Source organism: Pseudomonas sp. LS.1a (assembly GCF_022533585.1).
GTDB lineage: Bacteria > Pseudomonadota > Gammaproteobacteria > Pseudomonadales > Pseudomonadaceae > Aquipseudomonas.
This window is the reverse complement of record NZ_CP092827.1, coordinates 125,001-586,373: the sequence shown is the minus strand read 5'-3', so window position 1 is coordinate 586,373 and position 461,373 is coordinate 125,001. Positions and strand designations below refer to the sequence as shown.

The following is a 461,373-nucleotide window of genomic DNA, read 5'->3' as shown; positions in this document are numbered from 1 at the left end:
AAACGCGGCACCCTCGGGCAGAACCTGATGTACTTCGAAACCGGCCAGGGCAGCGCGCTGTCGGCCAACGCCCACCATGGCGTCGACCAGCAAACCTGTGAAACCCGCGCCTATGCCGTGGCCCGCCACTTCAAGCCGTTCCTGGTCAACACCGTGGTCGGTTTCATCGGCCCGGAGTACCTGTACAACGGCAAGCAGATCATCCGCGCCGGCCTCGAAGACCACTTCTGCGGCAAGCTGCTCGGGGTGCCGATGGGTTGCGACATCTGCTACACCAACCACGCCGAAGCCGACCAGGACGACATGGACACCCTGCTGACCCTGCTGGGCGTGGCCGGGATCAACTTCATCATGGGCATCCCCGGCTCCGACGACATCATGCTCAACTACCAGACCACCTCGTTCCACGACGCGCTGTACGCGCGCCAGACCCTGGGCCTGAAGCCCGGGCCGGAATTCGAGGCATGGCTGGCCCGCACCGGCATCTTCACCCAGGCCGATGGCCGGGTGCGCTTTGGTGACAACCTGCCGCCGGCCTTCCGTCAGGCCTTGGCACAGCTTGCATAGGGATGACCATGGACCACCGCACGCCTACCCCCGACAACCCTTGGCTGGCCCTGCGCAACCTGACCCCGGCGCGCATCGCCCTGGGCCGTACCGGCACCAGCCTGCCGACCGGGGCGCAGCTGGACTTCCAGTTCGCCCATGCCCAGGCCCGCGACGCCGTGCACCTGGCCTTCGACCATGCCGGCCTGGCTACCCAGCTGAGTGACCGCGGGCGCGAAAGCCTGGTGCTGCACAGCGCCGCCAGCGACCGCAACCAGTACCTGCAACGCCCGGACCTGGGGCGGCGCCTGAGCGAAGATTCGGTTGCCGCGCTGCGCGAGCACGCCCAGGCCAACCCCGGTGGGGTCGACCTGGCCATCGTCGTCGCTGACGGCCTGTCGGCCTTGGCCGTGCACCGCCACACCCTGCCCTTCCTCGCGCGCTTCGAGGAGCAGGCCGCCGCCGACGGCTGGACCAGCGCCCCGGTGGTGCTGGTGCAGCAGGGCCGCGTGGCAGTGGCCGACGAGATCGGTGAACTGCTGGGCGCACGGATGACTGTGATGCTGATCGGCGAACGGCCGGGGCTCAGTTCGCCCGACAGCCTTGGCCTGTATTTCACCTATGCACCGAAGGTGGGCCTGACCGATGCCTACCGCAACTGCATTTCCAACATCCGTCTGGAAGGGCTGAGCTATGGCATGGCAGCGCACCGCTTGCTGTACTTGATGCGTGAAGCCTGCCGGCGCCAGCTTTCCGGGGTGAATCTGAAGGACGAAGCCGAGGTCCATAGCCTGGAGAGTGAACACAGCACCGGCCAGAAAGGTAATTTCCTGCTCGGCAAAGGGTAAAAAACATGTCACGGAAGGCGGATTGCACTTGCCCCGCGCATTGGGCAGCATGCCCTTGAAAGCTGCTGGCAATCCGCTGTTTCCCCTAACGGACTCTGAGGGCCGCACATGCGCATCATCAAGGCAACCCTGGAACACCTCGACCTGCTCACGCCGATGTTCGTCAAATACCGTGAGTTCTACGGGCAGCTACCCTATCCCGACAGCTCGCGCAGCTTCCTGGAAAAGCGCCTGAAGCGGGATGAGTCGGTGATCTACCTGGCGCTACCCGATGATGACAACGGCAAACTGCTGGGCTTCTGCCAGCTGTACCCGAGCTTCTCGTCGCTGTCGCTGAAGCGGGTATGGATTCTCAACGATATCTACGTGGCCGAGGACTCGCGGCGCATGCTGGTGGCCGACCACCTGATGCGCGAGGCGAAGAAAATGGCCAAGGAAACCAATGCCGTGCGCATGCGGGTGTCGACCAGCGCGGACAATGAGGTAGCGCACAAGACTTACGAATCCATCGGGTTTCGTGAGGATAACGAGTTCAAGAGCTATATCCTGCCAATCAGCCAGGATTGCCTGTGCTGGCCTCTTCGCGGGTGAACCCGCTCCCACAGGGATCGCGACGCATCTGAAATCGATGCTGTACCTGTGGGAGCGGGTTCACCCGCGAAGAGGCCGGAACAGGAATACCCCTGCCGTAACCCCCCGCTACAAACTCCCCGGGCATGATCCTGACTTAGCCGTATAATGGCCCACCTGTCATGTGTGAAAATTTACCCATCCCCAGGTAACCGAGCCTACGCCCAAGAACACAGGTGCTGTACATGGATTTCAACCCGCTGGACCTTATCCTGCATCTCGATGCCTACCTCGATCTGCTGGTCACCAACTACGGTCCCTGGATCTACGCCATCCTCTTCACCGTGATCTTCTGTGAAACCGGTCTGGTGGTCATGCCCTTCCTGCCCGGCGATTCGCTGCTGTTCATCGCCGGCGCCGTGGCCGCCGGTGGCGGCATGGACCCGGTCCTGCTGGCCGGCCTGCTGATGGCCGCCGCGATCCTCGGCGACAGCACCAACTACGTGATCGGCCGCACGGCCGGCGAACGGTTGTTCAACAACCCAAACTCGAAGATCTTCCGCCGCGACTACCTGCAGCGTACCCACGACTTCTATGAACGCCACGGCGGCAAGACCGTGACCATGGCGCGCTTCCTGCCTATCCTGCGCACCTTTGCACCGTTCGTCGCCGGCATCGCCCACATGCACTACCCGCGCTTCCTCGGTTTCAGCGTCGCCGGTTCGCTGCTGTGGGTCGGCGGCCTGGTTACCCTGGGCTACTTCTTCGGCAACGTGCCATTCATCAAGCAACACCTGTCGCTGATGGTGGTAGGCATCATCATCCTGTCGCTGGTGCCGATGATCCTCGGCCTGCTGCGTAGCCGCCTGGGCCGCACGGCCAAGGCGCACTAAGCCTGCCAATGTGGTCGTTCAGCGCCTGGCGGCGCAAGCGCACCCTGGCGCGCTACCCCATCCCCCCCCAGCAATGGCAGGCCGTGCGCGAGCGCCTGCCGATGCTGGACGGCATCACTGACGAAGAAGATCGCTGGCTGCGTGAAGCCTGCATCCTGTTCCTGCTCGACAAGCACCTCACCTGCCTGCCCGGCGTCGAGCCGGACGACGAGCAGCGCCTGTTGCTGGCGGCCCAGGCGCAGTTGCCGCTGCTGCACCTGGGCGAGCTGAACTGGTACCAGGGTTTCCACGAAATCATCCTCTACCCCGACGACTTCAAGAGCCCCCAGCGCCACCGCGATGCCAGTGGCGTCGAGCACGTATGGGACGGCGAGCACAGCGGCGAGGCCTGGCAACAGGGCCCGATCATCCTCGCCTGGAGCGGCGTGCTGGCCAGTGGGGGCTGGGAGGCCTACAACCTGGTCATCCATGAGCTGGCGCACAAGCTCGACATGCTCAATGGCGATGCCAACGGCCTGCCGCCGCTGCACAGCGGCATGCCTGTGGATGAATGGGCAACCGCCATGCAACAGGCCTATGACGACCTCAACCGCCAGCTGGACGCCAACCCCGACGCCGAAACCGCCATCGACCCGTATGCCGCGGAAAACCCCGCGGAGTTCTTTGCCGTCACCAGCGAGTACTTCTTTAGTGCACCCGACCTGCTGCAACAGGCTTATCCACAGGTCTACCGCCAGTTGTCGCTGTTCTACCGCCAGGACCCGCTGGCGCGCCTGTGCCGGCTGCAGGCCGAACACCCGGAATACCGCGAAAGCCACGCCTGACGGGGCCGCACATCAGGCCAGGCGTGGCATGCCCATGCAGAATGTGCCTATAATCGCCGCCACTTTTTTGGTCAAACACGGGGGCACTGCCCAATGAGCTACAGCAAGATTCCGGCGGGCAAAGACCTGCCGAACGACATCTACGTCGCCATCGAAATCCCGGCCAACCACGCGCCGATCAAATACGAGATCGACAAGGACAGCGATACCCTGTTCGTCGACCGTTTCATGGCTACCCCGATGTTCTACCCAGCCAACTACGGCTTCATCCCGAACACCCTGGCCGATGACGGTGATCCGCTGGACGTGCTGGTCGTTACCCCTTACCCGGTAGCTCCAGGTTCGGTTATCCGCGCCCGTCCGGTCGGCGTGCTGAACATGACCGACGACGGCGGCGGCGATGCCAAGGTCATCGCTGTTCCTCACGACAAGCTGTCGCAGCTGTACGTCGACGTGAAGGAATACACCGACCTGCCAGCCCTGCTGATCCAGCAGATCGAGCACTTCTTTGCCAACTACAAAGATCTCGAGAAGGGCAAGTGGGTCAAGATCGAAGGCTGGGAAGGCGCTGACGCCGCCCGTGCCGCGATCACCAAATCGGTTGCTGCCTACAAGGGCTGATACCGGTTGCATGAAGAACCCCGCCCTGGCGGGGTTTTTTTATGCCTGATGGATGGCTGGCCGCCCTGGCACTGGATGACCTGCCTGCGCAGCACTTTTGTGGGAGCAACTGTCTTGCTCAAACTCTAAATGCTGGCGCGATCCCTGTGGGAGCGGGCGTGCCCGCGAACACCGGCGCAGCCGGTGCCAGCTACCGCGTTGGCCTCTTCGCGGGCACGCCCGCTCCCACAGGAACCGCGCACTTGCTTGGGAAAGTAATAAATCCTACGCAGTCCTACGCCAACGCCCTACAAACAGGCGCTTTTCACACAAGCCCCATCAACATCCGGTTCATATCCTTGCTGGCACCCCGCCGCTACACTCGCCGCCATGAACACATCCGGCGACCGCCTCAAAGCCCTGCTCCACGAATGTGGCCTGACCCCTTCCGATTTCGCCGCCCAGCGCAGCGTCACACCCCAGCACGTCAACAACTGGTTCAAGCGCGGTGTGCCCCTGGCCCGGCTGGACGAAATGGCCGACCTGTTCTGCGTGCATCGTCGCTGGTTGCGCACGGGCGAAGGGCCCAAACACCACAACCCGATCCTGCGCAACTGCCCGCCAGGGCCGGCGCCCGCCAACCCGCCCACGCCACTGTCGGCACAAGGCGGCCGGGCACTGAAGGTACCCTTTTACGAACTGCACAACGGCCTGCTGTCACCTGTGGCCAGCAAGCACCTGTGCCTGCCCACAAAAGCCCTGAAAGTGTTGGGTGTGCATGCCGACAACGCCATCTGCCTGGCCATGCCCGCCAGCAACATGACCCCGCTGATTCCGCTGCAGGCCACCCTGGCCATCGACCTGGGCATGACCCGGGTGGTCGAGGGCGAAACCTATGCCCTGCTGCACAACGGCGCGCTCCGGGTGAACAACCTCAGCCTCGGCCAGCACGGCACGCTGTACCTGCACAGCCATGACCGGCGCACCTATGCGGTAGAACGCTACACCGCCGCCCAGCGCCAGGCACAAGGGCTGGAAATTCTGGGCTGGGTATTCCACTGGTCGCATTTCCGCCAGCAACGGCCCGGCTGAAACAACCTGTGCCATTTTTTGCTGGGCATCCTGCGCGCGCCCTTGTATGCTACGCCGCACATTCAGCCCCGACCGGCGCGAGCCGCGGTCCAGAGGGCTCGGCGATATCCCACACGGGCATCTGCCATCTCTTTCAGGCCTTTGATGGCCACACAGTTAAGGCGATTGCGGCTTACCATAAATTAGTCGGAAGCGTCCCCGAGAAGCCGGCCACAAGCCGGCTTTTTAATGCCTGAAGAAAAGCCATTCTGCTCCTCTGCAACCTTCCTATGGCGGGGAAATCGCAGTTGTGAGAGCGAAAATAATCTCATTCGCCATTTATCTGACACTACCCTGACGCTCATCTGAAAATCGTCGGATAAATGACGTTTCGCGTGGAGCTTTCATCCTCCTGTTCTAGGCTCAAGCCATATGGGAGGAGGTGTAGTCCATGCGCAAATTATTGATTGGCTCGTCGATACTGGCTTGTCTGGTGGTGCTGGGCGGCTGGTTGAGTCGACCGCAGCCGTTGCCGGTCAGGCTGCTGGAGGTTGAGCGGGGGCCGGTGGAAACGGTGGTGGCCAATACGCGCGCGGGTACGCTGAAGTCCTGTCGACGCTCGCACCTGTCCTTCAATGTCGGCGGCCAGGTTGCCGAGTTGCAGGTCAGCGAGGGCCAGCGGGTCCAACCGGGCCAGGTGCTCATGCGCCTGCGCCAGGACGAGCAGCTGGCCAGGCTGCAGGAGGCCGAGGCGCGGCTGGAGGCCCAGCGCAACACCCGCGAACAGCGCTGCCAGCAAGCGCTCCTGGACCGGCGCGACCTTGATCGCCTGGGCCAGCTGGCCGACCGCAAGCTGATTGCCGCCGATCGCCTCGACCAGGCCGCGACCAAGGCCAACCTGGCGAAGCTGATGTGCAGTGCCAGTGCCGTGCTGATCCGCGAGGCCGACGCCAGCCTGCAGCTGCAGCGTTCACTGCTGGAGCAGACGACCCTGCGTGCGCCATTTGCCGGCGTAGTCGCAGAAATCAACGGCGAACTGGGTGAGTTCGTCACCCCTTCGCCGCCGGGTATTCCCACGCCACCGGCGGTCGACCTGATCGACGACAGCTGCCTGTATGTCGAGGCACCGATCGATGAGGTGGACGCTGCCCGGGTTCACCCCGGCACCGCCGTGCGGATCAGCCTGGATGCCTTCCGTGGCCAGCATTTCACCGGCCGCGTCAGCCGCATCGCACCCTATGTGCGTGAATTGGAGAAGCAGGCGCGTACCGTCGATGTCGAGGTTCGCTTCGACCAGCCGCCGTCAGACCTGGCCCTGCTCACCGGCTATAGCGCCGATGTCGAGATCCTCCTGGAGCAGCACGCAAGTGCTTTGCGCATCCCCACCGAAACCCTGCTGGAGGGGCAGCGTGTGCTGCGATATGACCCGAGCGCCCGGGTGTTGCGCGAGGTGCAGGTACAAACCGGGTTGAGCAACTGGCGCTGGACCGAGGTGCTCGCCGGGCTCGACGAGGACGCGCGTATCGTCGCCAGCCTCGAGCAGGAGGGGCTCAAGGATACCGTGGCGGTGATCCCGCTGGATGCCACGGAGACCGAAAAATGATCCGCCTGCGCGGCGGCAGCCGCAGCTTCCAGCTGGGCGAACAACGGGTGATGGGGCTGGACGGCCTGGACCTGGACATCGCAGCCGGTGACTACATGGCAGTGATGGGCCCTTCGGGCTCGGGCAAGTCGACCCTGCTGAACATCCTTGGCCTGCTCGATGCGCCGAGCGCCGGCGAGTACTGGCTGCAGGGCGAGGCCACGGCGGCGCTGAGCGAGGCGCGCCGCGCCCAGTTGCGCAGCCGACTGATAGGCTTCGTTTTCCAGTCCTACCACCTGATCGCACGGCTGACGGTGCTGGAAAACATCGAGCTGCCGATGGTCCTCGCTGGCATCGGTGCGGCGCAACGGCGCAAACGCAGCAGCCAATTGGTGGCCCGCCTGGGGCTGGGCGATCGCCTTGCCCACCGCCCGGCCGAGCTGTCCGGTGGCCAGCGCCAGCGCGTCGCGATCGCCCGGGCGATGGTCATGCAACCGGCGCTGTTGTTGGCCGACGAGCCCACCGGCAATCTCGATAGCCAGGCCGGCGCCGAGGTCTTCAGCCTGCTGGAAGAGCTCAACGGCGAGGGTCTGACCCTGATAGTGGTGACCCACGACGCCAGCCTTGGCGCCCGCGCACAGCGCCAGCTACACATGCGTGACGGGCGCATCCACAATATTGCGCCGCAGCGGGCGCTGGCCTGATGCGCGCTGCCGATGCCCTGGGCTTCTGGCTCGGCGCTTTGCGTGGGCACCGCTCGCGCAGCCTGATGCTACTGCTGGCCATCGCCATCGGGGTGGTGGCGGTCAACCTGCTCACCGGCCTTGGCGCTGGGGCGCGGGCCTTTGTGCTGAACGAGTTCTCGCTGCTCGGGCGCGACATCCTGATCGTTTTCCCGGGCCGCAAGGAAACCACGGGGCGAATGCCTCCGCTCACCGGCCTGACGCCGCACGAATTGACCTTGCAGGATGTCCAGGCCATCACCCGGCTGCCGGGCATCCGCCGGGTCGCGCCGCAACAGGCCGGGCAGATGGAGGTGATAGTCGGCAACCGCAATCGTGAGGTGCTGACCCTGGGCACCACCCGGGACTTCTTCGCCATTCGCCAACTGACGGTCGTCCAGGGCCAACCCCTGCCGGCGCTGGACCCTGAACAGGCCGAGGCCGTCTGCGTGATCGGCGGCAAACTCCGGCGCGAGCTGTTCGGCGAACGCCCGGCCCTGGGTGAATGGTTGCGCGCCGGCGACCGGCGCTTCCGGGTGGTCGGTATCCTCGGTGAGCGGGGCGAATCCCTGGGCATGGATTTCGCCGAGATGTTGATCATCCCGGTGGCCAGTGCCCAGGCCTTGTTCAATAGCGAAGGGTTGTCGCGGGTGTTTGTCGAGGTGCATGGTCCGAGCGTTCTCGACCGTAGCAAGCGCCTGATACTCGCCGCGCTCAAGGAGCGCCACGAGGGTGAGGAAGACGTCACCCTGGTCAGCCAGGACAGCCTGCTCAGCGCCTTCGACCACATACTCGCGGTGCTGACCCTGGCGGTGGCCGGGATTGCCGCGATCAGCCTGGTGGTGGCAGGCATCCTGATCATGAACGTGACCTGGATTGCGGTGAGCCAGCGCAGCGCCGAGATCGGCCTGCTCAAAGCCATAGGCGTGACGGCGGCGCAGCTGCGCCTGCTGTTCCTCGGCGAGGCGGCGCTGCTGGCCCTGACGGGGGCGCTGGCGGGGCTGCTGCTGGCCGAAACCTTGCTCTGGCTAGGGCGCCTGGCGTTCGATCTGCCGCTCTATGCACCCTGGTGGGCGCGGGCTGGCGCAGTACTGCTGGCACTCGGCACGGCACTGCTGTTTGCCTGGCTGCCGGCCGCTCGGGCCTCGGCGCTGGAGCCGGTGGCGGCGCTACGCCCGCCGGGAGCGCACTGATGCGCTGGCAAGATGGTCTCCGGCTGACCAGCTCGGCGCTGACCTGCCGCCCCTTGCGCAGCCTGCTGACCCTGCTCGGGGTAGCGATCGGCATAGCCGCCGTGGCGCTGCTCACGGCCATCGGCGAGGGCGTGCGCGGCTATGTGCTGGAGAACTTCTCGCAGTTCGGTACGCGGATCATCACCGTGCGCCCGGGCAAGACCCAGACCAGCGGCCTCGGCGGCCTGCTCGGCAGCGTACGGCCACTGACCATCAGTGACACCGATGCCCTGCGGCGCTTGCCGCATGTCGAGGCGGCTGTGCCGATCATTCAGGGTAGCGGGGATGTCCAGTTCGGCCAGCTGAGCCGGCGCAGCGACATTCTCGGTGGTGGCCATCAATTGGCACAGGCCTGGCGCATGCAGCTGAGCCTGGGCGAGTTCCTGCCCGCGGCCCGTGACGGTCGTTCGCCGCCCTATGTGGTGCTCGGCCATCAGCTGCGTGCCGAGCTGTTCGGTGCGCGCAATCCGCTGGGCGAGTTGATTCGCGTCGGCGGCGTGCGTTTCCGGGTGATCGGCGTGATGGAAAAGAAGGGCCAGTTGCTCGGTTTCAACCTCGACGATATCGCCTACATCCCGGTGGATTGGGCGCAAAGCCTGTTCAACCGCACCGGGGTGGTCAAAGCCCATGTAGTGTTCGGCGCAGGCACCACTTCAAAGGCGTTGAGCCGGCAGATTCGCGAGGTGCTTGGCGAACGGCACGGCGCGGAGGACTTCAGCCTGACCACCCAGGATGACATGCTGCGCAGCTTCAACCGCGTGCTCGGCACCCTGAGCCTGGCCATCGGTGCCTTGGGGGGTATTTCGCTGTTGGTTGGCGCGGTCGGCATTCTCACCATCATGACGACCGCTGTGGGCGAGCGCACGGCGGAAATCGGCCTGTTGCGGGCGATTGGCGCCAGCCCGCGGCAGGTGCTCGGGCTGTTTCTCGCCGAAGCGACGCTGCTGTCCCTGGCCGGTGGCTTGCTTGGCCTGCTGTTGATGGGCCTGCTGCTCGGGCTACTGCACCTGGCCATGCCGAGCCTGCCCTTGGCGCTGCATCCGCTGTTTCTGCTACTGGCGCTGCTGCTGGCGGCGGTGCTGGGGGTTCTCGCCGGCCTGGCTCCGGCATTGCGGGCCGCCCGCCTGCATCCGGTGGCGGCGCTGCGCAGTGAGTAGCGGCCAGGCCAATGAGCCGTACGCTGCAGGAAGATTTCTACAGGCTTTACTGGGGCTGCTTTGCAGCCCTTCGCAGGCACGCCCGCTCCCACAGGACTGCACATAACTCATTGAATTAGCAGGGGCCTTGTGGGAGCGGGTTTACCCGCGAACACCGGCATAGCCGGTGCCATATATCGCGTCGCATTCTTCGCGGGTGAACCCGCTCCCACAGGGTGCGCGGCGCGCTTACTGAATTTGACCCACCGCAAGCTGACAGAAAAGTAATCTGAAGCTCAGCCAGCTGACAGCGCAGATCAGCTAGCGTGAAGGAAGATTGTGGGGCTTCTCGACCCACACGCTGGGCATTCACCCGCCTGAATACCAGCAACTTTTCGACTGACTGGACGCAACGGCATGCAAAGCAAAACCACCAGACGCTCCTTCGTCAAAGGCCTGGCCGCTACCGGACTACTTGGCGGGCTGGGCATGTGGCGCACGCCGGTCTGGGCCGTGACCAGCCCCGGCCAACCGAATGTGCTGAGCGGCACCGACTTCGACCTCTACATCGGTGAGCTGCCGGTCAACATTACCGGCGCTGCGCGCACAGCAATGGCCATCAACGGCTCCATACCCGGGCCCATTCTGCGCTGGCGCGAAGGCGATACCGTCACGCTGCGTGTGCGCAACCGCTTGCAGCAGGACACCTCCATTCACTGGCACGGCATCATCCTGCCGGCGAACATGGACGGCGTACCGGGCCTGAGCTTTCATGGCATCGCCCCCGACGGCATGTACGAGTACAGGTTCAAGGTCCAGCAGAACGGCACCTACTGGTACCACAGCCACTCCGGTTTCCAGGAGCAGATCGGGGTGTACGGCGCCCTGGTCATCGATGCAAAAGAGCCTGAGCCATTCACCTATGACCGAGACTATGTGGTCATGCTCAGCGACTGGACGGATGAAGACCCTGCCCGGGTGCTGTCCAAGCTCAAGAAGCAGTCCGACTATTACAACTACCACAAGCGCACGGTGGGTGATTTCGTCAACGACGTGAGCGAAATGGGCTGGTCCGCTGCGGTAGCCGACCGCAAGATGTGGGCCGAGATGAAGATGAGCCCCACCGATCTCGCCGACGTGAGCGGTTACACCTACACCTACCTGATGAACGGCCAGGCCCCGGACGGTAACTGGACGGGCGTGTTCAAGCCGGGCGAGAAAATCCGCCTGCGCTTCATCAACGGCTCGGCCATGACGTATTTCGATGTGCGAATTCCCGGCCTGAAGATGACGGTTGTCGCGGCGGATGGGCAGCATGTAAAGCCCGTTTCGGTCGACGAGTTCCGCATCGCCGTTGCCGAAACCTACGACGTCATTGTCGAGCCCGAGAACGAGCAGGCTTACACCATTTTCGCTCAATCCATGGACCGCACCGGGTATTCCAGGGGCACCCTGGCTGTTCGCGAAGGCTTGCAAGCCCCTGTTCCAGCTGTCGATCCACGGCCGATCATTTCCATGAGCGATATGGGCATGGACCATGGCGGTATGGGTGGAATGGACCACGGCAGCATGGCTGGCATGGATCACGGCGACATGGCTGGCATGGACCACGGCAGCATGGCCGGCATGGACCATGGCAACATGGCTGGCGCCAACGCGGCCATGCAGAGCCACCCAGAATCCGAGACCAACAACCCCCTGGTCGACATGCAGACGATGACCCCTACGCCAAAACTGGGCGATCCGGGCATCGGGCTGCGTGACAACGGCCGCCGTGTGCTGACCTATGCGGACCTGCGCAGCACCTTCCCGGACCCGGACGGCCGCGCGCCAGGTCGCACAATCGAGCTGCACCTCACCGGCCACATGGAAAAGTTCGCCTGGTCCTTTGACGGCATCAAGTTTTCCGATGCCGAGCCATTGCGCCTCAAGTATGGCGAGCGCCTGCGCATCACCCTGGTCAACGACACCATGATGACTCACCCCATCCACCTGCATGGCATGTGGAGCGACCTGGAGGATGAGAACGGCAACTTCATGGTGCGCAAACACACGATCGACATGCCGCCTGGCTCAAAACGAAGCTACCGCGTCACTGCAGATGCTTTAGGACGTTGGGCCTATCACTGTCACCTGCTGTTCCACATGGAAATGGGCATGTTCCGCGAAGTCCGTGTGGACGAATGAACTGGAGATCCGAGATGAGCAAACCAATGAAACGAAGCGCGTTTTTCCTTTCTGCTGCAATGGCCGGCCTGTTTGCCGTTTATGCCCCGTCATCATGGTCCGACGGCGAGCAGCCTGCCGATGCCGCAAAAGCCAAGGGCGCCCAAGGCATGGACCATGGTGCGATGAAGGGCATGGATCACGGCGCCATGAAAGGGATGGATCACGGCTCGATGAAAGGTATGGACCATGGCTCGATGAAAGGTATGGACCATGGCTCGATGCAAGGCATGGACCACGGCAAGATGATGCAATCGCATGGCAGCGATAAAGCTAAGGCAGGGAAAGATGCTCAATAGCCTGGCACGACCATCGCTGCTGGCATTGACCGTTTCGCTCGGCGTGCTGGGGGCTGCGCACAGCTTCGCCGCTGAAGAAATGGACCATTCGACGATGGACCACGGCAAGATGGATCATGGCAGCATGCAGGGCATGGACCACGGCACCATGGATCATGGGGCTATGGACCATGGAGCCATGAACCATGGAGCGATGGACCATTCGAAAATGAACCACGGCTCGGCGGATACGCCGACGACCAGCCGTACCCCGATCCCGGTGCTGACCGATGCCGACCGCCAGGCGGCCTTCCCGCCGTTGGGCGGGCATCAGATGCACGACAGTGCGATCAACAGCTTCTTCCTGCTGGATCAGCTCGAGTACCAGGATGCCGATGAAGGCAGCACGCTGGCCTGGGATGCTTCTGGCTGGATAGGCGGCGATATCAACCGTCTGTGGATCCGCTCCGAAGGTGAACGCACCAACGGTGTCACCGAGGATGCCGAATTGCAGCTGCTGTACGGCCGCTCGATCAGCCCATGGTGGGATGTGGTTGCCGGGGTGCGCCAGGATTTCAAGCCTGAATCTCCCCAGACCTGGGCGGCGTTCGGTATCCAGGGCATGGCACTTTACGACTTCGAGGCCGAAGCCACTGCGTTCATTGGTGAGAACGGCCAGACTGCCGCGCGCCTGGAAGGCGACTACGACATTCTGCTGACCAACCGCCTGATCCTGCAGCCAACCGCTGAAGCCAATTTCTATGGCAAGAACGACCCTGGGCGCGGCGTGGGCTCCGGCCTGGCCAATACCGAAGTCGGGCTGCGCCTGCGCTATGAAATTGTCCGCCAGTTCGCCCCCTACATCGGCGTCACCTGGAACCGCTCCTACGGCAAAACCGCCGATTTCATCCGCGACGAGGGTGGTGATGTGGATGAAGCGCGTTTCGTGGCCGGTATTCGCCTGTGGTTTTGAGAGCCAGACATGAAAAAAACAATAACAACGCTTGTTGCAGCAGGCGCAGTGGCCAGTGTGGCCGTGCTGGGTGCCGCGTACTCCGGCCTGGTCAATGTCGGAGCCGATGATCCCCATTTCCCCGCCGTGCATGCCTTTCTGGCCATGGCACGGGAGCGTTCGATCGCAGTGCGGGCCAGGGACATCGAGGTGCCAGACCTGAAAGATGAAGCGCTGATTCGTACTGGCGCCGGTAACTACAATGCCATGTGCATCGGTTGCCACCTCGCCCCTGGCGTCGAGAACACCGAGCTCAGCCAGGCTCTGTATCCATCACCCCCCAACCTTGCCAGGAGCGGGATCAGTGGCGACCCTGCGGCTGCGTTCTGGATCATCAAGCACGGCATCAAGGCCTCCGGCATGCCGGCCTGGGGCAAAAGCATGGGTGATGAATACATCTGGGGCATCGTCGCCTTCCTGGATCAGCTACCCCAGTTGAACGCCCAACAGTACAAGACAATGGTCACGGCCAGTGGCGGCCACCAGCATGGTGGTGGCGAAAGTGAAATGCACAACCATGAAGGCCAGCACGGCGACAACGTGCCTGACCACCATGGCGAGCAGGCCTCGGGCGCAGGCCATCATGATGAGGGGCATTCAAAGGCGCATACTCATCGCGATGGCAAGCAGCACATGCATAAAGACTGAAGGCAGCTTCGCGGGCCAACAGGTGTATACCGACAGGTTTGCAGCGCCTATGAGACCTGAAAGCAAACACTCACTGCTTCATGCCCAACTCAGCATCATCCATCAGCGCCTTGGCCATCGCACTCAGGTAGTGCGCAGCCCAGATCATCATCGGTTTCTCATCCATCAGGCCGGTGATGGTCAGTTCCCGGACATAGCCCATCAACTCTGAGGACTGCTCGCGGGCATCGCGGCAGGGGATGCCGGGCTCGATGCGGAACAGCGGGTGGGTGCCGTTTTCGCCCTGGTAGAAGGTGGTTTTGCCGACGGTGAATTGGGTGTCTTCTGTGGTCATTTTTGAATCCCCTGAAAATTCTCGACTGCCTGGACGGGCCCTTTCGCGGGTGAACCCGCTCCCACAGGTACTGCATCTACCTCAAGGCCTGTGGAGATCCTGTGGGAGCGGGTTTACCCGCGAAGAGGCCAGCCCAGACAACACATCACTCAAGCCTCAGTGCAAAGTCCGAGTCTCAATGGCCTGAGGCACAACGGTCGCAACACACAGCGCATAGTCCGTGGCCTGGATCAGGGTGTCTTCAAGGGAATGAATAACGTGGGGTGGATCGGGAACAATCTTAAGCATGGTGAGGTTCTGAATTGACTGGCTAGAACCGCCACTCATTACCTGCAGTGTGATGGGTGGCGACCACGTACAGGTCTGCAAGACCGGCAGAGAACGAAACCGGCAGGTTCGAAAACCTCCCGTACGCAGCCACCATCAAGCGCGCGCAATGGCATGCCATTGGCTATTGGTGATCGGTAATCGTTCTCTGAGCGGGCTTGCAGGCCCGGTCGCTGATTTGCCAACGACAGGGCCACACTAGGCCGCCAGGAACACCACCGCAATGGCTCAAGGGCGCTAGGAAGCTATTTCAGCAACGCCCTACGCGCAACGGGAAAAATCTGATTATTACCGGCGCGATTGAGGGGATGTCGCGGTAAACCTGTCAGCCCTTCACACACACCACCTGCCGCAAGGTGTGCACCACCTCCACCAGTTCCTGCTGCGCGCGCATCACCGCATCGATGTCCTTGTAGGCCATGGGTATCTCGTCGATTACCTCCTTGTCCTTGCGGCATTCCACATGCGCCGTGGCCCGCCGCTGGTCTTCCACGGTGAAGCGGCTCTTGGCCTTGGTCCGGCTCATCAACCGGCCGGCACCATGGCTGCAGGAACAGAACGCTTCCTCGTTGCCCAGCCCCCGTACGATGAAGCTCTTGGCCCCCATGGAACCTGGAATGATGCCCAGCTGCCCCTTCTGCGCCGACACCGCGCCCTTGCGCGTCACCAGCACCTCTCGGCCAAAATGCTGCTCGCGCTGCACATAGTTGTGGTGGCAGTTCACCGCTTCCAGGCTGGCCTCGAACGGTTTGCCCAGCGCCTTGCGCGCCGCACCGACCACCGCCAGCATCATCAGCTCGCGGTTCTGCCTGGCGTAGTCCTGCGCCCACTCCACCGCTTCGACGTAGTCGGCGAAATGGCGGCTGCCTTCCTCGAAGTACGCCAGGTCCTTGTCCGGCAGGTTGGCCAGGTGCTGGCGCATGTCGGCCTGGGCCAGTTCGATGAACAGGTTGCCAATGGCATTGCCCACGCCCCGGGAGCCGCTGTGCAACATGAACCAGACGCGGTCGGCCTCGTCCAGGCACACCTCGATGAAATGGTTGCCACCGCCCAGCGTCCCCAGGTGATGGCGGTTATTGGTCTTCTCCAGCCGCGGGTACTTGTCAGTGATGGCCTTGAAGCGCCCGGCCAGTTGCCCCCAGGCCTTGTCCGCCTTGGCTGGCACATCGGCCCAGGCGCCCTGGTCACGTTTGCCGAAGGTCTTGCCGTGTGGCACGGCGTGTTCGATGGCACTGCGCAGGCCATGCAGGTTGTCCGGCAGGTCGCGGGCGTGCAGCGACGTGCGCGCGGCGATCATGCCGCAGCCGATGTCCACACCGACCGCGGCGGGGATGATCGCGCCAACGGTGGGAATGACGCTGCCGATGGTCGAGCCCTTGCCCAGGTGCACGTCGGGCATCACTGCCAGGTGCTTGAAGATGAACGGCATCCTGGCCGTGTTGAGCAGTTGCTTGCGGGCGTCGTCTTCGACAGGTACGCCATCGGTCCACAACTTGACCGGCTTGCCGCCGGCGACCTGGAGAATGTTCATGGGGCTGTTCCTCGAATGCATACCGGCATGATACCGCCAAAGGTCGTAGGGCCGCGGGTTGCCAGTGGGGTGGCAATGTGCTGTATGCTTGGCCGGTCTTCAGGGCGGGGTGAAAGTCCCCACCGGCGGTAAATCGAAAGATGAGCCCGCGAGCGCCCCGGCCATGCCGGGGGTCAGCAGATCTGGTGAGACTCCAGAGCCGACGGTCATAGTCCGGATGAAAGAAGGCGTCAGGCAGGGGCCATCCGGGCGCCCCTGCGCGCGCATTTTGTTCGCCCCGAGACGTTCATCGATCATTCACGAGGAGCGTTTCATGTCCACCATGCACCACCCGCAATTCCCCAATGTCAGCGCCGCCATCGCCGCCTTCAAGGCCGGGCGCCCTGTGCTGCTGCTCGACGACGACGACCGCGAGGACGAAGCGGACATCATCGCCGCCGCCGAGAACATCTCGCTGCAGACCATGGCCATGATGATTCGCGATTGCAGCGGCATCGTCTGCCTGTGCCTGGACGAGGCCACCGTCGACGAACTGCAACTGGCACCCATGGTGCAGAACAACCAGGCCCGCCATGGCACCGGCTTCACCGTCACCATCGAGGCGGCGGAAGGTATCACTACCGGGGTTTCCGCCCAGGACCGCATCACTACCATAAGCGCGGCACTGCGCTCCACCGCGGAGCAGCGCCATATCGTCAGCCCGGGGCATGTGTTCCCGCTGCGCGCCCGCAATGGCGGGGTGCTGACCCGCCGTGGCCACACCGAAGGCTCGGTGGACCTGGCGCGCCTGGCCGGGTTGCGCCCGGCGGCGGTGCTGTGCGAACTGATGAACCCCGATGGCACGATGGCCCGTGGCGAGCAGGTGGCGGTGTATGCGCGGCAGTACAATTTGCCGGTGCTGACCATCGAGGAACTGGCGCGGTACCGTGAGGCCATGCTGGAGCGGGAAGCAGAGCCAGCCTGATCCACCGCACGGGGCCGCTTTGCGGCCCATTCGCGGGTAAACCCGCTCCCACAGGGACCGCGCAGGTTTGAAACCTGCGCAGTACCTGTGGGAGCGGGTTTACCCGCGAAGAGGCCGCAAGTCCAACCTCAGGCTGCCGGAAGTTTGCTCCCCCCGCCCCGCTCTGCTAGTGTCGCGCCGTTCTGAATGCCACCGAGACAGTCGCCATGGCCCGCAAAAAAGCCTCCCTCGATTTCGAGCAATCCCTCGCAGACCTGCAAGCACTGGTCGAGCGCCTGGAGAACGGCGAATTGTCGCTGGAAGAGTCGCTGGCCGCCTTCGAGCAAGGCATCGCCCTGACCCGTGATTGCCAGGGCGCCCTGGCCCAGGCCGAACAGAAGGTGCAGATCCTGCTGGAACGCGATGGCGAACTGGCTGCCCAGCCCTTCGACGCGGAGCCGGAAGCATGATCGGCACCTACCAGGCCAGCTGCCAGGCACGGGTCGACGCCGCCCTCGAACCGTTGTTCGTCGCCCCGACCAAGGAACTCGAACGCCTTTACGCCGCCATGCGCTACAGCGTGATGAACGGTGGCAAACGCGTCCGCCCGCTGCTGGCCTACGCGGCCTGCGAAGCCTTGGGCGCCCCGGCCGAACAGGCCAACGGCGCAGCCTGTGCGGTGGAACTGATCCACGCCTACTCGCTGGTGCATGACGACCTGCCGGCCATGGACGACGACGACCTGCGCCGCGGCCAGCCGACCACCCACAAAGCCTTCGACGAAGCCTGCGCGATCCTCGCCGGCGACGGTTTGCAGAGCCTGGCCTTCAGCGCCCTGCTCGACCCGCGCCTGAGCCCGCAGGCCGACAGCATTCGCCTGGCCATGGTCCAGGCCCTGGCCAAGGCGGCCGGCCCGGCAGGCATGGTCGGTGGCCAGGCCATCGACCTGGGCTCGGTGGGCCTGAAGCTGGACCAGCAGGCGCTGGAGTTCATGCACCGGCACAAGACCGGTGCGCTGATCGAAGCCAGCGTGCGCCTCGGTGCCCTGGCCAGCGCCCGCGCCGAACAGGCGCAACTGGATGCCCTGCAGACCTACGCGCAAGCCATCGGCCTGGCGTTTCAGGTGCAGGACGACATCCTTGATGTGGAAAGCGACACCGCCACCCTGGGCAAACGCCAGGGGGCTGATATCGCCCGTGACAAACCGACCTACCCGGCGCTGCTGGGCCTGGAAGCGGCCAAGGCCTATGCAATCGAACTGCGCGACCAGGCGCTGGTCGCACTGAGTGGGTTCGGCGACAAGGCCGAGCCGCTGCGGGCACTGGCACGCTACATCGTCGAACGCCGCAATTAAGCAACGACACCAATCCCTGTAGGAGCGGGTTTACCCGCGAATGCGATGTTGAGTTTACCGCCGCATTCGCGGGTAAACCCGCTCCCACAGGGGCCGCGTAACCCGTGGTTGAATGGGCAGTATTTCCTACAATGGGGTAAACTGCCGCCTCTTCACACACCTATAACGACTCGCCTGATGCCCACGACGTTTCAAGAGATCCCCCGCGAACGCCCGGTCACGCCGTTGCTCGACCGCGCTGACACGCCTGCCGGCCTGCGCCGGCTGGCCGAAGCCGACCTGGAGACCCTGGCCGACGAACTGCGCCAGGAACTGCTCTACACCGTGGGTCAGACCGGTGGGCATTTTGGTGCCGGCCTGGGCGTCATCGAGCTGACCATCGCCCTGCACTACGTCTTCGACACCCCCGACGACCGGCTGGTGTGGGACGTGGGTCACCAGGCCTACCCGCACAAGATCCTCACCGGGCGCCGTAACCGCATGCTCAGCCTGCGCCAGAAGGACGGCATCGCCGCCTTCCCGCGCCGCAGCGAGAGCGAGTACGACACCTTCGGCGTCGGCCACTCCAGCACATCGATCAGCGCCGCGCTGGGCATGGCCATTGCCGCCCGCCTGCAGAACAGCGCTCGCAAGTCGATCGCGGTGATCGGCGACGGCGCACTGACCGCCGGCATGGCCTTCGAGGCGTTGAACCACGCCCAGGAAGTCAACGCCGACATGCTGGTGATCCTCAACGACAACGACATGTCGATTTCGCGCAATGTCGGTGGCCTGTCCAACTACCTGGCCAAGATCCTCTCCAGCCGCACCTACGCGAGCATGCGCGAAGGCAGCAAGAAAGTGCTGTCGCGCCTGCCGGGCGCCTGGGAAATCGCCCGCCGCACCGAAGAGTACGCCAAAGGCATGCTGGTGCCGGGCACCCTGTTCGAAGAACTGGGCTGGAACTACATTGGCCCGATCGACGGCCACGACCTGCCGACCATGATCGCCACCCTGCGCAACATGCGTGACCTCAAGGGCCCGCAGTTCCTGCACGTGGTGACCAAGAAGGGCAAGGGCTTCGCCCCGGCCGAGCTCGACCCGATCGGCTACCACGCCATCACCAAGCTGGAGCCGGCCGACAAGCCCGCCGCACCGAAGAAAGCCAGCGGCCCGAAATACTCTGCGGTGTTCGGCCAGTGGCTGTGCGACATGGCCGCCGCCGACAACCGCCTGGTGGGCATTACCCCGGCAATGAAGGAAGGCTCCGACCTGGTCGATTTCAGCGAGCGCTACCCGGAGCGTTACTTCGACGTGGCCATCGCCGAGCAGCATGCCGTGACCCTGGCGGCCGGCATGGCCTGCGAGGGTAGCAAGCCGGTGGTGGCGATCTACTCCACCTTCCTGCAGCGCGCCTACGACCAGCTGATCCACGACGTGGCAGTACAGAACCTCGACGTGCTGTTCGCCATCGACCGCGCCGGCCTGGTCGGCGAAGACGGCCCGACCCACGCGGGCAGCTACGACCTGTCGTACCTGCGCTGCATCCCGGGCATGCTGGTGATGACCCCAAGCGACGAAAACGAGCTGCGCAAGATGCTCAGCACCGGCCACCTGTACAACGGCCCGGCGGCTGTGCGCTACCCACGTGGCACCGGCCCGAACGCGCCGATCAGCGGTGACCTGCAGCCGCTGGAAATCGGCAAGGGCGTGGTCCGTCGCCAGGGCGAGAAAGTCGCCTTGCTGGTGTTCGGCGTGCAACTGGCCGAGGCCATGCAGGTAGCTGAGCAGATCAACGCTACCGTGGTCGACATGCGTTTCGTCAAACCGCTGGACGAGGCACTGGTGCTGGAGCTGGCCGCAAGCCATGAGCTACTGGTGACCATCGAAGAGAACGCCATCATGGGCGGTGCCGGTGCGGCTGTTGGTGAGTTCCTGGCCAGCCAGGCGATCGTGAAACCGCTGCTGCATCTGGGGTTGCCGGACATCTATGTCGAGCACGCCAAACCTGCGCAGATGCTGGCTGAGTGTGGGCTGGATGCGGCCGGGATCGAGGCTTCGGTGAAGGCTCGGATGGCCAGGCTCGGGTTGTAATCCCTGGGGACGCCTTGCGCCCCTTTCACGACACAAGGCCGCTCCCACAAAGTGAGGTGCGACCCATTCCATGTGGGAGCGGCCTTGTGTCGCGATCGAGGGCGCAGCCCTCGCAAAAGCTCACTTGGACGTTGGCGCTTTAGCCTCGAGCAGCGCACACAAGCGCGCCGTAGCTTCGATCATCTGCCCACTGGGCCGCTCCAGGCCTTTGTCGGGTACCACCAGCAAACGATCATCGGCAACCGCACGCAATTGCGGCCAGGCCTTCCAGCTCGCCAGCTGCGCTTCATCACCCGCCAGAATGACCTGCGGGTTGCGCAGCAGCACAGATTCCACATTGACCTGCGGCGCCGGCTGGGTGAGATCGGCGAAGACGTTACGCGCCCCGCACACGGCCAGGGCATCGCTGACCACCTGCCGGCCACCGAGCGTATACAGCGGTCGATCCCATACCTGGTAGAACACCTGCAAAGGCTCGTCACGTCGATACTGCTGGCGCAGCTGCCGCAGCCGGTCACGCAGGGCCTGGGCATACCGATGGCCTTGGTCGGCACGGCCGATACGCCCGGCGATGGCTTCGATCTGCTCGATCAGCTGGTCGATATCATGGGGTTCGGCGCTGAAGGTGGCGATGCCCAGGCGCTTGAGCTGGTCGCGTTGGGCCGGTGGCACGCTGCCCGGCCACAGCAGCAACAGGTCGGGGCGCAGGCTGAGCAGGCGCTCCAGGTCCAGCTGCCCCTGGCGCCCCACCGAGGGCAGCCCGCGCAGCGCCGTCGGCCGTTCGCCACCGTCGAGCACACCTACCAGCAGATCATCGGCCTGCAGTTCGAGCATGATCTCGCTCATCGACGGGGCCAGGCTGACCACACGCAGGGGTTCGCCAGCCAGTGCGGAGCAGGCGAACAGCGCCAGCAGGCCGGGCAGCAGGCGCATCAGCCGAGCTGGCGGGGAATGCGATAGAGGTACAGCACCACCACGGAGGACAACGCCAGCAGGATCTGCGGCACCACCTCCAGGCCGACCAGCACCGACAGGGCGGCGACCCAGGCCGGGAAGCAGGCATACAGCATGGCCAGGCGCCGCACCCGCGCCAGTTCGATCCAGGCGGCTGGCTCTTCGCCAGTGCCGAGCACCTTGGAGGTGGCAATGAGGGCGTGCTTGTAGGCACCGAAGCGCGGCAAGCTAAGGAACATGGTCGCCGCGCCGGCAATGAACAGTGGCATGGCCAGCACCGAGGCCAGCGCATCACCGCCACCGAAGGCCCAGGCCATCACCGGCAGCGGCACCAGGCCCACCGCCAGGTACTGCCACCAGGCCAGCGCCAGGCGCCGCTTGACCTCGGCGCGGGTCACGCCTGGGGCACCTCGCCCTGGTGCTCGTTACCCAGCATGTGACCCAGCTTGCCGGCCTTGGTCGCCAGGTAGTAGCGGTTGTGCGGGTTGTGCCCGGTGTGCAGCGGTACGCGCTCGGCGACAACGATGTTCATGTCGGTCAGGGCTTTGACCTTGCGCGGGTTGTTGGTCATCAGGCGCAGCGACTTCACGCCCAGGTGCTCCAGCATCGGCAGGCACATGGCGTAGTCGCGCTGATCGGCGGCGAAGCCCAGGCGCTCGTTGGCCTCGACAGTGTCGGCGCCACCATCCTGCAACTCGTAGGCGCGAATCTTGTTCAGCAGGCCGATGCCACGGCCTTCCTGGCGCAGGTACAGCAGCACGCCACGGCCTTCACGGGCGATGGCTTGCAGCGCGGCTTCCAACTGCGAGCCGCAGTCGCAGCGCTGGCTGAACAGGGCATCGCCGGTCAGGCACTCGGAGTGCAGGCGCCCCAGCACCGGCTGGCCGTCCGCGATGTCACCCAGGCTGAGCACCACATGCTCACGGCCAGTGGCTTCGTCAAGGAAGCCATGCATGGTGAAGGTCGCGAAGGGAGTCGGGAGTTTAGAGGCGGCAACAAAGACGACGGGCACGTTGTGCTCCTGGAATAAGTTGAAAATTTCTCGTGGGCCGATTGTATCAGCAGGCTGGGGGATGTGGGCTGGCTGAATACCGTGGCTTAAGATCGAAAAGTTCGATGCTTAGCAGAGGTCTGTACTCAATCCTGTGGGAGCCCATGAAACGGGTTGTTCAATGCGGCTTGCTGTCCGGACTGAACGGATAAGGCTGCTGCCAGCGCTGGAAAATCGCCTTCAGCTCGCCACTGCGCACCAGTTCGGCCATGCGCTTGTCGAACAGGTCGCGCAGGGCCCGGGCCTGGTCGTTGCGGGCAAAGGCCAGGTACAGCGGCAGGTCGGCTACGTGGGTGCGGCGGAAGCGCTCGGGTTGGGAGGTCTGGCCGAGCACGTAGTCGACCTCGGTCAGGGCGTCGATGTAGAAGTCCACACGGTCATGCTCGAGCATCGGCAAGATGCCCTCACGACGCTGGACTTCACGGAACTCGTGCACGTTCGGCAGGTAGCTGCCGTAGTCGTAGCCACGCACCCAGGCCAGGCGGTACTTGCCCACGCTCTCCAGGGTAGGCACGGGCTTGCTGGCCAGCCCCAGGGCGTAGATATGGTCCATGTCGAAGTGCCAGCGCGGGTACAGGTTGTCGTCGTTCTCTTCCTTGTACGAGCCTACCCAGGCATCAGCCTCGCCACGCTTCACCAGTCCGATGGCACGGCTGTAGGGCGCGCTCTGGATCACCACCTTGACCCCGGCCGGCTCGAACACCTTGCGCAGCACGTCCCAGGCCACCCCGGTCCCGTCGGCGTTGGTGTAGTCGAGCCACTCCTCGCTGACCAGATGGATCTGCTTCGGCACACCCTCGGCAGCCGCCGCCCACGGGGCAAGGCTCAGCAGCATTGCCAGCAGCATCGCCCTCATGGCCATTTACGCACTCCCTGTATCAGGCAACCGCCCACACCAGAACCTGCATGCCCAACCAGGCAAACACGCCGGCCAGGATATCGTCGAGCATGATCCCGACGCCCCCATGCACATGGCGGTCGACCCAGCGGATCGGCCACGGTTTGAGGATGTCGAAGAAGCGGAACATCAGGAACCCCGCCAGCAGCCATTGCCAGCCTTCCGGCACCAGCCAGAGGGTTATCCACATGCCGACGATCTCGTCCCAGACAATGCCTTCGTGGTCATGCACGCGCAAATCATTGGCGACCTTGCCACAGAGCCAGAAGCCGAACAGCATGCTCACGCCCAGCAACAGCCAGTAGCCCCAGTCGGGCAGCATCTGCCACAGCGGGATGAACGGTATGGCCACCAGCGAGCCCCAGGTGCCCGGCGCCTTGGGCAAGGTACCGGAGCCGAAGCCGAAGGCGATGAAGTGCCACGGGTTGCGCCAGACCGAAGGCGGAACGAACTCCGCAGGCACCTGGTTGGGGTGATCGGTCACGGTGTCTCCCTAAAATGTTGATAGCCGCGTTGCCGCGGGGTGATGTCCTGACCCTGCCGGTCGCGCAGGCTGACCCCCTGCCCTTCGAGCACCCGCCCGATGACGTGGAATGCCGCCAGGCCTTGTGCCTGCAGGGATGAAAGCTCGCCTGGCGGCAAGGTGAACGCCAGCACATAGTCGTCGCCACCGGTCAGCGCCGCCTGTACGGCCGCCTCGGCGCCGAGGAAACCCTGCAAGGCGGATGACACCGGCACCTGCTCCAGGTTCACCTCGAGCGCCACGCGGGAGGCCTTGGCGATATGCCCGCAGTCGGCCAGCAGGCCGTCGGAAATATCCAGTGCCGAGGTGGCACGCCCGCGCAGCAGCTGGCCCAGGGCGAACTGCGGCGACGGCGACCAGTAATGGTCGAGCAACGGTTGCGCCAGCGCGGCATCGGCCTGGCGCTGGCCCAGTACCAGCGGCAAGGCCCCTGATGCGTTACCCAGCTCCCCCCCCACGCACAGCAGGTCGCCCGGGCGAGCGCCGTCACGGCGCAACGCCTGCCCCGCCGGCACCCGGCCGAATACGGTCATGGTGATGCTCAGGGGGCCACGGGTGGTGTCGCCACCGATCAGGCTCAGTTGGCAATGGCCGGCCATGCGGTTCAGGCCGCTGGCGTAGGCTTGCAGCCAGTCGGCGCTGACCTCGGGCAAGGTCAGGGCAAGGGTGAAACCGATGGGGGTAGCGCCCATGGCCGCCAGGTCGCTGGCCGCCACGGCCAGCGAGCGCTGGCCGAGCAACCACGGGTCGCACACAGCCGGAAAATGCACCCCGGCGACCAGGGTGTCAGTAGACACCGCCAGTTGCTCGCCGGCGGGAAGGCTCAGCAGGGCGCAGTCGTCGCCGATGCCCAGGGCCACACCTTCACCGCCCTGCGCACAAGGCGCGGCGGCGAAGTAATGGCTGATCAGCTCGAACTCACCCATGGTCCGCAAGCGCCAGGATCAGCGCTTGTTCGCCTTGACTTCTGCTTCGCGCAGGTTCGGGGCCAGCTTGTCCAGTACGCCGTTGACGAACTTGTGGCCGTCGGTGGCACCGAAGACCTTGGCCAGCTCGACACCTTCGTTGATCACCACGCGGTACGGTACGTCGACGCGCTTGATGAACTCCCAGGTGGACAGACGCAGCACGGCCAGCTCGACCGGGTCGAGCTCTTCCAGTGCCAGGTCCAGGCATGGCTTCAGGGCGCTGTCGATTTCGCTCTTGATCGCCGGGACCCCGTGCAGGATCTCGCGGAAATAAGCGCCGTCGACATCGGAGAAATCGTTATCGACCCGGAACTGCGCTTCGATCTCGTTCAGCGAATGCTGCGCCATGTGCCACTGGTACAGCGCCTGGGTCGCGAGCTTGCGGGCTTCGCGGCGCTTGGCGCTCTTCGAGGGCTTGCCGGCATCCGCAGGTTTTGGATCGCGCGGGTTGAAACGATCGCTTTCGTCGCTAATCACTTGGCCTCCAACTGCGCCAGCAGGCTGACCATTTCCAGAGCGGACAGGGCAGCTTCAGCACCTTTGTTGCCGGCCTTGGTGCCGGAACGCTCGATGGCTTGCTCGATGGAGTCGACGGTCAGTACGCCGAAGGCCACCGGAACACCGAACTCCATGGACACCTGGGCCAGGCCCTTGGTGCATTCGCCCGCCACGTATTCGAAGTGCGGGGTACCGCCACGAATCACCGCGCCCAGGGCGATGATCGCGTCGTAGGCGCCTTGCTGGGCGACCTTCTGTGCCACCAGCGGGATTTCGAATGCACCCGGGGCACGGATGATGGTGATGTCGCTTTCGCTGACACCGTGGCGTACCAGGGCATCAACGGCACCGCTTACCAGGCTTTCGACGACGAAGCTGTTGAAGCGGCCAACCACCAAAGCATAGCGACCTTTGGGGGCGATGAAGGTACCTTCGATGGTCTTCAGGGTCATTCCGATATTCTCATCTTCAAGAGCGAGGCCGCATGCTGGCGGCCTCGACAGGGGTATGGACTCGAGCTGGAGGGCGTCACTGCCGCCTCAAGTCACTCGGAGGGCACGTATTCTACAACTTCCAGATCGAATCCGGATATCGCGTTGAACTTCATCGGCGAACTCATCAGGCGCATCTTGCGCACGCCGAGGTCACGCAGGATCTGCGAACCGGCACCCACGGTGCTGTAGGTGGTCGGTGCCTTGGCCGGTGCATCGCCGGCGCTTTCGCGGATGTGCGCCAGCAGCACGTCGCCGTCCAGCGGGTGGCCCAGCAGCAATACCACGCCGCTGCCGGCCTCGGCCACGGCGGCCATGGCCGCGCGCAGGCTCCAGCGGCCCGGTTGCTTGACCAGCAGCAGGTCGCGCAGCGGGTCCATGTTGTGCACGCGCACCAGGGTCGGCTCTTCGGCGCAGATCTTGCCCAGGGTCAGGGCCATGTGCACGTCGCCTTCCACCGCGTCGCGGTAGGTGACCAGGTTGAACTCGCCCAGCTCGCTCTCCACCGGTTGCTCGGAGACGCGCTGCACGGTGCGCTCGTGGATCATGCGGTAGTGGATCAGGTCGGCGATGGTGCCGATCTTCAGGCCGTGCTCGGCGGCGAACACTTCCAGCTCGGCACGGCGCGACATGGTGCCGTCGTCGTTCATCACTTCGCAGATCACGCCGCTCGGCTCGAACCCGGCCATGCGCGCCAGGTCGCAGGCGGCTTCGGTGTGGCCGGCACGGGCCAGGGTACCGCCAGGCTGGGCCATCAGCGGGAAGATGTGGCCAGGGCTGACGATGTCTTCGGCCTTGGCATCCTTGGCGGCGGCCGCCTGCACGGTGCGCGCGCGGTCAGCGGCGGAGATGCCGGTAGTGACACCTTCGGCGGCTTCGATCGACACGGTGAACTTGGTACCGAAGCCCGAGCCGTTGCGCGGCGCCATCAGCGGCAACTTCAGCGTTTCGCAACGCTCGCGGGTCATCGGCATGCAGATCAGGCCACGGGCATGCTTGGCCATGAAGTTGATGTGCTCGGGCAGGCAGCACTCGGCTGCCATGATGATGTCGCCTTCGTTTTCGCGGTCTTCGTCATCCATGAGGATGACCATTTTGCCCTGGCGAATGTCTTCGACCAGTTCTTCGATGCTGTTGAGCGCCACGCGGCACCCCCTTCTCAATCAGGATTTCAAGAAGCCGTTGGCGGCCAGGAAGCTTTCGGTAATGCCACTGCCCTTGCTCGGTTCGGCGGCCTTGTCACCCAGCAGCAAACGCTCCAGGTAACGGGCCAGCAGGTCGACCTCAAGGTTCACCCGACGCCCTGCACGGTAGTCGGCCATGATGGTTTCGGACAGGGTGTGCGGGACAATGGTCAGCTCGAACTCGGCGCCATTGACCTCGTTGACCGTCAGGCTGGTGCCGTCGACGGTGATCGAACCCTTGTGGGCGATGTACTTGGCCAGCTCCTTCGGTGCACGCACGCGGAACTGGATGGCGCGGGCGTTATCGCTGCGCGAGATGATTTCGCCGACCCCGTCGACGTGGCCGCTGACCAGGTGCCCGCCCAGCCGGGTGGTGGGGGTCAGGGCTTTTTCCAGGTTGACCTTGCTGCCACTCTTGAGGTCGATGAAGGCGGTTCGCTTGAGGGTTTCGACACTGACGTCGGCCCAGAAGCCGTCACCCGGCAGTTCGACGGCGGTCAGGCACACGCCGTTGACGGCGATGCTGTCGCCGAGCTTGACGTCACCCAGGTCGAGCTTGCCGGTTTCGACGTAGACGCGCACGTCGCCACCCTTGGGGGTCAGGCTGCGGATGGTGCCGATGGATTCGATGATGCCGGTGAACATGGGGTCTTCCTCAAAAACGGTTTGCGCGGGGCAAGCCTGGCATTATACGCCGGGCGCCGGCAGGGGGATGGCCGTGACCCGCCAGTCATCGCCCACTGCGCGCATTTCGGTAATTTTCAGTCGCGGCGCTTCGCTCATCCTGTCCAGTGGCCAGTCCAGCAGCGGGCGGGCCCGGGAACCGAGGAAGGTGCCGGCGACGAACAACTGGTACTCGTCGACCAGGCCTTGCCGGGCAAAGGCGCCGGCCAGGCCGGCACCGGCTTCCAGCAGGATTTCGTTGACGCCACGAGCCGCCAGGGCCTGCAGCAGCGCCGGCAGGTCTACCTGCCCATTGTCGCCCGGCAGGCTGAGCAGTTCGTGGCCGGCAGCGGCATAGCGCGGGTCATCTGCGACAGCGGTCACCACCAGGGCCGGGCCGGCCTGGAAGAATGGTGCATCCAGCGGCACGCGCAGGCGGCCATCGACCAGCACGCGCAGCGGTGTGCGGCTGAGTGCCAGTGCGGTGGTTTCGGCATCCAGGCCCAGTTCGGCACCACGTACGGTCATCCGCGCGTTATCGGCCAACACGCTGGCGGCGCTGGTCAGCACCACGCTGGAACGGGCGCGCAGGCGCTGCACCGCCGAGCGGGCGGCCGGGCCGGTGATCCATTGGCTTTCGCCACTGGCCATGGCGGTGCGGCCATCCAGGCTCATGGCCAGCTTGGCGCGAACGAACGGCAGGCCATGTTCCATGCGCTTGAGGAAACCGGGGTTGAGTGCCCGGGCCTCGGCCTCGAGCACGCCGCTGGCCACTTCGATGCCGGCCTCGGCCAGGCGCCGCAGGCCCTGCCCCGCCACTTGCGGGTTAGGGTCCTGCATGGCGGCCACTACCCGCGCCACGCCGGCCTTGACCAGCGCTTCGGCGCACGGCGGCGTGCGGCCATGGTGGCTGCAGGGCTCAAGGGTGACATAGGCACAGGCGCCACGAGCACGCTCACCGGCCTGGCGCAGGGCATGCACCTCGGCATGCGGCTCGCCGGCGCGCACATGCCAGCCTTCGCCGACCACCTCGCCATCGCGCACGATCACGCAGCCTACGCGCGGGTTCGGGTGGGTGGTGTACAGGCCCTTGCGCGCCAGCTCCAGCGCGCGGGCCATGTAGTGGGCGTCGAGGATGGCAGCTTGGCTGGGCATGTTCACTCTTTAGCCGGCTCGCGGGCCAGGCGGTCGATTTCTTCGCGGAACTCGTCGAGGTCCTGGAAGCGCCGGTAAACCGAGGCAAAACGGATATAGGCCACTTCGTCGAGCTTGCGCAGCTCGGCCATGACCATTTCACCCACCACCAGCGATTTGACTTCGCGCTCACCGGTGGCACGCAGGCGGCTCTTGATATGCGCCAACGCCGCTTCCAGGCGCTCGACGCTGACCGGGCGCTTTTCCAGTGCCCGCTGCATGCCGGCACGCAGCTTATCCTCGTCGAAGGGTTGGCGCGTGCCGTCCTGCTTGATCAGCCGGGGCAGCACCAGCTCAGCGGTTTCGAAGGTGGTGAAGCGCTCACCGCAGGCGACGCATTCGCGGCGGCGGCGCACCTGCTCGCCCTCGGCGACGAGGCGAGAGTCGATGACCTTGGTGTCGTTGGCACCGCAAAAGGGACAGTGCATGGTGGCAGGCAACAAAAAAAGGGAGGGCCATGGTAGCGCATCCCACTGGCAAGACAAGCCAAAGGGGTTAACATCCATGGGAAATCTGCCCGTGAAGGACTACCCCATGCACTACCGAGCGCTCGTCGTGCTGTGCTGCGCCGCCCTGCTCGCCGCCTGCGGCAGCGACAGGCCAAAGCCCGACACCCCTCCGGCCCCCACGCCCGCCCGCGCGGCCAAGCCGGCCGAAGTACTGGGCCCGCTGCCGGCCTACCAGCGCGAGCTGAGCGGCACCTTGCTGGAGATCCCGGCCGGTGCCGACGTGGAGCTGGCCTTGCTGGTCATCGACGAACGCGACCGCCCACAACGCCTGCTGGCCAGCAGCAACCTGACCGGCACTGGCCAGGCCCTGCCCTACCACTTGCGCTTCAACCCCGAGGCCTTCCCCGCCGGTGCCCGGGTCGAGCTGCGTGGCCGCGCCAGCCGCTCCGGCCAGCTGATCATGCACCTGCCGCCGGTGCGCATTACCCAGGCCCAGACCCAGGCCATCGGCCCGCTGCGTTTCGAGAAGGCGCCGTAAGTGGCGCCGCTAGCCCTGCAACAGGCCCTCAGCGGCCTGATCGGCGAAGCGCGCCTGGTCATCAGCGAACTGCCCGGCTGCGACCTGAAGCTGTGGCTGATCGACGACCAGAACATGGACCGTGCTTTCAGCAGCGAGGAGACCCGGCGCATTCTTGAAGACCCGCCCTACTGGAGCTTCTGCTGGGCCAGCGGCCTGGCCATGGCGCGCTACCTGGCCGAGCGCCCGGAGTGGGTAGCCGGCAAGCGCGTGCTGGACTTTGGCGCCGGCTCCGGTATCGCCGGCATTGCCGCCGCCCGCGCCGGTGCGCTGGAAGTGGTGGCCTGTGACCTCGACCCGCTGGCCCTCGATGCTTGCCGCGCGAACGCCGCGCTGAACGGGGTAGAACTGGGTTACAGCCATGACTTCTTCGCCGAAGACGACCGCTTCGACCTGATCCTGGTTGCCGATGTGCTGTACGACCGCGCCAACCTGCCGCTGCTGGATGCCTTCCTCGGGCGCGGGCGCCAGGCGCTGGTGGCCGACTCGCGGGTACGCGACTTCAGCCACCCGCTGTACCAGCCGTTGGGCGTGCTGGAAGCGCTGACCCTGCCGGACCTGGCCGAGCCGCACGAATTCCGCCGGGTCAGCCTGTACCACGCCAGTCGCGACACCTTATAGTGGTGCAATTCACCAGTTTGCGAGAGTCGCGATGACCCAAGACACGCCTTACATTTTCGACGCCACCGATGCCACCTTCCAGCAACTGGTAATCGAGAACTCCTTCCACAAGCCGGTGCTGGTGGACTTCTGGGCCGAGTGGTGTGCGCCGTGCAAGGCACTGATGCCACTGCTGGCGAAGATCGCCGAGGGTTACCAGGGCGAGCTGCTGCTGGCCAAGATCAACTGCGACGTGGAGCAACAGGTGGTTGCCCAGTTCGGCATCCGCAGCCTGCCGACCGTGGTGCTGTTCAAGGACGGTCAACCGGTGGACGGCTTTGCCGGTGCACAGCCGGAGTCGGCGATCCGCGCCATGCTCGAACCGCACGTGCAACTGCCTGCCGCGCCCGTTGCTTCGCCGCTGGAACAAGCCAAGGCGCTGTTTGCCGAAAGCCGTTTTGCCGAGGCCGAAGCGCTGCTGCAGGCGCTGCTGGGTGAGGACAACAGCAATGCCGAGGCGCTGATCCTGTACGCCCGCTGCCTGGCCGAGCGCGGGGAGTTGGGTGAAGCCCAGGTGGTGCTGGATGCGGTCAAGACCGACGAGCACAAGGCTGCGTTGGCCGGGGCCAAGGCTCAGCTGACCTTCCTGCGCCAGGCCGCCAGCCTGCCAGAAGTGGCCGACCTGAAAAGCCGACTGGCGCAGAACCCGCAGGATGACGAGGCGGCCTATCAGCTGAGCATCCAGCAACTGGCTCGCCAGCAGTATGAGGCGGCGCTGGAGGGGTTGCTGAAGCTGTTCCAGCGTAACCGTGGTTATGAGAACGGGTTGCCGCAAAAGGCGTTGCTGCAAGTGTTCGAGTTGCTGGGTGGGGATCACCCGCTGGTCAGCGTGTATCGTCGCAAGTTGTCGGCGGCGATGTTCTGACCTGAAGTTATCTGCGAGGGCACGCCCGCTCCCACAGGGTACGCACTGTACTCACTGTGGTAGCGGGCATGCCCGCGAATGAGGCCAGCACAGGCAATAGAGATCTATCCCACCCAGTGATACACCGGCGCGTCCACGCCGCTTTCCACCTTCACATCACTGCTGTGCCGCAACCGCACCAACAGCCGTTTACCCGCCGCCGTACTCCCCGCCAGCCCCTCCAACCGATCCAGCAATTCCGGCCCGCTCATCTGCCCTGCCAGGCGCAACACCTCACGAGCCGCAGTCCATTGCCCATCATCCTGACGAGTTGTCGCCAAGGGTTCCGCTGCTGCGGTCTGCGCCACCGCAGGCAATTCGATCTGCCGCCCCAGTTGCACCCACTCTTCCGGCGCCAGCTCGATGGTCAGATCCACAGGCCAATCACCAATCTGTCCACGAATTCTCATGCTGCATACCTTGAACCCAAGTCAATGCCACCATGCTACCCCAACATGAAACCTGAGCCACGCAGACTGGCAGCACGCGGAAAAGTTGTTATAACATAACCCAATCTTCCCGCCCGCTCCGGAGTCGTCCATGCGTCGCCTGTTGCTCGCCCTGCCCATCGCCTTGCTACCCCTGGCCCATGCCCACGCTGATGACCATGATCATGACCACGCCCATGGCACCCTCGGTGCCCACGAGCATGGCGTGGCCAAGCTCAACGCAGTGCTCGATGGCAACACCCTGGAGCTGGAGCTGGACAGCCCGGCCATGAACCTGGTCGGCTTCGAACACGCCGCCAACAGCGACGCCGACAAGGCCAAGGTCGCGGCGGTGCGCCAGCAGCTCGAGCAACCACTGAAGCTGTTCGGCCTGCCCGCTGCCGCCGGCTGCAAGGAAGACCAGCAGGAACTGGAAAGCCCGCTGTTCGGTGACGCCCCGAAAACCGACGACGACGGTGACGAGCACGAGCACGAGCACAGCCACCCGCACAGCGACATCGGCGCCCACTACCAGCTGACCTGCGCCAACCCAGACAAACTGGTACAGGTGGACCTCGCGCCGCTGTTCAAGGCCTTCCCGGCCACCCAGAAAATCAACGTGCAACTAATCGGCCCCAATGGCCAGAAAGGTGTGGAAACCACGCCGGCCAAGGCCGCGGTCGCGTTCTGAATGCGCCAGCCGTTGATCGAACTGCATGACCTGGTGTTCGCCTGGCCAGGCCAGCCCGCGCTGCTGGACATTCCGGCATTCCGCCTGGAGGCTGGCGAGGCCCTGTTTCTCAAGGGCCCCAGCGGCAGTGGCAAGACCACGTTGCTGGGCCTGCTGGGCGGGGTGAACGTGCCGGGCCAGGGCCGTATCCAGTTGCTCGGCCAGGACCTCGGCCGCCTGGGCCAAGGCGCCCGTGACCGATTCCGGGTCGACCACACCGGTTACATCTTCCAGCAGTTCAACCTGCTGCCGTTCCTCTCGGTACGCGAAAACGTCGAGCTGCCCTGCCGTTTCTCGCGCAGCCGCAAGGCCCGCGCCGAGCAGCGCCATGGCAGCGTCGACCAGGCGGCCAGCACGCTGCTGGCCCACCTGGGGCTGGGCGACCCCGCCCTGCTCGCCCGCCGCGCCGACAGCCTGTCGATCGGCCAGCAACAACGGGTTGCCGCCGCCCGCGCACTGATCGGCCAGCCCGAACTGGTGATCGCCGACGAACCAACCTCGGCGCTGGATACCGACGCCCGCGAAGCGTTCATCCGCCTGCTGTTCGATGAATGCCGCGCCGCCGGTGCCAGCCTGCTGTTCGTCAGCCACGACCAGAGCCTGGCGCCGCTGTTCGACCGCCACCTGTCGCTGGTCGAACTCAACCGTGCCGCCAAGCCCCGGGAGGCCTGATGTACCTGCTCCGCCTTGCCCTGGCCAGCCTGGCCAACCGCCGTTTCACCGCATTCCTCACCGCCTTTGCCATTGCCCTGTCGGTGTGCCTGCTGCTGGCCGTGGAACGGGTCCGTACCGAGGCCCGGGCCAGCTTCGCCAGCACCATCAGCGGTACAGACCTGATCGTCGGTGCCCGCTCCGGCTCGGTGAACCTGCTGCTGTACTCGGTATTCCGTATCGGCAACGCCACCAACAACATCCGCTGGGACAGCTATGAGCACTACGCCAAGGACCCGCGGGTAAAATGGGCCATCCCCATCTCGCTGGGCGACTCGCACCGCGGTTATCGGGTGATGGGCACTACCGGCGACTACTTCAGCCATTACCAGTACGGTCGCCGCCAGCACCTGGAATTGAGCCAGGGTCGCGCGTTTGCCGATGATCCGTTCGAGGTGGTGCTCGGTGCCGAAGTGGCCGAGGCGTTGCACTACAAGCTGGGCGACAAGCTGGTGCTGGCACATGGCGTCGCCGCGATCAGCCTGGTCAAGCACGATGACAAGCCATTCACCGTGGTCGGTGTGCTCAAGCGCACCGGCACGCCGGTCGACCGCACGCTGCATATCAGCCTGGGCGGCATGGAGGCCATCCACGTCGACTGGCACAACGGCGTGCCGGCCCGCGGCGCCGGGCGTATCAGCGCCGAGCAGGCACGGAGCATGGACCTGCAACCTGCCGCCATTACTGCATTCATGCTCGGCCTGAACAGCAAGATCGCGACATTCAGCCTGCAGCGGGAGATCAATGAATACCGCAGCGAGCCGTTGCTGGCGATCCTGCCCGGGGTAGCCCTGCAGGAGCTGTGGAGCCTGATGGGCACTGCGGAACAGGCGTTGTTCGTGGTTTCGCTGTTCGTGGTGCTGACCGGCCTGATCGGCATGCTCACGGCGATTCTCACCAGCCTCAACGAACGCCGCCGGGAGATGGCGATACTGCGCTCGGTTGGCGCCAGGCCATGGCATATCGCAGGGCTGCTGGTGCTGGAGGCGCTGTCGCTGGCGGCGGTCGGGATCGGCGCCGGGCTTGGCTTGCTGTATGCGGGTATCGCGCTGGCCCAGGGGTATGTACAGGCCAACTATGGTTTGTATTTGCCGCTGGCCATGCCAAGCGCTCATGAATGGATGTTGCTGGCTATTATCCTGGGGGCTGCTCTGCTGATGGGCAGCGTGCCGGCGTGGCGGGCCTATCGGCAGTCGCTGGCCGATGGCTTGTCCATTCACCTCTGAGGGCGTGCAATGATCCACTACCTCACTGCCTTCTTCGCGGGCGCGCCCGCTCCCACAGGTTCTTCACACGGTTCCATGCCTGCGGTGAACCCTGTGGGAGCGGGCATGCCCGCGAAAAGGCCAGCACTGCACACGCTGCTGATCCTGCTGCTGACAGTAGCGATGCCTCTGTGGGCCTCGGAACCCCGCGAACTGGACTGGCCCGCCCTTATCCCCGAAGGCGCCCCGGTCATCCCGCCCCAACTCGCGCCGCTGCACGACATGTCGCAGCTCAGCAACGCCCTGTCCGCCGAATCCGCCCCACCGGCGCGCCAGCAGGTCCCCGCCGCCCCGGTGGTGAAAAGCCTCGATGGCCAGCAGATCAAACTACCCGGCTACATCGTGCCGCTGGAAGTGAGCGAAGAAGGCCGCACCACCGAATTCCTGCTGGTCCCCTACTACGGCGCGTGCATCCACGTGCCACCACCGCCCTCGAACCAGATCGTGCACATTTTCAGCGAGATGGGCGTGCGCATCGAAGACCTCTACCAACCCTACTGGATCGAGGGAAAGCTGCAGGTTAGAGCATCCAGCAGCGAACTGGCCGACGCTGGATACCAGATGGAAGCCGAGAAAATATACGCTTACGAGCTGAAGTGAGATCTGTTTCGAATTCGTGAAGACGCTTCTTTGAGCTGGGTCAAACTTTCTGTTTAACCGCATCCGTACCATTGGACTACTCGATTACTCACGTCCTTTGGGAGCTTCCATGAACAAGTCCTTGCTCAGCGCCGCCCTCGCGGCCCTGGCGCTCGCTGCCCCTGTCGCCCACGCCCACCAGGCAGGCGATGTCATCGTCCGTGCCGGTGCCATCACCACCGCTCCCAACGAAAGCAGCGGCGACCTGAAATTCGACGGCAACAAAGTCTCGGGCACCAAGGCGACCCTGGACAGCGACACCCAGCTGGGCCTGACCTTCGCCTACATGCTCACCGACCACATCGGCCTGGAACTGCTGGCAGCCACCCCGTTCAAGCACACCGTCGGCGTCAAAGGCCTGGGCGGCGGCCTGGACGGCAAGCTGGCCGACATCAAGCAACTGCCACCGACCCTGTCGCTGCAGTACTACCCGATGGAGCCGACTTCCAGGTTCCAGCCGTATGCCGGCGTCGGCATCAACTACACCCTGTTCTTCGATGAAGACCTCAGTAGTGCACGCAAGCAGCAGGGCTTCAGCAACCTGAAGCTGCAGGACTCGGTCGGCATCGCCGGCCAGCTGGGCATGGACTACATGATTACCGACAATCTGCTGGTCAACGCCTCGGTCTGGTACGTCGACATCGACACCAAGGCCAGCGTCAACGGCCCGTCCGCACTGGGCTACAGCAAGACCAAGGTCGACGTCGAAGTCGACCCGTGGGTGTACATGGTCGGCCTTGGCTACAAGTTCTGACCCGAACACTGCAGGGCGGCTTCGGCCGCCCTCGCTCGTTGCAACCCTAGCCAATACCCCAGCGCGACCGCGCTGATGCCCATCCCAAGCCCACACACCGCTGCCCAACCCCAATGGGCATACACCCAGCTCGCCAGTACCGCGCCAAGCCCACTGCCAAGCGAATAGCAGCACATGTAGGCGCCGATCAACCGGCTGGCCATTGCGCCACGCCCGGCCAGCAACAGGCTCTGGTTGGTGACATGCACCGCCTGCACGGCAAAGTCCAGCATCAGCACACCCAGCCCGAAGGCCAGCAGTGAATGCCCGACGAAAGCCGTAGGCAGCCATGACAGCACCAGCAGCACCAGCGCCAACCCGGTGGTGCGCTCCGCCAACCCCTGGTCGGCCAGGCGACCGGCGCGCGCTGCCGCCAATGTGCCGGCAACACCCGCCAGGCCGAACAGACCGATCTCGGTATGGCTCAGCGCCAATGGCGCGGCACTCAGGGGCATGACCATGGCACTCCACAGCACGCTGAACGCGGCGAAGATCAATACGCCGAACAGCCCACGCTGACGCAGCAACCGATCGTGCTGATACAGCCTGAACTGGGCAACGATCAGCGCCCGGTAGCCAGACCGCAGCGTCACCGGCTGCCCCGTGGGCAGGCTGCGCCACAGCACCAGGGCCAGTAGCATCAGCAGCCCTGCGGCAAACAGGTACACGCTGCGCCAGCCGGCCAGGTCGGCAAGCCCGCCCGAGACCAGACGCGCCAGCAGAATGCCCAGCACCACGCCGCTGGTGACGCTGCCCACGGCCTGCCCTTGCTGCCCGGGGGCGGCAAGGCTCGCTGCATGCGCCACCATCACCTGCACCATGACCGCCATCAGCCCGGTGATGGCCAGGGCCAGCAGCAGTAGCGCCCAGGTCGGCGCCATGCCAACACCAACCAGCGCCAGGGTCGAGAACAGCAACTGCCCGAGCAACAGGCGCTTGCGGTCGATCAGGTCCCCCAGCGGCACGATCAGCAACAACCCCAGCGCATAGCCCGCCTGGGTCGCGCCAACTACCCAGCCGATCTGCTGCTGCGCCACGCCCAGGTCGGCGGCCATCGATTCGAGCAAAGGCTGGGCGAAATACACGGTCGCCACGGCCATGGCGCTGGTGGTGGCCAGCAACAGGGTTATCCAGCGTGTCAGCGTAGGGGTCATCGGGCTGGCCTCGTCAATCTGGTTTCGAATTGAAACTACATGCTGGCTATTTAGCAAATGTGGTTTTAATCTGCAACCAGATGATCATGAAAGGCCCCGTCCATGCTCGATGAAAACAATGCGCAATGCCCCGTGGCCCGGGCCCTGGAGGTGCTGGGAGACCGTTGGGCGTTAATGATCCTGCGCGATGCCTTCGATGGCCTGCGGCGCTTCAGTGAATTCCAGAAGAACCTGGGGCTGGCGAAGAATATCCTCGCCTCTCGGCTCAAGTGGCTGGTGGAAAGCGGGCTGCTGACGCTGCAGCCTGCGTCGGATGGCAGTGCCTACAAGGAATATGTGCTGACCGAGAAAGGACGATCGGTGTTCCCGGTGGTGGTTGGCTTGAGGCAGTGGGGGGAGCGGTTTCTGTTCGAGGCAGGTGAAGTGCGTTCGGAGTTGGTGGATGGCGATACCGGGCAGGCGCTGGAAACACTGCAGGTGCGGGCCCGGGATGGGCGGGTGCTGGCGGCCGGGGATTGCCTGCGAAAAGTGGTGCGGCATCGATGATTCCGGGGCCGCTGTGCGGCCCTTTCGCGACGCAAGGCCGCTCCCACATGGACCGGACATGTTTGGCTTTACGCGATCTCTGTAGGAGCGGCCTTGTGTCGCGATAGGGGGCGCAAAGCACCCCCAAGGATTTCAGCCCTTGCCCAGAAGCCGCGCCAGGCCCTCGACAATCGGCGTCGCCTGCGGAAACTCGAACCGCGCCAGCAAACGCTGGTTATCCGCCCGCGAATGGCGAATGTCACCCGAGCGTGCCGGCACATAGCTGACCGCCGGCAAGCTACCCACCACTTTCTCCAGCGCCGCCAGCAGCTGGTTAAGCGACGTGGCCTGGTTGAGGCCGATATTCACCGCGCCCTCTTCGACCTGCGGCTGCTCCAGCGCCTGCACCATCACCTGTACCAGGTCGCCCACGTAGAGGAAGTCCCGGGTCTGCTCGCCATCGCCGAACACCGTAATCGGCAAACCCTGCACAGCACGCTCGGAGAAGATGCTGATCACCCCGGAATACGGCGAAGACGGGTCCTGGCGCGGCCCGAAGATATTGAAGAAGCGGAACACCACAGGCTCCAGGCCATGCTGGCGACGGTAGAAGTCCAGGTACTGCTCACTGGCCAGCTTGTCCACGGCATAGGGGGTCAGCGGCGCCTTGGGGGTGTCTTCGGCAATCGACTCGCCTTCGCCATTGTTGCCGTACACCGCAGCACTGGAGGCGAACAACACCCGGCGCAGGCCATGCACGCGCATGGCTTCGCACACATTGAGGGTGCCGATGAAATTGCTCTGATGGGTCCGCACCGGGTCCTCGACCGAGGCCTGCACCGAGGCCACCGCCGCCAGGTGCACCACAGCACTGCAACCAGCCGCAACCTGCGTGACCAGCCCGGCATCGGCGACATCGCCTTCAACCAGTTCCAGCCGTGGGTGGCCGACCTGCAGGTTGCCCCGCTGGCCAGTGGAGAAGTCGTCGAGAATGCGTACTGCGTAGCCTTTGTCCAACAACGCATCGCACAGGTGGGAGCCAATGAAGCCGGCACCGCCGGTGATCAGGATGGGGGCGTCAGCCATGGCGGTAGAACCGGTCCAGTAGGGGCGGCAGGCCGGCGCGCCAGGCGCGCGGCTTGATGCCGAAGGTATGAAGGATTTTCTTGCAGGCCAGTACCGCGTGCTGCGGCTCTTCGCTGGCATCCGGGCGCGCGGCATGGGCCTGCGGCGTCGGTGCCTGCACGGCCAGCTGACGGTATTGGCCGGCCTCGGCGAGGATCGCCTGGCCTAGCGCCAGCGGCGTGGTCGCCTCGTTGCCGGCGTAATGGTAGGTGCCCCACAGCGGCGCGCTGCAATCGAGTTGCTTGAGCACCGACAGTATCACCCGGGCGGCGTCGTCGACCGGCGTCGGGTTGCCGCGCCGGTCATCGGCCAGCAGCAGCTCCTGGGGTTGCTCGGCACGGGTCAGGAAGCGCCCCAGCGACCCATCGATGCTTTCGTCGAGCAGCCAGCCAAAGCGTAGCAGCACGTGTTGCGGGCAAGCCGCGCGCACGCTCTGCTCGATGCGCCACAGGGCCTGGCCACGCAGGCCCAGCGGCACCGGCTCGTCCTTTTCGCTATAGGCCGTGGCCCGCGAACCATCGAACACCCGGTAGCTGGAAGGCTGCACCAGGGTGATCTGGTGGTGCTGGCACAGCTCCGCCAACCGCTCCACCGCCCGCTCCTGTTGAGCCAGGCGTTGCTCGCTGACCGACTCGGCCTGGAACCAGTCGAAGTAATAGGCCAGGTTGACCAGGGCATCGGGGCGATGATCGTCGAGCAGCTGGGTGAGGCTGGCCGGCGTCCAGCCGTTCTCGGGCGGGCGCGGCGCCAGGAATGCGATGTCCTCCTCGGCCCCAAGACGAATCAGCGCTTGCCCGAGGGCATTGCCACCACCCAACAGCATTAGGCGCATACGCATAGAGTCAGCAGATCCGGAGAGGTTGATTGAAGGAAAGGGCTCATTTTGCGGTTTCTGGGCGGGGAAGTCCAACGTGGGCCATAGCCATTGCAAGCCAAACCATTGCAGACTTGGGCCGCCCGGAGGCAAAGGACTGACCTGTTCTGTGTGGAGGTTGCTCCAGGCATCGGGTTTTATGATGACAACTTCGGCCCTGGAGCCGGCTGGTTGTTCATGCTGGCCTGCGCTGTACCGTTCGTTTCGGCTCTGGTCTCATAAAGCCGCTGCTGGTCATTATCTGCATCATCATGGCAATCAAACTGCTACTCGATACGGGAACTCCACTCGGCGAATGGCTCAAGCAATTCCTCCAGAGGCCCCATGCACTTGCAAACGGAATCTTCTCAGCGCCTGAAATGGCAGTTTGACGAACTCGCCCCAGGCAAAGAACTGTTCATCGACGAAGTATTTGGAAACTACCAGCAACAAGCCCGCTTGCTGGTCCCCGATATCGAACGCGCAGCGCCGGCATTCGTCCTGGGGGGCGCACGCTCCGACTTTACCCGGCTCAATCCACTGCTCTATCGCCTGCAGGCCGCAGGCATTGGTTCCCTCACTGCCAATCTGTCAGGTCATAGCCTCGCCAGTGAGCCAGGCGCAGTGTCACCCTCACTGGCTACCAACCTTGATGAAGCACGGCGTTTCCACGCGCATATCGCGCTTCGCTGTCGGACGATAATAGGCCACAGCCTGGGCGCGGCTATAACGCTGAAACTTGCAGCACAGTTGCCGCAAGTGGACAGCATCGTGCTGATCTGCCCGGCGGTCTATCCAGACCGTGCTCACAAGGTACCGTTCGGCCCGGCATTCACGGCCGCGATCAGAGAACCCTATGGTTTTCTCGATTGTGACAGTTACGCCTTCCTCAAGCGGTTCCAAGGCAGAGTTCTGATGGTAATTGGCGAGTATGACGGGCTGAACTCACAACGATTTGGCAAAGATCCGGGCACTAGCGCAGGTAACCTGTGGCTGGCCGGCGCCGAGCGCTACAGCCCGATTCCTGAAGAAGTTACCCAGGCCCTGATGCAATCAGTTTCAGCGTCGCGTTTGCAATGCCTGTTTCTTACAGACTGCGACCATGGCATCGCCGCCCACTTACGCAGTACGCCAGCGATTGCCGATCAGGTTGCGAGCGCCGTGGAAAACTTCATCCTCGACGACGCCTGACGCGTTGACCACTACTTGATTTCAAACAATCCGTTACTAAGCGGCCTCACACTCAAGCGCTCGCGTATGTCGTCATCTATACGGGGATCATCCGGCTGGTACAGTTTTACCTGGCGATAGGCGTTGATGCGATTGATCTCCTCTCCCAGGTAATCCCACACCACCCGGGTACAGGCCGGGTAGCGCTGGTCACCGCTGGAAACACCGGCCTTGAGGCCGTTCAGGCGGGTAATGCGGCTTTTGAAGCTGGGGATGAGGATGGTCTGGCTCATCTCGTTGAAAGTCAGCGACTCGTAGTCGACCAGGAACATCCGGTCCTGCAACTGGAACGCCGCCCCCAGGTAACGGCAACGCACCTCGGCATGGTGGTCAGTGGCACTGGAGCGCTCCTGGCGTTCCTGGCGCTCGAACAGAAACTGCCCGCGCTCTTCCCACAGGTGCACCAGCGACACCAGGATCGTGCCCGGCACCGACATGCAGTTGGAATACTCCAGGTAATAGCCGCAATAACGCGACAGATTGCCGGCATGTTCGTGCAACGGGCGAAACAACTCGCTGATCGGGTCGCCAGGTTGCTCGGCCAAGGTCGACACACGCGCACCGATCAGGTGGCTGAACTGCTCGGGCGGCAAATTCAGCTCGTAATCCTCGACACCGAAGAAATCGCTGATGCGCTTGAGATTGAATGCCGTCGGACGGCTCTGCCCGCTCAGGTACTTGTTGAACTGTGCGCGATTGATCGCGAGCTTGCGGCAAACTTCGGAGATAGAGCGGTAGTGGCTGCAGGCCAGTTTGAGATTGGTAGCGAAATGAACGCTCATGACACAGGGCTCGGGTGACGCGAATGACGCAAGTATAGCATCAGGTTGCACCAAATCAGAGCAATCCGCGAAATTGTAACCGGCCTTGTCATAGCCAACCATGCGCCCCAACGAATAGCGGTGCGCCCGCCGTCCGCTGGTCTTTCCACACGAACAATAAGAATCGAGGTCATTTTCCAATGCTCGAAGTACTCAACGATTTCCTCTCGGGGAAACTTCTCATTGTGCTGATCGTAGGGCTGGGTAGCTACTTCACCATCCGCTCCCGTTTCGTCCAGTTCCGCCACTTTGGCCACATGTTCGGTGTGTTCAAGGAGTCGCTGCGTGGCCAGGCTGGCCAGCTGAGCTCCTTCCAGGCCCTGATGCTGAGCCTGGCCGGCCGTGTGGGCGCCGGTAACATCGCCGGTGTCGGCATTGCCGTGACCCTGGGTGGCCCAGGCGCCGTATTCTGGATGTGGGTCACCGCACTGGTGGGCATGTCCAGCAGCTTCTTCGAATGCACCCTGGCCCAGGTCTACAAGCGCGCCGATGGCGACGGCCTGTACCGTGGCGGCCCGGCCTACTACATCCAGCACGGCCTGAAGCTGAAAAGCATGGCCATCGTGTTCTCGGTCCTGCTGCTGGTCACCTACGGCTTCGCCTTCATCGGCCTGCAGTCGTACACCGTGACCCACTCGCTGCAGAACGCCTTCGCCTTCGACCCCAAGCACACCGGCATCGTCCTCGCCGTGCTGCTGGCCATCACCTTCATCGGCGGCATCAAGCGCATCGCCGCGGTGTCGGACCTGCTGGTACCGGTCAAGACCCTGGCCTACATCGGCGTGACCCTGTACGTGATCGGCACCCAGATCGAACACGTGCCAGCCATGCTGGAAACCATCTTCAAGAGCGCCTTCGGCCTCGACCCGGCGTTCGGCGGCCTGCTCGGCAGCGCCATCGTCATGGGCGTGAAGCGTGGCGTGTTCGCCAACGAAGCGGGCCTGGGCAGTGCACCGAACGTCGCCGCCGTGGCCGCCGTGAAACACCCGGGTGCCCAAGGCGTGGTCCAGGCCTTCAGCGTGTTCCTCGACACCTTCGTGATCTGCACCTGCACCGCGCTGCTGATCCTGCTGTCGGGCTTCTACACCCCGGGCTTCGAAGGTGACGGTATCGTCCTGACCCAGAACTCGCTGGCCGCCGTGGTTGGTGACTGGGGCCGCGTGTTCGTCAGCGTCGCGCTGTCGCTGTTCGTGTTCACCTGCATCCTCTACAACTACTACCTGGGCGAGAACAGCCTGCAGTTCCTCAGCCGCAATCGCGTGGTACTGATGGTGTTCCGTGGCCTGGTACTGGCGCTGGTGGTATGGGGTTCGCTGCAGGACCTGTCGACCGTGTTCGCCTTTGCCGATATCACCATGACCTGCCTGGCCTTCGTCAACCTGGTGGCTCTGGCCCTGCTGTTCAAGGTCGGCCTGCGGGTAATGCGCGACTACGACGAGCAGCGCAAGGCGGGCGTCGACCAGCCGGTGTTCGACTCGGCCAAGTTCGCCGACCTGGACCTGGACCGCAATGCCTGGCCTGCCAATCCGCAGGCGGAAACAGCCACTGACAAAGCAGTCGGCGAAGTCCAGACGCAGCGCTGATATTCTCCCTTCCAGCCGCCCCGTCCGTGGGCGGCTTACCTTTTCTCCGCTCACCGCTACGGATGCTTCCCATGCGAGCAGTAAACAATCTCCTCGTTCTCTATACCGGGGGCACCATCGGCATGCTCGAAACCCCCGAAGGCCTGGCGCCGGCCGGTGGTTTCGAAGCGCGCATGCGCGAACACTTCGCCCACATGCCCGATGCGCCCCAGGTGCAGTGGACACTGCAGGAACTGAACCCGCTGCTGGACAGCGCCAACATGCAACAGCACAACTGGCTGGCGATGCGCGATGCCATCGTCGCAGCGGTAGAGGTTGCTGGCCATGATGGCGTGCTGGTGCTGCATGGTACCGACAGCCTGGCCTACAGCGCCGCGGCATTGTCGTTCCTGCTGCTGGGCCTGCCGGTGCCGGTGCTGCTGACCGGCTCGATGCTGCCGGCGGGTGCCGCAGACAGCGATGCCTGGGGCAACCTGTGCGGCGCGCTGCGCCAGTTCGAACAAGGGCTGGAAGACGGCGTGCAGCTGTACTTCCATGGCCAGCTGCTGCATGGCTGCCGGGCGTCGAAGCTGCGCAGCGAGGCGTTCGATGCCTTTGTCGCGCTGCCACGTCATCGTGACAGTGAGCGCGCCACGGCGATCCCTGCCGAGCTTGGCTACAAGCACCCGCGCCAGCCGGTCAACCTGGCGGTAGTGCCGGTGTTCCCGGGCCTGCAGGCCGGGCACTTGCAGGCACTGCTGGGCAGTGGCGTGCAGGGGTTGCTGCTGGAGTGCTACGGCAGCGGTACCGGGCCGTCGGATGACCAGGCATTGCTGGATGTGCTGAGCGCAGCGCGCCAGCGCGGTGTGATGCTGGCAGCTATCAGCCAGTGCCCTGAGGGGTCGGTGGTGTTCGATACCTATGCGGCGGGTAACCGCTTGCGCGGGGCCGGGCTGGTCAGTGGTGGGGGCATGACCCGTGAGGCAGCGCTGGCCAAGATGGTTGCGCTGCTGGGGGCCGGGCTGGATGTGGATGCAGCTGAGCAGTGGTTTGCCCTGGATCTGTGTGGGGAGCGGGCCTAGCTTTCACCCATCAGGGCCTATTCGCGGGCAAGCCCGCTCCCACAGGTACAGCACTGCCCTTGAAGGCTGTGAAGTCCTGTGGGAGCGGGCTTGCCCGCGAATGGGCCAGTAAAAAATGGCGGAAGGCAGCGGGAGTCGAACCTGCCCGGGAACGGCTGCCGTCCCCAACCGGGTTTGAAGCCCGGCCGCGCCACCGGGCGCGATTGCCTTCCTTGAACTCAGTGCCTGGCTTGCTGCTGGGCCAGGGCGCTGTCGGCGCGAATGTGACGCTGATCGGCCACCCTCCGGGTCAGACCGATGCGGTCGAAGTATTCCAGTATCTGCACACTGCGCTTGCGACCGATGCCCAACATATCGCGAAACGCGGCAACCTGCACTATCGGCGTTTCACTGGCCTGCCCCAGCAGCAGCTCTGCCATGCGCTGTAGCGTCGCCTCAGGGTAGAACAGGTCGCGCACCACCTGGTGCACCAGGCCCAACCGGGCCAGCTTGCGCAGCAACAGGCGCACATCGGCTTCGGCACGGTTTTCCTCACTCGCCAGCGTCCTGACCCAGGGCGGATCGTATTGCCCCGCCAGCAACTTCGGTTGCAGACTCGCCCATAGCGCGCTGTCGGCTTCACTCAACTGCACCTTGTGATCGGGCAGGTGCAGCCAAGGCCCGCTGCTGGCAATGGCACGGTCATCGAGCAACTCATCCAGCAGGCTGACAAAAGCGGGCCGCTCCAGCGGCAAGGCAGCAAAGCGGCGCAGGCGGTCGCGGTCCGGGCCGAGCTGGTCAGGCTCCTGCTCATGGAACCGCGCCAACTGCTCCAGCACCAGGCGCTTGAGCGCCTGCCACTGGGCACGGGCAAACAACAGTTGGCCCTGCCGTGTTGCCACCACCAGCACATCTTCCGGCAACTGCCAGGTTTCGCGCAGGCGATTGAACTGCCGCTCCAGGCGCTGCGGGTCGACACCCCCGGGTGCGCTGGCGAGCAGCGCCGGCAGGGCCTGCTCCAGGTCCTCGGTATCACGCAGCACCTGCAACTGGCGCAGGCGCTCATCGCTGCGCCGCTGACGGCTTGGCGCAAACGGGTCGAGCACCTTGCCGCCCCCCAGGGTGCGCTGGGCACGCTGGTCGCGCAGCACCAGGCGGTCGCCGTGTACCGCCTGCAGCGGTGCGTTGAGCAGCAACTGGGCGAACATGCGCTGGCCCGCCGTCAGGGTTTCTCCTTCGAGCAAGGCCACCCGGGCCGTTATGTCCTGGGTGCCGAGGTGCACGTGCACGGCGCTGAAATGTTCGAAAGTCCGGGTCTCGCCCGGCAACAGTTTCAGTTCGATATCCACCCGCACGCTGGGGGCATGCAGCCACTCGGCCACCAGCCAGTCACCCCGATGCACCTGTTCCGCCGCCAGGCGTTCGGCAGCGATGTTCAGCGCCACACGCTGGCCCGCCTCGGCCACCAGGGCGGCCTGGTTCTGCGCATGCAGGCCACGCACCCGCACCGGTTTGCCGGCCTTGCCCAGCAACAAGGTGTCGCCGGCACTGACCCGCCCGGCCAGCGCCGTGCCCGTGACCACCACACCCGCACCGGTAACGGCGAAAGCACGGTCGACGGCCAGGCGGAAACCGCCGCGCACGCTGCGCTGGCGCACGCGCTGCTCCGCCGCCAGCAACGCCTGGCGCAGGGCATCGATACCCTCGCCGGTCACACTCGACAACGGAAACTGCCGTGCACCGGCATAAGGGCCCGGCGCCAGCAATTCGCTGACTTGTGCCTGCACTTCGGCCAGGCGTGCCGGCTCTACCCGATCGCATTTGCTGATTGCCACCAGGGCCTGGGGAATGCCGAGCAGCTCGATGATTGCCAGGTGCTCGCGGGTTTGTGGCATCACCCCGTCGTCGGCCGCCACCACCAGCAGCACCAGGTCGATGCCGTGGGCGCCGGCCAGCATGTTGTGGATAAAGCGCTCATGGCCCGGTACGTCGATGAAGCCGGTCAGTGCCGCCCCCTCGGTCAACGCCGCATAGCGGTAGCCCAGGTCGATGGTCATGCCACGGGCGCGCTCCTCCTGGCGCTGGTCGCCGGCCTGGCCGGTCAGGGCCTGGAGCAGTGCGGTCTTGCCGTGGTCGATATGGCCGGCGGTACCAACGATCACTGTACCGGCCCCAACTGCAGGGCGGGCAACTGCGCCAGCCACTGGGCTTCGTCATCCAGCTGGCGCAGGTCCAGCCACAGGGCGTCGTCGGCGATGCGGCCGAGCACCGGCACCGGCAGGTCTCGCAAGGCCCGCTCCAGCACATGCAGGCTGCGCCCGCGCAACTTCTTCGACACCTGCGGGCGCAGGCACAACGCCGCGCTCGGCAGGCGGGCGACCGGTTGGCTGCCACTGCCGATCATGCCCAACGCCGGCTCCACGCTGACCGCCCATTGCTCGCCGAGGCGGGCCTTGAGCTCAGGGCCCAGGCGCTCGGCCTGGGCCTGGATTTCGGCCTGGCTGCGGGTCAGCAGACGCAGGCTGGGCAGGCGCTCGGCCAGGCGGTCGGGGTTGCGGTACAGCGCCAGCACCGCTTCGAGTGCGGCGAGGGTGATCTTGTCGACCCGCAGCGCACGCTTGAGCGGGTTCTTCTTGATCCTGGCGATCAGGTCCTTGCGCCCGACGATGATCCCGGCTTGCGGCCCGCCCAGCAGTTTGTCGCCACTGAAGGTGACGATATCGGCGCCGTCAGCCAGGGCCTGGCGCACGGTCGGCTCGGTGGGCAGGCCCCAGCGGGTGAGGTCAAGCAGGCTACCGCTGCCAAGGTCCTCAAGCAGCGGTAAGTCATGTTGGTGGGCGATGCGCGCCAGCTCGGCGGTGGGCACCTGGGTGGTGAAACCCTGGATACTGTAGTTGCTGCAATGCACGCGCATCAGCAGGCCGGTGCGTGGGCCGATGGCGGCCTCGTAGTCGCGGGCGTGGGTGCGGTTGGTGGTGCCGACTTCGTGCAGCTTCACGCCAGCGCGGGCCATGATGTCGGGAATGCGGAAGGCACCGCCGATCTCGATCAGTTCACCGCGGGAGATGATGCCCTCCTTGCGCGCACCCAGGCTGTTGAGCGCCAGCAGCACGGCGGCAGCGTTGTTGTTGACCACGGTGACGGCTTCGGCGCCGGTCAGCTCGCGGATCAGGCCTTCGATCAGGTCGTCACGGTCGCCACGCTTGCCGGTGGCCAGGTCGAATTCCAGGTTGAGCGGGTAGCGGGCGGCGGTCTGCATGGCCTCGATGGCCTCCTCTGGCAACAGGGCGCGGCCAAGGTTGGTGTGCAGGACGGTGCCGGTGAGGTTGAACACGCGGCGGACCTGGCTGCGTTGCTGGGTGGCCAGGCGTTCGCCGGTGCGGCCCAGCAGGACTTCAGCGGCCAGTTCGGCGGCGCTGAGTTGGCCGGTACGGGCGGGGTCGCGCAGGTCGTCGAGCAGTTGGCGCAAGGTGGCAAGGACCGCGTCGCGGCCATGGCGGTCGATCAGCGGGAGGCAGGCCGGGTGGCGCAAAAGGGTGTCGATGGAGGGCAGGCGTGGGGTGTCGCTGGCTAGGCTGGAGGACATGCGGTACTACCTTGGACTGATCCGTTGTCTGTACTGGCCTCTTCGCGGGGGAACCCGCTCCCACAAGGCCCGCGCAGCTTTTGAAGCTTGCGCGGTACCTGTGGGGGCGGGTTTACCCGCGAAGAAGGCGACTCGGTCTTACAGTGTAGACACTCACCCACTACCCAGGCGCAAGCATCAGGTTCGGTGCCAACCGATGGAAGCCCTCCTCGTCCAGGCGAATGTCCAGCGCCAGGCTGGCCAGGTCGTCGGCCAGCGGCTCGGCCGCCGCATCGTTTTCCAGGTAGTTCTGCTTCAGGTAGCTTTCGCACGCCGGGCAGCACTCGGCACGCAGCGGCGCCTTGCCCGGCGCATGGCGGTCATCGTCGAGGCTGGTGTAGCGCAGGTCCTTGCTCGACTCGCAGTAGACGCACTTGACCCGCACTACATGCCATTCACAGGCACACAGCGAACAGGCCAGGTAGCGCAGGCCATTGTGCTTGCCACGGTTGCGCACCACCCCGGCCATCGCCGGCGAGCCGCAGGCCGGGCACTGGGCCAGGCTGCCGGCGGGCTTGAGCTCTGGCGCGGGCAGCGCCAGCAACCAACTGGACCAGGCCGCCTGCAAGGCCGCCCCAATGAACGGCACCAGCGCTGCGGGCACTGCATCGTACTGGCCGGCGAGCAAGGCAATGCCCCAGCCCTTGCGCTGATTGTCGTCGCTGCCACGCAGGGCTTGCAGTGCCTCACCCAACGGACCGCTGGTTTGCGCGCTGAAGTGCTCGAGCAAGGCCTGCAACCAGACCAGCCACGGCCCTTCACGCACCAGGCTATCCGCCGCCAGCGGCGGCAAACCATGACTTATGCACAGGCGTTGACGCTCCTCGGCCACAGGCATGCCAGCGGGCGGGTTATCCACAAGCTGCTGCTGGATGCGGCACAAGCGGGCCACCAGCTTCAGGTATTCGCCAAGGGCATTGCCCTCGGCCAGCTGCTCCAGGCGCGCGGCCCGCAGTTCGAACAGGTTGGCGGGGGGCAGGTGCAGAAACGGCGGCATCACCGCCGACGCTTCGATCTGCCCGGGTTCGAGTATCGTGCTCAAGCGCTCATCCTTCTTTTCGTCCGTGATTGCCCGGCGTCTTGTCACCGGTCACTTCGCGGTACCACAACTCATGGTGCTTGCGCGCCCAGGCGCGGCTGACCCAGCCATGCAGCATGGCGCCGATCGAGCCCTTGATCCAGATGCCGGCGTAGATGTGCACGATGATGCTGAGGATCAGCACGAACGCCGCCAGGGCGTGGAGCAGCGCGGACAGGCGAATGACCTCGATGCCGAACCAATGGCTGAAGTAGGCGCGCCAGATCACCACACCGCTGACCAGCAGAACCAGCATGCACGCCAGCAGGGTCCAGAACAACAGCTTCTGCCCGGCGTTGTACTTGCCAATCGGCGGCACACCCTCCTCCTTGTTGAGCATCACCCGGTCCACGCGGCGCAGCCACAGGCGGTCGTTGGCGGTGATGAAGTTGGCGCGCCAGAAACGCAGCACCAGGCCGAGGAAGAACACGAACATCGCCACCCCGATGAAGGGGTGCAGGATGCCTGTCCACGGCCCACCGCCGAACAGGTTGCTGAGCCAGAACAGCGCCGGATGGAACAGCGCCAGCCCCGACAGGCCAGCCAGGATGAACAGGATCGCGACGACCCAGTGGTTGCTGCGCTCGTTGGCGTTGTAACGCAGGATGGGTTTGTTGTCGTTCATGGTCGCTGCTCCCCTTGCCCACCGGGCTTGGCCGGATCATAGACATGGACCGACGGGTCCACCTGATGCACGCTTTCATCCGGCGGTGTCGGGCGTTCGTCCTCCTCCACCCGCTGTGGCCCGACCCGCACATAGTGGAAGAACCCGGCCAGCACCGCCGCGCCCATGGCCAGCAGCGCCAGCGGCTTGGTGAAGCCTTTCCACAGCCCCACCAGCGGGCTGATCACCGGCTGATCCGGCAGGCCGGCGTACAGTTTCGGCGTGTCGGCATGGTGCAGCACATACATCACATGGGTGCCACCGACGCCGTGCGGGTCGTACAGCCCGGCGTTGTCATAGCCGCGCGACTTGAGGTCGACGATGCGCTCGGCGGCATGCACTTTCATCTCGTCCTTGCTGCCGAACACGATCGCCCCGGTCGGGCAGGTTTTCACGCAGGCCGGCTCCAGGCCCACGGTCACGCGGTCGGAACACAGGGTGCACTTGTACGCCTTGTGGTCCTTCTGCGAGATGCGCGGGATGTTGAACGGGCAGCCGGTGATGCAGTAGCCGCAACCGATACAGTGGTCCTGGTTGAAGTCGACGATGCCGTTGGCGTGCTTGATGATCGCCCCCGGGCTCGGGCAGGCCTTCAGGCAACCTGGCTCGGCGCAGTGCATGCAGCCGTCCTTGCGAATCAGCCACTCCAGGTTGCCGTCGTCGCGCTCATGCTCGGTGAAGCGCATCAGGGTCCAGGTCTCGGCGGTGAGGTCCTGGGGGTTGTCATAGGTGCCGTGGTTGTGGCCGACCTCGTCACGCAGTTCGTTCCACTCCGAACACGCCACCTGGCAGGCCTTGCAGCCGATGCACTTGGTGGTGTCGATCAGCTTGGCGACTTCCTGCTGCTGGCGTACCGAAGGCGGTACGGTGGTGGTGGCCGAGCGGGCGATGATGTCTTGGCTGGCCATCAGAGTTTCTCCACTTTGACGAGGAACGACTTGGACTCTGGCGTCTGGGTATTGCCGTCACCCAGGAAAGGCACCAGGGTGTTGGTCAGGTAGCCATGCCGCGTAGCCCCGGTGAAGCCCCAGTGCAGCGGAATGCCGATCTGGTGCACGGTCTGGTTGTTGACCTTGAGCGGGCGAATCCGCTTGGTCACCACCGCCACCGCCTCGATGTGCCCGCGCTTGCTCGACACCCGCACCCGGTCACCGGCCTTGATACCCTTCTCGTTGGCCAGCACCTCGCCGATTTCGACGAACTGCTCGGGCTGGGCAATGGCGTTGAGGCGGCAATGCTTGCTCCAGAAGTGGAAGTGCTCGGTCAGCCGGTACGTGGTCGCCGCATACGGGAACTCGTCGTGCTTGCCCAGGGTGTCCCACACCGAGTCGAAGACCCGCCCGGCCGGGTTGCTGGTGGCCTTCTTGTTCTGCGGGTGCAGCGGGTTGATGCCAATCGGCGTCTCGAACGGCTCGTAGTGCTCGGGGAACGGGCCTTCGGCCATCTTGTCGATGGCGAAGAACCGCGCCACGCCTTCGGGGTTCATGATGAACGGGTTCATCCCCGCCTCGGGTGGCGAGTCGACCTTGAAGTCGGGCACGTCGGTACCGGTCCAGGCCTTGCCGTTCCACCATACCAGGCGCTTCTTCTCCGGGTCCCAGGGTTTGCCTTGCGGGTCGCTGGAAGCACGGTTGTAGAGGATGCGGCGGTTGGCTGGCCAGGCCCAGGCCCAGTTCTGCACCTGGTGCATGCCGTATGGGTCGCTGTTGTCGCGGCGGGCCATCTGGTTGCCCTGCTCGGTCCAGCTGCCGGCGAAGATCCAGCAGCCGGACGCGGTGCTGCCATCGTCCTTGAGCTGGCCAAAGCCCGCCAGTTGCTGGCCGGCCTTGAGCACTGCGCCAGTCGGGTCGGTGAGGTCGGTCACCGCCCAGCCGTTCATTTCCTTGGCCAGTTCCTCCGGGGATGGCTCTTCAGGGATCTTGTATGGCCAGTTGATGTTCATCAGCGCGTCAGGGTAGGCACCGCCCTCGGCCTGGTAGCGTCGGCGCAGACGCAGGAACAGCTCGCTCATGATGTGCACGTCGGTGCGGGTCTCGCCCGGGCCGTCGGCGCCCTTCCAGTGCCACTGCAGCCAGCGGCTGCTGTTGACCAGCGAGCCGTCTTCCTCGGCGAAGCAGGTGGTGGGCAGGCGGATCACTTCGGTCTGGATGTTGGCCGTGTCGACATCGTTGAACGGCCCGACGTTGCGCCAGAACTCCGAGGTCTCGGTGGCCAGCGGGTCCATGATCACCAGCCACTTGAGCTTGCCCAGGGCTGCGGTGACGCGGTTCTTGTCCGGCAGCGCGGCAATCGGGTTGAAGCCCTGGCACATGTAGCCGTTGACCTTGCCCTGGCCCATCATCTCGAACATGCGCAGCACGTCGTAGGCCGGCACGTCGAGCTTGGGCAGCCAGTCGTAGCCCCAGTTGTTTTCTGCCGTAGCGTTGGCGCCATACCAGGCCTTCATCAGGCTGACGTGGAACTTGCCGTAGTTCTGCCAGTACGACAGTTGCCCTGGGCGCAGCGGTTTGGAGGCGCGCTTGTCGATGTAGGCGGCGTAGTCCTGCTCGGCATCGCCAGCCAAGGTCAGGTAACCCGGCAGCGAGTTGGACAGCAGGCCGAGGTCGGTCAGGCCCTGGATGTTGGAGTGCCCGCGCAAGGCGTTGACCCCGCCACCGGGCATGCCGACGTTGCCCAGCAGCAACTGGACCATGGCCGCACTGCGGATGATCTGTGCGCCGATCGAGTGCTGCGTCCAGCCGAGCGCGTAGAGGATCGTCATGGTCTTGCCCGGTACCGAGCAGGTGGCGATCTCTTCCCAGATCTTCAGCATGGCGTCCTGCGGCATGCCACAGGTCATGCTCGCCAGTTCCGGGGTATAGCGGCTGTAGTGCTGCTTCATCAGCTGGAACACGCAGCGCGGGTGCTGCAAGGTCGGGTCGACCTTGGCAAAACCGTCCTCACCCAGTTCATAACCCCAGCCGGACTTGTCGGCATACACACGCTTGGCCTCGTCATAGCCGCTGAACAGGCCATCCTCGAAGCCATAGTTCTCTTTGACGATGAACGACACGTCGGTGTAGTTGCGCACGTACTCGTGCTGGATCTTGTCGTTGCTCAGCAGGTAATTGATCAGCCCGCCCATGAAGGCGATGTCGGTACCGGTACGAATCGGTGCGTAGTAGTCCGCCACCGAAGCGGTACGGGTAAACCGCGGGTCGACCACGATCAGCCGCGCCTTGTTGTGCGCCTTGGCCTCGGTCACCCACTTGAAGCCGCACGGATGCGCTTCTGCTGCGTTGCCACCCATCACCAGGACCAGATTCGCGTTGGCGATATCGGACCAGTGGTTGGTCATGGCGCCACGGCCGTACGTCGGGGCAAGACTTGCCACCGTCGGGCCATGTCAGACACGAGCCTGGTTATCGAACCCCAGCATGCCTGTTGCGCGGATGACCTTGTGGGTCAGGTAGCCGGCCTCGCTGGAGGCGGCGGAAGCAGCGAGAAAACCGGTGGTTAGCCAGCGGTTGACCGTTTGCCCCTGGGCGTTCTTTTCGATGAAGTTGGCGTCGCGGTCCTGCTTCATCAGGTCGGCGACGCGATCGAGCGCCTCGTCCCAGCTGACTCGCACCCACTCCTTGCTGCCCGGCTTGCGTACCTCGGGGTACTGCAGGCGGCTCGGGCTGTGGATGAAGTCCAGCAGGCCGGCGCCTTTCGGGCAGAGGGTGCCGCGGTTGACCGGGTGGTCGGCGTCACCTTCGATATGGATGATGTTCTGTTTGACGTTCTTGCCCGCATCGCCCTGGCTGTACATGATCAGGCCGCAGCCGACCGAGCAGTAGGGGCAGGTGTTACGGGTTTCTTTGGTATGCGCCAGCTTGAAGTGACGCACCTGCTCGGCGAATGCGGGTGTCGGGGCCATGCCCAACGCCGCAAGGCTCGAGCCTCCAAGGCCGACGGCGGCGACCTTGAAGAACTGCCGACGGTTCAGGTCCATCGTGCACTCCTGATCAGGTGGTGGACGCACGGAACATGGCCGGCGCCTCTTGGTAGTCACGGTGGCGGCCAATTGATGGCCGCCAACAGGTAAGACTAGCCAAGAATCGCGAAGGTGCGATGACATGGGTCAGCTGAAGGCGCTGTGTTGCCTGATTCGCGGGTGAACCCGCTCCCACAGGTACTGCACCTGCCCGAATGTGGGAGCGGGCGTGCCCGCGAACACCGGCAACGCCGGTGCCATCCACCACCGGCCGATCAGCAAAGCGGCAGGTTGCGCACCACGTTCAGCGCCGCGCTGCTCTGCGCCACCGGCATGATCTCGATGGTATTGATGTTCACATGCGCCGGCTGCTCGGCAATCCAGGCCACCGTGGCCGCGATGTCCTCGGGCAGAATGGCCTCCACATCCCTATACAGCGCCTGCACGGCATCCAGGTCACCGTTCAGGCGCACCACCGAGAAATCGGTACCCGAGCACAGCCCCGGCTCGATGTTGCTCACTCGCACGCGGGTGCCCGCCAGGTCGGCGCGCAGGTTGAGGCTGAACTGGCGGACGAAGGCCTTGCTGGCGCCATACACGTTACCGCCCGGGTAGGGGTAGGTGCCGGCGATCGAGCCGATGTTGATGATCATGCCGCTGTCGGCTTCCACCATCTGCGGCAGTATCTTGTGGGTGACCATGGCCAGGCCGGTGATGTTGGTGTCGATCATCCGCTGCCAGTTTTCCGCACTGCTGACCTGGGCACGGTCCACGCCCAGCGCCAGCCCGGCATTGTTGACCAGCAGGTCGATCTGCAGCGAAGCATCACGAATCTTCTCGACCGCCGTCTCGAGCGACACCGGGTCGGTGACATCCAGCGCCAGCGCAGTGAAGTTGGCGCCCAGTTCGGCTTCCAGCGCTTGCAGCTTGTCCATGCGCCGGGCGCCACCGATCACGCGGTAGCCTTTGCCGATCAAGGTACGGCAGATGGCGCGGCCAAAGCCCGAGGAGGCGCCGGTTACGAATGCGGTTTTCATCAGTTGTCTCCTATGGAAGGGTCAGGCCAGGTACTTCACGCCCAGGCTGGTGAACAGGCAGAGCATCGAAAACACCAGCGCCTTGCGCACCACTTCGTTGCCCTTGCGCAGGGCCAGCGCGCTGCCCAGGTGGTTACCGAGGATGTTGCAGGCCACCAGCGGCAACGCCAGCAGGTAGACGACCTTGCCGGCAATGACGAAGGCCACCAGGGCGCCGATGTTGGACGCGAAATTGAAGGTTTTGGAGTTGGCCGAGCTGGAGACCAGGTCCATGCGCAGCAGGTAATGGAACGCGATGATGAACATGCTGCCGGTACCGGGGCCGAAGAAGCCGTCATAGAAGCCGATGGCCAGGCAGGTCAGCGGGACCACGGTGAACAGCATGCGCGATGACAGTTCGCGCTCTTCGACCGGGCGGTCCTTGGGGGTGAGGAAGATGAGGATGCCGAGGGGGATCAGCGCCAGGATGATCTTGCCCACGGTTTCCTGGGAGATCGACACGATCAGGTGTGCCCCCAGGTAGGCACCGAGCAACGAGAACGGCACGCCGACCAGCGCCACCTGCCAGACCATCTTGCTGTTGGCCAGGAAGTTGCGAATGGCTGCCAGTGTGCCAAGGGTACTGACCAGTTTTTCCTGACCGAGGGCAACCTGCGGTGGCATGCCGACCAGCAGAAAGCCCGGCACCAGGAACAACCCGCCGCCACCGGCAATGCTGTCTACGAAGCCGGCAACGAAAGCGATAGCCCCAAGCATGAGCACCGCCAGCAACCAGTGTTCCGCCCAGAAAGCGCCCAGAATTTCCATAGCGAAGTCCATCCAGTGGAGTGTCCTGCCAAGCACAACGCAAGTGTGCATGTCCCAATCAGCGCGATGATTGTAATTACAAAAATTGAATCGATGCAATATCGAATTAAATCGACTCAATGACAACGATTACCATCATTACCGCATCTTGGCTTTCATGTTAGGCTGCGCGCAATTGCAGAATCTGGTGTCATTTCCATGTGGGTCCCTCAATACGGCGATCAAACCCAGCCGGTTTACCTGATGATCGCTAATGCCCTTGAACAGGACATCGAAAGTGGTCGGCTTGCAGCAGGCGATCGTTTGCCCACACTCAAAGACCTTGCCGAGGCACTCAATGTAACCCCCGGCACCGTTGGAAGAGCCTACGACGAAGCCGCCAAACGCGGCCTGGTGGTTGGAGAGGTAGGCCGTGGCACATTTGTCAGGCAGTTGCGACAGCGGTTATCCACCCCGTCGGTGCCCACACCCGTTACTGGCGAAAGCAGCCAGATCGATCTATCGATCATCAAACCCAACGACGCCCACATGAGTGAGTGGCTGGGTGCGGCGATCAGCGAGCTGGCCACTTCTCCGGACCTGGGGCAGGTACTCGACTATGTGACAGAGGGTGGTCACACCTCCCACAAACAAGCAGGGGCAGCCTGGATTCAGCGCTGGCTGCCTGATGCTCGCTGGCAACAGGTTGTACTGACCTCTGGCGCCCAGCATGGACTATTGGTGGCCATCAGCAGCCTGTCGAAGAGCGACGATGTGGTGCTGTGCGAATCGTTCTGCTACCCAGGCATCATCTCCCTGGCCCACAGCATGGGCCGCCGCCTGCGCGGCGTGGCCATGGACGAGCACGGCCTTATTCCGGAGGCATTGCGCGCGGCCTGCCTGGAGCACCGCCCTTCCCTGCTGGTGTGCGTCACCACCCACCAGAACCCGACCAACTCGATCATGCCCCACGCACGGCGCCAGGCCATTGCAGAGATCGCCCGCGAGTTCGACCTGTTCATCGTCGATGACGATATCTACGGTTTTCTCGAACCCGCAGCGGATTACCAGCCACTGACCGCGTATGCGCCCGAACGCTCGGTGTACCTCACCAGCCTGTCCAAGAGCGTGCTGCCGGCGCTGCGCATCGGTTACCTGTACGCGCCACCGCAAACCCTCTCGCGGTTATCGTCGATGGTACGCAGCAGCGTCTGGATGCCGTCACCATTGATGGCGCAACTGGCCAGCAACCTGATCAACAGCGGCATGGCCGACCAGTTGGTGCGGGTACAGCAGGACGAGGCGGCCGCGCGCCAGCAAATGGCCCGGGAGATCCTTGGCAGGTACAAGATCCGCAGCCAGCCCAACAGCTTCCACATCTGGCTGGAGTTGCCGGAGCCGTGGACCAGCGACGAATTCGCCAACCTGGCGCGCAACAACGGCGTCACGGTAGTCAGTGGCAGCCAGTTCCTGCCGGAACGCAGCCACGCAACCTGCGGCGTGCGCATCGCCCTGATGGCGCCCAGCCGCCAGGAACTGGGCTTTGCCCTGACCAAGCTGGTCAGCCTGCTGGACTCGCCGGAGCCGCGGTTGTTCTATTGAAGCGCTGCCTTATTGAACCCGCTCTCACCTAACCCTTTGAATTAGCAGGGACCCTGTGGGAGCGGCTTTAGCCGCGAACACCGGCACAGCCGGTGCCATGCACCGCGCTGGATTCTTCGCGGCTAAAGCCGCTCCCACAGGATAAGCGGATCGCTTGCGAACTCGTTCGCACCAGCACCTGAGCTTATCGGGATCAGCCAAACAGGTGCAGTAGAATGGCACCCACCAAGACCAGGCCCACGCCCACCACCTGAAAGCAGGACAACCGCTCCCGATAGAAGAAGAAGCCCAGTATCGCGGCGATTCCCCCCGACAGCGTGCTGATCACGGTGACAACGGAAATCGAACCATTTAGCGCCCCCCAGGAAAAGGCGGAAAACCCACCCAGGTTGAACAGGCTGGCACCGCACAATGTTGCACACGTTCTTGGCCTGATTACCGACCAGCCCCTCAACAGCCTGAGCGCTTCGGGCATCAGGAAGATCACCCCAACTGCATACCCTAGCGCCAACATGTTCACAGGGCCGAGCGAGGGCAGCGCATATTTCCCCTGAAGCCAGAAACTGACGCCGTAGAAAGCCGCCGCCAACAGAGCGAAAGCAACCGGCAAACGGCTCATCGACCGCCCCTGCTCACCCGCCCTGTTACCGCTGCTACTGGCCAACAGCACACCAAGGAAACAGGTCAGCAAGCCAAGAAACTGCCAAAGCGACAGTTCATCACCACCTAGCCAGGCCAGCAGCGTAGTAAAGACGCCATACGAGGTCACCAGCGGAGCCACGACTGCCGTCTTGCCGATAGCAAAGGCCTTGGAAAGTGACAGCGCCCCTAACACCGTGCAAAGCGCCGCAACTCCGCCAAGCAGCAATGCGCTAACAGGTGCCGCCAGTATCTTTTCCAGCTGATTGGCCGATATGAAGATGATCAGCCCCATCAGCAACAGACCCAATACCTGCCCAAAAAAGACAGCTCGACGAATGCCAACCGCCCGGGCGTTTACCCCCACTAGAAAATCGGTGACGCCCCACAACAAGGCGGCTATCAAACCCATGATGACGTCCATGTTTCCACTCCCGTTGCCTGCTAGGGACAGATATTAAATTGAGAGGGCAACAATGAGCTGCAGCACCAGCAGTTTCAGAAGCCTCCTACACGGGGTGGCTGCCCATAAAAAAACCCAGGGCAACTGCCCTGGGCTTCTGGTCTTGCTAGACGCCTGACCGCTCCGATCAGAACGGAATATCGTCATCGAAGCTGTCGAAGTCAGCCGCTGGCTGCGGGGCTGGCTGCTGCGGTGCCGGGCGCTGAGGAGCCTGTTGCGGGCGCGGGGCCTGCTGGCGCGGAGCCTGGTTGTACTGTTGCGGCTGGCCGCCACCGTAGTTGCCGCCACCCTGGTTGTACGGGTCACCGCCCTGCTGCTGGCCCTGCGGACGGCCGCCGAGCAGCTGCATGGTGCCGTTGATGTCGACGATGATCTCGGTGGTGTAGCGCTTGATGCCGTCTTTTTCCCACTCGCGGGTCTGCAGCTTGCCTTCGATGTAGCACTGCGAACCCTTGCGCAGGTATTCGCCGGCGATTTCGGCAACCTTGCCGAACAGCGACACACGGTGCCACTCGGTACGCTCGACCTTCTGGCCCGACTGCTTGTCGGTCCACTGCTCGCTGGTAGCCAGGCTCAGGTTGGTCACGGCGTTACCGTTGGGCAGGTAGCGGACTTCGGGATCCTGGCCACAGGTACCAACCAGAATGACTTTGTTAACCCCACGGGCCATAACGTTCTCCTAGGCTTCGCACGCCGAAGAGGCCGGGTTCACCAGGCGCTCGAGGGTCGTACGGTCCAAAATTTTCGTATCCAGTTTGATATAGATGGCGGCTTCTTCCGCCACCACGACGGCGTCGGTCACACCCGGCACGGCCATCAGGCGCTCGGTCAGGCCGGCTTCCCGGACTGCCTCTGGCGTCAGCGGCATGCGCAGGCTGGTCACATAGGGCGGCTCGTTCATGCGCAAGGCAACGACCAACCAGATGGCACACAGTACCGCACAACCGAGGAACACCATGTTCAGCCCGCCGTGCTGGAACAACCAGCCACCGAGGATTCCTCCCAGGGCAGCACCGAGGAACTGGCTGGTGGAGTAAACCCCCATTGCCGTCCCCTTGCCACCTGCAGGCGACACCTTGCTCACCAGCGAAGGCAGCGATGCCTCCAGCAGGTTGAATGCAGTAAAGAATACCACGGTGCCGATCACCAGTCCGCGCAAACCGTCAGCCCACTGCCAGAAGAACACCTCCACCAGCAGCAACACACTGACCGCCCCGGCCAGCACGCGTTTCATCTTGCGCTTTTTCTCGCCGTAGATGATGAACGGGACCATTGCAAAAAATGAGATGAACAATGCGGTCAGGTATACCCACCAGTGCTGCTCCTTCGGCAGACCGCCGCGCTCGACGAAGGCCAGTGGCAGCGCGACGAAGCTGGCCATGAGGATGGCGTGGAGGATGAAGATGCCCGCGTCCAGGCGCAGAAGGTCCGGATGGCGCAGGGTCGGGCCGATGGCCTGGCGCGCCACACCCGACTCACGGTGCTGCAGGATGCTGTGGGTATTGGGCACGACAAAGGCGATCAGCAGGATGCCGACCAGGGCAAGTCCTGCCGTGGCGAGGAACAATCCTGACAAGCCAAAGGCACGAGTCAGCAATGGGCCGACGACCATGGCGACGGCAAACGACAGGCCGATGCTCATGCCGATCATGGCCATGGCCTTGGTCCGGTGCTGCTCGCGGGTGAGGTCGGACAGCAGCGCCATGACCGCAGCGGAAATCGCCCCGGCCCCCTGCAGGATACGCCCGGCGATCACACCCCAGATGGAGTCGGCCTGGGCCGCCAATACACTGCCCAGGGCAAAGATCACCAGCCCCAGGTAAATCACCGGCCGGCGGCCGATGCGGTCGGAAATCATCCCGAACGGGATCTGCAAAACGGCCTGGGTCAGGCCATAGGCACCAATGGCCAGGCCAATCAGCGCAGGTGTGGCACCGGCCAGGTCCATGCCGTAGGTGGCCAGCACCGGCAAGACCATGAACATGCCCAGCATACGAAAGGCAAAGACCAGGGCCAGGCCGCCAGCGGCGCGGGTTTCGCCGCCACTCATGCGCTCGTTGTGGGTGTCGTGCATGGATTAACCTCGTGTGAACCGGCGGCGATTCTATCAGTCCGACAGCGTGACGGCATCTACGCGACGCTTTGCCGCGTACTGGCAGGGCGCCGTATACTTCCTTGTTTATGCCCGCCGAGCGAGGCCGCAGTGGACAAGATCCTGATTCGTGGGGCACGCACCCACAACCTGAAGAACATCGACCTGACCCTGCCCCGGGACAAGCTGATCGTGATCACCGGCCTGTCCGGTTCCGGCAAGTCGTCCCTGGCGTTCGACACCCTGTACGCTGAAGGCCAGCGCCGCTATGTCGAATCGCTGTCGGCCTACGCCCGGCAGTTCCTGTCGATGATGGAAAAGCCTGACGTCGACACCATCGAAGGCCTGTCGCCGGCCATTTCCATCGAGCAGAAGTCGACCTCGCACAACCCCCGCTCCACGGTCGGCACCATCACCGAAATCTACGACTACCTGCGTCTGCTGTACGCCCGCGTCGGTACCCCACGCTGCCCGGACCACGATATCCCGCTGGAGGCGCAAACGATCAGCCAGATGGTCGACCTGGTGCTGGAGCGCCCGGAAGGCAGCAAGCTGATGCTGCTGGCGCCAGTGGTGCGCGAGCGCAAGGGCGAGCACCTGGCGGTGTTCGACGAATTGCGTGCCCAAGGCTTTGTGCGTGCCCGGGTCAACGGCAAGCTCTACGAGCTCGACGAACTGCCCAAGCTGGACAAGCAGAAAAAGCACAGCATCGATGTGGTGGTGGACCGCTTCAAGGTCCGCGCCGACCTGCAACAGCGCCTGGCCGAATCGTTCGAGACCGCGCTCAAGCTGGCCGACGGCATCGCCCTGGTGGCACCGATGGATGATGAACAAGGTGAAGAGACGATCTTCTCCGCGCGCTTCGCCTGCCCGGTCTGTGGCCATGCCATCAGCGAGCTGGAGCCGAAGCTGTTCTCCTTCAACAACCCCGCCGGCGCCTGCCCGACCTGCGATGGCCTGGGGGTGAAGCAGTTCTTCGACACCAAGCGCCTGGTCAATGCCGAACTCACCTTGGCCGAAGGCGCGATCCGCGGCTGGGACCGGCGTAACGTGTACTACTTCCAGATGCTCGGCTCGCTGGCCGCGCATTACGGCTTCAGCCTGGAGGAGCCGTTCGGCCAGCTGTCGGCCGAGCACCAGAAAGTGATCCTGCAGGGTAGCGGCAAACAGAGTATCGACTTCAAGTACCTCAACGACCGTGGCGACATCGTCAAGCGCTCGCACCCGTTCGAAGGCATCGTGCCGAACCTGGAGCGTCGCTACCGCGAGACCGAGTCGGCCACCGTGCGTGAAGAACTGGCCAAGTTCCTTGGCACCCAGCCCTGCCCGGACTGCCGCGGCACCCGCCTGCGCCGCGAGGCACGACATGTGTGGGTGGGTGAAAAGACCCTGCCGGCGGTGACCAACCTGCCGATTGGTGAAGCCAGCAACTACTTCGGCGAACTGACCCTGACCGGCCGCCGTGGCGAAATTGCGGCGAAGATCCTCAAGGAAATCTGCGAGCGCCTGCAGTTCCTGGTCAACGTCGGTCTCGACTACCTCACCCTCGACCGCAGCGCCGATACCCTGTCCGGTGGCGAAGCGCAGCGTATCCGCCTGGCCAGCCAGATCGGCGCTGGCCTGGTAGGGGTGATGTACATCCTCGATGAGCCGTCCATCGGCCTTCATCAGCGCGACAACGACCGCCTGCTGGCCACCCTCAACCACCTGCGCGACCTGGGCAACACGGTAATCGTGGTGGAACACGACGAAGACGCCATCCGCCTGGCCGACTATGTGGTGGACATCGGCCCGGGGGCCGGTGTACACGGCGGGCAGATCGTCGCCGAGGGCTCGCCGCAGGAAGTCATGGCCCACCCCGACTCGCTGACCGGCAAGTACCTTTCCGGGCGCAAGAAGATCGTCGTCCCGGCCAAGCGCACGCCGCGCAACAAGAAGCTGCAACTCAAGCTCAAGGGCGCACGTGGCAACAACCTGCAAAACGTCGACCTGGAAGTCCCGATCGGCCTGCTGACCTGCGTGACCGGTGTATCCGGCTCGGGCAAGTCGACGCTGATCAACAACACCCTGTTCCCACTGGCCGCCACCGCCCTGAATGGTGCAAGCAGCCTTGAAGCGGCGCCGCATGCCAGCATGGATGGCCTGCAGCACCTGGACAAGGTAGTGGATATCGACCAGAGCCCGATCGGCCGCACCCCTCGCTCGAACCCGGCGACCTACACCGGCATCTTCACGCCGATCCGCGAGCTGTTCTCCGGTGTGCCGGAATCGCGTTCGCGCGGCTATGGTCCGGGGCGCTTCTCGTTCAACGTCAAGGGTGGCCGTTGCGAGGCCTGCCAGGGCGATGGCCTGATCAAGGTGGAGATGCACTTTTTGCCGGACATCTACGTGCCGTGCGACGTGTGCAAGAGCAAGCGCTACAACCGCGAAACCCTGGAGATCAAGTACAAGGGCAAGAACATCCACGAGGTGCTGGAGATGACCATCGAGGATGCCCGCGAGTTCTTCGATGCAGTGCCGGCGCTGGCGCGCAAGCTGCAGACGCTGATGGATGTGGGGCTGTCGTACATCAAGCTGGGGCAGTCGGCGACCACGCTGTCGGGCGGCGAGGCACAGCGGGTGAAGCTGTCGCGCGAACTGTCCAAGCGTGACACCGGCAAGACCCTGTATATCCTCGACGAGCCGACCACGGGCCTGCACTTTGCCGATATCCAGCAGTTGCTGGACGTGCTGCATCGCCTGCGTGACCACGGCAATACCGTGGTGGTGATCGAGCACAACCTGGATGTGATCAAGACCGCGGACTGGCTGGTGGATCTGGGGCCGGAGGGTGGCTCGAAAGGTGGGCAGATCATTGCCTGCGGTACGCCGGAAGAGCTGAGCGAGATGAAGCAGTCGTATACCGGGCATTATCTGAAACCGCTGCTGGAGCGGGATCGGGCGTGAGGCCTTGGGGGCGCTTTGCGCCCCTGTTGCGACACAAGGCCGCTCCCACAGGAGGAGTGCATTTGTCTGTGGGAGCGGCCTTGTGTCGCGACAGGGCTGCAAAGCAGCCCCCAGCTTTTACATCTGCGATTGCAGGTAGTTTTCCAGGCCGATGGCCTTGATCAGCCCCTGCTGCTTCTCCAGCCAGTAGGTGTGATCTTCTTCGGTGTCAGCCAGTTGGGCACGCAGGATGTCGCGGCTGATGTAGTCCTTGTGCAGTTCGCACAGCTCGATGCCTTTGCATAGCGCGCCGCGCACCTTGTACTCGAGCTTGAGGTCAGCCTCGATCATTTCCGGCACGGTGCTGCCCACTTCCAGGTCGTCCGCGCGCATGTCAGGGGTGCCTTCGAGCATGAGGATGCGACGCATCAGGGCATCGGCGTGCTGCGTCTCTTCTTCCATTTCGTGGTTGATGCGCTCGTAGAGCTTGGACAGGCCCCAGTCTTCGTACATCCGCGAGTGAATGAAGTACTGGTCGCGCGCCGCCAGTTCGCCCTTCAGCAGCGTAACGAGGTAGTTGATTACGTCCGGGTGACCTTGCATCGCCCTGCTTCTCCATGTGAAAACGTCTATGCCACATAGTGTGAACCAGCTTTTGCCAGCGGTCACTGAAAAACGCGCAATCAGAAGCAAAAAATCGGTCAAACAGTAGTGATATTCATTGAAAAACCGCCCAAATGAGGGCGGTTCTTCTTATCACTTCGACTTAAGCGAGATTGACGCCCAGGGCCTTGGCGACCCCTTCGCCGTAGGCCGGATCGGCCTTGAAGAAGTACTGCAGCTGGCGCTGGACCACGTCTTGGCTGACGCCTGCCATGGTGCCGGCAATGTTGTTGATCAGCAGGGCTTTCTGCTCATCGCTCATCAGGCGGAATAGCGCGCCGGCGTGGCTGTAGTAGTCGGTGTCTTCACGGTGATCGTAGCGGTCAGCCGAACCATTCAGGGCCAGTGCAGGCTCGGCATGGCGCGGCGACTGCTTCGGTGCATCGCTGTAGCTGTTGGGCTCATAGTTCGGTGCACTGCCGTAACTGCCAGCAGCCATGGAACCATCACGCTGATAGCTGTTAACCGGGCAGCGTGGTGCGTTCACCGGCAGTTGCTGGTGGTTGGTGCCCACCCGGTAGCGGTGCGCGTCAGCGTAGGCGAATACACGCCCTTGCAGCATGCGGTCTGGCGACAGGCCGACACCCGGCACCATGTTGCTCGGACCAAAGGCAGCCTGCTCGACCTCGGCAAAGTAGTTGAGCGGGTTACGGTTGAGCTCCAGCACGCCCACCTCGATCAACGGGTAGTCCTTCTGCGACCAGGTCTTGGTCACGTCAAAGGGGTTCTCGTCGCGGCTGGCAGCCTCGGCTTCGCTCATCACCTGGATGCATACGGTCCAGCGCGGATAGTCGCCTCGCTCAATGGCTTCGAACAGGTCGCGCTGCGCGTAGTCCGGGTCAGTACCTGCCAGGCGCGCGGCATCTGCCGGGGCGAGGTTCCTGATACCTTGCTGGGTCTTGAAGTGCCATTTGACCCAAGTGCGCTCACCCTCGGCATTGATCAGGCTGTAAGTGTGACTGCCGAAACCGTGCATGTGGCGGTAGCCGTCCGGAATGCCGCGATCGGAGAACAGAATGGTGACCTGGTGCAACGCCTCGGGGGAGTGCGACCAGAAGTCCCACATCATCTGGGCGTTCTTCAGGTTGGATTGCGGGTGACGCTTCTGGGTGTGGATAAAGTCCGGGAACTTCAGCGGGTCGCGAATGAAGAATACCGGCGTGTTATTGCCGACGATGTCCCAGTTGCCTTCCTCGGTGTAGAACTTAACGGCGAAACCACGCGGGTCGCGCTCGGTATCGGCGGAGCCACGCTCGCCACCAACGGTAGAGAAGCGCAGGAAAGTTTCGGTCTGCTTGCCAACCTGTTCAAACAGCTTGGCACTGGTGTAACCGGTGATATCGCGGGTGACGGTAAAGGTACCGTAGGCGCCCGAGCCCTTGGCGTGCACGCGGCGCTCAGGAATGTTCTCGCGGTTGAAATGGGCAAGCTTCTCGATCAGGTGGAAGTCGTCGAGCAGCAGCGGGCCGCGCGGGCCGGCGGAACGGGAATTCTGGTTGTCGGCTACAGGTGCACCGCTGGCGGTGGTGAGAATCTTGCTCATGGGCTCTCCTTATCGGTCTACAAGCGCCGGCTAATCGGCTTTGGAGAGAGTATTGACGAGCAAGGTTACAAGAACAAATTCATTACATGACTTATATCAATAGAAATAAACAATGCATGTAGCAACAAAAAACCGGGCACTAGGCCCGGTTCTTTGTAGCAGACAGAACGTCTTACTCAGCAGCTTCTACAGCACCGCCGACCGGACGATCAACCAGCTCGACGTACGCCATAGGGGCGTTGTCGCCAGCGCGGAAACCGCACTTCAGGATGCGCAGGTAGCCGCCCTGACGGGTGGCGTAACGCTTGCCCAGGTCGTTGAACAGCTTGCCAACAGCGGACTTCGAACGGGTACGGTCGAAGGCCAGACGGCGGTTAGCTACGCTGTCTTCCTTGGCCAGGGTGATCAGCGGCTCGGCAACGCGGCGCAGTTCCTTGGCTTTCGGCAGGGTGGTTTTGATCAGCTCGTGCTCGATCAGCGACACTGCCATGTTCTGGAACATAGCCTTGCGGTGAGAGCTGGTACGGCTCAGGTGACGTCCACTTTTACGATGACGCATGATTCATTCCTTACCAAACACTACGTTCGGTGATTACGACGATCAGGCGGTCGCCTTGTCGTCTTTCTTAAGACTTGCAGGCGGCCAGTTGTCGAGGCGCATGCCGAGAGACAGACCACGAGAGGCCAGGACGTCCTTGATTTCAGTCAGGGACTTCTTGCCCAGGTTAGGAGTCTTCAACAGCTCTACTTCGGTACGCTGAATCAGGTCGCCGATGTAGTAGATGTTCTCCGCCTTGAGGCAGTTGGCCGAACGTACAGTCAGTTCCAGGTCGTCAACCGGACGCAGCAGGATCGGATCGATCTCGTCTTCCTGCTCGACTACGACAGGCTCGCTGTCACCTTTGAGGTCGACGAACGCGGCCAGCTGCTGTTGCAGGATGGTCGCAGCGCGGCGGATAGCCTCTTCAGGATCCAGGGTGCCGTTGGTTTCCAGATCAATGACCAGCTTGTCCAGGTTGGTACGCTGTTCAACACGGGCGTTCTCGACCACATAGGCGATACGACGCACCGGGCTGAACGAAGCGTCCAGCTGCAGACGGCCAATGCTACGGCTTTCGTCTTCGTCGGTTTGACGGGAGTCGGCCGGCTCGTAACCACGACCACGAGCTACAGTGAGCTTCATGTTCAGGGCGCCGTTCGACGCCAGGTTCGCGATTACGTGATCGGGGTTGACGATCTCGACATCGTGATCCAGCTGAATATCGGCAGCGGTAACCACCCCCGAACCCTTTTTCGACAAGGTCAGCGTAACTTCGTCACGACCGTGCAGTTTGATAGCCAGGCCTTTCAGGTTCAACAGGATTTCAATTACGTCTTCCTGAACACCTTCGATCGCGGAGTACTCGTGGAGTACGCCGTCGATCTCGGCCTCGACTACTGCACAGCCAGGCATGGAGGACAACAGGATGCGGCGCAGCGCGTTGCCCAGGGTATGGCCGAAGCCACGCTCGAGAGGCTCGAGCGTGATCTTGGCGCGGGTCGGACTGACTACCTGCACATCAATGTGGCGGGGAGTCAGGAACTCATTTACCGAAATCTGCATGGATGCACCTATTTTCTAGCCCTTACTTGGAGTAGAGCTCGACAATCAGGTTCTCGTTGATGTCGGCAGACAGGTCGCTGCGAGCAGGAACGTTCTTGAAAACGCCCGACTTTTTAGCAGCATCCACATCAACCCACTCAACGCGGCCACGCTGGGCGCACAGTTCAAGGGCTTGAACAATGCGCAGCTGGTTCAGCGACTTCTCGCGAACCGCGACCACGTCACCCGGACGAACTTGGTAGGATGGAATGTTTACAGTCTTACCGTTGACGCTGATCGCTTTGTGCGAAACCAGCTGACGGGACTCGGAACGAGTCGAGCCGAAGCCCATACGGTAGACGACGTTATCCAGACGGCACTCGAGCAGTTGCAGCAGGTTTTCACCGGTTGCGCCTTTTTTCGAGGCTGCAGCCTGGTAGTAACCGCGGAACTGACGCTCCAGAACACCGTAGATACGACGAACTTTTTGCTTCTCGCGCAGCTGGGTGCCGTAGTCGGACTGACGGCCACGGCGCTGGCCGTGGATACCTGGGGCTGCTTCGATGTTGCACTTCGATTCCAGAGCGCGAACGCCGCTCTTCAGGAACAGGTCAGTGCCTTCACGACGAGACAGTTTGCATTTTGGACCAATGTAACGTGCCATTTATCTGTCTCCTGATTACACGCGACGCTTCTTCGGCGGACGGCACCCGTTGTGCGGGATTGGCGTCACGTCGGTGATGCTGGCGATCTTGTAGCCGCAGCTGTTCAGTGCACGAACGGCGGACTCACGACCTGGACCTGGACCCTTGACGTTTACGTCGAGGTTCTTCAGACCGTATTCCAGCGCAGCTTGACCAGCACGCTCAGCAGCGATCTGGGCTGCGAACGGGGTGGATTTGCGCGAACCACGGAAACCCGAACCACCGGAGGTCGCCCAGGACAAAGCGTTGCCCTGACGGTCGGTGATGGTCACGATGGTGTTGTTGAAAGAGGCATGGATGTGGGCGATGCCATCAACCACTGTCTTTTTGACTTTCTTACGAGGACGAGCAGCAGGTTTTGCCATGTCTATATTCCTGGGCGATTACTTGCGGATCGGCTTACGCGGGCCCTTACGGGTGCGTGCGTTGGTCTTGGTGCGCTGACCGCGAACCGGCAGACCTTTACGATGACGCAGGCCGCGGTAGCAACCCAGGTCCATCAAGCGCTTGATCTTCATGTTGATGTCACGACGCAGGTCACCTTCGGTGGTGAACTTCGCGACTTCGCCACGCAGGGTTTCGATTTGCTCGTCGCTCAGATCCTTGATCTTAGCGGCTGGGTTTACACCAGCGTCTGCACAGATCTTCTGTGCAGTAGTGCGACCGACACCATAGATGTAGGTCAGCGAGATAACAGCATGCTTGTTATCTGGAATGTTGACGCCTGCAATACGGGCCATTCAGTGGGACTCCAATTGACAGCTACCTACGCCCCGGAAGCCAAGAAATAGGGCGCGAGATAATATCGCTGTAGAAACGAATAATCAACCCAGCAGCACACTAGCTGCTGGGTTTGAAGCGCAGATCACACTCAGCCTTGGCGCTGTTTGTGACGCGGTTCCGCGCTGCAGATCACTCGTACGACGCCTTCGCGACGGATGATCTTGCAGTTACGGCACAGCTTTTTCACCGATGCACGAACTTTCATTACCGACTCCTCGAACCTTAGGGGCGTATCAGCGCAGCAGACCGCTGCCACCGTAGCCTTTCAGGTTGGCTTTCTTCATCAGGGATTCGTACTGGTGCGAAACGAGGTGCGATTGTACTTGGGACATGAAGTCCATCACAACCACTACCACAATCAGCAACGAGGTCCCGCCAAGGTAGAACGGCACATTTGCTGCCACCACCAGGAACTGGGGCAGAAGGCAGACGGCCATCATGTAAAGAGCACCGAACATGGTCAGACGGGTCAGAACGCCATCAATGTAGCGTGCCGACTGCTCACCAGGACGGATACCCGGAATAAAGGCACCGGACTTCTTCAGGTTTTCCGCTACGTCTTTCGGATTGAACATCAGCGCTGTGTAGAAGAAGCAGAAGAAAATGATCCCTGCACTAAACAGCAAAATGTTCAACGGCTGACCAGGAGCGATCGACTGCGAGATGTCCTGCAGCCAGCCCATACCTTCGGACTGACCGAACCAGGCACCCAGCGAAGCCGGGAACAGCAGAATGCTGCTCGCGAAAATGGCCGGGATGACCCCCGCCATGTTCACTTTCAGCGGCAAGTGGCTGGTCTGCGCAGCGAAGACCTTGCGGCCCTGCTGACGCTTGGCGTAGTGAACGGCGATACGACGCTGACCACGCTCAATGAACACCACGAAGCCGATAATCGCTACTGCCAGCAAACCGATAGCGACCAGGGCGAAAATATTGATATCGCCTGTGCGCGCAGACTCGAAAGACTGCCCGATTGCTCTCGGAAGACCGGCAACGATACCTGCGAAGATCAACATCGAGATACCGTTGCCCACACCGCGCTCGGTGATCTGCTCGCCCAGCCACATCATGAACATCGCGCCTGCCACGAAGGTGGAGACGGCGACGACATGGAAGCCCAGACCTACAGAAAACGCCACGCCCTGGTTGGCCAGGCCAATGGACATGCCAATGGCTTGAACCAGTGCCAGGATAACGGTGCCGTAGCGGGTGTACTGGCTGATCTTGCGACGGCCAGCTTCACCTTCCTTCTTCAACTGCTCCAGTTGCGGGCTGACCGCCGTCATCAGCTGCATGATGATCGATGCCGAGATGTACGGCATGATCCCCAGTGCAAAGATGCTCATGCGCTCGAGCGCGCCACCGGAAAACATGTTGAACAAGCTAAGAATGGTCCCCTCATTCTGCCGAAACAGATCCGCCAGACGGTCCGGATTGATGCCAGGAACCGGGATATGCGCACCTATCCGATAGACGATGATCGCCATGAACAGAAAGCGCAGACGAGCCCAGAGTTCCGACATCCCGCCCTTACCGAGCGAAGAGAGAGCACCTTGCTTAGCCATTTATTCCTCGAACTTGCCGCCAGCTGCTTCGATAGCCGCACGCGCACCCTTGGTGGCTGCGATACCCTTGATGGTGACTGCGCGAGTGACTTCGCCAGACAGCATGATTTTCACGCGCTGTACGTTCTGGCCGATCACGTTGGCATCCTTCAGGGATTGCACGGAGATCACGTCGCCTTCCACCTTGGCCAGCTCGGACAGACGCACTTCGGCGCGGTCCATGGCTTTCAGGGAAACGAAGCCGAACTTCGGCAGACGACGGTGCAGCGGCTGTTGACCGCCTTCGAAGCCAGGAGCGATCGAACCACCCGAACGGGAAGTCTGACCTTTGTGGCCACGGCCGCCGGTCTTACCCAGACCGCTACCGATACCACGACCTGGACGATGCTTCTCGCGACGGGAACCCGGCGCTGGACTCAGATCATTGAGTTTCATCGATTAACCCTCGACCTTCAGCATGTAGTAAGCCTTGTTGATCATCCCGCGGTTTTCGGGAGTATCCTGGACTTCTACAGTGTGACCGATGCGACGCAGACCCAGGCCTTTAACGCACAGCTTGTGGTTAGGCAGACGGCCCGAGACGCTCTTGATCAGCGTTACTTTTACGGTTGCCATGATCAGAAGATCTCCTCGACGCTCTTGCCGCGCTTGGCAGCAATGGATTCAGGAGATTGCATGGCTTTCAGACCCTTGAAGGTGGCGTAAACCACGTTCACTGGGTTGGTCGAACCGTAGCACTTGGCCAGAACGTTCTGAACACCAGCAACTTCCAGGACAGCACGCATTGCGCCACCGGCGATGATACCGGTACCTTCCGAGGCAGGCTGCATGTAAACCTTCGAGGCGCCGTGGGCAGCCTTGGTGGCGTACTGCAGGGTGGTGCCCTTCAGGTCAACCTGGATCATGTTGCGGCGAGCAGCTTCCATGGCTTTCTGGATCGCGGCAGGTACTTCGCGCGACTTGCCACGGCCGAAGCCAACACGACCTTTACCATCACCTACCACGGTCAGCGCGGTGAAGGTGAAGATACGGCCGCCTTTTACGGTTTTGGCAACGCGGTTAACTTGAACCAGCTTCTCGATGTAGCCTTCGTCGCGCTTTTGATCGTTATTTGCCATAACTTAGAACTCCAGCCCGCCTTCACGAGCAGCATCAGCCAGCGCTTTGACGCGGCCATGGTACTTGAAGCCGGAACGGTCAAAGGCAACTTGAGATACACCGGCGGCTTTCGCACGCTCAGCTACCAGCTTGCCAACCTTAGTGGCCGCGTCGATGTTGCCAGTGGCGCCATCACGCAGTTCTTTGTCCAAGGTCGAGGCGCTTGCCAGAACCTTGCTGCCGTCGGCCGAAATGACCTGGGCGTAGATGTGCTGCGAGGAGCGGAACACGCACAGGCGCACGACTTCGAGTTCGTGCATCTTGAGACGTGCTTTGCGAGCGCGACGCAGTCGAGTAACTTTTTTGTCGGTCATTTGCTAGGCCCTACTTCTTCTTGGCTTCTTTACGACGGACTACTTCGTCCGCGTAACGCACACCCTTGCCTTTGTAAGGCTCTGGCGGACGGAAGTCGCGGATTTCAGCGGCCACCTGACCCACCAGCTGCTTGTCGATACCCTTGATCAGGATGTCGGTCTGGCTTGGGGTTTCAGCGGTGATACCGGCTGGCAGTTCGTAGTCCACTGGGTGCGAGAAGCCCAGGGCCAGGTTCAGGACGGTGCCCTTGGCCTGTGCCTTGTAACCAACACCGACCAGCTGGAGCTTGCGCTCGAAGCCTTGGCTTACGCCCTGGACCATGTTGTTCACCAGAGCGCGGGTGGTACCGGCCATGGCGCGAGCTTGCTGGTCACCGTTACGAGCGACGAAACGCAGCTCGCCAGACTCTTCGGTAACTTCAACAGACGAGTGAACGTTCAGTTCGAGAGTACCTTTGGCACCCTTCACCGAAAGCTGCTGGCCGGCGAATTTGACTTCGACACCTGCTGGCAGCTTAACGGGGTTCTTAGCGACGCGAGACATGCCTATCTCCCCTTAGAACACTGTGCACAGAACTTCGCCGCCGACACCGGCAGCGCGCGCAGCGCGATCAGTCATCACACCTTTGTTGGTGGAGACGATAGACACGCCCAGACCGCCACGTACTTTCGGCAGTTCTGCGACGGACTTGTACTGGCGCAGGCCTGGACGGCTGGAGCGCTTCAGTTCCTCGATGACCGGACGGCCTTCGAAGTACTTCAGTTCGATCGACAGGGAAGGCTTGGCCTCACCAGTTACCTGGTAGCCGGCGATGTAACCTTCGTCTTTCAGAACTTTGGCAACCGCGACCTTCAGGGTGGAGGAAGGCATGCTTACGACGGACTTTTCAGCCATCTGGGCATTACGGATGCGAGTTAGCATGTCCGCTAACGGGTCCTGCATACTCATGGGCTAGATGCTCCTGATACAAGAATTATTAGCCTTGCGGCTATCACAACCACCCGAGCGGACAGGGCAAAAAACCCAGGCTCAGGTGAGCCGGTCATTCTAGACACAAGGCAGAAACGAAACAAGCCCCATATAGGGGCTTGTTTGTTGGCGAAGTCACCGGCGGTCGGAAGATTGCTCCCCTTCCGCCGGGATCCTGCCTGCAGCGATTACCAGGAGGCCTTGACCAGACCTGGTACGTCACCGCGCATTGCAGCTTGACGCAGCATGTTACGGCCCAGGCCGAACTTACGGTATACACCGTGAGGACGACCGGTCAGGCGGCAACGGTTGCGCAGACGCGAGGCGCTGGCATCACGTGGCTGCTTCTGCAGGGCGACAACGGCAGCGAAACGCTCTTCAGGAGAGGCGTTCAGGTTGACGATGGTCGCTTTCAGCTCGGCACGCTTTTTGGCGTACTTGGCTACCGTGAGCTGACGCTTCAGCTCGCGGTTTTTCATGCTCTTCTTGGCCATTTTCCTACTCCAATCAGTTGCGGAACGGGAACTTGAAAGCACGCAGCAGAGCGCGGCCTTCGTCGTCCGAACGAGCAGTGGTGGTCAGGGTGATGTCCAAACCGCGCAGAGCATCGATCTTGTCGTAGTCGATTTCCGGGAAGATGATCTGCTCTTTCACGCCCATGCTGTAGTTGCCACGGCCATCGAAGGACTTGGCATTCAGGCCGCGGAAGTCGCGAACCCGAGGCAGGGAGATCGCCAGCAGGCGGTCCAGGAATTCGTACATCTTGTCGCGACGCAGGGTCACCTTGACGCCGATCGGCCAGCCTTCACGGACTTTGAAGCCCGCGATGGATTTACGAGCGAAAGTCACGACCGGCTTTTGACCGGTGATCTTTTCCAGGTCGGCAACAGCGTGCTCGATGACTTTCTTGTCGCCGATCGCTTCGCCCAGACCCATGTTCAGGGTGATCTTGGTAACGCGCGGAACTTCCATCACGTTCGACAGCTTAAGTTCTTCCTTAAGCTTAGGAGCGATTTCGTTCCGGTAAATCTCTTTCAGTCGTGCCATGGTCTTCTACCTAGCAGTGTTCAAGCATCAACCGCTTTTTGGGTCGACTTGAAGACACGAATTTTTTTACCGTCTTCTACTTTGAAACCAACGCGGTCAGCCTTGTTGGTTTCGCCGTTGAAGATGGCAACGTTGGAAGCGTGCAGAGGCGCTTCTTTTTCGACGATACCGCCCTGTACGCCCGCCATCGGGTTAGGCTTGGTATGACGCTTGACCAGGTTCACGCCACCAACAACCAGACGGTTATCAGCCAGAACCTTCAGCACCTTACCGCGCTTACCTTTGTCTTTGCCGGCGATCACGATGATCTCGTCGTCACGACGAATCTTTTGCATGTCGGATCTCCTTACAGCACTTCAGGGGCGAGCGAGACGATCTTCATGAACTTCTCGGTACGAAGTTCACGGGTCACTGGCCCGAAGATGCGAGTGCCGATCGGCTCTTGCTTGTTGTTCAGCAGAACAGCAGCGTTGCCGTCGAAACGAATGATGGAACCGTCAGCGCGACGAACACCGTGACGGGTACGCACGACAACAGCAGTCATCACTTGGCCTTTCTTGACCTTACCGCGCGGAATTGCTTCCTTGACGGTTACCTTGATGATGTCACCGATGCCGGCGTAACGGCGGTGCGAACCGCCGAGAACCTTGATGCACATGACGCGACGAGCGCCGCTGTTATCGGCCACATCGAGCATGGATTGAGTCTGAATCATAAAATTTCTCCGACCCTTCGCCCTTAGACTTCAACAGCGCGTTCGAGGACTTCAACCAGTGCCCAGGACTTGGTCTTGGCCAGCGGACGGGTTTCACGGATGGAAACCTTGTCGCCGATCTTGCACTGGTTGGCTTCGTCGTGCGCGTGCAGCTTAGTCGAACGCTTAACGTATTTACCGTAGATCGGGTGCTTGACGCGACGCTCGATCAGAACGGTGATGGTCTTGTCCATTTTGTCGCTGACGACACGGCCAGTCAGCGTACGGACGGTTTTTTCAGCTTCAGCCATGATCACTTACCTGCCTGCTGGTTGAGCACAGTTTTCACGCGAGCGATGTCACGCTTAACTTGCGAGAGCAGGTGCGACTGCCCCAACTGGCCAGTTGCTTTCTGCATACGCAGATTGAACTGGTCGCGCAGCAAGCCGAGCAGTTGCTCATTCAGTTGCTGTGCCGATTTTTCACGAAGTTCATTCGCTTTCATCACATCACCGTCCGCTTAACAAAGGAGGTGGCGAGAGGCAGCTTTGCAGCAGCCAGGGCGAAAGCTTCGCGCGCCAGCTCTTCAGAAACACCCTCGATTTCATACAGGACTTTGCCTGGCTGAATCTGGGCAACCCAGTATTCCACGGAACCCTTACCTTTACCCATACGAACCTCGAGAGGCTTCTTGGAGATCGGCTTGTCCGGGAACACACGGATCCAGATCTTGCCGCCACGTTTTACGTGACGGGTCAGCGCACGACGTGCGGACTCGATCTGGCGAGCGGTGAGGCGACCGCGAGCAACAGCTTTCAGGGCGAATTCGCCGAAGCTGACTTTGCTACCGCGCAGTGCCAGACCACGGTTGTGGCCGGTCATCTGCTTGCGGAATTTTGTACGCTTTGGTTGCAACATTTGGCGTACCCCTTACTTAGCAGCTTTTTTACGAGGCGCTGGTGCTTGTGGTTTCAGCTCTTCTTGGCGACCACCAATTACTTCGCCTTTGAAGATCCAAACCTTCACACCGATCACACCGTAAGTGGTGTGAGCTTCGTAGGTGTTGTAGTCGATATCGGCACGCAGGGTGTGCAGAGGCACACGACCTTCGCGATACCACTCGGTACGAGCAATCTCAGCACCGCCGAGACGACCGCTCACCTGGATCTTGATGCCCTTGGCACCAATACGCATGGCGTTCTGCACGGCGCGCTTCATGGCGCGACGGAACATTACGCGGCGTTCCAGCTGCTGAGCTACGCTCTGCGCAACCAGCATAGCGTCGAGTTCCGGCTTGCGGATCTCTTCGATGTTGATGTGCACAGGCACACCCATCTGCTTGGTCAGGTCCTGACGCAGCTTCTCGACATCTTCACCTTTCTTCCCGATAACGATACCTGGACGAGCGGTGTGGATGGTGATGCGTGCAGTTTGAGCCGGACGATGAATATCGATACGGCTTACGGACGCGCTTTTTAGTTTGTCCTGGAGGTACTCACGCGTTTTCAGATCCTTCAACAGGTAATCTGCGTAAGTAGCACCGTCTGCGTACCAGACGGAGGTGTGCTCCTTGACGATTCCCAGGCGAATGCCAGTGGGATGTACTTTCTGACCCATCTGATCGACTCCGTTACTTGTCCGCAACCTTGACAGTGATATGGCAAGACCGCTTGACGATGCGATCAGCACGGCCTTTGGCACGTGGCATGATGCGCTTCAGCGAACGCCCTTCGTTGACGAAGACGGTGGAGACCTTCAGGTCATCAACGTCTGCGCCTTCGTTGTGTTCGGCGTTGGCTACGGCCGACTCGAGGACTTTCTTCATGATTTCAGCGGCTTTTTTGCTGCTGAAGGCCAACAGGTTGAGCGCTTCGCCCACCTTCTTCCCGCGGATCTGGTCGGCGACCAAGCGGGCTTTCTGGGCGGAGATGCGAGCGCCCGACAACTTAGCGGCTACTTCCATTTCCTTACCCCTTAACGCTTGGCTTTCTTGTCAGCCACGTGCCCGCGGTAGGTGCGGGTACCGGCGAACTCGCCCAGTTTGTGGCCGACCATGTCTTCGTTCACCAGAACTGGGACATGTTGACGACCGTTGTGTACCGCGATGGTCAGACCGACCATTTGTGGCAGGATCATCGAACGGCGCGACCAGGTTTTAACTGGCTTGCGATCGTTCTTCTCCACCGCCACTTCGACCTTCTTCAACAGGTGAAGATCGATAAAAGGACCTTTTTTCAGAGAACGTGGCACTGTCGTATCCCTCTAGTTACTTGCGACGACGGACGATCATGTTGTCGGTACGCTTATTACCACGGGTCTTCGCACCCTTGGTTGGGAAGCCCCATGGCGATACCGGATGACGACCACCGGAGGTACGACCTTCACCACCACCATGTGGGTGGTCAACCGGGTTCATGGCAACACCACGAACGGTTGGGCGAACGCCGCGCCAGCGTTTGGCACCAGCTTTACCCAGCGAACGCAGGCTGTGCTCGGAGTTCGAGACTTCGCCCAGGGTCGCACGGCACTCAGCCAGGACTTTACGCATTTCACCAGAGCGCAGACGCAGGGTCACGTAGACACCTTCGCGAGCGATCAGCTGAGCCGAAGCACCAGCGGAACGAGCGATCTGAGCACCTTTACCCGGCTTCAGTTCGATGCCGTGAATGGTGCTACCTACTGGAATGTTGCGCAGCTGCAGGGAGTTACCGGCCTTGATTGGGGCCAGGGCACCTGCGATCAGCTGGTCGCCAGCGCTCACGCCTTTAGGGGCGATGATGTAGCGACGCTCACCGTCTGCGTAGCACAGCAGGGCGATGTGAGCAGTACGGTTCGGGTCGTATTCGATACGCTCGACAGTGGCTGGGATGCCATCTTTGTCGTTGCGACGGAAGTCGACCAGACGGTAATGCTGCTTGTGACCACCACCAACGTGACGAGTGGTAATGCGGCCATTGTTGTTACGACCACCAGACTTCGATTTTTTCTCGATCAGCGGTGCGTGAGGAGCGCCTTTGTGCAGCTCCTGATTGACCACCTTGACCACGAAACGGCGGCCAGGGGAAGTCGGTTTGCATTTAACGATTGCCATGATGCACCCCTTCCTTACTCAGCACTGCTGCTGAAATCGAGATCTTGGCCTGGCTGAAGGGAGACGATCGCCTTCTTCCAGTCATTACGCTTGCCCAGACCACGTGCGGTACGCTTGGTTTTACCCAGAACGTTAACAGTCGACACGTTTTCAACTTTTACGTTGAACAGGCCTTCGACAGCTTTCTTGATTTCCAGCTTGGTTGCATCGGTAGCAACCTTGAATACGAACTGGCCTTTTTTCTCAGCCAGAACGGTAGCCTTCTCGGAAACGTGCGGGCCAAGGAGGACTTTGAATACGCGTTCCTGGTTCATCCCAGCAGCTCCTCGAATTTCTTCACGGCCGAGACAGTGATCAACACTTTCTCGTATGCGATCAGACTGACCGGGTCGGAACCTTGTACGTCACGTACATCGACGTGCGGCAGGTTGCGAGCAGCCAGGTACAGGTTCTGATCAACAGCGTCGGAAACGATCAGTACGTCGTTCAGACCCATGCCGTTCAGCTTGTTCAGCAGATCTTTGGTTTTCGGCGCTTCAACAGCGAAGTCCTGAACCACGACCAGACGGTCGCTACGCACCAGCTCAGCGAGGATGGAGCGCAGGGCTGCGCGGTACATCTTCTTGTTGAGCTTCTGCGAGTGATCTTGAGGGCGAGCTGCGAAGGTTACACCACCGCCACGCCAGATCGGACCACGAGTGGTACCAGCACGAGCACGGCCAGTACCCTTCTGACGCCATGGGCGCTTACCGCCACCAGCCACGTCGGAACGGGTCTTCTGCTGCTTGGTGCCCTGACGGCCGCCGGCCATGTAGGCCACGACTGCTTGGTGTACCAGCGTCTCGTTGAATTCGCCACCGAAAGTCAGTTCGGAAACTTCGATCGCCTGAGCGTCATTTACATTGAGTTGCATGTCAGTTTCCCCTTAACCGCGAGCCTTGACAGCTGGACGTACAACCACGTCGCCGCCAGTAGCGCCTGGAACGGCACCCTTGACCAGCAGCAGGTTGCGTTCAGCGTCTACGCGAACTACTTCCAGGGACTGAACAGTCACGCGCTCGGCGCCCATGTGACCGGACATTTTCTTGCCCTTGAACACACGACCAGGAGTCTGGCACTGGCCGATGGAACCTGGGACACGGTGCGACACGGAGTTACCGTGGGTGTTGTCCTGGCCACGGAAGTTCCAGCGCTTGATGGTACCGGCGAAGCCTTTACCTTTGGACTGACCAGTAACGTCTACCAGCTGGCCTGCAGTGAAGAGTTCAGCTTTGATCAGATCGCCAGCCTGGAAATCGCCTTCTTCAAGACGGAACTCCCAGACACCGCGACCAGCGGCAACGTTGGCCTTGGCGAAGTGACCTGCCTGAGCGGCAGTCACACGCGAAGCACGACGCTCACCGACAGTGACTTGCACTGCACGGTAGCCATCGGTTTCTTCAGTTTTGAACTGGGTGACGCGATTCGGCTCGATCTCGATGACCGTGACCGGAATGGAGACACCTTCTTCGGTGAAAATGCGGGTCATACCGCATTTGCGACCGATTACACCAATAGTCATGTTGTAAACCTCATGAGTGTACGGGGCTTTCACCCGCTATGGCCGCCCATTTCAGAGCGTTACACGACTAGACCGAAGTCTTAGCCGAGGCTGATCTGTACTTCCACACCTGCCGCCAGATCAAGCTTCATCAGCGCATCAACGGTTTTATCCGTTGGCTGGACGATGTCCAGAACACGCTTATGAGTGCGGATCTCGTACTGGTCACGCGCGTCTTTGTTGACGTGCGGGGAAACCAGAACGGTGAAACGCTCTTTGCGGGTAGGCAGTGGAATTGGACCACGCACTTGTGCACCAGTACGTTTCGCGGTTTCCACGATTTCCTGGGTGGATTGGTCGATCAGGCGATGGTCGAAAGCCTTCAACCTGATACGGATTTGCTGATTTTGCATTGGATTTCAGACTCCAGGCTGTTCCCAACGGACGCACTACGCCCGCTAAAAGGAGGCGTGATTCTATAGACGCCCCCATTTAGTGTCAACCCAATAAAAAAAACCCCCGCTGAGCGGGGGTTTTTTCAATCGGTCGAGTGATTACTCGATGATTTTGGCTACGACGCCGGCGCCGACGGTACGACCGCCTTCACGGATAGCGAAGCGCAGACCGTCTTCCATTGCGATGGTCTTGATCAGGGTGACAGTCATCTGAATGTTGTCACCTGGCATTACCATTTCAACGCCTTCCGGCAGTTCGCAGTTACCGGTCACGTCAGTGGTACGGAAGTAGAACTGAGGACGGTAGCCTTTGAAGAACGGAGTGTGACGACCGCCTTCTTCCTTCGACAGAACGTAGACTTCTGCGGTGAACTTGGTGTGCGGCTTGACCGAACCTGGCTTGACCAGAACCTGGCCACGCTCAACGTCGTCACGCTTGGTACCACGCAGCAGAACGCCGCAGTTCTCGCCAGCACGGCCTTCGTCCAGCAGCTTGCGGAACATTTCGACACCGGTGCAGGTGGTGGTCGAAGTTTCACGCAGACCAACGATTTCCAGCGGATCCTGAACGCGGACGATACCACGCTCGATACGACCGGTAACAACGGTACCACGACCCGAGATCGAGAATACGTCTTCGATCGGCATCAGGAACGGCTGGTCAACGGCACGAACTGGCTCAGGGATATAGGCATCCAGAGTTTCTACCAGCTTCTTGACAGCGGTAGTACCCATTTCGTTGTCGTCTTTGCCTTCCAGGGCCATACGAGCCGAACCGATGATGATCGGGGTGTCGTCGCCTGGGAAGTCGTAGGTGGACAGCAGGTCGCGAACTTCCATCTCGACCAGTTCCAGCAGCTCAGCGTCGTCTACCAGGTCAGCCTTGTTCAGGAAGACCACGATGTAAGGAACGCCTACCTGACGGGACAGCAGGATGTGCTCACGGGTTTGTGGCATCGGACCATCGGCGGCCGAGCAAACCAGGATCGCGCCGTCCATCTGGGCAGCACCGGTGATCATGTTCTTCACGTAGTCAGCGTGACCTGGGCAGTCAACGTGAGCGTAGTGACGAATGTTCGAGTTGTACTCGACGTGAGCGGTGTTGATGGTGATACCGCGCGCTTTTTCTTCCGGAGCCGAGTCGATCTTGTCGAACTCAACGACTGCCGAACCGAAAACTTCGGAGCAGACGCGAGTCAGAGCTGCGGTCAGAGTGGTCTTACCGTGGTCAACGTGGCCGATGGTGCCGACGTTAACGTGGGGAAGGGAACGATCAAATTTTTCTTTAGCCACGACAGTGAACCTCTTGCCTAAAGGGGATTAGCCTTGTTTTTTAACGAGTGCTTCGACGATGTTCGACGGAGCTTCGGCGTATTTGGAGAATTCCATGGAGTAGCTTGCGCGACCCTGAGACATGGAACGAACGTCGGTTGCGTAACCGAACATCTCTCCGAGCGGAACTTCAGCGCGGACGACACGGCCAGAGACCGACTCATCCATACCCTGGACCAGACCACGACGACGGTTCAGGTCACCCATCACGTCACCCAGGTAGTCTTCCGGGGTTACAACTTCGACCTTCATGATCGGCTCGAGAACCACGCCACCGCCCTTCTGGGCCAGTTGCTTGGTTGCCATCGAAGCGGCGATCTTGAACGCCATTTCGTTGGAGTCGACGTCGTGGTACGAACCATCGAATACCGCGGCCTTCAGGCCGATCAGAGGATAACCGGCAACAACGCCGTTTTTCATCTGCTCTTCGATACCCTTCTGGATCGCAGGGATGTATTCCTTAGGAATGACACCACCAACGACTTCGTTGGAGAACACCAGACCTTCGGTGATGTTGCCCTTGTCGTCCTGCTCTGGCTCCGAGAAACGGATCCAGCAGTGACCGAACTGACCACGACCGCCCGACTGGCGAACGAACTTGCCTTCGATCTCGACACCGGACTTGGTGATCTTCTCGCGGTACGAAACCTGCGGCTTGCCGATGTTGGCCTCAACGTTGAATTCACGCTTCATGCGGTCAACGATGATGTCCAGGTGCAGCTCACCCATACCGGAGATGATGGTCTGGCCAGTCTCTTCGTCGGTCTTGACGCGGAACGACGGGTCTTCCTGAGCCAGTTTGCCCAGAGCGATACCCATCTTTTCCTGGTCCTGCTTGGTCTTCGGCTCGACAGACAGCGAAATCACTGGCTCCGGGAAGTCCATGCGCTCAAGGATGATTGGCTTGTCAGCGTCGCACAGGGTTTCACCAGTGGTAACGTCCTTCATGCCGATCAGGGCCGCGATGTCGCCAGCGCGCACTTCCTTGATCTCTTCACGCTGGTTGGCGTGCATCTGCACCATACGACCAACGCGCTCTTTCTTGCCTTTGACCGAGTTGATGACCGAGTCACCAGAGGTCAGAACGCCCGAGTAAACGCGAACGAAGGTCAGGGTACCTACGAACGGGTCGGTAGCGATCTTGAACGCCAGGGCCGAGAACGGCTCTGCGTCGTCAGCGTGACGCTCGTCCTGCTGCGCTTCGGTGATTTCATCCTTCGGCACTTCGGCCAGATCAGGGTGGATACCCTTGATCGCAGGAATCTCGGTCGGAGCAGGCAGGAAGTCGATAACGGCGTCGAGAACCAGGGGAACGCCCTTGTTCTTGAACGACGAACCGCAGACAGCCGGAACGATCTCGCTGGCCAGGGTACGCGCGCGCAGACCGGCCTTGATGTCTTCGACGGACAGGTCACCTTCTTCAAGGTACTTGTTCATCAGCTCTTCGTTGGCTTCGGCGGCAGCTTCAACCATGTTGTTGCGCCATTCGTTAGCCAGGTCGACCATATCCGCAGGAATTTCTTCCTCGCGGTAGGTGGTGCCCTTGTCGTCTTCGTTCCAGTAGATGGCTTTCATCTTGATCAGGTCAACCTGACCCTGGAAGTCGTCTTCTGCACCGATAGCCAGCTGGACCGGAACCGGGGTGTGACCCAGGCGGTTCTTGATCTGGCCGACAACGCGCAGGAAGTTGGCACCAGCACGGTCCATCTTGTTCACGTAAACAACACGTGGAACGCCGTACTTGTTGGCCTGACGCCATACGGTTTCGGACTGCGGCTCAACGCCGGAGGTACCGCAGAACACAACGACCGCGCCGTCGAGTACACGCAGCGAACGCTCTACTTCAATGGTGAAGTCAACGTGGCCGGGGGTATCGATGACGTTTACGCGGTAGTTGTCATACTGACCACGGGAACCTTTCCAGAAGGTGGTAACGGCAGCGGAGGTAATGGTGATACCGCGCTCCTGCTCCTGCACCATCCAGTCGGTGGTCGCGGCGCCGTCGTGCACCTCGCCCATCTTGTGGCTCAGACCTGTGTAGAACAGGATCCGCTCGGTAGTGGTAGTCTTGCCCGCGTCAACGTGGGCGCAGATACCGATGTTACGGTAGCGGTTAATTGCTGTAGTACGAGCCATAAAGCCCTCGCAAAATGATTGATGCTTGAATTAGAAGCGGTAGTGCGAGAACGCTTTGTTGGCCTCGGCCATACGGTGCACGTCTTCACGCTTCTTGACTGCAGCACCCTTGCCTTCAGCAGCATCCAGCAGCTCGCCGGCCAGGCGCAGAGCCATCGACTTCTCGCCGCGCTTGCGGGCGTAGTCTACGAGCCAGCGCATTGCCAGAGCGTTACGACGGGATGGACGAACTTCAACCGGAACCTGGTAAGTGGCACCGCCGACACGACGGGACTTAACTTCGACCAGCGGAGCGATGGCGTCGAGAGCTTTCTCGAAGATTTCCAGGGGGTCGCTGTTCTTGCGTGCTTTGACGGTATCCAGGGCACCGTAAACGATGCGCTCGGCTACAGCCTTCTTGCCGCTTTCCATCACGTGGTTCATGAACTTGGCGAGAATCTGGGATCCGTACTTCGGATCGTCAAGGATCTCACGTTTTGCTGCTACACGACGTCTTGGCATGATAAGCCCTCAAACGGTCTTCAGGTTAGCCCGGGACCAGGTCTTTCGACCCCTGCCCGACCTTACTCTTATCGACTCAAATAAATGGATGTCTGCAAACGACCGATTACTTCGGACGCTTGGTACCGTACTTCGAACGACCCTGGTTACGGCCTTTAACGCCCGAAGTATCCAGAGAGCCGCGAACGGTGTGGTAACGAACACCTGGCAAGTCTTTTACACGGCCGCCACGGATCAGGACGACGCTGTGCTCTTGCAGGTTGTGGCCTTCACCACCGATGTACGAGGAAACCTCGAAACCGTTGGTCAGACGCACACGGCATACTTTACGCAGTGCCGAGTTAGGTTTTTTCGGCGTGGTGGTGTACACGCGGGTGCACACGCCACGACGCTGCGGGCAGTTCTGCAGCGCAGGAACGTCGGACTTCTCGACCGAACGCTTACGCGGCTGACGTACCAGCTGGTTGATAGTTGCCATCTACTAGCTCCACTGATTGTCTTGCGACTCTATTGTCTTGCAAGAAAGCCAAAAATTGGCGAGACGGAGCCTCACCAAATTTAAGGGTACAAAAGTCTAAAGAGGATCTTGCACCCAGTCAAGACGAGGCCCCGGCCCTCCCCGTCCGATCATCGGCAACATTTCATGTCGTCGATGACCGTTCGGGGCTTGCCGGGGCCCTGCCCTGTACTTAGTTACCGCTGGAATTCAGCGCTTCGGTCAGTGCGGCTTCCACCTCACTGGCGCTCACACGCAGCGGTTTGTCGGCATCACGGCGACGCTTGCGCTCGCTGTGGTAGGCCAGACCAGTACCGGCCGGGATCAGACGACCCACGACCACGTTCTCTTTCAGGCCGCGCAGGTAGTCGCGCTTGCCGGTTACCGCCGCTTCGGTCAGTACGCGGGTGGTTTCCTGGAAGGAAGCCGCGGAGATGAACGACTCGGTCGACAGCGACGCCTTGGTGATACCCAGCAGCACGCGGGTGAACTTGGAGACGAACTTGTCCTCGGCGGCGAGACGCTCGTTCTCTACCAGTACCTGGGTCAGTTCCATCTGGTCGCCCTTGATGAAGCTGGAATCGCCCGACTCGGAGATCTCGACCTTGCGCAGCATCTGACGCAGGATGGTCTCGATGTGCTTGTCGTTGATCTTAACGCCTTGCAGACGGTAAACGTCCTGGATCTCGTTGACGATGTACTTCGCCAGCGCGCTCACACCCAGCAGACGCAGGATGTCGTGCGGATCGCTCGGGCCGTCGGAGATAACTTCGCCGCGGTTTACCTGTTCGCCTTCGAAGACGTTCAGGTGGCGCCACTTCGGAATCAGCTCTTCGTACGGATCGCTACCGTCGGTCGGGGTGATGACCAGACGACGCTTGCCCTTGGTCTCCTTACCGAACGCGATGGTGCCGCTGACTTCAGCCAGAATCGAGGCTTCTTTCGGACGGCGCGCTTCGAACAGGTCGGCAACGCGCGGCAGACCACCGGTGATGTCACGGGTCTTCGACGTTTCTTGCGGGATACGCGCGATAACGTCACCAACACCGATCTGGGCACCGTCAGCCACACCGACGAGGGCGTTGGCCGGCAGGAAGTACTGGGCAGGTACGTCGGTACCTGGCAGGTACAGGTCCTTGCCAGAAGCGTCGACCATCTTGATCGCCGGACGGATTTCCTTACCAGCGGCAGGGCGATCCTTGACGTCCAGAACTTCAATGTTGGTCAAACCGGTCAATTCGTCGGTCTGACGCTTGATGGTGATGCCTTCTTCCATGCCCACGAAGGTCACGGTACCTTTCAGTTCGGTAACGATCGGGTGGGTGTGCGGGTCCCACTTGGCGACGATGGCGCCAGCTTCGACCTTGTCACCTTCCTTGACCGAAATCACCGCACCGTAAGGCAGCTTGTAGCGCTCACGCTCACGACCGAACTCGTCGGCAATGGCCAACTCGCCCGAACGCGATACGGCAACAAGGTTGCCATCAGCACGCTCTACCTGCTTCAGGTTGTGCAGACGCACCATACCGCCGTTCTTCACCTGGACGCTGTCGGCAGCCGAGGTACGGCTCGCAGCACCACCGATGTGGAACGTACGCATGGTCAGCTGGGTACCCGGCTCACCGATCGACTGGGCAGCGATAACGCCGACAGCTTCACCGATGTTCACCTGGTGACCGCGAGCCAGGTCACGACCGTAGCACTTGGCGCAGATGCCGTAGCGGGTTTCGCAGTTGATCGGCGAACGCACGACCACTTCGTCGATGCTGTTCAGCTCGATGAACTCGACCCACTTCTCGTCAACCAGGGTACCGGCCGGAACGATGACGTCCTCGGTGCCTGGCTTGAACACGTCACGGGCGATGACACGACCCAGTACACGCTCACCCAGCGGCTCTACAACGTCGCCGCCTTCGATGTGCGGGGTCATCAGCAGGCCCTGGTCGGTGCCGCAGTCGATCTCGGTAACCACCAGATCCTGGGCAACGTCTACCAGACGACGAGTCAGGTAACCGGAGTTCGCAGTCTTCAGTGCGGTATCCGCCAGACCCTTACGAGCACCGTGGGTCGAAATGAAGTACTGCAGAACGCTCAGACCTTCACGGAAGTTCGCGGTGATCGGCGTCTCGATGATGGAGCCGTCCGGCTTGGCCATCAGGCCACGCATACCGGCCAGCTGACGGATCTGGGCTGCCGAACCACGCGCACCAGAGTCAGCCATCATGTACATCGAGTTGAAGGACTCTTGCTCGACTTCCTTGCCTTCGCGGTCGATGACCTTCTCTTTCGAGAGGTTGGCCATCATCGCCTTGGACACTTCGTCGTTCGCCTTCGACCACAAGTCGATGACCTTGTTGTACTTCTCGCCCTGGGTTACCAGGCCGGAGGCGTACTGACTCTCGATTTCCTTCACTTCGTCGGTAGCGGTACCGATGATGCGGGCTTTCTCGTCCGGGATAACGAAGTCGTTAACACCGATGGAAACGCCGGAAATGGTCGAGTAAGCGAAACCGGTGTACATCAGCTGGTCAGCGAAGATAACGGTCTCTTTCAGACCAACCACGCGGTAGCACTGGTTGATCAGCTTGGAGATCGCCTTCTTCTTCATCGGCTGGTTGACCACGTCGTACGGCAGGCCTGCCGGTACAACCTGGAACAGCAGCGCACGGCCGACGGTGGTGTCGACGATGCGGGTGTTCTTGACCACGGAACCGTCACGCTCTTTCACGGTTTCGTTGATACGAACCTTGATTTTCGCGTGCAGGGCAGCCTCGCCGGCGCGGAATACGCGGTCGACTTCCTGCAGGTCGGCGAACACGCGACCTTCGCCCTTGGCGTTGATGGCTTCACGGGTCATGTAGTACAGACCCAGTACCACGTCCTGCGACGGAACGATGATTGGCTCACCGTTGGCTGGCGACAGGATGTTGTTGGTCGACATCATCAGCGCGCGCGCTTCGAGCTGGGCTTCCAGGGTCAGCGGCACGTGAACGGCCATCTGGTCACCGTCGAAGTCGGCGTTGTACGCGGCACAGACCAGCGGGTGCAGCTGGATAGCCTTACCTTCGATCAGAACCGGTTCAAAGGCCTGGATACCCAGACGGTGCAGGGTCGGTGCACGGTTGAGCAGCACGGGGTGTTCGCGGATCACCTCGGCGAGCACGTCCCACACCTCTGGCAGCTCGCGCTCGACCATCTTCTTGGCAGCCTTGATGGTGGTCGCCAGACCACGCATTTCCAGCTTGCCGAAAATGAACGGCTTGAACAGCTCGAGGGCCATCTTCTTCGGCAGACCGCACTGGTGCAGACGCAGGGTCGGGCCTACGGTAATTACCGAACGGCCGGAGTAGTCCACACGCTTACCGAGCAGGTTCTGACGGAAGCGACCTTGCTTACCTTTGATCATGTCGGCCAGGGACTTCAGCGGACGCTTGTTCGAGCCAGTGATGGCGCGACCGCGACGGCCGTTGTCCAGCAGGGCGTCGACCGCTTCCTGCAGCATGCGCTTTTCGTTGCGCACGATGATGTCCGGCGCCGACAGATCCAGCAGGCGCTTCAGACGGTTGTTACGGTTGATCACCCGACGATACAGGTCGTTCAGGTCGGAGGTCGCGAAGCGGCCACCATCCAGCGGAACCAGCGGACGCAGGTCCGGCGGCAGCACTGGCAGGACGGTCAGGACCATCCACTCAGGCAGGTTGCCCGAGCCCTGGAACGCTTCCATCAGCTTCAGGCGCTTGGACAGCTTCTTGATCTTGGTTTCCGAGTTGGTCTGCGGAATTTCTTCGCGCAGGCGACCGATCTCGTGCTCCAGGTCGATAGCATGCAGCAGCTCGCGAACAGCCTCGGCACCCATGCGAGCGTCGAAGTCGTCACCGAACTCTTCCAGCGCTTCGAAGTACTGCTCGTCGTTCAGCAGCTGGCCCTTTTCCAGGGTGGTCATGCCCGGATCGATAACGACGTAGCTCTCGAAGTAGAGCACGCGCTCGATGTCACGCAGGGTCATGTCCATCAGCAGGCCGATACGGGACGGCAGCGATTTCAGGAACCAGATGTGGGCAACCGGCGAGGCCAGTTCGATGTGCGCCATGCGCTCACGACGAACTTTTGCCAGGGCAACTTCAACGCCGCACTTCTCGCAGATCACGCCGCGGTGCTTGAGGCGCTTGTACTTGCCGCACAGGCACTCGTAGTCCTTGACTGGGCCAAAGATCTTGGCGCAGAACAGGCCGTCACGCTCAGGCTTGAACGTACGGTAGTTGATGGTTTCCGGCTTCTTAACTTCACCGAACGACCACGAACGGATCATTTCAGGCGACGCCAGACCGATGCGGATGGCGTCGAACTCTTCGACTTGACCCTGGTTTTTCAGCAAATTCAGTAGGTCTTTCAAGGCCTTTCCTCCTGGCGGAGCAGGGAGCGGGCATTACCTGCCCCACTCCCCTTCGCGTCACGTGTTATTCGGTTTCCAGATCGATATCGATACCGAGCGAACGGATCTCTTTGATCAACACGTTGAAGGACTCGGGCATGCCCGGCTCCATACGGTGATCGCCATCCACGATGTTCTTGTACATCTTGGTACGGCCGTTCACGTCGTCCGACTTCACTGTGAGCATTTCTTGCAGGGTGTATGCCGCGCCGTATGCTTCCAGCGCCCACACTTCCATCTCCCCGAAACGCTGACCACCGAACTGCGCCTTACCACCCAGCGGCTGCTGGGTAACCAGGCTGTAGGAACCAGTGGAACGCGCGTGCATCTTGTCGTCCACCAAGTGGTTCAGCTTGAGCATGTACATGTAACCAACGGTCACAGGACGCTCGAACTTGTTGCCGGTACGGCCATCGAAAAGCACCATCTGGCCGCTCTCTGGCAGGTCGGCCAGCTTCAGCATGGCCTTGATCTCGCGCTCCTTGGCACCGTCGAAGACCGGGGTAGCCATTGGCACGCCCTTCTTCAGGTTGTGGGCCAGGGCCAGGATCTCTTCGTCGGTGAACTCGTCCAGGTTTTCCTGGCGACCGCCGATCTCGTTGTAGACCTCAGTCAGGAACACGCGCAGTTCAGCGGCCTTGCGCTGCTCTTCGATCATGCGGTCGATCTTCTCGCCCAAGCCCTTGGCCGCCAGGCCCAGGTGGGTTTCGAGGATCTGACCGACGTTCATACGCGAAGGTACACCCAGCGGGTTCAGTACGACATCGACCGGAGTACCGTTGGCGTCGTGCGGCATGTCTTCGACCGGCATGATTACCGAGACAACACCCTTGTTACCGTGACGACCGGCCATCTTGTCACCCGGCTGGATGCGACGGCGGATTGCCAGGTAGACCTTGACGATCTTCAGTACGCCCGGTGCCAGGTCATCGCCCTGCTGCAGCTTGCGCTTCTTGTCTTCGAACTTGTCGTCCAGCAGACGGCGACGATCGACGATGTACTGCTGAGCCTTTTCCAGCTGCTCGTTCAGTGCATCTTCGGCCATGCGCAGTTTGAACCACTGGCCGTGCTCCAGACCGTCCAGCACTTCGTCAGTGATCACGGTGCCTTTCTTCAGGCCCGCGCCACCGTCGACCACCTGGCCGTTCAGGGCAGAACGCAGACGCTCGAAGGTTGCACCTTCGACGATGCGGAACTCTTCGTTGAGGTCCTTGCGGATCTCGTCCAGCTGCATCTTCTCGATGGCCAGGGCGCGGCTGTCGCGCTCGACGCCATCACGGGTGAAGACCTGTACGTCGATGACGGTACCCTTGGTGCCGGTTGGCACGCGCAGGGAGGTGTCCTTAACGTCGCTGGCCTTCTCACCGAAGATTGCGCGCAGCAGTTTTTCTTCCGGAGTCAGCTGGGTTTCGCCTTTTGGCGTTACCTTGCCGACCAGGATGTCGCCAGCGCCGACTTCGGCACCCACGTAGACGATACCGGCTTCGTCCAGCTTGTTCAGTGCGGCTTCACCCACGTTCGGGATGTCCGCAGTGATTTCCTCTGGGCCAAGCTTGGTGTCACGCGCCACACAGGTCAGTTCCTGGATGTGGATGGTGGTGAAGCGGTCTTCCTGGACCACACGCTCGGACAGGCAGATGGAGTCTTCGAAGTTGAAACCGTTCCACGCCATGAACGCGATGCGCATGTTCTGACCCAGTGCCAGCTCACCCATGTCGGTGGACGGGCCGTCGGCCATGATGTCGCCACGCTGAACCTTGTCACCCTTGCTCACCAGCGGACGCTGGTTGATGCAGGTGTTCTGGTTCGAACGGGTGTACTTGGTCAGGTTGTAGATATCCACACCTGCTTCGCCGGTTTCCACTTCGTCGTCGGCAACGCGAACAACGATACGGCTGGCGTCGACCGAGTCGATCACACCACCGCGGCGAGCAACCACGCAGACACCGGAGTCACGGGCAACGTTGCGCTCCATGCCGGTACCTACCAGCGGCTTGTCGGCGCGCAGGGTCGGTACAGCCTGACGCTGCATGTTCGAACCCATCAATGCACGGTTGGCGTCGTCGTGCTCGAGGAACGGAATCAGCGACGCAGCGACGGAAACAACCTGCTTCGGCGAAACGTCCATCAGGGTGACGTCTTCCGGCGCCTTGACGGTGAATTCGTTCAGGTGACGAACAGCTACCAGCTCATCGATCAGCTGCTTCTTCTCGTTCATCGCGGCCGAAGCCTGGGCGATGACGTGATCCGCTTCTTCAATAGCCGACAGGAACACGATGTCGTCGCTGACCACGCCTTCCTTCACCACGCGGTACGGGCTTTCCAGGAAGCCGTACTGGTTGGTGCGGGCATAGGCTGCCAGGGAGTTGATCAGACCGATGTTCGGACCTTCAGGGGTCTCGATCGGGCACACACGGCCGTAGTGGGTCGGGTGTACGTCACGGACTTCGAAGCCGGCACGCTCACGGGTCAGACCGCCTGGGCCGAGTGCGGAGACGCGGCGCTTGTGGGTGATCTCGGAGAGCGGGTTGTTCTGGTCCATGAACTGGGACAGCTGGCTGGAGCCGAAGAACTCTTTCACCGCCGCCGCAACCGGCTTGGCGTTGATCAGGTCTTGCGGCATCAGGCCTTCGCTTTCCGCCATCGACAGGCGTTCCTTGACCGCGCGCTCGACACGCACCAGGCCAACGCGGAACTGGTTCTCGGCCATCTCGCCGACGCAACGTACGCGACGGTTACCCAGGTGGTCGATGTCGTCGACGATGCCTTTGCCGTTACGGATGTCGACCAGGGTCTTCAGAACCTCGACGATATCTTCCTTGCTCAGCACGCCCGAACCTTCGATCTCGGTACGACCGATACGACGGTTGAACTTCATGCGGCCAACGGCGGACAGGTCGTAACGCTCGGCGCTGAAGAACAGGTTGTTGAACAGGGTCTCGGCAGCATCCTTGGTTGGCGGCTCGCCAGGACGCATCATGCGGTAGATCTCGACCAGGGCTTCCAGCTGGTTGCTGGTGGTGTCGATCTTCAGGGTGTCGGAGATGAACGGACCGCAATCGATGTCGTTGGTGTACAGGGTCTCGATACGGACGACCTGTGCCTTGGCGACCTTGATCAGCAGTTCGGTGGTCATCTCGGTGTTGCATTCGGCCAGGATCTCGCCGGTAGCCGGATGCACGATGGCCTTGGCGGTGGTGCGGCCCAGGACGTATTCCATAGGAACGTCCAGCTGCTTGACGCCGGCCTTCTCGAGCTGGTTGATGTGGCGCGCGGTAATACGGCGGCCCTGCTCGACGATGACTTTACCGGTTTCGTCATGGATATCCATGACCGCAACCTCACCACGCAGACGCTGCGGCACCAGTTCCAGGCTGAGTTTCTCGCCGGAAATGTGGAAGACGTTGGTGGTGTAGAAGGTGTTCAGCACTTCTTCAGTGCTGTAACCCAGCGCACGCAGCAGCACCGAGGCCGGCAGTTTGCGGCGACGGTCGATACGTACGAACACGCAGTCCTTCGGGTCGAACTCGAAGTCCAGCCACGAACCGCGGTAAGGGATGATGCGAGCGGAGTACAGCAGCTTGCCGGAGCTGTGAGTCTTGCCACGGTCGTGGTCGAAGAACACACCAGGCGAACGGTGCAGCTGGGAAACGATCACACGCTCGGTACCGTTGATTACGAAGGTACCGTTCTCAGTCATCAGGGGGATTTCACCCATGTAGACTTCTTGCTCTTTGATGTCCTTGATCGCTTTGTTCGACGATTCCTTGTCGAAGATGATCAGGCGCACCTTGACCCGCAGTGGGACCGCGAAGGTCACGCCACGCAGGACACATTCCTTCACATCGAAGGCGGGTTCGCCCAGGCGATAGCCTACGTACTCCAGGGCAGCATTGCCGGAGTAGCTGATGATCGGAAATACCGATTTGAAGGCCGCGTGCAGGCCGACGTCGCGGAACTGATCCTTGGATGCTCCCGCTTGCAGGAATTCGCGATACGAATCCAGCTGGATGGCCAGGAGGTAAGGCACATCCATGACGTCCGGCAACTTGCTAAAGTCCTTGCGGATACGTTTTTTCTCAGTGTATGAGTAAGCCATCAGCGTTCCCCAGCTTGGTCACCTGCTTGTTTGGCTTCTCCCGGCGGGAGCAGCCAGAAAATCGTGCAAACCCCTTGGTTTGCGCCACCCACATGGGTGTCTTGCAGCTTGTTATCGGGGCCGGCCTGACCGGCCACCAATAACGGAAAAAGGCCGGTGGCATAAGCCACCAGCCATCAGCCCTTCGCTCAACGCTCGGACTGGAGTCGCAAGGTCGAGATTACTTCAGCTCGACTTTAGCGCCAGCTTCTTCCAGCTTCTTCTTCGCGTCTTCAGCGGCTTCTTTCGAAACGCCTTCAGCGATAACCTGAGGAGCGCCGTCGACTTTCTCTTTGGCTTCTTTCAGGCCCAGACCGGTCAGTTCACGAACGGCCTTGATCACGTTTACTTTCTTGTCGCCAGCTTCGGTCAGAACGACGTTGAACTCGGTCTGCTCTTCAGCAGCAGCGGCAGCAACAGCTGGGCCAGCGGCAACAGCGGCAGCAGCGGTAACGCCGAAGGTTTCTTCCATCGCTTTGATCAGTTCAACAATTTCCAGAACAGTTTTCTGGCCGATCGCTTCGATGATTTGTTCGTTAGTCAGAGACATGACTTAAATCCTGTATTGGGGTGACAGCCTACGCAGCCATCAAATTAAACGTATGATTTTGAAAGAGGTGCGCGTGCCTTAGGCAGCAGCAGCTTCTTTCTGGTCGCGCAGAGCTGCCAGGGTACGAGCCAGCTTGCTGGTTGCACCTTGGATCACGCTCATCAGCTGTGCGATAGCCTCGTCGCGAGTTGGCAGGGTTGCCAGCACGTCGATCTGGTTAGCGGCAAGGAACTTGCCGTCAAACGCAGCTGCCTTGATCTCGAACTTGTCCTGACCCTTGGCGAACTCTTTGAACAGACGAGCAGCAGCGCCCGGGTGTTCGTTGGAGAAAGCAATCAGGGTCGGGCCTTTGAACGCGTCGTTGAGGATCGAGAATTCGGTGCCTTCAACAGCGCGCTTCAGCAGGGTGTTACGTACGACACGTACGTAAACGCCAGCTTCGCGGGCCTCTTTACGGAGTCCGGTCATTGCGCCTACAGTCACACCACGGGCATCAGCCACGACAGCGGACAGAGCGACTTTGGCAGCCTCGTTGACTTCAGCGACGATGGCCTTCTTGTCTTCGAGTTTAATTGCCACGGGTTTACTCCTGGTTTCTACCGTTTCATCTGGCCGAAGCCGGATGTCGTTTTGGTGTCTGATTCGGTAACGAATCGGGAGCACCATCTGCGTGGGCTGGTGTTTTAAGGCTTGCGCCGCCTACGGTCTTGGATAGCCCCCGCCAGGCAGGGACCCCAATTTTTGCTGGTGGCGCGACAGGTCGCGCCACCAAGTTCTTACACGTTCAGCGAGCTCTGATCGATGACCAGACCTGGGCCCATGGTGGTGCTCAGGGTAACGCGCTTGACGTAGATACCTTTCGAGGAAGCTGGCTTGATACGCTTCAGATCAGCGATCAGGGCTTCAACGTTTTCCTTCAGCTTGCCAGCTTCGAAGCCGACCTTGCCAACGGAGGTGTGGATGATACCGTTCTTGTCGGTACGGTAGCGAACCTGACCAGCCTTGGCGTTCTTGACGGCGCCGGCTACGTCTGGGGTCACGGTACCAACTTTCGGGTTAGGCATCAGGCCGCGAGGACCCAGAACCTGACCCAGCTGACCTACGACACGCATGGCATCAGGCGATGCGATGACGACGTCATAGTTCAGGTCGCCGCCTTTCATTTCGGCAGCCAGATCGTCCATACCTACGCGGTCAGCGCCGGCAGCCAGAGCGGCTTCAGCAGCTGGGCCCTGGGTGAAGACGGCAACGCGAACGGTCTTGCCAGTGCCGTGTGGCAGCACAGTAGCGCTACGTACGACCTGGTCGGATTTACGCGGGTCAACACCGAGGTTAACGGCGATGTCGTAGGACTCTACGAACTTGGCAGCCGGCAGCGAAGCCAGCAGAGTGGCCGCTTCTTCGAAGTTGTAGGCCTTGCCTGCTTCGATTTTCTCGGCGATTGCCTTTTGGCGTTTGGTCAGCTTAGCCATTACACACCCTCCACGTTCAGGCCCATGCTGCGGGCAGAGCCAGCGATGGTGCGTACAGCAGCGTCCAGGTCAGCGGCAGTCAGGTCAGCCTGTTTGGCTTTCGCGATGTCTTCCAGCTGAGCACGGGTAACGGTACCGACTTTAACGGTGTTCGGACGAGCCGAACCACTGGTCAGGCCAGCAGCTTTCTTCAGCAGAACCGAGGCAGGGGTGCTCTTGGTCTCGAAGGTGAAGCTACGGTCGCTGTAGACAGTGATGATCACAGGAGTCGGCAGACCGGCTTCTTGACCCTGGGTACGGGCGTTGAAGGCCTTGCAGAATTCCATGATGTTCACACCGTGTTGACCCAGTGCTGGACCAACGGGTGGGCTTGGGTTGGCCTGGCCGGCCTTAACTTGCAGCTTGATGTAAGCCTGAATCTTCTTAGCCATGAGCTACTCCAATATCGGGTACGAACGCCTGATGGCTCCCCGGATGACTTGCGTTTTATCCCAGTGACGACAAAACCCCGCAGCACACAGGGCTGCGGGGTATGGGATGCTTTGTCCGCCTAGACCTTTTCGACCTGGCTGAACTCGAGCTCCACCGGAGTAGAGCGACCGAAAATGAGTACCGCCACCTGCAGGCGACTCTTTTCGTAGTTAACCTCTTCGACACTACCATTGAAGTCAGCGAACGGACCGTCAATGACTCGAACCACTTCACCCGGCTCGAACAGCGTCTTCGGCTTCGGCTTGTCGCTACCGTCAGCAACGCGACGCAGGATAGCCTCAGCTTCTTTATCGGTGATCGGCGCAGGCTTGTCTGCAGTACCGCCAATAAAGCCCATCACACGAGGGGTGTCCTTGACCAAGTGCCAAGTCCCTTCGTTCATCTCCATCTGGACCAGTACATAGCCAGGGAAGAATTTACGCTCACTCTTGCGCTTCTGGCCGTTGCGCATTTCGACGACTTCTTCGGTCGGGACCAGGATCTCGCCGAAATCGTCTTCCATGCCAGCCAGCTTGACGCGCTCGATCAGGGAGCGCATTACATGCTTCTCGTAACCCGAGTAAGCATGCACAACATACCAACGCTTAGCCACGGGACACCTTTAGCCAACGATCAAGGAGACCGCCCAGCCGAGCAGGGAATCAAGACCCCACAGCAGCAGTGCCATAACCAGCACGACAGCCACGACAATCAGCGTGGTCTGGGTGGTTTCCTGGCGGGTCGGCCACACGACTTTACGAATCTCGGTACGAGCTTCCTTCGCCAGCGCAAAGAACGACTTGCCCTTCGCAGTCTGCAGAGCTACAAAGCCCGCGACAGCAGCCAGGACGAGAAGTGCGAGGACGCGATACAGGATCGGGGAGGCGGAGTAATACTGATTACCCACTACGCCGACAACCACCAAAGCCACTACAGCCAGCCACTTGAACAGATCAAAACGCGATTCTTGGGCTTCAGTTTTGGGAGTCATCGAGGAGGATCCTGTGAGAAGAAAGCCATCACACCGAGGTGAAATGGCAGGTCAGGAGGGAATCGAACCCCCAACCTACGGTTTTGGAGACCGTCGCTCTGCCAATTGAGCTACTGACCTGTAACGCTGTATCAGGCCGGCCATTATACCGGCCTGATCAAGTAAATCAACTACTTATTCAATAATTTTTGCTACGACGCCGGCGCCGACGGTACGACCGCCTTCACGGATAGCGAAGCGCAGACCGTCTTCCATTGCGATGGTCTTGATCAGGGTGACAGTCATCTGAATGTTGTCACCTGGCATTACCATTTCAACGCCTTCCGGCAGTTCGCAGTTACCGGTCACGTCAGTGGTACGGAAGTAGAACTGAGGACGGTAGCCTTTGAAGAACGGAGTGTGACGACCGCCTTCTTCCTTCGACAGAACGTAGACTTCTGCGGTGAACTTGGTGTGCGGCTTGACCGAACCTGGCTTGACCAGAACCTGGCCACGCTCAACGTCGTCACGCTTGGTACCACGCAGCAGAACGCCGCAGTTCTCGCCAGCACGGCCTTCGTCCAGCAGCTTGCGGAACATTTCGACACCGGTGCAGGTGGTGGTCGAAGTTTCACGCAGACCAACGATTTCCAGCGGATCCTGAACGCGGACGATACCACGCTCGATACGACCGGTAACAACGGTACCACGACCCGAGATCGAGAATACGTCTTCGATCGGCATCAGGAACGGCTGGTCAACGGCACGAACTGGCTCAGGGATATAGGCATCCAGAGTTTCTACCAGCTTCTTGACAGCGGTAGTACCCATTTCGTTGTCGTCTTTGCCTTCCAGGGCCATACGAGCCGAACCGATGATGATCGGGGTGTCGTCGCCTGGGAAGTCGTAGGTGGACAGCAGGTCGCGAACTTCCATCTCGACCAGTTCCAGCAGCTCAGCGTCGTCTACCAGGTCAGCCTTGTTCAGGAAGACCACGATGTAAGGAACGCCTACCTGACGGGACAGCAGGATGTGCTCACGGGTTTGTGGCATCGGACCATCGGCGGCCGAGCAAACCAGGATCGCGCCGTCCATCTGGGCAGCACCGGTGATCATGTTCTTCACGTAGTCAGCGTGACCTGGGCAGTCAACGTGAGCGTAGTGACGAATGTTCGAGTTGTACTCGACGTGAGCGGTGTTGATGGTGATACCGCGCGCTTTTTCTTCCGGAGCCGAGTCGATCTTGTCGAACTCAACGACTGCCGAACCGAAAACTTCGGAGCAGACGCGAGTCAGAGCTGCGGTCAGAGTGGTCTTACCGTGGTCAACGTGGCCGATAGTGCCGACGTTAACGTGGGGAAGGGAACGATCAAACTTTTCCTTAGCCATCGATACAATCCTCCGCAGAAGAAATAGTCTTGCGCTGATAAAACAAAGGCAGATATTTTCATATCTGCCTTGTTTATATGGAGCTCTTGAGCGGACTTGAACCGCTGACCTCACCCTTACCAAGGGTGTGCTCTACCAACTGAGCTACAAGAGCGAAACACTTTGTGCAAAATCCAGCAAACTTGGAGCGGGTAGCGGGAATCGAACCCGCATCATCAGCTTGGAAGGCTGAGGTTCTACCACTAAACTATACCCGCGGAGCTTGCGGCTCTCGCTAAAACTGGTGGAGGGAGAAGGATTCGAACCTTCGAAGCTCTCGCAACGGATTTACAGTCCGTCCCCTTTGACCGCTCGGGAATCCCTCCAGATGTGGCCGGCATTCTATTTGTCTGCCGTCCCAGTGTCAAGCGTTTTTTCAAATTTTTTCAATCAAATCTGAAACTTAGCTGCTTTGACACCGCTTCCAGTTCTGCCACCTGAGTGGTGTTCCCTGTGAAGCGGGCGCCATTCTATCAAGCTATTCGCCAGTTGCAATACCCTGGCAGAAAATAATTTTGTGTTTTAAGTCTTTGAAATCGTTGGAAAGAGTCGCGAGGACGGTTTGGTCCAGCAAACGCTCGCTTTCCGGGGCAACCTTGAGCCAACGACCATCTGCACCAGGCAACTGCCCTACCACCGGCAGCGTGGCGATATCCAGGCTCAACAGGCGCTGACGCAGTGCATCGAGTTGGCCCTGCCCCGTTACACCGCCCACTACCAGACACTCATCCCGGCGCTTGGGTGGCGCCGACACACCCGTTTCACGCAACAGGCGAATCTCTTGCTGACTCCCCTTGTACAGCGACAAGGGTGCGACTTCCTTGACCTTCAGCGGGGCTTCCTGCTGGTGCCACACGTAATAGAAGACGTTGAGCACCAGTAACAGCAGAAACAACCAACGCATAGGCACCTCAATCCAATGGGCAGGCCATGGCCAGGCCTACGAAAACCAGGTCAGGCACGACACGCGCCTGCGGCACGGCCTCCCTTACCAGCGGCGCGTCGCCACCTGTAAGGAATACCGTGAAATCCTCCCCCCACAACGTACGTGCCTGCTCGAGCTGGGTACGCGCAAAACCCTGGAGCATCAACACGCAACCGCGCTCGACGGCCTCGACAGTCGAGCGCCCTGGCGCAAGGCTGGCCAATGCACGCTCGGCGGAGGCATCGTCATAACGGATACGCCGGGTGTGGGTACGCAACTGGCTACGCATCAATGGCATACCCGGGCAGATGTAGCCACCCAGGTGCTCGCCGTCCGCCGCAACGAAATCCGCTTTTGCAGCGGTCCCCAGATCAATCACCAGGCAGGCGCCCTTGGCCAGGTGAAATGCTCCCAGCGCCGCCAACCAACGGTCCATGCCCAGGCGCTGGTAGTCGTCATAGCCATTGCGCACACCTGCCATTTCCTGGGCCGGGTGCGCCACACGGGCCTGCACTGCAAACGCCTGGGCAATCATCGCGCAAAGCGCGTCGTTTTCTTCCTCACTGCGCACACTGACAATGCGGCAGCCGGTAAGACGCACCGAAGCCAGTGCAGCCACTTCGGCCACCAGCGCCTGATCGGAATCGACGATACCACCGCTTTCAATCGCCGCATCAGCAACATGGATTACCCGCCACTTGATGAAGCTGTTACCGCAATCGAGCTCAAGAATCATCACGCAACCTCAAACTGAGCTCACCACCACTGAAGCTCTTTTCCACCCCGTCCACCTCAAGGCGCAAGCCGCCCTGCCCGTCGACGCCAAGAACCACGCCATCAATGCGCGTACTACCCGCAACCAGAGAAACCTTGCAGCCCTGCCAGAGATGCGCCTGCTCCCATTCTTCCTGGAATGCGGCAAAACCGTAGCGACGATGCCGTGCCAATTCGTGTTGCAGCTGCTGACTGAGTAACGCTACCAGCCGGTTACGGTCGATTGTCGCACCCACCTCACGCCGCATCGAGGTCCACACCTGGTCGACCTGATCGTTGGTCTGCATGTTCACATTGATGCCGATACCCAGCACCACATGACAGACATCTGCCGGGTCACCCACCAACTCCAGGAGAATGCCGGTGATCTTCTGCCCCCGAACGAGGACATCGTTGGGCCATTTGAGCCCCACATCCTTTACCCCGAACGCCTGCAGGGTACGCATTACTGCCAACCCCACCACCAGGCTCAAGCCCTCAAGCTGGCGCATGCCACCATCCACACGGAGTACCAGGCTGTAATAGAGGTTTTCGGCAAACGGGCTGACCCACTGCCGACCGCGCCGACCACGGCCAGCGCTCTGGCGCTCGGCCAGGACCAAAAATGGAGCGGTCTGCCCTTCCCCGGCGAGCCGCAGGCCTTCGGCGTTAGTCGAATCGATGGTTTCATGGATGAAAACGGGCCACTGCTCGCCTTCGGCAAACCCGGCGATCGCCTGGGCATCGAGCAAAGCCAGTGGCGCTGCCAGCTGGTAGCCGCGCCCACGAACCTTGTGAATGGTGAGGTTCAGCTCGCTCTCCAGGTGCTGCAGCTGCTTCCAAACGGCGCTGCGACTCACCCCGAGGGCTGCCCCCAGAGCTTCTCCGGAATGGAACCGACCATCCTTGAGGAGATTCAACAACTTCAGCATGCCAGTCTCGACTTGGAATAAGGCAGGCATGATAGCTATGGGCTGTTGGCTTGCATAGGAAAAGGGCCTGCCAGCAGGGCGAAGGGCCCGCGCCGAATCTGTGAGAGCTGCTTTAGCGGCGAAGCAGACGACGCGGAGGATGGCACCGGCTTTGCCGGTGTTCGCGGGTGAACCCGCTCCCACAGGGGGCGCGTATGCCCGGGAGTTTTTTGCGCCACAAAGACAAAACCCCTACCTGCAGGCGCAGATAGGGGTTTTGCGAAATGAATCTTGACGATGACCTACTCTCACATGGGGAAACCCCACACTACCATCGGCGATGCATCGTTTCACTGCTGAGTTCGGGATGGGATCAGGTGGTTCCAATGCTCTATGGTCGTCAAGAAATTCTGTTGCCAGAATGTCCAGATGGACAGCCCAGCGAATTCGGATATGTGATCTTGTGAAGTTGCGAACTTTCGGTTCTTTCGTCTTCACCACCGCAATCTGCGCTAGCAAATTGCTTGGGTGTTATATGGTCAAGCCTCACGGGCAATTAGTATTGGTTAGCTCAACGCCTCACAGCGCTTACACACCCAACCTATCAACGTCGTAGTCTTCGACGGCCCTTTAGGGGATTCAAGATCCCAGTGAGATCTCATCTTGAGGCAAGTTTCCCGCTTAGATGCTTTCAGCGGTTATCTCTTCCGAACATAGCTACCCGGCAATGCCACTGGCGTGACAACCGGAACACCAGAGGTTCGTCCACTCCGGTCCTCTCGTACTAGGAGCAGCCCCTCTCAAATCTCAAACGTCCACGGCAGATAGGGACCGAACTGTCTCACGACGTTCTAAACCCAGCTCGCGTACCACTTTAAATGGCGAACAGCCATACCCTTGGGACCGGCTTCAGCCCCAGGATGTGATGAGCCGACATCGAGGTGCCAAACACCGCCGTCGATATGAACTCTTGGGCGGTATCAGCCTGTTATCCCCGGAGTACCTTTTATCCGTTGAGCGATGGCCCTTCCATACAGAACCACCGGATCACTAAGACCTACTTTCGTACCTGCTCGACGTGTTTGTCTCGCAGTCAAGCGCGCTTTTGCCTTTATACTCTACGACCGATTTCCGACCGGTCTGAGCGCACCTTCGTACTCCTCCGTTACTCTTTGGGAGGAGACCGCCCCAGTCAAACTACCCACCATACACTGTCCTCGATCCGGATAACGGACCTGAGTTAGAACCTCAAAGTTGCCAGGGTGGTATTTCAAGGATGGCTCCATGAGAACTGGCGTCCCCACTTCAAAGCCTCCCACCTATCCTACACAAGCAAATTCAAAGTCCAGTGCAAAGCTATAGTAAAGGTTCACGGGGTCTTTCCGTCTAGCCGCGGATACACTGCATCTTCACAGCGATTTCAATTTCACTGAGTCTCGGGTGGAGACAGCGCCGCCATCGTTACGCCATTCGTGCAGGTCGGAACTTACCCGACAAGGAATTTCGCTACCTTAGGACCGTTATAGTTACGGCCGCCGTTTACCGGGGCTTCGATCAAGAGCTTCGCTTGCGCTAACCCCATCAATTAACCTTCCGGCACCGGGCAGGCGTCACACCCTATACGTCCACTTTCGTGTTTGCAGAGTGCTGTGTTTTTAATAAACAGTCGCAGCGGCCTGGTATCTTCGACCGGCATGGGCTTACGGAGCAAGTCCTTCACCCTCGCCGGCGCACCTTCTCCCGAAGTTACGGTGCCATTTTGCCTAGTTCCTTCACCCGAGTTCTCTCAAGCGCCTTGGTATTCTCTACCTAACCACCTGTGTCGGTTTGGGGTACGGTTCCCAGTTATCTGAAGCTTAGGAGCTTTTCTTGGAAGCATGGTATCAACCACTTCGTCGCCTAGAGGCAACTCGTCATCAGCTCTCGGCCTTGAAATCCCGGATTTGCCTAAGATTTCAGCCTACCACCTTAAACCTGGACAACCAACGCCAGGCTGGCCTAACCTTCTCCGTCCCTCCATCGCAATAACTGGAAGTACAGGAATATTAACCTGTTTTCCATCGACTACGCTTTTCAGCCTCGCCTTAGGGACCGACTAACCCTGCGTCGATTAACGTTGCGCAGGAAACCTTGGTCTTTCGGCGTGCGAGTTTTTCACTCGCATTGTCGTTACTCATGTCAGCATTCGCACTTCTGATACCTCCAGCAAGCTTCTCAACTCACCTTCACAGGCTTACAGAACGCTCCTCTACCGCGTCATCAAAGATGACACCCGTAGCTTCGGTGCATGGTTTGAGCCCCGTTACATCTTCCGCGCAGGCCGACTCGACTAGTGAGCTATTACGCTTTCTTTAAAGGGTGGCTGCTTCTAAGCCAACCTCCTAGCTGTCTAAGCCTTCCCACATCGTTTCCCACTTAACCATGACTTTGGGACCTTAGCTGACGGTCTGGGTTGTTTCCCTTTTCACGACGGACGTTAGCACCCGCCGTGTGTCTCCCATGCTCGGCACTTCCAGGTATTCGGAGTTTGCATCGGTTTGGTAAGTCGGGATGACCCCCTAGCCGAAACAGTGCTCTACCCCCTGGAGTGATACATGAGGCGCTACCTAAATAGCTTTCGAGGAGAACCAGCTATCTCCGAGCTTGATTAGCCTTTCACTCCGATCCACAGGTCATCCGCTAACTTTTCAACGGTAGTCGGTTCGGTCCTCCAGTCAGTGTTACCTAACCTTCAACCTGCCCATGGATAGATCGCCCGGTTTCGGGTCTATACCCAGCGACTAAACGCCCTATTAAGACTCGCTTTCGCTACGCCTCCCCTATTCGGTTAAGCTCGCCACTGAATATAAGTCGCTGACCCATTATACAAAAGGTACGCAGTCACCTAACAAAGTAGGCTCCCACTGCTTGTACGCATACGGTTTCAGGTTCTATTTCACTCCCCTCTCCGGGGTTCTTTTCGCCTTTCCCTCACGGTACTGGTTCACTATCGGTCAGTCAGTAGTATTTAGCCTTGGAGGATGGTCCCCCCATATTCAGACAAAGTTTCTCGTGCTCCGTCCTACTCGATTTCATTGACAAGAGATTTTCGTGTACGGGGCTATCACCCACTATGGCCGCACTTTCCAGAGCGTTCCACTAATCTCAAATCAACTTAAGGGCTGGTCCCCGTTCGCTCGCCACTACTAAGGGAATCTCGGTTGATTTCTTTTCCTCAGGGTACTTAGATGTTTCAGTTCCCCTGGTTCGCCTCTTGCACCTATGTATTCAGTACAAGATACTCAGCTTATGCTGAGTGGGTTCCCCCATTCAGAGATCTCTGGATCACAGTCTGTTTGCCGACTCCCCAAAGCTTATCGCAGGCTACCACGTCTTTCATCGCCTCTGACTGCCAAGGCATCCACCGTATGCGCTTCTTCACTTGACCATATAACCCCAAGCAATCTGGTTATACTGTGAAGACGACATTCGCCGAAAATTCGCATGTTGCTCTTTCGAGCAGAACTCACAAATTTTACCTTAGCCTGATTAACCAGCAGTGAAACTGGCCATCAGTCTATATCTATCACATATCCGAATTTTTAAAGAACGATCTGACAAAAGCCAGAAATCAACATTCGAAGCGAATGCTCATTTCTGAGTTTGATCAAGTAAAGCAAGTGGTGGAGCCAAGCGGGATCGAACCGCTGACCTCCTGCGTGCAAGGCAGGCGCTCTCCCAGCTGAGCTATGGCCCCGTGTATTCTACGGCTGAACCATGTAATGGTAGGTCTGGGCAGATTTGAACTGCCGACCTCACCCTTATCAGGGGTGCGCTCTAACCAACTGAGCTACAGACCTATAACAGGGTCGCGTTACAGCATCGTCTTTTACAATGAATCAAGCAATTCGTGTGGGAGCTCATCAGCAGGCTGATGTCGTCGATTAAGGAGGTGATCCAGCCGCAGGTTCCCCTACGGCTACCTTGTTACGACTTCACCCCAGTCATGAATCACACCGTGGTAACCGTCCCCCCGAAGGTTAGACTAGCTACTTCTGGTGCAACCCACTCCCATGGTGTGACGGGCGGTGTGTACAAGGCCCGGGAACGTATTCACCGCGACATTCTGATTCGCGATTACTAGCGATTCCGACTTCACGCAGTCGAGTTGCAGACTGCGATCCGGACTACGATCGGTTTTGTGAGATTAGCTCCACCTCGCGGCTTGGCAACCCTCTGTACCGACCATTGTAGCACGTGTGTAGCCCAGGCCGTAAGGGCCATGATGACTTGACGTCATCCCCACCTTCCTCCGGTTTGTCACCGGCAGTCTCCTTAGAGTGCCCACCATAACGTGCTGGTAACTAAGGACAAGGGTTGCGCTCGTTACGGGACTTAACCCAACATCTCACGACACGAGCTGACGACAGCCATGCAGCACCTGTGTCAGAGTTCCCGAAGGCACCAATCCATCTCTGGAAAGTTCTCTGCATGTCAAGGCCTGGTAAGGTTCTTCGCGTTGCTTCGAATTAAACCACATGCTCCACCGCTTGTGCGGGCCCCCGTCAATTCATTTGAGTTTTAACCTTGCGGCCGTACTCCCCAGGCGGTCAACTTAATGCGTTAGCTGCGCCACTAAAATCTCAAGGATTCCAACGGCTAGTTGACATCGTTTACGGCGTGGACTACCAGGGTATCTAATCCTGTTTGCTCCCCACGCTTTCGCACCTCAGTGTCAGTATCAGTCCAGGTGGTCGCCTTCGCCACTGGTGTTCCTTCCTATATCTACGCATTTCACCGCTACACAGGAAATTCCACCACCCTCTACCGTACTCTAGCTCGCCAGTTTTGGATGCAGTTCCCAGGTTGAGCCCGGGGCTTTCACATCCAACTTAACGAACCACCTACGCGCGCTTTACGCCCAGTAATTCCGATTAACGCTTGCACCCTCTGTATTACCGCGGCTGCTGGCACAGAGTTAGCCGGTGCTTATTCTGTCGGTAACGTCAAAACAGCAAGGTATTAACTTACTGCCCTTCCTCCCAACTTAAAGTGCTTTACAATCCGAAGACCTTCTTCACACACGCGGCATGGCTGGATCAGGCTTTCGCCCATTGTCCAATATTCCCCACTGCTGCCTCCCGTAGGAGTCTGGACCGTGTCTCAGTTCCAGTGTGACTGATCATCCTCTCAGACCAGTTACGGATCGTCGCCTTGGTGAGCCATTACCCCACCAACTAGCTAATCCGACCTAGGCTCATCTGATAGCGCAAGGCCCGAAGGTCCCCTGCTTTCTCCCGTAGGACGTATGCGGTATTAGCGTTCCTTTCGAAACGTTGTCCCCCACTACCAGGCAGATTCCTAGGCATTACTCACCCGTCCGCCGCTGAATCAAGGAGCAAGCTCCCGTCATCCGCTCGACTTGCATGTGTTAGGCCTGCCGCCAGCGTTCAATCTGAGCCATGATCAAACTCTTCAGTTCAATACTGCTTGGGTTTTTAAGAAACCCTAAACTTGGCTCAGCAATCTCAAATGACTATGTGATTTCTCGCATGGTCACTTGTGATGCTGATAATTTTTGTGACTATCAGTCCGTACTCACAAGCACCCACACGAATTGCTTGATTCGATTTGTTAAAGAGCGTTTGGTCAAGAGCCTTTCGTCTCAACCGAGGCGCGCATTCTACGCTTTCCTCATTTGCTGTCAAGCGTTTATTTTGAAGTTTTTTGCGAGAAACTCGTTTGACTTCAAACACTTGACTCAACAGGGTGGCTGGCTTTGCTTCGCTACCGTGTTGGAGTGGTGCGCATTATAGGGCGGCTTTTCAGGAGGTCAACCTTTAATTTCAATAATTTAGAATCTTTTTGGAGAAGACCGCATCAGGGCCGCCAGGTGCTCGCCACAACACCTTCAGCGCCTATGAGATCGAGCGCCGCCCGCGCGGCGCTCGATCTCATAGGCGCCAGAGGAGCAAAGACAGGCACCCCCACAGCCAATACCCTCTCAAGACAGGCCCATAGCCGCCCTGACGCACCCCACAACCAAAAGCCAAACCCCAAAAACAAAACGGGGAGGCCTACCGGCCTCCCCGCTTCTATATAGCTACACCCAAAGCCAATCACTCAGCCTTCAAGGTAACCCGCGCAAACGACTTCTTGCCCGCCTGGCACACATGCGTCGCACCCAGCGCAAACATGAATTCGCGATCAACCACCACACCATCAACCTTGACCGCACCACCACTCAGCAAGTCCCGCGCCTGCGCCGAGTTCTTCACCAGGCCAGCCCGGTTCAGCACGGCAGCAATCGGCAGGCTTTCCGCCGCAGCCACTTCGACTTCCGGCAGGTCTTCCGGCAGCTCACCTTCCTTCATACGGTTACCCGCAGCGCGGTGAGCATTGGCCGCAGCCTCCTCACCATGGAAGCGCGCAACGATCTCTTCGGCCAGCTTGATCTTGATGTCCCGCGGGTTGGCGCCATTGGCAACATCGGCACGGAACTGCTCGATCTCTTCCATCGAACGGAAGCTCAGCAGCTCGAAGTAGCGCCACATCAACGTATCCGGGATCGATACCAGCTTGCTGTACATCACCCCCGGCGCTTCCTGGATACCTACATAGTTACCCAGCGACTTGGACATCTTCTTCACACCGTCGAGCCCTTCGAGCAGCGGCATGGTCACGATGTTCTGCGCTTCCTGGCCATAGGCGCGCTGCAGTTCGCGCCCCATCAGCAGGTTGAACTTCTGGTCAGTACCACCCAGCTCGACATCCGCCTTCAGCGCCACCGAATCATAGCCCTGCACCAGCGGGTACAGGAACTCGTGGATGGCGATCGGCTGGTTGGTAGTGTAGCGCTTGTCGAAATCATCGCGCTCGAGCATGCGCGCCACGGTGTACTGCGACGCCAGACGAATGAAGTCGGCCGGGGTCAGCTTGTCCATCCAGGTGGAGTTGAACGCGACCTCGGTCTTGGCCGGGTCGAGGATCTTGAACACTTGCTGCTTGTAGGTCTCGGCGTTTTCCAGCACCTGCTCGCGGGTCAGCGGCGGGCGCGTGGCGCTCTTGCCGCTCGGGTCGCCGATCATGCCGGTGAAGTCACCGATCAGGAAGATGACCTGGTGCCCCAGATCCTGGAACTGGCGCAGCTTGTTGATCAGCACCGTGTGCCCAAGGTGCAGGTCAGGCGCGGTCGGGTCGAAGCCGGCCTTGATGCGCAGAGGTTGGCCGCGCTTGAGCTTCTCCACCAGTTCCGACTCGACCAGTACTTCTTCCGCACCGCGCTTGATAAGCGCCAGCTGCTCTTCAACCGACTTCATAGACAAACCCGCAAGGCTCAGATTCAGGGGGAGCCAACCATACAAGATCGGCCGTCAATTACAAGTTTCGCAAAGGAATGTGACCCGAACACAGGCTTGCGGCGTCTACGCGCCCTTGCGTGAAAATGGATTTGGTTATATTTTATACAGTTATTTCATCTTCATCATGTCATTCATCTTTTCCATTTCACCTTTTTCAAAGTCACCTTGCCCATGACCAACGAACCGCCTAAAGCGCCCCCGCTTTATCCGAAAAGCCATCTGTTGGCCGCCAGCGGCATCGCCGCCCTGCTCAGCCTGGCCCTGCTGGTGTTTCCCTCCAGCGAAGTGGAAGCCAAGAAAACCACCCTCAACCTCGAGCTGGAGAGCCCTGCCGAGCAGTTGAAGGACGAATCCCGCGCTGCGCCCCTGGTGCAGGCAGAAACCGAGCAAAGCTCGCCATTCGCCCAGATCGAAGACGCCGCCCCCGAGACCCAGAAGGCCGAACAGGAGGCGCCTGCTGCCGAACCGGTCGTCGAAGCCGCCAAGGAACCCAGCCACCGCGAAGTCACCGTGGCCCGTGGTGATACGCTGTCCACCCTGTTCGCCAAGGTCGGCCTGCCGACCAATGCGGTGCATGACCTGCTGGCCAGCAACAAGCAGGCCAAGCAGTTCAGCCAGCTCAAGCACGGCCAGGTACTGCAGTTCGAGCTCGACAAGGATGGCCAGCTGGCCAGCCTGCACAGCAAGGTCAGCAACCTCGAAACCATTCGCCTGACCAAGACCGCCAAGGGCTACACCTTCAACCGCGAAATCAGCAAGCCGGTAATGCGTACCGCCTACGCCCACGGCGTGATCAAAAGCTCGCTGTCGGCCTCGGCCCAGCGCGCCGGCCTGTCCCACAGCATGACCATGGACATGGCCCGCGTGCTGGGTTACGACATCGATTTCGCCCAGGATATTCGCCCGGGCGACGAATTCGACGTGGTCTACGAGCAGAAAGTGATGGACGGCAAGGTGGTCGGCACCGGCAACATCCTGTCCGCACGCTTCACCAACCGCGGCAAGACCTACACCGCCGTGCGCTATACCAACAAGCAGGGCAATACCAACTACTACACCGCCGATGGCAACAGCCTGCGCAAGGCCTTCATCCGTACCCCGGTCGATTTCGCCCGCATCAGCTCGCGCTTCTCCGCCGGCCGCAAGCACCCCATTCTGAACAAGATCCGCGCCCATAAGGGCGTCGACTATGCCGCCCCACGCGGCACGCCGATCAAGGCAGCCGGTGACGGCCGCATCGAACTGGCCGGGCGCCGCGGTGGTTATGGCAACACCGTGATCATCCAGCATGGCAACCGCTACAAGACGCTGTACGGCCACATGCAGGGCTTTGCCAAGGGCATCAAGACCGGCAGCTCGGTCAAGCAGGGCCAGATCATCGGTTACATCGGCACCACCGGCCTGTCCACCGGACCGCACCTGCACTACGAGTTCCAGGTCAACGGTGTACACGTCGACCCGCTGAGCCAGAAAGTGCCGATGGCCGACCCGATCGCCAGGAACGAGCGCCAGCGTTTCCTGCAGCAGAGCCAGCCCCTGATCGCCCGCATGGATCAGGAAAAGGCCACCCTGCTCGCAGCGAACAAGCGCTAAGCCCATGGCGCTCTACCTGGGGGTGATGTCCGGTACCAGCCTCGATGGCCTGGACATTGCCCTGATCAAACAAGGCGAGCAGCTCGAACTGCTCGCCACCCACTACCTGCCCATGCCCGGCGACCTGCGCCAGGAACTGCTGAGCCTTTGCAGCAGCGGCCCTGACGAGATCGCCCGCGCCGCACTGGCAGAAAACCGCTGGGCCAGCCTGGCAGGCGAAGGCATCCGCCAACTGTTGGCCAGGCAAGGGCTGCAGGCCGATGCCATCCGTGCCATCGGCAGCCACGGCCAGACCATCCGCCACGAACCAGCACGCGGTTTTACCGTGCAGATCGGCAACCCGGCGCTACTGGCCGAGCTTACCGGTATCAGCGTGGTCGCTGACTTCCGCCGTCGCGATGTGGCGGCCGGTGGCCAAGGTGCGCCACTGGTGCCGGCCTTCCATGAAACCCTGTTCAGCCACCTCGGCCAGCGCCTGGCCATTCTCAACGTGGGCGGCTTCAGCAACCTCAGCCTGATCGAACACGACAAGCCGGTCCACGGCTTCGACTGTGGCCCGGGCAATGTGCTGCTGGATGCCTGGATCGAGCGCAAGCGCGGCCAGGCCTACGATGCGGATGGGGCGTGGGCTGCCTCGGGTGTGGTGCAGCCCGACTTGCTCAGCGCACTGCTGGCCGACCCGTTCTTCGCCGGCAGCGGCCCGAAGAGCACCGGCCGCGAAGTGTTCAACCTGCCTTGGCTGGATGGCCACCTGGCCCGCTTGCCCGCTTACCGCGACGAGGACGTGCAGGCGACATTGCTGGAGCTGACCGCACGCAGCATCATCGACTCGCTGAGCAACGCCCAGCAAGACACCGAAGCGTTGCTGGTCTGCGGTGGCGGTGCGCGCAACGGCGCCCTGATGGCGCGCCTCGGCCAGTTGCTGCCCGACGCCCGTGTCGCCAGCACCGGTGCCCATGGCGTGGACCCGGACTGGGTCGAAGCCATGGCCTTCGCCTGGCTGGCCCACTGCTGCCTGGAGGGCATCGCCGCCAACCGCCCTAGCGTGACAGCGGCCAAGGGCCTGCGTGTACTCGGCGCAATCTACCCGGCCTGAGCGCTACGCCAGAAAGCAAAACGCCGCGCAATTGCGCGGCGTTTTCGTATAGCCAGGCCTCAGATCGAGAACGACGAGCCGCAGCCGCAGGTGGTAGCAGCATTCGGGTTCTTGATCACGAAGCGCGAACCTTCCAGGCCTTCCTGGTAATCCACTTCGGCGCCAGCCAGGTACTGGAAGCTCATCGGGTCGACCACAAGGGAAACACCCTCGCGCTCAACGATGGTGTCGTCTTCGGCCACGTCTTCATCGAAGGTGAAGCCGTACTGGAAGCCCGAGCAGCCGCCACCGGTGACGAACACGCGCAGCTTCAGACGATCGTTGCCTTCCTCGGAAACCAGGTTCTTCACCTTTTGTGCAGCGCCGTGGGTGAATTCCAAAGCCGTGGGGGTGAAGGTTTCGACGCTCATGTTGATTCTCCCGGCGCGGTAGCCGCCATAAAACTCGATGACGCGCATTATCCGCTTTCCCGAGAAAATCGGTCAAGAATTGTGCGGCTTTAGTCGCGACATACAAAAAGGCCCGCACGACGCGGGCCTTTTCGAACGCTGGCTGCTTACGGCAGCAAGCCCGCGTGGGACAGGCCCATGCGCTCGTCCAGGCCGAACAGGATGTTGAGGTTCTGCACCGCCTGGCCGGACGCGCCCTTGACCAGGTTGTCGATCACCGAGAGTACGACTACCAGGTCACCACCCTGCGGGCGATGAACGGCAATACGGCAGACGTTGGCGCCGCGCACGCTGCGGGTTTCCGGGTGGCTACCAGCCGGCATCACGTCGACGAACGGTTCATCGGCGTAGCGCTTCTCGAACAGCGCCTGCAGGTCGACCGAGGTGTCGGCGACGGTAGCGTACAGGGTCGCGTGAATGCCACGGATCATGGGCGTCAGGTGTGGCACGAAGGTCAGGCCGATATCCTTGCCAGCGGCCAGGCGCAGGCCCTGGCTGATCTCCGGCAGGTGGCGGTGGCCCTTCACCGCGTAGGCTTTCATGCTTTCACCGGCTTCGCAGAACAGCGAACCCACCGCCGCACCACGGCCAGCGCCGCTGACGCCCGACTTGCAGTCGGCGATCAGGCGCGACGGGTCGGCCAGGCCAGCTTCCAGCAGCGGCAGGAAGCCCAGCTGGGTGGCGGTCGGGTAGCAACCCGGCACTGCGATCAGGCGCGCCTGGCGGATCTTCTCGCGGTTGACTTCAGGCAGGCCGTACACCGCGTCCTTGAGCAGCTCTGGCGCACCGTGCGGCTGGCCGTACCACTTGCCCCACTCGGCGGCGTCCTGCAGGCGGAAGTCGGCCGACAGGTCGATCACCTTGGTACCGGCCGCCAGCAGCTCGCCGGCCAGGGCATGGGCTACACCGTGCGGGGTGGCGAAGAACACCACGTCACAGGCGGCCAGGGTCTTGCTGTCCGGCACGCTGAACGCCAGCCCGTCATAGTGGCCGCGCAGGTTCGGGTACATGTCCGCCACTGCAACGCCCGCCTCGGAGCGCGAAGTGATGACCGCCACCTCGGCCTGTGGATGCTGTGCCAGCAGACGCAACAGTTCGACGCCGGTGTAACCCGTGCCGCCGACGATACCGACCTTGATCATAACGCTTGCCCCTTATCAACGAGCCGTCTGGAAAGCGCACGATAATAGGGGCGCAAGGCGCCTGTAACAACTCTTCGGGTGACCCTTCGGGCGCTTGACCACTACTATCTGACGACCGTGTATACCTGAAGGAACTCCCCCATGCTTTACCTATGGATCAAAGCGCTGCATATCGTCAGCGTGGTCTGCTGGTTCGCCGGCCTTTTCTACCTGCCGCGGTTGTTCGTCTACCACGCCCAAAGCCAGGACAGCATCAGCCAGGAACGCTTCGTGACCATGGAGCGCAAGCTGTTTCGCGGCATCATGAACCCGGCGATGATCGCCACCTACGTGTTCGGCGCGTGGATGCTCTACCTCACACCCGGCTGGCTCAGCCAGGGCTGGCTGCATGCCAAGCTGACCCTGGTCATCCTGCTGACCGTCTACCATCACATGTGCGGCGCCCAGCGCAAACGCTTCGCCAGCGGCAGCAACACCCACGGCCACGTCTACTATCGCTGGTTCAATGAAGTACCCGTGCTGTTCCTGCTGGGTATCGTAATTCTGGTGGTGGTCAAACCGTTCTGACATAGCCACCCGCTCAAGGAGCCTTGCCATGTCGCTACCTGCCTCCCTCGAACAACGCCTGCGCCTGCCCGTGGTTGCCGCACCGATGTTCCTGATCTCCAACCCCAGGCTGGTATTGGCCTGCTGCGCCAGCGGCGTGGTCGGCAGCTTCCCGGCCCTCAACCAGCGTGACAGCGCCGGTTTCAAGGCCTGGCTGGAGGAAATCGAGACAGGCATGGCGCAATTGCAGGCGCCAGCGCCCTATGCCGTCAACCTGATCGTCCACCCGACCAACCCGCGCCTGCAGGCCGACCTGGCGTTGTGCGTGGAACACCGCGTGCCGATCGTCATTACCAGCCTGGGCGCGGTGAAGGAAGTGGTCGATGCCGTGCATGGCTACGGCGGCCTGGTGTTCCACGATGTCACCACCCGCCGCCATGCCGAGAAAGCCGCCGAAGCCGGTGTCGATGGCCTGATCGCCGTCGCCGCCGGCGCAGGCGGCCATGCCGGCACCTGGAGCCCGTTCGCCCTGGCCGCGGAAATTCGCCAGTTCTTCGACAAGACCCTGCTGCTGGCCGGCTGCCTCAACCACGGCCACGAGATCCTCGCCGCGCAAATGCTGGGTGCGGACCTTGCGTACATGGGTACCCGCTTCATCGCCACCGCAGAAAGCCAGGCCCCGGGCGCCTACAAGCAGATGCTGCTCGATGCCCATGCCGCCGACATCATCCACACCCCGGCGGTGTCCGGCGTGCCTGCCAGCTTCCTGCGCCCGAGCCTGGAGCAGGCTGGCTATGACATGAACGCCCTCAAGAGCGGCCACGAGCAAGGCAAGCTCAAGCCGATCGACGACGAAGCCAAGGCCTGGAAGACCGTGTGGTCGGCGGGCCAGGGGGTCGGCGGTATCGACGACCTGCCCAGCGCCAGCGCGCTGATCGGCCGGCTGCATGACGAGTACCGGGACGCCCTGGAACGCTGCCAGGCCCTGCGCGCGCGGACCTTGTAGCAAAAGGCAACACCTTGCCCGGCCAAGCTGTACACTAGGCGCCCTCTTCAGCCCCCAGGAGCCTTGCATGACCCGTTACGCCATGATCACTGGTGCTTCCAGCGGCCTGGGCCTGGCCCTGGCGGAAGCCCTGGCGCGGCGCGGGCGCAACCTGATCCTGGTGGCACGCCAGCGTGAAACGCTGGAGCCGGTGGCCATCGAGCTTACCCAACGCTTCGGTGTCGAGGTGCTGTTCCGTGCCTGCGACCTCAGCCAGCCGCTGCGCCTGTCGGGCTTCGTGCTGGAGCTGGAAGAAGGCGAGCGGCGCATCGACCTGCTGGTCAATTGTGCCGGCCTGCGCACCTACGGGCCATTCCTGGCCCATGAGTGGGCCGACGAGCAGGACCTGCTGGAAGTCAACGTGCTGGCCCTGAGCCGCCTGTGCCACGCCATCGGCAACCTGATGGCCGTGCAGGGCGGCGGGCAGATCCTCAACGTCGCCGGCCTGGCCGGGGTGGCGCCTGGCCCCTGGATGGCCACCTATGCCGCCAGCAAGGCCTATGTGCTGAGTTTCTCCCAGGCCTTGCGTGAAGAACTCAAGCGCACCGGCATCAAGGTTTCGGTACTGTGCCCCGGGCCGGTGCGCTCCGCGCGCCGTCGCATTCCGCGGCTGCATGGCAAACCACGCTGCCTCAGCCCTGAGGAAGTGGCTTTGTACACCGTGCGCGCGCTGGACAAGAACCGCGCGCTGATCCTGCCCGGTCGGCGCAACCGCTGGCTGGCGTTCGCCCCGCGCCTGCTGCCGCGCTGGCTGGTGCGCAAGCTGGCCGGGGTCATCCACCGCCGCTATTGCCCGGTCGGCATGGAATAGCCACTGGGCGAGCGGCGCCCGGCTGAGTACACTCGGCCCGACCCTCACCATGGAGCAAGTGCTGTGGACGATTTATTCATCAAGATCATCAACCGGGACATCCCGGCGAAGATCATCTACGAGGACGACCAGGTACTGGCGTTCCACGATATCGCCCCCCAGGCGCCGGTGCATTTTCTGGTCATCCCGAAAAAGCACATCCGCACCCTCAATGACTTGACCGAAGAAGACAAAGGCCTGGCTGGCCACATCTTGTTCACCGCCCAGCGCCTGGCCAAGGAACTTGGCTGCGAGGACGGCTTCCGCGTGGTCATGAACTGCAACGAGCAGGGCGGCCAGACCGTCTACCACATCCACATGCACGTGCTTGGCCAGCGCCAGATGCACTGGCCACCGGGCTGATCCACGGCAAGCGACCCTGCCACTATTGCGGTAAACTGTCGGGCACATTCTTGCGGAGGTGCCCGATGGCTACCGAACGTCACTACTCGCCGCTCGACCGCTTGTTGCTGCAGGCCGATACCGCCATGCGCACCTTGCTGCCCTTCAGCGGCCAACCCGCCCGCCCATCGCCGGCCATCGTCCAGCCGGACGTCGACCTGGACGAGCAGCAGGCGCGCCATGTTGCCGGGCTGATGCGCATCAACCACACCGGTGAAGTCTGCGCCCAGGCGCTGTACCAGGGCCAGGCCCTGACCGCCAAGCTGCCCGAAGTGCGCAAGGCCATGGAACACGCCGCCGAGGAAGAAGTGGACCACCTGGCCTGGTGCGAACAGCGCATTCGCCAGCTGAACAGCCACCCCAGCGTACTCAACCCTTTGTTCTACGGCATGTCGTTCGGCATCGGCGCACTCGCCGGGCTGGTCAGTGACAAGGTCAGCCTGGGCTTCGTCGCTGCCACCGAGCACCAGGTCTGCAAGCACCTCGACGAGCACCTGGAGCAGATCCCGCAGGAAGACGAAAAATCCCGGGCCATCCTCGAGCAAATGCGCATCGATGAGGAACAGCACGCCGAGTCTGCGCTGGAAGCCGGCGGATATCGCTTCCCCGCCCCGGTTCGCTTTGGCATGAGCCTGTTGGCCAAGGTCATGACCAAGAGCACCTACCGTATCTGAAGGCATCACCATGACGGACCGTTTCGACGCCAAGGACCTGGCGCGCGCCGTGCAAGCCGGCATTCTCCAGCCGGGCCAGGACCAGGCCCTGCTGGCGTTCCTGCGCCAGCAACCGGCACAGCGTGGCAGCTTCCAGCTGGCCCATGTCGCTTTCTACTTCGGCGCCATGCTGATCATGGCAGCCATGGGCTGGTTGCTCACCGAAGCCTGGATGCGCATCGGCGACTGGGCGCTGCTGGTCATCGCCAGCCTCTATATTCTGCTGCTCACGCTGTTCGCCGTTAACCTGCAACGGCGCGTACAGCCCGTCGCGGCCGGGGTGCTGGCGGCGGTGGCGGTCAGCATCGTGCCGTTGGCGGTGTTCGCCATCGAACGGCTGGCCGGCTGGTGGCCGATGGATGATGCGCAGGCGAACTATCACCAGTACTACACCTACGTGCAGGGCGGCTGGCTGGCAATGGAAGCGGCCACGGTGCTTGCCGGGTTGTTGATGCTGCGGCTGATCCCCTACCCGTTCATCGTCATGCCGATTGCCGTGGCCTTGTGGTTCATGTCGATGGACCTGAGCGAATGGTTCTTCGGCTCGCCATTCAGCTGGGAGCAACGCCGCGAGGTTTCGTTGTGGTTCGGGCTGGGGTTGCTGGTGGTGTTCGTCGGGGTGGATGGTCGCACCCGCGAAGACTACGCCCACTGGGGCTACCTGGCCGGGCTGGCGGCATTCTGGGGCGGGCTGACGCTGGTGGACAGCGGCAGCGAGTTGGGCAAGGCCCTGTACTGCCTGATCAATATTGTACTGATGGGCATGGCGGTGCTGTTACGTCGGCCGGTGTTCATGGTGTTCGGGGCGCTGGGCGTGGCGGCTTACCTGGGGTACCTGTCGTACGAGGTGTTTGCCGACTCGCTGCTGTTCCCGCTGGTGGTGACCCTGATCGGGCTTGGGGTTATCGGGCTGGGGCTGGTTTACCAGAAGCGGCGGGAGCGGTTGAGCCGGGTGATGCGGGGCTGCTTGCCGGGATGGGTGCGGGCTGCACTGCCGGCGCTTCGCAGCTGAAATTGTCGGGGCTGCGTTGCAGCCCCAAAAATCCGGGGCTCAACCCAGCTCTACAATCTCGTACCCGTGGGTAATCTCTACCCCGGCACGCTCGAGCATGATCGAAGCCGAGCAATACTTCTCCGCCGACAGCTCCACCGCACGCTTGACCTGGGCCTCTTTCAGCCCACGCCCCTTCACCACGAAGTTCATGTGGATCTTGGTAAACACCTTCGGGTCTTCGCTGGCACGCTCGGCCTCCAGGAAAGCCTCGCAGCTTTCCACTGCCTGGCGCGACTTCTTCAGAATGCTGACCACGTCAAAGCTGCTGCAGCCACCCAGGCCCAGCAACAGCATTTCCATCGGGCGCACGCCCAGGTTGCGGCCGCCGGCCTCGGGCGGGCCGTCCATCACGACGACATGGCCGCTCCCCGATTCGCCGAGGAACATCGCCTCACCGGCCCACTGGATACGTGCCTTCATCTACCCGGACTCCTGATATTCGAAAAAGGGTGTCAGCTTAGACCTTGTATGGCTGCGGGAAAAGTACGAGTCGTGTCGGTTTAGTACCGAAACATCCTGTAGTGTCTGATAAGCTGGCGCCAAATGACTGGCGCACACCGCCAGCCAACCTTTATAAAAAGGCCTCTGCGTCGTATCGAACAGGATTTCGTGATGGTTGCCTCTGCCCTACCCGCCAAGATCAAGAACATCGACAAGCTGCTGGCGCACTGCCAGCGCCGCCGCTATACCGCCAAAAGCAACATCATCTGCGCCGGCGACCGGGCCGAGACATTGTGGTTCATCATCAAGGGATCGGTCACCATCCTCATCGAGGACGACAACGGCCATGAAATGATCATCGCCTACCTCAACAACGGTGACTTCTTCGGCGAGCTGGGCCTGTTCGAACCGGTCGAGGGTGAACAACAGCGCAGTGCCTGGGTGCGCGCCAAGACCGAATGCGAAGTAGCCGAAATCAGTTACGAGAAGTTTCGCGAACTGGCCCGCCAGGACCCGGAAATCTTGTACGCCCTGGGCAGCCAGATGGCCCAGCGCCTGCGCAACACCACGCGCAAGGTCGGCGACCTGGCTTTCTTCGACGTTACCGGGCGCGTCGCCCGTTGCCTGCTGGAGCTGTGCAAGCAACCCGACGCCATGACCCACCCCGACGGCATGCAGATCAAGATCACCCGTCAGGAAATCGGCCGTATCGTCGGTTGCTCCCGGGAAATGGTCGGCCGCGTCCTCAAGGACCTTGAAGAGCGCAGCCTGGTGCAGGTCAAAGGCAAGACCATGGTGGTCTACGGTACCCGCTAGTCCTTGGGCAGGTCAGCCAGCACCTTGGCATAGGCCTGCGACAGCCGCTCGAACCAGGGCGCCGCGGGCGCCACTTCGTGCAGGGCGATGTGCGCATCGGCGCGGCAGCGCTGCTCCAGCTCGCAGCACTCGTTGAAGCGGTTGACCGCCGCCACCATCGACTCACGCTCGTTATCCAGCAGCAGCGCACCGTGCACCAGCACCACCGGGCGCTTGCCGCCCAGCCCCTGGCGCCAGCGTTGGGCAGTGCCCACCAGCTTGCGGCCATTGAGGTTGACGTTGTAGCGGCCATCGCAGAAAGCGCCGTCGATTTCGCCCACCGACGCCACCCCGCCCCACTCGCGCAGTACATCGCACAGCGGCAGGCACAGGCGCTCGTAGGCGTTCTCGATACGGCCGTGGTCGCCTTCACTGCGGGGGGCGACATAGACCAGGGCAACGTTCACCGTCGAATGAGACTGCGGCACCGGCTCACCACCGGTTTCGCGTAGCAGCACCGGCCAGCCGGCGATTGCCAGCTCCGAGCAGGCGGCTTCAAAGTTTTCCAGTCGGCTCATGCGCCGAGGCATGACCAGGGCGTGGTCGGTCGGGCGCCAGAACAGCACGCCACTGTCGCGTTCGCCGCGGCAGACGGCGGCCAGCAGTTCCTGTTCGGCGTGCAGGCCTTGTTCTACGGTCAGGGCCAGGGGTTGATCGGTCATTGATCCACCTATGTCGTTTTTACCGGCCTCTTCGCGGGCTCGCCCGCTCCCACAGGGATTCCACAGATGCCAAAGGCAGTGATCATCCTGTGGGAGCGGGCGAGCCCGCGAAGGGGGCATGGCAGGCATACAAAAAAGCCGGCGACAATGCCGGCTTCGCTTCGATCAGTCCAGTTGCTGAACAGTCTTCTTCACCTGATCCGGGAAGAACAACCGCTGCAGCTCAAGCCCTGGCTGCTCGGCGCGCATGAACGCCTCACCCACCAGGAACGAGTAGACCTCGTTGATCGCCATCAGCTCCACATCGGCCCGGTTCAAGATACCGCTCTCGGTAATCGCCAGGCGATCACGCGGAATACGCGGCAGCAGGTCGAGGGTGGTTTCCAGGCTGACCTCGAAGGTGTGCAGGTTACGGTTGTTCACCCCCACCAGCGGTGTATCCAGGGTTTTCAACGCACGCTCCAGCTCATCGCCATCGTGCACTTCCACCAGCACGTCGAGGCCGACATCCTTGGCCGTGGCCGCCAGTTCGGCCATTTTCACGTCATCCAGCGCCGACACGATCAGCAGCACACAGTCCGCGCCCAGGGCCCGGGCTTCAACGATCTGGTACGGGTCTACCATGAAGTCCTTGCGGATCACCGGCAGCGACACCGCCGCGCGGGCCTGCTGCAGGTACTCGTCGGCACCCTGGAAGTAATCCACATCGGTCAGCACCGAAAGGCAAGTCGCCCCGCCCTTCTCGTAGCTGACGGCAATTTCCGCCGGCACGAAATGCTCGCGAATCACGCCCTTGCTCGGCGAAGCCTTCTTGATTTCGGCAATTACCGCCGGCTGCTTGCGCCCGGCTTGCTCGATCAGGGCCTTGGCAAAGCCACGCGGGGCATCGGCAGCCTTGGCCAGGCCCTCCAGTTCGGCGAGGCTGACGCGCGCACTGCGCTCGGCCACTTCCTGGAACTTGCGGGCAATGATCCTTTCCAGCACCGTCGGCACACTCATGCTTCGTTCTCCACCTTGAATACTGCAGTAAAGGCACCCAGCTCCTGCAGCTTCTCCCAGGCCAGCCCGGTGTGCAGTACGTCGTGGGCCAGTTCCACACCGGCTTTCAGGCTCATGGCATGGTCAGCGGCATACAGCGCCGCGCCCGCATTGAGCACGATCATCTCGGCGGCCTTCTGGCCGTTCTCGGTCTTGCGTCGGCCCAGCGCATCGCGGATCAGCTCCAGCGATGCCTGGGGGTTCTCGACGGCCAGGCCGTGCAGGCTCTGGCTCTTCATGCCGAGGTCTTCCGGCTCGACCCAGTATTCGGTGATTTCGCCATTCTTCAGTTCGGCGACGAAAGTCGGCGCGGCCAGGCTGAACTCGTCCAGGCCGTCCTTGGAGTGCACCACCAGCACGTGCTTGCTGCCCAGGCGCTGCAATACTTCAGCCAACGGGCGGCACAGGGTCTGGGCGAATACACCGACCACCTGATGCTTCACTCCGGCCGGATTCGTAAGCGGGCCGAGCATGTTGAACAGGGTACGCAGCCCCAGGTCGCGACGCGGGCCGGCAGCATGCTTCATGGCCGAGTGATGGCTTTGCGCGAACATGAAGCCGATGCCCAGGCTGTCGATGCAGCGGGCCACCTGGGTGGGCGTCAGGTTCAGGTAGATGCCGGCGGCCTCCAGCAGGTCGGCACTGCCGCTCTTGCCCGATACCGCGCGGTTGCCATGCTTGGCCACGGTGCAACCCGCCGCCGCCAGGACGAACGACGAGGCGGTGGATACGTTGAAGATGTTGGCACCATCACCGCCGGTGCCGACGATATCGACCACGCCATCGAGACTTTGCAGTTCGACCTTGTCGGCCAGCTCGCGCATCACCGACACCGCACCGACGATCTCGTCGATGCTTTCGCTCTTCATGCGCATGCCCATCAGGAAGGCACCGATCTGCGCTTCGCTGCACTGGCCGGTCATGATCTGGCGCATGACGTCACGCATTTCTTCGGTGGAAAGGTCCAGCTGGCCGACGATACGGCTCAACGCACTCTTGATTTCCATGTTCGATCCTTAGCGGTGGCCGCCGGTCTGCTTGAGGAAGTTGGCGAACAGTTCGTGGCCCTGTTCGGTCAGGATCGACTCGGGGTGGAACTGCACCCCTTCGATATTCAGCGTTTTGTGACGCAGGCCCATGATCTCGTCGACCGAACCGTCAGCATGGGCGGTCCAGGCAGTCACTTCCAGGCACTCGGGCAAGGTTTCGCGCTTTACCACCAGCGAGTGGTAACGGGTCACGGTCAACGGGTTGTTGAGGCTGGCGAACACGCCCAGGTCGCGGTGGTGGACCGGGCTGGTCTTGCCGTGCATCACCTGGCGGGCACGCACTACGTCACCGCCAAAGGCCTGGCCGATGGACTGGTGGCCCAGGCACACGCCGAGGATTGGCAGCTTGCCGGCAAAATGCAGGATGGCCTCGATCGACACGCCCGCCTCGCTCGGCGTGCACGGGCCTGGAGATACGACGATGCGCTCGGGGTTGAGGGCTTCGATCTGGGCGATGGTCATTTCGTCATTGCGAATGACCTTGACCTCGGCACCCAGCTCGCCAAGGTACTGAACGACGTTGTAAGTGAATGAGTCGTAATTGTCGATCATCAGTAACATCGGGTTAAACCTCTTGAATCTACTGACTTCAGAATTCGAACCTTTCTGCACCCGCCAACAGGCGCGGCTTTGCCACAAGGGGCGGTAGACAGGAAGGCAAACGGGGGCGGGCCGGACGGGCCGGCAGGAGATAAAGTCAGGCGCGCCAACGCCAACGGGCATGGGCCTTGATTACGCGCATCAAGAGTTTGCTGACGATCAACACAGGATAGGTCTCGCTCATACGTCACGGCACAGTAGCCTACCGGGGCGGCGGGCGCAATATGCCCGTAAACACGGGGAAACGAATGGACTTGGGAGGGATGCACTGCGATTTGCTAAGGTCGATCGGGTTGTCCTTCATAAAAAAACAAAGAAAAGGATATTCCCAGATGCGAAAAGCACCGTTATTGCGCTTTACCCTCGCCTCCTTGGGCTTAGCCTGCAGCCAAGCCTTCGCCGCCCCCTCTCCCTACTCCAGCATGATCGTGTTTGGCGACAGCCTCAGCGACGCGGGACAGTTTGGCGGCGTGCGCTTTACCAACCGCGATGCCGATGGCAATTATGCGCCGGTGTCGCCGATGATCCTTGGTGGGAAGCTCGGGGTAGACCCGACAGCGCTGGGCCCTTCCACATCCCCCATCAACCCGGCACTGGGGATTCCCGACGGCAACAACTGGGCCGTTGGCGGCTATACCACCCAGCAGATCCTGGATTCGATCACCACTACGTCCAAGACGGTCATCCCACCCGGGCGCCCCGGCGCCGGGCAGGTACTGCGAGAAAAACCGGGCTACCTGGCCAACGGCCTGCGCGCCGACCCCAACGCGTTGTACTACCTGACCGGTGGCGGCAACGACTTCCTGCAAGGCCTGGTCAGCAGCCCGGCAGATGCCGTGGCCGCTGGCGCCCGCCTGGCCGCCAGCGCCCAGGCCCTGCAGCAAGGCGGTGCCCGCTATATCATGGTCTGGCTGCTGCCCGATCTCGGCCAGACGCCGAACTTCAGCGGTACGCCGCAGCAGAACCCGCTGTCGCTGCTGTCCGGTGCCTTCAACCAGTCACTGCTCGGCCAGCTGCGGCAGATCGATGCCGAGATCATTCCACTGAACATCCCCATGCTGCTGAGCGAAGCGCTGGCCAGCCCCGAGCAGTTCGGCCTGGCCAGTGGCCAGAACCTGGTCGGCACCTGCTACAGCGGCGAAGGCTGCGTGGAAAACCCGGTGTATGGCATCAACGGCACCACGCCGGACCCGACCAAGCTGCTGTTCAACGACTCGGTGCACCCGACCATTGCCGGCCAGCAACTGATTGCCGACTACGGCTACTCGATCCTTTCCGCCCCGTGGGAACTGACCCTGTTGCCAGAGATGGCCCACGCCAGCTTGCGCGCCCACCAGGACGAATTACGCAACCAATGGCAGACACCCTGGCAGGCAGTTGGCCAGTGGCAGTCCTTCGTCGCCAGCGGCGCCCAAGACCTGGACTTCGACGGCCAGCGCAGCGCTGCCAGCGGCGATGGCCGCGGCTACAACCTTACCCTGGGCGGCAGCTACCGCCTGAACGATGCCTGGCGCCTGGGCCTGGCCGGCGGCGTGTACCGGCAGAAGCTGGAAGCCGGCGCAGAGGACTCGAACTACAAGCTGGACAGCTACCTGGCCAGCGCCTTCGCCCAGTACCGCGAGGACCATTGGTGGGCCGATGCAGCGCTCACCGCCGGGCACCTGGACTACAGCGACCTCAAGCGCACCTTCGCCCTTGGCGTGAACGACCGCAGCGAAAAGGGCGACACCAATGGCGAGGCCTGGGCGATGTCGGCTCGGCTGGGCTACAACCTGGCGGCCGAGGGCAGCAGCTGGCAGCTGGCGCCGTTCATCGGCGCCGACTATGCGCGGGTGAAGGTGGATGGCTATGACGAGAAGAGCGGGCGCTCGACGGCACTGGGCTTCGATGACCAGGAACGTACATCACGCCGTTTGGGTGTGGGGTTGCTGGGCAGTGTGCAGGTGCTGCCGAGTACCCGGCTGTTCGCCGAGGTGGCGCAGGAGCATGAGTTCGAGGATGACCAGCAGGATGTGACGATGCACCTGACCAGCCTGCCGGCGAACGACTTCACCCTGACCGGGTATACGCCGCACAGCGACCTGACCCGGGCGAGCCTGGGGGTGAGCCATGAAGTGGTGGCGGGGGTGCATTTGCGCGGGTCCTACAACTGGCGCAAGAGTGATGAGTTGACGCAGCAGGGAGTGAGTTTGGATGTCAGCGTCGACTTCTGAACTGATGGGGCTGCTTTGCGGCCCTTCGCGGGCTCGCCCGCTCCCACAGGTATTGCACAGGCCTTGTGGGAGCGGGCGTGCCCGCGAAGGGCTGCAAAGCAGCCCCAAACAATTTATTTGGCGGAAGTCTGCTCGGCCAGCGCGACCGCACGGAACATCGCCCGGCGCTTGTTGATGGTTTCTTCCCACTCCAGCGCCGGCACCGAGTCGGCAACGATGCCGCCACCAGCCTGCACATGCAGCTCACCGTCTTTGATCACGGCAGTACGGATGGCAATCGCGGTATCCATGTTGCCGTTCCACGCGAAGTAACCGACCGCCCCACCGTAAACCCCACGCTTGACCGGCTCCAGTTCGTCGATGATCTCCATCGCACGAATCTTCGGCGCCCCCGAAAGCGTACCGGCCGGCAGGATTGCCCGCAGCGCGTCCATTGCCGTCAGCCCTTCACGCAGCTGGCCAGTGACGTTCGACACGATATGCATCACGTTGGAGTAACGCTCGATTACCATCTTCTCGGTCAGGCGCACGCTGCCGGTCGAGGACACACGGCCCACATCGTTACGGCCCAGGTCGATCAGCATCAGGTGCTCGGCAATTTCCTTGTCGTCCGACAGCAGGTCGTCTTCCAGCGCGCGGTCGGCCTCTTCGGTAGCACCACGCGGGCGGGTACCGGCAATCGGGCGCACGGTGACCAGGTTGTCCTCGACACGCACCAGCACCTCGGGCGAGCTGCCGACCACATGGAAGTCGCCAAAGTTGAAGAAGTACATGTAAGGCGTCGGGTTGAAGCAGCGCAGCGCACGGTACAGGTCGATAGGCGCGGCCTTGAAGTCGATCGACATGCGCTGCGACGGCACCACCTGCATGCAGTCACCGGCCAGGATGTATTCCTTGATACGGCCGACGGCGTTCTCGTAATCCTCACGGGTGTAGCTGGAGCGGAATTCCGGTTCGGCAGCCTGCGGGCCACTCAGGTCCAGACCACGGCGTGGGGTGATCGGCTGACGCAGGGTTTCCAGCAAGCCTTGCAGGCGTGCCTGACCCTGTTCGAATGCCTGCTCTTGAGCCGGGTCGACCAGCACGATCGCGTGCATCTTGCCCGCCAGGTTATCGAACACCACCACCGCATCGGACACCATCAGCAGGATATCCGGCACGCCCAGCGGGTCCGGGTTGGGGCTGGCGCCCAGGCGCTTTTCCACATAGCGCACGCAGTCGTAGCCGAAGTAGCCGACCAGGCCGCCGTTGAAGCGCGGCAGGCCGGGGATATCAGCAACCTTGTAACGGTCCTTGAAGGTTTCGACGAAGGCCAGCGGGTCTTCGACCTCAAAGCTTTCCACCTCCACGCCATCCTGCAGGATGCTGACATGGTAACCGTGCACACGCAGCACGGTGCGCGACGGCAGGCCGATCATCGAATAACGGCCCCATTTCTCGCCGCCCTGCACCGATTCGAGCAGGTACGAGTTGGGCTGGTCGGCCAGTTTCAGGTAGATCGACAGCGGCGTGTCGAAGTCGGCCAGGGTTTCGCAGGCCAGGGGAATGCGGTTGTAGCCGGCAGCGGCCAGGCGCAGGAATTCTTCGCGGGTCATGGGTAGCCTCGTGGCAAGCAGCAATAGGTCAGGCAAACGGACGGGCCGGCACGCGCCGGCAGGCAAAAGTCAGGCGCGCCAACGCCAACGGGCCAGGGCCTTGATGACTTTCATCCAGAATTTGCCAGTAACCGCCACGGTGGACTCTCTGTCTTGTGAGGCTTGAAGGTCCGCCAACGTTATCCCAGTGGCCGGGTCTGCGCAACCGGGCAGCAATGCGCGCAGGTCGTCGATCACCAGGCTGGGGGATTCGTCGTGGATCGGCCGCCCGTGGTTGTAGCCGTAGGTCAGGCCCACGCACTGCACGCCAGCCGCCTTGGCCGCCAGCACGTCACTGCGCGAATCGCCGACGAACAGCGACTGTTGCGGGGTAACGCCGGCCATCTGCATGACGAACAGCAGCGCCGCCGGGTCGGGCTTTTTCTGTGGCAGGGTGTCGCCGCCGATGATCCAGCGGAAGTAGTTGCCGATCTTCATCTGGTCCAGCAACGGGCCGACGAAGCGCTCGGGCTTGTTGGTGATCAGCGCCATCTCCACGCCCTGCTTGCGCAGCCAGCGCAGGGTGTCCTGCACACCGGGGTAGACCACGGTCAGTTCGTGGCTCTCGGCATAGGCGTCCATGAACAGCGCCAGCGCCTGGTCGGCCAGCGCATCGTCCACGGCGGCGTGGTCGATGCCACCGGCCAGCGCCCGACGCACCAGCACCTGGGCGCCGTTGCCCACCCAGTGGCGCACCGCCTCCAGGCCGGCGGGCGGGCGCCCCAGTTCGAGCAGCATGCGGTCCACGGCGGCGGCCAGGTCTGGCACGGAATCGATCAGGGTACCGTCCAGATCGAACATCACCAGCCTGGGCAGCGTCCCCGGGAACAGCTGCTCGAAGCCGCTCATGGGCGGGCCTGAGCCAGTTCGGCGCGCATCCTGGCGATGACTTCCTGGTAGTCCGGGGCGTTGAAGATCGCCGAGCCGGCCACGAAGGTGTCGGCGCCGGCGGCAGCGATCTCGCGGATGTTGTTGACGTTGACGCCACCGTCGATTTCCAGGCGGATATCACGGCCACTGGCATCGATCAGCGCACGCGCCTCGCGCAGCTTGTCGAGGGTACCAGGGATGAACTTCTGCCCGCCGAAACCTGGGTTGACGCTCATCAGCAGCACCATGTCGACCTTGTCCATCACGTACTTCAGGGCATCCAGGCTGGTGGCCGGGTTGAACACCAGGCCGGCCTTGCAGCCACCGTCCTTGATCAGCTGCAGCGAACGGTCGATGTGCTGCGAGGCTTCCGGGTGGAAGGTGATGTAGGTAGCGCCAGCTTCGATGAAGTCACCAATGATGCGGTCGACCGGGCTGACCATCAGGTGCACGTCGATGGGGGCGGTGACGCCGTACTTGCGCAGGGCGGTGCAGACCATCGGGCCGATGGTCAGGTTGGGGACGTAGTGGTTGTCCATGACATCGAAGTGGACGATGTCGGCACCCGCGGCCAATACCTTGTCGACATCCTCGCCCAGGCGGGCGAAATCGGCGGAGAGAATGGAGGGGGCAATAGCGTAGGGCTGCATGGCGCACCTGTTGGCAGAATCACGGTGGCGCGCATTGTAACCCAGGGAAGCGGATGAAGGCTGATTAGCATCAACCTGTACTGGCCTCTTCGCGGCTAAAGCCGCTCCCACAGGTGCACAAACCCTGTGGGAGCGGCTTTAGCCGCGAAGAGGCCAGCACAGGCAACATACCTTCAACCGGGCTGCTGGGTTCTCAACTTCTCGCTACGCCCGCGCAACCACTCCAGGGTCAGCAGCAACACCACCGAGAAGGCAATCAGCAAGGTCGCCGCCGCGGCAATGGTCGGGCTCAGGTTTTCGCGAATACCACTGAACATCTGCCGCGGCAGGGTCGCCTGCTCCGGCCCGGCCAGGAACAGGGTCACCACTACTTCGTCAAACGACGTGGCAAAGGCGAACAACGCCCCCGAAATCACCCCGGGCGCGATCAACGGCAGGGTCACCCGGCGGAACGTGAGCAGTGGCGAGGCGCCCAGGCTGGCCGCAGCGCGCACCAGGTTATAGTTGAAGCCCTGCAAGGTCGCCGACACGGTAATGATGACGAACGGCACGCCCAGTACAGCATGCACCAGGATCAGCGAGGTGAAGCTGTTGCCCATGCCCAGCGGGGCGAAGAACAGGTAGCTGGCCACACCGATGATCACCACCGGCACCACCATCGGCGAAATCACCAGCGCCATCACCAGCGACTTGCCCGGGAAGTCGCCACGGGTCAGGCCGATGGCTGCCAGGGTGCCGAACACCATGGCCAGCACCGTGGCCGCCGGGGCGACGATGATGCTGTTCTTCAAGGCCCGCATCCATTCGGCCGAGCCGAAGAAGTCCTGGTACCACTGCAGCGAGAAGCCCTGCAGCGGGTAGACCAGGAAACTGCCACTGTTGAACGACAGCGGCACGATCACCAGAACCGGCAGAATGAGGAACAGCAGGATCAGGCCGCAAAGAATGCGCAGGCTGTAGAACCACACCCGCTCCACGGGCGACATGTAAGGGCTCAGCATGACAAGGCTCCTCAGCTCAGGCGCAGGCGGCTGGCGCCGACCAGCCAGCTATAGATCAGGTACAACAGCACGGTCGCCAGCAGCAACAGCCCGCCCAGCGCGGTGGCCATGCCCCAGTTGATGCTGGTGTTGGTATAGAAGGCCACGAAGTAGCTGACCATCTGGTCGTTCGGGCTGCCCAGCAGTGCCGGGGTGATGTAGTAGCCGATGGCCAGGATGAACACCAGCAGGCAACCGGCGCCAACGCCGGCGTAGGTCTGCGGGAAGTAGACTCGCCAGAAGCTGGCGAACGGGTGGCAGCCCAGCGAGATCGCCGCACGCATGTAGCTGGGTGAAATGCCCTTCATCACGCTGTACAGCGGCAGGATCATGAACGGCAGCAGGATGTGCACCATCGAGATGTACACGCCGGTACGGTTGAACACCAGCTCCAGCGGCTGGTCGATGATGCCCATGGCCATCAGCGCGCTGTTGATCAGGCCACCCGACTGCAGCAGCACGATCCACGCCGCCACCCGCACCAGAATCGAGGTCCAGAATGGCAGCAGCACCAGGATCATCAGCAGGTTGCTCTGCCGGGTCGGCAGGTTGGCCAGCAGGTAGGCCAGCGGGTAGGCCAGCACCAGGCAGATGGCGGTAATCACCACACCCATCCACAGGGTGCGGGCGAAGATGTCCAGGTAGATGGCCTGGTCCGGGGTGGCCTTGGCCAGTTCGCCAAGGTCATCGATACGGTGGTCGAGCGAAGCCAGCAGGTAGAACGGGGTGACCGTGCTGGTGTTGCGGCGGATCGCCTGCCAGTAGGCCGGGTCGCCCCAACGCTCGTCGAGGGCCTGCAAGGCATCTTTATAGGAAGCGGGTTCGCTCTTGAACGGCAGCGCCCGCGCGGTCTTGGCCAACAGGCTGCGGTAGCCGGCCAGCTCCATGTTCAGGCGCTTGGACAGGTCGCCCAGGGTCTGGTTCTTGCGCGATTCGGCCAGGTCCTGGCTCAACGCCTTGTACACGTCCTCGCCCGGCAGGCTCTTGCCATCCCACTGGGTGATGACGCCCACGGTGCGCGGCAGGCCGCCAACCACTTCCGGGTTGCCGACGCTCTTGTACAGCAGCGCCGCGATCGGCACCAGGAACACCAGCAGGAGAAACAGCGCCAGCGGCGCGATCAACGCCTGCGCCTTCCAGCGGTTGACCCGCTCGGCGTGCTTGAGGCGCTGCTTGAGACTTGGACCTGCGCCTTCTTTGAGGGGCACTGCAATGGCCATGGCGAACTCCGCGATACAGGCTGAAATGGGGGCTGCAATGCAGCCCCACACACTGGTCGTTTACTTCTTCGCCGCCCAGGCGTTGAAGCGTTGCTCCAGCTGCTCGCTGTTGTCAGCCCAGAAGGCCACATCGATCTGCACCTGGTTGGCGATGTTTTCAGGCGTGGTCGGCATGTCCTTCTTCACCGCGTCCGACAGCAGGCTCACGGCCTTGGAATTGGCCGGGCCGTAGGCGATGTTCTCGGAGTAGGTCTTCTGCTGCTCGGGCTGCACGCTGAAGGCGATGAATTTCTTCGCTTCGTCGGCATCCTTGGCACCTTTCGGGATGGCCCAGGCGTCGAAGTCGTAGATGCCGCCGTTCCACACCACCTTCAGGTTGCTCTCTTTCTGCACGGCAGCGATGCGGCCGTTGTAGGCCGAGCTCATGACCACGTCACCCGAGGCCAGGTACTGCGGCGGCTGGGCGCCGGCTTCCCACCACTGGATGCTGGGCTTGAGTTCGTCGAGCTTCTTGAAGGCGCGGTCCACGCCCTCTTTGGTGCCCAGCACCTGGTACACGTCCTTCGGCGCCACACCGTCGGCCATCAGGGCGAATTCCAGGGTGTACTTGGCGCCCTTGCGCAGGCCGCGCTTGCCGGGGAATTTCTTGGTGTCCCAGAAATCGGCCCAGCTGGTCGGTGCGGTCTTCAGCTTGTCGGCGTTGTAGGCCAGCACCGTGGACCATACGAAGAAGCCCACACCGCAAGGCTGGATGGCGCCCGGCACGTAGTCACCCTCGTTGCCGAACAGCGCCGGGTCGAGCTCTTCGAACATGCCCTCGTCACAACCGCGGGCCAGCTCCGGCGACTCCACTTCCACCAGGTTCCACGACACGCTCTTGGTGTCGACCATGGCTTTGACCTTGGCCATTTCGCCGTTGTACTCGCCAGCGACGATCTTGCCCTTGCCGGCCTTCTCCCAGGGCTCGTAGAACGCCTTGACCTGGGCCGCCTTGTTGGCACCGCCGAACGAGACCACAGTGAGGTCTGCGGCCATGGCCTGGCCAGCGGCGAACAGCCCCAGGGCCAGGGCGGTCAGTTTCAACTGCTTGCGCATTATTATTCTCTCCACAGTACAGGGTTGGTGAAGCAATCCATCAATGGGCTTCGGCAATCGGATCGAGCGCGCGGGCGTGCTCCACCTCCCAGCCCAGCGGTACCACATCGCCCACGGCCAGGGCCGGGTCGAGCTCGGCAATCGGCTGCTTCACGAAGAAGTCGCCCTTGCCGCAAACCTCCAGGCGCACCCGCACGTGGTCGCCCAGGTAAATGAATTCGGCCACCCGGCCCGAGAAACGGTTCACGCAGCTTTCGCTGTGGCCGTTCAGGCGCACGCGCTCCGGACGAATCGACAGGGTCACCGGCTCGCCGGCCTGGCCGACATTCACCGCCAGCGCCTCGACCCGCTCGCCACGCGGCAACTGCACCTGGCAGCGCTTGCCATCGCTGCCCAGCAGGGTGCCGTTGATGCGGTTGTTCTCGCCGATGAAGTTGGCGACGAAGGTGTTGCAGGGCTCTTCGTACAGCGTGCGCGGGTCGGCGATCTGCTGGATCTCGCCCTGGTGGAACACCGCCACGCGGTCGGACATGGTCAGCGCCTCGCCCTGGTCGTGGGTCACGTACACCACGGTCACGCCCAGGCGCTGGTGGATGTGCTTGATCTCCATCTGCATGTGTTCACGCAGCTGCTTGTCGAGGGCGCCCAGCGGTTCGTCCATCAGCACCAGCTGCGGCTCGAACACCAGTGCCCGGGCCAGGGCCACACGCTGCTGCTGGCCGCCGGACAACTGGCCGGGGTAGCGCTTGGCGAAGGCGTCGAGCTGGACCATGTTCAGTACCCGCTTGACCCGCTCGCTGATGTCGGTCTTGCTCAGGTTGCGCACGGTCAGCGGGAAGGCCAGGTTCTCGGCCACGGTCATGTGCGGGAACAGCGCGTAGTTCTGGAACACCATGCCGATATCGCGCTTGTGCGGCGGCACGTTGTTGATCGAGCGCCCGGCCAGCTGGATCTCACCGGCGGTGGGGGTTTCGAAGCCGGCCAGCATCATCAGGCTGGTGGTCTTGCCCGACCCGGACGGGCCAAGCAGGGTAAGGAACTCGCCCTTGCGAATATCCAGGTTGAGGTCTTTGACGATCAGCGACTCGCCGTCGTAGCTCTTCTGCACACCACGGAAGCTGACCAGCGTTTCGCTGGTTGCAGCGTTCGACTTCGCCTCGCTCATGCCTGCACCTTCTTGTTGGATGACTGCGTAGGCAAAGACTAGACAAGCGGCAAGCGCCGGAAAATCGGGGGTGCTGAGAGAATGCCATCATCCGGATGGAAGATTTTTTGTAGGGATTCCCCTACAAAGATGGCGGTTTTGGAATGCTCCCCTCAGCCCTCCGGCGCCCGCTGTGGGAGCGGGTTCACCCGCGAAGAGGCCGGCCCAGGCACCGCAGATGGCAGGTCAGGCCCTTTCGCGGGTAAACCCGCTCCCACAGGGACTCGCTACAGACTGCAGGAAGTGCATGTCGCAATCAGACCAGCTTGTGCTCCATGGCGTACTTCACCAGCTCCGCCAGCGAGTTCACTTTCAGCTTCTGCATCAGGCGCGCCTTGTGGGTGCTGATGGTTTTGCTCGACAGTGCCAGCTGCTGGGCGATGTCGTTGACGTTGGCGCCCTGGGCCAGGCGCTCGAACACCGAAAACTCCCGCTCCGACAGCAGCGTGTGCAACGGCCGCGACTCGGTCAGGCCTACTTCGAAGACCATGCGGTCGGCCAACGCCGGGTCGATATAGCGCCCGCCAGCGGCAACCCGGCGAATCGCGGTCAGCAACAGCGCCGGGTCGCTGTCCTTGGTGGCATAGCCCGCCGCCCCGGCCTTCAGCGCCCGCGCCGCCATCTGCGCTTCATCGTGCATCGACAGCATCAGGATCGCCGGGGCGTCGTGCAACGCGCGGATACGCGGGATTGCCTCCAGGCCATTCACGCCCGGCATCGAGATATCCAGCAACACCACTTCGCACGGTGTGTGGCGCAGGGTTTCCAGCAACTGCTCGCCATTACCGGCCTCCCCCGCCACCTGCATGTCCTTGGCCAGGCCAATCAACTGCTTGATGCCCTCACGGACAATGGTGTGGTCTTCGGCCACCAGCACTCGAATCACGATCGCTCTCCTACTCCAAGGGTATGGCCACGCTCAGGCTGGTGCCTTCGCCCGGTTCACTGTCCAGCACCATGCTGCCGCCCAGCATCAGCACCCGCTCACGCACCCCCACCAGGCCAAACGAGGTGGGCCGGGGCTGGTCGCGGCAAAAGCCCTGGCCGTCATCGCTGACGGTCATGCGCAATTGCCCGTGCTCACGCACCAGTTCGATCTCCACGCTGTGCGCCTGGGCGTGGCGCATCACGTTGGTCAGCGCCTCCTGGAGGATACGGAACAGCCCGATGGCCTTGGCATCGCTCAATGCTGGCAGATTATCCGGTACTTGTACCAGGCAGGGGATTTGCGTGCGTGCTTCAAAGCGCCGCGCCTGCCATTCGATGGCCGAGGCGATGCCGGCATCGAGAATCGGCGGGCGCAAGGCGGTGGCCACATCGCGCACCAGCTGGAACAGTTGGGCGATCAGGCGCTTCATGCTGGCCAGGCGCTCGTTCAGGCCCGGGTCCAGTTCGGCAAAGGCCAGCTCGCACATCGACACCTCCAGCTTGAGCACAGTCAGCATCTGCCCCAGTTCATCGTGCACTTCCCGGGCGATGCGGGCCTTTTCTTCCTCGCGCACGCTTTCCAGGTGGGCTGACAGTTCGCGCAGCTGCTCCTGGGACCTGGCCAGCGCCAGCTCGGCCCGCTTGCCTTGGGTGATGTCCCACACCACGCCGTCCCACACCACCTGGCCGTTGCCCAGGCGCCGGGTACTGGCCTTGATGTCGGCCCAGCGCTGTTCACCCTGGCGGGTGAGGATACGCCCCTGCCAGGACCAGTCCTGGTCGCTGGCCAGGGCCAGGTCCTGCACCCGGTGGTAATCGGCGCGGTCCTCGGGATGCACCAGGTTGCGCAGGCCCATCTGCGGGTGCTGGATCTCGCTAGGCGCATAACCCACCAGGGCCTCGCTGCCCTCGCTGATGTAGGGGAACTCCAGGTCGCCCTCGGCCGGGTCGCGCTCAAGGCGAAACACCAGCCCCGGCACGTTGCCGGCAATGCCCTTGAGCCGCGCCTCACTTTCGCGCAGGGCCGCCAGGGCGCGGTGGCGCTCGGTGACATCGGCGAGGTAGACCACCAGGTACTCGGAATCACGAAAGCGCAGAAAACTCAGCGACAGCTCGACCGGCAGCAGGCTCTGATCAGCCCGACGGCACTGCGTCTCGAACTGGCCGACACCGCCCGACCCGGTGCGCGCGCCCTTCCACAGCTCCAGCCAGCGGTCCATGCTCAAGCTGGGTTCAAAGTCGCTCAGCGGCCGCTCCAGCAGCGCGCCTTCACCGTAGCCCAGCATGCGCTCGGCGGCATGGTTGGCGTACCGTACGTGGCTGTCCCAGTTGACCCAGAGGATGCCCACCGTGCTCTGGTCGATGGCGAACTGGCTCAGACGCAACGCTTCTTCACGCACTTGCCGCTCCACCAGGCTTTCTCGCGTGGCCAGCAGGCTGCGCTCCAGTTGGCGCTGCTGCCGACGCTGCCACACCAGGGTGGCCAGCGCGCACAACAGCAGCAGGCCGGACAGCAAGGCCAGGTTCTGCCAGAAACCAGTCGACTCACTCAGACGTGGGTACTTTGGCTGCAGCCAACGCTGGTGCAGTTGCTCCAGCTCCTTGGCCGGCAGCGCCTGCAGCCCACGCTCGAGCACATCGGCCAGCAGCGGCCAGTCGCGCCGCGAACCGATGCGCAACAGTTGCGGCAGGCCGATATCGCCGACCACCGCCAGCTCGCCGAACTCGCTTTCGCGCGACAGGCGGCTGAGCTGGGCTTCATCCAGCACGGCGAAACTGGCCTGGCCGCCTACCACCAATTGCAGGGCCTCGCGCTCGCTGGGCACCCCTTGCAGGTTGAGGTTGCTGTAGTTGCCGCGCAGGTAGTCCGCCAGTTGGCTGGGCATGCGCACAGCCACCCGCTGCTCGGCCCCGAGCGTTTCCAGTTCCACGGCCATGGTCCCGGTGCGCGGCCCCACCACCAGTTGCGGCACGCGCATGTAAGGGTCGCTGAACAACCACAGGCGCAGGCTGGCGGGGGTCTGGGTAAGGCCTGGGGCAAAGTCGATTTCGCCGGCCTGCAGGGCATGCTCAAGGCTGGCCTGGTCGGTGAAGTTGCGCCAGGTCAGGTCCAGGCGCAGCACCTGCGCCAGGCTGCTCACCAATTCCACGTTGGCCCCGTACAGTTGCTGCAGGCGCCGGTCGAACTGAGCGTAGGGCGCCTGCAACACCAGGCCGACGCGCAGGCTGCGATGCGTATCCAGCCATTGCTGCTGGGCCGGTTCCAGGGAAACCGTGGGCACCGTCTCGGGCCTGGCCAATGCAATCAAGGGCAGCCACAAGCAGCCGATAACCAACAGGCGACGCACTCGCTTCATCTATACGCTCGTCTTGGCAAAGGCGGCCATGCAGCATGGCCGTCACGGGCAAATACTATTAGGCTGCCGGTATCATTCTGGCCCCGGGTTGACTCATGTCCACACTTTATCGCACGACGCTGGCAATGTGCTGCCTGGCCTCGATCCTTCCTCTCGGCGCCCTTGCCGCCGATGCCGAAACACCATCCACCACCACCGAGGCACCCGCGGCCCAAGCCCAGCGCCCGCCGCTGCTGGAACGCAGCCAGGAGGATGCCCAGGCGCTCGAACGGCTGGTGCCCAAGGCCGAGCAGCAGACCCTGCAGGCCGGTGCCGACAGCTTCCTGGCCCTGTGGAAACCGGCCAACGACAGCGACCCGCAAGGGGCGGTCATCATCGTCCCCGGTGCCGGCGAAACGGCCGACTGGCCAAATGCAGTCGGCCCATTGCGGCAGAAATTCCCCGATATCGGCTGGCACAGCCTGAGCATCAGCCTGCCCGACCTGCTCGCCGACAGCCCGCAGGCGCGGGTCGAAGCCAAGCCGGCTGCCGAGCCGGAGCAAGACAAGGGCGAAAGCGCGCCGGCCAAGGACGTGCCGGCCGATGCCAATGCCAACGTTGCCCAGGCCACGGCGGCCGATGCCGACACCGCAGAAAGCACTGACGCCAAACAGGCCAGCGAGCAAACCGACCCGGCCGATGCCGAGCGCGTTTTCGCCCGCCTGGATGCCGCGGTGGCCTTTGCCCAGCAACACAATGCCCGCAGCATCGTGCTGATCGGCCATGGCAGCGGCGCGTACTGGGCGGCCCGTTACCTGAGCGAGAAACAGCCGCCGCAGGTGCAGAAACTGGTAATGGTCGCCGCGCAGACACCGGCGCGGGTGGAGCATGACCTGACAAGCCTGGCCCCGACCTTGAGAGTGCCGACTGCCGACATCTACTACGCCACCCGCAGCGGTGACCGCAATGCGGCCGCGCAGCGCCTGCAGGCCAGCAAGCGGCAGAAGGACAGCCAGTACCGGCAGTTGTCGCTGATTGGCATGCCGGGGAACAAGGCGGCCGAGCAGGAACAACTGTTCCGCCGGGTGCGGGGGTGGATGAGCCTGTAGGGTTGATCTGAAATCGCCGGGGGCGCTTTTTTATGCTTGTCGTGGGTTGTGTGGCGCCAGTGAGATCGAGCGCCGCCCGCGCGGCGCTCGACTTACGCATCACCTCAAAACTCAAGCCAGGTACCCTTTAAAGGCCCCGCCGCTTGCGGATCATGGCATAGGCCTGATGCAACTCCCGGGTCCGCTCGGTCGCTTCCCGCACCTGTGCCTCACTGGCGCCAGTGCCCGCCAGCTTGTCCGGATGGTGCCGGCTGACCAGCCGACGATACGCCTGCTTGATCTTGTCGCCATCGGTGTCCGCCTCGACTGCCAGCAAGCGCAACGCCGCCGCATAGGTCATGGCCACCCCTTCTGGCCCCGCCTTGCGCGGCTCGTACTCCAGCGACATGGCCTGCACCTGCCGTCGGCTCAGGCCCAGCTTCTGCCCCCAGTCCAGCAAAAGCTCACGCTCCTTGTTGCCCATCTTGCCGTCGGCCCAGACCATGCGCCAGCAGGCACGCAGGGTGCCCTCGGCCGCATGTGGCTGCTGGCGAATGCGCCGCAGGTGCCCGCCCAGCCGGTCCTTGCCCGCCTTGCCACGGTTGAACGCGGCAATCGCGCGCAGCCGGGCCGCTTCGGCCAGGTCCAGGCGCACCATTTCCTGACGCGCCTGCTGGATATGCTGCTCACCCACCCGGCCATCGCACTTGGCCAGGCGCCCGAGCATCACGAACAGCAACTCGTCATCCTGCAAGGCCGGCCGCCCGCCCAGGCGTTCGCGCATGTCCTCCCAGCCTTGCAAACGCAGGCGGCGGTCAATGGCCTGCCCGAGCAAAGCGCCGAGCAGGGCGCCGGGGATGCTGGCAACGGCAAAGCCGGCACCGGCAGCAATCACCGTGCTTGGCCACCACATGTCAGGCGCGCTCGCCGATCAGGCGCTCGGCCTCGGCCAGGCGTTCTAGCGTACCGACATCCACCCAGTGCCCGCGGTAGTGCTCACCACTGACCTGGCCCGCCGCCATGGCCTGGCGCAGCAACGGCGCCAGCTTGAAGGCACCGGGCTGACAGCCTTCGAACAGTGCCGGGTGCAGTACCGAAAGGCCGCTGAAAGTCAGCGTGCCGGGCGCATCGTCACCATCGACCACCCGCTCGCCCACCAGGCGGAAGTCGCCGCGGCCGTGATGGCCAGGGTTATCGACCAGCACCAGGTGAGCCAGGCCTTGCAGGGGGGCCTGCAGGCACGCGAAGTCGTAGTCGGTCCAGACATCGCCGTTCACCAGCAGGAACGGCGTATCCCCTAGCAATGGCAGGGCCTTGAAGATGCCGCCGCCGGTTTCCAGCGGCTCGCCTTCGGGCGAATAGCGAATGCTCAGGCCGAAACGGCTGCCGTCGCCCAGGTGGTCCTCGATCTGCTGGCCGAGCCAGGCATGGTTGATCACCACCTCGGTGACGCCCGCCGCAGCCAGGGCCCGCAGGTGGTACTCGATCAGTGGCTGGCCGGCGACCGGGACCAGCGGTTTGGGGGTGTGCAGGGTCAGCGGGCGCATGCGCTCGCCTTTACCCGCTGCCAGGATCATTGCCTTCATGCACGCGCTCCGGCCTGCAACTCGGCAATCAGCTCACCCAGCTCCGCCAATTCGGGCCGGCGGCTGATCACTTCTTCTATATAGGCGAAGAAGCGCGGCACGTCGCCCAGGTAACGGGGTTTGCCGTCACGGTGGCAGATACGGGCGAAGATGCCGATCACCTTCAGGTGGCGCTGCACCCCCATCAGGTCGCTGGCACGCTGGAACGCTTCGAACTCGGCCTGCACCGGAATGCCGGCGGCCTGCGCCTTCTGCCAGTAGTCGCGCAGCCAGCCTTCGACCCGCGCCTGCGGCCAGCTGAGGAAGGCGTCCTTGAACAGGCAGGTGATGTCGTAGGTGACCGGGCCGTACACCGCATCCTGGAAGTCCAGCACGCCGGGGTTGGGCGTGCTCTGCATCAGGTTGCGCGGCATGTAGTCGCGGTGCACCAGCACCTTGGGCTGGGCCAGGGCGCTGTCGATCAGCATCTGGCTGATACGCTGCCAGGTGGCTTTCTGGGCTTCGCTGAAGGTAACGCCAAGTTCACGCCCCACGTACCACTCGGGGAACAGTTCGACTTCACGGCGCAGCAGCGCATCGTCGTAGCTGGGCAGCGGCGCGTCCATCGGCAGGCGCTGGAACGCCAGCAGCGCGTCGATGGCATCGGCGAACAGGCCGTCGGCGTTGTCGGCATCAATGATGTCGAGGTATGTCTGGTGGCCCAGGTCACCCAGCAGCAGGAAGCCGCGCTCCAGGTCCTGGGCGTGGATCAGCGGTACATGCACGTCGGCGCTGGCCAGCAGGTGGTCGATGGCGACGAACGGTCGGCAGTTTTCCTGCGGCGGAGGCGCATCCATGATCACGAAGCTGTGGCCGGCGCCCTGCCAGCGGAAATAACGGCGGAAGCTGGCGTCGCTGCTGGCCGCGGTCAGGCTGCCTGCGGGCACATCGCCCCAGGCGTTTTTCCGGAAAAGATCATTGAGCTGCTCATCGAGCCAGACCGTCAGTTGTTGCAGGCGTACATCGTGTTCAGGCATTACAAGGGTCTCCGACGGCCCTAGCCGTCAAGCGGGTCATGCTTTATTATCCAGCATCTTTTTCAGACCATCGAGAGGCGTGCGGCCCCACACGCGGGCAGATGGCACGCAGGAAGCCCGGACTAATAAGATGGCATTGAAATCCCCCGCGTTTCGTAGAAAGTTTCCGTTGCTGGTAACCGGCGGTCTGCTGGCCCTGCAACCTCTGGCCACGTCTTACGTGGTGGCAGCCGAACAGTTCGACTGCCAAGTGTCCGCCTCCGGTGGTTGGGACTGCAAGCCCAAGACCCCAGTCAACAACCTGCCGCCGCGCCCGGTGCACGAGGGTGCTGCCGTCAGCACCGGCACCGAAGCCGCGAGCGAAGGCGAAACGGCGGACCGGCCGGTGCTGGTCACCGAAGCCAAGGGCCGCGCCCTGAAGTCGCGCAGCGAAGACTACAGCCACCTGGACTGGGTTCCGCGTGAAAAGCTCACCGCCGCGCAACTGGCCGAAACCGGCCCGTACTGCGGTGGCGCGTACATCGAGCCAACCCGTCCAGGCATGGCCGACACCACGCCGAAGGACGAGTCGCCGACCTACATCAACGCCAAGGTGTCCAAGTACCAGCAAGAGCAGCAGATCGCTACCCTCGCCGGTGACGTGGTGATGCGCCAGGGCAGCATGCAGGCCGAAGCCGACGAGGCCAACCTCTACCAGACCGAAAACCGTGGCGAGCTCAAGGGCAACGTCAAGATTCGTGACAACGGTTCGCTGGTAGTCGGTGACGAGGCTCAGATCCAGCTCGACACGGGCGAAGCCCAGGTCGACAACGCCGAATACGTGATGCACAAGTCGCACATCCGCGGCAGTGCCCTGTACGCCAAGCGTGGCGAAAACGCCATCATCCGTCTCAAGGACGGTACGTACACCACCTGCGAACCGGGCAGCAACGCCTGGCAGCTGAAGGGCAACAACATCACCCTGAACCCGGCCACCGGTTTCGGTACCGCGACCAACGTTACGCTGCGGGTCAAGGATTTCCCGGTGTTCTACACACCGTACATCTACTTCCCGATCGACGACCGTCGCCAGTCCGGTTTCCTGCCGCCATCGTTCAGCAGCACCAGCGACACCGGCTTCATGCTGGTCACGCCGTACTACTTCAACCTGGCGCCGAACTACGACGCCACGTTGTACCCGCGCTACATGACCAAGCGCGGCCTGCTGATGGAAGGCGAGTTCCGCTACCTGACGCCTTCCAGCGAAGGCCAGTTCGGTGGCGCGTACCTCAACGACAAGAACGACGACCGCAAAGACCAGACTGACTACAAAGAGCAGCGCTGGATGGTCAACTGGCAGCACAAGGGCGGGCTGGACGAGCGCCTGATGGCCGAGGTGGACTACACCGACATCAGTGACCCGTTCTACTTCCAGGACCTGGAATCCGACCAGATCGGTGTTGAAACCCAGGACTTGCTGAACCAGCAGGGTGCACTGACCTACCGTGGTGACAACTACACCGCGCGGTTGAATGTGCACGCCTACGAGATGGCGACCATCTCGAAGATCACGCCGTATGATCGCCTGCCGCAGATTACCTTCAACGGTAAGCTGCCGTATGAGCCGGGCGGGCTGAACCTTAGCTATGAAACTGAAGCCGTTCGCTTTGATCGTGACCTGAAAAACGACCTGGTCTTCAACGAAGACGGCCTGCCAGACACAACTGCAGGCGTCGTCAGGGACCCAGTCACAGGAGCAGTGCTTGGCGGTCGCCGACTGGATCAGAACGTTTCCGGCATCGCTCGCGCCAACGGCAACCGTTTCAACGTTGCACCATCTATCAGCCTGCCGATGGAATCCAGCTACGGCTTCCTGACACCCAAGCTGAAGTATGCGTATACCCACTACGATCTGGATCTGGACAGCCAGGGTAAAACCCAGGCTATCGCACAGTCGGCCAACCCTGCGTACGGCAGCTATAACAGTTCGCTGAACCGCGACATTCCGATCTTCAGCGTGGACAGCGGGCTCTACTTCGACCGTAATACGTCGTTGTTCGGCACCAATTACAAGCAGACCCTCGAACCGCGCATGTACTACCTCTACGTACCGTACGAGGACCAGAAAGACATTCCGCTGTTCGACTCGGGTGAAACCCTGTTCAGCTATGACTCGCTGTTCCGCGACAACCGCTTCAGCGGGACCGACCGCATCGGTGACGAGAACAAGCTGTCGCTGGGCGTGACCACCCGCTGGATCGAAGAAAACGGTTTCGAACGCCAGAACTTCAGCATCGGTCAGGCCTTCTATTTCAAGGACCGCAAAGTTCAGCTCCCTGGTATCGATTATCGTACCCGCAGCGACTCGCAGTCCGATGTGTCGCCATACGCTTTGGTCTACAACTACTACTTCAACCGCGACTGGCGCTTCAATTCGGACTTCAACTGGGACCCGGACAGCCGCAGCACCCGCTCGGGCAGCGCGATGTTCCACTACCAGCCTGAAGACAACCCGAACAAAGTGGTCAACCTCGGTTATCGCTACCGTAACGACACCATCTCCTACGACTCCACGACCGGTACCTGGAAAGTGGGCGGTGGTGACTACGGCGTCCCAGGCAGCGAGAACTACATCAAGGACTACTACAAGATCCAGCAGCATGACTTCTCGGTCATCTGGCCGATCGTCCCGCAGTGGAGCGTCATCGCTCGCTGGCAGCATGACTACAACCGCAACCGCACCCTGGAAGCCATGGGTGGTTTCGAGTACGACAACTGCTGCTGGAAGCTGCGCCTGATCAACCGCTACTGGATCGATTACGACGACTTCAGCCAAGCCCTCCCGGCAAACGAAAAGGGCGACCACGGCATCTTCCTTCAGATCGTCCTGAAAGGCCTCGGTGGTGTAGTCGGCAACAAGGTCGAATCTTTCCTCGACCAAGGCATTCAAGGTTACCGTGAACGTGAAGACCAAGCTTATTGATCGACTGCGCCCAGCGTTGCTGGGCGTTGCATTGCTGAGTGGCGCGGTGCATGCCGCGGTACAACCTCTTGATCGCGTGGTGGCCATCGTCGACAACGACGTGGTCATGCAAAGCCAGCTGGACCAGCGTGTCCGCGAGGTCCAGCAAACCATCGCCAAGCGCGGCGGCGGCATGCCGCCTGCCGGCGCGCTGGACCAGCAGGTACTGGAGCGCCTGATCGTCGAGAACCTGCAGCTGCAGATCGGCGAGCGCTCCGGCATCCGCATCACCGACGAGGAACTGAACCAGGCCATGGGCACCATTGCCCAGCGCAACGGCATGTCGCTGGAGCAGTTCCACGCCGCCCTGGCCCGTGACGGCATGTCATTCGACGACGCCCGCGAACAGGTCAAGCGCGAGATGATCATCAGCCGTGTACGCCAGCGCCGCGTGGCCGAGCGTATCCAGGTGTCCGAGCAGGAAGTGAAGAACTTCCTCAACTCCGACCTTGGCAAGATGCAGATGTCGGAAGAGTACCGCCTGGCCAACATCCTGATCCCGACCCCGGAAGCAGCCAACTCGGAGGCCATCCAGGCCGCCGCGCGCCAGGTTGGCGATGTGTACCAGCAGCTCAAGCAGGGCGCGGACTTCGGCCAGATGGCCATTGCCCGCTCCGCCAGCGAAAACGCCCTGGAAGGCGGCGAGATGGGCTGGCGTAAAGCCGGCCAGCTGCCGCCAGACTTCGCCAAGATGCTCAGCAGCATGGCGGTGGGCGACATCACCCAGCCCATTCGCATCCCCAACGGCTTCATCATCCTCAAGCTCGAGGAGAAGCGCGGTGGCAGCGAGAACGTGCTGCGTGACGAAGTGCATGTGCGCCACATCCTGATCAAGCCAAGCGAAATCCGCAGCGATGCGGCCACCGAGCAACTGGCCGAGCGCCTGTACGATCGCATCAAGAACGGCGAAGACTTCGGCGAACTGGCGAAGAGCTTCTCGGAAGACCCGGGTTCGGCGCTCAACGGCGGCGACCTCAACTGGGTTGACCCGAACAGCCTGGTACCGGAGTTCCGCGAGCAGATGGCCAACGCCGCCCAGGGCGAAGTCACCCGTCCGTTCAAGACCCAGTACGGCTGGCATGTCCTGGAAGTGCTCGGCCGCCGCGCTACCGACAGCACCGAGCAGGCTCGGGAACAGCAGGCCATGAACGTTCTGCGCAACCGCAAGTACGACGAAGAGCTGCAGACCTGGCTGCGCCAGATCCGCGACGAGGCCTACGTTGAAATCAAGCTGCCTGGCGCTGACCAGGCCACCCAGTGAAGCCCCTGCGCTTCGCCGTCACCCCCGGCGAGCCGGCCGGCATAGGCCCCGACCTGTGCCTGCTGCTCGCCGCAGACGCCCAGCCCCACCCCCTGATCGCCATCACCAGCCGTGACCTGCTCGCCGAGCGGGCCACGCAGCTGGGGCTGGCCGTCAACCTGCTGCCGGTAGCACCGGGCCAATGGCCCGAGCAGCCGGCGCCAGCGGGTAGCCTGTACGTCTGGGATACCCCCCTGGCAGCCCCGGTAGTGCCGGGCCAGCTCGACAAGGCCAATGCGGCGTTCGTGCTGGATACCCTGACCCGAGCCGGGCAAGGCTGCCTGGACGGGCATTTCGCCGGGATGATCACCGCCCCTGTGCACAAGGGCGTGATCAACGAAAGCGGTATCGCCTTCTCCGGGCATACCGAATTCCTCGCCGAACTCACCCACACCGCGCAAGTGGTGATGATGCTGGCTACCCGGGGCCTGCGCGTGGCCCTGGTGACCACGCACCTGCCGCTGCGCGACATTGCCGACGCCATCACTGCCGAGCGCGTCGAGCGTGTAACCCGTATCCTGCATGCCGACATGCGCGACAAGTTCGGCATTGCCAACCCGCGCATCCTGGTGTGCGGCCTCAACCCGCACGCGGGTGAGGGCGGCCACCTGGGCCGCGAGGAAATCGACATCATCGAGCCGACCCTGGCCCGCCTGCGCACCGAAGGCATGGACCTGCGCGGGCCGCTGCCGGCCGATACCCTGTTTACCCCCAAATATCTGGAGCACTGCGATGCAGTGCTGGCGATGTACCACGACCAGGGCCTGCCCGTACTCAAGTACAAAGGCTTCGGTGCTGCGGTCAACGTGACCCTGGGCCTGCCGATCATCCGCACGTCGGTCGACCACGGCACCGCCCTGGACCTGGCCGGCACTGGCAAGGTCGACACCGGCAGCCTGCGCGTCGCGCTGGAAACCGCCTACCAGATGGCCGAGAACCGACCATGAACGAGCAATACCAACACCGGGCGCGCAAGCGCTTCGGCCAGAACTTCCTGCATGACGCCGGCATCATCGACCGCATCCTGCGTGCCATCAACGCCAAGGCTGGCGAACATCTGCTGGAAATCGGCCCGGGCCAGGGCGCCCTGACCGAAGGCCTGCTGGGTAGCGGCGCACAGCTGGACGTGGTGGAACTGGACAAGGACCTGGTGCCGATCCTGCAGCACAAGTTCGCCGGCCGCAGCAATTTCCGCCTGCACCAGGGCGACGCCCTGAAGTTCGACTTCAACCAGCTGGGCGTGCCAGCGCGCAGCCTCAAGGTAGTGGGCAACCTGCCCTACAACATCTCCACCCCACTGATCTTCCACCTGCTCAGCCATGCCGGGCTGATCCGCGACATGCATTTCATGCTGCAGAAGGAAGTGGTCGAGCGCATGGCCGCCGGCCCCGGCGGTGGTGACTGGGGGCGTTTGTCGATCATGGTGCAGTACCACTGCCGGGTCGAACATCTGTTCAACGTTGGCCCTGGCGCCTTCAACCCACCACCGAAAGTGGACTCGGCCATCGTCCGCCTGGTGCCGCACGAAGTGCTGCCGTACCCGGCCAAGGATGCAAAGCTGCTGGAGCAGGTGGTACGCGAAGCCTTCAACCAGCGCCGCAAGACCCTGCGCAACACCATGAAAGGCCTGCTCGACAGCGCGGCCATCGAAGCGGCTGGCGTGGACGGCAGCCTGCGCCCCGAACAGCTGGACCTGGCCGCCTTCGTGCGCCTGGCTGACCAGTTGGCCGATCAGCAAGCCTGATATCGCCTGTACCGGCCCTTTCGCGGGTAAACCCGCTCCCACAGGAATTGCACAACCCTTGAAATCTGTGTGATCCCTGTGGGAGCGGGTTTACCCGCGAAAGGGCCGGTACTGACAACAAAGACCTCAAGCCCCTGCACCGCTGGCCCTCCCCCCTCTCAATGGCCTAGACTGCATTATTGCGTCAGCTCGCCCAAGGCCCTTGCATGTCCGACCCCCGCTATCAGATCGACGTCAGCGTCGTGACCCGCTACCTCAAAGAACAATCCGACCCCGAAAACAGTCGCTTCGCTTTCGCCTACACCATTACCGTGCAGAACAATGGCTCGCTCAAGGCCAAGCTGTTGTCTCGTCACTGGCTGATCACCAACGGTGACGGCGAGGTCGAGGAAGTGCGCGGTGCCGGTGTCGTTGGCCAACAGCCCGATATCGACCCGGGCCAGAGCCACACCTACAGCAGCGGCGCGGTCATCAGCACCCGCGTGGGCACCATGCAGGGCAGCTACCAGATGTTCGCCGAGGACGGCAAACGCTTCGATGCCGAGATCGCCCCCTTCCGCCTGGCGGTGCCCGGAGCGCTGCACTGATGGCTACCTACGCCGTCGGTGACCTGCAGGGCTGCCTGCAGCCACTCAAATGCCTGCTCGAACGGGTCAACTTCAACCCCGCCGTCGACCGCCTGTGGCTGGTCGGCGACCTGGTCAACCGCGGCCCCGAGTCACTGGAAACCCTGCGCTTCCTTTATTCCATCCGCCAGTCGCTGGTGTGCGTGCTGGGCAACCATGACCTGCACCTGCTGGCCGCCTGGCACAACGTCGAACGCCTGAAGAAAAGCGACACCCTGCGCGAGATCATCGAAGCGCCGGACGCCGACCAGCTGTTCGACTGGCTGCGCCAGCAAAAGCTGCTGCATTACGACGAGCCCCGTGGCATCGCCCTGGTGCACGCCGGCATTCCGCCGCAATGGACCTTGGGCAAAGCCCTGGCGCTGGCCGCCGAGGTCGAGGAAGTGCTGCGCGACGATGAGCGCCTGAAGCTGTACCTGGACGGCATGTACGGCAACGAGCCGAACAAGTGGAACAAGAACCTCAGCGGCATCGAACGCCTGCGGGTCATCACCAACTGCCTCACGCGCATGCGCTTCTGCACCCCCGAGGGCAAGCTCGACTTCAAGAGCAAGGAAGGCCTGGATACCGCGCCCAAAGGCTACAAGCCCTGGTACGCGCACAAGGACCGCCGCTCACGCCATGTGAAGATCATCTTCGGCCACTGGGCCGCCCTGCAGGGGCAGGTGAACGAGCCCGGCATCATCGCCCTGGACACCGGTTGCGTGTGGGGCGGCGCCATGACCCTGTACAACGTCGACAGCGGCGAATACCACCGCTGTGACTGCAGCGACGACGGCAACTTACGCCTCCCCACCCAAACGCCTACACTGAACGATCAACCCTGAAGGAAGCCGTACCCATGAGCGAATTCAAGCGCATCCCTCCCGAACAGGCCCTGGCCCTGCGCGCGCAAGGTGCGGTAGTCGTCGACATTCGCGACCCGCAGGCCTTTGCCGCCGGCCACATCACCGGCGCCAGGCATCTGGATAACCATTCGGTCGCCGAGTTCATCCGCAATGCCGACCTCGATGCCCCGACCTTGGTGGTGTGCTACCACGGCAATTCCAGCCAGAGCGCTGCCGCCTACCTGGTGAACCAGGGCTTCTCCGACGTGTACAGCGTGGACGGCGGCTTTGAGCTGTGGCGCACTACCTACCCGGCCGAGACCGCCCAGGGCACTGCCGAATAATTTTTTCATTTTTACTGCAGCCCGCGCCCCGTGCGGGCTTGCGGCTTATCTGACGAACGGTCGCTCGCAACTTCTCCGCCCCTCGCCCTTGACCTTGCGGATAACCAACTATTCTTAAGCGCAGGCCATCCAGAAAAAGGGGAGAGCCGGTACACCGGCGTGCGGGTCATCGGTAGCGTTACAGGGTGTTCTGGGGGGTATACAGCAGCCGGCGGACCCGGTTGCATGCCAGCATCAGCTGACTGATCCGGCGTCGTCTCCACGTATCGAGCGAGGTGACGTCATGAGTATTTTTAGCCACTTCCAACAACGTTTCGAGTCAACGCGCCAGGAAGAACTCTCGCTGCAGGAGTACCTCGAGCTGTGCAAAGAGGATCGCAGTGCCTACGCATCGGCGGCCGAACGGCTGTTGCTGGCCATCGGTGAGCCGGAGCTGATCGACACCTCAACCAACTCCAGACTGTCGCGAATCTTCTCCAACAAGGTTATCCGCCGCTATCCGGCCTTTGCCGACTTCCATGGCATGGAAGAGTGCATCGACCAGATCGTGTCCTACTTCCGCCACGCCGCCCAAGGCCTGGAAGAAAAGAAACAGATCCTCTATCTGCTGGGCCCGGTTGGCGGTGGTAAATCGTCGCTTGCCGAAAAACTCAAGCAGCTGATGGAAAAGGTACCGTTCTACGCCATCAAGGGCTCGCCGGTATTCGAGTCGCCCCTGGGGCTGTTCAACGCCACCGAAGACGGGGCCATTCTCGAGGAAGAGTTCGGCATCCCGCGGCGCTACCTGAACACCATCATGTCGCCCTGGGCCACCAAGCGCCTGCAGGAGTTCGGCGGCGACATCAGCAAGTTCAAGGTGGTCAAGCTGTACCCGTCGATCCTCAACCAGATCGCCATCGCCAAGACCGAACCCGGCGACGAGAACAACCAGGACATCTCGGCCCTGGTCGGCAAGGTGGATATCCGCAAGCTCGAGGAATTCCCGCAGAACGACGCTGACGCCTACGCCTATTCGGGCGCGCTGTGCCGGGCCAACCAGGGCCTGATGGAATTCGTCGAGATGTTCAAGGCCCCGATCAAGGTCCTGCACCCGTTGCTCACCGCCACCCAGGAAGGCAACTACAACAGTACCGAAGGCCTCGGCGCCATCCCCTACTCCGGGATTTTGCTGGCCCACTCCAACGAATCGGAATGGCATACCTTCCGCAACAACAAGAACAACGAGGCGTTCATCGACCGGATCTACATCGTCAAGGTGCCGTACTGCCTGCGCGTCAGCGACGAAATCAAGATCTACGACAAGCTGCTGATCAACAGTTCGCTGGCCAAGGCCCACTGCGCACCCGACACGCTGAAGATGCTCGCCCAGTTCACCGTGCTGTCGCGCCTGAAAGAGCCGGAAAACTCCAACATCTACTCGAAGATGCGGGTGTACGATGGAGAAAACCTCAAGGACACCGATCCGAAGGCCAAATCGATCCAGGAATACCGGGACGCCGCCGGCGTCGACGAAGGCATGAACGGCCTGTCGACCCGCTTTGCCTTCAAGATCCTCTCCAAGGTGTTCAACTTCGACCCGCATGAAGTGGCCGCAAACCCGGTGCACCTGCTGTATGTGCTGGAACAGCAGATCGAGCAGGAACAGTTCCCTGCCGAAGTGCGCGAACGCTACCTGCGCTACCTGAAGGAGTACCTGGCCCCGCGCTACATCGAGTTCATCGGCAAGGAAATCCAGACCGCCTACCTGGAGTCCTACAGCGAATACGGCCAGAACATCTTCGACCGCTACGTGCTGTACGCCGACTTCTGGATCCAGGACCAGGAATACCGCGACCCGGAAACCGGCGAAATCCTCAACCGTATCGCCCTCAACGAAGAACTGGAGAAGATCGAAAAGCCGGCCGGCATCAGCAACCCGAAAGATTTCCGCAACGAAATCGTCAACTTCGTGCTGCGTGCCCGAGCCAACAACAATGGCAAGAACCCGAGCTGGCTGAGCTACGAAAAGCTGCGGGTGGTGATCGAGAAGAAAATGTTCTCCAACACCGAGGACCTGCTGCCGGTCATCAGCTTCAACGCCAAGGCCAGCAAGGAGGACCAACAGAAACACAACGACTTCGTCACGCGCATGGTGGAGCGTGGTTATACCGACAAACAGGTTCGTCTGCTGTCGGAATGGTACCTGCGGGTCAGGAAATCGCAATAAAGCGACAAGCTACCCACCGCGCGCCCAAGGCTGCTACACCAGCCTTGGGCGGCGGCAGCTGCTTTGCTGCCTTTACGTGAAGCGGCTCGTAGCTTGAAGCGTGCAGCTGTTCCCAGCTACCGGAGGGACCATGAGCTACGTTATAGATCGACGCCTGAACGGCAAGAACAAGAGCACGGTGAACCGCCAGCGCTTCTTGCGGCGGTACCGCGAGCACATCAAGAAAGCCGTCGAAGAGGCGGTGAGCCGCCGTTCCATCATGGACATGGAACATGGCGAGCAGATCAGCATTCCTGGGCGCGACATCGACGAACCGGTGCTGCACCATGGTCGTGGGGGCAAACAGACCATCGTGCACCCAGGCAACAAGGAGTTCACCGCCGGTGAACACATCCCCAGGCCGCAAGGCGGCGGCGGTGGTGGCAGCGGCCGTGGCAAGGCCGGCAACTCCGGCGAGGGCATGGACGACTTCGTCTTCCAGATCACCCAGGAAGAATTCCTCGAGTTCATGTTCGAGGACCTCGAACTGCCCAACCTGGTCAAACGTCACCTGACCGGGGCCGACACCTTCAAGACCGTGCGCGCCGGTATCGCCAACGAAGGCAACCCATCACGCATCAACATCGTGCGCACCCTGCGTTCGGCCCATGCCCGGCGCATCGCCCTGACCGGCAGCAGCCGCGCCCTGCTGCGCGAAGCACAGAAGGAACTCGCCCGCCTGAAGGTCGAGGAACCAGACAACTTCACCGATATCCAGGAAGTCGAACATGAGATCGAACGCCTGAAGGCACGCATCAACCGCCTGCCCTTCCTCGACACCTTCGACCTCAAGTACAACCTGCTGGTCAAGCAGCCCAACCCCAGCTCCAAGGCGGTGATGTTCTGCCTGATGGACGTGTCCGGCTCGATGACCCAGGCCACCAAGGACATCGCCAAGCGCTTCTTCATCCTGCTGTACCTGTTCCTCAAGCGTAACTACGAGCGCATCGAAGTGGTTTTCATCCGCCACCACACCAGCGCTCGTGAGGTCGACGAGGAAGAATTCTTCTATTCGCGGGAAACCGGCGGCACCATCGTTTCCAGCGCACTCAAACTGATGCAGGAGGTCATGGCCGAACGCTACCCGGCCAGCGACTGGAACATCTACGCCGCCCAGGCCTCCGACGGCGACAACTGGAACGACGACTCGCCGATCTGCCGCGACATCCTGGCCAAGCAGATCATGCCGCATGTGCAGTACTACACTTACGTTGAAATCACCCCGCGAGAGCACCAGGCGCTGTGGTACGAATACGAGCGCATCGGCGAAGCCTTCCCCGACACGTTCGCCCAGCAGCAGTTGGTATCGGCCGGCGACATCTACCCGGTCTTCCGTGAACTCTTCCAGCGCAGGTTAGCCACATGACCGCCAGAGCACAGAGACGCCAACCCATTTCCACCGGGTCCGAGTGGACGTTCGAACTGATCCAGACCTACGACCGGGAAATCAGCCGCCTGGCCGAGCGTTACGCCCTGGACACCTACCCCAACCAGATCGAGGTGATTACCGCCGAGCAGATGATGGACGCCTATGCCTCGGTCGGCATGCCGCTGGGTTATCACCACTGGTCCTACGGCAAGCAGTTCCTCAGCACGGAAAAGTCCTACAGCCGCGGCCAGATGGGCCTGGCCTACGAGATCGTGATCAACTCCGACCCGTGCATCGCCTACCTGATGGAAGAAAACACCATGTGCATGCAGGCACTGGTGATCGCCCATGCCTGCTACGGCCATAACAGCTTCTTCAAGGGCAACTACCTGTTCCGCACCTGGACCGACGCCAGCTCGATCATCGACTACCTGGTGTTCGCCAAGCAGTACATCGCCCAGTGCGAAGAGCGCCATGGCATCGATGCCGTGGAAGACCTGATCGACTCCTGCCATGCCCTGATGAACTATGGCGTCGACCGTTACAAGCGGCCTTACCCGATTTCCGCCGAAGAGGAGCGGCGCCGGCAGAAGGAGCGCGAGGAGCACCTGCAGCGGCAGATCAATGACCTGTGGCGGACCATTCCGAAAAGCGCCGACAAGGGCAACGATCGCGATGATGCGCGCTTCCCCGCCGAACCGCAGGAAAACATCCTGTATTTCATCGAGAAGAACGCCCCGTTGCTGGAACCCTGGCAGCGCGAGGTGGTACGCATCGTGCGCAAGATCGCCCAGTATTTCTACCCGCAACGTCAGACCCAGGTGATGAACGAGGGCTGGGCGACGTTCTGGCACTACACGCTGATGAACGACCTGTACGACGAAGGGCTGATCACCGAAGGCTTCATGATGGAGTTCCTGCAGTCGCACACCAGCGTGGTGTTCCAGCCCGGCTTCGACAGCCCCTACTACAACGGCATCAACCCCTACGCACTGGGCTTTGCGATGTACACCGACATCCGCCGCATGTGCGAAAACCCGACCGAGGAAGATCGCCGCTGGTTCCCCGACATTGCCGGCAGTGACTGGCTTTCTACCATCAAGTTCGCCATGAGCAGCTTCAAGGACGAGAGCTTCATCCTGCAGTATCTTTCGCCCAAGGTCATGCGCGATCTCAAGCTGTTCAGCATCCTAGATGACGACCAGCGCGACGACCTGTATGTACCTGCCATCCACGACGAGGCTGGCTACCGGACCATTCGCGAACTGCTGGCGGCGCAGTACAACCTGGGCAACCGCGAACCGAACGTGCAGATCTGGAGCGTCGACCGCCGCGGCGACCGCTCGCTGACCTTGCGCCACCAGCAACACAACCGCAAACCGCTGGGCGACTCGACCGATGAAGTGCTCAAGCACCTGCACCGCCTGTGGGGCTTCGACATCCATCTGGAGACCGTACAGGGCGAGCAGGTAATGAAGACCCACCACATGCCACCACGCGGCGAACACGGCGAAAACGGCGACTACGGCCGCATGGACCTGGCTGTCATCCACCACCTCTAGTGCCACGCCATAACTGCCGACAGGGTATCCTGTCGGCAGTTATGGAGAGTTGCACATGCACATCTACAAAGTCGGCGGCGCCGTGCGCGACCGCTTGCTCGGCCGCCCTGTCAGCGATATCGACTGGCTGGTGGTCGGCGCCACGGTCGAGGAAATGCACGCCAAGGGCTTTCGACCGGTCGGCGCTGATTTCCCGGTGTTCCTGCACCCGAAAACCGGCGAGGAATACGCCTTGGCGCGCACCGAACGCAAGAGCGGGCGTGGCTATGGCGGGTTCACCTTCCACGCCAGCCCCGATGTAACCCTGGAAGAGGACTTGATCCGCCGTGACCTGACCATCAATGCGATGGCCGAGGACGAGGCGGGTACGGTGTACGACCCTTATCATGGCCAGGACGATCTAGATCAGCGCCTTTTACGCCATGTTTCCCCGGCATTCGCCGAAGATCCCTTGCGCGTGCTGCGCGTAGCACGCTTTGCTGCCCGTTATGCACCGCTGGGTTTCCGGGTTGCCGATGAGACACTTGAGCTGATGCGCCAGATCAGCGCCTCTGGCGAATTGCAGGCGCTGACTGCCGAGCGCAGCTGGAAGGAAATCGAGCGGGCGCTGATGGAGGCGCAGCCGCAGGTGTTCTTCCAGGTGTTGCATGCTTGTGGCGCCCTGCAGCAGCTGTTGCCTGAGCTTGATGACGCTCCCCAGGCCCTGGCAGCGCTGGAACAGGCGGCATTGCACGAACAGCCCCTGCATGTACGCTGGGCCTGCTTGTTGCGGGCGCTGGCCCCAGCCGCGATCAAAGCCGTCAACCAGCGCCTCAAGGCGCCGCGAGAGTGCCAGGAGCTGGCGTTACTGACGGGTGAGTGCCTGGCGCAAGGCAACCAGGCGCTGGAGCTGCCTGCCACGGCATTGCTGGAGCTGTTGCAGAAGTTCGATGTGTACCGGCGACCGCAGCGGTTCGAGGACTTCCTGATCGCTTGCGAGATGACCGCGCTGGGCGAGGGCAAATCGGGTTATCCACAGGCCGATTACCTGCGCGGGGCAGCGGCGGCGGCGCGGGCGGTGGATGTGAAGCCGTTGGTGCAGGCAGGGCTGACTGGCCAGGCCTTGGGCGAAGCGCTCAAAGGTGAGCGGCTGAAAGCCCTCGAGGCTTACAAGCTCGGTTGAGCATACCGGCCCTTTCGCGGCTAAAGCCGCTCCCACAGGGATCGCACAGCATTTGGCATCATGCGATCCCTGTGGGAGCGGCTTTAGCCGCGAAAGGGCCGGGACAGGCTTATGCCGGAGTCAGCTGCAACCCACGCCACTCAAAGGCAACCGGCGCCAACACCTGATCGATCCGCGCCTCCTGCCACAACTGCGCCATCGTCTTGCCTACCCCCGGATGCACCAGCTCCGGCGCCAGCAGCGACAGCGGCCACAGGACGAAGGCATTCTTCAGGATCTCGGCCCGAGGCAACACCAGCCCATCGAACGTGCCGTGCAAATCGTCATACATCAGCACGTCGATATCCAGCGGCAGCCCTTTGCGGTCCGGCGCATAGCGGCCGTTGTCGGCCTCGATGAACTTCAGCCGGCGGTCCAGTTCGATCAACGGCAACGCAGTCTGCCCGGTCACCACGAAGTTGATGAACGGCCCGCTCTTGATCCCCACCGCCTGGCTTTCGAACGCCGGCGAACAGCGTATATCGCTCAGGATGCCGGCCAACGCATCGAGCCCGGCGCACAAGTGCGCCTCGCGCTCGATGTTGCTGCCAAGGCCAAGGTAAACCGTGCTCAGAGACATCCGCGCTCGATCTCCACGCCAACACCACCACGGGCCGCAGGCACCGCACCCGGCTTGGTCAGTTTCAACCGCACCCACGGGATGTGGAACTCTTCCATCAATGCCGCCACCAGGCGCTCGGCGAAGGTTTCCACCAACTCGAAACGGGCCTGTTCGGCAAACGCCTGGATGCGCGCCGATACGCTGGCATAGTCCAGGGCCAGGTTCAGGTCGTCACCGGCCGCTGCCGGGCGGTTGTCCCAGGCAAAGCTCAGGTCCAGGCGCAAGCACTGGCGAATATCCCGCTCCCAGTCATAGGCACCGATGACGGTATCGACTTCCAGGCCTTCGATGAACACTCTGTCCAAGCACTTCTCTCCACAGCACGACAAGGGCGACTGGCGCCGTTAGAATCAGGGCGTCCTCGCCCGGAATAGTTAGCATGTTTTGGTTACTGGCGTTGCTCGCCTACCTGCTCGGCTCGCTGTCCTTCGCCATCGTCCTCAGCCGCCTCACGGGCAGCCCGGACCCGCGTTCCAGCGGCTCAGGCAATGCCGGCGCCACCAACATGCTACGCCTGGCAGGCCGCAAACTGGCGATCCTGACCCTGCTTGGCGACCTGTGCAAGGGCCTGTTGCCAGTATTGCTCGCCCGCCTTGCCGGGCTGGACCTGCACGCACAGGCCTGGGTCGGCGTGTGCGCGGTGCTGGGCCACCTGTTCCCGCTGTACTTCCGCTTCCAGGGCGGCAAGGGCGTGGCGACCGCCGCCGGCATGCTCATGGCCCTTTACTTCCCGGCCGCACTGCTGGCCATCGGCGCCTGGCTGCTGACCTTCTACCTTACCCGCACCAGCTCGCTGGCGGCGCTGATCGCCACACCACTGACCTTGCCATTGCTGGCCTGGCGCGAGCCCGAGGCCCTGCTGCCGATCACCGTGCTGACGGCGATGATCGTGTGGCGTCACCGCAGCAACCTGCGCGACCTGTTTGCCGGGCGCGAACGGCACTTCTGACGCTTAAACCGGCGGCAGCTGCTCCATCGGCCAGCGTGCCTGCACGCTGATTGCCAGGTCCTGCTGCTGCCCGGCCAACAACCGCTGGCAGCCAGCGTAGGCGATCATCGCGCCGTTGTCGGTGCAGAACTGCGGGCGCGCGTAGTACACGTTGCCCTTGATGCTGCCGAGCATGTCCTCGAGGGACGCGCGCAGGGCCTTGTTGGCGCTGACGCCACCGGCAATCACCAGGCGCTTGAGGCCGGTCTGCTTGAGCGCCCGCTTGCACTTGATGGTCAAAGTCTCCACCACCGCCTGCTGGAATGCCAGGGACAGGTCGCAACGGGTTTGCTCACTGTCGTCGCCGGCATCGCGGCACTGCTGCCAGGTGTTCAGGGCAAAGGTTTTCAGGCCGCTGAAGCTGAACTCCAGGCCCGGGCGGTCGGTCATCGGCCGCGGGAACACGAAGCGGCCAGGCACGCCGCGCTCGGCCAGGCGGGCGATTTCCGGGCCACCGGGGTAGTTCAGGCCGATCAGCTTGGCAGTCTTGTCGAACGCTTCGCCGGCGGCGTCGTCCAGGCTCTCGCCCAGCAGCTCGTATTGGCCGATGCCATCGACCCGCACCAGCTGGGTATGGCCACCGGAAACCAACAAAGCGACGAACGGAAACTGCGGCGGGTTTTCTTCCAGCATGGGCGCCAGCAGGTGGCCCTCCATGTGGTGCACGCCAATCGCCGGGATGTCCCAGGCAAAGGCCAGCGCCTGGGCGCAGGAGGCCCCCACCAGCAATGCACCGACCAGGCCCGGGCCCGCGGTGTAGGCGATGGCGTCGATCTCGGTGGCGACGCAGCCGGCCTCGTCCAGCACCTGGCGGATGAGCGGCAGCATGCGCTTGACGTGGTCACGCGAGGCAAGCTCTGGCACCACACCGCCGAACACGCGGTGCAGGTCGATCTGGCTGAACAGCGCGTCGGCCAACAAACCGCGCTCGCTGTCGTATAATGCGACGCCAGTTTCGTCGCAGGATGTTTCCAATCCCAGTACTAGCATGGGTTCGTCCCTTGTGGGGGCTGAATTCGAAGCCGCGCATGATAGTCCCCGTGTCGGATGCCGACCAGCGGTTTTCGATCAGAGGCTTTGCATTCCGGCTTGCTAAGGGTTAACATCCGCAACCCTTGAAAACCGACGTTCTCCAGCACACCTTTGTTTTGCCAGGAGCACGTCTACCCCGGTAATGAATTAAGGTAGCCCTGGATGCCAGCCGTCAAAGTTAAAGAGAACGAACCCTTCGACGTAGCTCTGCGTCGTTTCAAGCGCTCCTGCGAAAAAGCCGGTGTACTGGCTGAAGTTCGTAGCCGCGAGTTTTACGAGAAGCCGACCGCCGAGCGTAAGCGCAAAGCAGCTGCTGCTGTTAAGCGTCACGCCAAGAAAGTTCAGCGCGAACAGCGCCGCGCCGTTCGTCTGTACTAATACAGACGTTCTACGCAAAGCTTCTGCCTGCCCGGCTAACCGCCGGGCGATGGCAGTGGTCGCTTCAAACTTGAGCAGCTAGCTCAAGGCCCTGCACAAGCTTCATGCGAACTGCACATGGGCAACCTGCCTGAAACGTCAGAGCTGGTCCTCCTTGCTGTATGACCAGACGTGCACGTCCGACTGACGGGCCCTCAGGGGCTGGCGACGAGCACACATTCCCTCGCACTTCCCCAAGCGGCACTCGCCCCATTCGGCGCGTGAGCGATTAGACTTGCCAGTTGCCAGATGACGAGACTGCCATGGCCGGGCTGATTCCCCAGAGTTTCATTGACGACCTTATCAACCGCCTCGACATCGTCGACGTGGTGAGTTCGCGCGTCCAGCTGAAAAAAACCGGCAAGAACTACTCCGCCTGCTGCCCGTTCCACAAGGAAAAGACCCCTTCCTTCACGGTCAGCCCCGACAAGCAGTTCTACTACTGCTTCGGCTGCGGTGCCGGCGGCAACGCCCTGGGCTTCGTCATGGACCACGACAACCTGGACTTCCCCCAGGCCGTCGAGGAGTTGGCCCGCGCCGCCGGCATGGAAGTGCCCCGCGAGCAAGGCCGCCGCGACCACAAGCCGCGCCAGCCAACCGATTCGCCGCTGTACCCGCTACTGGACGCCGCCTCGGAGTTCTACCGCCAGGCCCTGCGCAGCCACCCGACCCGCAAAGCGGCGGTGGAGTACCTCAAGGGCCGCGGCCTGTCCGGGGAAATCGCCCGCGACTTCGGCCTGGGCTTCGCCCCGCCAGGCTGGGACAACCTGCTCAAGCACCTGGGTGCCGACACCCTGCAGCAAAAGGTGATGATCGATGCCGGCCTGCTGATCGAGAACGCCGAAAGCGGCAAGCGCTACGACCGTTTCCGCGACCGGGTGATGTTCCCGATCCGCGACAGCCGCGGACGCATCATCGCCTTCGGTGGCCGAGTGCTCGGCGACGACAAGCCCAAGTACCTGAACTCCCCGGAAACCCCGGTATTCCACAAGGGCCAGGAACTGTACGGCCTGTACGAGGCGCGCAAGCACAACCGCAACCTCGACGAAATCATCGTCGTCGAAGGCTACATGGACGTCATCGCCCTGGCCCAGCAAGGCCTGCGCAACGCCGTGGCCACCCTTGGCACAGCCACCAGCGAAGAGCACCTCAAGCGCCTGTTCCGCGTGGTGCCCAGCGTGCTGTTCTGCTTCGACGGCGACCAGGCCGGGCGCAAGGCGGCCTGGCGCGCCCTGGAATCGACCCTGTCGAACCTGCAGGACGGTCGCCGCGCGCGCTTCCTGTTCCTGCCCGAAGGCGAAGACCCGGACAGCCTGGTGCGCGCCGAAGGCACCGATGCCTTCATGGCCCGCATCAACCAGCACGCCCAGCCGCTGGCCGATTACTTCTTCGAGCAACTGAGCGTCGAAGCCGACCCGCGCTCGCTGGAAGGCAAGGCGCACATGGCGACCCTGGCCGCACCGCTGATCGAAAAGATCCCCGGCGCCAACCTGCGCCAACTGATGCGCAACCGCCTGAAGGAAATCACCGGCCTCGACCCGCAGCAGGTCGAGCAACTGACGCAACACGCCCCGGCCTCCAGCAGCGTGCCGGACTACGACCCTGGCTACGACTACGACGCCATGGCCAGCTACACCCCCGACTACGGCGACATGCCGCAGCACGACTACGCCCCCGTTCATCAGGAACAGGAGTGGAAGCCGAACAAGGGCGCTGGCAAGAAGCAGTGGAGCGACAAGCCCTGGGACAAGAACCGCAAGGGTGGCAAGCCCTGGCAGCAACGTGACGAAGCGCCACCCCGCGTGCCGGCCCCGGTCGAGCCGCCCACCCTGGCCGCCCTGCGCACTCTGCTGCACCACCCGCTGCTGGCCGGCAAGGTGGAAGATGCCAGCCACTTCGCCGACGAAGAGCACCTGTACAGCCAGCTGCTGGTAGCACTGATCGAAGCCGCGCAGAAAAATCCTGGGCTAAGCTCAATGCAGTTGATCGCGCGTTGGCACGGCACCGAACAGGGGCGCCTGCTGCGAGCCCTGGCGGAAAAGGAATGGCTGATCGTGGCCGACAACCTTGAACAACAGTTTTTCGACACTATAACTAGCTTGTCCGCCCGCCAACGCGAGCGCAGCCTGGAACAACTGCTCAGGAAATCACGTCAAAGCGAATTGACCAGCGAGGAAAAAACCCAGCTCCTCGCCCTGCTGAGCCGGAATGTTCCCGCACAAACGCCGACCTCATCTGGCGCGTGAGGCCCATGCTCGGGTATAATCCTCGGCTTGTTTTTTGCCCGCCAAGACCTTCAGTGGATAGGGTGTTATGTCCGGAAAAGCGCAACAGCAGTCTCGTATCAAAGAGTTGATCACCCGCGGTCGTGAGCAGGGTTACCTGACTTACGCGGAGGTCAACGACCACCTGCCTGAGGATATTTCAGATCCGGAACAGGTGGAAGACATCATCCGCATGATCAACGACATGGGGATCAACGTATTCGAGAGTGCTCCGGATGCGGATGCCCTTCTGTTGGCGGAAGCCGACACCGACGAAGCCGCGGCCGAAGAAGCCGCTGCTGCGTTGGCGGCAGTTGAAACCGATATCGGCCGCACGACCGACCCGGTGCGCATGTACATGCGCGAAATGGGTACCGTCGAGCTGCTGACCCGCGAAGGCGAAATCGAAATCGCCAAGCGTATCGAGGAAGGCATCCGTGAAGTCATGGGCGCCATCGCCCACTTCCCGGGCACTGTCGACTACATTCTCGGCGAATATGACCGTGTCACCACCGAAGGTGGCCGTCTGTCGGACGTTCTCAGCGGTTACATCGACCCTGACGACAATATCGCCGCGCCGACCGAAGAAGTGCCGATCCCGGGCACCAAGGCCGCCGCCGCGAAGGAAGAGTCCGACGACGACGAGGAAGAGTCCGAAAGCGGTGACGACGAGGAAGAGGCCGAGAGCGGCCCGGACCCGGAAGTCGCCCGCCAGCGCTTCGGTGCGGTCAACGACCAGCTGCAGGCCACCAACAAGGTCCTGAAGAAGAACGGTCGCACCCACAAGGACAGCGTCGAGGCCCTGCAGGCCCTGGCCGACCTGTTCATGCCGATCAAGCTGGTACCCAAGCAGTTCGAGGTACTGGTAGAGCGTGTTCGTGACTCCCTGAACCGTCTGCGCCAGCAGGAACGCGCCATCATGCAGCTGTGCGTGCGTGACGCCCGCATGCCGCGTGCCGACTTCCTGCGCATGTTCCCGAGCAACGAAACCGACCAGACCTGGAGCGGTGACCTGGCCAAGCGCAACACCAAGTGGGCTGCCGCCCTGGGTGAAAAGGACGCTGCCATCGTCGCTTGCCAGCAGAAGCTGATCGACCTTGAGACCGAAACCGGCCTGACCGTTGCCGAGATCAAGGAAATCAACCGTCGCATGTCGATCGGTGAAGCCAAGGCCCGCCGCGCCAAGAAAGAAATGGTCGAGGCGAACCTGCGTCTGGTGATCTCCATCGCCAAGAAGTACACCAACCGTGGCCTGCAGTTCCTCGACCTGATTCAGGAAGGCAACATCGGCTTGATGAAAGCGGTGGACAAGTTCGAATACCGTCGCGGCTACAAGTTCTCGACCTACGCTACCTGGTGGATTCGCCAGGCGATCACCCGTTCGATCGCCGACCAGGCGCGCACCATCCGTATTCCGGTGCACATGATCGAGACGATCAACAAGCTCAACCGTATTTCCCGCCAGATGCTGCAGGAAATGGGTCGCGAACCGACCCCGGAAGAGCTGGGCGAGCGCATGGAAATGCCTGAGGACAAGATCCGCAAGGTACTGAAGATCGCCAAAGAGCCGATCTCCATGGAAACCCCGATCGGTGACGACGAAGATTCGCACCTGGGCGACTTCATCGAGGACTCGACCATGCAGTCCCCGATCGACGTGGCCACGGTCGAAAGCCTCAAGGAAGCCACCCGTGACGTGCTCTCGGGCCTGACCGCACGCGAAGCCAAGGTGCTGCGCATGCGTTTCGGTATCGACATGAACACCGACCACACCCTCGAAGAGGTAGGCAAGCAGTTCGACGTGACCCGTGAGCGGATCCGTCAGATCGAAGCGAAGGCGTTGCGCAAACTGCGCCACCCGACTCGCAGCGAGCATCTGCGCTCCTTCCTCGACGAGTGATGACAAAACCCCGGCCCAGGCCGGGGTTTTTCTTTTCCGCCCCTTCCACTGCCTGTTCTGGCCTCATCGCCTCCCCCTGCCGGCCGCAACCACACAAAGCCCGCCATCCATCGCACATCGGCAGCAATGCCCGTCTACACTCGACTTCAGACCCCCTGAATGCGAGGCCGCTATGCACCCGATGCCGGCCATTCTGTTGCTGCTCCTGATTTTGTGGAACACAACGGCCGGCGCCCTGACCCTGACAGACGAGGAGAAAGCCTGGTTGGCTGCCCACCCGCAGCTGAGCCTGGGTGTAGACGCCTCTTGGCCACCGTTCGAGTTTCGCGACCAGGAGGGCCGGTACCAGGGATTGGCCGCCGATTACATCGCCACGATCCAGCAACGCCTGGGGGTGACGCTCAAACCGGTCGAACCCAGCAGCTGGACCGAGGTACTGGCGCAAGCCCGCGAAAGCCGCATCGACCTGCTGCCCGGCATCATGTCCACCCCCGAACGCCAAGGCTACCTGGCCTTCACCCGGCCGTACCTCGACTTCCCCATCGTCATCCTCGCCCACAAAGGCGGCGCACAGCCGCGCAACCTGAAAGACCTGTACGGCCTGAAGATTGCCGTGGTCGAAAACTACGCTCCGCACGAACTGCTGCGCACCCACCACCCGGACCTCAACCTGGTGGCCCTGCCCAACGTCAGCTCCACCCTGCAGGCCCTGGCCACCGACGAAGTGGACGCGGTGGTCGGTGACCTCGCTTCAAGCATCTGGAGCCTGCGCCAGCTCAAGCTCGACGGCCTCTACGTCAGCGGCGAAACGCCCTACCGCTACCAACTGGCCATGGCCGCCCCGCGCGACAACAAGGTACTGGTCGGCATTCTCGACAAAGTGATGGCCGACATGAGCAGTGGCGAAGTCAGCCAGATCCAGCAACGCTGGGTGGGCTATGTGGTCGACCAACGGATGTTCTGGTCCGACCTGCTGGTGTATGGCCTGCCCGCGGTGCTGGTATTGATGGCCGTGCTGGCAGTGGTCATCCGCATCAACCGCCGACTCAGTTCGGAAATTTCTCGGCGCATCGCCCTGGAACAGGAGCTGCGCAGCAGCGAGTACCACTATCGCAGCCTGGTCGAGAGCCTGTCCGCCATCGCCTGGGAGGCCGACGCCAACGACTTCACCTACAGCTACGTCTCGCCCCACGCCGAAGGCCTGCTCGGCTACCCATTGGCCGACTGGCTCAAGCCCGGCTTCTGGCGCAGCATCCTGCACCCGGAGGATGCCCTCTGGGCCCAGGCCTACTGCGACAGCGAAACTGCCGCCGGGCGCGACCACAGCCTCGACTACCGGGTGATCCGGGCCGATGGCCAGCCATTGTGGGTGCGCAACATCGTCAGCATGATCGAGCATGGCCACCAGCCAGTGATGCGCGGGCTGATGATCGACATCAGCGAGACCAAGCGCACCGAGGACGCCCTGCGCCTGTCCGAGCAGAAGTTCGCCTCGGTGTTCCAGCAGTGCCCCGACATCCTGCTGATCGCCCGCCACAGCGACGGCTGCCTGCTGGAGGTGAACGAAGCCTTCGAAGAGCAGATCGGCCTCTCCCCGGGCCAGGTCATCGGCCGCACTGCCACCGATCTCAACCTGTGGGGCGTCGAAGGCACCGGCCCGCGGCTGCTCGAACGCCTGCATCAGGGCGGTATCCGCAACCTGGAAATGAGCTTCCGCCGCAGCAACGGCCAGCTGTTCACCGGCCTGACCTCGGCCGAAACCTTCGAGCTCGACGGCAACCTCGCATTGGTGGTGGCGGTACGCGACATCAGCCAGCTCAAGGAAACCCAGGAGCAGCTGCAAACCTCGGAAGAGAAATTCGCCAAGGCCTTCCACGCCTCGCCCGACGGCCTGTTGCTGTCGCGCCAGAGCGACGGCTTGCTGCTCGAAGTGAACGAGGGCTTCTGCCGCCTCACCGGCTATGACCTCAGCCCGACCCTCGACCAGACCTCGCTGGACCTGGGCATCTGGGTCGACCTCAACGAACGCAAGCGCCTGGTCGAACAGCTCAACCGCGATGGCTTCGTGCGCGACTTCACGTGCCACTTGCGCCGCAGCGATGGGCAGATTCGCCTCTGCGAGCTCTCTGCACGGCCGCTGCCAATTGCTGGCGAAGACTGCATGCTGACCATCGCCCGCGACATCACCGAACGCCACCTGATGCAGGAAAAGCTGCAGCTGGCCGCCACCGTGTTCGAGAACACCGCCGAAGGCGTGCTGATCACCGACATCGACCAGCGCATCAGTGCCGTCAACCGCGCCTTCAGTGAAATCACCGGCTACAGCGAGATCGAAGCCCTCGGCCAGACCCCACGCCTGCTCGCCTCCGGCCAGCACGACAGCGCGTTCTATGTCGCCATGTGGCATCAGCTGACCGATGAAGGCCACTGGCAAGGCGAAATCTACAACAAGCGCAAGAATGGCGAGCTGTACCCCGGCTGGCTGACCATCAGCGCCGTGCGCAACAGCGAGCGCGAAATTACCCACTTCGTCGCCGTTTTTGCCGACATCTCCAGCCTCAAGCACGCCCAGGCCAAGCTCGACTACCAGGCCCACCATGACCCACTGACCGGCCTGCCCAATCGCGCCCTGTTCGAGAACCGCCTGCAGGCTGCGCTCACCTGCTCGCAGGTGTCCAACCGCAAGGGCGCGGTACTGTTCCTGGACCTTGACCGTTTCAAGCACATCAACGACAGCCTCGGCCACCCGGTCGGCGACCTGCTGCTCAAGGGCATCGCCCAGCGCCTGAAGGAGCAGGTGCGCGACGTCGACACCGTGGCCCGCCTGGGCGGCGACGAGTTCATCATCCTGTTGCCCGGCCTGCACAAACCCAGTGACGCCAGTACCATCGCCAACAAGCTGCTGGCCTGCTTCAACGCACCGTTCCAGGCCGGCGAGCACGAGTTCTTCACCAGCGCCAGCATCGGCATCAGCCTTTATCCACAAGACGGCACCGACGTTGCCACACTGATTCGCAACGCCGACGCCGCCATGTACCGCTCCAAGGCCAAGGGCCGCAACCGCGTCGAAGCCTACACCCTCGACCTCACCACTCAGGCCAGCGAACGCATTGCCCTGGAGCACGAACTGCGCCGCGCCATCGAACGCAACGAACTGAGCCTGTGCTTCCAGCCCAAGCTCAGCCTCAAGACCCAGAGCCTGGTCGGCGCCGAAGCGCTGATCCGCTGGAGCCACCCGACCTTTGGTGAGGTGCCGCCGGAACACTTCATCCACTTGGCGGAAGAGAACGGCACCATCCTCCAGGTCGGCGACTGGGTACTGGAGCAGGCCTGCCGGCAGATGCAGGCCTGGAAGAAGCACTACCAACCCTTCGGCCCGCTGTCGATCAACCTCGCCGGCGCCCAGCTGCGTCACCCGCACCTGGCCCGGCGCATCGAACAGCTGCTGAAGCAATACCAACTCAAGGCCGGCGACCTGCAGCTGGAAATCACCGAAAACTTCATCATGAGCCAGGCAGAAGAAGCCCTGGCCGTGCTGTACCAACTGAAGAAACTGGGCGTGCAGCTGGCCATCGATGACTTCGGCACCGGTTATTCATCCCTGAGCTACCTCAAGCGCCTGCCACTGGACATTCTCAAGATCGACAAGTCGTTCATCCGCGGCCTGCCCGACGACCCCCACGACGCCGCCATCGCCCGCGCGATCATCGCCCTGGGCCGCAGCATGCAGCTGACCATCATTGCCGAGGGCGTGGAAAACCAGGCCCAGCAACGGTTCCTGGCGGCTGAGGGCTGCGAGCAGATCCAGGGCTACATCGTCAGCCTGCCCCTGCCCCCGGACGAGTTCGCGGCGACGTTTCTTCGCATAGCACTATCGGATCTTTCAGATGGCACAGGTGCGAAACCCTCGTTATAATCCGGCCACTTACTGAGGGCCTATAGCTCAGTCGGTTAGAGCAGAGGACTCATAATCCTTTGGTCCACGGTTCGAGTCCGTGTGGGCCCACCAGCTTACAAGCCGCGCACTGCGCGGCTTTGTCGTTTCTGGCCCCTGCCATTTCCCACCTCACTTACCTTTCACAATCCTTGGATGTGTCCACAATGTGTCCACGCATGCCTGCCAGAGGGTTGAGATTGACCACATCGGCCAGATGCCCAGGGCTGAAGTGAGCGTACTTCTGAGTCATGGCTAACGAGGCATGGCCAAGCACCCGCTGCAGAGTCAGGATGTCCCGCCATTTCGCATGTAGTTGCTGGCGAAGGTGTGCCGGAGTATCGGATGTACAACCTGCCAGGCAACACCCAGGGGCACGGCAACGCCGTAGGGCCGCAAGACAACTTTGTGCTGGTTGGCCTGGGTACGAATGACCGGATCCGCAACCCGACACAGCCGCAGAGCGTGAACGAGTTCAGCGCTAACCTGGGCGCACTCCTGGACATCGTTCAACCGATGGCCAACGTGATCCTGATGTGTTCCAACCCGTCGAGCAACGAAGACCCGGAGAAATACGCCTTCACGATGCAGGACGTTCGGGGCGAGATCTACCGCACCGCCCGGGCGCGAAACCTGGACATGATCGACAACTACGCTGCGCTGTCGATTCCGGACATGAGCCTGATCGCTAACGATGGTCTGCACCCGAATGCACTGGGTTACTACCTCTACTCCAGGAACGTAATCGGCTCGGTTGAAGCTGCATAAAAAAAGGCCCGATACGAGGGCCTTTTCATTTACTGTGCGGCTGGTGCGCCTTGTTTGCTCACCAGACGCGGCCGAGCTTTCACATACGCCGCGAACAGCGAATCAATGAATCGGTAATACCGGTCGCGTAATTTCACGATTTCTGCGCCGTACTCTTCAGATGCAAGGTGCCCCACATACTGGCTGGCATTATCTACGCCTTGATCAAGCGCCGCCTTGTATGCGTTGGTCGTCCAAACCTCACCGTCCGCAGCTTGGGATTCTGCCAACGATTTCAGCACAATCTCTCGATGCTCCGATGATGCCACAGCCTTCTTGTAGCGCCCCTCTAGGACAGGATCAGATCCATGCTCAGCTATGGACCTCACTGTTGCATCGATATCGTCAGCATCGATTACCCTTTTCCCTGTCTGGAAGGCTAGCCGGAAAGCGAACTTTCCGATTAGGTGCACCATGTAGGGATGCCCTTGAGCCAGCACGATCAACCGCTCTTCAGCCTCGCTGTTGAACGAGATGTAATGTTCGATTGCTTTCTCGGCAATCATGATGATTTCGCGAAGCTCGTCCGCGCTCATAGACGGGAGGGGGATAATCGAGCCAGCAAACAGACGGTTGGAAGACTGATGTTCTTTCATCAGCTGCTGAATGTCTTGCGCCACTCCTACAATGCAGAATTTAACCAGCGGGACGTTGGTAGCCAACGCTTTCAGGAACGACGCGAAGCCGGTTGGATCCGCAATTTGGTCGAATTCATCAACGACGATGAGAATGCCATTTTTGGCAAGATCCGCTTCAATAATCGCCGAAACCGCGTTGGTAAACACTGTATCGATCGAATGAGCCGTGATGGGGGAAACCGTTTCACTTTCGGTTCGCCGTTCACCATCAATCCCAGCTTTTACGCCGAAAGCGCTTACCGAAAGCCCAGGCTTGTAACCCTCTACCACCTTCTGAGCCTTAGGAATCTGTGCAACCCATTCGCCAAGGCAATTCGAGGAAGTCAGCAGCCTTTCAAGCAAGTCGGTAGTGGTGGCAGTGGTTTGGCCACATGCATAGTAAAAGGTGAGGAAATCCAGCTTTTCATCATGAGGCAGTTCGAGCTTCTCCAGCAGCTCATTGTCACCGGTAGCAATGTTTACGATTTGTCGGGACAACGATGTTTTGCCGATCCCTCGGTTCCCGACAATTGCGAGATGTGCACCTTCAGCTATCAGGCCGTAGTAAGCGTCGCCAACCGACTTTTTCCGCCCTGCGAAACGAGTGGAGCTGTTGATTTCCTTAGCTGGCTGGAACGCGTTCTCTACCTTAGAGATCGATGGCCTGGTCATACACACTTCCTTGCTGGAGAACGGTGAGCAGTTGAGGATACTGACTCTTCGCCATCATTCAAGAGGTGTCAGCATGACCCGTCAAAAAACCTACCTGGGAAAACAGTGAGGAAATCGCTTCCCCTCCCGCCGACACGCTTCGCGTCGCGAACAGTTTAAGGCCAGTCCTTCTGCAAGCTGGCCCCGGGGCAGGTCCGGCACGGGCGGCGTATGGGTAACGGACGGTCGTGGCAGTCTGCGGGCCTCACGGCCAGAGGCTACGACTCGGCCGTAGCAAGGGAGTGAGACGGTCTGCAATGCGATCCCTGATGTCAAAGCCTGATTCTCTAACGGATTACTTTCGTTCAAATCTCTTTATCCAGCCCTAACAATTCATCGTTTCGTTGGATGTTGAGAATAAGTGCTCGATGCGCAAGCAAACAGGGAGGCGCCACACCTATTTGAGTCAACATTGACTCAAGTGCGGGCAACTCGATTTTTTCGTCATTAATTACATACAGACCCAGCCTAGACGCATCATAAAGATCCGCCTGCAAATTAACCAAGACTTTTGACAAAGAAAATAAGGACTTTTCAGATCTCATATCCGCCACAGCTGCCAAGCCCTTATTAATATTATCGACGGTCCGGAATATCCATCGAATCCAGTCTTGCTGCTGCTGACTAAACAAGCTGGCGACCTCTGGATATATATTCTCCAGAAGCATCAATTTCACATTCGAGGGTAATCGATGGGCTTTAGGACGCTGCTTCACTCCGAGCTCTTTTATCAGGAGTTGTACCTGATGAGAAGAATGATCGCAGTCGCCAAGCAGCGACTTGATTTCCCCAAGACAGCAATCCTTTTTCAAGAGCGCGGTTCGCTCTTCCTTTTTGCTCGTCGTTCTGTGATTTAACCACCAGCCGAAGCCGGTTCCTCCCAGCGTACCTGCAATTCCCAGCCATGCGCCTAGGGAAGAGTCAGTGCTAGCTGTGGCTTGGACATAGGCGAGGCACTGGTTGAAAGATTCAATATCCATGTCATAAACCATCTGAACGTTTGCAGGCAGTATGCCATGGCGCTGCCTCGGTTTCTCAACACTCGTTCACGCATACGCACCGAATATAAAAAAGCCCGCATAACGCGGGCCATTTTCCACATGTGATTCAGATTAATTCTCAGACGGCAGCCTGTACAAGCGAACTACCGATTCGATCATCGGCGTGAATTCTTTCAAGAAAAGCATGACTGCATGCTTGGTTTCAAAAACGTATTCCTCGTAACCATCACAAATCCAGATATAAGCCACGCCAGCAAACTCTGTGGGCTTGTCGACATTAAGATACAGCTCCAGAGCAGCCGCTTCCGGATCACCAATCTCCAGTGACGGCACATAGCCTGCTTTACGTAGGGCGTCGCTGATTCCTGACTCATTGTATTTGTCGCAAATTTCGCCCACGACATCCCGGTCCAACTGTTCGATGTCGCCGTTCCCTTTGTACTTGATCAATTTTTGCCCCCTTACCTATAAGTAGATGAACACAGCGCCGGAGCATAGGAAGCGCATTGCTTAATCGTCAAGAAAACTGCTGTTGCGAAAAAAATCTGCTGAGAGAATCACTTATCCCCCTCCCGCCGACGCGCTCTGCGTCGCGAAATAGTGCAAAGGCCAGCCCAGGTGTAAGCTAGCCCCGGAGCAGGCCCGGCGCGGGCCGCATACAGGACAAGCTCATTGCACGCAGTGCAAGGAATTGAAGGTCTGTGCAGCCCGGTACAGTTGGATGTGTCCACAATGTGTCCACATCGAAATCGAAAACCCTTCCCCAATAAGATCGAATATCCAACAAAATCAGGTACATCAAGGGTTTTCCCAACGGGCACAGGTGATTTTTTCGGGCTCATAATCCTTTGGTCCACGGTTCGAGTCCGTGTGGGCCCACCAGATACGACAAAGCCGCGCGATTGCGCGGCTTTTTCATGTCTGTCGTTCAGGCGGTGAATCACGCTCGTTTCTTCGGGGCATGCCCGGCCGCCTCATTTGCGAAACTTCCAGGCAGGTGACGGGGCACACGGCTCACTTCCACGTCAGCCATTCGAAGTGCTTCCCATCCCTTCATCGCCAAAGCGACCGTCCTCGGCACAGGTTTTTCGCCACTACGATAGTAAGCCAACATGCGCCTGCTCAAGCCCAATTCCCGAGCTGCACGATCCAACGTCAGCTCATGCTTGGCCATCCAGTTCCAGATGAGCTCATGTGAACACTCTCCAGCCTGCTCCACCGCCCGTGCACGCAGGTTGTCGGCAGCAAGCTCCAGATTGTCGTCATCGGCCCAGATGACCGTGTCCTTCCACTCACCAATTGCAGCCGTTGCAAATACCTTTGGATTCGCAAGCGGGCCCAGCGTCGCGTGTTGCTCGATGACTTCATCCAGAGCCACGGTGAATTGCTGCCCGTCCGCAAAGGTCAGTAGCAAGGTGCTGGGGGCCGTGACAGCGACCCCTGTCAGTTGGAAATGTTTGCTGGTCATGAATTCAGCTGCTCCCAGATTGCTAGTAGTCGAGCCCTGTTCTGCGAGGCCCATTCAAGCGCCTCGCTCATCTCGCGCAGGGACACCCGTGAACCACCGAAACCGGCCAGCGGAGACAGGTCATTGATCGCAATCAGTGCCTGACGGCCATCACTGAATCGCAGATGGAAATGCGGTGGTAGATGGTCATTTGCATAGAGGCAGATTACGCAATTGGACAACCGATGGATCGTGGGCATGGGCTGATCATACAGTGCAATGGTTGCACCAAACAGTACCATTCGACCAACCTGCTCACAGCCCAAAAAATGTAACCCTTTTAGTTACGTCCCCCCCGAGTTAGTGCCAAATATTGGGCTGCTGCGCAGCCCTTTCGCGACGCAAGGCCGCTCCCACAAGGGATCGCGTCAGCACAGCCAGCTATGACTGCCCTTGCCCTGGCCAGTACTGGCTGGCTAGGCTAGCGGGCCAACCGTAGAGACTCGCCATGTCGGATTCCCGCTCAATCACGCTGGATGAAATCGATCGCCAGCTGATCGCCCTGCTGCAGATCAACGCCCGCGAAAGCGTCGCCACCCTCGCCCGCCAGTTGGGCATCGCCCGCACTACCGTCAACTCGCGCCTGGAGCGGCTGGAGAAGAACAAGGTCATCTCCGGCTATGGCGTACGCCTGGGCCAGCGGGTGATGGGGGGTGGGCTGCAGGCGTACGTGGGGATCAAGGTGCAGCCGCGCTCTGGCAAGGAAGTGGTGCGGCGCCTGAGTGCCATGGGCCAGGTGCAGCAACTGTGCGCAGTGAGCGGCGAGTTCGACTATGTGGCCTGGCTGCGTACGGATTCGCCCGAGCAACTGGACCAGTTGCTCGACCAGATCGGCAGTGTCGACGGGGTGGAGAAGACCACCACGTCGATCATTCTCAGCAGCAAGGTGGACCGCGGGCAGCCGCTCTGAACTCGGCTGGCGGTCAGGCTTCCTGGCCGTCGAGCAGGCCTTCCAGAATCGCCGAAAGGCTTTCGGCGCAATGCTGCATCGACCAGACGATGTCACGGCTGCGCTCGGGGGCGTGGTGCTGGGCGTAGTCGGTGGCGATCTGATTGAGACCACGGGCCAGCAGGCAGGCGTGGACCAGGGCATCTGCGGCGTCGATGCCGGAGCGTATGGCGAATAACGGCGGGTGGCTGGCTTCGCAGTTGCAGAAGGGTTTTTCTGCGGTGGGTTTCAGTTTTTCGGGTTGGTCAGAATCTGTCTTCTTCATGATGCAATTTCCAAATTGAGTCTTGAGGAAACCGCCTACCAACTCCTTCTCACGGGAAATAGGTGGCAGCCATGCACGGGGTGAGAACCGGCCAACTTGGAAATCCGGCCAGGCGAAAGCCTGCCCGCGCACGGCTGCCATGACATAAGCCTTGGTGCGAAGTTGGAGGATGGGTTCTCACACCCAGTCACCCGAACAGCGGCGACCCAGTGAAGTTAACGATGAGGCGTTTCCCACGCAGCCAGACCGAGGCGATAGCGAGCGTAGGGTAATTCTTTAATTCATGGCATGGGTGTAGGAACTGTCTGATCACACCCTGTGGGAGCGGGCGTGCCCGCGAACATGGGCGCAGCCCGTGCCATACACCGCGGGGGCTTCTTCGCGGGCTCGCCCGCTCCCACAGGGGGCCGATGCTGTGCTTGAGATTGGTAGGCTTCCTGCTCGTCATAAAGCTATCTGGTTTATATATTTCGACGACACAAGCTACATTCAGACAACAATCTGCACCTTAATAACGAACACCCCACTCCCTAAAATGGCCACCAGGCATCTCCTATACTCAGGCTCCGCCCGCTGCGCAGCCTCTCTGGCAAGGTCACTCCATGAACAAGAAAAACCGCCACCCCGCCGACGGCAAAAAACCCGTCACCATCTTCGGCCCGGACTTCCCCTTCGCCTTCGACGACTGGCTGGAACACCCCGCAGGCCTGGGCAGCATCCCGCCCGAGCACCATGGTGAGGAAGTGGCCATCGTGGGCGCCGGTATCGCCGGCCTGGTGGCGGCCTACGAGCTGATGAAGCTGGGCCTCAAGCCGGTGGTGTACGAAGCCTCCAAGCTGGGTGGCCGGCTACGCTCGCAAGCCTTCAACGGCACCGACGGGATCATCGCCGAACTGGGTGGCATGCGCTTCCCGGTGTCGTCCACTGCCTTCTACCACTACGTGGACAAGCTGGGTCTGGAGACCAAGCCGTTCCCCAACCCGCTGACCCCGGCCTCGGGCAGCACGGTGATCGACCTGGAAGGCCAGACCTATTACGCCGAAAAACCCACCGACCTGCCCAAGCTGTTCCACGAAGTGGCCGATGCCTGGGCCGACGCGCTGGAAAGCGGCGCCCAGTTCGCCGACATCCAGCAGGCCATCCGCGACCGTGACGTACCGCGCCTGAAAGCGCTGTGGAACAAGCTGGTACCGCTGTGGGACGACCGCACCTTCTACGACTTCGTCGCCACCTCGCGCTCGTTCGCCAAGCTGAGCTTCCAGCACCGCGAAGTGTTCGGCCAGGTCGGCTTCGGCACCGGCGGCTGGGACTCGGACTTCCCCAACTCGATGCTGGAAATCTTCCGCGTGGTGATGACCAACTGCGATGACCACCAGCACCTGGTGGTCGGCGGTGTGGAGCAGGTACCGCAAGGCATCTGGCGCCATGTACCGGAGCGCTGCGTGCATTGGCCGGAAGGCACCAGCCTGAGCGCACTGCATGGCGGTGCGCCGCGCACCGGGGTCAAGCGCATCGCCCGCGCCGCCGATGGCCGCCTGGCAGTCACCGACAACTGGGGCGACACCCGTCACTACAGCGCCGTGCTCGCCACCTGCCAGACCTGGCTGCTGACCACCCAGATCGACTGTGAGGAATCGCTGTTCTCGCAAAAGATGTGGATGGCCCTGGACCGCACCCGCTACATGCAGTCGTCGAAGACCTTCGTCATGGTCGACCGCCCGTTCTGGAAGGACAAGGACCCGGAAACCGGCCGCGATCTGATGAGCATGACCCTCACCGATCGTCTCACCCGCGGCACCTACCTGTTCGACAACGGCAACGACAAGCCGGGGGTGATCTGCCTGTCGTACTCGTGGATGAGCGACGCGCTGAAAATGCTGCCGCACCCGGTGGAAAAACGCGTGCAGCTGGCCCTGGACGCACTGAAGAAGATCTACCCGAAGACCGACATCGCCGGCCACATCATCGGCGACCCGATCACTGTTTCCTGGGAAGCCGACCCGCACTTCCTCGGCGCCTTCAAGGGCGCGCTGCCGGGCCACTACCGCTACAACCAGCGCATGTACGCGCACTTCATGCAGCAGAACATGCCTGCCGAGCAGCGCGGCATGTTCATCGCCGGTGACGACGTGTCGTGGACGCCGGCCTGGGTGGAAGGCGCGGTACAGACATCGCTGAATGCGGTGTGGGGTATCATGAATCACTTCGGTGGTCGCACCCACCCGGACAACCCCGGCCCAGGCGACGTGTTCGACGAAATCGGCCCGATCGCCCTGCCGGACTGAGACAAGGAGGCAACATGCGCATCGCTCTGTTCCAGGGCGCTCCAAAGCCACTGGACGTGCCCGGCAACCTGCAACGGTTGCGCCACCAGGCGCAACTGGCAGCCGAACGCGGCGCCCGCTTGCTGGTATGCCCGGAGATGTTCCTGACCGGCTACAACATCGGCCTGGCCCAGGTCGAGCGCCTGGCCGAGGCCGACGATGGCCCGGCGGCCATGGAGGTGGTGGAGATCGCCCAGGCGCACCGCATCGCCATCGTCTACGGCTACCCGGAGCGCGGCGATGATGGCGCGATCTACAACAGTGTGCAGCTGATCGATGCGCACGGCCGCAGCCTGAGCAACTATCGCAAGACCCACCTGTTCGGTGAACTGGACCGTTCGATGTTCAGTCCAGGTTCCGATCACTTCCCGGTGGTGGAGCTAGATGGCTGGAAGGTCGGCCTGCTGATCTGCTACGACATCGAGTTCCCGGAGAACGCCCGACGCCTGGCGCTGGACGGTGCCGAGCTGATCCTGGTGCCGACGGCGAACATGACCCCTTACGACTTCATCTGCCAGGTGACCGTAAGGGCGCGGGCGCAGGAGAACCAGTGCTACCTGGTGTATGCCAACTATTGTGGCTCGGAAGACGAGATCCAGTATTGCGGGCAGAGCAGCATCATCGGCCCGGACGGCAGCCTGCTGGCCATGGCCGGACGAGATGAGTGCCAGTTGCTGGCAGAGCTGGAGCATGAGCGGGTGGTGCAGGGGCGGGAGGCGTTTCCTTACCTCACCGATTTGCGCCAGGAGTTGCATCTGCGTAAGGGCTGATGGCCCTTTCTCGGGCACGCCCGCTCCCACAGGGTCTGCGCTGCCTTTCGTACCTGCGCCATACCTGTGGGAGCGGGCGTGCCCGCGAAGAGGCCGGGCCTGCAAACAAATGGGGTAGCATGGACAGCAGTTACCGGAGCCCCCATGCCTGACGCCACCCGCCACCTCACCCTCGCCAACGGCCTGCAGCTGACCCTGCGCCACGCCCCACGCCTGAAGCGCTCGGCCGCTGCCTTGCGGGTGCACGCAGGCAGTCACGACGCGCCAACCAAATGGCCCGGCCTGGCCCACTTCCTGGAGCACCTGTTCTTCCTCGGCACCCCGCGCTTCCCGCTGGACGACGGCCTGATGCGCTACGTGCAGGCCCTCGGCGGCCAGGTCAATGCCAGCACCCGCGAACGCACCACCGACTTTTTCTTCGAGGTCCCACCCAGCGCCCTGGCCGGGGGGTTGGAGCGCCTGTGCCAGATGTTGGCCGAGCCAGACCTGGGCATCGAGCGCCAACGCCGCGAACGCGAAGTCATCCATGCCGAGTTCATTGCCTGGTCGCGCAATCCGCAGGCCCAGCAACAGTTCGCCTTGCTGCAATCCGCAGCGCCCGGCCATCCGTTGAGCGCTTTTCATGCCGGTAACCGGCACACCCTGGCCTTGCAGGATCCCGCCTTCCAGCAAGCGCTCCATGGCTTTCACCAGCGCTTCTACCAAGGCGGCCAGGTCACCTTGAGCCTGTGCGGCCCACAATCGCTGGATGAACTGGAACTGCTGGGCCGGCAGCATGCCGAGCTGTTCGCAACGGGTGAACGGGTTCCACAAGCTCTGCCACCGCCATTGTCGGCGACCGACACGCACCTGCTCTTCAGCCACGAAAACCTCCCGGCAGGAGCCGAGCAGGCCCTTGAGTTGCTGATCACCTGCCTCAGCGATAACCGCCCGGGCACCTGGCTGGATGCGCTTCGCCAACGTGGCTGGTTGCAAGGCTTCAAGGCCGAAGTGCTGTATGCCTTCGCCGGGCAGTTGCTGTGGCACATCGACCTGCAGCTCAGCGAAGACGCCAGCCCAGAGGAGGCCAATACACTGTTGCAGGGTTGGTTCGGCTTCATCCGCCAGGCCGTACCTGAGCAATTGAATGCCGAGTTCGCACTGCTGCAGCAAAGCCGCGAACGCAGCGCCAGCGCGCTTGAGCTGGCCCGCCGGGACAGCGCCGGCCAGCCGTTCGCCGGTCTGGATACACAAGGCTTGCAGGCCCTCCGTGCCCTGCTGGAAGGCCTGCCGGGCCGCGAGCATGGGCATTGGCAACTGCCCACTGTCGACCCCTTGCTACTGGCGGATGTACCTGATGTCAGGAAGCAGCCGCTGCCAGCGGCACTGAAGGTCAGCGACCAGCTGCCTGGCGCCCGTCAGTACGCGGTGCTGTACCTGCGCTGGCATGTCCCTTCACCCTTGCGCCAGCGCCTGCATGCGCTGCTCGAACGCGCCTTGCACCCCCTGCAGGAGCGCTGCGAGCGCGTATCGGTGCAGCTGCAGTTCAGTGCCGCTGGCGAATACTGGCAGTTGCGCTGCGCCGGGCTGCCCGCAGCAGTCTTGCGCACTGTGGAACAGGCCTTGGTACTGATGCTCAAGCCCCCGGCAAGCAGCTGGCTGCCTTGTTCGGTGCAGCCACCGGCTCTGATCCCCATCCGCGCCCTGCTCAAGCAACTGCCCGACGCCGTGCTGGGCGCCACGCCTGCACCGGTTCCGGAATGCCCCCTGACACAGACGCAACTCGACAGCCTGTGGCAGCACACACGCTGGCACGGCCTGGCTGCAGGCTTCGACGATGACGCCCTCAACGCATTGGGCACTGCGTTGCAGCACTGCCCTGGCCAAGGCTCGGCGCCTGGCCCTCTGCCTACCTGGGCCAACCACCGTTGGCAACATGCCAAAGTATCCGGCAGTGAACATGCCCTGCTGCTGTTCTGCCCTTTGCCGGCGGCGATGGAAGCCGCTGGCCGCCTGCTCGCCCAATTGCTGCAAGGGCCGGTCTACCAACGACTGCGGGTAGAACTGCAACTCGGCTATGCGGTATTCAGTACCTTTCGTCAGGTCGAGGGTGTCGGTGGCCTGCTGTTCGGAGTCCAGTCGCCCCACGCCAGCCAGGCGCAGATACTCGACCACTTGCTCACCTTGCTACGCCAGGGCATTACCTTCGATCCAGGCGCTCGCCAGGCACTGGCCGGGCAATTCGATGAGCCGGCGATGGCCAACGACGCAGTCGCCGAATGGGCATGGCAGACATGCCTGGCTACACAACCTGGCGGGCTGGAAACGCTAGGCAGGGCTATCCTGACCACGCGGCAGGCGGACCTGGACCAGCTGCTGATCCACCTGCTCGATACCGGCTCCAGGTGGCTGTGCCTGGCCAACGCTGCCGCGCCAGATAGCTCCTGGATCACCTCAACCGAGTGATTATTACGCGAACTGCAAGGGCACTTTTCTAATAATTAACCTTTCGGTACACCTATTTCTTGTAAGATAGCGCAATCCCGAATCATGGGAACCTCCAGCCAATGGCGGTACCCTAGTATTAGCTGACAAACCCAACCCTCATCCGGAAGGAGTAATTCCATGTGGACCAAACCTGCATACACTGATCTGCGCATCGGCTTCGAAGTCACCATGTACTTCGCCAACCGCTAAGCCCGGCTTACGGTTCAACGCCTCGGCCTGCCGGGGCGTTTTCGTTTTTTCGCTACGGTTTCTGCAGAGAGAGTGGCCATGTACATCCAGGTTCTCGGTTCCGCCGCCGGCGGCGGGTTCCCCCAGTGGAACTGCAACTGCGTCAACTGCAAGGGCTTGCGTGACGGCACCTTGCGGGCCACGCCGCGCACCCAGTCCTCCATCGCCCTGTCCGACGATGGCGTGCACTGGGTGCTGTGCAATGCCTCGCCCGACATCCGCGCCCAACTCCAGGCCTTTGCCCCGATGCAGCCGGCCCGTGCCCTGCGCGACACCGGCATCAACGCCATCATCCTGCTGGACAGCCAGATCGACCACACCACCGGCCTGCTCAGCCTGCGCGAAGGCTGCCCGCACCAGGTGTGGTGCACCGACATGGTCCACCAGGACCTGACCACCGGCTTCCCGCTGTTCAACATGCTCAGCCACTGGAACGGCGGCCTGCAATGGAACCGCATCGAGCTGGAAGGCAGCTTCGTCATCGACGCCTGCCCCAACCTGCGCTTCACCCCGTTCCCCCTGCGCAGCGCCGCGCCGCCCTACTCGCCGCACCGCTTCGACCCGCACCCGGGCGACAACCTTGGCCTGCTGGTCGAGGACACCCGCACCGGCGGCAAGCTGTTCTACGCCCCGGGCCTGGGCCAGGTGGATGAGAAGCTGCTGACGATGATGCATGGCGCCGACTGCCTGTTGGTCGACGGTACCCTGTGGGAAGATGATGAAATGCAGCGCCGTGGCGTGGGTACCCGCACCGGTCGCGAGATGGGCCACCTGGCGCAGAACGGCCCCGGCGGCATGCTGGAAGTGCTCGATGGCTTCCCGCGCCAGCGCAAGGTACTTATCCACATCAACAACACCAACCCGATACTCGACGAAGACTCGCCCGAGCGTGCCGAAGTGCTGCGCCGGGGCGTGGAAGTGGCCTTCGATGGCATGAGTATCGAGTTGTAACAGCCAGATCGCACAAGCAACACAGCCCCTGTGGGAGCGGGTTCACCCGCGAAGAATCCCACACAGTGTATGGCACCGGCTTCGCCGGTGTTCGCGGGTAAACCCGCTCCCACAGGGATTGAGCCGAGACTCAGCTTTACAGGAGCCAGCCGAATGAGCGACGCACTGCCAATGTCCCCTGCCGAGTTCGAGCAGGCCCTGCGCGCCAAGGGCGCCTACTACCACATCCATCACCCGTACCACGTGGCGATGTACCAGGGCCGCGCCACCCGCGAACAGATCCAGGGCTGGGTGGCCAACCGCTTCTACTACCAGGTCAACATCCCGATGAAGGATGCCGCGATCCTCGCCAACTGCCCGGACCGCGAAGTGCGCCGCGAGTGGATCCAGCGCCTGCTCGACCACGATGGCGCGCCCGGCGAGGACGGTGGTATCGAAGCCTGGCTGCGCCTGGGCCAGGCCGTGGGCCTGGACCCGGACCAGCTGCGCTCCCAGGAGCTGGTACTGCCCGGTGTGCGCTTTGCCGTGGACGCCTACGTCAACTTCGCCCGCCGCGCCAGCTGGCAGGAAGCGGCCAGCAGTTCGCTGACCGAGCTGTTCGCCCCGCAGATCCACCAGTCGCGCCTGGACAGCTGGCCGCAGCACTACCCGTGGATCGACCCGGCCGGCTACGAGTACTTCCGCACTCGCCTGGGCCAGGCCCGGCGTGACGTGGAGCACGGGCTGGCGATTACCCTGCAGCACTACACCACCCGCGCGGGCCAGGAGCGTATGCTGGAAATATTGCAGTTCAAGCTGGATATTCTCTGGAGCATGCTCGACGCCATGAGCATGGCCTACGAGCTGAACCGCCCGCCCTATCACTCCGTCACCCAGGAACGGGTGTGGCACAAAGGGATCACCCTATGAGTTTCAACCGTAATCAAGTGCCGAACTGGCGCCCCGGCTACCGCTTCCAGTACGAGCCGGCGCAAAAGGGCCATGTGCTGCTGTACCCCGAGGGCATGATCAAGCTCAACGACAGCGCGGCCCTGATCGGTGGCCTGATCGATGGCCAACGTGACGTTGCCGCGATCATTACCGAACTCGAACAACAGTTCCCCGGTGTCCCGGAAGTGGCCGATGACATCGAGCAGTTCATGGAGGTGGCCCGTGCCGAACACTGGATCGTCCTCGCCTGAGTTACCGCCCACGCCCGCAGTCGGCCTGCCACTGTGGCTGTTGGCCGAGCTGACCTACCGTTGCCCGCTGCAGTGCCCGTACTGCTCCAACCCGCTGGACTTCGCCGCCCAGGGCCAGGAGCTGAGCACCGCACAGTGGTTCAAGGTAATGGCCGAAGCCCGGGAAATGGGTGCCGCGCAAATCGGCTTTTCCGGCGGCGAACCGCTGGTACGCCAGGACCTCGCCGAGCTGATCGGCGAGGCCCGCCGGCTGGGCTACTACACCAACCTGATCACCTCGGGCATCGGCCTGACCGAGGCGCGCATCGCCGACTTCAAGAAGGCCGGCCTGGACCATATCCAGATCAGCTTCCAGGCCAGCGACGAACAGGTCAACAACCTGCTGGCCGGCTCGAAGAAGGCCTTTGCGCAGAAGCTGGAAATGGCCCGTGCGGTGAAGGCCCATGGCTACCCGATGGTGCTCAACTTCGTCACCCACCGGCACAACATCGACAAGATCGACCGCATCATCGAGCTGTGCATCGCCCTGGAGGCCGACTTCGTCGAACTCGCCACCTGCCAGTTCTACGGCTGGGCCCACCTCAACCGCCTGGGCCTGCTGCCGACCCGCGCACAGCTTGAGCGGGCCGAACGCATCACCAACGAATACCGGGACAAGCTCAAGGCCGAGGGCAACCCGTGCAAGCTGATCTTCGTCACCCCGGACTACTACGAGGAGCGCCCCAAGGCCTGCATGAATGGCTGGGGCAGCCTGTTCCTGACCATCACCCCGGACGGCACCGCCTTGCCCTGCCACGGCGCGCGCCAGCTGCCGGTGCAGTTCCCCAACGTGCGCGACCACGACCTGCACCACATCTGGTACGACTCGTTCGGCTTCAACCGCTTCCGTGGCTATGAGTGGATGCCCGAACCCTGCCGCTCCTGCGACGAGAAAGAAAAGGACTTCGGCGGCTGCCGCTGCCAGGCCTTCATGCTCACCGGCGATGCCAGCAACGCCGACCCGGTGTGCGCCAAGTCGGCCGACCACGGCATCATCCTCAAAGCCCGCGAGGAGGCGGAAAGCGCCCAGCTCGCCATTGAACAGATGACCTTCCGCAATGAACGAAACTCCCGTGTCATCGCCCGCGGCTGAGTTCAGCGCGGCCCAGGCGGTTGCCGCCGGCACCGACTTTGCCGAAATCAAGGTCAGCGCCGTGGGGTTGTTCTGGAATGAATTCCGCCCAGCCGATGGCGCCTGCCGTATCTGGCACTGGCAGCGCCAGCAGGCCCGCTGCCTGACCCCCGATGGTTTCAGCGCGCGTAGCCGGGTGTACGAATACGGCGGCGGCAGTTTTTGCCTGGGTGGTGACGGGCTGCTGTTCGTCAACGAAAAGGACCAGCAGGTCTATACCCAGGCCCTGGAAGGTATGGCACCACGTGCCCTGACCGATGATCCCAGCTGTCGCTACGGCGATGTGCAATGGCACGACGGCCTGGTGCTGGCGGTCGAGGAACAGCATGGCGAACGGGTCGAGCATCGTCTGGTCGCCTTGGGTGAACATACCCGCGAGGTGCTCGCCGAAGGTGCCGACTTCTATGCCTCGCCTACGGTGAGTGCCGACGGCCAGCGCCTGGCGTGGGTCGAATGGGACCGCCCGGCACAACCCTGGACCGTCACCAGGCTGATGTGCCGCACACGTGATGCAAGTGGCCACTGGGGGCCGGCGCAATGTGTGGCCGGCGCTGACGAATCGCTGCAACAGCCGCGCTTCGATAGCGCAGGCCGACTCTACTGCCTGTCCGACCGCAAAGGCTTCTGGCAGCCCTGGGGTGAGATCGATGGCCGCTGGCAGGCCCTGCCTGCCGAGCCCGCGGACCACGCTGCGGCGCCCTGGCAACTGGGCGCCAGTACCTGGCTGGCGCTGGGGCCGCAAAGCTATCTGGCCAGCTGGTGCGAAGACGGCTTCGGGCAACTGGGGCTGCGTACTACCGATGGCCGCCTGGAGCGCTTCGCCAGCGCCTACACGCGCTTTCGCAGCCTGGCCATGGACGGCGAACACCTGTACGCCATTGCCGCCTCGCCGATCAGCCCGCCAGCGGTCATCGCCATTACCCGCAGCAACCACGAGGTCAGCGTGTTGGCCGGTGGTGCCGACGTGCTGCCGGCAACGCATATCAGCCTGCCGCAGTCGATCCACTATGGCAGTGACGGTCACCGCGCCCATGGCTTCTTCTACCCGGCCGCCCGGTCGCAAGGGGCTGCACCGCTGGTGGTGTTCATCCATGGCGGCCCGACCTCAGCCTGTTATCCCGTGCTCGACCCGCGCATCCAGTACTGGACCCAACGCGGCTTCGCCGTCGCCGACCTCAACTACCGGGGCAGCACCGGCTATGGCCGGGAATACCGCCAGGCCCTGCACCTGCGCTGGGGCGAAAGCGATGTGGCCGATGCTTGCGCGGCGGTAGATTACCTGGCCGGACGTGGGTTGATCGACCGCCGCAAGGCGTTCATCCGCGGCGGTAGTGCGGGGGGCTACACCACCCTGTGCGCCCTGGCGTTCCATGATGTGTTCCGCGCGGGCGCCAGCCTGTACGGGGTCAGCGACCCGCTTGCCCTTGGCCGGGCCACGCACAAGTTCGAAGGGGACTACCTGGACTGGCTGATCGGCGACCCGCTGCAGGACGCCGAGCGCTATCGCCAGCGTACGCCGCTGCTGCATGCGGGGCAGATCAAGGTGCCGGTGATTTTCTTCCAGGGCGAGCTGGATGCAGTGGTAGTGCCGGAGCAGACACGGTCGATGCTGGCGGCGCTGCAGGCTAACGGGATCGAGGCCGAAGGGCACTTCTATGCCGGGGAGCGGCATGGGTTCCGCAAGGCGGAGAACCTGGCGCATGCGCTGGAAGAAGAATGGAAATTCTATTGCCGGGTGTTGGGGAGCTGAGATTTTGGGCTGCGCTGTCGCACAGGGAACAATGTTCGAGAGCGTGTCACATTCCCTTGTGGGAGCGGGCGCGCCCGCGAAACGGCCAACCCGGTGTATGGCACCGGCTCCGCCGGTGTTCGCGGCGGTTCGACGCCTCGACACGCCCGCTCCCACAGAGCCCTGCTAACTCAATTATTTATGTGTTTGCAGAGCAGCCCCAGCAATGTCACCGCTTGGCGATGATGTACACCGCATGCACGATCCCCGGAATGTACCCCAGCAAGGTCAGCAGGATATTCAGCCAGAACGCCCCGCCAAACCCCACCTGCAGGAACACGCCGAGCGGCGGCAGGATGATGGCGATGATGATGCGAATGAAGTCCATGCGAGTCTCTCCTGAAGGGGTTACTTCACAGACTAGACCCACGTGGCAGAGGTTCCACTGGCAAAAAAAAACGCCCCGGGCCGAATGAAACAGGCCAGGGGCGATGCGCAGGAACGCCAGACGGTTCGTAAAATTCGGATCAGGCCGGTACTTCCCGGCGGGCCTGCTGCCGGGTGTGCAGGCGGGCGAAGGCGCGGGCCAGGCGCAGCAGCATTTCGTCGATGTTGCCCTTGCTCACGGTCAGCGCCGGCGAAAAGCGCACCACATCCGCCTGCGGTGCGTTAAGCAGCAGGCCTTCGTCCAGGGCCGCCGCCACCAGCTCACGGGCCAGGTTTTCTTTCAGCTGCAGGGCCCACAGCAGGCCTTGCCCGCGCACTTCGCCCTGGCCGTAACGCCCGGCCAGCCGGCTCAGGCCTTCGCGCAGGTGGCGGCCGTTGTCCTGCACCTGGGCGAAGAAACCAGGCTCCAGCACGGTATCCAGCACAGCCAGGCCGGCGGCGCACATCAGCGCGTTGCCATGGTGGCTACCTTCCAGTTCGCCAGGCTCGGCGCAGCACGCCGTGCCCCGGGCCAGCAAGGCTGCCAGCGGCACGCCACCGCCCAGGCCCTTGCCCAGGGTGATGATGTCGGCGCGCACGCCGTAGGTTTCTTCAGCCAGCAGCGCGCCACAGCGGCCGATGCCGGTCTGCACCTCGTCGAGGATCAGCAGGATGCCCAGTTCGCGGCACAGCGTTTCCACACCCTTGAGGTACTCCTGCGTGGCCGGGATCACACCCGCCTCGCCCTGGATCGGCTCGAGCATGATTGCCACGGTGCGCGAGTCCACCTCGGCGTGCAGCGCCGCCAGGTCGTTGAACGGCACCTTGCTGAAGCCCGGCAGGCCCGGCTCGCAGCGGTTGCACGGCAGCGGGTCGGACGCCGACAACGCGCCCAGGCTGCGACCATGGCAGGCCTGGCTGGCGGTGATGATGTGGTAGGCGCCGTTGCGGTGCAGCTGGCCCCACTTGCGCGCCAGCTTGATCGCGCCTTCGCAGGCTTCGGCACCGCTGTTGAGCAGGTAGGCCTGGTCGCTGCCGGTGCTCTGGCACAGGCGGTTGACCAGCCCCAGCAGGCCACGGCTGTGGTAGCCCGAGCCCGGGTTGATCAGCGCCTGGGCCTGGTTGCCCAGCGCTTTCACCAGCACGCTGGGGCTGTGCCCCAGGCTGTTGACTGCACCGCCCTGGGTGAAGTCCAGGTAGGCGTGCCCTTCGTTGTCCCACAACCAGGAGCCCTGGCCACGCACGAACACTTGCGCTGCGCGTTCGGTGCTGGGCATCAGGCGCTCACGCGACAGCTGCGGCGCTTCCGGCACGATCACCGGCGCACGCTTGGGCTCGGCGACGGCGGCAGGGGCCGGGCGGCGCAGGTTGAACAGGTTCATCAGGGCTCCAACCAATCACGGTAAAGGGCGGCCACGGTGCGGTCTGGGTGCCGGCACTCGATATTTTGCCTTGCCTATCAAAAGTGTTTTTCATCCGTGGTAACAATCGATCGATTCATCGCTGTAACCCGCTGGAATACGGCGATAGACTAGGCCTCGCGAGGGTTTTCGACCATTTCGTTTTTCCAGCATTTTCGATAAGTTTTACTTATGGATTTCCGCCAACTGCGTTATTTCGTCGCGGTGTATGAAGAAGGCCACGTGGGCCGCGCCGCCGAGCGCCTGTCGCTGTCCCAGCCGGCGCTTTCCCAGCAGATCCGCCAGCTGGAACACAGCCTCGACCTGAGCCTGTTCGAGCGCAGCAACAAACGCCTGCTGCCGACCCTGGCCGCTCATACCCTGTACAACCATGCCCTGCCGCTGCTCGACGGCCTGCAGCGCGCCCACGAGGCCATGCGCAACTTCAAGGGCCAGTCCCTGCGTACACTGGCCATCGGCGTGCTGCAGACCGTGCGGCCGAGCCTGGTGCCGCAGTTGCTGGAACGCCTGCGCAGGGCACAGCCGCACCTCGTGGTGCAGATCTACGAATTGTCGGGGCTGGAGATCGAACGGCGCCTGCTCAACGGCAGCCTGGACATCGGTATCAGCTACCTGCCACCACGCCAGCCGGGGCTGCATGGCCTGCTGCTGTACGAAGACGAGCTGCAACTGGTCATCCCCGCTACCCACCCGCTGAAGGACTTCAAGAAGGTATCCATCCGCCAGGCCGCCGAGCTGCCCATGCTGATGCTGGGCGAGGAATTCCAGATCCGCCAGATCTGGCAGGCGCAGCTGGCCAGCCAGGGGCGTCGGCCGCAGGTGCAGGCCGAGATGAACAACATGGCGGGGATTCTCGACAGCCTGGCCCATACCGCGCTGGCCACCATCCTGCCGGGGCGGGCCAAGGAGGCCGCCGAGGATGATCAGGGGCTGCTGTGGAAGCCATTGAGCGAGCCGCGGGTACCGCTGAAGGTTGGCCTGGTATTCCGCGATGCCCAGCGCCAGCAGGCCTCTGTGGAGCTGCTGCGCACGCTGCTGGAGGAAGAGACGGACGCTCGCCTGTTGGGCGCATCGCCGCTGGATGTGCTGGGCTGAAAAAACACGCGCACAAAGAAAACCCCGCCGAAGCGGGGTTTTCCAGACTGTTTCCCTGTGACATCCGTATCGCCCCGCCATCCTGGCAGGTGTCCTTCGTCGTCATCCTTGATCTGTCCTTTGCGCTTCCTGCGCAACGTCCATGTGGTAAAGATTAACCGTGGATCCAATCTGAGAACAGTGGTGAAAAGTCACCACGTTGTGTAGGAAAAAGCTTACACAGGAGGATTCACTTCCAGATGTGCCTGGAATTGGGGCCGCTTTGCGGCCCCAAATCCGTCAGAACTGCTCGGCATCCAGCAGGTACAGCGACTCACTCCCCGCTTTCACCGAGGCCACCAGCGAATCCACCCGCGGCAGCAACCGCGCAAAGTAGAACCGCGCCGTACCCAGCTTGCCCGAGTAGAACGCCTCGTCCCCCTCACCCGCCTTGGCCGCCCGCGCCATCAGTGCCCACATGTAGCCATAGGCAACATAACCAAAGGCATGCAGGTATTCGACCGAAGCCGCGCCAATTTCATTCGGGTTGCCCTTGGCTTGTTCCAGTACCCACTCGGTCAACCCGTCGAGCTGGTCGAGGCTGGCCGCCAACGGCTTGGCAAACTCATCCAGTTCGCTACCCGCGCTGGTAATGAACTGGCGAATCTCGTCGGAGAACAGCCGATAGTACGCACCACCGCTGGCCACCACCTTGCGCCCCATCAGGTCGAGGGCCTGGATGCCGTTGGTGCCCTCGTAGATCTGCGTAATGCGCACATCGCGCACCAGTTGCTCCTGGCCCCACTCGCGAATGTAACCATGCCCGCCGAACACCTGCTGGCCGTGCACCGCGCACTCCAGGCCCAGGTCGGTGAGGAAGGCCTTGGCCACCGGCGTCAGCAGTGCCACCAGCTCTTCGCTGCGCTTGCGCACGCTGGCATCTTCGCTGAACTTGGCACTGTCCAGTTGCATGGCCACGTAGCTGGAGAAGGCGCGGCCACCCTCGATCAGCGCCTTCATGGTCAGCAGCATGCGGCGCACGTCCGGGTGGACGATGATCGGGTCAGCGACCTTGTCCTTGGCTTGCGGCCCGGTTGGGGCACGGCTCTGCAGGCGGTCGCGGGCGTACTCAACGGCGTTCTGGTAGGAGCGCTCGGCCGAGGCCAGGCCCTGGATACCAACGCCCAGGCGCTCGTAGTTCATCATGGTGAACATGGCCGCCAGGCCCTTGTTCGGCTCACCGACGATGTAGCCGACCGCTTCGTCGAAGTTCATCACGCAAGTGGCCGAAGCCTGGATACCCATCTTGTGCTCGATCGAGCCACAGGTGGCCGGGTTGCGTGCGCCCAGGCTGCCGTCTTCGTTAACCAGGAACTTCGGCACCAGGAACAGCGAAATGCCTTTCGGCCCCGCCGGTGCGTCCGGCAGCTTGGCCAGCACCAGGTGGATGATGTTCTCGGTCAGGTCGTGCTCGCCGCCGGTGATGAAGATCTTGGTGCCGCTGACCTTGTAGCTGCCGTCGGCCTGGGGCTCGGCCTTGGTGCGGATGATGCCCAGGTCGGTACCGGCGTGCGGCTCGGTCAGGCACATGGAACCGGCCCACACGCCGGCGTACATGTTCGGCAGGTACTTTTCCTTCAGCGCTTCACTGGCGTGGGCATTGATCGACAGGCAGGCGCCGGCGGTCAGCATCGGATACAGGCCGAAGGACAGGCTGGAGGCGTTGACCATTTCCTCGACCTGGGCCGAAATGACCTTGGGCATGCCCATGCCGCCAAACAGCGGATCGCCGCCCACGCCTACCCAACCGCCTTCGGCGTAGGTGTTGTAGGCCTCGATGAAACCGGCCGGTGTGCGTACCGCGCCGTTGTCCCAGTGGCAGCCCTCTTCATCCGCAGCGCGGCTGAGCGGCGCAATGGACCTGGCAGTGACCTTGCCGGCTTCTTCCAGCACCGCCATGGCCGTGTCGGCATCGACAACCTCGCCCAGCCCGGGCAACTGCGCCCACTGCTCGGCCACGTTGAAGACTTCATTCAGTACGAAGCGCATGTCGCGCAGGGGCGCTTTATATTCAGCCATGACAACCTCTCGCTAGTCGGGTCGGGGCGGTCTCGGGGAACCGCGACACTGGGTTACAGGCAGTGTAACCGAACAACTTTTACGAGACATAGGGTCATCACTAGACTATATAGTCTATTCCGGTCACGCCGTGCGCACTGCCCCACGCTGCGATTGTTGTCCATGTACCATGACACAATTGCGCCCCGCACCCTTGGCGCTGTACAGCGCCTGGTCGGCGGATTTCAACACGGCCTCGGGGTTACGATGATCGGTCTGGCGCTCGGCCACGCCAATGCTGATGGTGACCGATACCGTGCCGCCACTGCTACCCGCTCGCCGCTGGCGCCCGGTGGTATCGTCCTGCGGGCGGTTGTGCTGGTCGCGCAGGTGCATCACGTAGTTGGCGATCACTTCGCGCACGGCTTCCACATGCGGCACACATTCCTCGGCGGTCTTGCCGGCAAACACCAGGGCGAACTCCTCGCCGCCATAGCGGTAGGCCCGACCACCGCCGGTGACCTTGGACAGGCGGCTGGCGACCAGGCGCAGCACCTGGTCGCCCACATCGTGGCCATGGGTGTCGTTGAATTTCTTGAAGTGGTCGACATCGGTCATGGCGATCACATAGTTGCGGCCCAGGCGCTGCATGCGCTCGTTCAGCGCACGGCGCCCCGGCAGGCCGGTCAGCTCGTCGCGGAAGGCCATCTGGTAGGCCTCGTGCGCCACCGCCGCAGCGATCATCAGCATTACCTGGCTGCACATGATGTTCAGGGTGAACGGCAGGATGAAGGTTTGCGGCAGCATCCAGAAGATGCCCAGCAGCCCTGTGATCAACGCTGCGTGCAGCGGCCGTGGCGCGCGCAGGTATTGCACCACCAGCAGGATGAACACGCCGAGAAACAGTGGGTAGACCATCTGGATCAGGCTCATCCATTGGCCGTGCAAGGTTGGCCAGCGGATTTCCGCCAACCAGGTCAGCAACGCCTCGGGGTAGCTTTGCTCCAGGGCCACCGCCACGCTGCCGACGGCAAACAGCACGGCGCCACGGGCGACCAGGTCCTGCAGCAGATGGGTGCGCTCCTGCCAGGCGCCATACAACCCGAACAGGGCGGGCAGCAGCAGGCACACCAAGTGAAAGATCACCGCCGCGTCTTCGCGCACGCGGCCATGGTCACGGTAGAAGTCGGTCTGGGTATCGAGCAGAAAGTAGGCGATATACACCGTGAGCATCAGGAACAGCTCGCGCTGGCGGCGGTACACCGCGCAATAGGCGCCGCCCAGCAGCAGGACCAAGGTAGGCAGGACATTGAACAGCGATGTGAAAAAGACACTGAGGTCTCTCACATAGGCTGCGGCGAGCCCTGCCAGCAACAAGAACAGCGACGGCAGGAAGTGGCTTGCGCGAACAGCGTTAAGACGAAACAAGGGTAATCTCCGACCCGGCAGATCAATAATGGCATTGTGCCCTTACTTCATCGGCAGTGCACATGAACAGTTGAATATGCGGATGGAGTGAACACGAAATTCCGGGTTGCACGCGATCAGTGTGGGAGCGGGTTTACCCGCGAACACCGGCAAAGCCGGTGCCATATACCGTGTCGCATTCTTCGCGGGTAAACCCGCTCCCACAATGATCGTGTAAAACACGGGAATTGTGCCCACCCCAGAATGCAAAAAACCCGCCTGCCGGTGAAGGCAGGCGGGTTTCGCGTACAGCGGCAGGATCAGTACGACAGGCCGAAGTTCTCTTCGTCCATCGCCATCAGGTTGTTGGCACCCGACAGCATGGTCGCCACATGGGTACGGGTACGCGGCAGGATGCGCTGGAAGTAGAAGCGCGCGGTCTGCAGCTTGGCGGTGTAGAACGCCTCTTCGCTGGTACCGGCAGCCAGTTTCTCGGCCGCCAGGCGGGCGATGTCGGCCCAGAAGTAGGCCAGGCAAGCGTAGCCGGAATACATCAGGTAATCGACCGAGGCCGCACCCACTTCTTCACGGTCCTTCATGGCGGCCATGCCCACTTTCATGGTCAGCTCGCCCCACTCCTTGTTCAGCGCCGCCAGCGGTTCGACGAACTCTTTGACCGCCTCGTTGCCTTCCTGCGCCTGGCAGAACTTGTGCACGATCTTGGTAAAGCCCTTCAGCGCTTCGCCCTGGGTCATCAGCACCTTGCGGCCGAGCAGGTCCAGGGCCTGGATGCCGGTGGTGCCTTCGTACAGCATGGAAATGCGGCTGTCGCGCACGTTCTGCTCCATGCCCCACTCGGCGATGAAGCCATGGCCGCCGTAGATCTGCACGCCGTGGTTGGCGGCTTCGAAGCCGACTTCGGTCATGAACGCCTTGGCGATCGGGGTCAGGAACGCCAGCAGGGCATCGGCCTTCTTGCGCTCTTCTTCATCCTGGCTGTACTTGACGATGTCCACCTGCTTGGCAGTGAAGTACACCATCGCGCGGTTGCCTTCGGCGAAAGCCTTCATGGTCAGCAGCATGCGACGCACGTCCGGGTGGACGATGATCGGGTCAGCGGCCTTGTCCGGTGCTTTCGGGCCAGTCAGGGAGCGCATCTGCAGGCGCTCACGGGCGTACTTCAGGCCACCCTGGAAGGCTACCTCGGCGTGGGCCAGGCCTTGCAGCGCAGTGCCCAGGCGAGCGGTGTTCATGAAGGTGAACATGCAGTTCAGGCCTTTGTTGGCCGGGCCGATCAGGTAGCCGGTGGCGCCGTCGAAGTTCATCACGCAGGTGGCGTTGCCGTGGATACCCATCTTGTGTTCGATCGAGCCGCAGCTCACGCCGTTGCGCTCGCCCACGCCGCCTTCGGCGTTGGGCAGGAACTTCGGCACGATGAACAGCGAGATGCCCTTGGTGCCGGCCGGTGCGTCCGGCAGGCGGGCCAGGACGATATGGACAATGTTGTCGGCCATGTCGTGCTCACCGGCCGAAATGAAGATCTTGGTACCCGACACCTTGTAGCTGCCGTCGGCCTGTGGCTCGGCCTTGGTGCGCAGCATGCCCAGGTCGGTACCGCAGTGTGGCTCGGTCAGGCACATGGTGCCGGTCCACTCGCCGGATACCAGCTTGGTCAGGTAGGTGTGCTGCTGCTCGGCGGTGCCGTGCGCCGAGATGGTGTTCATCGCACCGTGCGACAGGCCCGGGTACATGCCCCACGACCAGTTCGAACCGCCGACCATTTCGCTCAGGGCCAGGCCCAGCGACTCTGGCAGGCCCTGGCCGCCGTGCTCGACGTCATGCGCCAGGCTCGGCCAGCCACCTTCGACGAACTGCTGGTAGGCCTCTTTGAAGCCGGTCGGGGTTTTCACGCCCGATTCGCTCCAGGTGCAGCCTTCCTGATCACCCACACGGTTCAGCGGCGACAGCACCTGCTCACAGAACTTCGCGCCTTCTTCGAGGATCGCATCGACCATGTCGGGCGTGGCGTCCTGGCAACCCGGCAGGCTCTGATAGTGCGCCTCATAGCCGAGCAGCTCGTCGCGAACGAAGCGGATATCACGCAAGGGGGCTTTGTAATCAGGCATTGCGATGAACCTCTAGGTGAGTTCTGTGGAGGTGACCCGCGCTTGGCGGTCGTCGATCAAACAGTTGTTTGAAACTTACGTTTAGCTCCGCCTGATGTCAAGGATGGACTATGGTGCCATTTACGCCACGAAAAATGGCAAAACTGACAAGCCATGATACATACACCTGTGGGAGCGGGTTTACCCGCGAATGGACCAGCCCGGAAAACAGAAGTGTCCGGGCGGACGCATTCGCGGGTAAACCCGCTCCCACAGGGATAGCGACAGGTTCGGGAAAGCCGCCGTATCAGGCGTAGGTGTCGATGATCCGGCCGAGCATTTCGTCGGATGCCTTGACGACCTTTGCGCCAAGCTCGACTTCAAGCTTGCCCACCGCCAGCTGCACGGTGCTGGTGGCCAGGTCCATCTGCTGGCTGCGGTCGACCGCGCGCAGGCGTTCGGCCTGAAAATCGCTGGACTGGCTGGTGGCGGTACGTTCGGCGGTGGTATTGGCGATCTGGCTGGCGGCCTGATCGACGCGGTTCTGGCCGGTCTGGATTGCGCTCAGGCCCGCGTAATAGGCGGAGCTACCGGTGATTTCCATGTCAGGACTCCATTGACGCTGGATGACGAACAGGGCCAATTAAAACAGGCCCGGGGCGAAAAGGCCCGTTTAAATCCCTAATGGCCCGGTGCCAGTTGATAGGCCATGGGTATTCCTGCACCGGCCTCTTCGCGGGTAAACCCGCTCCCACAGGATCTCCATGTTTTCTGAGACTTGTGCAGTACCTGTGGGAGCGGGTTTACCCGCGAAAGGGCCAGGCCTGGAAACGGCTAATCCAGCAGATCCAGCTGAAGGTGTTCAGCCACCATGTCGGCACTGGCCTGCTTCAACTTGGGCACCCGCCCCAGGCAAGGCGCCGGCAAGCGTTCGGCCAGGCTGGCCAGGTTCTCTTCCAGGCGCGAAGTACGCGGCTCGATGATGTTTGCCACCCACCCCGCCAGTTGCAGCCCGTCACGGGCAATCGCCTCGGCGCTGAGCAAGGCGTGGCTGATGCACCCCAGCCGCACCCCCACCACCAGGATCACCGGCAGCTTGAGGGCAATGGCCAGGTCGGACAAGTTGGCTTGCCCCGACAATGGCACGCGCCAGCCACCGGCCCCCTCGATCAGGGTGAAGTCGGCATTTTGTTGCAGCACATTGCGCATCGCCGCCAACAGCTCCGGCACGGCAAGCGTCACCCCGGCCTCGCGCGCCGCCACGTGCGGTGCGATGGCCGGCTCGAAAGCAAACGGGTTGACCTGCTCGTAGGGCAGCTTGATCGAGCTTTCATCGATCAACGCCTGAGCGTCGCTGTTGCGCAAGCCTTTCGGCGTCATCGTGCACCCGGAGGCCACCGGCTTGGCCCCCAGCGTGCTCAAGCCTTGCGACCGTGCCGCATGCAACAGCCCGGCAGCGATGGTGGTCTTGCCAACATCGGTATCGGTACCGGCAATGAAATAGGCCTGACTCATCTCGCTCCCCTTACGCCTGTGGCTTGCGCAACACACCATAGACCACCTGGTAGGTGGCTGGCAGCCCCTCGGGCTGGCGAAATGCCTCATAGGCCTGCAGCAGGCCCTGCATGCGGGCCCGGCCGGTAAGCCCGGAAGGCCGGCCAGGGTTCAGGTTGTGGGCACCGAGGGCCTTGAGTTCATGGGTCAGGCTGCGCACATCCGGGTAGTGCAACACGTGCGGGCAGCGCAGCAGCCCAAGCTGTTCGAAGCCGCTGGCGGCGCACAGACGCTGATAGTCCTCGAAACGGCGGAAGCGGTTCACGTGCACCAGGCCATCCACCGTCTGCCAACTGGCGCGCAGTTCATCGAGGGTACCCACACACAGGCTGCTGAAGGCCAGCACGCCGCCCGGGCGCAGTACTCGCAGCACTTCTGCCAGCACGCTTGCGAACTGGTCGCACCACTGCACGGCCAGGCTGGTAAACACCAGGTCGACGCTGGCATCACGCAGTGGCAAACGCTCGGCATCACCGGCCACATGATAGTGCGCCCCGCCCTGTTCGTTGCGAGCATGGCACAACATGCCCTCGGCGATATCCACCGCCACGCCGCTGGCCTGGGTGAACCGCTCGGCCAGCGCCCGGCTGAAATGACCGGTGCCGCTGCCCAGATCCAGCCAGCGTGACGGCTGCAAGCCTTCCGGCAACTGCTCCAGCAGGTGCGAACCCACCGCACGCTGCAAGGCTGCCACGCTGTCGTAGCTGGCCGCGGCGCGGGAGAACGAGGCCGCCACCTGGCGCTTGTCGGGCAGCGCGCCGGGCAGGGTCGGACGGGAAAGGTCAGTCATCGCCACTCTCATGCAGGAAACTCTTGATGCCCGCCGCCAGTTCCTGCGGATACTCCAGCAGGAACGCGTGGGAACTGTCTTCGACCAGGCCCACCTCCACATCGGGCAGCAGCTCGCTCAGCGCTTTTGCCGCCTCGGCCGGCACCAGCGCGTCGCTGCCGGCGAACAGGTGCAGCTGTGGGCCACCGTAGGCCTGCAGGGCTTCGCGGGTGTCCAGCCTGGCCAGCACTTCCAGGCCGGTGGCCAGGTACAGCGGGTCGGTATCCGGTACGCCGACACCCAGCTGGCGTAACAATGTGCGGGGTTGCAGGGCGCCATCGCTGCACAGTGTGCGGAAGCGCTTGAGGGTGACCTGGGTATGGTTGCGGCAGCCGTCGAGGAAGGTGCCGAAGGTGTCTTCGGCCATGCCGTGGGGCCAGTCCGGGCGAGCTACGAAACTAGGGTTGCTGGCCAGGGTCAGCAGGCCGCAGCAATGGTCGCCGCGCTTGTGCGCCAGGGCGCTGGCCAGCATGCCGCCGAGCGACCAGCCGCCCAGCCAGACATCGCTCGGCAGCTTGCGGTCGAGGTGGTCGACCCAGGCCTGCACATCGCTGTGGGGCAGTTCCGGCAAGGGCATCAGCTCCACCTGCAGGCGGGCGTCCTGGGCACGCAGGCTGGCGGCCAGCGGCTCCAGGGAAGCAGTGCCCAGGCCCCAGCCAGGCAACAGAACAAGTCGATTACGCATCGGCGCTCTCCAACTGTGGATAACACTCGGCCAATGCATTCAACAATAGCTGCACCTGCGCCTCGCTGTGCGCCGCGCTCAATGTCACCCGCAGGCGCGCGCTGCCCGCTGGCACGGTGGGCGGGCGGATGGCCGTCACCAGCAAGCCGCGCTCACGCAGCATGCGTGACAGGCGCAGGGCCTGCGCGCTGTCGCCGATGACGATCGGCTGGATCGGTGTCGGGCTGTCCATCAATACCAGGCCGATCTGCTGCGCGCCTTCCCGGAACTGGCGGATCAGCGCTGCCAGATGCTCGCGGCGCCAGGTCTCACGGCGTAGCAGTTCCAGGCTCTTGAGCGTGGCACAGGCCAGGGCCGGTGGCTGGCTGGTGGTGTAGATGTACGGGCGGGCGAACTGCACCAGCGCTTCGATCAGCTCTTCGCTGCCGGCCACAAAGGCGCCAGCGGTACCGCAAGCCTTGCCCAACGTACCGATCAGCACCGGCACGTCATCCACGCCCAGACCAAAGTGCTCGACAATACCGCCGCCCCGGGTGCCGAGGGTACCCAGGCCATGAGCATCGTCGACCATCAACCAGGCGCCGCGGGCGCGGGCGACAGCGGCCAGCGCCGGCAAGTCGGCCAGGTCGCCATCCATGCTGAACACGCCGTCGGTCACCACCAGCGTATTGCCGACGGCCTTGTCCAGGCGACTGGCCAGGCTGGCCGGGTCGTTGTGCAGGTAGCGGTTGAAACGGGCGCCGCTGAGCAGCCCGCCATCCAGCAGCGAAGCGTGGTTCAAACGGTCCTGAAGCACCGTGTCCCCCTGCCCCACCAGCGCGGTGATGGCGCCCAGGTTGGCCATATAGCCTGTGGAGAAAAGCAACGCACGCGGGCGCCCGGTGAGCTCGGCCAAGGCCTCTTCCACCTGATGGTGCGGCGTACTGTGGCCGATCACCAGGTGCGAGGCACCGCCACCGACACCCCAACGCTCGGCGCCGGCCTGCCAGGCAGCGACTACTTCAGGGTGGTTGGCCAGGCCCAGGTAGTCATTGCTGCAGAAGGCCAGCAAGCGCTGGCCATCGACCACTACTTCCGGCCCCTGCGGGCTTTCCAGCAATGGCCGCTGCCGATACAGGTCTGCAGCACGCCGTTCGGCCAGACGCGCCGCTAGGTCGAAGGCCATCTCAGGCCGTCGCGGCGTTGTAGAACATCTCGCTGCTGCGCTGTTCGACCAGCGCCTGCTCGATCGCCGCCTGGTGCACTTCGTCGGCGTGCTCTTCACGCGCTTCGGGCTTGATGCCCAGGCGTGCGAACAGCTGCATGTCCTTGTCGGCCTGCGGGTTGGCAGTGGTCAGCAGCTTTTCACCGTAGAAGATCGAGTTGGCGCCCGCCATGAAGGCCAGGGCCTGCATCTGCTCGTTCATCTGCTCACGGCCGGCGGACAGGCGCACGTGCGACTTGGGCATGAGGATACGGGCCACGGCCAGCATGCGAATGAAGTCGAACGGGTCGACGTCCTCTTCCTCGGCCAGCGGCGTGCCGGCCACCTTGACCAGCATGTTGATCGGCACCGACTCCGGGTGCTCGGGCAAGTTGGCCAGCTGGATCAGCAGGCCGGCGCGGTCGTCCAGCGACTCGCCCATGCCAAGGATGCCGCCGGAGCAGATCTTCATCCCGGCATCGCGCACGTAGGCCAGGGTCTGCAGGCGCTCGCTGTAGGTGCGGGTGGTGATGATGCTGCCGTAGAACTCCGGCGAGGTGTCGAGGTTGTGGTTGTAGTAGTCCAGGCCGGCCTGGGCCAGAGCCTTGGTCTGCTCCTGGTCGAGCTTGCCGAGGGTCATGCAGGTTTCCAGGCCCATGGCTTTCACGCCTTTGACCATCTCCAGCACGTAGGGCATGTCTTTGGCCGACGGGTGCTTCCACGCCGCACCCATGCAGAAGCGGGTAGAACCGATGGCTTTGGCGCGGGCAGCTTCTTCCAGCACCTTCTGCACTTCCATCAGCTTCTGTTTTTCCAGCCCAGTGTTGTAGTGACCGGACTGTGGACAATATTTGCAATCTTCCGGGCAGGCGCCGGTCTTGATCGACAGCAGGGTCGAAACCTGAACGCGGTTCGGGTCGAAATGCGCGCGGTGCACGGTTTGCGCCTGGAACAGCAGGTCATTGAACGGTTGCTGGAACAGCGCCTTGACCTCGGCCAGGGACCAGTCGTGACGTGTTGTTGCAGTTGTGCTGGCGCTCATTGGCGTTTCCTTGTTTAGGCTGAAGCTGGCGCCGGGACAGGAAAGCCCGCCAGCGCATCACGGATAGCTCGCATAGTCATGGAAGGCCTATGAACTGTCAACCACAGCTGAAAAGACTGGTTTACAAGTGCTCACTTATTAATCAAACGTGCTTGCTGTGCGATGAGCCTGCCGATCAGCCCTACCCGCTGTGCATCGCCTGCGAGCAGGAACTGCCCTGGCTGGGCGACCAGTGCCTGCGCTGCGCCCTGCCGTTGCCCATGGCCGGCCTGACCTGCGTCCCGTGCTGCCGCCGCGCACCGGCCTTCGAGCAGGTGATTGCACTGTGGCATTTCGGCTTTCCGGTGGACACGCTGATCAGCCGTTTCAAGCACAACCGCCAGTGGCCTTTGGGCCGCCTGATGGCCGAATTGCTCGGGCATGGGCTGTTGCACCGCTTTGCCGAAGGGCTGCCGCGCCCCGACCTGTTGTTGCCTGTGCCCTTGGCCAAAGGTCGACTACGGGAGCGGGGGTTCAACCAGGCGGGGATGCTCGGACGCTGGCTGTCGACGCACGTGGGGGTACGTTGCGACGAGCGGTTGTTGCTGCGCACACGAGAGACGCCTGCGCAGCAACAACTGGATGCCAAGGCCAGGCGACGCAACCTACGCCAGGCGTTTGCGGTCACGGGCGAGTTGACGGGCAAGCACGTCGCCATTGTCGATGACGTGCTGACCACCGGTACCACAGCCCAAGCCATTGCCCAGGTGCTGCGCAAGGCCGGGGCGCAGCGGGTGGATGTGTACTGCCTGGCGCGTACGCCCAAGCCGGGTTATCTGTGATTTCAAGGGCCTCATCGCCGGCCAGCTCCCAGAGTGAGCGCATGTACATTTAAATTTTGAGCAAGACAGTTGCTCCTACACACTATCCATCCTCAGGCCCCACAAGACTGAATGCCCATGTCCCTGCCCCCCTCCTCACCCAGCACATCGCCCGCCGGCCCCAGCGCATTGCGCTGCTGCAGCACATTGCCGAAGAAGGGTCGATCACCCGCGCCGCCAAGGCCGCGGGCATCAGCTACAAGGCTGCCTGGGACGCCATTGACGAACTCAACAATCTGGCTCGCCAGCCCTTGGTCGAGCGCAGCACCGGCGGGCGTGGCGGCGGTGGTGCCCGCCTGTCAACGGAAGGCGAGCGAGTACTGCGTCTGTATCAGAGGCTGCAGGTCCTGCAGGCGCAAATCCTCGAAGCAGCGGAAGAGTCCAGTGACCTCGACCTGCTCGGTCGGCTGATGCTGCGTACCAGCGCGCGCAACCAGTTGCAGGGCCAGGTCAGCGGCCTGCGTCGTGAGGGTCGGCATGATCGTGTCAGCCTGGCGTTGGGCGGTGGGCTGGAGATCGAGGCGTTGATCACCCCCGACAGCACCGCGCGGCTTGAGCTGACCCCGGGCACGATGGTGGTGGCGCTGCTCAAGGCGGGGTGGGTGAGGTTGTTGGCCGACGAGGAAGAGGCCGAAGCGGGGAGTAATTGCCTGCGGGCGACGGTGGAGGAGGTGCTGGCGGAGGCTGATGGGCCTGGTGAGGTCAGGTTGGCGTTGGGGAATGGGCAGACGTTGTGTGCGTTTGCCGAGGCGGATTGGTTGGCTGGGCAGCAGGTGGCAGCTGGCAGTTCGGTGCGGGTTCAGTTTCATCCCTCCTATGTATTGCTTGGGATTCCTGCATAGCCTGGCCGCGCTTTGCGCGGTTCGCGGGTAAACCCGCTCCCACAGGTGCATCGTTTCCCTGGCGGCTGCGCCGTCCATGTGGGAGCGGGTTTACCCGCGAAGAGGCCGGTACAGGCATAACGCGTTACCATGGCCCCCACGCCGCCTATCCCCGGAGCCACCATGTCCCACCCCTTCGACACCCTCACCCCTGACCTGGTCCTGGACGCAGTGGAAAGCCTGGGCTTTCTCAGCGATGCCCGGGTGCTGGCGCTGAACAGCTACGAGAACCGCGTCTACCAGGTGGGCATCGAGGGCGCGCAACCGCTGATCGCCAAGTTCTACCGCCCAGGCCGCTGGAGCGATGCGGCCATCCTCGAAGAACACGCCTTCACAGCCGAACTGGCCGACTGCGAAGTGCCGGTGGTTGCGCCAATGCAGCACGACGGCCGCACCCTGTTCGAACACCGGGGCTTTCGCTTCACCCTGTTCCCCCGCCGCGGCGGCCACGCCCCGGAGCCAGGCAACCTCGACCAGCTCTACCGCCTCGGCCAGTTGCTCGGCCGCCTGCATGCCGTCGGCGCCAGCAAACCATTCCAGCACCGCGAGGCGCTGGCTGTGGACAACTTCGGCCACGCCTCGCTGAATACCTTGCTGGAAGGCGATTTTGTCCCCCGCGAGCTGCTGCCGGCTTTCGAATCGGTGGCGCGCGACCTGCTCAAGCGGGTGGAGGACATCTATGCCCGCACGCCGCACCAGCTCATTCGCCTGCACGGCGACCTGCACCCCGGCAACCTGATGCACCGCGACGAGGTGTACCACGTGGTCGACCTCGACGACTGCCGCATGGGCCCGGCGGTGCAGGACCTGTGGATGATGCTGGCCGGCAGCCGCGAGGAGCGCCTGGGGCAACTGGCCGAGCTGATCGACGGCTATAACGAATTCCACGACTTCGACCCGCGCGAACTGGCGCTGATCGAACCCCTGCGCGCCCTGCGCCAGCTGCACTACAGCGCCTGGCTGGCACGGCGCTGGGACGACCCGGCGTTCCCGCCCAGCTTCCCTTGGTTCGGCCAACCGCGCTACTGGGGTGACCAGATTCTTGCCCTGCGCGAACAGATGGCCGCGCTGGATGAGCCGCCGTTGAAGTTGTTCTAAGTTCTGCGTCAGAAAGAATCGACCTGGCAGACACCCCATCGCGCAAGCCGGCAAACGCAAATGTCGGCCCTCTCCCGCAACTTCCTTACATGCTGAACCTAGCATTTTTGCCAGTAGGCAAGGCGGGAGGCTGGGTGTAAAAAAACTCCCGAGGCAATGCGGGATTTTCAGCAATGAATAAAGCAAACCGTGGCGTACTGATCGGGCGCATGCTTCCGGCCAAATCCCTCCATCACAATAAAGTCCACTTCAAGCATTAAGTTCGACCCGGCACCGCAATTAATGCGAGCACCAAAACCCAGTGAACCATGGCCAATCACAATATTCCATGGCGATAGCGCTCGAACTCATAAACCCTTCCAAGCGAGAAACTCATGAACAGCTCTACAAAACAGTCGCTCGAACAGTTCCTGGAAGAACTAGCCAAAGTACGTAAGAATTTTGGCTACCCGGTAATTGTGGCATTTGATCGAAAAACTGCAAACCATGTATTGAAGCAAGAATTTATCGAGCGGTATGCGGGCGGACTGTTTCTGGACCCGATGAATAGCGAGGTTGATATTGAAGCAGGCCTTTCCTATCACCAGCTTCAGGATTTCTGCCTGGATGAACCCAGGCTATCATTTGAGAATTCAGACCTCAGTAATTCCAAAGCCAAGTTAATGATGCGAAGTGTGCGAGGCAAACAGATTCAGTTAAGCCAGTCGATAGGTAGCACACGCAGGCGGGTTACGCGACTGGCGGAGGCAACACCTGTCAATGGCCCGTCTCTGGTATTTGACGTCGACTTGATAAGTGATAGGGGAGAGGTTTCCAAGGAGGGTAGAGCCTATTTCAGCTTTATCACCAAAAGTAACTATTACTTTTATGGCGGCGTAACATCATTTGAAATCGAAAAACTTGGGCAACATTTCAGTCGATTCTTTAACGACTACGCTGAAGCGCCTGAGGAAAGGGCTCGAATCGAGTACACATTGGGCCAGCTTTCGAATCTGGCGAACTCTCCACTAAAGCCACATAGATTTGCAATACGTACCCATGGTGCCCCCGGAGCAGGACGTGTAAACACGGAAGGCTTTGGCGACGGTGCTGTCGTTCTATTTGTCGAACTGGAAGGGTTCGACAGTGATGACGCTAGCCCGCCAGACGAGAATAGAAAGCTCCCTTATCTTTTACCGGAGGGCCTCAGTGCCAACGTGCTGCTGCACTCGAATTTCATTATAGCAAACCTGATAATTCCGAAGTTAAAGTCTAGCGATTCGTCTGTTCGCCTGCTTGACTGGAAAGCCATGCATATCAACACCTCGAATAACATTGAATACATAGCTGCTGGAAAATTCAAAATTGCCGAAATGAATTACGGCAAAGTCGGCCAGGACTACATCAGATTCCATGCGGAAGCCTTTGACTATATCGCACCCGCCGAGGGTAATACCAAAGAGAAGCTCAGGATAAAGCACGATAAAGACCGACTGATCATTGAGTGGATTGGAACCACCGACAGATATGCACGAGTAACCTGGGGTTATGATGAAAATCCGGGCGTAACTGACGGCAGACTGACCACAGTCTGGAACTTCCAGCACCAGTATAAATTCTCAGTAGACGACCAGGAAGGCCGACACAAACTGGTTCTTTCGCGAGTTGGAGGAAGCGGGTCCTTCAACTGGTACGTATCTGACAAACTGGACGAGGCCCTTGACGATAAAAACCAACATATCAGGGACTTTATTGAAGAGCGCTTGAAGAAAAACTTCGATGACTTCCTGTTTGGTGTAAATGACTCCTTCGCCGGTATAAGTACTGAAGTAGACACCTTCATCCTTTCGTCACTACTGTTCCGCAACTCGCAAGTCACCCTTGAGTCGGCACATTGGCCGAATGACGTGACCGCCCTGGGTCAACTGGCGCCTGAGCGAAACAAGCTCACAATTACCAGAAGCGACGACAAACCGATCGACAACGGTGAAACCAGCGTACTGCCCGGCGGGAGCATAACCTTCAAGACCGAAGCCGCCAGCGGAGGCGTAACATGGAGCGTACGTCACCTCCCTGATTACAACGGTGACAACCCTACAGGCACAATCCACCCGAGTACCGGAACTTACTCCGCGCCCGCTGCCGACCAATTCGAAGGCAGTCACATCAAGGTCATCGTTAGCGCTCAAATAGGCAGTGCGGTTTCTCATGTACTGGTGAGCGTTCTGCGAACCAGTATCAGTATCTACCCCTCCATCGCGACCGTAAACCTGAACGCCTATACCGATATAGTCGCTGGCGAAATGAACAGAAATGACATCAGCATAAAAGTCGAAGGGCTGGGTGACCTGGTCGACGCGCCCGACCCCGACCCTCTAGGGCAGGTAAACAAACGCTACCTCCCCCAAACAGGTGCCAGAGTGGGAAGAAGGCATGCCCAAAGTTGATTCGGTACTGCGTCTTGATAAAGTAGTGGTCAGCAGTAAGACTTTCACCAAGACCGTCCATATACTCTTGCCTGTTGAAATGGAAGGCGCTTATTGGCTGAAGCCAAAACAGGGGCAAGCAGGTGTGGAGCTTGAATTCTGGGTGAAGCCCAATGGCAGGCCGGAGCAGCAAGTACCAAAGGAACAAACCTCATGGCATGTGCGTGTCGGCAATGGCACAATCGACGACGGTATCTACACGCCACACCCTTCCAGGCCGGACGATGAGTACATTGTCATCGTGGCGATCCATGACGGGCAATTCGTACCTCAATACGCCAGTTTGATTCTGCCCATTCCCTTTGTCAGTGCTGAAAAATTCCTGGCTCTTTATGCATCCGTTGAAGCTAGCGACAATTCGCGTAGGGCGCGCATAAACCGGGAATGATCGGTTGGGTGTGCATTTGACGGCCAGACTCCCCGTGCCGTTGACGCCGAAAACCAGGGCCATGCCCTGGTTTTCGCGTTTCATAAGTGCCAGCACAACTCGCCAACCTGTGCTGAAATAGCCCTGCGCTTTATTTAGCTACCTAAGCAAGGATTCTGCATGCACGCCGCAAACCCGCGTCGCGGGTACCTACTGGGCCTCAGCGCCTACATCATCTGGGGCCTGTTCCCCCTGTACTTCAAGGCGATCCAGAGCGTCCCGGCGGTGGAGATCATTGTCCACCGGGTACTGTGGTCGGCACTGTTCGGCTCGCTGCTGCTACTGGTGTGGAAACACCCCGGCTGGTGGCGTGAACTGCGCAACAACCCGCGCCGGCTGGGCATCCTCGCCCTGAGCGGGGCGCTGATCGCCGGTAACTGGCTGACCTACGTCTGGTCGGTGAACAACGGGCGCATGCTCGAGGCCAGCCTGGGCTACTACATCAACCCGCTGATCAATGTGCTGCTGGGCATGCTGATTCTTGGCGAGCGCCTGCGCCGCCTGCAGTGGCTGGCCGTGGCCATGGCTGCCGTGGGTGTGGCCCAGCAAGTATGGCAGGTGGGCAGCCTGCCCTGGGTGTCGCTGGTGCTGGCACTGAGCTTCGGCTTCTATGGGCTGATTCGCAAGCAGGCACCGGTGGCGGCACTGCCGGGCCTGGTGGTGGAAACCTGGATGCTGGTACCGCTGGCGCTTGGCTGGCTGTTGCTGCACCCGGCGGCGACAAGTGCCCAGGGCGCGTTCTACACCAGCAGCGAAGCGTTGTGGTTGATGGCCGCGGGGCCGGTGACACTGGTGCCGCTGGTGTGCTTCAACGCGGCTGCGCGCCACTTGCCGTACACCACCCTGGGCTTCCTGCAATATCTGGCGCCGACCCTGGTGCTGCTGCAGGCGGTGCTGCTGTTCGATGAGCATCTGTCATCGAGCAACCTGGTGGCGTTCATGTTCATCTGGGCGGGCTTGGCGATTTACAGCGTCGATGCGTGGCTGAGTTTGCGCAAGCGCAGCTGATCAAAAAACAAACAAACCGCTGCAGGCCATGTGATTCGTGGCCTGCAGAGACATCTCCAAAGGTTATCCACACCCTGGTCCCCGTACTTTGTGCACAAGCTGCTGATTTTTGAGCATTTTTTGAGCAAAGTTGTGGAAGGCGCGCAGTTATTGGGCTGGAGAGGTACACCCCAGGTTATCCACAGGGCCTTCCCCGTGATATCGGGATAACCGCAGGGGGCTGCTTTGCAGCCCTTTCACCGGCAATCCCGGATTACTCCTCCGGCCGCAGCTTCAACTCCACCATCAAGTCGTCCGCCAGGCTCTCCAGCTTCTGCTGCAAGTCGTCCAGCGACAGGGTCAACGGCAATGCCAGCAAGGCATCGGCATGGAACAGCGGCTCGCTGCTCATCGGCGCCGGCCGCACCTCAGTGGTAAACCGTTCAAGGTTCACCCCCAGGTCCGCCAGCAAGCGGGTGATGTCACGCACGATCCCCGGCCGGTCATTCCCTACCAGCTCCATGGCAATCGGCTTCCAGGTGCACGACGGCTCGATGCCGCTCTCGGCGATCAGCACGCGAATGTCATAGCGGACCAACCCCTGCAGCGAGGCCACCAGCTCGTCGTAGTTTTCCGCCGGCACCGCCACCCGCAGGATGCCGGCAAACTGCCCGGCCATGCGCGACATGCGGCTTTCCAGCCAGTTGCCACTGTGGTCGGCGATGCACTGGGCAATGCGCTCGACCTGGCCCGCCTTGTCGGGGGCAATCACTGTCAGTACAAGATGATCCACAAGCCCTTCCTCGTGTCGGACCGCTTCCGGGCGGCAGAAAATCGGGGGATCGACTCAGTATAGGCAAGGCGCGGCAACCTGCCGCAGGGCAATCTGCATAACGAATCGTGTACTGTTTCAAGATTTATCTGGAACAATCCACCTGTTTTTTGCGAACATACCCACTCCCAGCGTGACCATACGCGACCAACGGGTCGCATAACGGCGCTTTTAGTCTGATTTTGCCCCGCCTACTGCTTCATGTAGTATCCCGTGGCGCGGACTACAAAACGTCGTTTGGATGTCTGCCAAGGCGCCTGTGAAAATACGCACACTGTCTGCCAGCCGGTCTGGCAGGCCGCACCCAGCCGCGCCCGGGGCTTTACTCGGGGGCATGCACTGGTGCCGTGTTTAGAGAAGCGCTACAGGCTTAATACAGAAGAGCGAAATAGCTGAGCAGAGTGAGGCAAGCAATGACTGGATACGTTCAAGTCGGTGGCCTTCAGGTCGCCAAGGTCCTGTACGACTTCGTGAACAACGAAGCCATCCCCGGGACCGGCATCGTCGCCGAGCAGTTCTGGGCGGGTGCAGAGAAGATCATCAATGACCTCGCTCCAAAGAACAAAGCCCTGCTCGCCAAGCGCGACGAGCTGCAAGCCAAGATCGACGCCTGGCACCAGGCACGCAAAGGCCAGGCCCACGACGCCGCAGCCTACAAAAGCTTCCTCCAGGAAATCGGCTACCTGCTGCCACAAGCCGACGATTTCCAGGCCACCACCCAGAACGTGGACGAAGAAATCGCCCACATGGCCGGCCCGCAGCTGGTCGTTCCGGTGATGAACGCCCGCTTCGCCCTGAACGCCGCCAACGCCCGCTGGGGTTCGCTGTACGACGCGCTGTATGGCACCGATGCCATCAGCGATGAAGGCGGCGCCGAGAAAGGCCAGGGCTACAACAAGGTGCGTGGCGACAAGGTCATCGCCTTCGCCCGCGCCTTCCTCGACGAAGCCGCACCACTGGCAGCCGGCTCGCACGTCGACTCCACCGGCTACCGTATCGAAGGCGGCAAGCTGATCGTCGCCCTGAAAGGCGGCAGCAACAGCGGCCTGCGTGACGACGCCCAGCTGATCGGCTTCCACGGCGATGCCGCCGCGCCGACCGCCGTGTTGCTCAAGCACAACGGCCTGCACTTCGAAATCCAGGTCGATGCCAGCACCCCGGTCGGCAGCACCGACGCCGCCGGCGTCAAAGACATCCTGATGGAATCGGCGCTGACCACCATCATGGACTGCGAAGACTCGGTTGCCGCCGTCGACGCCGACGACAAGGTGATCGTCTACCGCAACTGGCTGGGCCTGATGAAAGGCGACCTGGCCGAAAGCGTGACCAAGGGTGGCAAGACCTTCACCCGCACCATGAACCCGGACCGCGAGTACGCCGCACCCAACGGTGGCAGCGTGACCCTGCACGGCCGTTCGCTGCTGTTCGTGCGCAACGTAGGCCACCTGATGACCAACCCGGCGATCCTCGACGCCCAGGGCAACGAAATCCCCGAAGGTATCCAGGACGGCCTGTTCACCAACCTGATCGCCCTGCACAACCTCAACGGCAACACCAGCCGCAAGAACACCCGCAGCGGCAGCGTGTACATCGTCAAGCCGAAGATGCACGGGCCGGAGGAAGTCGCCTTCGCCGCCGAGATCTTCAGCCAGGTCGAAGACCTGCTGGGCATGAAGCGCAATACCGTCAAGGTCGGCATCATGGACGAGGAGCGCCGCACCACGGTCAACCTCAAGTCGTGCATCAAGGCTGCAGCCGAGCGCGTGGTGTTCATCAACACCGGCTTCCTCGACCGTACCGGCGATGAAATCCACACCTCGATGGAGGCCGGCGCCGTGGTGCGCAAGGGCGCCATGAAAAACGAGAAATGGATCGGTGCCTACGAGAACAACAACGTCGACGTCGGCCTGGCCACCGGCCTGCAAGGCCGTGCGCAGATCGGCAAAGGCATGTGGGCCATGCCGGACCTGATGGCGGCCATGCTCGAGCAGAAGATCGCCCACCCGCTGGCCGGCGCCAACACCGCCTGGGTACCGTCGCCGACCGCCGCCACCCTGCACGCCCTGCACTACCACAAGGTGGACGTACAGGCGCGTCAGCGTGAACTGGCTTCGCGTACCCCGGCGTCGGTGGACGACATCCTGACCATCCCGCTGGCCACCGACACCAACTGGTCGGCCGAAGAGATCCGCAACGAACTGGACAACAACGCCCAGGGTATCCTCGGCTACGTGGTGCGCTGGATCGACCAGGGCGTGGGTTGCTCGAAGGTGCCGGACATCAACAACGTCGGCCTGATGGAAGACCGCGCCACCCTGCGTATTTCGGCCCAGCTGCTGGCCAACTGGCTGCGCCACGGCGTGGTCAGCCAGGAGCAGGTGCTGGAGAGCCTCAAGCGCATGGCTGTAGTGGTTGACCAGCAGAACGCCGGTGACGCGCTGTACCGCCCGATGGCCCCGAACTTCGACGACAACGTCGCGTTCCAGGCGGCAGTGGAGCTGGTGGTGGAAGGTGGCAAGCAGCCGAACGGTTATACCGAGCCGGTACTGCACCGCCGTCGCCGCGAGTTCAAGGCGCGTAACGGGTTGTAAGCGACATCTGCGACAGGGGGCTGCTTTGCAGCCCTTTCGCGACACAAGGCCGCTCCCACAGGTACCGCGCAAGGCTGAGGTTTGGCGCGGTACTTGTGGGAGCGGCCTTGTGTCGCGAAAGGGCTGCAAAGCAGCCCCACTCCTGCCCTACTCGATCTTCAGTTCTTTCTTCACCAGCTCCAGCAGCTTGTCCAGGTCCACCGGCTTCAACAGGAAATCCACCACCCCCAGGTGCATCACGTCCACCGCCTCTTTCACGTCGGTGTCGCCCGACACCACGATGATCGACAACGCCGCCCGCTCTGATTCACGAATCTTGCGAATCAGGTCCAGGCCATCCTCCGGCTGCATACGCAAATCCGTAATCATCAAGCCAATCCGTTGCTGGTAGTGCAGGTACAGCCTGGCTTCCTCGGCCCCATCCGCCCCGACGCAGTCGATCCCCCGGCTTTTCAGGTACAGGATCAACGCCTCACGGTTCACCGCATTGTCATCCACCACCAGCACCAACGGCTTGGCAGCCACGGGCGCGCTCGCCACGGCCAGTGCCTCGCGCTCGGCGTCGCTCAGGATGTCGCGTTGCTCAGGCATGCTCATCTCGTCAAAAAAATTCCGCTTCAGCATTAGGACCACAGAACTTGCGTAACCCGGTTTGCCTTTTGTCGGGTTTTTGACAGGGGCGCTCATAGACTTACGTCCAATGGGCACCACCCCGCTGCAAGCCGACCATGGAGGCAGAGAACAACATGGTCGGCACCTATATATAGATATATATAGTTCGGCACAGCGATACGGTCAGTTTCATGAGCAAAAAGGACGCCTACAGCCAGGCGGGCAGGACAGCAGTGCTGCAGAACATCCAGGGCACCCTGCAGTTCCTGCAGCGATTTCCGCCGTTCAACCAGATGGAACACAGCCACCTGGCCTACCTGGTCGAACAGTGCCAGCTGCGCTTCTATGCCAGCGGCGAGAGCATCGTCAAACCTGCCGACGGGCCGGTCGAGCACTTCTACATCGTCAAGCAGGGCCGCGTGGTAGGCGAGCGCCAGCACCTGGTCAAGCCTGGTGTGGAGACCACTTTCGAAATTACCAGCGGCGAATGCTTCCCGCTGGCTGCCCTGCTCGGCGAGCGGGCGACCCGCACCGAGCACCTGGCCGGTGAGGACACCTTCTGCCTGCAGCTGAACAAGCCTGCGTTCATCCGCGTGTTCTCGATGTCCGAAGTGTTTCGGGATTTTGCCCTGCGCGGGGTCAGCAGCCTGCTCGACCAGGTCAACCAGCAGGTACGCCAGCGTGCGGTGGAAACCCTCGGCACCCAGTATTCGTTGAACACGCCATTGGGGGAACTGGCCATGCGCCACCCGGTGGTGTGCAGCGCCGACACGCCCCTGCGCGATGCCGTGCGGCTGATGCATGAGCAGCAGGTCGGCAGCATCGTGGTGGTCGACCCGCAGCGCTACCCCACCGGTATCTTCACCCTGCGCGACCTGCGCCAGGTGGTGGCTGCGGCCGATGCCGACCTGGGTGCACCCATCGCGCGGCACATGACGGCCCAGCCGTTCTACCTCAGCCCCCAGGCCAGCGCCTTCGACGCAGCCATGGCCATGACCGAACGGCATATCGCCCACGTGTGCCTGGTTGAAAACAGGCGCCTGTGCGGCGTGGTTTCGGAGCGCGACCTGTTCTCCCTGCAACGGGTAGACCTGGTGCACCTGGCGCGTACCATCCGCCATGCGCCACGCCTGGACACCCTGGTATCGCTGCGCGGCGAAATCAGCCAGCTGGTCGAACGCATGCTCGCCCACGGCGCCTCGTCCACACAGATCACCCAGATCATCACCCTGCTCAACGACCACACCGTGTGCCGGGTGATCGAGCTGGCGTTGGCCGAACGCGGTGACCCGGGCGTACCGTTCAGCTGGTTGTGCTTTGGCAGCGAAGGTCGACGTGAACAAACCCTGCACACTGACCAGGACAACGGCATCCTCTTCGAAGCCGCCGACAGCGCCGAAGCCGACGCCATCCGCGTCCGCCTGCTGCCGCTGGCGCAATACATCAACCAGTGCCTGGCCCAGTGCGGCTTCACCCTGTGCAAGGGCAACGTCATGGCCGGCAACCCCGAGCTGTGCCTGTCGCGCAGTGAATGGGCGCGGCGTTTTGCCGGTTTTGTCCGCGAAGCCAGCCCGGAGAACCTGCTGGGCTCGAGCATCTATTTCGACCTGCGCGTGGTGTGGGGCGACGAGCAAGGCTGCGAGCAACTGCGCCAGGGCCTGCTGGACCAGGTGGCCGATAACCGCATCTTCCAGCGCATGATGGCTGACAACGCCTTGCGCCAACGCCCGCCGGTGGGCCGCCTGCGCGAGTTCGTGCTGACCCGTCAGGGCAACGACAAGGCCGCCACCCTCGACCTCAAGGTCCAGGGCCTGACGCCCTTCGTCGATGGCGCCCGGCTGCTGGCCCTGGCCAACGGCATCGGTGCCTGCAATACCCTGGAACGCCTGCGCCAGCTGGTGGCCAAGGGCGTGATCGAGGCACTGGACGGCGCAGCGTACGAAGAGGCCTACCACTTTATCCAGCAAACCCGCATGCAGCAGCACCAACGCCAGACCCGCGACAACCTGCCCTATTCCAACCGCCTGGACCCGGACAGCCTCAACCACCTGGACCGGCGCATCCTGCGCGAGTCCCTGCGCCAGGCCCAGCGCCTGCAAAGCAGCCTGGCCTTGCGGTACCAGCTATGAGCCTGTTTGCCTGGCTGCGCCCCAGTGCACCCGAACTGGACCATGCCACACGCCAGCGCCTGGCCCGGCTGCCCAAGGCCGCGCCACTGGGGGTGTGTACCCTGCGCGAGCAGCGCTGGGTGGTGCTCGACCTGGAGACCAGCGGCCTGAACCCCAACCGTGACCAGGTGCTGTCGGTTGGCGCCGTGGCCATCGAAGATGGCGCCATCGATTTTGCCCAACAGTTCGAACGCACCCTGCACCGACCTTTGCAGAAGACCAACGCCAGCGTGCTGATCCACGGCCTGGGCCCGAGTGCCCTGGCTGCCGGATGCGACCCGGCCGAGGCCTTGCTCGATTTGCTCGATTTCATTGGCAATAGCCCGGTGCTGGCATTCCATGCACCGTTCGACCAGCGCATGCTGGCCAGGGCGCTGAAGGAAAGCCTGGGCTATCGCTTGCAGTCGCCCTTCCTCGATGTTGCCGAGCTGGCGCCGATGCTCAACCCCGACACCGTGCTGCGCGAGGCCGGGCTGGATGACTGGGTGACGCGGTTTGGCCTGCAGGTGGAGGAGCGCCATCATGCCAGCGCCGATGCCCTGGTGACCGCCGAGCTGGCGCTGATCCTGTTCAGCCAGGCCCGGCGCCAACAGCTAGACAGCCCGTTGCAGCTGGAGCAGCGCTTGCGCGGGTGGCGCAGGCGCAAGGTGCACAATCACGGCCTGTAGCTTTGCGCTGCCCTTGCTGGCGTCTTCGCGGGTAAACCCGCTCCCACAAGGACTGCACTACCTTTGAAACCCTGGAAATACTGTGGGAGCGGGTTTACCCGCGAAGAGGCCAACACAGGCAACACATCTGCATGACCTTGGATGCTAGCCATCCGATAAGCGTCCATTGCACCCACCCCCTCCCCTCTGCAACAATCGCGAATAATTATCGTTAGTTAATACCTACGTTCCGGGGGAACGCTGCTTGTCTTCTGCACAGAGCCCACACGCCGATCTGGTCGGTGCGCTGTACCGCGACCACCGCGGCTGGCTGCTTGCCTGGCTGCAACGCAGCATGGCCTGCCGCCAACGTGCCGAAGACCTGAGCCAGGACACTTTCGTGCGCCTGCTCGGCCGTGAGCAACTGGTCAGGCCCCGCGAGCCCCGTGCTTTCCTGGCCGCAGTGGCCAAGGGCCTGATGTTCGACCACTTCCGCCGCGCCGCGCTGGAACAGGCCTACCTGGCCGAACTGGCACTGATGCCGGAAGCCGAACAACCGTCCCCAGAAGTGCAGCACCTGATCCTCGAAGACCTCAAGGCCATCGACCGCCTGCTCGGCAAGCTGTCGAGCAAGGCCCGCGCAGCATTCCTGCACAATCGCCTGGACGGCATGGGCCATGCCGAAATCGCCGAGCGCCTGGGGGTTTCGGTGTCGCGGGTGCGCCAGTACATCGCCCAGGGCATGCGCCAGTGCTACGTGGCCCTGTACGGGGAGCCGACGTGAGCAGTGCACCGGTTTCGTCCCGGGTACTGGAAGCCGCCATTGCCTGGAAACTCAGCCTCGACAGTGGCAGCGGTACACCTGATGAGCGCAGCGAATTCATGCGCTGGCATGCAGCCAGCGAGGAGCACGCCCGCGCATGGCGCCAACTCGGCGCCATGGACCAGCGCGTCAGCGCCGCTGCAGGCCCCGCACGCCAGGCCCTGCTGCAATCGCGCGCCGGCCTGCGCCGACGTATCGGCAAGGTCGGCGGCGGGCTGGCCGGCATGTTTCTACTGGGCTCGCTGCTGGCCTGGGTCGGCGCACCATCGCTGGCACCCAGTTACTGGTTGGCCGACCAGCGCACCGCCACCGGCGAACTGCGTACCCTGCGCCTGGAAGACGGCACCTTGCTGAGCCTGAACAGCCACACTGCCGTGGATATCGACTACGCAGGCGAGCAACGGGTGATCGTGCTGCACCAGGGCGAGATCTCGGTCGAAACCGGCCACCAGGACTCGCGCCCGCTGCTGGTACGCACCGAGGATGGCAGCCTGCGCCCATTGGGCACGCGCTTCCTGGTGCGCCGTGAGGACGGCGGTACACGCCTGGAGGTGCTGCAAGCCTCGGTCGCCGCCATGCCGCTGAACAGCGGCGACGAACAGGTGCTGCGTGAAGGCCAGCAGGTGCTGATGAACACCAATGGTCTCGGCCGAATCGGCGCGGTCCCCGCCGGTGCCGACGCCTGGACCCGCGGCATGCTGGTGGTGGACAACGTGCGCCTGGGCGATCTGCTGGCCGTGCTTGGCCAGTACCGCAGCGGTTACCTCGGGGTAGACGACGAGGTCGCCGACTTGCGTGTCACCGGCAGCTTCCCGCTGACCGACACCGACCTGGCGCTGGCGTCGCTGGTGCCGGCACTGCCGGTGAAGGTCGAGCGACATACCCAGTGGTGGGTGACCGTCGGTCCCAAGTAGTCCTGCACCGGCCTCTTCGCGGGTAAACCCGCTCCCACAGGATTGCACCAGCCTCAAAGCCTCCGCGATCCCTGTGGGAGCGGGTTTACCCGCGAAAGAGCCGGTACAGGCAAAAACCAACTTCAAATAATTCTCACTTTTTTTCAGATTCACCCTGTCACTTTTCAAATCTCGCTCGGCAAGGAAGCAGAACGCACTTATCCGTCGAGGAGCCGCTGCATGTCCCGTGCTGTTGATCGTATCCTGCGCCCCAGCCTGATGGCCCTGGCCATCGCCGTGGCCGCGCCATTGGCCAGCCCAGCCCTGTTCGCCGCCGAGCAATCCGCTCCACGCACCTACGACCTGCCCGGCGCCCCGCTGGCCACCACCCTCAACCAGATCGCCAGCCAGGCCGGCATCGCCCTGGCCATCGACCCGGCATTGGTCAGCGGCCGCACCTCGGCCCCGGTAAGCGGGCATTACGATGGCCTCGGCGCCCTGCAGGCGGCCCTGCGCGGCACTGGCCTGCAGTTGCAGCAAAGCAGCGTGGGCAGCTACAGCCTGGTGGCCACGCCAGAAGGGACACTGGCGCTACCGGAGACTGCTATCAATGCGACTTCCAGCTATGAAAGCGCCTGGGGTACCTCCAGCGGCTACGTGGCCACACGCACTGCCGCGGGTACCAAGACCGACACACCAATCGTCGAGACCCCACGTTCGATGACCGTCATCACTCGCCAGCAACTGGATGATCGCCAGGTACTCAACCTCAATGACGCCCTGCGCTACACCGCAGGCGTGCAAAGCAGCGGTTACGGTTCGGACTCGCGCGCCGACTGGTTGCGTATACGCGGTTTCGAGCCGACCCAGTTCCTTGACGGCCTGCCGCTGCCCAAGGGCTCGTTCGCCAACCCCAAGGTCGAGCCATGGAACCTCGAACGCATTACCGTGCTGCGCGGCCCGGCGTCGTCGCTGTATGGCCAGACACCACCGGGCGGCCTGCTCGACATGGTCAGCCGCCGGCCGCAATTTGAAAGTGCGCACCAGATCGAAGCCCAGGTGGGTAGCAACGAACACCAGCAGATCAACTTCGACAGCACCGGCAAGATCGACGATGAAGGCAAGTTTCTCTACCGCGTAAGTGGTGTGGTGCGTGACAGCAACTCATCCGTCGACCACATCCCGGACAAGCGCTACAACATCGCACCTAGCCTGACCTGGAACATCGATGACGATACCAAGCTGACCTTCATCTCCCAGTACACCCGGGACGATACTGGTATCACCGGCCAGTTCCTGCCGCTGCAAGGCACCAAACTGGACGGACCGACCGGCAAGATTTCCCACCACAAGAACCTTGGCGAACCGGACTGGGACTTCTACGACCGCACTTACTACGCGCTGGGCTATGCCTTCGAGCACCGCCTGAACGACACCTGGCAGTTCCGCCAGAACCTGCGCTACACCAAGAGCGACCTGTCGTTCCAGGCCGTGCAGGTGGCAACCGTCAACAGCATCGACGCCGATGGCAACGTCAACCGCGAGTCGGGTATCGTCAACGAAGACATCAGCCAGTTCGCCGTCGACAACAACTTCCAGGCCGACTTCCAGACCGGCGACATCAGCCACACCGTGCTGCTGGGCCTGGACCATCAGCGTTCGAATACCAACTATCAGTGGCTGTATGGCATGGGCGTGCCACCGATCAACGTCAACCGCCCGGTGTATGGCGCCGACCTGTCGAACGTCACCTACTTCGCCATGCAGGACTTCCAGCAGAAAACCCACCAGACAGGCGCCTACGTCCAGGACCAGATGTCGCTCGACAACTGGCGCCTGACCTTGGGTGGTCGTGAAGACTGGATTCACACCGGCGCTGTGTTCCATAACAGCAACGACGCCACCAATACCCAGCGCGACAAGGCCTTCAGCGGCAACGTCGGCCTGAGTTACGTGTTCGACAACGGCATTACGCCGTACTTTTCGTACACCGAGTCGTTCCAGCCGGCCAGTGGTGCCAACTTCAACTCCACGGAGTCGTTCAAACCGACCGAAGGCCGTCAGTATGAAGTGGGTGTGAAATACCAGCCCGTCGGGACTGACACCCTGCTCACTGCAGCGGTGTATGACCTGAAGCAGCAGAACGTCAGCGTCACGGAAGGCAGCATCACCCGCCAGGTGGGCGAACTGCAGGTTCGCGGCCTGGAACTGGAAGCCTCCACCCAGGTTACCGAGAACCTCAAGGCGATCGCATCGTATACCTATACCGACACCGAGATCCTGAAGGGTGACGACAAAGGCAATCGCATGGCGCTGATCCCGCGCAACCAGGCAACCCTGTGGGCCGACTACACCTGGCACAGCGGGCCACTGGACGGCTTCGGCATTGGCGGCGGTGTGCGCTACGTGGGTGACACCTACGGCAATACCGCCAACACCGAACTGGCCCATGTGGGCTCGTACACGGTGTATGACGCCTCGGTGCACTACGACCTGGGTAGCCTGGACAACAGCATGAAAGGCCTGACGGTAGCCGTAGAGGCGAAGAACCTGTTCAACAAGGACTACCTGGCCAACTGTGACGGTTACTGGTGCTACTACGGCGACGAGCGCAACGTGGTGGCCAGTGTCAATTACAAGTTCTGAGTGAACGGGGGCCGCTTTGCGGCCCCTGTGCCCATCAGGCATTAATCGGTACCGTGATGAAAAGCCCAACCATCCGCCGCTGGTCCGTGGTCCACACCTGGAGCAGCCTGGTCTGCACCCTGTTCCTGCTGTTGCTGGCAGTCACCGGCCTGCCGCTGATCTTCCACCACGAACTCGAACACCTGCTCGGCGACGCACCCGAACTGCGTGAAATGCCAGCAGGCACGCCACATCTCGACTTGCAGCAACTGGTACTCAAAGCCGAACAGCACCGCCCTGGCGAGGTCATGCAGTACTTCGGCCATGACGAGGACGAACCCAACGGCGTGGTCGCCATCACCGCCGCCACCGCCGGCACCGACCCCAACTTGTCGCACACCTTCATGCTCGATGCCCGTACCGGCGAGGCGGTGGCCATGCCGGCCGCCAATGGCGGCTTCATGATGGTGATGCTGCGCCTGCACGTGGACATGTTCGCCGGCCTGCCCGGCAAGCTGCTGCTGGCCTTCATGGGCGTGCTGTTCGTCGTGGCGATCATCTCCGGCACCGTGCTCTATGCGCCGTTCATGCGCCGCCTGGACTTCGCCACGGTGCGCCACGACAAGTCCCGTCGCCTGCGCTGGCTCGACCTGCACAACCTGATCGGCGTGGTGACCCTGGCCTGGGCATTGACGGTAGGCGTAACCGGTGTGATCAGTGCCCTGTCCGACCTGGTCATCGCGGCCTGGCGCAACGACAGCCTGGCCGCCATGGTCGCGCCTTACCGCGACGCGCCACCGCTCACCCAGCGCGCACCAGCCTCACGCCTGCTGGAGATTGCCGAACAGGCCGCCCCAGGCATGCGCCCGGACTTCATCGCCTTCCCCGGCACGCGCTTCTCCAGCGAGCACCACTATGCAGTGTTCATGAACGGCGCCACGCACCTGAGTTCGCACCTGTTCACACCGGTTCTGATCGATGCCCGCACCCTGGCGGTTACAGCCGTCGGCGAACGCCCCTGGTACATGGACGCCATGGGCCTTTCGCAACCGCTGCACTTCGGCGACTACGGCGGTAGACCGATGCAAATCCTCTGGGCAGTGCTCGACGTGCTCACCATCATCGTGCTCGGCAGCGGGCTCTACCTGTGGTGGGGCAAACAGCGCAAAACCCGGGAGGCAAGGGCATGAGCCACCGGTCACGATCCTCTCGGCACATTTTCGCCTGGCCCACACTGATCGCCCTGCTCAGCTTCACGGGGTTGTTCGCCGCCTTGCTAGGCGACGGCCTGTGGGACGGCCTCGCCTGGCTTGGCCTTGGCGTCTCGGCGGGGTTGGGCCTCAAAGGCTTGCTGCCGCGTCGGTAGCCCGCTACCACCGCTGCGTTGCAGCGGGCCGCCATGGTTGGCTCCCTTGATCACGGAGCCCTGCCATGACCCCTTTGCAACGCCTCGAAACCCTGGATGCCAGTATCAGTGCGCTGCACCACGGGCAACCCACCCTTGTGGCCGGGCTGGCGCCCGCCCGGTTACGCCAACGTTTCTTCAACGACCTGGCGTTGTTCTGGAACGAAGCCCCCAAAGGCAGCCAGAGCAGGCGCCAACGGTTACACAAGCTGCGTCAGGAACAATTGCTGGCGGAACTGGAATTGCGCCTGGCCGACCAGACCCTGGATTATCAGCACATCAGCCTGCTGCGCACCTACCTCGAATTGCCGTTGCCCTGGCAGCGACCACATTTGCCCAGCGAGTTGAAGGCACAGGCTTACCGACCGGTATTCAGCAGCCTCAGCCCCCAGCGCAGGCTGGCCCTGCCAGGCACATTGATATTGGTAGCCGACGGCCCCGAAGGTAGCGATGCCATCCCGGGCAAAGTCACCGGCAAGGCGCTGCTCTGCAGCCTCGCCCACGGCATCGAAGGGTTTGACAGCCTTGCCGAGCTGCATGTCGAACTCTGCGAGCGCCTCGACGACTGGCTGCAAATCCAGCCCTTCCTGCAAATGCTGCCACGCACGGAGGACCAGCAATGGCTGATGCAAGCCGACCGCTTGCGCTATGAGTGGTTTGCCGACGATCTGGTGGCGCAGCAGGTACGCGACCTGACAGACTGCCAGCACCAGCGGCTGACACTGGCCTGGCAAGCCGCATGGCAACATGCCCAGCTACCTGACCTGGACGAGCTCGGAGCAACGCTGGCCAGCCAGCAGTCGCTCACCGGCTTGATGAGCAGCAAGCACGCCCTGGCTACACGTTACGCCCTGCTGCTCGAAAAGCACCTGCCAGCATGGCTGCGCAATACGCCCCCACAAGGCCTGGCGCATATCATGCAAACCATGCAGGAACTGGCCGGGGCTATAACCCAGGCCGCCGCACCAGGGCTGCTGACCCTGGACCAGTTTCGCGAACGCCACCACTTGCAGGCCTGGGTGCGTGCGCGGCTCGCCAAACAGCTGGCACAAACACTGGCCATCAGCATACCGCCGCAGCGCATCTGCATCAGTGTCACCCTGGCTCGTCGGCGCGGGCCTTTGCTCAATCCCCTGTCACCGTCCAGCTACATCGCCGCCGCCGCCCGCCCGCAAGTGGGCGACACCGTCGAAATGGTGGCGGTCACTTACCGCCTGGACGAACTGGCCTTGCTCAACATCAGCTGGTTCGACGTGGATTACTGGCTGACGGCCCGGGTACACGACGACACTGGCGCCCCACTGGCGAACCTGTCCCCCGAACAGGTCAGGACACTGGTGCGCAAGCTCGATGCCGGCAGCGGCTATGAGCGCTACTTGCGCACACACCTGCTGGACTCCCCATCGGCCAACTGGCGAATGGAGGCCCACGGCAACATCAACCGGGCACGCATGCGCGCCGAGGCGGCCAAGGCTCGCTACGTCGGGCACTTCCTGCCCGGCCAGCAGGAGCAGGGTTACCACTGGGCCAAGGCAGTTGTCGACTACCCCGACAGCAGCCGCCGCCCGCCCATCGACGGGCAGCACATCGTCGTTCGCCAGCTGGTTGTGGACGGGCATACGCTGCAAGGCGTGCTGCTGCTCAATGCCGAAAGCCCCAATCAACCTTCGCTGGTGATCTACACGCCGGATGCACCAGACCGGCGTGCCTGGCGCGAATTCCGCAATGCCCGCGGCATGCTGCGGGCAGTGCGTGGCAACCCCGCACTGCAACAGTATTTCATCCAGCGCGCCCCTGGCGCCGATGCCAGGCGCCTTGAAACGCTGTTCCGCAAGGGGCGCCTCGGGCCGCATGTGCAAAGGCCGATCATCCCCGGCAATCTGTTCAATGCCCTTTACCGGGCAGAGGTACATGCCTTGATCGCCGAGGCGGACACCAACAGCCGCAGCAATCGAGAAGTGCTGGGCGAGTTCGGCCTGGCCACGCTACGCCTCATACTCGACCTGGTCAGCCTGGTACTGCCGGCACCTGCCATGTCGGCGCTGGCGTTCGGACGCATGGGCATTTCCATATGGGACGGCTTCGAGGCCATGGAAAAGAACGACCATGAGGCAACCCTGCACCACGCCATCGCGGCGCTCAGCCATGCCAGCGACGGTCTCAACAGTTTTGCCGGCTCTACCTTGATGCGCCGGGCACTTCGTGGTTTGCCGCCACAACCGCCCAGGCCATTGCCACAAACCCATGCGGCAACCGTCGACCTGGCCAAGCTGCGCTACCGGATAGAGGGGGTACATGGCGAACAGGTCTATGAGTACATCAGTGCCACACCCGGGCCCGATCGGTACTTCGTGAAAGACAGCCAAGGCCGGGTGTACAACGTCCATTTCGACGGCCAGCGCTGGCGTGCACTCGACCCGCGACAGCCTGACGCCTACGTACAGCTGCCAGTCAAACGCCTGGCCGACGGTTCCTGGGTGGTCGATTCGCCCGTGCTCTGGTACGACGGCTTGCCCGATATCGAGCAGTTGTTAGCGGACTGCCGCCTGGCCCCACCGCGCGAAGGTGTGCCAGTCGAAAGTGAAGCAGACCTGTTCGACGCCAACGGCCAGCTCTACCTGCAGTTGGCCGACAATCAGCTGCCGGTGCGCCGGCATCTGCTGGCCGGCCACTATCACCTGCAAATCGCCGGGCAGGCCCTGAGCACGGTCAAGGCCTGGGCCGTGCTGCGCCAGCAGGATGGCCAGTGGCGCATCCGCGTGCGCCAACCCGGCCGCAGCAGCGACTGGCTGGCACTGCCGGCGGACTACTCGGCCAGCTTGGGCAGCAACCGGTCCAGCCGCTGATGCAAGGCACTGCCACTCGGCCAGTTGCGCAGCAGCCGCGCCCGGTCACGGGCGTAGGCCGGGGCGAAGCTGAGCTGGGTGGCGTGCTGGCACATGGCATCGAGGTCGATCAGTGACCACTGGCCGTTGTGCCAGAACAGGTTGTGGCCCTTGAAGTCGCCGTGGCTGATGCGCTCGCGAATAAGTTGCTGCATCACATGCACCAAGGCATCCACCTGCTCCTCGGGCGCATCACCGTTGTCCACGTAGGGTGCGAAGCACTCGGCCAGGTCCGGGCCATCGACATACTCGGTGACCAGGTAGGCACGGCTGCGCAAACCCATCACCCGCTGCTCCAGCACTGCCAGCGGACGCGGCGTGGCGATGTCGAGGAATTCCAGGCGGTGGCCTTCGATCCATGAATGCCAGGCACGGCTCGGGCGCCAGAAGCGTTTGAACCAATGTGCGGTGTTCTTGATGTTGTAACGCTTGAGCACCAGCGTGCGCCCGCCAACCTCGATGCGCGCCACACTGGCCGCACCACCGGTCTTGTACAGGTGGCCCTGGTCGATCAATGCGTCGGCCTGCTCCAGCACCGGCAGCATGGCTTCGACCTCGTTGCGGCGGATCGCCCGCAGGCCGGAAAGGCTGCGCTCGACACTGAACAGGCTGCATTCACGGCCAGCCTTTTCCAGGTAGTCCCTCTGGCGCCAGCTGCGCACCTTGTCCACCTGCTTCTGCAAGGCTTCCAGCGGCAACGCATGCTCGGCGTTGGCCAGCAGGTAGTGCACCAGCAGTTCTTCGATGAACGGCTCCAGGCGCTTGGGTAGCTGGGCGAAGAACACCCCAAGGTTTTCCAGCACACGCGGGCGCGACAGCTGCTGGCCAGGTGTTTCGGCCTTGATCCCGGCGCCGTCGATCAGGTACAGCTTGCCGCCGTGGCGCAGCAGGTTGTCCAGGTGCAGGTCTTCCTGCCACAGGCCCTGGGCATGCATGTGCGCCACCGCAGTGAGCGCTTCGCCCAGCACCAGGTGCTGCTCGTCGGCAAGCACCGGCAGGTTTTCCACTGCCGCCCAGGCATCGGCCAGGCTTTCGGCACCGTCGAGGAGCTCGAACAACAGCCAGCCGCCTTCGCCTTCCTTGAGGCCGTCGGCCAACAGCTTCGGCGTGGTCAGGCCCTGCTCGGCCAGCAGCTTCACGCCTTGCAGTTCGCGCTGGAAATGCCGGGCAGCGTTACCACCGACCAGCAGCTTGGCCAGCACTGGGGTCCCGCGCCACACGCCGGCGCCCACATAGCGCTGGCCCGGCAGCACGCGCAGCAGGCTGAGCAATTGCAGGTCAGCCGTGCCGGCGGCATCGGCCAGGGTGATGCTCAGGGGCAACGAGGGGTTGCGCCCGGCCTCTTTCAATTCAGACAAACGCATCAGCGGGCCTCTTTTTCACGACGGCGTTGCGTCAGGCGTTGCAGCCAGGTATCGACCAGCGTGCCATCGGCCGGCTGCGCCAGGTAGCTGGCCAGCAATGTACGCACATCGCCTTCGCTCCAGACCGGGGCGCGACGCAGCAGCGGCTCCAGGTCCTTGAGGCGGTCACGCATGCCGAACAGCAGGGGTCGGGTCTTTTCCAGGTCGATCAGTTGCGCGTCCCAGCCATCGCGGCGCTGGCGCAGGAAGATGTGCTTGGGGTAGAAGCAGCCATGCACCTGGCCGGCACTGTGCAGGGTGCGCGCCAGCTGGCCGCAGGCCTGCAGCACGCCGTTGCGTTCAGCATCGCTCAGTTGTGGCCACCGGGCCAGCAGGCTGTCGAGGTCGGCCCATTCGTCCAGGGCGCGGGTCATCAGGATCGCCCGGTGCGTGCCGCCTTGCTTGCGCTCGCCGTAGAACACCGCCTGCAACGCCGGAATGTGCAGCTTCTGGTAACGGCTGATGTTGCGGAATTCGCGGGCGAAGGTCGGCTCGCCGAACGGCCGGTGCAGGGTACGGGTCAGGTAGTCGCTCTGGCGCTTGAGGTAGTAGCCCTTGCCTTCGAGCTCCAGGCGAAACACGCTGCTCCAGCCACCGCGACCGGTGTTCGGTTCGTCCACGGCATCCAGTTGCAGCGCCCACAGCGCCTCGAAGTCGTCCAGGCCATGGCGTTTGAGCAGCGCGAGGTCCGCGCTGGCCAGGTAATCGGTCATTCCCTTCCTCGAAAAAGCTCACCACCTGGCGAATGCGCTTCTTGTCACGCACATTCAACCGGTCGCGGCCGCGGTATTGCAGGTAGAAACGCAGACGCTGGGTTGCCGACAGGTGGTATTTGGCCACTTTGTCCAGGCAGGCCAGGTCCTTGATCATCCGGTGCCGCCACATGAAGCCGCGCCAGAAATCGCCGGTGGGGCAGTCGATGAAGAATAGCGTGCCCTGGTCATCGACCAGCAGGTTGCGCCACTTCAGGTCGTTATGGGCGAAATGGTGCTGGTGCATGATACGGGTGTGGCGCGCCAGCTGGCTGCTGACATGCCCGACCCAGGCACGGTCGGCCAGGCGTGCATCGTTGCGCTCGGCCAGTGCCGACAGGTCTTCGGTGCGCGGCAGTTCGCGGGTGATCATCGCGCCCCGGCCAAAGGCCAGGCCATTGCGCTCCAGGCCCCAGGCCACCACCTCGGCCGTGGGGATGCCCCACTTGTGGAACTGCTTGAGGTTCTGCCATTCGGCCTTGATTCGCGGCCGCCCCAGGTAGCGCCGCATGTGCTTGCCGGCCCCGGTGTAGCGCTTGACGTAGTAATTGACCCCCTCACGCGTGATCCGCACCACTTCGCTGAGCGGGTCGCGGGTCAGGCGTTCGCCTTGCAGGGCAAATACCGCATCGAGGCTGCCGAAGTCCGCCGCCAGGTGTTCGTAGCCCGGCGCCAGTGTCCACCCCGCCATCAGAGTGCATCCCCATAGCGTTGCTTGCGATCGTAGAGTTTCTGCGCCTTGCGCTCCAGCCAGGCGAGCAGCGCGGCTTCCTCTTTCAGGATCTGCCGCAGCGGGCGCTGGAAGTAGCCGCGCAGGAAGCGCAGCTTGTCGCGTTGGGTCAGGCCAATATCCAGCGCCGAGAAGTACAGCGCGGCCAGGTCCTTGTCGCGCCAGCGGCGGCTGATTTTCGCCCGGGTCTGCGCGCGGTGCAGGTCGATCACCGACAGTTTGAAATCTTCCGCCGTCACCGGGCGGTCGGTGTGAAGCAGGAAGTGACAGATGTAGCAGTCGCGGTGGTTGACCCCGGCGCGGTGCATGCCGCCGGTCATCTTCGCCACCTCGGCGATCAGCGCACGCTTCAGGCGTGGCTCGGGTGGCTGCCTGACCCAGTCGATGCTGAAGTCTTCCAGGCTGATGGTCGGCGCCAGTTCCTCAGTGATGATGAACGAGTGTTGAGCGGCCGGGTTGCTGCCCCGCTCGCCATAGGCGACGGCAGTCATGGTCGGCACGCCAACCTGGTGCAGGCGCTGGATGGCCTGCCATTCCTGGCCGGCGCCGAGCACCGGTAGCTTGGCGGTTAGCAGGTTCTTGAAGATCTCACCCCAGCCGATGCCGCGGTGGATCTTGACGAAGAAGCCCTCGCCAGCGACCTCGGTGCGCAGCGTGCGACGCCCTTCCAGCTCGCGATAGACCTCGCCTTGCAGCGCCTCCACGGCGTCGAAGGCATCACGCCCGGCCCACAGGCGCTTGAACGGTTCGGCCAGTATCAGCTTCATGCAGACTCCTGCCCCAGGATCACGTCGGCAGCATGTTGCGGCATGCTGTACAGATCGGCGGTTTCAGCAAACGCCAGGCCGTTGCGCGACCAGCTGGCGCGGGCCTGCTGGTCTTCGAGCATACGCTGCAGATAGCCATTGAGTTGTTCCTGCTCGAACGGCTCGTCCAGCACCAGGCCGCTGTCGGCCTCGGCAATGTAGTGGGCGTAGCCACACACCTTGGAGACCAGCACCGGCAGGCCAGCCACCAGCGCTTCGAGCAGCACCGTGCCGGTGTTCTCGTTGTACGCCGGGTGAATCAGCAAGTCGGCACCCAGCAGGAAGCGCGGGATGTCGCTGCGGCCCTTGAGGAACTGCACCTGCTCGCCCAGGCCCAAGGTAGCGCTTTGCAGCTGGAACACCTTGGGGTCATCCTGGCCGATCACCATCAGCCTGGTGCGCTTGCGCAGGGCCGATGGCAGTGCGGCCAGGGCCTTGAGGCTGCGGTCCACGCCCTTGGTCTTGAAGCCCGAGCCAATCTGCACCAGCAGCAGGTCGTCATCGCCCAGGTTGAATTCCTTGCGGAACTCGGCGCGGATTTCGCCGGCGTTGGCCGGCGCGCGGCGGTCCTGGGAAATGCCCGGTGGCAGCAAGTGGAAACGTTCCACAGGGGTACCGTAGTGCTTGATGAACAGCGGCTGCTGCACTTCGGAAATCATCAGTACTTCGGTATGGGCGTCCTTGGCGAACACCGCACGTTCGTACTCGGCAAAGTGCCGGTAGCGGCCCCAGCGGCGGTACAGGCCGCCACGCAGGGTCTGCGCCTTGTCCTCGAAACAGCCGTCGGCGGCGTAGTACACGTCCAGCCCGGGCATCTTGTTGAAGCCGATCAGGCGGTCGACCGGGCGCTTGGCCAGGTCGGCGGCCATCCAGGCGCTGAGCTTCTCGTTGCGGCGGTGGTTGAAAATCGCCTTCACCGGCGCCACCAGCACTTCGAAGCCCGGCGGAATGTCACCCTCCCAGATCAGCGTGTACACGCGAATCTGGTGGCCCCGCTTCTGGCATTCCAGGGCAATGCGCATGAAATCGCGCTGCAGCCCGCCGAAGGGGAAATACTTGTAAAGCACGAAAGCCAGTTGCATCAACGGACATCCTCAGCCAGCAGCAACGCGCTCAAGCGGCTCGCCACATGCTCGGGATTCAGGCGAGTGAAGCACAGCGGCCACTCGCGTTTGAGATCGAACCGGCGCAGGTCGTCGGCGCTCGGTTTGTAGGTGCACTTCTTCTGCAGGCAGGGCGCGCAGGGCCAGTCACTGGCCTGGTGTATCTGGGTCCGTCCGTAGGCGCCGGTCAGGCCCGGGTTGGTCGGGCCGAACAGCGAAATGGTGGGCACATCGAGTGCCGCCGCCAGGTGGCCAAGGCCGGTATCGACCGCCACGCAGGCTTTTGCCGCCGCCAACACGCGAGCGACGCCGGCAAGGTTCAATTTGGGGAGTACCTGGCAATTGTTCAAGCCCTGGGCGATGCGCTCGGCCCGAGCCTTTTCGGCCGGGTTACCCCACGGTAGGCGCACCTCCAGCTTGCGCCGGCCCATGCGTTCGGCCAGTTCGCGCCAGTAGGCTTCGGGCCAGTGCTTGGTCGCCCAGGTGGTGCCATGCAGGAACACCACATAGGGGGCGGCTGGCGGTAGTTGCAGGCGCTCGAGGTCGAGGCCGTAGTTGCCGATGCCTTCCGGCAGGTCGTAGGCCAGGGCCATGGCGAACAGCTGGCGCACCCGCTCCACCGCATGCTGCCCGGTGGCAACCGACAAGCGCCGGTCATAGAAGCGGCTGGCCCAGCCTTCACGGGCCGAGTAGCGGTCCAGGCCAGCTACCGGCGCCTTCACGTAGCGGGTCAGCCAGGCCGACTTGACCAGGCCCTGGGCGTCGATCACCAGGTCGTACTTGCGCTCGCGTACTCGCTGCTTGAACGCCTTCCACTCGCCACTCTTGATGGTTTGCCAGAGGTTCTTGCGCCAGCGGCGGATGGCCACCGGGATCACCTGGTCGACCGCCGGGTGCCAGCCGGGGATTTCCGCGAAGCCTTCTTCCACCACCCAGTCGAAGCGGATGCCCGGGATAGCGTGGGCGGCATCGGTAAGCGCCGGCAAGGTGTGGATCACATCACCCAGCGACGAAGTCTTGATGATCAGTACCCGCACTTAGTCGACCTCGGCCACGGTATCGATCAGGTCCGGCCCGCTCAGGCTGTGCAGGGCGGCAATGACTTTGCCCGGTTCCAGCAGGCGCAGGCAGTTGTAGTGGCCGAAGCGGCAGGTGCGGTCGAAGCACGGGCTGCACTCGATGCCGGTGCGCACCACCTCCACGTGCTCGGCCAGCGGCGGGGTGAAGCCTGGCGAGGTCGAGCCGTACACCGCCACCAGCGGGCGGTTCAGCGCGGCGGCCACGTGCATCAGCCCGGAGTCGTTGGACACCACGGCATGGGCGCAGGACATCAGGTCGATGGCCTCGGCCAGCGAGGTTTCGCCGGCCAGGTTGGACGATTCTTCACGCAAGCCCGGGATCAGCCGATCACGGATCTGCTCACCGACCGGGTGATCGTTCTTCGAGCCGAACAACCACACCTGCCAGCCCTGGCGGATCATCGCATCGGCCACGGTGGCGTAGTGCTCGGCCGGCCAGCGCTTGGCCTCGCCGAACTCGGCACCGGGGCACAGCGCCAGCACCGGGCGGTCCAGCTCCAGGCCGAACTTGGCCAGGGCAGCATCACGGCTTTGCGCTTCGATCTGCAGGCTGGGGCGCGGGTACGGCTGCGGCAGCTCGGCGCCGGGCGCGTAGGCCAGGGCCATGAAGCGCTCGATCATCAGCGGGTAGCGGGCCTTGTCCAGCTTGCGCACGTCGTTGAGCAGGCCGAAGCGCATTTCGCCGCGCCAGCCAGTACGCTTGGGGATACCGGCGAAGAACGGCACCAGCGCCGACTTCAGCGAGTTGGGCAGCAGGATGGCCTGGTCGTACTGGCCGGCCAGGGATTTGCCGATGCGTCGCCGCGTGGCCAGTTCCAGCGCGCCGTGGCCGAGCGGGAAGCTCAGGGCCTGACGGACCTCGGGCATGCGTTCGAGGATCGGCCGGCTCCACTCGGGGGCCAGCACATCGATCACGCAGTCGGGGTGCTGCTGTTTCAGGCACTGGAACAGGGTCTGCGCCATCACCATGTCGCCGACCCAGCTGGGGCCAATGATCAGTATTCTCATGCTTAGTCCAGAAACGCTCGGGGAGGCTGCAGGCTGCGGTACAGCCTGGCCTCCCCTCTTTATATTCAGGCTATGTGGCGGACAGTGTACCACTCAGGCATATCCGTCGCTGATTGCAGACCCTGTGGGAGCGGGTTTACCCGCGAACACCGGCGAAGCCGGTGCCAGGCAACGCGTGGCCTTCTGCGCGGGTGAACCCGCTCCCACAGGGTTGGCGGGGCCTTCAGGTAAGGCCCAGTTCACCCCAGATCCGCCGCACCTCACGGCGTTCATCGGCAAACTGCGCCGCATCGATCACCCCGGCCTGCTTTTGCAGGGCCTGGCGGTGCGAGGCCGAGCGGAACGCCTTGTACACTTCACGCAACAGCACCGCGTCACTGGCCGGCATCAACCCTGCCTGCTCCAGCTCTTCCAGAATGCGGATGTTATCGGTCCATCGAAGTATGGCCGGATGGTCGTGAGACCAGGCCAAAGCGGCGTATTGCACCATAAATTCGATATCGACGATACCGCCCGCATCCTGCTTGATATCGAACGGTACACCGGCCTCGAAGGCATTGGCCGCGGTACCGGCAGCGGTAGCCTTGGTGCCGAGGTTATCGCGCATCTTGGCGCGCATTTCGCTCACTTCGCTGCGCAGCTTTTCCAGGTCGCGGGCCTGGCCCAGCACCTTGGCGCGCACGCCTTCGAATGCAGCGCCCACCTGCTTGCAGCCCACCAGTACCCGGGCGCGCACCAGGGCCTGATGCTCCCAGGTCCAGGCTTCGTTCTGCTGGTAGCGCTCGAACGCGCCCAGCGAGCTCACCAGCAGGCCCGAGGCCCCCGACGGGCGCAGGCGCATGTCCACGTCATACAGCTGGCCCGAGTTGGTCTGAGTGGCCAGCAGGTGAATGATGCGCTGGCCCAGCCGGGTGAAGAACTGCGCACTGTCGATGGGCTTGGCGCCGTCGGTTTCGGCCTGCGGGTCGCCATCGTGGATGAATACCAGGTCCAGGTCAGAACCGTGGCCCAGCTCCAGGCCGCCCACCTTGCCGTAGCCGATGATGATGAAGCCTGGGTCACACAGGCTGCCGTCGCTACGCTTGGGCTGGCCGTGGCGAGCCACGGTCTGGCGCCAGGCCAGGGCCAGCACCTGGTCGAGGATGGCTTCGGCCAGCCAGGTCAGGTAGTCGCTGACTTTCATCAACGGCAGGTTGCCGCTGATTTCCGAGGCGGCCACGCGCAGGCTGTGGGCCAGCTTGAAGTGGCGCAGCGCCTCCATTTGCTGTTCCAGGTCGTCCTCGGGAATGCGCGTCAGGCGCTCGCGCAGCTCGCTGGCCAACTCCGGCGCCAGTGGCGGGCTGAACAGGCGGCCTTCGTTGAGCAGTTCGTCGAGCAGCAGCGGGTAACGGGCAATCTGCTCGGCAATCCACGGGCTGGCGGCGCACAGGGTCAGCAGGCGGCGCAAGGCGCCGGGGTTTTCGGTGAGCAACACCAGATAGGCAGAACGCCGTGCCACGGCCTCGACCAGCGGCAGCACGCGCTCGAGCACCAGGTCGGGGTTGTCATGTTCCACAGCCTGGGCCAGCAGCCGTGGGATAAAGGCGTCCAGGCGTTCACGCCCGATCCGTTGCATGGAACGCAGCTGCGGGCTGGAGCGCAGCGCGGCCAGGCGCCGCAGGGCTTCGGCGGGCTGCTGGAAACCGGCCTCTTGCAGCTGGCGGCCAGCGGCATCTTCATCCTGCGCCTGCTCCCACAGCGGCGACCATTCGCCCCCCACCACCAGTTCGCCCTCGCCGTCTTCATCATCCGGGTCGGCGATCACCTGGCGGAAGTGCCAGTCAATGCGGCCACGCCAGTGCGTCAGCTGGTCATGGAAGCTTTGCCAGTCGGCATAACCGAGCATGTAGGCCACCCGCGCCTGATCGGTCTCACTGTCCGGCAGCATCTGCGTCTGACGGTCGGCAATGGCCTGGATGGCGTGCTCGGCATAACGCAGGAATTCATAACCTTCACGCAGTTCGGCAACCACGGCCGGTGGCAGGTAGCCCTGGCCTTCAAGGTGTGGCCAGCACTTTCAGCAAAGGCCGCTGCTGCAAGCTGAGGTCGCGCCCGCCGTGGATCAGCTGGAAGGCCTGGGCGATGAACTCCACCTCGCGAATGCCCCCGGCACCCAGCTTGATGTTGTCGGCCATGCCCTTGCGCCGCACTTCCTGCTGGATCAGCTGCTTCATGGTGCGCAGCGCTTCGATCGCGGAAAAGTCCAGGTAACGGCGGTACACGAACGGCCGCAGCATCTCCTGCAACTGCGCACCGGCCGCCTGATCACCGGCCACCACCCGCGCCTTGATCATCGCGTAGCGTTCCCAGTCACGGCCCTGGTCCTGGTAGTACTGCTCCAGGGCATTGAAGCTGAGCACCAGCGCGCCGGCCGAGCCGTACGGGCGCAGGCGCATGTCGACACGGAACACGAAGCCGTCGACGGTGACCGGGTCCAGTGCCTTGATCAGGCGCTGGCCCAGGCGGGTGAAGAACTCCTGGTTGTCCAGCGAGCGCTTCACCCCTTCGGTTTCGCCGCCTTCGGGGAAGGCGAAGATCAGGTCGATGTCCGACGACAGGTTCAGCTCCACCGCGCCCAGCTTGCCCATGCCCAGCACCACCATGTGCTGCGGCTGGCCGCTGCGGTTGCCGACAGGCGTACCGAACTGCTGACAGTGGCGCGGGTACAGCCATTGGTAGGCTTCGTCGATGGCGGCATCGGCCAGATCGGACAGGTCGCGGCAGGTTTCGCCCAGCGCGGCCTGGCGGGTGATGTCGCGCCAGATGATGCGCATCTGCTGGCGGTTGCGCTCGCGGCGCAGGTTGCGTGCCAGCTCGTCCTCGCTCTGCGCCGCCTGGGCGGCTGCCGCGATGTGACCGCGCAGTTCACCTGCGGCGTAACGCCGGTCCAGCTCGCCACTGGCCAGCAGGCCGAACAACATGGCCGGCTCGCGCCGGGCCAGGCCGAGCACGAAGTCGCTGGCGGCGGCAACCTGGTCGAACTGTTGCCGATGCAGCGGGCTCCAGGCCTGCAGGTCGAGTTCCGGGTGGGCAGCCACGGCATCGCTGATGAATTGCTGGTTGCGCGCGACCAGTGGTTGCAGGGTAGCGGGCAGATCGGACGGCAAAGGTAGGCGCATGGTCTATCCTTGATCGGCGTGAAATAGAGGGGAAGAAGCGGCCAAGGGGAAGCCGGACCACGGTTGGACTGTCGTACAAAAGTTGGAAATAGCTGAAATGAACGAAAAAATGGCAACAAACATCAAGAATTACCCGCTCGCGACACAACGCCAACCAACATGAACGTTTTTCCTCACAAGCCAGCATGCGACGAAACGTCGCACAAATGTAGTTTTACTACTACCCGTGTCGTGTAAAAGCATGAAATGCGAAAGCAAATGTAGTAAAACTACACGGCGCCGGAGGACACCCCGGTAATCCAAGAATTCACGACGTCTGCCCATAAGGCCAGTCGCAACTTCAGGCAATCGATTCTGGTTGCCTTTCCGCCCTGGAGCAAGCCATGCAAGACCTCGATCCAATCGAAACCCAGGAATGGCTGGATGCCCTGGAGTCGGTCCTCGACAAAGAAGGCGAAGACCGCGCTCATTACCTGATGACCCGTATGGGCGAGCTGGCCACCCGTAGTGGCTCCCAGCTGCCGTATGCGATCACCACGCCATACCGCAACACCATCCCTGTCACCCACGAAGCACGCATGCCTGGCGACCTGTTCATGGAACGCCGCATTCGCTCGATGGTGCGTTGGAACGCCCTGGCCATGGTCATGCGTACCAACCTGAAAGACTCGGACCTGGGCGGACACATCTCCAGCTTCGCCTCCAGCGCCACCCTGTACGACATCGGCTTCAACTACTTCTTCCAGGCACCGACCGAAGAACACGGCGGCGACCTGATCTTCTTCCAGGGCCACGCCTCGCCAGGCGTCTACGCCCGTGCCTTCATGGAAGGCCGCATCAGCGAAGACCAGATGAACAACTTCCGTCAGGAAGTGGACGGCAACGGCCTGTCTTCGTACCCGCACCCATGGCTGATGCCTGACTTCTGGCAGTTCCCGACCGTATCGATGGGTCTGGGCCCGATCCAGGCCATCTACCAGGCACGCTTCATGAAGTACCTGGAAGCCCGCGGCTTCATCCCGGCCGGCAAGCAGAAGGTCTGGTGCTTCATGGGCGACGGCGAGTGCGACGAGCCGGAATCCCTGGGCGCAATCGCCCTGGCCGGCCGCGAGAAGCTGGACAACCTGATCTTCGTCATCAACTGCAACCTGCAGCGCCTCGACGGCCCGGTTCGCGGCAACGGCAAGATCATCCAGGAACTCGAAGGCGTGTTCCGTGGCGGTGGCTGGAACGTCAACAAGGTCGTCTGGGGCCGCTTCTGGGACCCACTGTTCGCCAAGGACACCAACGGTGCCCTGCAGCGCCGCATGGACGAAGTCATCGACGGCGAGTACCAGAACTACAAAGCCAAAGACGGCGCGTACGTTCGTGAGAACTTCTTCAACACCCCAGAGCTCAAGGCCATGGTCGAAGACCTGTCCGACGAAGAGATCTGGAAGCTCAACCGTGGCGGCCACGACCCGTACAAGGTCTACGCGGCGTACCACCAGGCGGTCAACCACAAGGACCAGCCTACCGTCATCCTGGCCAAGACCATCAAGGGTTACGGTACCGGTGCCGGCGAAGCCAAGAACACCGCACACAACACCAAGAAGGTCGACGTCGACAGCCTGCGTCACTTCCGTGATCGCTTCGACATCCCGGTCAAGGATGCCGACCTGGAGAACCTGCCGTTCTTCAAGCCGGAAGAAGGTTCTGCCGAAGCCAAGTACCTGGCCGAGCGCCGTGCTGCCCTGGGCGGTTTCGTGCCACAGCGCCGCGCCAAGAGCTTCAGCGTACCGACCCCGCCACTGGAAACGCTGAAAGCGATCCTGGACGGCTCGGGCGACCGCGAAATCTCCACCACCATGGCCTTCGTGCGTATTCTGGCGCAGCTGGTCAAGGACAAGGAAATCGGCCAGCGCATCGTCCCGATCATCCCGGACGAAGCCCGTACCTTCGGTATGGAAGGCATGTTCCGCCAGCTGGGCATCTACTCGTCGGTCGGCCAGCTCTACGAGCCAGTCGATAAAGACCAGGTGATGTTCTACCGCGAAGACAAGAAGGGCCAGATCCTCGAGGAAGGCATCAACGAAGCCGGCGCCATGTCGTCGTTCATCGCTGCTGGTACCTCGTACAGCTGCCACAACCAGCCGATGCTGCCGTTCTACATCTTCTACTCGATGTTCGGCTTCCAGCGCATTGGCGACCTGGCCTGGGCCGCTGGCGACAGCCGCACCCGTGGCTTCCTGATCGGCGGTACCGCCGGCCGTACCACCCTCAACGGTGAAGGCCTGCAGCACGAAGACGGTCACAGCCACATGATGGCGGGCACCATCCCGAACTGCCGCACCTACGATCCGACCTACGGCTACGAGCTGGCGGTGATCATCCAGGACGGCATGAAGAAGATGACCGAAGAGCAGCAGGACATCTTCTACTACATCACCGTGATGAACGAATCCTACCAGCAGCCAGCCATGCCGGCCGGTGTCGAGGAAGGCATCATCAAGGGCATGTACCTGCTGGAAGAAGACACCCGCGAAGCCGCGCACCACGTGCAGCTGATGGGCTCCGGCACCATCCTGCGCGAAGTCCGCGAAGCGGCGAAGATCCTGCGTGAAGAGTTCAACGTCGGTGCCGACGTGTGGAGCGTCACCAGCTTCAACGAACTGCGTCGCGACGGCCTGGCCGTGGAACGCGCCAACCGCCTGAAGCCTGGCCAGAAGCCACAGCAGACCTACGTCGAGCAGTGCCTGACCGGTCGCAAGGGCCCGGTCATCGCCTCCACCGACTACATGAAGCTGTTCGCCGAGCAGATTCGCCAGTGGGTGCCGAGCAAAGAATTCAAGGTCCTGGGTACCGACGGTTACGGTCGCAGCGACAGCCGCAAGAAGCTGCGTCACTTCTTCGAAGTCGACCGTCACTTCGTGGTGCTGGCTGCCCTGGAAGCCCTGGCTGACCGTGGCGAGATCGAACCCAAGGTTGTTGCAGACGCTATCGTCAAGTTCGGTATCGACCCGGACAAGCGCAACCCACTGGACTGCTGAGGAGTATTTTTAAGTGAGCGAACTCATTCGCGTACCTGACATCGGCAGCGGTGAAGGTGAAATCATCGAGCTGTTCGTCAAGGTCGGTGATCGTATCGAGGCTGACCAGAGCCTGCTGACCCTGGAGTCCGACAAGGCCTCCATGGAGATCCCGGCCCCGAAAGCCGGCGTCATCAAGGAACTGAAGGTCAAGCTGGGCGACCGCCTGAAAGAAGGCGACGAGCTGCTGGTTCTGGAAGCCGAGGGCGCCGCTGCTGCGGCCCCTGAGGCCCCGGCTGCCGCTCCGGCTCCAGCTGCTGCACCAGCGCCTGCCGCCGAAGCTGCCCCTGCGCCGGCAGCAGCGCCGGCTGCCGCCAGCGTGCAGGACATCCACGTACCGGACATCGGTTCGTCGGGCAAGGCCAAGATCATCGAAGTGCTGGTCAAGGTCGGCGACACCGTCGAAGCCGACCAGTCGCTGATTACCCTGGAGTCCGACAAGGCCTCCATGGAAATCCCGTCGCCGGCTGCCGGCGTGGTCGAAGAAGTCCTGTGCAAGCTGGAAGACGAAGTCGGCACTGGCGACCTGATCTTCAAGCTGAAAGTTGCAGGCGCTGCGCCGGCTGCCGCTCCGGCACCTGCCGCTGCTGCTGCCCCGGCCAAGGCTGAGGCTGCTCCGGCCGCCGCACCTGCCGCTGCAGCCCCGGCTGCTGCTCCTGCACCGGTTGCCAGCGCACCGGCTGCCGGCAGCAATGCCAAGGTTCACGCCGGCCCGGCGGTTCGTCAGCTGGCTCGTGAATTCGGTGTCGACCTGGGCGCGGTTGCCGCGACCGGTCCGCACGGCCGCATCCTCAAAGAAGACGTGCAGGTCTACGTCAAGGCGATGATGCAGAAGGCCAAGGAAGCTCCGGCAGCCGCCGGTGCAACCGGTGGCGCCGGCATCCCGCCGATCCCTGCCGTGGACTTCAGCAAGTTCGGCGAAGTGGAAGAAGTGGCCCTGACCCGCCTGATGCAGGTCGGTGCTGCCAACCTGCACCGCAGCTGGCTGAACGTGCCGCACGTCACCCAGTTCGACTCCGCCGACATCACCGAGCTGGAAGCCTTCCGCGTTGCGCAGAAGGCCGTGGCCGAGAAGGCTGGCGTCAAGCTGACCGTGCTGCCACTGCTGCTCAAGGCCTGCGCCTTCCTGCTCAAGGAACTGCCGGACTTCAACAGCTCGCTGGCGCCAAGCGGCAAGGCCATCATCCGCAAGAAGTACGTGCACATCGGCTTCGCCGTGGACACTCCGGACGGCCTGCTGGTCCCTGTGATCAAGAACGTCGACCAGAAGAGCCTGCTGCAACTGGCTGCCGAAGCGGCTGCGCTGGCCGAAAAAGCCCGCACCAAGAAGCTGTCGGCCGACGAGATGCAAGGCGCCTGCTTCACCATCTCCAGCCTCGGCCACATTGGCGGCACCGGCTTCACGCCGATCGTCAACGCGCCGGAAGTGGCTATCCTGGGCGTCTCCAAGGCGACCATGCAGCCGGTCTGGGATGGCAAGGCCTTCCAGCCGAAGCTGATGCTGCCGCTGTCGCTGTCCTACGATCACCGTGTGATCAACGGCGCTGCCGCCGCACGCTTCACCAAGCGCCTGGGCGACGTGCTGGGCGATATCCGCACCATGCTGCTGTAAGGCAGCACACTGCCCCTCCTTGCGAGGGGCAGTACCCTTTCGAGCTGCCACGCTCGTACCTCAACCCCGTCGATTGGCGGGGCTTTTTTTACCTGCCGATAGAGGTTTGGCGCCTGTGAAATCGAGCGCCGCCCGCGCGGCGCATCGCGAGCAAGCTCGCTCCTACATCTGTTTCTGGCCAATTTTTCCTGTGGGATTTGCGCGCGAACCCTTGGCGTATGGCTCGATATCGCGTCGTAGAAGCAAGGCGGTCGCGCGCGCCTGTCACAGGCATGACTGGCCCGAAACAGATGTAGGAGCGAGCTTGCTCGCGATGCGCCGCGCGGGCGGCGCTCGACCGCCCAGACGCCAAAAATCTCAAGGCGATCCAAGATTTGCCGATAACCCGTCCACAGCATCACGCATGGCTGCTTGCCAGCCCCCGGGACATGATGCAACCTTGCCAGATCCGCCGCCGCCCCAAAGCAGCGTCACCTCTTCAAGCGAGTCTTCGATGAAAAGCCAACCCGATGCCACCAGCCGTGTGGTGGCCGAGGTCGTCACGCAGTTACCCGTGCCCTCGCGGCTCGGCATGCTGCGTTTCGAAAGGCTCAACGAAGCCACCTGGTCCATGCTCTACCTCGACCCGGCCTGCGAGCGCCAGTTCGGCCTGCACGCCAGCGACCTGTGCGCCCTGGTAGACGCGCCCTATGCCAGCCTGATGGAGCCCGAGGCCCGCTACCGGCTGCACGACGAGATCCAGTTGCAACTGGCCCAGCGCGGCTACTACCGCGTGCGCTACACCCTGCACACGCCAGCTGCATCGCTACGCCTGCTGGAAGCTGGTGAAGCCTACAAGCAGCACAACCGCCACCTGTTACGCGGCTACCTGAGCGTGTTCGACGAGCAGCCCGAGGATACCGGCGAGGCCGGTGCCAGCGACCTGGAGTCGCGCAACAACCGCCTGCAACTGGCACTGCAACTGAACCAGCGCGCGCAGCAGGAACAATTCGAGCATCTGGAACGGGTACGCGGCCAGCAGGACCTGATCCTGCGCCTGGCCCGTCAGCGCTACAGCGCCGGTAACTCGCTGCGGGAAGCCGCCCAGCTGATTACCCGCAGCGCCTGCGAGATCTACAAGGTCGATATTGCCAGCATCTGGCACCTGGAAGACCAGCGCCTGGAGCCGATCACCGCCTGGTACCGGGAAGCGCAGGAGTACCGCCAGCCCGAAGCCATCGATGCCAGCCGCTTCCCCGACTACCTCGACGCGCTGCACGCCAGCCGCGCCATCGACGCTCACAATGCCGGCCACGACCCGCGCACCCGCGCTCTGGCACAAAGCCTGTACCCGGAAAACAAGGCGATGCTGGATGCCAGTATTCGCGTCGATGGTCAGGTAGTCGGCGTGCTGTGCCTGGAGCAGACCGGCCAGACACGGGCCTGGCAATCGGACGAAATCGCCTTTGCCGGCGAGCTGGCCGACCAGTTCGCCCAGGTCATCACCAACCACAACCGGCGCACCGCAGCCAGCGCCCTGCACCTGTTCCAGCGTGCCGTCGAGCAGAGCGCCAACGCCTTCCTGCTGGTCAACCGCGACGGCGTGGTGGAGTACGTCAACCCCAGCTTTACCGCCATCACCCAGTACAGCACCGAGGAAGTGCAAGGCCGCCACCTGGGCGAGCTGCCGGCGCTGGAAAACCTGAGCGAGCTGCTGTTCGACTCGCCGTCGAGCCTGGCCATGGGCAACAGCTGGCAGGGCGAGTTCAAGAGCCGGCGCAAGAACCTCGAGCCCTACTGGGGCCAGTTGTCGATTTCCAAGGTCTACGGCGACAACCGTGAGCTGACCCACTATATCGGCATCTACGAAGACGTCACCCAGACCAAGCTGGCCCAGCAGCGCATCGAGCGCCTGGCCTACACCGACAACCTGACCAACCTGGGCAACCGCCCGGCGTTCATCCGCAGCCTGGACGAGCGCTTTGCCCGCGATGGCGAAAACTCGATGTGCCTGCTGCTGGTGGACATCGACAACTTCAAGCGCATCAACGACAGCCTCGGCCACCAGACCGGCGACAAGCTGCTGATCAGCCTGGCCCGGCGCCTGCGCAACAGCTTGCACACCGGCGGTATCCTGGCGCGCTTTGCCAGTAACGAGTTCGCCGTGCTGCTCGACGACACCACCCTGGAAGATGGCCAGGGCGTCGCCCAGCAATTGCTGCGCACCCTCGACAAGCCGATGTTCGTCGATAACCAGCTGATCAACGTCACCGCCTCGGTGGGCCTGGCCTGCGCGCCACTGCACGGCGCCGACCCGGCCAGCCTGATGAAGAACGCCGGCCTCGCGCTGCACAAGGCCAAGGCCAACGGCAAGCACCAGGTGCAGGTGTTTACCGAAGTGCTCAATGCCGAAGCCAGCTACAAGCTGTTCGTCGAGAACAACCTGCGTCGTGCCCTGACCCAGAACGAGCTGGAGGTGTTCTACCAGCCCAAGCTGTGCCTGCGCAGTGGCCGCCTGCTGGGGCTGGAAGCCCTGCTGCGCTGGAACCACCCCGAGCGTGGCATGATCCGCCCGGACCAGTTCATCAGCGTGGCGGAAGAGACCGGCCTGATCATCCCCATCGGCAAATGGGTGGTACGCCAGTCGTGCCGCATGAGCCAGCAGCTGCGCGAGGCCGGCATGGGCAACCTGCATGTGGCCATCAACCTGTCGCCCAAGCAGTTCTCCGACCCGGACCTGGTGGCGTCGATCAGCACCATTCTCAAGGAAGAAGCCCTGCCCCCGCACCTGCTGGAGCTGGAACTGACTGAAGGCCTGCTGCTGGAGGCCACCGAAGATACCCACCGCCAGCTGGATGAGCTGAAGGACTTGGGCCTGACCCTGGCCATGGACGACTTCGGCACCGGTTATTCGTCGCTGAGCTACCTGAAGAAGTTTCCGATCGACATCCTCAAGATCGACCGCAGCTTCATCAATGAAATCCCGGACAACCAGGACGACATGGAAATCACCTCGGCGGTGGTGGCCATGGCCCACAACCTCAAGCTGAAAGTGGTGGCCGAGGGTATCGAGACGCCGGAGCAACTGGCGTTCCTGCGCCGGCACCGCTGTGACGTGGGCCAGGGCTACCTGTTCGACCGGCCGATCCCGGGGCGGGAGCTGGCCGAACGACTCAAGCGCTACCCGCGTGGTCCTGTGGCCTGACAGCCGCATAAACCTCGGGCACTATAGCGCTCATACGGGCCCCTTCGCGGGTAAACCCGCTCCCACAGGTACACCACAATATTCGAAATCTGTGCAGGACCTGTGGGAGCGGGTTTACCCGCGAATGCCCCAGCCCCCATCTCAAAGATCTACAGAGGAACGGCCATGGTCCTGCGTTCGGAAATCCTGGTGAACAAAAACGTCATGCCTACCGCGGAACAGGCCCTGCCTGGCCGCGAAACGCCAATGAGCCTGCCCGAGTTCCATTATGTCTTCAAAGACACGCCACTGCTCGGGCCCTTCTTCGAGGGCGCCATCGACTTCGCCATCTTCGGCCTGGGTTGCTTCTGGGGTGCCGAACGCCGCTTCTGGCAGCGTGAAGGCGTGGTCAGCACGGTGGTCGGCTACGCCGGCGGCTTCACCCCCACCCCACCTACGAGGAAGTCTGCTCGGGCCTGACCGGCCATACCGAAGTGGTGCTGGTGGTATTCGACAAGGACAAGGTCAGCTACCGCGAGCTGCTGGCGATGTTCTGGGAACTGCACAACCCGACCCAGGGCATGCGCCAGGGCAACGACATCGGCACCCAGTACCGCTCGGCCATCTACTGCACCAGCCCTGAACAGCTGGAACAGGCCAAGGCCAGCCGCGACGCGTTCCAGGCTGAGCTGACCAAGGCCGGCTTCGGCGAGATCACCACCGAGATCGACCAGGCACCGACCGTATACTTCGCCGAGGCCTACCACCAGCAGTACCTGGCCAAGAACCCGGACGGCTACTGCGGCATCGGCGGTACCGGCGTGTGCCTGCCACCAAGCCTGCAGGGTAACTGACGCATGAGCACGATGACCCTGTTCCACTCGCCATTTTCACCATTCGTGCGCAAGGTGATGGTGGTGTTGCACGAGACCGGCCAGCTTGAGCGTGTGCAGCTGCAGCCGGTGAACATCAGCCCGATCAGCGGCGACCCGCAACTGAACCTGGACAACCCGATCGGCAAGATCCCGGCCCTGCGCCTGGCAGACGGCACGATACTGCACGACAGCCGGGTGATCTGCGAATACCTCGACCTGCAGCACGTCGGCCTGCCGCTGCTGCCGCGCGAAGGCTCGGCGCGCTGGCGGCGCATGACGCTGGTGTCGCAGGCTGATGCGATCATGGATGCGGCGGTGTTGTCGCGCTATGAAAGCTTCTTGCGGCCCGAGGAGAAACGCTGGGATGGCTGGTTGCAGGCGCAGGGCGACAAGATTCGCCGTAGCCTGGCCAACCTGGAGCAGGAGCATTTGCCCGAGTTGATGTCCGGGTTCGACCTGGCGGCGATTGGCGTGGCCTGTGCACTGGGGTACCTGGATTTGCGTCAGCCGGAGTTCGGCTGGCGTGAGCGCCAGCCTGGGTTGGCGGCGTGGTATGCCGAGGTGGTCAAGCGGCCGTCGATGGTCGCTACCTCTCCAGTAGCCTGAAAGGCCGCCATCGCCGGCAAGCCAGCTCCCACAGATACGGCGCACAGCTTTAGAGTTGCGCGATACCTGTGGGAGCGGGCTTGCCCGCGAAAGGGCCAGTAAAGCCAGCCGAAATCAGCAGTCAGGCTTGCCAGCGGTAAACTTCTTGGCCGGGTTGACCGCCGCCTTGAACTCGCGCAGCGCTTTGGAGCCCACCAGCAGCGGGTAGTTGAAGCTGCTGCGGTCCACCAGGTTGACCTCCACGGTGCGCTTCAAGTCCCCCAGACACAGCTCCAGGTCGACCACCGGGCGTTTGGAGATTTCCGGTGCATCGCCTTCCTCCTCTTCATCGGCACGGCCCTTGATCTTGCTGATGCGCGAGACCTTGTGCTCGTAAACCTTGCCGTCCGAGTCCTTGGTCGCCAGGCGGAAGCGTACCCACTCGTCGCCATCGCGGGTGAACAGCTCGATATCCTTGGCCGACAGCGACGCGGTGAAGGCACCGGTGTCCATCTTGGCTTTCAGGGTTTCGCCCAGTTCGGGCAGGGCTATGTTCTCGTAACGGCCGTAGATAGTGGGTTCGGCGGCCATGACCGGCAGCGCCAGCAACGACAACAGGGCAAGCAGAGGTTTCACAGGCAGGCTTCCTTGAGAAAGGTCAGTGCTTAGACTGCACTGGCAGGATAGGTTCGCTGTCACAAGCCTAACCAACATAATGTGAAACATTTGTCCCTGCCGAAGGGCATTGGAAATTTGGCGTAGGCCACGGCCCTGCTTATCATTGCCAACCGTTTATCTCCCACAACAAGAGTCTCTTTATGCGTCGCCTGCTGACCGGCATCCTCACAACTACCCTGCTGCTGCTCAACACCTTGGTGTTGATCTGCCCGCTGCTGGTCTTCGCCCTGCTCAAACTGGTGCTGCCGGGGCGTGGGCGTGACTATGCCTCGTGGGCGGTGATGTGGGTGGCCGAGACCTGGTCGGAGATCGACAAAGCCATCTTTGCCTTGTGCATCCCTACCCAGTGGGATATCCGCGGCGTCGAGAACCTGCGCAAGGACACTTCGTACCTGGCCGTCAGCAACCACCAGACCTGGGTCGATATTCCGGCACTCATCGAGAGCCTCAACCGCCGTACACCGTTCTTCAAGTTCTTCCTGAAGAAGGAGCTGATCTGGGTGCCGCTGCTGGGCCTGGCCTGGTGGGGGCTGGATTACCCGTTCATGAAGCGCTACAGCAAGGCCTTCCTGGAGAAGCACCCGGAGCTGAAGGGCAAGGACCTGGAAATCACCAAGGCGGCTTGTGAACTGTTCAAGCGTCAGCCGGTGACTGTGGTGAACTACCTGGAAGGCACGCGGTTTACCGAAGCCAAGCGTCAGCAGCAGCAGTCGCCGTATCGCTACCTGCTCAAGCCCAAGGCTGGTGGCGTGGCGTTCGTGCTGGCGGCTTTGGGGGAGCAGCTGGATGCCTTGCTGGACGTCACCATCGTGTACCCCGGCAACAAGGCACCGGGGTTCTGGGACTTGCTCAATGGCACCATCAACCGGGTGATTATCGACATTCGCGTACGGGAGCTTGACCCGGTGCTGTGGTCGGGGGATTACGAGAATGATCCCGAGTTCCGCCAGACCGTGCAGGCCTGGGTGAACCAGTTGTGGGTGGAGAAGGACCAGCGGATCGAGCAGCTGCGGGTGGAGATGGGCTGAGATCTTTACTGCCTGTACTGGCCTCTTCGCGGGTAAACCCGCTCCCACAGGTACTGCGCAGCACTCAAAACCTGTGGGTCCCTGTGGGAGCGGGTTTACCCGCGAAGAGGCCGGAACAGGCACTGCAAGAATCCGATTAGAACCCAGGCTAATAATCAGCATAAGGATTACTTTTTTGTCATCCCCCACCTAAGTGGATAAAAATCGACCAAAGCACAACTACAAAAATGCTCTGGATCGAACGATGGCCAACCCACCCAGCTCCACCCCCGCCCAGCTCCGCCGTGTCCTCGGGCTGCCTGCCCTGGTGTTCTTCGGCCTGGTGTACATGGTCCCGCTGACCATCTTCACCACTTACGGCATCGTCACCGAACTCACCGGTGGCCGCACTGCCGGCGCCTATATCGTGACGCTGGTGGCCATGCTGTTCACCGCCACCTCCTACAGCTTCATGGTCAAGCGCTTCCCGGTCGCGGGCTCCGCGTACTCCTACACCAACATGGCCTTCGGCCCGAACATCGGCTTCCTGGCCGGTTGGTCGCTGCTGCTGGATTACCTGTTCCTGCCGATGATCAACTACCTGCTGATCGGCCTGTTCCTCAACATTGCCTTTCCGGCCATCCCCGCGTGGTCGATCGCGCTGGCCTCGATTGCCCTGGTCACGGTGCTCAACGTGGTCGGCATTCACTCGGTGGCCAAGACCAGCAACCTGATCGTTGGCGCGCAGATCATCTTCATCGTGGTGTTCGTCGCCCTGTCCTGCCAGTCTCTGGCTGGCCAGCCGCTCGACCTGCTGTCGCCGCTGCTGGGCGACGGTTCGCAGCCGGGCTTTGGCGCCCTGATGGCAGGGGCTGCAGTGCTGTGCCTGTCGTTCCTCGGCTTCGATGCTGTCTCGACCTTGGCTGAAGAATGCCGTGATGCCCGCCGCGATGTGCCACGCGCCATCATCCTCACCACCCTGTTCGCCGGCTTGCTGTTCACCGTGCTGGCCTACGTCAGCCAGCTGGTGCTGCCGGGCACCACCTTTGCCAATGCCGACGCGGCGGCCAACGAAGTGATGTTCAAGGCGGGCGGGCAGTTCCTGGCCAACTTCTTCACAGCTGCGTATGTCGCTGGCAGCCTGGGCTCGGCGCTGGCCTCGCAGGCGGCGGTGTCGCGTATTCTGTTTACCATGGGGCGCGACAAGGTGCTGCCGCAGCGCACTTTCGGCTACCTGTCACCGCGTTTTGGCACGCCGGTGTTCGCCATTTTGCTGGTTTCGGCGTTCTCGTTACTGGCACTGGTAATCGACCTGGCGACCCTTGCCTCGCTGATCAGCTTTGGTGCGCTGGTCGCGTTTTCGACGGTGAACCTGGCGGTGGTGAAGACCCATCTGGTGGACGATGCCTCGCAGCGCAGCCTCAAAGGGCTGGTGAGCTATGGCCTGGTGCCGCTGGTGGGGTTGGTGCTGACACTGTGGCTGTGGACCAGCCTGTCGGCGCTGACCTTGGTCATTGGCCTGTGCTGGTTTGCGCTGGGCCTGGCGTACCTGGCTGTGCTGACCGCCGGCTTCCGTCGCCCAGTGCGGTTGGTGGACTTCACCGAAGCTACATGACCTGAAAATTGCGCTGGCTGTGCTGGCCCCATCGCCGGCTTGCCGGCGATGAGGCCGGTACTGGTGTTAGAAAATGATCAGACCGAAGGTTGGGTCAATGGCGCCGGGGTAGTCCACAAGCTGCCCAGGTTCTGCAACAACGCCCCGGCAATCCCCTGCTGCCCCAGGTACTGCAGCAGCAACGGCGCAAACTGCCCGATCATCCCGGTATCCATCCCAAGCGCCTTGAACGCATTGTCCAGGTCGCTGCGGTTTTCCACATTGCTGCCCAGCGCATTGTTCAAGGCCGACTGGCTCCCGCTGTTCTTGCCCAGCAACTCACCCAGGCCACTCAAGCCACCCAGTGCATTGGCCCCCGCAAGCAGGTCCAGCCCCGGCACCGCCTTGGTCAATTGCCCATAGTCATCGCTGCTCAGGTTATTGCGCGCCAGCCCCAACATCGCCCCTGCCCCGCCAATGGCCTGTTCGGGGGTGATATTCAATTGGCTGCCCAAGGTGTTGAGCAAATTGGCCTGCGCCTCGGGCGCCTGCACCTGGCCTTGCTGTTGCTGGTTCTGCATGGCAGACACGGCGTTGGCGGCGTCGCTGAGGTTGAAGGCGAACACCGGGCTTGCGGCCAGGGTCATCAGGGTTGCCAGGGTGAATGCTTTCATCGGGAGGGACCTCGTCGGCCGGGATGGCCTTTGGGAAACGAGGGTTTTGACACTTGTTTTCAGCGGTTGTTCCGGGCCGGATATCAGGTGTTCAGCCAAAGCTCAGGAAGCCTGCCTTGACGCAATGACCTAGCATTTTTGTCAGTAGCGGCGCGGATCAAGCCAACAGATACTCGGTAATGTCAGCGTGTCCAGCACACAATTTTCTCGAGAATCGGAAAATGCGCCATGAGTAGCGAAAAGCATTTCTATCAGAATCAAAAAATTACCACTGTAAAAACTGGCAAACGGAACTGCTCGATTTTCCGAGGTATTCAGATTGCACTTGCTGAGAGACAATCGGACTCCGCAGAATATTGCAATTTGCTGACTGTGGACATTAAAGGGTCCGTGACCGCCGTAAAGGGCATCTCGCCCCCAGAGTTACATAGCTACTCCCCTTATGGGAATGCAGCCACTATACCTTCGTCCAGATCGCTATTGGGCTTCAATGGCGAGCGCGCAGAACGAACGGGATTATATCTTCTTGGCAGCTACAGGGCCTACTCGGCAATACTTATGCGCTTTCTTTCCCCCGATACACTTTCTCCTTTCGACAAGGGCTGGATCAACCCATATGCCTACTGTGCAGGGGACCCAATTAACTATACTGACCCTACCGGTCACATGATGCGAAAGAACCGCACACCGGCCCAAAATGTTTCTCACTACGAAAGAAAGCTTGGAAAGCTAAACGATAGAGCACAGGGAAAAACCAACTACATACAGAATCTTGAAGCACTCCAACACAAGGCTCCAGAACACATAAAAAATAGACACACAGTATATAGAGCGACTGGGCACAAGGCGTTCCGCACTTACTTAGATGATATGGCAGATGACATTCATAAAGCAAATTCCGAACTTTCACTAATCGTCGAAAAGGCGGAGAGAACAACAGAAAAGCTTAAATCTGCGCTAGAATTATTGGCTGCCGAAAAGGCATCACTAGCCCCCACAGCACCCCGAGGCAGCATTATTTCCAACTATGATCCGAGCGCACCTCGGGCTAGCATCATTTCCAACTATGATCCAAGTGCACCACGAGCCAGTATCATTTCCAACTATGATCCAAGTGCACCACGAGCCAGCATCATTTCCAACCATGCCCCAAGTGCATCTAGCCTTTCATCATTAATGGAAGGTGTGCGCAGGCACCAGAGTGCCAACCCAAACAACTGACACGGACTACCATGAAAAAGCCCCTCGATACGAGGGGCTCTTGTCTAACGACGGTTGTTACGCCGCCCCCCACATCTTGTGCGGGTCGATCACAAACTTCTTCGGCACACCCGCATCAAACTCGCCATACCCTTCCGGCGCCTGATCCAGGTTGATCACCTGCACTCCCACCACTTCGGCAATGTTGATCCGATCCCACATGATCGCCTGCATCAGTTGGCGGTTGTACTTCATGGTCGGGGTCTGGCCGGTGTGGAAGCTGTGCGACTTGGCCCAGCCCAGGCCGAAGCGGATGCTCAGCGCGCCGATCTTGGCGGCAGCATCCACCGCGCCCGGGTCTTCGGTCACGTACAGGCCCGGAATACCGATGTTGCCGGCAACGCGGGTAACCTGCATCAGAGAGTTCAGCACGGTGGCCGGCGCTTCATGCTTGGCCCCTTCGTGGCCATGGCCGCGGGCCTCGAAGCCTACGGCGTCGATGGCGCAATCCACTTCCGGCTCGCCGAGGATGTCGACGATCTGCTCATGCAGCGGGGTGTCCTTGGACAGGTCGACCACTTCGAAGCCCTGGGACTTGGCGTGGGCCAGGCGGGCCTGGTTGAGGTCGCCAACGATCACGCAGGCAGCGCCCAGCAGGCGCGCCGAAGCAGCGGCGGCCAGGCCAACCGGGCCGGCACCGGCGACGTAGACGGTGCTGCCCGGGCCGACACCGGCAGTCACGGCACCGTGGTAGCCGGTCGGCAGGATGTCGGACAGGCAGGTCAGGTCACGGATCTTCTCCATGGCCTTGTCGCGCTCGGGCAGTTTCAGCAGGTTGAAGTCGGCGTACGGCACCAGCACGTATTCGGCCTGGCCACCGGTCCAGTCGCCCATGTCGACGTAGCCGTAGGCACCGCCGGCGCGGGCCGGGTTGACGGTGAGGCAGACACCGGTGTGCATCTCTTTGCAGGAGCGGCAACGGCCACAAGCGACGTTGAAGGGTACCGAGACCAGGTCGCCGATCTGCATGCGCTCGACATCGCGGCCTTTTTCGACGATTTCACCGGTGATTTCGTGGCCCAGGACCAGGCCGACCTGGGCAGTGGTGCGGCCGCGGACCATGTGTTGGTCGGAGCCGCAGATGTTGGTGGAGACCACCTTCAGGATCACGCCGTGCTCGATCTTCTTGCCGCGTGGGTCCTGCATTTTCGGGTAGTCGATCTTCTGCACCTCGACCTTGCCGGCGCCGAGATATACCACTCCACGATTGCCAGACATGCTCTTACCTCGCTTGATTTATATTTATGCAGCGGTGGTTGAACGCGCCGCCATCCGTGGGCGGCATGTGTTTCTGGAATGAGGGGAATTGTGGGCCTGATGGGGCGGGATGCACTGACTGGGAGCGACAGGGAGATGCCTTTTAGCGGCAAGGGAAAAATGGTGGGGCCATTCGCGGGCACGCCCGCTCCCACAGGTATTGCGTAACCTTCAGGACGGTCACTTTACCTGTGGGAGCGGGCGCGCCCGCGAAGAGGCCGGAACAGGCGCTAGAGAACGACCGTCCGGTTGGCGTTGAGGAACACCCGCCGCTCGATGTGATACCCCACCGCTCGCGCCAAGGTCAGGCATTCGATGTCCCTCCCTTTGGCAATCAGATCTTCGGGGTAATGGCTGTGGTCCACCACCTCGACACCCTGGGCAATGATCGGCCCTTCGTCGAGGTCGTTGTTGATGTAGTGCGCCGTGGCACCGACCATCTTCACGCCCTTGTTGTACGCCTGGTGGTACGGCTTGGCGCCCTTGAACCCTGGTAGCAACGAGTGGTGAATGTTGATCGCCCAGCCATCCAGGCGCCGGCACAACTCGGGCGACAGCACCTGCATATAACGCGCAAGAATCACCAGCTCGGCGCCGGTTTCCTCGATCACCTGCAGTACCTTGCGCTCTTGCCCAGCCTTGTCCTTGGGGTCGAGGGCGAAGTGGTAGTAAGGGATCTTGTGCCAGTGCGCCAGGGGCTCCAGATCAGGGTGGTTGGACACCACCGCGACCACGTCCATGGCCAACTGACCGATGCGCTGGCGATACAGCAGGTCGTTCAGGCAGTGGTCGGCCTTGGACACCATGATCACCACCTTGGGCCGGTGATTCGGTGCAGTCAGCTCGAACGCCATGCCGAACGCATCGCTGCGCTCGGCGAGGCCGGCACGGAAGCCTGCCTCGTCGAAATCGTCCGGCTGGCGGAACTCCACGCGAATGAAGAAACGCCCCGACAGCCGGTCATCGAAGGAGTGGTGCTCCGTCACGTAGCAGCGCTGCTCGAAGAGGTAACGCGTCACCACGTCGACGGTGCCGAGCATGCTCGGGCAGTCGGCGGTGAGAATCCAGGTATCCGGTGCCCGACTCATGTTCGCTCTCCTTAAGCCTCGATGCTCAGGCCGTACTCGGCCGAAGCGTCCTGCAGCCACAGCCACCAGTAGTCGGCGAAGCTGCGGCGAATCACCAGCTCCCAGGTGTCTTCGGCGGTACGGCGGATCACCAGTTGCGACTTGGCGAACACGGTGCCGACAGCCTTGCCCACCGGGAAGTTGTTCGGGTGAACATCATAGCTGGTGGACTTCATCAGCACTTCGCGCACGTTCGGGCCGCGCAGCTCCAGCAGGCTCTGCCCGCCGCTGACATTGACCACCTGGATGTGCTGGCCTTCGAGGGCCGCGCGCAGCTTCTGCTCGACGGCAAACTCCTGGCCCCCGGGACGATCAGCAGCCACTCGTCCGGCCCCATCCATTGCAGCGACATTTCGTTGTTGGCGACCACGGTCAGGGCCACTGGCAGCTCCAGGCCCAGGGCCTTGTGCACGCCGGCGGCAAATTCCGGGTCGTGGCCGTCGCCACGGAGGGTCAGGTGGCCGAGGAACTTGCGTTCACGCAGGGTCACGCCTGCGTTCTTGCGGCCTTTGCCAACCAGGCTGGCCAGGTCGGCGTGGTGCAGTGGCGACTGGGCCTTGGCCTCGGCGCCGGGGTTTTGCTGGAAGACGTTGATAGCGCTCATTTCTTACCTGCCTTGAATTCTGTTGATCGCGAAGACCTGAGGTAGAACCTGTAGTCACAGACTGAGGAGACCCCGTGTGGGAGCGGGTTTACCCGCGAAGAGGGTGGTGAATTCACCATCGCATTCGCGGGTGAACCCGCTCCCACAGAGGTCGCATTCCAATCAGAGCTACCGGTGAAGCCTCAAACGTTCTGCCGCTCACCCTTCGGATCGAAGAACACCGAAGACACGATCTCCGCCTCGATCACGCTGCCATCCGCCTGTGGCGAGTACACGCGCTCGCCCATGCGCTTGAGGCCGCCCTTGACCACACCCATGGCGAACGAGTAGCCCAGGGAGTTGGACGCGTAGCTGGAGGTGACGTGGCCAACCATGTCCATCGGGATTGGCTGTTTCGGGTCGAACACCAGCTGGGCGCCTTCCGGCAGCCACTTGGTCGGGTCGACCGGCTTCAGGCCCACCAGCTGCTTGCGGTTTTCGCGCACGCAGTCTTCGCGGTTCATGCCACGCAGACCGATCCACGAATACGGCTTGTTGCGGCCCACGCACCAGCTCATGTTCAGGTCATCCGGGGTCATCGAGCCGTCAGTGTCCTGGCCAACGATGATGAAGCCCTTCTCGGCACGCAGTACGTGCATGGTCTCGGTGCCGTACGGGGTCAGGTTGTACTTCTTGCCTGCCTCGATGATCTGTTCCAGCACGCCCATGGCGTAGTTGGCCTGTACGTTGACTTCGTACGACAGCTCGCCGGTGAACGAGATTCGGAACACCCGGGCCGGTACGCCGCCGACGTTGCCTTCTTTCCAGGTCATGAACGGGAAGGCTTCCTTGTCCATGTCGATGTCGGTCAGCTCGCTGAGCAGCTTGCGGCTGTTAGGGCCGGACAGGGTCATGGTGGCCCAGTGGTCGGTGACCGAGGTGAAGTACACCTTCAGTTCCGGCCATTCGGTCTGGTGGTACAGCTCCATCCACTGCAGCACGCGGGCGGCGCCACCAGTGGTGGTGGTCATGATGAAGTGGTTGTCGCCGACGCAGGCGGTTACGCCGTCGTCGAAGACCATGCCGTCTTCCTTGCACATCAGGCCATAGCGGGCCTTGCCCACGTCGAGCTTGGTCCAGGCGTTGGTGTAGATGCGGTTGAGGAACTCACGCGCATCCGGGCCCTGGATGTCGATCTTGCCCAGGGTCGAGGCGTCCAGCAGGCCCACGCTGTCGCGCACGGCCTTGCATTCACGGGCCACGGCGGCGTGGATGTCTTCACCGGCTTTCGGGAAGTACCATGGGCGCTTCCACTGGCCGACATCTTCGAACTCGGCGCCGTTCTTCACGTGCCAGGCATGCAGGGCGGTGAAGCGTACGGGCTCGAACAGGTGACCACAGTGACGGCCCGCTACCGCGCCGAAGGTAACCGGCGTGTAGTTGGGACGGAACATGGTGGTGCCCATTTCCGGGATGGTGATGCCGATCGAACGGGCGGCAATGGCCAGGCCGTTGATGTTGCCCAATTTGCCCTGGTCGGTACCGAAGCCCAGCGCGGTGTAGCGTTTCACGTGCTCGACCGACTCGAAGCCTTCGCGGGTGGCCAGTTCGATGGCGGCTGCGGTGACGTCGTTCTGCTGGTCAACGAACTGCTTGGGTGCACGGGCAGTGCCTTTGTCGTGCGGCACCTGGAACAGCGCCACAGTGGCCTCTTCCTTGCGTGCAACGGTTTTCGGCAGGCTGCCAACGGTGGCCTTGAAGCCTGCTTCGGTGGCTGCGCGAACGCCGCCTTCGAAGCCATCGGCGATCACGTCGCCCAGGGCGTAGACGCCGTTGATGCCACCCACGCATTCGCGTTTCTGCGGAGCATCGCCCGGCACGAAGCCGAGGATGTCTTCACGCCATACCGGGCGACCGCCCAGGTGCGAAGCCAGGTGCACGATCGGGCTGTAACCGCCGGAGGTGGCGATCAGGTCGCACTCGAGGGTTTCGCCAGGGCTGGTGACCTTGTGTGCCTGCACGTCGATGGCGGCCACACGGGCGCCGGTAACATGCTTGCTGCCCTTGGCCTCGATCACGGCGCTGGAGGTGAGGATGCGGATGCCTTTGGCACGCGCTTCTTCGACCAGCGAGCCACGCGGGTTGTGACGGGCGTCGGCGATGGCGACCACTTGCAGGCCGGCGTCGTGCCAGTCCAGCGCGGCGCGGTAGGCGTGGTCGTTGTTGGTCGACAGCACCAGCTTGCGGCCCGGGGCCACGCCGTAACGGCGTACGTAGGTGGACACGGCGCCAGCCAGCATGTTGCCCGGCACGTCGTTGTTGCCGTACACCAGCGGGCGCTCGTGAGCGCCGGCAGCCAGCACTACGCGCTTGGCACGCACGCGGTGCACGCGGTGGCGAACCTGGCCGATCGGGGCGCGGTCGCCGAGGTGGTCGGTGAGGCGCTCGTGGATGGTCAGGAAGTTATGGTCGTGGTAGCCGTTGACCGTGGCACGTGGCAGCAGGGTCACTTCCGGCAGGCTTTCCAGCTCCTTGACCACGGCGTTGACCCAATCGGTAGCAGGCTTGCCGTCGAGGGTTTCGCGGGTGTCGAGCAGGCTGCCGCCGAACTCTTCCTGCTCGTCAGCCAGGATCACGCGGGCACCGCTGCGGGCAGCGGCCAGTGCGGCGGCCAGGCCAGCAGGGCCGGCGCCGACGATCAGCACGTCGCAGTGCTGGTTCATGTAGTCGTAGCTGTCCGGGTCGTTCTGCAGCGGCGCGCGGCCAAGGCCGGCGGCTTTGCGGATGTACTTCTCGTAAGTCATCCAGAACGATTTCGGGTACATGAAGGTTTTGTAGTAGAAGCCCGGCGGCATCATGCTGCCGCCCACCTTGCCAAGGATGCCCATGACGTCGTTGTTGACGTTCGGCCAGCCGTTGGTGCTGGTGGCTACCAGACCTGCGTACAGCGCCTGCTGGGTGGCACGCACGTTGGGGATCTGGGTGGCTTCGCTGGAGCCGATCTGCAGGATGGCGTTCGGCTCTTCGGTACCGGCGGCGATGATGCCGCGTGGACGCGAATACTTGAAGCTGCGGCCGACGATGTCGACGCCGTTGGCCAGCAACGCGGCGGCCAGGCTGTCACCGGCATAACCCTGGTAGGTCTTGCCGTTGAAGCTGAAGTTCAGGACCTTGCTGCGGTCGATACGGCCGCCGCTGGCGAGGCGATAGGTCTGGCTCATACTTTTTCCCCTTGGCCTTTGACGGTCGACGCAGCGCTGCTTTGCTTGCCGCTGGCGGTCACTTGCGGCTTCTCGCCAATCTTGTAGGTTTCCAGAATTTCGTAGGTCACGGTGTCACGGGTGACGTTGAAGTACTGGCGGCAGCCGGCAACGTGGTCCCACAGTTCGTGGTGAATACCGCGTGGGTTGTCACGGTAGAACATGTAGGTACCCCACTCCTCGTCGGAGCAGGCGTTAGGGTCCAGCGGGCGGGCGATGTGCGCCTGGCCAGAGGCGTGGAACTCTTCTTCGGAGCGCAGCTCGCCGCAGTGGGGACAGAAAATATGCAACATGACGGTGTCTCCGGTTAGTGGGCGACGGCGGCAGCGCCGTGTTCGTCGATCAGTGCGCCGCTGTAGAAACGGTCCATGGAGAACGGCGCGGCCAGTGGGTGCATTTCGCCCTTGGCCAGGCTCGCGGCGAAGACGTTGCCCGAACCCGGGGTCGCCTTGAAGCCGCCAGTACCCCAACCGCAGTTGAAGAACATGTTCTTGACCGGGGTCTTGGTGATGATCGGGCAGGCGTCCGGCGAGGTATCGACGATACCGCCCCACTGACGGTTCATGCGCACGCGCGAGAGGTTGGGGAACATCTCGACGATGGCCTGCAGGGTGTGCTCGATCACCGGGTACGAACCGCGCTGGCCGTAGCCAACCCAGCCGTCGATACCGGCACCGATCACCAGGTCGCCCTTGTCGGACTGGCTGATGTAGCCGTGTACGGCGTTGGACATGATCACGCTGTCGATGATCGGCTTGATCGGTTCGGATACCAGTGCTTGCAGCGGGTGCGATTCCAGCGGCAGCCGGAAGCCGGCCAGCCTGGCCATGTGCCCGGAGTTACCGGCAGTGACCACGCCGACGCGCTTGGCGCCGATGAAGCCTTTGTTGGTTTCCACGCCAATGACCGCGCCGTTTTCCTTGCGGAAACCGATCACTTCGGTCTGCTGGATCAGGTCCACGCCCAAGGCGTCAGCGGCACGGGCGAAGCCCCAGGCCACGGCGTCGTGACGGGCCACGCCGCCACGGCGCTGCACGGTGGCACCGAGGATCGGGTAGCGGGTGTTCTTCGAGCAGTCCAGGTACGGGATCTCGGCCGCGACCTGGGCAGTGTTGAGCAGCTCGCCATCCACGCCGTTCAGGCGGTTGGCGCTGACGCGGCGCTCGGAGTCACGCATGTCCTGCAGGGTGTGGCACAGGTTGTACACGCCGCGCTGGGAGAACATCACGTTGTAGTTGAGGTCCTGGGACAGGCCCTCCCACAGCTTCATGGCGTGCTCGTACAGGTGCGCCGACTCATCCCACAGGTAGTTGGAACGCACGATGGTGGTGTTACGGGCGGTATTGCCGCCGCCCAGGTAGCCCTTCTCGATCACGGCAACGTTGGTGATGCCGTGTTCTTTGGCCAGGTAGTAGGCCGTGGCCAGGCCATGGCCGCCACCGCCGACGATAACCACGTCGTAGACCTTTTTAGGGGTTGGCGTGCGCCACATGCGCTGCCAGTTCTCGTGGTGGCTGAGGGAGTGCTTGAAAAGGCCGAAGCCCGAGTAACGTTGCATGGTGTGTGGCTCCACTCAGCGGTAAACAGGGAAATCTGCGCACAGGGCCGCGACGTTCTTCGCCACATCGGCTTCGACGTCTGCGTCACCGAGGTTGTCGAGGATGTCGCAGATCCAGCCGGCCAGGGCTACACATTGCGCGACCTTGAAGCCACGGGTGGTGACGGCCGGGGTGCCGATGCGCAGGCCCGAGGTGACGAACGGCGACTGCGGGTCGTTCGGCACGGCGTTCTTGTTGACGGTGATGTGCGCGCGGCCCAGGGCTGCGTCGGCATCCTTACCGGTCAGGCCCTGGCGAATCAGGCTGACCAGGAACAGGTGGTTGTCGGTACCGCCGGAGACCACGTCATAGCCACGGTCGATGAACACCTGGGCCATGGCCTGGGCGTTTTCGATGACTTGCTTCTGGTAGCTCTTGAACTCAGGTTCCAGCGCTTCCTTGAAGCACACGGCCTTGGCGGCGATCACGTGCATCAGCGGGCCACCCTGGGCGCCCGGGAATACGGCGGCGTTGAGCTTCTTCTCGATCTCTTCGTTGGCCTTGGCCAGGATCAGGCCACCACGCGGACCGCGCAGGGTCTTGTGGGTGGTAGTGGTGACTACGTCGGCGAACGGGATCGGGTTCGGGTACAGGCCAGCGGCAACCAGGCCGGCTACGTGGGCCATGTCGACGAACAGCAGCGCACCGACCTTGTCGGCGATGGCGCGGAAGCGCGGGAAGTCGAGGGTCTTGGAGTAGGCCGAGAAGCCGGCAACGATCATTTTCGGCTTGTGCTCGACAGCCAGGCGCTCGACTTCGTCGTAGTCGATCAGGCCGGTGGTGGTGTCGATGCCGTATTGCACAGCGTTGTACAGCTTGCCCGAGGACGACACCTTGGCGCCGTGGGTCAGGTGGCCGCCGTGGGCCAGGCTCATGCCGAGGATGGTGTCACCGGCCTGCAGCAGGGCCAGGTAGACGGCACCGTTGGCCGAGGAGCCGGAGTGCGGCTGGACGTTGGCGTAGTCGGCACCGAACAGCTGCTTGGCGCGTTCGATGGCCAGGGCTTCCACCTTGTCCACGTGCTCGCAGCCACCGTAGTAGCGCTTGCCCGGGTAGCCTTCGGCGTACTTGTTGGTCAGGCCGCTGCCTTGGGCCTGCATCACGCGCTTGGAGGTGTAGTTTTCCGAGGCGATCAGCTCGATGTGGTCTTCCTGGCGCTGTTCTTCGGCATTCATCGCCGCCAGCAGTGCATCGTCGTAACCCTGGATCTGGTCTTGCTTGCTGAACATCGTGTATCTCCCGGCAGCGATCGTTTTTTGTCGTGGGGCACTGCGGCCCTTTGTGGCGATGTTATGACTGGCCGGGGCAGGTCAGATGCCTGCGCACGCCTTGCAATGGCGCGTTTACGACATTCGCTTTTGTGTCGCCCGTGCCGGCCCTTTCGCGGGTGAACCCGCTCCCACAGGTACGGCGGTGCTTCAATGCTTGCAATATCCCTGTGGGAGCGGCTTTAGCCGCGAAGAGGCCAGTACAGGCAATGCCGAAATCAAACGCTGCACCGCTTGTATAGGCAACTGCTGAATCGATGGTTTAGAGTGCTGATCTGCGTCGTTCACAGGACAGTGTCATGACAGATAAGAGCCAACAATTCGCCAGCGACAACTATTCCGGTATCTGCCCCGAAGCCTGGGCGGCCATGGAGAAGGCCAACCACGGCCACGACCGCGCCTACGGCGACGACCAGTGGACCGAACGCGCCGCGCAATACTTCCGCAACCTGTTCGAAACCGACTGCGAGGTGTTCTTCGCCTTCAACGGCACCGCCGCCAACTCCCTGGCCCTGGCCTCGCTGTGCCAGAGCTACCACAGCGTGATCTGCTCCGAGACCGCCCACGTCGAAACCGACGAGTGCGGTGCGCCAGAGTTTTTCTCCAACGGCTCCAAGCTGCTGACTGCGCCCAGCGTCAACGGCAAGCTGACGCCGCAGTCGATCCGCGAAGTGGCGCTGAAGCGCCAGGACATCCACTACCCCAAACCACGGGTCGTGACCATTACCCAGGCCACCGAGGTGGGCACCGTCTATCGCCCCGACGAGCTGAAGGCGATCAGCGCCACCTGCAAGGAGCTGGGCCTTAACCTGCACATGGACGGCGCGCGCTTTAGCAATGCCTGCTCGTTCCTGGGCTGCAGCCCGGCCGAGCTGACCTGGAAGGCCGGCGTCGATGTGCTGTGCTTTGGCGGCACCAAGAACGGCATGGCGGTGGGCGAGGCGATCCTGTTCTTCAACCGCCAACTGGCCGAGGACTTCGACTACCGCTGCAAGCAGGCCGGGCAACTGGCGTCGAAGATGCGTTTCTTGTCGGCGCCTTGGGTGGGCCTGCTGGAAGATGGCGCCTGGCTGCGTCATGGCAATCACGCCAACCATTGCGCGCAGTTGCTCGCCTCGCTGGTGAGTGACTTGCCGGGGGTGGAACTGATGTTCCCGGTGGAGGCCAACGGGGTGTTCCTGCAGATGCCGGAGCACGCCATCGAAGCACTGCGCGGCAGGGGCTGGCGCTTCTATACCTTCATTGGAAGCGGCGGGGCGCGGTTCATGTGCTCGTGGGATACCGAGGAAGAACGGGTGCGCGAGCTGGCGGCGGATATCCGCAGCATCATCGGCGCCTGACAGGCCGCATTCGCGGGTAAACCCGCTCCCACAGGGATCGCGCAGGTTTCAAGGCCTGTGATGAACCTGTGGGAGCGGGTTTACCCGCGAAGAAGCCAACACTGATCTAAAGCCTGAACCCACCCATCTGCCGCGCCAGGTCATCCGCCAAGCCACGCAACGCCTGGCATTCCTCGCGGCATCCCCGCACCTCTGCCGCCGTCTCCCGCGCCAGGTCGGAAATCCCCTGCACGGTCCGGTTGATCTCCTCGGTCACCGCCGACTGCTCTTCGGTCGCCGTGGCCACCTGATGGTTCATATCGCTGATGTGCTCGACCTGATCGGTAATCGCACCCAACGACACCCCAGTACGCTGGCTCGACTCCACCCCACTACCCGTCGCCTGCTGCCCTGCCTGCATCGAACTCACCGCCGAACCTGCGCCCTGTTTCAGGCGCTGGATCATCTGCTGCACTTCGTCGGTGGACAGCTGCGTGCGCCGGGCCAACGTACGCACCTCATCAGCCACCACGGCAAACCCGCGGCCCATCTCCCCCGCCCTGGCCGCCTCGATGGCGGCATTCAGCGCCAGCAGGTTGGTCTGCTCGGAAATGCTACGGATTACCGCGAGAACTTCATCGATCGAGGCTACTTCGTCGGCCAACTGGCTGACCGCATCGGCCGCCTTGCCGATATCACCCGACATACCCTCGATACCCCGAATCGAGCGTTGCACCACCTCACGCGCCTGCAACGCTTCATCCCGCGCCGACTGCGAGGCCTGCGCCGCATCGCCGGCGTTGCGGGCAATGTCCTGCACGGTCAAGCCCATTTCGTGCACGGCAGTGGCGACCATTTCGGTCATTTCCTGCTGACGCCCGGAACGCTCGGCGGTGTTGTCCACCACCTGCGTCACCTGCTCGACCGCCTGGTGCAGCCGCTCGGAGGTGTGCAGTACCTCGCCGATCAGCCGGCGCTGGCTGTCGAGGAAGCGGTTGAAGCCACGCGCCAGGTCGCCCAGTTCGTCCTGACGTGAATCGTCCAGCCGGTGGCTGAGGTCACCCGCGCCACTGCCGATCTGCACCAACGCCGCAGTGACGCGCCGGATCGGCCGCACCAGGCCACGCGCCAGCACCACCACCAGCAGCAGCGACACCAGCGCCACGGCACCACCGATCAGGCTGGTCAGCCATACCGCCTGATGCATTTGTGCGTAGATCTCCCCCTCGGGCACCTCGGCCACCAAGGTCCAGTTGAGGTCGCGCAGGGGCAGGCCGAGCGCCAGGTAGCTTTCGCCATCACGGCTGAAGCGGCTGCTGCGCAGGCCTTCGCCGCCGGTCATCAGCGCCTTGGCCGCATCCGCGCCGAGCTGTTCGGTGAGCTGGCGTTTGCCGCTCAAGGCAGCGTCCGGGTGAACCTGGATCAGGCCATCGTTACGCACCAGGAACACCTTGCCGTGCTCGCCAAAGTTGAAGTCATGGATCAGCTTCGACAGCTCGGTCATGCGCAGGCCCATGCCGGCCACGCCGACCAGTTGGCCATTCTTTTCCACGCGATAGTCGATGAACAGCGCCAACTCACCCGTGGCACCGTCGATGTCGATATTGATCAGGCGCTCGGCGCCGCTGTCGATGTAGCCGTAGAACCATTTGTCCTTCGGGTTACTGCGACTTAGGGTGCGGTCCAGGCCATTCTCGCTGTAGTAATGGCCGGTTTCGGTCGAGACGAACAGAGTGGTGAAGGCCTGGTTGCGCTGCTTGGCGGCGGCCAGGTACTCGATGAATGAAGCGGCTTGGTCAGGGTCTTCACCGGCGGCAAGCCAGTCGCGCAGCAGGGTGTTGCCGGCAATGTCCGCCGCCGCCACCAGCGGCTGGCCTAGCATGCGTTCGATATCATTGCGTATGGCCTCGATACTGGCGGGCAACGCAGTATCGACCAGGTAGCGTTCGGTGAGGCGGTTGAGCGCCACCGTGAAGATGATGACCACCACCAGGATGCTCGCCAGCAAGGCGGCGCCCATGCTGGTGATCAACTGCCACTGGATGCTCTTACGCCAGATACGCATGCCCCTACTCCCCGCACATTATTGTTTTGCGGAAAGTGTATACACTTGCGTATCCAGTTAATCCAGTGCTCTGAAGCAAGCCGCCGCCCCTGTGGGAGCGGGTTCACCCGCGAATGCGACGGTGAATTCACCGACGCATTCGCGGGTAAACCCGCTCCCACAGGGGCCAGTGCAGGGCCTTATTGTTCGGCAATGGTCCGCACGATGGCGTCCACCGTGGCGTCAATCTGCGCCTGGGTACGCTCCAGCGTCCTGCGGTGCTCATCCTGCAACTCGATCTGTCGCGAACACAGGTTCAGCGCGGCCAGCACCAGCAGCTTGTCGCCGATCAGGGTCGGGTACTGACGCTTGGTCTGGGCCAGCGCCGTGTTGAGCATTTGCACCGCCTGGGCCAGGGTAGCTTCCTGGCCTTCAGGCGCCTTGATCGAATAGTCGTTGCCGAGGATCGACACGACATTGATCGGTTGCGCTCGCAGTGTCATGCGCCTACGACGCCGGCGTTGGCGCGCTCGAGCAGCGCCTGCAGGCGTGCGGCGGTGCTGCCGTTCTTCTCTTCCTGCTCCATCAGCGACAGCTGCAGGGTTTCGTTCTCTTCCTTGGCCTGGGCCAGTTCCTGGCCGAGGGCGGTGTTCTGCTCGGTGAGTTGAGCGTTCTTCTGCATCAGGTCGCTGACCAGTTGCTCGATTTGATTCAGGGAAGCTTCCAGCATGGGTCTATCTCAGGTTGTTGCGAGGGGCGCACACGATAAAGAAAAGTGCGGCCCATCGCCATTAAATATCGGATTCACGAGGTGTCTAACCCGCAGATTGACAGAGGAACCACCCCCTTGTTCCGACCTGGGTCAACCGCCGGTCAGGAAACGACAGCAGTCGCACAATTTTCGCCAAGCGCACTCAAGCGTGCCTCGACCTGACCGATACCCCTGAGAGTCATATTCCGTCGCACTGGGTGCGTCACCTTCACTAGCCTGGATCTGCCCAAACCATGTCATTACGCAACATGAATATCGCCCCGCGCGCGTTGCTCGGCTTTGCCCTTATCGGCCTGCTGATGCTCGGCCTCGGTATCTTCTCCCTGGTGCAGATGGGCAACATCCGCCAGGCCGGTCTGGTCATCGAGCAGATCAGCGTGCCCAGCATCAAGGTCCTCGACGAGATCAGTGCGCTGAACCTGCGCCTGCGCAGCCTCTCCTACCGCCTGCTGGTGAACCGCGAGCCGCAAACCCAGCAGGAAACCCTGAACCTGCTGGACCAGCGCAACCTCGAGATCGACCGTGCCCGCCAGGCGTACCTGCCGCTGATCAGCGCCGCCGACGAACAGGCCGCGTACGACCAGTACGTCCAGCTGCTCACCCAGTACCGCCAGCTGGAGTCACGCATGCGCAGCCTGAGCCAGGCCGGCAACCTCGACGAACTGCGCGACCTGCTCAACCGCGACCTGCTGGCCAACTCCGAGCAGATCAACAAGATCATGGAGACCCTGGTGCGCATCAACACCGAGCAGACCCGCGCCACCAACCAGACAGCTGCCAGCCAGTACAGCACCGCCTTCACCCTGGTCATCAGCCTGCTGGTCACCGCCACCGTGCTGACCTTGCTCTGCGCCTTCCTGCTGACCCGCAGCATCGTCAAACCGATCGAAGAAGCACTCAAGAGCGCCGAGCAAGTCGCCGATGGTGACCTGACCCACATCATCAGCGCCGAAGGCACCGACGAAGCCGCCCGCCTGCTGCGGGCCATGGCCCGCATGCAGGAAAATCTGCGCGACACGCTGCAGCTGATTGCCGGCTCCGCCACCCAGCTGGCCTCGGCGGCGGAAGAACTCAACAGCGTCACCGACGAAAGCGCCCGTGGCCTGCAGCAGCAGAACAACGAAATCGAGCAGGCAGCCACCGCCGTGACCGAGATGACCAGTGCCGTGGAAGAAGTGGCGCGCAATGCAGTGAGCACTTCGGAAGCGTCCAGCGAGGCCAGCCGCTCGGCCGGCGATGGCCGAGACCTGGTCATGGAAACCGTGGGCGCCATCGAACGCATGAGCGGCGACGTGCAGGCCACCGCCACGCTGATCACCCACCTGGCTGAGCAGTCGCGTGATATCGGCAAGGTACTCGATGTGATCCGTGGCCTGGCCGACCAGACCAACCTGCTGGCGCTGAATGCCGCGATCGAGGCGGCGCGCGCCGGTGAGGCGGGCCGTGGTTTTGCCGTGGTGGCCGATGAGGTACGGGCGCTGGCTCATCGTACCCAGCAGTCGACCAGTGAGATCGAGCGGATGATCGGCAGTATTCAGGGGGGACGGAAGAGGCAGTGGAATCGATGCGCACCAGCACCGAACGCGCCGAGTCCACCCTCAATATTGCCCGTGGCGCGGGTATGGCGCTGGACACCATTGCCGGAGCGGTGGCGCAGATCAACGAGCGCAACCTGGTGATTGCCAGTGCGGCGGAAGAGCAGGCGCAGGTGGCGCGGGAAGTGGACCGCAACCTGGTGAACATCAATGACCTGTCGGTGCAGAGTGCTACCGGGGCGCATCAGACCAGTGCGGCGAGTGCGGAGTTGTCGCGGTTGGCTGTGGATCTGAATGGGTTGGTGGCGCGCTTCCGCACCTGACTTCAGATAGCCGGGGCCGCTTTGCGGCCCATCGCGACACAAGGCCGCTCCCACATTGACCGGCGTAACCGGGGCCTTTGTGGGAGCGGCCTTGTGTCGCGAAAGGGCTGCAAGGCAGCCCCCTGCATTCCCGGATCAGTAATCGATCCGCACATCCCCTTTCGGCACGCTGCAGCACGACAGGATGTAGCCCTCGGCTTCGTCCTCTTCGGTGATGCCGCCGTTGTGCTCCATCTCCACTTCACCGCCCAGCTTGAGCACCTTGCAGGTACCGCAAATACCCATGCCGCAGGCTTTCGGGATCATCAGGCCAACTTTGGCCGCCGCCGCGTGCACGGTCTCGCCCGGGGCGATGCGGATGCTCTTCTCGCTGCCGATGAACTCCACCAGATTGAGGTCGGCCGCATCCAGCTCCGGCGCGTCAGCTGCCTGCTCGGCGTGCTCCACCGCATCGGCCTTGGCTTCGGCCGGCGTCGCACCGAACGACTCCTCGTGGTAGTTCTTCATGTCGAAGCCGACCGCTTCGAGCATGCGCTTGACCGCAGTCATGTAGGGTGTCGGGCCACAGCAGAACACCACGCGGTCCATGTAGTCCGGCGCGATCAGCTCCATCAGGCGCTGGTTCAGGTAGCCACGGTAACCCGCCCACGGCTCGCCCAGGCCATGCTTTTCGCAAATGATGTGCAGGCTGAAGTTGGGGATGCGCGAAGCCATCTGCTCCAGCTCGCGGTGGTAGATGATGTCCTTCGGCGAACGGGCGCTGTGCACGAATACCATGTCGACATTGCCGTTGGTGTCGTAGAACCAGCGCGCCATCGACATGACCGGGGTGATACCGACACCGCCCGAGAGGTACAGCACCTTCTGTGCCGGGAAGTCGATGGCGTTGAACAGCCCCACCGGGCCGTGCACCGGCAGCTCGGCGCCTTCGTGCATGGTGTCGTGGAGGAAGTTGGACACCAGCCCGCCCGGTACACGCTTGACGGTGATCGAGAAGCTGTAGGGCACCGACGGTGAACTGGAGATGGTGTAGGAGCGCATCACCGGCTTGCCTTCGATCTCCAGCTCAAGGGTGACGAACTGCCCTGGCTTGAAGAAGAACATGATCGGCTGGTCGGCCATGAAGCAGAACGTGCGCACGTCCCAGGTCTCCTGGATGACCTTGACGCAGCGCACGATGTGGCGGCCGTTGGCCCAGGTCTGGGTAGTGACCGGATTGAGGAAGGTATCGGACATGTTCATCTCCAGCAGCCGACTATTGGCCTTTTATGGCTTGGATAATGCGCAAGCTGAAGACGACGTACATTCCTGCCAGCGACATCGGCGTGCTCATCGCGACCAGCCCCGTGCTGCAAGGGCTGGCGCGTCGTAATTCAAATCGGCCATGTCGCCCATGGATACGGTTCATGGCGCCTTCGGACGCACACTCCACGGCAAAAGAACATGCTGTTTCTTGATGAGCAGCCTTGCGGCACCACAACAACGATTAGCCACCTTTTGCCGGCCGCACACGGCCCCGAGGAATACACGATGGACGTCACCGCAACCCTGAGCCTGGGCGATCCACTGGAACCTGCACGCAAGGCCACCGCCGAGATGCTGCAGACCCGCGAGCGCACCTACTCGCTGCCCCAGCCTTTCTACAACGACGAGCGTCTGTTCCAGATCGACATGCAGGAGATCTTCCACAAGGAGTGGCTGATCGCCGGCATGACCTGCGAGATCCCGGCCAAGGGCAACTACATCACCCTGCAGATCGGCAAGAACCCGATCATCGTGGTGCGTGGCGCCGAAGGTAAAGTGCATGCCTTCCACAACGTCTGCCGCCACCGTGGTTCGCGTCTGTGCGTCAGCGACAAGGGCAAGGTGGCCAAGCTGGTCTGCCCGTACCACCAGTGGACCTACGAACTGGACGGTCGCCTGCTGTTCGCCGGTACCGAAATGGGTGCCGACTTCGACATGAACCAGTACGGCCTGAAGCCGGTGAACGTGAAGGTCGCCGGTGGCTACATCTTCATCAGCCTGGCGGAAAACCCGCCGGCCATCGACGAGTTCCTGGCTACCCTCGAGCACTACATGGAACCGTACGACATGGAAAACACCAAGGTGGCGGTGCAAACCACCTTGATGGAAAAGGCCAACTGGAAGCTGGTGCTGGAAAACAACCGCGAGTGCTACCACTGCAACGGTTCGCACCCGGAGCTGCTGCAAACCCTGCTGGAATGGGACGACACCAACGACCCACGCGCCAGCCAGGAATTCAAGGACCACGTGGCCGCCTCCGCTGCCGCCTGGGAAGCCGAGAAGATCCCGTACCTGCACAAGAGCCACGGCCTGCGTAACCGCATCGTGCGCATGCCGCTGCTCAAGGGCACCGTGTCGATGACCATGGACGGCAAGCAGGCCTGCCAGAAGCTGATGGGCCGCATCAAGAACCCGGACCTCGGCTCGATGCGCATCCTGCACCTGCCGCACTCGTGGAACCACTGCATGGGCGACCACATGATCGTGTTCACCGTGTGGCCGATCAGCGCCCAGGAAACCATGGTCACCACCAAGTGGCTGGTGCACAAGGATGCCGTGGAAGGTGTCGATTACGACCCGGAGCGCATGCGCAAGGTGTGGGACGCCACCAACGACCAGGACCGTCGCTTGGCCGAAGAGAACCAGCGTGGTATCAACTCCACCGCTTACCAGCCAGGGCCGTACTCGAAGACCTACGAGTTTGGCGTGGTCAACTTCATTGACTGGTACAGCCAGCGTCTGCTGAACAACCTGGGGGCGGAGCCGGCGGCGTATCTGAAGGAAGTGCAGGCGCAGTAAGCGATTGCACTGAACTGTGGAGGGGTTGAAACACGACCCCTCCAATTCACCTCGAATGCCGTCGTCGCCTAACCCCCATCGTATCGCCCTGAAAACCCCATGCATCCGGAGCAGGACGGTTGATTTCAGATTGCCGCACCGACAGTTCACGCTGAGGCGGGGTCTGCACGCTTTCCAGTGCAATTTCCGCAGCAACCTCAGCCGGCATTCCCCCTGCCAGTAAATCGAAGTTCTTCTTTACCTGCCTCAAGGGACTGCTACCAGGGCCGACCGCAGCGTTGATAGCGCGTGCACCGGTTGCCGCCAGACTTATCGCCGTACCGACATTCGCCCCAAAAATTGCACTCTCCACGCCTGCGAATTGCGCCGCAGCACTTCCCAAGCTCAAGAGTGAGCCGAATGTACTCGTTCGTGCAGCGTTAAGCCCAAGACGATTGGTTGGTGAAGGCCCCAGGAAGTTGTACCCCAAGGTCAGTGCATTCGATGCCATCCCCAAGCCTCGTAAAGTCAGGGCCGCCGTTTCGAAAAACCGGCCTGTCGGATCGTGCCGGTTGACTGGCTCACCACCACAGTATGCGTAGACATTGATGCCCCCGCGGCCAAATGGGCTGAGGCTATCAGGGCTCAGAAATCGCATCAGAGTCGGGCTGTAGAAGCGATGACCGGTTCCCAACGGGTAATTCCCAGTCAATGGATCCCGATACTGTCCACAAAAAGCCAGCCCAGGAGCGAGGGCTGCGTTCATGGCGCCGTAAGGCGAATAGGCACGCGGGCCGAAAAGTGTTGCCATGAGTTATCCACAATACGAAGAGTTGCAGACACGGTAATGGCTGGTTGGAAATTTGCGTACTGGCAAAAATGTCAGGCAGGCTACTGATCACTATTTGATCATATGGGCCAGGGCCTCATGTTCACTGGGCTGCAGCGGAGTTCATACACCTTGTCCACAGAGACACCAACAGAGTTTGTGAGCAACCGATGAATTTTCTGCCACCTGGTTGTGGATAAACGTCTCAAGGCCCGGATTTTCAAGGATCGAGCAGCATTCAGGCAAGATTGATCATTTTTTGAGCAAATCTTTCAAGACCTTTGACTGCGTGGCTTACAGCAGATACCGAACAGATTATCCACAGACCGGCTAACAGCGATTGTGGGCAAAATCAGGAGGATGCTGATGCGCACGCCTGCGAAGGCTGGGAGAATGCTTGATCGTTTTTTGATCAATACCTTGAAGAGCACGAAATACAAGGGCTGCAGCCATGCGCCAACACTTTATCCACACCTTGGCGAACAGATTTGGTGGGCAAAAGCATTCGGTCGATGCTGTGTATGGAATGTGGGAGCGGCCTTGTGTCGCGAAAGGGTTGCGCAGCAGCCCCAGGTTTTTGCATCATGCAGAAATGGCTGGGGCCGCTGCGCAGCCCTTTCGCGACACAAGGCCGCTCCCACAAAGAGACCTCCAAGCCTCTGCTTTCAGCGCAACACGCCCTCTTCCACCAGCAGCTTGAGGATGGCCTCGGCGCCTTCCTGTGGCGAAACGTCCTTCAGCACCTTGCCACCGCCCCCACTGGCCTTGGCGGTTGCCGCCTTCATCCGGTCAGCGCCGCTCTTGGCCTTGATCACCTTCAAGCGCTTGGGCCGTGGGCGGGCCGGTTGCAGCTCGGCTTCGGCCAGCAGTTCGTCTTCGACGATGGCCACGTTGCGCGCCGCCAGTACACCCCGACGCGCCGGCCCGAAAGCACTCTGGCGCGGCTTGGGCGCTGCGTTATCCACAGTCGCCAGCAGCGGCAGGCGCACTTTCAGCCGACGCCGCTGACCACGCGGCAAAGCTTGCAGCACCTGGGCGGTGCCGTTGTCGATCGACTCCACTTCGGCCAGCCCCACAATCAACGGCCAGCCAAGCTTTTCGGCCAGCAGGAACGGCAACATGCCCGACCCCTCGCCGGTCTCGGCCTGGCTGCCGGTCAGCACCAGCTGGGCCCCGGCGTCGCGCAGGTAATCCCCGAGCACGCCCAGCACATCGGCACCGGCCGGCTGCTCCAGCACGTCCAGATGGTCCAGGCCCATGCCCAGGTAGGCACGCAGCGCCTCTTCCCGTGGGTCGCCAGCATGCACCACCTGCAAGTTATCCCCAGCCAGCTGCAAACCCAACTCCACGGCGCGGGCATCCTGCTCGGCGCGGCGGGCGCGACCGGAGCTGGGGTGGGCACCGATGGAAACCAGGCTGATCACTTTCGTACTCATGCTCGTGCCCTTATGCCGCGTCGCGCTGGCCGCCGCTGCGGTAGTTGTCCACAGCCTCGATCAGTGCCTTGAGAATCGCCGAACTGTCGCCAATCACCGACAGGTCGGCCCGTTTGATCATGTCGCAGCCCGGGTCCATGTTGATCGCCACCACCTTGTCGCAGGCGCCGATGCCCTGCAGGTGCTGGATCGCGCCCGAGATACCCACAGCCACGTAGACCCGCGCAGTGACCCAGGTACCAGTAGCACCCACCTGGCGGTTGCGCGGCATGAAACCGTCGTCCACCGCCACCCGCGAGGCGCCCTCGGTGGCACCCAGGGCCGCGGTAGCCTTGTGGTACAGGTCCCAGTCCTTGACACCGTTGCCGCCCGAAACGATGAACTCGGCCTCGGCCATGGCAATGGTGGCCGGGTCCACGGCCACCGAGCCGAGGTCTTCGATGCGCGACAGGCTGCGCGCCACGCTTGTGGACAACTCCACGGGCAAGGCTTCGTGACGGGTTTCGCTGACCGGCTCGGCGCACTCGGCCGCCGCCAGGATCAGGCGTGGCACGGCACGCTGCAGGTCTTGCTGGCCGGCACCGGCACGGCCGATGCACTGGCCGTCCTTGACCTGCCATACCCGTGTCGCCGGGCGCTCGCCCAGGGCTGCGCCCAGGCGCCGGCCCAGTTCGCCGCCACCGGTGCGGCTGTCTGGCAGCAGCCAGTGGCGCGGAGTGAACTGGTTATCCACAGCCCGCAGGCCTTGTACCAGTTGCTCCGGTGCATAACCTTCGAAAGCCTCGCCCTCGATGACCAGCAGGCGGTCGACCCCGGCTGTGGAAAAGTTGCTTTCCTTGTGTTCGCCAAACACCACCGCCAGCACCGCACCGTCGCTGCCGGCCAGGCTGTGGGCCAGGCCGAGCAAGTCGCGGTCGTGGCTGCTCAGGCGGCCGCCGACCATGTCCGGTACCACGGCAATGTAGAACGCCGGCGCCGGCACCTGGTGCAGCGGCAGCTTGACCTCGGCCGCCGCCGTGCGCCGCCCGCCCACGGCGGTGCCCTGCTGGGCGCCGCTGCGGTCGATGCGCTTGATGCCGGCCGGGCCGATGAAGCCTGCGGCGATCGCATGGGGGTTCTTGCGGATGAGGCCGTTGGGCCCCATCCAGCTGGTCTGCTGCGTCTGCATCGCTGCATGCAGCGGGTGCAGACGGTTACGGGCGATCCACTCGGCGCGTGGGTCGCGGCGAATAATGTCGCTCATCAGTGCACCTCCGCAGGTTCACGTTTGGCCGTTTGCGGCTTTGGGGCAGAGGGCGCGTCCTCTTCGATCAGCACGTCGGCCACCAGCTCGGCCAGGTCCTTGATCTGTGGGCGCGGTTCGACGACACCTTCGAGCATCGCGGTGCACTGCGGGCACCCCACGGCCACCAGCTCGGCCTCGGTCTCGCGGATGTCGTCCATGCGCATGTCGGGGATACGCTGCTTGCCCGGGATGTCGGTGATCGGCGCACCGCCGCCACCGCCGCAGCAGCGCGAGCGGAAGCCCGAGCGCTCCATTTCGCGCACCTCGATGCCTAGCGCCTTGAGCACGGCACGCGGGGCTTCGTACTCGCCGTTGTAACGGCCCAGGTAGCACGGGTCGTGGTAGGTGACACTGCCACCTTTGTGCTGGCCGAGGTTGAGCTTGTTGGCCGCGATCAGTTCGGCAATGTAGGTGCTGTGGTGCTGCACCTGGTAGTCGCCGCCCAGGGCGCCGTACTCGTTCTTGAGCACATGGAAGCTGTGCGGGTCGCAGGTAACGATACGCTGGAACTTGTACTTGGCCAGGGTCTGGATATTGCGTTTGGCCAATTGCTGGAAGGTCGCCTCGTCGCCCAGGCGGCGTGCCACGTCGCCGCTGTCGCGTTCTTCCAGGCCGAGCACGGCAAAGTCCACGCCCGAAGCCTTGAGCACTTTGACGAACGCGCGCAGGGTACGCTGGTTGCGCATGTCGAAGGCACCGTCACCGACCCAGAACAGCACCTCGGTGGTTTTCACCTCCGACAGCAGTCGCAGGTTGAGGTCGGCGGCCCAGTTCATGCGGCCACCGGGGGCGAAGCCGCCCGGGTTGTCGGTGGCGATCAGGTTGTCCAGCACTTCGGCGCCCTTGTTCGGGGTGGCGCCTTTTTCCAGGGTGAGGTGACGGCGCATGTCGACGATGGCATCGACGTGCTCGATCATCATCGGGCATTCCTCGACGCAGGCACGGCAGGTGGTGCACGACCACAGCGTTTCGGCATCGACCAGGCCATTGACGATCGGCTGGTGCGGGTGGCCACCGTGTTCGCCGATCGGTTTGCCCGGGTACGGGCTGCCGGCGAACTGCGCGTCGGTGCCGCCGGCCAGGCCGATGACCATGTCCTGGATAAGCTTTTTCGGGTTCAGCGGCTGGCCGGCGGCGAAGGCCGGGCACATGGCTTCACATTTACCGCACTGCACGCAGGCATCGAAGCCCAGCAGCTGGTTCCAGGTGAAGTCCACCGGCTTTTCCACGCCCAGCGGCGCATTCGGGTCTTCCAGGTCCAGCGGCTTGAGGCCGGTGGAGCGACCGCCGCCAAAGCGTTCGGCGCGACGGTGCCAGGCCAGGTGCAGGGCACCGGCGAAGGCGTGTTTCATCGGGCCGCCCCAGGTCATGCCGAAGAACAGCTCCGACACGCCCCACAGCACACCCAGGCCGAGAATGCCGACCATCACCCAGCCACCGGTATTGGCCGGCAGGATGCCGGCGACCGGCAAGGTGGCGACGAAGAAGCTGACGGCGAACGCCAGCAGGCTTTTCGGCAGGCGCATCCACGGGCCCTTGGACAGGCGCGAAGGCGGGTTGAGGCGGCGTTTGAAGACGAAGATGGCGCCGCAGAACATGATCACCGTGGCCACCAGCAACGCGTAGCCGAGGATCTGGCTCTGCAGGCCGAAGCCGTGCACCAGGATGGCCAGCACGGCCGACAGCACGAAGCCGCCTGCGGTGGCCACGTGGGTCTTGGACATGTACTTGTCGCGCTCGACCACATGGTGCAGGTCCACCAGGTAGCGGCGCGGCATGGCCAGCAGGCCGCCGATCAGGTTGACCTTGGACGGCCGGCCACGCCGCCACATGCGCACCCGGCGCAGGGCGCCGAGCACCGCCAGGCCGAGGGCAGCGAACAGCAGGATGGGTAGAAGGGTGTTCAACATGGGAGGCTCCCACAACAGCTGGATTCTTGCGCCACTCTCAAGCGCGGCGCGGACCCTGTGGGAGCGGGTTCACCCGCGAATGCGTCCGGTCAGGCAACGGTGTTGTCAGTGCTGACGCATTCGCGGGTAAACCCGCTCCCACAGGGGGCCAATCCCGCCCTCGGGGGCGGTGTTCATGCCAGTGCGATCAGAAGTCCTTGCACAGGCGCAAGGCGTCGTAGATCGCCGCATGCACGTTGCGCTGGGCCACGCAGTCACCGATGCGGTACAGCAGGTAGCCTTCGCCCGGCTGGCTGAGGATCGGCTGTGGCTTGATGGCGAACAGCGCCTCCACGTCGATCTGGCCTTTGTTGCGCGAACCTTCCTTCAGCGCGTAGTACAGCTGCTCGTCAGGACGCACGCCGTTCTCCACCACCACCTGGTCAACCACGCGTTCTTCCTTGGCGCCGGTGTATTCGTTCTCCAGCACCGCCACCAGCTTGTCGCCCTCGCGATAGACCTTTTCCAGCATCATGTCGCCGGTCATGATCACTTCTTTCGGGTAGATGCTGCGGTAGTAGGTCGGGAAGCTGGTACCGCCCATGGCCACGCCCGGCTTGATATCGTCGGTGACGATCTCGACCTGGCTGCCCTTGTCGGCGATGAAGTCGGCCACCGACATGCCGGTGAACTCGCAGATGGTGTCGTACACCAGCACGTTCTTGCCCGGCGCAACCTTGCCGTCGAGCACGTCCCAGCTGCTGACCACCAGCCCTTCGGCGGCGCCCCAGTGCTCGTTCTGCTCAAGGAACGAATGCCCGCCCACCGCCAGCACGATGATGTCCGGACGCAGGTCCTGGATGGTCGCCACGTCGGCAGCGGTACCCAGACGCAGGTCGACCTTCAGGCGCGCCAGTTCCAACTGGTACCAGCGGGTGATACCGGCGATCTGGTCACGCTGCGGCGCCTTGGCAGCAATGGTGATCTGCCCGCCGATCTGGTCCTTCTTCTCGAACAGGGTCACGTCGTGGCCGCGTTCGGCAGCCACGCGGGCCGCTTCCATACCGGCAGGGCCGGCACCCACCACCACCACCTTGCGTTTGGCGCCGGTGGTTTTCTCGATGATGTGCGGCACCCCCATGTATTCACGGGAGGTCGCGGCGTTCTGGATGCACAGCACGTCCAGGCCCTGATACTGGCGGTCGATGCAGTAGTTGGCGCCGACGCACTGCTTGATCTGGTCGATCTGGCCCATCTTGATCTTGGCGATCAGGTGCGGGTCGGCGATGTGTGCACGGGTCATGCCGACCATGTCGACATAGCCGCCTTCCAGGATGCGCGTGGCCTGGTTCGGGTCCTTGATGTTCTGCGCGTGCAGCACCGGGACCTTGACCACTTCCTTGATGCCGGCGGCCAGGTGCAGGAACGGCTCCGGCGGGTAGCTCATGTTGGGGATGACGTTGGCCAGGGTGTTGTGGGTGTCGCAACCCGAGCCGACCACGCCGATGAAATCGATCATGCCGGTGGCGTCGTAGTAGGCGGCGATCTGCTTCATGTCCTCGTGGCTGAGGCCATCGGGGTGGAACTCGTCACCACAGATGCGCATGCCCACGCAGAAGTCGTCACCGACTTCGGCACGCACGGCTTTCAATACTTCCAGGCCGAACTTCATGCGGCCTTCGAAGGTGCCGCCCCATTCGTCGGTACGTTTGTTTACACGCGGGCTCCAGAACTGGTCGATCATGTGCTGGTGCACGGCCGACAGTTCCACGCCGTCCAGGCCGCCTTCTTTGGCGCGGCGGGCAGCTTGCGCGTAGTTGCCGATCACGCGCCAGATCTCTTCCACCTCGATGGTCTTGCAGGTGGCGCGGTGCACGGGTTCACGGATACCCGACGGCGACATCAGGGTCGGCCAGTTGAAGCCGTCCCAGCGCGAGCGACGGCCCATGTGGGTAATCTGGATCATGATCTTGGCGCCATGCTTGTGCATGGCGTCGGCCAGGTTCTGGAAGTGCGGGATGATGCGGTCGGTCGACAGGTTGACCGACGACCACCACTCCTGCGGGCTGTCGATGGCCACCACCGACGAGCCGCCGCAGATCGCCAGGCCGATACCGCCCTTGGCCTTCTCTTCGTAGTACTTCACGTAGCGGTCGGTCGTCATGCCGCCGTCAGTGGCGTAGACCTCGGCGTGCGCGGTGCTGAGCACACGGTTGCGGATGGTCAGTTTGCCGATCTGGATCGGCTGGAACATTGCTTCGAATGCCATGACGCTATCTCCGGCTTACAACGGCTTGACGACGAACAGGCCATCTTCGTGGCCTTCTTCCGACCCGCCATAGACCTGTTCGGCCACGGTGCGGATCGAGCTGCCGCGGGCAGCGAGAATCTGGTCCATGGCGCCGGCGAACCAGCCGGTGAACATGTAGTCGACCTTGCGACCGCACTTGCCATAGACGTACACGAACGCGGAGTGCTTGAGCTTGACGCTGCAGGTGCCCTTGTCGAGGTCGATGTCCTGGATCTCGAACAGGCCCCAGCCGCGCTGGCTCAGGCGCTTCATGTAGTGCTCGAACACCGCCACGCCTTCCAGGCCATGGCACTCGGCTTCTTTTTCACACCAGTGCCAGGCGGACTTGTAGCCGGCCTTGTAGAGGATCTCGGCGTACTTGTCAGCGCCCAGGACTTCTTCGATGCCCATGTGGTTGTTGACGAAGAAATGGCGTGGCACATACAGCATCGGCAGGGCGTCGCTGGTCCAGACACCGGTCTCGCTGTCGACTTCGATTGGCAATTGCGGGGCGATCTTGGCCATGGAAACTCAACTCCATAAAATTTTTTATCGGGATGCCCCGGCGTTGCTGGCAGGGGCTTTCAGGCTTGGAGAGCGGCTTACTCGCCCCACACGTCCTTGAGGACGTTGACCCAGTTCTCGCCCATGATCTTGCGCACCACGCGCTCGGAGTGGCCGCGCTTGAGCAAGGTTTCGGTGAGGTTGGGGAATTCGCCCACGGTGCGGATGCCCAGCGGGTTGATGATCTTGCCGAAGTTGGTCAGGCGACGGGCATAACCCTTGTCGTGGGTCAGGTACTCGAAGAAGTCCTGGCCGTGGCCCTGGGTGAAGTCGGTACCGATACCGATGGCGTCTTCACCGACGATGTTCATGGTGTACTCGATGGCCTCGGCGTAGTCGTCGATGGTCGAGTCGATGCCCTTGGCCAGGAACGGCGCGAACATGGTCACGCCGACGAAGCCACCGTGGTCGGCGATGAACTTCAGCTCTTCGTCCGACTTGTTGCGCGGGTGCTCTTTCAGGCCCGACGGCAGGCAGTGCGAGTAGCAGACCGGCTTTTTCGACTCGAGGATGACTTCTTCGGAAGTCTTGGAGCCGACGTGGGACAGGTCGCACATGATGCCGACACGGTTCATTTCGGCGACGATCTCGCGGCCGAAGCCCGACAGGCCGCCATCACGCTCGTAGCAACCGGTGCCGACCAGGTTCTGGGTGTTGTAGCACATCTGCACGATGCCCACGCCCAACTGCTTGAACACGTCGACGTAGGCGATCTGGTCTTCAAACGCATGGGCGTTCTGGAAGCCGAAGAGGATGCCGGTCTTGCCCAGCTCCTTGGCCTTGCGGATGTCGGCGGTGGTGCGCACCGGCATCACCAGGTCGCTGTTTTCGCGGATCAGCTTCTGGCTGGCAGCGATGTTGTCGACGGTCGCCTTGAAGCCTTCCCAGACCGACACCGTGCAGTTGGCCGCAGTCAGCCCGCCTTTGCGCATGTCCTCGAACAGCTCGCGGTTCCATTTGGCAATGATCAGGCCGTCGATGACGATGCTGTCGGCGTGAAGTTCGGCTGGGCTCATCAGGCTGTCCCCTTTTATTGAATGGGTTTGCGCCAAACCTTATTGCCGGCGCTTTGGGGCCAGCATATGCCTGTGCCCAAAGGCGCCCCGATGCAAAAACGACAGGGGGTTTGCCGAAAGCGTCAATGCGCGACAACAGGCCTTCTGGCGCGGTGTCTGGCGATGAGAGACAGTCTCGATAACGACGTTTCCGGCGGCTTTATGAACATTTCGTCAGGGAGCTACCGCCTTGCCGTCGGCTGAGCGAGAATCCCAGCGATTCGTCAGCCTGTTGAGGAGAAAACGGATGAAATCAATGGCATGGCTGGTACTGCTGGCTGTCGTATCGGGCGCCCAGGCCGGCGAGGAAGAAAGCACCCCGTGCGACAACGTCGAGACCGACCAGCAGACCTACGCCTGCGCTGCGTTCAACAAGCAGACCGCCGAGCGCGAGCTGAAAGCGGCGTATGACGAACTGATCCAGCGCATCCGCGACCAGTATGCCGATGAAAGCGACCAGGCCACTGCGCTGGTCGGGCGCATGGACGCGGCCGAGAAGCTGTGGGCGCAGCTGCGCGATGCCGACTGCAAGGTCGAGACCTACGCCGAGAAGCCCGGGAGCAAGGCGTTCGAGGCGGCGTGGGATACCTGCGTGGCGCAGCGCAGTGATGACCGCTCGGAGTACCTGCAGTCCATCGGCCAGCAGTAAGCCTGTACCGGCCTCTTCGCGGGCACGCCCGCTCCCACAGGTACTGCGCAATCTGTGGGAGCGGGCGTGCCCGCGAAGAGGCCGGTGCAGGGGGAAATCAAACCACCCGGGCCAAGCGGTCCTCCCGCGGGCAACGCTGGTAACGCGCCCGATAGCAGCGGGTAAAGTATGAAGCCGACTCGAACCCGCACGCCACCCCCACCTCCAGCACACTCATGTCGGTCTGGCGCAACAACTGCCGTGCCTTGTCCAGGCGTAGTCGCAAGTAGAACCCACTGGGGGTGTCATCCAGGTGCACGCGAAACAGCCGCTCCAGCTGGCGCCGGGTCACCTGCACCGCTTCGGCCAGCACCTGGGTATTGAGCGGCTGCTCGGTGTTGCGCTCCATTTCGCCAATCACCTTCACCAGCTTCTTGTTGCTGATGCCATAGCGGCTGGCGATCTGCATGCGCTGGTGGTCCTGTCGCTGGCGGATACGTCCGAGCACGAACTGCTCCGACACCTGCACCGCCAGTTCACTACCGTGGGCCTGGGCAATCAGGTCGAGCATCAGGTCGATCGAAGCGGTGCCACCGGCACAGGTGATGCGCCGCCGATCGATCTCGAACAGCTCCTGGGTCGCCTGCAGGCTCGGGTAATTCTCCTTGAACGCCTCCAGCGCCTCCCAGTGCACGGTGGCGCGGTGGCCGTCGAGCAGGCCAGCCTCGGCCAGCACCACCGCGCCAGTATCAATGCCACCCAGAATCACCCCCTCATGGTCCAGGCGGCGTAGCGCCTGCTGCAGCGTCGGCCCGTAACAGGCCAGTGGCTCGAAGCCGGCGACGATCAGCAGGGTGCCGCCAGGTTCGCCCGCTGCCAGTGCGGCGTCGGCGTTCACCGACATGCCATTGCTGGCCTGCACCGCCCCGCCATCCAGGCTCAATACCTGCCAGCGATACAACGGGCCCTTGAAGCGGTTGGCCACCCGCAGTGGCTCCAGGGCACTGATGAAACCCATGGCCGAGAACCCGGGCAACAACAGAAAGTGAATGATTTGCGGCATTGCATGCTCCACGGCAAAGGTGGTCGCCTCCGTGCAAATGTTGGTCGCCAGGGTGCGATTTTCCACCCTGACAGCAGCGTAGCTTCTTCATACGACCCAGAGAGGTCGAACCCCAATAACAATATGCACTGCCGATGGAGAGCCACCATGCACAGCTTGATCCGCCGCAGCCTGTTGACCCTTGCTCTGAGTAGCATCGCCGCTTCCCCACTATTCGCCGCCGAGCCTGCGGCCTGCAAGAACGTCCGTCTGGGCGTGGTCAACTGGACCGACGTCATCGCCACCAGCGCCATGGCCCAGGTGCTGCTCGACGGGCTGGGCTACCAGACCAAGCAGACCAGCGCTTCGCAGCAAATCATCTTCGCAGGTATTCGCGACAAACGCCTGGACATGTTCCTGGGTTACTGGAACCCGATCATGACCCAGACCATTACCCCGTTCGTCGACGCCAAGCAGGTCAAGGTGCTCGACAAGCCCAGCCTGGAAGACGCCCGCGCCACCCTGGCGGTGCCCAAGTACCTGGCCGACAAGGGCCTGAAGACCTTCGCCGACATCCACAAGTTCGAAAAGGAACTGGGCGGGAAGATCTACGGCATCGAACCAGGTTCGGGCGCCAACACCCAGATCAAGGCGATGATTGCCAAGAACCAGTTCGGCCTGGGCAAGTTCCAGCTGGTCGAGTCCAGCGAGGCCGGCATGCTCGCCGCCGTCGACCGCGCGGTGCGGCGCAACGAGGCCGTGGTGTTCTTCGGCTGGGCGCCGCACCCGATGAACGTGAACATCGACATGGTCTACCTGGGCGACAGCCAGGATGCCCGGGCCCTGACGAAGGCCGCGCGACAGTGTGGACAGTGACCGCGCCGGACTACGCCGAACGCTGCCCCAACGCCCACCGCCTGCTGGCCAACCTGAACTTCAGCGCCGAGGACGAGAGCCGCATGATGCAGCCGCTGCTCGACCACAAGGATGCGCTGGAGTCAGCCCGCCAGTGGCTCAAGGACCACCCCGAGGACAAGGCCCGCTGGCTGGAGGGTGTGACCACCTTCGATGGCAAGCCGGCTGCCGACAACCTCAACCTCAGCGCCAACTGATCCGACCCATTCGCGGGTAAACCCGCTCCCACAAGTCATGCACATGCCGGGGGCAACATCGTCCCCTGTGGGAGCGGGTTTACCCGCGAAAAGGCCACCAGACACCACAAGGAACCCCGCCATGAACCACGACGTCATCATCACCTGCGCCCTGACCGGCGCCGGCGACACCGCTTCGAAAAGCCACCTTGTTCCAGTCACCCCCAAGCAGATCGCCGAGTCCGCCGTAGAGGCCGCCAAGGCCGGCGCCACCGTGGTCCACTGCCACGTCCGCGACCCGCAAACCGGCCGCTTCAGCCGCGACGTGGCGCTGTATCGCGAGGTCATGGAACGCATCCGCGAAGCCGACGTGGACATCATCGTCAACCTTACCGCCGGCATGGGTGGCGACCTGGAAATCGGCCCGGGTGAAACACCGCTGGAGTTCGGCCCGGGCACCGACCTGATCGGCCCACTGGAGCGCCTGGCCCATGTCGAAGCACTGCTGCCGGAAATCTGCACCCTCGACTGCGGCACCCTCAACTTCGGCGACGGCAACTCGATCTACGTCTCCACCCCGGCGCAACTGCGCGCCGGCGCCAAGCGCATCACTGAACTGGGGTGAAAGCCGAACTGGAAATCTTCGACACCGGCCACCTGTGGTTCGCCAAGCAAATGATCAAGGAAGGCCTGCTGGATGATCCGCTGTTCCAACTGTGCCTGGGCATCCCGTGGGGCGCGCCGGCCGATACCACCACCATGAAGGCGATGGTCGACAACCTGCCGGCCAACGTCACCTGGGCCGGGTTCGGCATCGGCCGCATGCAGATGCCGATGGCAGCACAGGCCGTGTTGCTTGGCGGCAACGTGCGGGTAGGCCTGGAGGACAACCTGTACCTGGACCGTGGCGTACTGGCCAGCAACGGCCAACTGGTCGAGCGCGCAGTGGAAATCATCTCGCGTCTTGGCGCCCGTGTACTGACCCCGGCCGAGGGCCGGGAAAAGATGAACCTCAAACGCCGCTGATCCCTTCAGGAGACCAACATGACCTTCATCACCGAGATCAAGACCTTCGCCGCCCTGGGTAGTGGCGTGATCGGCAGCGGCTGGGTCGCCCGCGCCCTGGCCCACGGCCTGGACGTGGTCGCCTGGGACCCGGCACCCGGCGCCGAGCAGGCCTTGCGCAAGCGCATCGCCAACGCCTGGCCCGCGCTGGAGAAGCAAGGCCTGGCGCCGGGCGCATCACAAGACCGCCTGAAGTTCGTCGCCACCATCGAGGAATGCGTCCGCGACGCCGACTTCATCCAGGAAAGCGCACCTGAGCGCCTGGACCTGAAACTCGACCTGCACGCAAAGATCAGCGCTGCCGCCAAACCCGACGCGATCATCGGCTCCAGCACTTCGGGCCTGCTGCCCAGCGAATTCTACGAGTCGGCCACCCACCCCGAGCGCTGCGTGGTCGGCCACCCGTTCAACCCGGTGTACCTGCTGCCGCTGGTGGAAATCGTCGGCGGCAACCGCACCGCCCCCGAGGCCATCGAAGCTGCCAGGACCATCTACACCGCCTCGGGCATGCGCCCGCTGCACGTGCGCAAGGAAGTGCCCGGGTTCATCGCCGACCGCCTGCTCGAAGCCCTGTGGCGCGAGGCCCTGCACCTGGTCAACGACGGCGTGGCCAGCACCGGCGAGATCGACGATGCCATCCGCTTCGGCGCCGGCCTGCGCTGGTCGTTCATGGGCACCTTCCTCACCTACACCCTGGCCGGTGGCGATGCTGGCATGCGCCACTTCATGGCCCAGTTCGGCCCGGCGCTGAAGCTGCCGTGGACCTACCTGCCAGCCCCGGAGCTCACCGACAAGCTGATCGACGATGTGGTCGAAGGCACCGCGGAGCAACTGGGCGAACGCAGCATCGCCGCACTGGAGCGCTATCGTGATGACACCCTGCTGGCAGTGCTGGAAGCGGTGAAGACCAGCAAGGCCAGCCACGGTATGGCTTTCGGCGACTGAGGAGACCGCGATGCCCGCATTGATTACCTACCGCACCCCGGTCCAGGAGGACTGGGTCGACTACAACGGGCACCTGCGCGATGCCTTCTACTTGCTGATCTTCAGCTATGCCACCGATGCGCTGATGGAGCGCATCGGCCTGGATGCCGACAGCCGTGGGCAGAGCGGTAATTCACTGTTCACCCTGGAGGCACACATCAACTACCTGCACGAAGTGAAGCTGGGCACCGAGGTGTGGGTGCAGACGCAGATCATCGGCTTCGACCGCAAGCGCCTGCATGTCTACCACAGCCTGCACCGGGCGGGGTTCGACGAGGCGCTGGCGGCCAGTGAGCAGATGCTGCTGCATGTGGACCTGGCGGGACCGAAGTCGGCGCCGTTCAGTGAGCAGAGTGTCGGGTTGCTGCAAGGCTTGGTGGAGCAACAACAGGATCTGCCGCCGGCCGAGTTCGTGGGCCGGGTAATAGGCCTGCCTGCAGCAAAGTGAGAAAAAGCACATAACCTGTGGGAGCGGGCGTGCCCGCTCCCACAGGTCATATATTCCGGCTTGAAAAAATAACCCCGGAAAGCCGTGAGCATCCGGGGCCAAGAGCGAGCAACATCCATGCACTAACGTGGGTGACCAAACCCTTCGTTGCGGTAGATGGCTTGAGTGTGCGCACTTCCCGAACGGTGGATTTAGCCGGAAACGACCTGTTCTTAGCCAAAGCAGCCATGGCGCCATTCTGTTGTTGCGGGCATGTCGCCAGCGTCACAGAATCGGTCGTAAATCACAGCAGCACTCTCTTAGCGATAAAAGGGACAACAGCCATGATGCATGCGGATTTGATTGACCAGGACGATCTGGCAGGCCACCTGCGCGCGCGGGGGTTCGAGATTCCGGCCGGAGCTACTGCCGAGCAGGCCTGCGAAGCGGTGGTGCGTGGGCTGACCGAGCCCAATGCACGGGCGCTGAAGGGGATGGTGGAGCAGATGTATACCGGCAGTGCGACGATCCTGCCGGCGGTGCGCCAGGCCATCGACAAACAGCTGTTGCCGGCGTTGGCGCAGTTCAACAAGCGCGCCTGATTCGTTTTCCTGTACTGGCCTCTTCGCGGGTAAACCCGCTCCCACAGGTACTGCACTGCTTTTGAATTCAGTGCAGTACCTGTGGGAGCGGGTTTACCCGCGAAGAGGCCAGTGCTGTTTCAGAGCCTTACACTGGCAAAGGTCGACTCGTTGCGCGCCTGGCTCAGGGCCGCCATCGGCCCGCTGTGCGGCGACAGGGTCATGGCCTGCGGGATCGGCATCATCGCCACCTGCTGCGCAGTGTTGGAACCCACGCGCTCGTCACGCGGCGGAATGCCGAAGTACTCGCGGTAGCACTTGGAGAAGTGCGGGGTCGACACGAAGCCGCACACCGACGCCACTTCGATGATCGACATCGGCGTCTGCTTCAGCAGCTGCCGGGCGCGGATCAGGCGCAGCTTCAGGTAGTAACGCGACGGCGAACAGTGCAGGTACTTCTGGAACAGGCGCTCGAGCTGCCGGCGCGATACCGACACGTATACCGCCAGTTCGTCCAGGTCGATCGGCTCTTCGAGGTTGGCCTCCATCAGCGCAACGATTTCCTGCAGCTTCGGCTGGTTGGTGCCAAGCATGTGCTTGAGTGGCACGCGCTGGTGATCCTGCTCGTTGCGGATGCGCTCGTAGACGAACATTTCGGAGATCGCCGCCGACAGTTCACGACCGTGGTCGCGGCTGATCAGGTGCAGCATCATGTCCAGCGGCGCAGTGCCGCCAGAGCTGGTGAAGCGGTTACGGTCGAGGGTGAACAGGCGGGTACTCATGTTGACCCGCGGGTAGGCCTCCTGCATGGCCGCCAGGCATTCCCAGTGCACGCTGCAATCGAAACCATCCAGCAGCCCGGCACAGGCCAAGGCCCAGCTGCCAGTGCATACCGCGCCCAGACGGCGCGACTGACGGGCCTGGGTTTGCAACCAGGTGACATGCTCGCGGGTAACGCTGCGCTGGATGCCCACGCCGCCACAGACAATCACGGTATCGATGGGGGCGCACTGTGCATGGCGGCGTCAGGGGTTATCTGCAAGCCATCGCTGGCCCACACCTGCCCACCATCGGCGGTGAGGGTGTGCCAGCGGTACAGCTCACGGCCGGACAGCTGGTTGGCCATGCGCAGCGGCTCGACGGCCGACGCCAGGGAAATCAGGGTGAAATTGTCCAATAGGAGAAACCCGATGGACTGGGGGCTGTGCGGTTCTGGGTTGGGTTCCCGGAGGTGTACGACGTCATCGCGATTTCTCCTCACACAAATGCAGGGTGTGCCTCAGGCGGGCACTGATTTCTTGTTATGTATGGCCCCGGTTTCATGTGCAGGGGCTTTGGTGCCAATCTCAACGCAAACGCCGTGCCTGAAATTGAACGGCTATCCAAAAAAACTGAAAACGACGCCTTTGTTAGGCAAATCAGGTGCTTTGACCGAGTTGGCCAATCTTCGCAAAACAGGCGTGCTAGGCGTTGTGCGTGTAACGGCTGAGCAATTTGGTGACACGCGCAGTGTAGGATGCCCAGAAACGACACTCTTGAGTGTCACCGACAACGCCCACACTGATAACGACACCCGACGATCGGTATGCGTCGTTTGCACCATAAAGAGACATTTGTAGCTGTGCTGCACCTGTTTCAATCTCAAGGCCCCCTTCGCGGGCACGCCCGCTCCCACAGGGATTGCACAGTTCCTGTGGGAGCGGGCGTGCCCGCGAAGGGGGCCTTGAGGCCAGATCAAACTATCAGCATTCGATAGCGCTGACCGCCAGGCCACCGCGCGAGGTCTCTTTGTACTTGTCGTGCATGTCGGCCCCGGTATCGCGCATGGTGCGGATTACCTGGTCGAGGGAAATGAAATGCTCACCGTCACCACGCAGGGCCATCTGCACTGCGTTGATGGCCTTTACCGCGGCAATCGCGTTGCGCTCGATGCACGGCACCTGCACCAACCCGCCGACCGGGTCGCAGGTCAGGCCCAGGTTGTGTTCCAGGGCAATTTCAGCGGCGTTCTCCACCTGCGGCGGCGTAGCCCCCAGCACTTCGGCCAGCCCGGCAGCGGCCATGGCACAGGCCGAGCCGACTTCCCCTGGCAGCCAACCTCGGCACCGGAAATCGACGCGTTCTTCTTGCACAGGATGCCCACTGCCGCAGCGGCGAGGAAGAAGTCGACCACGCTGGACTCGTTCACCGCATCACTGAAGCGCATGTAGTAATGCAGCACCGCCGGAATGATGCCGGCAGCGCCGTTGGTCGGCGCAGTGACCATGCGCCCGCCGGCGGCGTTCTCTTCGTTGACCGCCAGGGCGAACAGGTTGACCCATTCCATGGCGCTCATGGTCGAGCCGATCACGTTGGGCTTGCCGATTTCCTGCAGGCTGCGGTGCAGCTTGGCAGCACGGCGGCGCACGTTCAGGCCGCCGGGCAACGTGCCTTCGTACTTCAAGCCATTGTTGACGCACTCCTGCATGGCCTCCCAGAGTTTGTACAGGCCGGCACGGATCTCTTCCTCGCTGCGCCAGACCTTCTCGTTGGCCATCATCAATTGCGACACGCTGAGGTCGTTTTGCTTGCACAGGCGCAGCAGTTCGGCAGCGCTGTTGAAGTCGTACGGCAGCACCGTCTGGTCGGCATCCAGCACGCCGCTGGCGGCCTGGGCGGCATCGACCACGAAACCGCCACCCACCGAGTAGTAAGTGTCGCGGTGCAGCTCGCCCTGCTCGCCTTCGGCAATCAGGGTCATGGCGTTGGGGTGGTACGGCAGGTTCTCGTCCAGCAGCAGCATGTCGCGGGCCCAGACAAATTCGATGGGCAGGCGGTTGTCCAGCTGCAGGGTGTTGGTTTCACGCAGGTCGGCGATACGCGGCACGATCTGGGTCGGGTCAATGGCGTCAGGCCATTCGCCCATCAGGCCCATGATGGTGGCGTTGTCGGTGCCGTGACCGATACCGGTGGCCGACAGCGAGCCATACAGGCGCACTTCGATCCGCTGCACACGTTCCAGCTCGCCGCGTTCGCGCAGGCCCTGGACGAACAGGGCGCCAGCACGCATGGGGCCGACGGTGTGGGAGCTGGAGGGCCCGACACCGATCTTGAACAGGTCGAACACGCTGATGGCCATTATCGAATCACCTCTTGCTGGGCTTGTCTCTGCGCGCCATGCGCAGGGCGGGGCAGCTGCTAGGCTGAAACAGCGGGCCGCCTTGAATGCACGCATCATCGGGCTTTTACCGCCCCCCTCGCCGTCTGCAACCGACGTACTTTTGTCCAGCAGCGCCGCGCTGTTTTTACGTGTGGAGCTGCCCTCGCCTCGCCGCTTTCCGGCGGCCTGGTGACGTAAAAATGCGGCTGAAGGGGTGGAAAAATCCATAAGCGACATCGCCCATACTGGATACGACCCGTTCCGTACTGGTTACGACCCCACCAGTAGGCGATTGCCCAGCGCTGGAGGATTATCGAAAGCGACTCGTAAAGCACGGCCACGCATCCTGCCCTCTGCAGGCCTGGTCGACCGGACCCTGAGAAAGCCCGGCGACCCAAGCGAACCCGAAGACAAAATCACAGGAGTCCATCCATGAAAGGTTCACCATCGCTTTTGCTGGTTGCGTTGCTGTCCGCGCCTTTGCTGGCACAGGCCGCCGAACCCGAGCAATGCCAGACGGTACGGTTCTCGGATGTCGGCTGGACCGACATCACGGTCACCACCGCGACCACCAGCGTTGTGCTCGAAGCACTGGGTTACAAGACCCACACCACCATGATCTCGGTACCGGTGACCTACAAGTCGCTGGCCACCGGCAAGGACCTGGACGTGTTTCTCGGCAACTGGATGCCGACCATGGAGAACGACATCAAGCAATACCGCGACGCCGGCACTGTAGAAACCGTGCGCGCCAACCTGGAAAACGCCAAATACACCCTGGCGGTGCCCCAGGCGCTGTATGACAAGGGCCTGAAGGATTTCAGCGACATTCCCAAGTTCAAGAAAGAACTCGACAGCAAGATCTACGGCATCGAACCCGGCAACGATGGCAACCGCACCATCCAGAGCATGATCGACAAGAACGCCTTCGGCCTGAAGGACGCCGGCTTCAAGATCGTCCAGTCCAGCGAGGCCGGCATGCTGTCGCAGGTCGACCGCGCGCAGAAACGCGGCGAGGCGCTGGTGTTCCTCGGCTGGGAACCGCACCCGATGAACACCCGCTTCAAGATGCAGTACCTGACTGGCGGGGACGAGTTCTTCGGCCCCGACTTCGGCAAGGCGACCGTATTGACCAACACCCGCAAGGGTTATGTGCAGGAATGCAGCAACGTTGGCCAGCTGTTGAAGAATCTGTCGTTCGAGCTCAAGGATGAAAGCACCATGATGGGCTATGTCCTGGACGACAAGATGAAACCCGAGGCGGCTGCCAAGAAGTGGCTCAAGGACAACCCAGGCAAACTGGAGGCCTGGCTGGCCGGCGTTACCACCGTGGATGGCAAACCCGGCCTTGAGGCGGCCAAGGCCAAGCTGACGCAATAACGAAATACGCAATAGCGCTACCTCGGGGCAGGCCCGTGCCTGCCCCGGGTGATTTCAATCTATGCAGGTGGAAGCTCGCTATCATGCTTATCGATCAGAAAATACCTCTGGGCCAGTACATCGCGTCGTTCGTCGAGTGGCTGACCCAGAACGGCGCGAGTTACTTCGACGCCATCGCGCAAGGCCTGGAGTTCATGATCCATGGCGTCACCAGTGCCCTGACTTTCTTCAATCCGTTCGTGCTCATCGCTCTGTTCGCCGCCTTGGCGCACTTCATCCAGCGCAAGTGGGCGCTGACCGCATTCGTTGCCCTGTCGTTTCTGCTGATCCTCAACCTGGGTTACTGGCAGGAAACCATGGAAACCCTGGCGCAGGTCACCTTCGCCACGGTGGTGTGCGTGGCCATCGGCGTGCCGCTGGGCATCGTCGCCGCGCACAAACCGATGTTCTATACCGCCATGCGCCCGGTACTCGACCTGATGCAGACGGTACCTACCTTCGTCTACCTGATCCCCACCCTGACCCTGTTCGGCCTGGGTGTGGTGCCGGGGCTGATCTCGACGGTGGTGTTCGCCATCGCCGCGCCGATCCGCCTCACCTACCTGGGCATCTGCGACGTCCCGCAAGAGCTGATGGACGCCGGCAAGGCCTTTGGCTGCTCGCGACGCCAGCTGCTCACCCGGATTGAACTGCCGCACGCGATGCCAAGCATCGCCGCCGGCGTTACCCAGTGCATCATGCTGTCGCTGTCGATGGTGGTGATTGCCGCCCTGGTCGGTGCTGACGGCTTGGGCAAACCTGTGGTCAACGCACTGAACACCGCCGATATTTCCCTGGGCTTCGAAGCGGGCCTGGCGATCGTGCTGCTGGCGATCATGCTCGACCGTATCTGCAAGCAACCGGACCTGCCGGTAAGGGGTGAAGCATGAGCATCATTCGTTTCGAAGACGTCGACGTCATCTTCTCCAACAAGCCGCGCGAAGCGCTGGCCCTGCTCGACCAGGGCCAGACCCGCGAGCAGATCCTCAAGCAGACCGGCCTGGTGGTGGGTGTCGAGAAGGCCAACCTGGATATCCAGAAGGGCGAGATCTGCGTGCTGATGGGCCTGTCCGGTTCGGGCAAGTCGAGTTTGCTGCGCTGCATCAACGGCCTCAACACCGTCAGCCGCGGCAAGCTGTTCGTCGAGCACGAAGGCAAGCACATCGACATTGCCCACTGCACCCCGGCCGAGCTGAAGATGATGCGCACCAAGCGCATTGCCATGGTGTTCCAGAAGTTCGCCCTGATGCCCTGGCTGACGGTGCGCGAGAACATCAGCTTTGGCCTGGAAATGCAGGGCCGCCCCGAGAAGGAACGGCGCAAGCTGGTTGACGAGAAGCTCGAACTGGTGGGCCTGACCCAGTGGCGCAACAAGAAGCCGGACGAACTGTCTGGCGGCATGCAGCAGCGCGTGGGCCTGGCCCGGGCGCTGGCGATGGATGCCGACATCCTGCTGATGGACGAACCGTTCTCGGCACTGGACCCGCTGATCCGCCAAGGCCTGCAAGACGAGTTGCTTGGCCTGCAGGCCAAGCTGAGCAAGACCATCGTGTTCGTCAGCCACGACCTGGACGAGGCCCTGAAGCTGGGTAGCCGCATCGCGATCATGAAGGACGGGCGGATCATCCAGTACAGCAAGCCGGAAGAGATCGTGCTCAACCCGGCCGACGAGTATGTGCGCACCTTCGTCGCCCATACCAACCCGCTGAACGTGCTGTGCGGGCGCAGCCTGATGCGCAGCCTGGACAACTGCAAGCGGGTGAATGGCTCGGTGTGCATCGATCCCGGCATCGACTCGTGGCTGGACCTTGGCGAAGGTGGCTCGATCAAGCGCGCACGCCAAGGGCAGAACGGGCTTGACCTGCAGAACTGGGCACCAGGGCAGGATGTGGAGCTGCTGGGCCGCCGCCCAACGTTGGTAAATGCCGATATCGGCATGCGCGACGCGCTACAGATTCGTTACCAGACCGGTAACAAGCTGGTGTTGCAGGACAACGACAAGGTGGTGGGGATTCTTGGGGATACCGAGCTGTATCACGCCTTGCTCGGCAAGAATCACGGTTGATGCAATTGGGGCCGCGTTGCGGCCCCAATCAATGGATCAGCGAACAACGATCCCGCGCGAAGCCATGTAGGCCTTGGCCTCCGGCACGGTGTACTCGCCAAAATGGAAGATACTGGCCGCCAGCACCGCACTGGCGTGCCCTTCCAGAATGCCGTCAGCCAGGTGCTGCAGGTTACCCACCCCACCCGAGGCAATCACCGGAATACCCAGCGCATCACTGATCGCACGGGTAACACCCAGGTCGAAGCCGTTCTTCATGCCGTCCTGGTCCATGCTGGTCAGCAGGATCTCGCCAGCCCCCAGGCCTTCCATCTTCTTCGCCCATTCAACGGCATCCAGCCCGGTCGGCTTGCGCCCACCATGGGTGAAAATCTCCCAGCGCGGCTGCTCACCCGGCCCGGACACCTTCTTGGCGTCGATGGCGACAACGATGCACTGCGAACCGAAACGGTCCGCTGCCTCGCCGACAAACTCCGGGTTGAACACCGCAGCCGTGTTGATCGAAACCTTGTCGGCACCGGCATTGAGCAGGTTGCGGATGTCCTGCACGGTGCGCACGCCGCCGCCCACGGTCAGCGGGATGAACACCTGGCTGGCCATGCGCTCGACGGTATGCAGGGTGGTGTCGCGGCCATCGACGCTGGCGGTGATGTCGAGGAAGGTGATTTCGTCGGCACCTTGCTCGTCGTAGCGACGGGCGATTTCCACCGGGTCGCCGGCATCACGGATATTCTCGAACTTGACGCCCTTGACCACCCGGCCGTTGTCCACGTCCAGGCAAGGGATGATGCGCTTGGCCAGTGCCATGGTTCAGTCCTCAGCCTTGGTAGTTGTCGCAGAAGGCCTGGGCCTCGGCGACATCGAGGGTGCCTTCATAGATGGCACGGCCGGTGATGGCGCCGATGATGCCCGGGGCCTTGGCGTCCAGCAGGGCCTTGATGTCGCCCAGGTTATGGATGCCGCCCGAGGCGATCACCGGGATCGAGGTGGCTTCTGCCAGCGCCTTGGTGAACGGCACGTTGCAGCCCTGCATCATGCCGTCCTTGGCGATGTCGGTGTAGACGATCGCCGAGACGCCATCGGCCTCGAAACGCTTGGCCAGGTCGATGACCTGCACCGAGCTCACTTCAGCCCAGCCATCAGTGGCGACGAAGCCGTCTTTTGCGTCCAGGCCAACGATGACCTTGCCCGGGAAGGCCTTGCACGCTTCGGCAACGAACTCCGGCTGCTTGACCGCCTTGGTGCCAATGATCACGTAGCTGACGCCAGCCTTGACGTAGTGCTCGATGGTTTCCAGCGAGCGGATGCCACCGCCGATCTGGATCGGCAGGGTCGGGTAGCGCTTGGCAATGGCGGTGACCACTTCACCGTTGACCGGCTGGCCTTCGAAGGCGCCGTTGAGGTCGACCAGGTGCAGGCGGCGGCAGCCACCCTCGACCCACTTGGCGGCCATGCTCACCGGGTCGTCGGAAAATACCGTGGAGTCTTCCATGCGGCCCTGGCGCAGGCGCACGCAGGCACCGTCCTTCAGATCGATAGCGGGGATAATCAGCATCTTGGGAACCTGTCTGTTCTTGGGGTTTCAGGGCTTCTCGAGCGCCCACAGATCACTTTCGATGCTCTCGAACCGCTCCTTGAGGTGCAGCTGAACATCGGCAATCGCCCTGTTGTAGTAATGGGGTGCAATTTCTTTGCTGAACAGCTCGAGGACCTCGGCCACTTCGAACGACCCCAGCTCCAGCTCGAAACGGTCTTCGAGGAAGCGCTTGAGCGTGTGCAGTGCTTCGCGCTCTTGCTCGGGGGCCAGGGTGATGACCGGGGCCTTGGTCTTCGACCTGCTCATTTACCAGCGCCCGTCCCAGGCGACGAAGTTCTGCAGCAGCTGCAGGCCATGGGTATGGCTCTTCTCCGGGTGGAACTGCACGGCAAAGCGCGAACCATCGGCCAGCGCGGCAGCGAAATCGACACCGTAATGGCCGCGGCCGACCACCTGGGCCGGCTTGCCGGCATTGATGTAGTAGCTGTGCACGAAGTAGAACCGCGCTCGGTCGGGGATGTCGTGCCACAGTGGGTGGTCGTTGGTCTGGCCGACTTCGTTCCAGCCCATGTGCGGCACCTTCAGGTGCTCGCCGTCTTCCTGCAGGTCTTTGCCGAAGAAACGCACCTGGCCGGGGAACAGGCCGATGCAGTCGACACCGTCGTTTTCTTCGCTGTGGTCAAGCAGTGCCTGCATACCCACACAGATGCCGAGGAACGGGCGGTCCTGGCTGACTTCGCGCACCAGGCTGTCGAAGCCCAGGCGGCGGATTTCGGCCATGCAGTCGCGAATCGCGCCCACCCCCGGAAACACCACACGGTCGGCTTCGCGGATAACCGCAGCATCGCTGGTGACCAGCACCTTACCGGCACCTACATGCTCGAGCGCCTTGGCCACCGAGTGCAGGTTGCCCATGCCATAGTCGATTACGGCTACCGTCTGCATTTACAGGCACCCTTTGGTGGAAGGCATCTGCCCGGCCATGCGCTCGTCGAGGGTAATGGCCATGCGCAAGGCGCGGCCGAAAGCCTTGAACACGGTCTCGATCTGGTGATGGGTGTTGTGACCACGCAGGTTGTCGATGTGCAGGGTCACCAGGGCGTGGTTGACGAAGCCCTGGAAGAACTCCTGGAACAGGTCGACATCGAAGCCACCGACGCTGGCGCGGGTGTACGGCACGTGCATCTGCAGGCCCGGGCGACCGGAGAAGTCGATGACCACGCGCGACAGCGCTTCGTCCAGCGGCACGTAGGCGTGGCCGTAGCGGAAGATGCCCTTCTTGTCACCGATGGCCTGGGCGAATGCCATGCCCAGGGTGATGCCGACGTCTTCGACGGTATGGTGATCGTCGATATGCGTGTCACCCTTGCACTCGATATCCAGATCGATCAGCCCATGGCGGGCGATCTGGTCCAGCATGTGTTCAAGGAAAGGCACACCGATATCGAATCGGGCCTTGCCACTGCCATCGAGGTTGATCGAGCACTTGACCTGGGTTTCCAGGGTGTTGCGCTCGACGGAAGCCTTACGTTCGACCATCACCAGCTCCGCAAAATCATTAGGCGAAAAGGGCTTCATTATAGGCCTAGAACGCGCCGGCTTGAAACGCGGATGACATATGGCAAAGCAAGCAATTACGGGGGCAGGATACCGCTACAGGTCTATACAACCGGGTAACCTGGGGCTGCTTTGCAGCCCATCGCGACACAAGGCCGCTCCCACAGAGGCATGCGGTCACCTGTGGAAGCGGCCTTGTGTCGCGAAAGGGGCGCAAAGCGCCCCCAATCAATGGAACAGCACAGCCGTCTTCTGCAGGGTAATCCACACCCCCAGGCCAACGGCACGACCACCACCGCCCAGGCCAGCAACACCAGCGGCAGGCTACCCGGCGCCGCCTTCCACTCCAGCGATCGCGCCCCGTCGGCACCTTTGTCATGGCTCAACGCCCGCTCGGCAGCCAGTTCGGCATCGCTCATGAAATGCTTGTCGGCCACCGGTCGCACCAGCATGTTGCAGACAAAGCCCAGCACCAGCAGGCCGGCGAGGATGTACAGGGTCATGTCATAAGCAGCCGCACGCTCTACCCCGGCCGCCAACTGATACTCGCGCAGGTAGGTGATCAGCACCGGCCCCAGCACCCCCGCCGCCGCCCAGGCAGTCAGCAGGCGGCCATGAATGGCGCCGACCATCTGCGTGCCGAACAGGTCGGCCAGGTAGGCCGGTACCGTGGCGAAACCACCACCGTACATCGACAGGATGATGCAGAACGCCGCCACGAACAGCGCCACGTTACCCAGGTGCCCCATGTTCGGCACCAGGCTGTACAAGCCCACGCCCAGGGCGAAAAAGGCGAAATAGGTGTTCTTGCGGCCAATGTAGTCGGAGAACGACGCCCAGAAGAACCGCCCGCCGATGTTGAACAGGCTCAGCAGGCCGGTGAAGCCGGCGGCGATCGCGGCAATCTGCGCCAGCTGGGCGCTGTTCAGCTCGCTGAAGCTCAGCTCGTTGCCCAGCAACTTGCCGGCGAACACTTCCTGCAGCAACGGCGAAGCCATGCCGAGGATGCCGATACCCGCCGACACGTTCAGGCACAGCACCAGCCAGATCAAGGCGAACTGCGGGGTCTTCCAGGCCACGCTGACATGCACGTGGCGGTCGGTGACCATGGTGTTGCCAGCCTTTTTCACCGGGGCGCTCCAGCCTTCGGGCTTCCAGCCGGTCGGCGGCACGCGATACGCCAGGGCACCGGCGATCATGAACACGAAGTAGATCGCCGCCATGGCGACGAAGCTCTGCCACACACCCACTTCCTGCGTATTGCCGAAGTGGCCCATCAGCGCGGTGGCCAGCGGCGCACCGACCATGGCCCCGCCGCCGAAGCCCATGATCGCCATACCGGTGGCCATGCCGCGCTTGTCCGGGAACCACTTGATCAGGGTCGACACTGGCGAGATGTAGCCCAGGCCCAGGCCGATACCGCCGATTACGCCGGAGCCCAGCCACATCAGCCACAGCTGGTGGGTTTTCACGCCAAGGGCCGAAATCAGCATGCCGCCGCACCAGCACAGCGCCGACACCAGGCCGGCCTTGCGCGGGCCGGCGTGTTCCAGCCAACCACCCAGCACGGCCGCCGAGCATCCGAGGAAGACGAAGAACAGGGTGTAGATCCAGCTCAGCATGGAGATCGGCCAATCGCATTCGGCGCTGAACATACGGGCCATGAAGCCCATGTCCGCCGCGCAGGCGACCGGGGCGGTGATGCCGAGGGCTTGCGACAGTGGTAGCCAGAACACCGAGAAGCCATAGGCCATGCCGATGCACAGGTGAATGGCCAGGGCGGCGGGCGGGACCAGCCAGCGGTTGAAGCCCGGGCGGGCGATGATGCGCTCCTTCGACAGGAAGCCTGGCGCACTGGCCAGGGTCCCCGCCGCGACGGTACTGCTCATAGGATTAGGTCCTTCTTATAGGGAGGGTGCAGGCAAAGCGGCGCAAGGGTAGCAGCACCAAGTAGCATGAAAGCAATCTGATATCGTTAATTTTTGCTCGGCTGAAACGGTCCTCTTTCTGAAGTCCACAGCTGATCGCGTACAGCAAAAATACTGTCGAAAGCCGTACCATCTGCTGTACGCGTAGGAAACACCCTGTATCTCTAGACGAATACGCAGGGGCAACGGCTGCGGCGCTATACTCTGGCGCTTGAATTTCAATAACGGACTACAAGGACTCGCCCATGAAAGCGTTCGGCAAAATCCTGGGACTTGGGCTTCTCGGGTTGCTGCTGATCATCGTGGCGCTGGGCTTCGCCCTGACCCACCTCTTCGATCCCAACGACTACAAAGACGAGATTCGCCAGCTGGCACGTGACAAGGCTCACGTCGAGCTGACCCTCAACGGTGACATTGGCTGGAGCCTGTTCCCGTGGCTGGGCCTGGAGTTGCACGAGGCGAGCATCGCCACCTTGAACAAACCCAAGGAGCCATTCGCCGACCTGCAGATGCTCGGCCTGTCGGTACGGGTGCTGCCACTGCTGCGCCGTGAAGTGCAGATGAGTGACGTGCGCGTCGAGGGCCTGAACCTGACCCTGGCCCGTGACGAACACGGCCATGGCAACTGGGAAGACATTGGCAAGCCGCTGCCCGCGCAGAACGGCGCCAGCGCCGATGCGCAGGCCAGTGCTCCAGCCCAGGCACCGACCGAACAGGCGTCGGCGCCGGCCGCCAGCAACGAACGCGCCGTCAAGCTGGACATCGACAGCCTGACCGTGAACAACGCCCGCGTGCAGTACACCGATGCCAAGACCGGCCAGAGCTACAGCGCCGAAAGCATCCAGCTGAGCACCGGCCCGGTCCACGAAGGGGCGAACATTCCGCTCAAGGCCAGCGCCTTCCTCAGTGCCAGCCAGCCGAACATCAAGGCCCGCACCGAACTGGCCGGCGAGCTGCGCTTCGACCGCAAGCTCAAGCGCTACAACTTCGAAGACATGCGCCTGTCGGGCGAAACCTCGGGTGAACCCACCGGCGGCAAGGCCGTGACCTTCGCCGCCCAGGGCCAGTTGCTGGTCGACCTGGCCGCCAATGTCGCCTCGTGGAGCGGCCTGAAAGTCTCGGCCAACCAGCTGCGCGCCCTGGGCGAGCTGAACCTGCGTGACCTGGACAAGGCGCCACAGCTGAGCGGTGGCCTGTCCATCGCCCAGTTCGACCTGCGCACCTTCCTCGACAGCATCGGCCGCCCGCTGCCGGCCACCAACGACCCGGCGGCCTTCGCCAAGCTGGAGCTGGTCACCCGCCTGCAGGGCACGCCGAACAGCCTGGCCCTGGAAGACCTGGCGGTGAAGCTGGACGACAGCACCTTCAGTGGCCGCGTGGCCGTCGAAGACTTCGCCAGACAGGCCCTGCGCCTGCAGCTCAAAGGCGACACCTTCGACGCCGACCGCTACCTGCCGGCCAAGAGCGAAGAGGCCAAGGGCGCCACCGCCGCACGCCAGGCCGAAGTCAAGCAACAAGAGGCCAGCGCAGTCGCCGGTGCCGGCACCACGCCGCTGCCCAACGCCCCGACCCAGGTGGCCTGGAGCGACGACAAGCTGCTGCCGGTCGACCGCCTGCGCGCCCTCGACCTGCAGGCCGACCTGGCCTTCGGCTCGCTGACCCTGGACAAACTGCCGATCGAAGACGCCCAGCTCAAGGCCATCGGCCAGGGCGGCCTGCTGACCCTGCAAACCCTGCGCGGTGAGCTGTACAACGGCACCTTCGAGGCCAAGGGCACTGTCGATGTGCGCCCTGCCGTGCCGCAACTGGGTGTCAACACCAGCATCCAGCGGGTGCCGGTGGAACACTTCATAAAGACCGAGGGCAAGGAACAGACACCACCGGTCAAAGGCCTGCTGACCCTGACCAGCGACCTGACGGCCACCGGCAACAGCCAGAAGGCCCTGGTCGACACCCTCAACGGCAACGCCAACTTCGTCATCAACGACGGCGTGCTGGTCAATGCCAACCTGGAACAGCAACTGTGCCAGGCCATCGCCACGCTGAACCGCAAATCGCTCAACGGCGAGCCACGCGGCAAGGACACACCGTTCCAGGAACTGCGTGGCAGCCTGGTGGTGCGCAATGGCGTCGCCAACAACCCGGACCTCAAGGCGCGTATTCCGGGCCTGACCGTCAACGGCCATGGTGACCTCGACCTGCGCGTGCTGGGCATGGACTACAACGTTGGCGTGGTCGTCGAAGGCGACCAGCGCGCCATGCCGGACCCGGCCTGCCAGGTCAACGAACGCTATGTGGGTGTCGAAATACCGCTGCGCTGCCGTGGCCCGCTGGAGCTGGGCGCCAAGGCTTGCCGCCTGGACCAGAACGGCCTGGGCAAAGTAGCCGCCAAGCTGGCCGGCAATCGCCTGCAAGACAAGATCGATGAAAAACTCGGAGACAAAGTGAGCCCGGAAGTGAAAGACGTGCTCAAGGGGCTGTTCAAGCGATGAGCCCCGAGCAGTTCTCCAGCGCCGTGCTGGATTGGTATGACGAACACGGCCGGCACGACCTGCCCTGGCAACAGGGCATCACCCCGTACCGGGTGTGGGTGTCGGAAATCATGTTGCAGCAGACCCAGGTCAGCACCGTGCTCAACTACTTCGACCGTTTCATGCAGGCCCTGCCGACCGTGCAGGCCCTGGCCGAGGCGCCGGAGGACGAAGTGCTGCACCTGTGGACGGGCCTGGGCTACTACACCCGGGCGCGCAACCTGCAAAAGGCCGCGAAGATCGTGGTCGAACAGCATGGTGGTGAATTCCCGCGCAGTGTCGAGCAGCTCACCGAGCTGCCCGGCATCGGCCGCTCCACCGCCGGCGCCATCGCCAGCATCAGCATGGGCATCCGCGCACCGATCCTCGACGGCAACGTCAAGCGCGTGCTGGCCCGCTACACCGCCCAGGCCGGCTACCCCGGCGAGCCCAAGGTGGCCAACCAGCTCTGGGCCACGGCCGAACGCTTTACTCCGCAACTGCGGGCCAACCACTACACCCAGGCGATGATGGACATGGGCGCCACGCTGTGCACCCGCAGCAAGCCCAGTTGCCTGATCTGCCCGCTGCAGCGCGGCTGCGAAGCGCACCTGCACGGTGAAGAAACCCGCTACCCCGAGCCCAAGCCGCGCAAGGCACTGCCGCAACGGCGCACCCTGATGCCGCTGCTGGCCAACCACGAAGGCGCCATCCTGCTTTACCGCCGCCCGTCCAGCGGCCTGTGGGGTGGTTTGTGGAGCCTGCCGGAGCTGGACGACATCGCCCAGCTCGACGACCTGGCCTACCAGCACGGCCTGCGCCTGGCTGACAGCCGCGTCATGGAAGGCCTGACCCATACCTTCAGCCACTTCCAGCTGGCGATCGAACCCTGGCTGGTACGCGTCGACCCGGTCGGCCAGCACGTGGCCGAGGCCGACTGGCTCTGGTATAACCTCGCCACCCCGCCGCGCCTGGGCTTAGCCGCCCCGGTGAAAAAGCTGCTCAAACGCGCGGCCGACGAACTGATCGCAGGAGACGCCCGATGACCCGCACCGTGATGTGCCGCAAGTACAAAGAAGAACTGCCAGGCCTGGAGCGCCCGCCCTACCCCGGCGCCAAGGGCCAGGACATCTTCGAACACATCTCGCAGAAAGCCTGGGCCGACTGGCAGAAGCACCAGACCATGCTGATCAACGAAAAGCGCCTGAACATGATGAACGCCGAGGACCGCAAATTCCTCCAGGGCGAGATGGACAAGTTTTTCGCTGGCGAAGAATACGCCCAGGCGGAAGGCTACGTTCCACCCTCGGAATGACCCCACGGAACGTAAGCGACGGAATTAATTTAAAATTTTTTCAAAAAGTCGTTGACGAGCGGTCTGAAAGTCTATTTAATTCACCTCGTCGCCCAGATAGCTCAGTCGGTAGAGCAGAGGATTGAAAATCCTCGTGTCGGCGGTTCGACTCCGTCTCTGGGCACCACCTTCAAGCTTCTGGTGGTTGCAAAGTTACCCGAAGCGACAACAAGAAACCCGCCTAGTGCGGGTTTTTTGTTGTCTGTGGTTTTCTACCCGTTCCACCTCTCCGGCCAGCGCCCCCCTACTGCAACATACCGTCATGACAAGGCACTGGATTCCGTTACTACTCAAGCCGAGACTCCTCCCCCAAGCGGCCCGCTTGAAAGGAGAGGCAAATGGTTTTTACGGCAGAAGAGCAACAGCTATGGGACAGCGCGATAGCGTTTGCCAAAGGCAATAAGAAAGCGATCGCCAGAAAACTCACCTGCACTGCAGGAATGGCTCATTCAGGCAACCTAAGTTGACCAACATCAAAACGCTATCAATCGCTCATCCTTAAGATGCCAGGTGGACATTCGACCTGACCTCGCAAGGACCTCCATGAGCGAAGAATCCCCCTCCTGCTCCCCGCCCCCAGCGAGCCCGCCATTACCACAGCCCGCACGCGCCGCCCCCGCCAGCGCAAGCCGGAGCCGACCATCACCAGCATCAGCCAGCAACCTGCGGCACTGGAAGTCGCCACCGCCCCCAAGGGCAGCAACGAAGACAGCACCTCGGCCCGCCTGCCGGCCAGCTACCCCTACCGCACCCGTATGCGTCGCCAGGACTACGAAAAGGCCAAGCACGCGCTGCAGATCGAGTTGCTGAAGGTACAGAGCTGGGTGAAGGAAACCGGCCAGCGCGTGGTGATCCTGTTCGAAGGGCGCGATGCCGCAGGCAAGGGCGGCACCATCAAGCGCTTCATGGAACACCTCAACCCTCGTGGTGCGCGCATCGTTGCCCTGGAAAAACCTTCCGAGCAGGAAAAAGGCCAGTGGTACTTCCAGCGCTACATCCAGCACCTGCCCACGGCGGGTGAAATGGTGTTCTTCGACCGCTCCTGGTACAACCGCGCCGGGGTCGAGAAGGTGATGGACTTCTGCACGCCCCTGCAGTACCTGGAATTCATGCGCCAGGCCCCGGACCTGGAGCGGATGCTGTGCAACAGCGGCATCCTGCTGTTCAAGTACTGGTTCTCGGTGAACCGCGAAGAGCAGCTGCGCCGCTTCATCTCGCGCCGGGACGACCCGCTCAAGCACTGGAAGCTGTCGCCAATCGACATCAAGTCGCTGGACAAGTGGGACGACTACACCGCTGCCAAGGAAGCGATGTTCTTCCATACCGACACGGCCGATGCGCCATGGACAGTGATCAAGTCCGATGACAAGAAGCGTGCGCGGATCAATTGCATCCGGCATTTCCTGCACGCGCTGGACTACCCGGGCAAGGACCCTCAGGTGGCACATGCACCCGACCCTCTGCTGGTAGGCCGGGCTTCACGCGGGTTCGAAGAAGACGAGACACCCCAGCCAGCAGCCTGAAAACTCGACCCGCCTTCGACAGACACCGCAGCCCGAAGACGGGCTGCGGGCGAATCTTATTCGTCCTGCATGGAACGGAGATGCTCGAAGGCATCCTCGGTCATTTCGCCCAGATAGGAAACTCCGTGCAGTTTGAGTTCGAACTCACTGTCCTCTTTGCCTTTTTGAACAATCGCCTCAAGGTCAGCCTTGGTGATTGACTGCCGGTTGCATTTGGCGAACCCCGTCGAATAGAAAAGCTCACCCTCCCCGTCATAGCCGTACAGGGTCACAAGGTAGTAGTGCTTCATCGCTCTCTCCTTCAGCGCAACTGTGCGCATCTGCAAACGCCGATTTGGCGCAATGTCGAGCCGCCACCCGAACATGGGTGACAGCGGGAGAGACGTTACGCAGGCCGGCTGGCAGGCATAATCAGGAGGCATGTCCATGGCAGAACGCCCCAGCCTGCGTTGCCTAGGCACACGGCTTGGGTTTCTCGGGCAATTGCGCTTCAATACGCGCACTTTCAGACACACCCAAGGATTGCCCCATGGCCACCCCTACCAAGCAACAGAAACGCGCCAAGCGCGCAGCCAGCAAGGCCAAGCAGAACCGCATGGTACGCAGCGGCCAGGCAGTCAAGGCCAGTGCCGGCGACAGCGCCAGCATCGAGCAGGTGTACAACAAGGCCATGGAGTCGGGCAGCTACGACCCGCTGTTCAAGAAAATGAAGGAAGCCCAGGAAGGCGGCCTGGTGCCGATGATCTCGGTGTTCCTGGTGGACCCGCTGCTGGCCCTGGTGCTCAAAGGGCACAAGGAAGAACACGCCACCGACTACATCGTGCTGGTGTTCAACGCCTACCGCAAATGGCTGGATGGGGCCGACGAAGAAGCCACCATGGCCTGGCTGGAAAGCGATGAGTTCCAGGCAGCCTACGTGGCCGCTTCGGAGCTGGTTGCCAAGCAGCAACAGCAGCAGAAGCAGTTTGGCTGACAGGGCCATGTGACCTGCCCCGCCCATTCGCGGGTAAACCCGCTCCCACAGGGATATCACCGCAATTGAGATATGTGGTGTACCTGTAGGAGCAGGTTTACCCGCGAAGAGGCCGGTACAGGCAATAAAAAGGCCGCGCCCTTCACAGGACGCGGCCTTTTCATTTCAGCCAGCGCGGATCAGTTATCCAGCGCCACCCGCCCGGCAGCTTCACGCTTGCGGTGCACCAGCAAGCCAGCCGCCACCACACCAATGCTCAGCAGTGCGGTCGCGATGATTTCGGCGCGGTGGTCCTCACGCAGCGCCATCACCGCCAGAATGGCAATGATGAAGGCAATGGTCGCCCAGGTCAGGCCCGGGAACAGCCACATCTTGAAGGTGATCTTCTCGCCGCGGGCCTCACGCTGGGCACGCATGCGCAGCTGCGATACGGCAATCACCAGGTACACCAGCAGCGCAATGGCACCGGAACTGGCCAGCAGGAACTCGAATACCTGGGCCGGGGCCACGAAGTTGGCGAACACACAGAGGAACGCCGCAGCAGTGGACAGCAGAACCGCCACATGCGGGGTAGCCGACTTGGTGGTGCGCTGGGCAATGGCCGGGGCGTCACCACGCTTGCTCAGCGAGAACAGCATGCGCGACGAGGTGTACAGCGCCGAGTTCAGGCAGCTGGTCACGGCGATCAGCACGACGATGTCGACGATCAGCTTGGCATTCGGCACGCCGATGCGGCTCAGCACGGTCTGGTAGGAACCGGTCTCGGCCAGGGCCGGGTCGTTCCACGGTACCAGGGCCACGACCAGGAAGATCGACACCAGGTAGAACAGGCAGATACGCCAGATCACCGAGTTGGTGGCGCGGCTGATCTGCTTGCCCGGGTCCTTCGACTCGGCTGCGGCGATGGTAACGATTTCGGTACCCATGAACGAGAACATGGTGGTCAGCATGGCTGCCAGCACCGCGCCCAGGCCGTTAGGCATGAAGCCCTGGGTGTCGAACAGGTGGCTGGCACCGCTTACCTGGCTGCTCGGCACAAAGCCGAACAAGGCAGCACAACCCACAGCGATGAAGCCGATGATTGCCAGCACCTTGAGCAGGGCGAACCAGAACTCGAACTCGCCGTAGTTCTTCACGCTGCACAGGTTGGTCAGGGTCAGCGCCAGGGTGATGACCAGGGAGAACGCCCACAGGTCAACCGCAGGGAACCAGGCATGCAGAATGGCCGCGGCGGCGTTGGCCTCAAGCGGAATGACCAGCACCCAGAACCACCAGTACAGCCAGCCAATGGTGAAACCGGCCCAGCGCCCGATGGCGCGGTCGGCATATGTAGAGAACGACCCGGTGTCAGGCGAGGCGACCGCCATTTCACCCAACATGCGCATGACCAGCACGACCAGCGTACCGGCGGCAGCATAGGCTAGCAGCACGGCAGGGCCGGCAGCAGCGATGGCGTGGCCGGAGCCAACGAACAGACCGGCACCGATGACGCCAGCGATGGACAGCATGGTCACATGCCGTTGTTTGAGCCCCTGAGCGAGGTCATTGGAATTGTTACCGCTCATTAAAACTACCTTTGTAAGGAGTGGACCACGCCGACTGCGGGTACGGAGCGCGCCTGGGGTTGACCTGGGCGTCGCTGCAATCGGCGGTTTCCTACTGGCAATAAGCGCGCCATGTGCCGAATGCATTCGTCAGAAAAGTCGGCGGGCCTTTTAGTACGCGGTTTGGAGGGCTTTCGGCCAGTGACTGACCGAAAGGCCGCCAAATCATCGGATTACTGAAATACCCACTTACAAATGCACCAAAGGTGCTCCCAGGTAACACCTGTGCACCACTGCAATGCCAAAAAGTGCAACCTACAGGTACAACCTCAAGACCTGACCGCCCCCGTTCGCGGGCACGCCCGCTCCCACAGGTCAGGTGCAACCATTTGGGCTATTTAAAGAACCTGTGGGAGCGGGCGTGCCCGCGAAAGGTCTAAAACCGCTTCCATGAGCGGGCCAAAGCTGGCACCATCGCGCCTTTTTTCATCAAGGCTCTGGTGCTGGGCGACACCTTCGCGGACATCCGCGCGACGTTGCGCTGCAACGATGCGACAAACTGCCCCACCAGCGCCCCGAGTGCCCAGCGACCCTGTTGGCCGTCATAATGCCGCTATGCTAGCTTGGCGCACGCCAGGAAGGCCGCCAACAGCTGGGAACGCACCCGTACACATGAGGACCGCACATGGCTCAGGCCACGCCCGCGCTGGAAATCCGCAATCTGCACAAACGCTACGGCGAGCAGGAAATTCTCAAGGGCATTTCGCTGACCGCGCGCGACGGTGACGTGATCTCCATCCTGGGGTCGTCCGGCTCCGGCAAGTCCACCCTGCTGCGCTGCATCAACCTGCTCGAGAACCCGCACCAGGGCGAAATCCTGGTCGCCGGTGAAGCCCTCAAGCTCAAGGCCGCCAAGAACGGCGACCTGGTCGCCGCCGACAACCGCCAGATCAACCGCCTGCGCAGCGAGATCGGCTTCGTCTTCCAGAACTTCAACCTGTGGCCGCACATGTCGATCCTCGACAACATCATCGAGGCGCCACGCCGCGTGCTCGGCCAGAGCAAGGCCGAAGCCATCGAAGCCGCCGAAGCCCTGCTGAACAAGGTCGGCATCTACGACAAGCGCCACAGCTACCCCGCCCAGCTTTCCGGTGGCCAGCAACAGCGCGCCGCCATTGCCCGTACCCTGGCCATGAAGCCCAAGGTCATCCTGTTCGACGAGCCAACTTCGGCGCTCGACCCGGAAATGGTCCAGGAAGTGCTAAACGTTATCCGCGCATTGGCCGAAGAAGGCCGTACCATGCTGCTGGTGACGCACGAGATGAGCTTTGCCCGCCATGTGTCCAGTGAAGTCGTCTTCCTGCACCAAGGCCTGGTCGAAGAGCAGGGATCGCCGCAGCAGGTCTTCGAAAACCCGACCTCGGCGCGTTGCAAGCAATTCATGTCCAGCCACCGCTAACGGAGCAATACATGCACACTTACAAGAAGTTCCTCCTGGCAGCTGCTGCCACGCTGGTAATGTCGGCCAACGCCCTGGCCGCAGAAAAACTGCGCATGGGTATCGAAGCCGCCTACCCACCGTTCAACAACAAGGATGCCAGCGGTAACGTGGTCGGCTTCGACAAAGACATCGGCGACGCCCTGTGCGCCAAGATGAAAGTCGAGTGCTCGGTCGTCACCTCCGACTGGGACGGCATCATCCCGGCCCTGAACGCCAAGAAGTTCGACTTCCTGGTGTCGTCGCTGTCGATCACCGACGAGCGCAAGCAGGCGGTGGACTTCACCGAGCCGTACTACTCCAACAAGCTGCAGTTCATCGCGCCGAAAAACGCCGACTTCAAGACCGACAAGGCTTCGCTCAAGGGCAAGGTGATCGGCACCCAGCGCGCCACCTTGGCTGGCACCTGGCTTGAAGACAACTACGGTGACGACGTAGAGATCAAGCTGTACGACACCCAGGAAAACGCCTACCTCGACCTGGTTTCCGGCCGCATCGACGGCATCCTGGCCGACAAGTACGTGCAGTACGAGTGGCTGAAGAGCAAAGACGGCTCGAACTTCGAGTTCAAGGGCGAGCCGGTGATGGACAGCGACAAGATCGGCATTGCCGTGCGCAAGGGTGACACCAAGCTGCGCGACGACCTGAACAAGGCCCTGGCAGAAATCAAGGCCGACGGCACGTACAAGAAGATCAACGACAAGTACTTCCCGTTCAGCATCGAATGATCCGCCCCGACCGGCGCGCCCTTGCGGCGCGCCAGTCCCTAGAATGACCTGCCCATGAATATCGACCTGCACGGATTCGGTCCGGCCATGATGGCCGGCACCCTGATGACCGTAAAACTGGCGCTTTGCGCCTTGCTGCTGGGCCTGGTGCTGGGCCTGCTCGGCGCCCTGGCCAAGACTTCCTCGATCAAGCCGCTGCAATGGCTTGGCGGCTTCTACTCGACCCTGGTTCGCGGCGTGCCCGAACTGCTCTGGGTACTGCTTATCTATTTCGGCACCGTCGGGCTGATGAACGCCCTCGGCGAAGCCCTGAACCTGCCGGGCCTGGAGCTCAGCGCCTTCGCTGCTGGCGTGATTGCCCTGGGCCTGTGCTTCGGCGCCTATGCCACCGAAGTGTTCCGTGGCGCCATCCTGGCGATCCCCAAGGGCCACCGTGAAGCCGGCCTGGCACTGGGCCTGTCCAAGGGCCGCATCCTGTCGCGGATCATCCTGCCGCAGATGTGGCGCATCGCCCTGCCTGGCCTTGGCAACCTGTTCATGATCCTGATGAAAGACACCGCACTGGTGTCGGTGATCGGCCTGGAAGAAATCATGCGCCATGCTCAAATCGGCGTGACCGTGACCAAAGAGCCGTTCACCTTCTACATGGTCGCGGCCTGCATCTACCTGAGCCTGACCATCATTGCCATGACCGGCATGCACTTCATGGAAAAACGCGCCGCTCGCGGCTTTGCGAGGGCCGAATAATGAATTGGGAAGTCATCATCAAATGGCTGCCACGCCTGGCCCAGGGTGCGACCCTGACCCTGGAGCTGGTGGCCATCGCGGTAGTTGCCGGGTTGATCCTGGCCATCCCGCTGGGCATCGCCCGCTCCTCGCGCCACTGGTACGTGCGCGCCGTGCCGTTCAGCTACATCTTCTTCTTCCGTGGCACGCCGCTGCTGGTGCAGCTGTTCCTGGTCTACTACGGCCTGGCGCAGTTCGACATGGTGCGTTCGAGTTCGCTGTGGCCGTACCTGCGCGACCCGTTCTGGTGCACCGTGCTGACCATGACCCTGCATACCGCCGCCTACATCGCCGAGATCCTGCGCGGCGCGCTGCAGGCGATCCCCAAGGGCGAGATCGAGGCGGCACGGGCGTTGGGCATGTCGCGGGGCAAGACGCTGTTCTACATCATGCTGCCACGCGCCGCGCGCATCGGCCTGCCGGCGTACAGCAACGAAGTGATCCTGATGCTCAAGGCCAGTGCCCTGGCCAGTACCGTGACCCTGCTGGAGCTGACCGGCATGGCCCGTACCATCATCGCCCGCACTTACCTGCCGGTGGAGATCTTCTTTGCCGCCGGGGTGTTCTACCTGGTGATCTCGTTCGTACTGGTGCAAGGCTTCAAGCTGCTGGAGCGCTGGTTGCGCGTGGATGCCTGCCAAGGCCGCTAGACCACCTAGCCTTCTTCGCGGGTAAACCCGCTCCCACAGGGATATCACTGTTCTCAAGCTGTGTGATTCCTGTGGGAGCGGGTTTACCCGCGAAGAGGCCCTAAAACCCAACACACTTCCTCCCCATGCCCAACCACCTCCACAGCCCCCACCTGAGCACCCGCTTCCAGGCCCTCGACCAGTTCCTGATCGAGCACCAGCAGCTGTGGAAACCCCGCCCCTTCACCACCCTGCACCTGGCCTGGGAAACCGCCCACACCGAGCTTGCCGCCCACCTGCGCCAATGCTCCCTGGCAGACGCCGAAACCGACACCACCGCTACGCCGTTGCCCGCCCCGTTCCCGCAACTGGCCCAGCAAGCCCGACAGCTTGCGGCCCTCGGTAACCTCCCGAAAACCGATCTGCCTACCGCCGCGCACCGCCTCGACGTCGCCGTCCCCGGCCGCAAATGGCAGCAGATCGAAGCCTTCGCCAGCCACCTGGCCTTCCGCGAACAGCCCCGCCACTGGCTGGACTGGTGCTCCGGCAAAGGCCACCTGGGCCGCCGCCTGCTGCAACCCGGCCAGCAGCTGACCTGCCTGGAGTACGACACCGAGCTGGTCGCCGCCGGCCAGGCCCTGAGCACGCACCACCATTTGCCGGCGCAGCATGTACACCAGGATGTGATGGCCAACGACAGCGCCCGCCACCTGGCTGGCGACAAAAGCGTGGTCGCCCTGCATGCCTGTGGCGACCTGCATGTACGCCTGATGCAACTGGCCAGCCAGCAAGGTTGCCGGCAACTGGCCGTGGCGCCCTGCTGCTACAACCGCATCGCGGCGCAGCAATACCAGGCGTTATCCACAGTCGCCCAAGCCTCCAGCCTGCGGCTGTCACTGGACGACCTGGGCCTTCCCCTGAGCGAAACCGTTACCGCCGGTGCCCGCGTGCGGCGCCAGCGCGACACCTCGATGGCCAGGCGCCTGGGCTTCGACCTGCTGCAGCGCCAGCAACGCCAGACCGATGAGTACCTGCCAACACCGTCACTACCCGTAGCCTGGTTGGAGAAGACCTTCGATCAGTACTGCCGCGACCTGGCCGAACTCAAGCAATTGCAGCTGACTGGCAACCCGGACTGGGCAGCCCTGGAAGCCGCCGGCTGGCAGCGCCTGGCCGAGGTCCGCAACCTGGAGCGCGTGCGCAACCTGTTCCGCCGGCCGCTGGAGCTGTGGTTGGTACTCGATCGCGCCCTGTTCCTCGAAGAACAAGGCTACAACGTGCGCCTTGGCCTGTTCTGCGACTACCCACTTACCCCACGCAACCTGCTCATCCTCGCCGAGCGCGACCGTTAGCCGCAGCACAACCTGTGGATAACTCTGTGAACAAGCTTGTGATTACCTGTTGGATCCAAGCGCTATTTCAAACGCTTGGCTTATTCCGGCTTGCCCGTCAAGGCCAGTAAAAACAGGCGTTTGCGCAAAGACAGGCGGTGTAGCGCTCCGGCATGCCTTTCGCGCAAGTCGCCGATGCCACTTGTGCATAAACATTTCTTGTGGTTGGCGACTGCGTCTAAAGCCTTACTCAGAATGGCCTGACTTGCGCGGTCCCTTGTGGGAGCGCATAAGGGTTCAATGCGCCTTGTTCTTGGCAATCTCGATATCGTTCATCAGCGCTTTGGCCATGTCGCACAGATAATCGGCGGCGCCCAGGAATTTATGGTCATCCTCCATATCCCCCTCGCGCACCAGGTGCTTGATGTAGCCCATCAGGATCGAGACATGCTCGTAGGCAGCATCGACGGGGACACCGGGCTCGACGCGTAGCAGATTGAGGGATGGGTTGCCGGCTGCGAGGAAGGTTTCCACGCCTGCGGTGGTGATGGGTTCGATGATGGTTTTCTTCATGGCATATATCCTTACTCGGGGAAGGGACTGCCAGAAATCTTTCTCACGGATTTGGGTGGCAGCCGTACGCGGGGTGAGAAACCGGTCGAATAAGGAAGCCCGGCCAGACCGAAGTCTGCCCACGTACGGCCACCAAAAAGGGGTAGCGCTTATTCGACTTGGGTTCTCACACCCGGTCGCCAGAGCGACCCGAAAACGGTATCCGTGAGCCATTTCCCCCACAACAGCGATACTTCGGCGGCGCGCGTAGGATAGTTCCGAAGCCACCAAACCCTGAAGCTGTTAGCCCTAAAGTTCAGAATCTTCGTACAGCTGATGGCCCTTTCGCGGGTAAACCCGCTCCCACAGGAATCACACAAGGCTTGAGAACAGTGATATCCCTGTGGGAGCGGGTTTACCCGCGAAGAGGCCAGCACAGGCAACAAAAAGCTAAAGCCCCACCGCTGATCCCGCCCAACGGTGTATCATCCGCCCCCCAAATCATTAAAAAGTGACGTCGCGCGCTGCCCGCCAGCCTCGCGACCTTCTGGCGTTGCGCCAGAACCGACATGGACTAACGGACCCGACCATCGTGACCCAGACCAAGCCCCTCGCCCTGCTGACCCTCACCCTGGCCCTGACCGGCTGCGCCAGCGGCACCGCTCCCCACCCCAGCAGCAGCCTGGGTTGGAACCACCCCGGCATGCAGCTGGGCGGCGACAACGGCCTGCCCCTGCGCACCGAAAGCCCCTGCCGCAAGCGCGGCTGCGACAACGACAAGCTGTTCTTCAACCCGGGCAAAACCGAGCCGAGCGTCACCACCATCCATCGCGGCTGGTAGGAAAATTCTTCTTTCAGGTCGGTGACTTAGGTCATTTGCGAACATTCGCAACGAAGTGGTTTACAGGCGCCAACCGATCGTTATAATGACGCCCCATTGCCGGTATAGCTCAGATGGTAGAGCAACTGACTTGTAATCAGTAGGTCCCGGGTTCGATTCCTGGTGCCGGCACCATACGCAGTATCAAAAAAGGCTCACCGAAAGGTGGGCCTTTTTTGCTTTCTGTGCCCCGCGATCCCTGCGGCCCTACCGATTTCAAACCACCCCATGCATGAAAAACTCAACCGGTACGCTGAAAAACTCAGCAAAGCCCCTGATCTGGGCAACCGTCATCTTCCGCTTGTTGTTCAAAATCTCTGAAACCGCACTCTGGGTTGCTATCGAGGCAAGGTCCTTCTGCTTCACGCCCCTGTCCGACAGCAGGAAGGCCAACGCTTCGGCCTGGCTCGCAAACGGCACGAGTACCGACTCACTCTCATACTCGTAGACACGATCCGCCACCATCTCCGCAAAACGCGCAGCTGCGTGACCCTCGCTGTCGGCATGCGAGTAGAGTTCATCGATCAATGCCATCCGCGCCTGGAGTTCAGCATCGTCCTTGATGGGGTCATGGCAGGCAGCAAGTAGCTGGGCCATGGTTGCCATCTGGGCGTTCAGGCCATCCAGCATGGGTGAAATATTGGCGATGAAGGCATCTAGTCCATTAGCTTCGGTTTTATCCCGCTTCATGGTTGTCACCTGTCGAATCGTTAGGTATTGGGCAAGTGCTAGGTCAAACAGATTTCTGGATCCGGAATATACGCTCTGCTGAAGGTCACCGGGACATTGATGCCGATCAAGCTGAATAGCGGACCGAGGTATAGGTTGGGGACATAGTTCAGAGGGAAGCTGACCATGGCCAAGAAATTCCCCACAAACCCCGGCCACCCGGAGCGCATCTGCTGGGGCTGCGACCTGTACTGCCCGGCCAAGGCGTTGGCCTGTGGCAATGGCGCGAGTCGGACCATGCACCCGGTGGAACTGTTTGGTGAGGACTGGGACAGTTTCGAGGACCGGCTGGAGAAGCCGATTGATCGCGTGCAAGAGGCTGGCCCCAGGTGAAATGGGGCAGCTTTGCGGCCCATCGCCGGCAAGCCGGGCTCTCATAGAACTGCACATAACTCATTGAGTTAGCAGGGGGCCTGTGGGAGCGGGTTTACCCGCGAACACGGGCGAAGCCCGTGCCATCCACCGCGTTGCATTCTTCGCGGGTAAACCCGCTCCCACAGGGGACGCGGATTGCTTGCAACTTCAGTTATCTACGCGACAGCGCAGCCCAAAGGGCTGGGCCATCTACCACAGGTACAGCGCATGGTTTGAGCCTGGCGCCGACCCAGCGAATCAGGTGCCGCGGTGGATGGCACGGGCTTCGCCCGTGTTCGCGGGCGAGCCCGCTCCCACAGGGATCGCGCCACCTGTTAGTTGCTCCCAAAGTACCTGTGGGAGCCCGGCTTGCCGGCGAAGGGCTGCGCAGCAGCCCCAGGTGCGGTTGATCAGAACGCCGTGCTGACCGTCAGCGACAGGTTGCGTGGGTCGCCGTAGATTGCCCCGGCATAGAACCCGTAGCGGGTGTAGTAGTGCTTGTCGAACAGGTTGTTGGCGTTGAGGCTGACGCTGGTGTCGTCGGTCAGCTGGTACTTGGCCATGGCATTCCAGATGGCATAACCGGACCAGTTCACGTCAGTGGCACCGTTGCTCACACCATTGCTCGGCTGGCCTGCCGGGCTGGAGATTGCGCGGATGTTGCTCTGCGCAGTCACCCCGGCGCCCAGGGTCAGGCGGTCGAGCGGGCCGGAAAGGCGGTAGGTGGTCGAGGCCTTGAACAGGTGTGACGGGTCGCTGCGGCCGTCGCTGTCGACGCGGCCGAAGTGCAGGTAGGTGTAGCCAGCGTACACGTTCCAGCTGGGGGTCAGGGCGCCGGCGATTTCCAGGTCGATACCGTCGGTTTCCTGGCCGGAACCGGCCTTGTAGGCATCGCCACCGGTGGGGGTGGTGAGGTCGCCGTCGAGCACTGCCTTGTTCTCCTGCTTGGTGCGGAAGTACGCCGCCGAGGCGTTCAGGCGGCCATCGAACCACTCACCCTTGATACCCGTCTCGTAGCTTTGCCCGCGAATCGGCTCGACCTTGCTGCCGCTGCTGGTTTCAGCGGTTTGCGGGGTGAAGATGTCGGTGTAGCTGGCGTACAGCGAGTAGTTGTCGTTGAGGTCGTACACCGCGCCCAGGTACGGGGTGACGATGCCATTCTCTTCCTGGCTGGTACGTGCGCCAGCCACGCTGCGGGTGGTGGCTGAGTAGTTGCTGGTGCGCACGCCAAGGATGACCGACAGCGGGTCGGTGATGCTCAGGCGGGTTGCCGCATACATGCCCTGCAGGCGGGTGGTGGTCTTGCTGTGGCGGCCGGTGCGCGAGGCGATGATGCTGTAGTCGTCATCCACGCCATTGCGCCAGTCGGTCAGCGGGAAGCCGTTGTTGGCGCGGAACTGGCAACCCAGCGCAGGCGCACTGGCCATGCCGTCGCCGACCATGGTGCAGGTGTATTCCGGCGACCAGGCCACGGTGCGGCTGTCGTTGTAGCCGACCATCGCCTGGTGGGTACGGCCGAACAGCTGGAACGGGCCGGACAGGTCGATCTGCGCCGACTGCTGGGTGGTGTCGGTGGAGCTGTGCAGGCCGTTGAGCACGGCACCGCTGCCATCCTGGTCCCAGTAGCCGCCGTAGCTGCCACGGCCCGCCGAGTTGACCTTGGCCAGGCCGCGGTGGTTGAGGGTTTCGGCGGTGCTCTGGGCGGCTTTCAGGTCCAGGGTCCAGTCGTTGTCGAAGCGGTGCTCCAGCGAGCCGAACGCGGTGCGGGTGGTGTACTCGCCAAAGCTCCAGCTAGGTACCACGTTGGTGCTGCGCGGCAGGTCGGTCTTGCTGCCATCACGGTACCAGATCGGGATGTTCGCTCCCCAGCCACCGCCGACAATCTTGTTGTACTCGTACTGGTAGCCGGCACCGAGGGTGGTGGCGTCGTCCAGGTCGAATTCGAAGTTGGCCAGCGCGGCGCGGGAGCGTTCGGACTGGTTATCGCGGAATGAATTGGCGTCCTGCTGGGTCATCACAAAGCGCGAACGCAGGCGGCCGTCTTCGGACAGCGGCAGGTTGAGGTCGGCGCCCAGGCGGCGCTTGTCCCAGCTGCCATAGGTGGCATAGGCGCTGCCGCCGAACGTCCTGGTCGGCGCCTTGCGGATCAGGTTGACGGTGGCCGACGGGTCGCCGGTGCCGCCCAGCAGGCCGTTGGCGCCACGCACGATGTCGATGCGCTCGTACAGGTCCATGTTCAGCGCGTTGCCACCACCACTGAAGTCGGAGCCGCCCTGGAACTGCAGGCCATCGACCTTCCAGTTGCTGATCGAATAACCACGGGCACGGTAGTCGGTACGCCCGCCCACTTCGGACTTGCTCGCGGTCACCCCCGGGGTGGTTTCCAGCGCTTGCTCGATGGTGTGGATGTCGCGGTCGTCCATCTGCTGCCGGGTAATGGTGGTGACCGACTGCGGTGTCTGCCGCGGCGTCAGGGCCAGGCCGGTGGAGCTGCGGGTGCTTTCGACCGTGTAACCCAGCTGGCCGGCTTCGTCGGCAGGCAGCAGGGCGCTGTCTTCGATCTGGGTGGCGTCCAGCTCCAGGGGCTTGCTGTCGGCAGCCATCGCGCCACCACTGACGGCTACGGCGATGAACAAGGCCAGCGGTTTCAGGCGAGGGCCGTCTCGGCTGATGGAAGGGAAGGCGTTCGGGGTGCTCTCGGCGTTCATTTGGGAAGACTTCGTATTTGCAGATGATTTTTTGTTAGGATTCTAGGGATCGGCCCTCCGGGCTCCAGACCCGGCTTGTATGGGGATGTAATCGAACGTAACGAGCGCCACCGGCCCTCACCGAACAGGTGTTTTTCCGCATGAGCACAACTCTGCTTGTTGTCGATGATGACGACGAGATCCGCGAACTTCTTTGTGATTACCTGGCAGATGCCGGCTATAACGTGCTGGCAGCGGCCGACGGCGAGCAGATGCGCGAACAACTGGCCCGGCACAAGGTGGAGCTGGTGGTGCTCGACCTGATGCTGCCGGGCGAAGACGGCCTGAGCCTGTGCCGCCAGTTGCAAGCCACGCCTGGGCTGGCGGTGATCATGCTGTCGGCCAAGGGCAGCACGCTGGACCGCATCATCGGCCTGGAAGTGGGTGCCGATGACTACCTGGCCAAGCCCTTCGAGCCACGCGAACTGATCGCCCGGATCAAGGCCGTGCTGCGTCGTCCGCAACGCCTGGATGCCCCCGCCGAAGCGCCGGCAGAGGAAGCCCAGCTGTTCGCCGGCTTCCGCCTGGAACATGCGAAGCGCCTGCTCACCCGCCCCGATGGCGAGACCCTGACCCTGCCCCGCTCCGACTACCGCGTATTGCGCGAGCTGCTGGAAGCCAACAGTCGCGTGGTGTCCCGCGATCAGCTGACGCGCAGTGCGTTCGGCCGCGACCACCTGCCAGACGACCGTTCGGTGGACATGTGCGTCAGCCGCCTGCGCCAGCACCTGCGCCACGCCCCGGCGGGTGCCGCACAAATCCTCACCATCCGCAACGAAGGCTATTTGCTGAGCATTGCCGCCAACGGGGCCGATGCCTGACATGCGCTGGCTTCGCCGGCTGTGGCCACGCACGTTGTTCGGCCAGTTGCTGCTGATCATGGTCAGCGGCACCGTGCTGATCCAGTTGATGTCGAGCAGCATCTGGTTCGATGTGCGTTTTGCCCAGGTACTCGAGGCCCCTGTCCGGCTGATTGCCGCACGCAGCGCGCCGTTGATCGCCCAGGCGGACTGCCGTGCTGGTGCGCTGCAGGCACCAGCGCATTACCAACTGCGTTGCAGCGAAGCCCTGCCCACGCCGGTACAGGACGAGCGTCGTGGGCGCAGGCGTATCGAACTGTTGTTGCACCAGGCCCTCGAGTACGAGTTGGGGCATGCCCAGGACGTGCGCCTGATGAAGGTGCAGTTGACCGATGAACAGGGCCAGCCGATCGTCTGGCGCAGCCTGTTCGGCCTGCGCACGGCCCAGGCGCATCTGCAGTTCGCGGTGCCGTTGGCCGATGGGCACTGGCTGACCATCGAAGGCCAGGAACTGCAAGGCTGGAGCGGCGAGTCAGCGTGGGTGCTGATCAGCGATTACCTGTTGCGGGTGTACGCGCTGCGCATCGTCGCGGTATTGCTGGTGTGCCTGGTTGCGGTGCGCTTGTGCCTGCGCCCGTTATGGCGCCTGGCCGATGCCGCGCGCGGCCTGGGTAGCAACCTCGAGCAGCCGCCCCTGGCGCTGGATGGCCCGGAGGAAGTGCGCCAGGCGGCCCAGGCCTTCAACGCCATGCAGCAGCGGCTGATTGCGATGGTCAACGACAAGGCCTACTTCCTGGCCGCTGTATCCCACGACCTGCGCACCCCGCTGACGCGCATGCGCCTGCGCCTGGAGCGCCTGCCGGACGACGAACACCGGCAGCGCCTGCGGCAGAACATCACGCAGATGGACGACATGATCGGCCAGGTGCTCGATTACCTGCGCGCGGGGGAGCAGCAGAACTTGCAGCAGGTGGACCTGGACCGGCTGGTGATGCGCCAGTGCGCGGAGCTGGCCACTGCCGAAGAGCCGTTGCCGGTGCATGGCCAGGCGGGCAGCCTGCGGGCCGATGCCCTGCTGCTGCAGCGCTGCCTGCAGAACCTGCTGGTCAATGCGTTGCGTTATGCCAAGGAGGTTTCGGTCACGCTGGAGCGCGCTACCACGGGAGTGTTTATCCATATCGACGACCGCGGACCGGGGATTGCACCGGGCTTGCTGGCGACCATCATCGACCCGTTCGTGCGCGGTGAAGGGTCGCGTAATCAGGCCTCCGGGGGGTATGGGCTGGGGTTGAGCATTGCCCAGCGGATTGCTGCCAGCCATGGGGGCGAGTTGCTGCTGGCCAACCGCGAGGGGGGTGGGTTGCGGGTCAGCGTGTTGCTACCCAGTCAGCCTTTGCGCGCCCCGCTGTAGGAGCGCATGAGCCTGGAAATACACGATCAGGTAACAGTCTTTTACCGATTACCCAGGTTTTCCCCTCCCCGCCTTTGCCTATCCTATGCCCGGTCATCCTGCCTGCGATGGACCCATGAAACACTCTCTACCCAGCCGCTACGCCTGCCTCGCCCTCTGCCTGCTGTTCACCTTCGCCAGCCTGCCGCTGCTACCCCAGCATGCCTGGCTGTGGCCTGTAACGCTGATCACCGCGCTACTGAGCCTGGTCGGCCTGAACGACCTGCGCCAAAGCCATCACGCCGTGCGCCGCAACTACCCGATCCTGGGCAACATCCGCTACCTGATCGAAACCATCCGCCCGGAAATCCGCCAGTACCTGATCGAGGGCGACGACGACAAGCTGCCGTTCTCCCGCTCGCAGCGCTCGCTGGTCTACGCCCGGGCCAAGAACGAAAGCGCCGAGAAGGCCTTCGGCACCCTCAACGATGCCTACAAGCCCGGCTTCGAGTTCATCAGCCATTCCATGTTGCCGGTGGCCACGCCAGACCCGGCATCGTTCCGCATCGCCATCGGCGGGCCGCAATGCCGCCTGCCCTACTCGGCCTCGATCTTCAACATCTCGGCCATGAGCTTCGGTGCCCTCAGTGCCAACGCCATCGCTGCCCTCAACCGCGGTGCACGCATGGGCCGTTTTGCCCATGACACCGGCGAAGGCAGCATCAGCCCGTACCACCGCGAACATGGCGGTGACCTGATCTGGGAGATCGGCAGTGGCTACTTCGGCTGCCGCACCGAGGACGGCCGCTTCGACCCGCAGCGCTTCGCCGAGCAGGCGCGCTCGCCGCAGGTGAAGATGATCGAGATCAAGCTCAGCCAGGGCGCCAAGCCGGGCCACGGCGGCATCCTGCCGGGGCACAAGGTCAGCCCCGAGATTGCCGCCACCCGTGGCGTGCGCGTGGGCGAGGATTGCATCTCGCCGGCGGCGCACAGCGCCTTCCGCACCCCGGTCGAGTTGCTGCAGTTCGTGGCCAGCCTGCGCGAACTGTCGGGCGGCAAGCCGGTGGGGTTCAAATTCTGCCTGGGCCACCCCTGGGAGTTCATGGGCATTGCCAAGGCCATGCTGGCCACTGGCATCACGCCGGACTTCATCGTCGTCGATGGCAAGGAAGGCGGCACCGGTGCGGCACCACGCGAGTTCAGCGACAACATGGGCGTGCCGATGCGCGAAGGCCTGATGTTCGTGCACAACACCCTGGTCGGCCTGAACCTGCGCGCCAGCATCCGCATTGGCGCGGCAGGCAAGATCGTCAGCGCCTTCGACATCGCCAGCGTGCTGGCCATCGGGGCGGACTGGGTCAACTCCGCGCGCGGTTTCATGTTTGCCATCGGCTGCATCCAGTCGCAGAGCTGCCACACCAACAAATGCCCGACCGGCGTGGCCACGCAAGACCCGCTGCGCCAGCGCGCCCTGGTGGTGCCGGACAAGGCCGAGCGGGTGGCCAGCTTCCACCGCAACACGCTGCATGCGCTGGCCGAAATGTTGGCTGCCGCGGGCCTGGAACACCCTTCGGAACTCAAGCCCAAACACCTGGCGCGGCGTATCAGCCCCAGCGAAATCGGGCTGTTCTCGGACCTGCACACATTCCTCAAGCCGGGCGAATTGCTCAGTGGCTCGATTGAAAGCGAGTTTTATGCGCGGATGTGGCGGATGGCGCGCAGTGACAGCTTTGCGCCGGAGACTGGGGAGGGAGAGGTGAAGGTTGCCGGGGTGCGGCGCAGGGCAGTGGAGCCGGCGTGAAAGCCGGGGGCCGCTTTGCGGCCCTTTCGCGACACAAGGCCGCACCCACAATGGTCCTGCGCATGCCGACAATGTGGGAGCGGCCTTGTGTCGCGATGGGCTGCAAAGCAGCCCCTAGGCCATCAGATCAGGATCAGAAGATGCTGATCGGGTACTCGACGAATACGCGGACTTCGTTGCCGTCGTCGTTGTAACCGTTCTGCTGCACGGCGTTGTTGGTACGCACGAACGAGCTACGCAGCTTGATCGACAGGTCCTTGGCCGGGCCGTCCTGCACCACGTAACGGATCTGGTTGAAGATCTCGCGCTCTTTACCTTCACCGAAGCCCTGCGGGTTGGCGACGTTGCGGGTGTTGATGTTGTCACCCACCACGTAAGCCAGCTTGTAGGTCAGACCCGGGATGCCATAGGCACCGAAGTCCAGGCCGTAGCCCAGCTGCCAGGAACGCTCGTCTTCGGCGTTGAAGTCGGACCAGTACGAGTTGGCCAGGTAGATGGTCGAACCACCGTCACCCACGCCACCCTCGTTCTGGTACCAGCCGTAGTTGTAGCCGGTGCTGCCGGTGCTGCGCTGGTGGGCGATGGTGAACGAGTGGGCACCGTACGCGTAGGTGGCTGCCAGGCTCCAGATGGTGTTGGAGTCGCCGTTCAGGCCAGCGGATTTCACGAACTTGTCGTCGATGTCCGACTTGTAGCCGTTGAAGTCCAGGGTCAGGGACTGGTCGCTGGCGATCGGGAAGACGTAGTTCAAGCCCAGGTAGTGCTTCTTCATCACGTCTTCGTTGTCGGCGGTGTACAGCGAAGCGGTGAAGTTGTCGGTGAACTTGTAGCTACCACCAAGGACGTTGATCGACTTCAGGCCACCACCGTCACGGCGCTCGGCGCTCTTGCGCGCTTCCTGGGTGAAGCGACCGGCGTTCAGTTCCAGGCCCTGGATCTCTTTGGAGGTGATCAGGGTACCGGTGAAGCTTTCTGGCAGCAGACGCGCGTCGTCGTACTGCAGCACTGGCAGTGCCGGCATCTGGTCACCGTACTTGAGCACGGTGTTGGAGATGCGGAACTTCACAGCAGCGCCACCACGGGCCAGGTTGTGCGGCGAGTTGGCGTTGCCGTTCTCGTCCTTGAAGTCCGAAGGCTTGAAGAAGTCGACACCGGCACCACCGTTGTGGCCCTTGCCGCCGTCCAGACGCACGGCATACAGGCCGAATGCATCGACGCCGACACCGACGGTGCCCTGGGTGAAGCCGGAGGAGAAGTTGGCGATGACGCCCTGGCCCCATTCGATCTGGTCGTCGGTGCCGTGTTTCTTGTCGCGGTTGATGTAGGCGTTGCGCAGCAGAACGTTGGCGTGGCTGTCCTCGATGAAGCCTTTGCTGTCGGCCTGATCATTGGCCTGTGCCTGGGTCGCGGCGATCATCGCCAGGGCGACCAGGCTGATCCTGGTTTTCAACATGTTGTTTTCCTTATTTCTTAATCAAAAACGCTCTGCAATATGACGCCAGGAACCAACGCCCCTTCGTAGGTTCGACGCTATGCGGATCCAGACTGGAAGGCCTGCCGGTAATCACACGGCGGCCTCTGGCAGCAGCATGGCCAAGAGCATGGCCAGCAGGCGTTGGCCGAATCCTAGCCGTGTGCGATTACAAATGTCAAAAAGTCGTGAAATGCAGGTTGATATAACCAAATTCACCGACGGTACCAGTGCATTTCCATACCGGTTGGCGCTATCAGTGGGCAATTTATCTCGCGTGCGAAAAGTCCTTTTGATCGAACGGACAATTTTCCTGTGAGGGCGCTTTCGCAGCGCAAGGCTGCTCCTGCAGGAAGACGCGCCGCAGCAGGAACCGTAACAATCAGACACAGATGTAATGACAACCCTTTACAAATACTCAAGCAACAGCAAATAACAAGCATTACCATCCGCACCTCTTTTTCACCTGCTCGATCCGGATATGCCCATGCTTGTACCTTGCCGTCTTTCCCCCCTGACACTTGGCCTTTCGCTGCTGTTCGGCGCCGGCCTGGCCAGTGCCGCCACCACCACCCTGCCGGAACTGTCGGTTACCGCAGACAGCGAGCGCGACAAGGACAACCCGCGGATCAAGGAGGTAAGCACTGCGACCCGCACCTCGACGCCGGTGCGCTATGTGCCGCAGGCCATCGACACGGTGAAGACCGCCAACGTGCTCGATTACGGCAGCAATACCCTGGGCAAGGCGCTGGAAGGCATTCCCAACGTCAGCAGCGGTGACGACACCCGCTTCGACAGCGTGCGCATTCGCGGCTTCGAGGCCAGCAACGACTTTTACCTGGACGGCATTCGCGACGACAGCCAGTACATCCGCGATCTGCATAACATCGAGCGGGTCGAAGTGCTCAAGGGGCCGGCAGCGGTGCTGTATGGCCGTGGCAGCCAGGGCGGTATCGTCAACCGGGTGAGCAAGGCGCCGGAGCACGGCCGCCGTTCGAGCATCGAGGCGCAGGCCGGCAGCGAAGACCTGCGCAGCCTGTATGCCGACCTCAGTGCCGACCCCAGCGACACCGTCAGCCTGCGCCTGAACATGGGCAACCAGGACAACAACAGCTTCCGCGACGGCATCGACGGCAGCCGCCAGCTGTTCGCCCCGTCGATCAGCTGGCAGGTCACCCCCGACCTGAACTGGCTGGTGCAATACGAATACAGCCGCTACAACCGCACCCCGGACCGAGGCATCCCCGGTGTCAACGGCCGCCCGGCCGATGTCAGCCGCAGCACCACCTATGGCGATACCCAGCGCGACTACATCGACGACCGCGCCCAGTCGCTGCGCTCGCGTCTGAACTACCAGCTGAACGAAACCTGGCAGTTGCGCCATACCCTGGGTCTATTCAAGCTCGCCAGTGAGTTCGACAACACCTACGTCACGGGCTACAACGCCAGTAACAACACCGTTACCCGCCAGCGTTGGCAGCAAGACCTGAACACCCGCAACCTGTTCAACAACCTGGAGGCCGAGGGCGACTTCGACACCTTTGGCCTGGAGCACAAGCTGTTGCTGGGCCTGGAGTTCGGCAACCAGAAACGTGACCCATTGTTGTACACCACTTTGCCTGTCAAGGAAGGTGGCCAGGCGGTGCCAGGCCTTGACCTTGGCAACCCCGACCGCAGCCAGCAGCACAATGGCCCGATGACGGTGTTTAGTGACAACCATACCGTGGTCGATAGCCGCGGCCTTTACCTACAGGACCAGATCCGCCTGAACGATCAGTGGCAGGTTCTTGCCGGCGTACGCTTCGACCAGTTCGAAGTGCAGACCACCGACAAGGATGGCCGCAGCGAACCACAGGACAGCAATAGCACCAGCCCACGCCTGGGCGTGGTCTACACACCGTGGCGCGACCATTCGTTCTACGCTTCGTGGAGCAAGACCTTCTCGCCTGTAGGTGGCGGTCTGATCGGCATCACCCCAGGCGCAAAGGGCAACGGTAACGACGCCAAGCCGGAAGAAACCCGCCAGAAGGAAATCGGGGTGAAGAGCGACTGGCTCGACCAGCGCCTGACAACCACCCTGGCCATCTACGAGCTGGAACTGTACAACCGCCGCACCCGCGACCCGCATAACCCGGCAAACATCCTGCTCAGCGGCTTGCAGCGCTCGCGCGGCATCGAGCTGACCGCCACCGGCAATATCGTCGGCAACTGGTACGTGCGCGGTGGGATCGGCCTGCAGGATGCGACCATCGTCAAGGACAACAACGGCCAGGAAGGCAACCGCATCAATGACGTGGCCAAGCGTAATGGCAGCCTGTTCGTGACCTGGAAACCGGAGCTGGGCTGGTACGCCGAAACCGGCCTGACGCTGGTGGGTGAGCGTTACGCGGACAACCAGAACACCACGGTGCTACCGGGCTATGGCCGCTGGGATGCATTGGCGGGGTACCGCACGCATGACTGGGATGTGCGGGCGGCGCTGAGCAACATCGCCGACAAGACCTACTACAGTTCGGCGACCAGTGCGGCGCAGATCCAGGTGGGTGACCCGCGCAGCCTGGTGGTGACTGGCAGTTACAGCTTCTGATCTTTATTGCCTGTACCGGCCCTTTCGCGGGCTCGCCCGCTCCCACAGGTACTCCACAGGGTTCGAGACATGTGGTGTCCCTGTGGGAGCGGCTTCAGCCGCGAAGGGGCCGATACAGGTTCAAGCAATCGATCAGTGCCAAACCGCCATCAGCGCCTGCATTTCTGCTTCGCTGATCAAGCCTTGGGGGTATCGTCCGGCAAGCAGACGTCGTGTGTCGGTCGTCCTGACCCTGATGCTTCCATGGTGTTTCAACCACTTCGCCACAAGCCTGAGCGATTGGTGATTCACTGCCGATGGGCGCAATGCCGACTCACTTGCTGCATTCATTTCTACACGTACTCCCTGGCCCGTGAGTGGCTAATTTACGTAAGTGTTGTTACAGATCCGAGAGCGCGGCCTGGCCGAGCTATCTAACTGAAAACAATACAAAACATATGCCAGCACAGGCCTCCGGACGGCCCCCGGAAACAAAAAAAGGCCCGTCATGTGACGGGCCCCTTCATTCAGCGTGCGCTCAACGCCTTACCGGCGCAGGCTGCTGCTGGGTCAGGCAGTGGATGTTGCCACCGCCCAACAACAGTTCACGGCCTGGAATCATCACTACCTCATGGTTGGGGAAAACCTTCGCCAGAATCGCTCTGGCCTCAGCGTCTGCCGGGTCGTCGAAGCTCGGCGCGATGATGCCGCCATTGACGATGAGGAAGTTGACGTAAGAGCCGGCCAGGCGCACCGATGGGTCACGCTCCTGGCTGCCGACTACCTGGTCGACACCGGCACACTCTTCGGCGGTGGCAAACAGCGGGCCCGGGATCGGCATCTTGTGCACGATAAACTCACGGCCCTTGGCATCGCGGGTGTTCTTCAACACCTCCATGGCGGCGTGGCAACGTGCATAGTTGGGGTCGTTGGAATCATCGGTCCAGGCCAGTAACACTTCGCCCGGGCGCACGTAACAGCAGAAGTTGTCGACGTGGCCGTCGGTCTCGTCGTTGTACAGGCCATCCGGCAGCCAGACCACGGTATCCACCGCCAGATGGTCGCGCAGCACCGCTTCAATCTGCTCGCGGTTCAGGTGCGGGTTGCGGTTGCGGTTGAGCAGGCATTCTTCGGTGGTGATCACGGTACCTTCGCCGTCCACGTGGATCGAGCCGCCTTCGAGTACGAAGCCTTCGGTGTGGTAGCGCTGGCAGCGCTCCATTTCCAGGACCTTGGCCGCCAGCTCCTCGTCACGGTTCCACGGTGCGTACAGGCCGCCATCGAAGCCGCCCCAGGCATTGAAGCCCCAGTCCACGCCGCGCACTTCACCCTGGTCGTTGATGACGAAGGTCGGGCCGGTGTCACGCACCCAGGCGTCGTCATTGCTGATCTCGACCACGCGGATGTTCGGCTGGTCGAGCTGACGACGGGCATTTTCGTACTGGCCAGCAGAAACCGCGACGGTTACCGGCTCGAAGCGGGCAATGGCCTTGGCCAGGGTCACATGGGCAGCCTGCGCCGGCTTGCCGCCCAGGCGCCAGTTGTCCGGGCGCTCCGGCCAGACCATCCACACCTGGGTTTGCGGGGCCCACTCGGCGGGCATGTGGAAACCATCGGCACGGGGAGTGGAGTTGAGGGTTTTCATGGTTGACCTCTGTGATGGCCCTGAGCCGGACTGTGCTGGGGCGTTTGCCAATTTATAACCGATATATATCGATATTTGAAGCCCGGTAATCGGGAAATCCATCAATCACTCACGCACTTAAACCGATAACAATCGGTACAAATACAGCCTTGAGCGGGGAGCAAAACGGTATGACATCTACCTTAGCCAGACCTTGTTAACCCCGTTGTAGCGCAAGGCGGAAAAAACCGGCGAGACCGGCTAGGGTCAATACGTGGGCAAAACGGGCCAGCGAACCACCATGAACATCATCCCTACCGCAATCCCTGAAGTACTGATCATCGAGCCGAAGGTTTTCGGTGACAGCCGTGGTTTTTTCTTCGAGGCATTCAACGCCCGTGAGTTCGCCCGGCAAACCGGCGTGAATGTCGAGTTCGTCCAGGACAACCACTCGCGCTCCATCAAGGGCGTACTGCGTGGGCTGCACTACCAGGTGGAAAACACCCAAGGCAAGCTGGTGCGCGTGGTGCAGGGGGAAATCCGTGATATTGCGGTAGACGTACGCAAGAGCTCGCCAACCTTCGGCCAATGGGTCGCGGTGCAGCTGTCGGCCGACAACCATCGCCAGCTGTGGATTCCACCCGGCTTCGCCCATGGTTTTGCGGTGATGAGCGAGTCGGCCGAGTTCCTCTACAAGACCACCGACTACTTCAACCCGGGCGCCGACCGCTGCATCCGCTGGGATGACCCGACCCTGGCCATCGACTGGCGGCTGCAGCAACCACCGGTGCTGTCGGACAAGGACAAACGCGGCCTGCCGTTGGCAGAGGCGGAACTGCTGCCTTAACTAGCGCATAATTGCGTCAGACTTATCTGGCGCCTTTACGTGATGATTGCAAAACCCACGCCCCCACGCCGTCCCCGCTGGCGCAGCCTGGCCCTGTTGGCCCTGTGCCTGGCCCCATTACTGTGGCCCCTGCATCACCTGGCCGAACGTTACTACCAGGAAGAACTGGCCTCGCAGAACCGCCAGACCCTCGACCTGTACGTCGCCAACCTGCTCGGTACCCTGCACCGCTACGAAACCTTGCCGCAGATACTCGGCGACCTGCCGGCGCTGCGCGGGGTACTGGCCGACCCGTTGCGCCTGGAAGCGGTGACCAACGCCAACCGCCTGCTCAAGGACATCGTCCAGCAGACCGGCGCCGAGGTGATGTACCTGATGGACGTCAACGGCAACACCCTGGCCGCCTCCAACTGGGACAAACGCGACAGCTTCGTCGGCCGCAACTTCGCTTTCCGCCCTTACTTCAACGAAGCCATGGCCGGCCGCCTGGGGCGCTTCTTCGGCCAGGGCACCACATCGGCCAAGCGCGGCTACTTCTTTGCCGCCGCCGTGCATGACCGTGAACGCATCGTTGGCGTACTGGTGGTCAAGGTCGACCTCGACCACACCGAAACCCTGTGGGGCCGCACCCCCGAGCAGCTGTTGCTGACCGACCACAATGGCGTGGTCATCCTGACCTCGCGGCCCGACTGGCGCTTCCGCGCGACCCGCGCTCTGACCGATGCCGAGCGCCAGGCCATCATCGCCATCCAGCCCTACCCGACCCAGGCCCCGCAACCGCTGGTGCTCAGCCCGGACGCCTGGATCAGCCAGACCCGCGACATCAAGGAAACCGGCTGGCAGGTCAGCATCCTCGCCCCGCGCACGCTGGTCGACCGTTCGGTGCAAACCGTGATGGCCATCGGCGCTGCCACCCTGCTGGTGCTGATGCTGCTGGCCGGCCTGGTGATGCAGCGGCGCCGTCACTATATCGACCGCATCGACTTCGAGGCCCGTGGCCGCCAGGAACTGGAAAAACGCGTGGCCGAGCGCACCGCCGACCTCGAAGGCCTCAACACCCGGCTCAAGAGCGCCGTGCTGGAGCGCGAGAACGCCCAACAGGAGGCCGTACGCGCCCAGGATGAGCTGGTGCAGGCCGGCAAGCTATCAGTGCTTGGCACCATGTCGGCCAGCATCAGCCACGAGCTCAACCAGCCGCTGGCCGCCATCCGCAGCTATGCGGAAAACGCCGAGATCCTGCTTGACCACCAGCGTATCGAAGACGCCCGCGGCAACCTCAAGCTGATCGGCGAGCTGACCGGGCGCATGGCCTCGATCATCGCCCACCTGCGCGCCTTCGCCCGCCGTGACCGCCACGCCCCGGAGAGCGTGGCCCTGCAGCCGGCCCTGGACGACGCCCTGGCGCTGCTGGCCAAGCGCCGCCGGGCAATGGCCGTCGAGCTGATCCGCGACCTGCCGGAAGCCACCTTGTGGGTACAGGCCGGCGAGACCCGTCTGCGCCAGGTGCTCGGCAACCTGCTGGCCAATGCCCTCGACGCCCTGACCGAAAAGGCCAACCCGCGCCGCCTGTGGCTAAGTGCCGAGCAGCGCGATGACTGCGTCTACCTGTACATTCGCGACAACGGCCCCGGCTTCAGCCGCCAGGCCCTGGAGCACGCCAAGGAGCCGTTCTTCACCACCAAGACCCGCACCCAGGGCCTGGGCCTGGGCCTGGCCATCTGCGAAAGCCTGATGCGCGCCCTGGGCGGTGAACTGCTGCTGGCCAACCACCCGGAAGGTGGCGCACTGCTGACCCTGCAGCTGCGTGTGGCCGCGCCTGGCGCTACTTTGCCCAATTCGGAGGACCCCTCGGCATGACCACCGAGACACTGATCGACAGCCGAGCCCAGGTCATCCTGGTCGACGACGACCCCCACCTGCGCCAGGCCCTGAGCCAGACCCTGGACCTGGCCGGGCTCAAGGTGGTCGCCCTGGCTGATGCCCAGGGCCTGGCAGACCGCATCGAGGCCGACTGGCCCGGCGTGGTGGTCAGCGACATCCGCATGCCGGGCATCGATGGCCTGCAGCTGCTGGAACAACTGCACGGTCGTGACAACGAGCTGCCGGTGTTGCTGATCACTGGCCACGGTGATGTGCCGCTGGCGGTGCAGGCGATGCGCGCCGGCGCCTATGACTTCCTGGAAAAACCCTTTGCCAGCGACGCCCTGCTCGACAGTGTGCGCCGTGCCCTGGCGCTGCGCCGCCTGGTGCTGGACAACCGCAGCTTGCGCCTGGCCCTTAGCGACCGCCAGCAACTGGCCACCCGCCTGGTGGGCCAGTCGCCGGCCATGCAGCGCCTGCGCGAGCAGATCGGCGCCCTGGCCGGCACCCGCGCCGATGTGCTGATCCTGGGTGAGACCGGTGCCGGCAAAGAAGTGGTGGCCCGCGCCCTGCACGACCTGTCCAGCCGCCGCGACGGGCCGTTCGTGGCGATCAACGCTGGCGCACTGGCCGAGTCGGTGGTCGAAAGCGAGCTGTTCGGGCATGAGCCCGGTGCGTTCACCGGCGCGCAGAAACGCCGCATCGGCAAGTTCGAGTTCGCCAACGGCGGCACGCTGTTCCTCGACGAAATCGAGAGCATGAGCCTGGATGTGCAGGTGAAACTGCTGCGCATGCTGCAGGAACGGGTGGTCGAGCGCCTGGGCGGCAACCAGCTGATCCCGTTGGACATCCGCATCATCGCAGCGACCAAGGAGGACCTGCGCCAGTCTGCCGACCAGGGGCGCTTCCGCGCCGACCTGTATTACCGCCTGAACGTGGCGCCGCTGCGTATACCACCGCTGCGCGAACGCGGCGATGACATCCTGGTGCTGTTCCAGCACTTCGCCGACGCCGCCAGCCAGCGCCACGGCCTGCCGCCGCACACCCTGCAGCCGCCCCAGCGCGCCCTGCTGCTGCGCCACGACTGGCCCGGCAACGTGCGCGAGTTGCAGAACGCCGCCGAGCGTTTCGCCCTGGGCCTGGAACTGGCCCTGGACGGCCAGGCACCAGCTGCGGCAATGCCTTCGGCACCGATGCCGAGCGGCAACCTCAGCGAACAGGTCGAGCAGTTCGAACGCTCGCTGATCGCTGCCGAACTGGCCCAGCCACACAGCTCCATGCGCAGCCTGGCCGAGGCCCTGGGTATCCCCCGCAAGACCCTGCACGACAAGCTGCGCAAGCACGGCTTGAGCTTCGACGGTGGTAGCGGCGGGCATGACGATCAAGAGGACAACCGTCAATGAACAGCGATAGCCAGTACCTGCAGTCCATCCTGCACGGCGACATCCCCCTGACCCGCGAAATGGGCCTGGAAGTGCTCGATTGGCAGCAGCACACCCTGCGCCTGCAATTGCCGCTGGCGGCCAACGTCAACCACAAGAGCACCATGTTCGGCGGTAGCCTGTACTGCGCCGCGGTGCTGGTGGGGTGGGGCTGGCTGCACCTGCGCCTGCGCGAATCGGGTGTCGATGACGGGCATATCGTCATCCAGGAAGGGCAGATCAGCTACCCGCTGCCGGTTACCGGAGCGGCGGTGGCGCGTTGTGCGGCCCCGGATGAGAAGACCTGGGAGCGATTCTTGACCCTGTACCAGCGCCGCGGGCGGGCACGGTTGACGCTGGAGACCACTGTTAGCAATGCCGGAAGCGACGAGCCTGCGGTGAAATTCAGCGGCCAGTACGTCCTGCACCGCTGAAACTGGAAGGCTGTCGTGATCCCTGTGGGAGCGGGCGCGCCCGCGAAGCAGACACCGCGGTGTATGGCACCGGCTCCGCCGGTGTTCGCGGCGGTTCGACGCCTCGACGCGCCCGCTCCCACAGGTTCCGCGTAGCTACGAAGAATTGCTGCACCTGTGGAATCGTCAGATCAGGTTCAGGAAGGCTTGACGCCAGGCAGCATTGGCCGGCAACGCCAGGAAATGCGGGTTGAGCAACGACTCCCGCGCAGGGTACCGGAACGGCAAGCCATCCAGCCCGATCACTTCGCCACCTGCTCCTTCCACCACCCCCTGCGCCGCCGCAGTGTCCCACTGCGAGGTCGGGGCCAGGCGCGGATAGCAATCGGCGCTACCCTCGGCCAACAGGCAGAACTTCAACGAACTGCCGATATTGGCCAGTTCCAGCTCCCCCACCGCCGTCCCCAGCCCCGCCAACAGTGCTTCCTGTTCCGGGCTGGAATGCCGACGGCTGGCAACCACGGTAAAGCGCCCCCCCGTAGGCGGCGCGTTACGTACCTGGATCGGTTGGGCTGCTTCACCGGCCTCCGCACGCCAGGCCCCCAAACCGCGACCACCAAAGTAGCAGCGCCCGTTGGTCGGCATGGATACTACGCCAAACACCACCTCGCCATTTTCGACCAGGGCGATGTTGACCGTGAACTCCTCACTGCCGGCAATGAATTCCTTGGTGCCGTCCAGTGGATCGACCAGCCACCAGCGGCTCCAGCCCTGGCGCTCGGCCAGCGGAATGTTGCAGTCCTCTTCGGACAACACCGGGATCTGCGGTGCCAGCGCCAGCAGGCCATCGGCAATCACCCGGTGCGCCGCCAGGTCGGCGGCGGTGACCGGCGAATCGTCGGCCTTGTTGGTCACGGCCACATCGGCGCGCCAGAACGGCAGGATCGCCTCGCCCGCCAACCGGGCCAGCTTGACCACTTCGTGCATCAATTGCAGGTCGTTCATGCTTCCAGCAGCCCCCGCTGAATCAGCAGGTCACGCGCCAGGTACAACGCCGCCAGGGCACGCCCCTCGGTGAACTGCGGGTGCATGGCCAGGGCCGAGAGTTCGCGCAGGTTGACCTTGTCGACCCGCATCGGCTCCGGCTCGTCGCCTTCCAGGCGCTCCTCGTACAGGTCGCTGGCCAGCACCACCTGGATCTTCTGGCTCATGTAGCCCGGCGACAGCGACAGCTCGGTCAGGTGCTCCAGCTGGCGCGCGCCAAAACCGGCTTCTTCCTTGAGCTCCCGGTCGGCTGCCGCCAGCACGTCCTCGCCCGGCTCGATCAGGCCCTTGGGCAACGACAACTCATATTCGTCGGTGCCGCCGCAGTATTCCTCCACCAACACCGCATGCTCGGCATCGAGCATGGCCACGATCATCACCGCGCCGTAGCCATTACCCCGGCCCACCAGGCGCTCGTAGGTGCGCTCGTTGCCATTGCTGAAGCGCAATTGCACGGCTTCGACGCGAAACAGGCGGCTGCTGGCGACGATTTCGCGGCTGAGGACGGTGGGTTTCTGGCGCATGGGGCGGCTCCTTGGCGTGAACGGGTTACTATACCGTGGCTTGCCGACTGATCGAGAATTTCCCATGCCTGTTCTTCCCTGGTCCGCCATCGATACCGTCCTGCTGGACATGGACGGCACCCTGCTCGACCTGCATTACGACAACCGCTTCTGGCTGGACCACTTGCCCCAGCGCTATGCCGAGCTGCACGGGGTAAGCCGGGCCATGGCGGAAATGGAGCTGCAGCCGCTGTTCGAACGCAATGCCGGCACGCTGAACTGGTATTGCCTGGACTTCTGGAGCCGCGAGCTGCGGCTGCCGATCCGCGAGCTGAAACAGGAAATCGCCGACCTGATCGCCCTGCGCCCGGATGCCGACACCTTCCTGGCAGCGATCCGCGACGCGGGCAAGCGCGTGGTGATGATCACCAATGCGCACCGGGATTCGCTGTCGCTGAAGCTGGAGCGAGTTGAGCTGGCGCCGTATTTCGAGCGACTGATCAGTTCGCATGACTATGGCTACCCGAAGGAAAGCCCGCAGTTCTGGGATGCCTTGCAGGCAGACATTGGCTTTGAACCGGAGCGCAGCCTGTTCATCGATGACACCCTGGCGATCCTGCGCAGTGCGAGACGGTTTGGCGTGGGGCATCTGCTGGCGGTGCGCCAGCCGGATAGCCAGGCAGGGCCGCGGGATACCGAAGAGTTTGCGGCGGTCGAGGATTACCGGGAATTGTTGGCAGGCCTGTGAAGGCCCTTTCGCGGGTAAACCCGCTCCCACAGGATCACCACAGACCTGAACTGTGTGCGATCCCTGTGGGAGCGGGCGTGCCCGCGAAGAGGCCGGTACAGGCTGCAGAGATCAGTCAGGAATACGCAGCACCTGCCCCGGATAGATCTTGTCCGGGTGCTTGAGCATCGGTTTGTTGGCTTCGAAGATCTTCTGGTACTTGTTGGGGTCGCCATACACCTTCTTCGAAATGGCACTCAACGTATCGCCCTTCTCCACCGTCACGAACCGCGCCGCCTGGGCCACCGGCCCGGTCACGGTGATCTGGTCATCGATACTGGCCACGCCAGCGATGTTGCCCGCCGCCAGGATGATCTTCTCTTTCTCCTCCTGGCTGGCCACCTCGCCCTTGAGGATGATCTTGTCTCCCTCTACAGTGGCCGTGATATTCGGATTGCCCAGGCCGACACTTTCCACGTGTTTCTTCAGCTGCTCTTCGGCATTGGCATTGCCGGGGGTCAGCAGGTCGATCAACTTCTCGCCCGCTTCCTTGACGAAACTGAACAAGCTCATAGCGCTCTCCTTGTTGACGAAACCTCGGACACAGCAGTCTAGGCCAGCTTTTCCCCTCGTGCCCCGTGCGACCCATCGACGCGGTCTATCAAGGCATAGACCCTAGCGATTAGACGCCGTCGGCCCGCACGCCTAGGCTTGTGCTATCCGAAAGCTGCCGATAGCCCCACCTCGATGAACAGCAAACCTCCGGTCTGCGCGGCCTCATCGCCCTTGTCCATGCCCGCCGCCAGCAACAGCTACGACTACGTCCAGCTCAGCGATGCCAGACGCGACAGTACGCCCTTGGCCGAAGAAGTGGCGCTGGCAATCGCCTACAACGGCCTCAACCAGGCGGTAATGCTGGTCAGCCCAACCGACCTGGAAGACTTCGCCGTCGGCTTCAGTGTCGGCAGCGGCATTGTCGAAGGCACCACGGAAATCTACGACCTGAAGCTCTCCGGCAGCGGCTCGGCGATGTATGCCGACCTGGAGATTTCCAGCCGTGCATTCTGGAACCTGAAAAACCAGCGCCGCCAGCTGGCCGGCACCAGTGGTTGCGGCCTGTGCGGGGTGGAGGCACTGGAGCAGGCGCTGCCAGAGCTGGCCGAGCTGCCTGGCGCGCCGTTGCCACCGGCGCAATGGCTGGTCGGCCTGCGTGAGCGCATCGATGCCTTCCAGCCCCTCGGCCAGCACTGTGGCGCGGTGCACGCGGCGCTGTTCATGGACCGCCATGGCGAACTGCTGCTCGGCCGCGAAGACATCGGCCGGCACAACGCCCTCGACAAGCTGATCGGTGCCCTGCTGCGCCAAGGCATCGACAGCCAGGGCGGCCTGGCCATCGTCACCAGCCGCTGCAGCCTGGAGCTGATCCAGAAAGTGTTGCGGGCCGGTATCCAGACCCTGGTCAGCCTGTCAGCGCCCACCGGCCTTGCCCTGCAATGGGCGCGCAAGCACAACCTCAACCTTATCCATCTGCCCAAGCACAGCGCACCGCGGGTCTACAGCCCAGCGGCGGAGTCGTAACACTCGTGACCTCGTACCAACACCTCCCGGACAACACCCCAGCCTCCTCCCCTCGCTACAAGCCCTACCACGGCCCCGCCGGTGGCTGGGGCGCGCTGCGCAGCGTGGCCAAGGCCTGGGTCGGCAGCGACAACGCACTGAAGAACATTCGCGCCCTGCTCAAGACCAACCAGAACGGCGGTTTCGACTGCCCCGGCTGCGCCTGGGGCGATTCGCCGGAAAGCGGCATGGTCAAGTTCTGCGAGAACGGTGCCAAGGCGGTGAACTGGGAGGCGACCAAGCGCCGCGTCGATGCTGCCTTTTTTGCCCGCTACAGCGTCAGCTCGTTACTGCAGCAGAGCGACTACTGGCTGGAGTATCAGGGGCGCCTGACCGAGCCGATGGTCTATGACGCGCCTAGCGATCGCTACCAGCCGATCAGCTGGGATGCCGCTTTCGCCCTGATTGCCCGCGAGCTGAACAAGCTGGCCAACCCTGACCAGGCCGAGTTCTACACGTCGGGGCGTGCCAGCAACGAAGCGGCATACCTGTACCAGTTGTTCGTGCGCGCCTACGGCACCAACAACTTCCCCGACTGCTCGAACATGTGCCACGAGGCCAGTGGCGTGGCCTTGGGGCAAAGCGTCGGGATCGGCAAGGGCACGGTCACCTTCGACGACTTCGAACATGCCGACGCGATTTTCGTCTGGGGCCAGAACCCCGGCACCAACCACCCGCGCATGCTCGACCCGCTGCGCGATGCGGTCAAACGCGGGGCGCAGGTGGTGTGCATCAACCCGCTCAAGGAACGTGGCCTGGAGCGCTTCCAGCACCCGCAGAACCCGCTGGAAATGCTGACCAACAGCGACCGGCCGACCAACACCGCATTCTTCCGCCCGGCGCTGGGCGGCGACATGGCGATGCTGCGCGGCATGGCCAAGTTCGTCCTGCAATGGGAACGCGAAGCCCAGGCCAAGGGCGAACCGGCCGTCTTCGACCACGCCTTCATTGCCGAACATGGCCATGGCGTCGACGACTACCTGGCGGTGGTGGATGCCACCCCGTGGGAGCACATCCAGGCCCAGTCCGGCCTGGCACTGGCCGACATCGAACTGGCCGCGCGCATGTACTGCCGCGGCAAGCGGGTGATCATGTGCTGGGCGATGGGCATTACCCAGCACCGCCATTCGGTGCCGACCATCCAGGAAATCGTCAACCTGCAGATGCTGCGCGGCAACATCGGCGTACCAGGCGCCGGCCTGTGCCCGGTGCGCGGGCACAGCAACGTGCAGGGTGACCGCACCATGGGCATCAACGAACGCCCACCGGTGGCCCTGCTGGACGCCATCGAGCAGCGCTTCGGCTTCCCCGTGCCCCGGCACAACGGCCACAACACCGTCGAGGCGATCCACGCCATGCTCGAAGGCCGGGCCAAGGTGTTCATCGGCCTGGGCGGCAACTTCGCCCAGGCCACGCCGGACACCGAACGCACCGCCCAGGCATTGCGCAACTGCGAGCTGACCGTGCACATCAGCACCAAGCTCAACCGCAGCCACCTGGTGCACGGCAAGCAGGCACTGATCCTGCCGTGCCTGGGCCGCACCGACATCGACCTGCAGGCCGAAGGGCCCCAGGCGGTAACGGTAGAGGACTCGTTCAGCATGGTCCACGCCTCCAATGGCCAGCTGAAACCGCTGTCGACGCAGATGCGCTCGGAGCCGGCGGTGATCGCTGGTATCGCCGCCGCCACCCTGGGCAAGAAGCCCGTGGACTGGCACTGGCTGGTGGCGGACTATGACCGTATTCGCGAGCTGATCGGCGACACCATCGCCGGCTTCAGCGGCTTCAACCAGCGCCTGCGCGAGCCGGGCGGTTTCTACCTGGGCAACAGCGCCGCCAGCCGCGAATGGAAGACCAGCACCGGCCGCGCCAACTTCAAGGCCAACCTGCTGCCCGACACGCTGCTCCACGAGCGCGTACGCGCCAGCGGCCAGGTACCGGACCTGATCCTGCAGTCGATGCGCTCGCACGATCAGTACAACACCACCATCTACGGCCTGGATGACCGTTACCGCGGCGTGCGCGGCCAGCGCGAGGTGCTGTTCGCCAACGAAGCCGACATCATCCGCCTGGGCTTCCAGCCGGGGCAACAGGTCGACATCGTGTCGTTGTGGGGGGATGAGCATGTGCGCCGTGTGCACGGCTTTACCCTGCTGGCCTTCGACATCCCGGCCGGGCAGGCGGCGGCTTACTACCCGGAGGTGAACCCGCTGGTGCCGCTGGAAAGCATTGGCGATGGCAGCCATACGCCGACGTCGAAGTTCATTGCCATCAAGCTGGAGCGTGCGCGGGACCAGGGGCGTATCCTGTAGGAATCGTGTTGGCCTCTTCGCGGGCACGCCCGCTCCCACAGGAACTCCACATGTTTCGATTCCTGTGCTTTACCTTGTGGGAGCGGGCGTGCCCGCGAAGAGGCCGGAAGCCCTACCGCAAAAAACAAAAAAGCCCTGTTCCATAGCGGTTCAGGGCTTCGTCATAAAGAGCTCAGACAGCGAAAAAACGATAAAGTTTCATAGTAAATACAGTAAGTTAGAGAATTGTGTACAAGTCGTGTTACTCGTCGGATTTCCGTTGCCAGGCGCGCCTGCAAGGCTCAAATTCGCCTCGTCATCCCTATGAGGCTCTCTTGATGAAGAAGTACTCCTCGATACTGTTGTTGTCTTTCAGCTTGCTCAGCGGCGTTGCCATGGCAGGCGGCACCACCGAGGCCGGCATTGGCGGCGCATTGGGTGGGGTACTGGGCTCTGTCGTAGGCCAGTCCATTGGTGGTAGCACAGGCGGCGCGATCGGCGCTGGCCTGGGCGGCGCAGCTGGCAGTGCAGTCGGTGCCAACAAGCACCAGCGTGGTGAGGCAGCCATCGGTGGCGCATTGGGCGCCGCAGGCGGCAACGTGGTCGGCCGCTCCATGGGCGGCACTACCGGTAGCTACATTGGCGCGGCAGCCGGCGGTGGCGCCGGTGGCGCACTGGGTAACTACATGGGTAAAGAGGCCGACAGAGACGATTACCACGATGGCCGCCGCTACCGTCGTGGCTATGACGACGACCGTCGCCACTGGGACCGTGGCCACCACTACGGCCACCGCAAGCACAAGCGCCACTGGCGCGACTAACGCCTGAGGGCCCTGCCCCGGCAACAAAAGCCCCGCCCCTGCCAGCGGGGCTTTTTTATGCCTGCTGTTCCAGCAGGATGCCAGACAGGATCACCTGCAACGCCGCTGGCAACGCCACAGGCCGGCCGCTGGTGCGTTCGATGAACACCTGCACCACCGTGCCTGCCGCACACGCCTCCGGCTCCCCTGGGCGGAACAGCGCCAGGCGGTATTCCACCGTGCTGCCCGCCAGGCGCGCTACCCCCAGCCCCACTTCCAGCACGTCCGGAAAGCCCGGTAAGGCATAGAAATCCGCCGCCGAACTGACCACGAAAGCCGCCAGCTCGCCGTCACGCAGGTCCAGTTCGGCCTGTTCGACGAGGAACGCCTGGATGGCGGTTTCGAAGAAGCCGTGCACGGTGGCACCGGCAATGTGGCCGTTCAGGTCATTGTCCTGGGGACGGGTGAGGATGGGGTGGAAGTGGGAGAAGGCAGTGCGCTGGGGGGATTCGGTCATCTGGCTGGCTCTTGTCTTCGCAATGGATGCTGACAGTGAAACAGAAAAACCGGGTTTTCGCTGCTTGTGCCGGCCTCTTCGCGGCTAAAGCCGCTCCCACAGGTACACCACCAGCGTTGAATGCAGTGCAGTACCTGTGGGAGCGGCTTTAGCCGCGAAGAGGCCGGTACAGGCAGTAGAAAACGAAAAGGCCGCCCGTTGGGGCGGCCTTTTCGTTACAGGCAGGCTCAGCTTACAGCTGCGGGCCAGCGGCCTTGATGGCGTCGGAAACTTCGAACTTCTTGAAGTTTTCGATGAACAGCTTGGCCAGGCCTTTGGCGGCCTCGTCGTAGGCAGCCTTGTCAGCCCAGTTGGTGCGCGGGTTGAGCAGCTCGGTTTCAACGCCCGGAACGGCCTTCGGCACGTCCAGGTTGATGATGTCCAGGTGCTCGGTTTCGGCACCGATCAGCGCGCCGCTCTGGATCGCAGCGATCACGGCACGGGTGGTCGGGATGCTGAAGCGCTTGCCAACGCCGTAACCACCGCCGGTCCAGCCGGTGTTGACCAGGTAGACCTTCGAGTCAAAGCCTTTGATACGCTTGATCAGCAGCTCGGCGTATTCACCAGCCGGGCGCGGGAAGAACGGAGCGCCGAAGCAGGTGGAGAAGGTCGACTTGATGCCGCTGCCCGAACCCATTTCGGTGGAACCGACCAGCGCGGTATAGCCGGACAGGAAGTGGTAGGCCGCCTGCTCGTTGTTCAGGATCGAAACCGGAGGCAGAACACCCGTCAGGTCGCAGGTCAGGAAGATGACTGCATTCGGCTCGCCGCCCAGGTTCGCTTCGGAACGCTTGGCAACGTGCTCCAGCGGGTAGGCCGCGCGGCTGTTCTGGGTCAGGCTGACATCGCTGTAGTCGGCGTGCTTGTTGGCGTCGAGAACAACGTTTTCCAGCACGGCGCCATGCTTGATGGCTTTCCAGATGACCGGCTCATTCTTCTCGGACAAGTCGATGCACTTGGCGTAGCAACCGCCTTCGATGTTGAAGACCACGCCCTCGCCCCAGCCGTGCTCGTCGTCACCGATCAGGTAACGGCTTTCGTCGGCCGACAGGGTGGTCTTGCCGGTGCCGGACAGGCCGAAGAACAGGGTCACATCGCCTGCTTCGCCGATGTTGGCGGCGCAGTGCATCGGCAGTACGTCGGCAGCCGGCAGCAGGAAGTTCTGCACCGAGAACATGGCTTTTTTCATTTCGCCGGCGTAGCGCATGCCAGCGATCAGCACCTTCTTCTGGGCGAAGTTGATGATCACGCAACCATCGGAGTTGGTGCCGTCACGCTCAGGTTCGCACACGAAGTTGGCGACGTTGAGGACCTGCCACTCGCCACGACCAGCCGGGTTGTACTGCTCCGGGTTGATGAACAGGCAACGACCGAACAGGTTCTGCCAGGCAGTCTGGGTGGTCATCTTCACCGGCAGGTAGTGCTCGGCGGCCGCCCCTACGTGGACGTAGGAAACGAAGTGATCCTGGGCGTTGTTGAACGCCTCGACGCGGTCCCACAGGGCATCGAACTTGTCGGCCGGGAACTTGCGGTTGATCGGGCCCCAGGCAATGGCGTCCTGGGTGGAAGGTTCTTCGACGATGAAACGGTCAGCCGGCGAACGGCCAGTACGGTGACCAGTCTCCACGACCAGTGCACCAGTATCGGCTAGTACGCCTTCACCGCGTTGCAGCGCTTCTTTTACCAGCTCATCGACGCTCAGGTCGGTGTACACGGTGTTGTTGGCTTGCGTCATGAGATACCCCATCCGGCCCGAGGCCGAGTGCTCCAAACGTTTTGTAGTTGTCTTGAAAAAACTACTACAGCGAAAAAAGTGGCCGGATTATGCCAGAAACGCCCAAAAAAAGTAGGCCCCTCCTGTCAGAACTGCGCTTTTGCGCAATTAGACAGGAGATTGTCCTGTGGTTAAACGTTTCAGTGACGAGTTTCTGAGGCTACGTCAGTGCCGCCACCGGCAAACAGTTGCGCCACATCGCTGGCGTCGAAGAAATAGCGCTCGTTGCAGAACTGGCAATCGATCTCCACCTGCCCGCCGCATTCTTCCACCAGCGCCTTGGCGTCGTGCTCGCCCAAACTGACCAGCGCATTGCCGGAACGTTCGCGCGAGCAGCTGCAATTGAAGCGCAGCGGCTGGATGTCGAACAGGCGCACGGCGTCTTCGTGGTACAGGCGGTGCAGCAGGGTTTCGTTGTCCAGCGCCCACTCATCAGCCTTGAGCGTGGTAGCCAATGCCACAACGTGCTGCCAGCTTTCTTCACGCTCTTCATCGTCCGGCTGGCGATCGCGCGGCAGTTGCTGCAGCAGCAGACCACGGGCCTTGCCGCCTTCGGCGTTGAGCCAGAAGCGGGTATTGAGCTGTTGCGACTGGACGAAGTAGTTGGTGAAGCACTCCGACAGGGTGGCGCCATCGAGATCCACGGTGCCCTGGTAGCGTTGGCCCTTGACCGGATCGATAGTCAGGGTCAGGTGGCCGTCCGGCATCAGTTGCGACAGGGTGGCGCCGTCAGGGATCTGCTCGACGTCATAACGCGCCATGCCTCGGATGTCGCGCTCGCCCGAGCACTCCACCATCAGCAGCGGGATCGGCCCCTCCGAACGCGCCTGCAGAATCAGCAGGCCGTCGAACTTCAGCGCCCCCACCAGCAAGGCGGTGGCGGCCATCAGCTCACCGAGCAGCGCCTGTACCGGCTGCGGGTATTCATGACGCGCCAGCACCGCGGCGTAGCTGTCGTCGAGAGACACCCACTCGCCGCGCACATCGCGCTCGTCGAAGATGAAACGTTGGGTGAAATCGGTATCAGGCAGGTCGCTCATAGGTTTTGGCTATCTAAAAAATGATGACAAAATGGTTACAAGGGTTGTCGAAAACTTGCGAGAACCCCGTGACAGAGCGCTCACAAGGCGCTCCGATTCCTGTTTGCAATAGAGGTATTTTATGGACAATCGACCACTGTTCCAAGCAAGGTGGTCCTGGGGGCCATTGGCAGCCTGTACGCTGCTTCCCATCGCTCTACTGTCTTTCTGGTTATGGCCCATTGGCCAGATCCTGTGCCTGACTTTCGACGAGTGGCTGTTCCACAGCCTGAATGCGCCGCTAGCCGACAACACCACATGGCGCTACATCTGGACCATCGGCAGCCTGCGCCCGTTCGACATCGTCGTCGGCCTGATCCTTCTGGCAGTGCTTATCCGTGGCGACTGGGTGTTCAAGGCAACCCAGGTTCGCCAGGCCTTTTTCGGCTTTCTGGTCACGCTAACCCTCTTAGTGGTGATTCGCGCGCTGTTTTCCAAGTGGGTGGATGCAGCCGGCTGGCAGCACAAGAGCCCTTCGATGATGTTCGACGAGGTGGTGCACCTCAGCGACTACTACCCGAACCTGGAGGCGGCCTGGGAGCTCAAGGACCGTTCCAGCAAGAGTTTCCCGGGGGACCATGCCTCGGTGCTGTTGGTCTGGGCGCTGTTCATGAGCGTGTTCAGCCGCCGCCTGATGCAGTACCTGGTGGTCTGGGGGCTGGCGGTACTGTTCATGTTGCCGCGCCTGGTGGCAGGTGCCCACTGGGGGCAGGATGACTATATCGGCGGGCTGCTGATGGCAGTGCTGGCGTTGGGCTGGAGCTGCTACACACCGCTGGCGGCCAAGGGTAGTGCGGTGCTGATGCGCTGGACAGCGCCGTTGTTCGCGATCGCGGCCAAGTTACCGTTGGTCGGGCGCTTGGCGGTGACCCGCTAGATCCTTGGGGCTACTGCGTAGCCCATCGCGACACAAGGCCGCTCCTACAGCGGAACGCGATTTCCTGTAGGAGCGGCCTTGTGTCGCGAAAGGGCCGCAACGCGGCCCACGGCTATTCGAAGCTGCCATGCAACTGGTGAATCTGCCGCCGCTGCTTCTTGGTCGGCCGCCCATCGGTGGTCACACCCATCGCCCCGGCCTTGCGCATTTCTGCCGCCTGCTCACGCCGACGCACGCTGTCCTCGGTCTCTTCGTACAACGTCTGCGCCTCTGGCGCCCCTCGGCGCACCACCGACAGCGCCTTCACCACCACGGTACGTTCATCGAACCCGGTACGCAGCACGAACTCGTCACCCACCCGCGGTTCCTTGCCCGGCTTGCAGCGCTCGCCCCGGCAATGCACCTTGCCGCTCTCGATCGCCGCCTTGGCCAGCGCGCGGGTCTTGTAGAAACGTGCCGCCCACAGCCATTTGTCCAGGCGAACCTTGTCGTCGTCTTCGGCTTTTTGTGCCATCCCGTTACCTCGAACGCTGTGTTTCATCGAACTGTACTACCGTAACGATCGGATGCAAAAAATCCCCGCCGTGCTTACAGTTCAACACCTCATCCGCAGGGTGCGTTTCGTGAAGACATTTGACCATTTGACTGTGATCGGCCTGCGCGAGTGGGTCGCCCTGCCCGACCTTGGCGTGGCCGGGCTGCGCGCCAAGATCGACACCGGCGCCAGCACCTCCAGCCTGCATGCCACCGAGGTGGAACCGTTCGAGCGCGACGGCCAACCCTGGGTCCGCTTCACCGCACACCTGGGCTCGGTGGTGCAGTTGCGCCACCGCCGCTGCGAGGCACCGCTGGTGACCATGAAAACCATCAAGAGCTCCAACGGCCAGGCCCAGACCCGCTATGTCATCCGCACGTCACTGGCCCTGGGCGATGGTGTGTGGGAGGTGGAGTTCACCCTGGCCTGCCGCAAGAACATGCGTTACCGCCTGTTGCTGGGCTCCAAGGCCCTGATCCATGGCCAGCTGGTGGTCAACCCTGGCCTGAAGTACGTCCAAGACAAACCGGCCTTCCCGGCCACCCTTTCCCCTGTCACAGGTGCTGCATGAAGATCGCTGTGCTGTCGCGCAATCCGCGTCTGTATTCCACCCGCCGCCTGGTCGAAGCCGGTACCCAGCGGGGCCACGAAATGGTGGTGATCGATACCCTGCGGGCCTACATGAACATTGCCAGCCACAAGCCGCAGATCCACTACCGCGGCAAGCCGCTGGAAGGCTTCGACGCGGTGATCCCGCGCATTGGTGCCTCGGTGACCTTCTATGGCTGCGCGGTGCTGCGCCAGTTCGAGATGATGGGCGTGTATCCGCTCAACGAGTCGGTAGCGATTGCCCGCTCCCGCGACAAGCTGCGTTCGCTGCAACTGCTGTCGCGGCGCGGCATCGGCCTGCCGATTACCGGTTTCGCCCACTCGCCGGACGACATCCCCGACCTGATCCAGATGGTCAACGGTGCCCCGCTGGTGATCAAGGTGCTGGAGGGCACCCAGGGCATCGGCGTGGTGCTGTGCGAAACCACCAAGGCCGCCGAATCGGTGATCGAGGCGTTCATGGGGCTGAAGCAGAACATCATGGTGCAGGAATACATCAAGGAAGCGGGTGGCGCGGACATCCGCTGCTTCGTGGTCGGCGACAAAGTCATCGCGTCGATGAAGCGCCAGGCCAAGCCGGGGGAATTCCGTTCCAATTTGCACCGCGGCGGGGTGGCCAGCCTGATCAAGATCACCCCGGAAGAACGCATGACCGCCATTCGCGCGGCCAAGGTGATGGGCTTGAGTGTGGCGGGTGTGGATATCCTGCGCTCCAACCATGGGCCATTGGTGATGGAGGTGAACTCGTCGCCGGGGCTGGAAGGTATCGAAGTGACCACCGGCAAGAACGTGGCCGGCATGATCATCGAGCACCTGGAGAAGAACGGTGGGCCTAATCAGACCCGGACCAAGGGTAAGGGCTGAGATTTTGGGGCTGCTGCGCAGCCCATCGCGACACAAGGCCGCTCCTACAGGGTTACGCGATCCTCCGTAGGAGCGGCCTTGTGTCGCGAAAGGGCCGCAAAGCGGCCCTGGCAATCACACGGCATTACGCGGCAGCAACAACCCCAAAGGCAACCGTACCCGCGCCTCGATCCCGCCACCAGAGCGATTGCGCAGTTCCACATTCCCGCCATGCTGCGCCGCGATCCGCTTGACGATCGCCAGCCCCAGCCCGGTGCCCTTGCCGCCGCGCGCCCGGTCGCCACGAATGAACGGATTGAAGATGGTCTCCAGCTCCGACTCGTCGATCCCCGTCCCGCGGTCCAGCACGCTCAGCACCACATACGGCGCACTCTCGTCGCCCGACACATAGGCGGCCACCTCGACCCCCTTGCCGGCGTGGTGCAGGGCGTTGCCGATCAGGTTGCCCAGCATGCGCTTGAGCGAAACCCGGCGCAGCGGGAACGGTGGAATCGGCTCCAGGCACAGCCGCACCCGTTCTTCCGGCTGGTTGTACGGCGCCACCACCTCGCGCACCAGGTCGGCCAGGTCCACCTCCTCCACCGGCTCGTCTCGGCCATCGCGGATAAAGGCCAGGAACTGGTCGAGGATCGCGTCCATGTCCTCGATATCACGGACCATGTCGTCACTCAGTTCACTGTCGCTGTTCAGCAACGACAGCGACAGGCGCAGGCGCGTCAGCGGTGTACGCAGGTCATGGGAAACCCCGGCCAGCATCAGCTCACGCTCACGCCCGGCCTGCTCGACATCCTCGGCCATCTGGTTGAAGGCCTTGTACACCTCGGTCATCTCGCTGGGCGTGTCGCTGATCGGCAGGCGCACGCTGCGCCCCTGGCCCAGCTGGCGGGCGGCGAACACCAGGCGCTTGAGCGGCTGGTTCAGCTGGCGCACGAAGATCCAGGCCGAGGCGGTAGACAACAGGCCGATGGCCAGGAACCAACCCAGCACGTTCCAGATTTTCTGACCACGCAGCGGGTGCGGGTACAGCGGTACCTTCAACCAGCCCGGGCCCAGGCTTGGCGCATTGACCCACAACGCCGGCGGCGCATGAATGCGCAGCCGTACCTCGGTGTCTTCGCCCAGCTCGGCCTGCATCTGCCGTTGGTAGATTTCGCTGTAGGGCCAGTGCTGCTCACCCTCGGGCACCCCCGAGCCGGTGACCCGGATAAGGCCAGCCGCTTCGGCGATCTTGTCGCGGTTTTCTTCGTCGGCCGCCCAATAGGCGCGCAAGGTCAGCGCCACACCGTGGCTGTACTGACGGTCGACCAGCACGTCCTCGTTCATCAACAGGTAGACCAGGGTCAAGGCCTTGGAGAACAGGACGACGATCAACACCAGCCACAGGGTGCGGGCGAAGAAACTTTGCGGAAACCAGAGCGGTGTCTTCATCGACTGCGCGGCATCATTTACCGGCGTTTCCGTCCGGCACGAACACGTAGCCCACGCCCCAGACAGTCTGGATATAACGCGGCTTGGACGGGTCCGGTTCGATCATGCGGCGCAGACGCGAGATCTGCACGTCGATGGAGCGTTCCAGCGCATCCCACTCGCGGCCACGGGCCAGGTTCATCAGCTTGTCGCGGGTCAGCGGCTCGCGTGCGTGCATCACCAGTGCCTTGAGCACAGCGAACTCGCCGGTGGTGAGCATGTGCACTTCGTCGCCACGCTTGAGTTCACGGGTGGCCAGCGACAGCTCGTAGTCGCCGAAGGTGACCGACTCGTCTTCGCTACCAGGCGCACCCGGCACGCTCGGTGCCTGACGGCGCAGCACGGCCTTGACCCGGGCCATCAGCTCGTCCGGGTTGAACGGCTTGCCCAGGTAGTCGTCGGCGCCCAGTTCCAGGCCCTTGATACGGCTGAGCTCGTCGCCCTTGGCGGTGAGCATGATGATCGGGATCTGGTTGTTCTGCTGGCGCAGGCGCTTGCACGCCGACAGGCCATCTTCGCCGGGCAGCATCAGGTCGAGCACCACCAGGTTGAACACTTCACGCTGCAGCAGGCGGTCCATCTGCTCGGTGTTGGGCACCGCGCGGGCACGGTAGCCCTTGCTGGTGAAGAAACGTTCCAGCAGGCTGCTCAGCCCCGGGTCGTCGTCGACGATGAGAATCTTGTCACCTTCAGCGGTGTTTGGCGTGCCGGTCATGAATAACTCCTCTGATATCGCCGCGCATTATGGCGTAGCCATTGCTGCACGTTGCGTGAGCATTGTTAGCAGATTTTTCCCCCGGCGCCAGTTCCGGCTGGCCGGGCGCCATCACCGCAAGCCGTTTGCGATGGGTATAATGCGCGGCTTTCATCCAGCGCCGCCGGGCGACAGGCCCACAGGCGACCCCCGTATTCACAAATGTCAGGTGGTTTACATGGACAGCATCAACAGCCGTATCGCCGAGGAACTGGGCGTACGCCCCCAGCAGGTCGAGGCGGCCGTGGGCCTGTTGGACGAAGGCTCGACCGTGCCCTTCATCGCCCGCTACCGCAAGGAAGTGACCGGTAGCCTGGACGACACCCAGCTGCGCCATCTGGAAGAGCGCCTGCGCTACCTGCGCGAACTCGACGAGCGCCGCGCCAGCATCCTGGCCAGCATCGAGGAGCAGGGCAAGCTGACCCCGGAACTGGCCCGCGAGATCAAGCTGGCCGACACCAAGACCCGCCTCGAAGACCTGTACCTGCCGTACAAGCAGAAGCGCCGCACCAAGGGCCAGATCGCCCTGGAAGCCGGCCTCGGCGAACTGGCCGACGGCCTGTTCAACAACCCCGACCTGGCCCCGGAAAGCGAAGCTGCACGCTTCGTCAACGCCGACAAAGGCGTGGCCGACGTCAAGGCCGCGCTGGAAGGCGCCAAGTACATCCTCATGGAGCGCTTCGCCGAAGACGCCGCCCTGCTCGACAAGCTGCGCAGCTTCCTCAAGCAGGAAGCCGTGCTCAGCGCCCGCGTGGTGCCCGGCAAGGAAGAAGAAGGCGCCAAGTTCCGCGATTATTTCGCCCATGACGAACTGCTGCGCAATGCGCCCTCTCACCGTGCCCTGGCGATCTTCCGCGGGCGCAACGAGGGCGTGCTGAGCGCCTCGCTGAAAGTCGGCGAAGAACTGCCCGGCACCCTGCACCCGTGCGAGCTGATGATCGGCAACCACGTCGGTATCGAGAACCGCAACCGCCCGGCCGACAAGTGGCTCGGCGAAGTGGTGCGCTGGACCTGGAAGGTCAAGCTGTACACTCACCTGGAAACCGACCTGTTCGGCGAGCTGCGCGACAACGCCGAAGGCGAGGCGATCAACGTGTTCGCCCACAACCTGCACGACCTGCTGCTGGCCGCCCCGGCCGGCCCGCGCGCCACCCTGGGCTTCGACCCGGGCCTGCGCACCGGCTGCAAGATCGCCGTGGTAGATGCCACCGGCAAGCTGCTGGACCACACCACGGTCTACCCGCACGCGCCGAAGAACGACTGGGACCGCACCATTTCCATCATGGCCGCGCTGTGCGCCAAGCACTCGGTGGAGCTGATCGCCATCGGCAACGGCACCGCCAGCCGCGAAAGCGACAAGCTGGTGGCAGAGCTGGTTAAAAAGTACCCAGCTCTGAAGATCACCAAGGTCATGGTCTCCGAGGCCGGCGCTTCGGTGTATTCCGCATCGGAACTGGCTGCCCGCGAATTCCCGGACCTGGACGTGTCGATCCGTGGCGCCGTGTCGATTGCCCGCCGCCTGCAGGACCCGCTGGCCGAGCTGGTGAAGATCGACCCGAAATCCATCGGTGTCGGCCAATACCAGCACGACGTGTCCCAGCTGAAACTGGCGCGCGGCCTGGACGCCGTGGTCGAGGACTGCGTGAACGCCGTGGGTGTGGATGTCAACACCGCCTCGGTGGCGCTGCTGACGCGCATCTCCGGCCTTAACGCCACCCTGGCGCAGAACATCGTCGCCCACCGCGATGCCAACGGCCCGTTCGCCACCCGTGCAGCGCTGAAAAAGGTCAGCCGCCTGGGCGAGAAAACCTTCGAACAGGCCGCCGGCTTCCTGCGCGTGATGAACGGCGACAACCCGCTGGACGCCTCCGCAGTGCACCCCGAGGCCTACCCGCTGGTGCAGCGCATTGCCGCCGACACCGACCGCGACATTCGCTCGCTGATCGGCGACAGCAGTTTCCTCAAGCGCCTGGACCCGAAGAAATTCACCGACGAAACCTTCGGCCTGCCGACCGTCACCGACATCCTGCAGGAACTGGACAAGCCTGGCCGCGACCCACGCCCCGAGTTCAAGACCGCCACCTTCCAGGACGGCGTCGAAGACCTCAAGGACCTGGAGCCGGGCATGATCCTCGAAGGCGTGGTGACCAACGTCACCAACTTCGGCGCCTTCGTCGACATCGGCGTGCACCAGGACGGCCTGGTGCACATCTCGGCGCTGTCGGAGAAGTTCGTCAAGGACCCGCGTGAAGCGGTCAAGGCCGGCGACGTGGTCAAGGTCAAGGTCATGGAAGTGGACATCCCGCGCAAGCGCGTGGGCCTGTCCATGCGCATGAGTGACACCCCGGGCGAGAAGGTCGACGGCAACCGCGGTAGTAACCGTGGCAATGGCGGCAACCGCCAACAGCAGGCGCCGCGCCAGCGCGAAACCACCACTGCGGCCCCGGCCAACAACGCCATGGCCGCCCTGTTCGCCAACGCCAAGCAGCTGAAGAAGAAGTGATGGACGTTCCACGCGAATACGTCGAAAGCGCCTTCAGCCAGCTCCTCGGCTGCCGCCTGCAACGCCTGGAAACAGGTGTTGCCGAGGTAGCCCTGGCGCTCGAGCCACACTTGCGCAACCGTGGCCAGAAGCTGCATGGCGGGGCGATCTTCAGCCTGGTGGACATCGCCATGGGCCTGGCCTGCTCGGCCAGCCATGGCTTTGACCAGCAAAGCGTCACCATCGAGTGCAAGATCAACTACATGCGCGCCGTCAGTGACGGCGAGGTGCTGTGCACCGCCCGTGTGCTGCATGCCGGGCGGCGCACCCTGGTAGTCGACGCCGACGTAGTCCAGGGCGACAAGCTGGTGGCGAAAGCGCAAGGAACCTTCGCGGTTCTCTAGCTCACCAAGCAGTATCTGCGGTATTTTCAGCAGTGCGCTGGCACTGCTGGATCCGCGTTAACCAGGCGACAACGCCAGTTCCTTTCTTCCTACCCTTGTAGACCGTTATCTCTACCCCCATATTGGGGCGACTGACGCGTGAAGGAATACATCTTGAGCGACCTCCTCAACCGCCGCCTGAGCCTGCTCGGCGCCAATCTCCCCCTGCTCAAGCAGTGCCTGCACGGTATTGAGCGCGAATGCCTGCGCGTGACCGACGAAGGTCGCCTGGCCCAGACCCCGCATCCGCAAGCCTTGGGATCGGCGCTGACCAACGAGCAGATCACCACCGATTATTCCGAGTCGCTGCTGGAGTTCATCACCCCGGCCCTGCCCGACCCGGCCAAGGTGCTGGAAAGCCTCGAAGAGACCCACCGTTTCGTCTACAGCAAGCTGGGCGACGAATACCTGTGGAGCCCGTCGATGCCCTGCACGCTGCCGGCCGAGGAGGACATCCCGATCGCCGAGTACGGCAGCTCGAACATCGGCAAGCTCAAGCACGTCTACCGCAAGGGCCTGGCCCTGCGCTACGGCCGCACCATGCAGTGCATCGCCGGTATCCATTACAACTTCTCGCTGCCCGAAGCGCTGTGGCCACTGCTGCGCGCTGCCGAAGGCGGCAGCGAGAGCGACCGCGACTACCAGTCGTCGGCCTATATCGCGCTGATCCGCAATTTCCGCCGTTACAGCTGGTTGCTGATGTACCTGTTCGGCGCCTCGCCAGCCCTGGACAAAGGCTTCCTGCGTGGCCGCCCGCACCAGCTCGAAGAGCTGGACGCCGAAACCCTGTACCTGCCCTACGCCACCAGCCTGCGCATGAGCGACCTGGGCTACCAGAGCAATGCCCAGGCTGGCCTGACGCCGTGCTACAACAACCTGGCCAGCTACACCGACAGCCTGCGCAAGGCGGTGGGTACGCCCTATCCGCCCTACGTTGAAGTCGGCACGCACGTGGACGGCGAGTGGGTACAGCTGAACACCAACATCCTGCAGATCGAAAACGAGTACTACTCGAACATCCGCCCCAAGCGCGTCACCTACACCGGCGAGCGGCCGATCCAGGCCCTGACCTCACGCGGCGTGCAGTATGTGGAAGTGCGATGCCTGGACATCAACCCGTTCCTGCCGGTAGGCATCGACCTGACCGAAGCGCGCTTCCTCGACGCGTTCCTGCTGTTCTGCGCGCTGGAAGACAGCCCGCAACTGGACAACGGCGAATGCGGCCAGTGCACCAACAACTTCCTGACCGTGGTCAAGGAAGGCCGTCGCCCGGGCCTGGAACTGCGCCGCAATGGCCAGCCGATCGGCCTTAAGGACTGGGCCAGCGAGCTGATCGAGCGCATCCGGCCACTGGCCGAGCTGCTGGACCAGGCGCAAGGCGGTGCAGAACACGGCAAGGCCCTAGATGCCCAGCAGGCCAAGGTCGACGACGCCTCGCTGACCCCATCGGCCCAGGTGCTGGCACGCATGACCGAGCATGACGAAAGCTTCGTCAAGTTCGCCCTGCGCCAGAGCCGTATTCACGCTGAAACCTTCCGCGAGCAGCCACTTCCCGCCGAACGTCAGCAAGCCTTCGAAACCCTGGCCCGCGAATCACTGGCCGAACAGTCCCGCCTGGAGCAGCAGGAAGTCGGCGACTTCGACCTGTTCGTCGGCGCCTACCAGGCCAGCATCCTGGCGATCAGCAACTGATGACCCGCACTGCCACCCCGCGCAAACCGCGCGCCAGCAGCCAGGCCAGGATCGAGGCGATCCTGGCGGCTGCACGCGAGTTGCTGGCCGAACTGGGGGTGGCGGGCCTGTCGATCTACAGCGTGGCCGAGCGCGCGCAGATTCCACCGTCTTCGGTGTACCACTTCTTCGCCAGCGTGCCGGCGCTGCTGGAGGCGTTGACGGCCGATGTGCACCGGGCCTTCCGTGAAGCGCTGAGCGCGCCGATCGACAGCAATGCGTTCAACACCTGGCACGAACTGTCACGGCTGATCGAGCAGCGCATGCTGGATATCTACAACGAGGATGCCGCAGCGCGGCAGCTGATCCTGGCCCAGCATGGCCTGAGCGAAGTGGTGCAGGCCGATCGGCAGCACGACATGGAGCTGGGCGACTTGATGCACAAGTTGTTTGACCAGCACTTTCATCTGCCGGTAGTGCCGGTGGATGTGGATGTGTTTGCCCTGGCCATGGAATTGAGCGACCGGGTGTATGCGCGGTCGGTGCAGCTGCATGAGGCGATCACTCCGCGCATGGCCGAGGAAGGCAAGCGGGTGTTCGAGGCGTACCTGGGGTTGTATCTACCGCCGTTTCTGGCCAAGCGTTCCGGCTGAGATCATCGGGGCCGCTGTGCGGCCCTTCGCGGCCACGCCCGCTCCCACAGGGTCCGCGCAAAACCTGAAACCTGCGCAGTACCTGTGGGAGCGGGCGTGCCCGCGAAGGGCTGCAAAACAGCCCCATGGCCCACACCCATCACAGCTTGGCAATGGACACTTCAGTCGATTTCACGAAAGCAATCACTTCACTCCCCACCTGCAGCTCCAGCTCACGTACGGAGCGGGTAGTGATGACCGAAGTGACGATGCCCGAGGCAGTCTGCACGTCGATTTCCGACAGTACCGGGCCTTCGAGGATTTCCTTCACGGTGCCTTTGAACTGGTTGCGAACGTTGATGGCTTTGATGGTCATGATTTGATTCCTTCTCTATGGCTTAAGTTTGGTGAGTGAGTCATTCAGTGCGCCCAACGCAACTGCGTGGGCAAAGGGGCTACAGGATCCGGCTCGGGCGCAGCGCCCGGGGCCGACAGAACACGGTTGAGCACTTCGCTTTCCAGCGCGGCCAGGCGGTGCGAACCGCGCGCCCGGGGCCGTGCCAGGTCGACAGTGAGGTCGAGCCCGACCTCGCCGTCCTCGATCAGGATCACCCGGTCAGCCACGGCGACTGCCTCGCTGACATCGTGGGTAACCAGCAACACGGTGAAGCCGTGCTGACGCCACAGGCGTTCGATCAGTTGCTGCATCTCGATACGGGTCAATGCATCCAGCGCCCCGAGCGGCTCGTCCAGCAGCAAAAGGCGCGGCTGGTGGATCAGCGCCCGGGCCAAGGCGACGCGCTGCTTCTGGCCACCCGAGAGTGCCGCCGGCCATTCATTGGCGCGGTCGGCCAGGCCAACCGACTCCAACGCTTCCAGCGCACGCGGGCGCCAGTCGCCAGACAGGCCCAGGCCAACGTTGTCGATCACTTTCTTCCACGGCAGCAGGCGCGCGTCCTGGAACATCAGGCGGGTCTCTTCGCGGGCCTGTTCCAGCGGTGCAGCTCCGGCCAGCAACTGGCCTGCAGTGGGCTGGTCGAGACCAGCCAGCAGGCGCAGCAAGGTGCTCTTGCCGCAGCCACTGCGGCCGACGATGGCGACAAACTGGCCGGCCGGAATGTGCAGCTCGATGCCCTTGAGCACTTCGCGCTGGCCAAAGGTCTTGCGCAGGCCGCTGGACGCCAGCGGGATGCCACGCAGCAGGCGTGGCGGCTGTTCCTTGAGCACGGTCATGCGCCCTCCTTCCTGGCTACTTGATAGGCCGGGTGCCAGCGCAGCCACACACGCTCCAGGCCGCGGGCAGCAAGGTCGGCAAGCTTGCCGAGCACGGCATACAGGACGATGGCCAGTACCACCACGTCGGTCTGCAGGAATTCACGAGCGTTCATTGCCAGGTAACCAATGCCGGCGTTGGCCGAAATGGTTTCGGCAACGATCAGGGTCAGCCACATGAAACCCAGGGCAAAACGCACGCCGACCAGGATCGAAGGCAGTGCCCCGGGCAGGATCACCTGACGGAACAGCCCGAAGCCGGACAGGCCGTAGCTGCGCGCCATTTCCACCAGCGCCGGGTCAACGTTGCGGATGCCGTGGTAGGTGTTCAGGTAGATCGGGAACAGCGTGCCCAGCGCGACCAGGAAGATCTTTGCCGACTCGTCGATACCGAACCACAGGATCACCAGCGGGATCAGCGCCAGGTGTGGCACGTTACGGATCATCTGCACCGAGCTGTCGAGCAGGCGTTCACCCCAGTTCGACAGGCCGGTGATGAAGCCCAGCACCAGGCCGATGCTGCCGCCGATGACAAAGCCCAGCCCGGCACGCCAGCCACTGATGGCCAGGTGGGTCCAGATCTCGCCACTGCGCACCAGCTCCACGCCGGCGCTGACCACGGCGCTGGGCGCCGGCAGGATGCGCGTCGACAGCCAACCGGCGCTGACCGCCAGCTGCCAGGCGGCCAGCAGCAGTACCGGCAGCGCCCATGGCGCCAGGCGCTGGCCAAGGTTGTTGGAAGTTGCACGACTCATGGCCTGGCCCTCAGCTCTGCGCGACGGACTTGGGCAGGATGTCGTTGGCCACCATTTCGCCAAACGGGCTCACATACCCGCCGGTCTTGGCTTGCTCCGGACGTTGCACATCCAGGTGCGGGAACAGCAGCTCGGCCACCCGGTACGACTCTTCAAGGTGCGGGTAACCGGAGAAGATGAAGGTATCGATGCCCAGCTCGGCGTATTCCTTGACCCGTGCTGCCACGGTCGGGCCATCGCCGACCAGTGCGGTGCCGGCACCGCCACGTACCAGGCCGACACCGGCCCACAGGTTGGGGCTGACTTCCAGCTTGTCACGGTTGCCGTTGTGCAGGGCGGCCATGCGTTGCTGGCCGACCGAGTCGAAGCGCGCGAGCGAGGCCTGGGCGCGAGCGATGGTGTCGTCGTCCAGATGCGAGATCAGCTTGTCGGCAGCGGCCCAGGCCTCTTCGTTGGTTTCCCGCACGATCACGTGCAGGCGGATGCCGAAGCGCACTTCGCGGCCCTGGGCAGCGGCTTTCTCACGCACCTGGGCGATTTTTTCGGCGACCGCGCTCGGCGGCTCGCCCCAGGTCAGGTACAGCTCGACCTGCTCGGCGGCCAGGTCCTGTGCGGCTTCGGAGGAACCGCCGAAATACAGTGGCGGGCGTGGTTGCTGGATCGGCGGGTAGAGCAGTTTGGCACCCTTCACCTGGATGTGCTTGCCGTCGTAGTCGACGACCTCGCCTTCCAGCACCTTGCGCCAGATACGGGTGAACTCAACAGAGGCTTCATAACGTTCCTGATGGTTCAGGTGCAGGCCGTCACCGGCCAACTCGTCCGGGTCGCCACCGGTCACCAGGTTGAACAGCGCGCGGCCGTTGGACAGGCGATCAAGGGTTGCCGCCTGGCGTGCCGCCACGGTCGGCGAAATGATCCCGGGGCGCAGGGCTACCAGGAACTTCAGGCGCTGGGTCACCGGGATCAGCGATGCCGCGACCAGCCAGGAGTCCTCGCAGGAACGCCCGGTAGGGATCAGCACACCACCAAAGCCGAGCCGGTCGGCTGCCTGGGCGATCTGCTGCAGGTAGCCGTGGTCGACGGCGCGGGCGCCCTCGGAAGTGCCCAGGTACTTGCCGTCACCATGGGTAGGGAGGAACCAGAAAATGTTAAGGCTCATTGGAGTTGTCTCCTCAAGGGGGGCTCAGCCAGGGCGGCGCCCCGGCGTAGGCAAATCAATCAAGGCGCACTGGCGACCTTGGCCGGGGGTGTCCAGATCACGTCCTTGATGCTCAGCGGCTTGGGAATCAGCTTCAGCGCCTGGAACGTGTCGGCAATCTTCTGCTGCGCGGCCACCACGTCGGCGGTGAGCGGCGCGGCACCGTAGCCCTGGCGCTTGACCGAGGTCAGGGTGATGTCGGTGGGCAGGCCGAGCAGCGGCGCGACCTGGTCGGTTACTTCCTGCGGGTTGGCCCGGGACCATTCACCCACGGCGCGCACTTCTTCGATCAGGGTGTTGATCACCGCCGGGTGCTGGGTCGCGTAGTTGCGGGTGGCCAGGTAGAACTGATGGTTGTCGACCAGGCCCTTGCCGTCGCGCAGGGTATGAGCCTGCAGCTGTTTCTCGGCGGCAGCCTGGTACGGGTCCCAGATCACCCAGGCATCCACGCTGCCACGCTCGAAGGCCGCGCGGGCATCGGCCGGGGGCAGGTACACCGGCTGGATGTCGCTGTATTTCAGGCCTGCGTCTTCCAGGGCGCGAACCAGCAGGTAGTGAACGTTGGAGCCTTTGTTGAGGGCGACTTTCTTGCCCTTGAGGTCTTTGACCGACTGGATCGGCGAGCCCTTCGGCACCAGGATCGCCTCGCTGTGCGGCGCTGGCGGTTCGTACGCGACGTACAGCAGGTCGGCACCGGCGGCCTGGGCGAACACCGGTGGGGTTTCGCCAGTGACACCAAAATCGATGGAGCCGACGTTCAGCCCTTCAAGCAGTTGCGGGCCGCCGGGGAACTCGGTCCATTGCACCTGCACGCCCTGCTCGGCCAGGCGCTTTTCCAGCGTGCCTTTGGCCTTGAGCAGCACCAGGGTGCCGTATTTCTGGTAACCGATACGCAGGCTCTCGGCCTGGGCTTGGGTGATGGCGCCGAAGGACACAGCCGCCGCAAACAGGGCGACCAGACCGCGACGCAAGAAGACTGTGCGCATGGCGCTCTCCTGTGCGAGTAGGTTCGGGTTGCACCTGCTTGCCTCGTTGTCGGGCGAGTAAGGTGGTGAAGCGGGTTGAGCCGGTCAGATGCTCCAGCGAGCGCTGATCAGACGTTCGTTCAATACGCCGGGGGCCACGGGGCGCGGCCGGCGGGCCAGGGCAACGTGGAAGGTTTCCAGCGCGTCGTGCAGGCGTTCTTCCAGCGCTGCTACCAGCTGCGCGGGCCTGGTGCCTTCTGCGTAGGCGACCTGGCTGTCGTCGGCGAAGATCCCTTGCAGGGTCTCCTGCGCCTTGAGTGCCGACAGCACGGGCTTCAGTGCGTAATCCACCGCCAGCATGTGGGCGATGCTGCCGCCGGTGGCGATCGGCAACACGATCTTGTGTGCCAGGGCGCGTTCGGGCAGCAGGTCGAGCAAGGTTTTCAGGGCCCCGGCGAACGAGGCCTTGTACACCGGCGTGGCGACGATAAGGCCATCGGCCTGGGCCACCAGCTGCTGGAAGTGCTGCACCTGCGGGCTGTCGAAACGGGCATGCAGCAGGTCTTCGGCGGGAAAGTCACGTACCTGGAACGTCACCACCTCGACGCCACGGTCCTGCAGCCACTGGCGCGAACGCTCCAGCAGCACGCCGGAGCGTGAACGGGTACTGGGGCTACCACCGATTGAGACGACCAGCATTGCAGCGCTTCCTTGTGTTTTGTTGGAGGTGACATTAACAGCCGCCACATATATCTAGAAATCATATTTTTTCATTTGTTTATTCCATTTTAATCAATTCCCCATGCCGGCCCTTTCGCGGGTGAACCCGCTCCCACAGGGACCGCACAAGGCCTGAGACTTGCGCTATCGCTGTGGGAGCGGGTTTACCCGCGAAGAGGGCCATGCGGGGTTTCAGCAGGCATAAAAAAGGGCCGTCGAAACGGCCCGAATATCCCTGCTTGGCTAAGAGCAATGCAACGAGGAATCCTTTAACGATTAGGCTGCGGGGTCAGCCGCAGATAGGGTTTGACCGCCCGGTAACCTTTGGGGAAGCGCTGCCTGATCTCTTCCTCGTCCTTCAGCGAGGGCACGATCACCACGTCGTCACCGTCCTGCCAGTTACCTGGCGTGGCGACCTTGTGGTTGTCGGTCAACTGCAGCGAGTCGATCACCCGCAGGATTTCGTTGAAGTTGCGCCCGGTACTGGCCGGGTAGGTGATGGTCAGGCGCACCTTCTTGTTCGGGTCGATGACAAACAGCGAGCGCACGGTCAGGGTGTCGCTGGCGTTCGGGTGGATCAGGTCGTACAGGTCGGACACCTTGCGGTCGGCGTCGGCAATGATCGGGAAGTTGACCACGGTGTTCTGGGTTTCGTTGATGTCATCGATCCAGCGGTGGTGCGAATCGACCGGGTCCACCGACAGGGCAATGGCCTTGACCCCGCGTTTGGCGAAATCGTCCTTGAGCTTGGCGGTCAGCCCCAGCTCGGTGGTGCACACCGGGGTGAAGTCGGCCGGATGGGAGAACAACACCCCCCAGCTGTTGCCCAGCCACTCGTGGAAGCGGATTTTGCCTTCGCTGGAATCCTGTTCGAAATCGGGGGCGATATCGCCGAGTTTAAGGCTCATGGGCTGCGGCTCCTGTGCTGGGTTCTGTACCGTGTGGGTTCAATGTGCCTGCATTCGATTAAAAATAAAAAGAATAAATACTGATTTATTTATAACCATTGGTCATACTAAATCGCAGGTACAAAAAAGCCTCGCACTAGGCGAGGCTCTTTTGGTAACGCTGGAACTTACATGAAGGCGTAAGTGTAGTTCACGATGAAGCGTGCCTGATCCTGGTCAGAGCTGCTCTCGCCGCTACCACGGTAGACGCCTTGACGCAGGCTGAAGCCCAAGCCTTTGAAGGTGCCTTGCTGAATGGTGTAGTCGACGCGTGCGTCACGTTCCCACTCGTTGTAGGTGCCGTTGCCCGACTTGTTGCGGATATCGTCACCACGCAGGTAGGCCAGCGATGCCTTCAGGCCTGGAACGCCCAGAGCCGCGAAGTCGTAGGAGTACTGACCGAAGGTGGTGTTCTCGCCAGCACGGGCGAACTGGTTGATCATGCTGTCGGTGAACAGGTAGAAGCTGGAACCACCAGCACCTTCCGAAGTACCGCTGTCGTTGACCAGGCTGCCCTGGTTCAGCCATACGAAGCCACCGTCGTCGCCAACCTGCTGGTGACCGAGCATCAGCGCGTGGCCACCCAGGGTATAGGTGAACATGGCGGACCAGGTTTTGTTGTCGATTTCGCCGGTGTTCTTGGCGTAGCCACCGTTGTTGTTGAAGTTGTAGGTGCTGTCGTTGCCGTTTTTGCCGTCGCTGCTGCTATCGAAGTAGCGCAGGTCGGTCTTGAACGACTGGTCGTCAGCAATCTTGAAGACGTGGGTAGCACCCAGGAAGTGCTGCTTGTAGAAGTCTTCCAGGTTCGAGTAGTAGTACTGCAGGGTCAGGTCTGGAGTGAGCTTGTAGTCCAGGCCGCCGTAGCGGAACTTGTTGCTTTCAGCGGTAGCGCCCGCTACGGACAGGCCGGTACGGTTGCTCGAGGCACGGCCCATGGCGTGGGTCAGCTGACCGGCATTGATGGTCAGGTTGTCGATTTCCTTCGAGGTGATGGTGCCACCCTCGAAGGTCTGCGGCAGCAGACGACCATCGTTGGAGACCAGGATCGGCAGGTTCGGCGCGAGCGCGCTACCGAAGTGCGCTTCGGTCTTCGAGAAGCGAGCCTTGGCGTTGGCACCGAAACGAGCCCACTGGGCTGCGGAGCCTTTGCCGTCATCCGGGAAGAAACCACCCTTGTGGTAACCCTCGCCACCATCCAGGTGAATACCCCACAGCGCTTGGGCATCAACACCAAAGCCAACGGTACCTTCAGTGAAGCCGGAGAGGTAGTCGAGCTTGAAGCCCTGGCCGGATTCACGCTGATCTGGACGTTCTGCGCCAGGTTTTGCGTGGTCTTCACGGTTGTCGTTGTTGAAGTACATGGTGCGCGAGCTGAGCGACAGTTTGCTGTCTTCAACGAAACCGGCAGCGCCTGCTTGTTGGGCGAGAACCCCCAGTGCCACGGCCAGGGCCAGGCTGGACTTGTACATATTTTGCTCCTCTACGTTCTAATTCTTGTGTATCTCTGGCGGTGGGATCTGCTGCCCCGCTCACCGTGGATTGGCGATTTAGTCCCAAAGCGTGACCGTTAAGTCAATCGTTTCTAAACGTTTCGCGACTTTGGTCTAAGACGCCACCTGCGCTACAGGATAATGACAATCCTATAAATCCAAAATGACCGTTTTATGAATTGGTAAGATTTTTACGGAATATGTTAGGAACTGTTACTGCCATTCGTTAGCAGCAGCTCGCCTCTAATAACCATTGGTTATTTGCAAACGTTTGCTCATAACCTAATTCCGTATCGTTCTATAGGGACGAAAAAGCCTAGCAGCCGTCTGTGATTTCGCCATTGCGCAAGATCACCTACGTTGCAACCTTTGTGCGGTCGATGTGGGAGCGGGCATGCCAGCTCCCACAGGTATCGCATAAAGGCGGCACCGTTAAAGCAATTGGCTCCTAAGCTAATGCAAAAAAGTTATTTATTTTACTTTTCTTAGATCATTTAGCCTTCTCGCCATCCATCACATCGATTGCCTGACGAGAGGTTCACCATGATCCCGCACGCTCCGCTGCGCCTGTTCGCCGCCCTGACCCTCGCCAGCGCCAGCTGGTTGGCCCAGGCTGCCGACCTGACCGTGGCTTACCAGACCACTGTCGACCCGGCCAAGGTGGCGCAGGTCGATGGCGACTACGAAAAAGCCAGCAAGGCCAGCATCGACTGGCGCAAATTCGACAACGGCGCCGACGTGATCACTGCCGTAGCCAGCGGCGATGTGCAGATCGGCTACCTGGGCTCCAGCCCGCTGGCCGCCGCCGCCACCCGCAAGCTGCCAGTCGAGACCTTCCTGATCGCCACGCAGATTGGCGCCGGTGAAGCCCTGGTTGCCCGCGACAGCATCAAGACGCCGCAAGACCTGGTCGGCAAGAAAGTCGCCGTGCCGTTCGTCTCCACCGGCCACTACAGCCTGCTGGCCGCGCTGAAAAGCTGGAACATCGACCCGGCCAAGGTGCAGATCCTCAACCTGGCGCCGCCGGCGATCATTGCCGCCTGGAAGCGCGGCGACATCGACGCCACCTATGTCTGGGACCCGGCCCTGGGCGTGGCCAAGGAAAACGGCAAGGTGCTGATCACCTCCGGCGAGCTGGCCAAGAAAGGCGCACCGACCTTCGACGCCTGGATCGTGCGCAAGGACTTCGCCGCCAAGCACCCCGACGTGGTCAAGGCCTTTGCCAAGGTCACCCTCGATGCCTACGCCGACTACCGCAAGAACCCGCAAGCCTGGCTGGCCAACCCCGACAACGTGAGCAAGCTGGCCAAACTGTCGGGCGCCAAGCCTGCCGACATCCCGGTGCTGCTGCAGGGCAACGTCTACCCGCTGGCCGCCGACCAGGCCAACGCACTGGGCGCACCGACCACCCAGGCGCTGACCGACACGGCCACCTTCCTCAAGCAGCAAGGCAAGGTCGACGCGGTGCTGCCGGACTACTCGCCGTACGTCAGCGCCCAGTACCTCCCCAACTAAGCCTGTAGAAACCGACCGGAGCCTGCCATGGCCTTGCTCGAACTGGAGCGCATCAGCGCACAGTACCCCGGTGCCGAAACCCCGGTACTGGCCGACATCAACCTGAGCCTGGGGCCGCGCCAACTGCTGGTGGCCCTGGGGCCTTCCGGCAGCGGCAAGACCTCGCTGCTCAACCTGATCGCTGGCTTCGTCGCCCCCAGCGGCGGGCGCATCACTTTGGACGGCGTACCCGTGCAGGGCCCCGGCGCCGAGCGCGGCGTGGTATTTCAGGACGATGCGCTGCTGCCTTGGCAGAACGTGCTGGGCAACGTCGCCTTTGGCCTGGAACTGGCCGGTGTGCCACGCGCCGAGCGTGAAACCAAGGCCCGCGAAATGCTGGCCCTGGTCGACCTCGACGGGTTTGGCGAGCGGCGTATATGGCAATTGTCCGGTGGCCAGAAACAGCGTGTGGGCCTGGCCCGGGCGCTGGCAGCCGACCCACGGGTGCTGCTGATGGACGAGCCGTTTGGCGCACTCGATGCCTTCACCCGCGAGCAGATGCAGGAGTTGTTGCTGCAGGTGTGGCAGCGCACCGCCAAGCCGGTGTTCCTGATTACCCACGACATCGAAGAAGCCGTGTTCCTCGCCAGCGAGCTGGTGCTGCTGGCGCCCAACCCGGGGCGCGTGGTGGAGCGCCTGCAACTGGACTTCGGCCAACGCTATGCAGCCGGTGAATCGGCGCGGGCGATCAAATCCGACCCCGCCTTCATCGAAACCCGCGAGCATGTACTGGCGCGGGTGTTCTCTCAACGTCAAAGCCTGCAGGAGCGCGCATGAGCAGCCTGGACCTGCCGGTCACCGGCAAACGCAACACCCAACACCGGCCAGCCGCCAAGCTGCGCCGCCCCCTGCCCACTCGCTGGATCAGCACCCTGACCCTGGCCAGCCTGCTGTTGGCCTGGTGGCTGGTGACCGCGGCCGGCTGGATCGAGCCACTGTTCCTGCCCTCGCCCGCCGATATCCTGAGCAAGGCCGGGACCCTGCTGACCCAGGGCTACATGGATGCCAGCCTGTGGCAGCACCTGGGTGCCAGCCTGGGACGCATCGGCGTGGCCCTGCTGGCCGCCACCCTCACCGCCATCCCGGTGGGCATCGCCATCGGCTACAACCGCGTGGCCCGCGGCATTCTCGACCCGCTGATCGAGTTTTACCGGCCGATCCCACCGCTGGCCTACTTGCCGCTGATCGTCATCTGGTGCGGCATCGGCGAGTTGTCGAAGGTGCTGCTGATCTACCTGGCGATCTTCGCCCCCATCGCCATTGCCACTGCCACCGGCGTGCGCACGGTCGACCCGGCCAAGCTGCGTGCCGCGCAGTCGCTGGGCGCGACCAAGGCCCAGCTGATCCGCCACGTGATCCTGCCCAGCGCCCTGCCCGACATCCTCACCGGCATCCGCATTGGCCTGGGGGTCGGCTGGTCGACCCTGGTGGCCGCCGAGCTGATCGCCGCCACCAGCGGCCTGGGCTTCATGGTGCAGTCGGCGGCGCAGTTCCTGGTTACCGATGTGGTGGTGCTGGGCATTCTGCTGATCGCCCTGATCGCCTTCGCCCTGGAAATGAGCCTGCGTGCCCTGCAACGCAAACTGGTGCCTTGGCACGGGCAGAGCCACTGAATCCTGTTGACCACGCCAGCAGCCTGGCGCCTGATTGAAGAGACCGACATGAGCCTGACCATCACCCCCCTCAGCCCGGCGCTCGGCGCCCAGATCAGCGGCGTGGACATCAGCCGCGATATCACCGCCGAAGAACGTGACGCCATCGAGCAGGCGCTGCTGCAGCACCAGGTGCTGTTCTTCCGCGACCAGCCGATCAACCCGCAGCAGCAGGCGCGTTTTGCCGCACGCTTCGGCGACCTGCACATCCACCCGATCTACCCCAACGTGCCGGAAACCCCGCAGGTGCTGATCCTCGACACGGCGGTGACCGATGTGCGCGACAACGCCGTGTGGCACACCGACGTGACCTTCCTGCCGACCCCGGCCCTGGGCGCGGTGCTCAGCGCCAAGCAGTTGCCGGCCTATGGTGGCGACACCCTGTGGGCCAGCGGCATCGCTGCCTTCGAAGCCTTGTCGGCGCCGCTGCGCGAGATGCTCGACGGGCTGACCGCCACCCATGACTTCACCAAGTCGTTCCCGCTGGAGCGCTTTGGCACCACGCCGGAAGACCTGGCGCGCTGGGAAGCCACCCGGCGCAACAACCCGCCACTGTCGCACCCGGTGGTGCGTACGCATCCGGTGAGCGGGCGCAAGGCGTTGTTCGTCAATGAGGGGTTTACCTCGCGCATCAATGAGCTGAGCGAGCTGGAAAGCGAGGCGCTGCTGAAACTGCTGTTCGCCCATGCGACGCGGCCGGAATTCAGTATTCGCTGGCGGTGGCAGGAGAATGACGTGGCCTTCTGGGACAACCGCGTGACCCAGCATTTTGCCGTGGATGACTACCGGCCGAACCGGCGGGTGATGCATCGGGCGACCATCCTCGGGGATGCGCCCTTCTGATAGAGATGCATCAGCAGTGCCGGCCTCTTCGCGGGTAAACCCGCTCCCACAGGTACCGCACCGGTATTGAAGCCAGTGTTATACCTGTGGGAGCGGGTTTACCCGCGAAGAGGCCGGTACAGGTTACTATCTGACCAGATGCAGGAACTGCATGTGCCTTTCGTACTGGTCGAGGATGTCGTTGATGATCTGCTCCTTGCTGTAGCCCACCAGGTCATAGTTCTGGCTGCCTTCGCTCAGGTGCACCTCCGCCCGGTAGTAACGGCGGTTCTTCAACTCCTGCGTACCCAGCCCACCCAGGGCGAACGATGGTGTGAAGTAACCACGCATCTGTACCTGGTAAATGAACGGCTGTTCCTCGCCATGGCCAATCTTCAGGCTGACGTTGTCATGGCTCGGGTCGTCCTGGGTAATCAGCACCAACCCCTTCTGCTCGAACACCTCACGCACATCGGCAATCGCCGGGCGTACCACGTCGTCCATGAAGCGGTACACCTCATCACGCGACGGGAAGTGCACCGCCTGGCTCAGGCGCTGGCGCCAGCCACCACGGCCGCGGCGTGACTGGGCGAACGGGGCCAGCGAATGCATCTGCGCGATCTGCCGTTGCGACTCCAGGTAGAACGCCTTGTGCAGCCCCCACATCATGCACAGCAAGATCAGCGAGAATGGCAACGAGGTCAGCACCACCGCCGACTTCAGCGAATCGATGCTGCCGGCGAACAACAACGCACTGGTGATCAACGCCGTCATCGCGCCCCAGAAGATGCGCAGCCAGTTCGGCCCGTCCTCGTCGGTGTCACCACCCTTGGCCGACAAGGTCGACAGCACCACGGTGCCCGAGTCGGCCGAGGTGACGAAGAACACGAAACTGATGAACACCGTCACGGCGATCACCGTCTTGCTCCAGGGGTAGGTCTCCAGCAGCAGGTACAGGCTCATCGACGGGTTATCCAGCGCCGACTGGCCCAGCGCGGTCATGCCGTGGTTGATGACCTGGTCCAGGGCGCTGTTGCCGAAGATCGACATCCACGCCAAGGTGAAGCCCAGCGGAATCAACAGCACGCCAAAGACGAACTCGCGGATGGTGCGGCCACGGGAAATGCGGGCGATGAACAGGCCCACGAACGGCGCCCAGGCAATCCACCAGGCCCAGTAGAACACCGTCCAGCCGCCCAGCCAGTCGCGGTTCTCGCCGTAGGCATAGACGTCGAAGCTCTTGCGCGGCAAGGCCCCCAGGTAGTCGCCGAGGTTCTGGATCAGCGTGTTGAACAGGTGCTGGGTAGGCCCGGCGAACAACACGAACAGCAACAGCGCGCAGGCCAGGAACAGGTTGATGTCGCTCATCACCCGCACGCCCTTCTCCACCCCGGCGACGGCCACGGCCACCGCCGCGCCCATCATCAGGGTGATGAGCAGTACCTGCACCCACTGGCTGTGGTCGATGCCGAACAGGTAGTCGAGGCCGGCGTTCAGGTGCAGCACGCCAAAGCCCATGTCGGCACCCAGGCCGAACACCGTGGCGATGATGCCGAAACCGTCCACTGCATAACCGATCGGCCCGTTGATGCGCTTGCCGATCAGCGGGTACAACGCTGAACGCAAGGCCAGCGGCAGGTTGTGCCGGTAGGCGAAGTAGGCCAGCGCCATGCCGACGAAGGCGAACACGCCCCAGCCATGCAGGCCCCAGTGCAGGAACAGGATCTGCATCGCCTGGCGCCCGGCCTCGGCCGTGCCCGCTTCGCCCTGGGGCGGCTGCAGCATGTGGGTCAAGGGTTCGGAAACGCAGAAGAAGAACAAGGTGATGCTGATGCCGGCGGCGAACAGCATGCCGGCCCACGACAGGTAGCTGAACTCGGGCTCGTCGTGGTCGGCACCGAGCTTGATCTTGCCGTAGCCGGACAAGGCGGTGACCACCACGAAGACCAGGTACAGCGTCATCGCCAGCATGTAGTACCAGCCGACCGTGTTGGCCGCCCAGTTCTGCGCCGCCAGCAACCAGTCGCCTGCTGCTTGCGGATAGGAAATGACCACCAGGCCGAAGATGAGGATGAAACTTGCCGCGAAATAGAACACCGGGGGGTTCATGCGGATCTTGCCGTTGGCAAGTGAAGAGGTCGATGCACTCATTGGGGGTGCACCTCGTCGAATGACGTAAGGTTCGGAATGAACGGGTTCAGCAAAGGAATCCTCCTGTTGAACACCGGCAGCGGACCAGCGTTTTTCATTGAACAAGCGTTCAAGTTAAACATGGATCGGATTTCAATGCGAATTGGGGCGCTGATTGGTGCCCTCCTGTTCTGGCCCTTTCGCGGGTAAACCCGCTCCCACAGATACTGCACAAGATTCAAAATCTGTGGGGTTCCTGTGGGAGCGGGCAAGCCCGCGAAGAGGCCAGTACAGGCTAAAGAGATGCTAGATCAGTTCTTGTCCTGGCAATCCAGCTGCAGGTTGGCCTGGGTAATGTTGCTCTCGGCCGGCACACTGCGGGTCAGCCACACATTGCCGCCAATGGTCGAGCCTTTGCCGATGGTAATCCGCCCCAGCACCGTGGCCCCGGCATAGATCACCACATCGTCCTCGACGATCGGGTGGCGTGGCAGGCCCTTGTGCAGCGTGCCCGACTCATCGCTGGGGAAGCGCTTGGCGCCCAGGGTCACCGCCTGGTAGATGCGCACACGTTCGCCGATGATCGCGGTTTCGCCGATCACCACGCCGGTGCCGTGGTCGATGAAGAAGCTCGGGCCGATCTGCGCTCCGGGGTGAATGTCGATCCCCGTGGCCGAATGCGCGAGCTCCGAGCTGATCCGCGCCAGCAACGGCAGGCCGGCCTGGTACAGGTGGTGCGCCAGGCGGTGGTGGATGATCGCCAGTATGCCCGGGTAGCACAGCAGCACTTCATCGACGCTGCGCGCCGCCGGGTCGCCGTGGTAGGCGGCCAGCACGTCGGTGTCGAGCAGCACGCGCAGGCCCGGCAGGGCGGCGGCGAAGCCCTGCACCAGGCTCAGCGCATGGGCATCGACGCCGGCCAGGTCGCCCTTGCTTTGCCGCGCGGCGTAGCGCAGCTCCAGGCGGGCCTGGGCCAGCAAGGCAGTCAGCGCGGCATCCAAGGTATGGCCAACGTAGAAGTCTTCGCTTTCTTCGCGCAGGTCGACCGGGCCAAGGCGCATGGGAAACAGCGCGCCGCACAGTTGTTCCAGAATCTGCCGCATCGCCTCGCGCGAAGGCAGCTCACGCCCGCCCTGCTCGCCAATGCTGCGGCCATTGCGGGTACGCCATTGTTCACGGGCACCGCGCAGGCCGGTGACGATGCTCTGCAACTGCCAGTGCCCGGATGAAGGTTGTTCGCTCACGGTTTTCTCCTGCCTGAAGAGGCCAACTGTTTTTATCGGCAGGTCAGGCCTCTTCGCGGGTAAACCCGCTCCCACAGGTACACCACAAGGCTCAAGATCTGTGTAGTCCCTGTGGGGGCGGGTTCACCCGCGTAAGGGCCGGACCTGCTTACATGTAATCCACTCTACGGCAAATCCGTCTCTTGGAAAAAACAACGCTTTATTCCATCCTGCGCTAAGTCAGGCATAAGCCGCGATGACGGAGCAGGCAACCTCGCCTACCCTCAAAGCAGCCAGCAACTGGCAAAAACCAAAAAGGAAATAACAAAATAATTTTTTAGTATTTCCTGGCCTAAGCAGCCAACTCTATATTCGCCACCCACTACTTCCACAACAAGCGCGGGGCTCTGTCATGTCGAAATTCGCCAAACCGCTACTCAACGCCAGCCTGGCACTCCTGCTGGGTGCCGGCCTGCTCAGCCAGGCCTTCGCCGGCGAGCAATTGAAGACCATCCAGGAAAAAGGCGTGATCAACGTCGGCCTCGAAGGCACCTACCCACCGTTCAGCTTCCAGGACGAAAACGGCAAGCTGACCGGCTTCGAAGTGGAGCTTTCCGAACTGCTGGCCAAAGAGCTGGGGGTAAAGGCCAAGGTACAGCCGACCAAGTGGGACGGCATCCTCGCCGCACTGGAATCCAAGCGCCTGGACGTGGTGATCAACCAGGTGACCATTTCCGAAGAGCGCAAGAAGAAGTACGACTTCTCCGAGCCTTACACCATCTCCGGCATCCAGGCGCTGATCCTGAAGAAGAAGGCCGAGCAGCTGAACATCCACAAGGCCGCCGACCTGGCCGGCAAAAAGGTCGGCGTAGGCCTGGGCACCAACTACGAGCAATGGGTCAAGCAGGACGTGCCGCAAGCCGATGTGCGCACCTATGAAGACGACCCGAGCAAGTTCGCCGACCTGCGCAACGGCCGCATCGACGCCATCCTGATCGACCGCCTTGCTGCGCTGGAATACGCACAGAAAGCCAAGGACACCGAACTGGCCGGCGATGCCTTCTCGCGCCTGGAAAGCGGCGTAGCCCTGCGCAAGGGCGAGCCGGAACTGCTGGCAGCGATCAACAAGGCGCTGGACAAGCTCAAGGCTGACGGCACGCTGGCCAAGCTGTCCGAGAAATACTTCGGTGCCGATGTCACCAAATGATCGCTGAAAGCCTGCAACTCGTTGTCGACTCCACGCCCTTCCTGCTGAAGGGCGCGGGTTATACAGTGCTGCTCAGTGTTGGCGGCATGTTCTTCGGCCTGCTGCTGGGCTTTGCCCTGGCGCTGATGCGTTTGTCGAAGATTCTGCCGCTGAACTGGCTGGCGCGGGTCTACGTGTCGTTCTTCCGCGGCACGCCGCTGCTGGTGCAGCTGTTCGTCATCTACTTCGGCATGCCGCAGATCGGTATCGAGCTCGACCCGATCCCGGCCTCGCTGATCGGCCTGTCGCTGAACATGGCCGCCTATATCTGCGAGATCCTGCGCGCGGCGATTTCCTCGATCGACCGTGGCCAGTGGGAAGCCGCCGCCAGTATCGGCATGACCCGCGTCCAGGCCATGCGCCGGGCGATCCTGCCCCAGGCCTTGCGCACCGCCCTGCCGCCGTTGGGCAACAGCTTCATCTCGCTGGTCAAGGACACCGCCCTGGCGGCGACCATCCAGGTGCCCGAGCTGTTCCGCCAGGCCCAGCTGATTACCGCGCGCACCTTCGAAGTGTTCACCATGTACGTGGCGGTGGCGGTCATCTACTGGGTGCTGTGCAGCATCCTCGCGCACTTCCAGAACCGCATGGAAGCGCGCGTCAACCAGCATGACCAGGAGCATTGAGCATGATTGAAGTCAAAGGCCTGACCAAGCGGTTCAAGGGCCAGACCGTGCTCGACGGTATCGACCTGACCGTGCAGCCCGGCGAAGTGGTGGCCATTATCGGCCCCAGTGGCTCGGGCAAGACTACCTTCCTGCGTTGCCTCAACCTGCTGGAAACACCCGATGCCGGGCAGATCCAGATTGGCGACATCAGCATCGACGCCAACCGCCCGCTGGGTGGCCAGCAAAGTGCGATCCGCCGTTTGCGCCAACAGGCCGGGTTCGTGTTTCAGAACTTCAACCTGTTCCCTCACCGCACCGCTCTGGAAAACGTGATCGAGGGGCCAGTGATCGTCAAGAAGACGCCCCGCGAGCAGGCCATCGAACTGGGCCGGCGCCTGCTGGCCAAGGTCGGCCTGGCAGGCAAGGAAGACGCCTACCCGCGGCGCCTGTCCGGTGGCCAGCAGCAACGGGTGGCTATCGCCCGCGCCCTGGCCATGGAGCCGGAGGTGATCCTGTTCGACGAGCCGACCTCGGCGCTGGACCCCGAACTGGTGGGTGAAGTGCTGGCGACCATCCGCGGCCTGGCCGAGGAGAAGCGCACCATGATCATCGTCACCCACGAGATGAGCTTTGCCCGGGATGTGGCGAACCGGGTGATCTTCTTCGACAAGGGCGTGATCGTGGAACAGGGCGAGGCCAAGGCGCTGTTTGCAGCGCCAAAGGAAGAGCGTACCCGGCAGTTCCTGCGCAAGTTCCTGGGGACTGCTGCCTCCGAGTAAACCTGTACCGGCCTCTTCGCGGGCACGCCCGCTCCCACAGGTATTGCACCGATTTCAAAACCTGTGCTGTACCTGTGGGAGCGGGCGTGCCCGCGAAGAGGCCGGCACATCCAGAGCAAATACCTCCTTCTATACATATTCCAAAGAGTTAGTTCATAAACTTTTTATAAAGCATTAGGGTATATATACCGGACCACCGGACCAGCACACATCTGCCGCGATCAGCTGTAGCGGCATTACTTTTTTGTGAGGTCAGGAATGGTCAGGATCACAATCACCCCAGTGCGTAACGCCAGGGCATTGAGTGCAGCCAAGGAGCGGTACTGATGTCCAGCCAAGCCAATACCCAGTTCCACAGCGATCTCGACAGCTCGCCCCTGCTGCTGCCGGCCAAGGTACTGCGCAACGACGCCGAAGCCCTGCAAGCGGCCCGCGAACTGGCTGAGGTCGCCCGCGAGCAGGCAGCCCGCCGCGACCAGCAACGCAAGCTGCCATGGGCCGAAATCGAACTGTTCACCCGCAGCGGCCTGGGCAGCATCAGCGTACCGAAGGCCCACGGTGGCCCCGATGTGTCGTTCGAGACCGTGGCCGAAGTGTTCCGCCTGATCAGCGCCGCCGACCCGGCCCTGGGGCAAATCCCGCAGAACCAGTTCGGCATGCTGCAACTGCTGCGCCTGACCGCCACCGAGGCACAGCAGGCGGTAATCTTCCGCAGCGTGCTCGACGGCTGGCGCATCGGCAATGCCGGCCCCGAGCGCGGCACCAAGGACACCCTGACTCTCAAGGCCAGGATCACCCGCGTCGGTGACAGCTATCGCATCAGCGGTGAGAAGTTCTATTCCACCGGTGCCCTGTTCGCCCACTGGGTGGCGGTCAAGGCACTGGACGACGAAGGCCGCCAGCGCCTGGCGTTCGTACGCCGGGGCAGCCCGGGGCTGCGCATCGTCGATGACTGGTCGGGGTTCGGCCAGCGCACCACTGCCAGCGGCACCGTACTGCTCGACCAGGTACCGGTGGATGCCGACCTGGTGATCGACAACTGGCGCCAGCGCGACACTCCCAACATCCAGGGCGCGGCCTCGCAGCTGATCCAGGCGGCGATCGATGCCGGCATTGCCGAAGCGGCGATCGAAGATGCCATCAGTTTCGTGCGCGAAAAGGCCCGGCCATGGATCGAGGCCAAGGTCGACCGCGCCAGCGACGACCCCTATGTAATCGCCGACATTGGCCGCCTGAAGCTCGAGCTGCACGCCGCCGAAGCGCTGCTGCGCAAGGCCGCGCGGGTCCTCGACGAGGTCAATGCCGCGCCGATCGATGCAGCAAGCGCGGCGCGAGCCTCGATCGCGGTGGCCGAGGCCAAGGTGCTGACTACCGAGATTGCCCTGCAGGCCAGCGAGAAGCTGTTCGAGCTGGCCGGCAGCCGCGCCACCCTCGCCGAGTTCAACCTCGACCGCCACTGGCGCAATGCCCGGGTGCACACCCTGCATGACCCGGTGCGCTGGAAGTACCACGCGGTCGGCGCTTACCACCTTAACGGCACCTTGCCAGCGCGGCATTCCTGGATCTGACTTGCTGCCTTTGGGGCTGCTGCGCAGCCCTTCGCGGGCTCGCCCGCTCCCACAGGATAACCACCGCCAGAACAGGCATCACTTTACCTGTGGGAGCGGGCGAGCCCGCGAAGGGCCGCGCAGCGGCCCCCGGAGAACACCATGACTACAAGCATCATTACCGACGACACCCAAGCCCTGAACGTTGCCGAAGAAGTCGCCCAACAACTGCGCCGCGACAGCGCCCTGCGCGACCGCGAACGCCGCCTGCCACACACCGAGCTCGAGCTGTTCACCCGCTCCGGCCTGTGGGCCATCAGCGTGCCCAAGGCCTTCGGTGGCGCCGGCGTGTCCAACGTCACCCTGGCCAAGGTCATCGCCCGCATCGCCCAGGCCGACGGCTCCCTCGGCCAGATCCCGCAAAACCATTTCTACGCCCTGGAAGTACTCCGGGTAAACGGCACGCCCGAACAGCAACAGCGCCTGTACGCCGAAGTACTGGCGGGCAAGCGCTTCGGCAACGCCCTGGCCGAACTGGGCACCAAGACCGCCAACGAGCGCACCACCCGCCTGACCCGCGACGGCGATGGCTTTCGCATCAATGGCCGCAAGTTCTACGCCACCGGCGCCATCTACGCCCAGCGCATTCCCACATCGGTGGTCGATGAGCATGGCGTACAGCACCTGGCCTTCGTCCCGGCCGACAGCAAGGGCCTGCAGGTGATCGACGACTGGAGCGGCTTCGGCCAGCGCACCACCGGCAGCGGCTCGGTGGTGTTCGACAACGTATACGTCAGCGCCGCCGACGTGGTGCCCTTCCAGAGCGCCTTCGAACGCCCCACCCCGGTCGGCCCGCTGGCGCAGATCCTTCATGCTGCCATCGACACCGGCATCGCCCGCGCCGCCTTTGATGATGCCCTGCACTTCGTGCGCACCCGCAGCCGCCCCTGGGTCGACTCCGGCCTGGACAAAGCCAGCGATGACCCGCTGACGTTGAAGAGTTTCGGCCACCTGGCGATCCGCCTGCATGCCGCCGAAGCCTTGCTGGAGCGTGCCGGTGAATACCTGGACCGTGCCCGCGACGACAGCACTGCCGACAACGTGGCAGCCGCATCCATCGCGGTGGCCGAGGCCCGCGCCATCAGCACCGAAATTTCCCTCGCAGCCGGCACCACCCTGTTCGAACTGGGCGGTAGCCAGGCCACCCTGGCCGAACACAACCTCGACCGCCACTGGCGCAACGCCCGCGTGCACACCCTGCACGACCCGGTGCGCTGGAAGTACCACGCCATCGGCAACTACTACCTCAACGATGCCAACCCACCACGCCGGGGGACTATCTGATGGCCAGGCAGATCCTGCTCAATGCCTTCAACATGAACTGCGTCGGGCACATCAACCACGGCCTGTGGACCCACCCACGGGACACCTCGACCCAGTACAAGACCCTGGACTACTGGACCAGCCTGGCGCGCCTGCTGGAGCGCGGCCTGTTCGACGGGCTGTTCATCGCCGACATCGTCGGCACCTACGACATCTACGGCCAGTCGCTGGACGTCACCCTCAAGGAGTCGATCCAGCTGCCGGTCAACGACCCGCTGCTGCTGGTCTCGGCCATGGCCGCCGTCACCCGCCACCTGGGTTTCGGTCTCACCGCCAACCTCACCTACGAGGCGCCGTACCTGTTCGCCCGGCGCCTTTCCACCCTGGACCACCTGAGCAATGGCCGGGTGGGCTGGAACATCGTCACCGGCTACCTCGACAGCGCCGCCCGGGCCATGGGCCTGGCGCAGCAACCGGAGCATGACCGCCGCTACGACCAGGCCGACGAGTACCTGCAGGTGCTGTACAAGCTGCTGGAAGGCAGCTGGGCCGACGATGCCGTGGTCGCCGACCGCCAGCAGCGCGTCTATGCCAGGCCCGACAAGGTGCGCAAGATCCACCATCAGGGCGAGTTCTACAAGGTCGACGGCTACCATCTGTGCGAACCCTCGCCGCAGCGTACCCCGGTACTGTTCCAGGCCGGCAGCTCGCAGCGTGGTCTGGCCTTCGCCGGCAACCATGCCGAATGCGTGTTCATCAGTGGCCAGGACAAGGCCGCCACCCGTGCCCAGGTCGACAAGGTGCGCGCCGCCGCCCAGGCCGCTGGCCGTGACCCGCAGGCGGTCAAGGTGTTCATGGGCATCACGGTGATCGTCGCCGCCACCGAGCAGCAGGCCCAGGCCAGGCACGCCGAGTACCTGCGCCACGCCAGCGCCGAGGCCGGGGTCGCGCACTTCGCCGCGTCCACCGGCATCGACTTCGCCGCCTACGCGCTGGACGAGCCGATTGCCTTCAGCCAGGGCAACGCCATCCAGTCCGCCACGCGCCAGTTGCAGGACAACGCCTGGACCCGCCGGCGCCTGCTGCAGCAGCACGCCCTGGGTGGCCGCTACGTGACCCTGGTCGGCGCGCCCGAACAGGTGGCCGAGCAGCTGATCGCCTGGATCGATGAAACCGGCCTGGACGGTTTCAACCTGACCCGCACCGTTACCCCGGAAAGCTTCGAGGACTTCATCGACCTGGTCATCCCGCAGTTGCAACAGCGTGGCCGCTACAAGACCGCCTACGCCGAAGGCACCCTGCGCGAAAAACTGTTCCAGGCCGACCACCCGCACCTGCCTGCCGACCACCCTGGCTCGGCTTACCGCTATACCTCTACCCCGACTGGAGCCCTGCACCATGCTTGATAAACTGTTCCGGCCCGTCGCGGCCATTGCCCTCACCCTCGGCCTGTCCGCCAGCGCCCTGGCTGCCGAACCGCTGAAGATCGGCACCACCGCCGCATTTGCCATCCCGCTGGAAGCCGCAGTGGAAGAAGCGCACAAGCAAGGCCTGGAAGTGAAGCTGGTCGAGTTCAGCGACTGGATCGCGCCCAATGTCAGCCTCAACAGCGGCGACATCGACGTGAACTACTTCCAGCACATCCCGTTCCTGGAAAACGCCAAGGCGGCGGCGGGCTTCAACCTGGTGCCCTACGCCCCGGGCATCATCAACAACGTCGGCCTGTACTCGAAAAAGTACAAAAGCTTCGCCGACCTGCCCGAAGGCGCCAGCGTGGCCATCGCCAACGACCCGATCAACAGCGGCCGTGGCCTGCAGTTGCTGGCCAAGGCCGGGCTGATCACCCTCAAGCCGGGGGTCGGCTACAAGGCCACCGAGGACGACATCGTCGCCAACCCGAAGAAGCTGAAAATTCTTCAGGTGGAGGCCGTGCAACTGGTACGTGCCTATGACGACGCCGACCTGGTGCAGGGCTACCCGGCCTACATCCGCCTGGCCAACAGCTTCGACGCAGGCTCGGCCCTGCTGTTCGACGGCCTGGAGAACAAGGAGTACGTGATCCAGTTCGTCATTCGCCCGCAAAGCAAGGACGATCCGCGCCTGGCCAGGTTCGTCGACATCTACCAGCACTCGCCAGCGGTGCGCGCAGCCCTGGACAAAGCCCACGGCAAGCTTTACCAGGCCGGTTGGGAGGGCTGACATGAGCCAGGCCAGCGCGCTCCGGGCGCCCACCTTACAACCACTGCCGTCAACGGCCAGGGAGCAGGCCCTGCGCCCGGAGGTCAATGAAGCCCACGTGCGCTTCATCGGCCTGGGCAAGACCTACCCGGGCCAGGCGCAACCGGCCTTGCAAGGCATCGACCTGAACATCCGCCGTGGCGAGATCTTCGGCATCATCGGCCGCAGCGGCGCCGGCAAGTCATCATTGCTGCGCACCATCAACCGCCTGGAACAACCCAGCCAGGGCCGGGTGTTGATCGACCAGGTGGACATCGCACCCTTCGACGAGGACCACCTGGTGGCCCTGCGCCGGCGCATCGGCATGATCTTCCAGCACTTCAACCTGATGTCGGCCAAGACCGTGTGGCAGAACGTCGAGCTGCCCCTGAAGGTGGCCGGCGTGGCCAAGGCCGAACGCCAGCGCAAGTTACGCCAACTGCTGGAACTGGTCGGCCTGCAGGAAAAGCACCACGTTTACCCGGCGCAGCTGTCCGGCGGGCAGAAGCAGCGCGTGGGCATTGCCCGGGCGCTGGTGCATGACCCCGAGATTCTGCTGTGCGACGAGGCCACCTCGGCGCTGGACCCGGAAACCACCGCTTCCATTCTCGAACTGCTGCGCGACATCAACCAGCGCCTGGGCCTGACCATTGTGCTGATCACCCACGAGATGGCGGTAATCCGCGATATCTGCCACCGGGTGGTGGTGCTGGAACGCGGAGAAGTGGTCGAGCAGGGCGAGGTCTGGCGGGTGTTTGGCTCACCACGCCACGAGGTCACCCGCACCTTGCTCGCGCCGTTGCAAGCCAGGTTGCCAGCCGCGCTGCAAGCCAGCCTGCGGGCCAGCCCGGCGAGCCGCGACAGTGCTGTGGTGCTGAGGCTGACCCTGCTCGGCGAGCCCGAACTGTCTGCCCTGTTCAACGACCTTGGTGGCCGCGTGCACCTGCTGCAGGGCGGTGTGGAAACCATTGGTGAGCATGCCCTCGGGCAGCTGATCCTGTCGGTGCAGCACTCGCCGCACGACCCCCATCAATTGCTGGAACGCGCCCGCCGCTGGGCGGAGGACGTGGAGGTACTGGGCCATGTGGTTTGATCGCCTGCTGGAAGGTTTGCTCGATACCCTGCTGATGGTCGGCGTGTCGTCGCTGATCGCCCTGCTGGTGGGGGTACCGATGGCGGTGCTGCTGGTCACCAGCGACAAGGGTGGGATCTTCGAGGCACCGCTGCTGAACCGGGTGCTGGGCGCCTTCGTCAACCTGTTCCGCTCGATCCCGTTCCTGATCCTGATGGTCGCGCTGATCCCCTTTACCCGCCTGGTGGTGGGCACCACCTACGGCGTGTGGGCGGCGGTGGTACCGCTGACCATTGCCGCCACGCCGTTCTTCGCGCGGATTGCCGAGGTCAGCCTGCGTGAAGTCGACCACGGCCTGGTGGAAGCTGCGCAAGCCATGGGCTGCCGGCGCTGGCACATCGTCTGGCATGTGCTGCTGCCCGAGGCGCTGCCAGGGATCGTGGGGGGCTTCACCATTACCCTGGTGACCCTGATCAATTCCTCGGCCATGGCCGGAGCGATCGGTGCCGGGGGCCTGGGGGATATCGCCTACCGCTATGGCTACCAGCGCTTCGACAGCCAGATCATGCTGACCGTGATCGCCATGCTGGTGGCGCTGGTGGCGTTGATCCAGCTCGGTGGCGACCGGTTGGCGAAAGGCCTGAACAAGCGTTGAATTCTTCGCGGGCACGCCCGCTCCCACAGGTACTGCACAAGGTTTGAATACAACGATATCCCTGTGGGAGCGGGCATGCCCGCGAAGGGGCCTTCAACCCCAGCGAAGATCCCCGGCAGGCACCGGTCGCCCGAACCAGTAGCCCTGCCCCAGCTGACACAGCTCCTGCAGCAGGAAGCTGGCCTGCTCTGCCTGCTCGATGCCCTCGGCATGCACCTGCATGCCCATGCTGCGGGCCAGGGCGATGATCACCCGGACGATCGCGATGTCGTCCTCATCCAGCGGCAACCCGGCAACGAAGCCCTGGTCGATCTTCAGCTTCTGCACCGGCAAGCGCTTTAGGCGCAACAACGATGAATACCCGGTGCCGAAGTCGTCGATGGCCAGGGTCACCCCCAGTTCACGCAGGCGATGCAACTGCTCCAGCGCCACGTCCGGGTCTTCCATCACCGCGCTCTCTGTCACCTCCAGCTCCAGCAAGGCCGGGGCCAGGCCGGTGTCGTGCAGCGCTTCGGCCACCTGCTGGTACAACTCGTGCTGGCCAAACAGGCGGCTGGAAATGTTCACCGCCACAAAGGCCAGCTGCCGGCCTTCGCCCTGCCATTGCACCATCTGCCGACACGCCTGGCGCAATACCCAGGTGTCGATCTCGGCAATCAGCCCGGTGCGCTCGGCAATCGGGATGAATTCACCTGGCGGTACCAGGCCGCGCTGGGGGTGCTGCCAACGCACCAGGGCCTCGACGCCGACCTGGCGGCCGGTCGCCAGGTCGTGCACCGGCTGGTAGAACACTCGCAGCTCGTCCTGCTCCAGGGCCCGGCGCAGCTCGCCGGCAGTTTCGACCCGGTGCTGGGCGTGGGCAGTCAGCTCTTCGGTGTACAACGCATAGCAGGCTCGCCCGCTGCTCTTGGCCTTGTACAAAGCCGAGTCGGCGTTGCGCAGCAACTGCTCGGCACTCAAGGCATCGCTTGGGAACAGGCTGATGCCTGCGCTGACACTGATGAACAGGCGGTTGCCGTCGAACAGAAATGGCTCGCGCATGCGCTCGATGATGCCCTGCGCCAGCTTGCCCGCCTGGCCGACCTCCTGGCAGTTCTCCGCCAGCACGCCATATTCGTCGCCCCCCAGACGCGCCAGAGTCACGCCGCTGCCCAGCACTTCACCCAGGCGCTCGCCGACCAGCTTCAGCAACTGGTCGCCGATGGTGTGGCCAAGGCCGTCGTTGATACTCTGAAAGTGGTCCAGGTCCAGTAACAGCAGGGCACAACCGCGCTTGTTGGCCTGGGCTGCGGCCAGGGCCTGCTCGACCCGGTCCGTGAACAGCAGGCGGTTGGGCAGACCGGTCAGCGGGTCGTGGTGGGCCAGGTAGGCCAGTTCCTGTTCCGAATGCTTGATCGCGCTGATGTCGCTGAACACTGCCACGTAATGGCTGAGCTCACCTTCGTCGTCGTGAATGGCACAAATGGTCTGCCACTGTGGGTAGATTTCGCCGCTCTTGCGCCGGTTCCAGATTTCACCGCTCCACTCGCCGCTTTCCGCCAGGGTGGCGAAGATCTGCTGATAGAACGCCAGGCCATGGCGGCCCGATTTGAACTTGCTCGGGCGCTGGCCGATGACCTCGTCCTGCTGATAGCCGGTAATACGCATGAAGGCACGGTTGACGTGCACGATCAGGCCCTGGCGGTCGGTCACCAGCACGCCCTCGAGGGTGCTGTCGAACACGGCGGCAGCCATACGCAGCCGTTCGCGGTCTTCGCAACGCAAACGCGCGCCACGGCCGATGAAATTGAGCAGGCGCACCCGCGACACATAGATCAGCAAGGCACTGAACAGCACCCAGACCACCACGTTGATCTGCCGGCCCACATTCAGAGCCAGAGGGTCGTCAGTCATGCCGCGCAGCACCACCTCGGCCAGCGTCAGCCAGAGGATCGAGAGCACCACATACAGCGCAGCCATGCGCAAGGCGTCGCGAACGGAAACAGACATGTCGGGTGCAATTGCCCATAGAAAGTGATGGGGCATTATAAAGGCTGAAACATGTCGTGACCTCCTATCTGAACGGGTGACTGTATTTATTTCCCGCCCAAGGGATAATCAGCCCCTCCTCCTGCATTCCGAGGGTATTTACACCTATGTGGTACAACGGCCTGCTCGACTTGTCGGCCTGGCAACTGGTCGGCATCACCCTGTTGATGACCCACGTGACCATCGTCAGCGTCACGGTCTACCTGCACCGCTACTCCGCGCACCGGGCCCTGGAACTCAATGGCGCGCTCAAGCACTTCTTCCGTTTCTGGCTGTGGCTGACCACGGCACAGAACACCCGCGAATGGACCGCCGTGCACCGCAAGCACCATGCCAAATGCGAAACCCCCGATGATCCGCACAGCCCGCTGTACAAGGGCCTGGGCACGGTGCTGCGCAAAGGCGCCGAGCTTTACCGGGAAGAGGCACGCAACCCCGAAACCCTGCGCATCTACGGCAAGAACTGCCCGGACGACTGGATCGAGCGCAACCTCTACTCGCGCTACAAGCTGGGCGGCATCGCACTGATGGCGGTGATCGACCTGCTGCTGTTCGGCACCATCGGCATCACTATCTGGGCGGTGCAGATGATGTGGATTCCGTTCTGGGCCGCCGGCGTGGTCAACGGCCTGGGCCACGCCCTCGGCTACCCCAACTTCGAGTGCCGCGACGCCGCCACCAACCTGGTGCCGTGGGGCATCGTCATCGGTGGTGAAGAGCTGCACAACAACCACCACACCTACCCCAACTCGGCCAAGCTGTCGGTCAAGCGCTGGGAGTTCGACATGGGTTGGGCGTGGATCCGCCTGTTCTGCCTGCTGCGCCTGGCCAAGGTGCAGCGCGTGGCCCCCATCGCCCACCGGGTGGCCGGCAAGGCCAGCCTGGACATGGACACTGCCATGGCGATCCTCAACAACCGCTTCCAGATCATGGCCCAGTACCGCAAGCTGGTGATCGGGCCGCTGGTCAAGCAGGAGCTGGCCCGCGTCGATGCCTCGCTGCGCCACCACTTCCGCCGCGCCAAGCGCCTGTTGTCACGCGAGACCAGCCTGCTGGAAGACCGTCATCATGTGCGCATCGAGTCGATGCTCGCCCACAGCCAGGCGCTGAAGACCATCTACGAAAAACGCCTGGCCCTGCAGCAGATCTGGGCGCGCACCAGCGCCAACGGCCACGACATGCTGGCCGCCATGAAGGACTGGGTACACGAGGCCGAAACCAGCGGCATCCAAGCCCTGCGCGACTTCGCGGCACAACTGAAGACCTACTCCCTGCGCCCGACCGCCGCCTGACCGCCGTTGATCGGCACGCCCCCTTGGCGGGGCGTGCCGCCCGGAACTTCGCCCCTTCGTTTACACTCAAACTCGGCACATCGCCCGCGTGGCGGGCCAGATGCTGGCCGCACGCTTACACGCCGAGACCTGCTCCGTGCACATGGCCAAGAACATTCCAACGACACTGCCTGGCACCCCCCCTCCGGAGGCCGCCCAGACCTTGCTTGCGCTGCTCCACGCCCAGGGCGAGGTTGCCCGCCTGAGCGAGCGCGAGCAGCTGTTCAGCTCCCTGCTCGACAGCGTCAACGCTGTGCTGTGGGCCTTCGACTGGGAAACCCGCCAGGTGCTGTACGTCAGCCCCGCCTACGAGCGCATATTCGGTCGCCCGGCCAGCCTGGTACTGGCTGACTACAACGAGTGGCGCGACAGCATTTACCCCGACGACCTGGAGTTCGCCGAGCGCAGCCTGGCCCAGGTACTGCTGAAAGGTTCGGTGGAAGACCGCGAGTACCGCATCCTCAATGCCGACGGCCAGCTGCGCTGGCTGAGCGACAAGTGCTACATCAACCAGCAACGCGATGGTGACCGGGTGATCATCGTCGGTATCGCCGAAGACATCACCGAGAAGAAGCAGCTCGAAGGCGAACTGCAGCGCCTGGCCACCACCGACGTGCTGACCCAGAGCAGCAACCGCCGTCACTTCTTCGAGTGCGCCCAGCAAGCCTTCGACAGCGCCCGCGAAGACGGTACGCCACTGGCCTTCCTGCTGCTGGACATCGACGACTTCAAGCGCATCAACGACAGCTACGGTCACCAGGAAGGCGACCAGGTGTTGCAGCAAATCGCCGATAGCGGCAAGGCCGTGCTACGGCGTGGTGACCTGTTCGGGCGCATTGGTGGCGAGGAGTTCGCGGCGGTGTTCCCGGGCTGCACTGCCCAGGTGGCGGAACAGATTGCCGAGCGCTTGCAACGGCAGATCCAGCGGCTGAGCTTCAGCCATGGGGAGCAGACTTACGGAGTGACGGTGAGCCAAGGGGTGACCGGCCTGACTGACGAGGATGTGGCACTGGACACCCTGTATGCCCGGGCCGATGCGGCGATGTACCAGGCCAAGCGACAGGGCAAGAACCAGATCGTCCGCGGCTGACTGCCTTACACAGTACTTGCTGGCCTGTACGGTCCTGTGGGAGCGGCCTTGTGTCGCGAAAGGGCTGCAAAGCAGCCCCTGGATCTCAGCTGGAAACCTCGGCCTCGGCTACCGGCGGCTCTTCCTGCGGCTTCACCTCCGGGTTCTCCACCTTACGCAACCGGCTCAGCTCCGGCAGGCCAAGCTTGAGCAGGCGCGCGGTCTTGCTGCTGGCCACCTTCTCCAGCCCCTGCCCAGCCGGCAGCCGCGACAGCTGCCCGGCCAGGTTCATGGCCAGGATCTCCCGCGAGTAAACCCCGCCGCCCAACTGGTAGATCGCCGCGATCAACTCGCGCAATCCCAGCGGTAGCCGCCAACGCGTACGCAACGCCGAGCCAAACGCAGCGCCAAACTCGTTGAGCGACAGCTGAACCTGGTCCTCATCCAGTTCGCCCCCGGCCAGTCGCCATTCCTGCAAGCAGCGCAGCACCGCCAGGTCGCCCAGGCAATGCAGCAGTCCTGCGCAGTAGCAACGCCCCTCATCCAGTTCAAGCATGCGCGCCAAGGTCCGCCCATATTCGGCAGCGTGCAGCGAAAGGTCCCAGTAACGGGCCGCATGCTCGGCCAGCAGCGGGTCGCTGAGGCGTGCGCTGCGCTTGAGGGTCATGCCCAGGATCAGGTTCATGCTCTGGGTGCTGCCAAGCTTGTTCAGGGCCTGCAACAACGTCTGCACCGGTACTTCGCGGTGCAGCGCTGCGCTGTTGGCCGCAGCGATCAGGATGGCGGTGATCTGCGGGTCCTCCTGCACTTCCTCTTCGAGCACCCTCAGGTTCAGGCCGTGGGGGTTGAGCGCGCGCTTGATCGCCACCTGCACATCGGCCAGCAGCGGCCCACCATCGGCGCTGGCTCGGCGCTGTTCCAGATAGGCCGGCAGGCTGGCGCCTGGTTGCAAGGCCGGTGCCGGGCAAGCGATCTCTTCGCCAACCGCCAGCAGCAGCTCTTCCAGACGCTTGCGCAGGTTATCCAGGTCAAGCGGCTTGCTCAGGTAGGCCGTGGGGTGCAGGGGCAGCGCCTCGCGCACACTGGCGCTGTCACTGCGGTTGCTCATGAGGATGAACGGCAAACCCGAGCCTTTGGCGCGCACCTTGCGCAGCAGGTCGAGGCCATCGACGCCGGGCAGCTCGCGGGCGGCGATGATCAGGTCGGGTTTGCTGGACAAGGCACTGAGCGCCTGCGAACCGTCGGCGCAGACCTGCAGGCGGGCATCACAGCGCACGCTGAGCAGCATTTCGCTGAGCATGTCACGTACCCAGGGGTCGCCTTCGACAATCAGCACGCTTGGTGGGGTGGGGTTTGCAGCGCTCATCGCCAACTCCTGAAATTCCCTGACACGCAGTCCGTCGCAGCTTCCTAAGCGAGTCCTGCCACAACGATAGCGCCAGGTGGGATGTCTGGGCACAAAAAAAACCCGCCGAAGCGGGTTTTTTCTGAAGCACATCACATCAGGCGATTTCAGCGAAGCACTCTTCGATGATAGCCAGGCCTTTGTCCAGCAGTGCGTCTTCAGCGGTCAGCGGAACCAGAATACGCAGGACGTTGCCGTAGGTGCCGCAGGACAGCAGGATCAGGCCCTTCTCGCGAGCCTTGGCGACAACCTGGCCAACAGCAGCAGCGTTCGGGGTGTGAGTGCCTTTCTCGAAGACTTCGACAGCGACCATCGAGCCCAGACCACGGACGTCACCGATGATCGGGTACTTCTTCTGGATTTCGCGCAGGCCAGTGGTCAGGCGCTCACCCACAGCTTTGCTGCGGTCCAGCAGTTTCTCTTCTTCGAACACTTCGATCACGGCCAGGGCCGCGGCGCAAGCGATCGGCGAACCGGCGTAGGTGCCGCCCAGGCCGCCCGGAGCGATGGCGTCCATGTACTCGGCCTTGCCGCACACACCGGCCAGCGGGAAGCCGCCAGCGATGGATTTGGCGAAGGTGGTCAGGTCAGGCGCAACGCCCATCTGTTCCATGGCGAAGAAGGTGCCAGTACGGCCAGCGCCGGTCTGTACTTCGTCGGCGATCAGCAGGATGCCGTGCTGGTCGCACAGGGCGCGCAGGCGCTGCATCAGCTCTTTCGGCGCTGGCAGGAAGCCGCCTTCGCCTTGTACCGGCTCGAGGATGATCGCGGCGATGTCGCGCGGCTCGGCGTCGTTCTTGAAGATGCGCTCGACCGAGGCGATGGCGTCGTCAACGCTGATGCCGTGCAGTTCGCTCGGGAACAGGGCGCGGAAGATGCCACCTGGCATCAGGCCCATGCCAGCGGAGTACGGCACGACCTTGCCGGTCAGGCCCAGGGTCATCATGGTACGGCCGTGGTAGCCGCCGGTGAAGGCGATGACGCCAGCGCGGCCAGTGGCGGCACGGGCGATCTTGACGGCGTTTTCAACGGCTTCGGAGCCGGTGGTGACCAGCAGGGTCTTCTTGTCGAAGTTGCCAGGGACCAGCTTGTTGATCTTTTCGCACAGCTCTACATAGGGTTCGTAGGCCAGCACCTGGAAGCAGGTGTGGCTGACCTTGGTCAGCTGCTCTTGCACGGCCGCAACCACTTTCGGGTGCAGGTGGCCGGTGTTCAGTACTGCGATGCCGCCGGCGAAGTCGATCAGTTCGCGGCCTTCAACGTCGATCACGGTCGAGTTCTTCGCGGTATCGACGAAGATCGGGTGGATCTGGCCAACGCCACGTGGGACGGCGGCGACACGACGTTGCATCAAGGATTCGTTGGTCTTGCTCATAATGCCCTCATTGCGCCGGTCTGGAGTGGCGCTTTTATTCGGGGGTGGCTGGGAGTGCTCGCGAACAGTATTCGTTGATCGACTGCCGTGAACGCCCTGGCCACCAGGTACTGCGATGTAAAAAAGGCCAGCGAGACGTCGCTCTCGCGCCCCGCTGGCAGAGGTAAAGCCGTTACCGTGCGATCAGACGCTGATGCACAGGTATTTGATTTCGAGGTAGTCCTCGATACCGTACTTGGAACCTTCGCGGCCCAGGCCCGAAGCCTTGATGCCACCGAACGGTGCTACTTCGTTGGAAATCAGGCCGGTGTTGATACCCACCATGCCGTATTCCAGGGCTTCGGCAACACGGAACACACGGCTCATGTCGCGGGCGTAGAAGTACGAGGCCAGGCCGAACTCGGTGTCGTTGGACATGGCGATGACTTCGGCCTCGTCCTTGAAGCGGAACAGCGGCGCCAGCGGGCCGAAGGTCTCTTCCTTGGCGACGGCAGCGGTCTTCGGTACGTCGACCAGAATGGTCGGCTCGAAGAAGTTGCCTTCGATGATCTTGCCACCGGACAGGACCTTGGCGCCTTTGCCAACGGCGTCTTCGATGTGCTCCTGGACCTTGGCGACAGCCTTGCCGTCGATCAGCGGGCCAGTGGTGGTGCCTTCTTCCAGGCCGTTACCGATCTTCAGCTTGGCAACCGCGGCAGCCAGCTTCTGGGCGAACGCGTCGTAGACGCCGTCCTGCACGTAGATACGGTTGGCGCAGACGCAGGTCTGACCGTTGTTGCGGTACTTGGAGATGATCGCGCCCTCGACCGCCTTGTCCAGATCGGCGTCGTCGAACACGATGAACGGGGCGTTGCCACCCAGCTCCAGGGAAACCTTCTTGATGTCCTTGGCGCATTCTTCCATCAGCTGGCGACCGATTTCGGTCGAGCCGGTGAAGGACAGCTTGCGAACCAGGGAGTTGCCGGTCAGTTCACCGCCAACTTCGCCAGCGCTGCCGGTAACCACGCTCAGCACGCCAGCCGGGATGCCGGCACGGTGGGCCAGTTCGACCAGGGCCAGGGCGGAGTATGGGGTCTGCGAGGCAGGCTTGAGCACCATGGTGCAGCCAGCGGCCAGGGCCGGGCCGGCTTTACGGGTGATCATGGCGGCCGGGAAGTTCCACGGGGTGATGGCCGCGGTAACGCCGATTGGCTGCTTGATGACGATCAGGCGCTTGTCTGGCTGGTGGCCCGGGATGGTGTCACCGTAGACGCGCTTGGCTTCTTCGGCGAACCACTCGATGAACGAAGCGGCGTAGGCGATTTCGCCCTTGGCTTCGGCCAGCGGCTTGCCTTGTTCGGTGGTCATCAGGCGAGCCAGGTCGTCCTGGTTCTCGATCATCAGTTCGAACCAGCGACGCAGCTTGGCCGAACGCTCCTTGGCGGTCAGGGCACGCCAGGCCGGCAGGGCCTTGTCGGCGGCTTCGATGGCGCGGCGGGTTTCCGCGGTGCCCATCTTCGGCACGGTACCGATGACTTCACCAGTGGCCGGGTTGGTGACCTTGATGGTCTGGCCGTTGTCCGCATCCAGCCACTCACCATTGATGTAGGCTTGCTGGCGGAACAACTGAGCGTCTTTGAGCTGCATGTCGGCTTCCCGAATTGTTGATTGTTGAAAAGCGCCCAAGGCAGGGCATCGAGCGTTTGAAATCTCAAACGAATGCTAAGCGGCTGCTGGGGTGTTGGACAATAGGCTGTTCGAAAAAAAGAACGAATGGTTGAACACCCTGGCGGAAATTTCATCATTTGCATAATGGCAACGGGCCTCTTCGCGGGCACGCCCGCTCCCACAAGTACCCCACCGGTTTCGAACTCGGTGCAGTACCTGTGGGAGCGGGCGTGCCTGCGAAGAGGCCAGTACAGGTTAGACGAACGCGCTGAAGGAAATGTGATGGGAGGACCGACGGCCCTCCCGGAAGGGGCGGATCAGAAGGCCTTGGCCAGGTCGATCACCAAGGCGCGGTAACCCACACTGCCCGGCTGTCGGCTGTGCACCTTCAGCTCCACCAGCACCTCCTGGGTCCCGCGCCGCACCTCGTTGAGCACGGTGGTGGTCAGTTTCTCCGGGGTCAGGAAGTTCACCGACGCCGAGTAGATGAACTGGGTGTCGGTCTCCGGCCGGTAGGCCACCACCGAGGTCACCGGGCTGTACCACTCGTCGCCGCGCTCCTTGCCGTATTCCCATACCTGCTCGACCGTGCCCTTGGCCTCGTCGATACGGTACTCCACCGCCCTGCTGTAGTTGCCGGTCAGCCTGGTTGGCGCAAAGTCGCGGCCCCAGCCGTTGTCGAACACGGTCAGCGTGCCTTTGCCGGTCAGCCAGGCGGTATGCTGGGTCCACGACCAGTCGAAGCTTTCGCTCGCCACCGGCGTCAGTACTTTCTTGCGCAGACGCTCAGGCCAGCCTTGGGGCGAGGCGAGAATCCACTTCACCTGCTTGTCGCGGCCTATCTTCACCACGCCCTGATGCCGTGCTGAAACGATGATGCTGTCGTCATCAGCGTCGTAGTCGATGGCATTGACGTGTGCCCAGTTACGCCCGGTGCCCACCCCCGGAGTGTCACCAAAGGGCAAGTCGCCCTCGGCCAGTTCGTTGGCCAGCCGTTCGTCCTGTTTCTGCACCCCGGGCGGCAACTGGATGGCTGCCTTGCCCAAGGTTTCCAGCAGGTCGCCACGGTACGGGTCGAGGATCTGGTTGAGGTCCCAGAAGTCCAGCACATCACCGGCCTCGTTGACCTCGATGATGTGGTCGCGGATCGAGCGCACGCGCTTGCCGTCGGGCCGGCGATAGTCGCTGGTGCCCACCCGCAGCAGGTAGGTGCCATTGGCGGTCTCGCGGATTTCATGGGAGAAATCGGCAAACTTGTCGGGCAGCGTGCGTTGCCAGATGCGCCGGCCCAGCAGGTCGTACTTGGAATAGGTCTGGCCCTGCCCCCAGATCAGCTTGCCGTCGCGGGTCTGCTGGAAGCCCATGGTGCCACCCAGGCCATCACGGCGGTTGGAGTCGTGGATCTGCTCGATGTCCAGGTACCAGCGCACGTCGCCATTGCTGTCGGCGATCCAGTTGTTGCCCACCTGGTCCCATTCCGCCGCACCGCCCTGGGCATTCCACTTGAAGGCACGACCGCCCGGGATGTCCCCCTGCAGGTGGTTGAACAGGTACAGGCGCTTTTCAAAACCTGGCGCTACCTTGACTGGCTGCACCTCAGGCAAGGCGGCGGTCTGCCTGGCCACCACCGGCAGGCGCACCGCTGGTGCGTAGATCTGGTACTGCTCGCGGATACGCTCGCCGTCGAACTTGTAGGTCACTTCCACCTGGTTGACGTGATCCGGGTACAGGCCGAATACCGGGATACCGCCGTAGGTCCACAACGAGCGGTCGGACACCTCGTAGGCAATATCCACACCGCGCTCGCCCCGCCCCAGCACGCGTACGTGCGCGGCACTCAGGCTGCGCCCACCGTCGCGAATGATCGCGGTCAGCGGCGCCAGGCGATACGGGTTGACTACCACGTCGCCGAGCAGCGCCTCGTCACGCTCGGGGACCTTGGCGGTCAGGCAGGCGCCTTCAGGCAATGCAGGGGTTTCGGTCTTGGCATTCATGGCAAAGCTCCTTGTGCTCAGAAGTCGTAACGGGCGGTGGCGCCGAAAGTGCGCGGGGTGCCAAGCACGCCGGCATAGCCACCGTTGGCGGAGTTCCACAGGCTGGTGAAGTAGGTCTTGTCACCGGCGTTCTTCACCCACAGCGACAGGTCGACCACGCCGTCGCCCTGGTCCAGGCGCACACCGGCGGAAAGGTTGACCAGCGCGTAGCTGGGGATCTGGCCGAAATCGGAATCGTCGATGGTGCCCACCGCCTTCGAGCGGAAGGCGTAGCTGGCGGTGACATAGGGTTCGATGTGCTCGCTGGCCTGCCACTTGTACTGGGTGTTCAGGTTGGCGATGTACTTGGAGGCACCGACCACCTGGTGGCCGGACAGGTCGCAGGTGGCAGTGGCATTGGCCAGGCTCACTTCAGGCGGGCACGGGGCGTCCTTGTAGTCTGTGTAACGCACGTCGTTCCACGAGCCGTTGAAGTTGACCGTGAGGCCGCGCACCGGCAGCGCCGTGGCTTCGAACTCCAGGCCACGCGAGCGCACGCTGCCGGCGTTGGCCAGGTACTGCACGCGGTTGATCTGGTCGTAGACGTTGGCCTGGTAGCCATGCACTTCGGCCCAGAACAGGTTGGTATTGAGTTGCAGGCGGTCGTCGAACAGCGAGCTTTTCAAGCCGACTTCGGCGTTGTTGACCCGCTCGGTGCCGACCAGCAGCGAGTCGGTGCCCAGCCGTGGCGCAGCGCCAACGGTAAGGTTGATACCGCCAGACTTCTCGCCGTGGGTCAGGGTGGCGTAGCCCAGCAACTGCTCGTTGAAGCGGTAGCTCAGGCCCAGCAGGCCGGAGGGGCTGAAGCTGTACTGGTTGAGATCACCTGAGTCGTAGGCCCCTACCCGGCCCTGGCGCGCTGCTGCGGCGGCCCCGGTTACTGCTGCGCCACCGGTTGGTGCATCGCGGGTCACCCAGGCGCTCTTTTCTTCGTAGGTGCCGCGAATGCCGGCGGTGAAGTCCAGACGGTCGGTGAGGTGCCAGGTACCCTGGGCAAACAGGGCATAGCTGTCGGTATCGATATGGCCGTTGCCGATGGTGTCGACGTTGGCCAGGGCACCGGCCGGGGTGAGGTTCCAGATGTCCGCCTGCGGCCCGTAGAACGTGAAGGATTTGTTGTCCAGGTCCTGCTTGAAGTAGTACGCGCCCAGCACGTAGTCGAAGGCACCACCGGTGGGTGAGGCCAAACGGATCTCCTGGGAATACTGCTTGTCGCGCACCGATACCCCGGCGCTGTAGAACACCGGCACGTTGAGGCCGTCATCGTTGCGCGGGGTGAAGTCCCACCAGCGGTAGGCGGTGATCGAGGTCAGGGTGAAGTCGTTGGGCAAGGTCCAGTTGGCCTCCACCGAGGTACCGCCCTGGAACACCGTCACTTGCTGGTCGGCGTCGAAGTTGACCTTGCGGTGCTTGCCCGACACCAGCGTCGCGCCAGCCTGGGCGGCCAGGCTTTCGTAGCGGTTGACGCCATTGATGGTCGGCCCGGTGCTGTACAGGCTGAGGATGCCATTGTCGGAATCTTCTTCGTTGTATTCGCCGATCCAGCGCAGGTTGAAGGTTTCGCTCGGCTTGAACAGCAGCTGGGTACGAAAGCCCTGGCGCTTGCCGCCGTTGAGGTCGTCGCCGTTGTGGACGTTCTTCACATAGCCGTCGTCCTCGGTGCGATAAGCGCTGATGCGCCCGGCCAGCGTGTCGCTGATCGGCCCCGAGAAGCTGCCTTGGGTTTGCAGGTAGCCGTCTTCACCAATCGACTGCTGGATGCTGCCCTCGCGGTGGAAGGTGGGCTTGCGCGTGGTGATGTTGAGCACGCCGGCGGTGGTGTTCTTGCCGAACAGCGTGCCTTGCGGGCCGCGCAGCACTTCCAGTTGCTCCACATCCAGCAGGTCGAACACCGCCATGCCGGGGCGGCCGAGGTAGACGTTGTCCAGGTAGATGCCGACGCTGCCTTCCAGGCCATCGCTGGCCGGGTTGTTGCCCAGACCACGGATCGAGATGCTCGACTGGCGGGCATGAACGTAAGCGACGTTGGTGCTGGGCACCAGTTGCTGCAGGTCCTGCACGCGGTAGATGCGCTGGCTTTCCAGGGTTTCGCTGTCGAGCACGCTGATCGGCGTGGGCACGCTTTGCGCGGTTTCTTCGCGGCGGCGGGCGTTGACCGTGACAGTGCCGAGCTTGGCTTCCTGCTCCACCGCCGGGGTGGCACTGACCGGCTCTTCGGCGAAGCTGGCAGAGGACGCCGCCAGCAGTACGCCGGCAGCCAAGGGTTGCAAGGTGAAACGCGACGCGCGCGCAGGCCAACGGGAAACTCCGGACATGCAAATGCTCCTTGAGGCATGGGCCCTGGCGAGCATTTCCGTTGGCGGAACCGAATCGCGGTCAGTCGGGCTTATATTCTTTTAGGCGATATAAATATTTGTAATTCATATTTTGTGGAATAAGTGACTCCCTTTATAAGGGGGCTAACCCTTGTCAGCAATTGCATTCGACCGAAAGTTTCAATGTAAAAAATGCATATCGATCTCCGTCAGCTGCGCCACTACATTGCCCTTGTCGAGCACCGCAGCTTCGTTGCTGCGGCGGCGGCGGTGAACCTGTCGCAATCAGCGTTCAGCCGCAGCATCCAGACCCTCGAGCACAACATCGGCTGCCGCCTGGTGGACCGCGCCAGCAAGGAGCTGGCGCCAACCCGCCAGGGCTTGCTGGTGCTGGAGCATTCGCGGCGGCTGGTGCATGGCGCGCACAACCTGGTCAACGAGATTCACCAGTTCAATGGCGCCACCACCGGCGTGGTGCGCTTCGGTTCCGGGCCGGCGCCGGCCGGGGGGCTGGTACCGCGGGCGGTGGCACGCTTCGTCGCCGAATACCCCGCGGCGCGTACCTGCTTCCAGGTGGATAACTGGCAGGCGCTGAACCGCAAGCTGGTTGCCGAGGAGATCGAGTTCTTCGTCGCAGACACCCGTCAGTTCGAGTCCGACCCGGACTACCAGGTGCACAAGCTGGCGCCGCAGCGCTGGCATTTCTGCTGCCGCGTCGGGCACCCGTTGACCGAGCGCGAAAGCGTGCGGGCGCGTGACTTATTCGACTACCCCCTGGCCACTACCTTCCGCCCGCCGAACATCCGCAAGATCCTCAGCGACCTCAGCGGGCGGCAGGATTTTCTGCCGACGGTGGAGTGCGAGCATGGCTATGCATTGCTGAATGTGGTGATGCATTCGGACACCATCGGCATTGCCTGCAATGCCAATTTGCGGCCGTATCAGCGTGACGGGGGATTGGTGGCATTGCAGCTGGCCGACCTGACGGTGGAGCAGGAGGAAGCGTTCTACACCCGCTATGGGGTGGTGAGCCGGGTGGGGTATGGGCTATCGCCGTTGGCTCAGGGGCTGGTCAGGCAGTTGATTGCCTGCGATACCGAGGTGTGACCGACGGGGCACCCCTGTGGGAGCGGGTTTACCCGCGAATACGATGGCGAATTCATTGACGCATTCGCGGGTAAACCCGCTCCCACAGGGTCTTCTACATCCCTCAACCTTTGCGGGTTGTCCGGCTCAACTGGCCATCCACCCCGACCGGCACTTCACCAGCCAGGGTCACCCGCCGCACCACACGTGGCTGGGTGCCGTAATCATCCACCGCATAATGCTGCGTCGCGCGGTTATCCCAGATTGCCACGTCCCCCGCCTGCCAGCGCCAGCGAACCGTGTTCTCCAACCGCGTCACATGCCCTTGCAGCACCGCGAACAGGTGTTGTGAATCCGCCAGCGAATAACCTTTGATGCGCTTCACGAAGTGCCCCAGCTGCAGCACCCGCTCGCCACTGATCGGGTGCACGCGCACCACCGGGTGCTCGGTCTCGTACACCGTGGAGGTGAACACTTTGCGATAGCGCTCCAGCTTGGCCGCGTCCACGTCGGGCTTCGCGCTGGCGTAGTCGTATTCGTTGCTGTGCACCGCCCACAGTTTGTCGGCCAGCTCGCGCAGCGGCTCGGGCAGCTCCTGGTACGCCGTGGCGGTGTTGGCCCACACAGTGTCGCCACCGGATGCCGGCGCCACCACGCTGCGCAGGATCGAGGCCTTGGGGTAGGCATCGACGAAGGTCACGTCGGTGTGCCAGGAGTTGGCCCGCTGGCCTTCGGCGCCATCGAGCTGCAACAGGTAACTGGTGCCGTCGACCACCGGCACGGTGGGGTGGGCGACCGGCTCGCCGAGCAGCTTGGCGAAGGCTTCCTGGCTTTGGTCATCCAGGTGGGTCTGGCCACGGAAGAAGATCACCTTGTGCTTCACCAGCGCGGCCTGGATGGCATCGAGGGTGGCGGCATCAAGGTCGGCGGACAATTGCACCCCGCGAATTTCGGCGCCGATACGGCCGGCAACAGGGTGAATGTCGAGTTCGAGGGTTTGTGGCGCGGAGGCCAGGGCAGCGTTGCTCATGGTCGTGTCCTTGCGGTCATTGTCGGGGCTTTGGGATTCAGCGGGCGGCCTGCACGGCCTGATTCTGTTGCAGGGCGGCATCGAGGAAGCGGGGTTCGATCCAGTCGGCCACCTGGAAGCCACGGCGGATCAGGCGCTCCTTGGCGGCCAGGTCCACGCCCTGTTGCAACTGGCCGACGAATTCGGCGTCCAGCCGTGGATCGAAGTAATGGGCCAGGTCTTCCGTGGCCAGGTCGTCGCTGAGGATGCTGCGCGGCCAGTTGGCATTACTGGCCACCAGTTCGACGTAGGCCTCGCGGTTGTGTTCGTCGCGCAGCCAGGCGCTGGCCTGTTGCTGGGCATTGACCAGGCGCTGTACCAGCTCGGGGTATTTGCGGATGAAATCGCCAGTACCCAACAGCACCGCCTGGGTACTGCCGGCACCTGCCAGGTCACGTGAGTTGACCGGCAGCTCTACCAGCCCGCGCTCGCGTAGCGACAGCAGGTTGGACAGCCCCCAGGTGGCGTCGATCTGCTTGGCGGCCAGTGCGGCATTGGCGGCGTTGAAGTCCAGGTTGATCACCTTCAGCTCGCGCTCGCTAAGCCCCTGGCTGGCCAGGGCGCTGGCGAACGACAGCTGGTTGGCGGTGCCACGGAACACCGCCACGCGCTTGCCCTTGAGGTCGTGCAGGGTCTTGATGCCGGAACCGGGCACCACGCCCAGGTAGCTCTTCACCCCACGTACGCCCGCCGACAGCACGCGGGTGTCCAGGCCGTTGGCCTTGCCGACGATGGCGGCCAGGTCGCCGAGGTAGGCGAAATCGGCCTGGCCGTTGGCCAACGCTTCGTTCACCACCGGCCCGGCGCCCTTGAAGAAGTGCCAGTCGATGCGAATGCCGTCCTTGGCGAACTCCTTCTCCAGCAGTTGCTGGTCACGCAGCACGTCGACCACGCCACCGGCGCTGGGCTTGCTGCCCGCGCTGAGGTCGGGCACGGCGATGCGGATGCTTGCGGGCTTGGCCGGTTCAGCCGCGTGGGCGCTGAGGGTGAAGGCCAGCCCGAGGGCGGTGATCAGGTGGCGCAGCGGGGTTTTCATGGCAAGGCTCCTTGGCAGGCTGCCACCGGCGATGGCCGGCGCTTTGGCCAGAAGCTAGGCAGGTCTGGTTAGAACCTACAAAGATCAAAACTTCATTCTTCAGTAACTGGAAGGCATAAATCAGGCGGCATGCGGGCCTGCGGCTGGCTTGCGGAAAATGCATGGAAAATATGAGGAAAACGCAACGGCGAGAGGCTTCCGTATGCATGAAGCGCATGCTCTTATCTCTTGAAAGTCATTTTTTGGAATTTTTAATTCCCTAAATGAATAATCTAACAACGCTTCGAGAGATGGCCGATGAATGGAATTCTGAGCAGAGGTCGGGGATGGCTCCGGGGGTCGCTACGCGACCCTTTCGCGACGCAAGGCCGCTCCCACAAGGATCGCGCCCGCTTGTTGCCCTGGGTCTTGCCTGTGCTGGTTGCGCTGCTGTGGGTAGTGGCCAGCCGGGAGCACTGGATGAGCGAGCAGATTCTGCCGGCGCCAGCATTGGTATGGCAGAGCGCGGTGGAGTTTGGTTCCGGCGAGCTGTGGGGGCACCTGTGGATAAGCTTGCAGCGGTTGTTCTGGGGGCTGGCGGTCGGCATCGGCAGCGGGTTGCTGCTGGGCGTCTGGCTGGGTGCTTCGCGGCGGGCGCAGACGCTGGTGCTGCCGACCTTCGTGGCACTGGCACAGATTCCTACCCTGGCCTGGATCCCGTTGTTCATGCTGTTCTTCGGGATCGGCGAGTTGCTCAAGCTGGTGGTGCTGGTGAAAGCCGTGGTGGTCCCCGTTACCTTGCACACGCTGGTCGGTGTACGGGATGCCCAGCCCAAGCTGCGAGAGGCCGCTGCGGTGCTGCGCCTGCCTCGCCATCTACTGTTCCTGCGCCTGCTGCTGCCGGCTGCCCTGCCCGCCTTCCTCACCGGCGTACGCCTGGCCCTGGCCACCGGCTGGACCTCACTACTGGCGGTCGAACTGCTGGCCTCCAGCGAAGGGATTGGCTACCTGATGGTCTGGGGACGACAGCTGTTCATGCTCGACCTGGTGCTGCTGTGCATCCTGGTGATCGGCCTGGTCGGCGCACTGCTGGAGCACGGCTTCTCGGCCCTGGAAAAGCGCCTGCTGTACTGGCCGCAAGCGGCCACAGGGGAGCAGCACCGTGGCCCCGTGCCGCGGGGTTGGCAAAGCCTGCTGCTGCCACTGGCACTGTTGGCCCTGTGGCAGGCCAGCAGCAGCTTTGGCTGGGTCGACAGCAACATCCTGACCTCGCCACTTGAAGTGTTGCGTACTCTGCTGACCGGCCTGGCCGATGGTTCGCTGCCGCAAGCCTTGCTGCTGAGCCTGCAGCGCACTTTGGCCGGCTTGCTGCTGGGCGGTAGCGCTGGCCTGCTGGTCGGTTTGCTGTTGGGGCTTTCGGCCAATGCCGAACGTATCTTCGGGCCCAGCCTGTCGGCATTGCGTCAGGTGGCGCTGTTTGCCTGGGTGCCGCTGCTCACGGCCTGGTTCGGCCTTGGGGAAGGGGCCAAGCAGGTATTCGTCGGCATGGCTGCGTTCTTCCCCTTGCTGATCGCCACCCAGCGCGGCATCGCCAGCCTCTCGCCGCAGCTGGGTGAAGCCGCGCGCACCCTGCGCCTGAACCTGTGGCAACGCCTGCGCCTGCTGGTGCTGCCCGGCGCAGCCCCGGCCATTTTTGCGGGCCTGCGCCTGTCGCTGATCTACGCCTGGCTGGGCACCATCGGCGCCGAATACTTCATGCCCTCGGACGGCGGCATCGCCAGCCTGATGATCGGCGCCCAGCAACTGTTCCGCATGGACCAGGTAATGGCCGCCATGCTGTTGATCGGCCTGGTCGGCGCCCTGCTCGGCACCCTTGGACAACGCCTCGAATCACGCGCCACGCGCTGGAGAACCGCATGAACGCCTTCAACACCTCGCACCTGCACGCGGCCAACCAGCCCGATGCCACCCCACCCCTGGTCAGCTTCGAGGGGGTCGGCAAAGTGTTCAGCGTCGATGGCCAGCCGCTGGAAGCCATCCGCAACTTCAACCTGTCGATCAACCAAGGCGAATTCATCGCCATCGTCGGCGCTTCCGGCTGTGGCAAGTCCACCCTGTTGCGCCTGCTGGTAGGGCTGGATACCGACTACAGCGGCAACATCCGTGTCGACGGCCACACTGTCAGCGGCATTGGTAGCGAACGCGGCATCGTGTTTCAGGAACACCGGCTATTCCCCTGGCTGAGCGTGGAACAGAACATTGCCCTGGGCCTGGTCAACGAACCGCTAACCCAGGGTGAACGCGCGCGGCGGGTACACGAGTTCGTGCAACTCGTGGGGCTGGTCGGCTTCGAGTCGGCCTACCCACACCAGCTGTCCGGCGGCATGGCCCAGCGCGTGGCGATTGCCCGAGGCCTGGTAGCCAGCCCGCGGATCCTGCTGCTCGACGAGCCGTTCGGCGCGCTGGATGCACTGACCCGCCAGCAACTGCAGGACGAGCTGCTGGCCATTCGCGAACGGGCAGGTATCACAACGTTGCTGGTGACCCACGATGCCGAGGAGGCGACATATCTGGCTGATCGGGTTGTGGTGCTGGAGCCACGTCCTGGCAGGATCAAGTCGGTCATCGAGATCGATCTGCCACACCCACGGTTGCGTACGGGCGTGGCACTGCACGGGCTGCGCGAGAAGGTGCTGCACCAGATTACCGGCGACGGGGGCTACTTGCCGTTGCCAGCGCGCCGGGTGGAAGGCCTGCGGCCAGAGCTGATCGCACTTTGAACCGAACGGCATGGCCAACTCGGTCGGCAGGTAAAAACGGCTACAGATCAAGGCGATGGACGCCATCGGATCAGATGGGTATCATGCGTGCGCGTTGCACTCGTAGCTCAGCTGGATAGAGTACTGCCCTCCGAAGGCAGGGGTCGTGGGTTCGAATCCCGCCGAGTGCGCCATATCAAAAAGCCCTGGGCCTGTGCCCGGGGCTTTTTCGTTTGTGCGACATGTCGCGTTTCTGGCACTCCCGTACCACCGGTCATTGGTGTTAGCGTGGGCGTCTTCCCGTTTCCCGACGGGTAACCCACAACAATGATTGGCGAAGGAATGCGCACAACCATGCACCTGAAAAAACTTACAGCCACAACCCTGCTGCTGGCCAGCATCGGCCTGCTCACCCAGCCGGCACAGGCCAACCTTACCCAGCAGCAGTCCGCAGCCATCGTAAAAGCCTTCGACGGCAGCGACCCAAGCGACTTCAAGCAGTTCCTCGGCAAGCTCAAAGGCAGCGACCTGGCCAAGGCCGACAACCTCGCTGCAACCCTGGATGCCTACCTGGCCGGCAAGCCATTGGCCGCCGAGCAGCAGAACGAGATCAACCGCCTGCTCGGCCTGTATACCCGCATCAAGTACGGCAAGGCTGCCAGCGAAACCCTGCGTGAACTGGTGGCCATCCCCACCTTCAACGTCGAAGGCACGCCGCAGCACGAGAACCCCGAATTCCTCAGGATCGCCGACAAGATCAAGGCCCTGGCCGACAGCTTCGGCCTGGCTTTCCGCAATATCGACAACCGGGTCTACGAGATTTCACTGGGCAGCGGCAAGGAAGTGGTCGGCATCCATGCCCACGCCGACGTGGTGCCGGTCAACCCGGACAACTGGAAGCTGGCCGATGGCACGCGCCTGGACCCGTTCAAGGTCACCTTGGTCGGCGACCGCATGTACGGCCGTGGCACCGAAGACGACAAGAACGGCATCGTCGTGGCGATGTACGCACTGAAAGTGGCCAAGGACGAGAACCTGCCGCTGGCCCGCCAGTTCAAGCTGCTGATCGACACCACTGAAGAAACCAGCGGTGATGCCATCCCCTACTACTTCGAGCGCAACCCCACGCCCGACTACAACCTGGCCCTCGATGGCGGCTACCCGGTGGTCATCGCCGAGAAAGGCTACGGCACGATCATGGCGAGTTTCAGCAAGCGCCAGGCCAGTGGCAAGGGCGCCGAGATCGTCAACCTGACCGGCGGCCTGGCCACCAACCAGATCCCGACCACCTCGGTCGCGACCCTGGTCACCGACAACCCGGCGAAGCTGGCCAGCCAGCTGGAAAAGGCCGGCGCAGATTACGTGAAGCGCAATGGCGGTGACTTCAGCATCGCTGCCAAGGCCGAGGGCAAACAGGTGTTGCTCACCGTGACCGGCGTTTCCGCCCACTCTTCGGAGCCGGAGTCGGGGGTCAACCCGGTGGCGCGCATGCTCGGTTTCATCAACGGCCTGGGTCAGCAGGTGCCGCTCAAGCACAACCACTTCACCGACGCCGCCCGCTACGCCGCCGACAACTGGGGCCTGGACTACCTGGGCAACAAGCTCGGCGTGGCCTTCAAGGACCCGTTCATGGGCCCGCTGACCGCTTCGCTGACCTTTGTCGGAGTGGATGAGAAAGGCCTGAAACTGGCGGTGAACCTGCGCATTCCGAAAGGCAAGCCGATTGCCACGATCAAGGACGAACTGGCCGACAAGCTGGGCAAATGGACCCGGCAAAGCCACACCTCGGTGGCCTTCGACTACAGCCTGGACGAGCCGATGTACCGCAACCCCGAGGGCGAATGGGTCAAGGCCTTGCTTGACGTGGCGACCGAGAACCTGGGCATGAAGCACGAGTTCGGTACCTCGGCGGGTGCGACCTCGGTACATGACCTGCCCAACGGCGTGCAGTTCGGCCTGGCCATGCCGGATGTGAAGTACACCGGGCACAACGACAACGAGTTCAAGACCGTGGAACAGTTCATGCTGGACTTGCAGGTGGTGAGCGAAATGGTGGCGCGGATCGGGCAGATGCCGAAGCTCTGATTGGCTGTACCGGCCTCTTCGCGGCTAAAGCCGCTCCCACAGGGATCGCACAGGTTTCGATGTGGGAGCGGCTTTAGCCGCGAAGAGGCCGGCACAGGCGATCAGTCATGACGTTTTTCAATCGACTCGATGCCGTTTCCTGCATTGCCGTGCAGAGCGCCGTGCCGGATGCTTTATTTACTCCGAGACATCGCTTTTTCCATCCGCAGAGGCCCGTATGAAGACCGTCGAACAGATCCTCAAGACCAAGTCCCAGCACCAGACCGTGTACACCATCGGCCCGGATGACTCGGTACTCGACGCCCTGAAGCTGCTGGCGGAGAAAAACGTCGGTGCGCTGCCCGTGGTCGAGGGCAACCAGGTGGTGGGTATCGTCAGTGAACGGGACTATGCGCGCAAACTGGTGCTCAAGGGGCGCTCATCCGCCGCTACCCCCGTGCGCGAAATCATGAGTGCGCCGGTGGTCACCGTGGAACCAAAGCAGAACCTCGAGTACTGCATGAACCTGATGACCAATCGCCATCTGCGCCACCTGCCGGTGGTCAGCAATGGCGAGCTGCTCGGCCTGCTGTCGATCGGCGACCTGGTCAAGGAAACCATCGCCGAACAGGCCAGCCTGATCCTGCAACTGGAGCAATACATCCGCGGTGAATGAAACGCCTCAATGGTAGGCGCGCTCCAGCTCGTCCAGCTGATGGTCGAAACTGCGCAGGCGCGCCGACCAGGTATACACCAGCACTTCCAGGTCCCGGTTGAGCACGGCGGTATTGCCATGGCCGCTGCGGGTTGGCTCGCCCAGATCCAGTTGGTAGCGTTCACGGGCCATAGCCTGGGCAACGCTGGACAGGTCGCGGGCATTGGCCAGCCAATGGTGATGGTGGTCATGAATTTCGCGGTCGAGCAAGCGGCACTGGCGTTTCAGGGCATCCAGGCTCTGCTCCAGCGGCGTGCCCTTGAGCTCGCCCATGACCTCTTCGAAGGTACGCCCCGAATGCCAGTAGCTGCCCCAGAAATAGCGGTCGAACACCGTCTCGACGCGGCGCAGCGCGACTTTGGTGTTCCAGATGGTCAGCAACGTTCGCCCCTGCACCACTTCGCGCTTGTTCAGGTGCAGCTGCTGCCAGGCAATCCAGGCCAGCGCCACCAGTGCAACCGCCACAGTGACAGCGGCAGCGGCATACAGGAAATGCACCGCCTGGGTCATCTGTTGCGTCTGCCTGATGCCATAGAAATAACTGGCCGTCAGGGTGCCCAGGATCGTCACGGAGCACCAGAACCCTGGTGCGTAGGGATCTTTCATCGCGCTATCCCCTCTTGTTTTCCTGAGCATAGCAACGGCCAATCACTCGTCAGGTGCCACTCGGCGCTTTATTTTCGAGGGCGACGCAACGCTTCGTTGAGTTGATCGAACGGCTCCGCCCAGTCGGCGTCCTCGTTGATGCTGTCCTTGAGAAACTCGCGCTGGGAAGCGTTCCAGAACGGCGCATCCACCAGCTTGATGTCGTTCTTAAGTGGCGAGTGGCTGGCGATGAACTGATCGATGCTTACCGCATCGTCAGGCAGGCCCAGTTGTTTGAACAGCTCGGCAAACGGATGGATCGGCGCTTCCATGGTTCCTCCTGAGAGCCAGGCAAGCCGTCCACGACGCCCGCCCGGCATTGGTGTGAAAACATCAGCACAGCTCGCGCACTTCGGCGTGCGGCACCAGTTTCATGTACTGCTCCATGCTCATGTGGATCAGGTGATCGTGGTCACCCGCTTCCAGGTAGACATCGCCCTGACGGGTCAGGCTCGGGTCGACCAGCATTTTTATCTGGTAGGCATCGCCAAGGGCCGGTACGGCACCGCGCTCGCAGTCGCCGAACAGGCTCGGCAGGCCGCTTTCACGGGTCAGTTGCCAGGCCCCGGACATGCGCACCTTGGTCATGTCCAGATGCCGGTTGGCCGGTAGCACGGCCATGATGTAGTTGCCATGACGGTCATCGAGCATCACCGACTTGGCGACCCGCTCGGCGGGTACGCCGGCCGTACGGGCCGACTCCAGGCTGGTAGCCGAATGTGGATGGGGAATGATGTCGTAGTCGCAGTTGGCCTTGTCCAGGCGATCCTGCAGGGTCTTTGCCATACGCATGATGCACCTCCGGTTTCGCCCCCCAATTTCCAATTTTAGGCCGGGTACCAGCAGGCAGGGCTAAACTTGTGCAATAGAGGCAAACGAGGTGACGACAGGTGATCGCCCGCTGCTGGCGCTGGCTGTTGCTGGTGTTGCTGCTTGGCATTACGCCAGGCGGCCTGGCAGCGCCCGGTGCAGTCTGGGTGCTGGGCATCGATGACGCCATCGGCCCGGCCAGCGCCGACTACCTGGTACGCAGCCTCGGCCAGGCACAGGCACAGGGCGCACAACTGGTGGTTATCCGCATGGACACCCCGGGCGGGCTGGACAGCGCCATGCGCCAGATGATCAAGGCGATTCTCGCCAGCCCCGTGCCGGTCGCCACCTTCGTCGCCCCCAGCGGGGCCCGCGCCGCCAGCGCCGGCACTTATATCCTCTACGCCAGCCATATTGCAGCCATGGCACCCGGTACCAACCTGGGTGCCGCCACGCCCGTGCAGATCGGCGCCCCGCCAGGCACGCCCAAGGACGACAAGGCCAAAGGCAGCGATAACGAAACCCTCGCGCGCAAGCAGGTCAACGATGCGGCGGCCTACATTCGTGGCCTGGCGCAGCTGCGCGGGCGCAATGCCGACTGGGCGGAAAAGGCCGTGCGCGAGGCGGTCAGCCTGTCCGCCAGCGAGGCCCTGCGGCTTGACGTGATCGACCAGGTGGCCGACGACCTGCCCGACCTGCTGCGCAAGCTCGATGGCAAAACGCTCACTGTCGCTGGCCAGCCCCAGCAGCTGCAGACCGCCGGCGCCATCCTGGTCGAGCACCTGCCGGACTGGCGCACGCGCGTGCTGGCGGTCATCACCAACCCCAGCGTGGCGCTGATCCTGATCATGATCGGCGTGTACGGCCTGCTGTTCGAGTTCATGAACCCCGGCTCGACGGTAGGGGGTGTGGTGGGCGGCATCTGTCTGTTACTGGCGCTATATGCCCTGCAGTTGTTGCCGGTGAGTTTCGCCGGGGTGGCGCTGATATTGCTCGGCATCGCCTTCATGATCGCCGAAGCCTTCCTGCCCAGTTTCGGTGTGGTCGGTTTCGGCGGTATCGTCGCCTTCGTGGTCGGCGCGCTGATCCTGATCGATACCGATGCCCCCGGTTTCGGCATCCCGCTGGCCCTGATCGGCACCCTCGCGGTGTTCTCGGCGCTGCTGATCGGCGGTGTGCTGGGCATGGCCCTCAAGGCCCGTCGACGGGCGCTGGTCAGCGGTGACGCCGGTCTGGTCGGCAGCCTGGTCACCGTCACCCAGGTCATGGCAGGCAACCCGTTCTGTGGCTTTGTGCTGGCCCAGGGCGAGCAATGGCAGGCGCAGTGTGCAACGCCACTGCAAGCGGGCCAGAACGTGCGGGTGACCGCGCGCCATGGCGTCATGCTGGAAGTGAGCGCCGCCGCGCCCGCGGCGCAAGGAGAATGACCATGTTCATGCAATTGGGCTTCGGCGCGGTGCTGATCGTGCTGGCGATGCTGTTGCTGTCGGCGTTCCGCATCCTGCGCGAATACGAGCGCGGCGTGGTATTCCAGCTGGGGCGCTTCTGGCAGGTGAAGGGGCCGGGGCTGATCCTGTTGATCCCGGTGATCCAGCAAATGGTTCGGGTCGACCTGCGCACCGTGGTGCTGGATGTACCGCCGCAGGATGTGATCACCCGCGACAACGTCTCGGTCAAGGTCAACGCCGTGCTGTACTTCCGCGTGCTTGATCCGCAGAAGGCGATCATTCAGGTCGAGGACTTTCTCGTGGCAACCAGCCAGTTGGCCCAGACCACACTGCGTGCGGTGCTCGGCAAGCACGAACTGGATGAACTGCTGGCCGAACGCGAGCAGCTGAACTCGGACATTCGCCAGGTGCTGGATGCACAGACCGATGCCTGGGGCATCAAGGTGGCCAACGTGGAGATCAAGCACGTCGACCTCAACGAATCGATGGTGCGCGCCATTGCCCGCCAGGCCGAGGCCGAGCGTGAACGACGGGCCAAGGTGATCCATGCCGAGGGTGAGTTGCAGGCGTCGGAAAAGCTGATGCAGGCGGCGCAGATGCTGAGCAAGGAGCCGGGGGCGATGCAGTTGCGCTACATGCAGACGCTGGGGGCGATTGCCGGGGACAAGAGCTCGACCATCGTGTTTCCGCTGCCGGTGGATTTGCTCAAGGGGATGGTGGACAAGCAGAAATAGAGGTGGCCCATTCGCGGGCAAGCCCGCGAATGGCCTACATACGATCTGTCAGACTGGCGCGCGGCGCAGAGTCGCCAGGAAGGTAGCAGCACCAATGAACAACCCGGCAAACGTCCGGTTCAAACGCTTCTGCTGCTTGGGCGTACGCAGCAAGCGCAACACCCGCGCAGCCAATCCGGTGTACCCCGCCATCACCAGCATATCCACGGTGACCATGGTCACGGTGATCGCCACATACTGTGGTAACAGCGGTTGATGCGGGTTGATGAACTGCGGCAGCACCGCCAGCATGAACACCAGCGCCTTCGGGTTGCTGACGTTGACCAGGAAGCCACGGAACACCAGGCTCAGCGGTTTACCGATCGGGCGCACGGCGGATTCATCGCTCATGTCCATGGGCAGGGCACGCCACTGCTTGTAGGCCAGGTAGATGAGGTAGGCGACACCGAACCATTTGATGACCTGGAAGGCCGTGGCCGAGGCGGCCAGGACGGCACCGACGCCGGCGGCAATGATGGCGATTTGCATGATCAGGCCCAGTTGCAGGCCCAGGGCGTTCCAGTAACCACGCCAGAAGCCGTATTGCAGGCCGCTGGACATCGAGGCAATCGCCCCGGCACCGGGTGAAAGGCTGATCACCCAACAGGCGGCAAAGAAGCCCAACCACACTTCCATCGACATCACACACCTCGCTCGAACATATGTTGCAAATCGTTAAGCTAAGGTGTTGGTGAAAAAATAACCAGCGATTTCTGAAGGATTTGTATTGCCTGTGCTGGCCTCTTCGCGGGTGAACCCGCTCCCACAGGAGTTTCACAGCCCTTGAGGACAGCGCAATACCTGTGGGAGCGGGTTTACCCGCGAAGAGGCCGGTGCAGGTTCAGTCACCCTCGACAGGCGACTCTTTGTGCATGGACTGCACCTCAGCCCCGCGCCAGCGCCGTACCGACTTCTGGAAGAACTGGCTGTTGGGCACCTGCACCAGCGCCCCACCCGCCTCTGGCATTTCCATCAGGGTGGTGAACAGCAGGTTGATGGCAATCACCCGGCCTTTCACGCCCGGCTTGTCCAGGGTGTCGACCAGCTCGACCACGTCACCGATGCGAAACGGCCCGACGGTGAAGATGAGCACCGCGCACAGCAGGTTGGACAGCACGCTCCACATGGCGAAGAAGGCCACCGCCGCCACCGCGACGAAGCCGGACAGTGCTGTCCACAGCACGGTCGCCGATACACCCAGGCGCTCCAGCACGAACAGCAACGCACTGCCCATGATCAGCCAGCGCAGGCCACCACGCACCGGCACCAGCAGCTCCGGCGGCAACGGGTAACGCTGGCCCAGGCGGCTCAACCCGCGCGCGACGATGCGCTGCAGGACAAAGGCCGCCACCAGGATCAACAGGATCTGCAAGCCCAGCCAGAAGGTGTCCATCCATTGCCCTGGCAGCAGCGAACGCAGTTCCTCCATCAGGACAACGCCTCGAGCTCGGCCTGCATGCTTTCGAGGGTTTCCAGCGCTTCCATCCAGGCCTCTTCCAGTTCGCCCTCGCGCTGCTTGAGCTTGGTCTGGCGCGCCAGCAGGTCACGCAATTCGTCCTTGCGCGACGCGTCGTAGAGGCCACTATCCCCCAGCCCGGTCTCGATCTCGGCCAGTTGCGCGTGCACCTGGTTGAGCTCGGTTTCCAGCTTGTCGGCGGCCTTCTTGTGCGGGGCCAGTTGCTGGCGCAAGGCTGCGGCAGCCTGGCGCTGGGCTTTCTTGTCGGTCTTGTCCGGGTTGGCCGGGGCGGTACTGGCCGGCGCACTGCGTTGGCGGTACTCGACCAGCCAGCGGCTGTAGTCGTCCAGGTCACCATCGAAGGTGTCGACCTTGCCGTCGGCCACCAGCAGGAAGTCGTCGGTAGTGCTCTTGAGCAGGTGACGGTCGTGCGACACCACCACCACGGCACCGGCAAACTCCTGCAAGGCCATGGTCAGCGCCAGGCGCATTTCCAGGTCGAGGTGGTTGGTCGGTTCGTCGAGCAGCAGCAGGTTCGGCCGTTCCCAGGCGATCAGTGCCAGTGCCAGGCGAGCTTTTTCACCACCGGAGAAGTTCACCACCGGCTCGTCGACACGGTCGCCATGGAAGTCGAAGCCACCCAGGAAATCGCGCAGGGTCTGCTCGCGCTCGGTGGGGGCGATGCGCTGCAGGTGCAGCAACGGGCTGGCCTTGTCGTCCAGCGAGTCCAGCTGGTGCTGGGCAAAGTAGCCCACCGCCAGGTTCTCGCCGCGCACCAGGCGACCCGACAGTGGTTCAAGCTCGCCCGCGAGGTTCTTGATCAGGGTCGACTTGCCGGCACCGTTGGGGCCGAGCAGGCCAATGCGCGCACCCGGGGTGAGCTGCAGCTTGACCTTGTCGAGGATGGCCTTGTCACCGTAACCCAGGCGGCCCTCGGACAGGCTCAGCAGCGGGCTGGAGATTTTCTGTGACTCGCGGAAGACGAAGTCGAACGGCGAATCGACATGCGCCGCCGACAGCTCCTCCATGCGTTCCAGGGCCTTGATCCGGCTCTGTGCCTGGCGGGCCTTGGTGGCCTGGGCCTTGAAGCGGGCAATGTACTTTTCCATGTGCGCACGCTGGGCCTGTTGCTTCTCGTAGGCCTGCTGCTGTTGCGCCAGGCGCTCGGCACGGGTGCGCTCGAAGGCGGTGTAGCCACCCTTGTACAGGTTCAGCTTGCGCTGCTCGACGTGCAGCACATGGTCGACCACAGCGTCGAGGAAGTCGCGGTCGTGGGAGATCAGCAACAGCGTGCCGGGGTAGCCCTTGAGCCAGTCCTCCAGCCACAGGATAGCGTCCAGGTCCAGGTGGTTGGTGGGCTCGTCGAGCAGCAGCAGGTCGGACGGGCACATCAGGGCCTGGGCCAGGTTCAGGCGCATCCGCCAGCCACCGGAGAAGTCGCCGACGCGGCGGTCCATCTGCTCGTTGGTGAAGCCCAGGCCAGCCAGCAACTTGCGTGCACGGGCGTCGGCGGTATAGCCGTCGGCGCTATCCAGCTCAATGTGCAGGCGCGCCAGGGCGGTACCGTCGTGGGCCTGCTCGGCCGCGGCCAGATCGGCCTGGACCTTGCGCAGGCGCGCGTCGCCGTCGAGCACATAGTCCACGGCCAGGCGGTCGAGGGTGTCGACCTCCTGGCGCATGTGGGCGATGCGCCAGTCACCGGGCAGCTGGCAATCGCCGGCATCAGGTGACAGCTCACCGCGCAGCAAGGCGAACAGGCTGGATTTTCCGGCACCGTTGGCGCCGATCAGGCCGGCCTTGTGACCGGTGTGCAGGGTCATCTCGGCGCCTTCTAGCAAGCGCTGCGGACCACGCTGTAAAGTGAGGTTGGATAGTCTGATCATGATGGTCGCGGAGTCTACCAGCTTCCTCGGCCCATAGCGCGAGTGGAACCATGCACACCGACCTGTGGAATCACGCCCTGGCCCTGTATGCCAGGCCCGGCGTGGAAGCGGCCTGCCTCGCCCTGCAGGCGCAGGGTGGCGATGTCTGTCTGCTGCTGTGCGCAACCTGGCTGCAGGCGCGTGGCGTGGCCGTGCGGGACGAACGCGTACAGGCATTGCGCGAGGTTACCGAGCCCTGGCAGCGCGAAGTGGTCAACCCATTACGTAGCTTGCGCCAACAGTGGCGAGCAGCAGCGCAAAATGATGCGCAGCTGGCGGCGTTGCGTGAGCAGGTGAAGGGGTTGGAGCTACAGGCCGAGAAAGCCTTGCTTGAGCGCTTGCAGGAGCGTTCGCGACAGTGGCCGGCAGGCGCCCATGAGCCCGTGGACGACTGGCTGGCCCGGCTGGTGCCGGACCAGGCCCGCCACCACGACGCGCTGGTTCGATTGCGCGTCGCGGCGGCAACGTTTCAGGACGCCGAAGACGGTGCCTGAGCCGGGGTGCTGGCGGGTGCCGATGGTGCTACCGAAGCTGCCGGGGTGGCCGAGTTGGTCGCAGCGGCCGGGGTGCTGGCGGCAGGCGTAGCCGGTTTGGCTTCGGCTGGCTTGCTGACAACAGGCTTGGCAGCTGCTGGCTTGGCGGCGGGTTTGGCGGCCGCACGTGCTGGAGCCTTGGCGGCAGCTGGCTTCGCGGCTGGCTTGGCAGCAGCGGCTTTGGCTGGTGCTTTGGCCGCCGCTGGCTTGGCTGTGGCAGCGGGCTTGGCTGCAGGTTTGGCTGCGGCAGTGGCCTTGGCGGCTGGCTTGGCTGCAGGTTTGGCTGCAGCAGTGGCCTTGGCTGCTGGCTTGGCAGCGGGTTTGGCCGCAGCAGTGGCCTTGGCGGCTGGCTTGGCTGCAGGTTTGGCCGCAGCAGTGGCCTTGGCGGCTGGCTTGGCTGCAGGTTTGGCCGCAGCAGTGGCCTTGGCGGCTGGCTTGGCTGCAGGTTTGGCCGCAGCAGTGGCCTTGGCGGCTGGCTTGGCTGCAGGTTTGGCCGCAGCAGTAGCCTTGGCAGCTGGTTTGGCGGCAGGTTTGGCGGCAGGTTTGGCGGCAGCAGTGGCCTTGGCGGCTGGCTTGGCGGCAGGTTTGGCGGCAGCAGTGGCCTTGGCGGCTGGCTTGGCTGCAGGTTTGGCGGCAGCAGCCCTGGAGGCGGGCTTGGCGGTCTTGGCAGCACGCTGGTCAAGCGCCTTGGCTGCAGCTTCGCGAACCTTGCCTACACCCTGGGCCAGCTTGAGGCTGTCCTGGGCATCGCGCTTGAGTTGCTGGATATAAGAACGGGTCTGGGTTTGACGTTCCTTGAGGGAGTCGAGCAGTTCTTCAAGTTCGCCAATGATTTTTTGCGCCTTGGTCTGCGCCTTGGCTTTACCTGCCTTGGCCGCGTCTTGCAGTTTCAGGCGACCGTTGTGCAGTTTTTCCTGGGCCTTGCCACGCTGCTTTTCCAACTTGGCCAGCAGTTTTTCCGCATCAGCCAGCGCTTGCGAGCAGGCATCCTCCAAGTGTTCGAGCAAGCTGCCCGAAAGTTGCTGGAGCAGGTGTAACGGCGTACTTACTGGCTTCTTTTTGGCCGACATGGTTTACCTCCTGGCTGACGAGATTGCGGCTCATACTATGCTTCTGCTGCTACCGCCGCTAGGGCATGTTGACAGTAATATTTACGCCGCGTTGCATGCCTGGGCAAAGTTGTTATCTTGCAGCTCCGAGCAAGTGTAGTTGCTGAATAAATCATTGCTGATATTTGCCACTTATCTGTAATGCACAGCCCCCTGTTGGAGCGGCCTTGTGTCGCGATGGGCTGCGGAGCAGCCCCTGGATTTCAGCACCACCGCAGATATTGCCGGGGCTGCTTTGCAGCCCTGTCGCGACACAAGGCCGCACCTACAAGGACCGCGAGCACACAATACAAAACGGAACACTGGCATACTTCCCCGCTCATTGGCGCAGGAACCGACCATGCCTCGATATCTTGTTTTAGGTTTATGCCTGCTGGCCCCCATCGCCCTGGCCGACAGCGACGAACATGACCTTGCCTACAGCCTCGGCGCCAGCCTGGGTGAGCGGCTGCGCCAGGATATGCCGGGCCTGCAACTGGATGCGCTGGTCGAAGGCCTGCGCCAGTCCTACCAGGGGCAACCGCTGAAACTCGACAAGGCACGCATGCAGGCCGTGCTCCGGCAGCATGAAACGCAGGAAGGCGATGCCGCCATGCAGAAGCTGCAGGCTGCCGAAACACGCTTCATGACCAAAGAGCGTGGTGGTTATGGTGTGCACGAACTACCGGAGGGCGTGCTCTACAGCGAACTGCAAGCAGGTACGGGCGCGCAGCCCAAAGCCGGTGGCAAGGTGCAGGTGCGCTATGTGGGCAGGTTGCCAGACGGCTCGGTGTTCGACCAGAACCAGACGCCCCAATGGTTCAGCCTGGATTCGGTGATCGAAGGGTGGCAGGTGGCCTTGCCGCGAATGCACGCCGGCGCCAAATGGCGCCTGGTGATTCCGTCGGCGCAAGCCTATGGCGCCGAGGGCGCAGGGGACCTGATCGCACCCTACACACCCCTGGTGTTCGAGATCGAACTGCTGGCGGTTGGCGACTGACGCCAACCCTCAGGCCTGGACCGCGCCTTCTTCCTTGTGCGCGTTGTGCAGCACTTCGATCAGGCAGTCTTCAAGTTCGAAGCGCTCGTGCAACAGCCCGCCCAACTTGGCCAGTTTCTCGGCGAAGCGTTCGGTGTCCTTGCACTCACCCTTGGCGCAATGGTCATTGAAGGCCAGTGCGATCTGAGTACTGTCGTTGATCCGTGGGTTGATCTCTTCGGCCAGCTTCAGCGCTTTTTCGTCTCCGAAAGCCTTGGCCTCACTGGCCAACTGCTCGCAGACCTCGAAATGCCACGCCGAAACGTAGTCGACAAGGAGCGCGCAAAACTCCCCGTTGGTGTCCTTGTCGGCGAAGGCCGGCTTGGCATCGCGCAGTGCGCGGAAAGCCTGCACCAGTTCCTTGCGCTCCGCCAGCCAGCGGTCGATCAGTTTGTGAACCCCACCCCAGCGTTCCTGAGCGTTCTGACAACTATCGAGCATGGCGATCTCTTCCCTTCTGGGTAGATGCCGCTGCACCTCGCACCACGACCGTGCAGCACAAAGGTGACATCAGCAGGCGGCATCGAGCAGTTGTGTTTTCGGTATGCGTGCTGGGAGATTATTCCCGTGCGTGCTGCCCTTCAAGGTACGCAGCGGACAAAGTTCATACAAGTGTTTAATAACCTGTTACACGGCCATTGGTCGCGCCAATGGCGCCAGCCTTGCGCCAGGTCATGTTTTCGCCAGGGTGCGGAAACGATACGCCAGCAGGCAGCTCAAGGGCAGCCCCGCCAAAAGCAGAAAAGCCAGTAGGCTCCACTCGGGCAAGGTCAGGTCGAGAAAGCTCCAGGTCAGCGAGTTGCAATCCGGGCCACCGAACAACAGTTGCCGAGCCGCCTCGCCCCAGGACTGCTCCAACAGCCGCCCGATCGGCACCGGGCAGACAGGGATGGCCCCGTCAGCCCCCTGCAACCAGACATGCCGTGCTGCCAGCAACGCACCGGTCAGCGAACAGCCCAGCGTCGCCCGCGCGTAACAGCGAATACCCGCCGTACCCGGTGCCTGTAGCACTGCCGCCAGGCACAGCAGCGCGTACACGCCAAGCAGCAGCCGCTGGCTGAAACACAACGGGCAAGGCACCAGCCCCAGGACGTTTTCCAGGTGGAAGGACGCGGCCAGTACCGCCAGTGCAGCGAGGCAGGCAGGTAGAAAAAAGGTGCGCAAACGGGCCGGCAGCATGGGCGGTGAAGGTCCCGGGATAATGAAGTGGCTTGAAACGGTAGAGGAAAGACACGCTTTGTTTCAAGGCGCGACAGCAATGACAAGTCGCTGAATCGCGAAGGAAATTTCCAGCCATGCGGTAGGAAGCGTCTGAAGAAATGGACTGCAGATCGAACTTACATCGAGAGACAAGTTACCCGCCCCCGGAGCCCGCGCCTTGGCACGGGCCCTGGGGTAGGTCAGGCGCGCACGCCTTCTGGCAAAGGCAGGGCTAGCAGGCGCTCGTCCAGCAGGCCGAGGCCCTCCTGGAACAGCTGGTTGCTGCGCTCGGTCTCGCCAAGGCCGGCAAGCAGACGCGCCAGCTCGGCGCAGGCCTCGGGGTTGCGCTCCATGCGCAGGCTGCTTTCCAGGTAGTCGCGCGCCTTGCCCCACAAGCGGTTCTGCAGGCTCAGACGGCCCAGGGTCAGCAGCAGGCTGGCGTCCTGCGGGTGGGCCTTGAGCCAACCTTCGGCAGTTTGCAGCTGACGCGCCGGGTCATCGCCGCGCACCAGGCCGTACAGGCGGGCCAGGTGGCTTTCGTATTCACGCTTGAGGGCGGTGCGCAGCACTTGTTCGGCTTCGCTCTGGGCACCCACCTGGCGCAATTGCTCAGCGTAGGCCAGCACCAGCTGTGGCTCCTGGCGCTGGGCAGCGGTCAGTTGCTGCCAGGCGCGCTCCAGGGCCTGACGGGCACTTTGCGCGTCCTCGCCACGGGTGGTGGCCAGGCTCAGGTTCTGGCCCCAGGCACGTTGCTCCAGGGCAGCCAGTTCGGCGGCTGGCAGCACCTTGCCCTTGCGCAGGTCGGGCAGCAGGCGGATCAGTGCCGACCAGTCGCCGCGCTCCAGGTGCAGCCGCTGCAGCAGGCGCAGCACCTGGCTGTTGTGCGGGTGGCGCTCCTGCATGGCCAGCAGGGTTTCCAGGGCGCCATCGCTTTCGCCACGGTCCATCTGCAACTGCGCATGGGTCAGGGCGATAGCCAGCTCCGCTTGCGGCTGGCGCTCCAGGGCACGCTCCAGCAGGTTATCGCTGTCTTCGGTTCGGCCTTGCTCGTTGGCAGCACGCGCGGCACCAAGGTAATACAGCAACGGCTGGCGCTCGGCCTCTGCGGCACGGTGCAGGTGGCGCTGGGCACTGGCCCAACGGCCCTCGGCGAGGTCCAGTTGGCCTTGCTCGATGGCCAGGCGAACGCGCCGGCTGCGATTACGCCGCGACCATGGGTTGACCACGCCGCTGGAAGTCAGCACCAGGCCGACCAGGTAGCGCACCAGCCACAGCAGCAGCACCACCGCCAGCAAGCCGGCCAGGGCCGCCCACAACCCCGACTGGTAGCGGAAGCTGCCATAGGAGATCAGCACGTAGCCGCTGTGCTTGGCGACCGCAATACCCAGCGCCGCCGCGACCACAATCGCCAGCACGGCCAGCAGGTAGACACGCTTCATGGCTTGCCCCCTTCAGCCTCGGCCGGCAGGTGGCGGCGCTGGATATAGGCCTGTACTGCGGCCAGGCTTTCGCTGAGGTCGGGGGTAACCACCGACACCGGCTGCTCGGCCAGGGCATTGAGGCTGTCAAGCATGGCCTTGCTTTGCGGGTTGTCGGCGTTGAAATTGGCCAGCAGCACGCTACGGGCGTCGTCCAGCGCCTGGGTGTAGACCTTGCTATCGCCATTGAGCGCTGCCCACTGGGCCTGTTCGATGGTCAGGCTCAGGGCAAGGCGCAGCTGGTTCAGTTGCTGCCCGGCCAGCAGCGGCCGCACGTTGTCATCGGCGTTGAAGTCGATCTGGAAGTACTTGGAGATCTCGGCCCACCATTGGGACAGGCGACTGGCGCCATCACCATCGGCGGTCAGGGCGCCCAGGGCGTCGGCATTGGTTTCGAACTCCGGCGACTGGGCGCTGAGTTGCTGCACCAGCTCGCGCTGAGCCGCCAGTTTCAGGAACAGGCCGGTACGGTCCGGTTGCTGGGTGCTGTTGAGCGTGGCCAGGCTGCGCGCCAGTTGCTCACGGGCGGCGAAAGCACCCGGATCACTCTGCTCGCGCAGGATCTCGTCAGCACCCTCGACCAAGGCCTTGGCACTGGTGATGTCCTGCAGCGCCGACAGGCGCAGGGTGGCCAGGCGCAGCAAGTGCTCGGCTTCGGCCAGGCGCCATTCCTTGCGGCTTTCGCCCAGCACGGTTTCCAGGCGCTGGCTGAGGCGTTGCTGGTCGCCTTGCAACTGCGCTACCAGGCGGCGGCGGTCTTCCAGCTCGCTGGCCGCCGGCAGGCTGGCCAGTTGCGCGCTGATCTGCTGCTCACGCTGCTGCAGGGCCTCGGCGCGCTGGTTCAGCGCCTCGATGTGCTGGCCCTGGTTGAATTCGCTGCCTTGCAGTTGACGCACCTGCCAGACACCCCAGCCACCTACCGCCACCCCGGCCGCACCCAACAGCAGGGCCAGCGTTGCAAGGCCACTGCCGGAGCGCTTGGCAGGTGGGGTGGTGACGGGTTCCGCCGGCGCTTGTGCCGACGGCTGATCGTTATTGGACAAGACAGTCTCGCTCACGTATCCATCCTTTGCATGGGGGCGCATCGCGTTCAGCTTAGCGCCTTAAGAGGCAGGTGCAGCGCTGCGCTGCACGGCTGCCAGCAAGGCCGTGGCACTGGCGCCACGGCAATCCACAACCTGTTGGGCCCCGGCGGCCCTGGCCTGTTCGGCGACCCGAGGGCTGGGCACGAACAGCGGCAGACGCGCCAGCTGCAGCCAGTCGGCACCGGCCATCTGCTGCAAGTGTTCAAAACCCTGCCCACTGCTGACCACCAGGCCATTGAGGCGTTCCGCTTCGATGCGGCGCATCAGGGTGCCCGCCGGGTAAGCCGGCAGGCAGCGACGATACAGTTCCAGATAATCGACACTAGCACCTTGCTCTGCAAGACGCTCTGCCAGCAGTTCGCGACCTCCGACGCCACGAACGATCAAGACCCGTGGCGCCGGCACGGCAACTGCCTGGCGCAGGGCTGGCAGCGCCAGCAACGCTTCGCTGTCATCACCTCGTGGCGGGACGCTCACCGCCAGGCCCGCACCCTGCAGCACGGCGGCGGTCGCCTCGCCCACAGTGAACCAGCCTTGCACGGGTGGCTGCAGGCCGGCCTTGGCCAGTTGCTCAAGCAACAACCGGGCAGCCGGCTTGCTGACCACGATGATCGCCTGGAAGCCCTGCAGGCCTTTCAGCAACAGGCGTTGCTGGTTACCCACGGTGACGGGCTCGATCGCCAACAGCGGCAGGCAGCTGCTGCCCACCCCCGCCGCCGCCAGGCTTTGCGCCAGTGCCGCACAGTCCTCGGCAGGCCGGGTCAGCAACAGGCGCCATTGGCTCACGGGTGGCCGGCCTCGCCGTAGACTTCCTTGAGGATGGCTTCGGCACCCTGCCCCAGCAAGTCCTCGGCCACTTGCACGCCCAGGGTTTCGGCGGCAGTACGAGGCGCGCGGGCATCGGCCACCAGCAGCGTGCCGCCGCTGGGCTGGCCAACCAGGCCACGCAGCCACAGCTGGTCACCTTCCAGTACCGCATAGCAGGCAATCGGCACCTGGCAGCCACCATTCAGGCGTTTGTTCAAGGCACGCTCGGCCACCACCCGGTCGGCGGTGTCGGCATGGTGCAGCGGCGCCAGCAGCGCGTGAATTTCGTGGTCGGCGCTGCGGCACTCGATGCCCACCGCGCCCTGGCCGCCAGCCGGCAAGCTGTCATCGACGCTGATGGTGGAGGTGATGCGGTCTTCGAAGCCCAGACGGATCAGGCCGGCGGCAGCAAGGATGATGGCGTCGTATTCACCGGCATCCAGCTTGGCCAGGCGAGTGTTGACGTTGCCGCGCAGGAAGCGGATTTGCAGGTCCGGGCGACGCGCCAGCAACTGGGCCTGGCGGCGCAGGCTGGAGGTACCGACGATGCTGCCGGCCGGCAGCGCGTCGAGGCTGGCGAAGCGGTTGGAGACGAAGGCATCGCGCGGGTCTTCGCGCTCGCAGATGCAGTACAGGCCCAGGCCTTCGGGAAAGTCCATGGGCACGTCCTTCATCGAATGCACGGCGATGTCGGCTTCATTGTCCAGCAAGGCGGTTTCCAGTTCCTTGACGAACAGGCCCTTGCCGCCAATCTTCGCCAGCGGGGCGTCGAGCAGCTTGTCACCACGGCTGACCATGGGTACCAGGGTTACCAGCAGACCGGGGTGGGCCTGCTCGAGGCGGGCTTTGACGTATTCGGCCTGCCACAGGGCCAAGGCACTTTTACGGGTGGCAATGCGGATTTCGCGAGTGGACATGGAACGCCCCGATCCAGAGAAATGCTGTCGATGATAACAGCATCGCCGGTATCGCTAGCAGATACGGATCAACAGGCCATGTGTGGTTTGCTGTGGGAGCGGCCTTGCGGCCCTTTCGCGACACAAGGCCGCTCCCACAAGGCCCGAGCAAATCCACAGACTTGCGCAAAGGGCTCAGAGGGTCTGCATCATCTTGCGCACACCGGCCACATGGCGCCGGCTGACGGTCAGGGCGTCCCCGTCCAGGCCTTTCAGGTACAGCTGGAAATGCCCCAACGGGGTGCGCTGCAGGCGTTCGATACGCTCACGGGCGACCAGCGCGTTGCGGTGGATACGCACGAAGCGTTCGCCAAACTCGTCTTCCAGGGCCTTGAGCGGCTCGTCGAGCAGCACTTCTCCGGCCTCGTGGCGCAAGGTCACGTACTTGTGGTCGGCAATGAAGTAGATCACCTGGGGCAAAGGGATCAGCTCGATGCCTTTGCGCGTACGGGCACTGATGTGGCTACGCGGGCCGCCACCTTCATTACCTGGTCGGGTGAGCGCCGCCAACTGGCCGCGGTTGGGCTTTTCGGCCTTGCGCAAGGCATCGCGCAAGGCCTGGGCCTGGAAAGGTTTGGTCACATGGCTGAGGGTACTGTCCTTGAAAGCCTCGGCACCATATTCATCGTCCCCGGTGCAAAACACCACCGCCGGCGGCGCCTCGCGCTCGCACAGGCGGGCAGCAACCTGCAGGCCATCCAGGCCTGGCATGCCGATGTCCAGCAGGACCACATCGGGCTTGAGGCTTTCGATCAGCGCCAGGGCCTCCTCGCCGTTGGTGGCGCTAGGCTCCAGCACGGTGTAACCCTCCAGTTCGCCGAGCAGCCGGCTAAGGCGCTCACGGCCTTGGGGTTCGTCATCAACGATCAGGACATTCATAATTGCGCTGGATTCCTGAATGAGTCTCGCACAGGTATAGCGTAGACAGGTATGGTTCGAGCGACACTAAGGTCACGCTCTAGACCGGTGCGATGGCCAAAGATTCACTCGGCTGGCAGATTCACTGCCAGTCCTCAGTCCAACTGTAGACGGTCCGTGGAACACTGCCGTTCATTCCTGCAAATCCTTCTCTGCCGTTTTCCGTGCATTTCTCTCGACCAGCGCCCTGCGGCGGCCAGCCCAACCCTGCTATCATCGGCGCCTCTTTTTCGTTCACGCCTGCAATGAGTGAATCCATGAGCACCGACAAGACCAATCAGTCCTGGGGCGGCCGCTTCAGTGAGCCCGTCGACGCCTTCGTCGCCCGTTTCACCGCCTCGGTCGATTTCGACAAGCGCCTGTACCGCCACGACATCATGGGTTCGATCGCCCATGCCACCATGCTGGCGCAGGTCGGCGTGCTCAGCGATGCCGAGCGCGACACCATCATCGATGGCCTGAAGACCATTCAGGGCGAGATCGAGGCCGGCACCTTCGACTGGCGCGTCGATCTCGAAGACGTGCACATGAACATCGAGGCACGCCTGACCGACCGTATCGGCATCACCGGCAAGAAGCTGCACACCGGCCGTAGCCGCAATGACCAGGTGGCCACCGACATCCGCCTGTGGCTGCGTGACGAAATCGACCTGATCCTGGCCGAAATCACCCGCCTGCAGCAGGGCCTGCTGGAGCAGGCCGAGCGTGAAGCGGAAACCATCATGCCCGGCTTCACCCACCTGCAGACGGCCCAGCCGGTCACCTTCGGCCACCACCTGCTGGCCTGGTTCGAAATGCTCAGCCGCGACTACGAGCGCCTGGTCGACTGCCGCAAGCGTGCCAACCGCATGCCCCTGGGCAGCGCCGCACTGGCCGGCACCACCTACCCGATCGACCGCGAACTCACCTGCAAGCTGCTGGGCTTCGAAGCCGTGGCCGGCAACTCGCTGGATGGCGTGTCGGACCGCGACTTCGCCATCGAATTCTGCGCCGCCGCCAGCGTGGCGATGATGCACCTGTCGCGCTTCTCCGAGGAGCTGGTGCTGTGGACCAGCGCGCAGTTCCAGTTCATCGACCTGCCAGACCGCTTCTGCACTGGCAGCTCGATCATGCCGCAGAAAAAGAACCCGGACGTGCCAGAACTGGTACGTGGCAAGAGCGGCCGCGTGTTCGGCGCCCTGACCGGCCTGCTGACCCTGATGAAAGGCCAGCCGCTGGCCTACAACAAGGACAACCAGGAAGACAAGGAACCGCTGTTCGACGCCGCCGACACCCTGCGCGACTCGCTGCGTGCCTTTGCCGACATGATCCCGGCAATCAAGCCCAAGCATGCCATCATGCGTGAAGCGGCCCTGCGCGGCTTCTCTACCGCCACCGACCTGGCCGACTACCTGGTACGCCGTGGCCTGCCGTTCCGTGACTGCCACGAGATCGTGGGCCACGCGGTGAAGTATGGCGTGGACACCGGCAAGGACCTGGCCGAAATGAGCCTGGACGAACTGCGCCAGTTCAGCGACCAGATCGAGCAGGACGTGTTTGCCGTGCTGACCCTGGAAGGCTCGGTGAATGCCCGTAACCACATTGGTGGTACCGCACCGGCGCAGGTGCGTGCCGCCGTGGCCCGCGGCAAGGCGCTGCTGGCTTCGCGTTAAGGCCCATTGCGAGGGCTTCGCCCTCGTTCGCGGGTAAACCCGCTCCCACAGGTATTGCACAGGCTTCGAAAGCAGTGCTGTACCTGTGGGAGCGGGTTTACCCGCGAATGCCCCAACACTGTTCTCAGCGTTTTCCGCTACGAATCATCTCCATGAAGGCCGGCATCGCCGCCTCCTTGTCCGCCACGATCCGCGCCATGTGCGGGTTCTCGCCCATCAGCTGCAACAACGCCTTGGCCTGCGGGAAGTCCGCCAGGAAGTCGATGTTCAGCACCTTCTTGCCCACGGCACAGGCCAGATCGACCGAGAAGCAGAACATCAGGTCTGCCAGGGTCAGTTGCTCACCCGCCACATAGGGTGCGAAGCGGCCGTTGCGCTTGAGCGTGGCAAAACCGGCCAGCAGGTCGGCACGGGCTTTTTCCTTTATCAGCGGCTCCACCGACATGCCAAAGAAAGACTCGGCGTAACAGGTACGCGCCGGCAGCTCGATGTACAGCTCGATTTCCTTGAGCAGCTCACGCACCTTGGCTTGCCCGAACGGGTCGGCCGGCAGCAGCGCCTTGCCGCCCTGGGTCTGCTCGATATAGTCGAGGATCACACTGGTTTCGCTGAGGAAGCCGTGTTCGGTCTGCAGCACCGGCACCTTGCCTCGCGGGCTCACTTCCAGCGCCTGTGGCGCCTGGCCGCCATAGAAGGTGACTTCCTCGAAGGGCAGGCCTTTTTCCAGCAGGGCCAGCTTGACCATGTTGTAGTAGTTGCTGACCGAGAATCCATAAAGCTTGAGCATGAGGTAACAGCCTCCAGGCCGTAAGGGGTTGGCCCGGCTTTTATAGACCGATCAGCCGCCCCCTGACCAGCGTCATGCACCCCGTCAATGCCCGGGCATTGCCGCCACAGGCGTGGCACACTGTGCATCCCATCCTAGGAGTACCGCCATGAGCGAGCCCACCGACATCGACAATGACGACGACGAAGCCTTCGCCGAGGCAACGCTGACCCAGGCTATCGAGAACCAGATAGAAAGCGGCGAGCCGCCTGCGGCCAAGGCCACCTTCAACAAGCTGACCCTGGTTGGCTATGAGCGTGAAGACATTCTCAACCTGATGGCCCATGTGCTGGCCTTCGAGATCGACAACATGCTGGTGGAAGACCGCGCGTTCAACAGCGAGTGGTATGAAAGCGCGCTGCGGGCGCTGCCAGAGTTACCGCCTGAGATGGATCAAGGCGAGGACGAATAACCCGGCTACACTCGAAGATCAGGCACCGTAGAACGGTGCCGTCATCCTTGTCTGGAAGTCAGGAGTCGCCATGCCTTTTACCCCCGATCTGATCGCTGAACTGGAAGTCCTTTCGCTGTTCAAGCACGACAGCAGCCAGGAAGGCATCAAGATTCACAAGAACGCTTCCCCTGCCTTGGTGGCCGCCGCGCAACGCCTGCATGAAAAGGGGCTGACCGATCAACCTGATGGCGGCTACCTGACCAGCTTGGGTCATGACGCTGTCGAAAGTGTCCAGTTGCTGCAGAACATTCTCAAGGCGCCACAGCCGGCTTGAATGGCGGTCTTGCTCAAACTTTGAAACTCGCGCGGTCCCTGTGGGAGCGGCTTTAGCCGCGAACACCGGCGAAGCCGGTGCCATGCACCGCGTCGCTTGCTTCGCGGGTAAGCCCGCGCCCACAGGGGCCGCGCCAGCCTGTCAGGCGATCAGTTAGCCGTTGCCCTGCGCCTTTCCGCCAGGCGCGAACGCCCGTACAGGAACACGATGGCCAGCAAGGCCAGCGCCTGCGCTGACAGCGAGTAGGCATCGGCGTGGATCCCCAGCCAGTCGAATTCGAAGAACGCCACCGGCCGCGTGCCCAGCACCCCGGCCTCTTGCAGTGCCTTCACGCCATGCCCGGCGAACACCACCGACAAGGCACATAGCAGCGCGGCGTTGATGCTGAAGAACAGCGACAGCGGCAGCTTGGCCGAACCACGCAGAATTACCCAGGCCAACCCCACCAGCAGCACCAGCGCCGTGGCACCGCCCGCCAGTACCGCCTGGTGCCCGGCCGGGCCGGCCTGCAGCCACAGGGTTTCGTAGAACAGGATCACTTCGAACAGTTCGCGGTATACCGAGAAGAACGCCAGCACGGCAAAACCGAAGCGTCCGCCGCCACTGACCAGGCTGCTCTTGATGTAGTCCTTCCAGGCGGCGGCATGGCGGCGGTCGTGCATCCACACGCCAAGCCACAGCACCATCACCGCGGCGAAAAGCGCCGTGCAGCCTTCCAGCAGCTCGCGCTGGGCGCCACCGACGTCGATCACGTAGGCCGCCAGGGCCCAGGTGGCGAAACCGGCGACCAGCGCCAGGCCCCAACCAATGTTGACGCTGCGCACTGCCGACTGCTGGCCGGTGTTGCGCAGGAAGGCCAGGATCGCCGCCAGCACCAGAATCGCCTCCAGGCCTTCGCGCAGCAAGATCAGCAAGCCGGATACAAAGCTCAGCGACCAGCTCAGACCATCGCTGCCCAGCAGCCTGGAAGCCTGCTCCAGCTTGGCCTTGGCTTCGCTCAGGCGTTGTTCGGCCTGGGCCACGGGCAAGCCGTCCTGCAGCGACTGACGGTAGGCCATCAGCGATTTTTCGGTGTCCTTGCGCGCCTGGGTATCGATGTTGTCCAGCGAGCTTTCCACCAGCTCGAAGCCTTCCAGGTAGGCCGCTACTGACAGGTCATAGGCCTGGTCGTGATCACCTGCGCGGTAGGCCGCCAGGCTCTTGTCCAGGGTGCTGGCGGTGTATTCGAGCAATTGTGCCGGGCCACGTTTGACCTGCGGCGGCTGGGCGCGCTGGGCGCGGAAAGCCTCCACGGCCGTGGCGCCTTCGCTGACGGCGACTTCGGCCGGGGTCTGCCGGGCCAGGTCGGCGATGTTCCAGGTCTTGTCGCCTTTGCCAGGCTGTGGATTGGCGGTGAAACCGGCAATGTATGCAGCCACGTCCCAACGCTGGCGGTCATCCAGCTGGTCGGCAAAGGACGGCATCTCGGTGCCATCGATGCCCAGGGCCAGGGTGTTGTAGAGGTCGAACAGGCTCAACTGGTCGAGGCGCGATACATCGCGCAGGTTGGCGGGTGCAGGCTCAAGGCCCACGCCGGCCGGTCCATCACCGGCACCGGTTTCACCGTGGCAGATCGCGCAGTTTTGTGCGTACAGCGAAGCACCACGGGCCGGGTCCGGGGTGATTACCGGGGCCTGGCTGACCTCATAGGCCACTGCCAGGCGCGCGCCCAGTTGGCGGGCCTGCTTGGCCACCACCGGGCCGTCCTGGCGCTGGTCGATGGCCTGGCGCAGCGCTTGGATGCCCTGCTCCAGTGCCGCTTGCTCGGTATTGGCAGGCAGACCCTTCACCAGCTCAGCCAATACCGCGCTGAACTCTTGCTGCTCGCGGTATTCGCCATCGTCGATGACCTTGCCGTCTTGTACAGTCGGCGGGTAGTCGGCGCCAATGTAGTCGAGCAGGTGCAAAGCCTTGGTGGCCTCGGCGGGGGCTTCGGCCAGCGCCAGGGTACTGCACAGCGCCAGTACCGGGCCGAGCAATAAAGCCGGCAGCCAGGCGAGCAGACGGGAACGGGTTTTCATGGCCACTCTCGAAGGAAATGCGAAAGAGAACATTGTTCACTTCCACTTAGCTTCGCTCAAGGGTGCTGGGCGGATTTCATGAAAAATCTTGGTACAAATCTGATGAAGTGGGATGTCCGCCGTTAGAGGTTCTTCGCCTGTGAGATCGAGCGCCGCCCGCGCGGCGCATCGCGAGCAAGCTCGCTCCTACATTTGTTTCGGGCCAGTGTCGCCTGTGCCAGCGCGCGATCGCCTTGTTTGTCCCACGCAATATCGAGGTGAATAAAAAGGGGCCGCGCGCCCCTGCCTCAGAAATAATTGGCCCGAAACAGATGTAGGAGCGAGCTTGCTCGCGATGCGCCGCGCGGGCGGCGCTCGATCTCATAAGCGCTGAAGAGCTTAAGACAGGCACATGGCAGCCCTACCTCAATGCCTACCCGTATCCTTCCACCCCCCGCCCAACGCCAGGAACACCCCAATCTGTCCCTGAGCCACCTGGCTATTGGCCGCCGCCAGCTGCGCGCGCATGTCGGTATAGGTCCGCGTCGCCTGCAGGTCGGCCAGGAACGACTCACGCCCAGCCTGGTAATAGCGGTGCGTCTGGTCCGCTGCTTCCTTGGCCGATTTCTCAGCCTCGGCCAGCGCGTCACGCCGATCCAGCAAGGCGCTGTACTGCGCCAGGCGGGTCTGGGTCTCGCGAATGGCGTTCAGCACTACCCCATCAAAATTCGCCAGGGCTGCCTGGGTCGAGGCTTCAGCCATGCGAATGCGGGCGCGGGTGCCGTTGGTGGGGATGGTCCAGCTGATCTGCGGGCCGAAACCCCAGCGGTTAGTCGACGGATCGCCGAGGTTCTCGAGAATACCGATGGTACCAACCTGGGCGCCGATGCTGATGTCCGGGTACAGGGCACCAGTCGCCACGCCAATGTAGGCGGTGGCAGCAGCCAGCTGGCGTTCGGCCTGGCGCACATCTGGGCGGCGTTTGAGCAGCGCAGCGCCATCACCCACCGGCACCAGCTGGTTCAGGTGCGGCAGCTCGGCACAATCGGCAGTGCCAGCAGGCAATTGGTCGACCGGCTTGGCCAACAAAGCGGCCAGGGTATACATGCCGGTCTCGCGCTCCGCCTTGAAGCGCGGCAGTTCGGCGCGCAAGGATTTGAACTGGGTCTGTGAGCGGGTGACCTGGGTTTCGTCGCCACGCCCGGCATCGCGCAGGCGCTGGTTGAGCTTCACGCTCTGCTCCTGCAGGTCGAGCGACTCGCGGGCAATGTGGTATTCCTCGTTGGCCGAGCATACCTGGGTGTAGGCCTTGACCACGTCCGCCACCAGGGTGATGCGGGCGGTGTCGGCGGCGGCCTGCACTGCGTCGGCATTGGCCTTGGCCGCCTCGGTGCCACGCTTGAAAGTGCCCCACAGGTCGAACTGGTACGAGGCACTGAGGATGGCCTCACCGATGTTGGCCACCGGCACTTTCTCGGGCAGCAGGAAGGCTTCACCCGACTCCTGCAGCCGCTGGGCGCCCAGTTTGACACCGCCGTTGAAGCCACCTTGCGACTCGGCAACTTCGACCTGGGCGCGTGCCTTGGCAATGTTGGCGGCCGCCACACGCAGGTCGGTGTTGGCACTCAGGGCCTGGCGCACCAGCTCGTTCAGCCGTTGATCCTGGTACAGCTGCCACCAGTCCTCGGGCACCGGTGCCGACACCACGCTGTCGGCATCCTGGCGCAACGGGCCGTTAAGGTCGCTGCGTTGCACCGCCGCGTCCTTCGGTACTTCGTAGTCGGGGCCAACCATCATGCAGGCCCCCAGCGAGAGGCACAGCCCTGCCAGGATCAGCTGTTTCATGGCCGCTGGCCCTCGATGATCGACACCGTGGCGGTTCGCCCGGCGATCATGCGGAAGTCCTGCGGCACTTCGTCAAATGCGATGCGCACCGGAATACGCTGGGCCAGGCGCACCCAGCTGAACGCCGGGTTGACGTTGGGCAGCAGGTTGGCGCCGCTGCTGCGGTCGCGGTCTTCGATACCGGCGGCAAAGCTTTGCACATGACCACGCAGGCGGGTGTTGTCGCCCATGACGCGAATGTCCACGGCATCGCCAATGTGGATACCGCCAAGCTTGGTTTCCTCGAAGTAGCCATCGACGTGGTACGAGGCGCTGTCGACCACCGACAGCACCGGGCGGCCGGCAGTGACGAATTCGTGATTACGCGGTGCACGGTCGTTGAGGTAACCGTCCACCGGGCTGCGCACCACCGAGCGGTCCAGGTTGAGCTGGGCGGTATCGACAGCCACCTGCGCTTCGCTGACGGCGGAACGGGCACGGGCCTCGCGGGACTGGCTTTCTTCCAGCTGTTCGGCAGCTACCAGGTTGCCCAGCTTGCGGTTGCGCTGCGCTTCGCGGGCGGCCTGGGCCAGGGTTTCCTGGCGCTCACCCAGGGTCGCCCTGGCCTGGCGCAGGGCCAGGGTGAAGCGGTCCTGGTCGATGGTGAACAGCACATCGCCGCGCTTGACGGTCTGGTTGTCACGCACCTCGACCTTCTGGATCAGCCCGGACACGTCCGGGGCGATCTGGATCACGTCGGCGCGGATGTGGCCGTCGCGGGTCCAGGGGGCGAACATGTAGTAGACCACCATCTGCCACACGAGCACGGCGGCGAAGGTCACTACCAGCAAGGTCAGGACCACACGGCCCAGGGTCAGCAAAGGTTTTTTCATGGCAGCATCAGGTTTCGGCAAAAGTGGTCCACCGCACCAAGCAGCACGGCATACAGGGCAACGTTGAACAACGCCCGGTGCCAGACCAGGCGGTAGAAATGCAGGCGCACCAGCACCGCGTGCACTCCGAGGAACAGCAGGTAGGTGCCAAACATCATCACCAGCAGCGTGGGCAGGAATACCCCGCTGATATCCAGTTCACCAATCACAGGGGCGCTCCGTCGAGGCCGGGGGGCAGTTGCGGTTGTTCGGCTGGCTCGAGCATCACCTCCACGCCCGGCAGCAGCGCCAGGCGCAGGCCGCTCAGGGCGTGCAGCAGGTGGGTGCGGGCATCACCGCGCTCGTACAGCTCATCAAGGTTCAGCGCCAGGCGCGCGCGCTCCATGTTGCGCAGTAGCGCGGCCGGAGCGTGCAGACGCTCACCGGCGCGCAGGCAGGCGGCGTAGTGCGCGCCAACTTCCTCGATCACCGTGTTCAGGCGCTCGCGAGCCTGCTGGCCGGCACGCGGCATATAGGCCAGCAGGTCGAGCAGGTTCAGCCCCACGCGCAGGTCGCGCAGTGCCACGCCGCTGTCCTGGCCGGTTTGCGACAGGCGCGGCAGGTGCTGCATCAGGCGGTCTAGCATTTGCACACCGACCTGGCGGTGCTCGGCCAGGGTGGCCGGCTCGGTCATCTCGACAATGTCGCGCCAGGCGAAGCGGGTCATGCGCTTGGCCGCCAGCTCCACGCCAAACGGGCGCATCACCAGGGTCCAGATGAAGGCGAACAGCAGCCCCACGGGGCCAGCCAGGTTGGAGTTGAGGAAGGTGAAAAAGTCGGCGTCGTAGGCGCCCTGGATGCTGATGAAGGTCGAGGTGTTGACGATGGTCAGCAAAGTGCCGAGGTAAAAGCGCGGCTGCACGGTCAGGGTGCCGACGCAGATGAACGGCACAGCGAAGGCCAGCACCAGCATCGGGAAATCGTGCAGGTTGGGCAGCACCAGGAACAGGTACAGGCTGGAGAAGATGACCGACATCAGCGTCCAGAAGAAGAACCGGTAGATCTGCGGCGCCGGGTCATCCATGGCGGCGAAGAAGCTGCACGACACGGCGGCGAGGATCACTGCGCTGGCGCCGTCGTTCCAGCCCAGGCCGATCCACAGGCCGCAGGCGACGATGATCGCCAGCACGGTGGAGGCCACCGAGTACAGCATCAGGCCACGGTCGAAGAACGCCGTCAGGCGGCCCAGGCGCCAGTGGCGGTAGACCGCGCGCCAAGGTTTGGCATCGTCGCTGCGCAAGGCGTGTTGCAGGCTGCAGCAGTCCTGCCACAGGTCGGCCCATTCGGTCAGGCGATACAGGGCGTTGGACAGTAGCAGTTCGGCGCGCTGGTCGAGGGCAGCGGCACCGGGTTGCAGGCGCTCGATCTGTTCGTGCAGGGCGGTCCAGCGGGCGACCGAGGCGCTGTCGGCGGTGCCCTTGAGCCATTCGCGGGCGGCATCGAGCAGCGGTTGCAACTGGGCGAACTGAGCCGGGGCGCGGCCTTCGAGGGCTACCAGGGCGTCGTCGAGGGCGTCGATCACCGGCAGCAGATGGATCATGCGTCCGCGCAACTCGCGGGCGTTCTTCAGGGTGTGCGGACCGGCTCCTTCATGGCCGAGCTGGCCGATCATCAGTTCCAGCGAGTTGAAGGTGGCGACCATCGCCCCGCGCATGCCACCAACTTTGTCGGCGCTGACATCACGCGCCAGGTAGGTGTCGCTATAGCGGATCGCCTCGGTGAACCAGCTGCCGGTGGCACCGACTACAACCGGCGCCAGCCGGCGTGGCCAGAAGATCGCCCCGACCACCGCCGCGCAGACGATCCCCAGACAGATTTCCTGGGCCCGGGAAGACGCCACGTCGAACACTGCCAGCGGGTTGTCGACCACAGCCAGGGCGATCATCGGCAAGGTGTAGCCAGCCAGCATCAGCACGTAGTTGTTGGCGGTGCGAAGGTTCAGCGAAAGGAACAGCAAGGTGCCGGTCCACAGGGCGATGGCGATGCTCAGCAGCAACGGCGACTGCACCAGCGGTGGTACCAGGAAAATCGCTCCGCCGGCGCCGAGCAGCGTGCCCACGGCACGGTACAGGGCCTTGGAGCTGGTGGGGCCAAGGAACGGGCTGGAGACGATATACACCGTAGCCATGGCCCAATAGGGGCGCGGCAACTGCATGAGCAGGGCGATGTACAGGGCGATCATGGAGGCGGCAAAGGTACGCACGCCATAGAACCAGTCGCGGGCGGGGGGCACCGAGCTGAAGAAACCGTTCATGCCGCCCCGCCTGTGTTGCCCAGGCCGGCAGCTTCGAAGGCACGCAGCACGCGCAAGGCGGCTTCCAGGTCGGCCTGATCGATGCCATGCAGCACCTCGCGGCGCAGGCGCACCAGTTCGGCTTCGATGGATTCGGCCAGGGCGCGGCCTTCGGCGGTCAGGCTCAGGGCTTTGGCGCGGCGGTCCAGCGGGTCCTCGCTGCGGCATACCAGGCCAGCCTTGCACAGTTGGTCGAGCAGGCGCACCAGCGACGGGCTTTCCAGGCCGGCGGCCTGGGCCACGGCCACCTGATGCACGCCGTCGCCCAGGCGCACGATCATCAGCAACGGCGCGGCGCAGGCCTCGGAAATGCCGTAACCGGTCAGGGCGGTATGGCAGATACGCCGCCAATGGCGGGCGGCAACCACCATGCCACTGCTGACTTGCAGGCGCAGGAGATCAAGGGACATGACAGGAACCAATGATATTCATAGTTTGCTAACTATCAATATACGCCTGTGCCTACCCCAGTCGTCAACCTGGGGTGACGGATAGCTTGGGTGAAATGTTGTTCATGCTTCTGTCTGTACTGGCCCTTTCGCGGGCTTGCCCGCTCCCACAGGGATCTCACAGGACCTGAAATTTGTGCGATCCCTGTGGGAGCGGGCGAGCCCGCGAAAGGGTCGGTACAGGCAACAGAAAATTCAGGGCTGTATCTGGTCTTCCAGCTTCATGGTCAAGGCCAGTGTGCTGCCCATCTGCACCGCCCGATCCCGCCACTCCTGGTACCGTACCTCGTCGCCGCTGCTGAAGTGCACCGCCAGCTCCTCGGCCGCCTGCACCACCCCCGCCGCTGCCGCCAGCTCCAGCCAGTACAACGCAGCCTTGAGATCAGCCTCCACGTACAACCCGTGCATCAACCGGTAACCCACCTCGAAACGGCAGCGTGCCTCGCCCCGCTCGGCCCCGCGCAGGAACCACTGGTAAGCCTGCACCAGGTCGACCTGCCACTGCTGGCCGCCGTTACACACCTCTTCCTCGTACAGGTCACCCAGCGCGGCAGCAGCATGCAGCATGCCCCGCTCGAACGCCTGCCGGTAGCACTCCGCCGCCTGCACGTAAGAGGGCTCGATGCCTTTGCCGAAGTAATGTTGCTGCCCAAGGTTGAACCATGCCGCCGCATTGCCCTGCAGGGCCGCCATGCGCAACAGGTGGCCGGCCAACACGGTGTCAGCACGCCAGTATTTGCCGTTGAGCCAGATCCAGCCAAGGTCGTTGAGCGCCGCCACGTTGCCTTGCAAGGCCTGGCGGCGCAGGTCGACATACACCGCCTGCAGGTCGCTGGCTTCGTCCAGGCGGCTGACCAGCAGCGAACGCTGACTGGGCATCCCTATCCCGACAAACAGTCGCTGTCGCCTCCCGACAGCGGCCGGTGGGGCAATGACCCGCTCGGGCAAAAGGCGGGCAAGCAGCGAATGGATATTGCTGGCAGCAGACATGTTCATCCTCATTGAACGACACACAGCCCCAACCTTTGGCTGTGATGAGGCGTGATTCTGCGTGACGTAGCGTCAAAACCTGTCGCGAACGATTCGGCACCAGGCAACCAAATGCGACTTACTTGATCTGAGCAGGCTGTGGCCAATTGCCATGACCCACGCCTGCCGCCATCCTATTGCGGCAAGCCTAGACAAGGACGTTATCTTTTGCCGTTCGCCACCACTCGCGCCACCCTCAGCCGGCAGTGGGCGCTGCTGCGCCAGCTGCCCAGCCGTTCCCCAGGTATTACCAGCGCCGAGCTGGTATGGCGCCTGCGTGACGTGGGCTTCACTGTCAGCAAACGCACTGTCGAGCGCGACCTCAATGAGCTGTCGCTGATATTTCCACTGGAGCGCAATGACAAGAGCATTCCGTTTGGCTGGCACTGGTCGGCGAACGTTGCTGGCGAGTTGCGTGGGAATTTCGATCTGCAGGGCTTTTTGCGCGGTGGTTCGCTGCAGCCGGCGCAAGGTGAAGGGGTCGAGCTACAGGCCTGGGTCAGCGACCTGCTGGCCCGACAGCTGCGCGAAGCGCCGTTGAGTGTCGATATGCAACTGACAGCGCTGGAGCATGGCCATCGGCTGCGGGCCACCGTGGAAGATGGCTGGGGGTTGCGCTGGTGGGTGCTGAGCCAGGGAGCAGGCGTGGTGATCGAGCAGCCCAACCAGCTACGCATGGAGATTGCCAGGACGCTCGTTGAAGCGGCGGCACAGTATCAGAATGTACATCGAGTTTGAGCATCAATACGCAAAATCATGGGCTGTGTTATTTCACTCGGCTCCTGGCTCAAAGAAAAAAAACCAAGCCCAAAGCCCCAGCACGGCCAACACTTCGATGGTCAATGCTAGCCATAGGCCGACTAAAACCCGCTTCATAGCTCTCGGAAAGCTCTTCATTTCCTCGGGATTCACGAATCCACGCCGCAGGTAAAGTCCCGGCAGAGTCAACAGACATGCAATATTGCACGTACGCAGAACTTTGCCCGGTAAGCCCGCCCGGGAAAAGTTTTCCTTTACGCCTCTTACATAGTGAGATCTTTCAAGCAAGGCCTCAATCACATTGATGCACCTATGAGATACATACACAAGGACAGCCATCGTTATTGATATCAAGCCAAAGACAACCAGCACAACGAAACCCGGCTCAAATGCTATCATTCTGAAACCCCGAACCCTATCCATGAGGACACCATGAAATTAAAATGCAAGTCACTTATTAACAGCAGAGCCTTTTCCGCCCAGCGAATAACTCTTTGATAGCAAATTCAACTGACAAATTTAAAACTTAAAAATATTGTGCAAAACAAAAAATAGAATGGTAGAAGCCATTAACCCTCCCCAAGAAATTAGCATCTTAATTTTAATACGCCTTGGGAATCGCGATATATCGGAAGCATCCGCGACTCCTCTGCGCACAAAGATCCCAGGCATCATAAGCATGTTTGCGGCTAGGCAGGTGCGCAACAACCTTCCTAAAAATCCCGCCGATGAGAAATTTAGCTGATTATCACGCACATAACTGCATCCTGAAAGCTCCGACTCAATCAGATCGAGATATCTGCATGCTAAATAAATCATAAGACTCACGCCGATCATCATCCAGACTAGCAATATAGACATTACTATTACTTCGGCTGCAGACTTCATTCGAGCATCCTTTCATACACTATCTCCCCGAGCGCACCAAACCACTCCTTCCCTAAATCACCACCGTACTTACCACCTACAGCACCTCCGATAACAGCGCATGCAATACCGGCACTACCAGCAGAGGGAATGCTGAGTGCCACACAAGCGGCACTTACTATAGCGCCCCCTATGACCCCTCCAGCAGCGCTGCCAGATATACTTCCTGTCAAACCGCTCAACTCGACGTATTTTGCCTTCCTGCACTCATCTTCACGACCTAGAGTACATGCCTTGTGAATAGACAACCCTGTCGCCGCTACATCCAACACAACCCCGATGTAAGCCCCTTTCTTGATCAGACTCGCAGCCTTCGCCACTCCCGTTAACTTCTCTGCATACCCGGAAATCTCCCCGGTACTCAGATAACGCTTGGTGGAAAGCTGCAGCATCCGCTTGATCGATCCCTGATTTCGTAGACCCGAGCCATAGGCGGCGGTCCTCCCCAGCTGTTCGTCCAACGTCCTGAACAGCTCCACACGCTTGGCATAGAACTCTTCTCGCGCCCTGAACGCACCACCACTCATATGCTCGCGGTGCAGTTGCTCGATCTGTTCCAGCGTCTTCTTGATTGCATCCAGATACCTGGCCCAGCCATCGCTCGCTGCCCCTGCCCCCATCGATGCATGGGCCAGTAGACTTTGCAGCATCTCGAAGTTATCCAGCATGAAACCGTCAACACCGCCCCCGTTGAGCATGATGTCGCGGTGGATGCCAGCCGCCTTGCCCATGAGAAAGGCTTCATGGCTGGTGCAGGAAGAAGTATCGGGGTCACCGACGATCACCAGTTCGCCGGCCAAGACCACGGTGTTGACGATATGCCCATTGAGCACATCGAACTTGGCCTGCTGGTTGGCGTTCATCGGTGTACCGTTCTTCAGGGTCGCGTAATTCTGCGCCTTGGGATTTATAAAGCTGCGTGCCTCGGACATGGTCGGTCCTCACGCAAACTTCTTGTTGGCAATCCGGTCCCAGCCACCGGTCACATTGCCGCCGGCACTACCATCGACACGCTGCTGCCGGGTGTAGGTGGTCTTGATACGGCCGTAGTCGAGCTGAATGATTTCAGTCGGTACGCCGGCATGCGCGCTTTGTGCGTAGTCGGCGATGATCACTTCTTCGAGCACCACTTCGTAGTACTTGAGTTTATCGCCGCCAGCGCGGCAAACGACCAGCCTCACCTCTTTCAGGTGCTGCCCGGCGCAACTGGCTTCGAGCAGTTTGCAGCTGGCGTTGTCCAGGTTCTTGGTGAAGGTGAGGTTGCTCAGGGTGGTGCGCCCGGAAGTGGCGCCGCCTGCGGAACTGGCGGTGGCGGAGGCGCTTTGGCTGCTGCCGAACGTGTAGCCGAGGATTTCGATCCAGTTGCTGTACTGCTCGTCCTTTGCTTCGCCAGCGATTTCCGCGATTTGAATATAAGCGTCGAAAGCCATGGTTACTGTTCCTTGTAAACGATTGAGCGGAACAGGCTAGGCTCGGAGAAACTCCAACGCAATCGTTCTACGGAGATCGATGCTAAATTAGGAATTTTCTTACAAGTTATGCGACAAGTCGGCTTGAAGATATTTGAAAGTGTTTCAGAGTTACGCCATTTGGGCCGACAACATCAGCCCGATCACCGGCAAGCCGACGATCGGGCCAACCAAGCACATGCGCGTCAGCGCTGCATCCCCCAGCGGCGAACGGTCAACCGCTCCAGGGTATTGAACACCAGCCCTTCCACCAGCAAGCCGATCAGGATCACCACCGCCAACCCGGCAAACACCTTGTCGGTGTATAGCTCGTTGCGGTTCTGGAAGATGTACCAGCCCAACCCGCCTTTGCCACTGCTGGCCCCGAACACCAGCTCGGCAGCGATCAGTGTGCGCCAGGCGAACGCCCAGCCGATCTTGAGCCCCGACAGGATCGACGGCAGCGCCGCCGGCACCAGGATATGCAGCACCAGCCGCAGCCCTTTCAGGCCATAGTTGCGTCCAGCCATGCGCAGCGTCTCGGACACGCCGAGGAAGCCGGCATAGGTGTTCAGCGCCAGCGCCCATAGCACCGAGTGCACCAGCACGAAGATCAGGCTGTTGTCACCCAGCCCGAACCACAGCAAGGCCAGGGGCAACAAGGCAATCGCCGGCAGCGGGTTGAACATCGAGGTCAGCGTGCCCAGCAGATCGCGCCCAAGCTGGGTCGACACCGCCAAGCTGGTGAGGCCGAAGGCCAGGATGATCCCCAGCAGGTAGCCCTTGAGCAAAATCACCAGCGACACGCCGACCTTGGCCGGCAGCTCACCGCTGACCAGTCCGTCCCACAGCGCCGTGGCCGTCTGCAGGAAGGTCGGTAGCAACAGATCGTTGTCCTGGTAGCGGGCGATGGCTTCCCACAGCACGGCGATCACCAGCAGGATGACCGCCTTGCGCAACCAGCCGTGCTGCCACAGGCGTTGCGTCAGCGGTAGCTGCCGCTCCAAAGGCACACTGAGCAGGGGCTCCAGCTGCACCTCGTATTCCTGGCGTACAGGTGTAGTGGTCATGGCTGAAGCTCCTGTCAGTAGGCGATGCGGATATCGTTGAAACCAAGATCGTCGGGCTGTTCAGGCGCATCCGCCTCATCGAACAGCAAACGATGGATGCGCCGGGCACTGGCCTGGAAGTCGCTGCCCCCCAGGCTGCCAAGATCGTACTGGTGGCTGTGCACTTCGGCACGCACCCGCCCCGGGTGGGGTGACAGCAGCAGGATGCGGTTGCCGACCACCAGTGCTTCTTCGATGGAGTGAGTGACGAACAACAGGGTAAAACGCACCTCCTCCCACAGCAGCAGCAATTCTTCCTGCATCTTGCGCCGGGTCAGCGCATCAAGTGCCGCGAACGGTTCGTCCATCAGCAGGATCTTCGGCTGCGTGGCCAAGGCCCTGGCAATCGCCACGCGCGCCTTCATACCGCCCGACAGGGTGTGCGGGTGAGCATCGGCGAAGGCTGCCAGGCCGACTTTTTCCAGGTAGTGCAATGCCCGCTCCTCGGCTTCGGCGCGTTTCAGCTGGCCCGACACCAGCAGCGGGAACATGACGTTCTGCTTCACCGTCTTCCACGGCGGCAGCTGGTCGAACTCCTGGAACACCACGATGCGGTCAGGGCCAGGGCCGTTGACCGGCTGGCCCTGCAGCAGAATCTGCCCTTCCTGAGGCGAGATGAACCCGGCCACGGCCTTGAGCAAGGTGGACTTGCCGCAGCCGGAGGGGCCGAGCAGCACGAAACGGTCGGCACGGTCGACTTCGAAGCTGACCTGGTGGGTGGCCCGCACCACGCGTTGCGCGGTGCGGTATTCGAGACTCAGGTTATCCACCTTGAGCAAGGGCGGCGTGGCGACACGGCTCAGGTTGCTGGCCGTGTGGCCTGGCAATGGGGCGGTCATGATCGGTCAGCTCCCCTGCAGCGGGCGTTCATCCTGGAAGAAGTAGTCCTTCCACGATTCCGGCTTGTGCTTGATGGCGCCTACCCGATAGAGGAAGTCGGCCAGCTTGTAGGTGTTCTTTGGCGTGACGGTGAACTCGTACTGCGGGTTGTCGATCAGCTTGATCAGCGTGTCGCGGTCGATCTTGGCCTTGGTCACGCGGAGGTAAGTATCGGCGGCGGCCGCCTTGTCCTTCTGGGCGAAGTCCGCAGCTTCGGCCAGCGCATCGACGAAGGCCTTGTAGGTCTTGGGGTTGTCCTTGCGGAATTTCTCGGTGGCGAACAGCAAGGTCGGCGAGTTGGGACCGAGCAGGTCGTAGCTGTTGAGCACCACGTGCACGTTCTTGTTGGCCAGCACCTGGTCCTGGAACGGCGGGTTGGAGAAGTGCCCGTTGAGTTCGGTGCCGCCGGCCAGCAGCGCGGCAGTGGCATCCGGGTGCGGCACGGCCAGGGTGTATTTGTCGAGGCGATTGTATTCCTTGTCGCCCCACTGCTGGGCGGCGGCGTACTGCAGGAAGCGCGACTGCACCGAAACGCCTACCGCCGGTACGGCGATGCGGTCTTTGTCGGAGAGGTCGGCAATGGTCTTCACGTTGGGGTTGCTGCTGACCAGGTAGTACGGGAAGTTGCCCAGCGAGGCCACGGCCTTGACGTTCTGTCGGCCCTTGGTGCGGTCCCACACGGTCAACAGCGGGCCGACGCCGGCGCCGGCGATGTCCACCGAACCGGACAGTAGTGCGTCGTTGACGGCCGAACCACCCGACAGCTGGGCCCAATCGACTTCGATGTCGATGCCCTGCTCCTTGCCATGTTTTTCGATCAGATGCTGGTCACGCACTACGTTCAGCAGCAGGTAGACAATGCCGAACTGCTCGGCGATGCGAATCTTGCCTTCTGCTTGCGCCGTGGCGGGGGCCGCCAGGCTGCCGACGACCAGGCTTGCGCCCAGGCCAATGCTTGCCGCCAGGCGGCTGATGGATTTACGCATGATGGGTTTCCTCAGTCGTCAGAACGGGGCATCGCCCTGGATGGTGGTGCGGTACAGCTTGCGCCGCAGGTGTGCGGGGCAGCCGGTGGCCAGGTGGATCAGCGAGCGGTTGTCCCAGAACACCAGGTCGTGGGGCTGCCACTGATGGCGGTAGATGTTCTGCTCCAGCACGCTCAGGGCATACAGTTGTTTCAGCACGTCGCGGCTTTCGTCATCTGGCAGGCCGACGATGCGGGTGGTGAAGCCTTCGCTGACGAACAGCGCCTTGCGGCCGTTTTCCGGGTGGGTACGGACCACCGGGTGGATGACTTCCTGGACCTGCGCCAGCTGCTCGGCGGTCAGGGTCGGGCGCCAGTTGCCTTCGAACTTGGTCTCGGCGTAACGGGCGGTGTAGGAGTGAGCGGCACTGCGGCCCTCGACCACGTTGCGCAAGGCCGCGGGTACGGCGTCCCAGGCTTTGTGCATGTCGGCGAACAGGGTATCGCCGCCTTCACTGGGCAGCTCCTGGGCATGCAGCATGGAGCCGAGGCTGGGCAGTTCCTTGTACGACAGGTCCGAGTGCCAGAACTTGCCGGCATCGCCCAGGCCGATGTTCTGGCCGTTTTCGATGATGTTGGAAACGATCAGGATCTCGGGATGGCCGGCGAGCAGGAACTGTTTGAGCACATGGATCTGCAATGGGCCGAAGCGGCGGCTGAAGGCGATCTGCTGGTCGGGGCTGATGCGCTGGTCGCGGAACACCAGCACATGGTGGTCGAGGTGGGCGCGATGGATACGGGCGAAATCCTCGGCGTTGACCGGTCTGGCCAGGTCCAGGCCGATGATCTCGGCGCCTACGGCCCCGGAGAACGGGCGGATTTCGAAGCGTTGCGGCTGGGCGCTGTCGATGATCGACAAGGCGTTCGAGGCGGCTGACATTTTTCACTCCCACGCAGTGCGCGACTTCAATGGCGCGCAACGATCAGAAACGCACGGGGATTTCCCGTGTGGGTTCAAGTCGTGCGGCGCATCGATTGGTCGACGGGTACGCAGTGGAGGTGACTATAAAGTCATAAGAGTTATATTTTAAATACCGTTAACGAATAACCATAGCACTGCTGTAAGGGCGTTGCGCAGTCAGATCAGCCCGCCCTGCTCTTCTTCATCAATGAGGTTGTTCAGGCTGCTGAGCGCCTTGCGCGCTGTAGAACGGTTAAGCAGCTTGGCCTGCGCACCGGGGGGCAGGTCGGTGATCTTGAACACCCCTTTGGCGGTCAACACGTCGATCAGGTCCTCGAGCACGCGGATCATGTCCAGGTCGCTTTGCTTGAGCTGGTTGAGGCTGTTTTCCACGACGTCATCGGCAAACCATTCCTGGATATCGGCATGGTCAGCGGGAAGCATTTCGGTGAACTGGTCAAAAGCGGCCGCTTCTACCCGCCGCAACTGGCCGGCGGCATCGCGTTGCACGTAGAACATGGCGGTGTCCCTCGTCACGTTAGTCCTTTGATAGTAGACAGCAGCATAGGCAAAGATCGCCCGGCACGCAGGGCCGGCGCCAGAGTATGCGCTGTCGCAGGATGTCAGGAAAGAGCCGTGGCCGCTCAGAGGCCAATCGCCGGCAAGCAAGCTCCCACAGGTACCGCACAACTCTCAGGAGCTGCACAGTACCTGTGGGAGCCGGCTTGCCGGCAATCGGGCTGCAGGGCAGCCCGCTAGCGCATGAGCAATCAGCTGTCCTTGTTGTGGATGATGATGGTCGGGTCAGCACCGCTGATCAACGAGTTGATCGTGGTGTTGGACCAGTTCACCCCTTCCAGCTTGATGGTCACGTCGGCGTTGGCCAGGCCACCTTCGGCATTGAGCTTGCCTTCGCTGCTGACCTGCAGCGTCGTCGTACCGTCCACCGTGGTGAGTTTCAGGTAGTTGTCGATGGTGCTGCCCTTCTCGTTCTGCAGCAGGTCGCTCAAGTCGATCTTGTCTTTTTCGCCTACGTTGAAGTCCTTGATGACGTCATTGCCGGTATCGCCAGCCTTCCACACGAAGGTATCAGAACCGCTGCCGCCAATCAGGATATCGTGGCCCTGGCCACCGATCAGGGTGTCCTTGCCGCTACCGCCCAGCAGGATGTCGTTACCCTTGCCACCATCAAGCACGTCATCGCCACCTTGACCGAAGAGGATGTCGTTGCCATTGCCGCCGGACAGCAAGTCTTTACCGTCGTTGGCACCGGAGATATCGAACTCGGTGTAGTGCTCGGTAATGTACTGGTGGACATTACTGGTGGTGATGGAACTGGCTTCGACACCGCTCTTTTGCGCCACGTACGTCTGCAGCGCCTGATAGCCCTCACTGACGACACCGTTGAGAGTAATCAGGTCACCGAAGATGATGTCGTTGCCGTTACCACCATCGATGCTGTCAGCGCCCGGCAGAATCGCCTCGGAATGGCCGAGAATCGCCTTGGCCAGATCCGACGGATCAATGCCTGCCTGTGGTTTGCCAGCGGAGTCGTAAGGCTTCAGATCGTTCAGCGTGACATCGCTATTCAAGCCGATGGCCTGCACTTTACTCACGCCGTTGACGCCACCGAGCAAGCTGAAGCTCGCGGTGGTGCCTGCTGCCGACTCCTGATAGTTCCAATACTCACCGTAGCCAGAACCGTCCAGGCTGGAGAACTCGTAGGTGCCATCGCCCTGAGCATGCAAGGTGCCGACGGTGCTGGTGGACTGAAGCACCAACTCACCTTTCTTGTTCTCGCTGTAGGTCAGGACCTTGACCGTGCCACTGCTGCTGATCTCGACTTTGTGAGTCGAGTCGGCCCAGCCACTGAAGGTATCGCCAAGTTTGTAGTTGTTGACGTTGACCACGTCATCCAGGTACTTGCCATTGGTCCACAGCCGCGGGTTGGTATTCTCCCCGCTCTGGTAGTAGGTCGGCTTGCCGTCAGTGATGAAGTAAGTCAGGTTCTCCGCATTGGCGTTACTGCTGGCCATGGCGCTCTTGAAGAAGTTGGCCGTGGCCTTGAACGCGTCTTCGTAGTTGGTACCGCCGCCGCTTGCCATGGAGTTCAGTACGTTCTGCAGCTTGCTCAAGGCATTCGGGTCGGCAAGGTTCACCGCCACGTTCTGCTTGACCTGGGTATCGAAGTCCACCAGGAAGATGTTGACCGTGCCCGAGGTATCGGAGCCCAGGCTGGCCTTGAGCGTATTGAACACCGAGGCCAGCTGCGTCTTCGCGTCCGAAATCGACTTGTCACTCATGCTGCCCGAGCTGTCGACAATAAAGGCAATGTTGTAGTTCTTGCCCTGAACCACGTTCAGGCCAGACACGTCGGCGACCATGATGTCGTTGCCTTCGCTGCCGTTCAGCGTATCGCTGCCCGAGGTACCGACACTGGCCTTGTAGGTCGCAGCGTATACGGTCACCGGGATGTTGCCGGTGGTAACGGCCGAACCGCCCAGGCTTTCAGTGGCAACCGAGGTGACGGTAACGTCGAACGAACCTTTGTAATAGGCCGGTGGAGTCAAGGTCAGGCTGCTCAGTTTCCAGCCCGTCACATCGACTGGTCCAGTACCGACCGTGACAGTGTGGCCTGCACCATCGCTCAGCACGGTACCTTTCGGAATACCGCTGAGGGTCACGCTCAAGCTCTCGGAGCCATCGGTGTCGGTCAGGGCGGTAGAGATGCTGACCAGTTTCACCGAACCACCTTCCGGCCCTTCATTGAACTTGTAGCCGTCGTAGTAGCTCTGCCCATTGACGGTGTGCAGGTCGGACACGCCCAGGCCGGCGTTGGCCATCTCGGTCACGCTTTGGTACATCTTCAGGTTCGAGCTGCTCAGGTCAGTGACCGCACCCGAGCCTGCCTGGATGTTCAGGTCATAGCTGCCTGGGCCAGACTGGTTGGCATGGTAGACCTCGATCGGGTAGTAGCCACTGTTGTTCGGGGTGAAGGTACCCGAGATCTGGCCACCGGCCCCCCAGGTGGCCGTGACCACGGTCTTGCCACCAATGGTGACCACGAAGCTATCGTCGGCGGTCCCGCTGAAGGTGTAGGTCTTGCCGGCTTCCAGATAAATCAGGCCCGACGTTTTCGAGCCGGTGCCAGCGCCGACGCTGCCATCGGACTGCACATTGGTGGTGGTGCTGCTGGCGTTGGCATTGCCGGAGTTGGCAAAGACCGTCTTCAGGTCTTCGCCGGTAATACCATTACCACCAGTACCCAGGCCTTTGAGGCTGGTCCAGACTTCCTTGGTCAGGCCTTTGGAGTCGAAATCTGCGCTGCCGAAGCTCAGGGTCGGCTTGTCTGCAACCGGACTGATATCGACCTTCATGGTCACTTCGCTGCCCAGGTTGGTGCCATCGTTCGGCTTGAACTTGAACTGCGCGTAGTCAGCCTGCTGGTTCCCCACGCCGTTGCCACCGTAGCTGTCCCCACCCGACTGGTTGAGGGCCGGGACGAACTTCAGGTTCTGGGCCGTGATGTCAGCCTGGCTGACCACTTGGCCGACGGCCACATTCACCCATGCAGTACCATTGAAGAACTGCAAGCTGCCGGCGGCCGGGAGCGAGGTAATGGTCACGGACAGGCCGGTGTTGCTGTCGGCATCGGTGACTTTGAAGTCACTCCAGGCAAACACGTAGGCGGTGTCTTCCACGCCAAACACCGCACCGCCAGGCGAAACCGGCAGGTGGTCGTTGTCGAGGATGGCTGTGGTCACGCTGGCATTGTTGCTGTCGACCTTCAGGTTCTCGAAGCCTCCACCGGTGGCGGTTTCGATCTTCACAGTGAAGTTCTCGATACCCTCGACCAGCTTGTCGTCGATGGTCGCGATGTCGAACGTGGTGCCGTTGCTGTTGGCCGGGATCTTCACAGTGGTGATACCGGTGAAGTCCTCGCCATTCTTGGCGGTGCCGCTGTAGCTGAGGGTGATCGTGACCTCGGCCTTGGACGCATTGCTCAAGGTCAGCGTGTAGTGGCCGGTTTCGCCTTCGGTCAGTGACGTGGTGCCGCTGATGCCGACCGTGGCGACATCGCCCTGGTTGCCTGTACCCGGAACGCCCGAGCCAGGCTCGTCAGTGACGGTGGTGCTGACCGGGGTCTTGTCCAGGGTCAGTTGCTCGAACTTGCCCACGTCAGCGCCGGCGACCGAACCGATCGATTTGACCACAGGGTCGTTGGCGCCGGTGTAGACGTTGTCCGGGGCAGTGACGGTGACCGAACCAGTCGTGCCGTTGGCCGGCACGGTGATGACGGTCTTGCCATCGCTCAGCGTGAAGGTCAGCGCGCCGTGATTGTTGATCGGCAGACCGTCTTTGTTGGTCAGCGTGATGGTGTAGGTGATCTCGCCGCCTTCGGTGACCGAAGGGGTCGCGGTCAGCTTGGCCACCACTTCGTCTGTGGTGTCGGTCACCTGAACCGAAGCGTCGCCGCCCAGCTGCAGGTTCTCGAAGGTACGACCATCAACGTCCACAGCGGACTTGATGCCCAAGCTGATCTGGCCAGCATCGTTGTAGACGTCATCGCCTTGCGCAGCATGGGTGTACGGTGCACTGGTTTCGCCAGCCTTGATGGTGACCTGGGCGTTGTTGCTCAGGGTCACGACCAGGTCATGGGCCAGCGCCTGGTTGATGTGCACAGTGAAGGTCGGCTTGACGTTCTCGGCCACCGACGCCTGATCGGCGGTGATGGTGACCTGCACCAGGTCGCCTTGGTTGCCGGTACCCGGGGTGCCCGAGCCAGGTTCGTCGGTAACGGTGGTGCTGACCGGGGTCTTGTCCAGGGTCAGTTGCTCGAACTTGCCCACGTCAGCGCCGGTGACCGAACCGATCGATTTGACCACAGGGTCGTTGGCGCCGGTGTAGACGTTGTCCGGGGCAGTGACGGTGACCGAACCAGTCGTGCCGTTGGCCGGTACGGTGATAACGGTCTTGCCGTCGCTCAGCGTGAAGGTCAGGGCCGAGTGGTTATTGATCGGCAGACCGTCTTTGTTGGTCAGCGTGATGGTGTAGGTGATCTCGCCGCCTTCGGTGACCGAAGGGGTTGCGGTCAGTTTGGCCACCACTTCGTCGGTGGTGTCGGTCACTTGGACCGTAGCGTCGCCGCCCAGTTGCAGGTTCTCGAAGGTACGACCATCAACGTCCACAGCGGACTTGATGCCCAGGCTGATCTGGCCAGCATCGTTGTAGACGTCATCGCCTTGCGCAGCATGGGTGTACGGTGCACTGGTTTCCCCAGCCTTGATGGTGACCTGGGCATTGTTGCTCAGGGTCACGACCAGGTCGTGGGCCAGCGCCTGGTTGATGTGCACAGTGAAGGTCGGCTTGACGTTCTCGGCCACCGACGCCTGATCGGCGGTGATGGTGACCTGCACCAGGTCGCCTTGGTTGCCGGTACCCGGGGTGCCCGAGCCAGGTTCGTCGGTGACGGTGGTGCTGACCGGGGTCTTGTCCAAGGTCAGTTGCTCGAACTTGCCGACGTCAGCGCCAGTGACCGAACCGATCGATTTGACCACAGGGTCGTTGGCGCCGGTGTAGACGTTGTCCGGGGCAGTGACGGTAACCGAACCAGTCGTGCCGTTGGCCGGCACGGTGATGACGGTCTTGCCGTCGCTCAGCGTGAAGGTCAGGGCCGAGTGGTTATTGATCGGCAGACCGTCTTTGTTGGTCAGCGTGATGGTGTAGGTGATCTCGCCGCCTTCGGTGACCGAAGGGGTCGCGGTCAGTTTGGCCACCACTTCGTCGGTGGTGTCGGTCACCTGAACCGAAGCGTCGCCGCCCAGCTGCAGGTTCTCGAAGGTACGACCATCAACGTCCACAGCGGACTTGATGCCCAGGCTGATCTGGCCAGCATCGTTATAGACGTCATCGCCCTGCGCAGCATGGGTGTACGGTGCACTGGTTTCCCCAGCCTTGATGGTGACCTGGGCGTTGTTGCTCAGGGTCACGACCAGGTCATGGGCCAGCGCCTGGTTGATGTGCACAGTGAAGGTCGGATTGACGTTCTCGGCCACCGACGCCTGATCGGCGGTGATGGTGACCTGCACCAGGTCGCCTTGGTTGCCGGTACCCGGGGTGCCCGAGCCAGGTTCGTCGGTGACGGTGGTGCTGACCGGGGTCTTGTCCAGGGTCAGTTGCTCGAACTTGCCCACGTCAGCGCCAGTGACCGAACCGATCGATTTGACCACAGGGTCGTTGGCGCCGGTGTAGACGTTGTCCGGGGCAGTGACGGTGACCGAACCAGTCGTGCCGTTGGCCGGCACGGTGATGACGGTCTTGCCATCGCTCAGCGTGAAGGTCAACGCGCCGTGATTGTTGATCGGCAAGCCGTCTTTGTTGGTCAGCGTGATGGTGTAGGTGATCTCGCCGCCTTCGGTGACCGAAGGGGTGGCGGTCAGCTTGGCCACCACTTCGTCGGTGGTGTCGGTCACTTGGACCGTAGCGTCGCCGCCCAGTTGCAGGTTCTCGAAGGTACGACCATCAACGTCCACAGCGGACTTGATGCCCAGGCTGATCTGGCCAGCATCGTTGTAGACGTCATCGCCTTGCGCCGCATGGGTGTACGGTGCACTGGTTTCGCCAGCCTTGATGGTGACCTGGGCATTGTTGCTCAGGGTCACGACCAGGTCATGGGCCAGCGCCTGGTTGATGTGCACGGTGAAGGTCGGATTGACGTTCTCGGCCACCGAGGCCTGATCGGCAGTGATGGTGACCTGTACCAGGTCGCCTTCGTTGCCCGGGGTACCCGGCTCGTCGGTGACGGTGGTGCTGACCGGGGTCTTGTCCAGGGTCAGCTGCTCGAACTTGCCGACGTCAGCGCCATCAACGGTAGCAATGGACTTCACGACCGGATCGTTAGCACCCACATACACGTTGTCCGGGGCAGTCACAGTGACCGAACCAGTCGTGCCGTTGGCCGGCACGGTGATGACGGTCTTGCCGTCGCTCAGGGTGAAGGTCAGGGCCGAGTGGTTATTGATCGGCAGACCGTCTTTGTTGGTCAGCGTGATGGTGTAGGTGATCTCACCGCCTTCGGTGACCGAAGGGGTCGCGGTCAGCTTGGCCACCACTTCGTCGGTGGTGTCGGTCACTTGGACCGTAGCGTCGCCGCCCAGTTGCAGGTTCTCGAAGGTACGACCATCAACGTCCACAGCGGACTTGATGCCCAGGCTGATCTGGCCAGCATCGTTGTAGACGTCATCGCCTTGCGCCGCATGGGTGTACGGTGCACTGGTTTCGCCAGCCTTGATGGTGACCTGGGCATTGTTGCTCAGGGTCACGACCAGGTCATGGGCCAGCGCCTGGTTGATGTGCACGGTGAAGGTCGGATTGACGTTCTCGGCCACCGAGGCCTGATCGGCAGTGATGGTGACCTGTACCAGGTCGCCTTCGTTGCCCGGGGTACCCGGCTCGTCGGTGACGGTGGTGCTGACCGGGGTCTTGTCCAGGGTCAGCTGCTCGAACTTGCCGACGTCAGCGCCATCAACGGTAGCAATGGACTTCACGACCGGATCGTTAGCACCCACATACACGTTGTCCGGGGCAGTCACAGTGACCGAACCAGTCGTGCCGTTGGCCGGCACGGTGATGACGGTCTTGCCGTCGCTCAGGGTGAAGGTCAGGGCCGAGTGGTTATTGATCGGCAGACCGTCTTTGTTGGTCAGCGTGATGGTGTAGGTGATCTCACCGCCTTCGGTGACCGAAGGGGTCGCGGTCAGCTTGGCCACCACTTCGTCGGTGGTGTCGGTCACTTGGACCGTAGCGTCGCCGCCCAGTTGCAGGTTCTCGAAGGTACGACCATCAACGTCCACAGCGGACTTGATGCCCAGGCTGATCTGGCCAGCATCGTTGTAGACGTCATCGCCTTGCGCCGCATGGGTGTACGGTGCACTGGTTTCGCCAGCCTTGATGGTGACCTGGGCATTGTTGCTCAGGGTCACGACCAGGTCGTGGGCCAGCGCCTGGTTGATGTGCACGGTGAAGGTCGGCTTGACGTTCTCGGCCACCGACGCCTGATCGGCGGTGATGGTGACCTGCACCAGGTCGCCTTGGTTGCCGGTACCCGGGGTGCCCGAGCCAGGTTCGTCGGTGACGGTGGTGCTGACCGGGGTCTTGTCCAAGGTCAGTTGCTCGAACTTGCCGACGTCAGCGCCAGTGACCGAACCGATCGATTTGACCACAGGCTCGTTGGCGCCGGTGTAGACGTTGTCCGGGGCAGTGACGGTAACCGAACCAGTCGTGCCGTTGGCCGGCACGGTGATGACGGTCTTGCCGTCGCTCAGCGTGAAGGTCAGGGCCGAGTGGTTATTGATCGGCAGACCGTCTTTGTTGGTCAGCGTGATGGTGTAGGTGATCTCGCCGCCTTCGGTGACCGAAGGGGTCGCGGTCAGCTTGGCCACCACTTCGTCGGTGGTGTCGGTCACTTGAACCGTAGCGGCACCACCCAGCTGCAGATTTTCGAAAGTCGCACCGGTTGCATCCACAGCCGAACTGATGCCCAGGCTGATCTGGCCAGCGTCGTTGTAGACGTCATCGCCCTGCGCAGCATGGGTGTACGGTGCACTGGTTTCCCCAGCCTTGATGGTGACCTGGGCATTGTTGCTCAGGGTCACGACCAGGTCGTGGGCCAGCGCCTGGTTGATGTGCACGGTGAAGGTCGGATTGACGTTCTCGGCCACCGACGCCTGATCGGCGGTGATGGTGACCTGCACCAGGTCGCCTTGGTTGCCGGTGCCCGGGGTGCCCGAGCCAGGCTCGTCGGTGACTTCGGTGCTGACCTTGGTTTCGTCCAGCGTCAGCTGTTCGAATTTCCATGCATCAGCGCCACTGACGTATTTCAAGCTCTGCTCGACCGGAGCGTTCGCACCGCTATAGACATTGTCCGGGGCGGTCACGGTGACCGAACCGGTCGTACCATTGGCCGGGACGGTGATAACGGTCTTGCCGTCGCTCAGGGTGAAGGTCAGGGCCGAGTGGCTGTTGATCGGCAGACCGTCTTTGTTGGTCAGGGTCACGGTATAGGTGATCTGTCCACCTTCGCTGACAGTCTCGGTTGCAGTCAGTTTTGCCACAACTTCGTCGATTGTGTCGGTAACCTTGACCGAAGCGTTCTCGCCCAGTTGCAGGTTCTCGAAGGTACGACCGTCGATGTCCGACGCCGACTTGATGCCGAGGGAAATTTCGCCGCTATCCAGATAGACGTCGTCACCCTGTGCCGCATGGACATAAGGTTCGCTCGAAGTCTGACCGGCTTTGATGGTGACCTGTGCATCGTTACTCAGGGTCACGACAAGGTCATGATCCAGTGCAGTGTTGATATGCACAGTGAAGCTCGGTTTGACGTTCTCGGCTACCGAAGTCTGGTCAGCAGTGATGGTGACCTTGACCACGTCACCCTGGTTGCCGGTGCCCGGGGTACCCGAACCAGGCTCGTCGGTGACCTCGGTGCTAACCTTGGTTTCGTTCAACGTCAGGTGCTCGAATTTCCACGCATCAGCGCCGCTGACGTATTTCAGGCTCTGCTCGACCGGTGCGTTCGCACCGGTATAGACGTTGTCAGGGGCCGTTACGGTGACCGAACCCGTGGTACCGTTGGCCGGCACGGTAATAGTGGTCTTGCCGTCGCTCAGGGTGAAGGTCAATGCCGAGTGGTTGCTGATCGGCAGACCGTCTTGGTTGGTCAGGGTCACGGTGTAGGTGATCTGACCACCTTCGGTTACGGTCTCGGTTGCTGTCAGTGTGGCCACAACTTCGCTGATCGTGTCAGTAACCTGAACCGAGGCGGCGCCACCCAACTGCAGGTTTTCGAACGGCCGACCATCGACATCCACCGCCGAGGTGATGCCGAGGGTGATTTCGCCGCTATCCAGATAGACATCATCGCCCTGCGCCGCGTGCTCGTACGCTGCGCTGGTTTCGCCAGCCTTGATGGTGACCTGGGCATTGTTGCTCAGGGTCACGACCAGGTCGTGGGCCAGCGCCTGGTTGATGTGCACGGTGAAGGTCGGATTGACGTTCTCGGCCACCGAGGCCTGGTCGGCAGTGATGGTGACCTTGACCAGGTCACCTTCGTTGCCCGGGGTACCCGGCTCGTCGGTGACGGTGGTGCTGACCGGGGTCTTGTCCAGGGTCAGCTGCTCGAACTTGCCGACGTCAACGCCATCAACGGTAGCAATGGACTTCACGACCGGATCGTTAGCACCCACATACACGTTGTCCGGGGCAGTCACAGTGACCGAACCAGTCGTGCCGTTGGCCGGCACGGTGATGACGGTCTTGCCGTCGCTCAGGGTGAAGGTCAGGGCCGAGTGGTTATTGATCGGCAGACCGTCTTTGTTGGTCAGCGTGATGGTGTAGGTGATCTCGCCGCCTTCGGTGACCGAAGGGGTTGCGGTCAGTTTGGCCACCACTTCGTCGGTGGTGTCGGTCACTTGAACCGTAGCGGCACCACCCAGCTGCAGATTTTCGAAGGTCGCACCGGTTGCATCCACAGCCGAACTGATGCCCAGGCTGATCTGGCCAGCGTCGTTATAGACGTCATCGCCCTGCGCAGCATGGGTGTACGGGGCACTGGTTTCGCCAGCCTTGATGGTGACCTGGGCATTGTTGCTCAGGGTCACGACCAGGTCATGGGCCAGCGCCTGGTTGATGTGCACGGTGAAGGTCGGATTGACGTTCTCGGCCACCGAGGCCTGATCGGCAGTGATGGTGACCTGTACCAGGTCGCCTTCGTTGCCCGGGGTACCCGGCTCGTCGGTGACGGTGGTGCTGACCGGAGTCTTGTCCAGGGTCAGCTGCTCGAACTTGCCGACGTCAGCGCCAGTGACCGAACCGATCGATTTGACCACAGGGTCGTTGGCGCCGGTGTAGACGTTGTCCGGGGCAGTGACGGTAACCGAACCAGTCGTGCCGTTGGCCGGCACGGTGATGACGGTCTTGCCATCGCTCAGGGTGAAGGTCAGGGCCGAGTGGTTATTGATCGGCAGACCGTCTTTGTTGGTCAGCGTGATGGTGTAGGTGATCTCGCCGCCTTCGGTGACCGAAGGGGTTGCGGTCAGTTTGGCCACCACTTCGTCGGTGGTGTCGGTCACTTGAACCGTAGCGGCACCACCCAGCTGCAGATTTTCGAAAGTCGCACCGGTTGCATCCACAGCCGAACTGATGCCCAGGCTGATCTGGCCAGCATCGTTATAGACGTCATCGCCCTGCGCCGCATGGGTGTACGGTGCACTGGTTTCCCCAGCCTTGATGGTGACCTGGGCATTGTTGCTCAGGGTCACGACCAGGTCGTGGGCCAGCGCCTGGTTGATGTGCACGGTGAAGGTCGGATTGACGTTCTCGGCCACCGAGGCCTGGTCGGCAGTGATGGTGACCTGTACCAGGTCGCCTTCGTTGCCCGGGGTACCCGGCTCGTCGGTGACGGTGGTGCTGACCGGAGTCTTGTCCAGGGTCAGCTGCTCGAACTTGCCGACGTCAGCGCCAGTGACCGAACCGATCGATTTGACCACAGGGTCGTTGGCGCCGGTGTAGACGTTGTCCGGGGCAGTGACGGTAACCGAACCAGTCGTGCCGTTGGCCGGCACGGTGATGACGGTCTTGCCATCGCTCAGGGTGAAGGTCAGGGCCGAGTGGTTATTGATCGGCAGACCGTCTTTGTTGGTCAGCGTGATGGTGTAGGTGATCTCGCCGCCTTCGGTGACCGAAGGGGTTGCGGTCAGTTTGGCCACCACTTCGTCGGTGGTGTCGGTCACTTGAACCGTAGCGGCACCACCCAGCTGCAGATTTTCGAAGGTCGCACCGGTTGCATCCACAGCCGAACTGATGCCCAGGCTGATCTGGCCAGCGTCGTTATAGACGTCATCGCCCTGCGCAGCATGGGTGTACGGGGCACTGGTTTCGCCAGCCTTGATGGTGACCTGGGCATTGTTGCTCAGGGTCACGACCAGGTCATGGGCCAGCGCCTGGTTGATGTGCACGGTGAAGGTCGGATTGACGTTCTCGGCCACCGAGGCCTGATCGGCAGTGATGGTGACCTGTACCAGGTCGCCTTCGTTGCCCGGGGTACCCGGCTCGTCGGTGACGGTGGTGCTGACCGGGGTCTTGTCCAGAGTCAGCTGCTCGAACTTGCCGACGTCAACGCCATCAACGGTAGCAATGGACTTCACGACCGGATCGTTAGCACCCACATACACGTTGTCCGGGGCAGTCACAGTAACCGAACCAGTCGTGCCGTTGGCCGGTACGGTGATAACGGTCTTGCCATCGCTCAGCGTGAAGGTCAACGCGCCGTGATTGTTGATCGGCAGGCCGTCTTTGTTGGTCAGCGTGATGGTGTAGGTGATCTCGCCGCCTTCGGTGACCGAAGGGGTTGCGGTCAGTTTGGCCACCACTTCGTCGGTGGTGTCGGTCACTTGAACCGTAGCGGCACCACCCAGCTGCAGATTTTCGAAGGTCGCACCGGTTGCATCCACAGCCGAACTGATGCCCAGGCTGATCTGGCCAGCGTCGTTATAGACGTCATCGCCCTGCGCAGCATGGGTGTACGGGGCACTGGTTTCGCCAGCCTTGATGGTGACCTGGGCATTGTTGCTCAGGGTCACGACCAGGTCATGGGCCAGCGCCTGGTTGATGTGCACGGTGAAGGTCGGATTGACGTTCTCGGCCACCGAGGCCTGATCGGCAGTGATGGTGACCTGTACCAGGTCGCCTTCGTTGCCCGGGGTACCCGGCTCGTCGGTGACGGTGGTGCTGACCGGGGTCTTGTCCAGAGTCAGCTGCTCGAACTTGCCGACGTCAACGCCATCAACGGTAGCAATGGACTTCACGACCGGATCGTTAGCACCCACATACACGTTGTCCGGGGCAGTCACAGTAACCGAACCAGTCGTGCCGTTGGCCGGTACGGTGATAACGGTCTTGCCATCGCTCAGCGTGAAGGTCAACGCGCCGTGATTGTTGATCGGCAGGCCGTCTTTGTTGGTCAGCGTGATGGTGTAGGTGATCTCGCCGCCTTCGGTGACCGAAGGGGTTGCGGTCAGTTTGGCCACCACTTCGTCGGTGGTGTCGGTCACTTGAACCGTAGCGGCACCACCCAGCTGCAGATTTTCGAAGGTCGCACCGGTTGCATCCACAGCCGAACTGATGCCCAGGCTGATCTGGCCAGCGTCGTTATAGACGTCATCGCCCTGCGCAGCATGGGTGTACGGGGCACTGGTTTCGCCAGCCTTGATGGTGACCTGGGCATTGTTGCTCAGGGTCACGACCAGGTCATGGGCCAGCGCCTGGTTGATGTGCACGGTGAAGGTCGGATTGACGTTCTCGGCCACCGAGGCCTGATCGGCAGTGATGGTGACCTGTACCAGGTCGCCTTCGTTGCCCGGGGTACCCGGCTCGTCGGTGACGGTGGTGCTGACCGGGGTCTTGTCCAGAGTCAGCTGCTCGAACTTGCCGACGTCAACGCCATCAACGGTAGCAATGGACTTCACGACCGGATCGTTAGCACCCACATACACGTTGTCCGGGGCAGTCACAGTAACCGAACCAGTCGTGCCGTTGGCCGGTACGGTGATAACGGTCTTGCCATCGCTCAGCGTGAAGGTCAACGCGCCGTGATTGTTGATCGGCAGGCCGTCTTTGTTGGTCAGCGTGATGGTGTAGGTGATCTCGCCGCCTTCGGTGACCGAAGGGGTTGCGGTCAGTTTGGCCACCACTTCGTCGGTGGTGTCGGTCACTTGAACCGTAGCGGCACCACCCAGCTGCAGATTTTCGAAGGTCGCACCGGTTGCATCCACAGCCGAACTGATGCCCAGGCTGATCTGGCCAGCGTCGTTATAGACGTCATCGCCCTGCGCAGCATGGGTGTACGGGGCACTGGTTTCGCCAGCCTTGATGGTGACCTGGGCATTGTTGCTCAGGGTCACGACCAGGTCGTGGGCCAGCGCCTGGTTGATGTGCACGGTGAAGGTCGGATTGACGTTCTCGGCCACCGAGGCCTGGTCGGCAGTGATGGTGACCTGTACCAGGTCGCCTTCGTTGCCCGGGGTACCCGGCTCGTCGGTGACGGTGGTGCTGACCGGAGTCTTGTCCAGGGTCAGCTGCTCGAACTTGCCGACGTCAGCGCCAGTGACCGAACCGATCGATTTGACCACAGGGTCGTTGGCGCCGGTGTAGACGTTGTCCGGGGCAGTGACGGTGACCGAACCAGTCGTGCCGTTGGCCGGTACGGTGATAACGGTCTTGCCGTCGCTCAGCGTGAAGGTCAACGCGCCGTGATTGTTGATCGGCAGGCCGTCTTTGTTGGTCAGCGTGATGGTGTAGGTGATCTCGCCGCCTTCGGTGACCGAAGGGGTCGCGGTCAGCTTAGCCACAACCTCACTGATGGTGTCCGAGATTTCAACGGTAGCCGGGCCACCCAAGGCCAGCTTCTCAAAGGTGGCACCCGAAACAGTGGCGTCGGTAACGCTAAGGGTAATAGAGCTGGCGTCCTTGATGACATCGTCACCCTGGGCCGAGGTCTTGTACTCGACTTCGGTTTTACCGGCCTCGATGGTCACGGTGTCGCCGTTCGACAGGGTTACTGTCAGTGGCCGGTCCAGCGCTTGGCTTACTTTCACAGTGAAGGAAGGCTGCTGGTCTTCGGTCACACTGCCATTGCCGACGATGCTTACAGTGACGGTATCGATGCTATCGCTGATAACGGTCGAAGCTGGCGTCGGGTTCGGCACCAACTGCTCGAAGTTGCCACCCGTGGCGTTCTCGATGGTCACGCTAACGGTCGAGCCGTTGTTGTAGACGTCGTTGGCCGGGGTTTCGAAGTCGACGCTGCCCTGGGTCTTGCCAGCCTCGACAGTGATGGTCTGGCCATTGGACAGGGTCACGGTCACCGGGGTCTGCGCCGGGTTGCTCAGGGTCACGGTGTAGGTGATCACGCCGCCTTCGGTCACCGACGGGTTCGCCGTCAGGGTCGCGGTGGTGGTGTCGACCGAGTCGTTGATGGTGGTCTGAGCCGGGGTCGGGTTCGGCACCAACTGCTCGAAGTTGCCACCGGTCGCACCGGTAATCGTGGTGCTGACGGTCGAGCCGTTGTTGTAGACGTCATTGGCCGGGGTTTCGAAGTCGACGCTGCCCTGGGTCTTGCCGGCTTCGATGGTGATGGTCTGGCCATTGGACAGGGTCACGGTCACCGGCGACTGGGCCGGGTTGCTCAGGGTCACGGTGTAGGTGATCACGCCGCCTTCGGTGACGCTTGGCGAAGCAGTCAGGGTCGCGGTGGTGGTGTCGACCGAGTCATTGATGGTGGTCTGAGCCGGCGTCGGGTTCGGCACCAACTGCTCGAAGTTGCCGCCCGTGGCGCTTTCGATGGTCACGCTGACGGTCGAGCCGTTGTTGTAAACGTCGTTGGCCGGCGTCTGGAAGTCGACACTGCCCTGGGTCTTACCGGCCTCGATGGTGATGGTCTGGCCGTTGGACAGGGTTACGGTCACCGGGGTCTGCGCTGGGTTGCTCAGGGTCACGGTGTAAGTGATCACGCCGCCTTCGGTCACCGACGGGTTCGCCGTCAGAGTCGCGGTGGTAGTGTCGACCGAGTCGTTGATGGTGGTCTGAGCTGGTGTCGGGTTCGGCACCAACTGCTCGAAGTTGCCACCGGTCGCACCGGTAATCGTGGTGCTGACGGTCGAGCCGTTGTTGTAGACATCGTTGGCCGGCGTCTGGAAGTCGACACTGCCCTGGGTCTTACCGGCCTCAATGGTGATGGTCTGGCCGTTGGACAGGGTCACGGTCACCGGCGACTGGGCCGGGTTGCTCAGGGTCACGGTGTAGGTGATCACGCCACCTTCGGTGACGCTTGGCGAAGCAGTCAGGGTCGCGGTGGTGGTGTCGACCGAGTCGTTGATCGTGGTCTGAGCCGGCGTCGGGTTCGGCGACAGTTGCTCGAAGTTGCCGCCCGTGGCGCTTTCGATGGTCACGCTGACGGTCGAGCCGTTGTTGTAAACGTCGTTGGCCGGCGTCTGGAAGTCGACACTGCCCTGGGTCTTACCGGCCTCGATGGTGATGGTCTGGCCGTTGGACAGGGTTACGGTCACCGGCGACTGGGCCGGGTTGCTCAGGGTCACGGTGTAAGTGATGACGCCGCCTTCGGTGACGCTTGGCGAAGCAGACAGGGTCGCGGTGGTGGTGTCGACCGAGTCATTGATGGTGGTCTGAGCCGGTGTCGGGTTCGGCACCAACTGCTCGAAGTTACCGCCCGTGGCGTTCTCGATGGTCACGCTAACGGTCGAGCCGTTGTTGTAGACATCGTTGGCCGGGGTTTCGAAGTCGACGCTACCTTGGGTCTTGCCGGCTTCGATGGTGATGGTCTGGCCGTTGGACAGGGTTACGGTCACCGGGGTCTGGGCCGGGTTGCTCAGGGTCACGGTGTAGGTGATGACGCCGCCTTCGGTGACGCTTGGCGAAGCAGTCAGGGTCGCGGTGGTAGTGTCGACCGAGTCGTTGATGGTGGTCTGAGCCGGCGTCGGGTTCGGCACCAACTGCTCGAAGTTACCGCCCGTGGCGTTCTCGATGGTCACGCTAACGGTCGAGCCGTTGTTGTAGACGTCGTTGGCCGGGGTTTCGAAGTCGACACTGCCCTGGGTCTTACCGGCCTCGATGGTGATGGTCTGGCCGTTGGACAGGGTTACGGTCACCGGGGTCTGCGCTGGGTTGCTCAGGGTCACGGTGTAAGTGATCACGCCGCCTTCGGTCACCGACGGGTTCGCCGTCAGGGTCGCGGTGGTGGTGTCGACCGAGTCATTGATGGTGGTCTGAGCCGGCGTCGGGTTCGGCACCAACTGCTCGAAGTTACCGCCCGTGGCGTTCTCGATGGTCACGCTAACGGTCGAGCCGTTGTTGTAGACATCGTTGGCCGGGGTTTCGAAGTCGACGCTGCCTTGGGTCTTGCCGGCTTCGATGGTGATGGTCTGGCCATTGGACAGGGTCACGGTCACCGGGGTCTGCGCTGGGTTGCTCAGGGTCACGGTGTAGGTGATCACGCCACCTTCGGTGACGCTTGGCGAAGCAGTCAGGGTCGCGGTGGTGGTGTCCACCGAATCATTGATGGTGGTCTGAGCCGGCGTCGGGTTCAGCACCAACTGCTCGAAGTTGCCACCGGTCGCACCGGTAATCGTGGTGCTGACGGTCGAGCCGTTGTTGTAGACGTCGTTGGCCGGGGTTTCGAAGTCGACGCTGCCCTGGGTCTTGCCAGCCTCGATGGTGATGGTCTGCCCATTGGACAGGGTTACGGTCACCGGAGTCTGCGCTGGGTTGCTCAGGGTCACGGTGTAAGTGATCACGCCGCCTTCGGTCACCGACGGGTTCGCCGTCAGGGTCGCGGTGGTGGTGTCGACCGAGTCGTTGATGGTGGTCTGAGCCGGCGTCGGGTTCGGCACCAACTGCTCGAAGTTGCCACCGGTCGCACCGGTAATCGTGGTGCTGACGGTCGAGCCGTTGTTGTAGACGTCATTGGCCGGGGTTTCGAAGTCAACACTGCCCTGGGTCTTGCCAGCCTCGATGGTGATGGTCTGGCCATTGGACAGGGTTACGGTCACCGGCGACTGGGCCGGGTTGCTCAGGGTCACGGTGTAGGTGATCACGCCACCTTCGGTGACGCTTGGCGAAGCAGTCAGGGTCGCGGTGGTAGTGTCGACCGAGTCATTGATGGTGGTCTGAGCCGGCGTCGGGTTCGGCGTCAGTTGCTCGAAGTTGCCGCCCGTGGCGCTTTCGATGGTCACGCTGACGGTCGAGCCGTTGTTGTAAACGTCGTTGGCCGGCGTCTGGAAGTCAACACTGCCCTGGGTCTTACCGGCCTCGATGGTGATGGTCTGGCCGTTGGACAGGGTCACGGTCACCGGAGTCTGCGCCGGGTTGCTCAGGGTCACGGTGTAGGTGATCACGCCGCCTTCGGTCACCGACGGGTTCGCCGTCAGGGTCGCGGTGGTGGTGTCGACCGAGTCATTGATGGTGGTCTGAGCCGGCGTCGGGTTCGGCACCAACTGCTCGAAGTTACCGCCCGTGGCGTTCTCGATGGTCACGCTAACGGTCGAGCCGTTGTTGTAGACGTCATTGGCCGGGGTTTCGAAGTCAACACTGCCCTGGGTCTTGCCAGCCTCGATGGTGATGGTCTGGCCATTGGACAGGGTTACGGTCACCGGCGACTGGGCCGGGTTGCTCAGGGTCACGGTGTAGGTGATCACGCCACCTTCGGTGACGCTTGGCGAAGCAGCCAGGGTCGCGGTGGTAGTGTCCACCGAATCATTGATGGTGGTCTGAGCCGGCGTCGGGTTCGGCACCAACTGCTCGAAGTTGCCACCGGTCGCACCGGTAATCGTGGTGCTGACGGTCGAGCCGTTGTTGTAGACGTCATTGGCCGGGGTTTCGAAGTCGACGCTGCCTTGGGTCTTGCCGGCTTCGATGGTGATGGTCTGGCCATTGGACAGGGTCACGGTCACCGGGGTCTGCGCTGGGTTGCTCAGGGTCACGGTGTAGGTGATCACGCCACCTTCGGTGACGCTTGGCGAAGCAGTCAGGGTCGCGGTGGTGGTGTCGACCGAGTCATTGATGGTGGTCTGAGCCGGCGTCGGGTTCGGCGTCAGTTGCTCGAAGTTGCCGCCCGTGGCGCTTTCGATGGTCACGCTGACGGTCGAGCCGTTGTTGTAAACGTCGTTGGCCGGCGTCTGGAAGTCAACACTGCCCTGGGTCTTACCGGCCTCGATGGTGATGGTCTGGCCATTGGACAGGGTTACGGTCACCGGAGTCTGCGCCGGGTTGCTCAGGGTCACGGTGTAGGTGATCACGCCGCCTTCGGTCACCGACGGGTTCGCCGTCAGGGTCGCGGTGGTGGTGTCGACCGAGTCGTTGATGGTGGTCTGAGCCGGCGTCGGGTTCGGCACCAACTGCTCGAAGTTACCGCCCGTGGCGTTCTCGATGGTCACGCTAACGGTCGAGCCGTTGTTGTAGACGTCATTGGCCGGGGTTTCGAAGTCAACACTGCCCTGGGTCTTGCCAACCTCGATGGTGATGGTCTGGCCATTGGACAGGGTCACGGTCACCGGGGTCTGCGCTGGGTTGCTCAGGGTCACGGTGTAGGTGATCACGCCACCTTCGGTGACGCTTGGCGAAGCAGTCAGGGTCGCGGTGGTGGTGTCGACCGAGTCATTGATGGTGGTCTGAGCCGGCGTCGGGTTCGGCGTCAGTTGCTCGAAGTTGCCGCCCGTGGCGCTTTCGATGGTCACGCTGACGGTCGAGCCGTTGTTGTAAACGTCGTTGGCCGGCGTCTGGAAGTCAACACTGCCCTGGGTCTTACCGGCCTCGATGGTGATGGTCTGGCCATTGGACAGGGTCACGGTCACCGGGGTCTGCGCTGGGTTGCTCAGGGTCACGGTGTAAGTGATCACGCCGCCTTCGGTCACCGACGGGTTCGCCGTCAGGGTCGCGGTGGTGGTGTCGACCGAGTCGTTGATGGTGGTCTGAGCCGGCATCGGGTTCGGCACCAACTGCTCGAAGTTGCCACCGGTCGCACCGGTAATCGTGGTGCTGACGGTCGAGCCGTTGTTGTAGACGTCATTGGCCGGGGTTTCGAAGTCGACGCTGCCCTGGGTCTTGCCAGCCTCGATGGTGATGGTCTGGCCATTGGACAGGGTTACGGTCACCGGAGTCTGCGCCGGGTTGCTCAGGGTCACGGTGTAGGTGATCACGCCGCCTTCGGTCACCGACGGGTTCGCCGTCAGGGTCGCGGTGGTGGTGTCGACCGAGTCGTTGATGGTGGTCTGAGCCGGCGTCGGGTTCGGCACCAACTGCTCGAAGTTACCGCCCGTGGCGTTCTCGATGGTCACGCTAACGGTCGAGCCGTTGTTGTAGACGTCATTGGCCGGGGTTTCGAAGTCAACACTGCCCTGGGTCTTGCCAACCTCGATGGTGATGGTCTGGCCATTGGACAGGGTCACGGTCACCGGGGTCTGCGCTGGGTTGCTCAGGGTCACGGTGTAGGTGATCACGCCACCTTCGGTGACGCTTGGCGAAGCAGTCAGGGTCGCGGTGGTGGTGTCGACCGAGTCATTGATGGTGGTCTGAGCCGGCGTCGGGTTCGGCGTCAGTTGCTCGAAGTTGCCGCCCGTGGCGCTTTCGATGGTCACGCTGACGGTCGAGCCGTTGTTGTAAACGTCGTTGGCCGGCGTCTGGAAGTCAACACTGCCCTGGGTCTTACCGGCCTCGATGGTGATGGTCTGGCCATTGGACAGGGTCACGGTCACCGGGGTCTGCGCTGGGTTGCTCAGGGTCACGGTGTAAGTGATCACGCCGCCTTCGGTCACCGACGGGTTCGCCGTCAGGGTCGCGGTGGTGGTGTCGACCGAGTCGTTGATGGTGGTCTGAGCCGGCATCGGGTTCGGCACCAACTGCTCGAAGTTGCCACCGGTCGCACCGGTAATCGTGGTGCTGACGGTCGAGCCGTTGTTGTAGACGTCATTGGCCGGGGTTTCGAAGTCGACGCTGCCCTGGGTCTTGCCAGCCTCGATGGTGATGGTCTGGCCATTGGACAGGGTTACGGTCACCGGAGTCTGCGCCGGGTTGCTCAGGGTCACGGTGTAGGTGATCACGCCGCCTTCGGTCACCGACGGGTTCGCCGTCAGGGTCGCGGTGGTGGTGTCGACCGAGTCATTGATGGTGGTCTGAGCCGGCGTCGGGTTCGGCACCAACTGCTCGAAGTTACCGCCCGTGGCGTTCTCGATGGTCACGCTAACGGTCGAGCCGTTGTTGTAGACGTCATTGGCCGGGGTTTCGAAGTCAACACTGCCCTGGGTCTTGCCAGCCTCGATGGTGATGGTCTGGCCATTGGACAGGGTTACGGTCACCGGCGACTGGGCCGGGTTGCTCAGGGTCACGGTGTAGGTGATCACGCCACCTTCGGTGACGCTTGGCGAAGCAGCCAGGGTCGCGGTGGTAGTGTCCACCGAATCATTGATGGTGGTCTGAGCCGGCGTCGGGTTCGGCACCAACTGCTCGAAGTTGCCACCGGTCGCACCGGTAATCGTGGTGCTGACGGTCGAGCCGTTGTTGTAGACGTCATTGGCCGGGGTTTCGAAGTCGACGCTGCCCTGGGTCTTGCCGGCTTCGATGGTGATGGTCTGGCCATTGGACAGGGTTACGGTCACCGGCGACTGGGCCGGGTTGCTCAGGGTCACGGTGTAGGTGATCACGCCACCTTCGGTGACGCTTGGCGAAGCAGTCAGGGTCGCGGTGGTGGTGTCCACCGAATCATTGATGGTGGTCTGAGCCGGCGTCGGGTTCGGCACCAACTGCTCGAAGTTGCCACCGGTCGCACCGGTAATCGTGGTGCTGACGGTCGAGCCGTTGTTGTAGACATCGTTGGCCGGCGTCTGGAAGTCGACACTGCCCTGGGTCTTGCCAGCCTCGATGGTGATGGTCTGGCCATTGGACAGGGTTACGGTCACCGGGGTCTGGGCCGGGTTGCTCAGGGTCACGGTGTAGGTGATGACGCCACCTTCGGTGACGCTTGGCGAAGCGGTCAGGGTCGCGGTGGTGGTGTCGACCGAGTCGTTGATGGTGGTCTGAGCCGGTGTCGGGTTCGGCACCAACTGCTCGAAGTTGCCACCGGTCGCACCGGTAATCGTGGTGCTGACGGTAGAGCCGTTGTTGTAGACGTCGTTGGCCGGCGTCTGGAAGTCGACACTGCCCTGGGTCTTGCCTGCCTCGATGGTGATGGTCTGGCCATTGGACAGGGTCACGGTCACCGGGGTCTGGGCCGGGTTGCTCAGGGTCACGGTGTAGGTGATCACGCCACCTTCGGTGACGCTTGGCGAAGCAGTCAGCGTCGCCGTAGTGGTGTCAATGGTATCGGTAACCTGGGTAACCGCTGGTGTTTGCGGCACTGTCACCGTTAGCCCGCCGCCCCCGGTGGTGCCCGTTACAGTCGCCGAAATCTGGCCACCGTCGATATACGGGGTATCATTCGCCGGGACCACGACGTTGGTGCTACCAGTGGTCTGCCCGGCCGGAATGACGATTACGGCACCGTTGGACAGGGTGACCACCAGATTGGTGGTCGGCGCCTGGCCAACCGTAGCGGTATAAACGATTACGCCCCCCGCTTCGCTGATGGAAGGGGTAGCGCCAAGAACCAGATCGGTAGCGACGCTGGTGTCCGTCGTCGGCGTATCCACCTGGTTGTTGCTGGTGCTATCCAGCACGCCAACCTCTTCGCTATCAAGCACGGCTGCAAAGCCCAGCCCGTCAGTCGCGAAGCCGACGGTAGGGTCGACCCGGCCCGCTGTTTCTTCGAGCATGACAAAGCTGTGACCACCACCCAGCGCGCCACCACCGCCTGCTGCCGATGGGCCAGCAGCAGTCGCTTCAAGCTCGGTAGTCGGGTCGACACCGGCAGCGATCGCCTGTTGCAGCTCTTCCACCGACGGCGCGGCCTGTGCGGTCGCCTGACTCAGGTCGGTGCTGCTGCCCGGCGCATCAGCGCTCCACTGGCTGTCGCGACCCAGGTCGAGCAGACGGCCATCGGCCAGTTCCAACGTAACTGCACCGCCCGGGCCAGTGAGCACTTCCTCACCGGCCAGCAGGCGGTCCCCTTCGATCAGAACACGCCGGATGCCCTCTGGGGATACCGCAATAACCTGGCCGACAATACTTTTGACGATGGCTACAACGCTGCTCATTGGACTCTCCGTGTGACCCGATGGGGTACTTCCCTGCCAGAGCGGCACTTGTAAGCCACTTCAGGCGGAACTATGTCGATGATCTCTTGACGTTTTTTGACGTCAATATTCCGTCTATAACTTTTTGGAATTGCCTAACTGCCAAACTATTGACCTTATAGATGCCATCCTAAACAATCACCAATGTAATGTCACATTGATATTTGAACCTTAGCCAAGCGTTTCTTGAGGACAAATGTCGCACATCAGCGAAAGCGCGTTTACCGGTCACTCAAAGTGCCTTTTTCCACGCTTTGGTAGCCATAAACAATGCGGCAGGACAACCGTCCATCGGCAGCTGTCAAAGGTTCAGGTGTCAATATTCAGGTCATTTTCGCTTGCTCAGGCCACTGCTTGGCTACAAGCACAAACCTTGCCTGAAGACAGCCAGGCAGTGATCGGGAAGCCCCGCAAAGTCTTGGCCGCGCTGCAGCTCCCGGCATCAGCAGCCCGTAGCGCTGCATAAGTCGGCGCAGCGATTGCCGTAGATCAAAGAGATAGCGAACAACTGCGCAAATACTGCCAGCCCGAATAGTAGGAAAGCATTGCCGACTGTTAAGCCCAAACCTGTCAGCACCTGCTTTCTAATAGATGAATTTTGACTAATTAGTTGCAAAATACCGTCAACAAGTCAGCGCCTGTTTCCTGACAAAGGTATAAGTCGATACCGACTACACCTCTGCCGCCAACCGGATAGCAGGCTATGCTGCAAACTAGCGCGGCTTGTGTGCTGACTGGATCAGAAATGAAACATCCACCACTCAGCATCGTCTGCCAGGACTGAAGATCGTAGAATTGTTTACTCAATACCGATTCAAGGCGACCATTGGCCGGTTGCCCAAGCGTCAGGGTGCCGTAGCCTCATGACCACTGCCTGGCAGCACCATTGAAGCCAGGGTGACCGGCCAGAACGGCGGTACACCCACCCCACCCACCACAAGGATGAAGAGAGCGCCGCGTGGAATCCGAAGTCAGTCGAGTCCAACTCAGCCACGATCCACGCAGTCAGCATGACGATCCCCTGCTGGATAGTTTGCTGAGCCTGTGTGTCCTGCACCAGAAACCCGCCAGCCGGGTCATGCTGACCACCGGCCTGCCGCTGCCCGCCCAGCGCCTGAGCCCCGAGCTGCTGCCCCGCGCTGCCGCCCGGGCCGGCCTGCAGGGGCGCCTGCTGCAGCGCAAGCTGGAGCAGATCCCGAGCATCGCCATGCCGGCCATGTTGCTGCTCAAGGAAGGCCGCAGCGCCGTCTTGCTGGGCTGGGAGAACGAAGACACCGCGCGCCTGCTGCTCAGCGAGAGCGATGGCGGCGAGGTGCATGTCAGCCGCGAAGCCCTGCAGAGCGATTACAGTGGCCGGGTGTTCTTCGCCCAGCCGCAGCACAAGTTCGACGTCAACCACGGCAACCTCATCCCGCGGGCGAAGTCGTGGTTCCGCGATACCTTGCTGCGCAGCAAGTGGCTATATATCGACGCCATTGCCGCCAGCCTGGTGATCAACCTGATCGCCCTGGCCGCACCGCTGTTCGTGATGAACGTATATGACCGGGTGGTGCCCAACCAGGCCACCTCGACCCTCTGGGTGCTGGCCGTCGGCATCGCCGGCGCCTACATCTTCGACCTGATCCTCAAGGGCCTGCGCGGCTTGTGCCTGGACCTGGCCGGCAAGAAGACCGACCTGATCATTTCGGCAACGCTGTTCGAACGTATCGTCGGCATGTCGATGAAGTACCGCCCGGCCAGGGTCGGCAGCTTTGCCCAGAACATTCACGAGTTCCAGGGCCTGCGTGACTTCCTCGCCTCGCTGACACTGACCAGCCTGATCGACCTGCCATTCACCATCCTGATCCTGATCGTCATTGCCATCATTGGCGGGCACCTGGTATGGATCCCGATCATCGCCTTCCCACTGGCCTTGGGCATCGGTTATGCCCTGCAACGGCCGCTGATGGCGACCATGGAACGGACCATGGCCCTGGCTTCGGAGCGCCAGTCCAGCCTGATCGAGACCCTTGCCGGCCTGGATGCGGTAAAGGTCAACAACGCCGAAAGCGAACGCCAATACATGTGGGAGCAAACCCTCGGCACCCTCAGCCGCCTGGAACTGCGGGTGAAGGTGCTGTCGAGCCTGGCGATGAACATCACCCTGCTGATCCAGCAACTGGCAGGCGTGGCAATGATCTGCGTCGGCGTGTACCTGATCATCGACGGCAACCTGAGCATGGGCGGCCTGGTGGCCTGCTACATGCTCAGCGGCCGCGCCCTCGGCCCGCTGGGCCAGCTCAACGGCCTGCTCGCCCGCTACCAGCAAGCCAAGGTGACCATGGTCTCCACCGACCACATGATGGAGCTGCCGCAAGAGCGCAACTTTGAAGAACGCCCGCTGAGCCGCAGGGTGTTGCAGGGCAGCGTCGAGTTCCGCGGGGTCGATTTCACCTACCCGAACCAACAGAACCTGGCCCTGAAGAATATCAACCTGACCATCCGCCCTGGCGAGAAGGTCGGCATTATCGGCCGCAGTGGCTCGGGCAAGAGCTCGCTGGCCAAGCTCATCGTCGGCCTGTACGAGGCCGATGGCGGCTCGCTGCTGGTCGATGGCGTGGACATTCGCCAGATCGACGTCAGCGAACTGCGCCACAACATCGGCTACGTGCCCCAGGACATCCAGCTGCTGGCCGGCACCCTGCGCGATAACCTGGTCAGCGGAGCCCGCTACGTCGAGGATGAGTTGATTCTGCAGGCTGCCGAGCTGGCGGGCGTGCATGAGTTCGCCCGGCTGCACCCGGACGGCTACGAGCTGCAAGTGGGTGAGCGCGGGCAGAACCTGTCCGGCGGCCAGCGGCAGAACGTCGCCCTGGGCCGCGCGCTGCTGCTCAACCCGCAGATCCTGCTGCTGGACGAGCCGACCAGCGCCATGGACAACACCGGCGAAGAACGCCTCAAGCAGCGGCTGCAGGCGGTGGTGGAAGGCAAGACGGTGCTGCTGGTCACGCACCGTGCCTCGCTGCTGTCGCTGGTGGACCGGCTGATCGTGATCGATCGCGGGCAGATTGTCGCCGACGGCCCGAAAGCCGCGGTCATGGATGCGCTGAAGAAGGGGCAGATCAGTGTTGCATAAGCTGGATGTAGGGCAATTCAAGGACGGCCTGCGGCGCTATTTCAAAGGTTCCGATTCACTGGGCGGTCAGCCGCTGCCAGAGGTCAACAAAGCCCTGATCGAGGATGCGCCGCGGGTCGTGCGGCTGACCATCTGGGGCGTGATCCTGTTCTTCGTGTTCCTGATCGTGTGGGCCAGCGTCGCGCCCATCGACGAGGTTACGCGGGGCGAAGGCAAGGCCATTCCGTCGTCCAAGGTGCAGAAGATCCAGAACCTGGAGGGCGGCATCGTCGCCGAGATCTTCGCCAAGGAAGGGCAGATCGTCGAAGTGGGCCAGCCGTTGCTGCGCCTGGATGAAACCCGCTTCGCCTCCAACGTGGGTGAAACCGAGGCCGACCGCCTGGCCATGGCCTTGCGCGTCGAGCGCCTGAGTGCCGAGGTCGAGGACAGCCCGCTGAAAATCGACGAGGCGCTGCGCAAGGCCGCGCCAAGCCAGGCGGCCAGCGAAGAGTCGCTGTACCAGAGCCGGCGCCAGCAACTGCAGGACGAGATTGGTGGCCTGCAACAGCAGCTGGTCCAGCGCCAGCAGGAGCTGCGCGAGTACAGTTCAAAACGCGCCCAGTACGCCAACAGCCTGGAACTGCTGCGCAAAGAGATCAACATGTCCGAGCCATTGGTGGCCACCGGCGCGATCTCCCAGGTTGAAGTGTTGCGCTTGCGCCGTGCCGAAGTGGAGAACCGCGGCCAGCTGGATTCCACCGCACTGGCGATCCCGCGTGCCGAGGCGGCCATCCGCGAGGTGCAAAGCAAGATCGAAGAGACCCGCGGCAAATTCCGCAGCGAAGCGTTGACCCAACTGAACGAAGCACGCACCGAGTTGAACAAGGCCACGGCTACCAGCAAGGCATTGGACGACCGGGTGAACCGCACCATGGTCACTTCACCGGTGCGCGGTATCGTCAAGCAGCTGCTGGTGAACACCATTGGCGGGGTGATCCAGCCTGGCAGCGATATCCTCGAAGTAGTACCACTGGACGACACGCTGGTCATCGAGGCGAAGATCCTGCCCAAGGACATCGCCTTCCTGCACCCGGGGCAGGAGGCGACGGTCAAGTTCACGGCCTATGACTACACCATCTACGGTGGGCTGAAGGCCAAGCTGGAGCAGATCGGTGCCGACACCATCACCGATGAAGACAAGAAGACCACCTACTACCTGATCAAGCTGCGCACCGATCGCAGCCACCTGGGCACTGACGAGAAGCCGCTGCTGATCATTCCGGGGATGGTGGCGACGGTCGATATCATGACCGGCAAGAAGACCATCATGAGCTATCTGCTCAAGCCGATCATGAAGGCGCGTTCGGAAGCGTTGCGCGAGCGTTGATGATCCTGGCCACTGTCTTTACTCAGTGGCCACCCTGGCCGTATCGCCGGCAAGCCAGCTCTCATAGAACTGCACATAACTCATTGAATTAGCAGGGAACCTGTGGGAGCGGCTTTAGCCGCGAACACCGGCGCAGCCGGTGCCATGCACCGCGTTGGATGCTTCGCGGCTAAAGCCGCTCCCACAGGGTACGAGGATCGCTTGCGAATTCAGTTATCTGTGCGACAGCACGTCCCAAAGGGCTGGGCAATCTCTCACAGGTACAGTGCATGCCTTGAACCCTGTGCTGTACCTGTGGGAGCGGGCTTGCCGGCGATACGGCCAAACTGCAAACCCGAAACTCAGCGCCAGGGCGCAGGCTCACCCACCAACTGCCCCTGAATCCCGCTCACGCCCATCTCCCGCAGCACCAAGCGCTCGCCTTCCGTCTCGACCCGTTCAGCAATCAGCGGCACGTCAATGCTGTGTGCCGCGCGCTGGACGGCTTCGATGAATAGCCGCTTGTGCTGCTCATGATCAATGTTGCGGATGTAGCTACCATCGATCTTCAGGTACGCCAGGCCCAGGTGCGCCAGGTTGCCAATCATGCTGAAGCGCCCACCAAAGCGTTGCAGTGCCAGGCCGAAGCCAAGCGCATGCAAGCGCCGGGTCAGCTGCTCCAGGGCAGACTGCTCGGGCAGTTGCTCTTCGCCAATTTCGAAAATCAGGCGCGGCCCCAGCGCCGTATGCTGGCCCAACAGTTCGAAGACGCGCTGCAGAGCCTTGGGGTCGGCCAAGGTAGCGGCTGACAGGTTAAGCGCCAGTATCTGGTCATGCCCGCGCAGGTGTGCAAGCACCTTTTCCAGCACCAGCAGGTCCAGCCGCGACATCCAGCCGAAACGCTCCAGCCAGGGCAGGAAGCGGCCCGCCGGCAGCGCCTCGCCCTGGCCATCCTGCAAGCGCGAAATCACCTTGCGGTGCAGTATCCGTTGCGCAGTGCCGCAATCCACCACGGGCTGGAAGAACAGCTCGAAATGCCCGCCGATAAACGCTTGGTCGAGCCGCTCGTGCCAGGCATGCTGGCTGTCCGCGGCAACTGCGGCCACACCCTGCTCGAGGCAGACCCAACCCGGCGTCGGCTGGTTCTCGGCGCGGGCCAGGGCTTCGTCGGCGAGCTTGAGCAGCGCCTGTGGTGCGTCACCAGGGCTGTAGGGGGCAAGGCCGATGCAGGCCACCGGGTCGATATCACTGGCGCCGGTTTCATGCAGGCTATGCAGGGTCGCTTCCAGGGCCTGAGCGAGCTGTACCGCCTCTTCATGCACCATGCCCGGCGCCAGCACGGCAAACTCACCCCCACGGCTGCGGGAAATCAGGTCGTTGGTTTCCGGGTAGCTGGCACAGGTGCGACGCAACTGCTCACCCACGGCCTGCAGCAACTGGTCGGTGCGCTGGCCGCCAAGGCGGGCGTTCAACCCCGCCAACCCCTGGACCCGCAGCAATAACAGGTAGCCGGCGCGCGCTTCTTCCAGGTTGCTCACCCGGGTGTTCAGCTGCATCTCGAAATAACGGCGGTTGGACAGGCCGGTCAGGCTGTCCTGATAGGACTCGGCACGCAGTCGCTCACTGCGCTCGGCCTGCTCGGTGAACAGTGCCTTGAGCTTCTCGACCATCTGGTTCATCGCCTGCACCACCCGGCGCAGCTCCGGCGTACGCGGCAGCTCCGACAGGCTGAGGAATTCGCGGCGGGCGATGGCATAGGATTGCTCGACCATGTAGTCCAGCGGCCGCAACTGGCGACGCAAAAGCAAGGCGCCAAGTACGGCACTGGCCGCGCCACACAGCAACAACCAGCCCAGGCTGCCCAAGGCGCTCTGCCAGAGTTTGGCAATGGCGAACATCGGGTGGCTGATCACTTCAACGCGTGCGGCCTGCTGCCAGCCGCGGCTGACGATGGCATCGCCACCGGCGGCTTCCAGGCCGATCAGGTGCACGAACCAGCCCGGCACACCGCCGGGGTCCGGCTCGGCATGGCGCTCCACCAGCACGGCATTGGAGCCAAGGTCGACGACCTTGATGCTTGAGTAGTAGCCACTGTCGAAGATCGAACTGACCATCAGCTCGACCATTGCCGGATCGTCGATATTCGGCGTCAGCGACAGCGCCAGCGCGGTCGCCGCATCCTGGGCGTGCGAGCGCAACTGGTTGACGTACTGGCTGCGCGAGCTTTCCAGGCTGACCATGAAACTGCCACTGAAGGCAACCACCAGGAACAGGCAAATGGCCAACAGCAATTGTTTGAACAGTGACATCTGTGCTCCTTCAGTAAACCGGCTCGGCCGGGAACCCTTCGGCCTGCATCTTCTTCAGCAAATCCTGCCAGCGTGACAGCCGCTTGGTATCGCCGACCTTCTTGTTGCCTGCGGCGCCCGTCAGCCACAGCCCCTCACCATTGAAGGCGTACACCGGCAGCAGGTCGGTACGCTGGCTGGCCGGCTTGATGGCATCCATCAGGCTGTCGAGTACCAATGGCTGTGCCTGTGGGCTTGAATAATAGGTCAGGACCATGTGCGCGCGGTTCTGCCGCAGTGCCTTGACGTAGGTGATGCGCAGCTTTTCGCTGGGGATGCCCATGCGCCGCAGGCTGAAATACTTGGCGATGGCATAGTCCTCGCAGTCCCCTGCGCCCTTGATCAGCGCCTGCACCGGCGTGGCCCAATAATCGACCTCATGCCACAGGTCGATGTCCTCGACATAGCGCAATTGCTGGTTGAAGAAGCGGTTGACCACCTGCAACCGCTCAAGCTCCGTACCCTGCTTCTGCGTGGTCATCAGGTTCTGCCAGGCATCGATACGGCCCTGCCCGGCGCCCAGCTGGCCATACAGGGCCTGTGACTTGCGGCTGATCTGGGAAAAGTCCCAATCCGCGTGCAAACCGCCCAGCAGCAGGCTGCCCAGCAGTGCAGCAAGGCCGACACGTTGCACAACGGTTTTGAGCATCCAGGATATCGCCACTGCGAAGCCCTGTTCCGGCCAGTCGAAAGCAGCGATGGTGCGGCTTGGCACGGTAAAACACAATGGCACCCTGCAATCATGCATCCGTTGGTCGGTCGATCTACACTTTATGGTTATAACCTTCTATAGGTTGCTTCCTTTGACCGGCGACTTCATCCACCATAGCCGCGCTTTTTGGGGCGCCCGTCCCATCGCGGGTGCTGGTTTGACACCCCCGGGAGCTATTACTAGTGTCATTGGATCCAACTTTAGTCATCGTTGAGGCAGACGTCGCGTGCCCGAGAAAATCAAATTGAGCAATGTCCTGGCCAGCGAGCAGTTGTTGCCGCACCAGGCCCGTGGCTTGATCGAAGAACGCCTGCGCAGTGCCATTCTGGATGGCCGCTTGCCCCCAGGTACTGCGGTGCGACAACAAGAGCTCGCCACCTTGTTCGGTGTCAGCCGCATGCCCGTGCGCGAGGCCCTGCGCCAGCTCGAAGCGCAATCGCTGCTGAAAGTGGAGATGCACAAGGGGGCGGTGGTCGCGCCATTGATAGGCGAAGACGCGGTGGACACCTATGCCCTGCGCGTGCTGCTCGAGACCGAGGCGCTGCGCCAATCCATTCCGCTGCTCGATGCCAGCGACATCGCCAGCGCCCGCGGGTATATCCAGCAACTGGAGAACGAAACCCGCCACGCCGAAATCGGCCGCCTCAATCGTCTGCTCCACATGTCGTTGTACAACAAGGCGCCGAACAAGAAACTGCTGCGCCTGATCGAGGACGAACTGAACGAGGAAGAGCGCTTCCTGCGGTTTCATCTTTCGTCCATGGGCCTGGGCAAGCTCACCCAGGACGATCACAACGCACTGGTGAATGCAGCTAGCGACAAGCTGGTGGACGAAGCAGTAGCGGTGCTGGAACGGCACCTGAATAGCGCATCGCGGGTAATCCGCAAATACCTGGATACGCAACTGGGGCGCTAGCGGGTAGAGACTGCGCGCACGGTACTGTCGGATAGGTTGCAAATTGATCGGCCCCCGCCAACAATGAGACTAATTATCATTCATGTCCATTGACGGCAGCACCCTCCCCCATGCCCAGCAACGATTCCGTGCAAACGCTCTACAGTGACCACCACGGCTGGTTGCATGCCTGGCTACGCAGCAAGCTGGGCAACGCAGCCGATGCCGCAGACTTGGCCCAGGACACTTTCGTGCGCCTGCTGCAGCGGCGCGAACACCTGCAACTGAACACACCACGGGCCTTCCTGCGTACAGTTGCGCGTGGGCTGGTGATCGACCACTGGCGACGTGAGGAACTGCATAGGGCCTATCTCGAGGCATTGGCACAAGTGCCAGAAGCACAAGCCCCGTCGGCCGAAACCCGTGAGTTGCTGCTGGAATTGCTGGAACGCATCGCGCGCATGCTCGACGGCCTCAAGCCCAAAGTACGCCGCGCATTCCTGCTGGCCCAATGCGAGGGGCTGAAGCACCAGGCCATCGCCGACCAGATGGGGATCTCGGTGCGTACCGTGGAGCGCTACATCGCCGATGCGCTCTACCATTGCTACCTGCTGCGCTACGCCGATGAGTGCTGACGCGATGACCACCGCACAGCCTGGCGCAACAGCGGTCAAGCAGGCCATCCAGTGGATGCTCAGGCTGCGCGAGAACGGGCATGACCCTGCCCTGCAGCATCAGTGCAGGCAATGGCGCAGTGCCCGCCAGGAACATGAACAGGCCTGGCAACGGGTGATGCACCTGCACCAGGACCTCGATCTGCGCGCCATTCCCGGCGCCGGGCTGGCCTTGCAGACCCTGGAGACCAGCCAGCGCCGCCTGCAGCGCCGACAAGCACTGAAGCTGCTTGGCGGCGTTGCCATGGTGGGGACAGCGACATGGCTGGGCAAAGACCTGGATGCAGTCAACGCCTGGGCATCGGACTACGCCACCGGCACGGGTGAACGACGCAGCGTCGCGCTTCCCGATGGCTCGCTGATGCAACTCAACACCCGCAGTGCCGTGGACCTGGCCTTCAATGACCAGCAGCGCCTGGTCCGCCTGAAGCAGGGGGAATTGATGATTACCTGCAGCCCGCAGCATCCCTTGCTTGTACAGACGCGTGACGCGTTACTGGAAGGGTTCGAAGGGCGCTTTGTGGCACGCCAGGACAGCGACTGCACGCAGGTCAGTGTCAGCCATGGCAGGGTGGCGATACACCGGCCTGGCAATGGCCAGCTGCAATGGATTGAGAGCGGCCAGAACTGGCGCCTGGATGCGCAAGGCCCACACCGGCTCGAGCAGGTGGACATGGACGCGATGGCCTGGACCGACGGGCTGATCGTCACTCGGAACATGCGCCTGTTCGACTTCCTCGCGCAGGTCAGCCGTTATCGCCATGGTTACCTGGGCTGCAGCGAAGACATTGCCGATGTACGCCTGTCGGGTGTGTTCCGCCTCGAAGACCCGGAAAAACTGCTGCAGCTGCTGCCCCGGACATTGCCCGTGCGGCTTCGCCAACGTACGCGCTGGTGGGTGCGTGTGGAGGGGCTAGTCTGATCTGACGAGGGCCATTGCGTTCAGGGCCGCTGCGCGCCCCAATAGCTTTTTTGGCGGGTTTTGACTGCCGGTCCGGCTAGGACAGTAAGCGACACCTCCTGCCCTCACACTTCAACGGACCCTTCATGCCTACCGCCCCAGTGCACACGCACACATTCAACGCGAATGATTTTCGACCTGTCTTGCACTCAACGACTCTGCGCAAAGCCATCCGGGCCACCCTGTTTGGCACCGCCTTGGGCCTGATAGCCGTCCCGCAACTGTCCGTGGCAGCTGAAACGACCCAGATGAGCCATCACTATGCGATCCCGGCCGGCCAGCTGGACGACGTGCTCAACCAGTTCGCCCGCCAGGCTGGCATCACCCTGTCGAGCACACCCCAGCTCACCCAAGGCTTGCAGTCAAACGGCCTGCAGGGACAGTACCCCACCGATCAGGCACTGCGCCAGTTGCTCAATGGTAGCGGCCTGGAAGCGCTCAGCCAGGACGGCCGCAGCTACGTGCTGCAGGCACAACCCCAGAGCGCCGCCGTGTCATTGCCAGACACCGATGTCCGGAGCTTCACCCTTGGCAATGCACTGGGCAGCATGGAGGGTTACAACGCCACCCATAGCCAGATAGCGACCAAGACCAGCATGCCGCTGGTAGAGACATCACAATCGGTCTCGGTGGTTACCCGCCAGCAGATGGACGACCAAGGCTCGCAAACCGTTGCCCAAGCTATGCGCTACACACCTGGGGTGCTGACCAACCCCTACGGTGCAACCCATCGTTATGACTATGTGGCCATGCGTGGCTTCAATGATGGCTCGGTGGATAACATCTACGTCGACGGGCTCAAGTCGATGGGCGACAACGGCACCTACAGCACCATGCAGGTGGACCCGTACTTCCTTGAGCGCATCGATATTCTCAAGGGACCGTCTTCGGTACTGTATGGCCGTAGTTCGCCAGGAGGCCTGGTAGCACTGACCACCAAGAAGCCGCTGTTTACCCCCTACCATCAAATCCAGGCCACGCTCGGTACCCAAGGCCAGCGTGGCATGGGTTTCGACTTCAGCGGCCCCGTGGATGACGACAAGCGTATCGCTTATCGCCTGACAGGCCTGGCGGATGCTTCCGACACGCAGTTCGACCACAACAAGGAAGAACGCTACGCCATCGCGCCGGCCGTCAGCATCGACTTCAGCGAAGACACCTCTCTCACCCTGCAGGCCTACCTGCAACACGACCCCAACGGCGGCTACCACGGCGGTAACCCCGCGGACGGCATGCTGCACAAGCGCAACGGCTTGCGCCTGTCGGACCACTTCTTTGAAGGCGAGCCGGGTATCGACAACTACGAGCGCACCCAACAATCCTTCAGCTACCAGTTCGAGCATCGCTTCAACGATGTGTTCACCGCACGACAGAACTTCCGCTACCAGGACTCCGATGTGTCGATGGACCAGGTGTATTCCGCCGGCTGGGCGGATGCCGACAGCAATATCCTCAACCGCGCCTATACCGGCGGCGACGAACGCCTGCATTCGTACATCATCGACAACATGCTGCAGGCGGAGTTTTTCACCGGGGCCGCCAAACATACCCTGCTGCTGGGCGCCGACTACCAGCGACGCAAGGCCGACGTGGCGTGGCGCTATGGCACAGTCGACCCGCTGGATGCCGGTAATCCACAGTACGGCAATGGCAACCTTCAGGTGCTGGGTGAGAACCGCTACCAGCGGCGTTTGCAGCAAACGGGCGTCTACCTGCAGGACCTGGTGGAGCTGGACCAATGGCGCCTCTCCTTGGGGCTGCGCCAGGACTGGGTGAAGGTGTCGGAGGAGAATCGCGACAGCAACACCAACGTCCGTGACCAGCGCTCCAGATTCACTACCCGCGCCGGGGTGCTTTACCTGTTCGAGAACGGGATTGCGCCTTATGTCAGCTACTCGGAGTCGTTCAACCCCAATACCGTATCCGACCAGGAAGGCCGCCCTCTGGCACCTACCGAGGGCACTCAATGGGAGGCCGGCATCAAGTATCAACCAGCGGGTAGCGATAACCTGTTCACCGCGTCGGTGTTCCGTATCGAGCAGGAGAATTTGGCCTCGAAGCAGCCTGACGAGGAGTTCTATCGCCCTGTAGGGCAAGTGCGCTCACAAGGGCTGGAACTGGAGGCCCATGTGCAGCTGACCGACAGCTTGAAGCTGCTGGGCGGCTATACCTTTACCGACATCGAGTACGCCAAGTCGATGCCCAGCCTGGTGTCGGGCAACCTGGACAACAAGGGCAATTCGCCAACCCAGGCTCCGAAACAGATGTTCTCGCTGTGGGCCGACTACAACTTCCACCAGGGGGCACTGGATGGCCTGCGCTTGGGCGGTGGGGTGCGGTATGTGGGGTACAGCTGGGTGGATGCGGAAAACAGCATGAAGGTGCCTTCCTACACCCTGTTAGACGCCTCGATCGGCTATGACCTGGGCAAGGTCGGCCTCCGGGGGGTAGATGTACGCCTGAACGCCAATAACCTTACCAATGAAAGCTACATCACCTCATGTGCCAGCCTGAACTACTGCTACATGGGTGAAGAGCGCAATGTAAGCGCAACGGTCAGCTATCAGTTCTGAGCATATGGCAGCCGTTAAGACCCGGTGCTTGTAGGAGCGCTAGCCTGGAAGCTATGGCCCGGAAAAGACAAAGCCCCTGTCTGCATCGCAGACAGGGGCTTTGGATTTGAATCTTGACGATGACCTACTCTCACATGGGGAAACCCCACACTACCATCGGCGATGCATCGTTTCACTGCTGAGTTCGGGATGGGATCAGGTGGTTCCAATGCTCTATGGTCGTCAAGAAATTCTGTGTGCTGGCCCGTCCCTCGGACGTGCCTGCGAATCTCTGTAGTTCCTACTTAAAGACAAAACCCCTACCTGCATGTGCAGATAGGGGTTTTGCGAAATGAATCTTGACGATGACCTACTCTCACATGGGGAAACCCCACACTACCATCGGCGATGCATCGTTTCACTACTGAGTTCGGGATGGGATCAGGTGGTTCCAATGCTCTATGGTCGTCAAGAAATTCTGTTGCCAGAATGTCCATATGGACAGCCCAGCGAATCCGGATATGTGATCTTGTGAAGTTGCGAACTTTCGGTTCTTTCGTCTTCACCACCGCAATCTGCGCTAGCAAATTGCTTGGGTGTTATATGGTCAAGCCTCACGGGCAATTAGTATTGGTTAGCTCAACGCCTCACAGCGCTTACACACCCAACCTATCAACGTCGTAGTCTTCGACGGCCCTTTAGGGGATTCAAGATCCCAGTGAGATCTCATCTTGAGGCAAGTTTCCCGCTTAGATGCTTTCAGCGGTTATCTCTTCCGAACATAGCTACCCGGCAATGCCACTGGCGTGACAACCGGAACACCAGAGGTTCGTCCACTCCGGTCCTCTCGTACTAGGAGCAGCCCCTCTCAAATCTCAAACGTCCACGGCAGATAGGGACCGAACTGTCTCACGACGTTCTAAACCCAGCTCGCGTACCACTTTAAATGGCGAACAGCCATACCCTTGGGACCGGCTTCAGCCCCAGGATGTGATGAGCCGACATCGAGGTGCCAAACACCGCCGTCGATATGAACTCTTGGGCGGTATCAGCCTGTTATCCCCGGAGTACCTTTTATCCGTTGAGCGATGGCCCTTCCATACAGAACCACCGGATCACTAAGACCTACTTTCGTACCTGCTCGACGTGTTTGTCTCGCAGTCAAGCGCGCTTTTGCCTTTATACTCTACGACCGATTTCCGACCGGTCTGAGCGCACCTTCGTACTCCTCCGTTACTCTTTGGGAGGAGACCGCCCCAGTCAAACTACCCACCATACACTGTCCTCGATCCGGATAACGGACCTGAGTTAGAACCTCAAAGTTGCCAGGGTGGTATTTCAAGGATGGCTCCATGAGAACTGGCGTCCCCACTTCAAAGCCTCCCACCTATCCTACACAAGCAAATTCAAAGTCCAGTGCAAAGCTATAGTAAAGGTTCACGGGGTCTTTCCGTCTAGCCGCGGATACACTGCATCTTCACAGCGATTTCAATTTCACTGAGTCTCGGGTGGAGACAGCGCCGCCATCGTTACGCCATTCGTGCAGGTCGGAACTTACCCGACAAGGAATTTCGCTACCTTAGGACCGTTATAGTTACGGCCGCCGTTTACCGGGGCTTCGATCAAGAGCTTCGCTTGCGCTAACCCCATCAATTAACCTTCCGGCACCGGGCAGGCGTCACACCCTATACGTCCACTTTCGTGTTTGCAGAGTGCTGTGTTTTTAATAAACAGTCGCAGCGGCCTGGTATCTTCGACCGGCATGGGCTTACGGAGCAAGTCCTTCACCCTCGCCGGCGCACCTTCTCCCGAAGTTACGGTGCCATTTTGCCTAGTTCCTTCACCCGAGTTCTCTCAAGCGCCTTGGTATTCTCTACCTAACCACCTGTGTCGGTTTGGGGTACGGTTCCCAGTTATCTGAAGCTTAGGAGCTTTTCTTGGAAGCATGGTATCAACCACTTCGTCGCCTAGAGGCAACTCGTCATCAGCTCTCGGCCTTGAAATCCCGGATTTGCCTAAGATTTCAGCCTACCACCTTAAACCTGGACAACCAACGCCAGGCTGGCCTAACCTTCTCCGTCCCTCCATCGCAATAACTGGAAGTACAGGAATATTAACCTGTTTTCCATCGACTACGCTTTTCAGCCTCGCCTTAGGGACCGACTAACCCTGCGTCGATTAACGTTGCGCAGGAAACCTTGGTCTTTCGGCGTGCGAGTTTTTCACTCGCATTGTCGTTACTCATGTCAGCATTCGCACTTCTGATACCTCCAGCAAGCTTCTCAACTCACCTTCACAGGCTTACAGAACGCTCCTCTACCGCGTCATCAAAGATGACACCCGTAGCTTCGGTGCATGGTTTGAGCCCCGTTACATCTTCCGCGCAGGCCGACTCGACTAGTGAGCTATTACGCTTTCTTTAAAGGGTGGCTGCTTCTAAGCCAACCTCCTAGCTGTCTAAGCCTTCCCACATCGTTTCCCACTTAACCATGACTTTGGGACCTTAGCTGACGGTCTGGGTTGTTTCCCTTTTCACGACGGACGTTAGCACCCGCCGTGTGTCTCCCATGCTCGGCACTTCCAGGTATTCGGAGTTTGCATCGGTTTGGTAAGTCGGGATGACCCCCTAGCCGAAACAGTGCTCTACCCCCTGGAGTGATACATGAGGCGCTACCTAAATAGCTTTCGAGGAGAACCAGCTATCTCCGAGCTTGATTAGCCTTTCACTCCGATCCACAGGTCATCCGCTAACTTTTCAACGGTAGTCGGTTCGGTCCTCCAGTCAGTGTTACCTAACCTTCAACCTGCCCATGGATAGATCGCCCGGTTTCGGGTCTATACCCAGCGACTAAACGCCCTATTAAGACTCGCTTTCGCTACGCCTCCCCTATTCGGTTAAGCTCGCCACTGAATATAAGTCGCTGACCCATTATACAAAAGGTACGCAGTCACCTAACAAAGTAGGCTCCCACTGCTTGTACGCATACGGTTTCAGGTTCTATTTCACTCCCCTCTCCGGGGTTCTTTTCGCCTTTCCCTCACGGTACTGGTTCACTATCGGTCAGTCAGTAGTATTTAGCCTTGGAGGATGGTCCCCCCATATTCAGACAAAGTTTCTCGTGCTCCGTCCTACTCGATTTCATTGACAAGAGATTTTCGTGTACGGGGCTATCACCCACTATGGCCGCACTTTCCAGAGCGTTCCACTAATCTCAAATCAACTTAAGGGCTGGTCCCCGTTCGCTCGCCACTACTAAGGGAATCTCGGTTGATTTCTTTTCCTCAGGGTACTTAGATGTTTCAGTTCCCCTGGTTCGCCTCTTGCACCTATGTATTCAGTACAAGATACTCAGCTTATGCTGAGTGGGTTCCCCCATTCAGAGATCTCTGGATCACAGTCTGTTTGCCGACTCCCCAAAGCTTATCGCAGGCTACCACGTCTTTCATCGCCTCTGACTGCCAAGGCATCCACCGTATGCGCTTCTTCACTTGACCATATAACCCCAAGCAATCTGGTTATACTGTGAAGACGACATTCGCCGAAAATTCGCATGTTGCTCTTTCGAGCAGAACTCACAAATTTTACCTTAGCCTGATTAACCAGCAGTGAAACTGGCCATCAGTCTATATCTATCACATATCCGAATTTTTAAAGAACGATCTGACAAAAGCCAGAAATCAACATTCGAAGCGAATGCTCATTTCTGAGTTTGATCAAGTAAAGCAAGTGGTGGAGCCAAGCGGGATCGAACCGCTGACCTCCTGCGTGCAAGGCAGGCGCTCTCCCAGCTGAGCTATGGCCCCGCATATTGGTAGGTCTGGGCAGATTTGAACTGCCGACCTCACCCTTATCAGGGGTGCGCTCTAACCAACTGAGCTACAGACCTATATAGGGTCTTGATCGTCTTCAACCATGAATCAAGCAATTCGTGTGGGAGCTCATCAGCAGGCTGATGTCGTCGATTAAGGAGGTGATCCAGCCGCAGGTTCCCCTACGGCTACCTTGTTACGACTTCACCCCAGTCATGAATCACACCGTGGTAACCGTCCCCCCGAAGGTTAGACTAGCTACTTCTGGTGCAACCCACTCCCATGGTGTGACGGGCGGTGTGTACAAGGCCCGGGAACGTATTCACCGCGACATTCTGATTCGCGATTACTAGCGATTCCGACTTCACGCAGTCGAGTTGCAGACTGCGATCCGGACTACGATCGGTTTTGTGAGATTAGCTCCACCTCGCGGCTTGGCAACCCTCTGTACCGACCATTGTAGCACGTGTGTAGCCCAGGCCGTAAGGGCCATGATGACTTGACGTCATCCCCACCTTCCTCCGGTTTGTCACCGGCAGTCTCCTTAGAGTGCCCACCATAACGTGCTGGTAACTAAGGACAAGGGTTGCGCTCGTTACGGGACTTAACCCAACATCTCACGACACGAGCTGACGACAGCCATGCAGCACCTGTGTCAGAGTTCCCGAAGGCACCAATCCATCTCTGGAAAGTTCTCTGCATGTCAAGGCCTGGTAAGGTTCTTCGCGTTGCTTCGAATTAAACCACATGCTCCACCGCTTGTGCGGGCCCCCGTCAATTCATTTGAGTTTTAACCTTGCGGCCGTACTCCCCAGGCGGTCAACTTAATGCGTTAGCTGCGCCACTAAAATCTCAAGGATTCCAACGGCTAGTTGACATCGTTTACGGCGTGGACTACCAGGGTATCTAATCCTGTTTGCTCCCCACGCTTTCGCACCTCAGTGTCAGTATCAGTCCAGGTGGTCGCCTTCGCCACTGGTGTTCCTTCCTATATCTACGCATTTCACCGCTACACAGGAAATTCCACCACCCTCTACCGTACTCTAGCTCGCCAGTTTTGGATGCAGTTCCCAGGTTGAGCCCGGGGCTTTCACATCCAACTTAACGAACCACCTACGCGCGCTTTACGCCCAGTAATTCCGATTAACGCTTGCACCCTCTGTATTACCGCGGCTGCTGGCACAGAGTTAGCCGGTGCTTATTCTGTCGGTAACGTCAAAACAGCAAGGTATTAACTTACTGCCCTTCCTCCCAACTTAAAGTGCTTTACAATCCGAAGACCTTCTTCACACACGCGGCATGGCTGGATCAGGCTTTCGCCCATTGTCCAATATTCCCCACTGCTGCCTCCCGTAGGAGTCTGGACCGTGTCTCAGTTCCAGTGTGACTGATCATCCTCTCAGACCAGTTACGGATCGTCGCCTTGGTGAGCCATTACCCCACCAACTAGCTAATCCGACCTAGGCTCATCTGATAGCGCAAGGCCCGAAGGTCCCCTGCTTTCTCCCGTAGGACGTATGCGGTATTAGCGTTCCTTTCGAAACGTTGTCCCCCACTACCAGGCAGATTCCTAGGCATTACTCACCCGTCCGCCGCTGAATCAAGGAGCAAGCTCCCGTCATCCGCTCGACTTGCATGTGTTAGGCCTGCCGCCAGCGTTCAATCTGAGCCATGATCAAACTCTTCAGTTCAATACTGCTTGGGTTTTTAAGAAACCCTAAACTTGGCTCAGCAATCTCAAATGACTATGTGATTTCTCGCATGGTCACTTGTGATGCTGATAATCTTTGTGACTATCAGTCCGTACTCACAAGCACCCACACGAATTGCTTGATTCGATTTGTTAAAGAGCGTTTGGTTAAGAGCCTTTCGTCTCAACCGAGGCGCGCATTCTACGCTTTCCTCATTTGCTGTCAAGCGTTTATTTTGAAGTTTTTCGAGAAACTCGTTTGACTTCAGACACTTAACTCGCTTCGATCTCTCGTCGCGGGAGGTGAATAATACAGCATTCAAAACCGCTGTCAACCACCTTTTTACCACCGGCTGGCCGTTCAGCCTACCAGGAGAAGCGATAGCTTCTACTTAAAGACAAAACCCCTACCTGCATGCGCAGATAGGGGTTTTGCGAAATGAATCTTGACGATGACCTACTCTCACATGGGGAAACCCCACACTACCATCGGCGATGCATCGTTTCACTGCTGAGTTCGGGATGGGATCAGGTGGTTCCAATGCTCTATGGTCGTCAAGAAATTCTGTTGCCAGAATGTCCAGATGGACAGCCCAGCGAATTCGGATATGTGATCTTGTGAAGTTGCGAACTTTCGGTTCTTTCGTCTTCACCACCGCAATCTGCGCTAGCAAATTGCTTGGGTGTTATATGGTCAAGCCTCACGGGCAATTAGTATTGGTTAGCTCAACGCCTCACAGCGCTTACACACCCAACCTATCAACGTCGTAGTCTTCGACGGCCCTTTAGGGGATTCAAGATCCCAGTGAGATCTCATCTTGAGGCAAGTTTCCCGCTTAGATGCTTTCAGCGGTTATCTCTTCCGAACATAGCTACCCGGCAATGCCACTGGCGTGACAACCGGAACACCAGAGGTTCGTCCACTCCGGTCCTCTCGTACTAGGAGCAGCCCCTCTCAAATCTCAAACGTCCACGGCAGATAGGGACCGAACTGTCTCACGACGTTCTAAACCCAGCTCGCGTACCACTTTAAATGGCGAACAGCCATACCCTTGGGACCGGCTTCAGCCCCAGGATGTGATGAGCCGACATCGAGGTGCCAAACACCGCCGTCGATATGAACTCTTGGGCGGTATC

386 protein-coding genes, 13 tRNA genes, 9 rRNA genes, 12 pseudogenes and 1 riboswitch (2 of these 421 running past the window's edge) are annotated in these 461,373 nt (G+C 62.5%); of the genes and pseudogenes, 178 read left to right on the top strand and 242 right to left on the bottom strand.

Annotated features, from left to right (window positions below):
- The 15 genes from MKK04_RS02670 to MKK04_RS02600 all read left to right on the top strand — a co-directional run.
- Positions 1 to 567 carry the 3' end of an ethanolamine ammonia-lyase subunit EutB gene (locus MKK04_RS02670; RefSeq protein WP_013970694.1) on the top strand. Its footprint begins 828 nt before the window's first position, so the window shows 567 of its 1,395 coding nt (coding positions 829-1,395); its start codon lies off the left edge, out of view; its stop codon occupies positions 565 to 567.
- A gap of 8 nt (positions 568 to 575) precedes the next feature.
- Positions 576 to 1,394: an ethanolamine ammonia-lyase subunit EutC gene (gene eutC, locus MKK04_RS02665; protein ID WP_207832788.1), complete on the top strand. Its 819-nt coding sequence runs from the start codon at positions 576 to 578 to the stop codon at positions 1,392 to 1,394.
- Positions 1,395 to 1,502: 108 nt separating this feature from the next.
- The gene (locus MKK04_RS02660; RefSeq protein WP_241106204.1) at positions 1,503 to 1,985 is read left to right on the top strand and encodes a GNAT family N-acetyltransferase; all 483 of its coding nucleotides are present in this window, start codon (positions 1,503 to 1,505) and stop codon (positions 1,983 to 1,985) included.
- A 224-nt stretch (positions 1,986 to 2,209) separates the two neighbouring features.
- Positions 2,210 to 2,857, top strand: coding sequence for a DedA family protein (locus MKK04_RS02655; RefSeq protein WP_207832783.1), 648 nt, complete (start codon positions 2,210 to 2,212; stop codon positions 2,855 to 2,857).
- A gap of 8 nt (positions 2,858 to 2,865) precedes the next feature.
- The gene (locus tag MKK04_RS02650; protein ID WP_023660929.1) at positions 2,866 to 3,681 is read left to right on the top strand and encodes a zinc-dependent peptidase; all 816 of its coding nucleotides are present in this window, start codon (positions 2,866 to 2,868) and stop codon (positions 3,679 to 3,681) included.
- Positions 3,682 to 3,774: 93 nt separating this feature from the next.
- A complete protein-coding gene (gene ppa / locus MKK04_RS02645) occupies positions 3,775 to 4,302 on the top strand; it encodes an inorganic diphosphatase (RefSeq protein WP_003255365.1) in 528 nt (175 codons plus the stop codon).
- 369 nt (positions 4,303 to 4,671) lie between these two features.
- Positions 4,672 to 5,373, top strand: a complete 702-nt coding sequence (locus MKK04_RS02640) for a LexA family transcriptional regulator (RefSeq protein WP_241106203.1) — start codon at positions 4,672 to 4,674, stop codon at positions 5,371 to 5,373.
- A 430-nt stretch (positions 5,374 to 5,803) separates the two neighbouring features.
- Complete coding sequence (locus MKK04_RS02635; RefSeq protein WP_207832778.1) at positions 5,804 to 6,955, top strand: efflux RND transporter periplasmic adaptor subunit; 1,152 nt, start codon at positions 5,804 to 5,806, stop codon at positions 6,953 to 6,955.
- Complete coding sequence (locus MKK04_RS02630) at positions 6,952 to 7,638, top strand: ABC transporter ATP-binding protein (protein ID WP_207832777.1); 687 nt, start codon at positions 6,952 to 6,954, stop codon at positions 7,636 to 7,638. The genes MKK04_RS02635 and MKK04_RS02630 overlap by 4 nt, the downstream gene beginning before the upstream one ends.
- Complete coding sequence (locus MKK04_RS02625; protein WP_233688203.1) at positions 7,638 to 8,849, top strand: ABC transporter permease; 1,212 nt, start codon at positions 7,638 to 7,640, stop codon at positions 8,847 to 8,849. Before MKK04_RS02630 ends, MKK04_RS02625 begins: the two co-directional genes overlap by 1 nt.
- Positions 8,849 to 10,045: an ABC transporter permease gene (locus MKK04_RS02620; protein WP_233688204.1), complete on the top strand. Its 1,197-nt coding sequence runs from the start codon at positions 8,849 to 8,851 to the stop codon at positions 10,043 to 10,045. Before MKK04_RS02625 ends, MKK04_RS02620 begins: the two co-directional genes overlap by 1 nt.
- Positions 10,046 to 10,441: 396 nt before the next feature.
- A complete protein-coding gene (locus MKK04_RS02615) occupies positions 10,442 to 12,211 on the top strand; it encodes a copper resistance system multicopper oxidase (protein WP_233688205.1) in 1,770 nt (589 codons plus the stop codon).
- A complete protein-coding gene (locus MKK04_RS02610; RefSeq protein ID WP_442964552.1) occupies positions 12,208 to 12,549 on the top strand; it encodes a hypothetical protein in 342 nt (113 codons plus the stop codon). Before MKK04_RS02615 ends, MKK04_RS02610 begins: the two co-directional genes overlap by 4 nt.
- Positions 12,539 to 13,501, top strand: coding sequence for a copper resistance protein B (locus tag MKK04_RS02605; protein WP_207832766.1), 963 nt, complete (start codon positions 12,539 to 12,541; stop codon positions 13,499 to 13,501). Before MKK04_RS02610 ends, MKK04_RS02605 begins: the two co-directional genes overlap by 11 nt.
- A gap of 9 nt (positions 13,502 to 13,510) precedes the next feature.
- Positions 13,511 to 14,188: a c-type cytochrome gene (locus tag MKK04_RS02600; RefSeq protein ID WP_233688207.1), complete on the top strand. Its 678-nt coding sequence runs from the start codon at positions 13,511 to 13,513 to the stop codon at positions 14,186 to 14,188.
- Between the two features lie 70 nt (positions 14,189 to 14,258).
- Here MKK04_RS02600 and MKK04_RS02595 read toward each other — a convergent pair whose 3' ends face one another.
- Positions 14,259 to 14,522 (bottom strand): DUF3077 domain-containing protein, encoded by a 264-nt coding sequence (locus tag MKK04_RS02595; RefSeq protein ID WP_019473937.1) that lies wholly within the window; start codon positions 14,520 to 14,522, stop codon positions 14,259 to 14,261.
- Positions 14,523 to 15,174: 652 nt separating this feature from the next.
- Entirely contained in the window at positions 15,175 to 16,380 is a 1,206-nt protein-coding gene (locus MKK04_RS02590; protein ID WP_207832760.1) for an RtcB family protein, read from the bottom strand.
- A gap of 91 nt (positions 16,381 to 16,471) precedes the next feature.
- Positions 16,472 to 16,613: riboswitch (FMN riboswitch) on the top strand.
- An 80-nt stretch (positions 16,614 to 16,693) separates the two neighbouring features.
- On the opposite strand from MKK04_RS02590, the gene ribB reads away from it, so the two are divergent.
- The 4 genes from ribB to dxs all read left to right on the top strand — a co-directional run bounded on the left by ribB (position 16,694) and on the right by dxs (position 20,750).
- A complete protein-coding gene (gene ribB, locus MKK04_RS02585; protein WP_207832758.1) occupies positions 16,694 to 17,344 on the top strand; it encodes a 3,4-dihydroxy-2-butanone-4-phosphate synthase in 651 nt (216 codons plus the stop codon).
- Between the two features lie 206 nt (positions 17,345 to 17,550).
- Positions 17,551 to 17,793, top strand: a complete 243-nt coding sequence (locus MKK04_RS02580; protein WP_003255380.1) for an exodeoxyribonuclease VII small subunit — start codon at positions 17,551 to 17,553, stop codon at positions 17,791 to 17,793.
- A complete protein-coding gene (ispA, locus tag MKK04_RS02575) occupies positions 17,790 to 18,677 on the top strand; it encodes a (2E,6E)-farnesyl diphosphate synthase (RefSeq protein WP_233688208.1) in 888 nt (295 codons plus the stop codon). The genes MKK04_RS02580 and ispA overlap by 4 nt, the downstream gene beginning before the upstream one ends.
- A gap of 177 nt (positions 18,678 to 18,854) precedes the next feature.
- Positions 18,855 to 20,750 carry a 1-deoxy-D-xylulose-5-phosphate synthase gene (dxs, locus tag MKK04_RS02570; protein ID WP_063911072.1) on the top strand — a complete coding sequence of 632 codons (1,896 nt, stop codon included), beginning with the start codon at positions 18,855 to 18,857 and terminating at the stop codon, positions 20,748 to 20,750.
- 120 nt (positions 20,751 to 20,870) lie between these two features.
- On the opposite strand, the gene MKK04_RS02565 is transcribed toward dxs, so the two are convergent.
- The 12 genes from MKK04_RS02565 to nrdR all read right to left on the bottom strand — a co-directional run bounded on the left by MKK04_RS02565 (position 20,871) and on the right by nrdR (position 29,602).
- Entirely contained in the window at positions 20,871 to 21,683 is an 813-nt protein-coding gene (locus MKK04_RS02565) for a cobalamin-binding protein (protein ID WP_233694717.1), read from the bottom strand.
- A complete protein-coding gene (locus MKK04_RS02560; RefSeq protein ID WP_063911070.1) occupies positions 21,683 to 22,102 on the bottom strand; it encodes a hypothetical protein in 420 nt (139 codons plus the stop codon). Before MKK04_RS02560 ends, MKK04_RS02565 begins: the two co-directional genes overlap by 1 nt.
- The gene (gene ribA, locus MKK04_RS02555; RefSeq protein ID WP_003260612.1) at positions 22,099 to 22,716 is read right to left on the bottom strand and encodes a GTP cyclohydrolase II; all 618 of its coding nucleotides are present in this window, start codon (positions 22,714 to 22,716) and stop codon (positions 22,099 to 22,101) included. Before ribA ends, MKK04_RS02560 begins: the two co-directional genes overlap by 4 nt.
- Before the next feature lie 157 nt (positions 22,717 to 22,873).
- On the bottom strand, positions 22,874 to 23,617 hold the full coding sequence (locus MKK04_RS02550) for a substrate-binding periplasmic protein (RefSeq protein WP_241106201.1): 744 nt from the start codon (positions 23,615 to 23,617) through the stop codon (positions 22,874 to 22,876).
- A gap of 16 nt (positions 23,618 to 23,633) precedes the next feature.
- Positions 23,634 to 24,137 carry a phosphatidylglycerophosphatase A family protein gene (locus tag MKK04_RS02545; protein WP_004376077.1) on the bottom strand — a complete coding sequence of 168 codons (504 nt, stop codon included), beginning with the start codon at positions 24,135 to 24,137 and terminating at the stop codon, positions 23,634 to 23,636.
- Entirely contained in the window at positions 24,134 to 25,102 is a 969-nt protein-coding gene (gene thiL, locus MKK04_RS02540) for a thiamine-phosphate kinase (RefSeq protein WP_241106200.1), read from the bottom strand. The genes MKK04_RS02545 and thiL overlap by 4 nt, the downstream gene beginning before the upstream one ends.
- Positions 25,103 to 25,120: 18 nt before the next feature.
- Positions 25,121 to 25,621, bottom strand: coding sequence for a transcription antitermination factor NusB (gene nusB / locus MKK04_RS02535; RefSeq protein ID WP_013970674.1), 501 nt, complete (start codon positions 25,619 to 25,621; stop codon positions 25,121 to 25,123).
- Entirely contained in the window at positions 25,618 to 26,094 is a 477-nt protein-coding gene (gene ribH, locus MKK04_RS02530; protein WP_003255395.1) for a 6,7-dimethyl-8-ribityllumazine synthase, read from the bottom strand. The genes nusB and ribH overlap by 4 nt, the downstream gene beginning before the upstream one ends.
- 92 nt (positions 26,095 to 26,186) lie before the next feature.
- Positions 26,187 to 27,278, bottom strand: coding sequence for a bifunctional 3,4-dihydroxy-2-butanone-4-phosphate synthase/GTP cyclohydrolase II (gene ribBA, locus MKK04_RS02525; RefSeq protein WP_016484697.1), 1,092 nt, complete (start codon positions 27,276 to 27,278; stop codon positions 26,187 to 26,189).
- An 18-nt stretch (positions 27,279 to 27,296) separates the two neighbouring features.
- Positions 27,297 to 27,962: a riboflavin synthase gene (locus MKK04_RS02520; protein ID WP_003255399.1), complete on the bottom strand. Its 666-nt coding sequence runs from the start codon at positions 27,960 to 27,962 to the stop codon at positions 27,297 to 27,299.
- Between the two features lie 42 nt (positions 27,963 to 28,004).
- Positions 28,005 to 29,135, bottom strand: coding sequence for a bifunctional diaminohydroxyphosphoribosylaminopyrimidine deaminase/5-amino-6-(5-phosphoribosylamino)uracil reductase RibD (ribD, locus tag MKK04_RS02515; protein WP_207832747.1), 1,131 nt, complete (start codon positions 29,133 to 29,135; stop codon positions 28,005 to 28,007).
- Between the two features lie 2 nt (positions 29,136 to 29,137).
- Entirely contained in the window at positions 29,138 to 29,602 is a 465-nt protein-coding gene (nrdR, locus tag MKK04_RS02510; protein ID WP_009685710.1) for a transcriptional regulator NrdR, read from the bottom strand.
- 106 nt (positions 29,603 to 29,708) lie between these two features.
- On the opposite strand from nrdR, the gene MKK04_RS02505 reads away from it, so the two are divergent.
- Genes MKK04_RS02505 through trxA form a run of 3 tightly spaced genes read left to right on the top strand, consistent with a single transcriptional unit; the run spans position 29,709 to position 31,725 of the window.
- A complete protein-coding gene (locus MKK04_RS02505; RefSeq protein ID WP_063911066.1) occupies positions 29,709 to 30,161 on the top strand; it encodes a YbaY family lipoprotein in 453 nt (150 codons plus the stop codon).
- Positions 30,162 to 30,821 (top strand): class I SAM-dependent methyltransferase, encoded by a 660-nt coding sequence (locus MKK04_RS02500; RefSeq protein ID WP_207832744.1) that lies wholly within the window; start codon positions 30,162 to 30,164, stop codon positions 30,819 to 30,821.
- Between the two features lie 31 nt (positions 30,822 to 30,852).
- On the top strand, positions 30,853 to 31,725 hold the full coding sequence (gene trxA, locus MKK04_RS02495) for a thioredoxin (protein ID WP_207832743.1): 873 nt from the start codon (positions 30,853 to 30,855) through the stop codon (positions 31,723 to 31,725).
- A 104-nt stretch (positions 31,726 to 31,829) separates the two neighbouring features.
- Here the strand turns inward: trxA and MKK04_RS02490 are convergent, their stop codons facing one another.
- Positions 31,830 to 32,174: a hypothetical protein gene (locus MKK04_RS02490; protein WP_207832742.1), complete on the bottom strand. Its 345-nt coding sequence runs from the start codon at positions 32,172 to 32,174 to the stop codon at positions 31,830 to 31,832.
- A 130-nt stretch (positions 32,175 to 32,304) separates the two neighbouring features.
- Here MKK04_RS02490 and MKK04_RS02485 point away from each other — a divergent pair, with 130 nt between their 5' ends.
- The 5 genes from MKK04_RS02485 to MKK04_RS02465 all read left to right on the top strand — a co-directional run bounded on the left by MKK04_RS02485 (position 32,305) and on the right by MKK04_RS02465 (position 36,291).
- Positions 32,305 to 32,883, top strand: a complete 579-nt coding sequence (locus MKK04_RS02485; RefSeq protein WP_233688214.1) for a DUF2796 domain-containing protein — start codon at positions 32,305 to 32,307, stop codon at positions 32,881 to 32,883.
- On the top strand, positions 32,884 to 33,594 hold the full coding sequence (locus MKK04_RS02480) for an ABC transporter ATP-binding protein (RefSeq protein ID WP_233688215.1): 711 nt from the start codon (positions 32,884 to 32,886) through the stop codon (positions 33,592 to 33,594). It abuts the gene before it with no gap.
- Entirely contained in the window at positions 33,594 to 34,859 is a 1,266-nt protein-coding gene (locus MKK04_RS02475; protein WP_063911060.1) for an ABC transporter permease, read from the top strand. The genes MKK04_RS02480 and MKK04_RS02475 overlap by 1 nt, the downstream gene beginning before the upstream one ends.
- Positions 34,860 to 34,985: 126 nt before the next feature.
- Positions 34,986 to 35,498 (top strand): DUF3299 domain-containing protein, encoded by a 513-nt coding sequence (locus tag MKK04_RS02470; protein ID WP_241106782.1) that lies wholly within the window; start codon positions 34,986 to 34,988, stop codon positions 35,496 to 35,498.
- Positions 35,499 to 35,607: 109 nt separating this feature from the next.
- Positions 35,608 to 36,291: an OmpW/AlkL family protein gene (locus tag MKK04_RS02465; RefSeq protein ID WP_063911057.1), complete on the top strand. Its 684-nt coding sequence runs from the start codon at positions 35,608 to 35,610 to the stop codon at positions 36,289 to 36,291.
- Here MKK04_RS02465 and MKK04_RS02460 read toward each other — a convergent pair.
- The gene (locus MKK04_RS02460) at positions 36,279 to 37,484 is read right to left on the bottom strand and encodes an MFS transporter (protein ID WP_241106199.1); all 1,206 of its coding nucleotides are present in this window, start codon (positions 37,482 to 37,484) and stop codon (positions 36,279 to 36,281) included. The two genes, MKK04_RS02465 and MKK04_RS02460, sit on opposite strands and share 13 nt — an antisense overlap.
- A gap of 102 nt (positions 37,485 to 37,586) precedes the next feature.
- Between MKK04_RS02460 and MKK04_RS02455 the strand changes: the two genes are divergently transcribed.
- Complete coding sequence (locus MKK04_RS02455; RefSeq protein ID WP_063911055.1) at positions 37,587 to 38,030, top strand: winged helix-turn-helix transcriptional regulator; 444 nt, start codon at positions 37,587 to 37,589, stop codon at positions 38,028 to 38,030.
- Between the two features lie 132 nt (positions 38,031 to 38,162).
- On the opposite strand, the gene MKK04_RS02450 is transcribed toward MKK04_RS02455, so the two are convergent.
- Positions 38,163 to 39,095, bottom strand: coding sequence for an NAD-dependent epimerase/dehydratase family protein (locus MKK04_RS02450; protein WP_063911054.1), 933 nt, complete (start codon positions 39,093 to 39,095; stop codon positions 38,163 to 38,165).
- On the bottom strand, positions 39,088 to 39,972 hold the full coding sequence (locus tag MKK04_RS02445; RefSeq protein ID WP_196176555.1) for a sugar nucleotide-binding protein: 885 nt from the start codon (positions 39,970 to 39,972) through the stop codon (positions 39,088 to 39,090). Before MKK04_RS02445 ends, MKK04_RS02450 begins: the two co-directional genes overlap by 8 nt.
- Before the next feature lie 96 nt (positions 39,973 to 40,068).
- Between MKK04_RS02445 and MKK04_RS26555 the strand changes: the two are divergent.
- Together MKK04_RS26555 and MKK04_RS02440 are read left to right on the top strand one after the other, a co-directional pair.
- Positions 40,069 to 40,379 (top strand): annotated as a pseudogene (locus MKK04_RS26555) (hypothetical protein); the annotation flags it as partial.
- Complete coding sequence (locus MKK04_RS02440) at positions 40,333 to 41,178, top strand: alpha/beta hydrolase (protein WP_207832736.1); 846 nt, start codon at positions 40,333 to 40,335, stop codon at positions 41,176 to 41,178. The pseudogene MKK04_RS26555 and the gene MKK04_RS02440, both read left to right, overlap by 47 nt.
- A gap of 11 nt (positions 41,179 to 41,189) precedes the next feature.
- Here MKK04_RS02440 and MKK04_RS02435 read toward each other — a convergent pair whose 3' ends face one another.
- Positions 41,190 to 41,999, bottom strand: coding sequence for a helix-turn-helix domain-containing protein (locus tag MKK04_RS02435; protein ID WP_207832735.1), 810 nt, complete (start codon positions 41,997 to 41,999; stop codon positions 41,190 to 41,192).
- Positions 42,000 to 42,178: 179 nt separating this feature from the next.
- Between MKK04_RS02435 and MKK04_RS02430 the strand changes: the two genes are divergently transcribed.
- Both MKK04_RS02430 and MKK04_RS02425 read left to right on the top strand, forming a co-directional pair.
- Positions 42,179 to 43,621: an alanine/glycine:cation symporter family protein gene (locus tag MKK04_RS02430; protein ID WP_063911050.1), complete on the top strand. Its 1,443-nt coding sequence runs from the start codon at positions 42,179 to 42,181 to the stop codon at positions 43,619 to 43,621.
- A gap of 71 nt (positions 43,622 to 43,692) precedes the next feature.
- On the top strand, positions 43,693 to 44,682 hold the full coding sequence (locus MKK04_RS02425; protein ID WP_416774941.1) for an asparaginase: 990 nt from the start codon (positions 43,693 to 43,695) through the stop codon (positions 44,680 to 44,682).
- 116 nt (positions 44,683 to 44,798) lie between these two features.
- Here the strand turns inward: MKK04_RS02425 and MKK04_RS02420 are convergent.
- The 9 genes from MKK04_RS02420 to MKK04_RS02380 form a co-directional block, all read right to left on the bottom strand.
- Positions 44,799 to 44,894, bottom strand: a tRNA-Sec gene (locus MKK04_RS02420).
- A gap of 6 nt (positions 44,895 to 44,900) precedes the next feature.
- A complete protein-coding gene (gene selB / locus MKK04_RS02415) occupies positions 44,901 to 46,823 on the bottom strand; it encodes a selenocysteine-specific translation elongation factor (protein ID WP_241106198.1) in 1,923 nt (640 codons plus the stop codon).
- Positions 46,820 to 48,247 carry an L-seryl-tRNA(Sec) selenium transferase gene (gene selA / locus MKK04_RS02410; protein ID WP_241106197.1) on the bottom strand — a complete coding sequence of 476 codons (1,428 nt, stop codon included), beginning with the start codon at positions 48,245 to 48,247 and terminating at the stop codon, positions 46,820 to 46,822. The genes selB and selA overlap by 4 nt, the downstream gene beginning before the upstream one ends.
- Positions 48,248 to 48,407: 160 nt before the next feature.
- Positions 48,408 to 49,328: a formate dehydrogenase accessory protein FdhE gene (gene fdhE, locus MKK04_RS02405; protein ID WP_063911046.1), complete on the bottom strand. Its 921-nt coding sequence runs from the start codon at positions 49,326 to 49,328 to the stop codon at positions 48,408 to 48,410.
- Positions 49,329 to 49,332: 4 nt separating this feature from the next.
- On the bottom strand, positions 49,333 to 49,989 hold the full coding sequence (locus MKK04_RS02400; RefSeq protein ID WP_241106196.1) for a formate dehydrogenase subunit gamma: 657 nt from the start codon (positions 49,987 to 49,989) through the stop codon (positions 49,333 to 49,335).
- Complete coding sequence (gene fdxH, locus MKK04_RS02395) at positions 49,986 to 50,936, bottom strand: formate dehydrogenase subunit beta (RefSeq protein WP_241106195.1); 951 nt, start codon at positions 50,934 to 50,936, stop codon at positions 49,986 to 49,988. The genes MKK04_RS02400 and fdxH overlap by 4 nt, the downstream gene beginning before the upstream one ends.
- Positions 50,936 to 54,004 (bottom strand): formate dehydrogenase-N subunit alpha, encoded by a 3,069-nt coding sequence (gene fdnG, locus MKK04_RS02390; protein WP_156510838.1) that lies wholly within the window; start codon positions 54,002 to 54,004, stop codon positions 50,936 to 50,938. Before fdnG ends, fdxH begins: the two co-directional genes overlap by 1 nt.
- Positions 54,005 to 54,261: 257 nt before the next feature.
- On the bottom strand, positions 54,262 to 55,023 hold the full coding sequence (locus tag MKK04_RS02385; protein WP_207832729.1) for an SDR family NAD(P)-dependent oxidoreductase: 762 nt from the start codon (positions 55,021 to 55,023) through the stop codon (positions 54,262 to 54,264).
- Between the two features lie 21 nt (positions 55,024 to 55,044).
- On the bottom strand, positions 55,045 to 55,830 hold the full coding sequence (locus tag MKK04_RS02380; protein WP_207832849.1) for a TSUP family transporter: 786 nt from the start codon (positions 55,828 to 55,830) through the stop codon (positions 55,045 to 55,047).
- Positions 55,831 to 56,028: 198 nt separating this feature from the next.
- Between MKK04_RS02380 and MKK04_RS02375 the strand changes: the two genes are divergently transcribed.
- On the top strand, positions 56,029 to 57,411 hold the full coding sequence (locus tag MKK04_RS02375) for an aminotransferase-like domain-containing protein (protein WP_207832727.1): 1,383 nt from the start codon (positions 56,029 to 56,031) through the stop codon (positions 57,409 to 57,411).
- Positions 57,412 to 57,604: 193 nt separating this feature from the next.
- On the opposite strand, the gene MKK04_RS02370 is transcribed toward MKK04_RS02375, so the two are convergent.
- From MKK04_RS02370 to MKK04_RS02360, 3 genes are all read right to left on the bottom strand, one after another.
- Positions 57,605 to 58,474, bottom strand: a complete 870-nt coding sequence (locus MKK04_RS02370) for an EamA family transporter (RefSeq protein ID WP_207832725.1) — start codon at positions 58,472 to 58,474, stop codon at positions 57,605 to 57,607.
- A gap of 166 nt (positions 58,475 to 58,640) precedes the next feature.
- A complete protein-coding gene (locus tag MKK04_RS02365) occupies positions 58,641 to 59,183 on the bottom strand; it encodes a single-stranded DNA-binding protein (protein WP_063911040.1) in 543 nt (180 codons plus the stop codon).
- A gap of 9 nt (positions 59,184 to 59,192) precedes the next feature.
- Entirely contained in the window at positions 59,193 to 60,587 is a 1,395-nt protein-coding gene (locus MKK04_RS02360; RefSeq protein ID WP_063911039.1) for an MFS transporter, read from the bottom strand.
- A gap of 129 nt (positions 60,588 to 60,716) precedes the next feature.
- Between MKK04_RS02360 and uvrA the strand changes: the two genes are divergently transcribed.
- On the top strand, positions 60,717 to 63,551 hold the full coding sequence (uvrA, locus tag MKK04_RS02355) for an excinuclease ABC subunit UvrA (RefSeq protein WP_207832723.1): 2,835 nt from the start codon (positions 60,717 to 60,719) through the stop codon (positions 63,549 to 63,551).
- A 117-nt stretch (positions 63,552 to 63,668) separates the two neighbouring features.
- On the opposite strand, the gene bfr is transcribed toward uvrA, so the two are convergent.
- The 56 genes from bfr to tyrS all read right to left on the bottom strand — a co-directional run bounded on the left by bfr (position 63,669) and on the right by tyrS (position 107,452).
- Positions 63,669 to 64,133, bottom strand: coding sequence for a bacterioferritin (gene bfr / locus MKK04_RS02350; RefSeq protein WP_003257116.1), 465 nt, complete (start codon positions 64,131 to 64,133; stop codon positions 63,669 to 63,671).
- Between the two features lie 163 nt (positions 64,134 to 64,296).
- Complete coding sequence (locus MKK04_RS02345) at positions 64,297 to 65,736, bottom strand: catalase (RefSeq protein ID WP_207832721.1); 1,440 nt, start codon at positions 65,734 to 65,736, stop codon at positions 64,297 to 64,299.
- A gap of 172 nt (positions 65,737 to 65,908) precedes the next feature.
- Complete coding sequence (gene rplQ, locus MKK04_RS02340; protein WP_003255451.1) at positions 65,909 to 66,295, bottom strand: 50S ribosomal protein L17; 387 nt, start codon at positions 66,293 to 66,295, stop codon at positions 65,909 to 65,911.
- Between the two features lie 42 nt (positions 66,296 to 66,337).
- Positions 66,338 to 67,339, bottom strand: a complete 1,002-nt coding sequence (locus tag MKK04_RS02335) for a DNA-directed RNA polymerase subunit alpha (RefSeq protein WP_003255452.1) — start codon at positions 67,337 to 67,339, stop codon at positions 66,338 to 66,340.
- A 22-nt stretch (positions 67,340 to 67,361) separates the two neighbouring features.
- Entirely contained in the window at positions 67,362 to 67,982 is a 621-nt protein-coding gene (gene rpsD, locus MKK04_RS02330) for a 30S ribosomal protein S4 (protein ID WP_003257114.1), read from the bottom strand.
- Positions 67,983 to 67,997: 15 nt separating this feature from the next.
- Complete coding sequence (rpsK, locus tag MKK04_RS02325) at positions 67,998 to 68,387, bottom strand: 30S ribosomal protein S11 (protein ID WP_003255454.1); 390 nt, start codon at positions 68,385 to 68,387, stop codon at positions 67,998 to 68,000.
- An 18-nt stretch (positions 68,388 to 68,405) separates the two neighbouring features.
- Positions 68,406 to 68,762, bottom strand: coding sequence for a 30S ribosomal protein S13 (gene rpsM / locus MKK04_RS02320; RefSeq protein WP_003257112.1), 357 nt, complete (start codon positions 68,760 to 68,762; stop codon positions 68,406 to 68,408).
- Positions 68,763 to 68,893: 131 nt separating this feature from the next.
- The gene (gene rpmJ, locus MKK04_RS02315; RefSeq protein WP_002555468.1) at positions 68,894 to 69,010 is read right to left on the bottom strand and encodes a 50S ribosomal protein L36; all 117 of its coding nucleotides are present in this window, start codon (positions 69,008 to 69,010) and stop codon (positions 68,894 to 68,896) included.
- A gap of 28 nt (positions 69,011 to 69,038) precedes the next feature.
- The gene (gene secY, locus MKK04_RS02310; RefSeq protein WP_003257108.1) at positions 69,039 to 70,370 is read right to left on the bottom strand and encodes a preprotein translocase subunit SecY; all 1,332 of its coding nucleotides are present in this window, start codon (positions 70,368 to 70,370) and stop codon (positions 69,039 to 69,041) included.
- On the bottom strand, positions 70,371 to 70,805 hold the full coding sequence (rplO, locus tag MKK04_RS02305; RefSeq protein WP_003257107.1) for a 50S ribosomal protein L15: 435 nt from the start codon (positions 70,803 to 70,805) through the stop codon (positions 70,371 to 70,373).
- A gap of 3 nt (positions 70,806 to 70,808) precedes the next feature.
- On the bottom strand, positions 70,809 to 70,985 hold the full coding sequence (gene rpmD, locus MKK04_RS02300; protein ID WP_003255463.1) for a 50S ribosomal protein L30: 177 nt from the start codon (positions 70,983 to 70,985) through the stop codon (positions 70,809 to 70,811).
- A 2-nt stretch (positions 70,986 to 70,987) separates the two neighbouring features.
- The gene (gene rpsE, locus MKK04_RS02295; RefSeq protein WP_003255465.1) at positions 70,988 to 71,488 is read right to left on the bottom strand and encodes a 30S ribosomal protein S5; all 501 of its coding nucleotides are present in this window, start codon (positions 71,486 to 71,488) and stop codon (positions 70,988 to 70,990) included.
- Between the two features lie 3 nt (positions 71,489 to 71,491).
- On the bottom strand, positions 71,492 to 71,842 hold the full coding sequence (rplR, locus tag MKK04_RS02290; protein WP_009397496.1) for a 50S ribosomal protein L18: 351 nt from the start codon (positions 71,840 to 71,842) through the stop codon (positions 71,492 to 71,494).
- A 10-nt stretch (positions 71,843 to 71,852) separates the two neighbouring features.
- Positions 71,853 to 72,386 (bottom strand): 50S ribosomal protein L6, encoded by a 534-nt coding sequence (gene rplF, locus MKK04_RS02285; protein ID WP_009681972.1) that lies wholly within the window; start codon positions 72,384 to 72,386, stop codon positions 71,853 to 71,855.
- 12 nt (positions 72,387 to 72,398) lie between these two features.
- Positions 72,399 to 72,791, bottom strand: coding sequence for a 30S ribosomal protein S8 (gene rpsH / locus MKK04_RS02280; protein ID WP_009681971.1), 393 nt, complete (start codon positions 72,789 to 72,791; stop codon positions 72,399 to 72,401).
- Positions 72,792 to 73,000: 209 nt separating this feature from the next.
- Positions 73,001 to 73,306 carry a 30S ribosomal protein S14 gene (gene rpsN / locus MKK04_RS02275; RefSeq protein ID WP_013970638.1) on the bottom strand — a complete coding sequence of 102 codons (306 nt, stop codon included), beginning with the start codon at positions 73,304 to 73,306 and terminating at the stop codon, positions 73,001 to 73,003.
- Positions 73,307 to 73,319: 13 nt separating this feature from the next.
- Positions 73,320 to 73,859, bottom strand: a complete 540-nt coding sequence (gene rplE / locus MKK04_RS02270; RefSeq protein WP_003257095.1) for a 50S ribosomal protein L5 — start codon at positions 73,857 to 73,859, stop codon at positions 73,320 to 73,322.
- A 20-nt stretch (positions 73,860 to 73,879) separates the two neighbouring features.
- Complete coding sequence (rplX, locus tag MKK04_RS02265; protein ID WP_013970637.1) at positions 73,880 to 74,194, bottom strand: 50S ribosomal protein L24; 315 nt, start codon at positions 74,192 to 74,194, stop codon at positions 73,880 to 73,882.
- Positions 74,195 to 74,205: 11 nt separating this feature from the next.
- Positions 74,206 to 74,574 carry a 50S ribosomal protein L14 gene (rplN, locus tag MKK04_RS02260; RefSeq protein ID WP_002555479.1) on the bottom strand — a complete coding sequence of 123 codons (369 nt, stop codon included), beginning with the start codon at positions 74,572 to 74,574 and terminating at the stop codon, positions 74,206 to 74,208.
- Between the two features lie 23 nt (positions 74,575 to 74,597).
- Positions 74,598 to 74,864 (bottom strand): 30S ribosomal protein S17, encoded by a 267-nt coding sequence (rpsQ, locus tag MKK04_RS02255; protein WP_003255478.1) that lies wholly within the window; start codon positions 74,862 to 74,864, stop codon positions 74,598 to 74,600.
- A 2-nt stretch (positions 74,865 to 74,866) separates the two neighbouring features.
- Positions 74,867 to 75,058: a 50S ribosomal protein L29 gene (gene rpmC, locus MKK04_RS02250; protein WP_002555481.1), complete on the bottom strand. Its 192-nt coding sequence runs from the start codon at positions 75,056 to 75,058 to the stop codon at positions 74,867 to 74,869.
- Positions 75,058 to 75,471 carry a 50S ribosomal protein L16 gene (gene rplP / locus MKK04_RS02245; RefSeq protein WP_003255479.1) on the bottom strand — a complete coding sequence of 138 codons (414 nt, stop codon included), beginning with the start codon at positions 75,469 to 75,471 and terminating at the stop codon, positions 75,058 to 75,060. Before rplP ends, rpmC begins: the two co-directional genes overlap by 1 nt.
- A gap of 12 nt (positions 75,472 to 75,483) precedes the next feature.
- Positions 75,484 to 76,170, bottom strand: a complete 687-nt coding sequence (rpsC, locus tag MKK04_RS02240; protein WP_003255481.1) for a 30S ribosomal protein S3 — start codon at positions 76,168 to 76,170, stop codon at positions 75,484 to 75,486.
- 13 nt (positions 76,171 to 76,183) lie between these two features.
- On the bottom strand, positions 76,184 to 76,516 hold the full coding sequence (gene rplV / locus MKK04_RS02235; RefSeq protein WP_003103908.1) for a 50S ribosomal protein L22: 333 nt from the start codon (positions 76,514 to 76,516) through the stop codon (positions 76,184 to 76,186).
- Positions 76,517 to 76,527: 11 nt separating this feature from the next.
- Positions 76,528 to 76,803: a 30S ribosomal protein S19 gene (gene rpsS, locus MKK04_RS02230; protein WP_003255482.1), complete on the bottom strand. Its 276-nt coding sequence runs from the start codon at positions 76,801 to 76,803 to the stop codon at positions 76,528 to 76,530.
- 16 nt (positions 76,804 to 76,819) lie between these two features.
- Positions 76,820 to 77,644, bottom strand: a complete 825-nt coding sequence (rplB, locus tag MKK04_RS02225) for a 50S ribosomal protein L2 (RefSeq protein ID WP_015268750.1) — start codon at positions 77,642 to 77,644, stop codon at positions 76,820 to 76,822.
- 14 nt (positions 77,645 to 77,658) lie between these two features.
- Entirely contained in the window at positions 77,659 to 77,958 is a 300-nt protein-coding gene (gene rplW / locus MKK04_RS02220; protein ID WP_003255484.1) for a 50S ribosomal protein L23, read from the bottom strand.
- Positions 77,955 to 78,557, bottom strand: coding sequence for a 50S ribosomal protein L4 (gene rplD, locus MKK04_RS02215; protein WP_008089819.1), 603 nt, complete (start codon positions 78,555 to 78,557; stop codon positions 77,955 to 77,957). Before rplD ends, rplW begins: the two co-directional genes overlap by 4 nt.
- Before the next feature lie 12 nt (positions 78,558 to 78,569).
- Positions 78,570 to 79,205, bottom strand: coding sequence for a 50S ribosomal protein L3 (gene rplC / locus MKK04_RS02210; protein WP_003257089.1), 636 nt, complete (start codon positions 79,203 to 79,205; stop codon positions 78,570 to 78,572).
- Positions 79,206 to 79,285: 80 nt separating this feature from the next.
- Complete coding sequence (gene rpsJ / locus MKK04_RS02205) at positions 79,286 to 79,597, bottom strand: 30S ribosomal protein S10 (protein WP_003186070.1); 312 nt, start codon at positions 79,595 to 79,597, stop codon at positions 79,286 to 79,288.
- 141 nt (positions 79,598 to 79,738) lie between these two features.
- The gene (gene tuf / locus MKK04_RS02200; protein ID WP_023382632.1) at positions 79,739 to 80,932 is read right to left on the bottom strand and encodes an elongation factor Tu; all 1,194 of its coding nucleotides are present in this window, start codon (positions 80,930 to 80,932) and stop codon (positions 79,739 to 79,741) included.
- Between the two features lie 27 nt (positions 80,933 to 80,959).
- Positions 80,960 to 83,107, bottom strand: a complete 2,148-nt coding sequence (gene fusA, locus MKK04_RS02195; RefSeq protein ID WP_061551336.1) for an elongation factor G — start codon at positions 83,105 to 83,107, stop codon at positions 80,960 to 80,962.
- 30 nt (positions 83,108 to 83,137) lie between these two features.
- The gene (gene rpsG, locus MKK04_RS02190) at positions 83,138 to 83,608 is read right to left on the bottom strand and encodes a 30S ribosomal protein S7 (protein ID WP_003246741.1); all 471 of its coding nucleotides are present in this window, start codon (positions 83,606 to 83,608) and stop codon (positions 83,138 to 83,140) included.
- Between the two features lie 106 nt (positions 83,609 to 83,714).
- On the bottom strand, positions 83,715 to 84,086 hold the full coding sequence (gene rpsL, locus MKK04_RS02185; protein WP_003255492.1) for a 30S ribosomal protein S12: 372 nt from the start codon (positions 84,084 to 84,086) through the stop codon (positions 83,715 to 83,717).
- A 211-nt stretch (positions 84,087 to 84,297) separates the two neighbouring features.
- A complete protein-coding gene (gene rpoC, locus MKK04_RS02180; protein WP_063911036.1) occupies positions 84,298 to 88,497 on the bottom strand; it encodes a DNA-directed RNA polymerase subunit beta' in 4,200 nt (1,399 codons plus the stop codon).
- A gap of 64 nt (positions 88,498 to 88,561) precedes the next feature.
- Entirely contained in the window at positions 88,562 to 92,635 is a 4,074-nt protein-coding gene (gene rpoB, locus MKK04_RS02175; RefSeq protein WP_013970631.1) for a DNA-directed RNA polymerase subunit beta, read from the bottom strand.
- A gap of 220 nt (positions 92,636 to 92,855) precedes the next feature.
- Positions 92,856 to 93,224, bottom strand: coding sequence for a 50S ribosomal protein L7/L12 (rplL, locus tag MKK04_RS02170; RefSeq protein ID WP_011531883.1), 369 nt, complete (start codon positions 93,222 to 93,224; stop codon positions 92,856 to 92,858).
- Between the two features lie 78 nt (positions 93,225 to 93,302).
- Positions 93,303 to 93,803 (bottom strand): 50S ribosomal protein L10, encoded by a 501-nt coding sequence (rplJ, locus tag MKK04_RS02165; RefSeq protein WP_003257082.1) that lies wholly within the window; start codon positions 93,801 to 93,803, stop codon positions 93,303 to 93,305.
- Between the two features lie 197 nt (positions 93,804 to 94,000).
- On the bottom strand, positions 94,001 to 94,696 hold the full coding sequence (gene rplA / locus MKK04_RS02160; protein ID WP_013970629.1) for a 50S ribosomal protein L1: 696 nt from the start codon (positions 94,694 to 94,696) through the stop codon (positions 94,001 to 94,003).
- Positions 94,696 to 95,127, bottom strand: coding sequence for a 50S ribosomal protein L11 (gene rplK / locus MKK04_RS02155; RefSeq protein ID WP_003255500.1), 432 nt, complete (start codon positions 95,125 to 95,127; stop codon positions 94,696 to 94,698). The genes rplA and rplK overlap by 1 nt, the downstream gene beginning before the upstream one ends.
- A gap of 119 nt (positions 95,128 to 95,246) precedes the next feature.
- Positions 95,247 to 95,780: a transcription termination/antitermination protein NusG gene (gene nusG, locus MKK04_RS02150; RefSeq protein WP_207832719.1), complete on the bottom strand. Its 534-nt coding sequence runs from the start codon at positions 95,778 to 95,780 to the stop codon at positions 95,247 to 95,249.
- A 9-nt stretch (positions 95,781 to 95,789) separates the two neighbouring features.
- Entirely contained in the window at positions 95,790 to 96,158 is a 369-nt protein-coding gene (secE, locus tag MKK04_RS02145) for a preprotein translocase subunit SecE (RefSeq protein ID WP_003257081.1), read from the bottom strand.
- A gap of 44 nt (positions 96,159 to 96,202) precedes the next feature.
- Positions 96,203 to 96,278: transfer RNA gene (locus MKK04_RS02140), tRNA-Trp, on the bottom strand.
- A 54-nt stretch (positions 96,279 to 96,332) separates the two neighbouring features.
- Complete coding sequence (gene tuf / locus MKK04_RS02135) at positions 96,333 to 97,526, bottom strand: elongation factor Tu (protein ID WP_023382632.1); 1,194 nt, start codon at positions 97,524 to 97,526, stop codon at positions 96,333 to 96,335.
- Positions 97,527 to 97,604: 78 nt separating this feature from the next.
- Positions 97,605 to 97,680, bottom strand: a tRNA-Thr gene (locus tag MKK04_RS02130).
- A gap of 29 nt (positions 97,681 to 97,709) precedes the next feature.
- Positions 97,710 to 97,783: transfer RNA gene (locus MKK04_RS02125), tRNA-Gly, on the bottom strand.
- Positions 97,784 to 97,807: 24 nt separating this feature from the next.
- Positions 97,808 to 97,891: transfer RNA gene (locus MKK04_RS02120), tRNA-Tyr, on the bottom strand.
- Between the two features lie 152 nt (positions 97,892 to 98,043).
- Positions 98,044 to 98,469, bottom strand: a complete 426-nt coding sequence (locus MKK04_RS02115) for a hypothetical protein (RefSeq protein ID WP_207832717.1) — start codon at positions 98,467 to 98,469, stop codon at positions 98,044 to 98,046.
- 7 nt (positions 98,470 to 98,476) lie between these two features.
- Positions 98,477 to 99,226, bottom strand: coding sequence for a pantothenate kinase (locus MKK04_RS02110; RefSeq protein WP_207832715.1), 750 nt, complete (start codon positions 99,224 to 99,226; stop codon positions 98,477 to 98,479).
- Complete coding sequence (birA, locus tag MKK04_RS02105) at positions 99,216 to 100,175, bottom strand: bifunctional biotin--[acetyl-CoA-carboxylase] ligase/biotin operon repressor BirA (protein ID WP_207832713.1); 960 nt, start codon at positions 100,173 to 100,175, stop codon at positions 99,216 to 99,218. Before birA ends, MKK04_RS02110 begins: the two co-directional genes overlap by 11 nt.
- A 268-nt stretch (positions 100,176 to 100,443) precedes the next feature.
- Positions 100,444 to 100,559, bottom strand: a 5S ribosomal RNA gene (gene rrf / locus MKK04_RS02100).
- 130 nt (positions 100,560 to 100,689) lie between these two features.
- A 23S ribosomal RNA gene (locus MKK04_RS02095) occupies positions 100,690 to 103,581 on the bottom strand.
- A gap of 233 nt (positions 103,582 to 103,814) precedes the next feature.
- Positions 103,815 to 103,890, bottom strand: a tRNA-Ala gene (locus MKK04_RS02090).
- A gap of 26 nt (positions 103,891 to 103,916) precedes the next feature.
- Positions 103,917 to 103,993, bottom strand: a tRNA-Ile gene (locus MKK04_RS02085).
- Positions 103,994 to 104,078: 85 nt separating this feature from the next.
- Positions 104,079 to 105,615, bottom strand: a 16S ribosomal RNA gene (locus MKK04_RS02080).
- The 16S, 23S and 5S rRNA genes sit together here with 2 tRNA genes alongside, the layout of an rRNA operon.
- 637 nt (positions 105,616 to 106,252) lie before the next feature.
- Positions 106,253 to 107,452 carry a tyrosine--tRNA ligase gene (tyrS, locus tag MKK04_RS02075; RefSeq protein ID WP_207834264.1) on the bottom strand — a complete coding sequence of 400 codons (1,200 nt, stop codon included), beginning with the start codon at positions 107,450 to 107,452 and terminating at the stop codon, positions 106,253 to 106,255.
- Between the two features lie 213 nt (positions 107,453 to 107,665).
- Here tyrS and MKK04_RS02070 point away from each other — a divergent pair, with 213 nt between their 5' ends.
- Positions 107,666 to 109,087, top strand: a complete 1,422-nt coding sequence (locus MKK04_RS02070) for a peptidoglycan DD-metalloendopeptidase family protein (protein WP_207834262.1) — start codon at positions 107,666 to 107,668, stop codon at positions 109,085 to 109,087.
- 4 nt (positions 109,088 to 109,091) lie between these two features.
- A complete protein-coding gene (locus tag MKK04_RS02065) occupies positions 109,092 to 110,183 on the top strand; it encodes an anhydro-N-acetylmuramic acid kinase (protein WP_241106194.1) in 1,092 nt (363 codons plus the stop codon).
- A 59-nt stretch (positions 110,184 to 110,242) separates the two neighbouring features.
- Here MKK04_RS02065 and erpA read toward each other — a convergent pair whose 3' ends face one another.
- A complete protein-coding gene (gene erpA, locus MKK04_RS02060; RefSeq protein ID WP_015268740.1) occupies positions 110,243 to 110,593 on the bottom strand; it encodes an iron-sulfur cluster insertion protein ErpA in 351 nt (116 codons plus the stop codon).
- 146 nt (positions 110,594 to 110,739) lie between these two features.
- Positions 110,740 to 111,774, bottom strand: a complete 1,035-nt coding sequence (argC, locus tag MKK04_RS02055; RefSeq protein WP_025337480.1) for an N-acetyl-gamma-glutamyl-phosphate reductase — start codon at positions 111,772 to 111,774, stop codon at positions 110,740 to 110,742.
- Between the two features lie 141 nt (positions 111,775 to 111,915).
- Here argC and hemJ point away from each other — a divergent pair, with 141 nt between their 5' ends.
- From hemJ to MKK04_RS02025, 6 genes are all read left to right on the top strand, one after another.
- Complete coding sequence (gene hemJ, locus MKK04_RS02050) at positions 111,916 to 112,341, top strand: protoporphyrinogen oxidase HemJ (RefSeq protein ID WP_207834258.1); 426 nt, start codon at positions 111,916 to 111,918, stop codon at positions 112,339 to 112,341.
- A gap of 28 nt (positions 112,342 to 112,369) precedes the next feature.
- Positions 112,370 to 113,326 carry an NAD(P)H-dependent flavin oxidoreductase gene (locus MKK04_RS02045; protein WP_241106193.1) on the top strand — a complete coding sequence of 319 codons (957 nt, stop codon included), beginning with the start codon at positions 112,370 to 112,372 and terminating at the stop codon, positions 113,324 to 113,326.
- 67 nt (positions 113,327 to 113,393) lie between these two features.
- Positions 113,394 to 114,176, top strand: coding sequence for an SDR family NAD(P)-dependent oxidoreductase (locus MKK04_RS02040; RefSeq protein WP_207834254.1), 783 nt, complete (start codon positions 113,394 to 113,396; stop codon positions 114,174 to 114,176).
- A gap of 63 nt (positions 114,177 to 114,239) precedes the next feature.
- Positions 114,240 to 114,578: a histidine triad nucleotide-binding protein gene (locus MKK04_RS02035; RefSeq protein WP_063914599.1), complete on the top strand. Its 339-nt coding sequence runs from the start codon at positions 114,240 to 114,242 to the stop codon at positions 114,576 to 114,578.
- A gap of 65 nt (positions 114,579 to 114,643) precedes the next feature.
- Complete coding sequence (coq7, locus tag MKK04_RS02030; RefSeq protein WP_025337477.1) at positions 114,644 to 115,291, top strand: 2-polyprenyl-3-methyl-6-methoxy-1,4-benzoquinone monooxygenase; 648 nt, start codon at positions 114,644 to 114,646, stop codon at positions 115,289 to 115,291.
- A gap of 10 nt (positions 115,292 to 115,301) precedes the next feature.
- Entirely contained in the window at positions 115,302 to 116,342 is a 1,041-nt protein-coding gene (locus tag MKK04_RS02025) for a DUF2157 domain-containing protein (protein WP_207834252.1), read from the top strand.
- Positions 116,343 to 116,381: 39 nt separating this feature from the next.
- Here the strand turns inward: MKK04_RS02025 and MKK04_RS02020 are convergent, their stop codons facing one another.
- Positions 116,382 to 116,804: an OsmC family protein gene (locus MKK04_RS02020; RefSeq protein ID WP_004376171.1), complete on the bottom strand. Its 423-nt coding sequence runs from the start codon at positions 116,802 to 116,804 to the stop codon at positions 116,382 to 116,384.
- A 192-nt stretch (positions 116,805 to 116,996) separates the two neighbouring features.
- Here MKK04_RS02020 and crp point away from each other — a divergent pair, with 192 nt between their 5' ends.
- The gene (gene crp / locus MKK04_RS02015; RefSeq protein ID WP_207834250.1) at positions 116,997 to 117,641 is read left to right on the top strand and encodes a cAMP-activated global transcriptional regulator CRP; all 645 of its coding nucleotides are present in this window, start codon (positions 116,997 to 116,999) and stop codon (positions 117,639 to 117,641) included.
- Here crp and MKK04_RS02010 read toward each other — a convergent pair.
- The 4 genes from MKK04_RS02010 to MKK04_RS01995 all read right to left on the bottom strand — a co-directional run bounded on the left by MKK04_RS02010 (position 117,638) and on the right by MKK04_RS01995 (position 120,990).
- Positions 117,638 to 118,342 carry a lipoate--protein ligase family protein gene (locus MKK04_RS02010; protein ID WP_207834244.1) on the bottom strand — a complete coding sequence of 235 codons (705 nt, stop codon included), beginning with the start codon at positions 118,340 to 118,342 and terminating at the stop codon, positions 117,638 to 117,640. The two genes, crp and MKK04_RS02010, sit on opposite strands and share 4 nt — an antisense overlap.
- Positions 118,343 to 118,507: 165 nt before the next feature.
- Positions 118,508 to 119,341 carry an indole-3-glycerol phosphate synthase TrpC gene (trpC, locus tag MKK04_RS02005; RefSeq protein ID WP_063914595.1) on the bottom strand — a complete coding sequence of 278 codons (834 nt, stop codon included), beginning with the start codon at positions 119,339 to 119,341 and terminating at the stop codon, positions 118,508 to 118,510.
- Complete coding sequence (gene trpD, locus MKK04_RS02000; protein WP_241106192.1) at positions 119,338 to 120,387, bottom strand: anthranilate phosphoribosyltransferase; 1,050 nt, start codon at positions 120,385 to 120,387, stop codon at positions 119,338 to 119,340. Before trpD ends, trpC begins: the two co-directional genes overlap by 4 nt.
- A 9-nt stretch (positions 120,388 to 120,396) precedes the next feature.
- On the bottom strand, positions 120,397 to 120,990 hold the full coding sequence (locus MKK04_RS01995) for an aminodeoxychorismate/anthranilate synthase component II (RefSeq protein ID WP_241106191.1): 594 nt from the start codon (positions 120,988 to 120,990) through the stop codon (positions 120,397 to 120,399).
- 371 nt (positions 120,991 to 121,361) lie between these two features.
- On the opposite strand from MKK04_RS01995, the gene estP reads away from it, so the two are divergent.
- A complete protein-coding gene (gene estP / locus MKK04_RS01990) occupies positions 121,362 to 123,242 on the top strand; it encodes an esterase EstP (protein WP_233694702.1) in 1,881 nt (626 codons plus the stop codon).
- Positions 123,243 to 123,355: 113 nt separating this feature from the next.
- Here the strand turns inward: estP and trpE are convergent, their stop codons facing one another.
- The 9 genes from trpE to MKK04_RS01945 form a co-directional block, all read right to left on the bottom strand.
- Positions 123,356 to 124,837: an anthranilate synthase component I gene (trpE, locus tag MKK04_RS01985; protein ID WP_207834232.1), complete on the bottom strand. Its 1,482-nt coding sequence runs from the start codon at positions 124,835 to 124,837 to the stop codon at positions 123,356 to 123,358.
- 69 nt (positions 124,838 to 124,906) lie between these two features.
- Positions 124,907 to 125,725 carry a phosphoglycolate phosphatase gene (locus MKK04_RS01980; protein WP_207834230.1) on the bottom strand — a complete coding sequence of 273 codons (819 nt, stop codon included), beginning with the start codon at positions 125,723 to 125,725 and terminating at the stop codon, positions 124,907 to 124,909.
- Positions 125,722 to 126,396 (bottom strand): ribulose-phosphate 3-epimerase, encoded by a 675-nt coding sequence (gene rpe / locus MKK04_RS01975; RefSeq protein ID WP_038408593.1) that lies wholly within the window; start codon positions 126,394 to 126,396, stop codon positions 125,722 to 125,724. The genes MKK04_RS01980 and rpe overlap by 4 nt, the downstream gene beginning before the upstream one ends.
- Before the next feature lie 173 nt (positions 126,397 to 126,569).
- Entirely contained in the window at positions 126,570 to 127,397 is an 828-nt protein-coding gene (locus tag MKK04_RS01970; RefSeq protein ID WP_013970603.1) for an ABC transporter permease, read from the bottom strand.
- 11 nt (positions 127,398 to 127,408) lie between these two features.
- A complete protein-coding gene (locus MKK04_RS01965; protein WP_207834220.1) occupies positions 127,409 to 128,656 on the bottom strand; it encodes an ABC transporter permease in 1,248 nt (415 codons plus the stop codon).
- 60 nt (positions 128,657 to 128,716) lie between these two features.
- Positions 128,717 to 129,751, bottom strand: a complete 1,035-nt coding sequence (locus MKK04_RS01960) for an ABC transporter substrate-binding protein (protein WP_207834218.1) — start codon at positions 129,749 to 129,751, stop codon at positions 128,717 to 128,719.
- 40 nt (positions 129,752 to 129,791) lie between these two features.
- Positions 129,792 to 130,916 carry an ABC transporter ATP-binding protein gene (locus tag MKK04_RS01955; protein WP_063914589.1) on the bottom strand — a complete coding sequence of 375 codons (1,125 nt, stop codon included), beginning with the start codon at positions 130,914 to 130,916 and terminating at the stop codon, positions 129,792 to 129,794.
- Positions 130,917 to 131,211: 295 nt separating this feature from the next.
- The gene (locus MKK04_RS01950) at positions 131,212 to 131,844 is read right to left on the bottom strand and encodes a response regulator (RefSeq protein ID WP_170929296.1); all 633 of its coding nucleotides are present in this window, start codon (positions 131,842 to 131,844) and stop codon (positions 131,212 to 131,214) included.
- A 7-nt stretch (positions 131,845 to 131,851) separates the two neighbouring features.
- Positions 131,852 to 134,239: a PAS domain-containing sensor histidine kinase gene (locus MKK04_RS01945; RefSeq protein WP_207834216.1), complete on the bottom strand. Its 2,388-nt coding sequence runs from the start codon at positions 134,237 to 134,239 to the stop codon at positions 131,852 to 131,854.
- 95 nt (positions 134,240 to 134,334) lie between these two features.
- On the opposite strand from MKK04_RS01945, the gene MKK04_RS01940 reads away from it, so the two are divergent.
- The gene (locus MKK04_RS01940) at positions 134,335 to 135,327 is read left to right on the top strand and encodes an alpha/beta hydrolase family protein (protein ID WP_241106190.1); all 993 of its coding nucleotides are present in this window, start codon (positions 134,335 to 134,337) and stop codon (positions 135,325 to 135,327) included.
- A gap of 127 nt (positions 135,328 to 135,454) precedes the next feature.
- Here the strand turns inward: MKK04_RS01940 and MKK04_RS01935 are convergent, their stop codons facing one another.
- From MKK04_RS01935 to MKK04_RS01925, 3 genes are read right to left on the bottom strand one after another with little or no spacing between them, the layout of a single operon-like run.
- Positions 135,455 to 136,219: a TerB family tellurite resistance protein gene (locus MKK04_RS01935; RefSeq protein WP_207834212.1), complete on the bottom strand. Its 765-nt coding sequence runs from the start codon at positions 136,217 to 136,219 to the stop codon at positions 135,455 to 135,457.
- A 1-nt stretch (position 136,220) separates the two neighbouring features.
- Positions 136,221 to 136,892 (bottom strand): N-acetylmuramate alpha-1-phosphate uridylyltransferase MurU, encoded by a 672-nt coding sequence (murU, locus tag MKK04_RS01930; protein WP_241106189.1) that lies wholly within the window; start codon positions 136,890 to 136,892, stop codon positions 136,221 to 136,223.
- Positions 136,889 to 137,908, bottom strand: a complete 1,020-nt coding sequence (locus MKK04_RS01925; RefSeq protein WP_233688008.1) for an aminoglycoside phosphotransferase family protein — start codon at positions 137,906 to 137,908, stop codon at positions 136,889 to 136,891. Before MKK04_RS01925 ends, murU begins: the two co-directional genes overlap by 4 nt.
- A 130-nt stretch (positions 137,909 to 138,038) precedes the next feature.
- Between MKK04_RS01925 and MKK04_RS01920 the strand changes: the two genes are divergently transcribed.
- From MKK04_RS01920 to MKK04_RS01870, 11 genes are all read left to right on the top strand, one after another.
- The gene (locus MKK04_RS01920; protein ID WP_241106188.1) at positions 138,039 to 140,870 is read left to right on the top strand and encodes an LPS-assembly protein LptD; all 2,832 of its coding nucleotides are present in this window, start codon (positions 138,039 to 138,041) and stop codon (positions 140,868 to 140,870) included.
- Positions 140,851 to 142,170 (top strand): peptidylprolyl isomerase, encoded by a 1,320-nt coding sequence (locus MKK04_RS01915; RefSeq protein ID WP_207834189.1) that lies wholly within the window; start codon positions 140,851 to 140,853, stop codon positions 142,168 to 142,170. The genes MKK04_RS01920 and MKK04_RS01915 overlap by 20 nt, the downstream gene beginning before the upstream one ends.
- On the top strand, positions 142,167 to 143,156 hold the full coding sequence (gene pdxA / locus MKK04_RS01910) for a 4-hydroxythreonine-4-phosphate dehydrogenase PdxA (protein ID WP_063914581.1): 990 nt from the start codon (positions 142,167 to 142,169) through the stop codon (positions 143,154 to 143,156). Before MKK04_RS01915 ends, pdxA begins: the two co-directional genes overlap by 4 nt.
- On the top strand, positions 143,153 to 143,953 hold the full coding sequence (rsmA, locus tag MKK04_RS01905; protein ID WP_196179102.1) for a 16S rRNA (adenine(1518)-N(6)/adenine(1519)-N(6))-dimethyltransferase RsmA: 801 nt from the start codon (positions 143,153 to 143,155) through the stop codon (positions 143,951 to 143,953). The genes pdxA and rsmA overlap by 4 nt, the downstream gene beginning before the upstream one ends.
- 206 nt (positions 143,954 to 144,159) lie before the next feature.
- Positions 144,160 to 144,540 carry a Co2+/Mg2+ efflux protein ApaG gene (apaG, locus tag MKK04_RS01900; RefSeq protein ID WP_207834185.1) on the top strand — a complete coding sequence of 127 codons (381 nt, stop codon included), beginning with the start codon at positions 144,160 to 144,162 and terminating at the stop codon, positions 144,538 to 144,540.
- Entirely contained in the window at positions 144,540 to 145,406 is an 867-nt protein-coding gene (locus tag MKK04_RS01895; protein ID WP_207834176.1) for a symmetrical bis(5'-nucleosyl)-tetraphosphatase, read from the top strand. Before apaG ends, MKK04_RS01895 begins: the two co-directional genes overlap by 1 nt.
- Before the next feature lie 14 nt (positions 145,407 to 145,420).
- On the top strand, positions 145,421 to 145,750 hold the full coding sequence (glpE, locus tag MKK04_RS01890; protein WP_233694697.1) for a thiosulfate sulfurtransferase GlpE: 330 nt from the start codon (positions 145,421 to 145,423) through the stop codon (positions 145,748 to 145,750).
- A 283-nt stretch (positions 145,751 to 146,033) separates the two neighbouring features.
- Positions 146,034 to 147,956 (top strand): PrkA family serine protein kinase, encoded by a 1,923-nt coding sequence (locus tag MKK04_RS01885; RefSeq protein ID WP_015268718.1) that lies wholly within the window; start codon positions 146,034 to 146,036, stop codon positions 147,954 to 147,956.
- A gap of 130 nt (positions 147,957 to 148,086) precedes the next feature.
- Positions 148,087 to 149,361 (top strand): YeaH/YhbH family protein, encoded by a 1,275-nt coding sequence (locus MKK04_RS01880; protein WP_046614422.1) that lies wholly within the window; start codon positions 148,087 to 148,089, stop codon positions 149,359 to 149,361.
- A complete protein-coding gene (locus MKK04_RS01875; RefSeq protein ID WP_063914578.1) occupies positions 149,358 to 150,926 on the top strand; it encodes a SpoVR family protein in 1,569 nt (522 codons plus the stop codon). The genes MKK04_RS01880 and MKK04_RS01875 overlap by 4 nt, the downstream gene beginning before the upstream one ends.
- A 55-nt stretch (positions 150,927 to 150,981) precedes the next feature.
- A complete protein-coding gene (locus tag MKK04_RS01870; RefSeq protein WP_207834168.1) occupies positions 150,982 to 152,088 on the top strand; it encodes a multifunctional CCA addition/repair protein in 1,107 nt (368 codons plus the stop codon).
- Between the two features lie 109 nt (positions 152,089 to 152,197).
- On the opposite strand, the gene folK is transcribed toward MKK04_RS01870, so the two are convergent.
- Together folK and folB are read right to left on the bottom strand one after the other, a co-directional pair.
- Positions 152,198 to 152,707, bottom strand: a complete 510-nt coding sequence (gene folK, locus MKK04_RS01865; protein ID WP_241106187.1) for a 2-amino-4-hydroxy-6-hydroxymethyldihydropteridine diphosphokinase — start codon at positions 152,705 to 152,707, stop codon at positions 152,198 to 152,200.
- Positions 152,698 to 153,054, bottom strand: coding sequence for a dihydroneopterin aldolase (gene folB / locus MKK04_RS01860; protein ID WP_009682799.1), 357 nt, complete (start codon positions 153,052 to 153,054; stop codon positions 152,698 to 152,700). The genes folK and folB overlap by 10 nt, the downstream gene beginning before the upstream one ends.
- Positions 153,055 to 153,128: 74 nt before the next feature.
- Between folB and plsY the strand changes: the two genes are divergently transcribed.
- Positions 153,129 to 153,698, top strand: a complete 570-nt coding sequence (gene plsY, locus MKK04_RS01855; RefSeq protein WP_063914575.1) for a glycerol-3-phosphate 1-O-acyltransferase PlsY — start codon at positions 153,129 to 153,131, stop codon at positions 153,696 to 153,698.
- A gap of 3 nt (positions 153,699 to 153,701) precedes the next feature.
- On the opposite strand, the gene tsaD is transcribed toward plsY, so the two are convergent.
- On the bottom strand, positions 153,702 to 154,727 hold the full coding sequence (gene tsaD / locus MKK04_RS01850; RefSeq protein WP_063914574.1) for a tRNA (adenosine(37)-N6)-threonylcarbamoyltransferase complex transferase subunit TsaD: 1,026 nt from the start codon (positions 154,725 to 154,727) through the stop codon (positions 153,702 to 153,704).
- A gap of 204 nt (positions 154,728 to 154,931) precedes the next feature.
- Between tsaD and rpsU the strand changes: the two genes are divergently transcribed.
- From rpsU to MKK04_RS01825, 5 genes are all read left to right on the top strand, one after another.
- Positions 154,932 to 155,147 (top strand): 30S ribosomal protein S21, encoded by a 216-nt coding sequence (gene rpsU, locus MKK04_RS01845; protein ID WP_003255575.1) that lies wholly within the window; start codon positions 154,932 to 154,934, stop codon positions 155,145 to 155,147.
- Positions 155,148 to 155,449: 302 nt separating this feature from the next.
- On the top strand, positions 155,450 to 157,432 hold the full coding sequence (gene dnaG, locus MKK04_RS01840) for a DNA primase (protein WP_241106186.1): 1,983 nt from the start codon (positions 155,450 to 155,452) through the stop codon (positions 157,430 to 157,432).
- 67 nt (positions 157,433 to 157,499) lie between these two features.
- Complete coding sequence (gene rpoD / locus MKK04_RS01835) at positions 157,500 to 159,350, top strand: RNA polymerase sigma factor RpoD (RefSeq protein ID WP_207834148.1); 1,851 nt, start codon at positions 157,500 to 157,502, stop codon at positions 159,348 to 159,350.
- 172 nt (positions 159,351 to 159,522) lie between these two features.
- Positions 159,523 to 163,266, top strand: a complete 3,744-nt coding sequence (locus tag MKK04_RS01830; RefSeq protein WP_207834138.1) for an EAL domain-containing protein — start codon at positions 159,523 to 159,525, stop codon at positions 163,264 to 163,266.
- A 16-nt stretch (positions 163,267 to 163,282) separates the two neighbouring features.
- Positions 163,283 to 163,359 (top strand) — tRNA-Ile (locus MKK04_RS01825).
- 2 nt (positions 163,360 to 163,361) lie between these two features.
- Here the strand turns inward: MKK04_RS01825 and MKK04_RS01820 are convergent.
- A pseudogene (locus MKK04_RS01820) lies at positions 163,362 to 163,626 on the bottom strand (tyrosine-type recombinase/integrase); the annotation flags it as partial.
- Between the two features lie 3 nt (positions 163,627 to 163,629).
- On the opposite strand from MKK04_RS01820, the gene MKK04_RS01815 reads away from it, so the two are divergent.
- Positions 163,630 to 164,052, top strand: coding sequence for an SGNH/GDSL hydrolase family protein (locus MKK04_RS01815; RefSeq protein ID WP_241106185.1), 423 nt, complete (start codon positions 163,630 to 163,632; stop codon positions 164,050 to 164,052).
- 29 nt (positions 164,053 to 164,081) lie between these two features.
- Here MKK04_RS01815 and MKK04_RS01810 read toward each other — a convergent pair whose 3' ends face one another.
- From MKK04_RS01810 to MKK04_RS01790, 5 genes are all read right to left on the bottom strand, one after another.
- Positions 164,082 to 165,380 carry an nSTAND1 domain-containing NTPase gene (locus MKK04_RS01810; protein WP_241106184.1) on the bottom strand — a complete coding sequence of 433 codons (1,299 nt, stop codon included), beginning with the start codon at positions 165,378 to 165,380 and terminating at the stop codon, positions 164,082 to 164,084.
- A gap of 344 nt (positions 165,381 to 165,724) precedes the next feature.
- A complete protein-coding gene (locus MKK04_RS01805; protein WP_241106183.1) occupies positions 165,725 to 166,399 on the bottom strand; it encodes a hypothetical protein in 675 nt (224 codons plus the stop codon).
- Positions 166,400 to 166,531: 132 nt separating this feature from the next.
- On the bottom strand, positions 166,532 to 166,870 hold the full coding sequence (locus tag MKK04_RS01800; protein ID WP_241106182.1) for a hypothetical protein: 339 nt from the start codon (positions 166,868 to 166,870) through the stop codon (positions 166,532 to 166,534).
- A 490-nt stretch (positions 166,871 to 167,360) separates the two neighbouring features.
- Positions 167,361 to 167,888 (bottom strand): DUF2442 domain-containing protein, encoded by a 528-nt coding sequence (locus MKK04_RS01795; protein ID WP_233694695.1) that lies wholly within the window; start codon positions 167,886 to 167,888, stop codon positions 167,361 to 167,363.
- On the bottom strand, positions 167,885 to 168,169 hold the full coding sequence (locus tag MKK04_RS01790) for a DUF4160 domain-containing protein (protein ID WP_241106181.1): 285 nt from the start codon (positions 168,167 to 168,169) through the stop codon (positions 167,885 to 167,887). Before MKK04_RS01790 ends, MKK04_RS01795 begins: the two co-directional genes overlap by 4 nt.
- 206 nt (positions 168,170 to 168,375) lie before the next feature.
- Between MKK04_RS01790 and MKK04_RS01785 the strand changes: the two genes are divergently transcribed.
- Positions 168,376 to 168,837, top strand: a complete 462-nt coding sequence (locus MKK04_RS01785) for an Lrp/AsnC family transcriptional regulator (RefSeq protein ID WP_015268712.1) — start codon at positions 168,376 to 168,378, stop codon at positions 168,835 to 168,837.
- A gap of 13 nt (positions 168,838 to 168,850) precedes the next feature.
- On the opposite strand, the gene MKK04_RS01780 is transcribed toward MKK04_RS01785, so the two are convergent.
- Positions 168,851 to 169,141 (bottom strand): hypothetical protein, encoded by a 291-nt coding sequence (locus tag MKK04_RS01780; RefSeq protein WP_207834121.1) that lies wholly within the window; start codon positions 169,139 to 169,141, stop codon positions 168,851 to 168,853.
- A 602-nt stretch (positions 169,142 to 169,743) separates the two neighbouring features.
- On the opposite strand from MKK04_RS01780, the gene MKK04_RS01775 reads away from it, so the two are divergent.
- The 9 genes from MKK04_RS01775 to MKK04_RS01735 all read left to right on the top strand — a co-directional run bounded on the left by MKK04_RS01775 (position 169,744) and on the right by MKK04_RS01735 (position 180,003).
- Positions 169,744 to 171,426, top strand: coding sequence for a flavin monoamine oxidase family protein (locus tag MKK04_RS01775; protein WP_241106180.1), 1,683 nt, complete (start codon positions 169,744 to 169,746; stop codon positions 171,424 to 171,426).
- A gap of 14 nt (positions 171,427 to 171,440) precedes the next feature.
- The gene (locus MKK04_RS01770) at positions 171,441 to 172,235 is read left to right on the top strand and encodes a carbon-nitrogen hydrolase family protein (RefSeq protein WP_207834118.1); all 795 of its coding nucleotides are present in this window, start codon (positions 171,441 to 171,443) and stop codon (positions 172,233 to 172,235) included.
- A gap of 144 nt (positions 172,236 to 172,379) precedes the next feature.
- Complete coding sequence (gene pqqF / locus MKK04_RS01765) at positions 172,380 to 174,680, top strand: pyrroloquinoline quinone biosynthesis protein PqqF (RefSeq protein ID WP_241106179.1); 2,301 nt, start codon at positions 172,380 to 172,382, stop codon at positions 174,678 to 174,680.
- Positions 174,681 to 174,839: 159 nt separating this feature from the next.
- Positions 174,840 to 174,911 carry a pyrroloquinoline quinone precursor peptide PqqA gene (gene pqqA / locus MKK04_RS01760; RefSeq protein WP_003243383.1) on the top strand — a complete coding sequence of 24 codons (72 nt, stop codon included), beginning with the start codon at positions 174,840 to 174,842 and terminating at the stop codon, positions 174,909 to 174,911.
- Positions 174,912 to 174,989: 78 nt separating this feature from the next.
- Positions 174,990 to 175,901, top strand: a complete 912-nt coding sequence (gene pqqB, locus MKK04_RS01755) for a pyrroloquinoline quinone biosynthesis protein PqqB (RefSeq protein WP_061303871.1) — start codon at positions 174,990 to 174,992, stop codon at positions 175,899 to 175,901.
- A gap of 153 nt (positions 175,902 to 176,054) precedes the next feature.
- Positions 176,055 to 176,810, top strand: coding sequence for a pyrroloquinoline-quinone synthase PqqC (pqqC, locus tag MKK04_RS01750; RefSeq protein WP_003255592.1), 756 nt, complete (start codon positions 176,055 to 176,057; stop codon positions 176,808 to 176,810).
- Entirely contained in the window at positions 176,807 to 177,082 is a 276-nt protein-coding gene (gene pqqD, locus MKK04_RS01745) for a pyrroloquinoline quinone biosynthesis peptide chaperone PqqD (protein WP_207834089.1), read from the top strand. The genes pqqC and pqqD overlap by 4 nt, the downstream gene beginning before the upstream one ends.
- Positions 177,054 to 178,214, top strand: a complete 1,161-nt coding sequence (gene pqqE / locus MKK04_RS01740; RefSeq protein ID WP_207834087.1) for a pyrroloquinoline quinone biosynthesis protein PqqE — start codon at positions 177,054 to 177,056, stop codon at positions 178,212 to 178,214. The genes pqqD and pqqE overlap by 29 nt, the downstream gene beginning before the upstream one ends.
- Positions 178,180 to 180,003: a S9 family peptidase gene (locus MKK04_RS01735; protein WP_241106178.1), complete on the top strand. Its 1,824-nt coding sequence runs from the start codon at positions 178,180 to 178,182 to the stop codon at positions 180,001 to 180,003. Before pqqE ends, MKK04_RS01735 begins: the two co-directional genes overlap by 35 nt.
- A 208-nt stretch (positions 180,004 to 180,211) precedes the next feature.
- Here MKK04_RS01735 and MKK04_RS01730 read toward each other — a convergent pair whose 3' ends face one another.
- Entirely contained in the window at positions 180,212 to 180,370 is a 159-nt protein-coding gene (locus MKK04_RS01730) for a YqaE/Pmp3 family membrane protein (protein ID WP_009681539.1), read from the bottom strand.
- 139 nt (positions 180,371 to 180,509) lie between these two features.
- On the bottom strand, positions 180,510 to 181,790 hold the full coding sequence (locus MKK04_RS01725) for an aspartate aminotransferase family protein (protein ID WP_207834076.1): 1,281 nt from the start codon (positions 181,788 to 181,790) through the stop codon (positions 180,510 to 180,512).
- A gap of 210 nt (positions 181,791 to 182,000) precedes the next feature.
- On the opposite strand from MKK04_RS01725, the gene MKK04_RS01720 reads away from it, so the two are divergent.
- A complete protein-coding gene (locus MKK04_RS01720) occupies positions 182,001 to 182,924 on the top strand; it encodes a LysR family transcriptional regulator (protein ID WP_004375209.1) in 924 nt (307 codons plus the stop codon).
- A gap of 279 nt (positions 182,925 to 183,203) precedes the next feature.
- Here MKK04_RS01720 and MKK04_RS01715 read toward each other — a convergent pair whose 3' ends face one another.
- From MKK04_RS01715 to bioB, 9 genes are all read right to left on the bottom strand, one after another.
- The gene (locus MKK04_RS01715) at positions 183,204 to 184,982 is read right to left on the bottom strand and encodes an acyl-CoA dehydrogenase C-terminal domain-containing protein (RefSeq protein ID WP_207834074.1); all 1,779 of its coding nucleotides are present in this window, start codon (positions 184,980 to 184,982) and stop codon (positions 183,204 to 183,206) included.
- Between the two features lie 123 nt (positions 184,983 to 185,105).
- Complete coding sequence (locus MKK04_RS01710; RefSeq protein WP_207834072.1) at positions 185,106 to 186,389, bottom strand: GGDEF domain-containing protein; 1,284 nt, start codon at positions 186,387 to 186,389, stop codon at positions 185,106 to 185,108.
- 299 nt (positions 186,390 to 186,688) lie between these two features.
- Entirely contained in the window at positions 186,689 to 188,494 is a 1,806-nt protein-coding gene (locus MKK04_RS01705; RefSeq protein ID WP_133970035.1) for a phenylacyl-CoA dehydrogenase, read from the bottom strand.
- Positions 188,495 to 188,780: 286 nt separating this feature from the next.
- Positions 188,781 to 189,077 (bottom strand): hypothetical protein, encoded by a 297-nt coding sequence (locus tag MKK04_RS01700; RefSeq protein WP_025337434.1) that lies wholly within the window; start codon positions 189,075 to 189,077, stop codon positions 188,781 to 188,783.
- Between the two features lie 230 nt (positions 189,078 to 189,307).
- Positions 189,308 to 189,988, bottom strand: a complete 681-nt coding sequence (bioD, locus tag MKK04_RS01695; RefSeq protein WP_233688017.1) for a dethiobiotin synthase — start codon at positions 189,986 to 189,988, stop codon at positions 189,308 to 189,310.
- Between the two features lie 10 nt (positions 189,989 to 189,998).
- Positions 189,999 to 190,817 carry a malonyl-ACP O-methyltransferase BioC gene (bioC, locus tag MKK04_RS01690; RefSeq protein ID WP_241106177.1) on the bottom strand — a complete coding sequence of 273 codons (819 nt, stop codon included), beginning with the start codon at positions 190,815 to 190,817 and terminating at the stop codon, positions 189,999 to 190,001.
- Positions 190,810 to 191,541: an alpha/beta fold hydrolase gene (locus MKK04_RS01685; protein WP_207834059.1), complete on the bottom strand. Its 732-nt coding sequence runs from the start codon at positions 191,539 to 191,541 to the stop codon at positions 190,810 to 190,812. Before MKK04_RS01685 ends, bioC begins: the two co-directional genes overlap by 8 nt.
- Complete coding sequence (gene bioF / locus MKK04_RS01680; RefSeq protein WP_207834057.1) at positions 191,534 to 192,706, bottom strand: 8-amino-7-oxononanoate synthase; 1,173 nt, start codon at positions 192,704 to 192,706, stop codon at positions 191,534 to 191,536. The genes MKK04_RS01685 and bioF overlap by 8 nt, the downstream gene beginning before the upstream one ends.
- Position 192,707: 1 nt before the next feature.
- Positions 192,708 to 193,766 carry a biotin synthase BioB gene (gene bioB / locus MKK04_RS01675; protein WP_013970556.1) on the bottom strand — a complete coding sequence of 353 codons (1,059 nt, stop codon included), beginning with the start codon at positions 193,764 to 193,766 and terminating at the stop codon, positions 192,708 to 192,710.
- Positions 193,767 to 193,855: 89 nt separating this feature from the next.
- On the opposite strand from bioB, the gene MKK04_RS01670 reads away from it, so the two are divergent.
- The 6 genes from MKK04_RS01670 (at position 193,856) to rarD (ending at position 200,505) form a co-directional block, all read left to right on the top strand.
- Positions 193,856 to 194,587, top strand: a complete 732-nt coding sequence (locus tag MKK04_RS01670; protein WP_207834055.1) for a ComF family protein — start codon at positions 193,856 to 193,858, stop codon at positions 194,585 to 194,587.
- 107 nt (positions 194,588 to 194,694) lie between these two features.
- The gene (locus MKK04_RS01665) at positions 194,695 to 195,468 is read left to right on the top strand and encodes a TOBE domain-containing protein (RefSeq protein WP_241106781.1); all 774 of its coding nucleotides are present in this window, start codon (positions 194,695 to 194,697) and stop codon (positions 195,466 to 195,468) included.
- Positions 195,469 to 195,630: 162 nt separating this feature from the next.
- Positions 195,631 to 196,605, top strand: a complete 975-nt coding sequence (locus MKK04_RS01660) for a serine/threonine protein kinase (RefSeq protein ID WP_207834044.1) — start codon at positions 195,631 to 195,633, stop codon at positions 196,603 to 196,605.
- Positions 196,606 to 196,979: 374 nt separating this feature from the next.
- On the top strand, positions 196,980 to 199,031 hold the full coding sequence (locus tag MKK04_RS01655) for a hypothetical protein (protein WP_241106176.1): 2,052 nt from the start codon (positions 196,980 to 196,982) through the stop codon (positions 199,029 to 199,031).
- Positions 199,018 to 199,458 carry a hypothetical protein gene (locus MKK04_RS01650; protein WP_241106175.1) on the top strand — a complete coding sequence of 147 codons (441 nt, stop codon included), beginning with the start codon at positions 199,018 to 199,020 and terminating at the stop codon, positions 199,456 to 199,458. Before MKK04_RS01655 ends, MKK04_RS01650 begins: the two co-directional genes overlap by 14 nt.
- A gap of 159 nt (positions 199,459 to 199,617) precedes the next feature.
- Positions 199,618 to 200,505, top strand: a complete 888-nt coding sequence (gene rarD, locus MKK04_RS01645; RefSeq protein ID WP_233688020.1) for an EamA family transporter RarD — start codon at positions 199,618 to 199,620, stop codon at positions 200,503 to 200,505.
- 253 nt (positions 200,506 to 200,758) lie between these two features.
- Here rarD and MKK04_RS01640 read toward each other — a convergent pair whose 3' ends face one another.
- On the bottom strand, positions 200,759 to 201,277 hold the full coding sequence (locus MKK04_RS01640; RefSeq protein ID WP_087502009.1) for a glycine cleavage system protein R: 519 nt from the start codon (positions 201,275 to 201,277) through the stop codon (positions 200,759 to 200,761).
- Between the two features lie 452 nt (positions 201,278 to 201,729).
- On the opposite strand from MKK04_RS01640, the gene MKK04_RS01635 reads away from it, so the two are divergent.
- Positions 201,730 to 203,907, top strand: coding sequence for a malate synthase G (locus MKK04_RS01635; protein WP_207834012.1), 2,178 nt, complete (start codon positions 201,730 to 201,732; stop codon positions 203,905 to 203,907).
- Between the two features lie 147 nt (positions 203,908 to 204,054).
- Here MKK04_RS01635 and MKK04_RS01630 read toward each other — a convergent pair whose 3' ends face one another.
- A complete protein-coding gene (locus MKK04_RS01630) occupies positions 204,055 to 204,594 on the bottom strand; it encodes a response regulator (RefSeq protein WP_207834010.1) in 540 nt (179 codons plus the stop codon).
- 116 nt (positions 204,595 to 204,710) lie between these two features.
- Between MKK04_RS01630 and MKK04_RS01625 the strand changes: the two genes are divergently transcribed.
- The 8 genes from MKK04_RS01625 (at position 204,711) to MKK04_RS01590 (ending at position 215,926) form a co-directional block, all read left to right on the top strand.
- Entirely contained in the window at positions 204,711 to 206,648 is a 1,938-nt protein-coding gene (locus MKK04_RS01625) for a putative nucleotidyltransferase substrate binding domain-containing protein (protein ID WP_233688021.1), read from the top strand.
- Positions 206,645 to 207,355: a 3'-5' exonuclease gene (locus MKK04_RS01620; RefSeq protein ID WP_207833992.1), complete on the top strand. Its 711-nt coding sequence runs from the start codon at positions 206,645 to 206,647 to the stop codon at positions 207,353 to 207,355. The genes MKK04_RS01625 and MKK04_RS01620 overlap by 4 nt, the downstream gene beginning before the upstream one ends.
- Before the next feature lie 244 nt (positions 207,356 to 207,599).
- A complete protein-coding gene (locus MKK04_RS01615; protein WP_063914542.1) occupies positions 207,600 to 208,118 on the top strand; it encodes an RNA polymerase sigma factor in 519 nt (172 codons plus the stop codon).
- A complete protein-coding gene (locus tag MKK04_RS01610; protein ID WP_233688022.1) occupies positions 208,115 to 209,071 on the top strand; it encodes a FecR domain-containing protein in 957 nt (318 codons plus the stop codon). Before MKK04_RS01615 ends, MKK04_RS01610 begins: the two co-directional genes overlap by 4 nt.
- A 219-nt stretch (positions 209,072 to 209,290) precedes the next feature.
- Positions 209,291 to 211,696 carry a TonB-dependent siderophore receptor gene (locus tag MKK04_RS01605; RefSeq protein WP_207833983.1) on the top strand — a complete coding sequence of 802 codons (2,406 nt, stop codon included), beginning with the start codon at positions 209,291 to 209,293 and terminating at the stop codon, positions 211,694 to 211,696.
- A gap of 56 nt (positions 211,697 to 211,752) precedes the next feature.
- Positions 211,753 to 212,865, top strand: a complete 1,113-nt coding sequence (locus MKK04_RS01600) for a PepSY-associated TM helix domain-containing protein (RefSeq protein ID WP_241106174.1) — start codon at positions 211,753 to 211,755, stop codon at positions 212,863 to 212,865.
- On the top strand, positions 212,862 to 213,041 hold the full coding sequence (locus MKK04_RS01595; RefSeq protein WP_241106173.1) for a hypothetical protein: 180 nt from the start codon (positions 212,862 to 212,864) through the stop codon (positions 213,039 to 213,041). The genes MKK04_RS01600 and MKK04_RS01595 overlap by 4 nt, the downstream gene beginning before the upstream one ends.
- A 65-nt stretch (positions 213,042 to 213,106) precedes the next feature.
- Positions 213,107 to 215,926, top strand: coding sequence for a dermonecrotic toxin domain-containing protein (locus MKK04_RS01590; protein WP_241106172.1), 2,820 nt, complete (start codon positions 213,107 to 213,109; stop codon positions 215,924 to 215,926).
- Here MKK04_RS01590 and MKK04_RS01585 read toward each other — a convergent pair.
- The 8 genes and pseudogenes from MKK04_RS01585 to glnE form a co-directional block, all read right to left on the bottom strand.
- On the bottom strand, positions 215,887 to 217,329 hold the full coding sequence (locus MKK04_RS01585) for a lipopolysaccharide kinase InaA family protein (RefSeq protein WP_241106171.1): 1,443 nt from the start codon (positions 217,327 to 217,329) through the stop codon (positions 215,887 to 215,889). The genes MKK04_RS01590 and MKK04_RS01585 overlap by 40 nt on opposite strands.
- Positions 217,329 to 218,081, bottom strand: a complete 753-nt coding sequence (locus tag MKK04_RS01580; protein WP_233694683.1) for a lipopolysaccharide kinase InaA family protein — start codon at positions 218,079 to 218,081, stop codon at positions 217,329 to 217,331. The genes MKK04_RS01585 and MKK04_RS01580 overlap by 1 nt, the downstream gene beginning before the upstream one ends.
- Before the next feature lie 7 nt (positions 218,082 to 218,088).
- Positions 218,089 to 218,811, bottom strand: a pseudogene (locus MKK04_RS01575) (lipopolysaccharide kinase InaA family protein); the annotation flags it as partial.
- The gene (rfaP, locus tag MKK04_RS01570; RefSeq protein WP_207833964.1) at positions 218,811 to 219,617 is read right to left on the bottom strand and encodes a lipopolysaccharide core heptose(I) kinase RfaP; all 807 of its coding nucleotides are present in this window, start codon (positions 219,615 to 219,617) and stop codon (positions 218,811 to 218,813) included. The gene rfaP and the pseudogene MKK04_RS01575, both read right to left, overlap by 1 nt.
- A complete protein-coding gene (locus tag MKK04_RS01565; protein WP_013970538.1) occupies positions 219,614 to 220,738 on the bottom strand; it encodes a glycosyltransferase family 4 protein in 1,125 nt (374 codons plus the stop codon). The genes rfaP and MKK04_RS01565 overlap by 4 nt, the downstream gene beginning before the upstream one ends.
- A complete protein-coding gene (gene waaC / locus MKK04_RS01560; RefSeq protein WP_207833956.1) occupies positions 220,738 to 221,796 on the bottom strand; it encodes a lipopolysaccharide heptosyltransferase I in 1,059 nt (352 codons plus the stop codon). Before waaC ends, MKK04_RS01565 begins: the two co-directional genes overlap by 1 nt.
- Positions 221,797 to 222,846: a lipopolysaccharide heptosyltransferase II gene (waaF, locus tag MKK04_RS01555; protein ID WP_063914530.1), complete on the bottom strand. Its 1,050-nt coding sequence runs from the start codon at positions 222,844 to 222,846 to the stop codon at positions 221,797 to 221,799.
- 223 nt (positions 222,847 to 223,069) lie between these two features.
- Positions 223,070 to 226,004: pseudogene (glnE, locus tag MKK04_RS01550) on the bottom strand (bifunctional [glutamate--ammonia ligase]-adenylyl-L-tyrosine phosphorylase/[glutamate--ammonia-ligase] adenylyltransferase).
- Between the two features lie 383 nt (positions 226,005 to 226,387).
- Here glnE and aceE point away from each other — a divergent pair.
- The 5 genes and pseudogenes from aceE to MKK04_RS01525 all read left to right on the top strand — a co-directional run bounded on the left by aceE (position 226,388) and on the right by MKK04_RS01525 (position 235,328).
- On the top strand, positions 226,388 to 229,033 hold the full coding sequence (gene aceE / locus MKK04_RS01545; RefSeq protein WP_207833928.1) for a pyruvate dehydrogenase (acetyl-transferring), homodimeric type: 2,646 nt from the start codon (positions 226,388 to 226,390) through the stop codon (positions 229,031 to 229,033).
- A gap of 13 nt (positions 229,034 to 229,046) precedes the next feature.
- Positions 229,047 to 230,684 carry a dihydrolipoyllysine-residue acetyltransferase gene (gene aceF, locus MKK04_RS01540; RefSeq protein ID WP_207833926.1) on the top strand — a complete coding sequence of 546 codons (1,638 nt, stop codon included), beginning with the start codon at positions 229,047 to 229,049 and terminating at the stop codon, positions 230,682 to 230,684.
- Positions 230,685 to 231,177: 493 nt separating this feature from the next.
- The gene (locus tag MKK04_RS01535) at positions 231,178 to 233,868 is read left to right on the top strand and encodes a putative bifunctional diguanylate cyclase/phosphodiesterase (RefSeq protein ID WP_233688029.1); all 2,691 of its coding nucleotides are present in this window, start codon (positions 231,178 to 231,180) and stop codon (positions 233,866 to 233,868) included.
- A gap of 165 nt (positions 233,869 to 234,033) precedes the next feature.
- Positions 234,034 to 234,701 (top strand): annotated as a pseudogene (msrA, locus tag MKK04_RS01530) (peptide-methionine (S)-S-oxide reductase MsrA).
- A 3-nt stretch (positions 234,702 to 234,704) separates the two neighbouring features.
- Positions 234,705 to 235,328, top strand: a complete 624-nt coding sequence (locus MKK04_RS01525; protein WP_233688030.1) for a glutathione S-transferase — start codon at positions 234,705 to 234,707, stop codon at positions 235,326 to 235,328.
- Positions 235,329 to 235,442: 114 nt separating this feature from the next.
- On the opposite strand, the gene rloA2 is transcribed toward MKK04_RS01525, so the two are convergent.
- Complete coding sequence (gene rloA2, locus MKK04_RS01520) at positions 235,443 to 235,943, bottom strand: retropepsin-like aspartic peptidase RloA2 (protein WP_241106170.1); 501 nt, start codon at positions 235,941 to 235,943, stop codon at positions 235,443 to 235,445.
- Positions 235,944 to 236,125: 182 nt separating this feature from the next.
- Between rloA2 and MKK04_RS01515 the strand changes: the two genes are divergently transcribed.
- Both MKK04_RS01515 and MKK04_RS01510 read left to right on the top strand, forming a co-directional pair.
- Positions 236,126 to 237,013 (top strand): acyltransferase, encoded by an 888-nt coding sequence (locus tag MKK04_RS01515; protein WP_207833907.1) that lies wholly within the window; start codon positions 236,126 to 236,128, stop codon positions 237,011 to 237,013.
- 244 nt (positions 237,014 to 237,257) lie between these two features.
- A complete protein-coding gene (locus MKK04_RS01510; RefSeq protein WP_233688031.1) occupies positions 237,258 to 238,607 on the top strand; it encodes an APC family permease in 1,350 nt (449 codons plus the stop codon).
- 77 nt (positions 238,608 to 238,684) lie between these two features.
- Here the strand turns inward: MKK04_RS01510 and MKK04_RS01505 are convergent, their stop codons facing one another.
- Complete coding sequence (locus MKK04_RS01505) at positions 238,685 to 239,260, bottom strand: DUF2780 domain-containing protein (RefSeq protein WP_207837976.1); 576 nt, start codon at positions 239,258 to 239,260, stop codon at positions 238,685 to 238,687.
- A gap of 228 nt (positions 239,261 to 239,488) precedes the next feature.
- Between MKK04_RS01505 and MKK04_RS01500 the strand changes: the two genes are divergently transcribed.
- Positions 239,489 to 240,481, top strand: a complete 993-nt coding sequence (locus MKK04_RS01500; protein ID WP_241106169.1) for an RHS repeat-associated core domain-containing protein — start codon at positions 239,489 to 239,491, stop codon at positions 240,479 to 240,481.
- 57 nt (positions 240,482 to 240,538) lie between these two features.
- On the opposite strand, the gene fdhA is transcribed toward MKK04_RS01500, so the two are convergent.
- From fdhA to MKK04_RS01465, 7 genes and pseudogenes are all read right to left on the bottom strand, one after another.
- On the bottom strand, positions 240,539 to 241,738 hold the full coding sequence (gene fdhA / locus MKK04_RS01495) for a formaldehyde dehydrogenase, glutathione-independent (protein ID WP_039613198.1): 1,200 nt from the start codon (positions 241,736 to 241,738) through the stop codon (positions 240,539 to 240,541).
- Positions 241,739 to 242,007: 269 nt separating this feature from the next.
- On the bottom strand, positions 242,008 to 242,865 hold the full coding sequence (purU, locus tag MKK04_RS01490) for a formyltetrahydrofolate deformylase (protein ID WP_207837974.1): 858 nt from the start codon (positions 242,863 to 242,865) through the stop codon (positions 242,008 to 242,010).
- An 11-nt stretch (positions 242,866 to 242,876) separates the two neighbouring features.
- Positions 242,877 to 243,508: pseudogene (locus tag MKK04_RS01485) on the bottom strand (sarcosine oxidase subunit gamma).
- A 182-nt stretch (positions 243,509 to 243,690) separates the two neighbouring features.
- Positions 243,691 to 246,708, bottom strand: a complete 3,018-nt coding sequence (locus MKK04_RS01480) for a sarcosine oxidase subunit alpha (RefSeq protein WP_063914519.1) — start codon at positions 246,706 to 246,708, stop codon at positions 243,691 to 243,693.
- Positions 246,705 to 247,040 carry a sarcosine oxidase subunit delta gene (locus MKK04_RS01475; protein WP_039613194.1) on the bottom strand — a complete coding sequence of 112 codons (336 nt, stop codon included), beginning with the start codon at positions 247,038 to 247,040 and terminating at the stop codon, positions 246,705 to 246,707. The genes MKK04_RS01480 and MKK04_RS01475 overlap by 4 nt, the downstream gene beginning before the upstream one ends.
- 14 nt (positions 247,041 to 247,054) lie before the next feature.
- Positions 247,055 to 248,305, bottom strand: coding sequence for a sarcosine oxidase subunit beta family protein (locus MKK04_RS01470; protein WP_063914518.1), 1,251 nt, complete (start codon positions 248,303 to 248,305; stop codon positions 247,055 to 247,057).
- Between the two features lie 15 nt (positions 248,306 to 248,320).
- Positions 248,321 to 249,574 (bottom strand): serine hydroxymethyltransferase, encoded by a 1,254-nt coding sequence (locus MKK04_RS01465; protein ID WP_207837971.1) that lies wholly within the window; start codon positions 249,572 to 249,574, stop codon positions 248,321 to 248,323.
- Positions 249,575 to 249,912: 338 nt separating this feature from the next.
- Here MKK04_RS01465 and MKK04_RS01460 point away from each other — a divergent pair, with 338 nt between their 5' ends.
- Positions 249,913 to 250,953 (top strand): threonine aldolase family protein, encoded by a 1,041-nt coding sequence (locus MKK04_RS01460; RefSeq protein WP_207837970.1) that lies wholly within the window; start codon positions 249,913 to 249,915, stop codon positions 250,951 to 250,953.
- Between the two features lie 106 nt (positions 250,954 to 251,059).
- On the opposite strand, the gene mcpH is transcribed toward MKK04_RS01460, so the two are convergent.
- From mcpH to MKK04_RS01445, 3 genes are all read right to left on the bottom strand, one after another.
- Entirely contained in the window at positions 251,060 to 252,997 is a 1,938-nt protein-coding gene (mcpH, locus tag MKK04_RS01455; RefSeq protein ID WP_207837969.1) for a methyl-accepting chemotaxis protein McpH, read from the bottom strand.
- A 179-nt stretch (positions 252,998 to 253,176) separates the two neighbouring features.
- Positions 253,177 to 253,479, bottom strand: a complete 303-nt coding sequence (locus tag MKK04_RS01450) for a cell division protein ZapA (RefSeq protein WP_144170219.1) — start codon at positions 253,477 to 253,479, stop codon at positions 253,177 to 253,179.
- On the bottom strand, positions 253,476 to 253,706 hold the full coding sequence (locus tag MKK04_RS01445; RefSeq protein WP_025337390.1) for a hypothetical protein: 231 nt from the start codon (positions 253,704 to 253,706) through the stop codon (positions 253,476 to 253,478). Before MKK04_RS01445 ends, MKK04_RS01450 begins: the two co-directional genes overlap by 4 nt.
- Before the next feature lie 275 nt (positions 253,707 to 253,981).
- On the opposite strand from MKK04_RS01445, the pseudogene MKK04_RS01440 reads away from it, so the two are divergent.
- Positions 253,982 to 255,606 (top strand): annotated as a pseudogene (locus MKK04_RS01440) (methyl-accepting chemotaxis protein).
- Between the two features lie 135 nt (positions 255,607 to 255,741).
- On the opposite strand, the gene gbcB reads toward MKK04_RS01440, so the two are convergent.
- The gene (gene gbcB / locus MKK04_RS01435) at positions 255,742 to 256,842 is read right to left on the bottom strand and encodes a glycine-betaine demethylase subunit GbcB (protein WP_063914511.1); all 1,101 of its coding nucleotides are present in this window, start codon (positions 256,840 to 256,842) and stop codon (positions 255,742 to 255,744) included.
- Positions 256,843 to 257,136: 294 nt separating this feature from the next.
- On the opposite strand from gbcB, the gene gbcA reads away from it, so the two are divergent.
- Entirely contained in the window at positions 257,137 to 258,429 is a 1,293-nt protein-coding gene (gene gbcA / locus MKK04_RS01430; protein WP_207837965.1) for a glycine-betaine demethylase subunit GbcA, read from the top strand.
- A gap of 46 nt (positions 258,430 to 258,475) precedes the next feature.
- On the opposite strand, the gene MKK04_RS26525 is transcribed toward gbcA, so the two are convergent.
- From MKK04_RS26525 to MKK04_RS01395, 7 genes are all read right to left on the bottom strand, one after another.
- A complete protein-coding gene (locus MKK04_RS26525; RefSeq protein ID WP_207837963.1) occupies positions 258,476 to 259,219 on the bottom strand; it encodes an RHS repeat-associated core domain-containing protein in 744 nt (247 codons plus the stop codon).
- 683 nt (positions 259,220 to 259,902) lie between these two features.
- On the bottom strand, positions 259,903 to 260,673 hold the full coding sequence (etfB, locus tag MKK04_RS01420; protein ID WP_003257512.1) for an electron transfer flavoprotein subunit beta: 771 nt from the start codon (positions 260,671 to 260,673) through the stop codon (positions 259,903 to 259,905).
- 10 nt (positions 260,674 to 260,683) lie between these two features.
- Positions 260,684 to 261,916, bottom strand: coding sequence for an electron transfer flavoprotein subunit alpha (etfA, locus tag MKK04_RS01415; RefSeq protein ID WP_233688035.1), 1,233 nt, complete (start codon positions 261,914 to 261,916; stop codon positions 260,684 to 260,686).
- Positions 261,916 to 263,868, bottom strand: coding sequence for a dimethylglycine demethylation protein DgcB (gene dgcB, locus MKK04_RS01410; RefSeq protein WP_233688036.1), 1,953 nt, complete (start codon positions 263,866 to 263,868; stop codon positions 261,916 to 261,918). Before dgcB ends, etfA begins: the two co-directional genes overlap by 1 nt.
- Positions 263,869 to 264,055: 187 nt before the next feature.
- Positions 264,056 to 266,116, bottom strand: a complete 2,061-nt coding sequence (dgcA, locus tag MKK04_RS01405; RefSeq protein WP_170027867.1) for a dimethylglycine demethylation protein DgcA — start codon at positions 266,114 to 266,116, stop codon at positions 264,056 to 264,058.
- A gap of 15 nt (positions 266,117 to 266,131) precedes the next feature.
- Positions 266,132 to 266,662 (bottom strand): DUF5943 domain-containing protein, encoded by a 531-nt coding sequence (locus tag MKK04_RS01400; protein WP_046614486.1) that lies wholly within the window; start codon positions 266,660 to 266,662, stop codon positions 266,132 to 266,134.
- A 77-nt stretch (positions 266,663 to 266,739) separates the two neighbouring features.
- Positions 266,740 to 267,717: a dipeptidase gene (locus MKK04_RS01395; protein WP_023382781.1), complete on the bottom strand. Its 978-nt coding sequence runs from the start codon at positions 267,715 to 267,717 to the stop codon at positions 266,740 to 266,742.
- A gap of 286 nt (positions 267,718 to 268,003) precedes the next feature.
- Between MKK04_RS01395 and MKK04_RS01390 the strand changes: the two genes are divergently transcribed.
- On the top strand, positions 268,004 to 268,405 hold the full coding sequence (locus tag MKK04_RS01390) for a lysozyme inhibitor LprI family protein (RefSeq protein ID WP_087501963.1): 402 nt from the start codon (positions 268,004 to 268,006) through the stop codon (positions 268,403 to 268,405).
- Between the two features lie 97 nt (positions 268,406 to 268,502).
- Here MKK04_RS01390 and MKK04_RS01385 read toward each other — a convergent pair whose 3' ends face one another.
- Positions 268,503 to 269,447, bottom strand: a complete 945-nt coding sequence (locus MKK04_RS01385) for a GlxA family transcriptional regulator (protein WP_233694675.1) — start codon at positions 269,445 to 269,447, stop codon at positions 268,503 to 268,505.
- Between the two features lie 147 nt (positions 269,448 to 269,594).
- Here MKK04_RS01385 and choX (MKK04_RS01380) point away from each other — a divergent pair.
- The 5 genes and pseudogenes from choX (MKK04_RS01380) to MKK04_RS01360 all read left to right on the top strand — a co-directional run bounded on the left by choX (MKK04_RS01380) (position 269,595) and on the right by MKK04_RS01360 (position 273,595).
- Positions 269,595 to 270,538: pseudogene (choX, locus tag MKK04_RS01380) on the top strand (choline ABC transporter substrate-binding protein).
- 121 nt (positions 270,539 to 270,659) lie between these two features.
- Positions 270,660 to 271,543 (top strand): annotated as a pseudogene (locus MKK04_RS01375) (3-keto-5-aminohexanoate cleavage protein).
- Positions 271,544 to 271,561: 18 nt separating this feature from the next.
- Entirely contained in the window at positions 271,562 to 272,527 is a 966-nt protein-coding gene (locus MKK04_RS01370) for an L-carnitine dehydrogenase (protein ID WP_241106168.1), read from the top strand.
- Positions 272,528 to 272,537: 10 nt separating this feature from the next.
- Positions 272,538 to 273,014, top strand: coding sequence for a thioesterase family protein (locus MKK04_RS01365; protein ID WP_207838031.1), 477 nt, complete (start codon positions 272,538 to 272,540; stop codon positions 273,012 to 273,014).
- Positions 273,015 to 273,337: 323 nt separating this feature from the next.
- Complete coding sequence (locus tag MKK04_RS01360) at positions 273,338 to 273,595, top strand: hypothetical protein (RefSeq protein WP_046614493.1); 258 nt, start codon at positions 273,338 to 273,340, stop codon at positions 273,593 to 273,595.
- A 119-nt stretch (positions 273,596 to 273,714) separates the two neighbouring features.
- On the opposite strand, the pseudogene MKK04_RS01355 reads toward MKK04_RS01360, so the two are convergent.
- Positions 273,715 to 274,819, bottom strand: a pseudogene (locus MKK04_RS01355) (GlxA family transcriptional regulator).
- 497 nt (positions 274,820 to 275,316) lie between these two features.
- Positions 275,317 to 276,692 (bottom strand): annotated as a pseudogene (locus MKK04_RS01350) (L-serine ammonia-lyase).
- A 453-nt stretch (positions 276,693 to 277,145) separates the two neighbouring features.
- Here MKK04_RS01350 and choX (MKK04_RS01345) point away from each other — a divergent pair.
- From choX (MKK04_RS01345) to choV, 3 genes are all read left to right on the top strand, one after another.
- Entirely contained in the window at positions 277,146 to 278,093 is a 948-nt protein-coding gene (choX, locus tag MKK04_RS01345; protein WP_063914499.1) for a choline ABC transporter substrate-binding protein, read from the top strand.
- 80 nt (positions 278,094 to 278,173) lie between these two features.
- Positions 278,174 to 279,022, top strand: a complete 849-nt coding sequence (choW, locus tag MKK04_RS01340) for a choline ABC transporter permease subunit (RefSeq protein WP_172827548.1) — start codon at positions 278,174 to 278,176, stop codon at positions 279,020 to 279,022.
- Complete coding sequence (gene choV / locus MKK04_RS01335; RefSeq protein ID WP_063914497.1) at positions 279,019 to 280,197, top strand: choline ABC transporter ATP-binding protein; 1,179 nt, start codon at positions 279,019 to 279,021, stop codon at positions 280,195 to 280,197. Before choW ends, choV begins: the two co-directional genes overlap by 4 nt.
- A gap of 36 nt (positions 280,198 to 280,233) precedes the next feature.
- On the opposite strand, the gene hisF is transcribed toward choV, so the two are convergent.
- The 6 genes and pseudogenes from hisF to MKK04_RS01305 form a co-directional block, all read right to left on the bottom strand.
- Positions 280,234 to 281,004: an imidazole glycerol phosphate synthase subunit HisF gene (gene hisF / locus MKK04_RS01330; protein WP_025337372.1), complete on the bottom strand. Its 771-nt coding sequence runs from the start codon at positions 281,002 to 281,004 to the stop codon at positions 280,234 to 280,236.
- Positions 281,005 to 281,014: 10 nt separating this feature from the next.
- Positions 281,015 to 281,752 (bottom strand): 1-(5-phosphoribosyl)-5-[(5-phosphoribosylamino)methylideneamino]imidazole-4-carboxamide isomerase, encoded by a 738-nt coding sequence (hisA, locus tag MKK04_RS01325; protein WP_003257484.1) that lies wholly within the window; start codon positions 281,750 to 281,752, stop codon positions 281,015 to 281,017.
- A 27-nt stretch (positions 281,753 to 281,779) separates the two neighbouring features.
- Complete coding sequence (locus tag MKK04_RS01320) at positions 281,780 to 282,040, bottom strand: DUF2164 domain-containing protein (protein WP_046614499.1); 261 nt, start codon at positions 282,038 to 282,040, stop codon at positions 281,780 to 281,782.
- Entirely contained in the window at positions 282,041 to 282,679 is a 639-nt protein-coding gene (gene hisH, locus MKK04_RS01315; protein ID WP_063914495.1) for an imidazole glycerol phosphate synthase subunit HisH, read from the bottom strand. It abuts the gene before it with no gap.
- Positions 282,680 to 283,273, bottom strand: a complete 594-nt coding sequence (gene hisB / locus MKK04_RS01310; protein WP_003255736.1) for an imidazoleglycerol-phosphate dehydratase HisB — start codon at positions 283,271 to 283,273, stop codon at positions 282,680 to 282,682.
- A gap of 246 nt (positions 283,274 to 283,519) precedes the next feature.
- A pseudogene (locus MKK04_RS01305) lies at positions 283,520 to 285,180 on the bottom strand (OFA family MFS transporter).
- Between the two features lie 284 nt (positions 285,181 to 285,464).
- On the opposite strand from MKK04_RS01305, the gene MKK04_RS01300 reads away from it, so the two are divergent.
- The 6 genes from MKK04_RS01300 (at position 285,465) to ppk2 (ending at position 290,606) form a co-directional block, all read left to right on the top strand.
- Entirely contained in the window at positions 285,465 to 287,711 is a 2,247-nt protein-coding gene (locus tag MKK04_RS01300; protein ID WP_233688072.1) for an AsmA family protein, read from the top strand.
- Entirely contained in the window at positions 287,708 to 288,775 is a 1,068-nt protein-coding gene (mutY, locus tag MKK04_RS01295) for an A/G-specific adenine glycosylase (RefSeq protein ID WP_207838022.1), read from the top strand. The genes MKK04_RS01300 and mutY overlap by 4 nt, the downstream gene beginning before the upstream one ends.
- Positions 288,772 to 289,044: an oxidative damage protection protein gene (locus MKK04_RS01290; protein ID WP_003257478.1), complete on the top strand. Its 273-nt coding sequence runs from the start codon at positions 288,772 to 288,774 to the stop codon at positions 289,042 to 289,044. Before mutY ends, MKK04_RS01290 begins: the two co-directional genes overlap by 4 nt.
- A 90-nt stretch (positions 289,045 to 289,134) precedes the next feature.
- Positions 289,135 to 289,210, top strand: a tRNA-Phe gene (locus tag MKK04_RS01285).
- A gap of 211 nt (positions 289,211 to 289,421) precedes the next feature.
- Positions 289,422 to 289,550 (top strand): hypothetical protein, encoded by a 129-nt coding sequence (locus MKK04_RS26480; RefSeq protein ID WP_272493169.1) that lies wholly within the window; start codon positions 289,422 to 289,424, stop codon positions 289,548 to 289,550.
- Positions 289,551 to 289,733: 183 nt separating this feature from the next.
- On the top strand, positions 289,734 to 290,606 hold the full coding sequence (gene ppk2 / locus MKK04_RS01280; RefSeq protein WP_241106780.1) for a polyphosphate kinase 2: 873 nt from the start codon (positions 289,734 to 289,736) through the stop codon (positions 290,604 to 290,606).
- A gap of 56 nt (positions 290,607 to 290,662) precedes the next feature.
- On the opposite strand, the gene MKK04_RS01275 is transcribed toward ppk2, so the two are convergent.
- A complete protein-coding gene (locus MKK04_RS01275; RefSeq protein WP_207833169.1) occupies positions 290,663 to 290,896 on the bottom strand; it encodes a hypothetical protein in 234 nt (77 codons plus the stop codon).
- Between the two features lie 239 nt (positions 290,897 to 291,135).
- On the opposite strand from MKK04_RS01275, the gene MKK04_RS01270 reads away from it, so the two are divergent.
- Positions 291,136 to 291,579, top strand: coding sequence for a hypothetical protein (locus MKK04_RS01270; RefSeq protein WP_013970488.1), 444 nt, complete (start codon positions 291,136 to 291,138; stop codon positions 291,577 to 291,579).
- Between the two features lie 179 nt (positions 291,580 to 291,758).
- Here MKK04_RS01270 and gabP read toward each other — a convergent pair whose 3' ends face one another.
- Positions 291,759 to 293,144, bottom strand: a complete 1,386-nt coding sequence (gabP, locus tag MKK04_RS01265) for a GABA permease (RefSeq protein WP_233688070.1) — start codon at positions 293,142 to 293,144, stop codon at positions 291,759 to 291,761.
- A gap of 664 nt (positions 293,145 to 293,808) precedes the next feature.
- Between gabP and MKK04_RS01260 the strand changes: the two genes are divergently transcribed.
- The 5 genes from MKK04_RS01260 to MKK04_RS01240 all read left to right on the top strand — a co-directional run bounded on the left by MKK04_RS01260 (position 293,809) and on the right by MKK04_RS01240 (position 298,116).
- A complete protein-coding gene (locus MKK04_RS01260) occupies positions 293,809 to 294,582 on the top strand; it encodes an ABC transporter ATP-binding protein (RefSeq protein ID WP_003257472.1) in 774 nt (257 codons plus the stop codon).
- Between the two features lie 11 nt (positions 294,583 to 294,593).
- On the top strand, positions 294,594 to 295,349 hold the full coding sequence (locus MKK04_RS01255) for an ABC transporter substrate-binding protein (protein WP_087501945.1): 756 nt from the start codon (positions 294,594 to 294,596) through the stop codon (positions 295,347 to 295,349).
- A gap of 54 nt (positions 295,350 to 295,403) precedes the next feature.
- The gene (locus tag MKK04_RS01250) at positions 295,404 to 296,096 is read left to right on the top strand and encodes an ABC transporter permease (protein WP_063914487.1); all 693 of its coding nucleotides are present in this window, start codon (positions 295,404 to 295,406) and stop codon (positions 296,094 to 296,096) included.
- On the top strand, positions 296,096 to 296,785 hold the full coding sequence (locus tag MKK04_RS01245; protein WP_063914486.1) for an ABC transporter permease: 690 nt from the start codon (positions 296,096 to 296,098) through the stop codon (positions 296,783 to 296,785). Before MKK04_RS01250 ends, MKK04_RS01245 begins: the two co-directional genes overlap by 1 nt.
- 125 nt (positions 296,786 to 296,910) lie before the next feature.
- Positions 296,911 to 298,116 carry a methyltransferase gene (locus MKK04_RS01240; protein ID WP_233688069.1) on the top strand — a complete coding sequence of 402 codons (1,206 nt, stop codon included), beginning with the start codon at positions 296,911 to 296,913 and terminating at the stop codon, positions 298,114 to 298,116.
- Positions 298,117 to 298,392: 276 nt separating this feature from the next.
- On the opposite strand, the gene MKK04_RS01235 is transcribed toward MKK04_RS01240, so the two are convergent.
- Positions 298,393 to 298,668 (bottom strand): DUF3077 domain-containing protein, encoded by a 276-nt coding sequence (locus MKK04_RS01235; protein ID WP_013970482.1) that lies wholly within the window; start codon positions 298,666 to 298,668, stop codon positions 298,393 to 298,395.
- Between the two features lie 571 nt (positions 298,669 to 299,239).
- On the opposite strand from MKK04_RS01235, the gene MKK04_RS01230 reads away from it, so the two are divergent.
- Both MKK04_RS01230 and MKK04_RS01225 read left to right on the top strand, forming a co-directional pair.
- On the top strand, positions 299,240 to 299,488 hold the full coding sequence (locus tag MKK04_RS01230; protein ID WP_135003131.1) for a hypothetical protein: 249 nt from the start codon (positions 299,240 to 299,242) through the stop codon (positions 299,486 to 299,488).
- 98 nt (positions 299,489 to 299,586) lie between these two features.
- Positions 299,587 to 299,662: transfer RNA gene (locus MKK04_RS01225), tRNA-Thr, on the top strand.
- A gap of 81 nt (positions 299,663 to 299,743) precedes the next feature.
- Here the strand turns inward: MKK04_RS01225 and MKK04_RS01220 are convergent.
- A complete protein-coding gene (locus MKK04_RS01220) occupies positions 299,744 to 300,217 on the bottom strand; it encodes a helix-turn-helix domain-containing protein (protein ID WP_233688068.1) in 474 nt (157 codons plus the stop codon).
- Positions 300,218 to 300,382: 165 nt separating this feature from the next.
- On the opposite strand from MKK04_RS01220, the gene MKK04_RS01215 reads away from it, so the two are divergent.
- Positions 300,383 to 300,589, top strand: coding sequence for a DUF3079 domain-containing protein (locus MKK04_RS01215; protein ID WP_233688067.1), 207 nt, complete (start codon positions 300,383 to 300,385; stop codon positions 300,587 to 300,589).
- A 431-nt stretch (positions 300,590 to 301,020) separates the two neighbouring features.
- Here MKK04_RS01215 and MKK04_RS01210 read toward each other — a convergent pair whose 3' ends face one another.
- Positions 301,021 to 303,318 carry a TonB-dependent siderophore receptor gene (locus MKK04_RS01210; RefSeq protein WP_241106167.1) on the bottom strand — a complete coding sequence of 766 codons (2,298 nt, stop codon included), beginning with the start codon at positions 303,316 to 303,318 and terminating at the stop codon, positions 301,021 to 301,023.
- 140 nt (positions 303,319 to 303,458) lie between these two features.
- Between MKK04_RS01210 and MKK04_RS01205 the strand changes: the two genes are divergently transcribed.
- The 3 genes from MKK04_RS01205 (at position 303,459) to MKK04_RS01195 (ending at position 307,348) form a co-directional block, all read left to right on the top strand.
- Positions 303,459 to 304,178, top strand: a complete 720-nt coding sequence (locus MKK04_RS01205; protein WP_207833154.1) for a response regulator — start codon at positions 303,459 to 303,461, stop codon at positions 304,176 to 304,178.
- A 1-nt stretch (position 304,179) separates the two neighbouring features.
- Entirely contained in the window at positions 304,180 to 305,568 is a 1,389-nt protein-coding gene (locus tag MKK04_RS01200) for an ATP-binding protein (RefSeq protein WP_241106166.1), read from the top strand.
- Positions 305,569 to 305,683: 115 nt separating this feature from the next.
- Positions 305,684 to 307,348, top strand: a complete 1,665-nt coding sequence (locus MKK04_RS01195; RefSeq protein WP_207833150.1) for an FMN-binding glutamate synthase family protein — start codon at positions 305,684 to 305,686, stop codon at positions 307,346 to 307,348.
- 133 nt (positions 307,349 to 307,481) lie between these two features.
- On the opposite strand, the gene MKK04_RS01190 is transcribed toward MKK04_RS01195, so the two are convergent.
- The gene (locus tag MKK04_RS01190) at positions 307,482 to 308,801 is read right to left on the bottom strand and encodes an OprD family porin (RefSeq protein WP_063914475.1); all 1,320 of its coding nucleotides are present in this window, start codon (positions 308,799 to 308,801) and stop codon (positions 307,482 to 307,484) included.
- A 505-nt stretch (positions 308,802 to 309,306) separates the two neighbouring features.
- Here MKK04_RS01190 and MKK04_RS01185 point away from each other — a divergent pair.
- Positions 309,307 to 311,406 carry a TonB-dependent receptor gene (locus tag MKK04_RS01185; RefSeq protein ID WP_241106165.1) on the top strand — a complete coding sequence of 700 codons (2,100 nt, stop codon included), beginning with the start codon at positions 309,307 to 309,309 and terminating at the stop codon, positions 311,404 to 311,406.
- A gap of 132 nt (positions 311,407 to 311,538) precedes the next feature.
- Here MKK04_RS01185 and MKK04_RS01180 read toward each other — a convergent pair whose 3' ends face one another.
- Both MKK04_RS01180 and aguA read right to left on the bottom strand, forming a co-directional pair.
- The gene (locus tag MKK04_RS01180) at positions 311,539 to 311,736 is read right to left on the bottom strand and encodes a hypothetical protein (RefSeq protein ID WP_082888390.1); all 198 of its coding nucleotides are present in this window, start codon (positions 311,734 to 311,736) and stop codon (positions 311,539 to 311,541) included.
- Positions 311,737 to 311,923: 187 nt separating this feature from the next.
- Positions 311,924 to 313,030, bottom strand: coding sequence for an agmatine deiminase (gene aguA, locus MKK04_RS01175; protein WP_241106164.1), 1,107 nt, complete (start codon positions 313,028 to 313,030; stop codon positions 311,924 to 311,926).
- A gap of 280 nt (positions 313,031 to 313,310) precedes the next feature.
- On the opposite strand from aguA, the gene rfbC reads away from it, so the two are divergent.
- Genes rfbC through MKK04_RS01155 form a run of 4 tightly spaced genes read left to right on the top strand, consistent with a single transcriptional unit; the run spans position 313,311 to position 317,571 of the window.
- Positions 313,311 to 313,856 (top strand): dTDP-4-dehydrorhamnose 3,5-epimerase, encoded by a 546-nt coding sequence (gene rfbC / locus MKK04_RS01170; protein ID WP_241106163.1) that lies wholly within the window; start codon positions 313,311 to 313,313, stop codon positions 313,854 to 313,856.
- Between the two features lie 42 nt (positions 313,857 to 313,898).
- On the top strand, positions 313,899 to 315,713 hold the full coding sequence (locus MKK04_RS01165) for a sensor histidine kinase (protein WP_063914472.1): 1,815 nt from the start codon (positions 313,899 to 313,901) through the stop codon (positions 315,711 to 315,713).
- A complete protein-coding gene (locus MKK04_RS01160; protein WP_207833144.1) occupies positions 315,710 to 317,119 on the top strand; it encodes a sigma-54-dependent transcriptional regulator in 1,410 nt (469 codons plus the stop codon). Before MKK04_RS01165 ends, MKK04_RS01160 begins: the two co-directional genes overlap by 4 nt.
- Complete coding sequence (locus MKK04_RS01155; protein WP_207833142.1) at positions 317,116 to 317,571, top strand: thioesterase domain-containing protein; 456 nt, start codon at positions 317,116 to 317,118, stop codon at positions 317,569 to 317,571. Before MKK04_RS01160 ends, MKK04_RS01155 begins: the two co-directional genes overlap by 4 nt.
- 165 nt (positions 317,572 to 317,736) lie before the next feature.
- On the opposite strand, the gene cysQ is transcribed toward MKK04_RS01155, so the two are convergent.
- Both cysQ and nudE read right to left on the bottom strand, forming a co-directional pair.
- Positions 317,737 to 318,555 carry a 3'(2'),5'-bisphosphate nucleotidase CysQ gene (cysQ, locus tag MKK04_RS01150; protein ID WP_233694738.1) on the bottom strand — a complete coding sequence of 273 codons (819 nt, stop codon included), beginning with the start codon at positions 318,553 to 318,555 and terminating at the stop codon, positions 317,737 to 317,739.
- Positions 318,552 to 319,118, bottom strand: a complete 567-nt coding sequence (nudE, locus tag MKK04_RS01145; RefSeq protein ID WP_015268611.1) for an ADP compounds hydrolase NudE — start codon at positions 319,116 to 319,118, stop codon at positions 318,552 to 318,554. Before nudE ends, cysQ begins: the two co-directional genes overlap by 4 nt.
- A gap of 64 nt (positions 319,119 to 319,182) precedes the next feature.
- Here nudE and yrfG point away from each other — a divergent pair, with 64 nt between their 5' ends.
- Positions 319,183 to 319,845: a GMP/IMP nucleotidase gene (yrfG, locus tag MKK04_RS01140; RefSeq protein WP_063914468.1), complete on the top strand. Its 663-nt coding sequence runs from the start codon at positions 319,183 to 319,185 to the stop codon at positions 319,843 to 319,845.
- A 111-nt stretch (positions 319,846 to 319,956) separates the two neighbouring features.
- Here the strand turns inward: yrfG and lysM are convergent, their stop codons facing one another.
- Entirely contained in the window at positions 319,957 to 320,397 is a 441-nt protein-coding gene (gene lysM / locus MKK04_RS01135) for a peptidoglycan-binding protein LysM (RefSeq protein WP_207833138.1), read from the bottom strand.
- 174 nt (positions 320,398 to 320,571) lie between these two features.
- Between lysM and fdhD the strand changes: the two genes are divergently transcribed.
- The 3 genes from fdhD to MKK04_RS01120 all read left to right on the top strand — a co-directional run bounded on the left by fdhD (position 320,572) and on the right by MKK04_RS01120 (position 324,553).
- The gene (gene fdhD, locus MKK04_RS01130; RefSeq protein ID WP_207833136.1) at positions 320,572 to 321,402 is read left to right on the top strand and encodes a formate dehydrogenase accessory sulfurtransferase FdhD; all 831 of its coding nucleotides are present in this window, start codon (positions 320,572 to 320,574) and stop codon (positions 321,400 to 321,402) included.
- A 5-nt stretch (positions 321,403 to 321,407) separates the two neighbouring features.
- Entirely contained in the window at positions 321,408 to 323,753 is a 2,346-nt protein-coding gene (locus MKK04_RS01125) for an FdhF/YdeP family oxidoreductase (protein WP_207833134.1), read from the top strand.
- Positions 323,754 to 324,070: 317 nt separating this feature from the next.
- Entirely contained in the window at positions 324,071 to 324,553 is a 483-nt protein-coding gene (locus MKK04_RS01120) for a glycine zipper domain-containing protein (RefSeq protein ID WP_063914464.1), read from the top strand.
- A gap of 55 nt (positions 324,554 to 324,608) precedes the next feature.
- Here the strand turns inward: MKK04_RS01120 and MKK04_RS01115 are convergent, their stop codons facing one another.
- The 3 genes from MKK04_RS01115 to hslO form a co-directional block, all read right to left on the bottom strand.
- Positions 324,609 to 325,049: an acyl-CoA thioesterase gene (locus tag MKK04_RS01115; RefSeq protein ID WP_207833132.1), complete on the bottom strand. Its 441-nt coding sequence runs from the start codon at positions 325,047 to 325,049 to the stop codon at positions 324,609 to 324,611.
- Between the two features lie 232 nt (positions 325,050 to 325,281).
- Complete coding sequence (locus tag MKK04_RS01110; RefSeq protein WP_063914462.1) at positions 325,282 to 326,823, bottom strand: phosphoenolpyruvate carboxykinase; 1,542 nt, start codon at positions 326,821 to 326,823, stop codon at positions 325,282 to 325,284.
- A gap of 179 nt (positions 326,824 to 327,002) precedes the next feature.
- Positions 327,003 to 327,902 (bottom strand): Hsp33 family molecular chaperone HslO, encoded by a 900-nt coding sequence (gene hslO, locus MKK04_RS01105; protein WP_207833130.1) that lies wholly within the window; start codon positions 327,900 to 327,902, stop codon positions 327,003 to 327,005.
- 121 nt (positions 327,903 to 328,023) lie between these two features.
- On the opposite strand from hslO, the gene MKK04_RS01100 reads away from it, so the two are divergent.
- The gene (locus MKK04_RS01100) at positions 328,024 to 328,818 is read left to right on the top strand and encodes a phosphatase PAP2 family protein (protein WP_241106162.1); all 795 of its coding nucleotides are present in this window, start codon (positions 328,024 to 328,026) and stop codon (positions 328,816 to 328,818) included.
- Positions 328,819 to 328,930: 112 nt separating this feature from the next.
- On the opposite strand, the gene MKK04_RS01095 is transcribed toward MKK04_RS01100, so the two are convergent.
- Positions 328,931 to 329,332: an RNA-binding S4 domain-containing protein gene (locus MKK04_RS01095; RefSeq protein ID WP_207833126.1), complete on the bottom strand. Its 402-nt coding sequence runs from the start codon at positions 329,330 to 329,332 to the stop codon at positions 328,931 to 328,933.
- A gap of 109 nt (positions 329,333 to 329,441) precedes the next feature.
- Between MKK04_RS01095 and rimB the strand changes: the two genes are divergently transcribed.
- Positions 329,442 to 329,924, top strand: a complete 483-nt coding sequence (rimB, locus tag MKK04_RS01090; RefSeq protein ID WP_041166351.1) for a retropepsin-like aspartic endopeptidase RimB — start codon at positions 329,442 to 329,444, stop codon at positions 329,922 to 329,924.
- Entirely contained in the window at positions 329,921 to 330,826 is a 906-nt protein-coding gene (gene rimK, locus MKK04_RS01085) for a 30S ribosomal protein S6--L-glutamate ligase (RefSeq protein WP_015268602.1), read from the top strand. The genes rimB and rimK overlap by 4 nt, the downstream gene beginning before the upstream one ends.
- A 114-nt stretch (positions 330,827 to 330,940) precedes the next feature.
- Here the strand turns inward: rimK and MKK04_RS01080 are convergent, their stop codons facing one another.
- A complete protein-coding gene (locus MKK04_RS01080) occupies positions 330,941 to 332,254 on the bottom strand; it encodes an ATP-binding protein (protein ID WP_063914459.1) in 1,314 nt (437 codons plus the stop codon).
- A gap of 13 nt (positions 332,255 to 332,267) precedes the next feature.
- On the bottom strand, positions 332,268 to 333,008 hold the full coding sequence (gene ompR / locus MKK04_RS01075) for an osmolarity response regulator transcription factor OmpR (protein WP_012270052.1): 741 nt from the start codon (positions 333,006 to 333,008) through the stop codon (positions 332,268 to 332,270).
- A 217-nt stretch (positions 333,009 to 333,225) separates the two neighbouring features.
- Here ompR and MKK04_RS01070 point away from each other — a divergent pair, with 217 nt between their 5' ends.
- From MKK04_RS01070 to MKK04_RS01055, 4 genes are all read left to right on the top strand, one after another.
- Positions 333,226 to 335,550, top strand: a complete 2,325-nt coding sequence (locus MKK04_RS01070; protein ID WP_207833124.1) for a Tex family protein — start codon at positions 333,226 to 333,228, stop codon at positions 335,548 to 335,550.
- Entirely contained in the window at positions 335,550 to 335,933 is a 384-nt protein-coding gene (locus MKK04_RS01065) for a PaaI family thioesterase (RefSeq protein WP_003257433.1), read from the top strand. Before MKK04_RS01070 ends, MKK04_RS01065 begins: the two co-directional genes overlap by 1 nt.
- 153 nt (positions 335,934 to 336,086) lie before the next feature.
- Positions 336,087 to 337,664, top strand: coding sequence for a glutamate--cysteine ligase (gene gshA, locus MKK04_RS01060; RefSeq protein ID WP_233688058.1), 1,578 nt, complete (start codon positions 336,087 to 336,089; stop codon positions 337,662 to 337,664).
- Positions 337,664 to 338,296 (top strand): TetR/AcrR family transcriptional regulator, encoded by a 633-nt coding sequence (locus MKK04_RS01055; protein WP_207833122.1) that lies wholly within the window; start codon positions 337,664 to 337,666, stop codon positions 338,294 to 338,296. Before gshA ends, MKK04_RS01055 begins: the two co-directional genes overlap by 1 nt.
- Before the next feature lie 139 nt (positions 338,297 to 338,435).
- On the opposite strand, the gene MKK04_RS01050 is transcribed toward MKK04_RS01055, so the two are convergent.
- The 8 genes from MKK04_RS01050 to MKK04_RS01015 all read right to left on the bottom strand — a co-directional run bounded on the left by MKK04_RS01050 (position 338,436) and on the right by MKK04_RS01015 (position 345,601).
- A complete protein-coding gene (locus MKK04_RS01050; protein WP_003255829.1) occupies positions 338,436 to 338,651 on the bottom strand; it encodes a TOBE domain-containing protein in 216 nt (71 codons plus the stop codon).
- A 44-nt stretch (positions 338,652 to 338,695) separates the two neighbouring features.
- Positions 338,696 to 339,508 (bottom strand): aliphatic sulfonates ABC transporter ATP-binding protein, encoded by an 813-nt coding sequence (gene ssuB / locus MKK04_RS01045; RefSeq protein WP_013970450.1) that lies wholly within the window; start codon positions 339,506 to 339,508, stop codon positions 338,696 to 338,698.
- A complete protein-coding gene (gene ssuC / locus MKK04_RS01040) occupies positions 339,505 to 340,302 on the bottom strand; it encodes an aliphatic sulfonate ABC transporter permease SsuC (protein WP_207833120.1) in 798 nt (265 codons plus the stop codon). The genes ssuB and ssuC overlap by 4 nt, the downstream gene beginning before the upstream one ends.
- 10 nt (positions 340,303 to 340,312) lie before the next feature.
- The gene (gene ssuD, locus MKK04_RS01035) at positions 340,313 to 341,461 is read right to left on the bottom strand and encodes an FMNH2-dependent alkanesulfonate monooxygenase (protein ID WP_063914454.1); all 1,149 of its coding nucleotides are present in this window, start codon (positions 341,459 to 341,461) and stop codon (positions 340,313 to 340,315) included.
- Positions 341,462 to 341,520: 59 nt separating this feature from the next.
- Positions 341,521 to 342,486 carry a sulfonate ABC transporter substrate-binding protein gene (locus MKK04_RS01030; protein ID WP_087501910.1) on the bottom strand — a complete coding sequence of 322 codons (966 nt, stop codon included), beginning with the start codon at positions 342,484 to 342,486 and terminating at the stop codon, positions 341,521 to 341,523.
- An 84-nt stretch (positions 342,487 to 342,570) separates the two neighbouring features.
- Positions 342,571 to 343,164, bottom strand: a complete 594-nt coding sequence (gene ssuE / locus MKK04_RS01025) for an NADPH-dependent FMN reductase (protein ID WP_207833118.1) — start codon at positions 343,162 to 343,164, stop codon at positions 342,571 to 342,573.
- Positions 343,165 to 343,454: 290 nt separating this feature from the next.
- Positions 343,455 to 344,093, bottom strand: coding sequence for a peroxiredoxin (locus MKK04_RS01020; RefSeq protein WP_015268594.1), 639 nt, complete (start codon positions 344,091 to 344,093; stop codon positions 343,455 to 343,457).
- A gap of 167 nt (positions 344,094 to 344,260) precedes the next feature.
- Entirely contained in the window at positions 344,261 to 345,601 is a 1,341-nt protein-coding gene (locus MKK04_RS01015) for an OprD family porin (RefSeq protein ID WP_063914451.1), read from the bottom strand.
- A gap of 564 nt (positions 345,602 to 346,165) precedes the next feature.
- On the opposite strand from MKK04_RS01015, the gene tauA reads away from it, so the two are divergent.
- Genes tauA through tauD form a run of 4 tightly spaced genes read left to right on the top strand, consistent with a single transcriptional unit; the run spans position 346,166 to position 349,671 of the window.
- Positions 346,166 to 347,137: a taurine ABC transporter substrate-binding protein gene (tauA, locus tag MKK04_RS01010; RefSeq protein WP_063914450.1), complete on the top strand. Its 972-nt coding sequence runs from the start codon at positions 346,166 to 346,168 to the stop codon at positions 347,135 to 347,137.
- A gap of 27 nt (positions 347,138 to 347,164) precedes the next feature.
- Positions 347,165 to 347,953, top strand: a complete 789-nt coding sequence (tauB, locus tag MKK04_RS01005; protein WP_207833116.1) for a taurine ABC transporter ATP-binding subunit — start codon at positions 347,165 to 347,167, stop codon at positions 347,951 to 347,953.
- On the top strand, positions 347,950 to 348,789 hold the full coding sequence (tauC, locus tag MKK04_RS01000) for a taurine ABC transporter permease TauC (protein ID WP_233694742.1): 840 nt from the start codon (positions 347,950 to 347,952) through the stop codon (positions 348,787 to 348,789). Before tauB ends, tauC begins: the two co-directional genes overlap by 4 nt.
- 48 nt (positions 348,790 to 348,837) lie before the next feature.
- Positions 348,838 to 349,671, top strand: a complete 834-nt coding sequence (gene tauD, locus MKK04_RS00995) for a taurine dioxygenase (protein ID WP_241106161.1) — start codon at positions 348,838 to 348,840, stop codon at positions 349,669 to 349,671.
- A 126-nt stretch (positions 349,672 to 349,797) separates the two neighbouring features.
- Here the strand turns inward: tauD and betT are convergent, their stop codons facing one another.
- Together betT and epsC are read right to left on the bottom strand one after the other, a co-directional pair.
- The gene (gene betT, locus MKK04_RS00990; RefSeq protein ID WP_207833172.1) at positions 349,798 to 351,759 is read right to left on the bottom strand and encodes a choline transporter BetT; all 1,962 of its coding nucleotides are present in this window, start codon (positions 351,757 to 351,759) and stop codon (positions 349,798 to 349,800) included.
- Between the two features lie 332 nt (positions 351,760 to 352,091).
- A complete protein-coding gene (gene epsC / locus MKK04_RS00985) occupies positions 352,092 to 353,024 on the bottom strand; it encodes a serine O-acetyltransferase EpsC (RefSeq protein WP_207833108.1) in 933 nt (310 codons plus the stop codon).
- A gap of 391 nt (positions 353,025 to 353,415) precedes the next feature.
- Between epsC and tcyJ the strand changes: the two genes are divergently transcribed.
- From tcyJ to MKK04_RS00940, 9 genes are all read left to right on the top strand, one after another.
- Positions 353,416 to 354,210: a cystine ABC transporter substrate-binding protein gene (tcyJ, locus tag MKK04_RS00980; protein WP_063914446.1), complete on the top strand. Its 795-nt coding sequence runs from the start codon at positions 353,416 to 353,418 to the stop codon at positions 354,208 to 354,210.
- Positions 354,207 to 354,875 carry a cystine ABC transporter permease gene (tcyL, locus tag MKK04_RS00975; RefSeq protein ID WP_063914445.1) on the top strand — a complete coding sequence of 223 codons (669 nt, stop codon included), beginning with the start codon at positions 354,207 to 354,209 and terminating at the stop codon, positions 354,873 to 354,875. The genes tcyJ and tcyL overlap by 4 nt, the downstream gene beginning before the upstream one ends.
- Before the next feature lie 2 nt (positions 354,876 to 354,877).
- Positions 354,878 to 355,636 carry an L-cystine ABC transporter ATP-binding protein TcyN gene (gene tcyN / locus MKK04_RS00970; RefSeq protein WP_063914444.1) on the top strand — a complete coding sequence of 253 codons (759 nt, stop codon included), beginning with the start codon at positions 354,878 to 354,880 and terminating at the stop codon, positions 355,634 to 355,636.
- A 326-nt stretch (positions 355,637 to 355,962) separates the two neighbouring features.
- Positions 355,963 to 357,204 carry an SfnB family sulfur acquisition oxidoreductase gene (locus MKK04_RS00965; RefSeq protein WP_207833106.1) on the top strand — a complete coding sequence of 414 codons (1,242 nt, stop codon included), beginning with the start codon at positions 355,963 to 355,965 and terminating at the stop codon, positions 357,202 to 357,204.
- Positions 357,205 to 357,345: 141 nt separating this feature from the next.
- A complete protein-coding gene (locus MKK04_RS00960; protein ID WP_207833104.1) occupies positions 357,346 to 358,527 on the top strand; it encodes an SfnB family sulfur acquisition oxidoreductase in 1,182 nt (393 codons plus the stop codon).
- On the top strand, positions 358,527 to 359,912 hold the full coding sequence (locus tag MKK04_RS00955; protein WP_207833102.1) for an LLM class flavin-dependent oxidoreductase: 1,386 nt from the start codon (positions 358,527 to 358,529) through the stop codon (positions 359,910 to 359,912). Before MKK04_RS00960 ends, MKK04_RS00955 begins: the two co-directional genes overlap by 1 nt.
- Entirely contained in the window at positions 359,905 to 360,705 is an 801-nt protein-coding gene (locus MKK04_RS00950; RefSeq protein ID WP_063914440.1) for a MetQ/NlpA family ABC transporter substrate-binding protein, read from the top strand. The genes MKK04_RS00955 and MKK04_RS00950 overlap by 8 nt, the downstream gene beginning before the upstream one ends.
- A gap of 1 nt (position 360,706) precedes the next feature.
- Positions 360,707 to 361,816 (top strand): methionine ABC transporter ATP-binding protein, encoded by a 1,110-nt coding sequence (locus MKK04_RS00945; RefSeq protein WP_241106160.1) that lies wholly within the window; start codon positions 360,707 to 360,709, stop codon positions 361,814 to 361,816.
- Positions 361,806 to 362,450: a methionine ABC transporter permease gene (locus tag MKK04_RS00940; RefSeq protein WP_008096606.1), complete on the top strand. Its 645-nt coding sequence runs from the start codon at positions 361,806 to 361,808 to the stop codon at positions 362,448 to 362,450. The genes MKK04_RS00945 and MKK04_RS00940 overlap by 11 nt, the downstream gene beginning before the upstream one ends.
- 93 nt (positions 362,451 to 362,543) lie before the next feature.
- Here MKK04_RS00940 and dibA read toward each other — a convergent pair whose 3' ends face one another.
- Complete coding sequence (gene dibA, locus MKK04_RS00935) at positions 362,544 to 364,439, bottom strand: phosphodiesterase DibA (protein ID WP_233688053.1); 1,896 nt, start codon at positions 364,437 to 364,439, stop codon at positions 362,544 to 362,546.
- Positions 364,440 to 364,585: 146 nt separating this feature from the next.
- Here dibA and desA point away from each other — a divergent pair, with 146 nt between their 5' ends.
- Together desA and MKK04_RS00925 are read left to right on the top strand one after the other, a co-directional pair.
- Positions 364,586 to 365,770 (top strand): delta-9 fatty acid desaturase DesA, encoded by a 1,185-nt coding sequence (desA, locus tag MKK04_RS00930; RefSeq protein WP_241106159.1) that lies wholly within the window; start codon positions 364,586 to 364,588, stop codon positions 365,768 to 365,770.
- Between the two features lie 100 nt (positions 365,771 to 365,870).
- Positions 365,871 to 366,899, top strand: coding sequence for a GGDEF domain-containing protein (locus MKK04_RS00925; protein WP_241106158.1), 1,029 nt, complete (start codon positions 365,871 to 365,873; stop codon positions 366,897 to 366,899).
- Between the two features lie 85 nt (positions 366,900 to 366,984).
- Here MKK04_RS00925 and MKK04_RS00920 read toward each other — a convergent pair whose 3' ends face one another.
- From MKK04_RS00920 to MKK04_RS00900, 5 genes are all read right to left on the bottom strand, one after another.
- On the bottom strand, positions 366,985 to 368,244 hold the full coding sequence (locus MKK04_RS00920) for a response regulator (RefSeq protein WP_241106157.1): 1,260 nt from the start codon (positions 368,242 to 368,244) through the stop codon (positions 366,985 to 366,987).
- 136 nt (positions 368,245 to 368,380) lie between these two features.
- Positions 368,381 to 369,658, bottom strand: a complete 1,278-nt coding sequence (gabT, locus tag MKK04_RS00915; RefSeq protein ID WP_063914434.1) for a 4-aminobutyrate--2-oxoglutarate transaminase — start codon at positions 369,656 to 369,658, stop codon at positions 368,381 to 368,383.
- Positions 369,659 to 369,841: 183 nt separating this feature from the next.
- Complete coding sequence (gene gabD / locus MKK04_RS00910; RefSeq protein WP_015268576.1) at positions 369,842 to 371,284, bottom strand: NADP-dependent succinate-semialdehyde dehydrogenase; 1,443 nt, start codon at positions 371,282 to 371,284, stop codon at positions 369,842 to 369,844.
- A gap of 338 nt (positions 371,285 to 371,622) precedes the next feature.
- A complete protein-coding gene (locus MKK04_RS00905; RefSeq protein WP_241106156.1) occupies positions 371,623 to 373,299 on the bottom strand; it encodes an aryl-sulfate sulfotransferase in 1,677 nt (558 codons plus the stop codon).
- A 17-nt stretch (positions 373,300 to 373,316) separates the two neighbouring features.
- Positions 373,317 to 375,689 (bottom strand): TonB-dependent receptor, encoded by a 2,373-nt coding sequence (locus tag MKK04_RS00900; RefSeq protein ID WP_442964549.1) that lies wholly within the window; start codon positions 375,687 to 375,689, stop codon positions 373,317 to 373,319.
- A gap of 156 nt (positions 375,690 to 375,845) precedes the next feature.
- On the opposite strand from MKK04_RS00900, the gene MKK04_RS00895 reads away from it, so the two are divergent.
- The gene (locus MKK04_RS00895; protein ID WP_196183392.1) at positions 375,846 to 376,760 is read left to right on the top strand and encodes a LysR family transcriptional regulator; all 915 of its coding nucleotides are present in this window, start codon (positions 375,846 to 375,848) and stop codon (positions 376,758 to 376,760) included.
- A gap of 103 nt (positions 376,761 to 376,863) precedes the next feature.
- Here MKK04_RS00895 and MKK04_RS00890 read toward each other — a convergent pair whose 3' ends face one another.
- Together MKK04_RS00890 and MKK04_RS00885 are read right to left on the bottom strand one after the other, a co-directional pair.
- Positions 376,864 to 377,769, bottom strand: a complete 906-nt coding sequence (locus MKK04_RS00890; protein WP_233688047.1) for a TauD/TfdA dioxygenase family protein — start codon at positions 377,767 to 377,769, stop codon at positions 376,864 to 376,866.
- Positions 377,770 to 377,806: 37 nt separating this feature from the next.
- Positions 377,807 to 378,844 carry an ABC transporter substrate-binding protein gene (locus MKK04_RS00885; protein WP_207833082.1) on the bottom strand — a complete coding sequence of 346 codons (1,038 nt, stop codon included), beginning with the start codon at positions 378,842 to 378,844 and terminating at the stop codon, positions 377,807 to 377,809.
- A gap of 297 nt (positions 378,845 to 379,141) precedes the next feature.
- On the opposite strand from MKK04_RS00885, the gene MKK04_RS00880 reads away from it, so the two are divergent.
- The 5 genes from MKK04_RS00880 to MKK04_RS00860 all read left to right on the top strand — a co-directional run bounded on the left by MKK04_RS00880 (position 379,142) and on the right by MKK04_RS00860 (position 384,322).
- Positions 379,142 to 380,743, top strand: coding sequence for an ABC transporter permease (locus tag MKK04_RS00880; RefSeq protein ID WP_272493163.1), 1,602 nt, complete (start codon positions 379,142 to 379,144; stop codon positions 380,741 to 380,743).
- A complete protein-coding gene (locus MKK04_RS00875; RefSeq protein WP_207833080.1) occupies positions 380,740 to 381,603 on the top strand; it encodes an ABC transporter ATP-binding protein in 864 nt (287 codons plus the stop codon). The genes MKK04_RS00880 and MKK04_RS00875 overlap by 4 nt, the downstream gene beginning before the upstream one ends.
- A gap of 96 nt (positions 381,604 to 381,699) precedes the next feature.
- Positions 381,700 to 381,776, top strand: a tRNA-Arg gene (locus tag MKK04_RS00870).
- A gap of 160 nt (positions 381,777 to 381,936) precedes the next feature.
- Entirely contained in the window at positions 381,937 to 383,667 is a 1,731-nt protein-coding gene (locus MKK04_RS00865; RefSeq protein ID WP_241106154.1) for a dipeptidase, read from the top strand.
- Positions 383,668 to 383,884: 217 nt separating this feature from the next.
- Positions 383,885 to 384,322, top strand: coding sequence for a CBS domain-containing protein (locus MKK04_RS00860; RefSeq protein ID WP_063914407.1), 438 nt, complete (start codon positions 383,885 to 383,887; stop codon positions 384,320 to 384,322).
- 6 nt (positions 384,323 to 384,328) lie between these two features.
- On the opposite strand, the gene MKK04_RS00855 is transcribed toward MKK04_RS00860, so the two are convergent.
- From MKK04_RS00855 to MKK04_RS00845, 3 genes are all read right to left on the bottom strand, one after another.
- Complete coding sequence (locus MKK04_RS00855; RefSeq protein ID WP_207833076.1) at positions 384,329 to 384,967, bottom strand: NADH:ubiquinone oxidoreductase subunit N; 639 nt, start codon at positions 384,965 to 384,967, stop codon at positions 384,329 to 384,331.
- A gap of 68 nt (positions 384,968 to 385,035) precedes the next feature.
- On the bottom strand, positions 385,036 to 385,278 hold the full coding sequence (locus tag MKK04_RS00850) for a DUF2789 domain-containing protein (protein WP_063914405.1): 243 nt from the start codon (positions 385,276 to 385,278) through the stop codon (positions 385,036 to 385,038).
- 61 nt (positions 385,279 to 385,339) lie between these two features.
- Positions 385,340 to 385,798, bottom strand: a complete 459-nt coding sequence (locus MKK04_RS00845) for an aminoacyl-tRNA deacylase (RefSeq protein WP_015268554.1) — start codon at positions 385,796 to 385,798, stop codon at positions 385,340 to 385,342.
- A gap of 98 nt (positions 385,799 to 385,896) precedes the next feature.
- On the opposite strand from MKK04_RS00845, the gene MKK04_RS00840 reads away from it, so the two are divergent.
- Positions 385,897 to 387,243 carry an NfeD family protein gene (locus MKK04_RS00840; protein ID WP_207833074.1) on the top strand — a complete coding sequence of 449 codons (1,347 nt, stop codon included), beginning with the start codon at positions 385,897 to 385,899 and terminating at the stop codon, positions 387,241 to 387,243.
- Between the two features lie 2 nt (positions 387,244 to 387,245).
- Positions 387,246 to 387,998 (top strand): slipin family protein, encoded by a 753-nt coding sequence (locus tag MKK04_RS00835; RefSeq protein WP_063914403.1) that lies wholly within the window; start codon positions 387,246 to 387,248, stop codon positions 387,996 to 387,998.
- Between the two features lie 48 nt (positions 387,999 to 388,046).
- Here MKK04_RS00835 and MKK04_RS00830 read toward each other — a convergent pair whose 3' ends face one another.
- The 3 genes from MKK04_RS00830 to MKK04_RS00820 all read right to left on the bottom strand — a co-directional run bounded on the left by MKK04_RS00830 (position 388,047) and on the right by MKK04_RS00820 (position 391,376).
- The gene (locus MKK04_RS00830) at positions 388,047 to 388,679 is read right to left on the bottom strand and encodes a LysE family transporter (protein ID WP_207833073.1); all 633 of its coding nucleotides are present in this window, start codon (positions 388,677 to 388,679) and stop codon (positions 388,047 to 388,049) included.
- 199 nt (positions 388,680 to 388,878) lie between these two features.
- Entirely contained in the window at positions 388,879 to 389,466 is a 588-nt protein-coding gene (locus MKK04_RS00825; protein ID WP_207833070.1) for a mechanosensitive ion channel family protein, read from the bottom strand.
- Positions 389,466 to 391,376 (bottom strand): ATP-binding cassette domain-containing protein, encoded by a 1,911-nt coding sequence (locus MKK04_RS00820; protein WP_233694751.1) that lies wholly within the window; start codon positions 391,374 to 391,376, stop codon positions 389,466 to 389,468. Before MKK04_RS00820 ends, MKK04_RS00825 begins: the two co-directional genes overlap by 1 nt.
- A 50-nt stretch (positions 391,377 to 391,426) precedes the next feature.
- Between MKK04_RS00820 and MKK04_RS00815 the strand changes: the two genes are divergently transcribed.
- On the top strand, positions 391,427 to 391,909 hold the full coding sequence (locus tag MKK04_RS00815) for a TIGR02444 family protein (protein ID WP_063914399.1): 483 nt from the start codon (positions 391,427 to 391,429) through the stop codon (positions 391,907 to 391,909).
- On the opposite strand, the gene MKK04_RS00810 is transcribed toward MKK04_RS00815, so the two are convergent.
- On the bottom strand, positions 391,885 to 393,018 hold the full coding sequence (locus tag MKK04_RS00810; RefSeq protein WP_241106153.1) for an AlgP family protein: 1,134 nt from the start codon (positions 393,016 to 393,018) through the stop codon (positions 391,885 to 391,887). The genes MKK04_RS00815 and MKK04_RS00810 overlap by 25 nt on opposite strands.
- 379 nt (positions 393,019 to 393,397) lie before the next feature.
- Between MKK04_RS00810 and MKK04_RS00805 the strand changes: the two genes are divergently transcribed.
- Entirely contained in the window at positions 393,398 to 394,036 is a 639-nt protein-coding gene (locus tag MKK04_RS00805; protein ID WP_207833065.1) for an FKBP-type peptidyl-prolyl cis-trans isomerase, read from the top strand.
- Between the two features lie 9 nt (positions 394,037 to 394,045).
- Here the strand turns inward: MKK04_RS00805 and rsd are convergent, their stop codons facing one another.
- The 7 genes from rsd to MKK04_RS00770 form a co-directional block, all read right to left on the bottom strand.
- Positions 394,046 to 394,516 carry a sigma D regulator gene (gene rsd / locus MKK04_RS00800; RefSeq protein ID WP_233694937.1) on the bottom strand — a complete coding sequence of 157 codons (471 nt, stop codon included), beginning with the start codon at positions 394,514 to 394,516 and terminating at the stop codon, positions 394,046 to 394,048.
- Between the two features lie 231 nt (positions 394,517 to 394,747).
- The gene (locus MKK04_RS00795; protein WP_207833061.1) at positions 394,748 to 395,254 is read right to left on the bottom strand and encodes a disulfide bond formation protein B; all 507 of its coding nucleotides are present in this window, start codon (positions 395,252 to 395,254) and stop codon (positions 394,748 to 394,750) included.
- A 221-nt stretch (positions 395,255 to 395,475) separates the two neighbouring features.
- On the bottom strand, positions 395,476 to 396,714 hold the full coding sequence (locus tag MKK04_RS00790; protein WP_207833059.1) for a heme biosynthesis protein HemY: 1,239 nt from the start codon (positions 396,712 to 396,714) through the stop codon (positions 395,476 to 395,478).
- On the bottom strand, positions 396,711 to 397,811 hold the full coding sequence (locus MKK04_RS00785; protein WP_063914393.1) for a uroporphyrinogen-III C-methyltransferase: 1,101 nt from the start codon (positions 397,809 to 397,811) through the stop codon (positions 396,711 to 396,713). The genes MKK04_RS00790 and MKK04_RS00785 overlap by 4 nt, the downstream gene beginning before the upstream one ends.
- A 45-nt stretch (positions 397,812 to 397,856) precedes the next feature.
- The gene (locus MKK04_RS00780) at positions 397,857 to 398,624 is read right to left on the bottom strand and encodes a uroporphyrinogen-III synthase (protein WP_241106152.1); all 768 of its coding nucleotides are present in this window, start codon (positions 398,622 to 398,624) and stop codon (positions 397,857 to 397,859) included.
- On the bottom strand, positions 398,621 to 399,562 hold the full coding sequence (gene hemC / locus MKK04_RS00775) for a hydroxymethylbilane synthase (RefSeq protein WP_063914391.1): 942 nt from the start codon (positions 399,560 to 399,562) through the stop codon (positions 398,621 to 398,623). The genes MKK04_RS00780 and hemC overlap by 4 nt, the downstream gene beginning before the upstream one ends.
- A 174-nt stretch (positions 399,563 to 399,736) precedes the next feature.
- Positions 399,737 to 400,480 carry a LytR/AlgR family response regulator transcription factor gene (locus MKK04_RS00770; RefSeq protein ID WP_063914390.1) on the bottom strand — a complete coding sequence of 248 codons (744 nt, stop codon included), beginning with the start codon at positions 400,478 to 400,480 and terminating at the stop codon, positions 399,737 to 399,739.
- A gap of 296 nt (positions 400,481 to 400,776) precedes the next feature.
- On the opposite strand from MKK04_RS00770, the gene argH reads away from it, so the two are divergent.
- The gene (argH, locus tag MKK04_RS00765) at positions 400,777 to 402,171 is read left to right on the top strand and encodes an argininosuccinate lyase (RefSeq protein ID WP_025337274.1); all 1,395 of its coding nucleotides are present in this window, start codon (positions 400,777 to 400,779) and stop codon (positions 402,169 to 402,171) included.
- 124 nt (positions 402,172 to 402,295) lie between these two features.
- On the opposite strand, the gene MKK04_RS00760 is transcribed toward argH, so the two are convergent.
- The gene (locus MKK04_RS00760; RefSeq protein ID WP_207833055.1) at positions 402,296 to 402,958 is read right to left on the bottom strand and encodes a glutathione S-transferase; all 663 of its coding nucleotides are present in this window, start codon (positions 402,956 to 402,958) and stop codon (positions 402,296 to 402,298) included.
- A gap of 148 nt (positions 402,959 to 403,106) precedes the next feature.
- On the opposite strand from MKK04_RS00760, the gene MKK04_RS00755 reads away from it, so the two are divergent.
- Together MKK04_RS00755 and MKK04_RS00750 are read left to right on the top strand one after the other, a co-directional pair.
- Positions 403,107 to 403,409: a hypothetical protein gene (locus MKK04_RS00755; RefSeq protein ID WP_063914387.1), complete on the top strand. Its 303-nt coding sequence runs from the start codon at positions 403,107 to 403,109 to the stop codon at positions 403,407 to 403,409.
- Positions 403,410 to 403,479: 70 nt separating this feature from the next.
- A complete protein-coding gene (locus tag MKK04_RS00750) occupies positions 403,480 to 403,725 on the top strand; it encodes a TIGR02647 family protein (protein ID WP_015268535.1) in 246 nt (81 codons plus the stop codon).
- Positions 403,726 to 403,874: 149 nt separating this feature from the next.
- Here MKK04_RS00750 and MKK04_RS00745 read toward each other — a convergent pair whose 3' ends face one another.
- The 7 genes from MKK04_RS00745 to MKK04_RS00715 form a co-directional block, all read right to left on the bottom strand.
- Complete coding sequence (locus MKK04_RS00745; protein WP_241106151.1) at positions 403,875 to 405,818, bottom strand: FTR1 family protein; 1,944 nt, start codon at positions 405,816 to 405,818, stop codon at positions 403,875 to 403,877.
- A 372-nt stretch (positions 405,819 to 406,190) separates the two neighbouring features.
- Positions 406,191 to 407,609, bottom strand: coding sequence for an efflux transporter outer membrane subunit (locus MKK04_RS00740; RefSeq protein ID WP_241106150.1), 1,419 nt, complete (start codon positions 407,607 to 407,609; stop codon positions 406,191 to 406,193).
- Positions 407,606 to 408,481, bottom strand: coding sequence for an efflux RND transporter periplasmic adaptor subunit (locus MKK04_RS00735; RefSeq protein ID WP_207833049.1), 876 nt, complete (start codon positions 408,479 to 408,481; stop codon positions 407,606 to 407,608). Before MKK04_RS00735 ends, MKK04_RS00740 begins: the two co-directional genes overlap by 4 nt.
- Positions 408,478 to 408,690: a DUF1656 domain-containing protein gene (locus MKK04_RS00730; protein ID WP_003255905.1), complete on the bottom strand. Its 213-nt coding sequence runs from the start codon at positions 408,688 to 408,690 to the stop codon at positions 408,478 to 408,480. Before MKK04_RS00730 ends, MKK04_RS00735 begins: the two co-directional genes overlap by 4 nt.
- The gene (locus MKK04_RS00725) at positions 408,687 to 410,774 is read right to left on the bottom strand and encodes an FUSC family protein (protein WP_207833047.1); all 2,088 of its coding nucleotides are present in this window, start codon (positions 410,772 to 410,774) and stop codon (positions 408,687 to 408,689) included. The genes MKK04_RS00730 and MKK04_RS00725 overlap by 4 nt, the downstream gene beginning before the upstream one ends.
- Positions 410,771 to 411,223: a MarR family winged helix-turn-helix transcriptional regulator gene (locus MKK04_RS00720; protein ID WP_207833045.1), complete on the bottom strand. Its 453-nt coding sequence runs from the start codon at positions 411,221 to 411,223 to the stop codon at positions 410,771 to 410,773. Before MKK04_RS00720 ends, MKK04_RS00725 begins: the two co-directional genes overlap by 4 nt.
- Before the next feature lie 234 nt (positions 411,224 to 411,457).
- A complete protein-coding gene (locus MKK04_RS00715) occupies positions 411,458 to 412,252 on the bottom strand; it encodes a tetratricopeptide repeat protein (RefSeq protein ID WP_233688041.1) in 795 nt (264 codons plus the stop codon).
- A gap of 207 nt (positions 412,253 to 412,459) precedes the next feature.
- On the opposite strand from MKK04_RS00715, the gene MKK04_RS00710 reads away from it, so the two are divergent.
- Positions 412,460 to 413,029: a WYL domain-containing protein gene (locus tag MKK04_RS00710; protein WP_241106149.1), complete on the top strand. Its 570-nt coding sequence runs from the start codon at positions 412,460 to 412,462 to the stop codon at positions 413,027 to 413,029.
- A gap of 540 nt (positions 413,030 to 413,569) precedes the next feature.
- Here the strand turns inward: MKK04_RS00710 and MKK04_RS00705 are convergent.
- The 9 genes from MKK04_RS00705 to MKK04_RS00665 form a co-directional block, all read right to left on the bottom strand.
- Entirely contained in the window at positions 413,570 to 413,938 is a 369-nt protein-coding gene (locus MKK04_RS00705; RefSeq protein ID WP_241106148.1) for a hypothetical protein, read from the bottom strand.
- Positions 413,935 to 414,909, bottom strand: coding sequence for a hypothetical protein (locus MKK04_RS00700; RefSeq protein ID WP_241106147.1), 975 nt, complete (start codon positions 414,907 to 414,909; stop codon positions 413,935 to 413,937). The genes MKK04_RS00705 and MKK04_RS00700 overlap by 4 nt, the downstream gene beginning before the upstream one ends.
- Positions 414,910 to 414,918: 9 nt before the next feature.
- Positions 414,919 to 415,407 carry an Hcp family type VI secretion system effector gene (locus tag MKK04_RS00695; RefSeq protein ID WP_207833035.1) on the bottom strand — a complete coding sequence of 163 codons (489 nt, stop codon included), beginning with the start codon at positions 415,405 to 415,407 and terminating at the stop codon, positions 414,919 to 414,921.
- 224 nt (positions 415,408 to 415,631) lie between these two features.
- Complete coding sequence (locus MKK04_RS00690; RefSeq protein ID WP_233694933.1) at positions 415,632 to 416,495, bottom strand: ABC transporter permease; 864 nt, start codon at positions 416,493 to 416,495, stop codon at positions 415,632 to 415,634.
- A 14-nt stretch (positions 416,496 to 416,509) separates the two neighbouring features.
- Complete coding sequence (locus MKK04_RS00685) at positions 416,510 to 417,373, bottom strand: ABC transporter ATP-binding protein (protein WP_207833032.1); 864 nt, start codon at positions 417,371 to 417,373, stop codon at positions 416,510 to 416,512.
- A 6-nt stretch (positions 417,374 to 417,379) separates the two neighbouring features.
- Positions 417,380 to 418,399, bottom strand: coding sequence for an ABC transporter substrate-binding protein (locus MKK04_RS00680; RefSeq protein ID WP_233694932.1), 1,020 nt, complete (start codon positions 418,397 to 418,399; stop codon positions 417,380 to 417,382).
- An 18-nt stretch (positions 418,400 to 418,417) separates the two neighbouring features.
- The gene (locus tag MKK04_RS00675; RefSeq protein ID WP_233688039.1) at positions 418,418 to 419,317 is read right to left on the bottom strand and encodes a TauD/TfdA dioxygenase family protein; all 900 of its coding nucleotides are present in this window, start codon (positions 419,315 to 419,317) and stop codon (positions 418,418 to 418,420) included.
- 198 nt (positions 419,318 to 419,515) lie between these two features.
- Positions 419,516 to 419,857: a tryptophan synthase subunit beta gene (locus MKK04_RS00670; RefSeq protein ID WP_207833026.1), complete on the bottom strand. Its 342-nt coding sequence runs from the start codon at positions 419,855 to 419,857 to the stop codon at positions 419,516 to 419,518.
- 251 nt (positions 419,858 to 420,108) lie between these two features.
- Positions 420,109 to 442,095, bottom strand: a complete 21,987-nt coding sequence (locus MKK04_RS00665; RefSeq protein ID WP_241106146.1) for an immunoglobulin-like domain-containing protein — start codon at positions 442,093 to 442,095, stop codon at positions 420,109 to 420,111.
- 997 nt (positions 442,096 to 443,092) lie between these two features.
- Between MKK04_RS00665 and MKK04_RS00660 the strand changes: the two genes are divergently transcribed.
- On the top strand, positions 443,093 to 445,249 hold the full coding sequence (locus MKK04_RS00660) for a type I secretion system permease/ATPase (RefSeq protein ID WP_207838080.1): 2,157 nt from the start codon (positions 443,093 to 443,095) through the stop codon (positions 445,247 to 445,249).
- Positions 445,239 to 446,615 carry an HlyD family type I secretion periplasmic adaptor subunit gene (locus MKK04_RS00655; RefSeq protein WP_207838082.1) on the top strand — a complete coding sequence of 459 codons (1,377 nt, stop codon included), beginning with the start codon at positions 445,239 to 445,241 and terminating at the stop codon, positions 446,613 to 446,615. The genes MKK04_RS00660 and MKK04_RS00655 overlap by 11 nt, the downstream gene beginning before the upstream one ends.
- 341 nt (positions 446,616 to 446,956) lie before the next feature.
- Here the strand turns inward: MKK04_RS00655 and lapD are convergent, their stop codons facing one another.
- Together lapD and lapG are read right to left on the bottom strand one after the other, a co-directional pair.
- Positions 446,957 to 448,903: a cyclic di-GMP receptor LapD gene (lapD, locus tag MKK04_RS00650; protein WP_207838084.1), complete on the bottom strand. Its 1,947-nt coding sequence runs from the start codon at positions 448,901 to 448,903 to the stop codon at positions 446,957 to 446,959.
- Positions 448,904 to 448,913: 10 nt separating this feature from the next.
- On the bottom strand, positions 448,914 to 449,675 hold the full coding sequence (gene lapG / locus MKK04_RS00645) for a cysteine protease LapG (protein ID WP_207838090.1): 762 nt from the start codon (positions 449,673 to 449,675) through the stop codon (positions 448,914 to 448,916).
- Positions 449,676 to 449,880: 205 nt separating this feature from the next.
- Between lapG and MKK04_RS00640 the strand changes: the two genes are divergently transcribed.
- From MKK04_RS00640 to MKK04_RS00625, 4 genes are all read left to right on the top strand, one after another.
- Positions 449,881 to 450,570 (top strand): GntR family transcriptional regulator, encoded by a 690-nt coding sequence (locus MKK04_RS00640; RefSeq protein ID WP_207838086.1) that lies wholly within the window; start codon positions 449,881 to 449,883, stop codon positions 450,568 to 450,570.
- 110 nt (positions 450,571 to 450,680) lie between these two features.
- Positions 450,681 to 451,184, top strand: a complete 504-nt coding sequence (locus tag MKK04_RS00635; RefSeq protein WP_063915096.1) for a sigma-70 family RNA polymerase sigma factor — start codon at positions 450,681 to 450,683, stop codon at positions 451,182 to 451,184.
- Positions 451,185 to 451,188: 4 nt separating this feature from the next.
- On the top strand, positions 451,189 to 452,145 hold the full coding sequence (locus MKK04_RS00630) for a FecR family protein (protein WP_241106145.1): 957 nt from the start codon (positions 451,189 to 451,191) through the stop codon (positions 452,143 to 452,145).
- Positions 452,146 to 452,342: 197 nt separating this feature from the next.
- Positions 452,343 to 454,757: a TonB-dependent siderophore receptor gene (locus MKK04_RS00625; protein ID WP_241106778.1), complete on the top strand. Its 2,415-nt coding sequence runs from the start codon at positions 452,343 to 452,345 to the stop codon at positions 454,755 to 454,757.
- 111 nt (positions 454,758 to 454,868) lie between these two features.
- Here the strand turns inward: MKK04_RS00625 and rrf (MKK04_RS00620) are convergent.
- From rrf (MKK04_RS00620) to MKK04_RS00585, 8 genes are all read right to left on the bottom strand, one after another.
- Positions 454,869 to 454,984 (bottom strand): 5S ribosomal RNA (gene rrf / locus MKK04_RS00620).
- Positions 454,985 to 455,093: 109 nt separating this feature from the next.
- Positions 455,094 to 455,209 (bottom strand): 5S ribosomal RNA (rrf, locus tag MKK04_RS00615).
- 130 nt (positions 455,210 to 455,339) lie between these two features.
- Positions 455,340 to 458,231: ribosomal RNA gene (locus tag MKK04_RS00610) — 23S ribosomal RNA — on the bottom strand.
- A 233-nt stretch (positions 458,232 to 458,464) separates the two neighbouring features.
- Positions 458,465 to 458,540: transfer RNA gene (locus tag MKK04_RS00605), tRNA-Ala, on the bottom strand.
- A 6-nt stretch (positions 458,541 to 458,546) separates the two neighbouring features.
- Positions 458,547 to 458,623 (bottom strand) — tRNA-Ile (locus MKK04_RS00600).
- Positions 458,624 to 458,700: 77 nt separating this feature from the next.
- A 16S ribosomal RNA gene (locus MKK04_RS00595) occupies positions 458,701 to 460,237 on the bottom strand.
- A gap of 443 nt (positions 460,238 to 460,680) precedes the next feature.
- A 5S ribosomal RNA gene (rrf, locus tag MKK04_RS00590) occupies positions 460,681 to 460,796 on the bottom strand.
- A 130-nt stretch (positions 460,797 to 460,926) separates the two neighbouring features.
- Positions 460,927 to 461,373 (bottom strand): 23S ribosomal RNA (locus MKK04_RS00585) (it continues 2,445 nt past the right edge of the window).

Excerpts from the sequence above, each read along its gene's own strand:
- eutC (WP_207832788.1), top strand. The coding sequence starts at position 576 with ATGGACCACCGCACGCCTACCCCCGACAACCCTTGGCTGGCCCTGCGC.
- MKK04_RS02660 (WP_241106204.1), top strand. The coding sequence starts at position 1,503 with ATGCGCATCATCAAGGCAACCCTGGAACACCTCGACCTGCTCACGCCG.
- MKK04_RS02655 (WP_207832783.1), top strand. The coding sequence starts at position 2,210 with ATGGATTTCAACCCGCTGGACCTTATCCTGCATCTCGATGCCTACCTC.
- MKK04_RS02650 (WP_023660929.1), top strand. The coding sequence starts at position 2,866 with ATGTGGTCGTTCAGCGCCTGGCGGCGCAAGCGCACCCTGGCGCGCTAC.
- ppa (WP_003255365.1), top strand. The coding sequence starts at position 3,775 with ATGAGCTACAGCAAGATTCCGGCGGGCAAAGACCTGCCGAACGACATC.
- MKK04_RS02640 (WP_241106203.1), top strand. The coding sequence starts at position 4,672 with ATGAACACATCCGGCGACCGCCTCAAAGCCCTGCTCCACGAATGTGGC.
- MKK04_RS02635 (WP_207832778.1), top strand. The coding sequence starts at position 5,804 with ATGCGCAAATTATTGATTGGCTCGTCGATACTGGCTTGTCTGGTGGTG.
- MKK04_RS02630 (WP_207832777.1), top strand. The coding sequence starts at position 6,952 with ATGATCCGCCTGCGCGGCGGCAGCCGCAGCTTCCAGCTGGGCGAACAA.
- MKK04_RS02625 (WP_233688203.1), top strand. The coding sequence starts at position 7,638 with ATGCGCGCTGCCGATGCCCTGGGCTTCTGGCTCGGCGCTTTGCGTGGG.
- MKK04_RS02620 (WP_233688204.1), top strand. The coding sequence starts at position 8,849 with ATGCGCTGGCAAGATGGTCTCCGGCTGACCAGCTCGGCGCTGACCTGC.
- MKK04_RS02615 (WP_233688205.1), top strand. The coding sequence starts at position 10,442 with ATGCAAAGCAAAACCACCAGACGCTCCTTCGTCAAAGGCCTGGCCGCT.
- MKK04_RS02610 (WP_442964552.1), top strand. The coding sequence starts at position 12,208 with ATGAACTGGAGATCCGAGATGAGCAAACCAATGAAACGAAGCGCGTTT.
- MKK04_RS02605 (WP_207832766.1), top strand. The coding sequence starts at position 12,539 with ATGCTCAATAGCCTGGCACGACCATCGCTGCTGGCATTGACCGTTTCG.
- MKK04_RS02600 (WP_233688207.1), top strand. The coding sequence starts at position 13,511 with ATGAAAAAAACAATAACAACGCTTGTTGCAGCAGGCGCAGTGGCCAGT.
- MKK04_RS02595 (WP_019473937.1), bottom strand. The coding sequence starts at position 14,522 with ATGACCACAGAAGACACCCAATTCACCGTCGGCAAAACCACCTTCTAC.
- MKK04_RS02590 (WP_207832760.1), bottom strand. The coding sequence starts at position 16,380 with ATGAACATTCTCCAGGTCGCCGGCGGCAAGCCGGTCAAGTTGTGGACC.
- ribB (WP_207832758.1), top strand. The coding sequence starts at position 16,694 with ATGTCCACCATGCACCACCCGCAATTCCCCAATGTCAGCGCCGCCATC.
- MKK04_RS02580 (WP_003255380.1), top strand. The coding sequence starts at position 17,551 with ATGGCCCGCAAAAAAGCCTCCCTCGATTTCGAGCAATCCCTCGCAGAC.
- ispA (WP_233688208.1), top strand. The coding sequence starts at position 17,790 with ATGATCGGCACCTACCAGGCCAGCTGCCAGGCACGGGTCGACGCCGCC.
- dxs (WP_063911072.1), top strand. The coding sequence starts at position 18,855 with ATGCCCACGACGTTTCAAGAGATCCCCCGCGAACGCCCGGTCACGCCG.
- MKK04_RS02565 (WP_233694717.1), bottom strand. The coding sequence starts at position 21,683 with ATGCGCCTGCTGCCCGGCCTGCTGGCGCTGTTCGCCTGCTCCGCACTG.
- MKK04_RS02550 (WP_241106201.1), bottom strand. The coding sequence starts at position 23,617 with ATGGCCATGAGGGCGATGCTGCTGGCAATGCTGCTGAGCCTTGCCCCG.
- thiL (WP_241106200.1), bottom strand. The coding sequence starts at position 25,102 with ATGGGTGAGTTCGAGCTGATCAGCCATTACTTCGCCGCCGCGCCTTGT.
- ribH (WP_003255395.1), bottom strand. The coding sequence starts at position 26,094 with ATGACCCTGAAGACCATCGAAGGTACCTTCATCGCCCCCAAAGGTCGC.
- MKK04_RS02520 (WP_003255399.1), bottom strand. The coding sequence starts at position 27,962 with ATGTTCACCGGCATCATCGAATCCATCGGCACCATCCGCAGCCTGACC.
- ribD (WP_207832747.1), bottom strand. The coding sequence starts at position 29,135 with ATGCCCAGCCAAGCTGCCATCCTCGACGCCCACTACATGGCCCGCGCG.
- nrdR (WP_009685710.1), bottom strand. The coding sequence starts at position 29,602 with ATGCACTGTCCCTTTTGCGGTGCCAACGACACCAAGGTCATCGACTCT.
- MKK04_RS02505 (WP_063911066.1), top strand. The coding sequence starts at position 29,709 with ATGCACTACCGAGCGCTCGTCGTGCTGTGCTGCGCCGCCCTGCTCGCC.
- trxA (WP_207832743.1), top strand. The coding sequence starts at position 30,853 with ATGACCCAAGACACGCCTTACATTTTCGACGCCACCGATGCCACCTTC.
- MKK04_RS02490 (WP_207832742.1), bottom strand. The coding sequence starts at position 32,174 with ATGAGAATTCGTGGACAGATTGGTGATTGGCCTGTGGATCTGACCATC.
- MKK04_RS02485 (WP_233688214.1), top strand. The coding sequence starts at position 32,305 with ATGCGTCGCCTGTTGCTCGCCCTGCCCATCGCCTTGCTACCCCTGGCC.
- MKK04_RS02480 (WP_233688215.1), top strand. The coding sequence starts at position 32,884 with ATGCGCCAGCCGTTGATCGAACTGCATGACCTGGTGTTCGCCTGGCCA.
- MKK04_RS02475 (WP_063911060.1), top strand. The coding sequence starts at position 33,594 with ATGTACCTGCTCCGCCTTGCCCTGGCCAGCCTGGCCAACCGCCGTTTC.
- MKK04_RS02465 (WP_063911057.1), top strand. The coding sequence starts at position 35,608 with ATGAACAAGTCCTTGCTCAGCGCCGCCCTCGCGGCCCTGGCGCTCGCT.
- MKK04_RS02460 (WP_241106199.1), bottom strand. The coding sequence starts at position 37,484 with ATGACCCCTACGCTGACACGCTGGATAACCCTGTTGCTGGCCACCACC.
- MKK04_RS02455 (WP_063911055.1), top strand. The coding sequence starts at position 37,587 with ATGCTCGATGAAAACAATGCGCAATGCCCCGTGGCCCGGGCCCTGGAG.
- MKK04_RS02450 (WP_063911054.1), bottom strand. The coding sequence starts at position 39,095 with ATGGCTGACGCCCCCATCCTGATCACCGGCGGTGCCGGCTTCATTGGC.
- MKK04_RS02445 (WP_196176555.1), bottom strand. The coding sequence starts at position 39,972 with ATGCGTATGCGCCTAATGCTGTTGGGTGGTGGCAATGCCCTCGGGCAA.
- MKK04_RS02440 (WP_207832736.1), top strand. The coding sequence starts at position 40,333 with ATGCACTTGCAAACGGAATCTTCTCAGCGCCTGAAATGGCAGTTTGAC.
- MKK04_RS02435 (WP_207832735.1), bottom strand. The coding sequence starts at position 41,999 with ATGAGCGTTCATTTCGCTACCAATCTCAAACTGGCCTGCAGCCACTAC.
- MKK04_RS02430 (WP_063911050.1), top strand. The coding sequence starts at position 42,179 with ATGCTCGAAGTACTCAACGATTTCCTCTCGGGGAAACTTCTCATTGTG.
- MKK04_RS02425 (WP_416774941.1), top strand. The coding sequence starts at position 43,693 with ATGCGAGCAGTAAACAATCTCCTCGTTCTCTATACCGGGGGCACCATC.
- selA (WP_241106197.1), bottom strand. The coding sequence starts at position 48,247 with ATGTCCTCCAGCCTAGCCAGCGACACCCCACGCCTGCCCTCCATCGAC.
- MKK04_RS02400 (WP_241106196.1), bottom strand. The coding sequence starts at position 49,989 with ATGAACGACAACAAACCCATCCTGCGTTACAACGCCAACGAGCGCAGC.
- fdxH (WP_241106195.1), bottom strand. The coding sequence starts at position 50,936 with ATGGCCAGCCAAGACATCATCGCCCGCTCGGCCACCACCACCGTACCG.
- MKK04_RS02385 (WP_207832729.1), bottom strand. The coding sequence starts at position 55,023 with ATGAAAACCGCATTCGTAACCGGCGCCTCCTCGGGCTTTGGCCGCGCC.
- MKK04_RS02380 (WP_207832849.1), bottom strand. The coding sequence starts at position 55,830 with ATGGAAATTCTGGGCGCTTTCTGGGCGGAACACTGGTTGCTGGCGGTG.
- MKK04_RS02375 (WP_207832727.1), top strand. The coding sequence starts at position 56,029 with ATGTGGGTCCCTCAATACGGCGATCAAACCCAGCCGGTTTACCTGATG.
- MKK04_RS02370 (WP_207832725.1), bottom strand. The coding sequence starts at position 58,474 with ATGGACGTCATCATGGGTTTGATAGCCGCCTTGTTGTGGGGCGTCACC.
- MKK04_RS02365 (WP_063911040.1), bottom strand. The coding sequence starts at position 59,183 with ATGGCCCGTGGGGTTAACAAAGTCATTCTGGTTGGTACCTGTGGCCAG.
- MKK04_RS02360 (WP_063911039.1), bottom strand. The coding sequence starts at position 60,587 with ATGCACGACACCCACAACGAGCGCATGAGTGGCGGCGAAACCCGCGCC.
- bfr (WP_003257116.1), bottom strand. The coding sequence starts at position 64,133 with ATGCAAGGTCACCCGGACGTAATCAACTACCTCGTTACGCTGCTGAAG.
- MKK04_RS02345 (WP_207832721.1), bottom strand. The coding sequence starts at position 65,736 with ATGAGCAAGATTCTCACCACCGCCAGCGGTGCACCTGTAGCCGACAAC.
- rplQ (WP_003255451.1), bottom strand. The coding sequence starts at position 66,295 with ATGCGTCATCGTAAAAGTGGACGTCACCTGAGCCGTACCAGCTCTCAC.
- MKK04_RS02335 (WP_003255452.1), bottom strand. The coding sequence starts at position 67,339 with ATGCAGATTTCGGTAAATGAGTTCCTGACTCCCCGCCACATTGATGTG.
- rpsD (WP_003257114.1), bottom strand. The coding sequence starts at position 67,982 with ATGGCACGTTACATTGGTCCAAAATGCAAACTGTCTCGTCGTGAAGGC.
- rpsK (WP_003255454.1), bottom strand. The coding sequence starts at position 68,387 with ATGGCAAAACCTGCTGCTCGTCCTCGTAAGAAAGTCAAAAAGACAGTG.
- rpsM (WP_003257112.1), bottom strand. The coding sequence starts at position 68,762 with ATGGCCCGTATTGCAGGCGTCAACATTCCAGATAACAAGCATGCTGTT.
- rpmJ (WP_002555468.1), bottom strand. The coding sequence starts at position 69,010 with ATGAAAGTTCGTGCATCGGTGAAAAAGCTGTGCCGTAACTGCAAGATC.
- secY (WP_003257108.1), bottom strand. The coding sequence starts at position 70,370 with ATGGCTAAGCAAGGTGCTCTCTCTTCGCTCGGTAAGGGCGGGATGTCG.
- rplO (WP_003257107.1), bottom strand. The coding sequence starts at position 70,805 with ATGAAACTCAATGATCTGAGTCCAGCGCCGGGTTCCCGTCGCGAGAAG.
- rpmD (WP_003255463.1), bottom strand. The coding sequence starts at position 70,985 with ATGGCAACCGTAAAAGTAACGCTGATCAAGAGCGTCTCGGGCCGTCTG.
- rpsE (WP_003255465.1), bottom strand. The coding sequence starts at position 71,488 with ATGGCAAATAACGATCAAAAGCGCGACGAAGGCTACATCGAGAAGCTG.
- rplR (WP_009397496.1), bottom strand. The coding sequence starts at position 71,842 with ATGACCGACAAAAAAGTTACTCGACTGCGTCGCGCTCGCAAAGCACGT.
- rplF (WP_009681972.1), bottom strand. The coding sequence starts at position 72,386 with ATGTCTCGCGTCGCTAAGAACCCCGTTAAGCTGCCAGCAGGTGTCGAA.
- rpsH (WP_009681971.1), bottom strand. The coding sequence starts at position 72,791 with ATGAGTATGCAGGACCCGTTAGCGGACATGCTAACTCGCATCCGTAAT.
- rpsN (WP_013970638.1), bottom strand. The coding sequence starts at position 73,306 with ATGGCCAAGAAGAGCATGAAAAACCGCGAGCTGAAGCGTCAGCTCACG.
- rplE (WP_003257095.1), bottom strand. The coding sequence starts at position 73,859 with ATGGCACGACTGAAAGAGATTTACCGGAACGAAATCGCTCCTAAGCTT.
- rplX (WP_013970637.1), bottom strand. The coding sequence starts at position 74,194 with ATGCAAAAGATTCGTCGTGACGACGAGATCATCGTGATCGCCGGCAAA.
- rplN (WP_002555479.1), bottom strand. The coding sequence starts at position 74,574 with ATGATTCAGACTCAATCCATGCTCGATGTGGCCGATAACAGCGGCGCT.
- rpsQ (WP_003255478.1), bottom strand. The coding sequence starts at position 74,864 with ATGGCTGAAGCTGAAAAAACCGTCCGTACGCTGACTGGCCGTGTCGTC.
- rpmC (WP_002555481.1), bottom strand. The coding sequence starts at position 75,058 with ATGAAAGCGAATGAACTTCGTGAAAAATCGGCACAGCAACTGAATGAG.
- rplP (WP_003255479.1), bottom strand. The coding sequence starts at position 75,471 with ATGTTGCAACCAAAGCGTACAAAATTCCGCAAGCAGATGACCGGCCAC.
- rpsC (WP_003255481.1), bottom strand. The coding sequence starts at position 76,170 with ATGGGTCAGAAAGTACATCCCACTGGCATTCGCCTGGGAATCGTCAAG.
- rplV (WP_003103908.1), bottom strand. The coding sequence starts at position 76,516 with ATGGAAGTAGCCGCTAAGTTGTCGGGCGCTCGCATCTCCGCCCAGAAA.
- rplB (WP_015268750.1), bottom strand. The coding sequence starts at position 77,644 with ATGGCAATCGTTAAATGCAAACCGACTTCCCCTGGCCGCCGTTTCGTG.
- rplW (WP_003255484.1), bottom strand. The coding sequence starts at position 77,958 with ATGAACCAGGAACGCGTATTCAAAGTCCTCCTTGGCCCGCACGTTTCC.
- rplD (WP_008089819.1), bottom strand. The coding sequence starts at position 78,557 with ATGCAACTCAATGTAAATGACGCTCAGGCGATCGAAGTTTCCGAACTG.
- rplC (WP_003257089.1), bottom strand. The coding sequence starts at position 79,205 with ATGACTATTGGTGTAATCGGTCGCAAATGCGGTATGACCCGCATTTTC.
- rpsJ (WP_003186070.1), bottom strand. The coding sequence starts at position 79,597 with ATGCAAAATCAGCAAATCCGTATCAGGTTGAAGGCTTTCGACCATCGC.
- fusA (WP_061551336.1), bottom strand. The coding sequence starts at position 83,107 with ATGGCTCGTACTACAGCAATTAACCGCTACCGTAACATCGGTATCTGC.
- rpsG (WP_003246741.1), bottom strand. The coding sequence starts at position 83,608 with ATGCCAAGACGTCGTGTAGCAGCAAAACGTGAGATCCTTGACGATCCG.
- rpsL (WP_003255492.1), bottom strand. The coding sequence starts at position 84,086 with ATGGCAACTATCAACCAGCTGGTACGTCAGCCGCGTAAGCGTTCGGTC.
- rpoB (WP_013970631.1), bottom strand. The coding sequence starts at position 92,635 with ATGGCTTACTCATACACTGAGAAAAAACGTATCCGCAAGGACTTTAGC.
- rplL (WP_011531883.1), bottom strand. The coding sequence starts at position 93,224 with ATGTCTCTGACTAACGAACAAATCATCGAAGCGATCGGCCAGAAAACT.
- rplA (WP_013970629.1), bottom strand. The coding sequence starts at position 94,696 with ATGGCTAAGCTGACCAAACGCCAAAAGGCAATCGCCGAGAAAATCGAA.
- rplK (WP_003255500.1), bottom strand. The coding sequence starts at position 95,127 with ATGGCTAAGAAGATTCAGGCTTACATCAAGCTGCAAGTTAAGGCCGGC.
- secE (WP_003257081.1), bottom strand. The coding sequence starts at position 96,158 with ATGACTCCCAAAACTGAAGCCCAAGAATCGCGTTTTGATCTGTTCAAG.
- tuf (WP_023382632.1), bottom strand. The coding sequence starts at position 97,526 with ATGGCTAAGGAAAAGTTTGATCGTTCCCTTCCCCACGTTAACGTCGGC.
- MKK04_RS02115 (WP_207832717.1), bottom strand. The coding sequence starts at position 98,469 with ATGCGTTGGTTGTTTCTGCTGTTACTGGTGCTCAACGTCTTCTATTAC.
- MKK04_RS02110 (WP_207832715.1), bottom strand. The coding sequence starts at position 99,226 with ATGATTCTTGAGCTCGATTGCGGTAACAGCTTCATCAAGTGGCGGGTA.
- birA (WP_207832713.1), bottom strand. The coding sequence starts at position 100,175 with ATGCTGAAGTTGTTGAATCTCCTCAAGGATGGTCGGTTCCATTCCGGA.
- tyrS (WP_207834264.1), bottom strand. The coding sequence starts at position 107,452 with ATGAAGTCGGTTGAAGAGCAGCTGGCGCTTATCAAGCGCGGTGCGGAA.
- MKK04_RS02070 (WP_207834262.1), top strand. The coding sequence starts at position 107,666 with ATGACCAACGAACCGCCTAAAGCGCCCCCGCTTTATCCGAAAAGCCAT.
- MKK04_RS02065 (WP_241106194.1), top strand. The coding sequence starts at position 109,092 with ATGGCGCTCTACCTGGGGGTGATGTCCGGTACCAGCCTCGATGGCCTG.
- erpA (WP_015268740.1), bottom strand. The coding sequence starts at position 110,593 with ATGAGCGTCGAAACCTTCACCCCCACGGCTTTGGAATTCACCCACGGC.
- argC (WP_025337480.1), bottom strand. The coding sequence starts at position 111,774 with ATGATCAAGGTCGGTATCGTCGGCGGCACGGGTTACACCGGCGTCGAA.
- hemJ (WP_207834258.1), top strand. The coding sequence starts at position 111,916 with ATGCTTTACCTATGGATCAAAGCGCTGCATATCGTCAGCGTGGTCTGC.
- MKK04_RS02045 (WP_241106193.1), top strand. The coding sequence starts at position 112,370 with ATGTCGCTACCTGCCTCCCTCGAACAACGCCTGCGCCTGCCCGTGGTT.
- MKK04_RS02040 (WP_207834254.1), top strand. The coding sequence starts at position 113,394 with ATGACCCGTTACGCCATGATCACTGGTGCTTCCAGCGGCCTGGGCCTG.
- coq7 (WP_025337477.1), top strand. The coding sequence starts at position 114,644 with ATGGCTACCGAACGTCACTACTCGCCGCTCGACCGCTTGTTGCTGCAG.
- MKK04_RS02025 (WP_207834252.1), top strand. The coding sequence starts at position 115,302 with ATGACGGACCGTTTCGACGCCAAGGACCTGGCGCGCGCCGTGCAAGCC.
- MKK04_RS02020 (WP_004376171.1), bottom strand. The coding sequence starts at position 116,804 with ATGAAGGCACGTATCCAGTGGGCCGGTGAGGCGATGTTCCTCGGCGAA.
- crp (WP_207834250.1), top strand. The coding sequence starts at position 116,997 with ATGGTTGCCTCTGCCCTACCCGCCAAGATCAAGAACATCGACAAGCTG.
- MKK04_RS02010 (WP_207834244.1), bottom strand. The coding sequence starts at position 118,342 with ATGACCGATCAACCCCTGGCCCTGACCGTAGAACAAGGCCTGCACGCC.
- trpC (WP_063914595.1), bottom strand. The coding sequence starts at position 119,341 with ATGAGTGTGCCGACGGTGCTGGAAAGGATCATTGCCCGCAAGTTCCAG.
- trpD (WP_241106192.1), bottom strand. The coding sequence starts at position 120,387 with ATGGAAATCAAGAGTGCGTTGAGCCGTATCGTCGGCCAGCTGGACCTT.
- MKK04_RS01995 (WP_241106191.1), bottom strand. The coding sequence starts at position 120,990 with ATGTTACTGATGATCGACAATTACGACTCATTCACTTACAACGTCGTT.
- estP (WP_233694702.1), top strand. The coding sequence starts at position 121,362 with ATGCGAAAAGCACCGTTATTGCGCTTTACCCTCGCCTCCTTGGGCTTA.
- trpE (WP_207834232.1), bottom strand. The coding sequence starts at position 124,837 with ATGACCCGCGAAGAATTCCTGCGCCTGGCCGCTGCCGGCTACAACCGC.
- MKK04_RS01980 (WP_207834230.1), bottom strand. The coding sequence starts at position 125,725 with ATGAGCGGCTTCGAGCAGCTGTTCCCGGGGACGCTGCCCAGGCTGGTG.
- rpe (WP_038408593.1), bottom strand. The coding sequence starts at position 126,396 with ATGCAGCCCTACGCTATTGCCCCCTCCATTCTCTCCGCCGATTTCGCC.
- MKK04_RS01970 (WP_013970603.1), bottom strand. The coding sequence starts at position 127,397 with ATGCTGAGCCCTTACATGTCGCCCGTGGAGCGGGTGTGGTTCTACAGC.
- MKK04_RS01965 (WP_207834220.1), bottom strand. The coding sequence starts at position 128,656 with ATGGCCATTGCAGTGCCCCTCAAAGAAGGCGCAGGTCCAAGTCTCAAG.
- MKK04_RS01960 (WP_207834218.1), bottom strand. The coding sequence starts at position 129,751 with ATGCGCAAGCAGTTGAAACTGACCGCCCTGGCCCTGGGGCTGTTCGCC.
- MKK04_RS01955 (WP_063914589.1), bottom strand. The coding sequence starts at position 130,916 with ATGAGCGAGGCGAAGTCGAACGCTGCAACCAGCGAAACGCTGGTCAGC.
- MKK04_RS01945 (WP_207834216.1), bottom strand. The coding sequence starts at position 134,239 with ATGAAGCGAGTGCGTCGCCTGTTGGTTATCGGCTGCTTGTGGCTGCCC.
- MKK04_RS01940 (WP_241106190.1), top strand. The coding sequence starts at position 134,335 with ATGTCCACACTTTATCGCACGACGCTGGCAATGTGCTGCCTGGCCTCG.
- MKK04_RS01935 (WP_207834212.1), bottom strand. The coding sequence starts at position 136,219 with ATGTGGTGGCCAAGCACGGTGATTGCTGCCGGTGCCGGCTTTGCCGTT.
- murU (WP_241106189.1), bottom strand. The coding sequence starts at position 136,892 with ATGAAGGCAATGATCCTGGCAGCGGGTAAAGGCGAGCGCATGCGCCCG.
- MKK04_RS01925 (WP_233688008.1), bottom strand. The coding sequence starts at position 137,908 with ATGCCTGAACACGATGTACGCCTGCAACAACTGACGGTCTGGCTCGAT.
- MKK04_RS01920 (WP_241106188.1), top strand. The coding sequence starts at position 138,039 with ATGGCATTGAAATCCCCCGCGTTTCGTAGAAAGTTTCCGTTGCTGGTA.
- rsmA (WP_196179102.1), top strand. The coding sequence starts at position 143,153 with ATGAACGAGCAATACCAACACCGGGCGCGCAAGCGCTTCGGCCAGAAC.
- apaG (WP_207834185.1), top strand. The coding sequence starts at position 144,160 with ATGTCCGACCCCCGCTATCAGATCGACGTCAGCGTCGTGACCCGCTAC.
- MKK04_RS01895 (WP_207834176.1), top strand. The coding sequence starts at position 144,540 with ATGGCTACCTACGCCGTCGGTGACCTGCAGGGCTGCCTGCAGCCACTC.
- glpE (WP_233694697.1), top strand. The coding sequence starts at position 145,421 with ATGAGCGAATTCAAGCGCATCCCTCCCGAACAGGCCCTGGCCCTGCGC.
- MKK04_RS01885 (WP_015268718.1), top strand. The coding sequence starts at position 146,034 with ATGAGTATTTTTAGCCACTTCCAACAACGTTTCGAGTCAACGCGCCAG.
- MKK04_RS01880 (WP_046614422.1), top strand. The coding sequence starts at position 148,087 with ATGAGCTACGTTATAGATCGACGCCTGAACGGCAAGAACAAGAGCACG.
- MKK04_RS01875 (WP_063914578.1), top strand. The coding sequence starts at position 149,358 with ATGACCGCCAGAGCACAGAGACGCCAACCCATTTCCACCGGGTCCGAG.
- MKK04_RS01870 (WP_207834168.1), top strand. The coding sequence starts at position 150,982 with ATGCACATCTACAAAGTCGGCGGCGCCGTGCGCGACCGCTTGCTCGGC.
- folK (WP_241106187.1), bottom strand. The coding sequence starts at position 152,707 with ATGTCTCTGAGCACGGTTTACCTTGGCCTTGGCAGCAACATCGAGCGC.
- plsY (WP_063914575.1), top strand. The coding sequence starts at position 153,129 with ATGTTTTGGTTACTGGCGTTGCTCGCCTACCTGCTCGGCTCGCTGTCC.
- tsaD (WP_063914574.1), bottom strand. The coding sequence starts at position 154,727 with ATGCTAGTACTGGGATTGGAAACATCCTGCGACGAAACTGGCGTCGCA.
- rpsU (WP_003255575.1), top strand. The coding sequence starts at position 154,932 with ATGCCAGCCGTCAAAGTTAAAGAGAACGAACCCTTCGACGTAGCTCTG.
- dnaG (WP_241106186.1), top strand. The coding sequence starts at position 155,450 with ATGGCCGGGCTGATTCCCCAGAGTTTCATTGACGACCTTATCAACCGC.
- rpoD (WP_207834148.1), top strand. The coding sequence starts at position 157,500 with ATGTCCGGAAAAGCGCAACAGCAGTCTCGTATCAAAGAGTTGATCACC.
- MKK04_RS01830 (WP_207834138.1), top strand. The coding sequence starts at position 159,523 with ATGCACCCGATGCCGGCCATTCTGTTGCTGCTCCTGATTTTGTGGAAC.
- MKK04_RS01815 (WP_241106185.1), top strand. The coding sequence starts at position 163,630 with ATGTACAACCTGCCAGGCAACACCCAGGGGCACGGCAACGCCGTAGGG.
- MKK04_RS01810 (WP_241106184.1), bottom strand. The coding sequence starts at position 165,380 with ATGACCAGGCCATCGATCTCTAAGGTAGAGAACGCGTTCCAGCCAGCT.
- MKK04_RS01805 (WP_241106183.1), bottom strand. The coding sequence starts at position 166,399 with ATGGATATTGAATCTTTCAACCAGTGCCTCGCCTATGTCCAAGCCACA.
- MKK04_RS01795 (WP_233694695.1), bottom strand. The coding sequence starts at position 167,888 with ATGACCAGCAAACATTTCCAACTGACAGGGGTCGCTGTCACGGCCCCC.
- MKK04_RS01790 (WP_241106181.1), bottom strand. The coding sequence starts at position 168,169 with ATGGTACTGTTTGGTGCAACCATTGCACTGTATGATCAGCCCATGCCC.
- MKK04_RS01785 (WP_015268712.1), top strand. The coding sequence starts at position 168,376 with ATGTCGGATTCCCGCTCAATCACGCTGGATGAAATCGATCGCCAGCTG.
- MKK04_RS01780 (WP_207834121.1), bottom strand. The coding sequence starts at position 169,141 with ATGAAGAAGACAGATTCTGACCAACCCGAAAAACTGAAACCCACCGCA.
- MKK04_RS01775 (WP_241106180.1), top strand. The coding sequence starts at position 169,744 with ATGAACAAGAAAAACCGCCACCCCGCCGACGGCAAAAAACCCGTCACC.
- MKK04_RS01770 (WP_207834118.1), top strand. The coding sequence starts at position 171,441 with ATGCGCATCGCTCTGTTCCAGGGCGCTCCAAAGCCACTGGACGTGCCC.
- pqqF (WP_241106179.1), top strand. The coding sequence starts at position 172,380 with ATGCCTGACGCCACCCGCCACCTCACCCTCGCCAACGGCCTGCAGCTG.
- pqqB (WP_061303871.1), top strand. The coding sequence starts at position 174,990 with ATGTACATCCAGGTTCTCGGTTCCGCCGCCGGCGGCGGGTTCCCCCAG.
- pqqC (WP_003255592.1), top strand. The coding sequence starts at position 176,055 with ATGAGCGACGCACTGCCAATGTCCCCTGCCGAGTTCGAGCAGGCCCTG.
- pqqD (WP_207834089.1), top strand. The coding sequence starts at position 176,807 with ATGAGTTTCAACCGTAATCAAGTGCCGAACTGGCGCCCCGGCTACCGC.
- MKK04_RS01735 (WP_241106178.1), top strand. The coding sequence starts at position 178,180 with ATGAACGAAACTCCCGTGTCATCGCCCGCGGCTGAGTTCAGCGCGGCC.
- MKK04_RS01730 (WP_009681539.1), bottom strand. The coding sequence starts at position 180,370 with ATGGACTTCATTCGCATCATCATCGCCATCATCCTGCCGCCGCTCGGC.
- MKK04_RS01725 (WP_207834076.1), bottom strand. The coding sequence starts at position 181,790 with ATGAACCTGTTCAACCTGCGCCGCCCGGCCCCTGCCGCCGTCGCCGAG.
- MKK04_RS01720 (WP_004375209.1), top strand. The coding sequence starts at position 182,001 with ATGGATTTCCGCCAACTGCGTTATTTCGTCGCGGTGTATGAAGAAGGC.
- MKK04_RS01715 (WP_207834074.1), bottom strand. The coding sequence starts at position 184,982 with ATGGCTGAATATAAAGCGCCCCTGCGCGACATGCGCTTCGTACTGAAT.
- MKK04_RS01705 (WP_133970035.1), bottom strand. The coding sequence starts at position 188,494 with ATGCCTGATTACAAAGCCCCCTTGCGTGATATCCGCTTCGTTCGCGAC.
- MKK04_RS01700 (WP_025337434.1), bottom strand. The coding sequence starts at position 189,077 with ATGGAAATCACCGGTAGCTCCGCCTATTACGCGGGCCTGAGCGCAATC.
- bioD (WP_233688017.1), bottom strand. The coding sequence starts at position 189,988 with ATGAGTCAGGCCTATTTCATTGCCGGTACCGATACCGATGTTGGCAAG.
- bioC (WP_241106177.1), bottom strand. The coding sequence starts at position 190,817 with ATGACTGACCTTTCCCGTCCGACCCTGCCCGGCGCGCTGCCCGACAAG.
- MKK04_RS01685 (WP_207834059.1), bottom strand. The coding sequence starts at position 191,541 with ATGCGTAATCGACTTGTTCTGTTGCCTGGCTGGGGCCTGGGCACTGCT.
- bioF (WP_207834057.1), bottom strand. The coding sequence starts at position 192,706 with ATGGCCTTCGACCTAGCGGCGCGTCTGGCCGAACGGCGTGCTGCAGAC.
- bioB (WP_013970556.1), bottom strand. The coding sequence starts at position 193,766 with ATGAGCGCCAGCACAACTGCAACAACACGTCACGACTGGTCCCTGGCC.
- MKK04_RS01670 (WP_207834055.1), top strand. The coding sequence starts at position 193,856 with ATGAACTGTCAACCACAGCTGAAAAGACTGGTTTACAAGTGCTCACTT.
- MKK04_RS01660 (WP_207834044.1), top strand. The coding sequence starts at position 195,631 with ATGTCCCACCCCTTCGACACCCTCACCCCTGACCTGGTCCTGGACGCA.
- MKK04_RS01655 (WP_241106176.1), top strand. The coding sequence starts at position 196,980 with ATGAACAGCTCTACAAAACAGTCGCTCGAACAGTTCCTGGAAGAACTA.
- MKK04_RS01650 (WP_241106175.1), top strand. The coding sequence starts at position 199,018 with ATGCCCAAAGTTGATTCGGTACTGCGTCTTGATAAAGTAGTGGTCAGC.
- rarD (WP_233688020.1), top strand. The coding sequence starts at position 199,618 with ATGCACGCCGCAAACCCGCGTCGCGGGTACCTACTGGGCCTCAGCGCC.
- MKK04_RS01635 (WP_207834012.1), top strand. The coding sequence starts at position 201,730 with ATGACTGGATACGTTCAAGTCGGTGGCCTTCAGGTCGCCAAGGTCCTG.
- MKK04_RS01630 (WP_207834010.1), bottom strand. The coding sequence starts at position 204,594 with ATGAGCGCCCCTGTCAAAAACCCGACAAAAGGCAAACCGGGTTACGCA.
- MKK04_RS01625 (WP_233688021.1), top strand. The coding sequence starts at position 204,711 with ATGAGCAAAAAGGACGCCTACAGCCAGGCGGGCAGGACAGCAGTGCTG.
- MKK04_RS01620 (WP_207833992.1), top strand. The coding sequence starts at position 206,645 with ATGAGCCTGTTTGCCTGGCTGCGCCCCAGTGCACCCGAACTGGACCAT.
- MKK04_RS01605 (WP_207833983.1), top strand. The coding sequence starts at position 209,291 with ATGTCCCGTGCTGTTGATCGTATCCTGCGCCCCAGCCTGATGGCCCTG.
- MKK04_RS01600 (WP_241106174.1), top strand. The coding sequence starts at position 211,753 with ATGAAAAGCCCAACCATCCGCCGCTGGTCCGTGGTCCACACCTGGAGC.
- MKK04_RS01595 (WP_241106173.1), top strand. The coding sequence starts at position 212,862 with ATGAGCCACCGGTCACGATCCTCTCGGCACATTTTCGCCTGGCCCACA.
- MKK04_RS01590 (WP_241106172.1), top strand. The coding sequence starts at position 213,107 with ATGACCCCTTTGCAACGCCTCGAAACCCTGGATGCCAGTATCAGTGCG.
- MKK04_RS01585 (WP_241106171.1), bottom strand. The coding sequence starts at position 217,329 with ATGCGTTTGTCTGAATTGAAAGAGGCCGGGCGCAACCCCTCGTTGCCC.
- MKK04_RS01580 (WP_233694683.1), bottom strand. The coding sequence starts at position 218,081 with ATGACCGATTACCTGGCCAGCGCGGACCTCGCGCTGCTCAAACGCCAT.
- rfaP (WP_207833964.1), bottom strand. The coding sequence starts at position 219,617 with ATGAAGCTGATACTGGCCGAACCGTTCAAGCGCCTGTGGGCCGGGCGT.
- MKK04_RS01565 (WP_013970538.1), bottom strand. The coding sequence starts at position 220,738 with ATGCAACTGGCTTTCGTGCTTTACAAGTATTTCCCCTTCGGCGGGCTG.
- waaF (WP_063914530.1), bottom strand. The coding sequence starts at position 222,846 with ATGAGAATACTGATCATTGGCCCCAGCTGGGTCGGCGACATGGTGATG.
- aceE (WP_207833928.1), top strand. The coding sequence starts at position 226,388 with ATGCAAGACCTCGATCCAATCGAAACCCAGGAATGGCTGGATGCCCTG.
- MKK04_RS01535 (WP_233688029.1), top strand. The coding sequence starts at position 231,178 with ATGAAAAGCCAACCCGATGCCACCAGCCGTGTGGTGGCCGAGGTCGTC.
- MKK04_RS01525 (WP_233688030.1), top strand. The coding sequence starts at position 234,705 with ATGAGCACGATGACCCTGTTCCACTCGCCATTTTCACCATTCGTGCGC.
- MKK04_RS01515 (WP_207833907.1), top strand. The coding sequence starts at position 236,126 with ATGCGTCGCCTGCTGACCGGCATCCTCACAACTACCCTGCTGCTGCTC.
- MKK04_RS01510 (WP_233688031.1), top strand. The coding sequence starts at position 237,258 with ATGGCCAACCCACCCAGCTCCACCCCCGCCCAGCTCCGCCGTGTCCTC.
- MKK04_RS01505 (WP_207837976.1), bottom strand. The coding sequence starts at position 239,260 with ATGAAAGCATTCACCCTGGCAACCCTGATGACCCTGGCCGCAAGCCCG.
- MKK04_RS01500 (WP_241106169.1), top strand. The coding sequence starts at position 239,489 with ATGAGTAGCGAAAAGCATTTCTATCAGAATCAAAAAATTACCACTGTA.
- fdhA (WP_039613198.1), bottom strand. The coding sequence starts at position 241,738 with ATGTCTGGCAATCGTGGAGTGGTATATCTCGGCGCCGGCAAGGTCGAG.
- purU (WP_207837974.1), bottom strand. The coding sequence starts at position 242,865 with ATGAGTCGGGCACCGGATACCTGGATTCTCACCGCCGACTGCCCGAGC.
- MKK04_RS01480 (WP_063914519.1), bottom strand. The coding sequence starts at position 246,708 with ATGAGCCAGACCTATCGCCTCGCCAGCGGCGGCCGTATCGACCGCAGC.
- MKK04_RS01475 (WP_039613194.1), bottom strand. The coding sequence starts at position 247,040 with ATGTTGCATATTTTCTGTCCCCACTGCGGCGAGCTGCGCTCCGAAGAA.
- MKK04_RS01470 (WP_063914518.1), bottom strand. The coding sequence starts at position 248,305 with ATGCAACGTTACTCGGGCTTCGGCCTTTTCAAGCACTCCCTCAGCCAC.
- MKK04_RS01465 (WP_207837971.1), bottom strand. The coding sequence starts at position 249,574 with ATGTTCAGCAAGCAAGACCAGATCCAGGGTTACGACGATGCACTGCTG.
- MKK04_RS01460 (WP_207837970.1), top strand. The coding sequence starts at position 249,913 with ATGACAGATAAGAGCCAACAATTCGCCAGCGACAACTATTCCGGTATC.
- mcpH (WP_207837969.1), bottom strand. The coding sequence starts at position 252,997 with ATGCGTATCTGGCGTAAGAGCATCCAGTGGCAGTTGATCACCAGCATG.
- MKK04_RS01450 (WP_144170219.1), bottom strand. The coding sequence starts at position 253,479 with ATGACACTGCGAGCGCAACCGATCAATGTCGTGTCGATCCTCGGCAAC.
- MKK04_RS01445 (WP_025337390.1), bottom strand. The coding sequence starts at position 253,706 with ATGCTGGAAGCTTCCCTGAATCAAATCGAGCAACTGGTCAGCGACCTG.
- gbcB (WP_063914511.1), bottom strand. The coding sequence starts at position 256,842 with ATGTCCGATACCTTCCTCAATCCGGTCACTACCCAGACCTGGGCCAAC.
- gbcA (WP_207837965.1), top strand. The coding sequence starts at position 257,137 with ATGGACGTCACCGCAACCCTGAGCCTGGGCGATCCACTGGAACCTGCA.
- MKK04_RS26525 (WP_207837963.1), bottom strand. The coding sequence starts at position 259,219 with ATGGCAACACTTTTCGGCCCGCGTGCCTATTCGCCTTACGGCGCCATG.
- etfB (WP_003257512.1), bottom strand. The coding sequence starts at position 260,673 with ATGAGTACGAAAGTGATCAGCCTGGTTTCCATCGGTGCCCACCCCAGC.
- etfA (WP_233688035.1), bottom strand. The coding sequence starts at position 261,916 with ATGAGCGACATTATTCGCCGCGACCCACGCGCCGAGTGGATCGCCCGT.
- dgcB (WP_233688036.1), bottom strand. The coding sequence starts at position 263,868 with ATGTTGAACACCCTTCTACCCATCCTGCTGTTCGCTGCCCTCGGCCTG.
- dgcA (WP_170027867.1), bottom strand. The coding sequence starts at position 266,116 with ATGGCATTCGAAGCAATGTTCCAGCCGATCCAGATCGGCAAACTGACC.
- MKK04_RS01400 (WP_046614486.1), bottom strand. The coding sequence starts at position 266,662 with ATGGCCAAGATCGCCCCGCAATTGCCAATCGAAGTCGACAGCGAGACC.
- MKK04_RS01395 (WP_023382781.1), bottom strand. The coding sequence starts at position 267,717 with ATGAGCCCAGCCGAACTTCACGCCGACAGCATCGTCATCGACGGCCTG.
- MKK04_RS01390 (WP_087501963.1), top strand. The coding sequence starts at position 268,004 with ATGAAATCAATGGCATGGCTGGTACTGCTGGCTGTCGTATCGGGCGCC.
- MKK04_RS01385 (WP_233694675.1), bottom strand. The coding sequence starts at position 269,447 with ATGCCGCAAATCATTCACTTTCTGTTGTTGCCCGGGTTCTCGGCCATG.
- MKK04_RS01370 (WP_241106168.1), top strand. The coding sequence starts at position 271,562 with ATGACCTTCATCACCGAGATCAAGACCTTCGCCGCCCTGGGTAGTGGC.
- MKK04_RS01365 (WP_207838031.1), top strand. The coding sequence starts at position 272,538 with ATGCCCGCATTGATTACCTACCGCACCCCGGTCCAGGAGGACTGGGTC.
- MKK04_RS01360 (WP_046614493.1), top strand. The coding sequence starts at position 273,338 with ATGATGCATGCGGATTTGATTGACCAGGACGATCTGGCAGGCCACCTG.
- choX (WP_063914499.1), top strand. The coding sequence starts at position 277,146 with ATGAAAGGTTCACCATCGCTTTTGCTGGTTGCGTTGCTGTCCGCGCCT.
- choV (WP_063914497.1), top strand. The coding sequence starts at position 279,019 with ATGAGCATCATTCGTTTCGAAGACGTCGACGTCATCTTCTCCAACAAG.
- hisF (WP_025337372.1), bottom strand. The coding sequence starts at position 281,004 with ATGGCACTGGCCAAGCGCATCATCCCTTGCCTGGACGTGGACAACGGC.
- hisA (WP_003257484.1), bottom strand. The coding sequence starts at position 281,752 with ATGCTGATTATCCCCGCTATCGATCTGAAGGACGGTGCCTGCGTGCGC.
- MKK04_RS01320 (WP_046614499.1), bottom strand. The coding sequence starts at position 282,040 with ATGAGCAGGTCGAAGACCAAGGCCCCGGTCATCACCCTGGCCCCCGAG.
- hisH (WP_063914495.1), bottom strand. The coding sequence starts at position 282,679 with ATGCAGACGGTAGCCGTAATCGACTATGGCATGGGCAACCTGCACTCG.
- hisB (WP_003255736.1), bottom strand. The coding sequence starts at position 283,273 with ATGGTCGAACGTAAGGCTTCCGTCGAGCGCAACACCCTGGAAACCCAG.
- MKK04_RS01300 (WP_233688072.1), top strand. The coding sequence starts at position 285,465 with ATGAAAGCGTTCGGCAAAATCCTGGGACTTGGGCTTCTCGGGTTGCTG.
- mutY (WP_207838022.1), top strand. The coding sequence starts at position 287,708 with ATGAGCCCCGAGCAGTTCTCCAGCGCCGTGCTGGATTGGTATGACGAA.
- MKK04_RS01290 (WP_003257478.1), top strand. The coding sequence starts at position 288,772 with ATGACCCGCACCGTGATGTGCCGCAAGTACAAAGAAGAACTGCCAGGC.
- MKK04_RS26480 (WP_272493169.1), top strand. The coding sequence starts at position 289,422 with ATGGTTTTTACGGCAGAAGAGCAACAGCTATGGGACAGCGCGATAGCG.
- MKK04_RS01275 (WP_207833169.1), bottom strand. The coding sequence starts at position 290,896 with ATGAAGCACTACTACCTTGTGACCCTGTACGGCTATGACGGGGAGGGT.
- MKK04_RS01270 (WP_013970488.1), top strand. The coding sequence starts at position 291,136 with ATGGCCACCCCTACCAAGCAACAGAAACGCGCCAAGCGCGCAGCCAGC.
- gabP (WP_233688070.1), bottom strand. The coding sequence starts at position 293,144 with ATGAGCGGTAACAATTCCAATGACCTCGCTCAGGGGCTCAAACAACGG.
- MKK04_RS01260 (WP_003257472.1), top strand. The coding sequence starts at position 293,809 with ATGGCTCAGGCCACGCCCGCGCTGGAAATCCGCAATCTGCACAAACGC.
- MKK04_RS01255 (WP_087501945.1), top strand. The coding sequence starts at position 294,594 with ATGCACACTTACAAGAAGTTCCTCCTGGCAGCTGCTGCCACGCTGGTA.
- MKK04_RS01250 (WP_063914487.1), top strand. The coding sequence starts at position 295,404 with ATGAATATCGACCTGCACGGATTCGGTCCGGCCATGATGGCCGGCACC.
- MKK04_RS01245 (WP_063914486.1), top strand. The coding sequence starts at position 296,096 with ATGAATTGGGAAGTCATCATCAAATGGCTGCCACGCCTGGCCCAGGGT.
- MKK04_RS01240 (WP_233688069.1), top strand. The coding sequence starts at position 296,911 with ATGCCCAACCACCTCCACAGCCCCCACCTGAGCACCCGCTTCCAGGCC.
- MKK04_RS01235 (WP_013970482.1), bottom strand. The coding sequence starts at position 298,668 with ATGAAGAAAACCATCATCGAACCCATCACCACCGCAGGCGTGGAAACC.
- MKK04_RS01220 (WP_233688068.1), bottom strand. The coding sequence starts at position 300,217 with ATGAAGCGGGATAAAACCGAAGCTAATGGACTAGATGCCTTCATCGCC.
- MKK04_RS01215 (WP_233688067.1), top strand. The coding sequence starts at position 300,383 with ATGGCCAAGAAATTCCCCACAAACCCCGGCCACCCGGAGCGCATCTGC.
- MKK04_RS01210 (WP_241106167.1), bottom strand. The coding sequence starts at position 303,318 with ATGAACGCCGAGAGCACCCCGAACGCCTTCCCTTCCATCAGCCGAGAC.
- MKK04_RS01205 (WP_207833154.1), top strand. The coding sequence starts at position 303,459 with ATGAGCACAACTCTGCTTGTTGTCGATGATGACGACGAGATCCGCGAA.
- MKK04_RS01200 (WP_241106166.1), top strand. The coding sequence starts at position 304,180 with ATGCGCTGGCTTCGCCGGCTGTGGCCACGCACGTTGTTCGGCCAGTTG.
- MKK04_RS01195 (WP_207833150.1), top strand. The coding sequence starts at position 305,684 with ATGAAACACTCTCTACCCAGCCGCTACGCCTGCCTCGCCCTCTGCCTG.
- MKK04_RS01190 (WP_063914475.1), bottom strand. The coding sequence starts at position 308,801 with ATGTTGAAAACCAGGATCAGCCTGGTCGCCCTGGCGATGATCGCCGCG.
- MKK04_RS01185 (WP_241106165.1), top strand. The coding sequence starts at position 309,307 with ATGCTTGTACCTTGCCGTCTTTCCCCCCTGACACTTGGCCTTTCGCTG.
- MKK04_RS01180 (WP_082888390.1), bottom strand. The coding sequence starts at position 311,736 with ATGAATGCAGCAAGTGAGTCGGCATTGCGCCCATCGGCAGTGAATCAC.
- aguA (WP_241106164.1), bottom strand. The coding sequence starts at position 313,030 with ATGAAAACCCTCAACTCCACTCCCCGTGCCGATGGTTTCCACATGCCC.
- rfbC (WP_241106163.1), top strand. The coding sequence starts at position 313,311 with ATGAACATCATCCCTACCGCAATCCCTGAAGTACTGATCATCGAGCCG.
- MKK04_RS01165 (WP_063914472.1), top strand. The coding sequence starts at position 313,899 with ATGATTGCAAAACCCACGCCCCCACGCCGTCCCCGCTGGCGCAGCCTG.
- MKK04_RS01160 (WP_207833144.1), top strand. The coding sequence starts at position 315,710 with ATGACCACCGAGACACTGATCGACAGCCGAGCCCAGGTCATCCTGGTC.
- MKK04_RS01155 (WP_207833142.1), top strand. The coding sequence starts at position 317,116 with ATGAACAGCGATAGCCAGTACCTGCAGTCCATCCTGCACGGCGACATC.
- cysQ (WP_233694738.1), bottom strand. The coding sequence starts at position 318,555 with ATGAACGACCTGCAATTGATGCACGAAGTGGTCAAGCTGGCCCGGTTG.
- nudE (WP_015268611.1), bottom strand. The coding sequence starts at position 319,118 with ATGCGCCAGAAACCCACCGTCCTCAGCCGCGAAATCGTCGCCAGCAGC.
- yrfG (WP_063914468.1), top strand. The coding sequence starts at position 319,183 with ATGCCTGTTCTTCCCTGGTCCGCCATCGATACCGTCCTGCTGGACATG.
- lysM (WP_207833138.1), bottom strand. The coding sequence starts at position 320,397 with ATGAGCTTGTTCAGTTTCGTCAAGGAAGCGGGCGAGAAGTTGATCGAC.
- fdhD (WP_207833136.1), top strand. The coding sequence starts at position 320,572 with ATGAACAGCAAACCTCCGGTCTGCGCGGCCTCATCGCCCTTGTCCATG.
- MKK04_RS01120 (WP_063914464.1), top strand. The coding sequence starts at position 324,071 with ATGAAGAAGTACTCCTCGATACTGTTGTTGTCTTTCAGCTTGCTCAGC.
- MKK04_RS01115 (WP_207833132.1), bottom strand. The coding sequence starts at position 325,049 with ATGACCGAATCCCCCCAGCGCACTGCCTTCTCCCACTTCCACCCCATC.
- MKK04_RS01110 (WP_063914462.1), bottom strand. The coding sequence starts at position 326,823 with ATGACGCAAGCCAACAACACCGTGTACACCGACCTGAGCGTCGATGAG.
- hslO (WP_207833130.1), bottom strand. The coding sequence starts at position 327,902 with ATGAGCGACCTGCCTGATACCGATTTCACCCAACGTTTCATCTTCGAC.
- MKK04_RS01100 (WP_241106162.1), top strand. The coding sequence starts at position 328,024 with ATGGACAATCGACCACTGTTCCAAGCAAGGTGGTCCTGGGGGCCATTG.
- MKK04_RS01095 (WP_207833126.1), bottom strand. The coding sequence starts at position 329,332 with ATGGCACAAAAAGCCGAAGACGACGACAAGGTTCGCCTGGACAAATGG.
- rimK (WP_015268602.1), top strand. The coding sequence starts at position 329,921 with ATGAAGATCGCTGTGCTGTCGCGCAATCCGCGTCTGTATTCCACCCGC.
- MKK04_RS01080 (WP_063914459.1), bottom strand. The coding sequence starts at position 332,254 with ATGAAGACACCGCTCTGGTTTCCGCAAAGTTTCTTCGCCCGCACCCTG.
- ompR (WP_012270052.1), bottom strand. The coding sequence starts at position 333,008 with ATGACCGGCACGCCAAACACCGCTGAAGGTGACAAGATTCTCATCGTC.
- MKK04_RS01070 (WP_207833124.1), top strand. The coding sequence starts at position 333,226 with ATGGACAGCATCAACAGCCGTATCGCCGAGGAACTGGGCGTACGCCCC.
- MKK04_RS01065 (WP_003257433.1), top strand. The coding sequence starts at position 335,550 with ATGGACGTTCCACGCGAATACGTCGAAAGCGCCTTCAGCCAGCTCCTC.
- MKK04_RS01055 (WP_207833122.1), top strand. The coding sequence starts at position 337,664 with ATGACCCGCACTGCCACCCCGCGCAAACCGCGCGCCAGCAGCCAGGCC.
- MKK04_RS01050 (WP_003255829.1), bottom strand. The coding sequence starts at position 338,651 with ATGACCATCAAAGCCATCAACGTTCGCAACCAGTTCAAAGGCACCGTG.
- ssuB (WP_013970450.1), bottom strand. The coding sequence starts at position 339,508 with ATGACCGTGCTCAAGGAACAGCCGCCACGCCTGCTGCGTGGCATCCCG.
- ssuC (WP_207833120.1), bottom strand. The coding sequence starts at position 340,302 with ATGAGTCGTGCAACTTCCAACAACCTTGGCCAGCGCCTGGCGCCATGG.
- ssuD (WP_063914454.1), bottom strand. The coding sequence starts at position 341,461 with ATGAGCCTTAACATTTTCTGGTTCCTCCCTACCCATGGTGACGGCAAG.
- MKK04_RS01030 (WP_087501910.1), bottom strand. The coding sequence starts at position 342,486 with ATGCGCACAGTCTTCTTGCGTCGCGGTCTGGTCGCCCTGTTTGCGGCG.
- ssuE (WP_207833118.1), bottom strand. The coding sequence starts at position 343,164 with ATGCTGGTCGTCTCAATCGGTGGTAGCCCCAGTACCCGTTCACGCTCC.
- MKK04_RS01020 (WP_015268594.1), bottom strand. The coding sequence starts at position 344,093 with ATGAGCCTTAAACTCGGCGATATCGCCCCCGATTTCGAACAGGATTCC.
- MKK04_RS01015 (WP_063914451.1), bottom strand. The coding sequence starts at position 345,601 with ATGTACAAGTCCAGCCTGGCCCTGGCCGTGGCACTGGGGGTTCTCGCC.
- tauA (WP_063914450.1), top strand. The coding sequence starts at position 346,166 with ATGATCCCGCACGCTCCGCTGCGCCTGTTCGCCGCCCTGACCCTCGCC.
- tauB (WP_207833116.1), top strand. The coding sequence starts at position 347,165 with ATGGCCTTGCTCGAACTGGAGCGCATCAGCGCACAGTACCCCGGTGCC.
- tauC (WP_233694742.1), top strand. The coding sequence starts at position 347,950 with ATGAGCAGCCTGGACCTGCCGGTCACCGGCAAACGCAACACCCAACAC.
- tauD (WP_241106161.1), top strand. The coding sequence starts at position 348,838 with ATGAGCCTGACCATCACCCCCCTCAGCCCGGCGCTCGGCGCCCAGATC.
- betT (WP_207833172.1), bottom strand. The coding sequence starts at position 351,759 with ATGAACCCCCCGGTGTTCTATTTCGCGGCAAGTTTCATCCTCATCTTC.
- tcyJ (WP_063914446.1), top strand. The coding sequence starts at position 353,416 with ATGTCGAAATTCGCCAAACCGCTACTCAACGCCAGCCTGGCACTCCTG.
- tcyL (WP_063914445.1), top strand. The coding sequence starts at position 354,207 with ATGATCGCTGAAAGCCTGCAACTCGTTGTCGACTCCACGCCCTTCCTG.
- tcyN (WP_063914444.1), top strand. The coding sequence starts at position 354,878 with ATGATTGAAGTCAAAGGCCTGACCAAGCGGTTCAAGGGCCAGACCGTG.
- MKK04_RS00965 (WP_207833106.1), top strand. The coding sequence starts at position 355,963 with ATGTCCAGCCAAGCCAATACCCAGTTCCACAGCGATCTCGACAGCTCG.
- MKK04_RS00960 (WP_207833104.1), top strand. The coding sequence starts at position 357,346 with ATGACTACAAGCATCATTACCGACGACACCCAAGCCCTGAACGTTGCC.
- MKK04_RS00955 (WP_207833102.1), top strand. The coding sequence starts at position 358,527 with ATGGCCAGGCAGATCCTGCTCAATGCCTTCAACATGAACTGCGTCGGG.
- MKK04_RS00950 (WP_063914440.1), top strand. The coding sequence starts at position 359,905 with ATGCTTGATAAACTGTTCCGGCCCGTCGCGGCCATTGCCCTCACCCTC.
- MKK04_RS00945 (WP_241106160.1), top strand. The coding sequence starts at position 360,707 with ATGAGCCAGGCCAGCGCGCTCCGGGCGCCCACCTTACAACCACTGCCG.
- MKK04_RS00940 (WP_008096606.1), top strand. The coding sequence starts at position 361,806 with ATGTGGTTTGATCGCCTGCTGGAAGGTTTGCTCGATACCCTGCTGATG.
- dibA (WP_233688053.1), bottom strand. The coding sequence starts at position 364,439 with ATGTCTGTTTCCGTTCGCGACGCCTTGCGCATGGCTGCGCTGTATGTG.
- desA (WP_241106159.1), top strand. The coding sequence starts at position 364,586 with ATGTGGTACAACGGCCTGCTCGACTTGTCGGCCTGGCAACTGGTCGGC.
- MKK04_RS00925 (WP_241106158.1), top strand. The coding sequence starts at position 365,871 with ATGCTGGCCGCACGCTTACACGCCGAGACCTGCTCCGTGCACATGGCC.
- MKK04_RS00920 (WP_241106157.1), bottom strand. The coding sequence starts at position 368,244 with ATGAGCGCTGCAAACCCCACCCCACCAAGCGTGCTGATTGTCGAAGGC.
- gabT (WP_063914434.1), bottom strand. The coding sequence starts at position 369,658 with ATGAGCAAGACCAACGAATCCTTGATGCAACGTCGTGTCGCCGCCGTC.
- gabD (WP_015268576.1), bottom strand. The coding sequence starts at position 371,284 with ATGCAGCTCAAAGACGCTCAGTTGTTCCGCCAGCAAGCCTACATCAAT.
- MKK04_RS00905 (WP_241106156.1), bottom strand. The coding sequence starts at position 373,299 with ATGAATGCCAAGACCGAAACCCCTGCATTGCCTGAAGGCGCCTGCCTG.
- MKK04_RS00900 (WP_442964549.1), bottom strand. The coding sequence starts at position 375,689 with ATGCTCGCCAGGGCCCATGCCTCAAGGAGCATTTGCATGTCCGGAGTT.
- MKK04_RS00895 (WP_196183392.1), top strand. The coding sequence starts at position 375,846 with ATGCATATCGATCTCCGTCAGCTGCGCCACTACATTGCCCTTGTCGAG.
- MKK04_RS00890 (WP_233688047.1), bottom strand. The coding sequence starts at position 377,769 with ATGAGCAACGCTGCCCTGGCCTCCGCGCCACAAACCCTCGAACTCGAC.
- MKK04_RS00885 (WP_207833082.1), bottom strand. The coding sequence starts at position 378,844 with ATGAAAACCCCGCTGCGCCACCTGATCACCGCCCTCGGGCTGGCCTTC.
- MKK04_RS00880 (WP_272493163.1), top strand. The coding sequence starts at position 379,142 with ATGAATGGAATTCTGAGCAGAGGTCGGGGATGGCTCCGGGGGTCGCTA.
- MKK04_RS00875 (WP_207833080.1), top strand. The coding sequence starts at position 380,740 with ATGAACGCCTTCAACACCTCGCACCTGCACGCGGCCAACCAGCCCGAT.
- MKK04_RS00865 (WP_241106154.1), top strand. The coding sequence starts at position 381,937 with ATGCACCTGAAAAAACTTACAGCCACAACCCTGCTGCTGGCCAGCATC.
- MKK04_RS00860 (WP_063914407.1), top strand. The coding sequence starts at position 383,885 with ATGAAGACCGTCGAACAGATCCTCAAGACCAAGTCCCAGCACCAGACC.
- MKK04_RS00855 (WP_207833076.1), bottom strand. The coding sequence starts at position 384,967 with ATGAAAGATCCCTACGCACCAGGGTTCTGGTGCTCCGTGACGATCCTG.
- MKK04_RS00850 (WP_063914405.1), bottom strand. The coding sequence starts at position 385,278 with ATGGAAGCGCCGATCCATCCGTTTGCCGAGCTGTTCAAACAACTGGGC.
- MKK04_RS00845 (WP_015268554.1), bottom strand. The coding sequence starts at position 385,798 with ATGCGTATGGCAAAGACCCTGCAGGATCGCCTGGACAAGGCCAACTGC.
- MKK04_RS00835 (WP_063914403.1), top strand. The coding sequence starts at position 387,246 with ATGTTCATGCAATTGGGCTTCGGCGCGGTGCTGATCGTGCTGGCGATG.
- MKK04_RS00830 (WP_207833073.1), bottom strand. The coding sequence starts at position 388,679 with ATGTCGATGGAAGTGTGGTTGGGCTTCTTTGCCGCCTGTTGGGTGATC.
- MKK04_RS00825 (WP_207833070.1), bottom strand. The coding sequence starts at position 389,466 with ATGGAGGAACTGCGTTCGCTGCTGCCAGGGCAATGGATGGACACCTTC.
- MKK04_RS00820 (WP_233694751.1), bottom strand. The coding sequence starts at position 391,376 with ATGATCAGACTATCCAACCTCACTTTACAGCGTGGTCCGCAGCGCTTG.
- MKK04_RS00815 (WP_063914399.1), top strand. The coding sequence starts at position 391,427 with ATGCACACCGACCTGTGGAATCACGCCCTGGCCCTGTATGCCAGGCCC.
- MKK04_RS00810 (WP_241106153.1), bottom strand. The coding sequence starts at position 393,018 with ATGTCGGCCAAAAAGAAGCCAGTAAGTACGCCGTTACACCTGCTCCAG.
- MKK04_RS00805 (WP_207833065.1), top strand. The coding sequence starts at position 393,398 with ATGCCTCGATATCTTGTTTTAGGTTTATGCCTGCTGGCCCCCATCGCC.
- rsd (WP_233694937.1), bottom strand. The coding sequence starts at position 394,516 with ATGCTCGATAGTTGTCAGAACGCTCAGGAACGCTGGGGTGGGGTTCAC.
- MKK04_RS00795 (WP_207833061.1), bottom strand. The coding sequence starts at position 395,254 with ATGCTGCCGGCCCGTTTGCGCACCTTTTTTCTACCTGCCTGCCTCGCT.
- MKK04_RS00790 (WP_207833059.1), bottom strand. The coding sequence starts at position 396,714 with ATGAAGCGTGTCTACCTGCTGGCCGTGCTGGCGATTGTGGTCGCGGCG.
- hemC (WP_063914391.1), bottom strand. The coding sequence starts at position 399,562 with ATGTCCACTCGCGAAATCCGCATTGCCACCCGTAAAAGTGCCTTGGCC.
- MKK04_RS00770 (WP_063914390.1), bottom strand. The coding sequence starts at position 400,480 with ATGAATGTCCTGATCGTTGATGACGAACCCCAAGGCCGTGAGCGCCTT.
- argH (WP_025337274.1), top strand. The coding sequence starts at position 400,777 with ATGAGCACCGACAAGACCAATCAGTCCTGGGGCGGCCGCTTCAGTGAG.
- MKK04_RS00760 (WP_207833055.1), bottom strand. The coding sequence starts at position 402,958 with ATGCTCAAGCTTTATGGATTCTCGGTCAGCAACTACTACAACATGGTC.
- MKK04_RS00755 (WP_063914387.1), top strand. The coding sequence starts at position 403,107 with ATGAGCGAGCCCACCGACATCGACAATGACGACGACGAAGCCTTCGCC.
- MKK04_RS00750 (WP_015268535.1), top strand. The coding sequence starts at position 403,480 with ATGCCTTTTACCCCCGATCTGATCGCTGAACTGGAAGTCCTTTCGCTG.
- MKK04_RS00745 (WP_241106151.1), bottom strand. The coding sequence starts at position 405,818 with ATGTTCTCTTTCGCATTTCCTTCGAGAGTGGCCATGAAAACCCGTTCC.
- MKK04_RS00740 (WP_241106150.1), bottom strand. The coding sequence starts at position 407,609 with ATGAAACAGCTGATCCTGGCAGGGCTGTGCCTCTCGCTGGGGGCCTGC.
- MKK04_RS00735 (WP_207833049.1), bottom strand. The coding sequence starts at position 408,481 with ATGAAAAAACCTTTGCTGACCCTGGGCCGTGTGGTCCTGACCTTGCTG.
- MKK04_RS00725 (WP_207833047.1), bottom strand. The coding sequence starts at position 410,774 with ATGAACGGTTTCTTCAGCTCGGTGCCCCCCGCCCGCGACTGGTTCTAT.
- MKK04_RS00720 (WP_207833045.1), bottom strand. The coding sequence starts at position 411,223 with ATGTCCCTTGATCTCCTGCGCCTGCAAGTCAGCAGTGGCATGGTGGTT.
- MKK04_RS00715 (WP_233688041.1), bottom strand. The coding sequence starts at position 412,252 with ATGTCTGCTGCCAGCAATATCCATTCGCTGCTTGCCCGCCTTTTGCCC.
- MKK04_RS00705 (WP_241106148.1), bottom strand. The coding sequence starts at position 413,938 with ATGAAGTCTGCAGCCGAAGTAATAGTAATGTCTATATTGCTAGTCTGG.
- MKK04_RS00700 (WP_241106147.1), bottom strand. The coding sequence starts at position 414,909 with ATGTCCGAGGCACGCAGCTTTATAAATCCCAAGGCGCAGAATTACGCG.
- MKK04_RS00695 (WP_207833035.1), bottom strand. The coding sequence starts at position 415,407 with ATGGCTTTCGACGCTTATATTCAAATCGCGGAAATCGCTGGCGAAGCA.
- MKK04_RS00690 (WP_233694933.1), bottom strand. The coding sequence starts at position 416,495 with ATGACCACTACACCTGTACGCCAGGAATACGAGGTGCAGCTGGAGCCC.
- MKK04_RS00685 (WP_207833032.1), bottom strand. The coding sequence starts at position 417,373 with ATGACCGCCCCATTGCCAGGCCACACGGCCAGCAACCTGAGCCGTGTC.
- MKK04_RS00680 (WP_233694932.1), bottom strand. The coding sequence starts at position 418,399 with ATGCGTAAATCCATCAGCCGCCTGGCGGCAAGCATTGGCCTGGGCGCA.
- MKK04_RS00675 (WP_233688039.1), bottom strand. The coding sequence starts at position 419,317 with ATGTCAGCCGCCTCGAACGCCTTGTCGATCATCGACAGCGCCCAGCCG.
- MKK04_RS00670 (WP_207833026.1), bottom strand. The coding sequence starts at position 419,857 with ATGTTCTACGTGCAACGCGATGCCGCCGGCCAGTTGCGGCGGGTAGAA.
- MKK04_RS00665 (WP_241106146.1), bottom strand. The coding sequence starts at position 442,095 with ATGAGCAGCGTTGTAGCCATCGTCAAAAGTATTGTCGGCCAGGTTATT.
- lapD (WP_207838084.1), bottom strand. The coding sequence starts at position 448,903 with ATGTCACTGTTCAAACAATTGCTGTTGGCCATTTGCCTGTTCCTGGTG.
- MKK04_RS00635 (WP_063915096.1), top strand. The coding sequence starts at position 450,681 with ATGCCCAGCAACGATTCCGTGCAAACGCTCTACAGTGACCACCACGGC.
- MKK04_RS00630 (WP_241106145.1), top strand. The coding sequence starts at position 451,189 with ATGACCACCGCACAGCCTGGCGCAACAGCGGTCAAGCAGGCCATCCAG.